415 protein-coding genes, 12 tRNA genes, 10 rRNA genes, 2 pseudogenes and 1 riboswitch (2 of these 440 only partly in view) are annotated in these 461,373 nt (G+C 55.8%); of the genes and pseudogenes, 157 read left to right on the top strand and 282 right to left on the bottom strand.

Features of this window, described 5'->3' with window-relative positions:
• From kdsD to npr, 10 genes are all read left to right on the top strand, one after another.
• On the top strand, positions 1-909 hold the 3' portion of the coding sequence (gene kdsD / locus FY206_RS21865) for an arabinose-5-phosphate isomerase KdsD (RefSeq protein WP_032642376.1). Its footprint begins 78 nt before the window's first position; only the last 909 of its 987 coding nucleotides appear in the window; the start codon falls outside the window, past its left edge; it ends in the stop codon at positions 907-909.
• A gap of 14 nt (positions 910-923) precedes the next feature.
• Positions 924-1,490, top strand: coding sequence for a 3-deoxy-manno-octulosonate-8-phosphatase KdsC (kdsC, locus tag FY206_RS21870; RefSeq protein WP_032642378.1), 567 nt, complete (start codon positions 924-926; stop codon positions 1,488-1,490).
• On the top strand, positions 1,487-2,062 hold the full coding sequence (gene lptC, locus FY206_RS21875; RefSeq protein WP_032642380.1) for an LPS export ABC transporter periplasmic protein LptC: 576 nt from the start codon (positions 1,487-1,489) through the stop codon (positions 2,060-2,062). The genes kdsC and lptC overlap by 4 nt, the downstream gene beginning before the upstream one ends.
• Positions 2,031-2,585: a lipopolysaccharide ABC transporter substrate-binding protein LptA gene (gene lptA / locus FY206_RS21880; protein WP_023309358.1), complete on the top strand. Its 555-nt coding sequence runs from the start codon at positions 2,031-2,033 to the stop codon at positions 2,583-2,585. Before lptC ends, lptA begins: the two co-directional genes overlap by 32 nt.
• A gap of 6 nt (positions 2,586-2,591) precedes the next feature.
• The gene (gene lptB, locus FY206_RS21885) at positions 2,592-3,317 is read left to right on the top strand and encodes an LPS export ABC transporter ATP-binding protein (protein WP_023309359.1); all 726 of its coding nucleotides are present in this window, start codon (positions 2,592-2,594) and stop codon (positions 3,315-3,317) included.
• A gap of 47 nt (positions 3,318-3,364) precedes the next feature.
• Complete coding sequence (gene rpoN, locus FY206_RS21890; protein ID WP_032642383.1) at positions 3,365-4,798, top strand: RNA polymerase factor sigma-54; 1,434 nt, start codon at positions 3,365-3,367, stop codon at positions 4,796-4,798.
• Positions 4,799-4,820: 22 nt separating this feature from the next.
• A complete protein-coding gene (hpf, locus tag FY206_RS21895) occupies positions 4,821-5,108 on the top strand; it encodes a ribosome hibernation promoting factor (RefSeq protein ID WP_008501444.1) in 288 nt (95 codons plus the stop codon).
• 82 nt (positions 5,109-5,190) lie between these two features.
• On the top strand, positions 5,191-5,682 hold the full coding sequence (ptsN, locus tag FY206_RS21900; RefSeq protein ID WP_008501443.1) for a PTS IIA-like nitrogen regulatory protein PtsN: 492 nt from the start codon (positions 5,191-5,193) through the stop codon (positions 5,680-5,682).
• A 45-nt stretch (positions 5,683-5,727) separates the two neighbouring features.
• Entirely contained in the window at positions 5,728-6,582 is an 855-nt protein-coding gene (rapZ, locus tag FY206_RS21905) for an RNase adapter RapZ (RefSeq protein ID WP_014885397.1), read from the top strand.
• Positions 6,579-6,851, top strand: coding sequence for a PTS phosphocarrier protein NPr (gene npr, locus FY206_RS21910; RefSeq protein WP_003861872.1), 273 nt, complete (start codon positions 6,579-6,581; stop codon positions 6,849-6,851). The genes rapZ and npr overlap by 4 nt, the downstream gene beginning before the upstream one ends.
• Positions 6,852-6,890: 39 nt before the next feature.
• On the opposite strand, the gene mtgA is transcribed toward npr, so the two are convergent.
• The 5 genes from mtgA to lptF form a co-directional block, all read right to left on the bottom strand.
• Positions 6,891-7,616, bottom strand: a complete 726-nt coding sequence (mtgA, locus tag FY206_RS21915; protein WP_032642385.1) for a monofunctional biosynthetic peptidoglycan transglycosylase — start codon at positions 7,614-7,616, stop codon at positions 6,891-6,893.
• The gene (gene elbB / locus FY206_RS21920) at positions 7,613-8,266 is read right to left on the bottom strand and encodes an isoprenoid biosynthesis glyoxalase ElbB (RefSeq protein ID WP_032642388.1); all 654 of its coding nucleotides are present in this window, start codon (positions 8,264-8,266) and stop codon (positions 7,613-7,615) included. Before elbB ends, mtgA begins: the two co-directional genes overlap by 4 nt.
• A 232-nt stretch (positions 8,267-8,498) precedes the next feature.
• A complete protein-coding gene (arcB, locus tag FY206_RS21925; RefSeq protein WP_032642390.1) occupies positions 8,499-10,832 on the bottom strand; it encodes an aerobic respiration two-component sensor histidine kinase ArcB in 2,334 nt (777 codons plus the stop codon).
• Positions 10,833-10,967: 135 nt separating this feature from the next.
• Positions 10,968-12,050 carry an LPS export ABC transporter permease LptG gene (gene lptG / locus FY206_RS21930; RefSeq protein ID WP_032642392.1) on the bottom strand — a complete coding sequence of 361 codons (1,083 nt, stop codon included), beginning with the start codon at positions 12,048-12,050 and terminating at the stop codon, positions 10,968-10,970.
• A complete protein-coding gene (gene lptF, locus FY206_RS21935; RefSeq protein WP_024906345.1) occupies positions 12,050-13,150 on the bottom strand; it encodes an LPS export ABC transporter permease LptF in 1,101 nt (366 codons plus the stop codon). Before lptF ends, lptG begins: the two co-directional genes overlap by 1 nt.
• A gap of 266 nt (positions 13,151-13,416) precedes the next feature.
• On the opposite strand from lptF, the gene pepA reads away from it, so the two are divergent.
• The 5 genes from pepA to ahr all read left to right on the top strand — a co-directional run bounded on the left by pepA (position 13,417) and on the right by ahr (position 20,076).
• Complete coding sequence (pepA, locus tag FY206_RS21940; protein ID WP_032642395.1) at positions 13,417-14,928, top strand: leucyl aminopeptidase; 1,512 nt, start codon at positions 13,417-13,419, stop codon at positions 14,926-14,928.
• A gap of 119 nt (positions 14,929-15,047) precedes the next feature.
• The gene (gene holC, locus FY206_RS21945; protein ID WP_008502815.1) at positions 15,048-15,491 is read left to right on the top strand and encodes a DNA polymerase III subunit chi; all 444 of its coding nucleotides are present in this window, start codon (positions 15,048-15,050) and stop codon (positions 15,489-15,491) included.
• Entirely contained in the window at positions 15,491-18,346 is a 2,856-nt protein-coding gene (locus FY206_RS21950) for a valine--tRNA ligase (RefSeq protein WP_023309367.1), read from the top strand. Before holC ends, FY206_RS21950 begins: the two co-directional genes overlap by 1 nt.
• A gap of 123 nt (positions 18,347-18,469) precedes the next feature.
• A complete protein-coding gene (locus FY206_RS21955; protein WP_032642397.1) occupies positions 18,470-18,973 on the top strand; it encodes a GNAT family N-acetyltransferase in 504 nt (167 codons plus the stop codon).
• Positions 18,974-19,056: 83 nt separating this feature from the next.
• Complete coding sequence (ahr, locus tag FY206_RS21960; RefSeq protein WP_032642400.1) at positions 19,057-20,076, top strand: NADPH-dependent aldehyde reductase Ahr; 1,020 nt, start codon at positions 19,057-19,059, stop codon at positions 20,074-20,076.
• Between the two features lie 43 nt (positions 20,077-20,119).
• Here the strand turns inward: ahr and FY206_RS21965 are convergent, their stop codons facing one another.
• Positions 20,120-21,760, bottom strand: coding sequence for a dihydroxyacetone kinase subunit DhaK (locus tag FY206_RS21965; protein WP_032642402.1), 1,641 nt, complete (start codon positions 21,758-21,760; stop codon positions 20,120-20,122).
• 137 nt (positions 21,761-21,897) lie between these two features.
• Between FY206_RS21965 and FY206_RS21970 the strand changes: the two genes are divergently transcribed.
• Positions 21,898-23,400, top strand: a complete 1,503-nt coding sequence (locus tag FY206_RS21970) for a helicase HerA-like C-terminal domain-containing protein (protein WP_032642404.1) — start codon at positions 21,898-21,900, stop codon at positions 23,398-23,400.
• Here FY206_RS21970 and mnmL read toward each other — a convergent pair.
• Positions 23,380-24,321 carry a tRNA modification radical SAM protein MnmL/YtqA gene (gene mnmL / locus FY206_RS21975; protein ID WP_100249868.1) on the bottom strand — a complete coding sequence of 314 codons (942 nt, stop codon included), beginning with the start codon at positions 24,319-24,321 and terminating at the stop codon, positions 23,380-23,382. The genes FY206_RS21970 and mnmL overlap by 21 nt on opposite strands.
• Before the next feature lie 687 nt (positions 24,322-25,008).
• On the opposite strand from mnmL, the gene gltB reads away from it, so the two are divergent.
• From gltB to FY206_RS21995, 4 genes are all read left to right on the top strand, one after another.
• A complete protein-coding gene (gltB, locus tag FY206_RS21980) occupies positions 25,009-29,469 on the top strand; it encodes a glutamate synthase large subunit (protein ID WP_045890126.1) in 4,461 nt (1,486 codons plus the stop codon).
• Between the two features lie 9 nt (positions 29,470-29,478).
• Positions 29,479-30,897, top strand: a complete 1,419-nt coding sequence (gene gltD / locus FY206_RS21985) for a glutamate synthase subunit GltD (RefSeq protein WP_032642411.1) — start codon at positions 29,479-29,481, stop codon at positions 30,895-30,897.
• A 271-nt stretch (positions 30,898-31,168) separates the two neighbouring features.
• Positions 31,169-31,393: a hypothetical protein gene (locus FY206_RS21990; RefSeq protein ID WP_032642413.1), complete on the top strand. Its 225-nt coding sequence runs from the start codon at positions 31,169-31,171 to the stop codon at positions 31,391-31,393.
• Between the two features lie 321 nt (positions 31,394-31,714).
• Positions 31,715-32,008, top strand: a complete 294-nt coding sequence (locus FY206_RS21995) for a hypothetical protein (RefSeq protein WP_032642415.1) — start codon at positions 31,715-31,717, stop codon at positions 32,006-32,008.
• A 44-nt stretch (positions 32,009-32,052) separates the two neighbouring features.
• Here the strand turns inward: FY206_RS21995 and sspB are convergent, their stop codons facing one another.
• Both sspB and sspA read right to left on the bottom strand, forming a co-directional pair.
• Entirely contained in the window at positions 32,053-32,553 is a 501-nt protein-coding gene (sspB, locus tag FY206_RS22000; protein ID WP_032642729.1) for a ClpXP protease specificity-enhancing factor, read from the bottom strand.
• A gap of 5 nt (positions 32,554-32,558) precedes the next feature.
• The gene (sspA, locus tag FY206_RS22005) at positions 32,559-33,197 is read right to left on the bottom strand and encodes a stringent starvation protein SspA (protein ID WP_032642417.1); all 639 of its coding nucleotides are present in this window, start codon (positions 33,195-33,197) and stop codon (positions 32,559-32,561) included.
• On the opposite strand from sspA, the gene FY206_RS22010 reads away from it, so the two are divergent.
• The gene (locus FY206_RS22010) at positions 33,196-33,495 is read left to right on the top strand and encodes a hypothetical protein (protein WP_125371973.1); all 300 of its coding nucleotides are present in this window, start codon (positions 33,196-33,198) and stop codon (positions 33,493-33,495) included. The two genes, sspA and FY206_RS22010, sit on opposite strands and share 2 nt — an antisense overlap.
• A gap of 10 nt (positions 33,496-33,505) precedes the next feature.
• Here the strand turns inward: FY206_RS22010 and rpsI are convergent, their stop codons facing one another.
• The 3 genes from rpsI to zapE form a co-directional block, all read right to left on the bottom strand.
• Positions 33,506-33,898, bottom strand: coding sequence for a 30S ribosomal protein S9 (gene rpsI / locus FY206_RS22015; protein WP_003860436.1), 393 nt, complete (start codon positions 33,896-33,898; stop codon positions 33,506-33,508).
• Between the two features lie 15 nt (positions 33,899-33,913).
• Positions 33,914-34,342, bottom strand: coding sequence for a 50S ribosomal protein L13 (gene rplM, locus FY206_RS22020; RefSeq protein ID WP_032642418.1), 429 nt, complete (start codon positions 34,340-34,342; stop codon positions 33,914-33,916).
• Between the two features lie 349 nt (positions 34,343-34,691).
• Positions 34,692-35,816, bottom strand: coding sequence for a cell division protein ZapE (gene zapE / locus FY206_RS22030; RefSeq protein WP_032642420.1), 1,125 nt, complete (start codon positions 35,814-35,816; stop codon positions 34,692-34,694).
• Positions 35,817-36,005: 189 nt separating this feature from the next.
• On the opposite strand from zapE, the gene zapG reads away from it, so the two are divergent.
• From zapG to degS, 3 genes are all read left to right on the top strand, one after another.
• Positions 36,006-36,404 carry a Z-ring associated protein ZapG gene (zapG, locus tag FY206_RS22035; protein ID WP_010436126.1) on the top strand — a complete coding sequence of 133 codons (399 nt, stop codon included), beginning with the start codon at positions 36,006-36,008 and terminating at the stop codon, positions 36,402-36,404.
• A 171-nt stretch (positions 36,405-36,575) separates the two neighbouring features.
• Entirely contained in the window at positions 36,576-37,943 is a 1,368-nt protein-coding gene (gene degQ / locus FY206_RS22040) for a serine endoprotease DegQ (protein WP_077064349.1), read from the top strand.
• A 91-nt stretch (positions 37,944-38,034) separates the two neighbouring features.
• On the top strand, positions 38,035-39,102 hold the full coding sequence (degS, locus tag FY206_RS22045; protein WP_008502834.1) for an outer membrane-stress sensor serine endopeptidase DegS: 1,068 nt from the start codon (positions 38,035-38,037) through the stop codon (positions 39,100-39,102).
• 56 nt (positions 39,103-39,158) lie between these two features.
• On the opposite strand, the gene mdh is transcribed toward degS, so the two are convergent.
• Positions 39,159-40,097: a malate dehydrogenase gene (gene mdh / locus FY206_RS22050; RefSeq protein WP_008502835.1), complete on the bottom strand. Its 939-nt coding sequence runs from the start codon at positions 40,095-40,097 to the stop codon at positions 39,159-39,161.
• A gap of 397 nt (positions 40,098-40,494) precedes the next feature.
• Between mdh and argR the strand changes: the two genes are divergently transcribed.
• The 3 genes from argR (at position 40,495) to yhcN (FY206_RS22065) (ending at position 41,982) form a co-directional block, all read left to right on the top strand.
• Positions 40,495-40,965, top strand: coding sequence for a transcriptional regulator ArgR (gene argR / locus FY206_RS22055; protein ID WP_023309388.1), 471 nt, complete (start codon positions 40,495-40,497; stop codon positions 40,963-40,965).
• A 375-nt stretch (positions 40,966-41,340) separates the two neighbouring features.
• A complete protein-coding gene (gene yhcN / locus FY206_RS22060) occupies positions 41,341-41,604 on the top strand; it encodes a peroxide/acid stress response protein YhcN (protein WP_077064350.1) in 264 nt (87 codons plus the stop codon).
• 111 nt (positions 41,605-41,715) lie between these two features.
• On the top strand, positions 41,716-41,982 hold the full coding sequence (gene yhcN / locus FY206_RS22065; protein ID WP_014885424.1) for a peroxide/acid stress response protein YhcN: 267 nt from the start codon (positions 41,716-41,718) through the stop codon (positions 41,980-41,982).
• A gap of 62 nt (positions 41,983-42,044) precedes the next feature.
• Here yhcN (FY206_RS22065) and FY206_RS22070 read toward each other — a convergent pair whose 3' ends face one another.
• The 5 genes from FY206_RS22070 to aaeX all read right to left on the bottom strand — a co-directional run bounded on the left by FY206_RS22070 (position 42,045) and on the right by aaeX (position 47,023).
• Positions 42,045-42,317, bottom strand: a complete 273-nt coding sequence (locus FY206_RS22070; RefSeq protein WP_032642424.1) for a barstar family protein — start codon at positions 42,315-42,317, stop codon at positions 42,045-42,047.
• Between the two features lie 45 nt (positions 42,318-42,362).
• Positions 42,363-43,817 carry an NAD-dependent succinate-semialdehyde dehydrogenase gene (locus FY206_RS22075; protein WP_032642426.1) on the bottom strand — a complete coding sequence of 485 codons (1,455 nt, stop codon included), beginning with the start codon at positions 43,815-43,817 and terminating at the stop codon, positions 42,363-42,365.
• Between the two features lie 89 nt (positions 43,818-43,906).
• A complete protein-coding gene (aaeB, locus tag FY206_RS22080) occupies positions 43,907-45,874 on the bottom strand; it encodes a p-hydroxybenzoic acid efflux pump subunit AaeB (protein WP_032642429.1) in 1,968 nt (655 codons plus the stop codon).
• Between the two features lie 5 nt (positions 45,875-45,879).
• Positions 45,880-46,812 (bottom strand): p-hydroxybenzoic acid efflux pump subunit AaeA, encoded by a 933-nt coding sequence (aaeA, locus tag FY206_RS22085; protein WP_077064351.1) that lies wholly within the window; start codon positions 46,810-46,812, stop codon positions 45,880-45,882.
• 7 nt (positions 46,813-46,819) lie between these two features.
• Complete coding sequence (gene aaeX / locus FY206_RS22090) at positions 46,820-47,023, bottom strand: p-hydroxybenzoic acid efflux pump operon protein AaeX (RefSeq protein WP_003860416.1); 204 nt, start codon at positions 47,021-47,023, stop codon at positions 46,820-46,822.
• 179 nt (positions 47,024-47,202) lie between these two features.
• On the opposite strand from aaeX, the gene aaeR reads away from it, so the two are divergent.
• Positions 47,203-48,129: an HTH-type transcriptional activator AaeR gene (aaeR, locus tag FY206_RS22095; protein WP_032642431.1), complete on the top strand. Its 927-nt coding sequence runs from the start codon at positions 47,203-47,205 to the stop codon at positions 48,127-48,129.
• 219 nt (positions 48,130-48,348) lie between these two features.
• Positions 48,349-48,963, top strand: coding sequence for a YagU family protein (locus tag FY206_RS22100; protein WP_032642433.1), 615 nt, complete (start codon positions 48,349-48,351; stop codon positions 48,961-48,963).
• 45 nt (positions 48,964-49,008) lie between these two features.
• Here FY206_RS22100 and tldD read toward each other — a convergent pair whose 3' ends face one another.
• The 8 genes from tldD to csrD form a co-directional block, all read right to left on the bottom strand.
• Positions 49,009-50,454, bottom strand: a complete 1,446-nt coding sequence (gene tldD, locus FY206_RS22105) for a metalloprotease TldD (RefSeq protein WP_032642435.1) — start codon at positions 50,452-50,454, stop codon at positions 49,009-49,011.
• Between the two features lie 84 nt (positions 50,455-50,538).
• Positions 50,539-54,342 carry an AsmA2 domain-containing protein YhdP gene (gene yhdP, locus FY206_RS22110; RefSeq protein WP_032642437.1) on the bottom strand — a complete coding sequence of 1,268 codons (3,804 nt, stop codon included), beginning with the start codon at positions 54,340-54,342 and terminating at the stop codon, positions 50,539-50,541.
• A gap of 42 nt (positions 54,343-54,384) precedes the next feature.
• Entirely contained in the window at positions 54,385-55,854 is a 1,470-nt protein-coding gene (gene rng, locus FY206_RS22115; protein ID WP_032642439.1) for a ribonuclease G, read from the bottom strand.
• Positions 55,844-56,437 (bottom strand): Maf family protein, encoded by a 594-nt coding sequence (locus FY206_RS22120; protein ID WP_032642441.1) that lies wholly within the window; start codon positions 56,435-56,437, stop codon positions 55,844-55,846. Before FY206_RS22120 ends, rng begins: the two co-directional genes overlap by 11 nt.
• Before the next feature lie 9 nt (positions 56,438-56,446).
• Positions 56,447-56,935, bottom strand: coding sequence for a rod shape-determining protein MreD (gene mreD, locus FY206_RS22125; RefSeq protein ID WP_023309399.1), 489 nt, complete (start codon positions 56,933-56,935; stop codon positions 56,447-56,449).
• Positions 56,935-57,951 (bottom strand): rod shape-determining protein MreC, encoded by a 1,017-nt coding sequence (gene mreC / locus FY206_RS22130; protein ID WP_032642443.1) that lies wholly within the window; start codon positions 57,949-57,951, stop codon positions 56,935-56,937. Before mreC ends, mreD begins: the two co-directional genes overlap by 1 nt.
• A gap of 62 nt (positions 57,952-58,013) precedes the next feature.
• Entirely contained in the window at positions 58,014-59,057 is a 1,044-nt protein-coding gene (mreB, locus tag FY206_RS22135; protein ID WP_000913396.1) for a rod shape-determining protein MreB, read from the bottom strand.
• 283 nt (positions 59,058-59,340) lie between these two features.
• A complete protein-coding gene (gene csrD / locus FY206_RS22140) occupies positions 59,341-61,281 on the bottom strand; it encodes an RNase E specificity factor CsrD (protein ID WP_032642446.1) in 1,941 nt (646 codons plus the stop codon).
• 182 nt (positions 61,282-61,463) lie between these two features.
• On the opposite strand from csrD, the gene acuI reads away from it, so the two are divergent.
• The 14 genes from acuI to FY206_RS22210 all read left to right on the top strand — a co-directional run bounded on the left by acuI (position 61,464) and on the right by FY206_RS22210 (position 74,380).
• Positions 61,464-62,438: an acrylyl-CoA reductase (NADPH) gene (acuI, locus tag FY206_RS22145; protein WP_032642448.1), complete on the top strand. Its 975-nt coding sequence runs from the start codon at positions 61,464-61,466 to the stop codon at positions 62,436-62,438.
• A 77-nt stretch (positions 62,439-62,515) separates the two neighbouring features.
• The gene (gene msrP / locus FY206_RS22150; protein ID WP_032642450.1) at positions 62,516-63,517 is read left to right on the top strand and encodes a protein-methionine-sulfoxide reductase catalytic subunit MsrP; all 1,002 of its coding nucleotides are present in this window, start codon (positions 62,516-62,518) and stop codon (positions 63,515-63,517) included.
• Positions 63,518-64,117 carry a protein-methionine-sulfoxide reductase heme-binding subunit MsrQ gene (gene msrQ / locus FY206_RS22155; protein ID WP_032642452.1) on the top strand — a complete coding sequence of 200 codons (600 nt, stop codon included), beginning with the start codon at positions 63,518-63,520 and terminating at the stop codon, positions 64,115-64,117.
• Positions 64,118-64,351: 234 nt separating this feature from the next.
• A complete protein-coding gene (aroQ, locus tag FY206_RS22160) occupies positions 64,352-64,804 on the top strand; it encodes a type II 3-dehydroquinate dehydratase (protein ID WP_032642454.1) in 453 nt (150 codons plus the stop codon).
• Between the two features lie 21 nt (positions 64,805-64,825).
• A complete protein-coding gene (accB, locus tag FY206_RS22165; RefSeq protein WP_010436174.1) occupies positions 64,826-65,287 on the top strand; it encodes an acetyl-CoA carboxylase biotin carboxyl carrier protein in 462 nt (153 codons plus the stop codon).
• Between the two features lie 10 nt (positions 65,288-65,297).
• Complete coding sequence (accC, locus tag FY206_RS22170; RefSeq protein WP_032642455.1) at positions 65,298-66,647, top strand: acetyl-CoA carboxylase biotin carboxylase subunit; 1,350 nt, start codon at positions 65,298-65,300, stop codon at positions 66,645-66,647.
• Positions 66,648-66,755: 108 nt separating this feature from the next.
• Positions 66,756-66,998 carry a YhdT family protein gene (locus FY206_RS22175; RefSeq protein ID WP_006178860.1) on the top strand — a complete coding sequence of 81 codons (243 nt, stop codon included), beginning with the start codon at positions 66,756-66,758 and terminating at the stop codon, positions 66,996-66,998.
• A complete protein-coding gene (gene panF, locus FY206_RS22180; RefSeq protein WP_032642456.1) occupies positions 66,988-68,439 on the top strand; it encodes a sodium/pantothenate symporter in 1,452 nt (483 codons plus the stop codon). Before FY206_RS22175 ends, panF begins: the two co-directional genes overlap by 11 nt.
• Positions 68,440-68,450: 11 nt before the next feature.
• Complete coding sequence (prmA, locus tag FY206_RS22185; protein WP_029741742.1) at positions 68,451-69,332, top strand: 50S ribosomal protein L11 methyltransferase; 882 nt, start codon at positions 68,451-68,453, stop codon at positions 69,330-69,332.
• A 128-nt stretch (positions 69,333-69,460) separates the two neighbouring features.
• Positions 69,461-70,201 carry a carbonic anhydrase gene (locus FY206_RS22190; protein WP_032642457.1) on the top strand — a complete coding sequence of 247 codons (741 nt, stop codon included), beginning with the start codon at positions 69,461-69,463 and terminating at the stop codon, positions 70,199-70,201.
• A 330-nt stretch (positions 70,202-70,531) separates the two neighbouring features.
• Complete coding sequence (gene dusB / locus FY206_RS22195) at positions 70,532-71,497, top strand: tRNA dihydrouridine synthase DusB (RefSeq protein WP_023309409.1); 966 nt, start codon at positions 70,532-70,534, stop codon at positions 71,495-71,497.
• Between the two features lie 23 nt (positions 71,498-71,520).
• The gene (gene fis, locus FY206_RS22200; RefSeq protein WP_000462905.1) at positions 71,521-71,817 is read left to right on the top strand and encodes a DNA-binding transcriptional regulator Fis; all 297 of its coding nucleotides are present in this window, start codon (positions 71,521-71,523) and stop codon (positions 71,815-71,817) included.
• A 177-nt stretch (positions 71,818-71,994) separates the two neighbouring features.
• Complete coding sequence (locus tag FY206_RS22205) at positions 71,995-72,159, top strand: DUF2556 family protein (protein WP_032642458.1); 165 nt, start codon at positions 71,995-71,997, stop codon at positions 72,157-72,159.
• Between the two features lie 139 nt (positions 72,160-72,298).
• Positions 72,299-74,380 (top strand): putative bifunctional diguanylate cyclase/phosphodiesterase, encoded by a 2,082-nt coding sequence (locus tag FY206_RS22210; protein WP_032642459.1) that lies wholly within the window; start codon positions 72,299-72,301, stop codon positions 74,378-74,380.
• On the opposite strand, the gene envR is transcribed toward FY206_RS22210, so the two are convergent.
• Positions 74,296-75,015, bottom strand: a complete 720-nt coding sequence (envR, locus tag FY206_RS22215) for an acrEF/envCD operon transcriptional regulator (RefSeq protein WP_045890119.1) — start codon at positions 75,013-75,015, stop codon at positions 74,296-74,298. The genes FY206_RS22210 and envR overlap by 85 nt on opposite strands.
• A gap of 386 nt (positions 75,016-75,401) precedes the next feature.
• Between envR and FY206_RS22220 the strand changes: the two genes are divergently transcribed.
• The 7 genes from FY206_RS22220 to FY206_RS22250 all read left to right on the top strand — a co-directional run bounded on the left by FY206_RS22220 (position 75,402) and on the right by FY206_RS22250 (position 84,819).
• Positions 75,402-76,541, top strand: coding sequence for an efflux RND transporter periplasmic adaptor subunit (locus tag FY206_RS22220; RefSeq protein WP_077064352.1), 1,140 nt, complete (start codon positions 75,402-75,404; stop codon positions 76,539-76,541).
• Between the two features lie 11 nt (positions 76,542-76,552).
• The gene (locus FY206_RS22225; protein WP_045890116.1) at positions 76,553-79,666 is read left to right on the top strand and encodes an efflux RND transporter permease subunit; all 3,114 of its coding nucleotides are present in this window, start codon (positions 76,553-76,555) and stop codon (positions 79,664-79,666) included.
• A 304-nt stretch (positions 79,667-79,970) separates the two neighbouring features.
• On the top strand, positions 79,971-80,192 hold the full coding sequence (locus FY206_RS22230; protein ID WP_008502867.1) for a lipoprotein: 222 nt from the start codon (positions 79,971-79,973) through the stop codon (positions 80,190-80,192).
• A gap of 473 nt (positions 80,193-80,665) precedes the next feature.
• Positions 80,666-81,691, top strand: a complete 1,026-nt coding sequence (locus FY206_RS22235; RefSeq protein ID WP_032642462.1) for an amino acid ABC transporter substrate-binding protein — start codon at positions 80,666-80,668, stop codon at positions 81,689-81,691.
• A 67-nt stretch (positions 81,692-81,758) separates the two neighbouring features.
• Positions 81,759-82,940: an amino acid ABC transporter permease gene (locus FY206_RS22240; protein WP_032642463.1), complete on the top strand. Its 1,182-nt coding sequence runs from the start codon at positions 81,759-81,761 to the stop codon at positions 82,938-82,940.
• Positions 82,941-82,949: 9 nt separating this feature from the next.
• Complete coding sequence (locus FY206_RS22245) at positions 82,950-84,053, top strand: amino acid ABC transporter permease (RefSeq protein WP_032642464.1); 1,104 nt, start codon at positions 82,950-82,952, stop codon at positions 84,051-84,053.
• 7 nt (positions 84,054-84,060) lie between these two features.
• Complete coding sequence (locus FY206_RS22250) at positions 84,061-84,819, top strand: amino acid ABC transporter ATP-binding protein (RefSeq protein WP_077064353.1); 759 nt, start codon at positions 84,061-84,063, stop codon at positions 84,817-84,819.
• A gap of 106 nt (positions 84,820-84,925) precedes the next feature.
• Here the strand turns inward: FY206_RS22250 and rrf (FY206_RS22255) are convergent.
• The 6 genes from rrf (FY206_RS22255) to FY206_RS22280 all read right to left on the bottom strand — a co-directional run bounded on the left by rrf (FY206_RS22255) (position 84,926) and on the right by FY206_RS22280 (position 90,153).
• Positions 84,926-85,041, bottom strand: a 5S ribosomal RNA gene (gene rrf, locus FY206_RS22255).
• A 43-nt stretch (positions 85,042-85,084) separates the two neighbouring features.
• A tRNA-Thr gene (locus FY206_RS22260) sits at positions 85,085-85,160 on the bottom strand.
• A 14-nt stretch (positions 85,161-85,174) separates the two neighbouring features.
• Positions 85,175-85,290 (bottom strand): 5S ribosomal RNA (rrf, locus tag FY206_RS22265).
• Between the two features lie 73 nt (positions 85,291-85,363).
• Positions 85,364-88,268: ribosomal RNA gene (locus FY206_RS22270) — 23S ribosomal RNA — on the bottom strand.
• A 182-nt stretch (positions 88,269-88,450) separates the two neighbouring features.
• Positions 88,451-88,526: transfer RNA gene (locus tag FY206_RS22275), tRNA-Glu, on the bottom strand.
• An 85-nt stretch (positions 88,527-88,611) separates the two neighbouring features.
• Positions 88,612-90,153 (bottom strand): 16S ribosomal RNA (locus FY206_RS22280).
• Together the 16S, 23S and 5S rRNA genes with 2 tRNA genes alongside form the textbook arrangement of a ribosomal RNA operon.
• A gap of 472 nt (positions 90,154-90,625) precedes the next feature.
• On the opposite strand from FY206_RS22280, the gene FY206_RS22285 reads away from it, so the two are divergent.
• Positions 90,626-91,180, top strand: a complete 555-nt coding sequence (locus FY206_RS22285) for a gamma carbonic anhydrase family protein (protein ID WP_032644523.1) — start codon at positions 90,626-90,628, stop codon at positions 91,178-91,180.
• On the opposite strand, the gene FY206_RS22290 is transcribed toward FY206_RS22285, so the two are convergent.
• Genes FY206_RS22290 through dprA form a run of 6 tightly spaced genes read right to left on the bottom strand, consistent with a single transcriptional unit; the run spans position 91,156 to position 94,939 of the window.
• A complete protein-coding gene (locus FY206_RS22290; RefSeq protein WP_032644524.1) occupies positions 91,156-91,404 on the bottom strand; it encodes a DUF1488 family protein in 249 nt (82 codons plus the stop codon). The two genes, FY206_RS22285 and FY206_RS22290, sit on opposite strands and share 25 nt — an antisense overlap.
• Positions 91,401-92,219 carry a shikimate dehydrogenase gene (gene aroE / locus FY206_RS22295; protein ID WP_032644525.1) on the bottom strand — a complete coding sequence of 273 codons (819 nt, stop codon included), beginning with the start codon at positions 92,217-92,219 and terminating at the stop codon, positions 91,401-91,403. The genes FY206_RS22290 and aroE overlap by 4 nt, the downstream gene beginning before the upstream one ends.
• Positions 92,220-92,223: 4 nt before the next feature.
• Positions 92,224-92,796: an L-threonylcarbamoyladenylate synthase type 1 TsaC gene (gene tsaC / locus FY206_RS22300; protein WP_032644526.1), complete on the bottom strand. Its 573-nt coding sequence runs from the start codon at positions 92,794-92,796 to the stop codon at positions 92,224-92,226.
• Positions 92,789-93,343 carry a DNA topoisomerase family protein gene (locus tag FY206_RS22305; RefSeq protein ID WP_032644527.1) on the bottom strand — a complete coding sequence of 185 codons (555 nt, stop codon included), beginning with the start codon at positions 93,341-93,343 and terminating at the stop codon, positions 92,789-92,791. The genes tsaC and FY206_RS22305 overlap by 8 nt, the downstream gene beginning before the upstream one ends.
• Positions 93,344-93,369: 26 nt before the next feature.
• Positions 93,370-93,843 carry a DUF494 family protein Smg gene (gene smg / locus FY206_RS22310; protein WP_008503477.1) on the bottom strand — a complete coding sequence of 158 codons (474 nt, stop codon included), beginning with the start codon at positions 93,841-93,843 and terminating at the stop codon, positions 93,370-93,372.
• Positions 93,815-94,939, bottom strand: coding sequence for a DNA-protecting protein DprA (dprA, locus tag FY206_RS22315; protein ID WP_032644645.1), 1,125 nt, complete (start codon positions 94,937-94,939; stop codon positions 93,815-93,817). Before dprA ends, smg begins: the two co-directional genes overlap by 29 nt.
• A 127-nt stretch (positions 94,940-95,066) precedes the next feature.
• Here dprA and def point away from each other — a divergent pair, with 127 nt between their 5' ends.
• The 5 genes from def to mscL all read left to right on the top strand — a co-directional run bounded on the left by def (position 95,067) and on the right by mscL (position 99,844).
• Complete coding sequence (gene def, locus FY206_RS22320) at positions 95,067-95,576, top strand: peptide deformylase (RefSeq protein WP_008503479.1); 510 nt, start codon at positions 95,067-95,069, stop codon at positions 95,574-95,576.
• 25 nt (positions 95,577-95,601) lie between these two features.
• Positions 95,602-96,549, top strand: a complete 948-nt coding sequence (fmt, locus tag FY206_RS22325) for a methionyl-tRNA formyltransferase (RefSeq protein ID WP_032644528.1) — start codon at positions 95,602-95,604, stop codon at positions 96,547-96,549.
• A 52-nt stretch (positions 96,550-96,601) separates the two neighbouring features.
• The gene (gene rsmB, locus FY206_RS22330; RefSeq protein WP_032644646.1) at positions 96,602-97,888 is read left to right on the top strand and encodes a 16S rRNA (cytosine(967)-C(5))-methyltransferase RsmB; all 1,287 of its coding nucleotides are present in this window, start codon (positions 96,602-96,604) and stop codon (positions 97,886-97,888) included.
• 22 nt (positions 97,889-97,910) lie between these two features.
• A complete protein-coding gene (gene trkA / locus FY206_RS22335; RefSeq protein ID WP_008503482.1) occupies positions 97,911-99,287 on the top strand; it encodes a Trk system potassium transporter TrkA in 1,377 nt (458 codons plus the stop codon).
• 146 nt (positions 99,288-99,433) lie between these two features.
• Positions 99,434-99,844: a large-conductance mechanosensitive channel protein MscL gene (mscL, locus tag FY206_RS22340; RefSeq protein ID WP_023309449.1), complete on the top strand. Its 411-nt coding sequence runs from the start codon at positions 99,434-99,436 to the stop codon at positions 99,842-99,844.
• On the opposite strand, the gene FY206_RS22345 is transcribed toward mscL, so the two are convergent.
• The 31 genes from FY206_RS22345 to rpsJ all read right to left on the bottom strand — a co-directional run bounded on the left by FY206_RS22345 (position 99,845) and on the right by rpsJ (position 114,675).
• Positions 99,845-100,060 carry an alternative ribosome-rescue factor A gene (locus tag FY206_RS22345; RefSeq protein ID WP_032644529.1) on the bottom strand — a complete coding sequence of 72 codons (216 nt, stop codon included), beginning with the start codon at positions 100,058-100,060 and terminating at the stop codon, positions 99,845-99,847.
• Positions 100,061-100,117: 57 nt separating this feature from the next.
• On the bottom strand, positions 100,118-100,543 hold the full coding sequence (gene zntR / locus FY206_RS22350) for a Zn(2+)-responsive transcriptional regulator (RefSeq protein WP_023333666.1): 426 nt from the start codon (positions 100,541-100,543) through the stop codon (positions 100,118-100,120).
• Positions 100,544-100,545: 2 nt separating this feature from the next.
• On the bottom strand, positions 100,546-100,914 hold the full coding sequence (locus FY206_RS22355) for a DnaJ family domain-containing protein (RefSeq protein WP_032644530.1): 369 nt from the start codon (positions 100,912-100,914) through the stop codon (positions 100,546-100,548).
• Between the two features lie 107 nt (positions 100,915-101,021).
• Entirely contained in the window at positions 101,022-101,405 is a 384-nt protein-coding gene (gene rplQ / locus FY206_RS22360) for a 50S ribosomal protein L17 (RefSeq protein WP_001216368.1), read from the bottom strand.
• A 40-nt stretch (positions 101,406-101,445) separates the two neighbouring features.
• A complete protein-coding gene (locus tag FY206_RS22365) occupies positions 101,446-102,435 on the bottom strand; it encodes a DNA-directed RNA polymerase subunit alpha (protein WP_002919219.1) in 990 nt (329 codons plus the stop codon).
• A 25-nt stretch (positions 102,436-102,460) separates the two neighbouring features.
• Positions 102,461-103,081, bottom strand: coding sequence for a 30S ribosomal protein S4 (gene rpsD / locus FY206_RS22370; protein ID WP_004868345.1), 621 nt, complete (start codon positions 103,079-103,081; stop codon positions 102,461-102,463).
• A 33-nt stretch (positions 103,082-103,114) separates the two neighbouring features.
• Positions 103,115-103,504, bottom strand: a complete 390-nt coding sequence (rpsK, locus tag FY206_RS22375; protein ID WP_003863312.1) for a 30S ribosomal protein S11 — start codon at positions 103,502-103,504, stop codon at positions 103,115-103,117.
• Between the two features lie 16 nt (positions 103,505-103,520).
• On the bottom strand, positions 103,521-103,877 hold the full coding sequence (rpsM, locus tag FY206_RS22380) for a 30S ribosomal protein S13 (protein ID WP_003863308.1): 357 nt from the start codon (positions 103,875-103,877) through the stop codon (positions 103,521-103,523).
• A 146-nt stretch (positions 103,878-104,023) separates the two neighbouring features.
• Positions 104,024-104,140 carry a 50S ribosomal protein L36 gene (gene rpmJ / locus FY206_RS22385; RefSeq protein WP_000868187.1) on the bottom strand — a complete coding sequence of 39 codons (117 nt, stop codon included), beginning with the start codon at positions 104,138-104,140 and terminating at the stop codon, positions 104,024-104,026.
• Between the two features lie 31 nt (positions 104,141-104,171).
• Entirely contained in the window at positions 104,172-105,503 is a 1,332-nt protein-coding gene (gene secY, locus FY206_RS22390; protein ID WP_003863305.1) for a preprotein translocase subunit SecY, read from the bottom strand.
• Between the two features lie 7 nt (positions 105,504-105,510).
• Complete coding sequence (rplO, locus tag FY206_RS22395; RefSeq protein WP_003863304.1) at positions 105,511-105,945, bottom strand: 50S ribosomal protein L15; 435 nt, start codon at positions 105,943-105,945, stop codon at positions 105,511-105,513.
• 3 nt (positions 105,946-105,948) lie between these two features.
• Positions 105,949-106,128 carry a 50S ribosomal protein L30 gene (gene rpmD / locus FY206_RS22400; RefSeq protein WP_003863301.1) on the bottom strand — a complete coding sequence of 60 codons (180 nt, stop codon included), beginning with the start codon at positions 106,126-106,128 and terminating at the stop codon, positions 105,949-105,951.
• Positions 106,129-106,134: 6 nt separating this feature from the next.
• Complete coding sequence (gene rpsE, locus FY206_RS22405; protein WP_003863299.1) at positions 106,135-106,635, bottom strand: 30S ribosomal protein S5; 501 nt, start codon at positions 106,633-106,635, stop codon at positions 106,135-106,137.
• Positions 106,636-106,649: 14 nt separating this feature from the next.
• Positions 106,650-107,003 (bottom strand): 50S ribosomal protein L18, encoded by a 354-nt coding sequence (gene rplR / locus FY206_RS22410; RefSeq protein WP_003863297.1) that lies wholly within the window; start codon positions 107,001-107,003, stop codon positions 106,650-106,652.
• Between the two features lie 9 nt (positions 107,004-107,012).
• A complete protein-coding gene (gene rplF, locus FY206_RS22415; RefSeq protein ID WP_003863296.1) occupies positions 107,013-107,546 on the bottom strand; it encodes a 50S ribosomal protein L6 in 534 nt (177 codons plus the stop codon).
• A 12-nt stretch (positions 107,547-107,558) separates the two neighbouring features.
• Entirely contained in the window at positions 107,559-107,951 is a 393-nt protein-coding gene (rpsH, locus tag FY206_RS22420) for a 30S ribosomal protein S8 (protein ID WP_006178918.1), read from the bottom strand.
• Positions 107,952-107,981: 30 nt separating this feature from the next.
• On the bottom strand, positions 107,982-108,287 hold the full coding sequence (rpsN, locus tag FY206_RS22425; RefSeq protein WP_003863291.1) for a 30S ribosomal protein S14: 306 nt from the start codon (positions 108,285-108,287) through the stop codon (positions 107,982-107,984).
• 14 nt (positions 108,288-108,301) lie between these two features.
• On the bottom strand, positions 108,302-108,841 hold the full coding sequence (gene rplE, locus FY206_RS22430; RefSeq protein ID WP_001096206.1) for a 50S ribosomal protein L5: 540 nt from the start codon (positions 108,839-108,841) through the stop codon (positions 108,302-108,304).
• A gap of 14 nt (positions 108,842-108,855) precedes the next feature.
• Positions 108,856-109,170: a 50S ribosomal protein L24 gene (gene rplX / locus FY206_RS22435; RefSeq protein ID WP_003863287.1), complete on the bottom strand. Its 315-nt coding sequence runs from the start codon at positions 109,168-109,170 to the stop codon at positions 108,856-108,858.
• Positions 109,171-109,180: 10 nt separating this feature from the next.
• Positions 109,181-109,552, bottom strand: a complete 372-nt coding sequence (rplN, locus tag FY206_RS22440; RefSeq protein ID WP_002919748.1) for a 50S ribosomal protein L14 — start codon at positions 109,550-109,552, stop codon at positions 109,181-109,183.
• Positions 109,553-109,718: 166 nt separating this feature from the next.
• Positions 109,719-109,973, bottom strand: coding sequence for a 30S ribosomal protein S17 (gene rpsQ / locus FY206_RS22445; RefSeq protein ID WP_008503489.1), 255 nt, complete (start codon positions 109,971-109,973; stop codon positions 109,719-109,721).
• On the bottom strand, positions 109,973-110,164 hold the full coding sequence (gene rpmC / locus FY206_RS22450) for a 50S ribosomal protein L29 (protein ID WP_003863282.1): 192 nt from the start codon (positions 110,162-110,164) through the stop codon (positions 109,973-109,975). Before rpmC ends, rpsQ begins: the two co-directional genes overlap by 1 nt.
• Positions 110,164-110,574, bottom strand: a complete 411-nt coding sequence (gene rplP / locus FY206_RS22455) for a 50S ribosomal protein L16 (RefSeq protein ID WP_002919759.1) — start codon at positions 110,572-110,574, stop codon at positions 110,164-110,166. Before rplP ends, rpmC begins: the two co-directional genes overlap by 1 nt.
• 12 nt (positions 110,575-110,586) lie before the next feature.
• Positions 110,587-111,288 carry a 30S ribosomal protein S3 gene (rpsC, locus tag FY206_RS22460; protein ID WP_000529945.1) on the bottom strand — a complete coding sequence of 234 codons (702 nt, stop codon included), beginning with the start codon at positions 111,286-111,288 and terminating at the stop codon, positions 110,587-110,589.
• A 17-nt stretch (positions 111,289-111,305) separates the two neighbouring features.
• Complete coding sequence (gene rplV / locus FY206_RS22465; protein ID WP_002919773.1) at positions 111,306-111,638, bottom strand: 50S ribosomal protein L22; 333 nt, start codon at positions 111,636-111,638, stop codon at positions 111,306-111,308.
• A gap of 14 nt (positions 111,639-111,652) precedes the next feature.
• Entirely contained in the window at positions 111,653-111,931 is a 279-nt protein-coding gene (rpsS, locus tag FY206_RS22470; RefSeq protein ID WP_001138117.1) for a 30S ribosomal protein S19, read from the bottom strand.
• 16 nt (positions 111,932-111,947) lie between these two features.
• Positions 111,948-112,769 (bottom strand): 50S ribosomal protein L2, encoded by an 822-nt coding sequence (rplB, locus tag FY206_RS22475; RefSeq protein WP_008457150.1) that lies wholly within the window; start codon positions 112,767-112,769, stop codon positions 111,948-111,950.
• Positions 112,770-112,786: 17 nt separating this feature from the next.
• Entirely contained in the window at positions 112,787-113,089 is a 303-nt protein-coding gene (gene rplW, locus FY206_RS22480) for a 50S ribosomal protein L23 (RefSeq protein ID WP_000617546.1), read from the bottom strand.
• Positions 113,086-113,691, bottom strand: coding sequence for a 50S ribosomal protein L4 (gene rplD, locus FY206_RS22485; protein ID WP_000424395.1), 606 nt, complete (start codon positions 113,689-113,691; stop codon positions 113,086-113,088). Before rplD ends, rplW begins: the two co-directional genes overlap by 4 nt.
• A gap of 10 nt (positions 113,692-113,701) precedes the next feature.
• Complete coding sequence (rplC, locus tag FY206_RS22490) at positions 113,702-114,331, bottom strand: 50S ribosomal protein L3 (protein WP_003863274.1); 630 nt, start codon at positions 114,329-114,331, stop codon at positions 113,702-113,704.
• Positions 114,332-114,363: 32 nt separating this feature from the next.
• Positions 114,364-114,675 carry a 30S ribosomal protein S10 gene (gene rpsJ, locus FY206_RS22495; protein WP_001181005.1) on the bottom strand — a complete coding sequence of 104 codons (312 nt, stop codon included), beginning with the start codon at positions 114,673-114,675 and terminating at the stop codon, positions 114,364-114,366.
• Between the two features lie 380 nt (positions 114,676-115,055).
• Here rpsJ and FY206_RS22500 point away from each other — a divergent pair, with 380 nt between their 5' ends.
• Complete coding sequence (locus FY206_RS22500; RefSeq protein WP_032644647.1) at positions 115,056-115,529, top strand: prepilin peptidase; 474 nt, start codon at positions 115,056-115,058, stop codon at positions 115,527-115,529.
• Here FY206_RS22500 and bfr read toward each other — a convergent pair.
• The 11 genes from bfr to fkpA all read right to left on the bottom strand — a co-directional run bounded on the left by bfr (position 115,513) and on the right by fkpA (position 123,715).
• A complete protein-coding gene (gene bfr, locus FY206_RS22505) occupies positions 115,513-115,989 on the bottom strand; it encodes a bacterioferritin (RefSeq protein ID WP_008503492.1) in 477 nt (158 codons plus the stop codon). The genes FY206_RS22500 and bfr overlap by 17 nt on opposite strands.
• Before the next feature lie 72 nt (positions 115,990-116,061).
• Entirely contained in the window at positions 116,062-116,256 is a 195-nt protein-coding gene (bfd, locus tag FY206_RS22510) for a bacterioferritin-associated ferredoxin (RefSeq protein ID WP_008503493.1), read from the bottom strand.
• 179 nt (positions 116,257-116,435) lie between these two features.
• Positions 116,436-117,620, bottom strand: coding sequence for an elongation factor Tu (tuf, locus tag FY206_RS22515; RefSeq protein WP_014068448.1), 1,185 nt, complete (start codon positions 117,618-117,620; stop codon positions 116,436-116,438).
• 69 nt (positions 117,621-117,689) lie between these two features.
• A complete protein-coding gene (gene fusA / locus FY206_RS22520; protein ID WP_032644532.1) occupies positions 117,690-119,804 on the bottom strand; it encodes an elongation factor G in 2,115 nt (704 codons plus the stop codon).
• 96 nt (positions 119,805-119,900) lie between these two features.
• On the bottom strand, positions 119,901-120,371 hold the full coding sequence (gene rpsG / locus FY206_RS22525) for a 30S ribosomal protein S7 (protein ID WP_004106370.1): 471 nt from the start codon (positions 120,369-120,371) through the stop codon (positions 119,901-119,903).
• A 96-nt stretch (positions 120,372-120,467) separates the two neighbouring features.
• Complete coding sequence (gene rpsL, locus FY206_RS22530; RefSeq protein WP_000246815.1) at positions 120,468-120,842, bottom strand: 30S ribosomal protein S12; 375 nt, start codon at positions 120,840-120,842, stop codon at positions 120,468-120,470.
• A gap of 124 nt (positions 120,843-120,966) precedes the next feature.
• Positions 120,967-121,254, bottom strand: a complete 288-nt coding sequence (tusB, locus tag FY206_RS22535; protein ID WP_032644533.1) for a sulfurtransferase complex subunit TusB — start codon at positions 121,252-121,254, stop codon at positions 120,967-120,969.
• A 7-nt stretch (positions 121,255-121,261) separates the two neighbouring features.
• Positions 121,262-121,621: a sulfurtransferase complex subunit TusC gene (gene tusC, locus FY206_RS22540; RefSeq protein WP_032644534.1), complete on the bottom strand. Its 360-nt coding sequence runs from the start codon at positions 121,619-121,621 to the stop codon at positions 121,262-121,264.
• Positions 121,621-122,007 (bottom strand): sulfurtransferase complex subunit TusD, encoded by a 387-nt coding sequence (gene tusD, locus FY206_RS22545; RefSeq protein ID WP_032644535.1) that lies wholly within the window; start codon positions 122,005-122,007, stop codon positions 121,621-121,623. The genes tusC and tusD overlap by 1 nt, the downstream gene beginning before the upstream one ends.
• Positions 122,007-122,729, bottom strand: a complete 723-nt coding sequence (locus FY206_RS22550) for a helix-turn-helix transcriptional regulator (RefSeq protein ID WP_003861697.1) — start codon at positions 122,727-122,729, stop codon at positions 122,007-122,009. Before FY206_RS22550 ends, tusD begins: the two co-directional genes overlap by 1 nt.
• A gap of 167 nt (positions 122,730-122,896) precedes the next feature.
• Positions 122,897-123,715 carry an FKBP-type peptidyl-prolyl cis-trans isomerase gene (gene fkpA, locus FY206_RS22555; RefSeq protein WP_032644536.1) on the bottom strand — a complete coding sequence of 273 codons (819 nt, stop codon included), beginning with the start codon at positions 123,713-123,715 and terminating at the stop codon, positions 122,897-122,899.
• Positions 123,716-123,952: 237 nt separating this feature from the next.
• Here fkpA and FY206_RS22560 point away from each other — a divergent pair, with 237 nt between their 5' ends.
• Positions 123,953-124,171 carry a protein SlyX gene (locus FY206_RS22560; protein WP_032644537.1) on the top strand — a complete coding sequence of 73 codons (219 nt, stop codon included), beginning with the start codon at positions 123,953-123,955 and terminating at the stop codon, positions 124,169-124,171.
• 82 nt (positions 124,172-124,253) lie between these two features.
• On the opposite strand, the gene slyD is transcribed toward FY206_RS22560, so the two are convergent.
• The 4 genes from slyD to kefG all read right to left on the bottom strand — a co-directional run bounded on the left by slyD (position 124,254) and on the right by kefG (position 127,506).
• Positions 124,254-124,838 (bottom strand): peptidylprolyl isomerase, encoded by a 585-nt coding sequence (gene slyD / locus FY206_RS22565; RefSeq protein WP_023331458.1) that lies wholly within the window; start codon positions 124,836-124,838, stop codon positions 124,254-124,256.
• A 94-nt stretch (positions 124,839-124,932) separates the two neighbouring features.
• Entirely contained in the window at positions 124,933-125,133 is a 201-nt protein-coding gene (locus FY206_RS22570; RefSeq protein ID WP_013099038.1) for a YheV family putative zinc ribbon protein, read from the bottom strand.
• A 13-nt stretch (positions 125,134-125,146) separates the two neighbouring features.
• Positions 125,147-126,952, bottom strand: coding sequence for a glutathione-regulated potassium-efflux system protein KefB (gene kefB / locus FY206_RS22575; protein ID WP_032644538.1), 1,806 nt, complete (start codon positions 126,950-126,952; stop codon positions 125,147-125,149).
• Positions 126,952-127,506 (bottom strand): glutathione-regulated potassium-efflux system ancillary protein KefG, encoded by a 555-nt coding sequence (kefG, locus tag FY206_RS22580; protein WP_045330513.1) that lies wholly within the window; start codon positions 127,504-127,506, stop codon positions 126,952-126,954. The genes kefB and kefG overlap by 1 nt, the downstream gene beginning before the upstream one ends.
• 135 nt (positions 127,507-127,641) lie before the next feature.
• On the opposite strand from kefG, the gene FY206_RS22585 reads away from it, so the two are divergent.
• Together FY206_RS22585 and FY206_RS22590 are read left to right on the top strand one after the other, a co-directional pair.
• The gene (locus FY206_RS22585; RefSeq protein WP_032644540.1) at positions 127,642-129,546 is read left to right on the top strand and encodes an ABC transporter ATP-binding protein; all 1,905 of its coding nucleotides are present in this window, start codon (positions 127,642-127,644) and stop codon (positions 129,544-129,546) included.
• Between the two features lie 15 nt (positions 129,547-129,561).
• Positions 129,562-130,494: a LysR substrate-binding domain-containing protein gene (locus FY206_RS22590; protein ID WP_077064408.1), complete on the top strand. Its 933-nt coding sequence runs from the start codon at positions 129,562-129,564 to the stop codon at positions 130,492-130,494.
• Positions 130,495-130,584: 90 nt separating this feature from the next.
• Here the strand turns inward: FY206_RS22590 and mdcH are convergent, their stop codons facing one another.
• From mdcH to mdcA, 8 genes are all read right to left on the bottom strand, one after another.
• Positions 130,585-131,481 (bottom strand): malonate decarboxylase subunit epsilon, encoded by an 897-nt coding sequence (gene mdcH / locus FY206_RS22595; protein WP_032644542.1) that lies wholly within the window; start codon positions 131,479-131,481, stop codon positions 130,585-130,587.
• Entirely contained in the window at positions 131,481-132,098 is a 618-nt protein-coding gene (locus FY206_RS22600; RefSeq protein WP_032644543.1) for a malonate decarboxylase holo-ACP synthase, read from the bottom strand. Before FY206_RS22600 ends, mdcH begins: the two co-directional genes overlap by 1 nt.
• A 2-nt stretch (positions 132,099-132,100) precedes the next feature.
• Positions 132,101-133,060 (bottom strand): AEC family transporter, encoded by a 960-nt coding sequence (locus FY206_RS22605; RefSeq protein WP_032644544.1) that lies wholly within the window; start codon positions 133,058-133,060, stop codon positions 132,101-132,103.
• A gap of 125 nt (positions 133,061-133,185) precedes the next feature.
• Complete coding sequence (gene mdcE, locus FY206_RS22610; RefSeq protein ID WP_032644648.1) at positions 133,186-133,986, bottom strand: biotin-independent malonate decarboxylase subunit gamma; 801 nt, start codon at positions 133,984-133,986, stop codon at positions 133,186-133,188.
• Positions 133,986-134,819 carry a biotin-independent malonate decarboxylase subunit beta gene (locus FY206_RS22615; protein ID WP_032644545.1) on the bottom strand — a complete coding sequence of 278 codons (834 nt, stop codon included), beginning with the start codon at positions 134,817-134,819 and terminating at the stop codon, positions 133,986-133,988. The genes mdcE and FY206_RS22615 overlap by 1 nt, the downstream gene beginning before the upstream one ends.
• Complete coding sequence (gene mdcC, locus FY206_RS22620; protein WP_032644546.1) at positions 134,812-135,111, bottom strand: malonate decarboxylase acyl carrier protein; 300 nt, start codon at positions 135,109-135,111, stop codon at positions 134,812-134,814. Before mdcC ends, FY206_RS22615 begins: the two co-directional genes overlap by 8 nt.
• 9 nt (positions 135,112-135,120) lie before the next feature.
• The gene (locus tag FY206_RS22625; RefSeq protein WP_077064410.1) at positions 135,121-135,978 is read right to left on the bottom strand and encodes a triphosphoribosyl-dephospho-CoA synthase; all 858 of its coding nucleotides are present in this window, start codon (positions 135,976-135,978) and stop codon (positions 135,121-135,123) included.
• On the bottom strand, positions 135,978-137,633 hold the full coding sequence (mdcA, locus tag FY206_RS22630; RefSeq protein ID WP_077064411.1) for a malonate decarboxylase subunit alpha: 1,656 nt from the start codon (positions 137,631-137,633) through the stop codon (positions 135,978-135,980). The genes FY206_RS22625 and mdcA overlap by 1 nt, the downstream gene beginning before the upstream one ends.
• Before the next feature lie 228 nt (positions 137,634-137,861).
• Between mdcA and FY206_RS22635 the strand changes: the two genes are divergently transcribed.
• From FY206_RS22635 to FY206_RS22645, 3 genes are read left to right on the top strand one after another with little or no spacing between them, the layout of a single operon-like run.
• Positions 137,862-138,884 carry a hydrolase gene (locus tag FY206_RS22635; protein ID WP_032644549.1) on the top strand — a complete coding sequence of 341 codons (1,023 nt, stop codon included), beginning with the start codon at positions 137,862-137,864 and terminating at the stop codon, positions 138,882-138,884.
• A complete protein-coding gene (locus tag FY206_RS22640; protein ID WP_008503016.1) occupies positions 138,881-139,099 on the top strand; it encodes a YheU family protein in 219 nt (72 codons plus the stop codon). Before FY206_RS22635 ends, FY206_RS22640 begins: the two co-directional genes overlap by 4 nt.
• Before the next feature lie 29 nt (positions 139,100-139,128).
• Positions 139,129-139,998: a phosphoribulokinase gene (locus tag FY206_RS22645; protein ID WP_032644550.1), complete on the top strand. Its 870-nt coding sequence runs from the start codon at positions 139,129-139,131 to the stop codon at positions 139,996-139,998.
• Positions 139,999-140,064: 66 nt separating this feature from the next.
• Here the strand turns inward: FY206_RS22645 and FY206_RS22650 are convergent, their stop codons facing one another.
• Entirely contained in the window at positions 140,065-140,469 is a 405-nt protein-coding gene (locus FY206_RS22650) for an OsmC family protein (RefSeq protein WP_032644551.1), read from the bottom strand.
• A 311-nt stretch (positions 140,470-140,780) separates the two neighbouring features.
• Here FY206_RS22650 and crp point away from each other — a divergent pair, with 311 nt between their 5' ends.
• Both crp and FY206_RS22660 read left to right on the top strand, forming a co-directional pair.
• Positions 140,781-141,413, top strand: coding sequence for a cAMP-activated global transcriptional regulator CRP (gene crp / locus FY206_RS22655; RefSeq protein WP_000242758.1), 633 nt, complete (start codon positions 140,781-140,783; stop codon positions 141,411-141,413).
• 57 nt (positions 141,414-141,470) lie between these two features.
• On the top strand, positions 141,471-143,558 hold the full coding sequence (locus FY206_RS22660) for a YccS/YhfK family putative transporter (RefSeq protein WP_032644552.1): 2,088 nt from the start codon (positions 141,471-141,473) through the stop codon (positions 143,556-143,558).
• On the opposite strand, the gene argD is transcribed toward FY206_RS22660, so the two are convergent.
• The 4 genes from argD to ppiA all read right to left on the bottom strand — a co-directional run bounded on the left by argD (position 143,555) and on the right by ppiA (position 146,717).
• On the bottom strand, positions 143,555-144,775 hold the full coding sequence (gene argD, locus FY206_RS22665; RefSeq protein WP_171847183.1) for a bifunctional acetylornithine/succinyldiaminopimelate transaminase: 1,221 nt from the start codon (positions 144,773-144,775) through the stop codon (positions 143,555-143,557). The genes FY206_RS22660 and argD overlap by 4 nt on opposite strands.
• Positions 144,776-144,861: 86 nt before the next feature.
• A complete protein-coding gene (gene pabA, locus FY206_RS22670; RefSeq protein ID WP_032644554.1) occupies positions 144,862-145,425 on the bottom strand; it encodes an aminodeoxychorismate synthase component 2 in 564 nt (187 codons plus the stop codon).
• Positions 145,426-145,455: 30 nt separating this feature from the next.
• Positions 145,456-146,040, bottom strand: coding sequence for a putative adenosine monophosphate-protein transferase Fic (locus FY206_RS22675; protein WP_032644555.1), 585 nt, complete (start codon positions 146,038-146,040; stop codon positions 145,456-145,458).
• Positions 146,041-146,144: 104 nt separating this feature from the next.
• Positions 146,145-146,717, bottom strand: a complete 573-nt coding sequence (gene ppiA / locus FY206_RS22680) for a peptidylprolyl isomerase A (RefSeq protein WP_032644556.1) — start codon at positions 146,715-146,717, stop codon at positions 146,145-146,147.
• A gap of 278 nt (positions 146,718-146,995) precedes the next feature.
• Here ppiA and tsgA point away from each other — a divergent pair, with 278 nt between their 5' ends.
• Positions 146,996-148,180: an MFS transporter TsgA gene (tsgA, locus tag FY206_RS22685; RefSeq protein ID WP_032644557.1), complete on the top strand. Its 1,185-nt coding sequence runs from the start codon at positions 146,996-146,998 to the stop codon at positions 148,178-148,180.
• A 3-nt stretch (positions 148,181-148,183) separates the two neighbouring features.
• Here tsgA and FY206_RS22690 read toward each other — a convergent pair whose 3' ends face one another.
• Positions 148,184-149,500 carry a cytosine deaminase gene (locus tag FY206_RS22690; protein ID WP_032644558.1) on the bottom strand — a complete coding sequence of 439 codons (1,317 nt, stop codon included), beginning with the start codon at positions 149,498-149,500 and terminating at the stop codon, positions 148,184-148,186.
• Positions 149,501-149,736: 236 nt separating this feature from the next.
• On the opposite strand from FY206_RS22690, the gene nirB reads away from it, so the two are divergent.
• The 3 genes from nirB to cysG all read left to right on the top strand — a co-directional run bounded on the left by nirB (position 149,737) and on the right by cysG (position 154,113).
• Complete coding sequence (gene nirB, locus FY206_RS22695; protein WP_032644559.1) at positions 149,737-152,280, top strand: nitrite reductase large subunit NirB; 2,544 nt, start codon at positions 149,737-149,739, stop codon at positions 152,278-152,280.
• A complete protein-coding gene (nirD, locus tag FY206_RS22700; protein WP_032644560.1) occupies positions 152,277-152,603 on the top strand; it encodes a nitrite reductase small subunit NirD in 327 nt (108 codons plus the stop codon). The genes nirB and nirD overlap by 4 nt, the downstream gene beginning before the upstream one ends.
• Before the next feature lie 136 nt (positions 152,604-152,739).
• A complete protein-coding gene (gene cysG, locus FY206_RS22705; protein WP_077064412.1) occupies positions 152,740-154,113 on the top strand; it encodes a siroheme synthase CysG in 1,374 nt (457 codons plus the stop codon).
• Between the two features lie 108 nt (positions 154,114-154,221).
• Here cysG and trpS read toward each other — a convergent pair whose 3' ends face one another.
• The 12 genes from trpS to FY206_RS22765 all read right to left on the bottom strand — a co-directional run bounded on the left by trpS (position 154,222) and on the right by FY206_RS22765 (position 164,196).
• On the bottom strand, positions 154,222-155,226 hold the full coding sequence (gene trpS, locus FY206_RS22710) for a tryptophan--tRNA ligase (RefSeq protein ID WP_032644562.1): 1,005 nt from the start codon (positions 155,224-155,226) through the stop codon (positions 154,222-154,224).
• The gene (gene gph, locus FY206_RS22715) at positions 155,219-155,980 is read right to left on the bottom strand and encodes a phosphoglycolate phosphatase (RefSeq protein WP_032644563.1); all 762 of its coding nucleotides are present in this window, start codon (positions 155,978-155,980) and stop codon (positions 155,219-155,221) included. The genes trpS and gph overlap by 8 nt, the downstream gene beginning before the upstream one ends.
• Positions 155,973-156,650 carry a ribulose-phosphate 3-epimerase gene (rpe, locus tag FY206_RS22720; protein WP_032644564.1) on the bottom strand — a complete coding sequence of 226 codons (678 nt, stop codon included), beginning with the start codon at positions 156,648-156,650 and terminating at the stop codon, positions 155,973-155,975. The genes gph and rpe overlap by 8 nt, the downstream gene beginning before the upstream one ends.
• 41 nt (positions 156,651-156,691) lie before the next feature.
• A complete protein-coding gene (gene dam, locus FY206_RS22725) occupies positions 156,692-157,504 on the bottom strand; it encodes an adenine-specific DNA-methyltransferase (RefSeq protein WP_032644565.1) in 813 nt (270 codons plus the stop codon).
• A gap of 67 nt (positions 157,505-157,571) precedes the next feature.
• On the bottom strand, positions 157,572-158,879 hold the full coding sequence (gene damX / locus FY206_RS22730; protein WP_032644566.1) for a cell division protein DamX: 1,308 nt from the start codon (positions 158,877-158,879) through the stop codon (positions 157,572-157,574).
• 92 nt (positions 158,880-158,971) lie between these two features.
• Entirely contained in the window at positions 158,972-160,060 is a 1,089-nt protein-coding gene (gene aroB, locus FY206_RS22735) for a 3-dehydroquinate synthase (protein ID WP_032644567.1), read from the bottom strand.
• A gap of 57 nt (positions 160,061-160,117) precedes the next feature.
• The gene (gene aroK / locus FY206_RS22740; RefSeq protein WP_003861630.1) at positions 160,118-160,639 is read right to left on the bottom strand and encodes a shikimate kinase AroK; all 522 of its coding nucleotides are present in this window, start codon (positions 160,637-160,639) and stop codon (positions 160,118-160,120) included.
• A 286-nt stretch (positions 160,640-160,925) separates the two neighbouring features.
• Complete coding sequence (gene hofQ / locus FY206_RS22745) at positions 160,926-162,149, bottom strand: DNA uptake porin HofQ (protein ID WP_229267863.1); 1,224 nt, start codon at positions 162,147-162,149, stop codon at positions 160,926-160,928.
• Positions 162,076-162,480 (bottom strand): HofP DNA utilization family protein, encoded by a 405-nt coding sequence (locus tag FY206_RS22750; protein ID WP_032644569.1) that lies wholly within the window; start codon positions 162,478-162,480, stop codon positions 162,076-162,078. Before FY206_RS22750 ends, hofQ begins: the two co-directional genes overlap by 74 nt.
• Positions 162,470-162,925: a HofO family protein gene (locus FY206_RS22755; protein WP_032644570.1), complete on the bottom strand. Its 456-nt coding sequence runs from the start codon at positions 162,923-162,925 to the stop codon at positions 162,470-162,472. Before FY206_RS22755 ends, FY206_RS22750 begins: the two co-directional genes overlap by 11 nt.
• 3 nt (positions 162,926-162,928) lie before the next feature.
• Positions 162,929-163,423 carry a PilN domain-containing protein gene (locus FY206_RS22760; RefSeq protein ID WP_032644571.1) on the bottom strand — a complete coding sequence of 165 codons (495 nt, stop codon included), beginning with the start codon at positions 163,421-163,423 and terminating at the stop codon, positions 162,929-162,931.
• Positions 163,420-164,196: a type IV pilus biogenesis protein PilM gene (locus tag FY206_RS22765; protein WP_032644572.1), complete on the bottom strand. Its 777-nt coding sequence runs from the start codon at positions 164,194-164,196 to the stop codon at positions 163,420-163,422. The genes FY206_RS22760 and FY206_RS22765 overlap by 4 nt, the downstream gene beginning before the upstream one ends.
• Before the next feature lie 120 nt (positions 164,197-164,316).
• Here FY206_RS22765 and mrcA point away from each other — a divergent pair, with 120 nt between their 5' ends.
• Positions 164,317-166,869 (top strand): peptidoglycan glycosyltransferase/peptidoglycan DD-transpeptidase MrcA, encoded by a 2,553-nt coding sequence (gene mrcA / locus FY206_RS22770; RefSeq protein WP_032644573.1) that lies wholly within the window; start codon positions 164,317-164,319, stop codon positions 166,867-166,869.
• 79 nt (positions 166,870-166,948) lie between these two features.
• On the opposite strand, the gene nudE is transcribed toward mrcA, so the two are convergent.
• Positions 166,949-167,509 (bottom strand): ADP compounds hydrolase NudE, encoded by a 561-nt coding sequence (gene nudE / locus FY206_RS22775; protein WP_032644574.1) that lies wholly within the window; start codon positions 167,507-167,509, stop codon positions 166,949-166,951.
• A 324-nt stretch (positions 167,510-167,833) separates the two neighbouring features.
• Here nudE and FY206_RS22780 point away from each other — a divergent pair, with 324 nt between their 5' ends.
• The 5 genes from FY206_RS22780 (at position 167,834) to pckA (ending at position 174,027) form a co-directional block, all read left to right on the top strand.
• On the top strand, positions 167,834-169,969 hold the full coding sequence (locus tag FY206_RS22780; protein WP_045890199.1) for an intracellular growth attenuator family protein: 2,136 nt from the start codon (positions 167,834-167,836) through the stop codon (positions 169,967-169,969).
• Positions 169,970-170,035: 66 nt separating this feature from the next.
• The gene (gene yrfG / locus FY206_RS22785) at positions 170,036-170,719 is read left to right on the top strand and encodes a GMP/IMP nucleotidase (protein ID WP_032644576.1); all 684 of its coding nucleotides are present in this window, start codon (positions 170,036-170,038) and stop codon (positions 170,717-170,719) included.
• The gene (gene hslR, locus FY206_RS22790) at positions 170,716-171,117 is read left to right on the top strand and encodes a ribosome-associated heat shock protein Hsp15 (protein ID WP_032644577.1); all 402 of its coding nucleotides are present in this window, start codon (positions 170,716-170,718) and stop codon (positions 171,115-171,117) included. The genes yrfG and hslR overlap by 4 nt, the downstream gene beginning before the upstream one ends.
• Positions 171,118-171,134: 17 nt before the next feature.
• Complete coding sequence (hslO, locus tag FY206_RS22795) at positions 171,135-172,019, top strand: Hsp33 family molecular chaperone HslO (protein ID WP_167513856.1); 885 nt, start codon at positions 171,135-171,137, stop codon at positions 172,017-172,019.
• A gap of 388 nt (positions 172,020-172,407) precedes the next feature.
• The gene (gene pckA / locus FY206_RS22800; protein WP_023309493.1) at positions 172,408-174,027 is read left to right on the top strand and encodes a phosphoenolpyruvate carboxykinase (ATP); all 1,620 of its coding nucleotides are present in this window, start codon (positions 172,408-172,410) and stop codon (positions 174,025-174,027) included.
• Positions 174,028-174,093: 66 nt separating this feature from the next.
• On the opposite strand, the gene envZ is transcribed toward pckA, so the two are convergent.
• Positions 174,094-175,440: a two-component system sensor histidine kinase EnvZ gene (gene envZ, locus FY206_RS22805; RefSeq protein WP_008503047.1), complete on the bottom strand. Its 1,347-nt coding sequence runs from the start codon at positions 175,438-175,440 to the stop codon at positions 174,094-174,096.
• Positions 175,437-176,156 (bottom strand): osmolarity response regulator transcription factor OmpR, encoded by a 720-nt coding sequence (gene ompR, locus FY206_RS22810; protein ID WP_001157751.1) that lies wholly within the window; start codon positions 176,154-176,156, stop codon positions 175,437-175,439. Before ompR ends, envZ begins: the two co-directional genes overlap by 4 nt.
• Positions 176,157-176,384: 228 nt before the next feature.
• On the opposite strand from ompR, the gene greB reads away from it, so the two are divergent.
• The 5 genes from greB (at position 176,385) to feoC (ending at position 182,442) form a co-directional block, all read left to right on the top strand.
• Complete coding sequence (gene greB, locus FY206_RS22815; protein WP_014885539.1) at positions 176,385-176,858, top strand: transcription elongation factor GreB; 474 nt, start codon at positions 176,385-176,387, stop codon at positions 176,856-176,858.
• Positions 176,859-176,946: 88 nt separating this feature from the next.
• The gene (locus FY206_RS22820; RefSeq protein ID WP_032644578.1) at positions 176,947-179,277 is read left to right on the top strand and encodes a Tex family protein; all 2,331 of its coding nucleotides are present in this window, start codon (positions 176,947-176,949) and stop codon (positions 179,275-179,277) included.
• A 339-nt stretch (positions 179,278-179,616) separates the two neighbouring features.
• A complete protein-coding gene (gene feoA, locus FY206_RS22825; protein WP_008503050.1) occupies positions 179,617-179,844 on the top strand; it encodes a ferrous iron transporter A in 228 nt (75 codons plus the stop codon).
• A 30-nt stretch (positions 179,845-179,874) separates the two neighbouring features.
• On the top strand, positions 179,875-182,193 hold the full coding sequence (gene feoB / locus FY206_RS22830; RefSeq protein WP_032644579.1) for a Fe(2+) transporter permease subunit FeoB: 2,319 nt from the start codon (positions 179,875-179,877) through the stop codon (positions 182,191-182,193).
• Between the two features lie 12 nt (positions 182,194-182,205).
• Positions 182,206-182,442, top strand: coding sequence for a [Fe-S]-dependent transcriptional repressor FeoC (gene feoC, locus FY206_RS22835; RefSeq protein WP_024907906.1), 237 nt, complete (start codon positions 182,206-182,208; stop codon positions 182,440-182,442).
• Between the two features lie 33 nt (positions 182,443-182,475).
• Here the strand turns inward: feoC and FY206_RS22840 are convergent, their stop codons facing one another.
• Together FY206_RS22840 and bioH are read right to left on the bottom strand one after the other, a co-directional pair.
• Entirely contained in the window at positions 182,476-182,745 is a 270-nt protein-coding gene (locus FY206_RS22840) for a YdgH/BhsA/McbA-like domain containing protein (RefSeq protein WP_023309499.1), read from the bottom strand.
• Positions 182,746-182,856: 111 nt separating this feature from the next.
• Entirely contained in the window at positions 182,857-183,630 is a 774-nt protein-coding gene (gene bioH / locus FY206_RS22845; RefSeq protein WP_032644580.1) for a pimeloyl-ACP methyl ester esterase BioH, read from the bottom strand.
• A 36-nt stretch (positions 183,631-183,666) separates the two neighbouring features.
• On the opposite strand from bioH, the gene gntX reads away from it, so the two are divergent.
• The 3 genes from gntX to gntT all read left to right on the top strand — a co-directional run bounded on the left by gntX (position 183,667) and on the right by gntT (position 186,690).
• Positions 183,667-184,350, top strand: a complete 684-nt coding sequence (gntX, locus tag FY206_RS22850; RefSeq protein WP_032644581.1) for a DNA utilization protein GntX — start codon at positions 183,667-183,669, stop codon at positions 184,348-184,350.
• A gap of 61 nt (positions 184,351-184,411) precedes the next feature.
• Positions 184,412-184,987, top strand: coding sequence for a Fe-S biogenesis protein NfuA (nfuA, locus tag FY206_RS22855; RefSeq protein ID WP_003861601.1), 576 nt, complete (start codon positions 184,412-184,414; stop codon positions 184,985-184,987).
• Positions 184,988-185,373: 386 nt separating this feature from the next.
• Positions 185,374-186,690 (top strand): gluconate transporter, encoded by a 1,317-nt coding sequence (gntT, locus tag FY206_RS22860; RefSeq protein ID WP_013099097.1) that lies wholly within the window; start codon positions 185,374-185,376, stop codon positions 186,688-186,690.
• A gap of 86 nt (positions 186,691-186,776) precedes the next feature.
• Here gntT and malQ read toward each other — a convergent pair whose 3' ends face one another.
• Positions 186,777-188,858: a 4-alpha-glucanotransferase gene (gene malQ / locus FY206_RS22865; RefSeq protein WP_032644583.1), complete on the bottom strand. Its 2,082-nt coding sequence runs from the start codon at positions 188,856-188,858 to the stop codon at positions 186,777-186,779.
• 9 nt (positions 188,859-188,867) lie between these two features.
• Positions 188,868-191,261, bottom strand: coding sequence for a maltodextrin phosphorylase (malP, locus tag FY206_RS22870; RefSeq protein ID WP_032644584.1), 2,394 nt, complete (start codon positions 191,259-191,261; stop codon positions 188,868-188,870).
• A gap of 585 nt (positions 191,262-191,846) precedes the next feature.
• On the opposite strand from malP, the gene malT reads away from it, so the two are divergent.
• The gene (gene malT / locus FY206_RS22875) at positions 191,847-194,552 is read left to right on the top strand and encodes an HTH-type transcriptional regulator MalT (RefSeq protein WP_032644585.1); all 2,706 of its coding nucleotides are present in this window, start codon (positions 191,847-191,849) and stop codon (positions 194,550-194,552) included.
• Between the two features lie 62 nt (positions 194,553-194,614).
• Here the strand turns inward: malT and FY206_RS22880 are convergent, their stop codons facing one another.
• Genes FY206_RS22880 through glpE form a run of 3 tightly spaced genes read right to left on the bottom strand, consistent with a single transcriptional unit; the run spans position 194,615 to position 196,600 of the window.
• Positions 194,615-195,373 (bottom strand): DeoR/GlpR family transcriptional regulator, encoded by a 759-nt coding sequence (locus FY206_RS22880; protein ID WP_008503060.1) that lies wholly within the window; start codon positions 195,371-195,373, stop codon positions 194,615-194,617.
• A gap of 16 nt (positions 195,374-195,389) precedes the next feature.
• Entirely contained in the window at positions 195,390-196,220 is an 831-nt protein-coding gene (gene glpG / locus FY206_RS22885; protein ID WP_032644586.1) for a rhomboid family intramembrane serine protease GlpG, read from the bottom strand.
• Between the two features lie 47 nt (positions 196,221-196,267).
• Complete coding sequence (gene glpE / locus FY206_RS22890) at positions 196,268-196,600, bottom strand: thiosulfate sulfurtransferase GlpE (RefSeq protein ID WP_008503062.1); 333 nt, start codon at positions 196,598-196,600, stop codon at positions 196,268-196,270.
• A 302-nt stretch (positions 196,601-196,902) separates the two neighbouring features.
• Between glpE and glpD the strand changes: the two genes are divergently transcribed.
• Complete coding sequence (gene glpD, locus FY206_RS22895; protein ID WP_032644587.1) at positions 196,903-198,411, top strand: glycerol-3-phosphate dehydrogenase; 1,509 nt, start codon at positions 196,903-196,905, stop codon at positions 198,409-198,411.
• An 86-nt stretch (positions 198,412-198,497) separates the two neighbouring features.
• On the opposite strand, the gene glgP is transcribed toward glpD, so the two are convergent.
• The 6 genes from glgP to asd form a co-directional block, all read right to left on the bottom strand.
• Entirely contained in the window at positions 198,498-200,945 is a 2,448-nt protein-coding gene (gene glgP / locus FY206_RS22900) for a glycogen phosphorylase (RefSeq protein ID WP_032644588.1), read from the bottom strand.
• An 18-nt stretch (positions 200,946-200,963) separates the two neighbouring features.
• Entirely contained in the window at positions 200,964-202,397 is a 1,434-nt protein-coding gene (gene glgA / locus FY206_RS22905) for a glycogen synthase GlgA (protein ID WP_032644589.1), read from the bottom strand.
• Positions 202,397-203,692 carry a glucose-1-phosphate adenylyltransferase gene (glgC, locus tag FY206_RS22910; protein ID WP_032644590.1) on the bottom strand — a complete coding sequence of 432 codons (1,296 nt, stop codon included), beginning with the start codon at positions 203,690-203,692 and terminating at the stop codon, positions 202,397-202,399. Before glgC ends, glgA begins: the two co-directional genes overlap by 1 nt.
• Positions 203,693-203,709: 17 nt before the next feature.
• The gene (gene glgX, locus FY206_RS22915) at positions 203,710-205,683 is read right to left on the bottom strand and encodes a glycogen debranching protein GlgX (protein WP_032644591.1); all 1,974 of its coding nucleotides are present in this window, start codon (positions 205,681-205,683) and stop codon (positions 203,710-203,712) included.
• Entirely contained in the window at positions 205,680-207,866 is a 2,187-nt protein-coding gene (glgB, locus tag FY206_RS22920; RefSeq protein ID WP_032644650.1) for a 1,4-alpha-glucan branching enzyme, read from the bottom strand. The genes glgX and glgB overlap by 4 nt, the downstream gene beginning before the upstream one ends.
• 249 nt (positions 207,867-208,115) lie before the next feature.
• Positions 208,116-209,219, bottom strand: coding sequence for an aspartate-semialdehyde dehydrogenase (gene asd / locus FY206_RS22925; RefSeq protein ID WP_032644592.1), 1,104 nt, complete (start codon positions 209,217-209,219; stop codon positions 208,116-208,118).
• Between the two features lie 177 nt (positions 209,220-209,396).
• Between asd and yhgN the strand changes: the two genes are divergently transcribed.
• Positions 209,397-209,990 carry an NAAT family transporter YhgN gene (gene yhgN / locus FY206_RS22930; RefSeq protein WP_003861574.1) on the top strand — a complete coding sequence of 198 codons (594 nt, stop codon included), beginning with the start codon at positions 209,397-209,399 and terminating at the stop codon, positions 209,988-209,990.
• A gap of 106 nt (positions 209,991-210,096) precedes the next feature.
• Here yhgN and FY206_RS22935 read toward each other — a convergent pair whose 3' ends face one another.
• Entirely contained in the window at positions 210,097-211,032 is a 936-nt protein-coding gene (locus tag FY206_RS22935) for an IS110 family RNA-guided transposase (RefSeq protein WP_032638800.1), read from the bottom strand.
• A gap of 270 nt (positions 211,033-211,302) precedes the next feature.
• Entirely contained in the window at positions 211,303-211,545 is a 243-nt protein-coding gene (gene tusA / locus FY206_RS22940; protein WP_032644594.1) for a sulfurtransferase TusA, read from the bottom strand.
• A 167-nt stretch (positions 211,546-211,712) separates the two neighbouring features.
• Here tusA and FY206_RS22945 point away from each other — a divergent pair, with 167 nt between their 5' ends.
• Together FY206_RS22945 and FY206_RS22950 are read left to right on the top strand one after the other, a co-directional pair.
• The gene (locus FY206_RS22945) at positions 211,713-212,378 is read left to right on the top strand and encodes a 7-cyano-7-deazaguanine/7-aminomethyl-7-deazaguanine transporter (RefSeq protein WP_032644595.1); all 666 of its coding nucleotides are present in this window, start codon (positions 211,713-211,715) and stop codon (positions 212,376-212,378) included.
• A gap of 72 nt (positions 212,379-212,450) precedes the next feature.
• A complete protein-coding gene (locus FY206_RS22950; RefSeq protein WP_032644596.1) occupies positions 212,451-213,008 on the top strand; it encodes a DcrB family lipoprotein in 558 nt (185 codons plus the stop codon).
• A gap of 3 nt (positions 213,009-213,011) precedes the next feature.
• On the opposite strand, the gene FY206_RS22955 is transcribed toward FY206_RS22950, so the two are convergent.
• Positions 213,012-214,229 carry an MFS transporter gene (locus FY206_RS22955; RefSeq protein WP_032644597.1) on the bottom strand — a complete coding sequence of 406 codons (1,218 nt, stop codon included), beginning with the start codon at positions 214,227-214,229 and terminating at the stop codon, positions 213,012-213,014.
• Between the two features lie 144 nt (positions 214,230-214,373).
• Here FY206_RS22955 and FY206_RS22960 point away from each other — a divergent pair, with 144 nt between their 5' ends.
• A complete protein-coding gene (locus tag FY206_RS22960; RefSeq protein WP_032644598.1) occupies positions 214,374-215,423 on the top strand; it encodes an AI-2E family transporter in 1,050 nt (349 codons plus the stop codon).
• A 102-nt stretch (positions 215,424-215,525) separates the two neighbouring features.
• Entirely contained in the window at positions 215,526-216,146 is a 621-nt protein-coding gene (acpT, locus tag FY206_RS22965) for a 4'-phosphopantetheinyl transferase AcpT (protein WP_032644599.1), read from the top strand.
• Here the strand turns inward: acpT and arnF are convergent.
• The 8 genes from arnF to FY206_RS23005 all read right to left on the bottom strand — a co-directional run bounded on the left by arnF (position 216,079) and on the right by FY206_RS23005 (position 224,299).
• Positions 216,079-216,483, bottom strand: coding sequence for a 4-amino-4-deoxy-L-arabinose-phosphoundecaprenol flippase subunit ArnF (arnF, locus tag FY206_RS22970; protein WP_032644600.1), 405 nt, complete (start codon positions 216,481-216,483; stop codon positions 216,079-216,081). The two genes, acpT and arnF, sit on opposite strands and share 68 nt — an antisense overlap.
• The gene (arnE, locus tag FY206_RS22975; RefSeq protein WP_077064399.1) at positions 216,480-216,818 is read right to left on the bottom strand and encodes a 4-amino-4-deoxy-L-arabinose-phosphoundecaprenol flippase subunit ArnE; all 339 of its coding nucleotides are present in this window, start codon (positions 216,816-216,818) and stop codon (positions 216,480-216,482) included. Before arnE ends, arnF begins: the two co-directional genes overlap by 4 nt.
• A complete protein-coding gene (gene arnT / locus FY206_RS22980; RefSeq protein ID WP_032644602.1) occupies positions 216,815-218,470 on the bottom strand; it encodes a lipid IV(A) 4-amino-4-deoxy-L-arabinosyltransferase in 1,656 nt (551 codons plus the stop codon). The genes arnE and arnT overlap by 4 nt, the downstream gene beginning before the upstream one ends.
• Complete coding sequence (gene arnD / locus FY206_RS22985) at positions 218,467-219,369, bottom strand: 4-deoxy-4-formamido-L-arabinose-phosphoundecaprenol deformylase (RefSeq protein WP_032644603.1); 903 nt, start codon at positions 219,367-219,369, stop codon at positions 218,467-218,469. The genes arnT and arnD overlap by 4 nt, the downstream gene beginning before the upstream one ends.
• On the bottom strand, positions 219,366-221,348 hold the full coding sequence (arnA, locus tag FY206_RS22990; RefSeq protein WP_032644604.1) for a bifunctional UDP-4-amino-4-deoxy-L-arabinose formyltransferase/UDP-glucuronic acid oxidase ArnA: 1,983 nt from the start codon (positions 221,346-221,348) through the stop codon (positions 219,366-219,368). Before arnA ends, arnD begins: the two co-directional genes overlap by 4 nt.
• Positions 221,345-222,328 (bottom strand): undecaprenyl-phosphate 4-deoxy-4-formamido-L-arabinose transferase, encoded by a 984-nt coding sequence (arnC, locus tag FY206_RS22995; protein ID WP_032644605.1) that lies wholly within the window; start codon positions 222,326-222,328, stop codon positions 221,345-221,347. Before arnC ends, arnA begins: the two co-directional genes overlap by 4 nt.
• 1 nt (position 222,329) lies before the next feature.
• Positions 222,330-223,469, bottom strand: a complete 1,140-nt coding sequence (gene arnB, locus FY206_RS23000; RefSeq protein WP_032644606.1) for a UDP-4-amino-4-deoxy-L-arabinose aminotransferase — start codon at positions 223,467-223,469, stop codon at positions 222,330-222,332.
• A gap of 326 nt (positions 223,470-223,795) precedes the next feature.
• Entirely contained in the window at positions 223,796-224,299 is a 504-nt protein-coding gene (locus tag FY206_RS23005; RefSeq protein WP_032644607.1) for a phenolic acid decarboxylase, read from the bottom strand.
• Between the two features lie 99 nt (positions 224,300-224,398).
• On the opposite strand from FY206_RS23005, the gene FY206_RS23010 reads away from it, so the two are divergent.
• Positions 224,399-225,280 (top strand): LysR family transcriptional regulator, encoded by an 882-nt coding sequence (locus tag FY206_RS23010; protein ID WP_032644608.1) that lies wholly within the window; start codon positions 224,399-224,401, stop codon positions 225,278-225,280.
• Positions 225,281-225,312: 32 nt separating this feature from the next.
• Positions 225,313-226,106, top strand: a pseudogene (locus tag FY206_RS23015) (SDR family NAD(P)-dependent oxidoreductase).
• A 5-nt stretch (positions 226,107-226,111) separates the two neighbouring features.
• Here the strand turns inward: FY206_RS23015 and FY206_RS23020 are convergent.
• Positions 226,112-226,582, bottom strand: coding sequence for an NlpC/P60 family protein (locus tag FY206_RS23020; RefSeq protein WP_229267861.1), 471 nt, complete (start codon positions 226,580-226,582; stop codon positions 226,112-226,114).
• Positions 226,583-226,878: 296 nt separating this feature from the next.
• On the opposite strand from FY206_RS23020, the gene FY206_RS23025 reads away from it, so the two are divergent.
• A complete protein-coding gene (locus FY206_RS23025; RefSeq protein ID WP_014885577.1) occupies positions 226,879-227,541 on the top strand; it encodes an HAD family hydrolase in 663 nt (220 codons plus the stop codon).
• Positions 227,542-227,601: 60 nt separating this feature from the next.
• Here the strand turns inward: FY206_RS23025 and FY206_RS23030 are convergent, their stop codons facing one another.
• From FY206_RS23030 to pcoA, 9 genes are all read right to left on the bottom strand, one after another.
• Positions 227,602-228,627 (bottom strand): TerC/Alx family metal homeostasis membrane protein, encoded by a 1,026-nt coding sequence (locus FY206_RS23030; protein WP_008503109.1) that lies wholly within the window; start codon positions 228,625-228,627, stop codon positions 227,602-227,604.
• Positions 228,628-228,793: 166 nt separating this feature from the next.
• Positions 228,794-229,192 (bottom strand): potassium channel family protein, encoded by a 399-nt coding sequence (locus FY206_RS23035; protein WP_032644611.1) that lies wholly within the window; start codon positions 229,190-229,192, stop codon positions 228,794-228,796.
• A gap of 443 nt (positions 229,193-229,635) precedes the next feature.
• Positions 229,636-230,070 (bottom strand): copper resistance system metallochaperone PcoE, encoded by a 435-nt coding sequence (gene pcoE, locus FY206_RS23045; protein WP_000723069.1) that lies wholly within the window; start codon positions 230,068-230,070, stop codon positions 229,636-229,638.
• 217 nt (positions 230,071-230,287) lie between these two features.
• A complete protein-coding gene (gene pcoS / locus FY206_RS23050; protein ID WP_001211180.1) occupies positions 230,288-231,688 on the bottom strand; it encodes a copper resistance membrane spanning protein PcoS in 1,401 nt (466 codons plus the stop codon).
• Positions 231,685-232,365 (bottom strand): copper response regulator transcription factor PcoR, encoded by a 681-nt coding sequence (gene pcoR, locus FY206_RS23055; protein WP_001188930.1) that lies wholly within the window; start codon positions 232,363-232,365, stop codon positions 231,685-231,687. Before pcoR ends, pcoS begins: the two co-directional genes overlap by 4 nt.
• Positions 232,366-232,419: 54 nt before the next feature.
• Positions 232,420-233,298 carry a copper resistance inner membrane protein PcoD gene (gene pcoD, locus FY206_RS23060; protein ID WP_229692861.1) on the bottom strand — a complete coding sequence of 293 codons (879 nt, stop codon included), beginning with the start codon at positions 233,296-233,298 and terminating at the stop codon, positions 232,420-232,422.
• 55 nt (positions 233,299-233,353) lie between these two features.
• Positions 233,354-233,734, bottom strand: coding sequence for a copper resistance system metallochaperone PcoC (gene pcoC, locus FY206_RS23065; protein WP_000025662.1), 381 nt, complete (start codon positions 233,732-233,734; stop codon positions 233,354-233,356).
• Between the two features lie 39 nt (positions 233,735-233,773).
• Positions 233,774-234,664, bottom strand: a complete 891-nt coding sequence (gene pcoB, locus FY206_RS23070; protein WP_001378118.1) for a copper resistance outer membrane transporter PcoB — start codon at positions 234,662-234,664, stop codon at positions 233,774-233,776.
• 5 nt (positions 234,665-234,669) lie between these two features.
• Positions 234,670-236,487, bottom strand: coding sequence for a multicopper oxidase PcoA (gene pcoA, locus FY206_RS23075; protein WP_000925240.1), 1,818 nt, complete (start codon positions 236,485-236,487; stop codon positions 234,670-234,672).
• 234 nt (positions 236,488-236,721) lie between these two features.
• Between pcoA and FY206_RS23080 the strand changes: the two genes are divergently transcribed.
• Together FY206_RS23080 and FY206_RS23085 are read left to right on the top strand one after the other, a co-directional pair.
• A complete protein-coding gene (locus FY206_RS23080) occupies positions 236,722-237,171 on the top strand; it encodes a copper resistance protein (protein ID WP_001023257.1) in 450 nt (149 codons plus the stop codon).
• Positions 237,172-237,459: 288 nt separating this feature from the next.
• A complete protein-coding gene (locus tag FY206_RS23085; RefSeq protein ID WP_000287501.1) occupies positions 237,460-238,197 on the top strand; it encodes a peptidoglycan DD-metalloendopeptidase family protein in 738 nt (245 codons plus the stop codon).
• Positions 238,198-238,230: 33 nt separating this feature from the next.
• On the opposite strand, the gene FY206_RS23090 is transcribed toward FY206_RS23085, so the two are convergent.
• The 7 genes from FY206_RS23090 to silC form a co-directional block, all read right to left on the bottom strand.
• On the bottom strand, positions 238,231-238,428 hold the full coding sequence (locus FY206_RS23090) for a DUF2933 domain-containing protein (protein ID WP_000843494.1): 198 nt from the start codon (positions 238,426-238,428) through the stop codon (positions 238,231-238,233).
• 40 nt (positions 238,429-238,468) lie between these two features.
• Positions 238,469-240,916, bottom strand: a complete 2,448-nt coding sequence (gene silP, locus FY206_RS23095) for an Ag(+)-translocating P-type ATPase SilP (RefSeq protein WP_001353604.1) — start codon at positions 240,914-240,916, stop codon at positions 238,469-238,471.
• 126 nt (positions 240,917-241,042) lie between these two features.
• Entirely contained in the window at positions 241,043-241,483 is a 441-nt protein-coding gene (locus tag FY206_RS23100) for a DUF411 domain-containing protein (protein ID WP_045889131.1), read from the bottom strand.
• Between the two features lie 86 nt (positions 241,484-241,569).
• Positions 241,570-244,716 (bottom strand): Cu(+)/Ag(+) efflux RND transporter permease subunit SilA, encoded by a 3,147-nt coding sequence (silA, locus tag FY206_RS23105; protein WP_000574029.1) that lies wholly within the window; start codon positions 244,714-244,716, stop codon positions 241,570-241,572.
• Between the two features lie 10 nt (positions 244,717-244,726).
• Positions 244,727-246,019 (bottom strand): Cu(+)/Ag(+) efflux RND transporter periplasmic adaptor subunit SilB, encoded by a 1,293-nt coding sequence (gene silB / locus FY206_RS23110; protein WP_000157620.1) that lies wholly within the window; start codon positions 246,017-246,019, stop codon positions 244,727-244,729.
• 113 nt (positions 246,020-246,132) lie between these two features.
• The gene (gene cusF, locus FY206_RS23115; RefSeq protein WP_001246155.1) at positions 246,133-246,486 is read right to left on the bottom strand and encodes a cation efflux system protein CusF; all 354 of its coding nucleotides are present in this window, start codon (positions 246,484-246,486) and stop codon (positions 246,133-246,135) included.
• A gap of 27 nt (positions 246,487-246,513) precedes the next feature.
• Positions 246,514-247,899, bottom strand: coding sequence for a Cu(+)/Ag(+) efflux RND transporter outer membrane channel SilC (silC, locus tag FY206_RS23120; RefSeq protein WP_000475506.1), 1,386 nt, complete (start codon positions 247,897-247,899; stop codon positions 246,514-246,516).
• 189 nt (positions 247,900-248,088) lie between these two features.
• Here silC and silR point away from each other — a divergent pair, with 189 nt between their 5' ends.
• From silR to copM, 4 genes are all read left to right on the top strand, one after another.
• The gene (gene silR, locus FY206_RS23125; RefSeq protein WP_000697968.1) at positions 248,089-248,769 is read left to right on the top strand and encodes a copper/silver response regulator transcription factor SilR; all 681 of its coding nucleotides are present in this window, start codon (positions 248,089-248,091) and stop codon (positions 248,767-248,769) included.
• Entirely contained in the window at positions 248,762-250,243 is a 1,482-nt protein-coding gene (silS, locus tag FY206_RS23130; protein WP_001377740.1) for a copper/silver sensor histidine kinase SilS, read from the top strand. The genes silR and silS overlap by 8 nt, the downstream gene beginning before the upstream one ends.
• Positions 250,244-250,487: 244 nt before the next feature.
• The gene (silE, locus tag FY206_RS23135; RefSeq protein WP_000790485.1) at positions 250,488-250,919 is read left to right on the top strand and encodes a silver-binding protein SilE; all 432 of its coding nucleotides are present in this window, start codon (positions 250,488-250,490) and stop codon (positions 250,917-250,919) included.
• A gap of 147 nt (positions 250,920-251,066) precedes the next feature.
• Positions 251,067-251,417 (top strand): CopM family metallochaperone, encoded by a 351-nt coding sequence (copM, locus tag FY206_RS23140; RefSeq protein WP_077064401.1) that lies wholly within the window; start codon positions 251,067-251,069, stop codon positions 251,415-251,417.
• Between the two features lie 168 nt (positions 251,418-251,585).
• Here the strand turns inward: copM and FY206_RS23145 are convergent, their stop codons facing one another.
• The 8 genes and pseudogenes from FY206_RS23145 to FY206_RS23180 all read right to left on the bottom strand — a co-directional run bounded on the left by FY206_RS23145 (position 251,586) and on the right by FY206_RS23180 (position 262,907).
• The gene (locus tag FY206_RS23145; RefSeq protein ID WP_001239419.1) at positions 251,586-253,412 is read right to left on the bottom strand and encodes an AAA family ATPase; all 1,827 of its coding nucleotides are present in this window, start codon (positions 253,410-253,412) and stop codon (positions 251,586-251,588) included.
• Positions 253,413-253,975: 563 nt separating this feature from the next.
• A complete protein-coding gene (locus FY206_RS23150) occupies positions 253,976-254,275 on the bottom strand; it encodes a helix-turn-helix domain-containing protein (protein WP_001097216.1) in 300 nt (99 codons plus the stop codon).
• A 352-nt stretch (positions 254,276-254,627) separates the two neighbouring features.
• Positions 254,628-255,554: a hypothetical protein gene (locus tag FY206_RS23155; protein WP_000262423.1), complete on the bottom strand. Its 927-nt coding sequence runs from the start codon at positions 255,552-255,554 to the stop codon at positions 254,628-254,630.
• Between the two features lie 11 nt (positions 255,555-255,565).
• Positions 255,566-257,122 (bottom strand): TnsD family Tn7-like transposition protein, encoded by a 1,557-nt coding sequence (locus FY206_RS23160; RefSeq protein ID WP_001324699.1) that lies wholly within the window; start codon positions 257,120-257,122, stop codon positions 255,566-255,568.
• A gap of 40 nt (positions 257,123-257,162) precedes the next feature.
• Positions 257,163-258,611, bottom strand: a complete 1,449-nt coding sequence (locus tag FY206_RS23165; RefSeq protein ID WP_077064402.1) for an ATP-binding protein — start codon at positions 258,609-258,611, stop codon at positions 257,163-257,165.
• A pseudogene (locus FY206_RS23170) lies at positions 258,611-260,733 on the bottom strand (transposase). Before FY206_RS23170 ends, FY206_RS23165 begins: the two are co-directional and overlap by 1 nt.
• Positions 260,720-261,562, bottom strand: a complete 843-nt coding sequence (locus tag FY206_RS23175; protein WP_080500343.1) for a TnsA endonuclease N-terminal domain-containing protein — start codon at positions 261,560-261,562, stop codon at positions 260,720-260,722. The pseudogene FY206_RS23170 and the gene FY206_RS23175 overlap by 14 nt, the downstream one beginning before the upstream one ends.
• 142 nt (positions 261,563-261,704) lie before the next feature.
• Entirely contained in the window at positions 261,705-262,907 is a 1,203-nt protein-coding gene (locus tag FY206_RS23180) for a BaiN/RdsA family NAD(P)/FAD-dependent oxidoreductase (RefSeq protein WP_045890221.1), read from the bottom strand.
• A gap of 228 nt (positions 262,908-263,135) precedes the next feature.
• Between FY206_RS23180 and pitA the strand changes: the two genes are divergently transcribed.
• Positions 263,136-264,635 carry an inorganic phosphate transporter PitA gene (pitA, locus tag FY206_RS23185; RefSeq protein WP_032644613.1) on the top strand — a complete coding sequence of 500 codons (1,500 nt, stop codon included), beginning with the start codon at positions 263,136-263,138 and terminating at the stop codon, positions 264,633-264,635.
• Between the two features lie 55 nt (positions 264,636-264,690).
• On the opposite strand, the gene uspB is transcribed toward pitA, so the two are convergent.
• The gene (gene uspB, locus FY206_RS23190; protein ID WP_003861224.1) at positions 264,691-265,026 is read right to left on the bottom strand and encodes a universal stress protein UspB; all 336 of its coding nucleotides are present in this window, start codon (positions 265,024-265,026) and stop codon (positions 264,691-264,693) included.
• A gap of 283 nt (positions 265,027-265,309) precedes the next feature.
• On the opposite strand from uspB, the gene uspA reads away from it, so the two are divergent.
• The gene (gene uspA, locus FY206_RS23195) at positions 265,310-265,747 is read left to right on the top strand and encodes a universal stress protein UspA (RefSeq protein WP_003861223.1); all 438 of its coding nucleotides are present in this window, start codon (positions 265,310-265,312) and stop codon (positions 265,745-265,747) included.
• A gap of 73 nt (positions 265,748-265,820) precedes the next feature.
• Here the strand turns inward: uspA and rsmJ are convergent, their stop codons facing one another.
• A complete protein-coding gene (gene rsmJ, locus FY206_RS23200) occupies positions 265,821-266,585 on the bottom strand; it encodes a 16S rRNA (guanine(1516)-N(2))-methyltransferase RsmJ (RefSeq protein WP_032644614.1) in 765 nt (254 codons plus the stop codon).
• Positions 266,586-266,592: 7 nt separating this feature from the next.
• Positions 266,593-268,635 (bottom strand): oligopeptidase A, encoded by a 2,043-nt coding sequence (gene prlC / locus FY206_RS23205; RefSeq protein WP_045890213.1) that lies wholly within the window; start codon positions 268,633-268,635, stop codon positions 266,593-266,595.
• A gap of 207 nt (positions 268,636-268,842) precedes the next feature.
• Here prlC and FY206_RS23210 point away from each other — a divergent pair, with 207 nt between their 5' ends.
• The 4 genes from FY206_RS23210 to FY206_RS23225 all read left to right on the top strand — a co-directional run bounded on the left by FY206_RS23210 (position 268,843) and on the right by FY206_RS23225 (position 274,275).
• Positions 268,843-269,685 carry a 23S rRNA (adenine(2030)-N(6))-methyltransferase RlmJ gene (locus FY206_RS23210; RefSeq protein WP_032644616.1) on the top strand — a complete coding sequence of 281 codons (843 nt, stop codon included), beginning with the start codon at positions 268,843-268,845 and terminating at the stop codon, positions 269,683-269,685.
• 71 nt (positions 269,686-269,756) lie between these two features.
• Positions 269,757-271,109, top strand: coding sequence for a glutathione-disulfide reductase (gene gorA, locus FY206_RS23215; RefSeq protein ID WP_032644617.1), 1,353 nt, complete (start codon positions 269,757-269,759; stop codon positions 271,107-271,109).
• 135 nt (positions 271,110-271,244) lie between these two features.
• Entirely contained in the window at positions 271,245-272,426 is a 1,182-nt protein-coding gene (locus FY206_RS23220) for a glycoside hydrolase family 5 protein (protein WP_080283048.1), read from the top strand.
• A 199-nt stretch (positions 272,427-272,625) separates the two neighbouring features.
• Positions 272,626-274,275, top strand: a complete 1,650-nt coding sequence (locus FY206_RS23225) for an alpha,alpha-trehalase (RefSeq protein ID WP_032644619.1) — start codon at positions 272,626-272,628, stop codon at positions 274,273-274,275.
• A gap of 61 nt (positions 274,276-274,336) precedes the next feature.
• Here the strand turns inward: FY206_RS23225 and FY206_RS23230 are convergent, their stop codons facing one another.
• Complete coding sequence (locus FY206_RS23230; RefSeq protein ID WP_032644620.1) at positions 274,337-275,926, bottom strand: STY4199 family HEPN domain-containing protein; 1,590 nt, start codon at positions 275,924-275,926, stop codon at positions 274,337-274,339.
• Positions 275,927-276,074: 148 nt separating this feature from the next.
• On the opposite strand from FY206_RS23230, the gene FY206_RS23235 reads away from it, so the two are divergent.
• Positions 276,075-276,614, top strand: a complete 540-nt coding sequence (locus FY206_RS23235; protein WP_032644621.1) for a GNAT family N-acetyltransferase — start codon at positions 276,075-276,077, stop codon at positions 276,612-276,614.
• 71 nt (positions 276,615-276,685) lie between these two features.
• A complete protein-coding gene (locus tag FY206_RS23240) occupies positions 276,686-277,024 on the top strand; it encodes a lysozyme (protein WP_032644622.1) in 339 nt (112 codons plus the stop codon).
• Here FY206_RS23240 and FY206_RS23245 read toward each other — a convergent pair.
• Together FY206_RS23245 and FY206_RS23250 are read right to left on the bottom strand one after the other, a co-directional pair.
• The gene (locus tag FY206_RS23245) at positions 277,003-277,605 is read right to left on the bottom strand and encodes a response regulator transcription factor (RefSeq protein ID WP_032644623.1); all 603 of its coding nucleotides are present in this window, start codon (positions 277,603-277,605) and stop codon (positions 277,003-277,005) included. The genes FY206_RS23240 and FY206_RS23245 overlap by 22 nt on opposite strands.
• 172 nt (positions 277,606-277,777) lie before the next feature.
• Positions 277,778-278,536, bottom strand: a complete 759-nt coding sequence (locus tag FY206_RS23250) for an SDR family NAD(P)-dependent oxidoreductase (RefSeq protein ID WP_032644624.1) — start codon at positions 278,534-278,536, stop codon at positions 277,778-277,780.
• Between the two features lie 119 nt (positions 278,537-278,655).
• Here FY206_RS23250 and FY206_RS23255 point away from each other — a divergent pair, with 119 nt between their 5' ends.
• The 3 genes from FY206_RS23255 (at position 278,656) to FY206_RS23265 (ending at position 282,216) form a co-directional block, all read left to right on the top strand.
• Positions 278,656-279,555 (top strand): LysR family transcriptional regulator, encoded by a 900-nt coding sequence (locus FY206_RS23255; RefSeq protein WP_032644625.1) that lies wholly within the window; start codon positions 278,656-278,658, stop codon positions 279,553-279,555.
• A 52-nt stretch (positions 279,556-279,607) separates the two neighbouring features.
• The gene (gene yhjD / locus FY206_RS23260; RefSeq protein WP_032644626.1) at positions 279,608-280,633 is read left to right on the top strand and encodes an inner membrane protein YhjD; all 1,026 of its coding nucleotides are present in this window, start codon (positions 279,608-279,610) and stop codon (positions 280,631-280,633) included.
• Positions 280,634-280,893: 260 nt separating this feature from the next.
• Complete coding sequence (locus tag FY206_RS23265) at positions 280,894-282,216, top strand: MFS transporter (protein WP_032644627.1); 1,323 nt, start codon at positions 280,894-280,896, stop codon at positions 282,214-282,216.
• Positions 282,217-282,275: 59 nt separating this feature from the next.
• Here FY206_RS23265 and FY206_RS23270 read toward each other — a convergent pair whose 3' ends face one another.
• Positions 282,276-284,318: an AsmA family protein gene (locus FY206_RS23270; RefSeq protein WP_032644628.1), complete on the bottom strand. Its 2,043-nt coding sequence runs from the start codon at positions 284,316-284,318 to the stop codon at positions 282,276-282,278.
• Between the two features lie 65 nt (positions 284,319-284,383).
• Positions 284,384-285,157 carry a cyclic-guanylate-specific phosphodiesterase gene (pdeH, locus tag FY206_RS23275; protein ID WP_032644629.1) on the bottom strand — a complete coding sequence of 258 codons (774 nt, stop codon included), beginning with the start codon at positions 285,155-285,157 and terminating at the stop codon, positions 284,384-284,386.
• Positions 285,158-285,386: 229 nt separating this feature from the next.
• On the opposite strand from pdeH, the gene kdgK reads away from it, so the two are divergent.
• Positions 285,387-286,316: a 2-dehydro-3-deoxygluconokinase gene (kdgK, locus tag FY206_RS23280; protein ID WP_032644630.1), complete on the top strand. Its 930-nt coding sequence runs from the start codon at positions 285,387-285,389 to the stop codon at positions 286,314-286,316.
• Positions 286,317-286,377: 61 nt separating this feature from the next.
• On the opposite strand, the gene FY206_RS23285 is transcribed toward kdgK, so the two are convergent.
• The 9 genes from FY206_RS23285 to bcsR all read right to left on the bottom strand — a co-directional run bounded on the left by FY206_RS23285 (position 286,378) and on the right by bcsR (position 302,237).
• Positions 286,378-287,865 carry a M16 family metallopeptidase gene (locus tag FY206_RS23285; protein WP_032644631.1) on the bottom strand — a complete coding sequence of 496 codons (1,488 nt, stop codon included), beginning with the start codon at positions 287,863-287,865 and terminating at the stop codon, positions 286,378-286,380.
• A gap of 227 nt (positions 287,866-288,092) precedes the next feature.
• Positions 288,093-289,379, bottom strand: a complete 1,287-nt coding sequence (locus FY206_RS23290; RefSeq protein ID WP_032644632.1) for a dicarboxylate/amino acid:cation symporter — start codon at positions 289,377-289,379, stop codon at positions 288,093-288,095.
• 159 nt (positions 289,380-289,538) lie between these two features.
• Positions 289,539-291,545, bottom strand: coding sequence for a biofilm formation regulator HmsP (gene hmsP, locus FY206_RS23295; RefSeq protein WP_032644633.1), 2,007 nt, complete (start codon positions 291,543-291,545; stop codon positions 289,539-289,541).
• Between the two features lie 119 nt (positions 291,546-291,664).
• A complete protein-coding gene (gene bcsC, locus FY206_RS23300; RefSeq protein ID WP_032644634.1) occupies positions 291,665-295,147 on the bottom strand; it encodes a cellulose synthase complex outer membrane protein BcsC in 3,483 nt (1,160 codons plus the stop codon).
• Positions 295,129-296,235: a cellulose synthase complex periplasmic endoglucanase BcsZ gene (gene bcsZ, locus FY206_RS23305; RefSeq protein WP_077064404.1), complete on the bottom strand. Its 1,107-nt coding sequence runs from the start codon at positions 296,233-296,235 to the stop codon at positions 295,129-295,131. The genes bcsC and bcsZ overlap by 19 nt, the downstream gene beginning before the upstream one ends.
• Before the next feature lie 6 nt (positions 296,236-296,241).
• The gene (gene bcsB, locus FY206_RS23310; RefSeq protein ID WP_045890216.1) at positions 296,242-298,662 is read right to left on the bottom strand and encodes a cellulose biosynthesis cyclic di-GMP-binding regulatory protein BcsB; all 2,421 of its coding nucleotides are present in this window, start codon (positions 298,660-298,662) and stop codon (positions 296,242-296,244) included.
• A 10-nt stretch (positions 298,663-298,672) separates the two neighbouring features.
• Positions 298,673-301,288 carry a UDP-forming cellulose synthase catalytic subunit gene (gene bcsA, locus FY206_RS23315; protein WP_032644637.1) on the bottom strand — a complete coding sequence of 872 codons (2,616 nt, stop codon included), beginning with the start codon at positions 301,286-301,288 and terminating at the stop codon, positions 298,673-298,675.
• Positions 301,285-302,037 carry a cellulose biosynthesis protein BcsQ gene (gene bcsQ / locus FY206_RS23320; protein ID WP_032644638.1) on the bottom strand — a complete coding sequence of 251 codons (753 nt, stop codon included), beginning with the start codon at positions 302,035-302,037 and terminating at the stop codon, positions 301,285-301,287. The genes bcsA and bcsQ overlap by 4 nt, the downstream gene beginning before the upstream one ends.
• Positions 302,038-302,048: 11 nt before the next feature.
• The gene (gene bcsR, locus FY206_RS23325; RefSeq protein ID WP_008503237.1) at positions 302,049-302,237 is read right to left on the bottom strand and encodes a cellulose biosynthesis protein BcsR; all 189 of its coding nucleotides are present in this window, start codon (positions 302,235-302,237) and stop codon (positions 302,049-302,051) included.
• A 171-nt stretch (positions 302,238-302,408) separates the two neighbouring features.
• Between bcsR and bcsE the strand changes: the two genes are divergently transcribed.
• The 4 genes from bcsE to FY206_RS23345 all read left to right on the top strand — a co-directional run bounded on the left by bcsE (position 302,409) and on the right by FY206_RS23345 (position 307,090).
• Positions 302,409-303,971 (top strand): cellulose biosynthesis c-di-GMP-binding protein BcsE, encoded by a 1,563-nt coding sequence (bcsE, locus tag FY206_RS23330; protein ID WP_032644639.1) that lies wholly within the window; start codon positions 302,409-302,411, stop codon positions 303,969-303,971.
• Entirely contained in the window at positions 303,965-304,162 is a 198-nt protein-coding gene (bcsF, locus tag FY206_RS23335) for a cellulose biosynthesis protein BcsF (protein ID WP_024908822.1), read from the top strand. Before bcsE ends, bcsF begins: the two co-directional genes overlap by 7 nt.
• Positions 304,155-305,834, top strand: coding sequence for a cellulose biosynthesis protein BcsG (gene bcsG, locus FY206_RS23340; RefSeq protein ID WP_032644640.1), 1,680 nt, complete (start codon positions 304,155-304,157; stop codon positions 305,832-305,834). The genes bcsF and bcsG overlap by 8 nt, the downstream gene beginning before the upstream one ends.
• 113 nt (positions 305,835-305,947) lie before the next feature.
• On the top strand, positions 305,948-307,090 hold the full coding sequence (locus FY206_RS23345; RefSeq protein WP_423751876.1) for an IS481 family transposase: 1,143 nt from the start codon (positions 305,948-305,950) through the stop codon (positions 307,088-307,090).
• A gap of 87 nt (positions 307,091-307,177) precedes the next feature.
• Here the strand turns inward: FY206_RS23345 and FY206_RS23350 are convergent, their stop codons facing one another.
• The 12 genes from FY206_RS23350 to pepQ all read right to left on the bottom strand — a co-directional run bounded on the left by FY206_RS23350 (position 307,178) and on the right by pepQ (position 319,777).
• Positions 307,178-308,170, bottom strand: coding sequence for a family 8 glycosyl hydrolase (locus tag FY206_RS23350; protein ID WP_032644642.1), 993 nt, complete (start codon positions 308,168-308,170; stop codon positions 307,178-307,180).
• 16 nt (positions 308,171-308,186) lie between these two features.
• Positions 308,187-309,149: a bifunctional biotin--[acetyl-CoA-carboxylase] ligase/biotin operon repressor BirA gene (birA, locus tag FY206_RS23355; protein WP_032644643.1), complete on the bottom strand. Its 963-nt coding sequence runs from the start codon at positions 309,147-309,149 to the stop codon at positions 308,187-308,189.
• The gene (gene murB / locus FY206_RS23360) at positions 309,146-310,174 is read right to left on the bottom strand and encodes a UDP-N-acetylmuramate dehydrogenase (protein ID WP_032644644.1); all 1,029 of its coding nucleotides are present in this window, start codon (positions 310,172-310,174) and stop codon (positions 309,146-309,148) included. The genes birA and murB overlap by 4 nt, the downstream gene beginning before the upstream one ends.
• A 124-nt stretch (positions 310,175-310,298) precedes the next feature.
• A 5S ribosomal RNA gene (gene rrf, locus FY206_RS23365) occupies positions 310,299-310,414 on the bottom strand.
• 68 nt (positions 310,415-310,482) lie between these two features.
• A 23S ribosomal RNA gene (locus FY206_RS23370) occupies positions 310,483-313,387 on the bottom strand.
• Positions 313,388-313,557: 170 nt separating this feature from the next.
• Positions 313,558-313,633: transfer RNA gene (locus FY206_RS23375), tRNA-Ala, on the bottom strand.
• A gap of 109 nt (positions 313,634-313,742) precedes the next feature.
• Positions 313,743-313,819 (bottom strand) — tRNA-Ile (locus tag FY206_RS23380).
• A gap of 69 nt (positions 313,820-313,888) precedes the next feature.
• A 16S ribosomal RNA gene (locus FY206_RS23385) occupies positions 313,889-315,430 on the bottom strand.
• 353 nt (positions 315,431-315,783) lie between these two features.
• The gene (hemG, locus tag FY206_RS23390) at positions 315,784-316,329 is read right to left on the bottom strand and encodes a menaquinone-dependent protoporphyrinogen IX dehydrogenase (protein WP_032644766.1); all 546 of its coding nucleotides are present in this window, start codon (positions 316,327-316,329) and stop codon (positions 315,784-315,786) included.
• Between the two features lie 10 nt (positions 316,330-316,339).
• Entirely contained in the window at positions 316,340-317,791 is a 1,452-nt protein-coding gene (gene trkH, locus FY206_RS23395; protein ID WP_032644767.1) for a Trk system potassium transporter TrkH, read from the bottom strand.
• Positions 317,792-317,831: 40 nt separating this feature from the next.
• Positions 317,832-318,446 carry an IMPACT family protein gene (locus FY206_RS23400; protein WP_032644768.1) on the bottom strand — a complete coding sequence of 205 codons (615 nt, stop codon included), beginning with the start codon at positions 318,444-318,446 and terminating at the stop codon, positions 317,832-317,834.
• Entirely contained in the window at positions 318,446-319,777 is a 1,332-nt protein-coding gene (gene pepQ / locus FY206_RS23405) for a Xaa-Pro dipeptidase (protein ID WP_032644769.1), read from the bottom strand. The genes FY206_RS23400 and pepQ overlap by 1 nt, the downstream gene beginning before the upstream one ends.
• Before the next feature lie 189 nt (positions 319,778-319,966).
• Here pepQ and fadB point away from each other — a divergent pair, with 189 nt between their 5' ends.
• Together fadB and fadA are read left to right on the top strand one after the other, a co-directional pair.
• Positions 319,967-322,156, top strand: a complete 2,190-nt coding sequence (gene fadB, locus FY206_RS23410; protein ID WP_032644770.1) for a fatty acid oxidation complex subunit alpha FadB — start codon at positions 319,967-319,969, stop codon at positions 322,154-322,156.
• Between the two features lie 9 nt (positions 322,157-322,165).
• Positions 322,166-323,329: an acetyl-CoA C-acyltransferase FadA gene (gene fadA, locus FY206_RS23415; RefSeq protein ID WP_032644771.1), complete on the top strand. Its 1,164-nt coding sequence runs from the start codon at positions 322,166-322,168 to the stop codon at positions 323,327-323,329.
• Positions 323,330-323,511: 182 nt separating this feature from the next.
• Here the strand turns inward: fadA and fre are convergent, their stop codons facing one another.
• Both fre and ubiD read right to left on the bottom strand, forming a co-directional pair.
• Positions 323,512-324,213: an NAD(P)H-flavin reductase gene (fre, locus tag FY206_RS23420; RefSeq protein ID WP_008501516.1), complete on the bottom strand. Its 702-nt coding sequence runs from the start codon at positions 324,211-324,213 to the stop codon at positions 323,512-323,514.
• Between the two features lie 42 nt (positions 324,214-324,255).
• Entirely contained in the window at positions 324,256-325,746 is a 1,491-nt protein-coding gene (ubiD, locus tag FY206_RS23425; protein ID WP_086379821.1) for a 4-hydroxy-3-polyprenylbenzoate decarboxylase, read from the bottom strand.
• Between the two features lie 173 nt (positions 325,747-325,919).
• Between ubiD and rfaH the strand changes: the two genes are divergently transcribed.
• Complete coding sequence (gene rfaH, locus FY206_RS23430) at positions 325,920-326,411, top strand: transcription/translation regulatory transformer protein RfaH (RefSeq protein WP_032644774.1); 492 nt, start codon at positions 325,920-325,922, stop codon at positions 326,409-326,411.
• On the opposite strand, the gene tatD is transcribed toward rfaH, so the two are convergent.
• From tatD to udp, 9 genes are all read right to left on the bottom strand, one after another.
• Positions 326,408-327,190 (bottom strand): 3'-5' ssDNA/RNA exonuclease TatD, encoded by a 783-nt coding sequence (tatD, locus tag FY206_RS23435; protein WP_032644775.1) that lies wholly within the window; start codon positions 327,188-327,190, stop codon positions 326,408-326,410. The two genes, rfaH and tatD, sit on opposite strands and share 4 nt — an antisense overlap.
• 41 nt (positions 327,191-327,231) lie before the next feature.
• Positions 327,232-328,002 (bottom strand): Sec-independent protein translocase subunit TatC, encoded by a 771-nt coding sequence (gene tatC, locus FY206_RS23440; protein WP_032644776.1) that lies wholly within the window; start codon positions 328,000-328,002, stop codon positions 327,232-327,234.
• A gap of 2 nt (positions 328,003-328,004) precedes the next feature.
• Complete coding sequence (gene tatB, locus FY206_RS23445; RefSeq protein ID WP_032644777.1) at positions 328,005-328,547, bottom strand: Sec-independent protein translocase protein TatB; 543 nt, start codon at positions 328,545-328,547, stop codon at positions 328,005-328,007.
• Between the two features lie 3 nt (positions 328,548-328,550).
• A complete protein-coding gene (tatA, locus tag FY206_RS23450) occupies positions 328,551-328,805 on the bottom strand; it encodes a Sec-independent protein translocase subunit TatA (protein ID WP_023309609.1) in 255 nt (84 codons plus the stop codon).
• Positions 328,806-328,881: 76 nt separating this feature from the next.
• Positions 328,882-330,522 carry a ubiquinone biosynthesis regulatory protein kinase UbiB gene (gene ubiB / locus FY206_RS23455; RefSeq protein WP_032644778.1) on the bottom strand — a complete coding sequence of 547 codons (1,641 nt, stop codon included), beginning with the start codon at positions 330,520-330,522 and terminating at the stop codon, positions 328,882-328,884.
• Entirely contained in the window at positions 330,519-331,124 is a 606-nt protein-coding gene (ubiJ, locus tag FY206_RS23460) for a ubiquinone biosynthesis protein UbiJ (protein WP_032644779.1), read from the bottom strand. The genes ubiB and ubiJ overlap by 4 nt, the downstream gene beginning before the upstream one ends.
• Positions 331,125-331,137: 13 nt before the next feature.
• Positions 331,138-331,893: a bifunctional demethylmenaquinone methyltransferase/2-methoxy-6-polyprenyl-1,4-benzoquinol methylase UbiE gene (ubiE, locus tag FY206_RS23465; protein WP_008501525.1), complete on the bottom strand. Its 756-nt coding sequence runs from the start codon at positions 331,891-331,893 to the stop codon at positions 331,138-331,140.
• Positions 331,894-331,959: 66 nt separating this feature from the next.
• Positions 331,960-333,417 carry a DNA recombination protein RmuC gene (rmuC, locus tag FY206_RS23470; protein ID WP_032644780.1) on the bottom strand — a complete coding sequence of 486 codons (1,458 nt, stop codon included), beginning with the start codon at positions 333,415-333,417 and terminating at the stop codon, positions 331,960-331,962.
• 140 nt (positions 333,418-333,557) lie between these two features.
• Entirely contained in the window at positions 333,558-334,319 is a 762-nt protein-coding gene (udp, locus tag FY206_RS23475) for a uridine phosphorylase (protein WP_003860792.1), read from the bottom strand.
• Between the two features lie 255 nt (positions 334,320-334,574).
• On the opposite strand from udp, the gene FY206_RS23480 reads away from it, so the two are divergent.
• Positions 334,575-335,381 (top strand): dienelactone hydrolase family protein, encoded by an 807-nt coding sequence (locus FY206_RS23480; RefSeq protein ID WP_032644781.1) that lies wholly within the window; start codon positions 334,575-334,577, stop codon positions 335,379-335,381.
• Positions 335,382-335,462: 81 nt separating this feature from the next.
• Here FY206_RS23480 and metE read toward each other — a convergent pair whose 3' ends face one another.
• Complete coding sequence (gene metE / locus FY206_RS23485) at positions 335,463-337,724, bottom strand: 5-methyltetrahydropteroyltriglutamate--homocysteine S-methyltransferase (protein WP_032644782.1); 2,262 nt, start codon at positions 337,722-337,724, stop codon at positions 335,463-335,465.
• A gap of 116 nt (positions 337,725-337,840) precedes the next feature.
• Here metE and metR point away from each other — a divergent pair, with 116 nt between their 5' ends.
• Entirely contained in the window at positions 337,841-338,794 is a 954-nt protein-coding gene (gene metR / locus FY206_RS23490; protein WP_032644783.1) for an HTH-type transcriptional regulator MetR, read from the top strand.
• Here metR and FY206_RS23495 read toward each other — a convergent pair.
• The 3 genes from FY206_RS23495 to pldB form a co-directional block, all read right to left on the bottom strand.
• Complete coding sequence (locus FY206_RS23495) at positions 338,682-339,581, bottom strand: carboxylate/amino acid/amine transporter (protein ID WP_032644784.1); 900 nt, start codon at positions 339,579-339,581, stop codon at positions 338,682-338,684. The genes metR and FY206_RS23495 overlap by 113 nt on opposite strands.
• 82 nt (positions 339,582-339,663) lie before the next feature.
• On the bottom strand, positions 339,664-340,464 hold the full coding sequence (gene yigL / locus FY206_RS23500; protein ID WP_021242854.1) for a sugar/pyridoxal phosphate phosphatase YigL: 801 nt from the start codon (positions 340,462-340,464) through the stop codon (positions 339,664-339,666).
• Positions 340,465-340,495: 31 nt separating this feature from the next.
• Positions 340,496-341,488 carry a lysophospholipase L2 gene (pldB, locus tag FY206_RS23505; protein WP_032644785.1) on the bottom strand — a complete coding sequence of 331 codons (993 nt, stop codon included), beginning with the start codon at positions 341,486-341,488 and terminating at the stop codon, positions 340,496-340,498.
• 109 nt (positions 341,489-341,597) lie between these two features.
• On the opposite strand from pldB, the gene rhtB reads away from it, so the two are divergent.
• Entirely contained in the window at positions 341,598-342,218 is a 621-nt protein-coding gene (rhtB, locus tag FY206_RS23510; protein ID WP_032644786.1) for a homoserine/homoserine lactone efflux protein, read from the top strand.
• On the opposite strand, the gene rhtC is transcribed toward rhtB, so the two are convergent.
• From rhtC to pldA, 3 genes are all read right to left on the bottom strand, one after another.
• Complete coding sequence (rhtC, locus tag FY206_RS23515) at positions 342,215-342,835, bottom strand: threonine export protein RhtC (RefSeq protein ID WP_032644787.1); 621 nt, start codon at positions 342,833-342,835, stop codon at positions 342,215-342,217. The genes rhtB and rhtC overlap by 4 nt on opposite strands.
• A gap of 61 nt (positions 342,836-342,896) precedes the next feature.
• Positions 342,897-344,726: an ATP-dependent DNA helicase RecQ gene (gene recQ, locus FY206_RS23520; protein WP_032644788.1), complete on the bottom strand. Its 1,830-nt coding sequence runs from the start codon at positions 344,724-344,726 to the stop codon at positions 342,897-342,899.
• 90 nt (positions 344,727-344,816) lie between these two features.
• Complete coding sequence (gene pldA, locus FY206_RS23525) at positions 344,817-345,686, bottom strand: phospholipase A (protein ID WP_032644789.1); 870 nt, start codon at positions 345,684-345,686, stop codon at positions 344,817-344,819.
• A 163-nt stretch (positions 345,687-345,849) separates the two neighbouring features.
• Between pldA and yigI the strand changes: the two genes are divergently transcribed.
• Together yigI and rarD are read left to right on the top strand one after the other, a co-directional pair.
• Positions 345,850-346,317, top strand: a complete 468-nt coding sequence (gene yigI / locus FY206_RS23530) for an acyl-CoA thioesterase YigI (protein ID WP_032644790.1) — start codon at positions 345,850-345,852, stop codon at positions 346,315-346,317.
• Positions 346,318-346,368: 51 nt separating this feature from the next.
• Positions 346,369-347,265: an EamA family transporter RarD gene (gene rarD, locus FY206_RS23535; protein WP_023309622.1), complete on the top strand. Its 897-nt coding sequence runs from the start codon at positions 346,369-346,371 to the stop codon at positions 347,263-347,265.
• 81 nt (positions 347,266-347,346) lie between these two features.
• Here the strand turns inward: rarD and FY206_RS23540 are convergent, their stop codons facing one another.
• The 9 genes from FY206_RS23540 to lptM form a co-directional block, all read right to left on the bottom strand.
• Positions 347,347-348,489: an IS481 family transposase gene (locus tag FY206_RS23540; protein ID WP_032644791.1), complete on the bottom strand. Its 1,143-nt coding sequence runs from the start codon at positions 348,487-348,489 to the stop codon at positions 347,347-347,349.
• A gap of 149 nt (positions 348,490-348,638) precedes the next feature.
• Complete coding sequence (gene corA / locus FY206_RS23545) at positions 348,639-349,589, bottom strand: magnesium/cobalt transporter CorA (protein WP_008501540.1); 951 nt, start codon at positions 349,587-349,589, stop codon at positions 348,639-348,641.
• Between the two features lie 150 nt (positions 349,590-349,739).
• Positions 349,740-349,985 carry a YsgD/CorL family protein gene (gene ysgD / locus FY206_RS25880; protein WP_080283054.1) on the bottom strand — a complete coding sequence of 82 codons (246 nt, stop codon included), beginning with the start codon at positions 349,983-349,985 and terminating at the stop codon, positions 349,740-349,742.
• The gene (uvrD, locus tag FY206_RS23550) at positions 349,946-352,108 is read right to left on the bottom strand and encodes a DNA helicase II (protein WP_032644792.1); all 2,163 of its coding nucleotides are present in this window, start codon (positions 352,106-352,108) and stop codon (positions 349,946-349,948) included. The genes ysgD and uvrD overlap by 40 nt, the downstream gene beginning before the upstream one ends.
• A gap of 76 nt (positions 352,109-352,184) precedes the next feature.
• Positions 352,185-352,901 carry a 5-amino-6-(5-phospho-D-ribitylamino)uracil phosphatase YigB gene (gene yigB, locus FY206_RS23555; protein ID WP_032644793.1) on the bottom strand — a complete coding sequence of 239 codons (717 nt, stop codon included), beginning with the start codon at positions 352,899-352,901 and terminating at the stop codon, positions 352,185-352,187.
• Entirely contained in the window at positions 352,901-353,803 is a 903-nt protein-coding gene (gene xerC / locus FY206_RS23560; protein ID WP_032644794.1) for a tyrosine recombinase XerC, read from the bottom strand. Before xerC ends, yigB begins: the two co-directional genes overlap by 1 nt.
• Positions 353,800-354,507 (bottom strand): DUF484 domain-containing protein, encoded by a 708-nt coding sequence (locus tag FY206_RS23565; protein WP_032644795.1) that lies wholly within the window; start codon positions 354,505-354,507, stop codon positions 353,800-353,802. Before FY206_RS23565 ends, xerC begins: the two co-directional genes overlap by 4 nt.
• On the bottom strand, positions 354,504-355,328 hold the full coding sequence (dapF, locus tag FY206_RS23570; RefSeq protein WP_008501545.1) for a diaminopimelate epimerase: 825 nt from the start codon (positions 355,326-355,328) through the stop codon (positions 354,504-354,506). Before dapF ends, FY206_RS23565 begins: the two co-directional genes overlap by 4 nt.
• Positions 355,329-355,363: 35 nt before the next feature.
• Positions 355,364-355,567, bottom strand: coding sequence for an LPS translocon maturation chaperone LptM (lptM, locus tag FY206_RS23575; protein ID WP_024907980.1), 204 nt, complete (start codon positions 355,565-355,567; stop codon positions 355,364-355,366).
• A 135-nt stretch (positions 355,568-355,702) separates the two neighbouring features.
• Here lptM and cyaY point away from each other — a divergent pair, with 135 nt between their 5' ends.
• A complete protein-coding gene (gene cyaY / locus FY206_RS23580; RefSeq protein WP_032644796.1) occupies positions 355,703-356,023 on the top strand; it encodes an iron donor protein CyaY in 321 nt (106 codons plus the stop codon).
• A 91-nt stretch (positions 356,024-356,114) separates the two neighbouring features.
• On the opposite strand, the gene cyaA is transcribed toward cyaY, so the two are convergent.
• Positions 356,115-358,655: a class I adenylate cyclase gene (gene cyaA / locus FY206_RS23585; protein ID WP_032644797.1), complete on the bottom strand. Its 2,541-nt coding sequence runs from the start codon at positions 358,653-358,655 to the stop codon at positions 356,115-356,117.
• A gap of 350 nt (positions 358,656-359,005) precedes the next feature.
• Between cyaA and hemC the strand changes: the two genes are divergently transcribed.
• The 5 genes from hemC to FY206_RS25400 all read left to right on the top strand — a co-directional run bounded on the left by hemC (position 359,006) and on the right by FY206_RS25400 (position 364,487).
• The gene (hemC, locus tag FY206_RS23590; RefSeq protein WP_032644798.1) at positions 359,006-359,947 is read left to right on the top strand and encodes a hydroxymethylbilane synthase; all 942 of its coding nucleotides are present in this window, start codon (positions 359,006-359,008) and stop codon (positions 359,945-359,947) included.
• Complete coding sequence (gene hemD, locus FY206_RS23595; RefSeq protein ID WP_032644799.1) at positions 359,944-360,684, top strand: uroporphyrinogen-III synthase; 741 nt, start codon at positions 359,944-359,946, stop codon at positions 360,682-360,684. The genes hemC and hemD overlap by 4 nt, the downstream gene beginning before the upstream one ends.
• 20 nt (positions 360,685-360,704) lie before the next feature.
• Positions 360,705-361,901 carry a uroporphyrinogen-III C-methyltransferase gene (gene hemX, locus FY206_RS23600; protein ID WP_032644800.1) on the top strand — a complete coding sequence of 399 codons (1,197 nt, stop codon included), beginning with the start codon at positions 360,705-360,707 and terminating at the stop codon, positions 361,899-361,901.
• A 2-nt stretch (positions 361,902-361,903) separates the two neighbouring features.
• Positions 361,904-363,103: a protoheme IX biogenesis protein HemY gene (gene hemY / locus FY206_RS23605; protein WP_032644801.1), complete on the top strand. Its 1,200-nt coding sequence runs from the start codon at positions 361,904-361,906 to the stop codon at positions 363,101-363,103.
• Positions 363,104-363,275: 172 nt separating this feature from the next.
• Positions 363,276-364,487: an MFS transporter gene (locus FY206_RS25400; protein ID WP_032644802.1), complete on the top strand. Its 1,212-nt coding sequence runs from the start codon at positions 363,276-363,278 to the stop codon at positions 364,485-364,487.
• Positions 364,488-364,993: 506 nt separating this feature from the next.
• On the opposite strand, the gene FY206_RS23615 is transcribed toward FY206_RS25400, so the two are convergent.
• The 17 genes from FY206_RS23615 to trxA form a co-directional block, all read right to left on the bottom strand.
• Positions 364,994-365,070 (bottom strand) — tRNA-Pro (locus tag FY206_RS23615).
• Positions 365,071-365,116: 46 nt separating this feature from the next.
• Positions 365,117-365,202, bottom strand: a tRNA-Leu gene (locus FY206_RS23620).
• A 22-nt stretch (positions 365,203-365,224) separates the two neighbouring features.
• Positions 365,225-365,300, bottom strand: a tRNA-His gene (locus FY206_RS23625).
• Positions 365,301-365,364: 64 nt separating this feature from the next.
• A tRNA-Arg gene (locus FY206_RS23630) sits at positions 365,365-365,441 on the bottom strand.
• Positions 365,442-365,543: 102 nt separating this feature from the next.
• The gene (gene thrP / locus FY206_RS23635; RefSeq protein ID WP_032644804.1) at positions 365,544-366,929 is read right to left on the bottom strand and encodes a bifunctional threonine/serine APC transporter ThrP; all 1,386 of its coding nucleotides are present in this window, start codon (positions 366,927-366,929) and stop codon (positions 365,544-365,546) included.
• 197 nt (positions 366,930-367,126) lie between these two features.
• The gene (wecG, locus tag FY206_RS23640) at positions 367,127-367,867 is read right to left on the bottom strand and encodes a lipopolysaccharide N-acetylmannosaminouronosyltransferase (RefSeq protein WP_032644805.1); all 741 of its coding nucleotides are present in this window, start codon (positions 367,865-367,867) and stop codon (positions 367,127-367,129) included.
• A 12-nt stretch (positions 367,868-367,879) separates the two neighbouring features.
• Positions 367,880-369,232: an ECA oligosaccharide polymerase gene (gene wzyE / locus FY206_RS23645; RefSeq protein WP_032644806.1), complete on the bottom strand. Its 1,353-nt coding sequence runs from the start codon at positions 369,230-369,232 to the stop codon at positions 367,880-367,882.
• Entirely contained in the window at positions 369,229-370,308 is a 1,080-nt protein-coding gene (locus FY206_RS23650) for a TDP-N-acetylfucosamine:lipid II N-acetylfucosaminyltransferase (protein WP_032644807.1), read from the bottom strand. Before FY206_RS23650 ends, wzyE begins: the two co-directional genes overlap by 4 nt.
• Positions 370,305-371,555, bottom strand: a complete 1,251-nt coding sequence (wzxE, locus tag FY206_RS23655) for a lipid III flippase WzxE (protein WP_032644808.1) — start codon at positions 371,553-371,555, stop codon at positions 370,305-370,307. The genes FY206_RS23650 and wzxE overlap by 4 nt, the downstream gene beginning before the upstream one ends.
• Position 371,556: 1 nt before the next feature.
• The gene (rffA, locus tag FY206_RS23660; RefSeq protein WP_032644809.1) at positions 371,557-372,687 is read right to left on the bottom strand and encodes a dTDP-4-amino-4,6-dideoxygalactose transaminase; all 1,131 of its coding nucleotides are present in this window, start codon (positions 372,685-372,687) and stop codon (positions 371,557-371,559) included.
• Positions 372,688-372,691: 4 nt separating this feature from the next.
• Entirely contained in the window at positions 372,692-373,369 is a 678-nt protein-coding gene (rffC, locus tag FY206_RS23665) for a dTDP-4-amino-4,6-dideoxy-D-galactose acyltransferase (protein WP_032644810.1), read from the bottom strand.
• Complete coding sequence (gene wecC / locus FY206_RS23670; RefSeq protein WP_032644811.1) at positions 373,366-374,628, bottom strand: UDP-N-acetyl-D-mannosamine dehydrogenase; 1,263 nt, start codon at positions 374,626-374,628, stop codon at positions 373,366-373,368. The genes rffC and wecC overlap by 4 nt, the downstream gene beginning before the upstream one ends.
• On the bottom strand, positions 374,625-375,755 hold the full coding sequence (wecB, locus tag FY206_RS23675) for a non-hydrolyzing UDP-N-acetylglucosamine 2-epimerase (RefSeq protein ID WP_032644812.1): 1,131 nt from the start codon (positions 375,753-375,755) through the stop codon (positions 374,625-374,627). The genes wecC and wecB overlap by 4 nt, the downstream gene beginning before the upstream one ends.
• Positions 375,756-375,810: 55 nt before the next feature.
• Positions 375,811-376,857, bottom strand: coding sequence for an ECA polysaccharide chain length modulation protein (gene wzzE / locus FY206_RS23680; protein WP_032644813.1), 1,047 nt, complete (start codon positions 376,855-376,857; stop codon positions 375,811-375,813).
• Between the two features lie 13 nt (positions 376,858-376,870).
• Positions 376,871-377,974, bottom strand: coding sequence for a UDP-N-acetylglucosamine--undecaprenyl-phosphate N-acetylglucosaminephosphotransferase (wecA, locus tag FY206_RS23685; protein ID WP_032644814.1), 1,104 nt, complete (start codon positions 377,972-377,974; stop codon positions 376,871-376,873).
• 242 nt (positions 377,975-378,216) lie between these two features.
• Entirely contained in the window at positions 378,217-379,476 is a 1,260-nt protein-coding gene (gene rho, locus FY206_RS23690; RefSeq protein WP_008501566.1) for a transcription termination factor Rho, read from the bottom strand.
• A gap of 346 nt (positions 379,477-379,822) precedes the next feature.
• The gene (trxA, locus tag FY206_RS23695) at positions 379,823-380,152 is read right to left on the bottom strand and encodes a thioredoxin TrxA (protein ID WP_006179218.1); all 330 of its coding nucleotides are present in this window, start codon (positions 380,150-380,152) and stop codon (positions 379,823-379,825) included.
• Positions 380,153-380,296: 144 nt separating this feature from the next.
• Between trxA and rhlB the strand changes: the two genes are divergently transcribed.
• Together rhlB and gppA are read left to right on the top strand one after the other, a co-directional pair.
• A complete protein-coding gene (gene rhlB, locus FY206_RS23700) occupies positions 380,297-381,565 on the top strand; it encodes an ATP-dependent RNA helicase RhlB (protein ID WP_032644815.1) in 1,269 nt (422 codons plus the stop codon).
• Between the two features lie 6 nt (positions 381,566-381,571).
• The gene (gene gppA, locus FY206_RS23705; RefSeq protein WP_032644816.1) at positions 381,572-383,056 is read left to right on the top strand and encodes a guanosine-5'-triphosphate,3'-diphosphate diphosphatase; all 1,485 of its coding nucleotides are present in this window, start codon (positions 381,572-381,574) and stop codon (positions 383,054-383,056) included.
• A 55-nt stretch (positions 383,057-383,111) separates the two neighbouring features.
• On the opposite strand, the gene rep is transcribed toward gppA, so the two are convergent.
• Positions 383,112-385,136: a DNA helicase Rep gene (gene rep, locus FY206_RS23710; protein ID WP_032644817.1), complete on the bottom strand. Its 2,025-nt coding sequence runs from the start codon at positions 385,134-385,136 to the stop codon at positions 383,112-383,114.
• A gap of 85 nt (positions 385,137-385,221) precedes the next feature.
• On the opposite strand from rep, the gene ppiC reads away from it, so the two are divergent.
• Complete coding sequence (ppiC, locus tag FY206_RS23715) at positions 385,222-385,503, top strand: peptidylprolyl isomerase PpiC (RefSeq protein WP_008501570.1); 282 nt, start codon at positions 385,222-385,224, stop codon at positions 385,501-385,503.
• 86 nt (positions 385,504-385,589) lie between these two features.
• On the opposite strand, the gene ilvC is transcribed toward ppiC, so the two are convergent.
• Positions 385,590-387,065, bottom strand: a complete 1,476-nt coding sequence (gene ilvC / locus FY206_RS23720; protein ID WP_021242831.1) for a ketol-acid reductoisomerase — start codon at positions 387,063-387,065, stop codon at positions 385,590-385,592.
• 152 nt (positions 387,066-387,217) lie between these two features.
• Between ilvC and ilvY the strand changes: the two genes are divergently transcribed.
• Positions 387,218-388,108, top strand: coding sequence for an HTH-type transcriptional activator IlvY (gene ilvY / locus FY206_RS23725; RefSeq protein WP_032644818.1), 891 nt, complete (start codon positions 387,218-387,220; stop codon positions 388,106-388,108).
• Positions 388,109-388,146: 38 nt separating this feature from the next.
• Here ilvY and ilvA read toward each other — a convergent pair whose 3' ends face one another.
• The 7 genes from ilvA to ilvL all read right to left on the bottom strand — a co-directional run bounded on the left by ilvA (position 388,147) and on the right by ilvL (position 394,697).
• The gene (gene ilvA, locus FY206_RS23730) at positions 388,147-389,691 is read right to left on the bottom strand and encodes a threonine ammonia-lyase, biosynthetic (protein WP_086379765.1); all 1,545 of its coding nucleotides are present in this window, start codon (positions 389,689-389,691) and stop codon (positions 388,147-388,149) included.
• Positions 389,692-389,693: 2 nt separating this feature from the next.
• On the bottom strand, positions 389,694-391,544 hold the full coding sequence (gene ilvD, locus FY206_RS23735; RefSeq protein ID WP_032644820.1) for a dihydroxy-acid dehydratase: 1,851 nt from the start codon (positions 391,542-391,544) through the stop codon (positions 389,694-389,696).
• Positions 391,545-391,604: 60 nt separating this feature from the next.
• Positions 391,605-392,534 (bottom strand): branched-chain-amino-acid transaminase, encoded by a 930-nt coding sequence (gene ilvE / locus FY206_RS23740; protein WP_023326297.1) that lies wholly within the window; start codon positions 392,532-392,534, stop codon positions 391,605-391,607.
• A gap of 18 nt (positions 392,535-392,552) precedes the next feature.
• The gene (gene ilvM / locus FY206_RS23745; protein ID WP_003860184.1) at positions 392,553-392,816 is read right to left on the bottom strand and encodes an acetolactate synthase 2 small subunit; all 264 of its coding nucleotides are present in this window, start codon (positions 392,814-392,816) and stop codon (positions 392,553-392,555) included.
• The gene (ilvG, locus tag FY206_RS23750) at positions 392,813-394,459 is read right to left on the bottom strand and encodes an acetolactate synthase 2 catalytic subunit (protein WP_077064499.1); all 1,647 of its coding nucleotides are present in this window, start codon (positions 394,457-394,459) and stop codon (positions 392,813-392,815) included. Before ilvG ends, ilvM begins: the two co-directional genes overlap by 4 nt.
• 2 nt (positions 394,460-394,461) lie before the next feature.
• Entirely contained in the window at positions 394,462-394,512 is a 51-nt protein-coding gene (gene ilvX, locus FY206_RS25485) for a peptide IlvX (protein ID WP_166792073.1), read from the bottom strand.
• Between the two features lie 86 nt (positions 394,513-394,598).
• Positions 394,599-394,697 (bottom strand): ilv operon leader peptide, encoded by a 99-nt coding sequence (gene ilvL / locus FY206_RS23755; protein ID WP_001311244.1) that lies wholly within the window; start codon positions 394,695-394,697, stop codon positions 394,599-394,601.
• A gap of 341 nt (positions 394,698-395,038) precedes the next feature.
• Between ilvL and FY206_RS23760 the strand changes: the two genes are divergently transcribed.
• The gene (locus FY206_RS23760; RefSeq protein ID WP_032644822.1) at positions 395,039-396,559 is read left to right on the top strand and encodes a YifB family Mg chelatase-like AAA ATPase; all 1,521 of its coding nucleotides are present in this window, start codon (positions 395,039-395,041) and stop codon (positions 396,557-396,559) included.
• Positions 396,560-396,589: 30 nt separating this feature from the next.
• On the opposite strand, the gene FY206_RS23765 is transcribed toward FY206_RS23760, so the two are convergent.
• Positions 396,590-396,928, bottom strand: a complete 339-nt coding sequence (locus FY206_RS23765; protein ID WP_023309658.1) for a MaoP family protein — start codon at positions 396,926-396,928, stop codon at positions 396,590-396,592.
• Positions 396,929-397,046: 118 nt separating this feature from the next.
• On the opposite strand from FY206_RS23765, the gene hdfR reads away from it, so the two are divergent.
• A complete protein-coding gene (hdfR, locus tag FY206_RS23770) occupies positions 397,047-397,868 on the top strand; it encodes an HTH-type transcriptional regulator HdfR (protein WP_023309659.1) in 822 nt (273 codons plus the stop codon).
• 99 nt (positions 397,869-397,967) lie between these two features.
• On the opposite strand, the gene FY206_RS23775 is transcribed toward hdfR, so the two are convergent.
• The 9 genes from FY206_RS23775 to btuB all read right to left on the bottom strand — a co-directional run bounded on the left by FY206_RS23775 (position 397,968) and on the right by btuB (position 406,391).
• A tRNA-Trp gene (locus FY206_RS23775) sits at positions 397,968-398,043 on the bottom strand.
• A gap of 53 nt (positions 398,044-398,096) precedes the next feature.
• Positions 398,097-398,173 (bottom strand) — tRNA-Asp (locus tag FY206_RS23780).
• A 56-nt stretch (positions 398,174-398,229) separates the two neighbouring features.
• Positions 398,230-398,345, bottom strand: a 5S ribosomal RNA gene (gene rrf / locus FY206_RS23785).
• Positions 398,346-398,411: 66 nt separating this feature from the next.
• Positions 398,412-401,316 (bottom strand): 23S ribosomal RNA (locus tag FY206_RS23790).
• 170 nt (positions 401,317-401,486) lie between these two features.
• Positions 401,487-401,562: transfer RNA gene (locus tag FY206_RS23795), tRNA-Ala, on the bottom strand.
• A 109-nt stretch (positions 401,563-401,671) separates the two neighbouring features.
• Positions 401,672-401,748, bottom strand: a tRNA-Ile gene (locus FY206_RS23800).
• Between the two features lie 69 nt (positions 401,749-401,817).
• Positions 401,818-403,359: ribosomal RNA gene (locus FY206_RS23805) — 16S ribosomal RNA — on the bottom strand.
• A 382-nt stretch (positions 403,360-403,741) separates the two neighbouring features.
• Positions 403,742-404,593 carry a glutamate racemase gene (murI, locus tag FY206_RS23810; protein ID WP_032644179.1) on the bottom strand — a complete coding sequence of 284 codons (852 nt, stop codon included), beginning with the start codon at positions 404,591-404,593 and terminating at the stop codon, positions 403,742-403,744.
• Entirely contained in the window at positions 404,538-406,391 is a 1,854-nt protein-coding gene (btuB, locus tag FY206_RS23815; RefSeq protein ID WP_032644180.1) for a TonB-dependent vitamin B12 receptor BtuB, read from the bottom strand. Before btuB ends, murI begins: the two co-directional genes overlap by 56 nt.
• 66 nt (positions 406,392-406,457) lie before the next feature.
• Positions 406,458-406,633: riboswitch (cobalamin riboswitch) on the bottom strand.
• A 104-nt stretch (positions 406,634-406,737) separates the two neighbouring features.
• On the opposite strand from btuB, the gene trmA reads away from it, so the two are divergent.
• A complete protein-coding gene (gene trmA / locus FY206_RS23820; RefSeq protein ID WP_032644181.1) occupies positions 406,738-407,838 on the top strand; it encodes a tRNA (uridine(54)-C5)-methyltransferase TrmA in 1,101 nt (366 codons plus the stop codon).
• An 82-nt stretch (positions 407,839-407,920) separates the two neighbouring features.
• Here the strand turns inward: trmA and FY206_RS23825 are convergent, their stop codons facing one another.
• Both FY206_RS23825 and fabR read right to left on the bottom strand, forming a co-directional pair.
• Positions 407,921-408,280 (bottom strand): YijD family membrane protein, encoded by a 360-nt coding sequence (locus FY206_RS23825; protein ID WP_008501783.1) that lies wholly within the window; start codon positions 408,278-408,280, stop codon positions 407,921-407,923.
• Between the two features lie 9 nt (positions 408,281-408,289).
• Positions 408,290-408,928 (bottom strand): HTH-type transcriptional repressor FabR, encoded by a 639-nt coding sequence (gene fabR, locus FY206_RS23830; protein ID WP_008501784.1) that lies wholly within the window; start codon positions 408,926-408,928, stop codon positions 408,290-408,292.
• A 196-nt stretch (positions 408,929-409,124) separates the two neighbouring features.
• Here fabR and sthA point away from each other — a divergent pair, with 196 nt between their 5' ends.
• A complete protein-coding gene (sthA, locus tag FY206_RS23835; RefSeq protein ID WP_008501785.1) occupies positions 409,125-410,525 on the top strand; it encodes a Si-specific NAD(P)(+) transhydrogenase in 1,401 nt (466 codons plus the stop codon).
• Here the strand turns inward: sthA and oxyR are convergent.
• From oxyR to argC, 5 genes are all read right to left on the bottom strand, one after another.
• Positions 410,508-411,425: a DNA-binding transcriptional regulator OxyR gene (oxyR, locus tag FY206_RS23840; RefSeq protein WP_025758848.1), complete on the bottom strand. Its 918-nt coding sequence runs from the start codon at positions 411,423-411,425 to the stop codon at positions 410,508-410,510. The genes sthA and oxyR overlap by 18 nt on opposite strands.
• Positions 411,426-411,764: 339 nt before the next feature.
• Complete coding sequence (locus FY206_RS23845) at positions 411,765-412,700, bottom strand: IS110 family RNA-guided transposase (protein WP_032638800.1); 936 nt, start codon at positions 412,698-412,700, stop codon at positions 411,765-411,767.
• A 225-nt stretch (positions 412,701-412,925) separates the two neighbouring features.
• On the bottom strand, positions 412,926-414,299 hold the full coding sequence (gene argH / locus FY206_RS23850; RefSeq protein ID WP_032644183.1) for an argininosuccinate lyase: 1,374 nt from the start codon (positions 414,297-414,299) through the stop codon (positions 412,926-412,928).
• Between the two features lie 101 nt (positions 414,300-414,400).
• Complete coding sequence (argB, locus tag FY206_RS23855; protein ID WP_086379950.1) at positions 414,401-415,177, bottom strand: acetylglutamate kinase; 777 nt, start codon at positions 415,175-415,177, stop codon at positions 414,401-414,403.
• 6 nt (positions 415,178-415,183) lie between these two features.
• On the bottom strand, positions 415,184-416,188 hold the full coding sequence (gene argC / locus FY206_RS23860; RefSeq protein WP_032644185.1) for an N-acetyl-gamma-glutamyl-phosphate reductase: 1,005 nt from the start codon (positions 416,186-416,188) through the stop codon (positions 415,184-415,186).
• A gap of 88 nt (positions 416,189-416,276) precedes the next feature.
• Here argC and argE point away from each other — a divergent pair, with 88 nt between their 5' ends.
• From argE to FY206_RS23875, 3 genes are all read left to right on the top strand, one after another.
• Complete coding sequence (gene argE, locus FY206_RS23865; RefSeq protein WP_032644186.1) at positions 416,277-417,428, top strand: acetylornithine deacetylase; 1,152 nt, start codon at positions 416,277-416,279, stop codon at positions 417,426-417,428.
• A 307-nt stretch (positions 417,429-417,735) separates the two neighbouring features.
• On the top strand, positions 417,736-420,387 hold the full coding sequence (gene ppc, locus FY206_RS23870; RefSeq protein WP_032644187.1) for a phosphoenolpyruvate carboxylase: 2,652 nt from the start codon (positions 417,736-417,738) through the stop codon (positions 420,385-420,387).
• 93 nt (positions 420,388-420,480) lie between these two features.
• Positions 420,481-421,329: a helix-turn-helix transcriptional regulator gene (locus tag FY206_RS23875; protein ID WP_032644188.1), complete on the top strand. Its 849-nt coding sequence runs from the start codon at positions 420,481-420,483 to the stop codon at positions 421,327-421,329.
• Here FY206_RS23875 and FY206_RS23880 read toward each other — a convergent pair.
• From FY206_RS23880 to FY206_RS23900, 5 genes are read right to left on the bottom strand one after another with little or no spacing between them, the layout of a single operon-like run.
• Complete coding sequence (locus FY206_RS23880; protein ID WP_032644190.1) at positions 421,316-421,672, bottom strand: PTS fructose-like transporter subunit IIB; 357 nt, start codon at positions 421,670-421,672, stop codon at positions 421,316-421,318. The two genes, FY206_RS23875 and FY206_RS23880, sit on opposite strands and share 14 nt — an antisense overlap.
• A gap of 2 nt (positions 421,673-421,674) precedes the next feature.
• The gene (locus FY206_RS23885) at positions 421,675-422,550 is read right to left on the bottom strand and encodes a [formate-C-acetyltransferase]-activating enzyme (RefSeq protein WP_032644191.1); all 876 of its coding nucleotides are present in this window, start codon (positions 422,548-422,550) and stop codon (positions 421,675-421,677) included.
• Positions 422,516-424,813: a formate C-acetyltransferase gene (locus FY206_RS23890; RefSeq protein ID WP_032644192.1), complete on the bottom strand. Its 2,298-nt coding sequence runs from the start codon at positions 424,811-424,813 to the stop codon at positions 422,516-422,518. Before FY206_RS23890 ends, FY206_RS23885 begins: the two co-directional genes overlap by 35 nt.
• A 51-nt stretch (positions 424,814-424,864) precedes the next feature.
• Positions 424,865-425,185 (bottom strand): PTS fructose-like transporter subunit IIB, encoded by a 321-nt coding sequence (locus FY206_RS23895; protein ID WP_032644193.1) that lies wholly within the window; start codon positions 425,183-425,185, stop codon positions 424,865-424,867.
• Positions 425,186-425,199: 14 nt separating this feature from the next.
• Entirely contained in the window at positions 425,200-426,165 is a 966-nt protein-coding gene (locus FY206_RS23900; protein ID WP_032644194.1) for a PTS fructose transporter subunit EIIC, read from the bottom strand.
• Positions 426,166-426,470: 305 nt separating this feature from the next.
• On the opposite strand from FY206_RS23900, the gene ptsP reads away from it, so the two are divergent.
• Genes ptsP through gldA form a run of 3 tightly spaced genes read left to right on the top strand, consistent with a single transcriptional unit; the run spans position 426,471 to position 430,762 of the window.
• A complete protein-coding gene (gene ptsP / locus FY206_RS23905; protein ID WP_032644195.1) occupies positions 426,471-428,972 on the top strand; it encodes a phosphoenolpyruvate--protein phosphotransferase in 2,502 nt (833 codons plus the stop codon).
• A 14-nt stretch (positions 428,973-428,986) separates the two neighbouring features.
• The gene (fsa, locus tag FY206_RS23910) at positions 428,987-429,649 is read left to right on the top strand and encodes a fructose-6-phosphate aldolase (RefSeq protein WP_032644196.1); all 663 of its coding nucleotides are present in this window, start codon (positions 428,987-428,989) and stop codon (positions 429,647-429,649) included.
• 12 nt (positions 429,650-429,661) lie between these two features.
• A complete protein-coding gene (gldA, locus tag FY206_RS23915; protein ID WP_032644197.1) occupies positions 429,662-430,762 on the top strand; it encodes a bifunctional L-1,2-propanediol dehydrogenase/glycerol dehydrogenase in 1,101 nt (366 codons plus the stop codon).
• An 83-nt stretch (positions 430,763-430,845) separates the two neighbouring features.
• On the opposite strand, the gene katG is transcribed toward gldA, so the two are convergent.
• The 4 genes from katG to metB all read right to left on the bottom strand — a co-directional run bounded on the left by katG (position 430,846) and on the right by metB (position 437,882).
• Complete coding sequence (gene katG / locus FY206_RS23920; RefSeq protein ID WP_032644198.1) at positions 430,846-433,026, bottom strand: catalase/peroxidase HPI; 2,181 nt, start codon at positions 433,024-433,026, stop codon at positions 430,846-430,848.
• A 148-nt stretch (positions 433,027-433,174) separates the two neighbouring features.
• A complete protein-coding gene (gene metF, locus FY206_RS23925; protein ID WP_032644199.1) occupies positions 433,175-434,062 on the bottom strand; it encodes a methylenetetrahydrofolate reductase in 888 nt (295 codons plus the stop codon).
• A 224-nt stretch (positions 434,063-434,286) separates the two neighbouring features.
• Positions 434,287-436,719: a bifunctional aspartate kinase/homoserine dehydrogenase II gene (locus FY206_RS23930; protein ID WP_077064521.1), complete on the bottom strand. Its 2,433-nt coding sequence runs from the start codon at positions 436,717-436,719 to the stop codon at positions 434,287-434,289.
• 2 nt (positions 436,720-436,721) lie between these two features.
• Positions 436,722-437,882 (bottom strand): cystathionine gamma-synthase, encoded by a 1,161-nt coding sequence (metB, locus tag FY206_RS23935; RefSeq protein ID WP_077064520.1) that lies wholly within the window; start codon positions 437,880-437,882, stop codon positions 436,722-436,724.
• Positions 437,883-438,158: 276 nt separating this feature from the next.
• Here metB and metJ point away from each other — a divergent pair, with 276 nt between their 5' ends.
• Entirely contained in the window at positions 438,159-438,476 is a 318-nt protein-coding gene (metJ, locus tag FY206_RS23945) for a met regulon transcriptional regulator MetJ (protein WP_006179183.1), read from the top strand.
• 41 nt (positions 438,477-438,517) lie between these two features.
• Here metJ and FY206_RS23950 read toward each other — a convergent pair whose 3' ends face one another.
• Positions 438,518-439,198 carry an oligogalacturonate-specific porin KdgM family protein gene (locus FY206_RS23950; protein WP_032644204.1) on the bottom strand — a complete coding sequence of 227 codons (681 nt, stop codon included), beginning with the start codon at positions 439,196-439,198 and terminating at the stop codon, positions 438,518-438,520.
• Positions 439,199-439,511: 313 nt separating this feature from the next.
• Positions 439,512-439,724 carry a 50S ribosomal protein L31 gene (rpmE, locus tag FY206_RS23955; RefSeq protein ID WP_003862040.1) on the bottom strand — a complete coding sequence of 71 codons (213 nt, stop codon included), beginning with the start codon at positions 439,722-439,724 and terminating at the stop codon, positions 439,512-439,514.
• 200 nt (positions 439,725-439,924) lie between these two features.
• Between rpmE and priA the strand changes: the two genes are divergently transcribed.
• From priA to rraA, 7 genes are all read left to right on the top strand, one after another.
• The gene (gene priA / locus FY206_RS23960) at positions 439,925-442,120 is read left to right on the top strand and encodes a primosomal protein N' (protein WP_032644206.1); all 2,196 of its coding nucleotides are present in this window, start codon (positions 439,925-439,927) and stop codon (positions 442,118-442,120) included.
• A 119-nt stretch (positions 442,121-442,239) separates the two neighbouring features.
• Positions 442,240-443,265 (top strand): DNA-binding transcriptional regulator CytR, encoded by a 1,026-nt coding sequence (cytR, locus tag FY206_RS23965; protein WP_032644207.1) that lies wholly within the window; start codon positions 442,240-442,242, stop codon positions 443,263-443,265.
• A 92-nt stretch (positions 443,266-443,357) separates the two neighbouring features.
• On the top strand, positions 443,358-444,362 hold the full coding sequence (ftsN, locus tag FY206_RS23970) for a cell division protein FtsN (protein WP_045890636.1): 1,005 nt from the start codon (positions 443,358-443,360) through the stop codon (positions 444,360-444,362).
• A 94-nt stretch (positions 444,363-444,456) separates the two neighbouring features.
• Positions 444,457-444,987 (top strand): ATP-dependent protease subunit HslV, encoded by a 531-nt coding sequence (hslV, locus tag FY206_RS23975; RefSeq protein WP_032644209.1) that lies wholly within the window; start codon positions 444,457-444,459, stop codon positions 444,985-444,987.
• 9 nt (positions 444,988-444,996) lie between these two features.
• Positions 444,997-446,331: an HslU--HslV peptidase ATPase subunit gene (gene hslU, locus FY206_RS23980; protein ID WP_023309685.1), complete on the top strand. Its 1,335-nt coding sequence runs from the start codon at positions 444,997-444,999 to the stop codon at positions 446,329-446,331.
• 68 nt (positions 446,332-446,399) lie between these two features.
• Positions 446,400-447,320: a 1,4-dihydroxy-2-naphthoate polyprenyltransferase gene (gene menA, locus FY206_RS23985; RefSeq protein WP_032644210.1), complete on the top strand. Its 921-nt coding sequence runs from the start codon at positions 446,400-446,402 to the stop codon at positions 447,318-447,320.
• Positions 447,321-447,412: 92 nt separating this feature from the next.
• Complete coding sequence (gene rraA, locus FY206_RS23990; RefSeq protein WP_023309687.1) at positions 447,413-447,898, top strand: ribonuclease E activity regulator RraA; 486 nt, start codon at positions 447,413-447,415, stop codon at positions 447,896-447,898.
• Between the two features lie 245 nt (positions 447,899-448,143).
• Here the strand turns inward: rraA and zapB are convergent, their stop codons facing one another.
• Positions 448,144-448,383, bottom strand: coding sequence for a septal ring assembly protein ZapB (gene zapB, locus FY206_RS23995; RefSeq protein ID WP_010436935.1), 240 nt, complete (start codon positions 448,381-448,383; stop codon positions 448,144-448,146).
• Positions 448,384-448,782: 399 nt separating this feature from the next.
• Between zapB and FY206_RS24000 the strand changes: the two genes are divergently transcribed.
• On the top strand, positions 448,783-449,628 hold the full coding sequence (locus FY206_RS24000) for an MIP/aquaporin family protein (RefSeq protein ID WP_014885705.1): 846 nt from the start codon (positions 448,783-448,785) through the stop codon (positions 449,626-449,628).
• 21 nt (positions 449,629-449,649) lie between these two features.
• On the top strand, positions 449,650-451,158 hold the full coding sequence (gene glpK, locus FY206_RS24005) for a glycerol kinase GlpK (protein ID WP_023309688.1): 1,509 nt from the start codon (positions 449,650-449,652) through the stop codon (positions 451,156-451,158).
• Positions 451,159-451,251: 93 nt separating this feature from the next.
• Here the strand turns inward: glpK and FY206_RS24010 are convergent, their stop codons facing one another.
• Positions 451,252-452,394 carry an IS481 family transposase gene (locus FY206_RS24010; RefSeq protein ID WP_032638743.1) on the bottom strand — a complete coding sequence of 381 codons (1,143 nt, stop codon included), beginning with the start codon at positions 452,392-452,394 and terminating at the stop codon, positions 451,252-451,254.
• Between the two features lie 193 nt (positions 452,395-452,587).
• Between FY206_RS24010 and glpX the strand changes: the two genes are divergently transcribed.
• Positions 452,588-453,598: a class II fructose-bisphosphatase gene (glpX, locus tag FY206_RS24015; RefSeq protein ID WP_032644363.1), complete on the top strand. Its 1,011-nt coding sequence runs from the start codon at positions 452,588-452,590 to the stop codon at positions 453,596-453,598.
• A 96-nt stretch (positions 453,599-453,694) separates the two neighbouring features.
• Complete coding sequence (gene fpr / locus FY206_RS24020; RefSeq protein WP_032644362.1) at positions 453,695-454,441, top strand: ferredoxin--NADP(+) reductase; 747 nt, start codon at positions 453,695-453,697, stop codon at positions 454,439-454,441.
• Here the strand turns inward: fpr and FY206_RS24025 are convergent, their stop codons facing one another.
• On the bottom strand, positions 454,442-454,861 hold the full coding sequence (locus FY206_RS24025; protein WP_032644361.1) for a DUF805 domain-containing protein: 420 nt from the start codon (positions 454,859-454,861) through the stop codon (positions 454,442-454,444).
• 112 nt (positions 454,862-454,973) lie between these two features.
• Between FY206_RS24025 and FY206_RS24030 the strand changes: the two genes are divergently transcribed.
• Together FY206_RS24030 and tpiA are read left to right on the top strand one after the other, a co-directional pair.
• On the top strand, positions 454,974-455,570 hold the full coding sequence (locus tag FY206_RS24030) for a DUF1454 family protein (protein ID WP_032644360.1): 597 nt from the start codon (positions 454,974-454,976) through the stop codon (positions 455,568-455,570).
• 111 nt (positions 455,571-455,681) lie between these two features.
• Complete coding sequence (tpiA, locus tag FY206_RS24040; RefSeq protein WP_032644359.1) at positions 455,682-456,449, top strand: triose-phosphate isomerase; 768 nt, start codon at positions 455,682-455,684, stop codon at positions 456,447-456,449.
• 109 nt (positions 456,450-456,558) lie between these two features.
• Here the strand turns inward: tpiA and FY206_RS24045 are convergent, their stop codons facing one another.
• The 5 genes from FY206_RS24045 to fieF form a co-directional block, all read right to left on the bottom strand.
• Positions 456,559-457,863 carry an SLC13 family permease gene (locus tag FY206_RS24045; RefSeq protein WP_032644358.1) on the bottom strand — a complete coding sequence of 435 codons (1,305 nt, stop codon included), beginning with the start codon at positions 457,861-457,863 and terminating at the stop codon, positions 456,559-456,561.
• Positions 457,864-457,936: 73 nt separating this feature from the next.
• Entirely contained in the window at positions 457,937-458,680 is a 744-nt protein-coding gene (locus FY206_RS24050) for a CDP-diacylglycerol diphosphatase (RefSeq protein WP_032644357.1), read from the bottom strand.
• Positions 458,681-458,787: 107 nt separating this feature from the next.
• Positions 458,788-459,777: a sulfate ABC transporter substrate-binding protein gene (locus FY206_RS24055; protein ID WP_032644355.1), complete on the bottom strand. Its 990-nt coding sequence runs from the start codon at positions 459,775-459,777 to the stop codon at positions 458,788-458,790.
• A gap of 217 nt (positions 459,778-459,994) precedes the next feature.
• Positions 459,995-460,957 (bottom strand): 6-phosphofructokinase, encoded by a 963-nt coding sequence (pfkA, locus tag FY206_RS24060; RefSeq protein WP_032644353.1) that lies wholly within the window; start codon positions 460,955-460,957, stop codon positions 459,995-459,997.
• A 174-nt stretch (positions 460,958-461,131) separates the two neighbouring features.
• Positions 461,132-461,373 carry the 3' portion of a CDF family cation-efflux transporter FieF gene (gene fieF / locus FY206_RS24065; RefSeq protein WP_008501817.1) on the bottom strand. 652 nt of this gene lie beyond the right edge of the window, so the window shows 242 of its 894 coding nt (coding positions 653-894); the start codon falls outside the window, past its right edge; its stop codon occupies positions 461,132-461,134.

A 461,373-nucleotide genomic window follows, 5' to 3' on the forward strand; every position in this document is an offset into this window, starting at 1 on the left:
CTGGCGCAGTTAGATCAGTACATTAATCAGGATTTTAGTCTGGCTTGTGAGAAGATGTTCTACTGTGCCGGCAAAGTCGTGGTGATGGGGATGGGTAAGTCCGGCCACATTGGACGCAAAATGGCGGCCACGTTTGCCAGCACCGGAACCTCCTCCTTCTTTGTCCATCCGGGGGAAGCCGCGCACGGCGACCTGGGTATGGTCACGCCACAGGATATCGTCATCGCGCTGTCCAACTCCGGTGAGTCCAATGAAATTCTGGCGCTGATCCCGGTGCTGAAGCGACTGCAGGTACCGCTTATTTGCATGACCAGCCGTCCAGAAAGTAGCATGGCGCGTGCGGCCGATATTCACCTGTGCGTGAAAGTGCCCAAGGAGGCCTGTCCGCTCGGCCTGGCGCCGACGTCCAGCACCACCGCCGCGCTGGTCGTGGGGGATGCGCTTGCCGTCGCACTGCTCGAAGCCCGCGGTTTTACGCCGGAAGATTTCGCGCTTTCCCACCCGGGCGGTGCGCTGGGGCGCAAGCTACTGCTTCGGGTAAACGATATCATGCACACCGGGGATGAGATTCCTCACGTCAGTAAAGAGGCCTCCCTGCGTGATGCGCTGCTGGAGATCACCCGCAAGAATCTGGGTATGACGGTGGTGTGCGACGATCTAATGAAAATTCAGGGGATCTTCACCGATGGCGACCTGCGTCGCGTGTTCGACATGGGTGTCGATGTCCGCACGCTCGGCATTGCCGATGTGATGACGCCGGGCGGCATCCGCGTGCGTCCGGGTACGCTGGCCGTGGATGTGCTGAACCTGATGCAGTCCCGCCATATCACCTCCGTTATGGTTGCCGATGGCGACCAGTTGCTGGGTGTGGTACATATGCATGATCTGCTGCGCGCAGGCGTAGTGTAAAGAAGGATAAGACAATGAGTAATGCGGGTGCATCCCTTGCAACCTGTTATGGCCCGGTGAGTACCCAAATGATGGCAAAGGCGGAAAACATTCGTCTGCTCATTCTGGATGTGGATGGGGTACTTTCCGATGGTCTGATCTACATGGGCAACAATGGTGAAGAGCTGAAAGCGTTTAACGTTCGCGACGGCTACGGTATCCGCTGTGCGCTCACCTCCGGTATTGAGGTGGCGATCATCACCGGGCGAAACGCTAAACTGGTAGAAGATCGCTGTGAAACCTTAGGCATTACCCATCTTTATCAAGGTCAATCCGATAAAATGGCGGCGTTTAAGGATTTACTGGGTAAACTGGCTATCGCACCAGAAAACGTGGCCTACATCGGGGACGATCTGATTGACTGGCCCGTGATGGCTGAAGTCGGGCTGAGTATCGCCGTTGCTGATGCGCATCCGCTGCTGATCCCGCGCGCGGACTACGTTACCCACATCAACGGTGGCCGCGGTGCCGTCCGTGAAGTCTGCGATCTGCTTCTGCTGGCGCAGGGCAAGCTTGATGAGGCCAAAGGGCAATCGATATGAGTAAAACCAGACGTTGGATTATCATTTTGCTTGCGCTTGTCGCACTGGTATTGATTGGCGTGAACCTTGCCGATCGCGACGAAACGCAAACGGAAGCGATCAACAATAACGATCCAACCTATAAAAGCGATCACAGCGACACCGTGGTCTATAGCCCGGAAGGCGCGCTGAACTATCGCCTGATTGCCCAGCATGTTGAATATTTTTCAGATGACGGTGTTTCATGGTTTACCCAGCCCGTCATGACCACATTTGATAAAGACAAAGTGCCGACGTGGTCAATTAAGTCAGATCGGGCAAAACTGACAAATGACCGTATGCTTTATCTGTATGGCCACGTTGAAGTCAACGCCCTGACCGCGGACTCACAACTTCGAAAAATTACGACGGATAATGCTCAGATCAACCTGGTTACCCAGGACGTGACCTCGCAGGATCTGGTCACACTGTATGGCACAACATTTAATTCCAGCGGTTTGAGAATGCGCGGGAACTTACGCAGCAAAAACGCCGAGCTGATTGAAAAGGTTAGAACCTCCTATGAAATTCAAAACAAACAAACTCAGCCTTAAAGTAATTATCGCCAGCGCGATGCTGGCGACCAGTCTCCCCGCGCTTGCTGTAACGGGCGATACCGACCAGCCGATCCATATCGAGTCCGACACTCAGTCCCTCGATATGCAGGGGAACGTCGTCACCTTCACCGGTAACGTCGTCATGACTCAGGGCACCATCAAAATTAACGCCGACAAAGTGGTCGTGACCCGTCCGGGTGGCGAGCAGGGCAAAGAGATCATTGATGGTTACGGCAACCCGGCCACCTTCTACCAGATGCAGGACAACGGCAAGCCGGTGAAAGGCCACGCTTCGCATATGCATTATGAGCTGGCGAAGGACCTTGTCATCCTGACCGGAAATGCGTATCTGGAACAGCTGGACAGCAACATTACCGGCGACCAGATCACCTATCTGGTTAAAGAGCAAAAAATGCAGGCCTCGAGCGAGAAAGGCAAACGCGTCACCACCGTACTGGTTCCGTCGCAGCTGCAGGACAAAGGTAAAGGCCAGGCCCCGGCACAGAAGAAGAGTAACTAATTCGTTATGGCAACATTAACTGCAAAAAATCTCGCGAAGGCCTACAAGGGCCGCCGTGTCGTAGAAGATGTCAGTCTGACCGTCAACTCCGGCGAAATTGTAGGGCTGCTTGGCCCGAACGGTGCGGGTAAAACCACCACCTTCTACATGGTCGTTGGGATTGTGCCGCGCGATGCCGGCAACATTATCATTGACGATGAAGACATCAGCCTGCTGCCGCTGCACGCGCGCGCGCGTCGCGGGATCGGCTATCTGCCGCAGGAAGCCTCCATTTTCCGTCGTCTTAGCGTTTACGATAACCTGATGGCGGTCCTGCAAATTCGTAACGATCTGACCAGCGAACAGCGTCAGGACCGTGCCAACGAGCTGATGGAAGAGTTCCACATTGAGCACCTGCGCGACAGCCTCGGTCAGGCGCTCTCCGGGGGCGAACGCCGTCGTGTTGAGATTGCTCGCGCGCTGGCCGCCAACCCGAAATTTATCCTGCTGGATGAACCGTTTGCGGGCGTTGACCCGATCTCGGTTATCGACATTAAACGTATCATTGAACACCTGCGCGACAGCGGGCTTGGCGTACTGATCACCGACCATAACGTCCGTGAAACGCTGGCCGTGTGTGAACGCGCGTATATTGTGAGCCAGGGCAATTTGATCGCCCACGGTACGCCGCAGCAGATCCTCGAAGACGATCATGTTAAGCGCGTCTATCTTGGGGAAGACTTCAGACTCTGATAGGGTAGAGGTAACGTAACGCCGAACCGGAGAAAAATGCTCTGAACATGAAGCAAGGTTTGCAATTAAGGCTCAGCCAACAACTGGCGATGACGCCGCAGCTACAGCAGGCAATTCGCCTGTTGCAACTGTCCACGTTAGAACTTCAGCAGGAGCTCCAGCAGGCGCTGGACAGTAACCCCCTGCTGGAACAAACCGATCTTCATGACGAGGTAGACACCCAGCAATCGCAGGATACAGAAGCGCTCGACACCGCGGACGCACTCGAACAAAAAGAGATGCCCGACGAGCTTCCGCTGGATGCCAGCTGGGATGAAATCTACACCGCCGGAACGCCTTCCGGTACGCGTGCAGACTACCAGGACGATGAGCTACCGGTTTATCAGGGAGAAACCACCCAGTCGCTGCAGGATTACCTGATGTGGCAGGTGGAACTGACCCCCTTTTCCGATACCGACCGCGCGATTGCCACCTCCATTGTCGATGCCGTCGATGACACCGGCTATCTGACCGTCACCCTCGACGATATTCTGGAAAGCATGGGCGACGATGATATTGAGCTTGAGGAAGTTGAAGCCGTTCTGAAGCGCATCCAGCGTTTCGATCCGGTCGGCGTAGCCGCAAAAGATCTGCGCGACTGCCTGTTGATCCAGCTTTCTCAGTTCAGCAAAGAGACGCCATGGCTCGACGAGGCGCGCCTAATCATCAGCGATCATCTGGATCTGCTGGCGAACCACGATTTCCGCTCCCTGATGCGCGTCACGCGCCTGAAGGAAGAGGTGCTGAAAGAAGCGGTGAACCTGATCCAGTCGCTCGATCCGCGCCCGGGGCAGTCGATCCAGACCAGCGAGCCGGAATACGTGATCCCGGATGTGCTGGTCAGGAAACACAATGGCCGCTGGGTCGTTGAACTGAATTCAGACAGCATTCCTCGCCTGCAAATCAATCAGCAGTATGCCTCCATGTGCACCAGCGTGCGTAACGACTCCGACAATCAATATATTCGCAGCAATCTTCAGGAAGCGCGATGGCTGATCAAAAGTCTGGAGAGTCGAAATGATACGCTGCTGCGCGTCAGCCGCTGTATTGTCGAACAGCAGCAGGCTTTTTTTGAGCAGGGCGAAGAGTATATGAAACCGATGGTGCTGGCGGATATCGCCCAGGCCGTCGAGATGCATGAATCAACCATTTCCCGTGTCACCACGCAGAAGTATCTGCACAGTCCACGCGGTATTTTTGAGCTTAAGTATTTCTTCTCCAGCCATGTGAATACCGAGGGCGGCGGCGAAGCGTCGTCAACGGCCATTCGCGCGCTGGTGAAGAAGTTGATCGCCGCGGAGAACCCCGCGAAGCCGCTAAGCGACAGTAAGTTAACCACCATGCTGTCCGATCAGGGTATTATGGTGGCGCGCCGTACTGTTGCGAAGTATCGAGAGTCTTTATCCATTCCGCCGTCCAACCAGCGTAAACAGCTGGTCTGACACAACCGATAAGGAAGACACTATGCAGCTCAACATCACTGGACAAAACGTCGAAATTACTGAGGCTTTACGCGACTTCGTGAACGCGAAGTTTGCAAAACTCGAGCAGTATTTCGAAAGGATTAATCAGGTCTATATTGTGTTGAAAGTGGAGAAAGTGACTCATATCTCGGATGCCACCCTGCACGTTAACGGGGGTGAATTGCATGCCAGTGCGGAAGGGCAAGACATGTACGCTGCTATCGACGGCTTGATTGATAAGCTTGCGCGACAGCTCAATAAACATAAAGATAAACTGAAACAACACTAATTGTCCGGGCAGTTAACGGGTGCAGGACGGCCTGTTGTGAAACACAACAGACCATTTGTACAGTTAGCGCTTAGGTGAAATTATGATGAACAACGATTCCGCTCTTCAACTGAGCAATGTCCTTAACCAGGAATGTACCCGCAGTGCGGTTCACTGCCAGAGCAAAAAACGTGCGCTGGAGATTATCAGTGAACTGGCCGCAAAACAGCTTGGCCTGCCGCCGCAGGTGGTTTTCGAAGCGATTCTGACCCGTGAAAAAATGGGCAGTACCGGTATCGGCAACGGCATCGCGATCCCGCACGGCAAACTGGAAGAGGATACCCTTCGTGCCGTGGGCGTGTTTGTGCAGCTTGAAACACCCATCGCTTTTGATGCCATTGATAACCAGCCCGTCGATCTCCTCTTCGCGCTGCTGGTGCCTGCCGATCAGACGAAAACCCATCTGCATACGCTGTCGTTGGTCGCTAAGCGTCTGGCCGATAAAACCATTTGCCGTCGACTGCGTTCGGCCCAAAGTGATGAAGAGCTCTATCAAATTATCACTGAAGCAGAAGGCAATCAGGATGATGCATAACCAGGAGATGGCCTTCACATCTGTTGTCCTGAGGAGAAATGGAACATGGTGCTGATGATTGTCAGCGGTCGTTCAGGGTCGGGGAAATCCGTTGCTCTGCGCGCCCTGGAAGACATGGGTTTTTACTGCGTCGATAACCTGCCGGTCGTGTTATTGCCTGACCTGGCCCGCACGCTTGCGGAGAGACAAACCTCTGCCGCCGTCAGCATCGACGTCCGTAACATGCCGGAATCGCCAGAGATCTTCGAACAGGCCATGAGCAACCTGCCTGACGCGTTCTCGCCTCAGCTGCTGTTCCTCGATGCCGATCGCAATACGCTGATTCGCCGCTACAGCGATACCCGTCGTTTGCACCCGCTATCCAGTAAGAACCTCTCTCTGGAGAGCGCGATCGATGAAGAGAGCGACCTGCTGGAGCCGCTGCGCTCTCGTGCCGACCTGATTGTCGATACCTCTGAGATGTCCGTTCACGAGCTGGCGGAAATGCTGCGTACCCGGCTGCTGGGCAAGCGCGAGCGTGAACTGACGATGGTGTTCGAATCCTTCGGCTTTAAGCACGGTATTCCGATCGATGCGGATTATGTTTTCGACGTGCGCTTCCTGCCCAACCCGCACTGGGATCCAAAGCTGCGTCCCATGACCGGCCTGGATAAACCCGTCGCGGCCTTCCTCGACCGGCACACAGAAGTTCACAATTTTATCTACCAGACGCGAAGCTACCTTGAGCTATGGTTACCTATGCTGGAGACAAACAATCGTAGCTATCTGACGGTGGCGATTGGCTGTACCGGCGGTAAACATCGTTCGGTTTACATCGCCGAACAGCTGGCCGACTATTTCCGCTCGCGCGGGAAGAACGTTCAGTCCCGTCATCGCACGCTGGAAAAACGTAAAACATGACCGTAAAACAAACCGTTGAGATCACCAACAAGCTGGGCATGCATGCGCGCCCGGCGATGAAGCTGTTCGAGCTGATGCAGGGTTTCGATGCAGAGGTTCTGTTGCGCAATGACGAAGGCACTGAGGCGGAGGCGAACAGCGTCATCGCGCTACTGATGCTGGACTCTGCCAAAGGGCGCCAGATTGAAGTCGAAGCCACCGGCCCTCAGGAAGAGGAAGCGCTGGCGGCGGTGATTGCCCTGTTTAACGCCGGGTTTGACGAAGACTAACACTCGCCACGTCGGCGGGTGGCGCTGCGCTTACCCGCCCTACATTAAGTTGTTACGCTGCATAAACCCTTCCCCGCCCAGCTGATTCATCTGGCGCATGATCCATGCCTGCCTGCTTCGCACGTACCCTGATGGAGCATTGGCTTTAAAGCGGATGGGATTCGGTAAAACCGCGGCCAATAGCGCGGCTTCTGACATGCTCAGGCGGCTGGCTGGCTTATTGAAATACCGCTGGGCGGCAGCTTCGACACCAAAAATACCGTCGCCAAACTCAGCGACGTTGAGATAAACGGTCAGGATCCGTTTCTTGCTCCATACCGTTTCCATCCCCAGGGTCAACCCCGCTTCCAGCCCTTTACGCACCCAGCTTCGACCATCCCATAAAAACAGGTTTTTGGCCGTCTGCTGCGACAACGTTGACGCGCCGCGGACGCGGTTTTCATGGCGTTCGTTGTGGGCCAGCGCCTTTTCAATCGCGGCCACATCAAACCCCCAGTGCTCCGGGAATTTCTGGTCCTCCGCCGCAATCACCGCCAGCCCCATGAACGGTGAAATCTCGTCCATGCTCACCCAGTCAGAGTGGGCAACATAGCTAAAATCGCCGCTGAACCACGCGCCGAGCTGGCGCTCAACCATCACGGCAGAGAACGGCACCGGCAAAATGCTGAACACCGCCAGTCCGCCGCCCCAGAACACCGCCAGCACGAGGAAGAGGCGCAAAAGAAGGTATTTCATCCATTTTCCTGCGGAAGCGTGTCGCCTCATTCCGTCAGCACCAGCACGCGGGCTACCAGCTTTTCAATACCTGCGGCAGCTTCTGCGATGTTATTCGCCAGCATATACGCCGGCGTGGTGACAATTTTGTTATCTTCATCAACCACAATGTCATCAACCGGGCACGGAACGTGTTCGCCCCCCATTTCCTCGACGATCTCTGCGGTATCAATATCCGTCCCGATAGTCAGGCGCAGCGGAAAATCAAAAATCCTCGGCAGCATTGCCGGCGCGATGCAGATAAAGCCCAGCGGTTTTCCTGCTGCATGCATGGCCTGCGACAGCGCCTTAAGATGAGGATCGATCTGGCACTCCGCCCCCTGTGCGGCAAAGGTACTGAGATTTTTGGCCGCGCCAAAGCCACCCGGCACAATGAGCGCATCAAGCTCTGTAGGGTCTGCCTGAATAAGAGGATGGATATCGCCGCGCGCAATACGCGCGGCCTCAATCAGTACGTTGCGGGTTTCCGCCATCGGCTCGCCGGTCAGATGATTAATCACATCCGCCTGGTTTTTATCGGGCGCAAAACAGATCGCCTCTGCCCCCTGTTTAGCCAGGGCCAGCAGCGTAATGACGGCTTCATGTATCTCAGAACCATCGTAAACACCGCATCCGCTCAGCACGACACCAATCTTTTTCATCATGACAATCCTTTTCTGCAACTTGCTGAAGCACATTAATAATTTTGATTAAAACGCTATGCTTCACACATTTCACTGATTCATGTAACAAACCATTTAAGATTTGCTATCTTATCTGCGTGCGGCCTAAATTTTTCAGGCGGCGCCCTTTCGAAAATAACTTTAAAAAACAGGCGCAGCCACGATTTCCCTGGTGTTGGCGCAGTGTTCGCGCACCCCGGTTAAGCCGGGGTCATTTTTTTCTGGCGTCGACCCAGGCTTTAAGCACCGCAACATCGTTTTGCCACTCTTGCTTCATCTCTTCAACCCAATCACCCACGTTATCTTCCCATGCAGGTAAATCAGGCGACTGAATCTGTTGACCCAGTTGCTGCAGGTGGCGCAACCCAACCGAGCCGGCTGCACCTTTGATTTTATGACCTTCTTCCACGATGCCCTTCCGGTCGCGCGCCGTCAGGTTTGATTCCAGCACGCTCAGATAGCCCGGCATCATTTTTTCGAACACCGCCAGGCCGTCGGTAATCAGTTTCGGGCCGACCAGATCGATGTACTGCTCCAGCATCGCGGTATCGAGTATCGTTTGGGCTTTTGCGCTATCAACAGACGTCATGGTGCTCTCCTCTTCATCATGGGTGTCCCAGAACTTTTTGATCATAGCGGTCAGAGCAGGCACCGCCAGCGGCTTGCTGAGTACATCGTCCATACCGGCATCGAGATACTCTTTTTTATCTTTCAGTACGTTCGCCGTGAGCGCCACCAGCGGCGGCAGTTCGTCGGCCGCATACTGACGCGTCAGCTCACGCGAGATATCCAGCCCGGTCATATCCGGCAGCTGAATATCCAGCAGGACAAGATCGTATTCGCCCGGTTTAAACATTTCGAGCGCGGCCTTTCCGGTCATCGCGACATCCACGCTATTGCCCAGTTTTTCCAGCACGGAGCGCGCCACGATCACGTTCAGCTCAATATCTTCCACCAGCAGGACGTGCAGGGCAGGCAGCGGCATATCGTCGTTTTCAAACGTATCTTCTACCTCTTCCGCCACCGCCGGCGCATGCACCGTCAGCGTGAAGGTAGACCCTTTGCCCGGCTGGCTGGCCACGGAGATATCGCCCCCCATACTCTTCGCCAGCCGTTTAGAGACCGCCAGGCCAATGCCCGTCCCGGTCGCCGGTTTCCCGCCGTTGCTGTCCTTCACCTGATAGTACATGGCGAAGATCTTGTCCTGCTCCTCCAGCGGAATACCCATCCCGGAGTCTTCCACCTCGAAGTGCAGCATGTCGCCTTCGTCATAGCGGATGCGTACCGCCACCTGCCCCTTCTGGGTAAATTTCACCGCGTTGCTGATCAGGTTCCACAGGATCTGGCGCAGTCGCGTGCCGTCAGTCACCACTTTATGCGGCAGCGGCAGGGTGGGCTCCATAACAAAGCTCAGTCCCTTCTGCTGCGCCTGCAGGCCGGACAGGTTTTCCAGATCGGCAAGGAAGCTGGTGAAATCAACAGGCTGGTTATCAAGCTGAACCTTACGGCGCTCCATCTTATCCATATCAATAATATCGTTGAAGATATTCCCCAGCGTGACCGCTGAGACATGGATAGTTTTGAGGTATTTTTCCTGCTCCGCGGTCAGGTCGGTATCCAGCAGAATACGGCTCAGCCCGACAATGCCGTTAAGCGGCGTACGCAGCTCGTGGCTGATGGTGGAGATGAAGGTGGTCTTGTCGCGGCTGGCGCGCTCCAGGGCATCCTGATAGCGCTTACGCTCGGTGATATCGCGGCCAAAGCCCATCAGGCCGTGGCGTTTCCCCACGCGGTCATAGTAGGGCACCTTACGGATCTCAAAGCAGGCTTTGCGTCCGTCCGGGTAGTCCAGCCACTGTTCATAGGTCAGCGAAACGTTATGGCGGAAGACTTTTTCATCCGTCTCCATGACCTTGGCCGCCGCCTCTTCAGAGTAAACGTCCTGCGGCTTCAGGTGAATTAGCTGCTTCTCGCTTTTCCCGGTGAGCAGCTCCATCGCCCGGTTACAGCCGGAAAACTCTTTATCTTCATTGCGGTAGAAGACCAGATCCGGCGACGCATCGAGGAACGAGCGCAGGAAAGAGGACTGCTGCTCAAGCTGGATCTGCGTCACCTCGCGCTCTTTCATTTCGATTTTCAGCTGCTCCAGCGTGGCCTGACGCTCGGCCTCCGCCTTCTCACGGTCTGAGATCTCCTGGTTCAGCTGCGCAATGTTGTCTTTGAGCTGGACGTTGAGCTTCAGGTCGCGCTCGCGCATCTCCTCCAGCTTATCGACCAGCTTAGACAAACGCTGGCGGGACTCTTCCAGCTGTTCCACCACCACGGAAAGGAAATAGACCGCCCAGGGCGTAATGAGCAGGCCAAAGAAGATGGAGCGGATGACGTCGATACTCTCGACCTGGCCATGCAGAACCATGGTAACGGCCATTTGCACGACAATGGCCAGAACGACCAGCGCCAGCGCAAGCAGCATGGAAAAACGCACCAGCCCAAGCTTCATCATTAGGTCGACGTAATACTGGGCAAGCATTCGGATTTGCTTCATAGAGGATCCCTTCACGACGTTATCGCTCAATAATACTCAAATTCAGGGCGAGGCGTTGAAGGTTGTGAGAAAAAGTGCGGCGTGAAACAGGAGATTAGCCTCGCTCCCGGTCAACCGGAAGCGAGGAGAGGTGAGTCAGGAGCGCTTCAGCAGCAGCCACAGGCTGATCAGGAGGAAGCTGGCGCTTGGCAGCAGGGCACCGATAATCGGCGGAATGCCATAAACCAGCGTCAGCGGACCGAAGATCTGGTCGAGCACGTAGAATACAAAGCCGAAGCTGATGCCGGTCACGACGCGCACGCCCATCGGCACGCTGCGTAGCGGGCCGAAGATAAACGACAGCGCCATCAGCATCATTACCGCCACGGACATCGGCTGGAAGATTTTGCTCCACATGTTGAGCTGATAACGCCCCGCATCCTGTCCGCTCGACTTCAGGTATTTCACATAGTTGTGCAAACCGCTGATGGAGAGCGCGTCAGGATCCAGCGCCACAACGCCGAGCTTATCGGGCGTCAGGTTGGTCTTCCACGTACCGGTTACCGTCTGAGAACCGGCAATCTGTTTCGGGTCGGTCAGGTCAGATTCATCCACCTGGGACAGGCGCCACTGCTTATGCTCGGCGTCAAACTTCGCCGACGAGGCGTGGCGTACGGACTGCAGGCGACGCTGGTCATCGAAAGCGTAAATGCTCACGCCACCCAGCTCATCATTCCCCTTAACCCGTTCGATGTAGACGAAGTTTTTACCGTCTTTCGCCCATAAACCTTGCTGAGTCGAGAGCAGCGAACCGCCGTACATGGCCTGAGCACGGTAGTTACGCGCCATCTGTTCGCCCTGAGGCGCAACCCACTCGCCAATCGCCATGGTCAACAGCACCAGGGGGATCGCGGTTTTCATTACCGACAGTGCCACCTGCATGCGGGTAAAGCCTGAGGCCTGCATAACGACCAGCTCGCTGCGCTGCGCCAGCATTCCCAGCCCCAGCAGCGCGCCCAGCAGGGCCGCCATCGGGAAGAAGATCTGCACATCTTTCGGCACGCTGAGCAGGGTATACATCCCCGCGCCCAGCGCGTCATAGCTCCCCTGCCCGGCTTTTTTCAGCTGATCGACAAATTTGATAATGCCGGAGAGCGACACCAGCATGAATAACGTCATCATGATGGTGGTAAAAATGGTTTTACCGATATAGCGATCAAGAACGCCAAACGCCTGCATTAGATGGCTCCTTTACGCGAGAATCGGGCACGTATGCGGCGCACAGGCACCGTATCCCACAGGTTTAATCCCAGCGCCAGTAAGATGTACAGGCTGTTGACGAACCATGTCCAGACCATAGGGTCCAGCTTGCCCTTCGCGCCGTTAGAACGAATCGAGGTTTGCAGCAGGAAATAGATCAGATAAAGCAGCATCGCCGGCAGCATAGAGAGCACGCGCCCCTGGCGCGGGTTCACCACGCTCAGCGGGACGACAATCAGCGCCATCATAAACACGGTGAAGACGAGCGTTATGCGCCAGTGGAACTCAGCGCGCGCTCTGTCTGTATCGGTATTCCACAGGGTACGCATGTCCATTTGCTCGGTATCCGTGGGATCGAGCGCCACCGCCTGGTGGCCGATAATGGCCTGATAGTTCTGGAAATCCGTAATGCGGAAGTCGCGCAGCATCGCGGTGCCTTCGAACCGGGTGCCTTTGTTCAGCGTCACGATCTGAGAACCATCTTTGCGCTGAGCAAGCTGACCGGAGTCTGCTACCACGACTGATGGACGCGCGTTACCTTTCGGACGCAGCTGCGCCAGGAATACGTCGTTGAATTTACTGCCGTCAACGCTCTCGATAAACAGCACGGAGTTGCCGTCGGTCGCCTGCTGGAACTGCCCCTGGGCTAGCGCCGCCATGCCGGGGTTGGCTTTCGCTTCGGCCAGCACTTCGTCCTGATGACGGGAAGACATAGGGCCCGCCCACATCACATTCACCGCCGCAACGATACCCGTAAACAGCGCCAGTATCATGGCCGCTTTCACCAGTACGGCTTTGCTTAGGCCGCAGGCATGCATCACCGTGATTTCACTCTCGGTGTAAAGTTTCCCAAGCGTCATGAGCAGGCCAAGGAAAAGACTTAGCGGCAGGATGAGCTGCGCCATTTCCGGGATCCCTAACCCAAGCAGGGAAAGCACCAGATTTGTTGGAATTTCGCCGTCAACGGCCGCACCGAGGATCTTAACCAGCTTCTGACAGAAAAAAATCAGCAGCAGGATGAAGAGGATCGCCAGTTGGCTTTTGAGCGTCTCCCGCACCAGATATCTTATGATTATCACTTTAAATACGCCCGTAAAAACCCGTCTCTTTGCAGGAATTTCGCTTGTTTCATGGCTTAAACGTCATTTATTCTCTTGAGTCGTCGAAATCATCGCTAAGATTAAAACATCAAGCGGATTCACGCTTCAGGACTTTTTCTGACGTGTCGAAACCGTAGTAACGTAAGATTAACACGAAGTCACCACAACAGCGGACATGAGTTACGAAAGGTTTCAATTCTATCCGTAGCAGCCGCCGTTGTCTTTAAGATTCAGGAGCGTAGTGCATGGAGTTCAGTGTAAAAAGTGGTAGCCCGGAGAAACAGCGGAGTGCCTGCATCGTTGTGGGCGTCTTTGAACCACGCCGACTCTCCCCGATCGCCGAACAACTCGATAAAATCAGTGACGGCTATATTAGCGCCCTGCTGCGCCGTGGCGAACTGGAAGGCAAACCTGGGCAGACGCTGTTACTGCACCATGTTCCGAACGTACTGTCAGAGCGTATTCTGCTGATTGGCTGCGGCAAAGAACGCGAGCTGGATGAACGTCAGTATAAGCAGGTGATTCAGAAAACAATCAACACGCTGAATGATACCGGTTCAATGGAAGCCGTCTGCTTCCTGACCGAGCTGCACGTCAAAGGGCGCAACACCTACTGGAAAGTGCGTCAGGCGGTCGAAACCGCAAAAGAGAGCCTGTACAGCTTCGATCAGCTGAAAACCAACAAAAGCGAGCCGCGTCGTCCGCTGCGTAAAATGGTCTTTAACGTACCAACCCGTCGCGAACTGACCAGCGGCGAACGCGCGATCCAGCACGGTCTGGCAATCGCTGCCGGCATTAAAGCGGCGAAAGATCTCGGCAACATGCCGCCTAACATCTGTAACGCGGCATACCTGGCCTCTCAGGCGCGCCAGCTGGCCGACGCCTACAGCAAAAACGTCATTACCCGCGTCATCGGCGAACAGCAGATGAAAGAGCTGGGCATGCACTCTTACCTGGCGGTCGGTAACGGCTCACAGAATGAATCCCTGATGTCGGTCATTGAGTACAAAGGCAATCCGTCCGAAGACGCGCGCCCTGTCGTGCTCGTCGGTAAAGGCCTGACCTTCGACTCCGGCGGTATCTCCATCAAGCCAGCCGAAGGCATGGACGAGATGAAATACGACATGTGCGGTGCGGCGGCAGTTTACGGCGTCATGCGCATGGTCGCGGAACTTCAGCTGCCCATCAACGTGATCGGCGTCCTGGCGGGCTGCGAAAACATGCCTGGCGGCCGCGCCTATCGTCCGGGTGACGTCCTGACCACCATGTCCGGCCAGACCGTTGAAGTGCTGAACACCGACGCCGAAGGCCGTCTGGTCCTGTGTGACGTGCTGACCTACGTTGAGCGCTTCGAGCCTGAAGCGGTGATTGACGTCGCGACCCTCACCGGTGCCTGCGTGATCGCGCTGGGCCACCACATCACCGGCCTGATGTCGAACCACAACCCGCTGGCTCACGAGCTTATTGGTGCCTCAGAGCAGGCCGGGGACCGCGCGTGGCGTCTGCCGCTGGGTGACGAGTACCAGGATCAGCTGGAGTCTAACTTTGCGGATATGGCGAACATTGGCGGACGTCCTGGCGGTGCGATCACCGCGGGCTGCTTCCTGGCGCGCTTCACCCGCAAGTACAACTGGGCGCACCTGGATATCGCGGGCACCGCATGGCGCTCCGGTAAGGCCAAAGGCGCAACCGGTCGTCCAGTGGCGCTGCTGTCGCAGTTCCTGCTCAATCGTGCGGGTTTTAACGGCGACGAGTGATGTAAAATGCCGGGTAGCGGCTTCGCCTTACCCGGCCTACCATGCCACTCAACCGTAGGCCGGGTAAGCGTAGCGCCACCCGGCTTTGCATTTGAATCCGAATAAAAGAAGCCCCATATATGAAGAATGCAACGTTCTACCTTCTGGACAACGACACCCATCAGGATGGCCTCAGCGCCGTTGAACAGCTGGTGTGTGAGATTGCCGCAGAACGTTGGCGCGCGGGCAAGCGCGTTCTGATTGCCTGCGAAGATGAACAGCAGGCTATTCGCCTGGACGAAGCCCTGTGGGCGCGCCCGCCGGAGAGTTTTGTGCCGCATAACCTGTCGGGCGAAGGTCCGCGCGGTGGCGCACCGGTTGAAATTGCCTGGCCGCAAAAGCGCAACAGCAGCGCGCGCGATATTCTGATTAGCCTGCGGATAGATTTTGCAGATTTTGCCACCGCTTTCACAGAAGTGGTAGACTTTGTCCCTTACGAAGAATCTTTGAAACAACTGGCGCGCGAACGCTATAAAGCGTACCGCCTGGCTGGTTTTAACCTGAATACGGCAACCTGGAAATAATGGAAAAGACATATAACCCACGCGATATCGAACAGCCGCTTTACGAGCACTGGGAACAGCAGGGCTATTTCAAGCCTAACGGCGACGAAAGCAAAGAGTCCTTCTGCATCATGATCCCGCCGCCGAACGTCACCGGCAGTTTGCATATGGGTCATGCTTTCCAGCAGACCATCATGGACACCATGATCCGCTACCAGCGCATGCAGGGCAAAAACACCCTGTGGCAGGCGGGGACGGACCACGCGGGTATCGCGACCCAGATGGTGGTTGAGCGTAAAATTGCCGCTGAAGAAGGTAAAACCCGCCACGACTACGGTCGCGACGCCTTTATCGACAAAATCTGGCAGTGGAAAGCGGAATCCGGCGGCACCATTACCCGTCAGATGCGCCGCCTCGGCAACTCCGTGGACTGGGAGCGCGAGCGCTTCACCATGGATGAAGGCCTGTCCAACGCCGTAAAAGAAGTTTTCGTCCGCCTGTACAAAGAAGACCTGATTTACCGTGGCAAACGCCTGGTCAACTGGGATCCAAAACTGCGCACCGCCATCTCTGACCTGGAAGTGGAAAACCGCGAGTCTAAAGGCTCCATGTGGCACATCCGCTATCCGCTGGCCGACGGCGCAAAAACCGCAGACGGTAAAGATTATCTGGTGGTCGCAACCACCCGTCCGGAAACCCTGCTGGGCGATACCGGCGTGGCCGTTAACCCGGAAGATCCGCGTTATAAAGATCTGATCGGCAAATTCGTGGTGCTGCCGCTGGTAAACCGCCGTATTCCGATTGTGGGCGACGAACACGCCGACATGGAAAAAGGCACCGGCTGCGTGAAAATCACCCCGGCGCACGACTTCAACGACTATGAAGTGGGTCGTCGTCACGCTCTGCCGATGATCAACATTCTGACCTTCGACGGCGATATCCGCGAAAGCGCAGAGGTGTACGACACCAAAGGCAACGAATCCGACGTTTACTCCAGCGACATCCCGGCGGAGTTCCAGAAGCTGGAACGTTTTGCCGCGCGTAAAGCGATTGTGGCTGCCGTTGACGCCCTCGGCCTGCTGGAAGAGATTAAACCTCACGATCTGACCGTGCCGTACGGCGACCGCGGTGGCGTAGTGATCGAGCCGATGCTGACCGACCAGTGGTACGTCCGTGCCGACGTGCTGGCAAAACCGGCGGTGGAAGCGGTTGAAAACGGCAGCATTCAGTTCGTGCCTAAGCAGTACGAAAACATGTATTTCTCCTGGATGCGCGACATTCAGGACTGGTGTATCTCCCGTCAGCTGTGGTGGGGTCACCGTATCCCGGCCTGGTACGACAACGAAGGCAACGTTTACGTTGGCCGCAGCGAAGACGAAGTGCGTCAGGAAAACAACCTGAGCGCGGACGTTGCGCTGCGTCAGGACGAAGACGTGCTGGATACCTGGTTCTCCTCCGCGCTGTGGACCTTCTCCACCCTCGGCTGGCCAGAAAACACCGACGCGCTGCGTCAGTTCCACCCAACCAGCGTGATGGTGTCCGGCTTCGACATTATCTTCTTCTGGATCGCCCGCATGATCATGATGACCATGCACTTCATCAAAGACGAAGACGGCAAGCCGCAGGTTCCGTTCCATACCGTCTACATGACCGGTCTGATCCGCGACGACGAAGGCCAGAAGATGTCCAAATCCAAGGGTAACGTTATCGACCCGCTGGACATGGTTGACGGTATCTCGCTGGAAGACCTGCTGGAAAAACGTACCGGCAACATGATGCAGCCGCAGCTGGCAGAGAAAATCCGCAAGCGCACCGAGAAGCAGTTCCCGAACGGAATTGAGTCTCACGGTACCGACGCCCTGCGCTTCACCCTGGCGGCGCTGGCCTCAACCGGCCGCGACATCAACTGGGACATGAAGCGTCTGGAAGGTTACCGTAACTTCTGTAACAAGCTGTGGAACGCCAGCCGCTTCGTGCTGATGAACACCGAAGATCAGGATTGCGGCTTCAACGGCGGCGAAATGACCCTGTCTCTGGCGGACCGCTGGATCCTGGCGGAATTCAACCAGACGGTGAAAGCGTTCCGCGAGGCGCTGGACAGCTACCGCTTCGATATCGCGGCGGGCATCCTGTATGAATTCACCTGGAACCAGTTCTGCGACTGGTATCTGGAGCTGGCGAAGCCGGTGATGAACGGCGGCACTGAGGCAGAGCTGCGCGGCACGCGCAACACGCTGATTACCGTGCTTGAAGGCCTGCTGCGCCTGGCGCATCCGGTGATTCCATTTATCACCGAAACCATCTGGCAGCGCGTGAAGGTGATTGCCGGCATCAACGCCGACACCATCATGCTGCAGCCTTTCCCGGAATTCGATGCGGCGAAAGTGGATGAAGCAGCTTCAGCGGATACCGAGTGGCTGAAGCAGGCGATCGTGGCGGTACGTAACATTCGTGCTGAAATGAACATCGCGCCCGGCAAACCGCTGGAGCTGCTGCTGCGCGGCTGCAGCGAAGCGGCCGTTCGTCGCGTCACCGAGAACAACACCTTCCTCAAGACCATGGCGCGTCTGGAAAGCATCACCGTGCTGCCTGCGGATGACAAAGGTCCGGTTTCCGTGACCAAAATCATCGACGGTGCCGAGCTGCTGATCCCGATGGCGGGCCTGATCGACAAAGACGCCGAGCTGGCGCGTCTGGCGAAAGAAGTGGCGAAAGTCGACGTGGAAATTGGCAAAATCGAAAGCAAGCTGGCGAACGAAGGCTTTGTTGCCCGCGCGCCGGAAGCGGTCATCGCCAAAGAGCGTGAGCGTCTGGTTGCCTTTGCTGATGCGAAGACCAAGCTGATCGAGCAGCAGGCGGTTATCGCGGCTCTGTAATGCTTTTACCCCTTACGCTTCAGGGCGTAAGGGGTAACCTTCCTGAAAACTCCTCGCTTGCACTCCCCTTTCTGCGGTGCTATTAACAGCAGTTATGTGTCAATTTTTGTAATGAGTAATGCTATGAGCGTGATTACCCCCGTCGCGACGACGATGCGCCGGATCGCTGAGCAGGATAACCCGGCTATCGCCGCCGTTATCCGCACCGTTTCTGCCGAATATGGCCTGACGGCTGACAAAGGCTACACGGTTGCAGATCCCAATCTGGACGCGCTTTTCCAGCTCTACAGCCAGCCTGGGCACGCCTACTGGGTCATCGAGCAAAACGGCCAGGTTGTCGGCGGCGGCGGCGTGGCGCCCCTCAGCTGCAGCGAGCCGGATATCTGCGAACTGCAGAAAATGTATTTCCTGCCAGCGGCGCGCGGGCAAGGACTGGCGAAAAAGCTGGCGCTGATCGCACTGGATCACGCGCGCAAGCAGGGTTTTACCCGCTGCTACCTTGAAACAACCGCCTTCCTCAAAGAGGCCATCGGCCTGTATGAACATCTGGGCTTTGAGCACATTGACGCGCCGCTGGGCTGTACCGGCCACGTTGACTGCGAAGTCAGAATGCTGAAAAGTCTGTAAATTTCGTTCCTGCCCCCTTCTGTTAAGCGGCCGTAAACTGAATGCTCTACACTCTCAGTTCACACCACAACGGGGGAAACACGATGTCGAAGATAAAAAGCTACGCCGCACCGCAGGCGGGTGCAGAACTTGAGCTGTACGAGTACGATGCGGGCGAACTAAAAGCAGAAGACGTCGAAGTACAGGTTGATTACTGCGGGATCTGCCACTCGGATCTCTCAATGATCGACAACGAATGGGGCTTCTCCAGCTATCCGCTGATTGCCGGGCACGAAGTCATTGGCCGCGTCGTGGCGCTCGGTAGCGCCGCGCAGGACAAAGGGCTTAAAGTGGGCCAGCGCGTGGGCATTGGCTGGACGGCACGCAGCTGCGGCCACTGCGATGCCTGTATCAGCGGCAACCAGATCAACTGCCTCGAAGGCGCCGTTCCCACCATTATGAACAAAGGCGGTTTCGCCGACAAACTGCGCGCCGACTGGCAATGGGTTATCCCGCTCCCGGACAGCATTGATATCGAATCCGCCGGTCCGCTGCTGTGCGGCGGCATCACCGTCTTCAAACCGCTGCTGATGCATCACGTCACCGCCACCAGCCGCGTAGGCGTCATCGGTATCGGCGGTCTGGGGCATATTGCCATCAAGCTGCTGCACGCGATGGGCTGTGAAGTCACGGCGTTCAGCTCGAACCCGGCGAAAGAGAAAGAAGTGCTGGCGATGGGTGCAGATAAAGTGGTGAACAGCCGCGATCCGGACGCGCTGAACGCGCTGGCCGGGCAGTTTGACCTGATCATCAACACCGTGAACGTGGATCTCGACTGGCAGCCGTACTTTGAAGCGCTGGCCTACGGCGGTAACTTCCACACCGTCGGTGCCGTAATGAAGCCGCTGCCGGTTCCGGCGTTTACCCTGATCGGCGGGGATCGCAGCGTGTCAGGCTCCGCGACAGGTACGCCGTACGAGTTGCGCAAGCTGATGAAGTTTGCCGGACGCACCAAAGTGGCGCCGACCACCGAACTGTATCCGATGTCGAAAATCAACGAAGCAATCCAGCACGTGCGTGACGGCAAAGCCCGCTACCGCGTGGTGTTGAAAGCGGATTTCTGATGTAACAGTGCCGGGTGGCGGCTTCGCCTTACCCGGCCTACTTTCACCGCTGCGCCAATACGTTAAAGACTTCCGCTACCGCGACCGCTCCCGGATCCATCACGCCATCCAGATTCTCTTTATTGACATACGACGAGCGTCCCGCGCCGGCTTTCGCCATTTTTGCCGTTGCTTCTGCGCCCTGCTGCGCGGCTTGCGCTGCCGCCTGAATATCGCCATCCTTCAATGCTTCAAGCGCCGGCTGGAGCGCATCGATCAGGGTGCGATCGCCGAGATCCGCGCCGCCATACTGCTTCATCTGCGCCAGCCCGCTGAGCAAGGCCTCGGGTAGCGGCTGACCATCGTGGAGCTTTTGCCCGGCTGCCGTAAAGAAGATCGACATCAGCACCCCGCTCGATCCGCCCATCACCGTCGCCAGCCGCTCGCCCACCAGCAGCAGAAGCTTAGAGACATCATCAAGCGGAAGCGCGTTCTCCTCCAGACGCTGCGCAATATCCCGCGCCCCTTGCGCAAAGGTGGAGCCGGTATCGCCATCGCCCACTTTGGCATCCAGCGCGTTCAGGCGATTTTCCAGCTGGATCAGCGTTGTTGACGCTGCGGAGACAAACGCGCGCACCTGCGGGTTGTCAGACGGGGTATATTCCACGCGATCGTGAATAGCGCTATGCGCCACGGTGCGCAGCGGCGCAAACGCGACGGGCTTATGCCAGCCCAGCGTCTCGACGTCAGCATGAATCGCCTTTTCAAAGAAATCGTTGAGCTTCAGCAGCGTGAGCGAAAAGCCTTTCATGTCCAGCGCGCTCACCAGCGGCGCAGGGCCAATCAGGTACGCGATATTCTCCTTCAGCGCTGAATGCGCCAGCTCTTTGGTCAATAACGCCATCTCCAGCGCCGATACGCCGCCGAGATTGTTAATCAACACCGCAAAGCGCCCCTCTCCCGCCTGCGCGCGTAACGGCGTCACCAGCGTATCGATAATGGCTTTGCTGTTCTGCGTATCCACGACGGAAGCCCCCGGCTCGCCGTGAATGCCCAGCCCCAGCTCCACGTGGCCTTGCTTGATCCGCCCCTCTTCATCGTCGCTGCCCGGCAGGTTGCACGTTTGCATCGCCACGCCCAGGCTCCAGAGGCTGTCGCAGGCCTGTTGCGCAATATCCCGCACTTCACTCAACGATTTCCCCTGCTCCGCCGCATAGCCCGCGATCTTATGCACCAGTGCCGTACCGGCAATACCGCGCGGCTGTTTGTTATCCGGCAGGGCGATATCGTCCGCCACGATCGCCATCTCCACCTTCAGGCCGTAGCGTTTGGCCTTTTCAGCCGCCAGGCCGAAGTTAAGGCGGTCACCGGTGTAGTTTTTGACGATCAGCAGACAGCCGCGATCGCCCGTGACCGCGACGATGGCATTCAGCACCGCATCCACGCTCGGCGAGGCAAAAAGATCGCCACACACTGCCGCCGTCAGCATCCCTTTGCCGACAAACCCGGCGTGCGCGGGCTCGTGGCCCGAGCCGCCGCCGGAGATCACCGCCACGCGGCTTTTGTCCCAGTCACCGCGTGCGACGATCCTGATGGCCGGATCGATATCAAGCTTGACGAGATTGGCGTGTGGCGCAGAAAGGAGTATGCCTTCAATGGCATCGTTGACCAGCTGTTTGCGATCGTTAAAGAAGAATCTGGACATAGTTTCCCACTATTTTGTGAACCGTATGCAAAAGCATAGTCCGCGCTGGATAATGCGCCGCAAAGTCAGGAATTTACTCAACCAAATTGCTATGAGGTTGCCTATACTCCACCCAGGACTAAGAGAGGAAGCGCATCATGAGTACACCACTGTTAATCGCCCGGATGCTGGAAAAAGAGCTGTATCTACTGCCCGGGATGGCGAACCGCCACGGCCTGATCACCGGCGCGACCGGGACGGGGAAAACCGTCACCCTGCAAAAGCTGGCGGAGTCGCTTTCGGAGATCGGCGTGCCGGTCTTTATGGCTGACGTAAAAGGCGATTTAACCGGTGTGGCTCAGGAGGGGACGGCCTCTGAAAAACTGCTCGAACGGCTGAAGAATATCGGCATCACGGACTGGACGCCGCACGGTAACCCGGTCGTGGTGTGGGACATCTTCGGTGAAAAAGGCCATCCGGTGCGCGCCACCGTTTCCGATCTCGGCCCGCTGCTGCTGGCCCGCCTGCTTAACCTCAACGACGTGCAGTCCGGGGTGCTGAATATTATCTTCCGCATTGCCGATGACCAGGGGCTGCTGCTGCTTGATTTCAAAGATCTGCGCGCCATTACGCAGTACATCGGCGATAACGCTAAATCCTTCCAGAACCAGTACGGCAATATCAGCAGCGCCTCGGTGGGCGCCATTCAGCGTGGGTTGCTGACCCTGGAGCAGCAAGGGGCCGAACACTTCTTCGGCGAGCCGATGCTGGATATCAAAGACTGGATGCGCACCGACAGCAGCGGCAAGGGCATCATCAACATTCTGAGTGCGGAAAAGCTCTACCAGATGCCGAAACTCTACGCCGCCAGCCTGCTGTGGATGCTCTCCGAGCTCTACGAACAGCTACCCGAAGCAGGCGATCTCGAAAAACCGAAGCTGGTGTTCTTCTTTGACGAAGCGCATCTGCTGTTTAACGATGCGCCGCAGGTTCTGCTGGATAAGATAGAACAGGTTATCCGCCTGATCCGCTCCAAAGGCGTCGGCGTCTGGTTTGTCTCGCAAAACCCGTCGGATATCCCCGACAACGTGCTCGGCCAGCTCGGCAACCGCGTGCAGCATGCCCTACGCGCCTTTACGCCGAAAGATCAGAAAGCGGTAAAAGCCGCCGCGCAAACCATGCGCGCCAATCCAGCCTTTGATACCGAAGCGGCGATTCAGGCGTTAGGCACCGGTGAAGCGCTGATCTCGTTCCTTGATGCGAAGGGCAGCCCGTCCGTGGTGGAACGCGCCATGGTAATCGCGCCTTGCTCGCGGATGGGGCCGGTGACCGACGACGAGCGTAATGGCCTGATCAACTACTCTCCGGTTTACGGGAAGTACGAAGACGAGGTGGATCGCGAGTCCGCGTTCGAAATGCTGCAAAAAGGCGTGCAGGCGACAACGGAATCCCAGGATGCGCCTGCCGCGAAAGGGCAGTCTGTCGCCGTGGATGACGGTATTCTGGGCGGGCTGAAAGACATTTTGTTCGGCAGCACCGGTCCGCGCGGCGGCAAGCGCGACGGCGTGGTCCAGACCATGGCAAAAAGCGCCGCGCGACAGGTCACCAATCAGATCGTGCGCGGCATGCTGGGGAGTCTGTTAGGCGGTCGTCGCCGCTAGACGGGGAATCCACGGGCGGCCCAGCGCCGAACCCTGAACGCCGTTCTCCTGCAGATAGCGGTCAATTTCCACCATCCCCGTCCAGCGGTTCTCACACCACAGCGGTGCCAGGAGCGTTGGACGGCGGGCGCTGGCCGAAATGCGGTGATAGACAATGTCCGGCGGCGTGTGGCGAATCATCTCACCCGCCGTGACCATATAGTCCTCAAGCTCGATACCGCTCAACCGCCCGGCCTCCCAGGCTTTCGCCATAATGCTGCCCTTCACGATGTGCAGCGGGTGAAGCTTGATACCGTCCACGCCGGTTTCAACCACCCTTTCCAGCGTTTCCAGACCATGCTGTTGGCCTTCGCCGGGCAGACCGACAATCAGATGTGAACAGACCTTAAGCCCGCGCTCGCGGGCCAGCCGCGTCGTGCGCTGGTAGCAGGCAAAATCATGGCCGCGGTTGATGCGGTGCAGGGTTTTGTCATGCGCGGTCTGCAGGCCCAGCTCCAGCCAGATCTCGTAGCCCTGCTCCTTGTACTCGCTGAGCAGGTCCAGCACCGCGTCCGGCACGCAGTCCGGACGCGTGCCGACGCACAGCCCAACGATGTTAGCCTGGCTGACGGCCTGCTGGTACATGGAACGCAGCACCTGCACTTCCGCCCAGGTGCTGGTGTAGGCCTGGAAATAGGCCAGATATTGCTTCGCGCGGTTTACCAGGCTGGCCTGGTGGGCGAGCTGCTCAGCGATAGAGTTATGCTGCTGGGCTTCGTCAGCAAAGGAGGCGACGTTACAGAAGGTGCAGCCGCCGCGCCCGATGGTGCCGTCGCGATTCGGGCAGCTAAAACCGCCGTGCAGCGTCAGCTTGTGAACCTTTTGCCCGTAACGCTGCAAAAGATCCCCACCAAACATATTGACTAATTTCTGTAACTGCATAATCTGATAGGCCGTCCCGGAGAAAGGGGACAAGCCTGCCATTTTTAGCCTCTGTCGGCGATGACCTGGATCAATCGCCCTGGATGGCCTTTATCTATATGAATAAATAATCAGGATTACTGCAATTTCATTCACGCCGTACGTGATTACTTTTCCTTATGTTCTGATTGTTTTTTTCATTTATAGCGCCACCGCTGAAAAACAGTGGGTTTATGCGGGTTTGCAGCCAATGCCAGATTATTATTCTGCTATAAAACCGCTACTCAGCACGCTACATTGATAATACCGCTTTCATATAGTGAGTCAGATCACACTCCGCTGCGCTCTTTAGGGGCTTTGAATCATTGTAAAACTACTTAAATATCTTTTATTTACAATTACATATGCCTGCTTTAGCACATTTTTGTATAAATAAGATTGCCATTTGACCTGTGTACCAATTCCCGATAAGTTGGAAATCCGCTGGAAGCTTTCTGGATGAGCGGCCTGCTCATCATATTTATGCAGTAATTGAGATTCCCTCTGAAGCAAGTCCTCAAACTTGTTTACCTGCGCGAAAGGATGAAAAAGAGGGCGAATGCGAGGTCCGCGTATGAAGCGCAAACCCCGTCGCCATGCTCTTTCTGCGCCTGTGCGCCACGGTAAAGTTCAGAGAGAAGCCCGACGAGCCTGGGGAGGTTCACTGATATGTTGTACGATAAATCCCTTGAGAAGGATAACTGTGGTTTCGGCCTGATCGCCCACATAGAAGGCGAACCTAGCCACAAGGTAGTGCGTACCGCTATTCACGCACTGGCCCGTATGCAGCACCGTGGCGCCATCCTTGCCGATGGTAAAACCGGCGACGGTTGCGGCCTGCTGCTGCAAAAACCGGATCGTTTCTTCCGCATCGTGGCGGAAGAGCGCGGCTGGCGTTTAGCCAAAAACTACGCTGTCGGCATGCTGTTCCTGAACCAGGATCCTGAAAAGGCAGCCGCCTCACGCCGCATCGTCGAAGAAGAACTTCAGCGTGAAACCCTGTCGATTGTCGGCTGGCGCAATGTGCCAACCAACGAAGGAGTGCTCGGTGAAATCGCCCTCTCCTCGCTGCCTCGTATTGAACAGATTTTTGTCAACGCGCCTGCGGGCTGGCGTCCACGCGATATGGAACGCCGCCTGTTCATTGCCCGCCGCCGCATTGAAAAACGCCTCCAGGACGATAAAGAGTTCTACGTCTGTAGCCTCTCCAACCTGGTGAACATCTATAAAGGTCTTTGTATGCCGGCTGACCTGCCGCGCTTTTACCTGGACCTGGCGGACCTGCGTCTGGAATCGGCCATTTGCCTGTTCCACCAGCGCTTCTCCACCAACACCGTACCTCGCTGGCCGCTGGCGCAGCCGTTCCGCTATCTGGCGCACAACGGCGAGATCAACACCATCACCGGTAACCGCCAGTGGGCCCGCGCCCGTACCTATAAGTTCCAGACGCCGCTGATCCCTGACCTGCACGATGCCGCCCCGTTCGTGAACGAAACCGGCTCGGACTCCAGCTCCATGGACAACATGCTGGAACTGCTGCTGGCAGGCGGGATGGACATCGTGCGCGCCATGCGTCTGCTGGTTCCACCGGCATGGCAGAACAACCCGGATATGGATCCTGAGCTGCGCGCGTTCTTCGACTTTAACTCCATGCACATGGAGCCGTGGGACGGCCCGGCGGGCATCGTGATGTCCGACGGACGCTTTGCCGCCTGTAACCTGGACCGTAACGGCCTGCGTCCGGCGCGCTACGTTATCACTAAAGATAAGCTCATCACCTGCGCCTCTGAAGTCGGGATCTGGGATTACCAGCCTGACGAAGTGGTCGAGAAAGGCCGCGTAGGGCCGGGCGAGCTGATGGTTATCGACACCCGCGGTGGGCGCATTCTGCACTCTGCCGAAACCGACCACGACCTGAAGAGCCGCCATCCGTACAAAGAGTGGATGGAGAAAAACGTGCGTCGTCTGGTGCCGTTTGAGGATCTGTCGGACGAAGAAGTGGGCAGCCGCGAGCTGGACGACGACACCCTCGCCAGCTACCAGAAACAGTTTAACTACAGCGCGGAAGAGCTGGACTCCGTCATCCGCGTGCTCGGTGAGAACGGCCAGGAAGCGGTCGGCTCAATGGGTGATGACACCCCGTTTGCCGTGCTCTCCAGCCAGCCGCGCATCATTTACGATTACTTCCGTCAGCAGTTTGCGCAGGTGACCAACCCGCCAATCGACCCGCTGCGCGAAGCGCACGTAATGTCGTTGGCCACCAGCATCGGTCGCGAGATGAACGTTTTCTGCGAGGCCGAAGGACAGGCGCACCGTCTGACCTTCAAGTCGCCGATCCTGCTGTACTCCGACTTCAAACAGCTCACCACCATGAAAGAGGAGCACTACCGCGCCGACACGCTCGATATTACCTTCGACGTGAACGACGCGAGCCTCGAAGAGACGGTGAATGCGCTGTGTGACAAAGCCGAACAGATGGTACGTAACGGTACCGTCCTGCTGGTGCTGTCCGACCGTAATATCGCGAAAAACCGTCTGCCGGTACCGGCCCCGATGGCGGTAGGCGCTATCCAGACGCGTCTGGTTGATAAGAGCCTGCGCTGCGACGCCAACATCATTGTTGAAACCGCCAGCGCCCGCGACCCGCACCACTTTGCCGTGCTGTTAGGCTTTGGCGCGACGGCGATCTACCCGTACCTGGCCTACGAAACGCTGGCCCGTCTGGTGGATACCCGCGCGATCGATAAAGACTACCGCGCGGTGATGCTGAACTACCGCAACGGCATCAACAAAGGTCTGTACAAGATCATGTCCAAAATGGGCATCTCGACCATTGCCTCTTACCGCTGCTCGAAGCTGTTTGAAGCGGTCGGGCTGCATGACGAGGTCGCCAACCTCTGCTTCCAGGGCGTGGTCAGCCGCATCGGCGGCGCCGGTTTTGCTGACTTCCAGCAGGATCTGGTGAACCTCTCCAAACGCGCCTGGCTGGCACGTAAGCCGCTGGATCAGGGCGGGCTGCTGAAGTACGTTCACGGCGGCGAATACCACGCCTACAACCCGGACGTGGTGCGCACCCTGCAGCAGGCGGTGCAGAGCGGCGAGTATAGCGATTATCAGCAGTACGCTGAGCTGGTGAATAACCGTCCTGCAGCGACGCTGCGCGACCTTATTGCCCTGAACCCGGGCGATGAAGCGGTCAGCATTGACGACGTTGAGCCTGCGTCTGAACTGTTCAAACGCTTCGATACCGCGGCGATGTCCATCGGCGCCCTGAGCCCGGAAGCCCACGAAGCGCTGGCGGAAGCGATGAACAGCATCGGCGGCAACTCTAACTCCGGCGAAGGCGGTGAAGATCCGGCGCGTTACGGCACGAACAAAGTGTCACGTATCAAGCAGGTGGCATCCGGTCGCTTTGGCGTGACGCCAGCGTACCTGGTTAACGCCGACGTGATTCAGATTAAAGTCGCTCAGGGTGCGAAACCGGGCGAAGGCGGTCAGTTGCCGGGTGACAAAGTTACCCCGTACATCGCCAAACTGCGCTATTCCGTGCCGGGCGTGACGCTGATCTCCCCGCCGCCGCACCACGATATCTACTCTATCGAGGACCTGGCGCAGCTGATTTTCGACCTGAAGCAGGTCAACCCGAAGGCGATGATATCCGTGAAGCTGGTTTCCGAACCGGGCGTCGGCACCATCGCCACCGGCGTAGCGAAAGCCTATGCGGATCTCATCACCATCGCCGGCTATGACGGCGGCACCGGTGCAAGCCCGCTCTCCTCCGTGAAATACGCGGGCTGCCCGTGGGAGCTGGGCCTGGTGGAAACCCAGCAGGCGCTGGTGGCGAACGGTCTGCGTCACAAGATCCGCCTGCAGGTGGACGGCGGCCTGAAAACCGGCCTCGACATCATCAAGGCAGCGATTCTGGGCGCGGAAAGCTTCGGCTTCGGCACCGGCCCGATGGTGGCGCTCGGCTGCAAATACCTGCGTATTTGCCACCTGAACAACTGCGCAACGGGCGTTGCGACCCAGGACGAGAAGCTGCGTAAGAACCACTATCACGGTCTGCCGTTCAAGGTAACTAACTACTTTGACTTCATCGCCCGCGAAACCCGCGAGCTGATGGCGCAGCTGGGCGTGAAGCGTCTGGTAGACCTGATTGGCCGTACCGACCTGCTGAAAGAGCTGGAAGGCTTCACGGCGAAGCAGCAGAAGCTGGAACTGTCTAAGCTGCTGGAGACCGCGCAGCCGCATCCTGGCAAAGCGGTTTACTGCACCGAGAACAACCCGCCGTTCGATAACGGCGTGCTGAACGCACAGCTGCTGCAGCAGGCGAAACCGTACGTGGACGACAAGCAGAGCAAAACGTTCTGGTTTGATATCCGCAACACCGACCGTTCCGTCGGCGCGTCGCTGTCCGGTTACATCGCGCAAACGCACGGTGACCAGGGGCTGGCGGCCGATCCGATTACCGCGCACTTCAGCGGTACCGCGGGTCAGAGCTTCGGCGTGTGGAACGCAGGCGGCGTTGAGCTTATCCTTACCGGCGATGCTAACGACTACGTCGGCAAAGGCATGGCGGGCGGTCTGCTGGCGGTGCGTCCTCCGGTCGGCTCTGCCTTCCGCAGCCACGAAGCGAGCATCATCGGTAACACCTGTCTGTACGGCGCGACCGGCGGTCGCCTGTTCGCCGCGGGCCGCGCGGGCGAGCGTTTTGCGGTGCGTAACTCCGGTGCCATTACCGTGGTGGAAGGCATCGGCGATAACGGCTGTGAATACATGACGGGCGGGATTGTGTGCGTCCTGGGTAAAACCGGCGTGAACTTTGGCGCAGGCATGACGGGCGGTTTTGCCTACGTCCTGGACGAAGACGGTGAGTTCCGCAAACGCGTGAACCCGGAGCTGGTGGAAGTGCTGGACGTTGATACGCTGGCTATCCATGAAGAACACCTGCGCGGTTTGATTACCGAACACGTGCAGCATACCGGTTCTTCGCGCGGCGAAGAGATCCTGGCGAACTGGCCGGCGTTCTCAGCGAAATTTGCGCTGGTTAAGCCGAAGTCCAGCGATGTTAAAGCCCTGTTGGGTCACCGTAGTCGTAGCGCGGCAGAGCTGCGCGTGCAGGCGCAGTAAGGAATTCAGATGAGCCAGAACGTATACCAGTTTATCGACCTGCAGCGTGTTGATCCACCAAAGAAACCGCTGAAGATCCGCAAAATTGAATTTGTTGAAATCTACGAGCCGTTTTCAGAAGGCCAGGCCAAAGCACAGGCAGACCGCTGCCTGTCCTGCGGTAACCCTTACTGCGAATGGAAATGCCCGGTACACAACTACATCCCGAACTGGCTGAAGCTGGCCAACGAGGGGCGTATTTTTGAAGCCGCCGAGCTGTCTCACCAGACCAACACCCTGCCGGAAGTGTGCGGCCGCGTGTGTCCTCAGGACCGTCTGTGCGAAGGCTCCTGCACGCTGAACGACGAGTTTGGCGCGGTGACCATCGGCAACATCGAGCGCTACATCAACGATAAAGCGTTTGAGATGGGCTGGCGTCCGGACATGACCGGCGTGCGTCAAACCGACAAGCGCGTGGCGATCATCGGCGCGGGCCCGGCGGGCCTGGCCTGTGCGGACGTGCTGACCCGCAACGGCGTGAAGGCGGTGGTCTTTGACCGCCATCCGGAAATCGGCGGTCTGCTGACCTTCGGTATCCCGGCCTTCAAGCTGGAGAAAGAGGTCATGACCCGTCGCCGCGAAATCTTCACCGGCATGGGCATTGAGTTCAAACTGAACGTGGAAGTGGGCCGCGACGTGCAGCTCGACGATCTGCTGAAGGATTACGACGCCGTGTTCCTCGGCGTGGGCACCTATCAGTCCATGCGCGGCGGTCTGGAGAATGAAGATGCGCCGGGCGTCTACGACGCGCTGCCGTTCCTGATTGCCAACACCAAGCAGATTATGGGCTACGGCGAAACCGCCGACGAGCCGTTCGTCAGCATGGAAGGCAAACGCGTAGTGGTGCTGGGCGGGGGTGATACCGCGATGGACTGCGTGCGTACCTCCATTCGTCAGAACGCGGCGCACGTGATCTGCGCCTACCGTCGCGACGAAGAGAACATGCCGGGCTCCAAACGCGAAGTGAAAAACGCGCGTGAAGAGGGCGTGGAGTTCCAGTTCAACATCCAGCCCCTGGGTATTGAAGTGAATGCCAACGGTAAAGTGAGCGGCGTGAAGATGGCGCGTACCGAGATGGGCGCGCCGGATGCAAAAGGCCGTCGTCGCGCGGAGATTGTAGCCGGTTCTGAACACGTGATCCCGGCCGATGCCGTGGTGATGGCGTTCGGTTTCCGTCCCCACAGCATGGAGTGGCTGGCGAAGCACAGCGTTGAACTGGATTCACAGGGCCGTATTATCGCACCAGAAGGCAGCGATAACGCGTTCCAGACCAGCAACCCGAAAATCTTCGCGGGTGGCGATATCGTTCGCGGCTCTGACCTGGTGGTAACGGCGATTGCCGAAGGGCGCAAGGCGGCTGACGGGATCATGAACTTCCTGGAAGTGTAATACCGGCTGAACATGCGGTTTATCATCACCGCATGTTCACCTCCTCTTATTTTTCCCTCATTTAATCTCAGACTGATTCCATCAGGCTGAGATTTATTACGCCCCATTAAATGGCGAGCCTTTATCAACGGTCCGTGATTGCCTTTAAATCGTGAACGCAATCGTATATCCACAATAAAAATATAATTAAGTGTTGAAGCATAAGTTCATATAACGGAGTAATAGAAGAGCGGCGTAATATCTGCGCCGTAAACAAAAGGGATTTAAAATAATGGCTAAAAAACATGCCTATGTAGAATATCGCCCTAAATCAACGAGTGAGGATGAAGAAGTTATCCATCATGTGGTGATTGTTGACGGCGACGAGATACATACAGAGAAAACGCAGGAAAAGGCTGCCGATTGGGCTTTGGAAAAGGGTTATGCGGTCCATGTCGCCCGCGAGCGCCATCTTAAGGACTTAGATCAACCGCCTCTGTTCCGTGTATATCCCTAGGGCAATGAGATGTGCTTTGTAATACTCCTTGGGATGAAAGCCTCAATGTGCGCTATTTAAAAGCCCTTCGGGGCTTTTTATTCTGTTTCTGAACATGAATGACTTTGAGAGAGCAAATACAACCGCATAGGTGAGATTTATGTCCGTCTATACCGACAATAACATTCACCGCCTGTATATATATTCAAAATAATATTCAAATTTGATATAGCCGTATTCTCTAATACGAAACGACAATAATCTTATTTAACTATATTGTGCGATCCTGCATCGGCACCTCTTTGCCGCTGATAGATTGATACTACATACGGAAATGAAGTTATGAAATTCGATAAAATCGTCACCGGGCTACTCTTTGCTATTTTGTTTTTCAGCGTCGGTAATGCTGTCGCCAAAACCAAACTGCTCTCCGATGCTCAGGTTAAGGATAAAATTATTGCGGAGTCTATCGCTGATTATCCCGGCGTCTGCGCCTGCCCTTTTAATCAGGCACGAAATGGCAGTTCCTGCGGGCGTCGCAGTGCATGGAGTAAAGCTGGCGGCTATTCACCCATTTGTTACCAGAATGAAGTCACTGCTGAAATGATAAAAGAGTGGCGGGAACGTAACAGCTAACCGCTATAAGCAGAAAGCAAAACAGGCCCCATGGGCCTGTTTGATTATTTAACAACGCGTAATGCGGGGCGACCACCGCGGGGCGGCGGTGGATCGTCATCCGGATCGTTGTCATCAGCATGATCCGGTTTATCTCCATCGATAATGGACATCACCGTCTCACTTTCAGTACCTGATGGCGACTCGTCATCATTCAGGCTGGCAACCTCTTCATCATACGCCGCTTCCGGCTCGAACATGGTACCTGCACCGTTCTCACGGGCGTAGATCGCCAGCACCGCTGCCAGCGGTACGAAGACCACGCGCGGTACGCCGCCGAAACGCGCGTTGAAGCGCACCTCGTCGTTTGCCAGCTCCAGGTTACCCACCGCGCGCGGGGCGATGTTCAGCACGATTTGGCCGTCACGCGCGTATTCCATAGGAACCTGCACGCCCGGCAACGTCACATCCACAACCAGGTGCGGCGTGAGCTGGTTATCCAGCAGCCATTCATAGAAGGCGCGCAGCAGATACGGACGGCGTGGGGTCAGTTGTGACATTTCCACAGTCATTAGCCTCGGCCGAGACGCATTTCACGTTCCGGTTCAGTTAAGGATGCCAGGAAAGAGTCGCGTTCAAAGACGCGAGTCATATAGCCCTTCAACTCTTTCGCGCCAGGACCGCTGAACTCTACGCCCAGGGTTGGCAGACGCCACAGCAGCGGTGCCAGGTAGCAATCGACCAGGCTGAACTCATCGCTCAGGAAGAACGGTTTCTGACCAAACACTGGGGCAATGGCCAGCAGCTCTTCACGCAGTTGCTTACGCGCAGCGTCAGCTTCAGAAGCGGAACCGCTGATAATCACGTTCATCAACGAATACCAGTCTTTTTCGATGCGCTGCATGTACAGGCGGCTTTCACCACGCGCAACAGGATAGACAGGCATCAGCGGCGGATGCGGGAAACGCTCATCCAGATATTCCATAATGATACGGGATTCCCACAGGGTCAGTTCGCGATCCACCAGCGTCGGTACGCTTTGGCTCGGGTTGAGATCGATCAGATCCTGAGGCGGGTTATCCTTTTCCACATGCTCGATCTCAAAACTGACACCCTTCTCGGCCAGCACGATACGAACCTGATGGCTATAAATGTCAGTAGGACCAGAAAACAGCGTCATTACCGAACGTTTGTTGGCAGCGACAGCCATGAAAACCTCCAGGTATATTCAGAATTTTTACTGCTACCAGCCCAACAGGGGCCAGCCAGATGTTGTATCGCCCATCCCAGAGAAGACACATTGTTCAAGAAACGAACAAAAATCGAGTATTCACCGATATTTGGGCAGAAAATTGGATGATAGTTTACCAGATTTTGATGGCTTTGTGGTGAGGCGATTCTGGAAATGTGGAAAAAGAGAAGATACAGGCATGGATATTGTGGATAACCTGCGCATTATCCATAAAAAAACCCGCCGAAGCGGGTTTTTCGCCAATCGTTCTGCGTAAGCAGAATGGATTAACGTTTGGAGAACTGTGGACGACGACGTGCTTTACGCAGACCCACTTTCTTACGTTCAACCTGACGCGCGTCACGAGTAACGAAGCCAGCTTTACGCAGTTCAGAACGCAGGGATTCGTCGTACTCCATCAGAGCGCGGGTGATACCGTGACGGATCGCCCCTGCCTGACCGGAGATACCACCACCTTTAACGGTGATGTACAGATCCAGTTTTTCTACCATATCAACCAGTTCCAGCGGCTGGCGAACTACCATGCGGGCAGTTTCGCGACCGAAGTACTGTTCCAGAGAACGCTGGTTGATTACGATTTTACCACTGCCCGGTTTGATGAAAACGCGAGCTGCGGAACTTTTGCGGCGACCAGTGCCGTAGTATTGATTTTCAGCCATTGCCTATAATCCCGATTAGATGTCAAGAACTTGCGGTTGCTGTGCCGCGTGGTTGTGCTCGTTGCCTGCGTAAACTTTCAGTTTACGGAACATAGCACGACCCAGCGGGCCTTTTGGCAGCATGCCTTTAACCGCGATTTCAATCACACGCTCAGGACGGCGGGCAATCATCTCTTCAAAGGTCGCTTGTTTGATACCACCGATGTGGCCGGTGTGGTGATAGTACACTTTGTCAGTACGCTTGTTGCCGGTAACAGCAACTTTGTCAGCGTTCAGAACGATGATGTAATCACCAGTATCTACGTGCGGAGTGTATTCCGCTTTGTGCTTACCGCGCAGGCGACGAGCCAGTTCAGTAGCCAGACGGCCCAGAGTTTTACCGGTCGCGTCAACAACATACCAGTCGCGCTGTACGGTTTCTGGTTTAGCTGTAAAAGTTTTCATTAAAAGCTTACCCAAATAATAAGTTACACGTTGGTGAACACCCAAACGTTTAGTCAGTTGAGGTTCACACGACAAAGTCCGGCAAACCTACCCCTTCGAATAGCACATGCCGACACATAGAAAGTTTCGGGAAAAAAACCTTCTCGTAACGTGGGGTCGCAAGATTATAGAGAAGTTGAGGTCAAAGATCGACCCTTAAATGTGATTTGGAATGGGTTTTTCGGGGGTGGGTGATGTGCGGTCTGGTGCCCTCACCCCCAGCCCCTCTCCCACAGGGAGAGGGTGGCATTTGTTAAGGTCTGGTGCCCTCACCCCCGGCCCCTCTCCCACGGGGAGAGGGTGGCATTTATTACGGCATATGCTCCAGCTTCAGGTATTCCTCGCTCTGCATCTCCTGCAGGCGCGACAGGCAGCGCTGGAACTCAAACTTCAGCCGTTCGCCCTGGTAAATCTCGTATAAAGGCACTTCCGCACTCACCACCAGCTTGACGTGGCGCTCGTAGAACTCATCTACCAGCGCAATGAAGCGGCGGGCCTCGCTTTCCATCAGCTTCGTCATCACCGGCACGTCCAGCACCATCACGGTGTGGAACAGACGCGACAGCGCGATGTAGTCGTGCTGGCTGCGGGCATCCACGCAGAGCGTCGTAAAGGAGACCGCCAGCGTTTGGTTTTCAACGCCGAGCGTCGGCAGCGGGCGATGGTTAATCTCGAGCTCCGGGGCGCGCTCGCGTTTTGCCCCCGCCAGCGCCAGCCACAGTTTATCCATCTCGCGGGTGGTCTCTGCATTTAACGGCGAGAGCCACAGGTGCGCCTGGGTCAGCGTGCGCAGGCGATAATCGACGCCGGCATCAACGTTCATGATGTCACAATGCTGCTTGATGGCGTCGATGGCAGGCAGGAAGCGTGCCCGCTGCAGGCCATTGCGGTACAGCTCATCCGGCGGAATATTCGACGTGGCCACCAGCGCGATCCCGCGGGCAAATAGCGCCTTCATCAGGCCACCTAACAGCATGGCGTCGGTGATGTCAGACACAAAAAACTCATCAAAGCAGAGCACGTCCGTTTCCGCCTTGAACCTGTCGGCCACAATCTCCAGCGGATCGGTTTGCCCCTGCAGCGCGGTCAGCTCTTCATGCACCCGCAGCATAAAGCGGTGGAAGTGCAAACGCTGCTTACGTGCGCCAGGCAGGCTCTGGTAGAACATGTCCATCAGCCAGGTTTTTCCGCGACCGACCCCGCCCCACATATATAAACCGCGCGCAGGCGCGTGAACCACTGGCGCTTTTTTACCGAGCAACCGCCCAAATGCCGCCTTTAGCCCGCCGTTCTGTTCGGCTTCCGCGGGTTTGGCCGTGAGCTCCTGATAAATCATCTCCAGACGGTTTACCGCCTCACGTTGAACGTCATCAGGCTGATGAGTGCCCTCGTTAAGGGCCAGTTGATATCGCGATGCAGGGGACAGGTTTTGCATAATCTTATTGTTATTCCTTCAATTAACGCACACCAGCGGACGTGACTGATGAAAAAAAGGCCGTTCTACACTACGCGATGATACGTCAGGATTCCACTTCTGCAGAAATAGCGGTTATAGTGGCATTATCAGGCACAGGCAGGAGCCGAGCCAACACCCTACGGAACAACAAGACAACGGGAGAAGTTCATGACCTGGGAATATGCGCTAATCGGTTTAGTCGTCGGCATCGTCATCGGTGCTGTGGCCATGCGTTTCGGTAATCGCAAATTGCGTCAGCAGCAGTCACTGCAGTACGAACTGGAAAAGAACAAAGCCGAGCTGGAAGAGTATCGTGAAGAGCTGGTCAGCCACTTTGCCCGTAGCGCCGAGCTGCTGGACAACATGGCGACCGACTATCGTCAGCTCTATCAACATATGGCAAAAAGCTCCAGCAGCCTGCTGCCGGAAATGACCGCGGAAACCAACCCGTTCCGCAACCGTCTGGCGGATTCTGAAGCCGGTAACGATCAGGCACCCGTTCAGATGCCTCGCGACTATTCCGATGGCGCGTCCGGCCTGCTGCGCGGTGGTGCAAAACGCGATTAACCGCACAACCTGAATTTATTTTACGGGCGCAGCGGTTGCGCCCGTCCTTTCTTGATGACCCCAGCTATCATTTAGTTAAACACCTCATTGTTCAGCGGTTTAAAATTCAATAACATCAACGTGTTTTTGGGGCCGTTTTTCCTTTATTCCAGGTTACGAGAGTCAACATCGATGAAGAAAAAAAACCAGCTGTTGAGCGCTATTGCGTTAAGTGTCGGGTTATCTCTCTCGGCGTCCGTCCCTGTCTTCGCCGCCATTCCCACCCAGGTGCCTGGCCAGGCGGCCATTCCAAGCCTCGCGCCAATGCTGGAAAAAGTGTTGCCTGCGGTCGTCAGCGTTCAGGTTGAGGGCACCGCGGTACAAAGCCAACGCGTCCCCGAAGAACTGAAAAAATATTTTGGCGATGAGTCGCCCGACCAGCAGGCCCAGCCGTTTGAAGGCCTGGGTTCTGGCGTCATTATTGATGCGGCGAAAGGCTATATCCTGACCAACAATCACGTCATCAGCCAGGCCGATAAAATCAGCGTCCAGCTGAACGATGGCCGCGAATTTGATGCCAAACTGATCGGCGGCGATGACCAGAGCGACATCGCGCTGCTGCAGGTGCAAAACCCGAGCAACCTGACCCAGATTGCCATCGCGGATTCAGACAAACTGCGCGTCGGTGATTTTGCCGTCGCCGTGGGTAACCCCTTTGGCTTAGGGCAAACCGCCACCTCCGGCATCGTCTCCGCGCAGGGCCGCAGCGGCCTCAATCTGGAAGGGCTGGAAAACTTCATCCAGACCGATGCCTCAATCAACCGCGGGAACTCCGGCGGGGCGTTGCTTAACCTTAACGGCGAGCTGATTGGGATTAACACGGCGATTCTGGCCCCGGGCGGCGGCAGTATCGGGATCGGCTTTGCTATCCCCAGCAATATGGCCAAAACGCTGGCGCAGCAGCTGATCCAGTTTGGTGAAATCAAGCGCGGGCTGCTGGGTATTAAAGGTATGGAGATGAGCGCGGATATCGCAAAGGCGTTCAACATCAACGTACAGCGCGGGGCGTTTGTCAGTGAAGTATTGCCTAACTCCGGCTCGGCAAAAGCGGGGATCAAATCGGGCGACGTGATCGTCAGCCTCAACGACAAACCGCTGAGCAGCTTTGCAGAACTGCGTTCGCGGATTGCCACAACCGAACCCGGTGCCAAAGTGAAGCTGGGGCTGATCCGTGACGGCAAGCCGCTGGACGTTGAAGTGACGCTGGATAAGAGCACCTCCTCCTCTGCCAGCGCGGAGCTTATCGCCCCGGCGCTGCAGGGGGCGACGCTGAGCGATGGGCAGCTGAAAGACGGGACGAAAGGCATTAGCATCGACACCGTCGAAAAGAGCAGCCCTGCGGCCCAGGCCGGATTGCATCAGGATGACGTGATCGTCGGCGTAAACCGCAACCGCGTGCAGTCTATTGCCGAACTGCGCAAGGTGCTGGAGAGTAAACCGGCGGTGATTGCCCTGCAGGTCATGCGTGGCAATGAATCTATCTATATTCTGTTGCGCTAAGCATTTGCGACCCGGACATCACCGCTGCGTGTGATGTCCGGATAACTCATGTTATGCTGCAAATCGTTCCTTTTTTAACGACACGCGCATCATGCTTTTAAAGCTCTTACGTTCTATTGTCATCGGTTTGATCGTCGCTGGCCTGCTGCTGCTGGCGCTGCCGTCTTTACGTCAGTTTAATAAACTGTCGGCTCCCCAGTTTGATAGCACGGATGAAACGCCGGCCACCTATAACCAGGCCGTCCGTCGAGCCGCGCCTGCCGTGGTTAACGTCTATAACCGTGGCCTGAATACCTCCGCCCATAACCAGCTGGAGATCCGCACCCTCGGCTCCGGCGTGATCATGGACGAGCGCGGCTACATCATTACCAACAAGCACGTGATCAACGACGCCGACCAGATCATCGTCGCCCTGCAGGATGGCCGCGTCTTTGAGGCGTTACTCGTTGGCTCTGACAGCCTGACCGACCTGGCCGTCCTGAAAATTAATGCCACGGGCGGTTTGCCGGTCATCCCGATCAACCGTAAACGTACCCCGCATATAGGCGACGTCGTCCTGGCGATTGGTAACCCTTACAACCTGGGTCAGACCATTACCCAGGGGATTATCAGCGCGACCGGTCGTATCGGTTTGAACCCCTCCGGGCGGCAGAACTTCCTGCAAACCGATGCCTCCATCAACCACGGTAACTCCGGGGGGGCGCTGGTCAACTCGCTGGGCGAGCTGATGGGCATTAACACCCTCTCGTTCGATAAGAGTAACGACGGCGAGACGCCGGAAGGGATCGGCTTTGCCATTCCGTTCCAGCTGGCAACCAAAATTATGGACAAGCTGATCCGCGACGGACGCGTGATCCGCGGCTATATCGGTATCGGCGGACGCGAAATCGCACCGATGCATACCCAGGGCGGCGGTATCGATCAGATCCAGGGCATCGTGGTTAACGAGGTCGCACCGGGGGGGCCAGCGGCCAACGCGGGGATTCAGGTCAATGACGTTATTGTGTCGGTCAACGGCACGCCGGCGGTCTCTGCGCTGGAGACAATGGATCAGGTGGCAGAAATTCGCCCTGGCTCTATCATCCCGGTTGAAGTCATGCGCAACGATAAGAAACTGACGCTGCAGGTCACCATTCAGGAATACCCTGCAACGAACTGACAGGCATAAAAAAACGGAGCGATAAGCTCCGTTTTTTTGCCGGGAGACGGTGCGTTTTACTTGTTAACGAACTCTTCGCCCAGGGTGATATCTTTCTTCAGCGTATCCAGCATGCCTTCCATCGCGTGTTGTTCAAACGCGCTCAGCGTGCCAATGGATTTACGCTCTTCGATACCGTTTTTACCCAGCAGCAGCGGCTGAGAGAAGAAGCGGGCGTGTTCGCCATCGCCTTCAACGTAAGCGCATTCAACCACGCCTTTCTCGCCCTGCAGCGCGCGAACCAGTGACAGACCGAAACGTGCAGCCGCCTGGCCCATAGACAGGGTTGCAGAACCGCCACCCGCCTTCGCTTCCACCACTTCGGTGCCCGCGTTCTGGATGCGTTTAGTCAGGTCAGCCACTTCCTGCTCGGTGAAGCTCACGCCTGGGATCTGCGACAGCAGTGGCAGAATGGTCACGCCAGAGTGGCCGCCAATGACCGGCACTTCCACTTCTGTTGGCTGTTTGCCCTTCAGCTCAGCAACAAAGGTGTTGGAACGGATGATATCCAGCGTGGTCACGCCGAACAGTTTGTTTTTATCGTAAACGCCTGCTTTCTTCAGCACTTCTGCCGCGATAGCCACGGTGGTGTTCACCGGGTTCGTGATGATGCCGATGCACGCTTTCGGGCAGACTTCTGCAATCTGCTGCACCAGGTTTTTCACGATGCCCGCGTTGACGTTGAACAGGTCTGAACGATCCATGCCTGGCTTACGCGCCACGCCTGCAGAAATCAGCACCACGTCAGCACCCTGCAGGGCAGGACGTGCATCTTCACCGGAGAAGCCTTTGATTTTAACAGCGGTCGGGATGTGGCTCAGGTCAACCGCCACACCTGGGGTTACCGGGGCAATATCGTACAGGGAGAGTTCTGAGCCTGAAGGCAGTTGGGTTTTCAGTAGTAGGGCAAGCGCCTGGCCGATACCACCAGCAGCGCCGAGGACTGCGACTTTCATCCTAAACTCCTTATTATGGTTAACTTAAGTATCTGTAAATCCGTTGCGGCGACCATAATTCAGCAGGTAAATAATTACAATTTTCGTAGCTAAAGAATTTGAGGTCACGCGACTTTATCTCTCACCAGAAGACTATCTGACGACAGAGAGCAACGCTTTAAGAGGTGGTTACAATACACCCTGCCCCGCCACCAAAACAACATCATTTTGATAACATTTAATTTACTTTTAAGCTTATTTGCGCGGCGTGACCCAGGCATGTTTTCTGATAACGAAATCTGATAAAATCACTCCCTTTCATAACATTATTTCAGCCTACCGCTCGGTAGATAATTTGCATAAAAATTCATCCACATGCATAATAATGTTGTTTCTATCGTCATATTCCGGGTGACTTATGCGAAGCTCGTCTAAGCAAGAAGAATTAGTAAAGGCGTTTAAGGCGCTACTCAAAGAAGAGAAATTCAGTTCTCAGGGAGAAATTGTTCAGGCGCTGCAGGAACAAGGCTTCGATAACATCAATCAGTCGAAAGTCTCCCGCATGTTAACCAAGTTTGGCGCGGTGCGTACCCGTAACGCCAAGATGGAGATGGTCTATTGCCTGCCGGCAGAACTTGGCGTGCCGACCACCTCCAGCCCGCTCAAAAATCTGGTTCTGGATATCGATCATAACGACGCCGTCGTGGTGATCCACACAAGCCCCGGTGCGGCACAGCTGATTGCCCGCATGCTGGACTCGTTGGGTAAAACGGAAGGTATCCTCGGAACTATCGCCGGGGATGACACCATCTTTACCACACCGGCCAGCGGTTTCTCCGTTAAAGATCTCCACGAAGCGATTCTGGTTCTGTTCGAACAGGAACTCTAAGCCCCTCTCCCCGTAGCGCCGCTGCGGGGATCGTTCTGCTTCCGCTGCGTTTCCCCCGCTTTTCTACTGCCCTTCACTTTGACAAATAGTGCTTTTTACCACCCATTAATATTCATCTGGTGAATGCTAAATCAAAAAATCGCACAAAAAATCAAAAGCTGATATCCATATGATTTAATTAGATTTACCCATCGATAATGTTCAAAAAACACCCAATATTATGCAATTTGGTTATAAAAAACAGTGCAGTTAACACGTAATAACAATAGAAACCATTAGTCTGGTATTAATTTTTACCGTTATTAGTGTATACTTGATTTTGTGATGAGGGTCACGAAACAAGACCCCACTAAAAAATTCGACGAGGTAAAAATCATGAAAATCAAAACGACTGTAGCGGCGCTGAGCGTCCTGTCCGTCCTGTCCTTCGGCGCTTTCGCCGCTGACTCAATCAATGCTGATCAGGCGCAATCCCGTGAAGCTATCGGTACGGTTTCTGTCGGTGCGGTGGGTACATCGCCAATGGACATGCATGAGATGCTGAACAAAAAAGCGGAAGAACAGGGTGCGTCATCTTATCGCATCATTGAAGCACGTTCGGGTGACCACTGGCACGCCACCGCTGAGCTGTACAAATAAGTTTTAGTAATAACTGAAAACGCACATTACCACTCAACGGCACCAGGCATAAAAATAGCGGTACAACCCTTCTCGCCGTTGAGTCAAAAACCCTATTCAGGAGTAAAGACTATGAAAACTAAATTGATTATCGCAACCCTCGGTCTGGCTTCCGTTCTCTCTTTCGGTGCGAGCGCAGCCGTACAGCAGGTAAATGCCGATCAGGCACAAAATCTGCAGCGTATGGGCAGCGTCTCCGTCACTTCAGTCACCGGCTCACCGATGGATATCCGTCAGGAACTTGCCGCCAAAGCTGAAAAAGCAGGCGCCAGCAGCTACCGCGTCACCGAGCTGAATCAGGGCGACCACTGGCATGCCACGGCAGAACTGTATAAATAAACCCTCGTCGTATCTCATCATACGACTTGCCCCTGGCCTCATGGTCAGGGGCTTTTTTTCATTCAATGCCGCGCGTTAAAGCGCAGCTGTCCTTCCAGCTCTTCTTCCGCTTCATCGAACAGCAATATCAGCGCGCCAAAGCGTCTGCGCAGCTTATCGGGCAAATGGATGAACTCAATTTCCAGCGGTAGCGGCAGCTGACTGCCGGTGACCACGTCCCACAGCGTATCCAGATTCGTCACGCTTTCCCGTTCAAGCTCAAACACCCGAATAAATTCACGGTAGAAGTCTTCCTGACCGTCAATCTCGTCAAAATCAAACGTATAGATTTTCATTGCCAGCGACCCTGTCCAGGCGAGCGGCAGATGCCGCCCTGTTTATTATAATCCCCCGATATGCAGGGTTTTCACTTCCAGATACTCTTCCAGCCCCAGCACGGAGCCCTCGCGTCCAAGGCCTGACTCTTTTACGCCGCCAAAGGGTCCCAGTTCCGTGGAAACGGCGCACTCGTTAATGCCGATCATCCCGCTCTCGATGGCCTGCGAAACGCGGAAGACCCGTGAGAGATTCTGGGTATAGAAGTAAGTCGCCAGCCCGTAGGGCGTGTTGTTGGCGCGCTGGATGACTTCATCTTCAGAGGTAAAGCGGAAACACGCCGCAACCGGGCCAAACGTCTCTTCTTCAGCCAGCTTCATGCCCTCATGGCAGTCGCCCAGCACGGTTGGCATCCAGAAGTTCCCGCCAAGCGGATGGGGCTTACCGCCTGCCAGCACGGTTGCGCCTCGGGCGACGGCGTCGTCGACATGCTCCCGCACCTTGTCGACCGCAGAAGATTCAATTAGCGGCCCGACGACGACGCCGTCCTCAAGACCATTCCCCACCTTCAGCGCCTTCACGGCATCGGCTAGTTTATTCACAAACTTGTCGTAGACGGTTTCCTGAATATAAAAACGGTTCACGCTGACGCAGACCTGACCGGCATTGCGGAACTTGTTGGCAATCGCCCCCTTAACCGCCGCGTCGATGTCCGCATCCTCAAAAACGATATACGGTGCATTCCCTCCTAGCTCCATCGAGACTTTCTTCATGGTTTCGGCGGCGTTGCGCACCAGCGTTTTGCCGACGGAGGTTGAACCGGTAAAGGAGATTTTACGCACGTCCCGGCTGGCCATGATAGCATCGCTTATTTCATGCGTATTCCCGGCCACGGCGTTGAGAACGCCGTCTGGGACGCCGGCCTGTTTCGCCAGCGTAAGCAGCGCAAAGGCGCTGAGCGGCGTGTTATTGGCCGGTTTGATCACCCCGGTACACCCTGCCGCCAGCGCCGGGCCTAACTTGCGGGTGAGCATGGCCATCGGGAAGTTCCACGGCGTAATCGCCGCGACCACGCCAACAGGTTCACGGGTTACCAGAATGCGCGAGCCGGGTTTGATTGGCGGAATAATTTCACCGTTCGCGCGCTTGGCCTCTTCGGCAAACCACTGGATAAAGCTGGCGGCGTACTCCACCTCACCTTCCGCCTCCTTCAGCGGCTTGCCCTGTTCGGTGGTCATTAACCGCCCGAGCCAGCTTTTATTCTCAATAATCAGTTCGTACCAGCGGTACAGAATGGCCGAGCGTTCTTTCGCGGTTTTGGCACGCCAGGCCGGGAAAGCCTGGGTGGCGGCAGCAATCGCCGCTTCGGTTTCTGCTTTTCCGGCTTTCGCGACGCGGGCGATGACTTCTCCGGTGGCCGGGTTAAGTACGTCAAACGTCGTGTCCAGCGTTTTCCAAATGCCGTTGACCAGATAACCGGTCTGAAAAAGGGTGCTGTCCTGAAGCGCCTGGGTCGTCATGTGTCCTCCCTTTCTGAATGTAAGAACGTGCTGAAATAAGTATAGCCACAAAAAAACCGACGCTTTTGGCGTCGGTTTTTTTACTTCAGTCAGTTATCCGTGAGGGCATTTTGATAGCGATGCAGCATCAGCGCCAGCCGTCCTACCGGCTCGGTTACCTGAAGCGGTGCGTCCCAGCGCTTAAGCTTTTCCTGATAGATATCGAGCTCTTCAAGCAGCTGCGTAAAATAACGACGCCGTTTGTCATCGCTGCTGGCGGATAGCACATGATCGGCGGTACGGCGTAACTGGCGGTGCCAGGCCGACAGATCGTCGTTGATCGGCACGGGCGCATTGCGCAGGCGCTGGTGCGCGATGATCATGGTTAACGCCAGGCGGAACTTCGCGATATCGCCCGGGAACTTGTTCAGCAGTAAAAACAGCTGCTGGTAGAGCGCGGGAAGGTGGTTCTCTTTACGGCGCGCGGTGTTGGTTGTCATCGACGACACGGCGGCCGACACAAACTGGTTCAACAGCACGCGGCCCGTTCTTGCCTGCGAATTATCGCGAACCAGCAGGATCACCATCATTGCCAGGAAACAGCCCACCAGCTGACCTAACGCGCTGTCGAGGAACTGGCTGAAATGGAAAGTCATCGGGTTATCCAGCACGATGATATTAATCGTACTCGCCAGCGCCCCCAGCGATCCCAGCCGCCGCTTTTGCACTTCAATGCCGATAAAGAACGCCATCACCGCCAGGCTAATACAGAGCAGCAGCATGCTCTGCTGGGTCGACGGGATGATGACCAGAAAATAGAGCGCGCCGATCGGCAGGGCGGCAATGGTACCGTACAGAAAATCAATCGCGACCATGCGTGGGTTAGGCAGACGCATCGCCAGTGCGGTCACGACGGCAATCATCACCATCGCGCCGCTGCCGGACGTCCAGCCCGTCCAGAGCCAGAACAGCGTGCCGAGCATACAGGCGAGCGTGGTACGCCAGAAGTTGACCATCGCGTGATGGCGCTCGGCGGATTCGGCCTTGATCACTACTTCTCCCTGAAGCACCTCTTCTTCCGCCGCGCTGATTTTGGCGTTACCGATCACGCCGCGTTTCAACAGCAGATAGCGCGTCGCGGCGCCGACCCAGGTGTAGATCGTCACCGGCGTATCGCGCTCCCCGGTCCAGGCAATCACCCGGCGCATGCGCTTGAGCTGCTTATGTACGTCCTGAACGGTTTCCACCGGCTCGGCAAACAGTTCGCGGAACGTATCGGTGACCGCTTCCGGCCGGGTGTTCTGAATCAGATAGGTTTCACATGCCTGGGTAATCAGCGTAAGAGAAACGGTGTTGAGGGCTTTCAGGCGGCGATTCGCGCGAGCCCAGCGTGACGACTCCATGTTCAGGTTGCTGCGCATCCCCTCCAGCGCCTGGGTGCGGCGAACCAGGCCGCTCCAGGCGTTATCCACCTCTTCGCTGTCGCCGTGCTTGATGCAGAGCTGCATCAGCTGGTACTGGGCGACAATCAGCGCGTCGAGCTCACGGTCGACTTCCTGCTTGATGGAGCGCGGGGAGAACAGCAGGTCAGCGACAATCGCACTGACAATACCAATCACAATTTCGCTGCAGCGTTCAACAGCAAACTGCGGGGCGAGCAGCGGTTCGGACTGAATGGTGATGATGATGATCAGCGCGGTATAGCCCGCCAGCCCCCAGGCGTAGGAGTTCTCCACCTTCACCAGAGACGAGATCCAGGTGCAGAAACCCGCCCAGATACAGCAGACCATCAGCATCAGCAGCGGGGTGCGGATCATCAGAATAATAATGGTGAGCGCCGCAAAACAGCCGATGAACGTCCCGATGATACGCAGCATGCCGCGATAGCGGATCGCACCCGAGTAGGGTTCCCCACCCGCGGCGAAGGCTGGCCCCGCCGCAACAATGGCGGCCGTCAGCACCGCCCAGCGAGGGGTTTCAAGCTGGAAGTGGAAGCCGACAAACAGCGCCAGCACAATGGCACAGGCCAGCTTCACGGCGAAGCGAATGTGCTGGCTGGCGATGGAAAAGATGCCCATAGCGATTAACCAAACTCGCGCAGGCGGTGGGCGATTTTACGGAAGAACGAGTCCTGGCTGGCATCCCTGTCTTTTTCACCGGTAATCACCACCGTCGCCGTGGTCCCCGCAGGCCACAGGTTGCCCTGCTGTTCATCCAGATGGATGCGCACCGGCACGCGCTGCGCCAGACGTACCCACTCCAGGTTGGAATCCACCGTCGCCATTCCTTTGGTATCGTTAGAGCTGCTGGAGTTGGTTACCCCTGCCGCGACGCTGTCGACGGTGCCTTCAATGACGCGGTTACTGCCCAGCGGCGTGATTTCCGCACGATAACCCGGACGCACGCCTTCAAGCTTGGTCTCTTCCATATAGGCGAGCACGTAGAAGGAGTTCTGCTTAACCAGCGCCACGGCGGTTGAACCACGGGTAATGAACTCCCCGGCATAGACGTTCAGGTTGGTTACCCAACCATCCGACGGGGCGCGGATCACGGTGCGCTCCAGATCGAGCTTAGCGAGATCGCGCGTGGCTTGCGCTTTCGCCAGCTGGTGCAGCACGGTTTGCAGCACGTTGTTGGACTGGTCAATCTCTTCACGGGACATGGCCTGAACGCCCAGCTGGTTACGGCGCCCTGCCTCGCGGCGTTTCTCCGCAGCCAGCGCCTGGTAATAGGCCACGTCCGCTTCCGCCTCTTCCAGCGCTTTCTGGTAACGTGGCTGGTCGATGGTGAACAGGACCTGGTCTTTCTTCACCAGCTGGTTATCGTGGACGTTGACCGCCGTGATAAGGCCGGCCACGTCAGGGGCGATTGCCACCACATCGGCGCTGAAGCGTGCATCACGCGTCCACGGCGATTCGGTGTAATAAACCCAGGCGCGGAAAATAGCGATGAAGGCGAGGATAACCAGCGCCATGGTGATGGCAGTGCGGGAGATTTTTCTTGTTAGCGTTTTCACATCAACCTCAGACAAACATGCGCGATATCAGGTAAAACAGGCAGCAATACAGCGCGGTATTGAACAATGCAGGGTGCCAGACGAAATCGTAGATCCCGGTAGGGACCAGCACCTTGCGCACCAGCCAGAAGATCGCCAGTGATAAAAGTAGCTCGAAAAATATCGGTGGGAACGACAGACCGAACACCACGATAACGGGAAACAGACTCATGTTGACCTTGATAAGAGAGAGTGCAGGCTTCAGAATTTTTTAGCGCGCGCCATCGCAGGAGAGCAAGAAACGCCGGGCGAGAATGGCGCAGCCGTTATGTAATTAATAATATATTAACGTAACTGTTATGCTGTTATCTATAATATGTGATCTAAATCACTTTTAAGCCAGAGTGAACAATGGAACGTTTAAAACGCATGTCGGTCTTCGCCAAAGTGGTTGAACTGGGTTCGTTTACCGCCGCGGCACGCCAGCTTCAGATGAGCGTCTCATCCATCAGCCAGACGGTGTCTAAACTGGAAGATGAGCTTCAGGTCAAGCTGCTCAACCGCAGTACCCGCAGCATTGGGCTGACGGAAGCGGGTAAAATTTACTATCAGGGCTGCCGACGCATGATGCACGAAGTGCAGGACGTCCACGAACAGCTCTACGCTTTTAACAACACCCCGATCGGCACGCTGCGCATCGGGTGTTCTTCAACTATGGCACAAAATGTGCTCGCTGCCATGACCGCCGATATGCTGAAAGAGTACCCCGGGCTGACCGTCAATCTGGTGACGGGTATCCCTGCGCCGGATCTGATTGCTGACGGGCTGGACGTGGTGATCCGCGTCGGCGCGCTGCAGGATTCCAGCCTGTTCTCGCGTCGACTGGGCAGCATGCCGATGGTCGTCTGCGCCTCAAAGAGCTATCTGGCGCAGTACGGTGTTCCGGAGAAACCCGCCGATCTTACCAACCACTCGTGGCTGGAATACAGCGTGCGGCCCGACAATGAATTTGAGCTGATTGCCCCGGAGGGGATCTCCACCAGGCTGCTGCCGGAAGGGCGATTCGTCACCAACGATCCGATGACCATTTCGCGCTGGCTGGTGGCCGGTGCCGGGATCGCCTACGTCCCCCTAATGTGGGTGATCAACGAGATCAACAGCGGCGTGCTGGAGATCCTCTTCCCGCGCTACCAGTCCGATCCGCGTCCGGTGTACGCCCTGTATACCGAAAAAGACAAACTCCCTCTCAAGGTACAGGTGTGTATTAACTATCTGACCGAGTATTTTGTGGACGTGGCGGAGCTGTTTCAGGGAATGCGGGGAAGAAGAAAGGAATAATCGATTTATCCCTGAAAGTATATGAGCGATGAATATTCCCAGGATGAATCACATCCGCATTCTGGAATATCCCCTCATTACTATCAGGAATAGCTAATTGACACTACCGCCGCCCGCCCATTACTTTATATGCAGTCTGTTCATCAGGCTGTTATTAATTTGTTACTGATATGAATAAAAAAATGTATTTCTCAGGATGACGTTAAACAAGGAAAAAAAATGAATCTCTTTGAACAAACACCGCCTTCACGCAGGCGCTATGGTCTCGCCGCGTTCATCGGTTTAATTGCAGGGATTGTCTCCGCCTTTGTCAAATGGGGAGCCGAAGTACCGCTTCCGCCACGCAGCCCCACCGATTTATTCACCGGCGCATGCGGGCCTGAGCAATTAATCAGGGCCGCAAGCCAAATTGACTGCTCTCGTAATTTTTTGAACCCTCCCTATGTATTTTTACGCGACTGGCTGGGCGTCGTCGATCCTAACGCGGCGGTTTATACCTTTGCCGGACATATATTTAACTGGGTCGGCGTAACGCATATTATTTTCTCCATCGTCTTCGCCGTAGGCTATTGTGTAGTGGCTGAAGTCTTCCCGAAAATTAAACTCTGGCAGGGTTTGCTGGCGGGTGCGTTAGCTCAGCTTTTTGTGCATATGATCTCCTTCCCGCTGATGGGGCTGACGCCACCGCTGTTTGAGCTGCCGTGGTATGAACACGTCTCAGAGATCGTGGGCCATCTGGTCTGGTTCTGGTCGATCGAAATCATTCGTCGCGACTTGCGTAACCGCATCACCCACGAGCCGGATCCGGAGATACCGCTGGGTAACTTACGTTAAAAAAAAGGCGCTACATCGGTAGCGCCATTTTTTTGCATGAACAGGTCAGGCGGTACCGCCCACCGTCAGGTTGTCCACCTTCAGCGTTGGCTGGCCCACGCCAACCGGCAGGCTCTGGCCCTCTTTGCCGCAGACGCCCACGCCGTTGTCCAGCTTCAGATCGTTGCCGACCATCGAGATCTGCTGCATGGCTTCAATACCGGAGCCAATCAGCGTCGCACCTTTCACCGCTTTGGTCACCTTACCTTTCTCGATCAGATACGCTTCTGACGTGGAGAAAACAAACTTACCGGAGGTGATGTCCACCTGGCCGCCGCCAAAGTTAGGCGCAAAGATACCGTAATCAACGGATTCGATAATCTCCTGCGGCGTGGATTTGCCCGGCAGCATATAAGTGTTGGTCATGCGCGGCATCGGCAGGTGCGCGTAAGACTCACGGCGGCCGTTGCCCGTCGGCGCGACGCCCATCAGGCGCGCGTTAAGTTTGTCCTGCATGTAGCCTTTCAGCACGCCGTTTTCAATCAGCACATTGTACTGGCCTGGCGTACCTTCATCATCGATAGCCACCGAGCCGCGACGGTCAGGCATGGTGCCATCATCCACCACGGTGCACAGCTCAGAGGAGACGAGCTGTCCGATTTGACCGCTGAACACGGACGTTCCGCGACGGTTAAAGTCGCCTTCCAGACCGTGGCCCACCGCCTCATGCAGCAGTACGCCCGGCCAGCCGGCACCCAGCACCACCGGGAATGACCCCGCCGGCGCCGCGACGGCATTCAGATTCACCAGCGCCATCCGCACGGCTTCTTTAGCCCACGCGTCAGCGCGAGCTTCACCGTCGACATCGCCCAGGAACCAGTCATAGCCGAAACGACCGCCGCCGCCGCTTGAGCCGCGCTCGCGTTTGCCGTCGTCATCGACCTGCACGCTGATCGAGAGACGCACCAGCGGACGGACGTCTGCCGCCAGGGTACCGTCCGTTGCGGCCACCAGAATCAACTCATACACGCCGCTCAGGCTGGCAGAGACTTCCTGCACGCGCTTATCGGCAGCGCGGGCGACTTTGTCCACGCGACGCAGGATATCCAGTTTCTCTTCACGGCTCATGCTCTGGAGCGGATCGATGCTGGTATAGAGCGCAGAGTGCTGCACTTCTCCCAGGGTTTTCACACGACCGTCACCGGTATCGCGCACGATGGTGCGCGCGGCCTGCGCGCTCTGCTCAAGTGCGGCGAGGCTAATCTGGTCGGCATAGGCAAAACCGGTTTTTTCCCCGCTGACGGCACGGACGCCGACGCCCTGGTCGATGTTGTAAGAGCCATCTTTGATGATGCTGTCTTCTAAAACCCAGGATTCGTGATAGCTCGACTGGAAATAGAGATCGCCGTAGTCGAGACGGCGTTCGGTCAGTTGACCAAGAATGGAGAACAGGTCCTGATGGCTCAGGCCGTTCGCTGCGAGCAAATGTTCACTTACCAGGTTCAGACTCATCGTATTGCTACTCGTTCGTTGCCGCCCGTGGCGGTATAAAGATCGTATTTATTGAGAGTGAGGCAATTACCTGCCCACGTCAAATCATTGCTGCGCATCTTTGCGCGGCTGGCGCAGCACCTCGTTAATCTGCGGTTTATCGATCGGACCGGTAATGCGGTAGCGCAGAATGGAGACTTTGCTCCACAGCGGCCCCAGCACCTTGCTGGCGGCAAATACCGCCGCACCGACAATCGGGTTCACCACGAAGGCCGCCGCAACGCCCACGCTCGCGGAAATTTCCGGCGCCACCACGGCTTCCATATCCAGCTCGCGACGCACAAGGTTAACGGAGCCTTTCATGGCGATATCCGCCTCCAGGCCGTCCACCAGCGTGTCATCCGTATGCATAACGCCATCTTTGATCCAGGCCGTGGTGCGGATGGAATCATAGTAGAAGCCTTCGCTGAAGGTATCGCTGAAGTCGAAACGCAGCTTGCGCAGCAACGCGTCAAAACTCAGCAGGCGCAGGATCTGCCCGGCGCGCCCCGTGCTCACGTCGGCGATTTCACCTTTGCCGAAGCGGGTTTTCAAAATACCGTTCAGCGAGGCTTCATCAGGCTTCCACGGAGCATCACGCCAGTGAAGATCGTAATCGACGTCAAATGACGAGCCGCGCAGCGGCGTGCTGATCCCAAAGAAATTGGCTGCCGCATCCAGCTTGTTGCCTTTAATATCGCCCTTCAGGGACGTTCGCTGCTCGCCCGGCTTATTTACCCATTCCCCTGCGGCCGTCATGCGGCCAAAACCGGTATCAACCAGGCCGCCGGACAGCCTAAGCGTGTTTGCCTGAATGGCGAAATCACCGTCGATACGGCCGTATTTTTGCCCCCACAGCCAGCATTCCGCACAGCGCAGCTGGAGATCGGGCCAGCCGCTAAAATCGATACGGGAGGTTTGACCCAGCGGCGACGTTGCTGCCGGTTTGTCTTTCCCGCTCGCGGCGCTTGCCGGGTTGAAGTAGAGGTAGCGGATCGCCGCCTGCCACGGCGCGTGATTGCGCATGGTCAGCGTACCGTTGATCTCTCTGCCCTGAGCCTCCACCTTCGTGCCGTTAGCGACGGGCTGAGAAATAATACTCAGGTTGTTCCACTGCTGCCCGCCCAGCATCAGCGACGGCGTGCGCACGGTTATGGTTTGCGGGAACTGGGCGGTTTCATCCACGTTTTGCCCAACGCCTTTCTGGAACAGCGCCAGCCACTCTGCGCCGTCCATCGGCGGGAGATTTAGCTCAATGCCCGCCTGCTCCGGCAGCGGCGGCGTGGAGCGGCTATCCGTTGTCCAGATGGCTTTGTCGAGGGTGAGCTTTTTGTTAAGCAGCCAGCGGCTGTTGAAGTGGTTTGTCCCGCCCGCGCTGCCGGTCAGCGCGAAGCTGTTCAGGTTGCCATCGACGTTCAGCTTGACCGGCAGCGGCTGCCCGGCCTGTTTATCCAGCGGCGCAGGAAGCTGGCTGCGAAGGTTTTTCAGATCGCCGGTGATGTCGACCTTGTACTGGGCACCCGCGTGGTAGGGCAGATCGATAGCCACTTTCCCCTGCCAGGGGACCGCCCCCTCCACTGATGCCTCAATCGGCTTCGGCAGGACATCCATCCGCGCTGGCTGCCAGCTACCGTCCAGATTGACGGCCACCTGATAGGCCTTTTCACCCTCGGTGGTGGTGAAGTCGATATTTACCGGCTGATTAAACCAGCTGGCGGTCAGCGGCTCGCTCTTGAGATTACCGTTCACAAAGCTGAACTGCCCGCTGAGGTTTTTGAGGGTGCTCTCAAGGGGTTTGATGAACAGACTGTTGTTCTTCAGACGGACGTCACCTTTGGCGGTGGTCATCTCTCCGTCCAGCGGGATATCAAGATGTAAGCGAGCATTCACATCGCCATCAAGCTGGAGCTGCTGAAGCGTCGCGGCCAGCGATTCTTTCAGCGGCGTCTCCTCAAAGTACGGCCCCACCGCTTTACCCGGGCCGTTGATATCGGCGTCGATCAGCAGCTTCTCTTTTGAGTAGTCTGGAATGTTGGCCGTCAGGTTGCTGGCCGTCACGCCGCCCAGCGCCACGCTGTCGGACTTCATCCACAGTCCGTCATTGAGGAAGTTAAGCTCGATATCCAGGTTTTCAAGCGCGGGCCAGCCCGGCTGGAACGCGAAGGTGGCGTTGTGCAGCGGCACCAGGACCTGGAACTGACCTTCATTATGTTTGTACGGGAAAAGATGCGGATTACCGCCGTAGACCAGCGTGGCGTTATCCGCCTGACCGCCCTGAATCGCGCCGCTGAGATAGTCGACCAGCGCCTTGCCCATCAGGTTTTCCGGGAAATAGCGCCAGGCCTGAGAGCCGTCATCGGTACTGATTCCGGCCAGAATCCCCAGCCACGGCTCGTCGCCTTCAGGCTGCAGGTAGCGGAAGTCGCCGCGCGCGTGCACCGCTTTGGCTTTCACATCGATATGGCGGCCATCAAGCTGGAAACCCTTATCGTTACGGAGCCAGCTCAGTACCGCGTTGCCCTGTTCGATTTCCAGCGGCGCGCGGAAGACCGTCTCGTAAGGCATTTTGGCGTTGTGCATATCTACCGTCAGCCTGCCGTTTTCCACGCTGCCTTCCAGCTTGCCGCTAAAGTGCTCCGCCCCCGGCAGCAGCTTCCACTGCTTCCAGGCAAGATCTTTCCACGTTGCCTGGAAGCGGGTTTTTTCCGTCGCCTGCAGCGGGATATCCAGCGCCAGGGCGTCTATCTGCCCGCTCGGCTGCGTTGCCAGCCAGATGTCGCCGAGGTCCGGGGAAATCTTTGCCGCCATCGAGCGCAGCCCTTCAATGGCAGCTAAATCGAGATTGCTGGCGCGGATGCGCAGTTCGTCGCTGCGTTTACTGGCCTTGCCGCCCACGTCCTGCTCCGGCATCCAGGCCAGCGTAAGGGCACCGCGCGGCCACGGCTTGCCGTCCATGGTGATGCGCGTATCCGGAATGGCAAACTGCCAGCCCTCTTTTTCCTGCGTCACGTGCGCGGTGAGGTTATCAACGGAAAGCTGATGCTGCTGTTTTTCGCCTTTCCAGCTTGCGCCCCCCTGCTTAAGCCAGATATCACCGCTGGCAAATTCACCTTTCGTCAGGGTCAGCCAGCCTTCAAGGCTGAAGCGGGCGGTTTCCAGCTGCATATTCTGCTGGATCCAGTCGCCCAGCCACGGCTTCACGTCGACGTCGTCGGCCTGCAGCCAGACTTTGCCGTTGTTTAGCAGGCCGTCATCGTCCCGCAGATCCATGCGCACCTGCATCACGCCATGCTGGCCGTTCAGGCTTGAGAGGCTCACCTGTCCTTCAGCGCGGTGTCGATTTTTGCCGTTGAGCCAGGTTAGCTGCGGGATCGCCAGTTCGGCGCGCTGGCCGGAAAGCGTAATAAAGCTCACCTCGCTGTCGCGCAGATCGAAATGATCGAACTGGCGGAGGAAGAGATCGCTGAAATGGTTCGCTTCCAGTCCCTGACTACTATCACCGCCGGAGATCGGCGTATTGGTCAGAAACTGGAGCTGGTAAAAGGTGAGATCGCGGAACTGCCAGCGAAAATGCAGCAGGCTTTGCCAGACGTCCAGCGCCAGGGTCACGCGCTTGATGTTGAGGTGGCCACCGTCTTTCAGGCTGGCATTGATATCCCGGACATCGAGCGTCGGGCCAAAATTCTGCCAGCTAGCGCTAATCTGGCTGACGTTCACCGGCACGCCGGTAGTGGATTCGATTTTCGCCAGCAGCTGCGGACGCCAGCTGTCCAGATGCGGCAATACGAGGCGTAGCCCGCTCACGAGCAACGCGACAATCACGACCAGCGTTGCCCCTGTAAGCAATAAAATCCCCGGCAATCGCCTCACGCATCTCTCCTTGTCAGCTTTCGTCACGCAGCGTACTGCGTTTTACATCATTACGACGTCAAACTGCTCCTGGTTATAGAGCGGTTCAATCTGTACTTTTACCTGTTTGCCGACAAAGATTTCCACTTCCGCCAGCGCGTGTGACTCTTCGCCTTTCAGCGCTTCAGCCACCGCAGGGGAAGCATAGACCAGAAAACGATCGGAGTCGTAGGCGTGATGAACACGGACGATTTCTCGCATAATTTCGTAGCAGACGGTCTCAACCGTCTTTACCGTTCCGCGTCCATGGCAGGTCGGGCATTCATTACACAGCACATGCTCAACGCTTTCACGGGTACGCTTACGCGTCATTTCCACCAGCCCCAGCTGTGAGAAGCCGTTGATGCTGGTTTTCACGCGGTCTTTACTCAGCGCCTGCTCCAGCGAATGCAGCACCCGGCGGCGGTGGTCTTCATTACTCATATCGATGAAGTCGATGATGATAATGCCGCCCAGATTGCGCAGACGCAGCTGGCGCGCGATCGCCTGCGTGGCCTCGATGTTGGTGTTGAAGATGGTGTCATCCAGGTTGCGATGGCCGACAAACGCGCCGGTGTTGATATCGACGGTGGTCATCGCTTCGGTCTGATCGATGATCAGATAGCCGCCTGACTTCAGCTCGACCTTACGCTCCAGCGCGCGCTGGATCTCATTTTCGACATCATAGAGATCGAAGATCGGCTGGCGCCCGGTGTAATGCTCCAGCAGGCCCGGCATTTCCGGAATGTATTCAGCGGTAAACTCCAGCAGGGCCTCATACGTCAGGCGAGAGTCCACGCGAATGCGGTCGAGCTGCGCATCGGCAAAGTCGCGCAGCACGCGCTGCGCCAGCGCCAGCTCACCGTAGAGCTGGTAGCGGGTCTGGTTGCGTTTTTTACGCTCCATCACTTTGGTCCAGACGCGCTTCAGGTAAGCCGCATCCGAGGCCAGATCTTCTTCGCTAATCCCTTCCGCCGCGGTGCGGATGATAAACCCGCCCTGTTCGTCGCAGTAGGCGCTGACCACTGCCTTCAGACGCTCGCGCTCGCTTTCGCTCTCAATACGCTGTGAGACGCCGACGTGCGACGCGCCGGGCATGAAGACCAGATAGCGGGATGGTAAGGTAATGTCGGTGGTCAGACGGGCACCTTTGGTGCCAAGGGGATCTTTCACCACCTGCACCATCAGATCCTGTCCCTGACGCACCAGCTCGGAAATGTCGCGCACGGCAAACTGCTTTTGCTCTTCGCCCGCGACGCACTCGGTGTGCGGCATGATATCGGAGGCGTGTAAAAACGCCGCCTTATCGAGTCCAATATCTACAAAAGCCGCCTGCATACCCGGCAGTACACGACTGACACGACCTTTGTAGATATTGCCTACTATTCCGCGCCGCGCTTCACGCTCAATATGAATTTCCTGAAGAATGCCACCATCAATATAGGCCACACGGGTTTCCGATGGCGTTACGTTTACCAACAATTCAGCCGTCATAATTATCCCTTCCCTCACGCAGTGAGTTAAAATTGCTCAGCAACTCATACGTTTCCACCAGCGGTAAGCCGACTACGGCGTGATAGCTGCCATGAATCTTCCTGACAAAACAGCCACCCAGCCCCTGAATACCGTATGCACCTGCTTTATCCATCGGTTCACCGCTGGCAATATACGCGGCGATATCGTCGTCGGTAAGTACTCTGAACGTCACTTCTGTCACCACCAGGCAGTCCAGCACGTGCTGGCTGTCAGCCAGCGCGACGGCGGTCATCACCTGATGCGTTTGTCCGGACATTTTGCGCAGCATGCGCGCCGCATGATCGGCGTCGCGCGGTTTCTCCAGCACTTCACCGTTAAGAATAACGATGGTATCTGCTCCCAGCACGGGAAGATCGCGAGGCACTAACGCTACGCCAGCCTGCGCTTTTTCGCGCGCCAGTCGAGACACGTACTGTTGAGCACTTTCACCCTCAGCACGTTTTTCTTCAATGCCGGTCACGATGCGTTCAAAAGAGACCCCGAGCTGCGTCAGGAGTTCCTGGCGGCGCGGGGAGCCGGAAGCGAGATACAAAGACGTCATAGAAACCTTTTATTGCACAGCAAACTGCTGGCGAACCTTACGCATCAGCAGGAACAGCCATGGCCAGAGCACACCGTTTACTACACTACTCCAGAACACTTCCGGTCGGAAAGAGACGTTGATCACTAAAAACTCTGCCCAGAAAACAACGATATCCGCAGCGAGCGACAACAGCATCACCACCAGGGCCTGTTGCCAGAGCGCAAGGTTACGGAAGAGCTGGAATTTGAGTGCGACGAGGTACGCAATAATACTCATGGACAAGGCGCGCACGCCAAGCGTTGAGCCACTAATGAGATCCAGTATGGCACCCATCACAAAACCTGTGCCGACATTTACGCGATGCGGCAGGGCAAGGATCCAGTACAGTAAAATGAGCAAGACCCAGTTTGGCCGGAAAACGAGAATGTCATCCGGCCAGGGCATCACTTGCAGTAACAGCGCGATGAGGAACGAGAGCCAGATGACCCAGCGTCCCTGGCTACGATAGCTTGCCACTACTGCCCTCCCGAAGAGACTTTAGGCGGTGGCGGCGCATCCGGCAGCGGCTGCGTTAACCCCGTAGCCGGCGCCGGGACTGGCGCAGGTGGCCCCATGGAATCTGCAGGCGGGAGAACCTGCGGCATCATCTGCATCAGGCGCTCGTTGGCCACACGATGGACCTCTTCAGGCGTCATCGGGTTAGCACCGTTACGATCGGCACCCCACAGCAGCAGCAGATAGCGCAGACGCTGTAAACCGGCGGTTGGACGCGCCTGAATTACGGTATAGGCACGCTGCGTATCCAGCTTCACCGAAGAGACCACCGCAACCGGATAGCCTTCAGGGAAGCGGCCACCCAGACCGGAGGTCACCAGCACGTCGCCCACGCGGATATCCGTGTTGGCCGGCAGGTGTTCCAGCTGCAGGTCGTCCGTACAGCCGTTCCCGGCGGCAATCACGCGAATGTCGTTGCGCAGAACCTGGATCGGCAGCGCATGCGTGGCATCGCAAATCAGCAGCACGCGGCTGGTCAGTTTGGCCACGGCAACAACCTGGCCCACAACGCCTTTATCACTGATAACAGGCTGGCCTTCATAAACGCCGTTCACGCTCCCTTTGTCGATCACAACCTGATCGCTGTAGGGGTCGTTCACGGTGGAGATCACCTGGGTGACCATTTTCTGCTCATCCTGACGCAGCGGCGAGCCCAGCAGTTCACGCAGACGCGCGTTTTCCTGCTTGTATTGCCCCAGCATCAGCAGTTCGCTGTTTTTCAGCAACAGTTCCTGACGTAATGCCCGGTTTTCGAGTTCGAGTTGGTCGCGCGAAGACAGCGTTTGAGAAACGGAGTCGAGCAGTTCGCGGGGACCATTTGAAACAAAGTAGAAAGGACTGACGGCGGTATCCATGTACGTTCTGATCTGGCTGAACGTACCGAGGCGGCTATCGGCAATAATGACCCCAAGCGCAACCAGAACCGCCAGAATGAGGCGAAACTGTAGCGATGGGCCACGGCTAAAAATTGGCTTCATAGGCTATGCGTATTCTCGCGTCAGAGAGAAAGGGTAGCAAATTGCTACCCTCTCAAACTCGACTACTCTTCGCTGAACAAATCGCCGCCGTGCATGTCGATCATTTCCAGCGCCTTGCCACCACCACGGGCGACGCAAGTCAGTGGATCTTCTGCAACTACGACAGGAATACCTGTCTCTTCCATTAACAGGCGGTCGAGGTTACGCAGCAGCGCACCACCACCGGTCAGAACCATACCGCGCTCGGAGATATCGGACGCCAGCTCTGGCGGACACTGCTCCAGCGCAACCATTACCGCGCTCACGATGCCCGTCAGCGGTTCCTGCAGCGCTTCCAGAATTTCGTTGGAGTTCAGGGTGAAACCGCGTGGCACACCTTCAGCCAGGTTACGGCCACGCACTTCGATCTCACGCACTTCATCGCCCGGATAAGCAGAGCCGATTTCGTGTTTGATGCGCTCTGCGGTGGCTTCACCGATCAGAGAGCCGTAGTTACGGCGCACATAATTAATGATGGCTTCGTCGAAGCGGTCACCACCGATACGTACGGAAGAGGAGTACACCACGCCGTTCAGAGAGATAACGGCCACTTCAGTGGTACCACCACCGATGTCCACCACCATAGAACCGGTCGCTTCGGAAACAGGCAGACCCGCACCGATGGCCGCAGCCATTGGCTCTTCAATCAGGAACACTTCACGTGCACCTGCACCCTGGGCAGATTCACGAATTGCGCGACGTTCTACCTGGGTTGCGCCAACCGGCACGCACACCAGAACACGCGGGCTTGGGCGCATGAAGCTGTTGCTGTGAACCTGCTTGATGAAGTGCTGAAGCATTTTTTCAGTCACGAAGAAGTCGGCGATAACGCCGTCTTTCATTGGGCGAATAGCGGCGATGTTGCCAGGGGTACGACCCAGCATCTGCTTCGCGTCATGACCCACTGCAGCGACGCTTTTCGGCGAGCCTGCACGATCCTGACGAATGGCCACAACAGAAGGCTCATTCAATACGATGCCTTGTCCTTTTACATAAATAAGGGTATTCGCGGTACCCAGGTCAATGGACAGGTCATTGGAAAACATGCCACGAAATTTTTTCAACATACTAAGGGATAATCCTGAAAGCTGGGGCGGAAAACAAAATCCGCTTACTTTACCAACCACACGCAGCAGCGACAAGGCGCAAAAATCATCTGCAACGGTGAAAATTTGTGCAGTACGTTTCCTGATGTTACAAAATTGATCCCTGACTCCCTCAGGGCTGAGTCAACAGCAGCATTCCTTACTGACCTTTGTAACGCGTTAAAGGTCGTTCACTGGCTTTTTTGCTCGACATACTCAAAGCTACAGGCGCGATATTCTACGTGAAAACAACATAAACGGCAGGTCAAACAGAGTATCTTTGCAAATATTTTTTCACGTTGGTGTCAAGCGGCTGAGAGGCAGCAAAAAAATCCCCCTGACCACCCATGACGCCGCGCTCTGTTAACATCTGCCATTCGGCTCTGGAGCGTACGCCCGCGGCAAAGACCTGCGTTCGCGTTCCCTTGCAGGCTTCGACCAGACTCTGAACCAGCAGCTGGTTTTCCGTACGCTTCTCAATATTCCTTACCAGCCCTGGATGGAGCTTTAATAGCTCCACATCCAGCTCCTTGATCCAGTTGGTACTGACCAGCGTTAAACCTGCCTGCGTCACGGCGACACGCGCGCCCAGCGCATTGATCAAACGGACCACCGGACGTAACCGGCTGATGTGTTGACCTACATCGGCCTCAGCAAGTTCAAAAATAATGTGTTTGCGTTGCGATTTTTCGCATTGCATTAATGTATCACGTAGCCAGCGCTGAAAACGTGGACGTATTAACGACTCCACGGTGACCTGTAACGCCAGGTTCTCTTCCGGCCAGAAGGATAAAAACGGCATCAGCCGGGTAATTTGCTGGCGGTCATACTCTTCGGACAGACCAAATTGCAGCACCATCGGCAGATATTCCGCCGAGATAACCTCTTCCGTACCGTCAAAAATACGACACATTAATTCACGGTGATGAACGTTCCCATTTTTCATGACCGCGGGTTTTTGATAGATACGTGGCCCGCCGCGGCTAAGCATTTGCTCAATCAACGTACGCCAGCGCACGTTGCCGCGCCCTTTTTCCGGCAGCGAGTCATCATACACCGCCCATCCGTTCGCCCCCTGCAACACGGCGTTGCGGGTAGCGGCTTCCGCATGTTCCATCACTTGTTCTGTCGATTGCCCGCCGCGCCAGGCGCAGATCCCCATGTGGACCATATCGTCCCTGTCGAGCATTTTGCTCTGCGGCAGGGCATCCACCGCCTTCAGCAGCTGGCTGGCGATGCTTTCCGACTCCTTCAGCGTGCGATGCGGCAACAACACGGCAAAGTCGCTGCGGTGATAGCGGGCCAGCAGCGCGCCCGGGTAGCGCATAATAAAGGTGGAGAGCAGGTTGATCAGCGTAAAGAGATTTTCTTCCGCGACCCGCTGTCCCCAGGTGTCGCGCAGGAGATCGAAATCGGGCAGGCGAATCATCATCACCACCCCGTGCGTCCCCACTTTTTCTGAATCGTCGAGCAGCGTGGCGAGCTGATTATCAAAGAAAAGGCGGTTGTTAAGGCCGGTTTTATTATCCTGCGCCGCATAAGAGCGGATCAGCGAATCCATTCGGCTGCGCTGGTCGCTGGCAAACTGGATTTCGGAGAGCAGTGTATCGAGCGCGCTGCTGGCGCGTGCCGGCCACTCGTGAACAGAGCCACGCACCTGCGGGCCACGTTCGCCGTTAAGGATCCTTACGGAGCGCATCTCCAGGAGTTCCTGGCCGGAGAGCTGGCGGCGCAGCCAGCGGACCGCGAGAAAGATCAGCAGGACGATAAACGCAACGGCAACGGTGAGCGGCGCGGTGGTCATCATGGAACGAAAATAGCTGGCCATCGGATCGAGGTAGACCATGTGTATCGTCATCCCCGGATTTTTAAGGGAGTGCACCGTCACCTCCCGATACTGACTCACCACACCCGCGGGGCGGTAACTTTCGGGCCGCGCGTGGCTTAACACACGATGCGCTCCCTGCTGGATGTCGATCTGAACAATATCAACAGGTACCATCAGCTCATCAAGCTCGCGGGAGAGCGCCGGTAGCGGCGTTGTCAGCAGACGCGTATCAATCACCGACGCAACGGACTGCACCCGATTGACCAGCTTGTCCTGGATGGCGTTGTAAAAGCTTAGCGAACAGCCCAGAAGGGTGACAAAAATGGTCAACCCCGTCAGCAAGGTGATAAAAGCTGAGAACTTCGTCGTTAATCGCATCCTTGAGATTACTCCGTGGGTTGATGGGGTAGCGAGTAAGCGCTAACTTGCATTTCAAATGCGGCATACTACCAAATCGGGCGTATCTGGCAATTTATTGCGTTAAATCGGCACTGCGTTTCCCTGAGCGAGTATAGTCTTCAGAAATTATTTTCCAATCATCTGAGTCGAGAGGACCCCGTATGCAGGCTTTGATCTTAGAACAGCAGGACGGCAGAACGCTTGCCTCGGTACAGGCGGTAGAAGAGCATCGCCTGCCGGAAGGCGACGTCACCGTCGACATCGACTGGTCCAGTTTAAATTATAAAGATGCGCTGGCGATTACCGGTAAGGGTAAAATCATCCGAAATTTCCCTATGGTGCCGGGAATTGACTTTGCGGGCCGGGTTCATACCAGCGAGGATCCGCGCTTCCATCCGGGCCAGCAGGTGCTGCTCACCGGCTGGGGCGTGGGTGAAAATCACTGGGGCGGGCTGGCCACGCAGGCGCGCGTGAAGGGCGACTGGCTGGTGCCAATGCCGAAAGGCATGGATGGCCGCAAGGCGATGATCGTCGGCACGGCAGGCTTTACCGCCATGCTGTGCGTGATGGCGCTGGAAGACGCGGGCATCCGCCCTGAGTCGGGGGAAATTGTCGTCACCGGCGCCAGCGGCGGCGTGGGCAGCACGGCAGTGACGCTGCTGCACAAGCTGGGCTACCAGGTCGCGGCGGTGACCGGTCGTGAAAGCACCCACGATTACCTGCGCCAGCTCGGCGCTAGCCGCATTCTTGGCCGCGACGAATTCGCGGAAACCCGTCCGCTGGAAAAACAGCTCTGGGCCGGGGCGGTGGATACCGTCGGAGACAAGGTGCTGGCGAAAGTGCTGGCGCAGATGAATTACGGCGGCTGCGTGGCAGCCTGCGGGCTGGCGGGCGGATTTGCCCTGCCAACCACCGTGATGCCTTTTATTCTACGTAACGTCCGCCTGCAGGGCGTGGATTCCGTGATGACCCCTGCGGCCCGTCGTACGGCGGCATGGGAACGTCTGGTACGCGACCTGCCAGAATCGTTCTACACCCAGAGCGCCACGGAGATAACCCTCAGCCAGGCGCCGGACTATGCCAGTAAGATCATGGACAACCAGTTCCACGGTCGCGCGCTGGTGAAAATCGCCTAATCTTCAAATTTTCGTGACATATTCGCGCGAATCCCTCTCCTCCGTCATGCTTAGGAAAACGCATGACGGAGGATGCCATGAAAAACCGAAAGCTGACGGAAGCCGACGTAACGTCTGAGTCTGTCTTTATGTTACAGCGCCGCCAGATCCTTAAAATGCTTGGCATCAGCGCCACCGCGCTATCGCTCTCGCCTGCGGCACACGCCGACCTGCTCGACTGGTTTAAAGGCAACGATCGGCCGAAGGCTCCGTCCGGCGCCCCGCTCACCTTTACAAAACCGGCCGAATGGCAAAACAAACTGACGCTGACGCCGGAAGATAAAGTCACTGGCTACAATAACTTCTACGAATTTGGTCTGGATAAGGCCGACCCTGCCGCCAACGCCGGTAGTCTCAAAACCGATCCGTGGACGCTGAAGATTGATGGCGAAGTGGCGAAACCCCTGACGCTGGATCATCATGACCTCACCACCCGCTTCCCGCTCGAAGAGCGTATCTATCGCATGCGCTGTGTGGAAGCCTGGTCGATGGTGGTGCCCTGGGTAGGCTTCCCGCTGCATAAGCTGCTGGCGATGGTTGAGCCCACCAGCAACGCAAAATATGTCGCCTTCCAGACGCGCTATGCGCCGGACGAGATGCCCGGGCAAAAAGACCGGTTTATCGGCGGCGGGCTTGAATATCCCTACGTGGAAGGGTTACGCCTCGATGAGGCGATGCACCCGCTTACCCTGCTGGCCGTCGGCGTGTACGGCAAGGCGCTTCCGCCGCAGAACGGTGCCCCCATTCGTTTAACCGTGCCGTGGAAGTACGGTTTCAAGGGGATTAAGTCTATCGTCAGCATTAAGCTCACCCGCGAGCGCCCGCCAACCACCTGGAATCTGGCGGCTCCCGACGAATACGGTTTCTTCGCCAACGTGAACCCGCACGTGGATCACCCGCGCTGGTCGCAGGCGACCGAGCGGTTTATCGGTTCCGGCGGTGCGCTGGACGTTAAGCGCCAGCCGACGCTGCTGTTTAACGGCTATGCGGATGAAGTGGCCTCGCTGTACCGTGGCCTCAATTTACGGGAGAACTTCTGAGTGCGTTTAACGGCAAAACAAATCACCTGGCTGAAAGTGCTGCTGCACCTGGCCGGGTTACTTCCTTTTATATGGCTGTTCTGGGCCGCCAGCCAGGGGCTCTTTAGCGCCGATCCGGCAAAGGATATCCAGCATTTTACCGGTCGGATGGCTCTGAAATTCTTACTGGCCACCTTGCTCGTCTCGCCGCTGGCGCGCTACGCTAAACAGCCATTATTGATACGCACCCGTCGGCTGTTAGGGCTATGGTGTTTTGCCTGGGCGACGCTGCACCTCACGAGCTATGCCCTGCTGGAACTGGGAATTAACAATCTGGCACTGCTTGGTCACGAACTGGTGACGCGCCCTTATCTGACGCTGGGTATCGTGAGCTGGGTGGTTTTACTGGCGCTGGCGCTGACCTCTACGCAGTATGCGCAGCGAAAGCTGGGCAGGCGCTGGCAGCTGCTGCACAACTTCGTCTATCTTGTTGCGATCCTCGCGCCCATTCATTACCTGTGGTCGGTGAAGATCCTCTCCCCGCAGCCGATCCTGTACGCACTGGCCGCCGTGGCGCTTTTAGCATGGCGTTACAAGAAGTTCCGCCAGTGGTTACGATAGTTCGCGAAACTGTGCGTTTTCCCGCAGATTACCCCTCAACCGCAAATCTTTTTCGGATAGCGGTTGATAATCTTCCCTGATAAGACCAGTATTTAGCTGCTAAATGCTACGAAATCGTTATAATGTGCGACCTTGGTTCGCCTTACAGCGGTTTTAAGCCTCTGAAAAGGTGACATTTGCGTTTCGAAGGTATATTTTGTTTTTTACCCGAAAATCGCAGGAGATAGCGGCATAATGACTGATAAGTTCCATATCTTAGTTTTGAACGGACCGAACCTGAACATGCTCGGCACCCGTGAGCCAGAGAAGTACGGCACGCTAACATTGAGTGAAATTGTTAACCGTCTGGGAACGGAAGCAGCGTCGCTGAATGTGGATTTGGATCATTTTCAGTCGAACGCGGAGTACGCACTCATCGACCGTATTCATCAGGCTAAAGACACTGTGGACTATATCCTGATCAATCCGGCCGCGTTTACGCACACCAGTGTTGCTATCCGCGACGCACTGCTCGCGGTGAGTATCCCGTTTATCGAGATCCACCTGAGTAACGTGCACGCCCGAGAGCCGTTCCGCCACCATTCATATCTGTCGGATATCGCTGCCGGCGTTATCTGTGGACTTGGCGCTGACGGCTATTCATACGCTTTACAGACAGCGGTAAAACGCTTGTCACAATCACACTAAACAAGAGTACGGAACCCACTCATGGATATTCGTAAGATTAAAAAACTGATCGAGCTGGTTGAAGAATCAGGCATCTCCGAACTGGAAATTTCTGAAGGCGAAGAGTCTGTACGCATCAGCCGTGCAGCCCCAGCCGCTAGCTTCCCGGTAATGCAGCAAGCTTATGCTGCGCCAGTGCAGCAGCCTGCGCTCTCCGCAGCCGTTGCGCCAGCAGCAGAAGCCGCACCTGCCGCTGCAGCAGAAATCAGTGGTCACATCGTACGTTCCCCAATGGTTGGTACTTTCTACCGCACCCCGAGCCCGGACGCGAAGGCGTTCATCGAAGTGGGTCAGAAAGTCAACGTAGGCGATACCCTGTGCATCGTTGAAGCGATGAAAATGATGAACCAGATCGAAGCAGACAAATCAGGTACTGTGAAAGCGATTCTGGTCGAAAGTGGTCAGCCGGTTGAATTTGACGAGCCGCTGGTCGTCATCGAGTAACGAGGCGAACATGCTGGATAAAATTGTTATCGCCAACCGCGGCGAGATCGCACTGCGTATTCTTCGTGCCTGTAAAGAACTGGGCATCAAGACCGTGGCTGTGCACTCAAGCGCGGATCGCGATTTAAAACACGTATTGCTGGCGGATGAGACGGTCTGTATTGGCCCGGCTCCGTCCGTAAAAAGCTATCTGAACATCCCGGCTATCATCAGCGCCGCTGAAATCACCGGCGCGGTGGCAATTCATCCGGGTTATGGTTTCCTCTCTGAGAACGCCAACTTTGCTGAGCAGGTTGAACGCTCTGGCTTTATCTTCATCGGCCCGAAAGCCGACACCATTCGCCTGATGGGCGACAAAGTGTCTGCAATCACGGCAATGAAAAAAGCCGGTGTACCAACCGTACCAGGCTCTGACGGCCCTCTGACCGACGACATGGATGCTAACCGTGCTCATGCTAAACGCATTGGCTACCCGGTGATCATCAAGGCGTCCGGCGGCGGCGGCGGTCGCGGTATGCGCGTTGTGCGCAGCGATGCTGAACTGGCGCAGTCCATCTCCATGACCAAAGCTGAAGCGAAAGCCGCGTTCAGCAATGACATGGTGTACATGGAAAAATACCTGGAAAACCCACGCCACATCGAAATTCAGGTGCTGGCAGACGGCCAGGGTAACGCTATCTATCTGGCAGAACGTGACTGCTCCATGCAGCGTCGTCACCAGAAAGTGGTCGAAGAAGCGCCAGCACCGGGCATTACCCCGGAACTGCGTCGCTACATCGGCGAGCGTTGCTCCAAAGCGTGCGTTGATATCGGCTATCGCGGTGCGGGTACGTTCGAGTTCCTGTTCGAAAACGGCGAGTTTTACTTCATCGAGATGAACACCCGTATTCAGGTTGAACACCCGGTTACCGAAATGATCACCGGCGTTGACCTGATCAAAGAGCAGCTGCGTATTGCAGCGGGCCAGCCGCTGTCCATCAAGCAGGAAGAAGTTGTGGTGAAAGGCCATGCGGTCGAGTGCCGTATTAACGCCGAAGACCCGAACACCTTCCTGCCGAGCCCGGGTAAAATCACGCGTTTCCACGCGCCGGGTGGCTTTGGCGTGCGCTGGGAGTCTCATATCTACGCCGGTTACACCGTACCGCCGTACTATGACTCAATGATCGGCAAGCTCATCTGCTACGGCGAAAACCGTGACGTGGCGATTGCCCGCATGAAGAATGCCCTGCAGGAGCTGATCATCGACGGTATCAAAACCAACGTTGATCTGCAGATGCGTATCATGAGCGACGAGCACTTCCAGAATGGTGGAACCAATATCCACTATCTCGAGAAGAAACTCGGTCTTACCGAAAAGTAAAACTGCTCGCGTGCGAAAAGGCCGGATTATCCGGCCTTTTTTATTTCTGGGGCCAGGAAAGCCTCATCATGTACAATCCCCGCTTTCTTCATCCACAAGGGACAAAAAATGGACAAACGTTTTGTTCAGGCCCATAAAGAAGCGCGCTGGGCGCTGTGGCTGACCCTTCTCTATCTTGCTGCATGGTTAGTAACTGCTTACTTACCAGACTCCGCTATCGGCATCACCGGCCTGCCGCACTGGTTTGAAATGGCGTGTCTGTTGGTACCGCTGGTCTTCATTCTGCTGTGCTGGGCAATGGTGAAATTTATTTATCGCGATATTCCGCTGGAGGACGATGATGCAGCTTGAAGTCATTCTGCCGCTTGTCGCATACCTGCTGGTCGTGTTTGGGCTGTCCGTTTATGCCATGCGTAAACGGACGACCGGCACCTTCCTGAACGAGTATTTCCTTGGTAGCCGTTCGATGGGCGGCGTCGTGCTGGCCATGACGCTGACTGCCACCTACATCAGCGCCAGTTCATTTATCGGAGGACCCGGCGCCGCCTATAAGTACGGGTTAGGCTGGGTGCTGCTGGCCATGATCCAGCTGCCTGCCGTCTGGCTCTCGCTGGGTATACTGGGTAAAAAGTTCGCCATTCTTGCACGCCGTTATAATGCCGTGACGCTCAACGATATGCTGTTTGCCCGCTATCAGAGCCGTTTACTGGTGTGGCTGGCAAGCCTGAGCCTGCTGGTGGCCTTTATTGGCGCAATGACGGTGCAGTTTATTGGTGGCGCACGCCTGCTGGAAACGGCGGCCGGTATCCCCTACGAGACAGGCCTGATCATCTTCGGCGTCAGCATTGCGCTGTATACTGCGTTTGGCGGATTCCGCGCCAGCGTGCTGAACGATACCCTGCAGGGATTGGTTATGCTCATCGGCACCATCGTCCTGCTGGTGGGTATCGTTCATGCGGCGGGTGGACTCACTCATGCGGTGGAAACCCTTGAAGCGATTGATCCGAAACTGGTCTCGCCGGAGGGTGCAGACGATATTCTTTCGCCGACATTTATGACGTCGTTCTGGGTGCTGGTCTGCTTCGGGGTCATTGGTCTGCCCCATACCGCCGTGCGCTGCATATCCTATAAAGACAGCAAAGCTGTTCATAAAGGCATCATCATCGGGACCATCGTCGTCGCGGTCCTGATGTTTGGTATGCATCTGGCGGGTGCATTAGGACGAGCGGTTATCCCTGATCTTACCGTGCCGGATCTGGTGATCCCGACGCTGATGGTCAAGGTGCTTCCACCATTTGCCGCCGGGATTTTCCTCGCGGCGCCAATGGCCGCTATTATGTCCACCATTAATGCCCAGCTTCTGCAAAGCTCCGCGACTATCATTAAAGATCTCTATCTCAATCTGCGCCCTGAGCAGGTAGAGAATGAACGACGCCTGAAGCGTATGTCGGCCGTCATTACGCTGGTATTAGGGGCCCTGCTGCTGCTAGCCGCATGGCGGCCGCCGGAGATGATCATCTGGCTCAACCTGCTCGCGTTTGGTGGGCTTGAAGCGGTATTTCTGTGGCCGCTGGTGTTAGGGCTCTACTGGGAGCGTGCGAACGCTGCGGGCGCGCTGAGCGGCTTGATTGTCGGCGGCGTGCTGTATGCCGTTCTCGCGACGTTTAAGATTCAGTACCTGGGCTTCCATCCGATTGTCCCATCGTTGCTGTTAAGTTTACTGGCGTTTGTGGTGGGGAACCGTTTCGGTCAGCCCGTCCCACAGCCCGCTATGATTTCTACTGATAAATAAAGAGTTTTGCCATGCCGTGGATCCAACTAAAACTGAATACAACCGGCGCTAACGCCGAAGAGCTGAGCGATGCGCTGATGGAGGCCGGTTCGGTCTCTATCACCTTCCAGGACACGCATGACACGCCGGTCTTTGAGCCGCTGCCGGGCGAAACCCGCCTGTGGGGTGATACCGACGTTATTGGCCTGTTTGATGCCGAGACGGACATGAAAGAGGTTGTCGCGATTCTGGAGAATCATCCTCTGCTGGGCGCGGGTTTTGTGCACAAAATCGAACAGCTGGAAGACAAAGACTGGGAACGCGAGTGGATGGACAACTTCCACCCGATGCAGTTCGGCAAGCGTCTGTGGATCTGCCCAAGCTGGCGCGATGTCCCGGATGAAAACGCGGTTAACGTGATGCTCGATCCGGGCCTGGCGTTTGGTACCGGCACTCATCCAACGACGTCCCTGTGCCTGCAGTGGCTGGATGGTCTCGATCTGGACGGTAAAACGGTGATCGACTTTGGCTGCGGATCCGGGATCCTTGCCATTGCCGCCCTGAAACTGGGCGCGGCTAAAGCCATCGGGATCGATATCGATCCGCAGGCGATTCAGGCCAGCCGGGATAACGCCGAGCGTAACGGCGTCTCCGATCGTCTGGAGCTGTATCTGCCGGATGCCCAGCCAGAAGCCATGAAAGCCGACGTGGTGGTCGCAAACATTCTGGCGGGCCCACTGCGCGAGCTGGCACCATTAATCAGCGTGCTGCCCGTTGAGGGCGGTCTGCTGGGGCTTTCCGGTATCCTGGCAAGCCAGGCGGACAGCGTGTGTGAAGCCTACGCCGATCTCTTTGCCCTCGACCCGGTGGTGGAAAAAGAAGAGTGGTGCCGCATCACCGGCCGTAAAAAATAAGCATTTGGCGTGGTCATCTGACCACGCCTTTCCCCCGCTGATAATCCTCTCTCCCCCGGCCATTCTTCGGTAAAATAACCTCACAAATCATGTTGATTTGTATTATAAAAATTCACCGGAAGAATATGATGAAACACATTACAGGCAAGGTAGCGCTGCTGGCGCTGAGCATGGTTTCGGCTTCAGCATTTGCGTCACACTGGAGCTACGAAGGGGAAGGTTCCCCGGAACACTGGGGCGAGCTGGACGAGGCGTACAAGACCTGTCAAAGCGGAATGAACCAGTCACCTATTAATATTGATTCGACCGCTAACGCCCATCTCTCCCCGCTGCAAACGCACTACGTTGATGGCCCGGTTACGCTGACAAACAACGGCCATACCATTCAGGCCAGCGAACAGGCTGACACCCGCGATACCATCACTCTGGATAAGCAAGCCTGGACGTTACAGCAGTTCCACTTCCATGCGCCGAGCGAAAATACCGTGCATGGCAAGAAGTACGCGATGGAGATGCATCTGGTACATAAAAATGCCAGTGGAGAACTGACGGTGGTGGCCGTCATGTTTGATAAAGGTGCTGCGAATCCTGAGCTGGAAAAGCTGTGGGGCGTAATGCCGCAGCAGGCCGAACAGAACGTCTCCATCAAACAGGATCTTAACCTGAACACACTGCTGCCAAAGGATAAAACGTACTGGCGCTTTAGCGGTTCACTGACTACCCCGCCGTGTTCAGAAGGCGTCACCTGGATTTTGCTTAAGCAGCCCCTGACGGTGTCTGCAGAACAGCTTGAGAAATTTACCCATACCATGCATCACGATAATAACCGTCCGGTACAGCCGCTGCATGGGCGTGTTGTGGTCGAATAAGACGCACTTTTCGCATGACGATCATGTTCTAAAATGCGACGCAGATCGCAAAGAAGTGGGAAAATCTGCTGCTAAACGCAGCAGATTATCCCGCTTCTGTAATGCATTTATTCAGAAATGATGAGAAGTTACGGGAAATTGTAAGCGCCCATAAAATAACCATTCACGTATAACACAATGATTTAAATAGTGAATAATTTTGAACGGACAGATTGAGCGGCGATTCCTTGATCTACCGCAGTGGATTGTTCAAAGTTTGGCCTTTCATCTCGTGCAAAAAATGCGTAATATACGCCGCCTTGCAGTCACAGTATGGTCATTTCTTAACTCATGCGCATCGGACACCACCAGCTTAGAAATCGCCTGATCGCAGCCCCTATGGCAGGTATTACAGACCGGCCGTTCAGGACGCTGTGCTACGAGATGGGAGCCGGTTTAACCGTATCCGAGATGATGTCGTCTAACCCGCAGGTTTGGGAAAGCGACAAATCCCGCCTTCGGATGGTGCACGTTGATGAACCGGGTATCCGCACCGTGCAAATTGCCGGAAGCGTACCTGAAGAGATGGCAGATGCCGCGCGGATTAACGTGGAAAGTGGTGCCCAGATTATTGATATCAATATGGGGTGCCCGGCCAAAAAGGTGAATCGCAAGCTTGCAGGTTCAGCCCTTCTGCAATACCCCGACCAGGTGAAAGCTATCCTGACGGCGGTTGTCAGCGCGGTGGACGTTCCTGTTACGTTAAAGATTCGCACGGGTTGGTCGCCGGAACACCGTAACTGTGTAGAGATTGCCCAACTGGCCGAAGATTGTGGCATTCAGGCCCTGACCATTCATGGACGCACTCGCGCCTGTTTGTTCAACGGCGAAGCTGAATACGACAGCATTCGGGCAGTTAAGCAGAAAGTTTCCATTCCGATTATCGCGAATGGCGACATAACTGACCCGCTTAAAGCCAGAGCTGTGCTCGACTATACGGGAGCTGATGCTCTGATGATAGGACGTGCCGCTCAGGGAAGACCCTGGATCTTCCGGGAAATCCAGCATTATCTGGACACTGGGGAGCTGCTTGCGCCACTGCCTTTGGCAGAGGTTAAGCGCTTGCTTTGTTCGCATGTTCGGGAACTGCATGACCACTACGGTCAGGCAAAAGGGTACCGAATTGCGCGTAAACACGTCTCCTGGTATCTCCAGGAGCACGCTCCAGATGACCAGTTTCGGCGCACATTCAACGCCATAGAGGATGCCAGCGTACAGCTGGAGGCGTTGGAGGCATACTTCGAAAATCTTGCGTAATGAAATAAAGAGCTGACAGAACTATGTTCGAACAACGCGTAAATTCTGACGTACTGACCGTTTCTACCGTTAACTCTCAGGACCAGGTAACTCAAAAGCCCCTGCGTGACTCGGTTAAACAGGCACTGAAGAACTATTTTGCTCAACTGAACGGTCAGGATGTTAATGACCTGTATGAGCTGGTACTGGCTGAAGTTGAACAGCCACTGTTGGACATGGTGATGCAATACACCCGCGGTAACCAGACCCGCGCTGCGCTGATGATGGGTATCAACCGTGGTACTCTGCGTAAGAAACTGAAAAAATACGGCATGAACTGATACTAATCAGTTAAATGCTTGTTTAAAAAGGCGCTCTTCGGCATGGGGAAGCGCCTTTTTTATTCCCTGCCCCGCTCCGTCAACGCATTGTAAACCTTCGCTTATCCCGCTTTCCAACCTCGGTTTTTCGTGTATATTTCCCCCACCTTACTGGCGCTCTTCTCGCGGAATGACACAATGATTCGTAAATACTGGTGGCTGGTTGTCTTTGCAATCTTCGTTCTCGTTTTCGATGCACTCCTGATGCAGTGGATAGAACTGATGAGCACCGAAACCGACAAGTGTCGCAATATGAACTCCGTCAATCCGCTGAAGCTCGTGAACTGCTCAGAGCTCGACTAACCACCCGATTGCGCACCTCACCCCGTGATTACCCACTAAAAACGGGGATTTAAATCCCTTTGAGCCATTACCTGACGGTGATAATGTCTCGCCCTTCTCAACCGCTCTAGCGTAACCCCACACTTGAGTAGAACCGTCCATGCTGGCCAGCCAATACAACCCTATCCTTGTCGTCCTCTCCTTTGTTGTGGCTATTCTTGCGGCCTATACCGCACTGAACATGGCTGCACGCGTCGCCGGGAGTGAGGGCGTCGCTGCCCGCGTCTGGCTGGCTGGGGGAGGTATTGCTATGGGCATTGGCGTGTGGGCCATGCATTTTATCGGCATGCTGGCGATGGACCTCTCCATGAGCATGAGCTACAACGCCAGCCTGACGGTGTTATCCATGGTCATCGCCGTGGGTTCGTCACTGTTCGCGCTCTGGCTCGTGAGCTGCGAGCAATTACGCTTGCGCCGTCTGCTGCCCGGCGCGCTGGTGATGGGAAGCGGTATTGTTGCTATGCATTACACCGGCATGGCCGCGCTGGAAGTGAAGCCGGGGATTGTCTGGGACAAGCTCTGGGTGGCCATTTCGGTCGCGATTGCGCTTGCCGCTTCTCTCGCGGCATTGTGGCTGACCTTCCGCCTGCGTCGTGAAGCCGCGCAGGTCGTGCTGATGCGCATGGGGGCCGCCATCACGATGGGAATTGCGATTGCCGGTATGCATTATGCCGGAATGAAAGCCGCGCAGTTTCCCATGTCCACAATGGTTCATCATGCGGGGATTAACGGAAGCTGGCTGGCGGTGCTGGTCAGCGTCGTCGCGCTCTCTATTCTTGGCATCACCCTGCTGGTGTCGATGCTGGATGCCCGCCTTCAGGCACGTACCGCCCTTCTGGCCTCATCGCTTGCAGAAGCGAACCGGGAACTTGCTCAACTGGCGTTGCACGACACCCTGACGCGCCTGCCCAACCGTATCCTGCTGGAAGACCGACTCGATCAGGCCATCAGCAAAGCCGATCGTGAAGGGAGCCACTTTGCCCTGATGTTCATGGATCTCGACGGCTTTAAAGCCATCAATGACGCCTACGGTCATGATGTCGGCGACAGGCTGCTGGTCGCCGTTACGCAGCGTCTGCTGCAGCTTCTGAAAGGCCAGTTCACGCTTGCACGTATCGGCGGTGATGAATTTGTTCTGCTGGCAGAGGGAGAAGGCCCGGACGACGCGGCATCGCTGGCGAATGCGCTGGTGCGCGCGATCGATAGTCCGTTCACTCTCGGCCCCTATGAACTGATGGTGACCCTCAGCATAGGTATCGCGCTGTATCCTCACGACGGCAAAACCGAGCGCGAGCTGATGTTTAACGCCGACGCGGCGATGTATCACACGAAGCATATGGGCCGTAACGGTTACCATTTTTTCCAGCCCTCCATGAACTCCCTGGCGCAGACCCATCTTCAGCTAATGAACGATCTGTGGATGGCGATCGATCGCCATGAGCTACGCCTGCTGTATCAGCCAAAATTTCACGCCCCTGCGGGACCTTTACTCGGATTCGAGGCGTTATTGCGCTGGCAGCACCCTAAGCAGGGTCTCCTGACGCCGGACCTTTTTCTACCGCTAGCGGAAAAAACGGGGCTGATTATCCCTATTGGTAACTGGGTGATTAACGAAGCCTGCCGCCAGCTGCGGGAGTGGCATCTTCAGGGGCATCAAAGCTGGTCAATGGCGGTAAACCTGTCGACGCTGCAGTTTGAACAACCTTCGCTGGTTAACACAGTTCTCGACTGTCTGGCACTTCACCATGTACCGCCGGAAATGTTGATCCTCGAAGTGACGGAAACGACGGCAATGAGCAACCCGGATGAGAGCGTGCGGGTGCTGACAGAGCTGACGGATGCGGGTGTGAAGGCCTCCATTGATGATTTTGGCACCGGATATTCGAGCTTGCTGTATCTCAAGCGCTTACCGGCCTGTGAGTTGAAAATCGACAGGGCATTCGTGAAAGAGCTTAGCGGCGAAAGCGAGGATGCCACCATTGTCTCTGCGATTGTGGCCCTCGCTAAAACGCTTAACCTGAAAGTCGTGGCTGAAGGTGTAGAAACCGAAGCACAGCAGGCCTTTTTAACCGAGCTGGGCTGTAACACCCTTCAGGGTTATCTGTTAGGTAAACCCGCCAGCCCGCAGACCATAGAAGCACTTTGTGCCCGAGGGGAAATGTTACCAGGCGTCGAGCTATAAGCTTCAACATCAGGCGACACGCGAATGACAGGAAGTGTCGCCAGTATGCTATCGACCAGAGCGGGAGCCTGCTGATAAAGATTAAAACTGTCATTATTCATTAACCGGTTTTTAATTATTCCGCTAAAAAAACCGTGGAAAACAATCAAGGTGAGATCCACATTCATCTTTGGCGAAATGATATTCCGCGAAATACAGGTCTCGAGCGTGGCGCGCAGCGTGTCATCATTGAATCCAATCCGTTTTCTGATTTCTCTCTCTGAAATCATATCGCTGCTAAATTCACATTTATGATACAGAATTTGTAAAAGCGCACACTGCCGGGGTTCATGGGCAATATACTGCAACGCAGTAATAAATTGCTCACGAAGTTTTAACAATGGATCGTCATTATCAGAGAGAGAAAGCCTGTCGCGAATAATGTCGCGGAGCGGTAACTGCTGCTCCCAGATGGCATTAAATATTTCAGTTTTACTGTTGAAGTGCCAATAGATTGCACCGCGCGTCACCTGTGCTGCATCGGCTATGTCCGTCAGCGTCGTGCTGGCTACGCCACGCGTCGCAAACTGTCCGATTGCCGCCTCAATCAGCTGCTGCCGGGTTTGTAGAGCCTCTTCTTTCTTTTTACGCGCCATAGGCAACTACTCTTTACTCATAAGGTTTAAAGGTAATATTGCGTTCATGCAAATGTAAGTATTCCCTAAAATCAGTTTTAATTTTGCACAAAAAAAGTCAGCCCTCTTAATTTATAAGAGATACAAATACATCAAACCGATTAAATTGATGACATGAATAATTAGGGCGCGTTAAATCCATTTACCTGATTTACAGTCCTGAAGTATATCTCTGAATGGACCGAGTCTGATTCTGATTTTTTCTATAAGCACGGTCATTCGCACTTATAAATTAAAAAACATTAAATACCCTCATTATTATACGCAGCTACATTTTATTTTTATCCCTCTGCCCCAGCCACCGATTTGCGGCATATATCGGTTGATGGATATTTAAAGGAACAGTAATGACGATTCATTTCAGACGCTTACCCCTAGCCGGTTTCATTGTCTGCGCGGTACTGCTCTCAGGATGCGATGGCCAGGAAAACCCACAACAACATCCGCAGGCGCCCCAGGTCAGCGTGCATATTGTGAAAAGCGCCCCGCTGGCTGTCACCACTGAACTCCCGGGCAGAACGGATGCGTTCCGCGTTGCAGAGGTTCGTCCTCAGGTTAGCGGTATTATCCTGCGTCGTAATTTTACGGAAGGTAGCGATGTAAAAGCGGGTGATTCACTTTATCAGATTGATCCTGCGACCTATCAGGCCGCCTATGAGAGCGCGAAAGGCGAACTGGCGAAGGCTCAGGCGGCGGCCAATATTGCGCACCTGACGGTAAAACGTTATCTCCCGCTGGTTGGCACCCAATATGTCAGTAAGCAGGAGTATGACCAGGCCGTGGCGACGGCTCAGCAGGCAGATGCCAGCGTGATTGCCGCAAAAGCCGGCGTTGAAAGCGCACGAATCAACCTCGCCTATACCAAAGTGACCTCTCCTGTTGATGGTCGTATCGGGAAATCCAGCGTGACTGAAGGGGCGCTGGTGACGAACGGGCAAGCCGCAGCGCTGGCAACGGTCCAGCAGCTCGATCCGATTTATGTCGATGTTACTCAGTCCAGCAATGACTTTATGCGCCTGAAACAGACGAGCCTGCAGAAAGGCGACACGGCCAGCAGCGTTGAGCTGCTGATGGAAAATGGACAGCCCTATCCGCTGAAAGGCACATTACAGTTCTCAGACGTCACGGTTGATGAAAGTACCGGCTCGATTACCCTGCGCGCCATTTTCCCGAACCCTCAGCACCTGCTGTTACCCGGCATGTTTATTCGCGCGCGCATTGATGAAGGTACCCAGCCAGATGCGATTCTGGTGCCACAGCAAGGCGTGACCCGTACACCACGAGGCGATGCAACCGTCATGGTGGTAAACAATAAAAACCAGGTTGAACCGCGTACCGTCGTCGCCCCGCAGGCAATTGGCGATCGCTGGCTGGTAACGGAAGGGCTGAAAAACGGTGACCGCGTGATTGTCAGCGGGCTACAGAAAGTCAGACCAGGGGTAACCGTCGTCGCGACGCCGGATACCACCACGACGCCAGCCGGTTAAGGGACGACGACATGGCTAATTTCTTTATTCAGAGACCGGTTTTCGCCTGGGTGCTGGCCATCATTTTGATGATTGCAGGCGGGCTGGCCATTCTCAAACTTCCCGTCGCACAGTATCCGACCATTGCCCCTCCCGCCGTCGCGATATCCGCGACCTACCCGGGCGCTGATGCGCAAACGGTGCAGGATACCGTGACTCAGGTTATCGAGCAAAATATGAACGGCATCGATAACCTGATGTATATGTCCTCCACCAGCGATTCAGCGGGTAACGTCACCATCACCCTGACCTTTGAGTCAGGTACCGACCCGGATATCGCGCAGGTGCAGGTACAGAACAAGCTGCAGCTCGCGATGCCGCTGCTGCCGCAAGAGGTGCAGCAGCAAGGGATTGGCGTGGAGAAATCCAGCAGCAGCTTCCTGCTGGTCGCCGGTTTTGTTTCAGACAACAAAAATCTCACGCAGGATGATATCTCAGACTACGTCGCCTCAAACGTCAAAGATGCCATCAGCCGAACGTCTGGTGTCGGTGACGTCCAGCTGTTTGGCGCTCAGTATGCGATGCGCATCTGGCTCGACAGCAACGCGATGAACAAATACCAGCTGACGCCGCTGGATATTATCAATCAGCTGAAAACGCAGAACGATCAGATAGCGGCAGGTCAGCTGGGTGGAGCGCCGTCTATTCCCGGGCAGCAGCTGAATGCCTCGATCATCGCGCAAACCCGCCTGAAATCACCGGAGGAGTTTGGCCGCGTGACGCTCAAGGTCAATCAGGATGGCTCGATGGTTCATCTGAAGGACGTGGCGCGTATTGAGCTGGGTGGCGAAAACTACAACATGGTCACTAAAATCAACGGGCAGGCAGCAACCGGTCTGGGGATTAAGCTGGCGACCGGAGCAAATGCGCTGGACACTGCGGCAGCGATTAAGACCAAGCTGGCGCAACTGCAGGAGTTCTTCCCGCAGGGACTTAAGGTTGTCTATCCCTATGACACGACGCCTTTTGTAAAAATCTCCATCCACGAAGTCGTGAAGACCCTGTTTGAAGCGATCGTTCTCGTCTTCCTGGTGATGTACCTGTTTCTGCAAAACCTGCGTGCGACGCTCATCCCAACCATCGCGGTACCGGTCGTTCTGTTGGGTACCTTCGCGGTTCTGGCGGCGTTCGGTTTCTCCATCAATACCCTGACGATGTTCGGCATGGTGCTGGCGATAGGTCTGCTGGTCGATGACGCCATCGTGGTCGTTGAGAACGTTGAACGCGTCATGGTCGAGGACAAACTGCCGCCGAAAGAGGCCACGCAGAAGTCGATGGAGCAGATCCAGGGCGCGCTGGTGGGGATCGCCATGGTGCTCTCGGCGGTCTTTATTCCAATGGCCTTTTTTGGCGGCTCAACGGGGGCAATCTATCGTCAGTTCTCACTGACTATCGTTTCCGCTATGGCGCTGTCCGTACTGGTTGCGCTTATCCTGACGCCCGCCCTCTGCGCAACGTTGCTTAAGCCCGTCTCCGATGACCATCATGAGAAGAAAAGTGGCTTCTTCGGCTGGTTTAATGCGCTTTTTGATAAGAGCGTGGATCACTACAGCAACAGCGTGAGCGGTATTTTGCGTAAGACCGGGCGCTATCTGGTGGTGTACGTCATTATCGTCGCTGGGATGGCGGTGCTCTTCCTGCGCTTGCCCACCTCATTCCTACCTGAAGAGGATCAGGGAGTGTTTATGACGATGGTGCAGCTTCCGGCAGGGGCAACCCAAACGCGTACTCAGCAGGTCCTCGACCAGGTTCAGGATTACTACCTGAACAAAGAGAAGGCAAACGTTGAATCCGTCTTTACCGTAAACGGCTTTAGCTTTAGCGGCCAGGGTCAGAACTCCGGTATTGCCTTCATCAGCCTGAAGCCCTGGGAGGAGCGCCAGGGGTCGGAAAATGGCGTCGAAGCCATTGTGGGTCGCGCGACGAAAGCCTTCAGTCAGATTAAAGATGGTCTTGTGTTCCCGTTTAACCTGCCTGCCATTATTGAGCTGGGCACCGCGACGGGCTTCGACTTTGAACTGATCGATCAGGCTAACCTGGGACATACCCAGCTGACGCAGGCGCGTAACCAGCTGCTCGGCATGGTGAAAGAGCATCCTGACCTGCTGGTTCGCGTGCGTCCTAACGGCCTTGAAGATACGCCTCAGTTCAAGCTGGATGTCGACCAGGAGAAAGCGCAGGCGCTGGGCATTAGTCTTTCTGACGTTAACCAGACGATTTCGACTTCCTTAGGCGGCACCTATGTGAACGACTTTATCGATCATGGGCGCGTGAAAAAGGTCTACGTACAGGCCGATGCGAAATTCCGTATGTTGCCGGGAGATATCAACAACCTTTACGTACGCAGCGCGAATGGAAAAATGGTCCCGTTCTCCGCCTTTAGCAACGCGAAGTGGGTCTATGGTTCGCCTCGCCTGGAGCGCTACAACGGGATGCCCTCTATGGAGATCCTCGGTGAGTCAGCCCCGGGTAAAAGTACCGGTGAGGCGATGGTGATGATGGAAAGCCTCGCGGCAAAACTGCCTACAGGCATCGGCTATGACTGGACGGGGATGTCTTACCAGGAGCGGCTCTCGGGTAACCAGGCGCCTGCACTGTACGCCATTTCACTGATCGTGGTGTTCCTGTGTCTGGCAGCGCTGTATGAAAGCTGGTCCATTCCGTTCTCCGTCATGCTGGTTGTGCCGCTGGGGGTCATCGGGGCGCTTCTCGCAGCCTCACTGCGCGGGTTAAACAATGACGTCTATTTCCAGGTCGGTCTGCTGACAACGATTGGTTTATCGGCGAAAAACGCCATTCTGATCGTCGAGTTTGCAAAAGACCTCATGGATAAAGAAGGCAAAGGCATTATTGAAGCCACCCTGGAGGCTTCACGAATGCGCCTTCGACCGATCCTGATGACGTCTCTGGCCTTTATCCTTGGCGTCATGCCGCTGGTAATAAGCACCGGGGCCGGCAGCGGCGCGCAAAACGCCGTTGGTACGGGCGTGATGGGAGGCATGCTTTCCGCAACGCTTCTGGCGATTTTCTTCGTGCCCGTCTTCTTTGTGGTTGTCCGGCGGCGGTTCACCCGCCATAAAGATTAATGTTTCCCTAAAAAGGCACCTTTGGTGCCTTTTTTATTTTTAACATTAACGATGAATTAGGTTTTACATGAAGGCCGTTTAAATAACAGGATGATTTGCATTAAGTAAAAACAGTCTCTTGCAGCTTCACAATGTCTCCATTAATTCATCCTGAAACCGGCTTTTCTCCACGATTTTTACAAACTACATAATTTGAGATTATTCCTCGTGTAACGGGGAGTTATGCCGATGGTAAAATAACCTCCAGTTCGTTAATAGCCCTCCTGGCTTTATTGCGGATGAGAAATAATACTGAGGTAACATCATGAAAAGATTCATTTCCGTTGCACTTCTCGCTGCGCTGCTCGCTGGTTGCGCGCACGACTCTCCATGTGTACCGGTTTACGACGACCAGGGCCGACTGGTCCATACCAATACCTGTATGAAAGGCACCACCCAGGATAACTGGGAGACTGCGGGTGCTATCGCCGGCGGTGCTGCCGCAGTGGCGGGTTTGACGTTGGGTATTGTTGCCCTGACGAAGTAACGTCTGTTGAGAAAGCGCGGCCCCGGCCGCGCTTTTGCTTTTAATGAGTGCAGTATTTTCAAATAAGTAAAAAAATAGCCCCGTATTCATTCACGTAATTAATACCTACCTGAAGTCCATCACATCTTTTTCGTATGCTCATTTAAATTACCTGGTCTATCGTGATGATTTTCACACATTCATATTATTGAATACCCTGCCAATATTCACACCGGAAACTATCTCTTCTTTTTCCCGACCAGACCTGAAACTTTTGCTCCGATTTGTGGCACAGGTTGTAATTTCGCACCGTTTCGGGGCGCTCGTTTTATTTAAGCCTGTCTACACTCAGCATTAAGCGTTCACTCCACTCTTATTTTGTCGAACGCAAAACTGGCATTACGTTTGCTTTATAAACGTCGGCCAAGGCCACAGACAGGTAAAGCGTTTAAAAACGCCTCTATAACGATAAATTTCGCCACACAGGATGCATTATGAAAAAGACGATGATAGCCAGCCTGGCCGCTGCAGGCATGTTGTTTGCTGTAGCCGGTCAAGCCCATGCGGGAACGACACTGGATGCCGTTAAAAAGAAAGGTTTTGTTCAATGTGGTATCAGTGACGGTTTGCCTGGCTTCTCTTATGCCGATGCGAACGGCAAATTTACCGGCATTGATGTGGATGTCTGCCGTGGCGTTGCAGCTGCCGTTTTTGGCGATGACAGCAAAGTAAAATATACCCCGCTGACGGCGAAAGAACGCTTTACGGCGCTGCAGTCCGGCGAGGTCGACATGCTCTCCCGTAATACCACCTGGACGTCTTCCCGTGACGCGGGAATGGGGATGTCATTTACGGGCGTAACCTACTATGACGGCATCGGCTTTCTGACCCACAACAAAGCTGGCCTGAAAAGCGCCAGGGAGCTGGATGGTGCCACCGTTTGTATTCAGGCGGGCACCGATACCGAGCTGAACGTCGCCGATTATTTCAAAGCAAACAACATGAAATATACCCCGGTGACATTCGACCGCTCGGATGAATCGGCCAAAGCGCTGGAATCCGGCCGTTGCGACACGCTGGCCTCTGACCAGTCACAGCTGTATGCGTTACGTATTAAGCTGAGCAACCCGGCAGAGTGGATTGTCCTGCCTGAAGTGATCTCCAAAGAACCTCTCGGCCCCGTCGTTCGCCGTGGTGATGAGGACTGGTTCTCCATTGTTCGCTGGACGCTGTTTGCCATGCTGAACGCAGAAGAGATGGGCATCAACTCGAAAAACGTTGATGAGAAAGCGGCTAACCCATCCAATCCGGATATGGCGCACCTGCTCGGCAAAGAAGGTGATTTCGGCAAGGATCTGAAGCTGGATAACAAGTGGGCTTACAACATCATCAAGCAGGTGGGCAACTACGCGGAGATCTTTGAACGCAACGTGGGATCCGAAAGCCCGCTGAAGATCAAACGCGGCCAGAACAATCTCTGGAACAACGGCGGCATTCAGTACGCGCCACCAGTACGTTAAGTCATAGCTGTAACGGGCACTGCTTGGGCAGTGCCCACTCCAGAGTCATGGTTACCGAGGTTTCTTTATGTCCCATCGCCGCTCAGCCGTAAAAGGATCGCTATCCTTTTCTCATCCCGCGGTCCGCGCCTGGCTATTCCAGATTATTGCTATCGTTGCGGTTGTTCTTATCGCCGTGTATCTGATCCATAACACCATCACCAACCTGAATAACCGCGGCATCACCTCCGGTTTTGCATTTTTGGATCGCAGCGCGGGGTTTGGCATTGTTCAGCATCTTATTGATTACCAGGAAGGTGACACGTACGGACGCGTGTTCGTGGTCGGTTTACTGAATACGCTGTTGGTATCGGCGCTTTGTATCGTCTTTGCCTCGATTCTGGGCTTCTTTATTGGCCTGGCGCGTCTTTCTGAAAACTGGCTCCTGCGGAAACTGTCTACGGTTTATATCGAGACGTTCCGCAATATCCCTCCGCTTCTGCAGATCTTCTTCTGGTATTTCGCCGTACTGCGTAACCTTCCCGGTCCCCGCCAGGCCGTCGACGCGTTTGAGCTGTTTTTCCTGAGCAACCGCGGGTTGTACATTCCTTCTCCTCAGCCGGGTGAAGGACTGTACGCTTTCATCGGCGCGATTGCAGTAGCGCTTGCCCTCTCTGCCGGGGTATTCCGCTTTAACCGCAATCATCAGATCAAAACCGGTCAGCTTCGCAGAACCTGGCCCACGGCAGCTGTTCTGATCGTCAGCCTGCCGCTCATCGCACACTGGCTGTTTGGAGCTGCTTTGCACTGGGATATTCCCCATCTGCGTGGCTTTAACTTTCAGGGCGGGATGGTATTAATTCCCGAGCTGGCAGCCCTGACGCTGGCATTGTCGATTTACACGTCCGCGTTCATCGCAGAGATTATTCGTGCAGGGATCCAGGCCGTACCTTACGGACAGCACGAGGCGGCACGCTCGCTGGGATTGCCCCATCCCGTGACGCTTCGCCAGGTCATCATTCCGCAGGCTTTACGGGTCATCATTCCGCCCCTGACCAGCCAGTACCTTAACATCGTCAAAAACTCGTCGCTGGCCGCTGCCATTGGTTACCCGGATATGGTGTCACTCTTCGCCGGAACCGTACTTAACCAGACCGGACAGGCCATTGAAACCATCGCCATCACGATGTCTGTCTATCTGATCATCAGCCTGGTGATTTCACTGCTGATGAACCTTTATAACCGTCGTATAGCACTGGTCGAGCGCTAAGGATCTATGATGACAAAAGCGATACTGTCGCACTCCTCGCGCCCTGCCAACTCGACAGGTGGACGTTTCATCCTCTGGGCGCGCAAAAATCTGTTCTCCAGCTGGAGTAACAGCCTGCTGACGATTGTCTGCCTGTGGCTCATGTGGGAATTGATTCCTCCCCTGCTGAACTGGGCGTTTTTACAGGCCAACTGGGTCGGTTCAACCCGAGCAGACTGTACAAAAGCGGGCGCCTGCTGGGTGTTTATTCATGAGCGCTTCGGGCAGTTCATGTATGGATTGTATCCGCATGAACAGCGCTGGCGGATCAACCTCGCGCTGGCTGTTGGCCTGATCTCTGTCGCAGTCATGTTCTGGAAAAAGCTGCCCTATCGCGGACGCTATATTGCCGTTTGGGCGGTGGTTTACCCGATTATCGTCTGGGTGCTGTTGTATGGCGGTTTCCTGGGGCTGGAACGTGTTGAAACACGCCAGTGGGGCGGGCTGACGCTGACGCTGATTATCGCATCAGTAGGGATAGCCGGTGCTCTACCGTGGGGGATATTACTTGCCCTGGGACGGCGTTCAAAAATGCCGATCGTACGCGTGCTCTCGGTTATCTTTATTGAATTCTGGCGCGGCGTACCGCTTATCACCGTTCTGTTTATGTCGTCGGTCATGCTGCCGCTGTTCATGGCGGAAGGGACAACCATCGACAAGCTGATCCGTGCCCTGGTTGGGGTGATTCTCTTCCAGTCCGCTTATGTCGCTGAAGTTGTGCGCGGTGGTCTGCAGGCGTTGCCTAAGGGCCAGTACGAAGCGGCGGAATCACTGGCGCTCGGTTACTGGAAAACGCAGGGGCTGGTCATTCTTCCACAAGCACTCAAGCTGGTCATCCCGGGTCTGGTCAACACGATCATTGCCCTCTTCAAAGATACCAGCCTGGTGATCATCATCGGATTATTCGATCTCTTTAGCAGCGTGCAGCAGGCAACCGTTGACCCTGTCTGGCTGGGCATGTCCACCGAAGGGTATGTCTTTGCCGCACTGATCTACTGGATCTTTTGTTTTAGCATGTCGCGCTATAGCCAGCATCTGGAAAAGCGCTTTAACACCGGGCGTACGCCGCACTGAGGAAAATATGAGCCAAATAACAATGACACCCGCCGACGCGATGATTACGCTGGAAAACGTGAATAAATGGTACGGACAGTTTCATGTTCTGAAGGACATTAATCTTAAGGTTAAGCAGGGCGAACGCATTGTCCTGTGCGGCCCTTCAGGCTCCGGAAAATCCACAACCATTCGCTGTATTAATCATCTTGAAGAACATCAGCAAGGACGCATCGTGGTTGATGGGCTTGAGCTGAATGAAGATATCCGCAATATCGAGCGCGTACGTCAAGAAGTGGGAATGGTCTTTCAGCACTTTAATTTGTTTCCGCACCTGACCGTTCTGCAGAACTGTACGCTTGCGCCAATTTGGGTACGCAAGATGCCGAAAAAGGAAGCCGAGGCGTTGGCAATGCACTACCTGGAGCGGGTACGTATCGCAGAACACGCCAACAAGTTTCCCGGCCAGATTTCGGGTGGCCAGCAGCAGCGAGTGGCTATCGCCCGTTCACTGTGTATGAAACCAAAAATTATGCTGTTTGATGAACCGACATCAGCCCTCGATCCGGAAATGGTGAAAGAGGTGCTGGACACCATGATTGGGCTGGCACAATCCGGCATGACCATGCTGTGCGTCACGCATGAGATGGGGTTCGCGAGAACCGTGGCTGACCGGGTGATCTTTATGGATCGTGGGGAGATTGTTGAGCAGGCGCCGCCGGATGAGTTCTTTGCGCATCCAAAGTCAGAACGTACGCGAGCATTCCTGTCGCAGGTGATTCACTAGTCGTTTGCTCTGCCGGGTGGCGGCTTCGCCTTACCCGGCCTACCGTTTTTTCTGCGCATAAACGCAAAAAGGCCATCCTTTCGGATGGCCTTCTCACTTATTTGATGTCTGGCAGTTCCCTACTCTCACATGGGGAGACCCCACACTACCATCGGCGCTACGGCGTTTCACTTCTGAGTTCGGCATGGGGTCAGGTGGGACCACCGCGCTAAAGCCGCCAGACAAATTCTTTTACTTCTTGCCGAACTTTAACCTAAGTATAAAGTGGTGCTGATACCCAGAGTCGAACTGGGGACCTCACCCTTACCAAGGGTGCGCTCTACCAACTGAGCCATATCAGCACGCTAAATTTGATGCCTGGCAGTTCCCTACTCTCACATGGGGAGACCCCACACTACCATCGGCGCTACGGCGTTTCACTTCTGAGTTCGGCATGGGGTCAGGTGGGACCACCGCGCTAAAGCCGCCAGGCAAATTCTGTTTAATCTGTATCAAAGCTGAAATCTGATTGTCTGTCTCACCGCCGAAACAGCTTCGGCGTTGTAAGGTTAAGCCTCACGGTTCATTAGTATCGGTTAGCTCAACGCATCGCTGCGCTTACACACCCGACCTATCAACGTCGTCGTCTTCAACGTTCCTTCAGGACCCTTAAAGGGTCAGGGAGAACTCATCTCGGGGCAAGTTTCGTGCTTAGATGCTTTCAGCACTTATCTTTTCCGCATTTAGCTACCGGGCAGTGCCATTGGCATGACAACCCGAACACCAGTGATGCGTCCACTCCGGTCCTCTCGTACTAGGAGCAGCCCCCCTCAATTCTCCAGCGCCCACGGCAGATAGGGACCGAACTGTCTCACGACGTTCTAAACCCAGCTCGCGTACCACTTTAAATGGCGAACAGCCATACCCTTGGGACCTACTTCAGCCCCAGGATGTGATGAGCCGACATCGAGGTGCCAAACACCGCCGTCGATATGAACTCTTGGGCGGTATCAGCCTGTTATCCCCGGAGTACCTTTTATCCGTTGAGCGATGGCCCTTCCATTCAGAACCACCGGATCACTATGACCTGCTTTCGCACCTGCTCGAGCCGTCACTCTCGCAGTCAAGCTAGCTTATGCCATTGCACTAACCTCCTGATGTCCGACCAGGATTAGCTAACCTTCGTGCTCCTCCGTTACTCTTTGGGAGGAGACCGCCCCAGTCAAACTACCCACCAGACACTGTCCGCAACCCGGATCACGGGTCTACGTTAGAACACCAGCCATTAAAGGGTGGTATTTCAAGGACGGCTCCACGCAGACTGGCGTCCACGCTTCAAAGCCTCCCACCTATCCTACACATCAAGGACCAGTGTTCAGTGTCAAGCTATAGTAAAGGTTCACGGGGTCTTTCCGTCTTGCCGCGGGTACACTGCATCTTCACAGCGAGTTCAATTTCACTGAGTCTCGGGTGGAGACAGCCTGGCCATCATTACGCCATTCGTGCAGGTCGGAACTTACCCGACAAGGAATTTCGCTACCTTAGGACCGTTATAGTTACGGCCGCCGTTTACCGGGGCTTCGATCAAGAGCTTCGCGTTGCCGCTAACCCCATCAATTAACCTTCCGGCACCGGGCAGGCGTCACACCGTATACGTCCACTTTCGTGTTTGCACAGTGCTGTGTTTTTAATAAACAGTTGCAGCCAGCTGGTATCTTCGACTGATTTCAGCTCCACCCGCAGGGGCTTCACCTACATATCAGCGTGCCTTCTCCCGAAGTTACGGCACCATTTTGCCTAGTTCCTTCACCCGAGTTCTCTCAAGCGCCTTGGTATTCTCTACCTGACCACCTGTGTCGGTTTGGGGTACGATTTCGTGTTACCTGATGCTTAGAGGCTTTTCCTGGAAGCAGGGCATTTGTTACTTCAGCACCGTAGTGCCTCGTCATCACACCTCAGCGTTAAAAGGTACCGGATTTACCTGGAACCTCCGCCTACATGCTTAAACCGGGACAACCGTCGCCCGGCTAACATAGCCTTCTCCGTCCCCCCTTCGCAGCAACACCAAGTACAGGAATATTAACCTGTTTCCCATCGACTACGCCTTTCGGCCTCGCCTTAGGGGTCGACTCACCCTGCCCCGATTAACGTTGGACAGGAACCCTTGGTCTTCCGGCGAGCGGGCTTTTCACCCGCTTTATCGTTACTTATGTCAGCATTCGCACTTCTGATACCTCCAGCAACCCTCACAGGCCACCTTCAACGGCTTACAGAACGCTCCCCTACCCAACAACGCATAAGCGTCGCTGCCGCAGCTTCGGTGCATGGTTTAGCCCCGTTACATCTTCCGCGCAGGCCGACTCGACCAGTGAGCTATTACGCTTTCTTTAAATGATGGCTGCTTCTAAGCCAACATCCTGGCTGTCTGTGCCTTCCCACATCGTTTCCCACTTAACCATGACTTTGGGACCTTAGCTGGCGGTCTGGGTTGTTTCCCTCTTCACGACGGACGTTAGCACCCGCCGTGTGTCTCCCGTGATAACATTCTTCGGTATTCGTAGTTTGCATCGGGTTGGTAAGCCGGGATGGCCCCCTAGCCGAAACAGTGCTCTACCCCCGAAGATGAGTTCACGAGGCGCTACCTAAATAGCTTTCGGGGAGAACCAGCTATCTCCCGGTTTGATTGGCCTTTCACCCCCAGCCACAAGTCATCCGCTAATTTTTCAACATTAGTCGGTTCGGTCCTCCAGTTAGTGTTACCCAACCTTCAACCTGCCCATGGCTAGATCACCGGGTTTCGGGTCTATACCCTGCAACTTAACGCCCAGTTAAGACTCGGTTTCCCTTCGGCTCCCCTATACGGTTAACCTTGCTACAGAATATAAGTCGCTGACCCATTATACAAAAGGTACGCAGTCACACCACGAAGGTGCTCCCACTGCTTGTACGTACACGGTTTCAGGTTCTTTTTCACTCCCCTCGCCGGGGTTCTTTTCGCCTTTCCCTCACGGTACTGGTTCACTATCGGTCAGTCAGGAGTATTTAGCCTTGGAGGATGGTCCCCCCATATTCAGACAGGATACCACGTGTCCCGCCCTACTCTTCGAGTTCACAACCTGTGTGCTTTCGTGTACGGGACTGTCACCCTGTACCGTGCGACTTTCCAGACGCTTCCACTAACACACAAGCTGATTCAGACTCTGGGCTGCTCCCCGTTCGCTCGCCGCTACTGGGGGAATCTCGGTTGATTTCTTTTCCTCGGGGTACTTAGATGTTTCAGTTCCCCCGGTTCGCCTCGTTAACCTATGTATTCAGTTAACGATAGTGTGACGAATCACACTGGGTTTCCCCATTCGGACATCGCCGGGTCAAAGGTTCATATCACCTCGCCGGCGCTTTTCGCAGATTAGCACGTCCTTCATCGCCTCTGACTGCCAGGGCATCCACCGTGTACGCTTAGTCGCTTAACCTCACAACCCGAAGATGTTTCACTTCTGATTGCGAAAATTTGAGAGACTCGAACACACATAACATGTGTGTCGTTTCAATTTTCAGCTTGATCCAGATTTTTAAAGAGCAAATATCTCAAACAAGACTCGTGAGTCTGTTTTGAGATATGACGGCAGGTGACTTTCACTCACGAACCAGCAAGTGGCGTCCCCTAGGGGATTCGAACCCCTGTTACCGCCGTGAAAGGGCGGTGTCCTGGGCCTCTAGACGAAGGGGACACTGAAGTCTCAATCGCAAGACGCCTTGCTATTTACTTTTCATCAGACAATCTGTGTGAGCACTACAAAGGCAGGTTCTTTAAGGTAAGGAGGTGATCCAACCGCAGGTTCCCCTACGGTTACCTTGTTACGACTTCACCCCAGTCATGAATCACAAAGTGGTAAGCGCCCTCCCGAAGGTTAAGCTACCTACTTCTTTTGCAACCCACTCCCATGGTGTGACGGGCGGTGTGTACAAGGCCCGGGAACGTATTCACCGTAGCATTCTGATCTACGATTACTAGCGATTCCGACTTCATGGAGTCGAGTTGCAGACTCCAATCCGGACTACGACGCACTTTATGAGGTCCGCTTGCTCTCGCGAGGTCGCTTCTCTTTGTATGCGCCATTGTAGCACGTGTGTAGCCCTACTCGTAAGGGCCATGATGACTTGACGTCATCCCCACCTTCCTCCAGTTTATCACTGGCAGTCTCCTTTGAGTTCCCGGCCTAACCGCTGGCAACAAAGGATAAGGGTTGCGCTCGTTGCGGGACTTAACCCAACATTTCACAACACGAGCTGACGACAGCCATGCAGCACCTGTCTCAGAGTTCCCGAAGGCACCAATCCATCTCTGGAAAGTTCTCTGGATGTCAAGAGTAGGTAAGGTTCTTCGCGTTGCATCGAATTAAACCACATGCTCCACCGCTTGTGCGGGCCCCCGTCAATTCATTTGAGTTTTAACCTTGCGGCCGTACTCCCCAGGCGGTCGACTTAACGCGTTAGCTCCGGAAGCCACGCCTCAAGGGCACAACCTCCAAGTCGACATCGTTTACGGCGTGGACTACCAGGGTATCTAATCCTGTTTGCTCCCCACGCTTTCGCACCTGAGCGTCAGTCTTTGTCCAGGGGGCCGCCTTCGCCACCGGTATTCCTCCAGATCTCTACGCATTTCACCGCTACACCTGGAATTCTACCCCCCTCTACAAGACTCTAGCCTGCCAGTTTCGAATGCAGTTCCCAGGTTGAGCCCGGGGATTTCACATCCGACTTGACAGACCGCCTGCGTGCGCTTTACGCCCAGTAATTCCGATTAACGCTTGCACCCTCCGTATTACCGCGGCTGCTGGCACGGAGTTAGCCGGTGCTTCTTCTGCGGGTAACGTCAATTGCTGAGGTTATTAGCCTCAACACCTTCCTCCCCGCTGAAAGTACTTTACAACCCGAAGGCCTTCTTCATACACGCGGCATGGCTGCATCAGGCTTGCGCCCATTGTGCAATATTCCCCACTGCTGCCTCCCGTAGGAGTCTGGACCGTGTCTCAGTTCCAGTGTGGCTGGTCATCCTCTCAGACCAGCTAGGGATCGTCGCCTAGGTGAGCCGTTACCCCACCTACTAGCTAATCCCATCTGGGCACATCTGATGGCAAGAGGCCCGAAGGTCCCCCTCTTTGGTCTTGCGACGTTATGCGGTATTAGCTACCGTTTCCAGTAGTTATCCCCCTCCATCAGGCAGTTTCCCAGACATTACTCACCCGTCCGCCGCTCGTCACCCGAGGAGCAAGCTCCTCTGTGCTACCGCTCGACTTGCATGTGTTAGGCCTGCCGCCAGCGTTCAATCTGAGCCATGATCAAACTCTTCAATTTAAGTTTGATGCTCGTGAATTAAACTTCGTAATGAATTACGTATGTTCACTCAGAGACTTGGTATTCATTTATTGTCCGAAGACATTAAGAATCCATGTCACTTTGAGTGCCCACACAGATTGTCTGATAAATTGTTAAAGAGCAGTGCAACGCGGCTTTCAGCTCAGCGTTGCGAGGTGGCGTATATTACGCTTTCCTCTTTCAGAGTCAACCCGTTATTTCAGGATTTTTTCTCTTCAACCGACCGGGTTGTTTGTGAAGTGATTCACATCCGCCGTGTCGATGGAGGCGCATTATAGGGATCCCATTTTTTAGCACAAGTATTTTTTAGATCTTTTTTTCCAACTGCTGATTTTCCGCGCTTTTCGCTGAAATCCCGCCCGATCTGCTTAAATATTGACGTATTTTGCCTTGCCTCGATCCATTAATACGATCAAAGTCTTCTGTATAGCGCCCAATCTTAGAGGTAGATATGTCCGCAGTATTACGTCCTTATAAAGATCTGTTCCCTCAAAAAGGCGATCGCGTGATGATCGATGCCAGCAGCGTGGTCATTGGTGATGTCCGAATGGCTGATGACGTCAGCATCTGGCCGCTCGTTGCCATCAGGGGAGATGTTAACTTTGTGTCGATTGGTGCACGTACCAATATTCAGGACGGTAGCGTTCTGCACGTCACGCACAAATCCTCCTATAACCCCGAGGGTAATCCCCTCATCATTGGAGAAGAGGTGACCGTTGGCCATAAAGTGATGCTTCACGGCTGCACAATTGGAAATCGCGTACTTGTTGGTATGGGGTCGATCTTGCTGGATGGCGTCATAGTAGAAGATGACGTAATGATTGGTGCCGGTAGCCTTGTCCCGCAAAACAAACGGCTGGAAAGTGGCTATCTCTATCTGGGAAGCCCGGTAAAACAAATCCGCCCCCTGAAGGAGGCAGAGATCGAAGGATTGAAATACTCAGCGAACAACTACGTTAAATGGAAGAATGACTATCTTGATCAGGACAACCAGACCCAGCCCTGATCGTCTTCCTGCTGTTCACGAATTAAATCGCTGGCTTCCTCTTCCAGATCCCAGCGATTTTCGCAAAATACCGCTACTGGATCTGAACCACCAAAACGACGCAACAGCGTCTCCCCATGAATGGCACAGGTCAACTGCATGCCCTGTACCAGCACCGGAAAACAGACCGCTTGTTTATGCTCATCCCAGCTCTCTCTGTCCGGGAAATCAATAGCCTGATTCACGTAGAGAGCTCCTGCTTTAACTTTTCAATGACGGGTTCGACCGCAGGCAGAACGCCATGCCAGAGCAGCACCGCATGCGCAGCCTGCCCCACCAGCATTCCCAGCCCATCGGCTAACTGTTTCGCGCCGTGCTGTTCACACCAGCTCAGGAAAGGCGTCTTCCCTTTCTGGTAGAACATGTCATAGAAGTACATATGCGCACTGACCAGCGAAGCGGGGATCGCCGGGATCTCACCGTTGATGCCGCTGGATGTGGCATTAATGACAAGATCGAACTCTCGTTCGGCAAGATCGTCAAGCGCTACCGCGCTCACGCTGCCGGTATGCGCAAACAACGCCGCCAGCGCTTCTGCCCGGGAATAGGTTCTGTTGGTAATGGTCACCGCACAGTCCAGTGAAAGCAGAGGCAACAGAACGCCCCGCGATGCGCCACCCGCGCCAATCAGCAGGACGCGGAACCCGGGCTTAATAAACGACAGACGTTCCAGATCGCTAAGTAAACCAATCCCGTCGGTGTTGTCACCCAAAAGGCGTCCATCCTCAAGCCGTTTTAGGGTATTGACTGCACCAGCCAGCGAAGCGCGCTCGGTCAGCTCATCCGCACGTTCGAAGGCCTCCTCTTTAAAAGGAACCGTCACGTTCGCACCTTTGCCGCCCGCGGCGAAAAAAGCCTCCAGCGTAGGGATAAATGCATCCACCGGCGCCAGTACGCGCCCATAGGGATGATTTATCTGCAGCTGCTTCGCAAATTGTTTATGGATCAACGGTGACTTGCTGTGCGCAATCGGATTACCAAAAACGGCATAGGTTTCCATGAGATTACCCCTGGCGAAAACGTTCGCCGGTCAAAGCGTCGCGAATTTCAGAGGGATTCAGGCGCCCTCCCGTTTCGCCGGCAGCGACAGGGAAGTCATTCCCGAACTGTGCCAGCACTTCTTCGGTCGTCCGACAAGGTGGTAGCCCGGTCAGGTTGGCGCTGGTTGAGACCAGGGGCTTACCAAATGCCAGGCACAGTTCAACCACCAGCGGATGGTCAGTTACGCGAACGGCGAGGGAATCAAAGCGTCCGGTTAACCAGCGCGGCGTTGTCGGCTGCGCCGGGAAGACGAAGGTCACCGGCCCAGGCCACGCGGAGAAGATAGTCTCGCGCTGCGCTGGTGTCAGCATGGAGTCATCGATATAGGGTTTGAGCTGCGCGTAATTCGCAGCGATCAAAATCAGCCCTTTCTCGACGGGTCTTTGTTTTAAGGCAAGCAGGCGGCTTACAGCCGTCTCGCTGTCAGGATCGCAGCCGACCCCAAAAACAGCTTCAGTTGGATAGGCGATGACTTCTTCATTTTTCAGTACGTCCACTGCATGCGCAATGGAGCCTGATGGCAGGTTTTTATTCACTATTTTGATCCGCCGTAACCGGCTTTCCACATTGTTTACTGGCGCAGAAGCGTTTCAAGCCTTGCGCGGTTTTCTTCTCTATGAGTAGCGGATAATTACAATGAGGGCAGGTACCCGCTACCGGTTTAAAATTGATCACGAACTGGCATTCAGGATAGCGATCGCACGAATGGAAGGTCTTACCATAACGGGAGCGGCGCTGTACCAGCTGACCGCGCTGACACTGAGGACAGGAAATTGCCGTTTCATCAGGCTTATCAATTTGTTCCGTATGCCCACATTCCGGGTAGCGGCTACATCCAATAAACATCCCGAAACGCCCCTGGCGTAGCGCGAGTTCGCCGCCGCAGAGTGGACAATATTGGCCCTCCAGAATTTTAACGATATGTCCATCCGCCTGGCTTTTCAGGGGACGGACATAATCACATTCCGGATACTGTGAACAACCGAGAAACGGGCCGTGTTTCCCGGACCGAATAACAAGTTCAGCCCCGCACTGCGGGCAGGGCTCATTTTTATGCACCGTGAATAGTGCTGATTTGGCCATAACAACTCTTGGTGCTGCACGTTGAATTAGTGCAGCATACCTTCATTCACTTCAAAGAGTAATTCTTCCATTTGCTGATAGGCGTTTTCACAGCCCGGGATATTAAACAGAACCATCAGAATCACCCATTTCAGATCTTCCAGTTCAAATTCTGCTGTATCCAGCGCCATAACGCGCTCTATCACCATTTCTCTCGTTTCGAGGTTCAGCACCTGAATCTGCTCAAGGAATAAGATGAATCCCCGGCAGCTGGCGTCCAGCCTTTCACACTCTTCTGCGGTATAAATGCGTACTGACAATGGGTCAGAAGCAAGCTGCATCGGTTCGGCGAGGCCTTCCTGATAATCAGCCAGTTTTTCCAGCCACATCAACGCATTATAGATATCTTCCCGCTCAAACCCCGCATCGGTAAGATCCTGTGTCAATTTGTCCTGATCCACTCGCATTTCTGCTTCGTTATGGATGTAAGTCTCAAACAAATACATCAGTACGTCGAACATGGCATGCCCTCCTTAATCGGACATAGCCGCCGGGTACAGCTGCGATCCACCCTGCTAACTCCAGTTCGAGTAGCTGTGCTACCGTTACTGGCACAGGTTGGCCGGCACGTTCAGCGACAACGTCAACAGGTGTTACCTCATCTCCTACGTTAGCCAGGAGCCAGGGAAATGGCAATGCCACCTTTCCCTGATCTGATGAATATTGTCGCTTTTCGGGATCTTCCTGCAGCCATTGCAGCCCATATTGCAAATTTTCAAGAATATCCCCTATTTCCGTTACCGGGGTTGCCCCTTGCTTAATCAGCCAATGGGGCCCCTCGCATCCGGGATTACCTATCGGACCAGGCAAGGCAAAGACTTCTCTCCCCTGTTCGAGCGCACACCGCGCCGTGACCAGCGAACCGCTTCTCAGCGCCGCCTCAACCACCAGTACGCCTTTGCTAAGCCCGCTGATGATGCGATTGCGACGCGGAAAGTTTGCGGGCCTGGGCTGAGCGGAAAGAGGAAACTCAGACACAACTGCACCGCCAGATTCGACAAGCCGCATCGCTAATGCCTGATGTCGGCGAGGATATATGCTAAACAGACCGTTCCCCAGCACCGCGACGCTTCGTCCTTTAACCGACAGCGCCGCGTTGTGGGCCACGCCGTCAATACCGCAGGCCAGCCCGCTGGTGATCGTGAAACCGCTTTGTGACAGCTGTTCGCACAGGATTTTCCCCCATCGCTCGCCGTACCATGACGGGGCACGGCTGCCTACCACCGCCAGCTGAATGGTATTAAGCGTCTCAGGATTACCTTTCAGGAATAATGCCCCGGGGTAATCCGGAATCGTTCGGAGTAAAGGGGGATAAAGTGGATGGTTGGCCGTCAATAAGTGATTTCCCGGCTGCTCAAGCCACATCAGGCTACGTTCTAGCTCGTTCTCATCTGGCGCAAAGAACCGTTCAGCCTGTTTTGCCGTCAACCCGGCGCTTCTGGCGGCGAGCGCGTCGATGTTTTCCTGCATCTCTAGCCGTCCGGCTGCTTCCATCATTACATCACCGCACAGAGACCCCGTGTGTATTAGTCGTAGCCATATCTCGATTGACGTCATCCTTTCCCCTGCCATAAGCGGCCTCCGCAATCATTGCGATTGGTCACTGATGCTGTCAATCGATGGGGGATTTGTCTAGAATAGAGGGAGTATTCTTATCAACTCCTGAACACGACTCTGGAAATTTATGGCAGTTTTGCAAGTGTTACATATTCCGGACGAGCGCCTTCGCATCGTCGCTGAACCGGTCAAAGAAGTGAATGCAGAAATCCAGCGTATCGTTGATGATATGTTCGATACCATGTATGCCGAAGAAGGCATTGGCCTGGCGGCGACGCAGGTGGACATTCACAAGCGTATTATCGTGATTGATGTTTCTGAAAATCGCGATGGTCGTCTGGTGCTGATTAACCCTGAGTTGCTCGAAAAGAGCGGCGAAACCGGTATTGAGGAAGGCTGTCTGTCCATCCCTGAACAGCGTGCTTTAGTGCCGCGCGCCGAAAAGGTGAAAATTCGCGCTCTGGATCGCGACGGTAATCCGTTCGAACTGGAAGCAGACGACCTGCTGGCGATTTGTATTCAGCATGAGATGGATCACCTGGTCGGTAAACTGTTTATCGATTATCTCTCGCCGTTGAAACAGCAGCGTATTCGTCAGAAAGTAGAGAAACTGGATCGTTTGCGTTCTCGCGCATAACGTCCCCCCGGATACAAGGATCATCGTGTCTAAATCACTACGAATTATCTTCGCGGGAACCCCTGATTTTGCAGCGCGTCATCTTGACGCGCTGTTATCTTCTGGTCACCAGGTTGTGGGCGTCTTTACCCAGCCGGACCGCCCGGCAGGCCGCGGTAAAAAGCTGATGCCGAGCCCGGTAAAGGTGCTGGCAGAAGAGCATGGACTCCCCGTTTTCCAGCCCGCATCGTTACGCCCGCAGGAAAATCAGCAGCTGGTTGCTGACCTGAATGCCGACGTAATGGTGGTAGTGGCTTACGGTTTAATTCTGCCAAAAGCTGTGCTTGATATGCCTCGCCTGGGGTGCATCAACGTACATGGTTCTCTGCTCCCGCGCTGGCGTGGTGCCGCACCTATCCAGCGCTCGCTGTGGGCAGGCGATGCCGAAACGGGCGTTACCATCATGAAGATGGACGTAGGTTTAGACACCGGCGATATGCTGTATAAGCTGGCTTGTCCCATTACGTCAGAAGACACCAGCGCCACGCTGTATGACAAGCTGGCAGACCTTGGCCCACAAGGGCTTATCGAGACGCTCCAGCAGCTTGCTGACAATACGGCGAAGCCGGAAGTTCAGGATGAAGCACAGGTCACATATGCCGAAAAGCTGAGCAAAGAGGAAGCGCGGATCGACTGGTCCCTGTCAGCCGCTCAGCTTGAGCGCTGCATTCGCGCTTTTAATCCATGGCCAATGAGCTGGATGGAGATTGACGAGCAGCCGGTGAAAGTCTGGAAAGCCTCCGTCATTAGCGGTACGACTGCGGCTGAACCCGGTACGATTATTGACGCCAGCAGGAATGGTATCCAGGTCGCGACAGCAGAAGGCATCCTGAATCTTGAATCGCTACAGCCGGCCGGTAAGAAGGCCATGAGCGCTCAGGATTTGTTAAATTCCCGTCGCGAATGGTTTATTCCGGGCAATCGTCTTGCCTGAGCAAATTAATTCTTAAGGCCCGGTGTTTCCGGGCATTTTTATTTTTACGGTTATGAAAAAACAAAATCTACGCAGTATGGCGGCTCAGGCCGTTGAGCAGGTTATCGAGCAGGGCCAGTCATTAAGTAACGTTCTGCCTTCCCTGCAACAAAAAGTCTCTGATAAAGACAAAGCCCTGCTTCAGGAGCTCTGCTTTGGCGTTCTGCGCACGCTTTCTCAGCTTGAGTGGTTGATTAACAAGCTGATGTCACGCCCAATGACTGGCAAGCAGCGCACCGTACACTATTTGATTATGGTGGGCTTTTATCAGCTTCTTCATACCCGCATCCCACCTCATGCCGCGCTGGCAGAGACGGTGGAAGGTGCCGTTGCGATTAAACGCCCTCAGCTGAAAGGGCTGATCAACGGCGTACTGCGTCAGTTCCAGAGGCAGCAGGAAGAGCTTCTGGCTGAATTTGCCCAAAGCGAGGCACGTTTCCTGCACCCGGACTGGCTGTTGAAGCGCCTGAAAAAAGCTTATCCACAGCAGTGGCAGGAGATTGCCGATGCCAACAATCAGCGTCCGCCAATGTGGTTGCGTGTAAATCGTAATCACCACTCTCGTGACGCATGGCTGGCATTACTGGAAGAGGCTGGAATGAGCGGATTCCCGCATGAAGCCTATCCGGATGCTGTACGCTTAGCTTCACCGGCACCGGTACATGCTTTACCCGGTTTTGATGAAGGCTGGGTGACCGTACAGGATGCCTCCGCTCAGGGCTGCATGACCTGGCTTGAACCTAAAAACGGTGAGCAGATCCTCGATCTGTGCGCTGCGCCCGGGGGCAAAACAACGCATATTCTTGAAGTGGCTCCGCAGGCCAGCGTGATGGCGGTGGACGTCGATGAACAGCGTCTTTCACGCGTCTACGACAACCTCAAGCGTCTGGGCATGAAGGCTCAGGTTAAGCAAGGTGATGGTCGTAAACCCGCCGAATGGTGTGGTGAAACACAATTCGATCGCATTTTGCTGGACGCCCCCTGCTCTGCAACCGGTGTTATTCGCCGTCATCCGGACATCAAATGGCTGCGCCGCGATCGTGATATTAAGGAACTCGCCCAGCTGCAATCCGACATACTCAACGCTATCTGGCCGCATCTTAAAACGGGCGGAACGTTGGTCTATGCAACCTGCTCCATACTGCCGGAAGAAAACAGCCAGCAAATCGCGGCCTTCCTTAAACGTACCCCGGACGCCACGCTGCGCGATACGGGAACGCCTGAATCCCCGGGTCTGCAGAACCTGCCGGGTGCAGAAGAGGGTGATGGCTTCTTTTACGCTAAGCTAATCAAAGAGTGATGTTGAGAACAGGTCACGAGATATGAAGATTATCATTCTGGGTGCAGGACAGGTTGGCGGAACGCTGGCGGAAAACCTGGTTGGCGAAAACAACGACATCACAATCGTTGATACCAACGGCGATCGCCTGCGCGTCTTGCAGGACAAGTTTGACCTGCGCGTCGTGCAGGGTCATGGTTCACACCCACGCGTTCTTCGTGAGGCGGGTGCCGACGATGCCGACATGCTGGTTGCGGTAACCAGTTCTGACGAAACCAATATGGTGGCCTGCCAGGTGGCCTACTCACTTTTCAACACGCCAAACCGAATCGCACGTATTCGCTCTCCGGACTACGTTCGCGACGCTGAGAAACTCTTTAATTCTGAAGCGGTCCCGATTGACCATCTCATCGCGCCAGAACAGCTGGTTATCGACAATATCTATCGCCTGATCGAATATCCGGGCGCCCTGCAGGTAGTGAACTTTGCCGAGGGCAAAGTGAGCCTGGCAGTGGTGAAGGCCTATTATGGCGGACCATTGATCGGCAATGCGCTTTCCACCATGCGTGAGCACATGCCGCATATCGATACGCGCGTCGCCGCCATATTCCGTCACGACAGGCCAATTCGCCCGCAAGGCTCCACGATTGTCGAAGCAGGTGATGAGGTGTTCTTTATTGCGGCCTCACAGCATATTCGTGCGGTGATGAGTGAACTTCAGCGTCTCGAAAAACCCTATAAACGCATTATGCTGGTCGGCGGTGGCAATATTGGGGCAGGCCTGGCACATAGGTTGGAAAAAGATTATAGCGTGAAATTGATCGAACGCGATCAGCAGCGCGCTGCCGAGCTGGCGGAAAAACTGCAAAATACGATCGTATTTTATGGCGATGCGTCGGATCAGGAGCTGCTGGCTGAAGAGCATATTGATCAAGTTGATCTCTTTATTGCCGTCACCAACGACGACGAGGCGAATATAATGTCCGCCATGCTCGCCAAGCGTATGGGGGCAAAAAAGGTCATGGTGCTTATCCAGCGCAAGGCGTATGTCGATCTGGTCCAGGGCAGCGTGATTGATATTGCCATTTCGCCGCAGCAGGCGACAATTTCTGCGCTCCTGAGCCATGTTCGTAAAGCAGATATTGTCGGAGTGTCATCGCTCCGCCGCGGTGTCGCAGAAGCCATTGAAGCTGTTGCTCACGGAGATGAAACCACGTCACGCGTCGTGGGTCGTTCGATCGACGAAATTAAGCTGCCACCAGGCACGATTATCGGTGCCGTTGTGCGCGGGAATGACGTCATGATTGCCAATGACAATTTACGAATTGAGCAAGGCGATCACGTTATTATGTTCCTTACCGATAAAAAATTTATTACCGACGTCGAGCGTTTATTCCAGCCCAGTCCATTCTTCCTTTAAAGACTTGGGTGTTCGAGTAAGAACACCCACCCTTTATCCTTTTCATTTCTGTGCCTTTTATTTTTCATAACGTTTAATTATCCCGAATGGCAATTGGCTAATCATTTGTTAAACTTATACTCGTCAGCTGGCACAAGGAGAGAACAATGAGTTTTATTAAAGAATTTCGCGAATTTGCGATGCGCGGAAACGTGGTGGATTTAGCGGTTGGTGTCATTATCGGTGCAGCATTCGGCAAGATTGTTTCATCTTTAGTGGCCGACATTATCATGCCACCTTTAGGATTGTTAATCGGGGGCATTGATTTCAAACAATTCGCTTTCACGCTGCGTGAAGCGCAGGGCGATGTTCCGGCAGTCGTTATGCACTACGGCGTATTTATTCAGAACGTATTCGATTTCGTGATTGTCGCATTTGCCATTTTCATGGCTATCAAGCTGATCAACAGGCTCAACCGTAAAAAAGAAGAGCCGGCTGCAGCACCTGCACCTACGAAAGAAGAAGTGCTGCTGAGTGAAATCCGCGATCTGTTAAAAGAGCAGAATAACCGCGTTTGATCACCAGATAAAAGCAGGAAGGCCAGTGGTAAATAAGCGATTCGCTTGCTTGCCACTGGCCTCCCAGTTACCCCGTTTTTCATGTTTGTCTTTACGCAGATAACTTCCTTTCCCTTTTTTATTCTTCTCAACGCGCTGTCTGAATAACGGGTCGTGAAGTAACGCCTCAATGGCATTGTCCTTTATTTGTCCTTTCGTGTGCTGATAGCGGCTCATAATGTCTCCAGAGCAGGGTTTATGACGACGGGAGTCTAGACCCGGATGAACTAAAAATCAACAGCCCTGTTTTTCTCCACTCGCTCCTTGTTCAAGGGCTTCGAGAATTGAACAGTAGATACTGCTGTGGGCCGTACCGCAGCAGGCATCATTCAGTCTTTGCAGAGAGCGCTGCATGGTTTGCAGCTCCTGAATGCGCGCTTCAACCTCATCCAGCCTCGCCTGCACAATGCTTTTAGATTCCTGGCAGGTGTGATGTTCCGGATCGATGCGGATCGACAGCAATTCGCGGATCGAATCCAGCGTGAAGCCGAGCTGACGCGCGTAACGTATAAACCGCAGCCGCTGCAGATCGTTATCGGTGTAAAGGCGAAAACCGCCTTCAGTGCGCACTTCATGATCGATCATCTGCTGCTTTTCGTAATACCGGATGGTATCCGGCGTGACGTTCGCGAGCTTCGCAAGTTCACCAATACGGTACATAGCTACTCCTCATTTATTTTCTGCATCAATCTTCCACCGTATTCACCGTGCAGAAACTCAGTGTTCATGCCTGCCTGACGCAGCTTAAGTTCAATCAGGGCGAGACGTCGACTAAATTCAGAATGTCGTGGATCGTCCTGCCGGATCCCTTTAAGCAGATCGGCCAGTTCAATAGCCTCTCTACGCTGCTCAAGCTCCGGAGGAAGACAGCCTGCATTTTTCAGTAAACGGTATCCAGCCCGCAGTTCAGGCGCAATGTGTGAGTCATCTTCAAGCACAAGGGGTTCTCCGCAACCCGGAAGATCGTCGAATTCACCTTTTTGTTGGGCATCGCGAATATGGCGTTCTGCCCACTGGTCAAGCAACCACATGACCGGCTCCTGGGGATGAACAGAATTGATACAGACATTGTAGAGAAGTGGGGATATCGCGGATATAAAAAAACCCGCCGAAGCGGGTTTTTTTACGTTACTGCAGATTACTCTGCAGCAGCTTCTGCTTTCTCTGAACGATCAACCAGCTCGATGTAAGCCATCGGCGCGTTGTCGCCTGCACGGAAACCACACTTCAGAATGCGAGTGTAACCACCGGCACGGCTCGCGAAACGCGGGCCCAGTTCGTTAAACAGTTTTGCCACGATCTCGTTATCACGAGTACGGGCGAATGCCAGACGACGATTAGCAACGCTGTCAGTCTTGGCAAGAGTAATCAGCGGCTCAACTACGCGACGCAGCTCTTTCGCTTTAGGCAGGGTCGTCTTGATGATCTCATGACGAACCAGTGAACCTGCCATGTTGCGGAACATAGCCTGGCGATGGCTGCTGTTGCGGTTCAGTTGACGACCACTCTTACGATGGCGCATGACCTTATCCTTCTCAGTAAAACCTTAACCTGTGATCCGGTTACTCGTCAGCAATGCTTGCCGGTGGCCAGTTTTCCAGGCGCATGCCCAGAGACAGACCACGTGAAGCCAGCACGTCTTTAATCTCGGTAAGAGATTTTTTACCCAGGTTCGGCGTTTTCAGCAACTCAACCTCGGTACGCTGTACCAGATCACCGATATAGTGGATAGCTTCTGCCTTGAGGCAGTTAGCAGAGCGGACAGTCAATTCGAGATCGTCAACAGGGCGCAGCAGGATCGGATCGAATTCTGGTTTCTCTTCTTTCACTTCCGGCTGACGTACATCACGTAAGTCAACGAAAGCTTCCAGTTGTTCTGCCAGGATGGTTGCCGCACGACGAATCGCCTCTTCAGGATCGATTGTGCCGTTGGTTTCCATTTCGATGACCAGCTTGTCCAGGTCGGTACGCTGTTCTACACGCGCTGCTTCAACATTGTAGGCAATACGCTCTACAGGGCTGTAGCATGCGTCGACCAGCAGACGGCCGATTGGGCGCTCATCTTCTTCCGAATGAATTCGGGCAGAAGCCGGCACATAACCACGACCGCGCTGAACTTTGATACGCATGCTAATCGCTGCGTTCTCATCGGTCAGGTGGCAGATCACGTGCTGCGGCTTGACGATTTCAACATCACCGTCGTGGGTGATGTCGGCTGCAGTCACAGGGCCAATGCCAGATTTATTCAGAGTAAGAATAACTTCATCTTTACCCTGAACTCTCACCGCCAGCCCTTTCAGGTTGAGCAGGATTTCAAGGATATCTTCCTGAACGCCTTCTTTGGTGCTGTACTCATGAAGTACACCATCAATCTCAACCTCGGTCACCGCGCAACCCGGCATCGATGAGAGCAGAATACGGCGCAGTGCGTTACCCAGAGTATGGCCAAAGCCACGCTCTAAAGGCTCAAGGGTCACCTTGGCGTGCGTCGAACTCACTTGCTCGATATCTACCAGGCGCGGTTTTAGAAACTCTGTCACAGAACCCTGCATTGTGTCCTCTCTTTGGTACTAAGCTTTACTTGGAGTAAAGCTCGACGATCAGGTGTTCGTTAATGTCCGCAGACAGATCAGAACGTTCTGGCTGACGCTTGAACGTACCTTCCATCTTGCCAGCATCAACTTCCAGCCAGGTTGGCTTTTCACGCTGCTCAGCCAGCTCCAGAGCGGCCTTCACGCGAGATTGCTTTTTCGCTTTCTCACGAATGCTAACAACGTCATTCGCTTTAACCTGATAAGAAGCGATGTTAACAACACGACCGTTTACCATGATTGCTTTGTGGCTAACCAGCTGACGTGATTCAGCACGAGTAGCGCCGAAGCCCATACGGTATACAACGTTGTCCAGACGACCTTCCAGCAGAGCCAGCAGGTTTTCACCCGTGTTGCCTTTCAGACGTGCTGCTTCTTTATAGTAGTTACGGAACTGACGCTCCAGCACACCGTACATACGGCGAACTTTTTGCTTTTCACGCAACTGCACACCATAGTCAGACAGACGCGGTTTACGCGCACCGTGCTGGCCAGGAGCTTGTTCAATTTTACACTTGGTATCGATCGCGCGAACGCCAGACTTAAGGAATAAGTCGGTGCCCTCACGACGGCTCAGCTTGAGCTTAGGACCCAAATATCTTGCCATTTTCTATCTCCAACTAACCTAAAAAACGGAGCGTTATACGCGACGTTTTTTCGGCGGACGACAACCGTTATGAGGGATCGGAGTCACATCAGTAATATTCGTGATGCGGAAACCAGCGGCGTTCAGAGCGCGAACAGTAGATTCACGACCCGGACCCGGACCTTTAACCATAACTTCCAGATTCTTGATGCCGTATTCTTTTACGGCTTCTGCGCAACGCTCTGCTGCAACCTGAGCTGCGAACGGAGTGGATTTGCGAGAACCACGGAAACCGGAACCACCGGCTGTTGCCCAACCCAATGCGTTACCCTGACGATCAGTAATAGTAACGATGGTGTTGTTGAAAGAAGCATGGATATGAGCCACGCCGTCAGAGACTTGTTTTCTTACACGTTTACGTGCACGAACTGGTGCCTTTGCCATTATTCAATCACCCCGATTATTTCTTGATCGGTTTGCGCGGACCCTTACGGGTACGTGCGTTGGTCTTAGTACGCTGACCGCGCACTGGCAGACCACGACGATGACGCAAACCGCGATAGCAACCAAGATCCATCAGGCGCTTGATGCTCATGCTGATTTCACGGCGCAGATCACCTTCAACGACAAATTTGGCAACTTCGTCACGCAGCGTGTCGATTTGTTCTTCAGACAGCTCACTGATCTTAACATCTTCAGCGATACCCGCTGCAGCCAGAATGGCTTTAGAACGGGTCTTGCCGACGCCGTAGATCGAAGTTAATGCGATCACAGCATGTTTCTGATCAGGAATGTTAATGCCTGCTATACGGGCCACTATGCACTCCTACTATTTAATATGTACGCACCATGCTGAAAAGCCCGTTTTCAGGATACTCAAATGGAAACGTACAGACATACAAAAGATTGGCTGGCTAATCTAGCCAGCTCAACCCAACTTTGCAAGAAAAATATGCGAAATAATCAGCCTTGGCGCTGTTTATGCTTCGGCTCGGCACTGCAAATCACACGGATGACACCATCACGCTTAACGATTTTGCAGTTACGGCATAATTTCTTGACGGAAGCACGAACTTTCATTTTTACTCTCCGTAACTTCTCAGGCGACCATTTAGCGGCCGTAGCCTTTCAGGTTCGCCTTCTTCAATGCAGACTCATACTGACTGGACATCATCAGAGTTTGCACTTGAGCCATAAAGTCCATAATCACGACAACAACGATAAGCAGTGAGGTCCCACCGAAGTAGAACGGTACTTTCATTGCATCACGCATGAACTCCGGGATCAGGCAGATAAAAGTAATATAGAGCGCACCAACCAAAGTCAGGCGGGTCATTACTTTATCGATATACTTCGCCGTTTGCTCTCCCGGACGAATTCCTGGTACAAATGCACCGGACTTCTTCAGGTTATCTGCTGTTTCACGCGGGTTGAAGACCAACGCCGTGTAGAAGAAACAGAAGAAGATGATCGCAGACGCATAGAGTAACACATAAAGTGGTTGCCCAGGCTGCAAATACAGCGAAATTGTTGTCAGCCAGTTCCAACCAGTACCGCCCCCGAACCATGACGCGATGGTCGCCGGGAACAGAATAATACTGGAAGCGAAGATAGCCGGGATAACCCCCGCCATGTTCACTTTCAGCGGTAAATGTGTGCTCTGTGCAGCATAGACACGACGACCTTGCTGACGTTTAGCGTAGTTCACCACAATGCGGCGTTGACCACGTTCAACGAAGACAACAAAGAACGTCACTGCAAATACTAATACTGCAACCAACAGCAACAGGAGGAAGTGCAGGTCGCCTTGACGCGCTTGCTCGATAGTGTGGGCGATGGCTGGCGGGAGGCCCGCAACAATACCGGCGAAGATAATGATTGAGATACCGTTACCGATACCACGCTCAGTAATCTGTTCGCCGAGCCACATCAGGAACATTGTCCCTGTGACCAGACTTACAACAGCGGTGAAGTAGAATGCAAAGCCCGGATTTAACACCAGGCCCTGCATACCAGGCATATTCGGCAGACCGGTAGCAATACCGATCGACTGGAATATTGCCAGCACCAGAGTACCGTAACGGGTGTACTGACTAATCTTACGACGTCCAGACTCCCCTTCTTTCTTCAACTCTGCCAGGGCCGGATGAACGACCGTCAGCAGCTGGATAATAATAGATGCCGAAATGTACGGCATAATACCCAGTGCGAAGATAGAAGCACGGCTGAGAGCACCACCAGAGAACATGTTGAACATTTCAATGATGGTGCCTCGCTGTTGCTCAAGCAGTTTGGCAAGTACAGCGGCATCGATACCAGGGATCGGAATAAAAGAGCCAATACGGAACACAATCAGCGCGCCGATAACAAACAGCAGTCTGCGTTTCAGCTCGCCAAATCCACCTTTGGCACTTTGAAAATCTAATCCCGGTTGCTTAGCCATCTGCTACTTATTCCTCAATTTTACCGCCAGCAGCTTCGATAGCAGCACGAGCACCTTTAGTAACACGCAGGCCACGAACAGTTACCGGAGTAGAAACTTCACCAGCCAGGATCACTTTCGCGAACTCGATCTGGATACCGATAATGTTTGCTGCTTTCAGCGTGTTCAGGTCTACAACGCCGCCTTCAACTTTCGCCAGGTCAGACAGACGGATTTCCGCTGTGATCGCTGCTTTGCGAGAGGTGAAGCCGAACTTCGGCAGACGACGGTACAGTGGCATCTGGCCACCCTCGAAACCGCGACGTACGCCACCGCCAGAACGAGAGTTCTGACCTTTGTGACCACGACCACCGGTTTTGCCGAGGCCAGAACCGATACCACGACCCAGGCGTTTACCCGCCTTTTTAGAGCCTTCGGCCGGAGACAGAGTATTTAAACGCATCTCTTACTCCTCAACTTTAACCATGAAGTAAACCGCGTTGACCATACCACGAACAGCAGGAGTATCCTCGCGCTCAACGGTATGACCAATACGACGCAGACCCAGGCCAAGCAGCGTTGCCTTGTGTTTCGGCAGACGACCGATTGCACTGCGGGTTTGAGTGATTTTAATAGTCTTTGCCATGGTCAATTACCCCAGAATTTCTTCAACGGATTTACCACGCTTGGCAGCGACCATTTCTGGAGAATTCATATTTTCCAGGCCATCAATAGTTGCACGAACCACGTTGATCGGGTTGGTGGAACCATATGCTTTGGCCAGAACGTTATGAACCCCAGCAACTTCCAGAACGGCGCGCATTGCACCACCGGCGATGATACCGGTACCTTCTGAAGCTGGCTGCATGAATACACGAGAACCCGTGTGAACACCTTTAACTGGGTGCTGCAGGGTGCCGTTGTTCAGCGCGACGTTAATCATATTGCGACGGGCTTTTTCCATCGCTTTCTGGATCGCTGCTGGAACTTCACGCGCTTTACCGTAACCAAAACCAACGCGACCGTTACCATCGCCTACTACAGTCAGAGCTGTGAAGGAGAAAATACGACCACCTTTAACAGTTTTAGATACGCGGTTTACCGCGATCAGCTTTTCCTGCAGTTCGCCAGCCTGTTTTTCGATGTGAGCCATCTTACACCTCTACCTTAGAACTGAAGGCCAGCTTCACGGGCAGCATCTGCCAGTGCCTGGACACGACCATGATATTGGAACCCGGAACGGTCAAAGGAAACATTGCTGATGCCTTTTTCCAGAGCGCGTTCAGCAACAGCTTTACCTACAGCTGCAGCGGCGTCTTTGTTACCGGTGTACTTCAATTGTTCTGAGATAGCTTTTTCTACAGTAGAAGCAGCTACCAGAACTTCAGAACCGTTCGGTGCAATTACCTGTGCGTAAATATGACGCGGGGTACGATGTACCACCAGGCGAGTTGCACCCAGCTCTTTGAGCTTGCGGCGTGCGCGGGTCGCACGACGGATACGAGCAGATTTCTTATCCATAGTGTTACCTTACTTCTTCTTAGCCTCTTTGGTACGCACGACTTCGTCGGCGTAACGAACACCCTTGCCTTTGTAAGGCTCAGGACGACGGTAGGCGCGCAGATCTGCTGCAACCTGACCGATCAGCTGTTTATCAGCGCCTTTCAGCACGATTTCAGTTTGAGTCGGACATTCTGCAGTGATACCGGCCGGCAGCGGATGCTCAACAGGGTGTGAGAAGCCCAGAGACAGGCCTACTGCATTCCCTTTGATAGCTGCACGATAACCTACACCAACCAGCTGAAGCTTTTTAGTGAAGCCTTCGGTAACACCAACAACCATTGAGTTCAGCAGGGCACGCGCGGTACCAGCCTGAGCCCATCCATCCACGAAACCATCACGTGGACCGAAGGTCAGAGCGTTATCTGCATGTTTAACTTCAACAGCTTTGTTGAGGGTACGAGTCAGCTCGCCGTTTTTACCTTTGATCGTAATAACCTGACCGTCGATTTTTACATCAACGCCGGCAGGAATAACGACCGGTGCTTTAGCAACACGAGACATTCTTTCCTCCGATTAGGCTACGTAGCAGATAATTTCGCCACCAAGACCAGCCTGGCGCGCTGCACGATCAGTCATAACACCTTTAGAGGTAGAAACAACTGCGATACCAAGGCCAGCCATAACTTTTGGCAGCTCATCTTTTTTCTTATAGATGCGCAGGCCTGGGCGGCTGACACGCTGAATGCTTTCTACAACAGCTTTACCCTGGAAATACTTGAGAGTAAGTTCCAGTTCCGGCTTGGTGTCGCCTTCAACTTTAAAATCTTCGATAAAACCTTCTTCCTTCAGCACGTTGGCAATTGCCACTTTCAGCTTGGCGGAAGGCATGGTGACCGCAACTTTGTTCGCGGCCTGACCGTTACGGATACGGGTCAGCATATCCGCGATCGGATCTTGCATGCTCATCTGTCTTTACTCCCGTGATTCAATTGGTAATTACCAGCTAGCCTTTTTCAAGCCTGGCACTTCACCGCGCATGGCGGCTTCACGCAGTTTGATACGGCTCAACCCAAACTTGCCCACATAACCATGTGGACGACCTGTTTGACGACAGCGGTTACGCTGACGAGACGGGCTGGAATCACGCGGCAGAGACTGCAGCTTGAGAACCGCATTCCAACGATCTTCGTCGGAAGCGTTCACATCAGAAATGATCGCTTTCAGTTCAGCGCGTTTAGCGAAGAATTTATCAGCTAAAGCTACGCGCTTTACTTCGCGTGCTTTCATTGATTGCTTAGCCATTCAGTAACCCTACCTTACTTGCGGAACGGGAAGTCAAAGGCAGCCAGCAGAGCACGGCCTTCTTCGTCAGATTTCGCAGTAGTGGTAATGGTAATATCCAAACCACGCACGCGGTCGACTTTATCGTAGTCGATTTCTGGGAAGATGATCTGCTCACGGACACCCATGCTGTAGTTACCACGACCGTCGAAAGACTTAGCGGACAAGCCACGGAAGTCACGGATACGTGGAACAGCAATAGTGATCAGGCGCTCAAAGAACTCCCACATGCGTTCGCCACGCAGAGTTACTTTACAGCCGATCGGATAGCCCTGACGGATTTTGAAGCCTGCAACAGATTTGCGTGCTTTGGTGATCAGCGGTTTTTGACCGGAGATTGCTGTCAGGTCAGCTGCTGCGTTATCCAGCAGTTTCTTGTCAGCGATCGCTTCACCAACACCCATGTTCAGGGTGATCTTCTCGACCCGAGGGACTTGCATGACAGAATTGTAGTTAAACTCAGTCATGAGTTTGTTAACTACTTCGTCTTTGTAGTAATCATGCAGTTTCGCCATCGTACTACTCCAAATTACTTGATAGTTTCGCTGTTAGACTTGAAGAAACGGACTTTTTTGCCGTCTTCGAATCTAAAGCCTACACGGTCAGCCTTGCCGGTAGCCGCATTGAAGATTGCAACGTTAGAAACCTGAATAGCAGCTTCTTTTTCAACGATGCCACCTGGTTGGTTCAGGGCCGGAACCGGCTTCTGATGTTTCTTAACCAGGTTGATACCTTCAACGACAAGTTTGCCGGAAGACAGAACATTTTTTACTTTACCGCGTTTACCTTTATCTTTACCGGTTAACACGATAACTTCGTCATCACGACGGATTTTCGCTGCCATGATTCGCTCCTTAGAGTACTTCTGGTGCCAGAGAGATAATTTTCATGAACTTCTCAGTACGAAGTTCACGAGTTACCGGCCCAAAGATACGCGTGCCGATAGGCTGCTCGCTGTTATTGTTTAAAATAACGCATGCATTACCATCGAAGCGAATGACAGAACCGTCAGGGCGACGAACACCCTTCTTGGTGCGCACCACTACCGCCTTCAGCACATCACCTTTTTTGACCTTACCACGTGGAATTGCTTCCTTGATGGTGATCTTGATGATGTCGCCTACGCCTGCGTAGCGACGGTGCGAGCCACCCAGAACCTTGATACACATTACGCGACGTGCGCCGGAGTTGTCGGCGACGTTCAGCATAGTCTGTTCTTGGATCATTTTAGTGCTCCGCTAATGTCAACTACTACCTGAGACTCTAAAATCAGAGCCGTTAAAAAGCCCCATATCGAGGGCGCGGCATTATAACACCGCTTCTGCAATATGGGTAGAAAAAATAAACGGCTCATCGCTGAGCCGTTTATTCGTATTGAGAAGGCGTACTGTATTACAGAACCGCTTTCTCTACAACGCGAACCAGCGTCCAGGACTTAGTCTTGGACAGTGGACGGCATTCACGGATTTCAACCTTGTCGCCGATACCACATTCGTTGTTCTCGTCATGTACGTGCAGTTTGGTCGTACGCTTGATGAATTTACCGTAGATCGGGTGTTTCACAATACGTTCGATAGCTACAACAATGGATTTCTCCATTTTGTCGCTAACAACACGACCTTGCAGAGTACGGATTTTATCGGTCATTACGCACCCGCCTTCTGAGTCAGTAAAGTCTTAACGCGTGCAACATTGCGACGCACTTGCTTCAGCAGGTGAGTCTGTTGCAGCTGGCCACTTGCAGCCTGCATACGCAGGTTGAACTGCTCACGCAGCAGGTTCAGCAGCTCAGCGTTCAGCTCTTCAACGCTTTTTTCACGCAGCTCTTTTGCTTTCATTACATCACCGTCTTAGTTACAAAGGTGGTTTTGATAGGCAGTTTCGCTGCTGCCAGGCCGAAGGCTTCACGGGCCAGCTCTTCCGGAACACCGTCCATTTCATAAAGGACTTTGCCCGGTTGGATCAAGGCAACCCAGTACTCCACGTTACCTTTACCTTTACCCATACGAACTTCCAGCGGCTTCTCGGTAATTGGTTTGTCCGGGAATACACGGATCCAAATTTTACCTTGACGCTTAACTGCACGGGTCATTGCACGACGTGCTGCTTCGATCTGACGTGCAGTCAGACGACCACGGCCAACAGCTTTCAGACCGAAAGTGCCGAAGCTAACATCCGTACCCTGCGCCAGACCACGGTTGCGGCCTTTGTGCACTTTACGGAATTTTGTACGCTTTGGTTGTAACATCAGCGACGCTCCTTATTTACGGCCTTTACGCTGCTGCTTTTTAGGTTGAGCAGCCGGTTTTTCCGGTTGTTCAACAGCAGCCATACCACCCAGGATCTCACCTTTGAAGATCCATACCTTAACGCCGATTACACCGTAAGTGGTGTGCGCTTCAGAGGTGTTGTAGTCGATGTCAGCACGCAGAGTGTGCAGCGGTACGCGACCTTCACGGTACCATTCGGTACGTGCGATTTCCGCGCCGCCCAGACGGCCGCTAACTTCAACTTTGATACCTTTAGCGCCCAGACGCATTGCGTTCTGTACAGCACGCTTCATAGCACGACGGAACATAACACGACGTTCCAGCTGAGAAGTGATGCTGTCAGCAACCAATTTAGCGTCCAGTTCAGGCTTACGAACTTCAGCGATATTGATCTGTGCAGGAACGCCAGCGATATCCGCTACGACCTTGCGCAGTTTTTCTACGTCTTCGCCTTTCTTACCGATAACGATGCCAGGACGAGCAGTGTGAATAGTCACACGGATGCTCTTCGCTGGACGCTCGATAACGATACGAGATACAGACGCTTTAGCCAGTTCCTTAGTCAGGTACTGACGTACTTTAAAATCGCTGTCCAGGTTGTCAGCGAATTCTTTGGTGTTCGCAAACCAGGTAGAGTTCCATGGTTTTACAATACCCAGGCGAATACCATTAGGATGTACTTTCTGACCCATTGCTAGTCTCCAGAGTCTCAGCGATCGGACACAACCACAGTAATGTGGCTGGTGCGCTTCAGGATGCGATCTGCACGACCTTTCGCACGCGGCATAATGCGCTTCATGCTTGGGCCTTCATCTACGAAAATTTTCGCGACTTTCAGATCGTCGATGTCAGCGCCATCGTTGTGTTCAGCGTTAGCAATGGCAGATTCCAGTACTTTCTTGACCAATACCGCAGCTTTCTTGTTGGTATAGGTCAGGATGTCCAGGGCCTGCGACACTTTCTTACCGCGAATCAGGTCAGCAACAAGGCGAACCTTCTGTGCAGAAGAACGAGCATGGCGATGTTGAGCTAAAGTTTCCATCTCTTCCTCCTACCTTATTTCTTCTTCGCTTTTTTATCAGCAGCGTGGCCGCGATAAGTACGAGTCGGTGCGAATTCACCCAGTTTGTGACCAACCATTTCGTCGGTAACAAAGACTGGAACGTGCTGACGACCATTATGGACAGCGATGGTCAAACCGATCATGTTAGGAAAGATCGTTGAACGACGGGACCAAGTGCGCAGGGGCTTCTTGTCTCCGCTTTCCACCGCTTTCTCTACCTTCTTCAGCAAGTGCAGGTCAATAAAAGGACCTTTCTTGAGAGAACGTGGCATGGCTTATCCTCTAAAATTATTTGCTACGGCGACGTACGATAAATTTATCAGTACGCTTGTTGCTGCGGGTCTTCTTACCTTTGGTCTGAACGCCCCACGGAGATACCGGGTGCTTACCAAAGTTACGACCTTCACCACCACCATGTGGGTGGTCGACTGGGTTCATCGCAGTACCGCGAACGGTAGGACGAACACCACGCCAGCGTGCAGCACCTGCTTTACCCAGAACGCGCAGCATATGCTCAGCATTGCCAACTTCGCCCAGAGTAGCGCGGCAGTCTGCTTCGACTTTACGCATTTCACCAGAACGCAGACGCAGGGTGACATAAGCACCATCACGCGCAACGATCTGAACGTAAGTACCCGCGGAACGCGCCAGCTGACCGCCTTTACCTGGTTTCATTTCTACGTTATGAACGGTAGAACCAACCGGGATATTGCGCATCGGCAGGGTGTTGCCTGCTTTGATTGCAGCATCAACGCCAGACTGAATCTGGTCGCCAGCTTTCAGGCCTTTAGGGGCCAGGATGTAACGGCGTTCGCCGTCTTTGTACAGAACCAGCGCGATGTTCGCGGAACGGTTCGGATCGTACTCAAGACGTTCAACAACTGCTGGGATACCGTCTTTGTTGCGTTTGAAGTCAACAATACGATAAGCCTGCTTGTGGCCACCACCGATGTGACGAGTGGTGATACGGCCATTGTTGTTACGACCACCGGATTTGCTGTTTTTTTCCAGCAACGGAGCAAAAGGTTTGCCCTTGTGCAGCTCAGGGTTAACCACTTTAACTACGTGGCGACGACCCGGAGATGTCGGTTTACATTTAACAACTGCCATTGTATTACTCCTCCGACTTACTCAGCGCCGCCAACGAAGTCCAGATTCTGGCCTTCTTTCAGGGTGACGTAAGCTTTTTTCCAGTCGCTACGACGACCGATACGCTGTCCGTGACGTTTAACTTTCCCTTTAACTACCAGGGTGTTAACGACTTCGACTTCGACTTCAAACAGTTTCTGCACAGCAGCTTTGATCTCTGCTTTGGTCGCGTCTTTAGCAACTTTGAGAACGATGGTGTTTGTTTTTTCCATCGCAGTAGACGCTTTTTCAGAAACGTGCGGTGCGCGAAGCACCTTCAGCAGACGTTCTTCACGAATCATGCCAGCATCTCCTCAACTTGCTTAACAGCATCAGCAGTCATTACGACTTTGTCGAAGGCGATCAGGCTAACCGGGTCGATACCAGTCGCATCGCGTACGTCAACCTTGTGCAGGTTACGTGCGGCCAGGAACAGGTTCTCGTCCAGCTCACCGGTGATGATCAGCACATCTTCCAGAGCCATGTCTTTCAGTTTCTGTGCCAGCAGCTTAGTTTTAGGCGCTTCAACAGAGAACTTCTCGACAACGATCAGACGATCCTGACGTACCAGTTCGGACAGGATGCTTTTCAGCGCGCCGCGGTACATCTTTTTGTTAACTTTTTGACTGTGGTCCTGTGGACGCGCAGCGAAGGTCACGCCACCTGAACGCCAGATCGGGCTCTTGATAGAACCTGAACGCGCACGGCCGGTACCTTTCTGGCGCCATGGCTTTTTGCCAGAACCAGTTACTTCAGCACGAGTCTTCTGAGCACGAGTACCCTGACGAGCACCAGCTGCATAAGCAACAACAACCTGGTGAACCAGCGCTTCGTTGAAATCACGACCGAAGGTAGTTTCGGAAACAGTCAGCGCGCTCTGCGCGTCTTTCAATACTAATTCCATTGCTATCCCCTTACGCCTTCACAGCTGGTTTAACGATCAGGTCGCTACCGGTTGCACCCGGAACTGCACCTTTAACCAGCAGCAGGTTGCGCTCAGCGTCAACACGTACTACGTCCAGGCTCTGAACGGTTACACGTTCGTTACCCAGCTGACCTGCCATTTTCTTGCCTTTGAACACTTTGCCCGGAGTCTGGTTCTGACCGATAGAACCCGGAACGCGGTGAGACAAGGAGTTACCGTGAGTAGCGTCCTGGGTACGGAAGTTCCAGCGCTTAACGGTACCAGCAAAACCTTTACCTTTAGAGGTACCGGTTACGTCAACTTTTTTAACGTCAGCAAACAGCTCAACGCTAATGTCCTGACCTACGGTGAACTCTTCGCCTTCAGCAAGACGGAATTCCCACAGACCACGGCCAGCTTCTACGCCAGCTTTAGCGAAGTGACCCGCTTCTGGTTTGGTTACACGGTTAGCTTTTTTAGCACCAGTGGTAACCTGAATAGCGCGGTAGCCATCGTTAGCCAGATCTTTAACCTGAGTAACGCGGTTTGCTTCAACTTCGATTACGGTTACTGGGATAGAAACGCCATCTTCAGTGAAGATGCGGGTCATACCCACTTTTTTACCGACTAAACCAATCATTGTTTCAACCTCTCAATCGCTCGATGACCTGATTAACCCAGGCTGATCTGCACGTCTACACCGGCAGCCAGATCCAGACGCATCAGAGCATCAACGGTTTTCTCAGTTGGCTCAACGATGTCAACCAGACGCTTGTGAGTGCGGATTTCGTACTGATCGCGCGCGTCTTTGTTAACGTGCGGAGAGATCAGAACGGTGAAGCGCTCTTTGCGGGTCGGCAGCGGGATCGGACCACGGACTTGCGCACCAGTGCGCTTAGCAGTCTCGACGATTTCCGCGGTTGATTGATCGATCAGACGATGATCAAACGCTTTAAGGCGGATACGGATTCTTTGGTTCTGCATGAGACCAGAGCTCCAATTATTTTATAAACGAAAATGATTACTCCTCAAACCCATTACGATTGATGGGAGAGTGTAACCGTTCTTACGTAGCTCCCCAATTGGGAGCATTGTTGAGTAACAAAATGAGCTACTCTGGTTCTGATTGAACCCGCCGTCAATTACGACAAGCCCGCGCATTATACGTAAATCTGCGCGATACGCAAGTGCCGTTTAGAAATTAAGCGCTATAGACGCAGGATGCGCAGGCGTGCGCAACGTGTTATGTAATTTTTCATGTATCAGTTCTTTGTTTCGAGCCGCTACGCAACTGCGGCTTTTGTGCATTGCCGGGCAGGCCGAAAATGCCGAGTATGCGCTCAAACCTGCTTGAGGCCTTTTACATGCTTACCACCCTCCCCTTTCTGCTGCTCTATCTTTCACTGACAGCCTTATTGGTACATGCCGATATTCGCTCCGGTCTGCTTCCCGACAAATTTCTCTGCCCGCTACTATGGGCGGGACTGCTCTTTCAGCTCTGCCTCCACCCTGATTTTCTGCCGAGTGCTGTGGCGGGTGCGATAGCCGGGTATGTTGGCTTTGCGGTTATTTATTGGGGGTATTGGTGTATCTGCCGGCGTGAAGGGATGGGATATGGCGATGTGAAATACCTGGCAGCGCTTGGTGCATGGCATGGCTGGTGCGTACTGCCCTCGCTGGCATTGCTCGCGGCGCTGATGGCGCTTCTATGCTTCCTTGTTTTTTCGTTAATCCGCCCTGATAAAAAGGCATTAAAAAACCCACTGCCTTTTGGGCCATTTCTGGCAGCAGCGGGTTTATGCGTAGGCTGGAAGACGTGGGCTACTCTTCCACTTTAATCTGCGACTGAAGATAGTTTTGCAGGCCGATTTTAGCAATGAGATCCAGCTCTGTTTCCAGCCAGTCAATATGCCCTTCTTCATCGGCCAGGATCTGGATCATCATATCGCGGCTGACGTAGTCATGTACGCTGTCGGCATAGGCGATGGCTTCACGGAGATCTTTGGCGCCTTCAAGTTCCAGTCTGAGGTCGGAGCGCAGCATCTCTTCGACATCTTCTCCAATGCCGAGCTTGCCGAGATCCTGCAGGTTTGGAATGCCTTCAAGGAATAGAATACGCTCGATATATTTATCGGCGTGTTTCATCTCATCGATCGATTCATGGTACTCAACGTCGTTTAAACGTTTGAGTCCCCAGTTTTTAAACATTCTCGCGTGAAGAAAGTACTGGTTGATTGCGACAAGCTCATTTCCCAATAATTTATTGAGATAACTTATGATTTTAACATCACCTTTCATTATATAGTCCCTCCGCTTCCACTCATTGAAGCGTAGATCGGGCTACAGGGATGTCAAAAAAAAGATGGGCGCTTAGGCGATCTCTTTGTATTCCGGGATCTGCATCAGTTCGTCCTGCATGATCTCTCGCGCAGCACGTACACATTTACCGCATTGATTTCCCACTGGAACAAATTTGCGAAGCTGCTGGAATGACTGGGGCTGAAACTGGCGAACGGCCTGACGTATTTTTTTGTCGCTTACACCATTACATAAACAAACGTACATAGAGACTCCCGTTCAAATTATGCGCAAAGTGTAAGTGAGAATGGTTATGATTACAATAGCACAAGCGCCAGAATACAGTGCGGGAGGAGGCAAAAAATGCGAAATTTTGTGACCAAACTTGAACAGCAGAAAACAAAAAAGGACGCCGAAGCGTCCTTTTTTTATTCAGGGATAATTAATTAGCCCAGAACTTTAGCAACAACGCCCGCGCCAACGGTACGGCCGCCTTCACGGATTGCGAAACGCAGACCGTCGTCCATCGCGATTGGGTGGATCAGAGTCACAACCATCTTGATGTTGTCGCCTGGCATTACCATCTCAACGCCTTCTGGCAGTTCGATGGTACCGGTCACGTCAGTTGTACGGAAGTAGAACTGTGGACGGTAGCCTTTGAAGAACGGAGTATGACGGCCGCCTTCGTCTTTGGACAGGATGTACACTTCAGATTCGAACTTGGTGTGTGGCTTGATTGAGCCTGGCTTCGCCAGAACCTGACCACGTTCGATTTCTTCACGTTTGATACCACGCAGCAGAACACCAACGTTCTCACCAGCACGGCCTTCGTCCAGCAGTTTGCGGAACATTTCAACGCCAGTACAGGTAGACTTCGCAGTCTCTTTGATACCAACGATTTCAACTTCTTCGCCAACTTTGATGATACCGCGCTCTACACGACCGGTAACAACGGTACCACGACCGGAGATGGAGAATACGTCTTCGATTGGCAGCAGGAATGGCTTGTCAATCGCACGCTCTGGTTCTGGGATGTAAGAATCCAGGAAGCCTGCCAGTTCGATGATTTTCGCTTCCCACTCTGCTTCGCCTTCCAGCGCTTTCAGCGCGGAACCACGAACGATTGGAGTGTCGTCGCCTGGGAAATCGTACTGAGACAGCAGTTCACGAACTTCCATCTCTACCAGTTCCAGCAGCTCTTCGTCATCAACCATGTCGCATTTGTTCAGGAACACGATGATGAAAGGAACGCCTACCTGACGACCCAGCAGGATGTGCTCACGAGTCTGAGGCATTGGGCCGTCAGTCGCAGCAACAACCAGGATCGCGCCGTCCATCTGCGCAGCACCGGTGATCATGTTTTTAACATAGTCGGCGTGGCCTGGGCAGTCTACGTGTGCGTAGTGACGAGTCGGGGTGTCGTATTCAACGTGGGAAGTGTTGATGGTGATACCACGAGCTTTTTCTTCTGGTGCGTTATCGATCTGGTCGAATGCACGAGCAGAACCACCGTAGGTTTTTGCCAGAACGGTAGTGATTGCAGCAGTCAGGGTAGTTTTACCGTGGTCAACGTGGCCGATAGTACCAACGTTGACGTGCGGTTTTGTACGTTCAAATTTTTCTTTAGACACGGCTATATTCCTTACTATAGTGCTCTCCCCTTTGGAGAGAGCACGGGACTTAGGTTTTAATCCTGTGGATTACTTACCACGGGCTTCAATAACGGCCTGAGCAACGTTGTTAGGCGCATCATCATACTTCAGGAATTCCATGGTGTATGATGCACGACCTTTGGTCAGAGAACGCAGCTGAGTTGCATATCCGAACATTTCAGACAGCGGAACTTCAGCGTGGATCTTAACGCCAGTTACTTCGGATTCCTGACCACGCAGCATACCGCGACGACGGCTCAAGTCACCGATAACGTCACCGGTGTTCTCTTCAGGAGTTTCTACTTCAACCTTCATGATTGGCTCAAGCAGAACTGGTTTTGCTTTCTTAAAGCCTTCTTTAAAGGCAATAGACGCAGCCAGTTTAAACGCCAGTTCAGAGGAGTCAACGTCGTGGTAAGAACCGAAGTGCAGACGAACACCCATATCAACAACTGGATAGCCAGCCAGAGGGCCCGCTTTCAGCTGTTCCTGGATGCCTTTATCAACGGCTGGGATGTATTCGCCAGGAATTACACCACCTTTGATGTCGTTGATGAACTCGTAACCTTTCGGGTTAGAGCCCGGCTCCAGTGGGTACATGTCGATCACAACGTGACCGTACTGACCGCGACCACCAGACTGCTTAGCGTGTTTACCTTCAATGTCGGTAACTTTCGCGCGAATCGCTTCGCGGTAAGCAACCTGAGGTTTACCCACGTTCGCTTCAACGTTGAATTCACGCTTCATACGGTCAACGATGATGTCCAGGTGCAGTTCACCCATACCAGCGATGATGGTCTGGTTAGATTCTTCATCAGTCCATACGCGGAATGATGGGTCTTCTTTCGCCAGACGGCCCAGAGCCAGACCCATTTTTTCCTGGTCAGCTTTGGTTTTTGGTTCAACCGCGATGGAGATTACCGGCTCTGGGAATTCCATACGCTCCAGAATGATCGGGTGATCCGGGTCACACAGGGTGTCACCCGTGGTCACGTCTTTCAGACCGATAGCTGCAGCGATGTCGCCCGCACGAACTTCTTTGATCTCTTCACGTTTGTTAGCGTGCATCTGTACGATACGGCCAAAACGTTCACGCGCCGCTTTCACGGAGTTCAGGATGGTGTCACCGGAGTTAACCACACCAGAGTAAACGCGGAAGAAGGTCAGGTTACCCACGAATGGGTCGGTAGCAATTTTGAACGCCAGTGCAGAGAACGGCTCGTCGTCGCTTGCGTGACGCTCAGCCGGAGTATCTTTACCGTCGTCCAGGATGCCGTTGATCGCAGGAACGTCAACCGGGGATGGCAGGTAGTCAACTACCGCATCCAGCATCGCCTGAACACCTTTGTTCTTGAACGCAGAACCACAGGTTACCAGGATGATTTCGTTGTTCAGAACGCGCTGACGCAGAGCTTTTTTGATCTCTTCTTCAGTCAGTTCTTCACCACCCAGGTATTTCTCCATCAGCTCTTCAGAAGCTTCAGCAGCGGATTCGATCAGGTTCTGGTGCCATTCGTCAGCCAGGTCCTGCATTGCAGCTGGGATATCTTCGTATTCGAAGGTAACGCCCTGGTCTGCATCGTTCCAGTTGATGGCTTTCATTTTCACCAGGTCGATAACGCCGGTGAAGCCTTCTTCAGCACCAATTGCCAGCTGCAGCGGAACAGGGTTCGCGCCCAGACGGGTTTTGATCTGACCAACAACTTTCAGGAAGTTAGCACCCATACGGTCCATTTTGTTAACGAACGCGATGCGTGGAACTTTATATTTGTTCGCCTGACGCCATACGGTTTCAGACTGTGGCTGAACACCACCAACTGCGCAATAAACCATTACCGCGCCGTCAAGAACACGCATGGAACGTTCTACTTCGATGGTGAAGTCAACGTGCCCTGGGGTGTCGATGATGTTTACGCGATGCGGTTCGTACTGCTTAGCCATACCTGACCAGAATGCAGTAGTCGCTGCGGAGGTGATAGTGATACCACGCTCCTGCTCCTGTTCCATCCAGTCCATGGTGGCTGCGCCGTCATGAACTTCACCGATTTTGTGGTTTACACCGGTGTAGAACAGAATACGTTCGGTAGTAGTGGTTTTACCGGCGTCGATGTGCGCACTGATACCGATGTTACGGTAGCGTGCGATGGGTGTTGTACGAGCCATTTGATTCCTCGTTTATATCTTTAGGCGTTCAGTTAAGTTACCCAGAGCGGGCGGCTTCTCTGAAGCGCCCGCCTGGTGACTAAGACTCCGAAGGGATTACCAACGGTAGTGTGCGAACGCCTTGTTGGCTTCTGCCATACGGTGAACGTCTTCACGTTTCTTAACTGCAGTACCTTTGTTGTCTGCAGCATCAGAAAGTTCGTTCGCCAGACGCAGAGCCATGGATTTATCACCGCGTTTACGAGCAGCTTCAACGATCCAACGCATTGCCAGAGCATTACGACGAACCGGACGAACTTCAACTGGAACCTGATAAGTAGAACCACCAACGCGGCGGGACTTAACTTCTACGGTTGGGCGAACGTTGTCGAGAGCGACTTCGAAAGCTTCCAGTTCATTTTTACCAGAACGCTGAGCCAGGGTCTCAAGCGCGCTGTATACGATTGCTTCTGCAGTAGATTTTTTACCATCTACCATCAGGATATTTACAAATTTTGCCAGCAGTTCTGATCCGAATTTCGGATCTGGAAGGATTTTACGCTGACCAATGACGCGACGACGTGGCATGGGAATACTCCGTTGTTAATTCAGGATTGTCCAAAACTCAAAGAGTTTAGTGTGACATTAAGATAAATCAGTTTGGCCTTACTTAACGGAGAACCATTAAGCCTTAGGACGCTTCACGCCGTACTTGGAGCGAGCCTGCTTACGGTCTTTAACACCTGAGCAGTCGAGCGCACCACGAACGGTGTGGTAACGAACACCCGGAAGGTCTTTAACACGACCGCCACGGATCAGGATCACGGAGTGCTCCTGCAGGTTGTGACCTTCACCACCGATGTAGGAAGTCACTTCGAAACCGTTAGTCAAACGCACACGGCATACTTTACGCAGTGCGGAGTTTGGTTTTTTAGGAGTGGTGGTATATACACGAGTACATACGCCACGTTTCTGCGGGCAGGCTTCCAGCGCAGGCACGTTGCTTTTCGCAACTTTGCGTGCACGTGGTTTGCGTACCAGCTGGTTAACTGTTGCCATTAAATAGCTCCTGGTTTTAGCTTTTGCTTCGTAAACACGTAATAAAACGACCTCATACAATATGAGGACGCGAAATTTTAGGGCTACGTCGAAAAGGTGTCAAGAAATATACAGCGATCTCAAATCACCAGTTCATTTGACTGGCATGCGTCACAGTAAGATTGACGAAATCAGTATAGCCAACCACGTCAACTTTGGCTGAAATTTGACCAGAAAGACCCCGCGCATCCAGATCGTCTTTCAGCGCAGAGACTGTTATGGGGGCATTCGTGAGAATTTCAACGAAACGGCTGCCTTCCAGCGCGGCAAGCACACCGTCCTGAATAAGCAGCACATGGTCACCTTCGCGCAGCATGCTCAGCAGCGTGTCGGTATCACATTGCCACGGTGAATGGCTCAGAGTGTGGAGCATGGCAGCCTCAGAAAGTCAGAACGGTATCGTAGTGGGAAAGCTGTTCGCGCAATGCAGCAGAAGACAGGACCGTCGCATCCAGCACGAAAGGCGTCTTCTCATCCAACCCGCGAGCGGCCAGGGAGTCGGCGCAGAGATAGAACGTGTCGATATCGTAAAGCGGTAAGACCTTGAACGTCGCGATGTAATCACGTGCCAGAATGGCCTGCGGCTGTTGGCCTGCAAGAAGCTGAAACACCCCGTCGCCCAAAAAGAAGACGCCGATATCTTCGGTCAGCGCGGACGTCGCGAGTAACGCATCCAGCCCCTCTCGGCCGGAAGCGCTGCCGTGCGGCGCAGAGGTAAATACAAATGCCACGCGCTTCATCAGAACTGCACCACTCTGTCGCAGGTTAATGCCGCCTGCGCCAGTGCCCCCAGACCACTCAACGAAAAACCGGGCTGCAGGTTAGAACCCGATAAACCAAGGCGCTCGGCTTCGGTAGCATCGGTCACACCGCGGCGCAGTGCTGCTGCAACGCAGATGTGCAGTTCTACGCCCTGTTTTTCGTTTAATGCCTGCCAGGCGCGCACCAGATCAAACTCGTCGCTCGCCGGGGACGTAAACTGATTCGCGTTATACACCCCTTCCCGATAGAAGAAGACGCTTGCCAGCTCATGCCCGGCCGCCACTAGCGCATGCGCAAACTGCAGCGCGCTGCTGGCCTGCTGAGTCCCGTACGCCGGGCCCGTCACCATTAACGCAAAACGCATTACTTGTCTTGCCCCAGGAAATCACCGCTTTTGAACTGGCGAATGTAGAGGTAGACCGTGTGCTTGGAGATGTTCAGACGATCGGCCACCTGGTTGATGGCGTCTTTAATATCAAAAATCCCTTTTTCATAGAGATTGAGCACGATCTGGCGATTCTTGGCATTGTTCGAGACGTTGCGATCGGCATTCACCTCTTCAATCGTAAACTCAAGCGTCTGCGTCACCAGATCTTCAACGGAGGAGGCAAAGTTAACGGAGGAGCCCACATCCGGCGTTTCTGGAGGAATAAAGGTGCTCATGATTTGCGAGAATGGCACATCAAGATTCATGTTGATGCACAGCAGCCCAATCACACGATGCTCGCGGTTTCGAATCGCAATGGTTTCTGACTTCATCAGCACGCCGCTTTTGGCGCGAGTGAAATAGCATTTGGAGACGCTGCTGTCCGCGCCGGTCATGTCATGCAACATACGCAATGCAAGGTCGGTAATAGGCGAACCAATTTTACGGCCAGTATGCTCACCATTCGCAATACGGATGGCGGAGCACTTCAGATCTTGCAGGGAGTGCAATACGATTTCGCAGTGGGAGCCAATGAGCATCGCTAACCCGTCCACTACCGCTTCGTAGGATTTCAGAATATCGAAGTCGGTCTGATCGAAAGGACGTTGATCCAGCAAATCAAGTTCACTGGTTTCGTTGGTTAAAAGCGACCTGGACATGAAAAAAACACTCCTTTTCAGGAGCCTGTCGTTAGGTTTTCAGGGCAGGCTCATTATCTACACGGACAACTAAATTAATACAGCGTGCCTAACGCTTTCCAGTGTTAATTATATCTGCCCCACAATAAAAAACCGCCGCCTTAAAGGCGGCGGTTTTTTTTTCAGCATTACTTCTTAGCAGCAGCGGCTTTATCGTCAGCCGGTGCGTCTGCTTTGGCATCCGCTTTCGGTGCCGGTTTGATGTCCAGCAGCTCTACGTCGAAGACCAGCGTAGAGTTAGCAGGGATCCCCGGAACGCCGGTTTTGCCATAGGCCAGATCCGGTGGGATAACCATCTTGATCTTGCCGCCTTTCTTGATGTTTTTCAGGCCTTCGGTCCAGCCTGGGATCACACCGTCAAGACGGAAGGAGAGCGGCTCACCGCGGGTGTAAGAGTTGTCGAACTCTTTACCGTCGATCAGCGTACCCTTGTAGTTCACCACAACGGTGTCGCTGTCTTTAGGCGCATCGCCGGTGCCTTCTTTCTCAACTTTGTACACCAGGCCAGTAGAAGAGGTTTTCACACCCTTCTCTTTAGCAAAGGTATCGCGGAAGGCTTTGCCCTTCGCTTCGTTGTCTTTCGCGTCCGCGTCCATCTTGGTCTGCGCGGCACCCTTCACGCGCGCTTCGAACGCCTGCAGAGTCTGTTCAATTTCCTGGTCAGACAGCTTGCTCTTATCTGCAAATGCGTCCTGAACGCCGGCGATCAGCTGAGCTTTATCCAGTTTGATGCCCAGCTTCTCTTGTTCTTTCAGAGAGTTTTCCATGTAACGGCCCAGAGATGCGCCCAGTGCGTAGGCGGATTTCTGGTCGTCATTTTTGAACGCCGCTTTGCTGTCTGCAGTGGCAGCAGGCTTCGCAGCAGTATCAGCAGCGAATGACAGCGGCGCGTTCAGCGCAACAGCCATCGTCGTCGCCAGCAGCGTTACTTTAAACAGTGATTTCATCCATATCTCCAGGGCCTGGGGACTCTCACCCCAGCGTTAAACGTAAATGAGTGACGTACTATAAAACGTTGCAGAAGAAATCTACAGACAGACACGTCCAATTCTCGCCACTTTTCAGACTATTTTTGTTTAAATAAGTTTCTTGTCAGGGGATGCGAACTGTACTTAGGGATAAACTCGGTTAAACTGCGCCGCCGCTGGGCCATTTTGGCGAATCTGAAATAAACGAGGTGAATGATGAAGGATACAGCAATAGAAGCGAGACTGGCTGAGCTGGAAAGCCGCCTGGCTTTTCAGGACATCACCATCGAAGAGCTAAACCAGACCGTGACCGCCCATGAGCTCGAAATGGCAAAATTGCGGGACCATATGCGCCTGCTGACGGAAAAGCTGAAAGCTACACAGCCGTCAAACATTGCCTCTCAGTCAGAAGAGACGCCCCCCCCTCATTATTGAGGCGTAAAAAAAGCGGGAGTTCCCCGCTTTTTTTGTGCCCGGTGGCGCGAAGCTTACCGGGCCTACCTACCCATGGCAGGTATTAGTGACAGCCGCAGCCGCCGTTACCGCAACCGCCTTTACCGTGGTCGTGACCATGGTCGTGGCCGTGACCACCGCAGCAGCCGTCATGACCGTGATCGTGGTCATGGTCGTGACCGTGCGCACCATGAACGTGGCCATGAGCCAGCTCTTCTTCGGTCGCTTCACGGATCGCAACAACTTCTACGTTGAACTTCAGGTTCTGACCGGCCAGCATGTGGTTGCCGTCAACCACAACGTGGTCGTCTTCCACTTCGGTGATCTCAACAGGAACCGGGCCCTGGTCAGTTTCAGCCAGGAAGCGCATGCCAACCTGCAGTTCGTCAACGCCCATGAACACGTCTTTAGGAACGCGCTGAACCAGGTTGTCGTCATATTGACCGTAAGCGTCGTTCGCGCCCACAGCAACGTCAAATTTGTCGCCAACTTCATGACCTTCCAGCGCAGTTTCCAGGCCGGAAATCAGGGAGCCGTGACCATGCAGGTAGTCAAGCGGCGCACTCACCGGAGACTCATCAACCAACACACCGTCTTCTGTACGTACCTGATAGGCCAGGCTGACCACCAGGTCTTTTGCTACTTTCATGATATCTCCTGAGCGTGGGAAAATTGCTGGCGCAGATTGTAGCGGAAATCTGCACCCGTGTACCCTTTAGCTTAAAAAAACTCAGGGCATATCGCTAGTCCGGATGAAAAATGCCGATCACTTGCTCTTCTTTGCGAACGTGATCGCGAGCCTCTTTGTCGGCCTCACGCATCTGGTGACCGCACTTAACACACTCAACAACATCAATATTATTTTCCCGCCACATCGCCAGCGTATCTTGCGCCTGGCAGGACGGGCACTTTGCACCCGCGATAAAGCGTTTACGTACAGCCATCTTTCGTTACCCTTTATTCAAATTCATCCCAGCCGTCAAGCTGGCGTCGTTCCTGTTGCATCTCGCGCTGGAAGATCTCCTCCAGCTCGCGACGCGCTTCCCGCACGCGGGAGATCTGCGCCGTATCGGAATGGACCGGCATCAGCTCGCGCAGCATGCGCATATCCAGCCGACGAAAGTGCATCTGTGCGCGCTGCGCCTGATGCGGATGCATGCCCAGCGAGATCAGCGCTTTACGCCCCAGCTCCAGGGCACTGGAGAACGTCTCGCGGGAGAAGTGTTTCACACCCGCCTGCAGCAATTCGTGAGCTTCAACACGTCCCCGGGCACGCGCCAGAATATGCAGATGCGGGAAATGCTGCTGGCACAGATCCACCAGCTTCATCGTGTCTTCCGGATCGTTACAGGTAATCACGATGGACTCGGCCGCTTCAGCCCCCGCCGAGCGAAGCAGCTCAAGCTGAGTGGCATCGCCGTAATACACTTTATAGCCATATTTACGCATCAGGTTTACAGCGCTAATGTCCCTTTCCAGCACCGTAATGCGCATTTTGTTGGCCATCAGCAGGCGACCAATCACCTGCCCGAAACGGCCAAAGCCCACCACAATCACCTGCGGCTTATCGTCTTCCACCCACGGAGCTTCATCTTCATCGTCCGTCGGATTCAGGCGCCGGGAAAGCAGCTTGTCCACCAGCTTCATCAGCAGCGGCGTGGTCATCATCGACAGCGTGACCGTCACCAGCAACAGCGCCATCTGATCGTCTTTAAACAGCTTCTGGGAGGAGGCGGTAGAGAACAGCACAAACGCGAACTCGCCCCCCTGGCTTAACACGCTGGCAAACTGCATGCGTTCCGAACTGCGCAAGCCGTAAATGCGCGCCATAACGTAAAGCACCAGCATTTTCACCGCCACCAGGATGGCGACGCTCACCACCACCCACAGCAGATGGGTATAGAGCACGCCAAGGTTGAGCGCCATTCCCACCGAAATAAAGAACAGGCCTAACAGCAGCCCCTTGAAGGGATCGATGGCAATTTCCAGCTCGTGCCGATACTCACTCTCCGCCAGCAGCACCCCGGCGATAAAGGTCCCGAGCGCCATCGACAGCCCCAGCGCATCCATAAACAGTGCCGATCCCAGCACCAGCAGCAGCGTCGCGGCGGTAAACACCTCGCGTACGCCCGATGCGGCAATAAAGCGAAACACCGGACGTAACAGGAAACGTCCGCCAATCAGCATGCCCGCAAAGGCCAGCACCTTCATGGCGATTTTCGCCCAGTCGAAGTGGTCGTCGCCGGAGCCCGCCAGCAGCGGCACCAGCGCCAGCGCTGGGATCACCGCCAAATCCTGGAACAGCAGCACCGAAAAGCCCAGCTGACCGGCCTCGTTGCGGTTCATCCCCTTGTCGCGCATGAGCTGCAAGGCCATTGCCGTTGACGACATCGCCAGGCCTATCCCGCCAATTACCGCCGCCTGCCATGAAAAGTGGGTCAGCATTAACAGGCCGCCCAGGATCGCGGCGCTGAACACCACCTGGGCGGCGCCCACGCCAAAGATAGAGCGTCGGAGCTGCCACAATTTCGAGGGGTTCAGCTCCAGGCCGATGATGAACATCAGGAACACCACGCCCAGCTCGGAGAAATGGAGGATCTCATCCACGTCGCTGATGAATCCCAGTCCCCAGGGGCCAATGGCGATCCCCGCCAGCAGATACCCCAGCACCGCCCCGATGCCAATGCGGGCAGCGAGCGGTACCGCGACGACGGCCGCAAATAAAAACAGCACCCCGGCGAGGAGCAAATTCGATCCTTCCATTAACGACCTCCTGCCGGAATCGGTGACGCCAGCCATTCACCATAGGCTCTGGCGTGGCTTGCCAGCTCTTTTGGATCCTGACGTCGGGCCCAGTAGACGATAATCGGGCTCATCCAGTGCATACGGCACATCGCCGCCGTCAGTTCGAATGGCCGCAATATGTCGCTCATCGGATAACGGTTCAGCCCGTCGTGGCGGTAAGCGCTTTCGGGTTCACCGGTCGTAATCACGCTACGCCAGTACTTTCCCGCCAGCTGGTTGCCCCCCACCCCGCTGGAGAAGCCCCGGCTCAGCACGCGGTCCAGCCACTCCTTAAGCAGCGCCGGACAGCTGTAGGTATAAAGCGGATGCTGGAACACAATCACGTCATGCTGACGCAGCAGCTCCTGCTCGTGAGGAATATCAATAAAGAAATCAGGATAGTGCGCGTAGAGATCGTGCACCGTGACGTTACTGAGCTGTGTGGCCGGCTTAAGCAGCACCCGGTTCGCCACCGAGTCCTGAGATTCCGGATGGGCATACAGCAGCAGCACTTTTGCTGTCTGAGACATCATTCCCCTCCCGGTCTTGTTTCTGTTTTTGTGTATCGTCGCTGTTTTGGGCTACCATGGCGGCCCGGTGCGGAAAATGGCCCACACCTTACATTATCATAATGACAAATTAACATAGTCGGAACATACGGCGCTTCTATGATTGTTTTCTCCTCGTTACAAATTCGTCGCGGCGTGCGCGTCCTGCTGGATAACGCCACTGCTACCATCAACCCGGGCCAAAAGGTGGGTCTGGTCGGCAAAAACGGCTGTGGTAAATCCACGCTGCTGGCGTTGCTGAAAAACGAGATTAGCGCGGATGGCGGTAACTTCACCTTCCCGGGGAACTGGCAGCTCGCCTGGGTGAACCAGGAGACGCCAGCCCTGAGCGAACCGGCACTCGACTATGTTATTGACGGCGACCGGGAATACCGCAAGCTCGAGGCGGAACTTAACGCCGCTAATGAGCGCAACGACGGCCACGCCATCGCCACCGTTCACGGCAAGCTGGACGCCATTGACGCGTGGACCATTCGCTCCCGCGCCTCCAGCCTGCTGCACGGCCTGGGCTTCAGCAATGAACAGCTGGAACGCCCGGTCAGCGACTTCTCCGGCGGCTGGCGTATGCGCCTCAACCTGGCGCAGGCGCTGATCTGCCGCTCTGACCTGCTGCTGCTCGATGAACCGACTAACCACCTCGATCTCGATGCGGTTATTTGGCTGGAGAAGTGGCTCAAGAGCTATCAGGGCACTCTGATTCTGATCTCCCACGACCGGGACTTCCTCGACCCGGTGGTGGATAAAATCATTCATATCGAACAGCAAACGATGTTCGAGTACACCGGCAACTACAGCTCCTTCGAGCGCCAGCGCGCGACGCGTCTTGCCCAGCAGCAGTCCATGTACGAAAGCCAGCAGCAGCGCGTGGCGCACCTGCAGAGCTTTGTGGATCGCTTCAAGGCCAAGGCGTCAAAAGCCAAGCAGGCCCAGAGCCGCATCAAGATGCTGGAGCGCATGGAGATGATCGCCCCGGCGCACGTGGATAACCCGTTCCACTTCAGCTTCCGCGCGCCGGAAAGCCTGCCGAATCCGCTGCTAAAAATGGAGAAGGTGAGCGCGGGCTATGCCGACCGCATCATTCTCGACTCCATCAAGCTCAACCTGGTGCCGGGTTCACGTATTGGCCTGCTGGGGCGCAACGGTGCCGGTAAATCGACGCTGATCAAGCTGCTGGCGGGCGAGCTTAACCCGGTCAAGGGTGAAATCGGCCTGGCGAAGGGCATCAAGCTGGGCTACTTCGCCCAGCATCAGCTGGAATTTTTACGCGCGGATGAATCCCCGATTCAGCACCTCGCGCGCCTGGCGCCGCAGGAGATGGAGCAGAAGCTGCGCGACTATCTCGGCGGCTTCGGCTTCCAGGGCGATAAGGTCACCGAAAACACCGAGCGTTTCTCCGGCGGCGAAAAAGCCCGCCTGGTGCTGGCGCTGATCGTCTGGCAGCGCCCGAACCTGCTGCTGCTCGATGAACCGACCAACCACCTGGATCTCGACATGCGTCAGGCGCTGACCGAAGCGCTGATCGAGTTCGAAGGCGCGCTGGTGGTGGTGTCGCACGATCGTCACCTGATCCGCTCCACCACGGACGATCTCTACCTGGTGCACGACGGCAAAGTCGAACCGTTCGACGGCGATCTGGAAGACTACCAGCAGTGGCTGACGGACGTGCAGAAGCAGGAGAACCAGCCGGAGGAGTCGGCAAAAGATAACGCCAACAGCGCGCAGGCGCGTAAGGACCAGAAGCGCCGGGAAGCGGAGCTGCGCACCCAGACGCAGCCGCTGCGTAAGGAGATTGCCCGTCTCGAAAAGGAGATGGAAAAGCTCAACGCCACGCTTGCGGCCGTAGAAGAGAAGCTCGGCGACAGCGGTCTGTATGACCAGAGCCGTAAAGCGGAACTGACGGACTGCCTGCAAACCCAGGCGAAGACCAAATCGAGCCTTGAAGAGTGTGAGATGTCATGGCTCGACGCGCAGGAACAGCTGGAAGCGATGCTGCAGGCCGACTAACACGCCGGGAGAGCTATGAGTTTCGATACCACGAGCGAGATTACGTTCCGCAAGCTCAGCATCTTCATGACGTTTATGGAGAAGGGGAATATCGCGCGCACCGCCGAAACGCTGGGCCTGAGCGGCGTCAGCGTGCACCGCGCGCTGCACACCCTGGAAGAGAACGTCCGCTGCCCGCTCTTTACCCACAAGGGGCGAAACCTGATTGCCCTGCCTTCCGCCTGGACGCTGCTGGAGTATTGCCAGGAGGTGATGCAGGTAATGGAGCGCGGGCTGGAAGAGTCGCGCAAAATTGCCGGCATCGGCCAGGGGCGACTGCGCGTCGGTACGCTCTACTCGCTCACCCTGGAAACCGTCCCGCGCCTGATTATGGGCATGAAGCTGCGCCGCCCGGATCTGGAAATGGATCTGACGATGGGATCTAACGAAACGTTACTCCACATGCTGGATGACGGGTCGCTGGACGCCATATTGATCTCCATCTCCGAAAGCGATATCGACCGCAATACCCTTGAGGTACTGCCGCTGTTCCATGACGACATATTCCTTGCCGCCCCCGCCTCCGCCACGCTGAACACCAGCGGGGCCGCGGATCTGCGTGATTATAAAGACCAGAAATTTGTCGCCCTGGCGGAAGGGTTTGCTACCTACGCGGGCTTTCAGGAAGCGTTTCATATCGCCGGATTCGAGCCGGAGATCGTCACGCGCGTGAACGACATTTTCTCGATGCTGAGCCTGGTGCAGGCGGGCGTTGGCTTTACGCTGATGCCGGGCAGGATGAAGAAGGTGTATGAAAATTCGGTGCAGCTATTGAAGCTGGCGGAGCCGTACCAGATGCAGCAGCTGATTGCGATTGTCTTCGCCCGCAATCGCGAGCAGGATCCGAGCCTGCGCGCGCTCGCCGCCGAAGGGCGGATGTATGCGCGCAGCTTGCAGGATAGTGCGTGATGCCTTGCCGGGTGGCGCTGCGCTTACCCGGCCTACAAAACTACAATTCGGGAGTAGGCCGGGTAAGCGCAGCGCCACCCGGCAAAAAACTCACGCACGAAGCCGACCCGCCAGATGTACCGCCACGTCAACGCCGCTGCGCTCCAGTGAAATCGTCTCCCCTTCCCACGCCGCCTGTCGCGTCAGGCAGGTCAGCACGCCGCCGGGCGGCATTTCGATCGCCAGCCGGGCCTCACGTTCGTTCGCTGAAATCATCGCCTCCTGCCAGCGCACCGTTCGCGCCATATTCATCGCCAGATCGTCGGCTATTTTTTCCGGCTGCCACAGCACCCGTCCGGTGCTGCCGCTCAGATACGCGCAGCGCGGGCGTGAAAGCGTGACCGATTCAAACGCCGACGCCAGCCTCTGCGCCGGATCCGCCAGCAGTGCGCAGTGGGACGGTACGCTGACCGCCAGCCGCCTGGCCTTGCTCGCCCCTTTTGCCAGCGCGCGTGCCGCCACCAGTGCCATTCCGTCATCGCTTCCGGCAATCACGATCTGCGTTTCGGCATTCAGGTTGGCAATGTACGTTCCCGTGCCGTCGATGAGCGTTTCCACCTGCGGCAACGTCAGGCCCATAATCGCCGTCAGGCCATAGCCGTGCGGATACGCCTGCTCCATGAGATCGCCGCGCAACGCAACCAGCTTCAGCGCGTCGGTAAAGTCCAGCGCGCCCGCGATGACCGCCGCAGGATAAGCGCCGATTGAAAGCCCGCTCACAATGTCCGGCGTCACGCCGCGCCGTTCGAGCTCGCGCGCCCAGGCTACGCCAGAAATCAGCAGACACAGCTGAACCGCGCGGGTGTGAGCGAGTGAGGCCGCACTATCCAGCGTATCGACTTCGCTGCCCAGCAACTCGCGCGCCTCTGCCAGCGTCGTTCCCGGCAGGTTTTGCAGCATGCCTTCGTGCTGCGTGCCCTGCCCCGGAAAGGTAAACAGTATTTTCATCACTCCTCCCTGCGCCACGGATCGGCCACCAGGCGCGGTCCGCGGCTCGTTTTCAGCAGCGTTTTACCGTCGCGCAGCCACTCCGCCAGCGCGAAGCCGCCGTCGGGCGTATCCACCTGCGTATCCGCCCGGCACAAGGCGCGGCCGAGCTGCGTCTGCCATGCGGTAAATGCGTCAGGGGAAATCGGCCGCGGGGCGCGGATCAGCAGGTCGAGATCGCTGTCGGCGTGAATGACCGGAATGCCGGTCGCCAGCGCGTAGCCGGTGCTGCCGGTAATGCCCCACGTCCACGGCCACGCCTGCTGAGAAAGCTGAAGCGCCACCTGAACCGGTGGCTGGGTGACAAACGGCGAACGCAGCAGGTCCGCCGTTACGCTCAGTGATTCGGGTGACACCACGCGCAGCACGTTTTCCGGCTTCACCCATCCGGCCGCCCGCTGGTCGCGGCGCAGTCCGCGCACGCCAACGGGAATACGGCCTTCACTGTCAACATCACGCCGCACCACGACCGGCAGGCCGGTATGCCAGGCCGCCTCAACCCAGGGGTCGGTAATGCCTTCCAGCGCGTCGCGCGCGGTAAGCCAGATAAGGTCGTGCGGGCGTAATGTTGTGGTCATGATTACATTCCTGAAGTCAGCGAGATAAACAGCGGCAGCGACAGGATACACAGTACGGAGCTCAACAGCAGCACGGCTTCCGCATCCGGCGACTGCACGCCAAAGCGGTTACCGAACACCACGCCGAAGAAGCCCGCGGAGAGCGCAATCATCAGGATAGCGGTGATCGCCACGGAGCCGTGCAGACCGAAGATCAGCACAATACCCCAGGCAATCGCAGGCTGAATCAGCAGCTTGGCGATAGTTGACGTAATCACCATGGTGTTAATCTGCAGCTTACGGGCAGAGAGGATCACCCCGGTCAGGAACAGCGCTGCCGCGGTCGCGGAGAGCCCCAGCGGTTTAATCGCCGCCAGCACCAGTTCCGGCATTTTGATACCGATGGCGGACAAAATCACACCCAGCAGCGGGCCCATCACGATCGGTTTTTTAATCGAACGCCACATCAGCACCGGCAGCATGGAGAGCGTAGAGCCAGAGCTATTCCCTTCGCCACGCGCTTTTTCACGTTCAAGAATGAGCAGGCAGAACGGGGTCATCAGCACCGAACCGCAGGCGATGGAGACCGCAACCGACAGTGATGTCGATGAACCTTCACCCAGCACGCTGCCCAGAATCGGCAGGCCAAGCGCCGCATAGTTTGGCAGGGCGACGGTCAGCGTCAGCACGGCCGCATCCTGCGGGGATTTTTTAAAGACATTGGTCGCGAGGAAGTAGATGACCGCATAGGTGATCCACATCGCCAGGGTCAGCACCAGAATCAGCGGCGATTGGGCCACGATGCCGGTCCACGGCGTTTGCACGGTGGCGCTGAACAGCGCGGCGGGCAGGGCGAAATCCATCACGAAGATATTCAGCAGGGAAACGTTTTTGTTATCGACCATCTTTGCCTTACCGGCCCAGAAACCCAGCAGCATGATGACGAAAATCGGTGCAAGAGCATGAACAATTACGTAAGTCATAAATCACCTGTAGTAAAAAAAGTTTTAGCACTGGCGCGATGATTATTATTTTTCAGGATGCAGGCCCCCACGCGGGCGCGGCGAACGCGCCCACGGGGTTATGCATCTGGCAGGTCTCTTTTTACTTACCAGCTTGCCCGCATGCGTTCGCGTACGAGGGCAGAGCTGCGGCGGTTGTCAGCACCCAGACGATTGTTCAACGTGGTGTCCTGACGAGCGTCACTGATGGCCTGTTGCAGGGTGGTTTTCACCTGCGCCAGATCGTTATCGGATGGAGCATCCGGGTTGTTGATGTCCAGCAGGTTTGAAAGCAGCCCCAGGGTGGCGTAGTTGCTGATGTCATACGCCATAGGCGGAATGGTGGCCGCCAGTTTTTCCAGCGCGTCGACGGTACGCAGCGTAATACGCGCCGCAGACTCTTTGCCCATCGCGTGGATCAGCACGCCTTTGTCGTTGAAGGCAATCAGGCGGTTGGACTGGTAGCCGTGCGCCAGAAACGCGCCGGACATCGCCTTGCCGACGATAAGCCCAATCACCGGGTGACCGGCCAGGCGTGCATTCGCATACGCAGCTGCCGCACCGGCCAGCGCCTGATGAATACCAAACGCCTCTTCGCGTCGGCCATAGGCCTGGCTGGGGACGTCGATCACCGCCACAATCGGGCGCTTCACGGACTTACTGGCATCCTCGGCCACGGTTTCGCTCACCACTTTCGCCAGGGTCCAGCCTTCCAGCAGACCGACTTCCCCTTTCGCCGCGCGCGGGAAGTGGTTGTTGGCGTCCGGCACCACGGCGACAAAGCGCACCGCTTCGCCGTTCAGCTCGCCGTCTGCCGCCTGCACGGACGGGCACAGTCCTGCCACACGTTTGGCGTTTGGGGCGAGGGTTTCCAGCCAGAGTTCGCCACGGCTTTTTGAATTACTCATCATTTCACCTCCCGGGCAAAAAGCGCGTTAATCTGTTCGGCATCGGCCTGCTTGCGGGTGTCGAAATTCGTCAGACGGGTCAGGTAATCGTCGTAGTTATCGGTGCGGTGTTTCACGGGGACGCCTTTGGCAATCGCGTCGTTCATCGCCGCTTTCACCGCGTGCACGCCGTCACCCACCAGGGCATCCACCAGCCCGCTTTGATAGCGCACCTCGCCCCCGGTCATGCTCCAGATAAACGGACGGTCGCGGGAGTCGTACTCTTCAATGCCCGCCTCCTGCTCGATAACCTGCGGGCCGTTGAGGCCGAGACGCGCTTCGCGGGTGACGATCAGGTAGCTGCACAGCGCTGCCGCAATGGACATCCCGCCGAAGCAGCCCACGGTTCCGGCCACAATCCCGATGACGGGCGTGTAGCGACGCAGGTCCACAATCGCCGCGTGGATATCGGCAATCGCCGCCAGGCCGAGGTTTGCTTCCTGCAGGCGCACGCCGCCGGTTTCTAGACACAGCACTGCCTGAGTCGGAATGCCGTTGCGGTTATCCTCCGCCGCCAGCTCCAGCGCCGCCGCCATTTTGGCACCGGACACTTCGCCCATGCTGCCGCCCTGGAACGCGCCTTCAATCGCCACAACAACGGCTGGCTGACCGTTGATGGTGCCTTTTGCTACCACCATCCCGTCGTCCGCCTGCGGCACAATCCCCTGCGGCCCAAGCCACGGTGAGATAATGCCTTCGAACGGGTCCAGCAGTTCGCGGTAGCTGCCTTCGTCGAGCAGGGCCTGCGCGCGCTGCCGCGCTTTCAGTTCGATAAAGCTGCTGTCATCACGCATGGTTCACCCCCTCAAAAACCTGTTCGATACGAATGCGGGCCACGCCCGGCGTCGCGCCGAAATCATGAATGGTCAGTTTTCCCGCCGGCAGGCTGCTGACGGTTTGCAGGCGGTTGAACAGCGCCTCCCAGCGCCCCCGGCTGTTGTCGACGGAGGTGGTGATATCAATGGTTAACGTCTGGCCCGGTTCGGCGGTGAAGAGCACCTCCATATCCCCGGAGCCGACGACGCCTGCCAGCGACCTGCCGCTTAACGCGCGGCTGGCTGGCACGGTCAATGTGATTTTTTCCATAACATCCTCTTAATGCTTTGAATAAGGCGTTTCGATGCGATCCAGAAACAGCGTGGCGGCAAGCAGGTCGGCTGCGCCGCCCGGCGAAGCGTTAAGCGCCAGCATCTGACGGTCTAAGCTCGCCAGCGCCTGCTGGCCCGCAGCCGTTGCAGAGCCTCCGGCATTCAGCACCGCACGAGCACCGTCCTGCATGGCGTCCAGCCCCTCCATTCCCGCGCGCGACAGCACGCAGGTGTCGGTGAGCGAGGTCATGATCGCCATCAGCGCGTCGAGCCTGGCGTGCGCTTCGCTGCTGCCGCTGAGGCGGCTCAGGCGAAGCTGCGGCAGCGCGCGCTGCATAACGTGCGGAAACGCCCGCTGAGCCTCTTCGCGCGCGCCCGGCACGCGGTAGCGGTGCGTGGCGCGCAGGCCTTTGCTGAACACCTTCGGCGCCGCGTCGTCCGGCAGTCTCGCCAGCTGCGCGGCGGTGCGGGCGACGTCGTGCGCCCCGGCATTCCCGCCCAGCATCGCCACCGCGCTAACCAGCAGCCCCAGCGCCCAAATCGCGCCGCGATGGGTGTTTACGCCCCCGGTTGCAGCCATCATCTGCTGCTCGCCTTCACGGCCAAGACGGCCAACGGTTTGCCGAAGCGCAATATCTGCCGGACGCTGCCAGCTTTGCTGCGCCAGCGCCTGGAACGTCGGGGTCAGGCTGTGCGCGGAGCGCTTCATTAGCGCAAGGGATAAATCGTGGTGCGCGCCGTTCCCCCGACTGTCCACCAGACCGGGTTTCGGGCTTAAACGTGCTTCGTCAATCAGACACTGCGTGGCGGTTCGCGCCAGCCATTCGGCACCGCCTTCAACCTGAATCTGGGGCAGAAGTTTCATTACCAGCTCCGGAATTTCGCAGGCGGGTTGTACAGGCCGCCGGACCATTCAACGAGGTCCGAAACGCTGCCTGCCGCCAGCAGAGAGCGGGTGGCGTCGGTGCGGCTAATGCCCATATCTTCCGGATACACAACCTTGCCGCTCTGGCGCAGTTCCGCCACGCGTTTAGCGTCCACGCCCAGGCCGATATCGGTGATCCCCGCCACGGCGGCAACCATGGCGCGACGCTCCTCAAGATCTTTGGCGCGATAGAGGTAGGCAATCCCCTCTTCCGTCAGCACGTGCGTCACGTCATCGCCGTAGATCATCACGGGCGCCAGCGGCATGCCGGAGGCTTTCGCCACGTCAACGGCATCGAGTTTTTCCACGAAGGTCGGCTTCACGCCCGCCTGGAAGGTTTCGACCATCTGCACGACGAGTTTTTTACCGCGCTGCATCGGGTCAGGTTCGGTGATCATGTTCAGCCAGGCCGGTGTGGCGTGGCGACGACCGTGCGGGTCGTGCCCCATGTTTGGCGCACCGCCGAAGCCGGAGAGACGGCCGCGGGTCACCGTTGAGGAGTTGGCGTAACCATCAACCTGCAGGGTTGAGCCAATAAACATATCGACCGCGTACTGACCGGCCAGCTGGCAGAACGCGCGGTTGGAGCGCATCGAGCCGTCGGCACCGGTAAAGAACACGTCAGGACGGGCGCGGATGTACTCTTCCATCCCCAGCTCGCCGCCGAAGCAGTGCACGCTATCGACCCACCCGCTTTCGATGGCGGGGATCAGCGTCGGATGCGGGTTCAGCGTCCAGTGCTTACAGATTTTGCCCTTGAGGCCAAGCTGTTCGCCGTAGGTCGGCAGCAGCAGCTCAATCGCCGCGGTATTAAAGCCGATCCCGTGGTTCAGGGACTGCACCTGATGTTCCGCGTAGATGCCTTTGATCGCCATCATCGCCATCAGGATGTGCTCCTGTTTAATCAGGCGCGGGTCGCGGGTAAACAGCGGTTCGATAAAGAACGGCCTGTCGGCAACGACAACATAGTCAATCCAGGAGCCCGGAATATCCACGCGCGGCAGATCGCACTCGTCGTCTACCAGCTCGTTCACCTGCGCGATGACGATGCCGTCGTGGAAGGCGGCGGCTTCCACCAGCGCCGGGGTATCTTCGGTGCTCGCCCCGGTGTAGAGGTTGCCCTTGCGGTCTGCCTTAAAGCCGGCAATCAGCGCCACGTTGGGCGAGAGGTCGACGTAGAGGCGTGAGTAAAGTTCGATGTAGGTGTGAATGGCGCCGATTTCGAGCTGACCATCTTCCAGCAGCTGGGAGATTCGCAGGCTCTGGGTGCCGGAGAAGGAGAAGTCCAGCTTGCGGGCGATGCCTTTCTCGAAGATATCCAGATGCTCGCTGCGCCCGACGCTTGGCATGATCATATGCAGGTCGTGGACAACTTGCGGGTTCACTTCGGCCAGCGAACGGGAAAGGAAATCCGCCTGCTTCTGGTTGTTACCTTCCAGAACGACCTTGTCGCCAGGCGCGATCAGTTTTTCCAGCATGGCGACGAGATCGCCGGTTGGCAGTACCTTGCCCTGCACCGGTACGGACGCCAGGCGACGCGCTTTTTCGCTGCGTCGCGTGTTCCATTGCCGGGTGGGTGTTTGCCCAGATAACATTATTAACCTCCTGATTCAGCTAATCATTTTGATTTGCTTAACGTTGAGTAAAGTGTGCGCTCTGGTGAGAAAGGCATCAATTAAGCGTAGAGCGGAATCATTAGCCTGAGAGTAATAATCAAGGTAAAGATTTGTGATCGGGATCAGTTCATGTTTCGGAAAACCAGGCTAAACGGGGTACAATTCGGAAAGTATCGTTAATATCTGACAAGAATCAGCATCGCCCTTATGACCCAAATCATTCCATCAGGCTTCGACATTGCAGCCGAAGACAGCACCGAGTTCGTGCCCATGCGCGGCGTGGCCAACTGCCATTTGCAGACCATGCTGCCGCGGCTGATCCGCCGCAAGGTTCAGTTCACGCCGCACTGGCAGCGGCTTGACCTGCCGGACGGTGATTTTCTGGATCTCGCCTGGAGCGAATCACCGGAGCAGGCGCGCCACAAGCCGCGGCTGGTGGTCTTTCACGGTCTGGAAGGCAGCCTGCACAGCCCGTATGCGCACGGCTTAGTTGAAGCGGCAAAAGCGCGCGGCTGGCTCGGCGTGGTGATGCATTTTCGCGGCTGCAGCGGCGAGCCAAATCGTCAGAAGCGTATCTATCACTCGGGTGAAACCGAAGACGGAACCTGGTTTTTGCACTGGCTGCGGGAAAATTACGGCACGGTGCCAACGGCGGCCGTGGGCTATTCGCTGGGCGGCAATATGCTGGCCTGTCTGCTGGCCAAAGAGGGCGAAAGCGTCCCGCTGGATGCCGCCGTTATTGTCTCCGCGCCGTTTATGCTGGAGCAGTGCAGCTACCATATGGAAAAAGGGTTTTCCCGCGTCTATCAGCGCTACCTGCTCAACCTGCTGAAGGCCAACGCGGCGCGTAAGCTGAAGGCCTACCCGGATACCCTGCCGGTCAGCCTGCGCCAGCTGAAAAAGGTGCGCCGCATTCGCGAGTTCGACGATCTGATCACCGCGAAAATCCACGGCTTCGCCGATGCGATTGATTATTATCGCCAGTGCAGCGCCATGCCGCTGCTCAGCAAGATCGCCCAGCCGACGCTGATCATTCACGCCAAAGACGACCCGTTTATGGATCATCACTCGATCCCCGCTCAGGAATTCCTGCCCGACAACGTTCAGTATCAGCTGACCGAGCACGGCGGCCACGTCGGGTTTATCGGCGGGACGCTGCGCCGCCCGAAAATGTGGCTTGAGACGCGTATTCCTGACTGGCTAACTCCTTATCTGGATGGTGCAAAATGATTATTCCCTGGCAGGATCTGGCTCCCGAAACGCTCGATAATCTGATTGAAAGCTTTGTATTACGCGAAGGCACCGATTATGGTGAACAGGAACGCTCGCTTGAGCAAAAGGTCAACGATGTTAAGCGCCAGCTGAAAAGCGGCGACGTGGTGCTGGTGTGGTCAGAACTGCATGAGACGGTGAATATCATGCCCCGCAACGCGTTTCACGGCTGATCTTCCACTTTTTCAGTCAGGGAGTTGCTATGTCTGCCAGACATCCGGTTATTGCCGTTACGGGGTCGAGCGGTGCGGGAACCACCACCACCAGCCTCGCCTTTCGCAAGATTTTCGCCCAGCTGAATCTCCGTGCGGCGGAGGTCGAAGGCGACAGCTTTCACCGCTACACGCGTCCGGAGATGGACATGGCCATCCGGAAGGCGCGCGATCTGGGTAAACACATCAGCTACTTCGGCCCGGAAGCCAATGACTTCGGCCTGCTGGAACAAACCTTCATCGAGTACGGTCAGAGCGGCAAAGGGCAGTCACGCAAGTATCTGCATACCTATGATGAAGCCGTTCCCTGGAATCAGGTACCGGGCACCTTTACTCCCTGGCAGCCGCTGCCGGAACCCACCGACGTGCTGTTTTATGAAGGGTTGCACGGCGGCGTGGTCACCCCTCAGCACGACGTGGCGCGCCACGTGGACCTGCTGGTTGGCGTGGTGCCTATCGTGAACCTGGAGTGGATCCAGAAGCTGACGCGCGACATGAGCGAGCGCGGCCATTCGCGAGAGGCGGTGATGGACTCGGTGGTGCGCTCCATGGAAGATTACATCAACTACCTTACGCCGCAGTTCTCCCGCACCCACATCAACTTCCAGCGCGTGCCGACGGTGGACACCTCCAACCCGTTTGCCGCCAAAAGCATCCCCTCGCTGGACGAGAGCTTTGTGGTGATCCACTTCCGCAATCTCGAAGGCATTGATTACCCCTGGCTGCTGGCGATGCTGCAGGGCTCATTTATTTCTCACATGAATACGTTGGTGGTGCCGGGCGGAAAAATGGGGCTGGCGATGGAGCTCATCATGACGCCGCTGGTGGAGCGGTTGATGGAAGGGAAGCAGATCGCGTGAGCATGTTCCCTCTCCCTGTGGGAGAGGGTTAGGGTGAGGGCATCAACACGCACGATGCCCCAATAATTAAGCCTCGATCACCTCATACGAATGGGTGATGTTTACCGCTTTCTCCAGCATTAACGCCACAGAGCAGTACTTCTCCGCAGACAGGTCAACCGCACGGGAAACCGCCGCGTCCTTCAGTGCTTTACCGGTCACCACAAAGTGCAGGTTAATGTGGGTGAACAGGCGTGGCGCCTCTTCGCGACGTTCTGACGTGAGTTTGACCTCACAATCCGTTACGTCATGACGGCCTTTTTGCAGAATCGACACCACGTCAATCGCGCTGCATCCCCCTGCCGCCATCAGCACCATTTCCATCGGGCTTGGCGCTTTATCGCCGGAGTTACCGTCCATCAAAATCTGGTGCCCCGACGCGGACTCGCCCAGGAACGTTAAACCTTCAACCCATTTCACGCGCGCTTGCATATTCTTAAACTCCAACGTTGCATTTTTGGTGACAGATTACGCGTGCGTTACATTTCTCGCAATGGAAGGCGACCTGCATCATGCTGAAGCGAGACACCAGGAGACACGCGGCGAAAGCTATGCTAAAACACTCTGGATGCTACAGTAATACATTGACGTTACACATGTATGCAGAGGACATCAAACTTTACTGGCTGCGAAACGTTACGGTAGCCGACTTCCCAGGGTATGGGTAAGAATTCGATTGCAACCCCAGAGTCCGGATGCATCTGATGACTCTGGTGACAGCTTATAACAGAGGATAACAGCGCATGGTGCTTGGCAAACCGCAAACAGACCCGACTCTCGAATGGTTCTTGTCTCATTGCCACATTCATAAGTACCCATCAAAGAGCACGCTGATTCACCAGGGTGAAAAAGCGGAAACGTTGTATTACATCGTTAAAGGCTCGGTGGCAGTGCTGATCAAAGATGAAGAAGGGAAAGAGATGATCCTTTCTTATCTGAACCAGGGCGATTTCATCGGTGAACTGGGCCTGTTTGAAGAGGGCCAGGAACGTAGCGCCTGGGTTCGTGCAAAGACAGCATGTGAAGTGGCTGAAATTTCTTACAAGAAGTTCCGTCAGCTGATCCAGGTCAACCCGGACATCCTGATGCGTCTTTCTTCCCAGATGGCGCGCCGTCTGCAGGTCACCTCAGAGAAAGTGGGTAACCTCGCCTTCCTGGACGTGACGGGTCGTATCGCACAAACCCTGTTGAACCTGGCGAAACAGCCAGACGCCATGACCCACCCGGACGGCATGCAAATTAAAATTACCCGTCAGGAAATTGGTCAGATCGTCGGTTGCTCCCGTGAAACAGTGGGTCGTATTCTGAAAATGCTCGAAGATCAGAACCTGATCTCCGCCCACGGTAAAACCATCGTGGTCTACGGAACGCGTTAATTCCGCTTAAGCGGCGTGCCATCGCAAGGTGTCACGCCGTTTTTGTCTCTACTCCCCATGTGGCGCAGGCTGATCTATCACCCGGAAGTTAACTACGCACTGCGGCAAACGCTGGTGTTGTGTCTTCCTGTGGCCATAGGCCTGATCCTTGGACATCTTCAGCAGGGCCTGCTGTTTTCCCTCGTGCCCGCCTGCTGCAACATCGCCGGTCTGGACACGCCGCATAAGCGCTTTTTCAAACGCCTGATTATCGGTGGCGGCCTGTTTGCGGGCTGTAGCCTTGCGGTGCAGCTCCTGCTAGCCCGGGATATCCCGCTGCCGCTGATCCTGACCGTGCTGGCGATGACGCTGGGCGTCACGGCAGAAATCAGTTCGCTGCACGCGCGCCTGCTTCCCGCGTCGCTGATTGCGGCCATCTTCACCCTGAGCCTCGCCGGGAATATGCCGGTGTGGGAGCCGCTGCTGATCTACGCGCTCGGCACGCTGTGGTACGGGGTATTTAACTGGTTCTGGTTCTGGCTGTGGCGGGAACAGCCGCTGCGCGAATCGCTGAGCCTGCTCTACGTGCAACTGGCGGAGTACTGCGAAGCCAAATACACCCTGCTGACCCAGCATACCGATCCGGACAAATCCTTACCGCCGCTGCTGGCGCGCCAGCAGAAGGTGGTGGATCTGATAAGCCAGTGCTATCAGCAGCTGCATATGCTCGCCGCCAACAAGAACCACGAATATAAACGGCTGCTGCGCACCTTCCAGGTGGGGCTGGATCTGCAGGAGCATATCTCGGTAAGCCTGCACCATCCGCAGGAGGTGCAAAAGCTGGTCGAGCGCAGCCACGCCGAAGCGGTCATCCGCTGGAACGCGCAGACCGTTTCCGCGCGCCTGCGGGTGCTGGCGGACGATATTCTCTATCACCGCTACCCCACGCGCTTTAACATGGAAAAACAGCTCGGCGCGCTGGAGAAAATTGCCCGTCAGCATCCGGATAACCCGGTCGGCCAGTTTGCCGCCTGGCACTTCAGCCGCATCGCCCGCGTGCTGCGCACCCAGCGCCCGCTGTATCCCCGCGACCTGATGGCGGATAAGCAGAAACGGCTTCCGCTATTGCCCGCGCTCAAAAGCTACCTGTCCCTTAAGTCGTCCGCTCTGCGTAACGCCGCACGGATTAGCGTCATGCTGAGCATCGCCAGCCTGATGGGCATGGCGCTGCATCTGCCGAAACCCTACTGGATCTTAATGACCGTGCTGTTTGTCACCCAGAACGGCTACGGCGCCACGCGGGTGCGTATTCTGCACCGGGCTGGCGGCACCATGGCAGGGCTGATTATTGCGGGCGTAACGCTGCACTTTCACGTGCCGGAAGGCTATACCCTGGCGGGGATGCTGGCGGTCACCCTGGTAAGCTACCTGATTATCCGCAAAAACTACGGCTGGGCGATGGTGGGCTTTACGGTGACGGCGGTGTATACCCTTCAGCTGCTCACGCTCAACGGCGAACAGTTTATCGTTGCCCGCCTGATTGATACCCTGATCGGCTGTCTGATTGCCTTCGGCGGTATGGTCTGGCTCTGGCCTCAGTGGCAAAGCGGGCTGCTGCGCCAGAACGCCCACGACGCGCTGGAGGCTGACCAGCAGGCCATTCGTCTGATCCTGAGCGACGACCCGCAGCCCTCCCCGCTGGCGTATCAGCGGATGAAAGTTAATCAGGCGCACAACGCGCTGTTTAACTCCCTCAACCAGGCGATGCAGGAGCCGGGCTTTAACGCGCACTATCTGGCAGACATGAAGCTTTGGGTCACGCACAGCCAGTTTATCGTCGAGCACATTAACGCCATGACCACGCTGGCGCGCGAGCACACGATGCTGACGCCGGATCTGGCGCAGCGCTATTTGCAGTCGTGTGAAATTGCCCTGCAGCGGTGTCAGCAGCGTCTGGAGTATGACGCGCCGGGTGAGTCGGGGGATTCGAACATTCTGGAAGCGCCTGAGACGCTGACCCACGGGCCGATGAGCACGCTGGAGCAGCATTTGCAGCGCGTGCTGGGGCATCTGAACACCATGCACACCATTTCGTCGGTGGCATGGCGTCAGCGCCCGCATCACGGCATTTGGTTAACGCGACGGTTAAAACGAACCGAGTATTAGCCTTTAACGATCTTCCCGACCGCCGCGGCAAAGCGGGTGAGCCCGTCTTCAATATCCTTATCTTCCACCACCAGCGACGGCGCGAAGCGCATCACGTCCGGCCCCGCATTCAGCACCATTACCCCTTCGCGCGCGGCGGCGTGCAGGAAGTCGCGCGCGCGGCCCTTGTACTGCGGCTTCAGCTGGGCACCGATCAGCAGACCCATGCCACGAATTTCGCTGAACACGTCGTACTGCTCGTCAATCTTCTGCAGGTGTTTCACAAACAGCTCGCGCTTCGCGCTAACGCCGTTCAGCACCTCTGGGGTGTTGATAATGTCGAACGCGGCACCCGCCACGGCGCTCGCCAGCGGGTTACCGCCGTAGGTGGAGCCGTGGGAGCCAACGTGGAACGCGGAGGCGATCTCCTGGGTCGTCAGGACCGCGCTCACCGGGAAACCGCCGCCGAGGGCTTTGGCGCTGGTCAGAATATCCGGCGTCACGCCGTAGTGCATATAGGCAAACAGTTCCCCGGTACGCCCCATTCCACACTGTACCTCATCAAAGACCAGCAGCGCCTGATGCTCATCGCACAGCGCGCGCAGCCCCTGCAGGAATTCCGGGGTGGCCGCCGTCACGCCGCCCTCACCCTGGATCGGCTCAACGACTACCGCGCAGGTGTGGTCGTCCATCACCGCTTTCACCGCGTGCAGATCGTTAAACGGCACGTGAACGATGTCGGCCGGTTTCGGGCCAAAGCCGTCGGAATACTTCGGCTGGCCGCCAACGGAGACGGTAAAGAAGGAGCGTCCGTGGAAGGCGTTGTGGAAGGCGATGATTTTGGTTTTGTACGGGCTGTGGCGGGTTGTGGCGTAGTAGCGCGCCAGCTTAAAGGCGGTTTCGTTGGCTTCGGTGCCGGAGTTCATAAACAGCACGCGCTCGGCAAAGGTCGCATCAATGATCTTGCGGCCCAGACGCAGCGCCGGCTCGTTGGTGAACACGTTGCTGGTGTGCCACAGGGTTTCGCCCTGGGTTTTCAGCGCCTCAACCAGCGCGGGATGACAATGACCCAGCGCCGTGACCGCAATGCCGCCCGCGAAATCCACATACTCTTTACCCTGCTGATCCCAGACGCGGCTGCCTTTCCCCTTAACCGGGATAAACTCAGCCGGTGCATAAATCGGCAGGATCACTTCATCGAATGTTGCGCGGGTAATTGCTGGTTGTTCAGTTGCCATGTCATGCCCATCCATTTTATGTCACAGTGCTTGTGAAAATATAATCACAAAATATGAATAAAAAATCACAGCAAGGCAACAGATATTCAGCGATGGAGGAAATTAGCCAGCAGGTCATGCCCCTGCTCGCTGAGGATGCTTTCCGGGTGGAACTGCACGCCTTCGAGGTCCCACTCGCGGTGGCGAATCCCCATGATCTCCTGGGTATCGCTCCAGGCGGTCACCTCAAAGCAGGCGGGCAGCGTCGGCGGGTCAATGACCAGGGAGTGGTAGCGCGTCACGGTTAACGGATTATTGAGCCCCGTGAACACCCCGGTGCCGGTATGCGTGACCGGCGAGGTTTTTCCGTGCATCACTTTTGCGGCACGCACGATGGTGGCGCCAAACGCCTGGGCGATGGCCTGATGGCCCAGGCAGACGCCCAGAATGGGCAGCTTGCCGGCATAGTGGCGGATAACCTCCAGAGACACGCCCGATTCTGACGGCGTGCAGGGGCCGGGTGAAATCACGATTTTCTGCGGCGCCAGCGTCTCGATATCGGCGAGCTCAATCTCGTCGTTGCGACGAACAACCACCTCTGCACCCAGTTCGCAAAAATACTGGTAAAGGTTCCAGGTGAAGGAATCGTAGTTATCAATCAGCAGAATCATGGCGGCTCCCGAAAAAAATGCCGCCCTATTCTACTCAGATTCCCGCGCTTCGCTCACTACTTTGGCAAAGATAGCGTTTAGCGCGGTTAAATCCCCCGTTGCGCCGCTGCGGTTAGCCACCACCCACTGCTCGGGATCGATATCGCGCCAGTCCAGCGCGTAACCCGCGTGGATGGCCAGCTGCTCAAAGAATACGCGCTGGGCAATGCCGTTACCGCGCACAAACGGGTGCAGCATATTGATTTCGCAGTAGTAGTGGCTAGCTCTGTCAACAAACGTCGCGCGCTCAAGCCCCGCAAGATACTTTTCGCTTTCCAGCACCGCCATCAGCTCGTTACCCATCTTTTCGATGTACTCAAAGTGGCAGAAGGGAATGTCATCCTTAAAAATATCGTCGGTACGGAATTCGCCGGCCTGCTTCATCTCTCTGCGGTAGAGATGGCGGTGAATAAGGCACAGATGGGGCAACCCGGGCGCGGAAGGCCCCAGCGCCAGCGTTTCAATATGGGGTTCTGAGGGACCATGACCTTTTTCAAGGAGACAACTGGCCTGAAAGTTGACGCTACGCTGCTGCTCCCAGAGACGGGATTTTTGCTTGTCGGTGAGTTTTTTCACTAAACGCCTCCCTGAATAGTCCGTTTGCCACAAGTATAAGCAGCAAAACGCGCTTTCGCAGGGAGGGTCGCAACACGGGCGAGCATCGCCCGTGTCGAAGAAGGTTACGGCAGAACTTTTGCAGAGAGGATGACGACAGGTTTTGACGGCACATTCTGGTACGGCCCGACGTCGTGCGTTTGTACCTGTGAAATCTTGTCCGCCACGTCCATCCCCTTCACGATTTTACCGAAGACGGCATAGCCAAAATCGCGCTGGCCGTGGTCGAGGAAGGCGTTATCCGCGACGTTGAGGAAGAACTGGCTGGTCGCGCTGTCTTTGTCTGCCGTACGCGCCATGGAGATGGTACCGCGCTTGTTCAGCAGGCCGTTGTCCGCTTCGTTTTTAATAGGTGGGTTCGGCTGTTTCTGCTGCATCTGCTCGTTGAAGCCGCCGCCCTGAATCATAAAGCCCGGGATCACGCGGTGGAAGGTGGTGTTGTTATAGAAACCACTGTTCACATAGTCGAGGAAGTTTTTCACAGAGACGGGAGCTTTCTGGCTATTCAGTTCCAGCTCAATGTTCCCGGCAGAGGTAGTCAGCAGAACGTGAGGGTCCCCTTTGGCTGCCAGCGCAGCAGGGGAAACGGCAGAAAGAGCAAACACAGCTGCGACAGCCGCCAGCGTTGATTTGAGCATGAGAATTCCTTAACAAAGCGCAGTATAAAAAGCGAATGGCTTGATTCTAAAGAGCAGTATGAACGGAGACCAGCCTTTTACCTAATTTTACGAAATTGAAACAGTTGTAACCACGCAAACGATTGGTTATAGCGCCTTTTTATGTGATCCGTATCACATAAAGGCCTGCAATGAAGTTCAAATTTCTCTTAAAAGATATGAATAGATCACTTTAATGTCTAAAATCTGCCCGCTCTCAGCGCCCGCCGGGCGCTTTTATTTTTTTGAACAGGCCAGACATGACTAACAGCAATCGCATCAAGCTCACATGGATCAGCTTCTTCTCCTACGCCCTGACCGGCGCGTTGGTGATCGTCACCGGGATGGTGATGGGGAATATCGCAGACTACTTCCAGCTGCCCGTATCCAGCATGAGTAACACCTTCACCTTCCTCAATGCAGGGATCCTGATCTCTATCTTCCTGAACGCCTGGCTGATGGAAATCGTGCCGCTGAAAACCCAGCTGCGTTTTGGCTTTGTGCTGATGGTCGCCGCCGTGGCGGGCCTGATGCTGAGCCACAGCATCGCCCTGTTCTCCGCCGCGATGTTCGTGCTCGGCCTGGTCAGCGGGATCACTATGTCGATCGGTACGTTCCTGATCACCCACATGTATGAAGGCCGCCAGCGCGGCGCGCGCCTGCTGTTTACCGACTCCTTCTTCAGCATGGCCGGGATGATTTTCCCGATGGTTGCCGCCGTTCTGCTGGCGCGCAGCATCGAGTGGTACTGGGTCTACGCCTGCATTGGTCTGGTCTACGTCGCGATCTTTATCCTGACCTTCGGCTGTGAATTCCCGGTGCTGGGCAAAAAAGCGCAAACCACCGCAGAGCCCGTTGCGAAAGAGAAATGGGGCATCGGCGTGCTGTTCCTCTCCATCGCCGCCCTGTGCTACATCCTGGGCCAGCTGGGCTTTATCTCCTGGGTGCCGGAATACGCCAAAGGCCTGGGCATGAGCCTGAACGACGCGGGCAAGCTGGTAAGCGATTTCTGGATGTCTTACATGTTCGGCATGTGGGCGTTTAGCTTCATCCTGCGCTTCTTCGATCTGCAGCGCATTCTGACCGTGCTGGCGGGCCTGGCCACCGTGCTGATGTATCTGTTCATCAACGGTTCCCCGGACAATATGCCGTGGTTCATTATGACCCTGGGCTTCTTCTCCAGCGCGATTTACACCTCTATCATCACGCTGGGCTCCCTGCAGACCAAAGTGGCCTCGCCGAAGCTGGTTAACTTCGTGCTGACCTGCGGCACCATCGGCACCATGCTCACCTTCGTGGTCACTGGCCCGATCGTGGCCCACAGCGGCCCGCTGGCGGCGCTGCACACCGCTAACGGTCTGTATGCCGTGGTGTTCATCATGTGCTTCGTTCTGGGCTTCGTGACCCGCCACCGCCAGCACAACGCGGCAGCAGCGTCTCACTAAATCCTACGCCCCTTTGCGCTCGGCAGAGGGGCTGTTTCTGGCAAAGCTAACCTCCTCTCCCCCGATATCCATCTGGATCCACGTCTGCGCCAGCTGCGTCGTGGCGATCACCCGCCCCTGACGGATGGACCAGCGCACCGGCACCTGGCAGCGCACCGCTTCAAACCCGCTCTCCGCAGGCAGAACAATCAGGTTTGCCGGATTACCCGTGGCAATACCGTAATCGCTCAGGCCGAAGGTTCGGGCGCTGTTATGGGTTATCAGATTCAGGCCGCTGTCGATTTGCGGATAGCCCATCATCTGGCAAACGTGTAGCCCCATGTGCAGCACCTGCAGCATATTGCCGGTGCCGAGCGGGTACCACGGGTCGAAGACGTCGTCGTGGCCAAAGCAGACGTTGATGCCCGCTTCCTGCAGCTCTTTCACTCGCGTGATGCCGCGGCGCTTCGGATAATCGTCAAAGCGTCCCTGGAGGTGGATATTGACCAGCGGGTTAGCGACGAAGTTAATCCCCGACATCTTCAGCAGACGGAAAAGCCGCGAGGTATATGCCCCGTTGTAGGAGTGCATGGCGGTGGTATGGCTGGCCGTCACGCGCGGGCCGATCCCTGCCTCGTACGCCAGCGTGGCGACCGTCTCCACAAACCGCGACTGCTCGTCGTCGATTTCATCACAGTGGATATCCAGCGGACGGTCATACTTCTTCGCCAGCTCGAAGGCAATGTGCAGCGACTGCACGCCATACTCGCGGGTGAACTCGAAGTGCGGGATCGCCCCCACCACGTCGGCCCCCAGCTTTATTGCCTCTTCCAGCAGCGCCGCGCCGTTCGGGTAAGAGAGGATCCCCTCCTGCGGGAACGCGACGATTTGCAGCGTCACCCACGGGGCGACCTCCTGCTTCACCTCCAGCATCGCCTTCAGGGCAGTGAGCGTCGGGTCGGAGACATCCACGTGGGTGCGAACAAACTGGATGCCGTTGGCAATTTGCCACTTCAGCGTTTTCCAGGCGCGCGCTTTGACATCCTCGTGACTGAGCAGCGCCTTGCGTTCCGCCCAGCGCTCAATGCCTTCAAACAGCGTGCCGGACTGATTCCAGTTCGGCTCGCCCGCCGTCTGGGTGGTATCAAGATGGATATGCGGCTCGATGAACGGCGGGAGAGCAAGCCCGCCGCGCGCGTTCAATACTTCATAACTTTCGGCGCGGGTGTCGTCCATCGGGGTGATGTCACCAAATCGCCCGTTCTCAATGGCGAGTTGCCACAGTCCTTCCCGACCCGGTAAACGAACATTCTGCACAAGCCATAACGGTGATGTAGACATACCTTCTCCTAAAACGCCGCCGATAATCCGGCATCTCGATTTTTGTAAAACCGCCCCTGATTTGTACACAAATTCAGCGAGCACGAAAAGCCTGCGATTTCCGCTACTTATAAAAATCCTGACAAATCAGACATATACCCCCTAAGGGGTAGGCGAAGACGTATTTGATTTGCATCAATAAGCGCCACTGCTGAATCGTTAAGGTAGGCAATAATAGAAAAGAAATCGAGGCAAAAATGAGCAAAGTCAGACTCGCTATCATCGGTAACGGCATGGTCGGCCACCGCTTTATTGAGGATCTCCTCGATAAGGCCGATGCTGAGCAGTTCGATATTACCGTGTTCTGTGAAGAACCCCGCAAGGCGTACGATCGCGTGCACCTCTCTTCCTACTTCTCCCATCATACCGCCGAAGAGCTCTCTCTGGTGCGCGAAGGTTTCTACGAGAAGCACGGCGTAAACGTGCTGGTGGGCGAACGCGCCATCACCATTAACCGTCAGGAAAAAGTGATCCACTCCAGCGCCGGACGTACGGTTTTTTACGACAAGCTGATCATGGCGACGGGCTCGTACCCTTGGATCCCGCCGATTAAAGGTTCTGAAACTCAGGATTGCTTCGTTTACCGTACGATTGAAGATCTCAACGCCATCGAATCCTGCGCCCGCCGCAGCAAGCGCGGCGCGGTGGTCGGCGGCGGCCTGCTGGGTCTGGAAGCCGCGGGCGCGCTGAAAAACCTCGGCGTTGAAACCCACGTCATCGAATTTGCCCCGATGCTGATGGCCGAACAGCTGGACCACATGGGTGGCGACCAGCTGCGTCGTAAAATCGAAAGCATGGGCGTGAAGGTTCACACCAGCAAGAACACCAAAGAGATCGTCCAGGAAGGCACCGAGGCGCGCAAAACCATGCGCTTTGCCGACGGCAGCGAGCTGGAAGTGGACTTCATCGTCTTCTCCACCGGGATTCGCCCACGCGACAAGCTGGCGATCCAGTGCGGTCTGGCCGTGGCGCAGCGCGGCGGGATCATGATTAACGACACCTGCCAGACCTCCGACCCGGATATTTACGCCATCGGCGAATGCGCCAGCTGGAACAACCGCGTGTACGGCCTGGTGGCGCCGGGCTATAAAATGGCGCAGGTCGCCGTGGACCATATCCTCGGCAGCGAAAACGCCTTCACCGGCGCAGACATGAGCGCCAAGCTGAAGCTGCTGGGCGTGGACGTGGGCGGCATTGGCGATGCGCACGGCCGCACGCCTGGCGCTCGCAGCTACGTCTATCTCGACGAAAGCAAAGAGGTCTACAAACGCCTCATCGTCAGCGAGGACAATAAAACCCTGCTCGGCGCGGTGCTGGTCGGCGATACCAGCGACTTCGGCAACCTGCTCCAGCTGGTGCTGAACGCCATCGAGCTGCCGGAAAACCCGGACGCGCTGATCCTCCCGGCGCACGCCTCCAGCGGCAAGCCGTCCATCGGCGTGGATAAACTGCCGGACAGCGCCCAGATTTGCTCCTGCTTCGACGTGACCAAAGGCATGCTGATCTCCGCGATCAACAAAGGGTGTCACACCGTTGCGGCGCTGAAGGCGGAAACCAAAGCCGGTACCGGCTGCGGCGGCTGTATTCCGCTGGTCACCCAGGTGCTGAACGCCGAGCTGGCGAAACAGGGCATCGAAGTGAACAACAACCTGTGCGAGCACTTTGCTTACTCTCGCCAGGAGCTGTACCACCTGATCCGCGTGGAAGGCATCAAGTCCTTTGACGAGCTGCTGGCGAAGCACGGCCAGGGTTACGGCTGTGAAGTGTGTAAACCGACCGTCGGCTCCCTGCTGGCCTCCTGCTGGAACGAGTACGTGCTCAAACCCGAGCACACGCCGCTGCAGGACACCAACGACAACTTCCTCGCGAACATTCAGAAAGACGGCACTTACTCCGTTATTCCTCGTTCGGCCGGGGGCGAAATCACGCCGGAAGGGCTGGTGGCCGTGGGCCGCATCGCGCGCGAATTCAACCTGTACACTAAAATCACCGGTTCCCAGCGCATCGGCCTGTTTGGCGCGCAGAAGGACGACCTGCCGGAAATCTGGCGCCAGCTGATTGAAGCAGGCTTCGAAACCGGCCACGCGTACGCCAAGGCGCTGCGTATGGCGAAAACCTGCGTGGGCAGCACCTGGTGCCGCTACGGCGTGGGCGACAGCGTCGGCTTCGGCGTGGAGCTGGAAAACCGCTATAAAGGCATCCGCACCCCGCACAAAATGAAGTTCGGCGTCTCCGGCTGCACCCGCGAATGTGCGGAAGCGCAGGGTAAAGACGTGGGTATTATTGCCACCGAGAAAGGCTGGAACCTGTACGTCTGCGGTAACGGCGGGATGAAGCCGCGCCATGCGGACCTGCTGGCGGCGGATCTCGATCGCGACACGCTGATTCAGTATCTCGACCGCTTCATGATGTTCTACATCCGCACCGCCGATAAGCTGACCCGTACCGCCTCTTGGCTCGATAACCTGGAAGGCGGCATCGACTACCTGAAAGCGGTGATCATCGACGACAAGCTGGGCCTGAACGAGCATCTGGAAGCCGAAATGGCACGCCTGCGCGAAGCGGTGATCTGCGAGTGGACGGAAACCGTCAACACCCCGGCGGCGCAGACGCGCTTCAAACACTTTATCAACAGCACCCAGCGCGACCCGAACGTGCAGGTTGTGCCGGAGCGCGAACAGCATCGTCCGGCGACGCCGTATGAACGTATTCCGGTGACGCTGGTGGAGGAAAACGCATGAGCCAGTGGATAAACATCTGCGAGATTAACGACATTCTGCCCGCCACCGGCGTGTGTGCGCTGCTGGGTAACGAGCAGGTCGCGATTTTCCGCCCTCGTCACGATGACCAGGTTTTTGCCATTAGCAATATCGACCCGTTCTTCGAGGCCAGCGTGCTCTCCCGCGGCCTGATTGCCGAGCATCAGGGTGAACTGTGGGTCGCCAGCCCGTTGAAAAAGCAGCGTTTCCGCTTGAGCGACGGGTATTGCATGGAAGATGAGAGCCGCTCGGTCAAGCACTACGACGTCCGCGTGAAGGACGGCAAGGTGCAGCTGAAGGGCTAATTCCCTCGCCTTTTCAATATGAAAAGCTTATGACCCCTTATGGGTAACGGCAGGAAAAACCGTATGTTCTGTACGATTCCTGCTGTTATCCTGACGTCAATTCTTACCCCCTCCTTGAATGCTGTGAGGTAACCTCGTGGACCACCTGCCGATTTTCTGTCAATTACGCTATCGCGACTGCCTGCTTGTGGGCGGCGGCGATGTGGCCGAGCGCAAAGCGCGCCTGCTGCTGGAAGCGGGGGCCCAACTGACCGTCAACGCCCTCGCCTTCGCCCCGCAGTTTGAGGTCTGGGCCCGGGCAGGGATGCTCACGCTGGTTCAGGGAGAGTTTGACGAATCCCTGCTGGATACCTGCTGGCTGACTATAGCCGCAACGGATGATGATGACGTGAACCAGCGCGTCAGCGATGCCTGCGAAGCGCGCCGCATTTTCTGCAACGTGGTGGATGCGCCGAAAGAGGCCAGCTTTATTATGCCGTCGATTATCGACCGCTCGCCGCTAATGATTGCGGTGTCGTCCGGCGGACGCTCGCCGGTTCTCGCCCGGCTGCTGCGGGAAAAACTAGAGGCCATGCTGCCCCAGCACCTCGGTCAGATTGCCCACTACGCCGGGCAGCTCCGCGCCCGCGTGAAGCAAACCTTCGCGACCGTGGGCGAGCGCCGCCGCTTCTGGGAAAAATTCTTTGTGAACGACAGGCTGGCGCAGTCGCTGGCGAACCAGGACACCAAAGCCGTTGAAGAGACGACCGAACGGCTGCTGAGCGAGCCGCTGGATCACCGCGGTGAAGTGGTGCTGGTTGGCGCGGGCCCGGGCGATGCGGGCCTGCTGACGCTGAAAGGCCTGCAGCAGATCCAGCAGGCGGATATCGTGGTTTATGACCGTCTGGTCTCTGACGACATTATGAACCTGGTGCGTCGCGACGCCGACCGCGTCTTCGTGGGCAAACGCGCGGGCTACCACTGCGTGCCGCAGGAGGAGATCAACCAGATCCTGCTTCGCGAGGCGCAGAAAGGCAAGCGCGTGGTGCGCCTTAAGGGTGGCGACCCGTTTATCTTTGGGCGCGGCGGCGAGGAGCTGGAAACCCTGTGCAGCGCAGGTATTCCGTTCTCCGTGGTGCCGGGCATTACGGCGGCGTCCGGTTGCTCAGCCTACTCTGGCATTCCGCTGACCCACCGGGATTACGCCCAGAGCGTGCGCCTGGTGACGGGCCACTTAAAAACCGGCTGCGAGCTGGACTGGCATAACCTGGCCGCCGAAAAGCAGACGCTGGTGTTCTATATGGGGTTGAATCAGGCCGCTACCATTCAGGCGAAGCTGCTGGAGCACGGCATGGAGGCGGATATGCCCGTCGCGCTGGTGGAAAACGGTACCGCCATAACGCAGCGCGTGGTGGATGGCGTGCTGACGCAGTTAGGCGAACTGGCGCAGCAGGTTGAAAGCCCGGCGCTGATCGTGGTAGGCCGCGTGGTTGAACTGCGCGAGAAGCTGAACTGGTTCTCTCATCATTAACGTATAGCACGTTGGCATTGCGGCTTTTAGTCGGGTGGCGGCTTCGCCTTACCCGACCTACACGATCCCGTAGGCCGGGTAAGCGTTAGCGCCACCCGGCAAGCAGACTCAAGGTTTCGCGACAAACCCAATCGCTTCGTATACCGCTTTCAGGGTTTCGGACGCGCGCGCGCTGGCTTTTTCCGCGCCGTCTTTCATCACCTTCTGCAGGAAAGCTTCGTCATTACGGTAGCGGTGATAACGCTCCTGCAGCTCGGTCAGCATGCCGGAAACGGCGTCTGCCACTTCACCTTTCAGGTGGCCGTACATCTTGCCTTCGAAGTGCTGTTCCAGCTCAGGAATGCTCTGGCCAGTCACGCCGGAGAGGATATCCAGCAGGTTGGAAACGCCCGCTTTATTCTGCACGTCGTAGCGCACCACCGGCGGCTCGTCGGAGTCGGTGACCGCGCGCTTGAGCTTTTTCACCACCGATTTCGGATCTTCCAGCAGGCCGATAACGTTGTTGCGGTTATCGTCAGACTTGGACATCTTCTTGGTCGGCTCCAGCAGCGACATGACGCGTGCGCCCGATTTCGGAATAAACGGCTCAGGCACTTTAAACACCTCGCCGTAAAGCGCGTTAAAGCGCTGGGCGATATCGCGGCTCAGCTCCAGATGCTGTTTCTGGTCTTCACCGACAGGAACCTGGTTGGTCTGGTACAGCAGAATGTCAGCCGCCATCAGCACCGGATAGTCAAACAGACCCGCGTTGATGTTTTCAGAATAGCGCGCGGATTTATCCTTGAACTGGGTCATGCGGCTCAGCTCGCCGAAATAGGTGTAGCAGTTCAGCGCCCAGCCCAGCTGTGCGTGCTCCGGCACGTGAGACTGAACGAAGATGGTGCTCTTCTCAGGATCGATGCCGCAGGCCAGATACAGCGCCAGCGTGTCGAGGGTGGCTTTGCGCAGCTTCTCAGGATCCTGACGCGCGGTTATCGCGTGGAGATCGACGATGCAGTAAATGCAATGGTAGTCATCCTGCATGCTGACCCACTGACGTAACGCACCCATGTAGTTACCAATGGTCAATTCACCTGAAGGCTGCGCGCCACTAAAAACGATGGGCTTAGTCATGATTCAATTCCTGATGTTCACTGTGCGAAAGCCCGAGAGCGGGCAACAAATCTTTGAAGTGGTCGAAAACGACGTCCGGCTCACTCAGCATGATGGCTTCACCGTAGTTGTAGCCATAGGTTAACCCCACGGAAGGACACCCGGCCGCGCGGGCAGCCAGAATATCATTGCGGGAATCGCCGACAAAGAGCAGCTCCGCAGGCGTTAAGGATAATTTTCCTGCCACCAGCAGCAGCGGTTCCGGATGCGGCTTTTTGTTCTGCACGTCATCGCCGCCCACGATTACGGAAAAATACTTCGCGATATCGAGCGCTTCCAGCAGAGGCGCAACGAACGGCGTGGGCTTGTTGGTCACCAGACCCAGCGGGATGCCTTTGGCGTGCAGCGCGCTCAGCGTTTCCTGAACGTCCGGGAACAGGAAGCTGCCCTCCTCGACGGTCTCTTCGTAGAAACGATCGAACAGCTTGCGCAGAATACGCAGCTGCTCATCCTGCGGGATGTCGGCGTGATCGACGCTCGGTTTACCCTGGGCAGAGCGCTGCGACGCGCGCTCCTGACGCGCCCACGTTAACGCGCGCTCCATCAGAACGTCGGCGCCGTTGCCAATCCACGTTACCACGCGCTCTTCACCCGCAACGGGAAGCTCAAGGGCATACAGCGCCTGGTCCACGGCGCTCGTTAAGCCCGGCGCGCTGTCGACCAGCGTGCCGTCGAGGTCAAACGCCACACCCCGAATTGTCTGCAATTTATCCATGACTTACCTTCGCCAGCTCGCGGCGCATTTCATCAATGACTTTTTTGTAATCCGGCTGGTCGAAAATGGCTGAACCGGCAACGAACATATCCGCGCCTGCCGCCGCAATTTCACCAATGTTATTCACTTTCACACCGCCGTCCACTTCCAGGCGAATATCGTAGCCTGACTCATCAATACGACGGCGCACTTCGCGCAGCTTGTCCAGCGTGTGAGGAATGAACGACTGACCGCCGAAGCCCGGGTTGACGGACATCAGCAGTATCACGTCCAGCTTGTCCATAACATGGTCGAGGTAGCTCAGCGGCGTGGCCGGGTTAAACACCAGGCCCGCCTTACAGCCGTTCTCTTTGATCAGCTGCAGCGTGCGGTCCACGTGTTCAGAGGCTTCCGGATGGAAAGTGATGATGCTGGCACCCGCCGCGGCGAAGTCAGGCACGATGCGATCAACCGGCTTTACCATCAGATGTACGTCGATCGGCGCGGTAATGCCGTAGTTACGCAGCGCCTTGAGCACCATCGGACCGATGGTCAGGTTAGGAACGTAGTGGTTATCCATCACGTCGAAATGGACGACATCCGCGCCAGCCGCCAGTGCGTTAGCCGTATCTTCACCCAGGCGGGCAAAATCGGCCGACAGAATTGAGGGAGCAATCAAAAACTGTTTCATCCGCTTCTCCTTGAAATGTGTTTACCGGCGGGCAAAACGGCTCAGGGGCGATAAAGAGCCAGGAGTTCGTCCACCTTTTTACGTGTGCCGCCGTTGCTGCTAATGCTGCGCCGCACCTTGACCTGAAAATGCTTCGCGGCTTTGTACCATTCGCGCGTATCAGGCGTGTCGTGATTCGAAATTAACACCGGAATTCTTTTGCTGACCAGCTTTTCCGCCATCTCCGCCAGACGCGCCTGTTCGGCAGGGCTGAAGCTGTTGGTGTGATAAGCGGTGAAGTTCGCCGTTGCAGACAGCGGCGCGTATGGCGGGTCGCAGTAAACCACCGAGTTTACGCCTGCCAGCTCCATACACTCTTCGTAGGAGAGGCAATGAAACTCTGCGTGCTGTGCTTTTTCGGCAAAGTGGTACAGCTCGTCCTGTGGGAAATACGGGCGCTTATAGCGGCCAAAAGGCACGTTAAATTCCCCACGCAGATTATACCGGCACAGGCCGTTGTAACCATGCCGATTGAGATAGAGGAACAGCAGCGCGCGGCGGAACGGATCCTGGCTCTGGTTAAACTCCGTGCGGAACTGATAGTAAACGTCCGGGCTATTGGTCTCGGGCGTGAACAGTTTGCGCGCCTCTGCGACGTACTCATCGGTACGCAGCTTAACGATGTTATAGAGGCTGATAAGGTCGCTGTTGATATCCGCCAGGATATAACGAGAAAAATCGGTGTTGAGGAACACCGATCCCGCACCCACGAAAGGTTCGATAAGACACTCGCCTTCAGGCAGGTGCTTTTTAATATCATCGAGCAGGGGGTATTTCCCCCCTGCCCATTTCAGAAAAGCGCGATTTTTTTTCATGCTGACTAACTGATTACACCTTCTCCGGCTGTGGAGAAAGCTCCGACAGCATCCTGCGCTTTAAACATTACTTCAGATCGGCCTGAACCTGATGAATCGGTTTCGCCCACGGGTTTTTCGCCTGAACATCAGCTGGCAGCGCCGCGACGGCACGTTTTGCTTCATCTTTAGACGAATAAACACCGCTTACCAGCACATACCACGGTTGACCGTTACGGGTCGTCTGATAAACAACGTAGTTTTTCAGATTTGATTTTTTCGCCCAGCTGTTGAGGTTGTCATAGTTAGACGAACTGCTCAGCTGCAGCGTGTAGTTGCTGGATGGCGCCGATTTCAGCGACCCGACGTTACCGGCCGTTTTGCCTGCCGCGCTGCTGGAGGCGGTTGCCGTCGCTGCAGGCGCCGCGGTGGCAGCCGGTGCCGTGGTGGTCGCCGTGGCTTTTGGCGCAGTCTGGGTGACCGGCGCTTTAGCAGGCTCGCTCACCGCAGCCGTTTCAGTGTGTTTCGGCTGTGCCGGAGCGGCTTTCACTTCAGGCGCTTTGACTACGGCCTGAGGTTTGGCTTCACGCTTAGGCTCAATCACCGCCTGCTTACGTTCAGGACGCGTCGCAGTTTGCGTCTGGCGCGGTTTGGTTTCGGCTGCAGCAGTAGCCGTTTGTGGCTGAGCGTTACCGCCGCGAATCGGTGCAACGGTTGCCGGCTCAGTTGGCAGCGTGGAGTTCACCGCGACGTTATCAACCTGCTGCTGGTTCTGCGGCTGCGTCAGCGCATTGTTCAGATCTCCCTGAACTTCTACGCGCTGCTGGCCTTCAGGCGCTGCAGGTGCCTGACCCTGAGCAGGGGTGGAAGAGACAGGTGGCAGAGAAACATCCTGCGGCACCGTGGTGTTACCCGCGGTCTGCTCTGCAGAAGTGGCACCCGGTGCAGGCTGTGCGCCATTCGCCTGGTTGGACGCATCGTTACCGGACAGGTTGATGCTCTTCTCGGCGGAGGCGGTTCGCTCGGTTGAATTCGTTGACGGTGCTTTCAGCGCGGAGCCAATGCCGACAATCAGCAGCACAAGCACCAGAACGCCGAGGCCCATCATAATATACTGGCGGGAAGCCGGTTTTGGCGCAGCGGCTTTTTTACGTTTACGCGGGCGACGCTCTACAGGCTGTTCGTCCATTGAATCTTCTTCGGACTCATAATCCTCTTCTGCTCGCTCTTCGTGCACGTTGCGGCTGCGCGAAGGACGACGATCGTCTGCATCCAAATCAACATCGTCAAAGTTGATCTGCGGCTCGCTATCACGTTCTGAAGATTGACGAGAACGACCAGTACGACGATCGCTGGGATCGGGTTTCAGCTCGTCTTCTGGTTTGAATTCATCCATTTAACACCCCACTCAAAGGCTTATGCCAACGACTTTGCATTTCACCTGAAGCTAAACGACCACCTGCGACAGTGGCCTGACCTTTCTAGTTTTTACGCCTGCTGACAATCAGCGATAGCGCCAAGAACGACATCGTGCGGCACTCCGCCGCGCACTTCACTCTTCCCTATTGCAAGCGGGAGTACAAGACGCATCTCACCTGCCAATACTTTTTTATCGCGCATCATGTGGGGTAAATACGCTTGCGCCGACATCTCCTGCGGCCCGGTCACCGGCAAGCCTGCACGCTCAAGCAGCGCAATGATGCGTGCCGTCTCTTCCGGCTTAAACTGACCCAGACGTTCAGAGGTACGGGCAGCCATCACCATGCCAGCCGCGACGGCTTCGCCGTGCAGCCAGTTGCCGTAACCCATTTCGGCTTCAATGGCGTGACCAAACGTATGCCCAAGATTCAGTAAAGCACGTAAGCCCGTTTCACGCTCGTCTGCGGCGACAACTTCTGCTTTCAGTTCACAACAACGGCGAATGCAGTATGCCAGCTTAGCCTCATCCAGGCGCAACAACGCATCCATATTCTCTTCAAGCCAGCTAAAGAACTCGCCATCCAGAATAATGCCGTATTTGATCACTTCTGCCAGACCGGAAGCAAGCTCTCGCTTCGGCAGGGTTTTCAGACAGTCGAGATCCACCACCACCGATGCGGGCTGGTAGAACGCGCCAATCATATTTTTGCCGAGCGGGTGGTTGACTGCCGTTTTGCCGCCGACAGAGGAGTCGACCTGGGACAGCAGCGTGGTCGGGATTTGAATAAAACGAACGCCACGCTGATAGCTTGCGGCCGCAAAGCCGGTCAGATCGCCCACAACACCGCCGCCCAGGGCAAGCAGTGTTGTATCGCGACCGTGCGGTTTTTGCAGCAATGCGGTAAAGACGGTATCCAGTACCGTCAGGCTTTTATACTGCTCGCCATCGGGGAGAATCACACTGTCGACTTTTACGCCCGCCTGCTCAAGCAGGTGGCGTACGCGGTCGAGATAAAGCGGAGCCAGCGTCTCATTGGTGACCAGCATCGCCCGATCACCCGCTTTCAGTGGTAAAAAGGAAGCTGGGTCGTTAAACAAACCAGCCGCGATGGTGATAGGGTAACTACGTTCCCCGAGAGTAACTGTAATCCTCTCCATGACGCAACATCCACCTTTAATGCTTTTACCCGCAGGCGAGTGTATATAAAGCCAGAATCAGTTGCTTTCCAGCATATGAATAATCTGGTTTGCAACCACTTTAGCGCTCTGGTCGTCAGTACGAATGGTCACATCGGCAATCTCTTCATACAGCGGATTGCGTTCATCGGCCAACGCTTCCAGAACTTCGCGTGGTGGCGTTTCAACCTGCAGCAGCGGGCGCTTTTTATCGCGCTGCGTACGTGCCAGCTGTTTCTCGATGGTCGTCTCAAGATAGACCACTACGCCACGGGCGGAGAGACGGTTGCGGGTTTCGCGAGATTTCACAGAGCCGCCGCCTGTTGCCAGAACGATGCCCTGTTTTTCCGTGAGTTCGTTGATCACTTTTTCTTCTCGGTCACGGAAACCTTCTTCGCCTTCTACGTCGAAAACCCAGCCCACATCAGCTCCGGTTCGTTTCTCAATCTCTTGATCAGAATCGTAAAATTCCATATTGAGTTGTTGAGCTAACTGACGCCCAATAGTGCTTTTGCCGGCACCCATAGGCCCAACCAGAAAGATATTGCGTTTCTCTGCCATTTTATCGGTACTACTAAGACTATTCGTTAATGGTAATCCCCGCTTCGCAGACACCCAGCGTAGCAGGACATGAACTGAAACCTCATATGCAATAGAGCGAGAGTCAGACTAAAAATTATCTCAATACTCCGGCTTGTTTGGCAACTGATTAAATCACCGCGCCGGGCGCATAAGGTAATAAGACGTCAGTCCAACTCAAATCGGTACTCCTTGTATGCTAATTCATGCCCCACGTCAAACATCTGCAACAATCTGAATGCAAAATCATTGCGGGGATTGTCACCCGTCAGCGAATACCCACCAGGCGTGGCGTAATAAATACCACTAACTCGCGCCGTTCATTGTCCTTCCCGTCGTGGCGAAAAAGCTGCCCAAGCCAGGGGATTTTTCCCAGCCCCGGCACGCTGTCGCTGCCGGTTTTGTTCTTCTGCGAAAAAATTCCACCCAACGCCAGCGTTTCTCCACTTTTTACCTCCACCTGGGTTTCTATCTCCTGTTTGTCGATCGCCAGCGTTTCGCCGTCCGCCTGCTGCAGGACCTGCCCCGGCATATTTTCGCTGATGTGTAATTTCAGGCGCACGCGTCCACCGGGCAGGACCACCGGCGTGACCTCCATCCCCAAAACCGCCTCTTTAAACTCAACGGAAGTTGCCCCGCTCTCACCGCTTGACACCTGATACGGAATTTCACTTCCCTGCTTGATGCTGGCCGGCTGCATATGCGAGGCCAGCAGCCGCGGGCTGGCGATGATATCGACCTGCTGTTTCTGCTCCAGCGCAGAGAGCTCCAGATCCAGCAGTCGACCATTGATCCGCCCGATGTTAAAGCCCACGTGGCTGGTGGCGCTGGCGACGGAAAGATCGCTGCCCAGCGTCGTGAGCTGTCCAACCTTGCCCGCGTCGGTCGCGTCGGCGAGACTCCACTTCACCCCCAGCTCACGCAGGCTTTTTTCATTAATGGTCACAATATGCGCCGCCAGCTCGACCTGTTCGACCGGAATATCCATCTGAGCGGCCCAGCGCTGCAGCGTATCCACTACCGTCTGGTTATCCCGAATCAGCAGCCGGTTGGTGCGTTTGTCGACGGATAAGCTCCCCTTTGGGCTCAGGAGCTTTTCCGCGGCTTTTTGCAGCTCTCCGGCATCGGCATAGGAAAAAGGGATGCCGTGAGACACCAGCGGTGCATCAAGCTGTCGTCGCGCCCGCTCCTGTTCTGCGCGTTCCTGCTGTTCACGCTCCCAGGCTGCGGTGTGCACGTAAAAAATCCCACCCTCTTCCCGCAAAACGAGGCCTGCGCTGCTCACCACCGTCTGCAGCGCCTGACGCCAGGGAACGCGCGTCAGGTTAAGCGAAAGCGTGCCGCTGACGTCAGGCGATACCACCAGATTACGGTTCTCCTGTGCAACCAGGCTTTGCAGCACCTGGACAACGGGAACGTCATCCACCACCAGCGTGATCGGTTTTGGCGCGGCGGCCCACAGCGGATGGCTGAACGCCAGTAGCCACAGCATTATCCGTAGATTCATTCTTCTTCGTTCCTTCTCGTTGCCACGTCCATATTCCTGGTTTACATGCCTCACCCACGTCAACAACCAGTTCCGTTTCATTGATGTCTGTTATCGTCCAGCCCGCCGGGAAGCGCTCATGCGTTTTCAGCCGGTACCAGCGCTTCTGTCCATCCTGTAAAATGCCGGTGGCCTGCTGCCCTCTCACCATGCCGCGATAGTGCCACTGGGCCAGCTCGCCGAGGGCGCAGGGATCGTCAGGCGGGCGAAACGGGTCGCGCATGCCGGTTAATAGCAGCGCTGAGCAAACCAGCAGATATCGTGTGCTATTTCGCATGTTCCAGCTCCAGGCGCAGGCGCAACGCCGTACCTTGTGGCGCAATCGTAAAGGCGACAATCTGCACATCCCGCTGCGCCAGCCGGGAAAAAAGCGCCGGGAGTGCTTTCCACTCCAGATCCAGTATCAGTTCCCCTCCGTTCTGCAGGGGCTTCCAGTGCACCAGCGCCGCGTCATCGCCCTGAAAATCGAGCGGGGAAAACGGCATTCGCACCCGTGCTACTGCCGTTTCTGAACGAAACGGCATCTGTCTGACAGCAGGCCATAACGCTGCGTTAGCCCTGACGTTTTCCATCAGCTGGCGTTCTAGTTCAGCACACTGCCTGTCTACCGGTCTGAGCAAGGTGCCACACGCGGCCAGTCCAGCCAGCAGACTCCCCAGACACCAGAAGAGCACCCGCCCCCAGGGGCGGCTTTCGCACCAGCGTTCTAACAGAGCGTCCACGCGCTACCCCTCGCTTTTAAGATGGAGGATGAACGTCCAGCGCCCCTGACCGTCCTGCCGAAGCTCCCCCTCCGTTCCGGGGGTAAAACCCGCTATTTGGCCAAACGCATCGCGCAGCGCAGTCAGTGCCGGCAGGGTGATGGCATACCCGGTCAATATCAGAGTGGGAGGCTGAAAGCGCAGCTCTGTCAGCCAGACCTGAGAAGGAATGGCGGCGGAGAGAGAGGCCAACACGAGCTGCCACGCGCGTTCTTGACGTTCCTGCTCTGGCATCGGCCCTTGTGCGGCGAGTCTCTGCCGGGAGAGGAGCACATGCTGCACGGACTGCGCTCCCCTCAGATCCGCTTGCAGCGCCTGGATCCTCACGAGAGGATTCATCCGCAGACAGAAAATGGCCGCGAGCGTCAACAGCACGGTGCCGACCCAGAGTACGCCCCAGAAACGCAGGCACCGGGCGCGCCGCTGCTGTCGCCAGGGCATAAAGTTCATGATGCTCATCCAGGCACCTCGCTCATGGCTAACGCCAGCGCAACGGTATAATCCGCCCCGCATTCCGGAAGTGGGGCATGGCAGCGTTCCAGAATGTCCCACGGCTCACGTTGGCTATCAAAAAGCGCAACGTCATCCGCCCGCAGAGCCAGCAGTGCCGCCAGATCGGCCACGTTTTCTGCTTCGGTAGTCAAGCGCCGCCCCCACTGGTGGCGCATCGCCCACAGCCACTGGCGATCGTCCCGCCAGGCGACACACTGCGCCGGTGCCAGCGCGGGCAGAAGATTCGCCAGCGCGCTGGCATCCGGCGTAATGGTCACCAGCCGCAAACGCAGCGCTTTCGCTAACGTCAGAAGGGTATCGACCTCTTTGTTTTGTGCGGCCGTCACGTGAAAGGTATTGCTGAACGTATCCTGCGCGTAATCGAAGCAGAGCGTATCGGCCGACATCTCCAGGTCGCGCGCGAGCGCGGCGCCAAGCCATGAGAGCTGCTCGCTGTCGCGCAGCGCAACGGTCGGGCGGGGAAGCGAGCGTTGCAGGGTCCGTGCCGCCGGGAATGAGAGGAACACCCGGTGATAGTGCGGCAGCGTTTTCCGCCAGTCGCGCAACGCATCAACCAGCTGTTCTGGCTGACAAATTTTGCCGTCACGAATGATGCCTTCGCCCAGAGGAATCGCCCACCAGCGGCGCAAGCACCAGCCCGACTTCTCGCGGGCCAACGCGACGATCCGCACCCTATCCTGTTGAATATGAACGCCCGTTTGCCATGTTTTGAAAGCCATGCTTCACGATCTCCTTATCGTCCGTCTCCTTGACGGCTATATCAATGAATCAGGCTTGCCTTTATACTACTGCGCGATTGTTTAGAAACTGCCCAAGTGAAACCAAATGGGAAATCTCCGGTGAAGTTCGTAAAGTATTTATTCATCCTTGCAGTCTGTTGCATTCTGCTGGGAGCAGGCTCGATTTACGGTTTGTACAAATATATTGAGCCACAGCTACCTGATGTCGCCACGCTTCGCGATGTGCGCCTCCAGATCCCGATGCAGGTCTATAGCGCCGATGGCGAGCTGATGGCGCAGTATGGCGAGAAGCGTCGTATCCCGCTGACCTTAAACCAAATTCCACCCGTGATGGTAAAAGCCTTTATCGCCACGGAGGACAGCCGTTTCTACGAGCACCACGGCGTCGATCCGGTGGGGATTTTCCGTGCCGCAAGCATTGCGCTGTTCTCGGGTCACGCCTCCCAGGGGGCGAGTACCATTACGCAGCAGCTGGCGCGTAACTTCTTCCTCAGCCCTGAAAAGACGCTGATACGTAAGATCAAAGAGGTGTTTCTTGCAATCCGCATTGAGCAGCTGCTGAGCAAAGACGAAATCCTTGAGCTGTACCTCAACAAAATCTACCTGGGCTACCGCGCCTACGGGGTGGGGGCTGCCGCACAGGTGTACTTCGGTAAGCCTGTTGAGCAACTCACCTTAAGCGAAATGGCGACCATCGCCGGTCTGCCAAAAGCGCCGTCCACGTTTAACCCGCTCTACTCCCTCGATCGCGCCACCGCGCGTCGTAACGTCGTCCTGTCACGTATGCTGAGCGAAGGCTATATCAGCCAGAGCGAGTACGACCAGGCGCGTAACGATGTCATTGACGCTAACTACCATGCCCCGGAAATTGCCTTTGCGTCTCCTTACCTGACCGAGATGGTTCGCCAGGAGATGGTGAATCGCTACGGCGACAAGGCCTATGAAGATGGCTATCGCGTGTACACCACCGTCACCCGCAAAGTCCAGCAGGCGGCGCAGGAAGCGGTACGGAACAACGTGATAGACTACGATATGCGTCACGGCTATCGCGGCCCGTCAAACGTGCTCTGGAAGGTGGGCGAAAGCGCGTGGGACAGCAAAAAAATCACCAGTACGCTGAAGGCGCTGCCCACCTACGGCCCGCTCCTTCCAGCCGTGGTGACGCAGGCCGATCCTCAGGAAGCCGTGGCGACGCTCGCGGACGGTACCTCCGTCTCCCTGCGCATGGACGGTATTCGCTGGGCGCGTCCGTACCGTTCGGACACCCTTCAGGGCGCCACGCCGCGTAAAGTGACCGATGCCGTACAGGCCGGGCAGCAAATCTGGGTGCGCAAGGTGGGGGAATCCTGGTGGCTGGCGCAGGTGCCGGACGTCAACTCGGCCCTCGTCTCTATCAACCCGCAGAACGGCGCAATCCTGGCCCTGGTCGGTGGGTTTGATTTCAACCAGAGCAAATTTAACCGCGCCACCCAGGCGCTGCGTCAGGTTGGTTCCAATATCAAACCGTTCCTCTACACGGCCGCGATGGATAAGGGCTTGACCCTCGCCAGCATCCTTAACGACGTGCCAATCTCCCGCTGGGATGCGGGTGCCGGTTCCGACTGGCAGCCGAAGAACTCCCCTGCGGAGTACGCCGGTCCTATTCGCCTCCGTCAGGGCCTGGGACAGTCGAAAAACGTGGTGATGGTGCGCGCCATGCGCGCGATGGGCGTCGACTATGCCGCAGAGTATCTGCAGCGCTTTGGTTTCCCGGCGCAGAACATCGTTCGCACCGAGTCATTGGCGTTAGGCTCCGCCTCCTTTACGCCGCTTCAGGTTGCACGTGGCTACTCGGTAATGGCCAACGGCGGCTTCCTGGTTGACCCGTACTTCATCAGCAAGATCGAAAACGATCAGGGCGGCGTGCTGTTCGAGGCGAAGCCGAAGATTGCCTGTCCTGACTGCGATATTCCGGTGATTTACGGCAATACGCCGAAATCCGAGGTGCTTGAAAACAAGGACATGGAAGATCCAGCCGTGTCTCAGGAGCAGCCAAACATTGTCGTGCCGCAGCCGCAGCTGGAGCAGGCTAACCAGTCGCTGGTCGCGCAGACCGGCGCGCCGGAATATGCCCCGCATGTGATCAACACGCCGCTGTCGTTCCTGATCAAAAGCGCGCTTAACACCAACATCTTCGGTGAACCGGGCTGGCAGGGCACCGGCTGGCGCGCAGGGCGTGATTTGCAGCGCCATGATATCGGCGGTAAAACGGGGACAACCAACAGTTCGAAAGATGCGTGGTTCTCCGGCTACGGGCCGGGCGTGGTGACCTCGGTCTGGATCGGTTTCGACGATCACCGCCGCGACTTAGGTCGTACCACGGCCTCCGGCGCGATTAAAGATCAGATTTCCGGCTACGAAGGCGGCGCGAAAAGCGCACAGCCGGCGTGGGATGCGTACATGAAATCCGTTCTTGAAGGCGTGCCGGAGCAGCCGCTGACGCCGCCGCCGGGCGTGGTGACGGTCAATATCGACCGCAGCACGGGCCAGCTCGCCAACGGCGGTAACAGTCGCGAAGAGTATTTCATCGAGGGCACCCAGCCAACCACGCAGGCGGTGCATGAGGTGGGTACAGAGATTATCGATAACGGCGAGACGCACGAGCTGTTCTAAGCATAAAAATGCCCGGTAAAAACCGGGCACAGCATCGTATGCCGGGTAAGGCGAAGCCGCCACCCGGCTTTTTTATGGCCTACAGTCGCCCCTGCCCCTTCAGCCACTCCCGTACCAGGAACAGCGCGCTCACGTTGCGAGCCTCATTAAAGTCAGGGTCTTCCAGCAGATCCATCAGGTGCGCTAACGGCCAGCGAACCTGAGGCAGCGGCTCCGGCTCATCCCCTTCCAGCGCTTCAGGATAGAGATCTTCCGCCACCACGATATTCATTTTGCTGGAAAAATAGGACGGCGCCATGCTCAGCTTTTTCAGGAATGAAAGCTCATGCGCGCCAAAACCCACCTCTTCTTTCAGCTCGCGATTTGCCGCTTCAAAGACGGTTTCACCCGGGTCGATAAGCCCTTTCGAGAACCCAAGCTCGTAAGATTCCGTTCCCACCGCGTATTCGCGGATCAAAATCAGGTGATCGTCGATAATGGGAACAATCATCACCGCTTCGCGCGAAGAGGGGCGCATACGTTCATAAACGCGACGCACACCGTTGCTGAACTCCAGGTCCACACTTTCGACATTAAACAGGCGCGATTTGGCGACAGTTTCAACATTCAGAATGGTGGGTTTTTGTAATGGTTTGCTCATCGTGATGGGTCTTAGCAGTGAGAACTGGCGTTATTGTGCGATACGCCGCACGGTTTCGGCAATGTCAATCGTTCTTTATTTACATTTATGCAACGTAACTGGGATCAATCCTCAATTCAAAACAAATGTCAAGAGGTTGAAATGTTTCCAGGAATTTGCTGATATCGCGCCATAACAGGCTTTGCTATCATCACCGATCACTGGGATACGCTTCAGAATGCTCAAGTTCGACGCCATACTTGCCGATAGCCAACCTCAGATTCTCGTTCAATGTAAAGGTGCTAATGACTACACCTGTAAGAAGATAAGTAAGATGGGGAAAGCATGAGCACCATTTTGATTGTTCTCGCTGCTATGCTGGCCAGCGCATTGGTTGCAGGATGGTTGTACAGGCGTCGTACACAGCGCCATTACCGTCTGCCCTTTTTAAATGCATTCGCGGGAGCAAGCACGCGTAAACTCACGCAAGACGAGCGCGACGCGGTTGAAAACTATCTCGAAATTCTGAACCGTTCTCAGTTAACGCCTGGGCCAACGGGGGCCACCGCTGCGCCCGTCGCGCTAAAGCTGAATGCGCAAAGCGATACCGTGCTCTGCGTGACGCGCTCCATCACGCGCTACGGCATCACCACTGATGACCCCAATAAATGGCGCTATTACCTTGATTCCGTCGAAGTGCATCTGCCCCCGTCCTGGGAGCAGTACATTAATGACGAAAACAGCGTTGAGCTGATCCACACCGACTCGTTGCCTCTGGTTATCTCGCTTAACGGCCATACCCTGAATGAATACCTTCAGGAAGCCCCGCGCTTTGCGCTGGAGCGGGCGAGCTCGAAGCAGGCTTCCATTCGTGGCGAAGAGACGGAGCAGATCGAACTGCTGAACATTCGCCAGGAGACGCATGAAGAGTATGCGCTGAGCCGCCCGGACGGCATCCGTGAAGCCATTCTGATCGTCGCTGCCTTTCTGCTCTTTTTTTTCTGCCTGCTCACGCCGGATGTGTTTGTTCCCTGGCTGGCGGGAGGCGCGGTGCTGCTGCTGGCGGGCGGGCTTTGGGGCCTCTTTGCCCCACCGGCCAAAACCTCGCTACGCGAGATCCACTGCCTGCGCGGTACGCCAAAGCGCTGGGGCCTGTTCGGTGAGAACGATCAGGAACATCTCAACAATATTTCGCTCGGCATTATCGACCTGATCTACCCTCGCCACTGGCAGCCGTGGATTGCGCAGGACTTAGGGCAGAAAACCGATATTGATATCTACCTTGACCGCCACGTTGTGCGCCAGGGACGCTTCTTGTCCCTGCATGATGAAGTGAAAAATTTCCCGCTTCAGCACTGGCTGCGCAGCGCGGTCATCGCCGGTGGCGCGGCGCTGGTCTTAGTGATGCTGCTGCTTTTCGTCCCGCTGGATATGCCCATCAAATTCACCCTGTCGTGGATCAAAGGGGCGCAAACCATTGAAGCGACCAGCGTCAACAAGCTGGATGAAGCCGGCGTACGCGTGGGGGACACGCTGCGCCTGAAGGGTACCGGGATGTGCAATATTCACGCCCCGGGGGCGTGGAACACCCGCCAGAGCTCACCGTTCATGCCGTTCGATTGCTCGCAAATTGTCTGGAACGACGCGCCGCCGCTGCCGCTGCCGGAATCCGAAGTGGTGAATAAAGCCACGGCCCTTAGCCAGACTGTAAATCGGCAGCTGCACCCGAAACCGGACGATGACCCGCGCGTCAGTCCGGCGCTGCGCTCGGCCATTCAGAAGTCAGGCATGGTCCTGCTGGATGATTTTGGCGACATCGTCCTGAAAACGCAGGACTTATGCTCCTCTCAGGATGAGTGCATACGTCTTAAAAACGCCCTGGTTAACCTGGGTAACAGTAAAGACTGGGACTCGCTGGTGAAACGCGCCGAAGCGGGACGGCTGGACGGCGTCAACGTGCTGCTGCGTCCGGTGAGCGCTGAATCGCTGGATAACCTGGTCGCCACCTCCACATCGCCGTTCATGATGCGCGAGACCACCCGTGCGGCTCAGGCGCTGAACAGTCCGGCACCGGGCGGGTTTGTCATTGTCAGCGATGAGGGCAGCGACCTGGTCGATCAGCCTTACCCGCAGGTTGCGCTGTATGACTACCCGGCGCAGGAACAGTGGAGTCAATTCCAGCGCCTGGCGCAGATGCTAATGCAAACGCCGTTCAGCGCCGAAGGGATTGTCACAAGCATCTACACCGATGCCAACGGCACGCGCCATATCGGCCTGCACCGGATGCCGGACAGCGCAGGTTTGTGGCGTTACATCGGCACCTCCCTGCTGATGACCGCCATGCTGATCGCCATTTTCTGGAACGGCTTTATGGCCCTGCGCCGCTACCAGCGCTCGCGTACGCGGCTTGCCGACATCCAGCAATATTACGAAAACTGCCTCAACCCTAAGCTGATCCCCTCGTCTGAGAGCCTGATCTGATAACGTCGTTGCGCGACAAGATGTGCTACCCTGTCGCGCACGTTTCTTCTGGCTGGAGTTCCCCTAATGCATCTTGATATCGCCTGGCAGGAGGTTGATACCGTTCTGCTGGATATGGACGGCACGCTGCTCGATCTCGCCTTTGATAACTATTTCTGGCAAACGCTGGTTCCTGAAACCTATGGCCAGCAGCAGGGGATCACCCCGGCAGAAGCGCAGGCATTCATTCGTTCGCAATATAGCGCGGTCCAGCATACGCTAAACTGGTACTGTCTTGACTACTGGAGCGAGCGCCTCGGTCTGGATATTTGTGCCATGACCACCGCCCAGGGCCCACGCGCCGTTCTGCGCGAGGATACCGTGCCCTTTCTGGACGCGCTGAAAGCCAGCGGCAAGCGCCGTATTTTGCTGACCAACGCGCATCCGCATAACCTGGCGGTGAAGCTGGAGCACACGGGTCTGGCATCGCACCTTGATTTATTACTTTCCACCCACACATTTGGTTATCCGAAAGAGGATCAGCGTTTGTGGCATGCGGTGAAGGAAGAGACGGGTTTGCAGCCGGAACGCACGCTGTTCATTGATGACAGCGAGCCCATTCTGGATTCCGCGGCAAGGTTTGGCATTCGCTACTGTCTGGGCGTCACCAATCCTGACTCTGGTCTGGCTGAAAAAAGCTATCTGCGCCACCCGGGACTGAACGACTATCGCCAGATGATCCCCTCGCTGACCGTGAAGGAGACGCCATGAAAGAAAAACCCTCAGACGGGGTAAGACTGGATAAATGGCTGTGGGCAGCCCGTTTTTATAAAACGCGCGCTCTTGCCCGCGAGATGGTTGACGGCGGTAAAGTGCATTACAACGGCCAGCGCAGCAAGCCGAGCAAGCTGGTTGAGCTAAATGCCACCTTAACGCTGCGTCAGGGCAACGATGAACGTACGGTGGTGATTAAAGCCATTACCGAACAGCGGCGGCCCGCAACGGAAGCCGTACTGCTTTATGAAGAGACGGCAGAGAGCACAGAAAAGCGCGAGAAGACCGCGCTGGCGCGCAAAATGAATGCGCTGACCATGCCCCACCCGGACCGGCGTCCGGATAAAAAAGAGCGCCGCGATCTGATGAAATTTAAACACGGTGAGACCGAGTAACCTCACCCGCACGAGAGATGAAAATGGCCCAACACGACCAATTACACCGCTATCTGTTTGAACAATTCGCCGTGCGCGGCGAGCTGGTCACCGTATCCGAAACCTGGAAACAGATTCTGGAAAACCACAACTACCCGCTGCCGGTGAAGACCCTGTTGGGCGAACTGCTGGTTGCCACCAGCCTGCTGACCGCAACGCTGAAATTTGCCGGTGATATCACCGTGCAGCTGCAGGGCGATGGTCCGATGACGCTGGCGGTGATCAACGGCAATAACCAGCAGCAGATGCGCGGCGTGGCGCGCGTTCAGGGAGACGTGCCTGAAAACGCGGACCTCAAAACGCTGGTGGGTAATGGCTACCTGGTGATCACCATCTCCCCTGAGGAAGGTGAACGCTATCAGGGCGTGGTGGGTCTGGAAGGCGACACCCTCGCTGCCTGCCTGGAAGATTACTTCATGCGTTCTGAACAGCTGCCGACGCGTCTGTTCATCCGCACCGGCGAAGTGGACGGCCAGCCCGCTGCGGGCGGTATGCTGCTGCAGGTTCTGCCTGCGCAGGATGCGCAGACCAATGACTTTGAGCACCTAGCGACGCTGACTGAAACCATTAAAGCGGAAGAGCTGTTCACCCTGTCGGCGACCGACGTGCTGTGGCGTCTGTACCACGAAGAAGAAGTAACCGTCTACGACCCGCAGTCCGTGGAATTTAAGTGCACCTGTTCCCGCGAGCGCTGTGCAGGCGCGCTGAAAACCCTGCCGGATGAAGAGATCGACAGCATCATGGCGGAAGACGGCGAAATTGATATGCACTGTGACTACTGCGGTACGCACTATGTGTTCAATTCGATGGATATCGCTGAGATCCGCAACAACGCCTCCCCGGCGGATCCGCAGGTTCACTAAGCCTCTTTCCCCCTCACCCTGCCCTCTCCCCAAAGGGGAGAGGGTGTATTAGTTCCCTCTCCCCTTTGGGGAGAGGGTTAGGGTGAGGGGTAACCCCCCCCAAGCTGAATCGTTTTCCCAATGTAACTCTTACGTAATTTTCTTACGTGTATGCGATTACATTCACATTCCTTCCGATAAAATCACCAGCGTTTAACCTTTTAGGAACATTTTCCCCAACCAAAAAGCGATTCCTGCGATAATCCGCCTGCGCTGTGACTGGAGTCGCAGCGTTTTCCGTTAGTAAGGGTTTTGTCCAGATGCATGAATCTATGAGCCCCGTCGCGGTAAACAACCTCAGAAAAACCCTACAATTTCAGGCAGTACATATTGGCTAAGGAGCAGTGATATGCGTGTTACTGGTTTAACCCCGCAAGATCTCAAGGCTTATGGTATTCACGACGTCCAGGAAATCGTCTACAACCCCGACTACGATACGCTGTATCAGGAAGAGCTCAATCCAGCACTGGAAGGATACGAGCGTGGTGTGTTGACGAATCTTGGTGCTATCGCCGTCGATACCGGTATTTTTACCGGTCGTTCGCCGAAAGATAAGTATATCGTCCGAGACGAAACCACCCGCGATACGCTGTGGTGGGCTGACAAGGGCAAAGGGAAGAACGACAACAAACCGCTCTCCCCGGAAACCTGGCAGCACCTGAAAGGGCTCGTCACCCATCAACTTTCCGGCAAGCGTCTTTTCATTGTCGACGCTTTCTGCGGCGCTAACGCCGACACCCGTCTCTCCGTGCGTTTCATTACCGAAGTGGCCTGGCAGGCGCATTTCGTGAAGAACATGTTTATTCGTCCAACCGACGAAGAGCTGCAGGACTTCACGCCTGACTTCATCGTAATGAACGGCGCGAAATGCACCAACCCACAGTGGAAAGAGCAGGGCCTGAACTCCGAAAACTTTGTGGCCTTCAACCTGACCGAGCGTATCCAGCTGATCGGCGGTACCTGGTACGGCGGCGAGATGAAGAAAGGGATGTTCTCGGTCATGAACTACCTGCTGCCGCTGCGCGGCATCGCCTCCATGCACTGCTCGGCGAACGTCGGCGAGAAAGGCGACGTGGCGGTCTTCTTCGGCCTGTCCGGCACCGGGAAAACCACCCTGTCCACCGATCCGAAACGTCGTCTGATTGGCGATGACGAACACGGCTGGGACGATGACGGCGTGTTTAACTTTGAAGGCGGCTGCTACGCGAAGACCATTCGCCTGTCTGAAGAGGCGGAGCCGGATATCTTCCACGCGATCCGTCGCGATGCGCTGCTGGAAAACGTCACCGTGCGTGCCGACGGCTCTATCGACTTTGACGACGCCTCAAAAACCGAAAATACCCGCGTCTCATACCCGATCTACCACATCGACAACATCGTGAAGCCGGTGTCAAAAGCGGGCCATGCCACGAAGGTCATTTTCCTGACGGCGGATGCGTTCGGCGTGCTGCCTCCGGTATCTCGCCTGACGGCCAGCCAGACGCAGTACCACTTCCTCTCTGGCTTTACGGCCAAACTGGCGGGTACCGAGCGCGGCGTGACGGAGCCAACCCCAACCTTCTCCGCCTGCTTCGGCGCGGCCTTCCTGTCGCTGCACCCGACGCAGTACGCTGAAGTGCTGGTGAAACGCATGCAGGCGTCCGGCGCGCAGGCATATCTGGTGAACACCGGCTGGAACGGTACCGGCAAACGTATCTCTATCAAAGATACCCGCGCGATTATCGACGCGATTCTGGACGGTTCTCTGGACGACGCCGAAACCTTTACGCTGCCGATGTTTGACCTGGCGATCCCAACGTCGCTGCCGGGTGTGGATACGCATATCCTCGACCCGCGCAACACGTACGGTTCGCCGGAACAGTGGCGCGAGAAGGCGGAATCGCTGGCGAAGCTGTTTATTGAGAACTTCGAGAAGTATACCGATACCCCGGCGGGTGCTGCGCTGGTGAGCGCGGGTCCAAAACTGTAGTCCATGTCGGGTGGCGGCTTCGCCTTACCCGACCTACGAAAAAGGGTGGCTCGTGCCACCCTTTTTTTAACTCTCTTTCACCTGCCCCCGCGTCACCGGCACCGGCAGCCAGGCGCGAATGCTCAACCCACCCCGTTCGCTGGTGCCAATCTCCAGCAGCCCGTTATGGTTATCCACAATACGCTGAACAATCGCCAGGCCTAAGCCCGTACCGCTGGTGCTGCGCGCGCTGTCGCCGCGCACAAACGGCTGGAACAGATGCTTACGCTGCTCGGGCTTGATGCCCGGACCGTCGTCTTCCACCTGGAACCAGGCGCGGTTGAGTTCGGACCCGCTGCTGACCTTAATCCAGCCGTTGCCGTAGCGCGCCGCGTTGACCACCATGTTGGCAACCGCACGCTTTATAGAGAGCGGGTGCATGCGCACCTGAATCTCGCCCGCCTGAAGGTCGGTATCAATCTCGCGCTCGTAGCCGCTTTCCGCCGCCACCACTTCGCCCAGCACCGCGTTGAGATCCGCCATCTCCATCGGCATCTCCTGACCGGTGCGCAGGTAGTCGATGAACTGCTCAATGATGGCGTTACACTCTTCGATGTCCTTGTTGATGGACTCGGCGAGATAACCGTCCTCTTCTCCCATCATCTCCGTCGCCAGACGGATACGCGTCAGGGGGGTGCGCAGGTCATGGCTCACGCCCGCCATCAGCAGCGTACGGTCATCCGCCAGCTGCTTCACGCCTGCCGCCATATGGTTAAACGCGCGCGTCACCGAACGGACTTCCGAGGCGCCATACTCGCGCAGCGGAGGGGGAATAATCCCTTTACCGACCTGCAGCGCAGCGTGCTCCAGGTCGACCAGCGGTCGGTTCTGTATGCGGATAAACAGCCAGGCGCCGCCTATCGCCAGCAGCATAATCGCCAGGGTGTAGCGGAACAGCGGCGAGAAGTCGCCCTGATGGATTTCCGTCAGCGGGACGCGCACCCAGATATTGGGCGACAGCCAGGTTTTCAGCCAGACGACGGGCGAGCTTTTGTTGACCTCAACGCGCACTTCCGTCGGGCCCCCCAGCTGCTGCGCCATCTGCTGGCTGAGGAATTCGTAGTGCTGCGCCCAGCGCAGGCCGGCGTCTTCTGCCGCCTCATTTGAGTAGAGCGAAATGCCCAGCTCACGGTAGATTTCACGGCGAAACGCGGGGGGGACAACCAGCTGCGTGCCGTCCTCCAGCTGCAGTTTGTCTGTCATCAGCATACGGACTTCGTAAGCCAGGACCTTATTAAACTGCTGGAGGCTCGGCAGAATCGCAAAGTTCAGCACCACCAGGTAGGTCGTCACCAGGCTGACGAACAGCAGGGTGACGATCAGTAACAGGGTGCGGGCAAACGAGCTTCGCGGCGAGAAGCGCATTCGCCTCATGCTTTAGAGCCGTCCGGGACAAACACGTAGCCCAGACCCCATACGGTCTGAATATAACGAGGGTGCGCAGGATCTTCTTCCACCATGCGGCGCAGGCGGGAGATCTGCACGTCGATAGAGCGTTCCATTGCGGAGTATTCGCGACCGCGCGCCAGGTTCATCAGCTTGTCGCGGGAAAGCGGCTCACGCGGGTGGCTAACCAGCGCTTTCAGTACCGCAAACTCGCCGCTGGTGAGCGGCATAGGCTCGTCTTCACGGAACATCTCGCGCGTGCCGAGGTTCAGCTTGAACTTGCCGAACGCAATGACGGCTTCTTCCTGCGACGGCGCGCCCGGCAGTTCGTTCGCCTGACGGCGCAGCACGGCGCGAATACGCGCCAGCAGCTCGCGCGGGTTAAACGGTTTTGGAATGTAGTCGTCCGCGCCGATTTCGAGGCCCACGATACGGTCAACTTCCTCGCCCTTCGCCGTCACCATGATGATCGGCATCGGGTTGCTCTGGCTGCGCAGACGGCGGCAGATAGAAAGCCCGTCTTCACCTGGCAGCATCAGATCGAGCACCATCAGGTGGAAAGATTCACGGGTCAGCAGACGGTCCATCTGCTCAGCGTTCGCGACGCTACGAACCTGGAAGCCCTGCTCGGTCAGATAACGTTCCAGCAGCGCACGCAGGCGCATGTCGTCATCCACGACCAGAATTTTGTAGTTCTCTTGCATTGTGTGTACTCCCAAAGGTTCGGATAGTCTTTGTAACAGCGTATTCTAAAAAAGTGCACGTATTCGACCAGTTAATTCTGGTATAAATTCTAGTCGAAATTGTTACAAAGCATATTTAACAGCAGCTTATCTGCTCATTTCATCACATAAATCATTATTAATCCTGTCTGTTACACTGTGTGGTACGTATTGTGCGCAAGACAGAAAACCGGCAGCAAAGGCTTTACCATGAAAACGCCCCTGATCACCCGCGAAGGGTATGAAAAACTCAAAAAAGAGATGGATTACCTCTGGCGCGAAGAGCGCCCGGAAGTGACCAAGAAAGTGACCTGGGCGGCAAGCCTGGGCGATCGCAGCGAAAACGCTGACTATCAGTACAATAAAAAGCGGCTACGCGAGATTGACCGCCGGGTTCGCTATCTGACGAAGTGCCTGGAGAACCTCAAAATCGTCGATTATTCCCCGCAGCAGGAGGGCAAAGTGTTCTTCGGCGCGTGGGTGGAGATTGAAAACGACGACGGTGACACCCTGCGTTTTCGCATCGTCGGCTACGATGAAATTTTTGGTCGTAAGGATTACATCTCCATCGACTCCCCGATGGCCCGCGCGCTGCTGAAAAAGGAAGTGGGCGATCTGGCCGTCGTGCAGACCCCAGCCGGTGAAGCCAGCTGGTATGTTAATGAGATCGTCTACGTAAAATAGTCCGAGAGCGCCCTCCCCGGCTGGCATTTTGCCGTGTCAGCCCGTATAACTATCCCCTGATTTTTTCGACTCAACAGATGATAAAGCCATGATGAAAGATTCGCTCTGCCGCATTATTGCGGGTGATATTCAGGCCAGAGCCGAACAGGTAGAAGCTGCCGTTCGCCTGCTTGATGAAGGGAACACCGTGCCGTTTATTGCACGCTATCGTAAGGAAGTCACCGGCGGTCTGGACGACACGCAGCTGCGTAACCTGGAGACCCGTCTGGGCTATCTGCGCGAGCTGGAAGAACGTCGTCAGGCGATCCTCAAGTCCATCGGCGAACAGGGCAAGCTGACCGGCGAACTGGAAAGCGCCATTAACGGCACCCTGAGCAAAACCGAACTCGAAGACCTCTATCTGCCGTACAAGCCGAAGCGCCGCACGCGCGGGCAAATTGCCATCGAAGCGGGCCTTGAGCCGCTGGCCGACCTGCTGTGGAACGAACCTTCCCACGATCCGGATACCGAAGCGGCGAAATTCATCGACGCCGACAAAGGCGTCGCGGACACCAAAGCCGCCCTCGACGGCGCACGCTACATTCTGATGGAGCGCTTCGCCGAAGACGCCGCGCTGCTGGCTAAGGTGCGTGATTACCTGTGGAAGAACGCGCACATCGTCTCAACCGTCGTTGCGGGGAAAGAGGAAGAAGGCGCGAAATTCCGCGACTACTTCGATCACCACGAACCGATCTCTACGACCCCTTCACACCGCGCGCTGGCGATGTTCCGCGGCCGCAACGAAGGCGTGCTGCAGCTCTCCCTGAATGCCGACCCGCAGTTTGACGAGCCGCCGAAAGAGAGCCACTGCGAGCAGATCATTATCGATCACCTCGGCCTGCGCCTGAACAACGCCCCGGCAGACGGCTGGCGTAAAGGCGTGGTGAGCTGGACCTGGCGCATCAAGGTGCTGATGCACCTCGAAACCGAGCTGATGGGCACCGTGCGCGAGCGCGCCGAAGATGAAGCCATCAACGTCTTCGCCCGTAACCTGCACGACCTGCTGATGGCCGCCCCTGCCGGCCTGCGCGCGACCATGGGTCTCGATCCGGGTCTGCGTACCGGCGTGAAGGTGGCGGTGGTCGACGGCACCGGCAAGCTGGTCGCCACCGACACCATCTACCCGCACACCGGCCAGGCAGCGAAAGCGGCCGTCGTGGTTGCCGCTTTGTGCGAAAAATACAACGTCGAGCTGGTCGCCATCGGCAACGGCACGGCGTCCCGCGAAACCGAGCGTTTCTACCTCGACGTGCAGAAGCAGTTCCCGAAAGTGACGGCACAGAAGGTGATCGTCAGCGAAGCGGGGGCCTCGGTCTATTCCGCGTCCGAGCTGGCGGCGCAGGAGTTCCCGGATCTGGACGTTTCCCTGCGCGGCGCGGTCTCAATCGCTCGCCGTCTGCAGGATCCGCTGGCGGAGCTGGTGAAGATCGACCCGAAATCTATCGGCGTGGGCCAGTACCAGCACGACGTGAGCCAGACTCAGCTGGCGCGCAAGCTGGATGCGGTGGTGGAAGACTGCGTAAACGCCGTCGGCGTGGACCTGAACACCGCCTCCGTTCCCCTGCTGACTCGCGTGGCGGGCTTAACCCGCATGATGGCGCAGAACATCGTCGCCTGGCGCGACGAGAACGGCCAGTTCCAGAACCGTCAGCAGCTGCTCAAGGTGAGCCGTCTGGGGCCAAAAGCCTTTGAGCAGTGCGCGGGCTTCCTGCGCATCAACCACGGCGATAACCCGCTGGACGCTTCCACCGTTCACCCGGAAGCCTACCCGGTGGTGGAACGTATTCTGGCCGCCACCGAGCAGGCCCTGAAGGATCTGATGGGCGACAGCAGCGCCCTGCGCAACCTGAAGGCCGCGGACTTTACCGACGACAAATTTGGTGTACCTACCGTCACCGATATCATTAAAGAGCTGGAAAAGCCGGGCCGCGATCCGCGTCCCGAGTTTAAAACGGCCACCTTTGCTGACGGCGTGGAAACCATGAACGATCTGCTGCCCGGCATGGTGCTGGAAGGGGCGGTAACCAACGTTACCAACTTCGGCGCGTTTGTGGATATCGGCGTGCATCAGGACGGTCTGGTCCATATCTCATCCCTGGCCGACAAGTTCGTTGAAGATCCGCACACCGTGGTCAAAGCAGGCGACATCGTGAAGGTGAAAGTGCTGGAAGTGGACCTGCAGCGCAAGCGTATCGCCCTGACCATGCGTCTGGACGAGCAGCCGGGCGAAACCAACGCGCGCCGTGGCGGCAATGGCGGCGGCCGCGAGCAGCAGCGCCCGGCAGCGAAGGCGGCAAAACCGCGCGGACGTGAGGCACAGCCTGCGGGTAATAGCGCGATGATGGATGCGCTGGCGGCCGCGATGGGCAAGAAGCGCTAAGGTTGTCAATGCCCCTCACCCTAACCCTCTCCCCAAAGGGGAGAGGGGATCGCACAGTGCGGTCTTTTCTCCCTCGCTCCCATGGGGAGAGGGGAATAAAATCATATCGAAATATATGAAACCGATTGCATAGCCATATTTAAACCACCAATTATCACCCCGTTAACAAATACTCCCCTTTTCGTTTTCCCGGCACGTCAGCAAATATTGAGCAAGGTCAAACGGCCCGCAAATTAATACCGTAAACAACATTCCGTCACAGTTTTAATATTGCTGATAAAAACTATTCTCATTATCATCCCATAGTAGATAATTTAACCTTTCGTGGAATCAGGCGTTATGCAATTCACTCCAGACAGTGCGTGGAAAATTACCGGTTTTACCCGCGAAATTAGCCCGGCCTATCGGCAAAAGCTGCTGTCGCTGGGCATGCTGCCCGGCTCGTCATTTCAGGTCGTGCGCGTGGCGCCGTTAGGTGACCCGGTTCACATCGAAACCCGGCGCGTGAATCTGGTCCTGCGTAAGAAAGACCTCGCGTTAATAGAAGTCGAAGCGTTATCCCGATAACAAGCCAGCGGTTTCAGTGAGTCTAAAAAAATGAAAAAGTTAACGATTGGCTTAATTGGCAATCCTAATTCCGGCAAGACAACGCTTTTTAACCAGCTGACCGGGGCGCGCCAGCGCGTGGGCAACTGGGCGGGCGTGACGGTTGAGCGTAAAGAAGGCCAGTTCACGACAACGGACAACCAGGTCACCCTGGTTGATCTTCCCGGCACCTACTCCCTTACCACCATTTCGTCGCAAACCTCGCTCGATGAGCAAATTGCCTGCCACTACATTCTGAGCGGTGACGCTGACCTGCTGATCAACGTGGTCGACGCCTCCAACCTCGAGCGCAACCTCTACCTGACGCTGCAGCTGCTGGAGCTGGGTATTCCCTGCATCGTGGCGCTCAACATGCTCGACATTGCGGAGAAACAAAAGCTGCGCATCGACGTCGATGCGCTCTCCGCGCGCCTGGGCTGCCCGGTGGTCCCGCTGGTCTCGACGCGCGCTCGCGGTATTGATGCCCTGAAGCTGGCGATCGATCGCCACGCGGGCAATCGCGACGTTGAGCTGGTGCATTACGCTCAGCCGCTGCTGCGTGAAGCCGATCTGCTGGCGCAGGAGATGGACAAAAGCATGCCTGCGAAACAGCGCCTGTGGCTGGGCCTGCAGATGCTGGAAGGGGATATTTACAGCCGCGCCTACGCCGGGCATGCGGCAGATAAGCTGGACGCGACGGTGGCCCGTCTCAGCGACGAGCTGGACGACCCGGCGCTGCACATCGCCGATGCGCGTTACCAGGCCATCGCCTCGATTTGCGACGTGGTCAGTAACGCACTCACGGCAGAACCCAGCCGCTTCACGGCGGCGGTGGATAAGGTGGTGCTTAACCGCTTCCTCGGTTTGCCCATCTTCCTGCTGGTGATGTACGTGATGTTCCTGCTCGCCATCAACATCGGCGGCGCGCTCCAGCCGATTTTTGACGCCGGTTCCGTCGCGATCTTCGTACACGGGATTCAGTGGGTAGGCTACACCCTGCACTTCCCGGAATGGTTAACCATCTTCCTCGCGCAGGGGATCGGCGGCGGTATCAATACCGTTCTGCCGCTGGTGCCGCAGATTGGCATGATGTATCTGTTCCTCTCGTTCCTGGAAGATTCCGGCTACATGGCGCGCGCCGCGTTCGTGATGGACCGCCTGATGCAGGCCCTGGGTCTGCCCGGCAAATCCTTCGTTCCGCTGATTGTCGGCTTCGGCTGCAACGTGCCGTCGGTGATGGGCGCGCGCACCCTGGATGCACCGCGCGAGCGTCTGATGACCATCATGATGGCGCCGTTTATGTCCTGCGGCGCCCGTCTGGCCATCTTCGCCGTCTTTGCCGCCGCCTTCTTTGGGCAGCAGGGCGCGCTGGCGGTCTTCTCGCTGTACGTGCTGGGCATCGTGATGGCCATTCTCACGGGTCTGATGCTGAAACACACCATTATGCGCGGTGAAGCCTCGCCGTTCGTGATGGAGCTGCCGGTATATCACGTGCCGCATCTGAAAAGCCTGGTCATCCAGACCTGGCAGCGCCTGAAAGGCTTTGTCCTGCGCGCCGGTAAGGTGATTGTCATCGTCAGCATTTTCCTGAGCGCGCTGAACAGCTTCACCCTCAGCGGGCAGGCGGCAGATAACATCAACGACTCTGCTCTCGCCTCCGTCAGCCGCGTCATCACCCCGGTCTTCAAACCGATTGGCGTACATGAGGATAACTGGCAGGCGACCGTCGGGCTGTTCACCGGCGCGATGGCGAAAGAGGTGGTTGTCGGCACCCTGAACACGCTTTACACCGCGGAGAACATTCAGGAACAGGAATTTGATCCGGCCGCGTTTCACCTCGGTGACGAACTGCTGGGTGCCGTAGAGGAGACCTGGCAGAGCCTGAAGGACACCTTCAGCCTGAGCGTGCTGGCGAACCCGATTGAGGCCAGCAAAGGCGACGGCGAAATGGCGACCGGTGCCATGGGCGTGATGGGCGAGAAATTTGGCAGCGCGTCCGCGGCCTACAGCTATCTCATCTTCGTTCTGCTCTACATTCCGTGCATCTCGGTGATGGGGGCAATTGCCCGCGAATCCAGCCGCGGCTGGATGGGCTTCTCCATCCTGTGGGGGCTGAATATCGCCTACTCGCTGGCGACGCTGTTTTATCAGACCGTTAACTTCAGCCAGCACCCGCGCTACAGCCTGATCTGCATTCTCGCGGTCGTGCTGTTTAACGCGATCGTGCTCGGCCTGCTGCGCCGGGCACGCAGCCGCGTCGACATCGACCTGCTGGCAAACTGTAAAACCGCCGCGACCTGCTGCAGCAGTCCGGCTGGCGACTGTCACTAAGGAGCACACCACATGGCATCGTTGATTCAGGTTCGTGACCTGCTGGCGCTGCAGGGGCGGATGGAGGCGAAACAGCTGAGCCTCAGCCTGCATACGCCGCAGCCGATGATCGATGCCATGCTGGAAAGACTGGAGGCCATGGGGAAAGCCGTGCGGATTCAGGAAGACGCAGACGGCTGTCTCTCCGGCAGCTGTAAAAGCTGTCCGGAAGGCAAGGCCTGCCTCAGGGAGTGGTGGGCGCTGCGTTAGCAAAGCCAGGCATCGCTGCCTGGCTTTATCGTATTACTTGTAGACGTCCGCCGTTGCACGCACGTTTTTGGTCTGTTTTTCAGCGCTGGTGACAACGTAGTACGTTCCGCCCAGCTCATCCGCTTTCTTCGACAGCTCTTTTCTCGCGTCCATCGGCGCGGTGGTGTCAGACGTAGAAATCTCACCAATTTTCGTCAGATTCATTCCGGCAACTTTATCTTTTTCCAGCTCTTTTGCCGCAAAGACGCCAAAGGACAGTGACCCAATAACCAGAGAAGTGACAATACCTGTAACAAGTTTCATAGCCTGACTCTCCATAGGATTGTTGTTTTGATTATCGTAGGCAGAACAACCGCAACGACATCTCGAGTATGGTTGCGGTGTGTTACTTTTTCCAGGCTGGATAGAAAATAATCAGTCTAAACGTTGACTTAACGCAACGAGCGCTGAACAAAACTCCGTCGGATGAGAGATAAACGGGGCATGCGCGGCTTTGGCAATGACCTGCGATTCGCTGTCCGGCCAGAGCGCATCCAGAAGCGGAACCACTTTGCGCGGGACCAGGCCGTCAAGATAGCCATAGATACGCAGATGCGGCATCGCCAGCGCGGCCAGCGGCTCGCGCAGGTCGACCGTTTTCAGGATTTCTAGACCGCCGTTGAGCACCCCAACGTCCGGCATCGGCAAAGAGAGCACCACCTGCTTCAGCGCTCTGGCATCCTGTCGCGCGGTTTCCGTCCCCATCGTCTGCAGCGCGAGGAACCGCTCTACGGTGCGCTGGAAATCGTCGCTCAGCTGCTGCTGGAAGCCCGCCAGCACGTCAGGCTTTATGCCGGGCCACGCCTCCTGCGCGCTAAAGCAGGGCGACGACGCCACCGTCACCAGCGCCTTTACGCGTTCGGGCCAGGAAAGCGCAATCTGGCTTGCCACCAGCCCGCCAAGGCTCCAGCCCAGCCAGATGGCATGTTGTGGCGCCGCGTCAACCACCACCTGCGCCATCTCTTCGAGCGTCATCGCACCGTAGCCGTGGCTGCGGCCATACCCCGGTAGATCAACCAGATGCAATGTAAATTGCGAGGCAAGTTCCTCGTTTATGCAATGCCACACTTCCGCATTCAGGCCCCATCCGTGCAGCAGCACAAGATGGCAATTTCCTGTCCCAACGGTCTGCCACCACAGCGTCTTCATCCGTTACTGTTCTCTTTTTTGACATGGAGGTTGAACATGCTAACAGTGCCCGGCTTGTGCTGGCTATGCAAAATGCCGCTTGCCCTCAGCGCCTGGGGCATCTGCTCCGTCTGCACGGGCTCGCTGCAATGGCGAATCGGAACCTGCCCGCAATGTGGTTTACCGGCCACAAATCCCTCGCTGCCCTGCGGCCGTTGCCTGAAAAAATCCCCGCCGTGGCAAGCGCTGGTGGCGGTGGATGATTATGTTCCGCCGCTGAGCGGGCTGGTTCACGCGCTGAAGTTTTCCGGGCAGAGCGCGCTGGCGCAGCCCCTTGCCCGCCTGCTGTTGCTGGCGGTTTTGCAGGCACGACGTCACCGGGCGCTGGCGAAAGTCGACATGGTGGTGAATGTTCCCTTATACCGACGTCGGCACTGGCGGCGCGGCTATAACCAGAGTGACCTAATCTGCCGTCCCCTCGCCCGGTGGCTCGGCTGCCGGTACGAGGCCGGTGCGCTAACACGCGTACATGCCACCGCCATCCAGCATCAGCTCAGCGCCCGGCTGCGCAAAAGAAACCTCAAGAATGCCTTTCGGCTTGAATTGCCGGTCAACGGTCTCCATATCGCGATTGTGGATGATGTCGTCACCACGGGCAGTACCGTTGCTGAACTTTCCCGACTGCTTTTGCGAAGCGGCGCCGCGTCGGTTCAGGTATGGTGTCTGTGCCGTACCTTGTAGCCCTTCTTCAATGGGCGTATGATTATACCCAGGTAATTTAGTCAACTATTAGGCCAAAGCTATGATCCGTATTTCCGATTCTGCACAAGCGCACTTTGCCAAACTGCTGGCAAATCAGGAAGAAGGGACGCAGATCCGCGTGTTTGTGATCAATCCAGGCACGCCGAATGCAGAATGTGGTGTTTCTTATTGTCCTCCGGACGCCGTGGAAGCCACCGACACTGCCCTTAAGTTTGAACAGCTCACCGCCTACGTTGATGAGCTGAGCGCACCGTATCTTGAAGATGCGGAGATCGACTTCGTCACCGATCAGCTGGGCTCTCAGCTGACCCTGAAAGCGCCGAACGCGAAGATGCGTAAAGTGTCTGACGATGCCCCGCTGATGGAGCGCGTCGAGTATCTGCTGCAATCCCAGATCAACCCGCAGCTGGCGGGCCACGGCGGCCGCGTTTCCCTGATGGAAATCACGGAAGACGGCCTGGCGATCCTGCAGTTTGGCGGCGGCTGTAACGGCTGTTCAATGGTGGATGTGACCCTGAAAGAAGGGATCGAGAAGCAGCTGCTGAACGAGTTCCCGGAACTGAAGGGCGTGCGTGACCTGACCGAACACCAGCGCGGCGAGCACTCTTACTACTAAGCCGTCTGTCTTTGCCCGGTGGCGCTGCGCTTACCGGGCCTACAGAGACAGTGCGGTTTGATGCCCTCACCCTGGCCCTCTCCCACAGGGAGAGGGAACAAACACTAAAAACGGCAACGTGCGTTGCCGTTTTGCGTTTACCTCCCCTCTATATGTTGAGCTGCGTCTCATAATTCACATTTTGCCTGCCAGGGTGATTCTCAATCACGCCATGTTACCCGTATCATTCTCGTGGGCACTAAACACACTCATAACAGCCGACTAAACTTAATGGTTTCCAAGGCATCAGTATTAGTGCCGTTACTTCTCTGTTCCCAGTTGGGACAATCGGAACGTGTCGTTGAAACAATGACGTTACCCATAACAATTCAAAGGCCAGGTAAATCATGCCATTAGTCATCGTTGCTATCGGTGTTGTGTTATTACTGCTCTTGATGATCCGTTTCAAAATGAACGGGTTTATCGCTCTGGTTCTGGTGGCACTTGCAGTCGGTCTGATGCAGGGCATGCCGCTGGTAAAAGTTATCAGCTCCATTAAAGCCGGCGTCGGCGGCACGCTCGGCAGCCTGGCGCTGATCATGGGCTTCGGCGCCATGCTCGGCAAAATGCTGGCGGACTGCGGTGGCGCCCAGCGTATTGCCACCACGCTTATCGACAAATTTGGCAAAAAGAACATTCAGTGGGCAGTGGTGTTAACCGGCTTTACCGTCGGCTTCGCGCTGTTCTATGAAGTGGGCTTCGTGCTGATGCTGCCGCTGGTGTTCACCATCGCGGCCGCGGCGAGCATCCCGCTGCTGTATGTCGGCGTGCCAATGGCTGCGGCGCTCTCCGTGACCCACGGCTTCCTGCCGCCGCACCCGGGTCCAACCGCTATCGCAACCATTTTCCATGCCGATATGGGTAAAACCCTGCTGTTCGGTACCATTCTGGCGATCCCGACGGTGATTCTGGCAGGCCCGGTGTATGCCCGCTTCCTGAAAGGCATCGATAAGCCGATTCCGGAAGGTCTGTACAGCGCCAAAACCTTCACCGAAGAAGAGATGCCTGGCTTTGGCGTCAGCGTCTGGACCTCTCTGGTACCGGTGATCCTGATGGCGATGCGCGCCGTAGCAGAGATGGTTCTGCCGAAAGGCCATGCGTTCCTGTCCGTCGCGGAATTCCTGGGTGACCCGGTGATGGCAACGCTGATTGCGGTGCTGATCGCGATGTTCACCTTCGGCCTTAACCGCGGGCGTTCAATGGATCAGATCAACGACACGCTGACCTCTTCCATCAAAATCATTGCCATGATGCTCCTGATCATCGGCGGTGGCGGTGCCTTCAAGCAGGTGCTGGTTGACAGCGGCGTGGACAAATACATCGCCGCGATGATGCATGAAACCAACGTGTCGCCGCTCCTGATGGCCTGGTCTATCGCCGCGGTTCTGCGTATTGCGCTGGGCTCTGCGACCGTTGCGGCGATCACCGCAGGCGGTATCGTTGCCCCGCTGATTGCCACCACGGGCGTGAGCCCTGAGCTGATGGTTATCGCCGTCGGTTCCGGTAGCGTGATTTTCTCTCACGTTAACGACCCGGGCTTCTGGCTGTTCAAGGAGTACTTCAACCTGACGATCGGTGAAACCATCAAGTCCTGGTCCGCGCTGGAAACCATTATTTCGGTGTGTGGTCTGGTCGGGGTGCTGCTGTTGAATATGGTGGTTTGATGCCCCTCACCCTAACCCTCTCCCCATAGGGGAGAGGGAACCGATCGAGCCCCTATGGGGAGAGGGGTTGGGGTGAGGGGTGTGATTTATCGCTTCTTACCCACCGCCCTTCTGCGCTTATCCAAATCCTTAATCAGCCTGTTCACCCCGTCATCGGCAAACATCTTCTCAAGCGTGGTGGACAGCTTGCGACGCCAGTTCTTGTACTGATAGCTGGTGCCCGGAATGTTCACCGGCTCCGCCATATCAATCCAGTCTTCCGGCTGCAGGCCCAGCAGGGCGCTGTTGCTGTCGGCAATGTAGCGCTGCAGGCCCCGATTGAGGGTGGCGGTCATCGACATCAATGACGCCTTATGCCCGGCACGTTTCGGCAGACAGCCCTGCTTGTGCAGCGCATCCAGCAGCCCCTGTTTGGAGAGCTCGCGGTCCTGATACAGGCCGCGCAGCACCTCTTCATCAGGATAGAGGCCCAGCGTTTTGCCGAGCGTCAGATCGCCGCTTTCCCAATAGCCACGAAGCGTAGGAAGGTCATGCGTCGTCGCGACTGCCATTGACTGTTCAGGGTACGCTTGCGGCGCGCGGAAGGTTTTCTCATGGTCGTTTTCAAAATAGAGCACTTTATAGGAGTAGACGCCGCTGTCGCGGAGCTTGCTGACGATTTCCACCGGCACGGTCCCGAGATCTTCACCGATCACCATGCACCGATGGCGCTTGCTTTCCAGGGCAAGGATCGACAGCAGATCGTCAACCGGATACTGCACGTACGCCCCGCGATCGGCCGTTTCACCGTACGGGATCCACCACAGGCGCAGCACGGACATCACGTGGTCGATACGCAGCGCGCCGCAGTTCTGCATGTTCGCACGCAGCAGGTCGATAAACGGCTCGTAGGCGCGTGCCGCCATAACGTGCGGATCCATCGGCGGCAGGCCCCAGTTCTGGCCCAGCGGGCCAAGAATATCCGGCGGCGCCCCCACGGAGGCCTTCAGGCAATAAAGCTCACGGTCGCACCAGGTTTCCGCGCCGCCTTCCGCTACGCCCACGGCCAGATCGCGATACAGGCCGATCGGCATCTTATAGCCCTGGCTCACCTGCCAGCAGGCGGCAAACTGGCTGTACGCCAGCCACTGCAGCCACAGGTAGAAGTCCACTTCATCGGCATGTTTTTCACAAAACGACTTCACTTCGGGCGTATCGACGGATTGATACGCTTCAGGCCAGACCGGCCAGCCCCAGCGCATTTCATCCTCTTTCACCTGATACGCGTGCAGCGCATCGAACGCCGCCTGCCAGTAGAGGCTTTCCCCCTCCTGCATCACAAATTCGCGGAAGGCCGACATCTGCTCGTCGTCACGCTGCGAAAAGCCTTTCCACGCCAGACGCAGCGCCGCCATTTTCAGCGCCGTGACGGTGGAATAGTCCACCCAGTCGGCTTCGCGCGCCTGCTTCAGCGCCTGCTGCGTGGTGCTGAGCGTCCACCAGGCCTGCGCCTCTTTGCTGTTTTTGAAGTCATCTAACGCGTTAACGTCGATATAAATCACGTTCAGCCAGCGGCGGGAGGACGGGCTGTACGGGCTGGCGCTTTCCGGGTTCGCCGGATAGAGGGCGTGGATCGGGTTGAGGCCGATAAACGCCCCGCCGCGCTCGCCCACGGAGGCCAGCATGTTCTTCAGATCGCCAAAGTCGCCGATGCCCCAGTTGCTGTCGGAGCGCAGCGTGTAGAGCTGCACGCAGGCGCCCCACAGCTTTTTGCCTTCGAGCAGCGCCTGCGGCTCGTAGCAGCGTTTTGGCGCGACGATAATCCGGCAGTGAAAACGCTCTTCGCCCTGGGTGAGCGTCAGGCTGTGATAGCCCTCCGGCAGCTTCGCCGGAAGGGTAAACGTTTTGCCGCCGGTGGCGTGGCCTTTGTGCTGATGCCCCTCTTCAGCGGTGAGCAGCCAGCTAAACTCGCCGCGCCCCTCCACCGCGAGCGCCATCTTTTTGCCTGCGGTGAATACCTTCACGGTCGGCACCGGTGCAGCCGACGCTTTCGCGTCGGTTTTGTGCATAGCATCCAGCAAACGTCTTTTGGTGTCGGCGCCAATAGACTGTGGTTTGCCGTGAGCATTAATGTAACTGAGGCTGATCCCCGCCGCCTGCGCGGCACTGTCCAGACGTTTACTCTCCATCGCGCTTCCTTAGCGTTTTGCCTGCCAGATACGAGCCTGATAATCACGGATTGAGCGGTCAGAGCTGAACATACCGCAGCGGGCGGTGCTCAGGATGCACGCCCGGGTCCACGCTTCCTGGTCGCGATACAGCACGTCGACCTGCTTTTGCGCTTCCACGTAGGCCGTGAAGTCCGCCATCACCAGATACGGGTCACCGCCGTGCTTGTCCATGCTGTGCAGCATCTGGTCAAACGCGTGCTTGTCGCCGTCGCTGTATTTTCCGCTTTCCAGCTCTTTCAGCACCGCATCCAGCACCTTGTCTTTCTTACGCCATTTCACCGGGTCGTAGCCTTTGGCCTTAATGGCCTTCACCTCTTCCACGGTATGGCCGAAGATAAAGATATTCTCTTCACCGACCTTCTCGGCGATTTCGACGTTGGCTCCGTCGAGCGTGCCGACGGTCAGCGCGCCGTTAAGCGCCAGCTTCATGTTGCCGGTGCCGGACGCTTCTTTTCCGGCCGTCGAAATCTGCTCGGAGATATCCGCCGCCGGGATCAGCATTTCCGCCGCCGAGACGCAGTAATCCGGCAGGAACACCACCTTCAGCTTGTCGCCCACTTTCGGATCGCTGTTAATCGCTGCCGCCACTTTATTAATGGCGAGGATGATGTTTTTCGCCAGGTAGTAGCCCGGCGCCGCTTTCGCCCCGAACAGGAACACGCGCGGCACGCGGTCTGCCTGCGGGTTCTCGCGGATCTCTTTGTACAGCGCCAGAATGTGCAGCAGGTTCAGGTGCTGACGTTTGTACTCGTGCAGGCGTTTGATCTGGATATCGAAAATCGCATTCGGGCTGATATCAATCCCGGTGCGTGCCTTCACGAACGCCGCCAGGCGAACCTTGTTCTCCAGCTTGATGGCACGGTACTGCTCGCGGAACTTCGCGTCGTCGGCGTATTTTTCCAGGTTGATGAGCTGGTCCAGATCGTTGGCCCACTCTTTCTTCAGGGTCTTATCCAGCAGGCCGGCCAGCAGCGGGTTGCACTGCTTGATCCAGCGACGCGGCGTGATGCCGTTGGTCACGTTGTGGAATTTGGTCGGCCACAGCTGGTGATATTCCGGGAACAGATCTTTGACGACCAGATCCGAGTGCAGGGCCGCGACGCCGTTCACCGCAAAGCCGCTCACCACGCACATGTTCGCCATGCGCACCTGCTTATCGTGCACCACCGCAAGCTTCGCCCAGACCGCCTTGTTGCCCGGCCAGGTTTTATCCACCTGCTTTTTAAACTTGTCGTTAATCTTGTTGATGATCTGCATGTGGCGCGGCAGCAGCGCTTTCACCAGCTTCTCGTCCCAGCACTCGAGCGCTTCCGGCATCAGGGTGTGGTTGGTGTAGGCGAAGGTGCGGCTGGTGATGGCCCAGGCGTCGTCCCAGGCCAGCTGATGCTCGTCGATCAGCACGCGCAGCAGTTCAGGAATGGCGATGGTCGGGTGCGTGTCGTTGAGCTGAATCACCTCGAAGTCCGGCAGCTGCGCCAGCTTGCGGTCCGCCAGGTGATGACGACGCAGGATGTCCGCCACGGAGCAGGCGCACTGGAAGTACTGCTGCATCAGGCGCAGCTTTTTACCGGCCAGGTGGTTGTCGTTCGGGTAGAGGACTTTGGTCAGCTTCTCGGCGTCGATGCCCTGCTGCTCGGCACGCAGGAAATCGCCGTCGTTGAATTTGGTCAGGTTAAACGGATGCGCGTGCTTCGCCTGCCACAGACGCAGCGGCTGCGCCACGCCGTTACGGTAGCCAAGCACCGGCAGATCCCAGGCTTCGCCGGTAATGGTGAACGCCGGTTCCCAGAGACCTTGTTTCGTCACTTTCCCGCCAATGCCCACCTGAACATCCAGCTGCGCGTTGTGGCGGAACCACGGATAGGTATTGCGATGCCAGTCGTCCGGCGCTTCCATCTGATGGCCGTCAGCGAAGGACTGGCGGAACAGGCCGTACTGGTAGTTCAGGCCGTAGCCGATCGCCGACTGGCCGACGGTCGCCATGGAGTCCAGGAAGCAGGCCGCCAGACGTCCCAGACCGCCGTTGCCCAGCGCCGGGTCAATCTCTTCTTCGAGCAGATCGGTCAGGTTAATGTCGTGTTCTTTAAGAACGTCGCCAACCTCCTGGTACCAGCCGAGGTTCAACAGGTTGTTGCCCGTCAGACGGCCAATCAGGAACTCCATTGAAATGTAGTTTACATGACGCTGGTTCTTCACCGGCTTTGCCAAAGGCTGAGCATCCAGCTGTTCTGCGAGCGCACCGCTCACTGCCTGCCACCACTGGTGAGGCGTCATTTCGGTTGCAGCATGAAGGCCAAAACGCTGCCACTGACGCGTCAGGGCAGCCTGGAATTGAGCTTTGTTGAAGGTAGGCTGTGACATAGGGGATCGGCATCCTTTAGAAAGAAAACACAAGTTGGCGCTAGTGTGCCTGGCTCATTTCCCCTCTTCCTCATCCCGTGGGGGATTAGACAGGGAGGAGTAGCGGGGATGAGCATAAAAGTGTGATCGAGGCCACTCTCAGAGCATAGTGCGAGTGTGCGGTGAAGAGAAAAAAGTAACCGAGGAGAATGTCAAAAAAATGAAATACGGTTTCGGGTGAAATTAAAACCCTCCGAAATAATTACTTACGCAGAATAATATTTCTGCAATAGGGTAATCGCTAAGGAGATTATTCATCTCTCTTAACTTTACCGGCAGTATATTAAATTTGACGTCACTATCCCTTCCTGAAACCAGTTTCAGCGCAGCCGCAACGCAGCCATACAAGCCAGCATTGACGGGGCATCAAACACCTTTCCAGAAAGTTCCATTCTCAGCCTGAATGTTTTGTGACAGAGTGCAAATTCACAGCCACCAAATCCAGACATAACTTGCAATAGTTAACTTATTGGCCGAACTTATACCCATTAATTACGAAGCGCAAAAAAAATAAAATCTCTCGTTCCCCACAGTGAAGTGAAACCTATGTTGATTCCGTCTAAATTAAGTCGCCCGGTTCGTCTTGACCATACAGTGGTCCGCGAGCGTCTGCTGGCTAAACTTTCCGGCGCGCATAATTTCCGACTGGCGCTGGTTACGAGCCCTGCAGGTTATGGAAAAACAACGCTCATTTCGCAATGGGCCGCAGGTAAGAGCGATCTTGGCTGGTACTCTCTTGATGAGGGAGATAATCAGCAAGAACGTTTTGCCAGCTATCTGATTGCCGCAATACAGCAAGCCACCCATGGACACTGCGTCGCCAGTGAGGTGATGGTGCAAAAGCGCCAGTACGCCAGCCTGTCCTCCCTTTTCTCTCAGCTGTTCATCGAACTGGCCGAATGGCATCGCCCGCTTTACGTGGTGATTGATGATTACCATCTCATTACGAACCCGGTGATCCATGAATCGATGCGTTTCTTCCTGCGCCATCAGCCGGAAAACCTGACGCTGGTGGTGCTGTCACGCAACCTGCCGCAGCTGGGTATTGCCAACCTGCGCGTGCGCGATCAGCTTCTGGAAATCGGCAGCCAGCAGCTGGCCTTTACCCATCAGGAAGCGAAACAGTTCTTCGACTGCCGCCTGACCTCGCCGATCGAGGCCGCCGAAAGCAGCCGTCTGTGTGACGACGTTGCCGGCTGGGCCACCGCGCTGCAGCTCATCGCCCTCTCTGCCCGGCAAAACAACAGTCCGGCGCATCAGTCGGCGCGCCGTCTGGCAGGCATCAACGCCAGCCACCTTTCTGACTACCTGGTGGACGAGGTGCTCGACAGCGTCGATCCTTCAACGCGTAATTTCCTGCTGAAAAGCTCCCTGCTGCGCTCCATGAACGACGCGCTGATCGTGCGGGTGACGGGCTGTGAAAACGGCCAGCTGCAGCTGGAAGAGATTGAACGTCAGGGCCTGTTCCTGACGCGCATGGACGATCCGGGCGAGTGGTTTAGCTATCACCCGCTGTTTGGCAGTTTCCTGCGCCAGCGCTGTCAGTGGGAGCTGGCGGTTGAACTCCCGGAAATTCACCGCGCCGCCGCCGAAAGCTGGATGGCGCAAGGCTTCCCGAGCGAGGCCATCCACCACGCGCTGGCCGCCGGTGATGCCAGCATGCTGCGCGATATCCTCCTCAATCATGCCTGGGGCCTGTTTAACCACAGCGAACTGACGCTGCTGGAAGAGTCCCTCAAAGCCCTGCCGTGGGAAAGCCTGCTGGAGAACCCGCGTCTGGTGCTGCTGCAGGCCTGGCTGATGCAAAGCCAGCATCGCTACAGCGAAGTGAATACCCTGCTGGCGCGCGCCGAGCAGGAGATGGAAAGCGAAATGGATACCACCCTGCACGGCGAGTTCAACGCCCTGCGTGCTCAGGTGGCCATTAACGATGGCGATCCGGAAGAAGCGGAACGGCTGGCGATGGTCGCGCTGGCTGAACTGCCGCTGGCTAACTTCTACAGCCGCATCGTGGCGACCTCGGTGCATGGTGAAGTGCTGCACTGCAAAGGCGACCTCACGCGTTCGCTTTCACTCATGCAGCAAACCGAACAGATGGCGCGTCGTCATGACGTCTGGCACTACGCGCTGTGGAGCCTGATCCAGCAGAGCGAGATTTTATTCGCGCAGGGGTTCCTGCAGGCCGCGTGGGAAAACCAGGAGAAAGCGTTTCAGCTGATTCGTGAGCAGCATCTGGAACAGCTGCCGATGCACGAGTTCCTGTTGCGTATTCGCGCTCAGCTGCTGTGGGCGTGGTCGCGTCTGGATGAAGCAGAAAGCTGCGCCCGCCAGGGTGTGGACGTGCTGTCGAGCTTCCAGCCCCAGCAGCAGCTGCAGTGTCTGGCGCTGCTGGTGCAGTGCTCGCTGGCGCGCGGCGATCTCGATAACGCCCGAAACCATCTTAACCGCCTGGAAAACCTGCTCGGCAACGGTCAGTATCACAGCGACTGGGTGTCAAACGCCGATAAGGTCCGGGTGATTTACTGGCAGATGACCGGCGATAAAAAATCCGCCGCCAACTGGCTGCGTCAGACCCCAAAACCGGAATTTGCGAACAACCACTTCCTGCAGAGCCAGTGGCGCAACATTGCCCGCGCGCAGATCCTGCTCGGCGAATTAGAGCCCGCGGAGATCGTGCTGGAAGAGCTGAACGAGAACGCGCGCAGCCTGCGCCTGATGAGCGACCTGAACCGCAACCTGCTGCTGCTTAACCAGCTTTACTGGCAGGCGGGTCGTAAAAACGACGCCCAGCGCGTGCTGCTGGAAGCGCTGCAGCTGGCGAACCGCACCGGGTTTATCAGCCACTTTGTGATTGAGGGTGAAGTGATGGCGCAGCAGCTGCGCCAGCTTATTCAGCTCAACACGCTGCCGGAGCTGGATCAGCATCGCGCCCAGCGTATTTTGCGCGAGATTAACCAGCACCATCGGCACAAGTTCGCGCATTTTGATGAGAACTTTGTTGAACGTCTGCTGAACCATCCGGAAGTGCCGGAGCTTATCCGCACCAGCCCGCTCACCCAGCGAGAATGGCAGGTGCTGGGGCTGATCTATTCCGGCTACAGCAACGAGCAGATTGCCGGCGAGCTGGCGGTGGCGGCGACCACCATCAAAACGCATATCCGCAACCTGTACCAGAAGCTGGGCGTGGCGCATCGTCAGGACGCGGTGCAGCATGCGCAGCAATTATTGAAGATGATGGGGTACGGCGTTTAGGTTTTGTGCGGCCTGATGCCCTCACCCCGGCCCTCTCCCACAGGGAGAGGGAGAACGGCTTTTCAACACAACTCTAACTGCAAATTATTATCCTTAATCACCTGCATCACGCCCGCTGGCGGCATCACGTCGGTATAGACCGCATCCACCATGCTGATGCTTCCCATGTTCACCATCGCGTTACGGCCAAACTTCGAATGGTCCACCACCAGCATCACGTGGCGTGAGTTTTCAATGATCGCGCGCTTGGTGCGCACCTCGTGGTAATCAAACTCCAGCAGCGAGCCGTCGCTGTCGATGCCGCTGATCCCCAGAATGCCGAAGTCGAGGCGGAACTGAGAGATAAAATCGAGGGTCGCTTCGCCGATAATCCCGCCGTCGCGGCTGCGCAGCTCGCCGCCCGCGAGGATGATGCGGAAATCGTCTTTCTGCATCAGGGTGTTGGCGACGTTCAGGTTGTTGGTCACCACGCGCAGGTTCTCGTGATCCAGCAGGGCATGGGCGACCGCTTCCGGCGTGGTGCCGATATCAATAAACAGCGTCGCCCCGTTGGGGATCTGGCTTGCCACTTTACGGGCAATGCGTTCTTTCTCCGCCGTCTGCGTGGCTTTACGGTCGTGCCAGGAGGTGTTGACCGAACTGGACGGCAGCGCCGCCCCGCCGTGGTGGCGAAGAATACGGTTCTGATCGGCCAGGTCGTTCAGGTCACGACGGATGGTTTGCGGGCTGACGGCAAACTGCTCGACCAGCTCTTCGGTGCTGACGTATCCCTGTTTTTTAACCAGCTCGATAATGGCGTCATGACGTTGTGTTTGTTTCATCAATTATCCCTGAGAATTATGTTCGTTTTCGCGCATGGAGCGTGTCGGCAAAGGCCATCGCCAGCCCCACGGCCAGCCCGGCGACGTGCGCACCGTTGGCGATAGACATACCAAACAGATCAAACCATCCGGCAATTAGCCATATTAACGCAAAGGTTATTAATCCGCGCTGCAGATAGATGCCGCTTTCCGGATCGCGCTCCCCACGAAGCCAGACGTAGCCCATCAGGGCATACACGACGCCCGACAGCCCGCCGAACCACGGCCCGCTAAACTTGTGCTGTACGTAGCCGCTCAGCAGGGCGCTGATAATGGTGATAACGATCAGCTTGCCGCTGCCCAGGCGCTTTTCAACGGCGCCGCCGAGATACCACCACCACAGCAGGTTAAAGAGGATATGCATCACCGAGAAGTGCATCAGCGCGTGGGTAAAGTAGCGCCAGACGTCAAACTCAAGAGACGGGTCATAGGGCCAGGCCAGGGCAATCATCACGCTCTGGTCGCCCACCACGTTCATAATAATGAAGACGATAATGCAGGCCGCCATCAGCAGCAGCGTAAACGGGCCCGCGCGTTCGCGAATAGTGGCAAGGAAGGGAAAGCGGCTGTAGTGCAGTCCGCTGCCCGTCTGGCCAGACTGCCAGCTTGCCGCCAGATAGCGAGGGTCGCCAGGGTTCTCAAGAAAACGCGCCAGCTCCTCGTTTACCCGCCCGGCCTGGCTCTCATCGGCCAGCCAGACGTCGGTCTGCGTATGTTGCTGAATAGTCAGAATAACGCCCTGCGTCGCCATATAGTCGACAAACGCCTGGGCGACGCGCGGGTTGGTAAAAGAGGTGATCATCAACATGGGCAGCGGTCGCTTATTTCCACACAAAAGGGGACAGTATAGCGGGATTAGCGCTCAAACGCGTATTCCACTTCCGCCGGGAAATGACGATGCCAGGCATCGAAGCCGCCGTCGACGCTGTAAACCGCGTCATAACCCTGCTGGAGCAGATACTGCGCCGCGCCTTTGCTGCTGTTGCCGTGGTAGCACATGACCATGACCGGCGTGTCGAAGTCGTTATCGCGCATAAACGCGCCCAGCGTGTCGTTGGTGAGATGAAACGCGCCCGGCGTATGGCCCATCGCAAAACTCTGCGGATCGCGGATGTCCACCAGCACCGCTTTTCCCTGGTGCATCTTCTGGTGGGCTTCTTCTACGTTAATACATTCAAACTGATCCATGGTGTTCTCTTTCTGTTATTCAGATTTTATGCGGCTTGCTGACCCTCACCCCAGCCCTCTCCCTATAAGGGAGAGGGAGCAAACCATTCCCTCGCCCCTCTGGGGAGAGGGTTAGGGTGAGGGGAAAGGGCATCAGACCGCACTATTTTACCCCGTAGTGTACGTCCTGGCGGCGGGTAAACGCCATTATGTTATCCATATCACTCTAAATTGTTTTTTTGATGTTACCAAAAGCGCGTTCCTTTGCTATTATGAGCGATATCGAACATTTCTGAGCTTTAACGAAAGTGCATGAGGGTGTTATGGAAACCAAAGATCTGATTGTGATAGGCGGTGGCATCAACGGTGCCGGTATTGCGGTCGATGCCGCAGGACGCGGTTTATCCGTACTGATGCTGGAAGCTAACGATCTCGCCTGCGCGACGTCGTCCGCCAGCTCCAAGCTGATTCACGGTGGCCTGCGCTACCTGGAACACTACGAATTCCGCCTGGTTAGCGAAGCGCTGGCCGAACGTGAAGTGCTGCTCAAAATGGCCCCGCATCTGGCGATTCCGATGCGCTTCCGCCTGCCCCATCGCCCGCACCTGCGTCCGGCGTGGATGATCCGAATTGGTCTGTTTATGTACGATCATCTGGGTAAGCGCACCAGCCTCCCGGGTTCGAAAGGGTTGCGTTTTGGCTCAGAATCGGTCCTTAAGCCTGAAATCGTGCGCGGATTCGAATATTCCGACTGCTGGGTGGACGATGCGCGTCTGGTACTGGCGAATGCGCAGATGGTCGAGAAGAAAGGCGGCGAGGTGAAAACCCGCACCCGCGCGACCGCTGCCCGTCGTGAAAACGGCCTGTGGATTGTCGAGGCGGAAGATATCGATACCGGCGAGAAGTTCAGCTGGAAAGCGCGCGGCCTGGTGAACGCCACCGGTCCGTGGGTGAAGCAGTTCTTCGATGACGGCATGCATCTGCCTTCACCGTACGGCATCCGCCTGATCAAGGGCAGCCACATCGTGGTACCGCGCGTGCATACCCAGAAGCAGGCCTACATTCTGCAGAACGAAGACAAGCGCATCGTGTTTGTGATCCCGTGGATGGACGAATTCTCGATCGTTGGCACCACCGACGTGGAGTACAAAGGCGATCCGAAAAGCGTGGAGATCGACGAGAGCGAAGTGAACTACCTGCTCAAAGTGTATAACGCGCACTTTAAGAAACAGCTGTCGCGCGACGACGTGGTCTGGACCTACTCCGGCGTGCGCCCGCTGTGCGATGACGAGTCTGACTCTCCGCAGGCGATTACCCGCGACTATACGCTGGATATTCACGACGTTGACGGCCAGGCGCCGCTGCTGTCGGTATTTGGCGGCAAGCTTACCACCTACCGCAAGCTGGCCGAGCACGCGCTGGAAAAACTGGCGCCGTACTACAAAGGCATTGGCCCGGCATGGACCAAGGGTGCGGTGCTGCCCGGCGGTGATATCGGCGATAACCGCGATGATTACGCCGCGAAGCTGCGCCGTCGCTTCCCGTTCATCACCGAAGGCATGGCGCGCCACTACGCCCGCACCTACGGCAGCAATACCGAGCTGTTCCTGGGTGAGGCGAAGGACATTGCGGATCTGGGCGAGCATTTCGGCCACGAGCTGTACGAAGCCGAGCTGCGCTATCTGGTGGAGCACGAGTGGGTGCGTCGTCTGGACGACGCCATCTGGCGCCGCACCAAAGAAGGGATGTGGCTGAATGCCGAGCAGCAGTCTCGCGTGGCGCAGTGGCTGCTGCAAAATGCGGGAAAGCGTGAGCTGTCGTTGGCGTCGTAATTGAAAAAAGCCGGGTGGCGGCTCCGCCTTACCCGGCCTACTCGATCCCGTAGGCCCGGTAAGCGCAGCGCCACCGGGCTTTGTTTTTACAGCCTCACCGGATCAATATGCCAGATCGTATCGGCATACTCCTTGATGGTCCTGTCTGACGAGAAATAGCCCATATTGGCGATGTTATACATCGCGGCGCTGGTCCACTTCTCCGGCTGGCGATACAGCTCGTCCACCTTGTCCTGACAGTCCACGTAGCTGCGGTAATCCGCCAGCACCTGGTAGTGATCGCCAAAGTTAATCAGCGAATCGACCAGATCGCGATAGCGGCTCGGTTCATCAGGGCTAAACACGCCGGTCGCGATCTGCGTCAGCACCTGGCGCAACTCTTCATCCTCTTCGTAATACTGACGCGGCGAGTAGCCTTTCCTGCGCAGCGCCTCCACCTCTTCCGTCGTATTACCGAAGATAAAGATATTTTCTTCGCCCACGTGCTCCAGCATCTCGACGTTCGCCCCGTCAAGCGTGCCGATGGTCAGCGCGCCGTTAAGGGCAAACTTCATGTTACTGGTGCCGGACGCTTCCGTCCCCGCCGTGGAAATCTGCTCAGAGAGATCCGCCGCCGGGATGATCAGCTGCGCCAGGCTGACGCTGTAGTTTGGAATGAAGACCACCTTCAGCTTGTCGCCAATGTCCGGATCCTGGTTGACCACCTTCGCCACGTCGTTGATGAGATGAATGATGTGCTTCGCCATGTAGTAGGCCGACGCCGCCTTGCCGGCGAAGATCTTCACGCGCGGCACCCATTCGGCCGTCGGATCGGCCTTGATGCGGTTGTAATGGGTGATCACGTGCAGCACGTTCATCAGCTGACGCTTGTACTCGTGGATGCGTTTGATCTGCACGTCGAACAGCGCTTTCGGGTTTGCCACCACGTTGAGGTGCATCGCCAGCCAGACCGCCAGACGCTTTTTGTTCAGCAGCTTGGCTTCGCGCACGGCCTTGTTCACCGTCGGGAAATCAATATGCTGTTCCAGCTCGCTCAGCTGGCTCAGGTCGGTACGCCAGGTGCGGCCAATATTTTCGTCCAGCACCTCGGAGAGCGGCTGGTTGGCCAGCGCCAGCCAGCGGCGCGGGGTGACGCCGTTGGTCACGTTGCAGAACCGCGTCGGGAAGATCTTCGCGAAGTCCGCAAACAGCGACTGCACCATCAGGTTCGAGTGGAGCCCGGACACGCCGTTGACCTTGTGGCTGATGACGACCGCCAGCCAGGCCATGCGCACGCGGCGTCCGTTCGATTCATCAATGATGGACGCGCGGCTCAGCAGCCCGGTATCGTTCGGATACTGCTCCTGCAGGGTCTTGAGGAAGTAGTCGTTAATCTCAAAGATAATCTGCAGATGGCGCGGCAGGATTTTGCCGAGCATATCCACCGGCCACGTCTCCAGCGCCTCGCTCATCAGCGTGTGGTTGGTGTACGAGAACACCTGACAGGTCACCTCAAAGGCGTCATCCCAGCTGAACTTATGCTCGTCGATCAGCAGGCGCATCAGCTCGGGAATAGAGAGCACCGGATGGGTGTCGTTAAGGTGGATCGCGGTTTTCTCCGCCAGGTTGGCGTAGGTTTTGTGCAGCTGGTGGTGGCGGCTGAGGATGTCCTGAATCGTCGCCGAAACGAGGAAATACTCCTGACGCAGGCGCAGCTCGCGGCCGGAGTAGGTCGAGTCGTCCGGATACAGCACGCGGGAGACGTTCTCGGAGTGGTTTTTATCTTCCACTGCCGCAAAGTAGTCCCCCTGGTTGAATTTACCGAGGTTAATTTCGCTACTCGCCTGGGCGCTCCACAGGCGCAGCGTGTTGGTGGCGTCGGTGTCATAGCCGGGGATGATCTGGTCGTAGGCCACGGCCAGGATTTCTTCCGTTTCCACCCAGCGGGATTTTTTTCCTTCCTGCTGAATACGCCCGCCAAAGCGCACCTTGTAGCGCGTGTTGTGGCGCTTGAACTCCCACGGGTTGCCGTACTCCAGCCAGTAGTCCGGGGACTCTTTCTGCCGCCCGTCGACGATGTTCTGCTTGAACATGCCGTAGTCGTAGCGAATGCCGTAGCCGCGGCCCGGCAGCGCCAGCGTCGCCAGCGAGTCGAGGAAGCAGGCGGCAAGACGTCCCAGGCCGCCGTTGCCGAGGCCCGGGTCGTTCTCTTCGTCAATCAGCTCTTCTAAATCCAGCCCCATCTCTTCCAGGGCGGTTTTGACGTCGTCGTAAATGCCGAGCGACAGCAGCGCGTTGGACAGCGTGCGGCCAATCAAAAATTCCATCGACAGGTAGTAAACCTGACGCGTTTCCTGCGAGAGCTGGGCGCGGTTTGAGCGCAGCCAGCGTTCAACTAAACGGTCGCGCACCGCAAACAGGGTGGCGTTCAGCCACTCGTGCTTGTTGGCGATGACCGGATCTTTCCCGATGGTGAACATCAGCTTGTAGGCGATGGAGTGCTTTAACGCCTCAACGCTGAGCGTGGGTGAAGAGTAGCTAAATGGAGCGTTCATATCAGTAACTTCGCCTCGTTACATCAAGCGTTGATAGAGATCGCGGTACGACTGCGCCGCGACGTGCCAGCTAAAGTCCATGGACATCGCCTGACGCTGAACGTAACGCCAGAGCGATGGTCGGGACCACAAGACGAACGCACGCCGAATCGCCCGAAGCAGCGACCAGGCATTACTGTCCTCAAAGACAAACCCGCTGGCGATACCGTCCGCCAGGTTTTCCAGAGAGCTGTCGGATACGGTATCCGCCAGCCCGCCCGTGCGGCGCACCAACGGCAGCGTGCCGTATTTCAGGCCGTAAAGCTGCGTCAGGCCGCAGGGTTCGAAGCGGCTGGGCACCAGGATGACGTCCGCGCCGCCCATGATGCGGTGCGAGAACGCCTCGTGGTAGCCAATCTGCACGCCCACCTGCCCCGGGTGTTCCGCGGCGGCGGCAAGGAAACCTTCCTGCAGCACCGGGTCGCCCGCGCCAAGCAGCGCCAGCTGTCCCCCCTGCTCCAGCAAACCGGGCAGCGCCTCCAGCACCAGATCCAGCCCTTTCTGGCTGGTCAGGCGGCTGACCACCGCAAACAGCGGCACTTTGTCGTTAACCTTCAGACCCATCGCAATCTGCAGCTGGCGTTTGTTTTCCGCTTTGTCTTCCACGGAATCACGGCCATAGCGCGCCGCCAGCAGGAGATCGGTTTCCGGGCTCCAGATCTGTTCATCCACGCCGTTCAGAATGCCCGACAGGCGGCCTTCCCGATGGCGCTGCTGCAGCAACCCTTCCATGCCGTAGCCAAACGCCGGCTGGGTGATTTCTCGCGCATAGGTTGGGCTGACCGCCGTGATGTGATCGGCGTAATAGAGCCCGGCTTTCAGGAACGAGATCTGCCCGTTGAACTCCAGCCCGTGCATGTTATAGAACGACCATGGCAGATCGATGTCATTCATATGGTGCGCGTAGTACATCCCCTGGTACGCCAGGTTATGCACGGTGAAGACCGATTTGGCCGGGTGGCCGCGCGCGGCGAGATACGCCGGGGCAAGCCCGGCGTGCCAGTCATGCGCGTGCACCACGTTCGGGCGCCAGAACGGATCCAGCCCCGTCGCCATTTCAGCGCCGACCCAGCCGAGCAGCGCAAAGCGCAGCACGTTATCGGTGTAGGCGAACAGGTTCGTATCGTGATACGGGCTGCCCGGTCGGTCGTACAGGTGCGGCGCGTCAATCAGGTAAATCCCTACGCCATTGTAATGTCCAAACAGCAGGGTAATGCGTCCGGCAAACGTTTCACGGCGGGTCACAACCTTTGCATCAGGAATGCCGCGCCGGATATCCGGAAAGGCGGGCAGCAGGACTCGGGTATCCACGCCTCCGGCGATTTGCGCTGCCGGTAATGCACCCAGAACATCTGCCAGACCGCCCGTTTTTAACAACGGGAACATCTCAGAACATACGTGTAAAACCTGCATCATCGCTCCTGTTTGATCTGCAGCTTCCGCAACATTTCCCGTGTAACTAACACGATCCCCTCTTCCGAACGGTAGAAACGACGCGCGTCTTCTTCCGCGTTTTCACCGATGACCATCCCCTCAGGGATGACGCAGGCGCGGTCGATCACGCAACGACGCAGACGACACGAGCGCCCTACCCAGACATCCGGCAATAACACTGCCGAATCGATATTACAGAATGAATTTATCCGCACGCGCGGGAACAGCACCGACTGCACCACCACCGAACCGGAGATAATGCACCCGCCGGACACCAGCGAGTTCAGCGTCATGCCGTGGCTGCCGGAGCGATCCTGCACGAACTTGGCCGGCGGCAGGGATTCCATATGGGTTCGAATCGGCCAGTTCTGGTCGTACATATCCAGCTCAGGCGTGACCGACGCCAGGTCGAGGTTCGCTTTCCAGTACGCTTCCAGCGTGCCCACGTCGCGCCAGTAAGGCTCCGCGTTCGGATCGGACTGCACGCAGGACAGCGGGAAAGGATGTGCATATGCCATGCCAGCCTGGGTGATTTTCGGGATGATATCTTTGCCAAAGTCGTGGCTGGAGTTTTCGTCTTTGTCGTCTTCTTCCAGCAGCTCATAAAGATAATCTGCATCAAAGACATAGATCCCCATGCTGGCGAGCGATTTGGTGTCATCGCCCGGCATGGTTGGCGGGTTCGCCGGTTTTTCAACGAAGTCGATGATTTTATCGTCGGCATCCACGTGCATCACGCCAAACGCCGTCGCCTCGGCAACGGGCACCGGCAGACACGCCACGGTGCAGCGCGCCCCTTTTTCGACATGGTCGATCAGCATGTGGGAGTAATCTTGCTTGTAGATGTGGTCCCCGGCGAGGATGACAATGTATTCCGCGCTATAGCGACGAATGATGTCGAGGTTCTGGGTCACCGCATCCGCCGTCCCGCGATACCAGTTCTCGCCGTGAACGCGCTGCTGAGCAGGCAGGAGATCGACAAACTCGTTCATCTCCTCGCTGAAGAATGACCAGCCGCGCTGAATATGCTGCACCAGGGTGTGCGACTGATACTGCGTAATGACGCCAATGCGGCGAATGCCCGAGTTCAGGCAGTTGGAGAGGGCAAAATCGATGATACGGAACTTACCACCAAAGTGAACGGCCGGTTTGGCGCGCTTGATGGTCAAATCTTTCAGGCGGGTACCACGCCCGCCCGCAAGTATCAGGGCAACCGTTTTTAAGGGTAGCTGGCGTGCCAACATTAAGGGATCGTTCTTCTCTAATCTAACCATGACTAACTCCTTTTTTATCATCTTTGGAATACGCACACTCCGTGCGCAGGCCCGTGCCAGACAGCCATTACTACCGGATTATCCGCTCCGGCAAAGGGGGGAACGGCGCGCCACTCCCCGTCAGGTAAAACAATCTCTGCGACGTCATCCGTCGCGTTCAGCGTGACCAGCCATTTATCCGACAGCAGGATTTGCAGGCGTGGGACGCCGTGTTGCCACTCTTGCGCGCTTAACGGTTGCGCGTCTTTATTCAGCCAGCGAACGTTGCCGTCCCCCTCTTCCCACCAGCGATCGGCGGTAAGGGCGGGGATCTGCTGGCGGAGGTGGATCAGCGCGGCGGTGAAATGGATCAACCCGCTGTTGGCCTCCCCCCAGTCAAGCCAGGTCAGGGTGTTATCCTGGCAATAGGCGTTGTTGTTGCCGTGCTGGCTGTGACCGTGCTCATCGCCCGCCAGCAGCATCGGCGTGCCCTGCGACAATAAAAGCGTGGTCAGCAGCGCATGGACGCTGGCGCGTCGCCGCTCTATCACATCCAGACTTCCGCCTAACCCTTCTATACCATGGTTAAAGCTATGGTTATTGTTAGTCCCATCGCGATTCTCTTCGCCGTTTGCCTCATTGTGTTTCTGATTGAAACAAACGCAGTCCCTGAGCGTAAAACCGTCGTGCGCCGTCACCAGATTAACGGTGGCCGACGGGCGTTTGCCGTCGCGCTTAAAGAGATCGCTGGACGCGGCAAAGCGCCCGGCGAATTCCCCTAGCGGCAGATTCCGTTCCAGCCAGAAGCGGCGCGCGGCATCGCGATAGTGGTCGTTCCACTCGGCAAACAGCGGCGGGAAATTCCCGACCTGATATCCACCTTCTCCAATGTCCCACGGCTCCGCGATGAGCTTCACCTGCGAGAGCACCGGACAGTTTTTTATCGCCTCAAACAGCGGCGCCTGCTGGCTGAACGCTGGCGTGCGCCCCATCACCGGCGCCAGGTCGAAACGAAAACCGTCGACGTGGAACGTCTCTACCCAGTATTTCAGGCATTCATAAGCAAAATGCGTGACCGCCGGATGGCTGAGGTTGAGCGTGTTGCCGCAGCCGGTCCAGTTCTCATAATCACCATCCTGCCTGATCCAATAATAGCTACGGTTATCAATTCCGCGCATGGAGAGCGTCGGGCCGTCGAGATCGCTTTCAGCGCTGTGGTTCAGCACCACGTCCAGAATGACCTCAATGCCCGCCGCGTGGAGCGCCTTTACCGCATCGCGGAACTCCTCCCGCGCCTTTTCCGGATGTACGGCATAGCGCGGTTCGAGCGCGAACATCCCCAGCGGGTTATAGCCCCAGTAGTTGCTCAGCCCGAGCCGCTGCAGGCGCGGTTCGCTGGCAAAATGGGCGACGGGGAGCAGTTCAAGGGCGGTGATGCCGAGGTGTTTCAGGTAGGCGATCATGGTGGGATGCCCGAGCGCCTTATAGGTGCCGCGCATCTCCTTAGGGATAGACGGGTGCAGCCAGGTCAGCCCTTTGACGTGGGCTTCATAAATGACGGTATTGCCCCACGGCGTGCGCGGCGGAGCATCGTCTTCCCAGTCGTACAGATCGTTCACCACCACGCTTTTGGGCACGACGGGCGCGCTGTCGCGGTGGTCGGGCTCGCCGTAGCCCACGTGGAAGAGCGGGTCGTCTTTAAACTCGCCATCGACGCGGTGCGCGCACGGGTCAATCAGCAGCTTCGCCGGGTTAAACCAGTGACCCTGCGCCGGTTCCCACGGGCCGTGTACGCGAAAGCCATAGTGCATGCCTGGCCGTCCTCCGGCCAGATAGCCGTGCCAGGTATCCCCCGTGCGCGCGGGGAGATCGTAACGGTGCTCGTTACCTTCCCCATCAAACACGCAAAGCTCTACCCGCTCAGCGTGAGCGGAAAAGAGGGTGAAATTGACCCCCTTTCCGTCAAAGCGCGCGCCGAGCGGTTCGGGATGACCTGCCGTAAGCTGCGTCATTCGCCCTCCCGCATCAGCCAGATGGTGGCAAGCGGCGGCAGCGTCAGGCTCAGGGAGTTTGGCCGCCCGTGGCTTTCGATGACGTCGCTCTGCACCAGCCCGCCGTTACCGGCGTTGCTGCCGTGGTAGTGCATCGAGTCGGTATTGAGGATTTCGCGCCACTTGCCCGGCTGATTGATGCCGAAGCGGTAGTGTTCACGCGGCACCGGCGTAAAGTTGCTGGCGACGATGATCTCGTTACCCGCCTTGTCACGTCGCACGAAGACAAACACCGAACGCTCGCGGTCGTCCACCACCAGCCACTCAAAGCCGTACGGATCGAAGTCGAGCTCGTGCAGCGCCTTGTGGTGGCGATAGGTCAGGTTCAGGTCGCGCACCAGGCGCTGCACGCCGTGGTGCCAGTTGTCGCCGCCTTCCAGCAGATGCCAGTCGAGGCTGGTGTCGTGGTTCCACTCTCGCCCCTGCGCGAACTCGTTGCCCATAAACAGCAGCTTTTTACCCGGAAAGGCAAACAGCCAGCCGTAGTAGGCGCGCAGGTTGGCAAACTTCTGCCACGCGTCGCCCGGCATGCGGTCGAGAATCGACTTTTTGCCGTGCACCACTTCATCGTGCGACAGCGGCAGCATGAAGTTTTCGGTGTAGTTGTAGAGTATCCCGAACGTCAGCTTATCGTGATGATACTTGCGGTGAACCGGATCCAGCTTCATGTAGTCGAGCGTGTCGTGCATCCAGCCGAGGTTCCACTTGTACCAGAAGCCCAGACCGCCCATTGACGGTGGACGGGAGACGCCGGCAAAGTCGGTCGACTCTTCCGCCATTGTCACCGCGCCCTCAACCTGCTCGCCAATAATGCGGTTGGTGTTACGCAGGAACTCAATCGCTTCCAGGTTTTCGCGGCCGCCAAATTCGTTCGGGATCCACTCGCCCTCTTTGCGGCTGTAGTCGCGGTAAATCATCGACGCCACCGCATCCACGCGCAGGGCATCAATGCCGAAGCGCTCGATCCAGTACAGGGCGTTCCCGACCAGGTAGTTTGCAACCTCACGCCGACCGTAGTTGTAGATCAGCGTGTTCCAGTCCTGGTGATAGCCTTCGCGCGGGTCGCTGTGCTCGTACAGCTTTGTGCCGTCAAACTCTGCCAGCGCGAAATCATCCGCCGGGAAATGGCCCGGCACCCAGTCGAGGATGACGCTCAGCCCGGCGGCGTGCGCGGCATCAATAAAATAGCGGAAGTCATCGCGCGTGCCGAAGCGGCGGGTCGGCGCATAAAGACCGGTGGGCTGGTAGCCCCAGCTGCCGTCGAACGGATGCTCGTTGACCGGCAGCAGCTCAAGGTGGGTAAAACCCATCCATTTGGCGTACGGCACCAGCTGGTCGGCAAGCTCCCGGTAGCTGAGCCAGAAGTTGTTATCGGTGTGGCGACGCCAGGAGCCGAGATGCACTTCATAGACGGAGATGGGGGCATCAAAACGGTTGGCCTGTTTACGCTCTTCCGTCTGGACCACCTTCTCCGGCAGGCCGCAAATCAGCGACGCCGTGTCCGGGCGCATCTGCGCCTCGAAGGCATACGGGTCGGCTTTAATGCGCAGCTTGCCGTGGGCGTCGATCATCTCGAATTTATACAGCTGCCCGTAGTGCGCCCCGGGGATAAACAGCTCCCAAATGCCGGTTTCCCGACGCAGGCGCATCGGGTGGCGGCGACCGTCCCAGTAGTTGAACTGGCCGACCACGGAGACGCGCTGGGCGTTAGGCGCCCACACGGAGAACCGCGTGCCGGTAATGCCGTCCATGGTATCGGCATGGGCACCCAGCGTTTCATAAGGGCGAAGATGCGTTCCTTCGGAGAGCAGCCAGGCATCCATCTCCTTCAGCAGAGGGCCAAAGCTGTAAGGATCGTCAATCAGGTTTTGCTGGCCGTGCCAGAGAACGGCGAGCTGATAGCGAAAAGGGTTTTTACGGCGGGGCATCACGCCCGAGAAGAAGCCACGGGAATCGAGGCATTCAAGATTACCGACCTTGCGGCCGGTTTTGGGTTCAATCACCCAGACTTCCGTGGCATCCGGTAACAGTGCCCGAACTTCCAGCCCAGCCTCTGTACGGTGCATCCCCAGCACGGAAAAGGGGTCGGCAAAATGACCCGCAATAAGCGCATTAATCACGTCTCTATCCACACGATCGGACATGGTATTCATCCTGTTTTTTATGTCGTCCTTTTTAAGCGCTCCGGGACGACTTTTAATGTGACCTGAACGGGACAGCACAAAAATGTGCATCCATTCTGTTCCGTTCGAACCTCAGGTAAGAAATGACTCTTCCTTAAAGCATAGCCAACGCTCTAGATGACTCCTGATAAAAAATAAGGCATACGCGCGTTACTCCATGTAGTACGCAAAAAAAGGGGGTGAAAATCACCCCCGGTCGTTAACAAATTATTACGCCAGCTGGCGCAGCATGCGGCGCAGCGGCTCGGCGGCGCCCCACAGAAGCTGGTCGCCGACGGTGAACGCGGAGAGGTACTCCGGCCCCATGTTCAGCTTGCGCAGGCGGCCAACCGGCGTGGTCAGCGTGCCGGTCACGGCAGCCGGGGTCAGCTCGCGCATGGTGATGTCGCGATCGTTTGGTACCACTTTCGCCCACGGATTGTGCGCGGCCAGCAGCTCTTCCACGGTCGGAATAGACACATCTTTTTTCAGTTTAATGGTGAAGGCCTGGCTGTGGCAGCGCAGCGCGCCGATACGTACGCACAGACCGTCAACCGGAATGGTGTTCGCGGTATTGAGGATTTTGTTGGTCTCAGCCTGGCCCTTCCACTCTTCGCGGGTCTGGCCGTTATCCAGCTGTTTGTCGATCCACGGGATCAGGCCGCCGGCCAGCGGTACGCCAAAGTTATCCACCGGCAGCGCGCCGCTGCGGGTCAAATCGGTGACTTTACGCTCGATGTCCAGGATTGCGGAGGCCGGGTTTGCCAGCTCGGTCGCGACGCTGTTATGCAGCTGGCCCATCTGGGTCAGCAGCTCGCGCATGTGGCGCGCGCCGCCGCCGGATGCGGCCTGGTAGGTCGCCACGGAGACCCATTCAACCAGATCCTGCGCGAACAGGCCGCCGAGGGACATCAGCATCAGGCTGACGGTGCAGTTACCGCCGACAAAGGTTTTCACGCCGCTGTTCAGAGCGTCGGTGATAACCCCCTGGTTCACCGGGTCGAGAATGATAATGGCATCGTCCTTCATGCGCAGCGATGAGGCCGCGTCAATCCAGTAGCCCTGCCAGCCGCTTTCACGCAGCTTTGGATAGATTTCGTTGGTATAATCGCCGCCCTGGCACGTCACAATAATGTCGAGTGCCTTCAGCGCTTCCAGATCGTAAGCATCCTGCAACGTGCCTGTGGTACCACCAAAGGACGGAGCAGCCTGGCCAAGCTGAGAAGTGGAGAAGAAGACCGGGCGGATAGCGTCGAAGTCGCGCTCTTCAACCATGCGTTGCATGAGTACAGAGCCGACCATACCGCGCCAGCCGATAAAACCAACGTTTTTCATAGCATTTTTTTCCTGCTGAGGGTGTGTGCTGATTGTGCAAGCCAGTATTGAACTGGGATATGCTTCACATTACAAAATGCTGCCAAAGTCGCAAGCGAAATTAATCGATGATTGCCCGGCAATCAGTAATACAGCTAATTATCATAATAACCATAGAGATGTTCAGGGATAATTTACATGAGTGAAATCATTTCCGCCGCGGTTTTATTGATCCTGATTATGGATCCCCTGGGTAACCTGCCTATCTTCATGTCGGTGCTAAAGCACACCGAGCCGAAGCGCCGCCGGGCGATCATGATCCGCGAGCTGCTCATCGCCCTGCTGGTGATGTTTATCTTCCTGTTTGCAGGTGAAAAAATTCTCGCGTTCCTGAACCTGCGCGCTGAAACCGTGTCGATTTCCGGCGGGATCATTCTGTTCCTGATTGCCATTAAGATGATTTTCCCGAGCGCGGAAGGCAGCAGCAGCGGCCTGCCCGCGGGTGAAGAGCCGTTTATCGTGCCGCTGGCGATTCCCCTCGTCGCGGGGCCGACCATTCTGGCCACCCTGATGCTGCTTTCGCATCAGTATCCGAACCAGATGAGCCACCTGGTGATTGCCCTACTGATCGCCTGGGGCGGGACGTTTATTATCCTGCTGCAGTCTTCGCTGTTCCTGCGCCTGCTGGGCGAGAAAGGGGTGAACGCGCTGGAACGCCTGATGGGGCTGATTCTGGTGATGATGGCGACGCAGATGTTCCTGGACGGGATCCGCGCGTGGATGAAAGGCTAGGTAAACGCAAAACGGCAATCAAAGATTGCCGTTTTTAGTGTTTTCTCCCTCTCCCCGTGGGAGAGGGCCGGGGTGAGCAGCTGTGTTTAAAGTCAACAGCTGACGACTAAGCTGCCGCCCATTTTTTATTGTCCCGCACCATCGCATTCAGGATTGTTACCAGCTTTCTGACGCAGGCTGTCATCGCCACTTTAAAGGCTTTTCCCTTGCTTCTCAGTTTCTCAAAAAAAGCCTGTATGGTTGGGTTATAACGCACCGCTGACATTGCCGCCATGTACAGCGCTGCACGCACCGCACTTCGTCCTCCCCAGATACATCGTTTTCCTTTCATCTTTCCGCTGTCATGGGCATAAGGACACACGCCTACCAGTGCGCTGATTTTACGTCTGTTAAGTTGTCCCAGCTCCGGCAGCATCGACAGCAGAACCGCCAGCGTTGTCCGTCCTATACCCTTGACTTCTTCCAGCAGCTTCACTTTCTCCTGCCATAGCGGCATCACTTTTATCTGCTGGTCGATGTCGTCATCCGTGTCCTTTATCTCTGCGTTAAGCCAGTCAATATGCCGTTTGATACCCATCCGGATAAGCTCATCAGTGCAGGAGCCGTAGCGGTTCTGCTCCATGGTTCTGTTGTCCACCAACTGGCGGCGGCGGGATACCATCATGGCGAGACGCTGCGTCTGTTCGTCCGGAGCGGGTCTGATATCCGGTGTCATCCTGCGGCCAAACTCGCAGATGATGCGGGCATCGTTCGGGTCTGTCTTGAACAGCGTCCCGAGAGCGCGGGCGAAGTGTTTGACCTGAGCAGGATTAACGACGGCGACAGGCAGCCCGGCAAGTTCAAGCGTGGCAGCAAGCAGGTTGTGGTAGCGCCCCGTGGCTTCCATCACGATGCGTGTAACGGTACGGGATGAAAGGGCGTCGAGGAGTAGCTGATGGCCCTGAGGGGTATTATCCAGATGAAGAAAAATCCCGTCAGGACTGATAAATACATCAAAGGTCTCTTTGGCGATATCGATGCCAACGTTGGTATGTTCAGTCATGTTCGAGTCTCCCGGCCTTGTAATATACGGGCTGGCACAGGCCGCCCAGGCAGCTGTTCGGGTTAACAGGAAAACTGATGCCACGCCATGAGCTCACCCGCGGGCTTGGAAACCCAGAGGGCTAACGGGCTGTGGCATCAGGTCAAACTCAGTGACAGTTTACCCGTCTGTTGACGGGTAACTGAAGTGACTTTAAACATACAAGGGCATCAGGCCGCAGAGGACGTATTTTTGCCGGGTGGCGGCTTCGTCTTACCCGGCCTACAAAACTTAGCCCTTACGAATCAAATATCGATACGGCAGCGCTTCTGTCTGCTGTGCCACCAGCTCATGCTCCATAAAGGTACAAAAACCGGGAATATCGCGGGTCGTGGCCGGGTCGTCGGCAACGATCAGCAGCGTTTCACCGGACTGCATATTGCGCACGGTTTTACGCACCATCATTACCGGTTCCGGGCAGCGAAGGCCCTGGGCATCAAGGGTGTGGTCTGGGCTGGAAAACAGGTCGGTCATGGTCTTCTCGGTCTGGTAAAAACGGCTGTAGTTTACGCCCGGTTGCGCGCAATGCAAACCAGGTTAACGATTGCGTAAAAATCAACCATTGCAATGTCCGGCTAAAGCAGTATCATGCTGCGGTTTTTATTGGGTTCCCTCACCCCAACGTATAAAAAGGTCACAATATGACGCAGTTTTCTGAATCACAGCGCGTAAAAGCGTTGTTCTGGCTTTCGCTTTTCCATTTGCTGGTGATCACCTCCAGCAACTATCTGGTGCAGCTCCCGATCTCCATCTTTGGTTTCCATACGACCTGGGGCGCGTTCAGCTTTCCGTTTATTTTCCTCGCCACGGATTTAACCGTGCGTATCTTTGGCGCCCCGCTGGCTCGCCGCATTATTTTTGCGGTCATGCTTCCGGCGCTGTTCATCTCGTACGTAGTGTCGTCTCTGTTTTATATGGGAAGCTGGCAGGGCATCGAGGCGTTAACCCAATTCAACCTGTTTGTCGCCCGTATCGCTGCGGCAAGCTTTATGGCCTACGCGCTGGGGCAGATCCTCGACGTGCACGTGTTTAACCGCCTGCGTCGGAACCATCGCTGGTGGATGGCGCCTACTGCCTCCACGCTGTTCGGTAACGTGAGCGATACGCTGGCCTTCTTCTTCATAGCCTTCTGGCGCAGCCCGGACGCGTTCATGGCCGAGCACTGGATGGAAATCGCGCTGGTGGACTACTGCTTCAAGGTCCTCATCAGCATTGTTTTCTTCCTGCCGATGTACGGCTTACTGCTCAATATGCTGCTGAAAAGGCTGGCAGATAAATCTGAAATCACGGCATTGCAGGCTGGTTAAGGGTTCGCTTTATCAGTTGTGATAAGATGAGCAAATGAGCCGTTATGGCCGTTTATCGAAAGGAAGAAGTCAATGCGCAATCTGGTTAAATATGTCGGGATTGGCCTGCTGGTTGTGGGTCTTGCAGCCTGTGATAACAGCGACACGAAAACGCCTGCTCAGGGCGCATCCGCAGAGAGCAACGCGACCGGTCAGCCGGTGAATCTGATGGATGGCAAACTCACTTTCTCTCTGCCAGCCGATATGACTGACCAGAGCGGCAAGCTGGGCACCCAGGCGAACAACATGCACGTTTACTCCGACGCAACCGGGCAGAAAGCGGTCATTGTGATTGTGGGCGACGACACCAGCGAAGACCTGGCCGTGCTGTCCAAACGTCTGGAAGATCAGCAGCGCGGCCGCGACCCGCAGCTGCAGGTGGTGACCAATAAATCCATCGAGCTGAAAGGCCACACGCTGCAACAGCTGGACAGCATCATCTCCGCCAAAGGCCAGACCGCCTGGTCTTCTGTCGTGCTGGGCAAGGTCGATAACAAACTGCTGACCCTGCAGATCACCCTGCCAGCGGAAGATCAGCAGAAAGCGCAGACGGCGGCTGAAAACATCATTAACACCATCGTGATCCAGTAACCTTCACGATGATGACGTGGCCTCCGGTGCCTGCACCGGGGGCCCTTTTTTTAGCCGCCACGTCAGCAGCAGCGCAATGACCACCAGACCCGCCGCGGCAAGATAAATCACCGGCACGCCTGCCCAGGCCATCACCAGCCCCGCCAGCGGGCCGGTAATGCCTAACGACATATCCATAAACACCGTATAGGTCGCCAGCGCCGCGCCCTGATTCTGCTGCGGCACGGCTTTTACCGCCACCACGCCCAGCGCCGGGAAGACCAGGGAAAAGCCTGCCCCCGCGAGAAACACGCCCACCTTCGCGACCCAGGGCACCATCGCTATTCCGGTCAGCAGCAGCCCGACAATCTCTATCGCAAAGCAGATCATCGCCACGTTCAGCCCGCCCAGGCGGTTGATGCCGTTAGGAAAAAGCAGGCGGGCGCCAACAAACGCACAGCTGAACAGGGTTAACGCAAAGGCCGCGCCGTCCCAGCCTTTGGCGTCGTAGAACAGGGTAATGAAGGTCGCAATGACGCCGAAACCGGTGGTCGCCAGGGCCAGGGCCATGCCGTACGGCCAGACGCGTCCCAGCACCGCCCGAAACGGCAGCGGCTTGCCCTTGCTGGCCTTCACCTTCGGGCGCGGCAGCGCAAACAGGATCGCCAGCAGCGCGACCGCCATAATGGTGATGGAAAGCCCATATAGCCCGCCAAGCGCATAGCAGGCCACGCCGAGCGGCGCCCCAAGCGCCATCGCGCCGTAAGTGACAATCCCGTTCCAGGAGATCACCCGGCCAATGTGCGGCGCGCCAACCACCCCCACGCCCCACAGCGTCGAGCCGGTTCCCGCCAGGCTTTGCCCAATACCGAGGATGACGCGGCCCAGGCAGAGCAGCGCCAGGCTGACCAGCGGCCAGTGGCTTGTGGTGGCCGCCAGCAGGTAGCTCAGGCCGCTGAGGAAGCAGCCGCACAGCCCCACTACTACAATGCTTTTTGGCCCGAACGCGTCCGCGTAGCGCCCGGCATGCGGGCGGCTGAGAAGCGTAGCGAAATACTGCAGGCTAATTACCAGCCCCGCCCAGAAGGCGCTGAAGCCCATCACGTCATGGACATAGCCCGGCAGGACCGCCAGCGGCAGGCCGATGGTCAGATAGCTGGCAAAGTTAAAAATCACAACGGAAACGATGCGCAGATTGAGGCGCAGTCCGCTCAGTGCCGGTTCAGCGGCGGGTTCGGGCATGGGGTTCTACCTGGATTTTTACAACAGTGTTTCACTATTACCACGGCGCCATAAGAAAATCAGCCCCGACTTTCAGATTAACGGTGCCAGACGAAGCGAGGCCCGGGCACTACACTTACCGGGTCATCATATTAAGGAACACGCATGATCGCTAACCCGTCCGACAAAGCAGGACTCCACATCTTATTAAAGCTCGCCTGTCTGGTGGTTATCCTTGCGGGTATCCATGCTGCTGCCGACATTATTGTTCAGCTCCTGCTGGCGCTCTTTTTTGCCATCGTGCTTAATCCGCTGGTCACCTGGTTTTTACGCCGTGGGGTGAGCCGTCCGGTTGCCATCACCATCGTCGTCATCGTGATGCTGATTGCCCTGACGGCGCTCTTCGGCGTGCTGGCGGCCTCGCTGAGTGAATTCTCCACCATGCTGCCGCAGTACAACAAAGAGCTGACGCGTAAAATTGTGGCGCTGCAGGAGATGGTGCCCTTTCTTAATCTGCATATCTCACCCGAACGGATGCTGCGCAGGATGGATTCCGAAAAGGTCATGACCTATGCAACCACCCTGATGACGGGGCTGTCCGGCGCGATGGCCAGCATTCTGCTGCTGGTCATGACGGTAGTGTTTATGCTGTTCGAAGTCCGCCACGTCCCCTATAAGCTGCGCTTTGCGTTAAATAATCCGCAGATCCACATTGCCGGCCTGCACCGGGCGCTGAAGGGCGTCTCTAAATATCTGGCGCTGAAAACCCTCCTGAGCGTCTGGACGGGGGTGATTGTCTGGCTCGGGCTGATGCTGATGGACGTGCAGTTCGCGCTGATGTGGGGCGTGCTGGCCTTTCTGCTGAACTACGTGCCCAATATTGGCGCAGTGCTTTCCGCCGTGCCGCCAATGATTCAGGCGTTTCTGTTTAACGGTTTTTACGAATGCATGCTGGTCGGCGCGCTGTTCCTCGTCGTGCATATGGTGCTGGGGAATATTCTTGAGCCGCGCATGATGGGACACCGGCTCGGCATGTCGACGCTGGTGGTGTTTTTATCCTTACTGGTTTGGGGATGGCTGCTCGGCCCGGTCGGGATGCTGCTGTCTGTCCCCCTGACCAGCGTGTGTAAGATCTGGATGGAGACCACCAAAGGCGGCAGCAAGCTGGCGATCCTGCTCGGGCCGGGGCGGCCAAAAAGCCGGTTACCGGGCTAAGCCGCTGGTCGGGTTAGCCATTACCGGGGACAATAGATTATAGTAATGGTTTCGCTGCGCAACTTTGCGACGCGCTGTTTTGACTGAAGGGCCAGACGTTATATGTACCAGGTTTTTCTGGGAAAAATCTCCTCGCTGAGCGCCAGCCGCTGGGCTGAAGCGCTTTCCCGACACGCGCCGGAAGGCAATCAGCGCGCGCGCTGGCTGGCGGGACGCGGGTTGCTTTCGCGTCTGCTGGCCCCGGCGTCGCTCCCGGAGATTATCCACAACGAACAGGGGAAGCCCCTTTTTGCCGGCGACTATCCGCTGTGGTTTAGCCTTAGCCACTCGGATGATGACATTGCGTTAATTATCAGTGATGAAGGCAACGTGGGCTGTTCCCTGGAGCGTATTCGCCCGCAGGATAACTGGCACACGCTCGCCAATGCCGTCTTCAGCGGCGGCGAGCATGAAGAGCTGGAAAAGGAAACGCCAGAGCGCCAGCTTACGGCATTCTGGCGCATCTGGACGCGGAAGGAAGCGATCGTTAAGCAGTGCGGCGGCCATGCCTGGCAAATGGTGAGCATTGACAGTACCGCCAGCGCGTTTCACTCGGTCAGCCACTGCCGAATAGACTCGCTGAGTCTTGCGGTCTGTACCGCGACGCCCTTCGAGCTCAGCGCCGGGCTGATCCACTCTGCTGACGACGTGCTGGTCGAAAAATCGTCAACACGCCCAGAATAATAAATCCGACCCCCACCAGCCCGTGCCATGAGAAGCGCTCCTCCCAGCCCGGCAGCAGGATCGCGGCACCCCACACCAGGATGTAGCTGAGGCTCAGCAAGGCATACGCTTTGCTGAGCGCCATGCGATGCAGCGCCAGATACCAGCAGCCCATAGAGGCCACATACCCCATCAGCCCCAGCAGCAGCGCGCCGGTGCCGGATGAGAAGTGCCACAGCGCGGAAATAAGCGCCAGAACATCGCTGACGGGCGGCAGTGCCTGCATGGCATCGCGCAGCAACAGCTGCGCCGCGCTGACTAACAGCACGCTGCATAACGCCCAGAATGCCCCTTTCACAGGCTCCCTCCCAGAACAACAATCCCAATGATGATCAACCCGACCCCCAGCCAGTGATGCGACGCGACGTTTTCACGCCAGAATACCTTCGCCGCCAGCGTCACCCAGACAAAATTCAGGCTCAGCATGGGGTAAGCAATGCCGACGGGCAGGCGTTGCAGCACCACCAGCCAGACCAGCATGCCGCAGCCCAGCGCCAGCAGCGCCAGGCCAAGCCACAGCGCGATATGCACGCCGCGCCGCCCGGCTTTCGCCGGACGGGTAGCCTGCTTCTGGCACAGCTGCCCCGCGCAGGTGAGCAGGCTTGCGAGTACCAGCCAGATCCAGGTCATCACTTCGGCAGATACTGCAGGTAGGCCAGACGACCCTGGATATAGACGCTGTCCGGCTCTGGCAGATTTTCGCGCGCGATATCGTCTTGTTTTGACAACAGAATCACCAGCGATATGCGCCCCTGCTGGCGATGCGCCGCCAGCCACTGCGCGAAGTCATCTTTATCAACATAACGATCTTTCGCATCGGGATAATCCAGCCCGTAGCGCAGCTCGCCGCTCTGATCGAACATCGTGATGTCATTGCGCTTCAGCTCCCACGCCAGGCCTGCGGCCACGCCCACGTTATTGGCCAGCACAAACCGGCTGTCCTGCAGCGGCTCGCGCACGGTGTCGACCAGCGACTGCGGCTGTTTGGAATCCACCACCAGGTTAGGAATGGCAAAACCAATCAGCAACGCCAGACCCGCTGGGCAGAGCGCCGCCAGCCACCAGCGCTGATGGCTCTGCCTGAGCGTAAACCAGCCTACCGCCGCCCAGACGAGGAACGCGACCACCGCGCAGAACACTTTATACAGTTCCACCGAGGTCCAGACGGGATGCTTAGACAATCCCCACGGCGAGACCACCAGCGCCGCCACCACGCCGATAGCGCCAAACGCCAGGTTAATCCCGCCGTTAATGCGTAACGCTCTGGCGCCTTTTTCCGCCGCGAGGCAGGCATAGCGCGCCATCAGGATAGCCAGCGGGGCAAAGCACGGCAGGATATAGGTCGGCAGCTTGCCCTTAGCGATGCTGAAGAACAGCAGCGGCATCACCACCCAGCCCAGCAGATAGAACCCGCCCCCCGCGCTTTGTCTGTCATTCCAGCCCAGACGAATCGCGCCGGGCAGCAGCGCAAGCCACGGCAGGCTGCCCGCAATCAGGAACGGCACGTAGTACCAGAACGGGGCCTTGTGCTGCGCGTCGCTCTGGGCGAAACGCTGAATATGCTCAACCCAGAAGAAGTAGCGCCAGAAGTCAGGCTCACGCTGCGCAATGGCCAGCCCCCACGGCAGAACAATCAGCACGCAGCTCAGGATCGCGAGCCAGCCAAAAATCAGCACCTCTTTCCAGCGCCTCTGGGCGATGACCCACGGCAGCACGCCAATTACCGGTACCGCCAGCGCCAGGAAGCCTTTGGTCATCACCCCCATTCCGCAGGCCAGCCCGAGCAGCACATAGCCACCCGCTTTTCCGGCCACGGTTTGCGCCTGTGAGGCCAGCCAGAAGCTGCACATCGCCGCCACCAGCCACAGGGTGATGATGGGATCCAGCACCGCATACGTGCCGATGCCATACACCAGGAACAGCGTCAGGAAGATAAGACCGGAGAAAATGGCTACCCGCTTATCCCGCCAGAGACGCCAGGCCATCCAGATCACCAGCAGCGCCGCGACCCCGGTGGAGAAAATGGACCCGGCGCGCACGGCAAGATTCGTGTGCCCGAATAGCATCTGCCCGATGCTGTTGATCCAGTAGCCGGCTATAGGTTTTTCAAAGTAACGCAGCCCCAGAAAATGCGGGACAACCCAGTCTCCTGAGGCCAGCATTTCGCGGCTGATTTCCGCATAGCGGGTTTCATCAGGCTGCCAAAGCAGGCGGACATCGACGGGAATGAGGTAGTAAACGATAAACAGTGCGAGAAGCGCTAAGCCATAACGGGCTGTTTTCATGGGACCGAACTCACGGTTTGTTGATAGCCAAGCCAGCCTTCCCGGCCAGCCAGTTCATTACGGACGACTTTGCCCACCGGCAGGGTGCTGAGGTCGCCTGGCAGCAGCTCGCTCAACGGGCAGAATTCGATGCCCTCTTTCGCGGCCATCGTCAGCAGCTCGTCGAAATCATGCTGATACGCAATCCCCTCCACTTCGGCATGGATGGTATACACCGGCGTACCGGCGTCACGATGGATCCGGTCCAGAATGAAGCGATTGAACTCATCCGCCTTCACCTCGCGCCCGACCACCTCATCCCAGGTGGGAAGCGTGACCGGAATTTGCACCGTACCGTAGCGATTTTCGCCTAACAGCGGCAAAAAGGGCCCGGTTCCGCGGCAATCGCTGTTGTAGCGAAACGCGAAGGCCTCTTTGGCCTTCACGACGCGCTGATCCGCACGCCACCCCGCCACGGCGGAGCAGCGCACGGGCTGGCCGATAATGGCCTCCAGCTCCAGCATTCCACGCTCGACCTCACGGGACAGGCGCGGGATATCCCACACGCCCGCCCAGGCCTGCCAGGCATGGTGATCCCAGGCGTGCAGACCGACCTCATGATGCTGCGCCGCCTCACGGATAACGGCTTCATTACCCGCGCCGATGCGTCTGCCGGGCCAGGCGGTGCCGGCCAGCAGAATATCCCAGCCGTAGAGGGATGCTGCGCGCGAGCGCAGCATTTTGAACAGAAATGCCGGTTTAATCAGACGCCATAAATGGCGTCCCATGTTGTCAGGCCCCACGCTGAAGAAAATGCTTGAACGCACGCCGTGCTTGTTCAGCAGTTCCAGCAGTTTGGGTACGCCGTCACGCGTTCCCCTGAAGGTATCGACATCAATGCGTAAACCGACTTTTTTCATGAGGCCTGTTCCGACAGCTCCACGGTGCGCAGGAAGAAATCGAGCGTCTCATCAATGGTTAGCTCCATCTTCACCGTCGGCGTCCAGTTCAGGCAGCGCTTCGCGTTGCGAATGCTTGGCTTACGGTGCTCAACGTCCTGATAGCCTTTACCGTAGTAGCTGCTGCTTTCCACTTCGCGGAAACCGGCAAACGGCGGGAACTTATCGCGCAGCGGATGGCGCTCAAAGCTGGCCAGCAGCATCTCGGCCAGCTCGCGAATGCTCGCTTCGTTGTCCGGGTTACCGATGTTGATGATTTCACCGTTGCAGCGGTTATCCTTGTTTTCGATGATGCGGAACAGCGCTTCGATACCGTCGCTGATATCGGTGAAGCAGCGCTTCTGCTTGCCGCCTTCGATAAGCTTAATCGGCGAGCCTTCGACCAGGTTCAGGATCAGCTGGGTGATCGCACGGGAGCTGCCGATACGCGCCGCGTTCAGGTTATCCAGACGCGGGCCCATCCAGTTGAACGGACGGAACAGGGTAAAGCGCAGGCCCTCTTTCTCACCGTAGGCCCAAATCACGCGGTCCAGCAGCTGTTTGGAAACGGAGTAAATCCAGCGCTGTTTGTTGATCGGCCCGACCACCAGGTTGGAGGTGTCTTCATCGAAGTTCTTATCGGTACACATGCCGTACACTTCAGAGGTGGACGGGAAGATGATGCGCTTGTCGTATTTCACGCAGTCGCGGATGATCTTCAGGTTCTCTTCGAAGTCCAGCTCGAACACGCGCAGCGGGTTACGGGTGTACTCGATTGGCGTGGCAATGGCGACCAGCGGCAGCACCACGTCGCATTTCTTAATGTGGTATTCAATCCACTCGGAATGGATGCTGATGTCCCCTTCCACGAAGTGGAAGCGCGGGTTGTCGAGGAAGCGGCTGATGGCATCGGAGCCGATATCCAGCCCGTAAATTTCGTAGTTATCGTCCTTAAGCAGACGTTCGGTCAGGTGGTTACCGATAAAGCCGTTCACGCCGAGGATCAGCACGCGGGTGCGGCGTTTGATGGCAACCACCGGTGCGCTGGTGATCAGCGCCCCGGCCACCAGGCCCAGAGACTGCGCCAGCTGTGTGCCCTGAACGTACAGGCCGTTGTCGGTTTGTCCGGTAACGATCTCCAGCGCCTGCTCGCCGCAGCTCACAACCAGCGGGGAGACGGAGACGACGGTGCCCGGCTTCGCGGCAGGAATGTCGTCACGCACGCGGGATTTCCAGACGATGAATTTGCTTACGCCCGCAAAGCTGTAGGCGCCCGGCCACGGATCGGTTACGGCGCGCACCAGGTTGTGCAGCTGGCGAGCCGGTTTGTTCCAGTCCAGACGACCATCTTCCGGCGCGCGGCGGCCAAAGCAGCTTGCCTTGCTCTCGTCCTGTGCGGTTTCGTTGAAGGTGCCGTTAAGGATGGCGGGAAGGGCATCACGCAGCAGCGTCTGTGCCGTCGCGTTCAGCTTCTGATGCAGCTGCAGCGCGGTTTCGTCCGCATCAATAGCGACCTTCTGCTGTGCCACGATAGCGCCCGCATCCGCACGATGCACCATGCGGTGCAGCGTCACGCCGGTTTCCGTTTCACCGTTCACCAGCACCCAGTTCAGCGGGGCGCGGCCACGGTAGGCAGGCAGCAGAGAACCGTGAAGATTAAAGGCGCCTTTTGCGGCCAGGCCTAAGATCTCGTCAGAGAGCAGGTTGCGATAGTAGAACGAGAAAATCACGTCAGGCGCGAGGGCGCGGATGCGATCTACCCACAGCGGGTGGTTAACGTCGTCCGGCGCATAGACCGGGATCCCGCGCTCGGCGGCGATGCGCGCCACGGAGCCGAAAAAGTTATTCTCTCCAGCCGTGTCCGGATGGGTAAAGATTGCCGCAATGTCATAGCCCGCTTCCAGCAGGGCCAGCGTGCCCGTGCACCCCATATCGTGATACGCAAATACAACAGCTTTCATGGGTGAATTTCCTCTTGAGATGCTTTGTGTTCCTGACGGACAACACGTTGAATAAAGTAGCGCGGACGCGCACGAACGTCGTTATAGATACGGCCAATGTATTCACCGAGAAGGCCCATCCCGACAAACTGGGCGCCGATGAACATAAACAGCACGGCAAAGAGCATGAAGACCCCTTCCGCCGCCCACTGCGGGCCAAAGACCAGGCGCAGTACCACCAGCAGGACAGAAATCGCAAAGCCCGCCAGCGCAATGATGCTGCCGAAAACGCTCAGCAGACGCAGCGGCGTGGTGGTCAGGCAGGTGATGAGGTCGTACATCAGGTTGATGAGACGCATAAAGCTGTACTTCGATTCCCCGTGCTCGCGCTCGGCGTGCAGAACCGGAATTTCCGTTGCCTTACGGGCAAAGGTATTCGCCAGAATCGGAATGAAGGTGCTGCGCTCGTGGCAATGGAGCATGGCGTCGACAATATGGCGGCGGTAAGCGCGCAGCATGCAGCCGTAGTCGCCCATCGCTTTACCGGTCGTGCGCTGGATAAGACGGTTGATGGTACGCGAGGCCAGCTTGCGGAACAGGCTGTCCTGACGGTTCTGACGTACCGTGCCGACCACGTCGTAGCCTTCGTCGGCTTTGGCCACCAGGCGCGGGATCTCTTCCGGCGGGTTTTGCAGGTCAGCGTCCAGGGTGATGATGAGATCGCCCGTGACGTGGCTGAACCCCGCCATGATTGCCGAGTGCTGGCCGTAGTTGCGGTTGAGCAGCACGGCAACAATGTGGCTGCCTTCGGCCTGCGCGGCCTCGGTCAGCATCAGCGCGGAATTATCGCTACTGCCATCGTCCACCAGCAGAATTTCGTAAGCCTTGCCCATCGTGTCGCAGGCGGCCGTTGTGCGGCGGATCAGTTCGGGCAGGCTCTCCTGCTCGTTATAAACCGGGATGACCACGGATACTTTTTGTACAGGCGGTGCACTGAACATATCAATGTCCTGCAAGCTGATGGAGTGCGGTAATGACGCGGGTTGTGTCGTCATGAGTCATGTCCGGGAACAGAGGGAGAGAACAAATACGCGCGCTATTCCATTCAGAATTCGGGAGCGATACATCAGGAAAACGCTCGCGGTAGTATTTTTGGGTGTGGGCCGCGCGGAAGTGGAGACCGGTACCGATGCCTTTCTCCTTCAGCGCCGCCATCAGGTTGTCGCGTGAGATCCCGCAGCGCGCTTCGTCAACGCGAATAATAAACAGGTGCCAGGCGTGCACGTGCGGCCATGACGGAATGGTCAGCGGCTGGAACGGCGTATCGGCAAGCTCACGCAAATAGCGTTGTGCTATTTCCTCACGGCGCCTGTTGGCCTCTTTCAGTTTGCCTAACTGCACCAGCGCCAGCGCGGCGTTGATATCTGCCAGGTTGTATTTATAACCGGGAGTAATGACTTCCGCCTGCGGCGCACGCCCGTGCGTCTGGCGGTCATAGGCGTCTACCCCCAGGCCATGGAATTTCAGACTGCGGATCCGCTGCGCCAGCTGCGCGTTATCGGTGACCACCAGGCCGCCTTCCGCGCAGGTCATATTTTTAATGGCGTGGAAGGAGAAAATCGCCGTCCCTTTCCAGCCCACATGGCGGTTCTTGTAGTACGTTCCCGCGGCGTGGGCCGCATCTTCAATCACCGGAATACCGTGACGTTCACCAATGGCATGAATAGCGTCGATGTCACACGGCGCACCGGCATAATGAACGGGGATAATGGCTTTGGTACGCGGGGTAATGGCGGCTTCAACGGCTTCTGGGGTCACCATTAAGGTGTCTTTGTCCACATCAATCATGACCGGCGTGGCGCCCAGCAACACGATCATATTCAGCGTGGAGACCCAGGTCTGGGAAGGCGTAATGACTTCATCGCCCGGGCCAATATCCAGCGCCATCAGCGTGACGTGCATGCCTGCGGTGGCGGAACAGACGGCAATCGCATGCTGATTCCCGGTAAGTTGACAGAATGCCTCTTCGAGTTCCTGATTCTTAGGCCCAGTGGTGATCCAGCCCGACATCAAAACGTCCTGAAGCGCCGCAATTTCCTCAGCGCCCATCGACGGCCGCGAAAAAGGCAGAAAATCACTCATTATTAATTTCCTTGCAATAAAAATGGCACGTTTTTGATATTAACCAAATGACAGTTCGATTATTTCAACGAACCATAAACTCATATCAAAGTAGCTCTCTTTCCTTAGGGAAAAATTAAGACAACGTTTGCAACGTTATAAGACAACTAGCAGATAGTTTAAAAACAACAAGTTAAATTAATATTAAATATTTTTAGTGTGATCTTCAGCAACATTTTGAAATGAATTCATTTAAACCAACCCTCAACAAACAAAAAAAATCCCGGCTATTTCAAAATAATATGAAATAGCCGGGAACTTTTGTTTTTAGTTAATTGTCGCGCTTATTACAGGTTATCTGGAAAGTTTTTCGGTAATTCACTGGCCGCGCAGGCGATTACGCTTTCGTCATTTGCACCGCAGTCGCGTACAAAGGTGATGGTGGCAAATTCATCAATCACTTCCGTTGGATACGCCGGGCCTGCATCGCGATAGCTGTTCATCAGCGGAATATGATCGTTCTGGAAGCAGACGGTTTTTTCAGGGTTGTTCATGACCCAGCGCGGGAAGAAGATGGTGCCGTGGAACAGTTTGTCGCCCAGGTTCACAATCAGGCTCACGTCGGTGCCGGTTGGCTCGGTCCAGGAGATTTTATAGATGCTCTCCCCAACGCGAACGATGTACGCCTGCTGATCTTTCACCCAACGGTTTCCGACCAGGCCGCTGTGAATACGGTAGTCGAGGGTGTTTTCATTTTTGACGTAAATTTCGTAGTTCCAGCCGTTATCGTAGGTATATACCAGATGTTTGCCGACGAAGCCGCTTAAGTCATGTTTGTCGAAGTTGCTCATAATGTGTCTCCTTTGTTTTGATGAACGTATCGTACCCCTTCAAAAAATGAATTAATAACGCTATGTTTGAATCAAATTTATTCAAAAATTAGATAGGTTATGCACAAAACAACCCTTGAACAGTGGTCACTTTTGGAAAAAGTGGTCGAAGCCGGCAGTTTTGCCAAAGCGGCAGAACAGACGCACCGCAGCCAGTCTTCCGTCAGTTACAACCTCTCTTTGCTGCAGGAGCGCCTGGGCATTGCGCTGCTGGTGGTGGAAGGGAGACGGGCCGTCCTCACGCCCGCAGGAGAGTTCTTGCTGAATCAGGTGAAACCGCTGCTTAAGGCGTTCTCTTACGTTGAGACGCGCGCCGCGACGCTGCGCAGCGGCATGCGAACCCGAATCGATCTGATCGTAGACAGTATTTTTCCCCGCCGCAGGCTGTTTGCGATTTTAAGACAATTCCAGCAGCGGTATCCGCAAACCCAGGTGCATCTCACCGAGGTGCTGGAAAATAGCCGCGTGGACACCCTGAACGACGAAGCGGACGTGATGATACTAACCCGCCGCCAGGACATGACCGGGCTTGGCGAGTGGCTGATGAATATCGACTTTGTTGCCGTGGCCCATCACCAGCATCCCCTTTTTCATCTCGACGCGCCGCTAAATGATGAGATGCTTCGCCCGTGGCCGCTCATCCAGATTGCGGACAGCCAGCCCGCCGCGCCTGCGGCCGGCGAGTCGTGGACCTTCTCCACCATCGACGCCGCCATCGAGGCCGTTGTCTCTCAGGTCGGCTACGGCTGGCTGCCAGAGGAACGCATCCAGACGCTGCTGGATCAGGGCGTACTGAAACGCCTGCCGCTGAGCCACGGCGCACGCAGGGCAACGCCGCTCCATCTGATTGTGAAGCGGACCCTCGCCCCGCTTGATGAGCAGGTTGAGACGCTGCTGCGCCTTTTTAGCCAGGAGCCGCCATCTTCATCTGCTACGCTTTAAGGTTCGAACGTTAAAACGATAAGGAGCAGATGATGAAAATCGACTTTGCGGGGAAAGTGGCGCTGGTCACCGCCTCAACCGGCGGGATCGGGTTCGCCATTGCCAGAGGGCTGGCAGAAAGCGGTGCGGAAGTAATCGTCAATGGCCGCAGCACGGAATCGGTGAATAAAGGTATCCAGCAGCTGCAGCAGGTGGTGCCGGGCGTGCAGGTGCGGGCCGCGATTGCCGATCTCAGCACCCCTGAAGGGGTGGAGTCGCTTCTGAAGGTCGCGAATAACGTCGATATCCTGGTTAACAATGCCGGGATTTACGGTCCTCAGGATTTCTATGCCACCGACGATGAGACCTGGGAACGATACTGGCAGACCAACGTGATGTCCGGCGTGCGTCTTTCCCGCGCCCTGCTGCCGGGCATGGTGCAGAAAGGCTGGGGGCGCGTGGTGTTTATCTCCTCCGAGTCTGCCTGCAATATTCCGGCGGACATGATCCACTACGGCGTGACCAAAACGGCGCAGCTCTCGCTGGCGCGCGGCCTGGCGAAATTCGTGGCCGGCAGCGGCGTAACGGTCAACAGCGTATTACCGGGCCCGACGATGTCTGACGGTTTCGCAGAGATGATGAAAGATGAAGTCGAAAAAACCGGCAAATCGCTGGAGCAGCTGGCGAAAGAGTTTGTGATGGCCATCGCCCCAGCTCGGTTATCCAGCGCGCGGCCACGGTGGAAGAGGTCGCCAATATGGTGATTTATGTCTGTTCGCCGCAGGCCTCCGCCACCTCGGGCGCAGCGCTGCGCGTCGACGGTGGCGTGGTGGATGACATCATCTGATACTGTCAGGCCGCGCTGCCCGCGACCCGACGGGCGGTAATGTAATGCGCTTGCCAGTAATCATCAGTCAGGGTTGAGACCGTGACTCCCTGGCTGCTTGAGGCGTGAATAAACTGGCTATTGCCTATATAAACGCCGACGTGCTTGCGGTTTGGGCCCGTCTGGAAGAAGACCAGATCGCCGGCCTTCAGACGGTACTGCGCCACCTGCACGCCGCGATGGATCTGTTCACTCGTCGTGCGCGGCAAATTAAGGTGCGCCGCATCGGTGAACAGGTGCTGCATGAGCGCGGAGCAATCGACCCCGCGATGCGTGGTTCCGCCCCACTGGTACTGGGTGCCTTTCCACTTCTGGTATTGATCGAGGATACGCGAGCGCAGCGGGCCGGATTCCTGATGCACCAGCGCTGATTTCGCCGGCGATACTGCCAGCTCGCTGTTCATCGATAACATCGACGCTGGAAGTTGAAAACTCATTGCAGAAAACGATGCAAAACTTAACGTGAGGATTGAAAAAAGCGATCTAAGAGTCATATCAAGAAAGAAGTAGTGAGTGAGTTTTTCCTTACCTGTGGGGCCCAATGGTTCCCCTAAATATCGTGCGATGTGGCGATAATATAGACAGTTCGTTTTTTCACCAATTTTTATCGAGACCAAAATTGGACTCACTTTGAGATCGCAAGATCGAGAAAAAAATGGTGGTGTTATAAGGACTGTCCAGTTAAAGCAGGTAAACTGATCCGCAGAATGTGTATTTCAGCTAAGACGTATTTATGACCAATATGATTGCCGACGAGACGGTGGCAAAATCCAGCGTGCTCTCTGTCTTTGACTTTGATGGGACGTTAACGCACCACGACAGCTTTATCCCTTTCCTGCGCTTTGCCTTCGGGAAACGTTACTTCGCGGGTCGCCTGGTGCGTATGGCGCTGCCCACGCTCCACTGCGTGCGTCGCAAGCTGACGCGCGACGAGCTGAAGGAAGTGCTGATCAAAACGTTCCTGACGGGCGTGGACGAGCACTGGCTGCGCCAGCAGGCGGAAGCCTTTTGCGAAAAATACTGGAACAAGCTGATGCGCCCCGAAGGGGTTCTGGCGGTGGCGGCGGAGGTAAATTCCGGTGCGGAGGTGACCATCTGTTCCGCCTCCCCGGCGCTGGTGCTCCAGCCGTGGGCGGACAAACTGGGCATTAAGCTGATTGGCACGCAGCTGGAAGTGAAAGACGGCAAGCTGACGGGGCGCATCACGGGCAATAACTGCCGCTGCGCCCAGAAGGTGGCAAGGCTGGAAAAAGTGTATGGCGACCTGAACGCCTATCACCTGCGCGCCTGGGGGGATACCCGCGGCGACCACGAGCTGCTGGCGGCGGCGCAGGATCCGCACTGGCGGCACTTCCATCACCCGCGCAAGCGCCGGAATTCACCGATTAAGGGTTAGGTGTGGTCTGGTGCCCTCACCCCAGCCCTCTCCCACAGGGAGAGGGAGAAAGGCAAAGCATCAGGCCTCACGTTTCCCAGGGAACATCACGCTCGCAATAATCCCCAGCGCCAGCACGCCCAACACCACAAACAGGCTCGCCGTCGCGCCAATGCTGTACCCGTGATGCCAGAAGTGATCGGTCGCATTTAGCCCCAGCTTGAACGCCACGAAGAACAGCAGCAGCACCACGGCTTTCTCGAGGTGCACCAGATACTGCTTCAGCGCTTCCAGCACGAAGTAGAGCGTACGCAGGCCGAGAATGGCGAACATCATGGCGCTGTAGATAATCAACGGCTCGCGGCTCACGGCAATTATGGCCGGCACGGAGTCAAACGCGAACATCACGTCAGAGAGCTCGACTACGGCCACGCAAAGCAGCAGCGGCGTCGCATAGCGCTTCGCCTTCTTCACGCGGCCAACCATCACGTCCTGGTTTTCAGGCTTCTCAAGCTCCGCATCCACCTCTTTCTGCGTCAGAATAAAGGCGTTGCTGCTGATTTTCGGCCAGACCGGATAGAAGCGCTTCACCAGGCGATAGGCGAGATGACCGGAGTAATCTTCCACTTCGTCGCTCTCTTCATTGCGCCTGAGCATCATCACCGCCGTCCAGCCAACGACCAACGCGAAAATTACCTCAACGTACGGCCCCAGGCTTAACAGGCTGGTGCCGATAGCCACAAAGATGCCGCGGAAGACAATCGCCCCCAGCACGCCCCAGTAGAGCACGCGGTGGCGGTACTTATCCGGCACGCCGAACCAGGCGAAGATCGCCATCATCACAAACAGGTTATCGACGGAGAGCACCTCTTCCAGCGCATAGCCGGTGAGGAACAGGCTCGCCATCTCGGCGCCGTGGTGAACATACAGGAACCCGGCGAACGCCATCGCCATCATGACCCAGAACAGGGACCACATGGCGGCGCTTTTCAGCGAGATGGGCTTGTCGTGACGGTGCATAAAGAGGTCGATAAACATCGCCCCAACGGCCATCACCACAAAGACAACAACGGTTTCCGTCGGGAAACCGAGATGAGCAGCAGACATACAAAACCCTTTTGGCAGACTAAACACAACACCATGCAAACTGGCGAAAACCAGGAACAGAAAAGGGCGGGCCGTTAATCAGCCTCTTCGCCCTCAAAATCGCAGCCCTCTGGCCGCGCAACGAGGGGTACTTTACCTTACCAGAAGGGGATCGTGCATCTGCCGTTTAGGCGCTCATACCGCGCAAACGCTGCAGCACCGCCACCAGAACCGCCACGGACCAGCCCACCATCAACGCGCCCACCAGCCCTTCCACTCCGCCGATGAGCCGCCAGTCGTGGGGTAACGTGACGTCGCCGTACCCTACCGTCGCATAGCTCACCAGTGAAAAGTAGAAGCTGGTGTTCCAGTCATTAAACGCGTCGATGACAAAATAAAACGCAGCAAACAGTCCGGCTTCAAGGATATGGGCGAAAATCATCGAGATCACGATACCGACATTGCGTAGAACAATGCGTACCGCAGAATCGACTTCTAATTTAATGAATTTTAAAACGCCAAACATCCACAGCGAATGGATCACCACGGTGAGGGTAAGCAAAATAATAATACTGAGTAGCTGCATGGCGCGTGCTCGACCAAAAGGAATAAGGCCCCGCAAACGCGGCGGGGCACCAGGTCGAAGCTTAGTTGAACGGAGAGGAAAAGTTGGTGCAATAATTGCGCTGCGTGATTATTTCTCTGCTGTGTAGAGACATTAAAGTTGTATCCTTTAACCTGAAAAAGACTTTAAAGTTGTAAAGTTTTAAAAAAACACATACAAAACATGATGCTAAGTGTGTATCACACGCTGTTCCAACATTATGCCTTGATGTTCTTGCAGGAACTGCAATTTACAGGAGGAAAAAGGTGTTTTTGTAGTTATCTGGCGTTACGTGACAGTGTTGGTCAGATACTTCCACCTCTTCAGAGTTAAAGTTTGATATATGGGAAAAAAAACGCTCCCGGACGGGAGCGTAAGCCAGTGACTTCGGCGTCAAATGAGGGTCTAACAAGTGGAGCTGCGGGTTAATTCTGGGTGATCTGACTGCGATGCTTATCAGCCTGCTGCTGGTGAACAACGGAAGACTGACCATTATTCGCCTTCTCATGTACAGCTGCGGCCTTCTCATGCTCGCTCATTTCAGAAAATGACTTTGCTGTTTCGTTGGTAGCTCCGGGTTTAGCTTTCATCATTTTTTTATGCATTTCAGCCATGTCCTGGTGGGCAGCAGAATTGCTGTTTTGCATCATGTCATGGGACATTGCGGCCTGATCGTGACTGCTCATATCCATCATTGTCATGCTGTCTCCCTGAATTGCACTTTTTTCAGCAGATGACTGCATCTGGTGGGCAGGTGCCTGTGCATTATTTACCTGGTCATGCATGTTCATTGTCTCTGCAGCCATGGCAGATGAAGCGGCAGCCATAATGGCAACAAATGATACGAGAATCTTTTTCATGGTTGGGTCTCCGGTGTTTACATACCCAAACAATCAATGGCTTATAACAGAGAAAGCAGTTGATCTCAGGGCGGGTTAATCATCACTCCAGGAACCAGGTGATTGTGTTATCACGCTGCTCCTGATTTATGAATAATTATAAAAAACCGCCTCTGTTTATCGCGTGACTGAATGATGACAATTTTGTCACCTTCCAGGTTTCTCCTGAACAACGGGATTAATCCATTAACAGGCGCACTTTGAACACAATTTCACGCCCCTGCTGTTCTGCTGACAGCTCGCCGCCGTGAGCATGAATGATCGACCTTGTAATTGATAATCCCAGCCCCGCGCCTTCCGTGTTGTAGAACCTTGATGAGTCTGCGCGATAGAACCGGTCAAACAAACGTTCCAGATTAGCGGGAACCTGGCCGGACATCGTATTCGTAATCATCACGTTCACACAGTCACTGTCACGCTCAAGGTGTATCGCTGTACAGGTGTTATCGGGAGAATACTTGATTGCATTGGAAAGCAGGTTACTGAAAGCACGTCGGAGCATATCGCTGTCTCCGGCAACAACGCCCTCTCCTTCAACCGTGATTGTCTTTCCTGTTTCGTCTGCCAGGGGCTCGAACAACTCACGTAATTCATTCAGTTCGGCTGCCAGATCCACATCATGTTTATCCAGCCGCAGCAGACCATGCTCTGAACGTGCCAGAAAAAGCATGTCACTGGTCATTCGTGACAACCTTTTCAGTTCTTCCAGGTTAGCGAATAAAATTTCGCGGTAATGCGAAACATCCCTTTCCTTAGCCAGTGCAAACTGCGTCTGCATCATCAGATTACTGACTGGTGTGCGCAGCTCATGCGCGATGTCAGACGAGAAATCTGACAGTTTCCGGAATGCCCCCTCCAGGCGATCAAACATATTATTGAACTCCTGCATGGTCTCAGAGATTTCCGGCGGAGCCAGATCGGGATTTAGACGCTGATCCAGGCTGTGTACGGTCATGGAGGAAGCCAGACTGGTCATTTCCCGTAGCGGTTTCAGACCAATACGTGTGGTCAGCCAGCCCAGAAAAACAGAAATAAAGACCAGACCGATATTGAACCAGAACAGCCAGGTACTGAGTTTGTCCATAAACAGGGTGTGATACCCAGTATCCGTGGCAACCGTAATGATGACATGTTTGCTTTTACCCTGTTCCGGCGTCACGGCAACCCGCCGCGAGATACTGCGGTACACGGTGTTATTTTCTTCCGTCTGGATCATATAGTCGAGAATATCACCCGACTTATTAAGCAGGACCGCTGGAACAACAGAATTTTTGGCATAGAGTTCAACAATTTTTTCATTTTCCATGTTTTTTATAGAAATGAATAAGCCATTGTGCCCCACCATCGCATCGTTTATTTTTTCTGATAATGACTTAATATCCGTTTTGTTCCTGAACGTCTCTGTTTTAAGAAACTCTTCGGTGAGCTGAAGTTTACCTGTCAGAAAATCGCGGTCCTGATTATCGAAATAGCCATTAAGGGTGCTAATCAGGATAAAACTTGATAACCACCATACCGTAAGCATCACCGCAGAAAAAATCAGGCTCAGGCGTGTGGTCAGGGAAATTTTGAACCTCACTCTTCTCTGATCTCCAGGACATATCCGGCACCGCGAACGGTATGGATCAGTTTTGGCTCAAAGTCATCATCAATTTTACTTCTCAGACGTCTCACGGCGACATCAATCACATTCGTATCACTGTCAAAATTCATGTTCCAGACCAGGGACGAGATAAGACTCCTGGGTAACACTTCTCCGGTGCGTTGCAGCAGCAACTCAAGCAGAACGTATTCTTTACCGGTGAGATGGATCTTCTTCCCCGAACGGATCACGGTCCGGCGCACCATATCAACGGTCATATCGGCGATGGTGCAGACTGTTGCGGCCTGCGAGCGTGCCCGGCGCAGTAGGGTTCTTACACGTGCAACCAGCTCCGTAAAATCAAAGGGCTTAATCAGGTAGTCATCTGCGCCAAGCTCCAGTCCTTTCACTTTGTCCCGCACGTTGTCCTTTGCGGTTAAAAACAGGACCGGTTCTTCGTGCCCGGACTCCCTCAGTGCGCTGATGATTTGCCACCCGTCGAGGAAAGGCAGCATCACGTCCAGTATTATCAAATCATACTGTCCCTTCGACGCGGCCCCGAGACCATCGCGGCCATTATTAAAGAGATCGGCCTGATAGCCTTCCTCAACCAGTCCCTGCTGCAGGTAACGACCTGTTTTTTGTTCGTCTTCAACGATTAAAATACGCTGCATGGTCAACTCGCTGATATGAAAGTAAAAATCTCACGCATGAGCTTTGGCTGTCCCCTAGCTGACCTGAGACGGAGCAAGCATTCCGAGCCACGCTACGGCGCCCAGAATGATAATCGCAACAACGAATTCTGTCAGGATGCTGTTTCGCATCAGGGCAACGCTGCGATCATAATTCCCTTCCCTGACCATAACTTCAAGCCGGGGACCCAGGTGAAACCGGTTTGCTGCAGCCAGAAGAAGCATCAGAACAAACAGAGCCGTCTTGGCAAGCAATATCCTCCCCCAGGAACTGTTGAATAAGGGAGTTAAGTTACCCTCAGCAATATACAGATAGTTGACCAGCGCACTCAGGATCAGGGCTACAACAATCACCGTTCCTGCCGTGGCAAATTTTGCCAGGGAGTCAGATATCACAATGACGCTCTGTGCATTATGCTCGTTTCTGCGCATCAGCAGGATAGCAAATGCAACCAGAGCACCTGTCCAGGCACCTGCAGCGCCGAGATGGGTCAGATCGCTCAGTAAATGGAGATAGTAATGCAGACCGTCATGCATAACGGCGTGTCCTCCCCAGGCAAGTGTAGCCAGCGCCACGCCCCCACTCATCGTCATCAGCAGGCAGGACAATACTCTCTTATTAGTGTAAAGGAACAAAGCACCGAGTGTGGTAAACAGGGCACAGAGCCTGACAATCCAGCTAATACCCACATCAGTTTCTTCTATCACCATCTCGATAACATGGATGGATAATTCTCTGAGGTCAGTTACTCCACTCATGGCATTAGATACCAGGAGCATATTAATGCCAGTAAGAATGATGCCTGTAACAACAGCAAAAGTTATAAACGACCTGAAATTAGTCAGGTTATAGGTTTCATGTCTGACACCGCTTATTCCATATATCTGAAAAAATGGCAATCCAAATATTACCATCAAATCCAGATAAAGAAGAAAACGAATAACAATCATAATCAGGTCGTTCATAATATTACTTCACTGTAAAGGTGTAATTACCGGTAATAGGGTGCGTATCTGAAGAAACCGCGCGCCAGTCAACACGATAAGTGCCAGCGGGTAAAGGCTCTCGCGGAATAATGACCATCGATTTAGGGTCAGCGCCTGGCGCCACTTTTGCCGCGACCGGCATCGGAGAATGTGATGACATGCCTTTCATACCCGTCATCGTTAATTTTGCACCTGAGAATTTCACGGTCAGATTTTCCGAGAAATTAAGCTGAATCTTTTCCGGGGCCGCTACGGCTGAATCAGCCTGTGGCACAGAGCTTTTTAATTCCGGATGGGCCATAGCAGAGAAAGCAACGCCCATAACGAGGCCACCTGTAAGAATGGCTTTATTTAAAATCGACATTTTATTTACCTGTTTAGTTGAGTGTTTTATATCAGTGCGTTAAAACCAGATTCTGGCTCCCGCCAGGAATACTACCTGATGGTCTTTCTCACCTTCTCTTTTCGCCATATCGGATGTTTTCCCGTAAAGTTGATTCCAGGAAACGCCTATATAGGGTGCAAACTCACGGCGTATTTCATAGCGCAGCCGGAGCCCCAGCTCTGTGTCAGTCAGTCCCCTGCCGCGACCCCGCGATTCATCATCCTGACTGTAGAAATTCACCTCATAGGATGGCTGGAGTATGAGCCGGTTAGTCAGTAAAACGTCGTATTCTCCTCCCAGACGAAGGGCTGCTTTTCCGCCATTACTGACAAAACCCGTAATTTCAGACTCAAAATTATAGAGTGCCAGCCCCTGAAAACCGACAGCAGCCCAGGTCCGGGCAGAAGCAGGTCTGAAATCCTGCCTGACACCCGCAACCAAATCCCACCATGGGCCAACCGCATGTCCCCAGAGTAACTGCGCTTCAGCCGCCTCCGTTTCCCCATTGCTTCGTTCACCTTCACTCTTTAGCCAAATCCGATCTGTGTCGCCTCCAATCCAGCTGTTAACACTCCAGCTGAAATTGTTGGTGTTATCCGACCGTTGCCATTCCAGTTGATCCAGCAGAACCAGATAATTAATCGCACTGTCGTGAATCGCATGCCCCTGTAAATTGCCGAATGCAGCCTTCCGGTCGGCATCGGTAACAGGCGGAATTGGCGTTCTGCTCTCAGTTACAATGGGCTCCATTGACGTCATCTCAGTGAAATTCTCATCTGCTGGCATCTGCATGGCAGACATGTCGTGCCCGGCGTGGGGATCTGCAGAGACGGAGCCCGCCGCAATAGAAAGCTGTGAGGTAAACAAACCGGCGACCAGAACAGGTATGGCCTTCAAATTTCTCTTCATTCGCATCATTCCTCCACCCGGACTTCACGAAACATTCCCATTTCCATGTGATAGAGCAAATGGCAGTGATACGCCCAGCGGCCAAGCGCATCTGCTGTCACTCTGTAACTGCGTTTTGTACCAGGGGGAACATCTATTGTGTGTTTACGAACCATGAAATTACCGTTTTCATCTTCCAGATCGCTCCACATACCATGCAGGTGAATGGGGTGAGTCATCATGGTATCGTTGATCAGCGTGATCCTGAGCCGCTCACCGTATTTCAGCAGCACCGGTGCGGCATCTGAAAACTTGATTCCGTTAAATGACCAGGCAAACTTTTCCATGTGGCCGGTTAAATGCAGTTCTATGGTACGGCCAGGTTCACGTCCGTCAGGATCCTCAAAGCGGCTTTTCAAATCCGCGTACGTGAGAACCTTTCTTCCGTTATTTCGAAGACCAATACCCGGATCATTTAATTTCGGAGAGACGCTCATCGCCTGCATATCAACCAGTGGGTTATCCGTTTCTGACGCAGGATGACTTTGCATACCCGGCATTCCGGCCATCCGGGAATGATCCATACCGGCCATGCTGCTGTGATCCATGGGCGCGGAGGATGTCCCGCTATCCGGAAGGTCAGCACCGTCCATAGACATCATCTCTCCGCTGTTATCCATGCCTCCCATCTGGCTGTGGTCCATTCCTGCCATATCATGTCCCATTCCCCCCATACCCATATCTTCCATGGTCAACAGAGGACGGGGATCGAGGGGGGGAACGGCAGCACTTAACCCCTCTCTCGTGGCCAGTGTCCCTCGAGCGTAACCGGTCCTGTCCATGGATTGTGCGAAGATGGTATAGGCCTCACCCTGAGGCTCCACAATGACATCATAGGTTTCGGCAACGGCAATCCTGAATTCGTCAACGGTAACCGGGTTTACATACTGGCCATCTGCAGCCACGACCGTCATTTTCAGCCCGGGGATACGGATATCGAAATAGGTCATTGCCGAGCCGTTGATAAACCGTAAGCGTATCTTTTCACCGGGACGGAACAGTCCGGTCCAGTTTTTCAGCGGGGCCTGCCCGTTCATGAGATAGGTGTAGGTGTAGCCACTGACATCCGCGAGGTCAGTCGGATTCATTTTCATTTCAGCCCACATTTTCCGATCGGCAATGGTGGCTGACAGCCCCCTGGTATTCACGTCGCGGAAAAAAGAGCCAACGGTTGGTTTATTGAAATTGTAGTAATCCGACTGTTTTTTTAATTTTTTCAGCAGGCTGTGAGGATTTTCATCGGTCCAGTCAGACAACATGACCACATGCTCACGATCGTAAGTAAACGGTTCTGGCTCCCCGGCATCGATGATAATGGCACCGTATACCCCCTCCTGTTCCTGCAGACCGGAATGGCTGTGGTACCAGTAAGTCCCGTTCTGCTTAACCTTAAAGGTGTAAACGTAGGTATCATCAGGCTCTATGCCCATAAAACTCAGCCCCGGAACACCATCCATATTGGCCGGAAGAATAATGCCGTGCCAGTGAATGGACGTCTGTTCATTAAGACGGTTTTTGACCTTCAGGGTAATGGTGTCACCTTCTTTCCAGCGAAGAACGGGCCCCGGCAGGCCTCCATTGATTGTTTTGGCCTGACGCTCACTGCCCGTGATATTGACGGCCGTTTCACCAATGGTCAGGTCAAACTGAGTACCCTGCAGGGATGCGGCAACTGGCAGGCTCAGACTGGAACGCGCATTGAAACTCCATACGCCAAGACTTCCGGCTACGCCAGAGAGGGTTAACCCCTTCAGGAAAGTTCGTCGAGACGTTTTCAACAGCATGCGCATTCCCTTATTTAAAGTATGGTTACTGACAGAATTCGAGAACCGATTTAAATTAAATTACTGGTTCATCCACTTACAATGAAATGAATCTAGCACACCTTAAGAAACAAATTCATTACAATCGTGTAATGTACATAGCTGTATTACATTTACGTCATCTTCCCCACAGGTTGATTATTTTTATATATGATCATAAGGACATCTTTTATGTACCTCAGAAGGTAATTACACATGAATATATTAATCACGACCACTGCGTTTACAGCTTTATTTTGTGGGGCAGCTTTTGCTCAGTCCAGTGATATTGCCCATGAAGCACATCGATTTGTTAATAATGCCTCAGCCGTCAGTCATGTGAATTCCTCGACGCATGAAAACTTACCGGACAGGGTTAATAAAAACAACACGCCCTCATTCTCTGAAATGAATGAACATGAAAGGGCCATTGTTGCTCATTCATTTATGAACAACAGCGCGTCCTATGCGCATCAGAAAATGATTGAGGAACATAAAAAAATGCTGTCCGGCAGTGATGCAAATTCAAAGACCTCGTCTTCTTCTTTTAACGAACTGAATGCCGGAGAAAAAGCCGCTCTCGTGCATGAGCAGGTCAATAATGCCGGTGCGGAAGCACATCAGACGCAGGCAAGAAAGCTTCGCGGGCTGTATTCGACCAGGTAACTGCAGGCGGGTTAGTGCTTAGCGTCAGGTGCGCAGCAGGGCTTTACTGACGGGTTACGTAGCAGGACATGAGCCCCATATTGCTCTGCCGTAACCTGTTTCAGTCCCGTTAATCATCACCGTCGGGCTGGTCATACAGTTCCCAGAGCTTCAGGAGCAAACGGGAAACAAGATATGTTACAAAAATGACGACCATCAACGGTGCTCCCGATTAACTGACAGATGACACGCCTCCTGAAAACCCCTAGCATACGCCGCAGTGTTCATGCTAACGGCGAATTCCAGTAAATGTATTCTACCGATGTCGTAAAAGAAAATGCCTACCTTTCAGCCACCCGCTCGGGGCTGGAATCGAACGAGATCGCTACTCTTCAGCGCTCCTTGCCTTCCCGGTTTAATCTGCGGCATTTGAAAAAAAATGAATCATTAAAACTCGTACTGCAAAAGAAAGCGGGAAAATCACGTGTCGTGGCCTATAAATTTACGTCCGGTTCATTTAATTACACGGCGTATCGTATATCAGATAAAAAGTTCTATAACCTTTCCGATACTTCCGGGAAAGGCAGTCTCGATTATCCGTTACCGGCCACAGCAAGACTCAGTTCGCCTTTCAATCCTGCAAGACTTAACCCGGTATCGGGAAAAGTGAGTCCCCATAATGGCATTGATTATTCCATGCCCATGAACACGAAAATAGTCAGCGTCATCGACGGAAAAATCACCCGGGCCGAATACAACAGTACCATGGGATATTTTGTTGAAGTAACGGGAAAAGCCGGTGTTAAAACTCGCTATCTCCACCTCAATAAAATACTCGTTACTAAAGGGGCCAGGGTTACACGGGGAGGTGCTATTGCGTTATCCGGTAACAGCGGACGTTCATCCGGTCCTCATCTGCATTACGAGCTGGTCATCAATAACAACCCTGTTAACTCTCTGGCGTTCCGGGCAGCGGCACCCGCTGATAACAAACTCGAACAGCATGCCTTTGCGCATGCCAGAGACTACGAACGATACCTGGACTGATAACGGGACCGCGACGCGGCCCCGTCTGCCGGATTAATTTTTTTTATCGTTTTCACTTCCGTGATGTTGATGATCTCCATGCCCTCCGTGGCCGTGGAAAAGATGCATTAGCGGGCAGACCAGCAATAACAGATATGGCCAGTAACCTGCCACATGTGACCAGTGTTCGCGCAGGAGGGCAAATGCCGCGATCGCGGCGACAGCAATAAGCGCATAGGTGGTACTTTTCATACTGGACTCCTTCTGTTCGTAACTGACCCTTCACTCAGTGTTATTTCCCGAGCCTGACACTTTTCAGACGCAACGCATTCACAATGACGCTGACGGAGGAAAGAGCCATGGCCGCCGCCGCAATAACTGGCGACAGCAGTATTCCATACACAGGATAAAGCAGACCTGCAGCCACAGGCACGCCAAGTGCGTTGTAGATAAATGCAAAAAACAGATTCTGACGGATATTTTTCATGGTGATCTCTGACAGATGACGGGCCCTGTTCAGTATCATCAAGTCGCCTTTGAGAAGGGTGACTCCGGCACTTTCAATTGCCACATCTGTACCCGTTCCCATGGCTATACCCACGTCAGCCGCTGCCAGCGCCGGGGCATCATTCACACCGTCTCCGGCCATCGCAACCACATGGCCAGACTCTTTCAGTCGGGTTATCACTGCTTTTTTGCCATCCGGCAGAATTCCGGCTTCAACCTCATCTATTCCCAGTTTCCGTGCGACTGCTTCAGCAGTAAGCTGGTTATCCCCGGTGAGCATAACGATGCGGATCCCCGCCTGACGCAAAGCTTTAAGCGCATCCGGCGTGGTTGTTTTCACGGGATCCGAGATAGCTATCAGGCCTGCAAGGTCCCCGTCTGTGGCCACATAGATAACGGTAGCGCCTTCCATCCGCAACGTATCCGCAACGGCCTTTTGATTATCAATAACTATACTGTTTTCCTGCATAGCCAGTTCATTACCAATAACAACCCGTTGACCTTCGACATCGCCTGAGACACCTTTACCCGACGGTGCATCGAAATGAGTGACTGCGGGTATTGCGATCCCCTTTTCCTGTGCTGCTTTAACTACTGCCATACCCAGCGGATGCTGCGAGCCTTTTTCCACTGCGGCTGTTACACGCAAAAGAGATGTTTCCCCACCCGGATTGAGACTGATAATCCCTGTCACCGTAGGCGAACCTTCCGTGAGCGTGCCTGTTTTGTCGACAACCAGCGTGTCCACTTTTTCAAGACGCTCAAGGGCTTCGGCATTCCTGATTAACACCCCGGCCTGGGCTCCTTTGCCCACCCCCACCATTATCGACATCGGCGTGGCCAGCCCCAGCGCGCAGGGACAGGCAATAATCAGGACCGACACAGCCGCAATGAGACCGTGCGCCATCCTGGGCTCGGGCCCCCAGACAGACCAGATCACGAAAGCAACAACCGCGATAAGTATCACCAGAGGAACAAACCAGCCTGAAACGCTGTCAGCCATTCTCTGGATGGGGGCACGCGAACGCTGTGCATCAGCGACCATCTGAACAATTCGTGAGAGCATTGTTTCATCACCGACTTTCTCTGCACGGATGATGAGACTCCCTGTCTGATTAATGGTCCCCCCGATGACAGGGTCACCCTCCGTTTTGGTAACCGGCATAGATTCCCCGGTCACCATCGATTCATCAACGGTTGTTTTGCCTTCGATCACGATACCGTCGACCGGAATACTCTCTCCAGGTCTGATGCGGAGCTTATCGCCAGGCAGGACATCTTCCGCATTAATATCCGTTTCATGACCGTCATGATCCAGCCGTCTGGCGGTTTTGGGGGCAAGGTTCAGAAGCGCAGTAATGGCGCCTGAGGTTTGTTCCCGTGCCCGCAGCTCAAGAACCTGTCCCAGCAGAACAAGCACCGTAATAACTGCTGCGGCTTCAAAATAAACGGCCACCAGGCCATCCATGTTTCTGAACGATGCAGGAAACCAGGAGGGGAAGACGGTTGCAATGACGCTGTAAACCCAGGCTACGCCGGTCCCCATTGCAACAAGGGTAAACATATTCAGGGAGCGGTTACGTAACGACATTCCGGCCCGGGCGAAGAATGGCCAGCCACACCACAACACGACAGGGGAGGCCAGAAGCAGCTGCAGCCATGTGTTGTACTGTGGCGGTACTGTATTCCTCAACTCGGGAAACAGATGAGATCCCATTTCGAGTACCAGAACCGGAAACGCCAGCAACAACCCCAGCCAGAAGCGTCTTGTCATGTCGTGAAGTTCATCACTCGGCCCCGTGGATGCCGTAGCTACGAGCGGCTCCAGTGCCATTCCACAGACAGGACAGCTTCCGGGACCACTGCGGCGTATCTCCGGGTGCATCGGACATGTCCACACACCTTCAGAATTCTCTTTTTCCGCCTGGTGGTGAGGCTGTTTTATCTGATCAGGGCTGACTTCGTGATGATCGTGGTGATGGTGATGGGAATGTTCACTGGCATCTTCGGTAAGATAACGATCGGGATGGGCTTTAAATTTACTCTCACAGCTGGCGGAGCAGAAATAAAGTTGATGGTCCTGGTATCGAATGCTGCTGTGCGCCCTGTCGGGCAGGATGGCCATCCCGCACACGGGATCTCTCACCTTATGCAATACGTGGCCCTCGTCCGGGGATAATGTCTGCTCAGAAGCAGTCTGGTTGTTGTGTTGCACTGCATTGTCATTTTTCACAGTAACTCTCCTTATGCATACCGAAGCATCTTCTGTCTTCAGGGTATGTCATGGATGCGATTACCACGAATATCGCCGGCACAGGAGTGCCTGCTACCGGCGTCCCGTTATCAGCCGTTCCGCTGACTATTCGATTCGCTGGAAGACTTTTTTACTTCCATCCGGTGAGAATGCGATAACATCGTAAGCCTCTTTTCGGGCTCCCATCTCCATTCCAGGACTTCCTGCTGGCATACCGGGGGTGGCGAGACCGTATATACCTGAACCAGACTGCATTGCCTTATGTATCGTTGTCGCAGGCACATGGCCTTCAATGATCAAATCACCGGCAACCGCGGTATGACAACTTCGCAGTCCTGCAGGAATAGCATGCTTTTCTTTCAGGGCTGACAGCGCCTGATCATTCATGACGTGAGTTCGTACTTCAAACCCGTCTTTTTCCATCGCCTTGCCCCACAGAGAACAACAGCCACAGTTTTCAGATTTGTACATATCAATCACTTTTTCACTCGCCATCGCGGGCAGTGAAAGGCCGAGAGCCAGCGCCATCAGAACCACTTTTTTCATACTCACCTCTGTATATTATCGATTTAAACCCTGACGTCAGGGTGAATCAGTAAAGAAGGACACCCACAGGGGGTGCCCTTTCAGGTTCAGGACACGCTTTTTTTATGTCTGCGCAGCCAGATTAATTTGTAGGCGGCAGGAATAATGAACAGGGACAGCAGCGGAGCCGTGATCATCCCACCAATCATGGGTGCCGCGATACGGCTCATGACTTCTGAACCTGCACCGGTTCCCCAGAGTATTGGCAGCAGACCCGCAATGATCACCGCCACGGTCATGGCTTTCGGCCGGACACGCAGTACGGCACCATGATAGAGGGCTTCATCAAGGCCTTCCGGTGTGAACGTCTCTTTACGGGACAATTCCGGGTGCGCTTCAATGGCATGACGCAGATACATCAGCATGACCACGCCAAACTCTGCTGCCACCCCGGCCAGAGCGATAAACCCCGTTCCGGTTGCGACAGACATATGGAAGCCCTGCCAGTACAGGAACCATATCCCGCCAACCAGGGCGAACGGCAGGCTCATCAGGATCAGCAGGGCTTCATCAACCCGGCGGAATGCCAGATACAACAGGATGAAGATGATCATCACCGTCATCGGCACCATCAGCTTCAGTTTCTTGTTGGCATGCTCAAGCAGTTCAAACTGTCCGGAGAATGACACGCTGGTACCCGGTCTCAGTTTCACTTTCTGACTGATCGCCGTTTTAATGTCATTAACCACCGACACCATATCCCTGCCGCGCGCGTCAATGTAAATCCAGCTGGCTGGACGGGCATTTTCCGTTTTCAGCATAGTCGGCCCGGAAACGACCTTAATATCCGCAACATCGCCCAGCGTGATCTGCTGCTTCATCGGGGTCAGGATCGGCATCTGTTTCAGGGCCTGCGGGCTGTTCCGGTAATCCTGCGGATAGCGGATATTAATCGGGTACCGGGCCACGCCTTCAACCGTTTCCCCTACCGTCGCGCCGCCGATGGCTGATGAGATGAACAGCTGCACATCGCCCACCGTCATTCCGTAGCGGGAGGCTTTTTCCCGGTTGATATCCACATCAATGTAGCGCCCGCCTTCCAGTCGCTCTGCGAGAGCAGACACTACGCCGGGTACGGTTTTGGCGACCGCTTCGATACTCTGCGCCGTTGCATCGATATCGGACAGAACCGTTCCGGACACCTTGATACCTATCGGGCTTTTGATCCCGGTTGAGAGCATATCAATACGGTTACGGATTGGCGGCACCCAGAGGTTTGCCAGCCCCGGTAAACGGACGGTCCTGTCGAGTTCTTCAATAATCTTGTCAATCGTCATGCCTGGACGCCACTGATCCTCAGGTTTGAGCTGGATCGTGGTTTCAACCATTTCGAGCGGTGCGGAATCCGTGGCGGTCTCTGCTTTACCGGTCTTGCCAAATACAGAGGCCACTTCAGGAACGCTTTTGATTAACTTGTCCGTCGTCTGCAGGAGCGCTGCAGCTTCAGCCGGAGAGACACCCGGCAGGGTCGACGGCATATACAACAGGTCGCCCTCGTTAATCTTCGGCAGAAACTCACCGCCCACCTGGCTCAGCGGCCAGATAACGGTGAAAATGGACAAGGCCGCAACCAGCAGGGTTGTTTTTGGCCAGTGGAGAACCCGCAACAGCAATGGATGATACGCTTTGATCAGTACCCGGTTCAGGGGGTTACTGGTCTCTGCAGGAATTTTCCCCCGGATCCAGAATCCCATCAGAATCGGAATGACGATGATGGCCAGCGCGGCCGCGCCCGCCATGGAGTACGTTTTCGTGAATGCCAGCGGGCCAAACAGACGTCCTTCCTGACCTTCCAGGGTAAAGATAGGAATAAAGGACAGGGTGATGATCAGCAGGCTGATAAACAGTGCGGGTCCCACTTCAACGGAGGCATCGGTAATCACCTTCCAGCGGGTGGCGTTGTCAATCTGCTCACCCGGATGCTGATGATCCCACTCCTCAAGCCGCTTATGCGCATTCTCAATCATCACAATGGCGGCATCCACCATCGCACCGACGGCAATCGCTATCCCTCCCAGCGACATGATATTGGCGTTCAGTCCCTGGAAGTGCATGACGATAAAGGCGATACACAGACCAAGCGGCAGAGAGATAATCGCCACCAGGGCAGAACGTACGTGCCACAGGAACAGGGCACAGACGATGGCCACCACGATAAACTCTTCCAGAAGTTTGGAACTGAGGTTATCAATCGCCCGGTCGATGAGCTGGCTGCGATCGTAGGTGGTCACGATTTCAACGCCTTCCGGCAGGCTGGCCTTCAGCGTCTCAAGTTTATCCCTCACTGCCGTGATAACGTCGCGTGCATTTTTACCCGACCGCAGGATCACCACGCCGCCAGCGACTTCGCCCTGGCCGTTCAGCTCGGCAATACCACGCCGCATTTCAGGCCCGGTCTGCACGCGGGCAACATCCCGCAGATAAACCGGCACGCCGTTCTCGCCTGTTTTCAGGACGATGTTATTAAAATCATCAATGCTCTGAAGATAACCGCTGGCACGGACCATATACTCAGCTTCGGCCATTTCAACGGATGAGCCACCGGCCTCCTGGTTAGACGATTCAAGGGCCTGTTTCACTTCGGGCAGGCTGATACCATACTGAGACAATTTTACCGGATTGACCTGAATCTGGTACTGTTTCACCACGCCGCCAACCGAAGCGACCTCAGCCACGTTCGGGATGGTTTTCAGCTCAAATTTCAGGAACCAGTCCTGCAGAGAACGCAGTTCTGAAAGGTCGTGTTTTCCGCTGCGATCGACAAGGGCATATTCAAATATCCAGCCCACCCCCGTGGCGTCCGGACCGATTTCAGAACTCACACCGGCGGGCAGTTTTCCCTGTACCTGGTTCAGGTACTCCAGCACGCGGGAACGGGCCCAGTACAGATCGGTGCCGTCTTCAAAAATGACATACACATACGAATCACCGAACTGTGAAAAACCACGCACGGTTTTTGCGCCAGGCACGGACAGCATGGTGGTGGTAAGTGGATAGGTGACCTGGTTTTCTACAATCTGCGGGGCCTGGCCGGGATAGCTGGTTTTGATAATGACCTGCACATCTGACAGGTCAGGCAAGGCATCGACAGGCGTGTTAATAATCGTCCATGTGCCCCAGATGCTGAGAAACAGGGCCCCCATCATGACCAGGAAACGGTTGGCGACAGAGCGCCGGATAATCCATTCAATCATCGTCGTCTCCTCAGTGCCCTGAATGCATATTTACAGGCTGGTCAGACATTGCTGGCATACTGCTTTCTGTTTTTTCAGGGTGGCGCATACGTTCCAGTGCGCCCGTAATATTGGCTTCAGAGTCAATGAGGAACAGGCCACTGACCACCACGGTATCGCCTTCATTCAGGCCGGAGCCGATGCCGGACTGTTGCTGTGACTCATGCAGAACGTGGATCTGTTTCGGCACAAACTTGCCTTCATCATCAACAGTAATCACGCGCTGTTCTTTGCCGGTATCGATAACGGCCTGGCTTGGTATCAGCAGCATCTCCTGGCTTCTGGTATTCAGTTTCAGATAGGCATTCATGCCCGGCTTGAGAAACTCATCCTTATTAGAAACCTGGAGACGGACCTGAAGCGTACGGGTTGTCTGATCCACGCTGGGAAGAATATTCCATTTTTCGACATGGAATGTTTTATCCGGATAAGCCGGTACCGAAATTTCAAACTGCGACGTATCTTTCAGCAGATAGGCGATAGATTCTGGCACTGCAGCGCTGATCCAGACCGGGTCCATTCCCTGAATCTGAGCCACCACCTTATCTTTCGAAATATTCATGCCGGTGCGCAGGTCAAATGCAGTAATGACACCATCAATAGGTGCTTTAATGGTAAAACGGGTCTGAATGCTCCGGGTAGAACGCAGTCTCTGAATATCCTCTTCCGGCATACCTGCCAGGCGAAGCCGTTCCAGAACGCCTTTAATTTGCGTGGAAGTACCACCGGTGCTGGATAACAGAAGGAATTCACTCTGTGCTTCCACCCAGTCCGGAATGGTAATATCGATAAGTGGCGTCCCCTTCTTCACATGATCGCCAATCGTCATGGGGTAGACTTTTTCGACAAACCCGTCAGAACGCGCCTGCACAATAACAAACTGATACTCGTTATAGCTGACATTAGCCGGGATTGTCTGAGAATAATTCAGCATTCCTCGCGTGACTTTTTGCGTTTTTAATCCCAGATTCTGAACCTGGGTTGGGTCGATACGGATCCCGCCACTGCTTTTATCGCCACTGTCATCAGCATATTTTGGCACCAGGTCCATATCCATAAAGGGCGATTTTCCGGGTTTATCAAATTTGGTATCCGGTTTCATTGGGTCATACCAGAAAAGCACCTTTCGTTCCGGTGCCTTTTGTTCTGTTTTTTCTGTCTTTTGTGCTGAGTTTACATACTGCCAGGCAGTAACCGATATCAGCCCCCCTGCTATGAGGCTGCTGATAATTATTGCAGCATATTTTATCTTTAAAGAAGCCATACAATTTTCCGCTAAAAAATCAAAACACCTGGCATATGCGCCTGACGGTTAACTCACACATATACCTATGTGAATGTACAGGCGCACAGGATGTAATCGCTCCGGACAGCCAATCAGGACTGCGTCACGTTAATGCTTTTGAGTAAGGAGATATTGCCCTGCTGAATAAACGAGAAATCGACATGGTTGCCTGTTTTCAGGGCATTAATAGCATCGTCTGCATTAACAAAAGTAAAGCGCATGGTCATTGCAGGCCAGCCCACCGCTGGAATTGCTTCATGCGAAATGGTGATTTTCTTAGTATTCATATCAATGTCTTTAACGACACCGGTGCCCTTGATAACTTGCTGTACCGAAGCATCACTGGCAGTATTCATATCGCCATGCTGATGTGTTTCAGCATGAAGACCGGCAGAAAACATGACAGAGAAGGCACCAAATAAAACGGCTTTAAGTGAATTACGCATTTTAATTTCCTGATTAATTAAATAAATTTACTCTACCCAACCGCCACCCAGCGCGGTAAACAGATTAATTTCGTTAACCTGCCGGGAATAGGTAAGATCGAGAATGGTTTGCTGGGTAGCGAAGAGGGAACGTTCTGCATCCAGCACTTCGATGTAACTGACAGCACCACTTGCATACAATCCTCTGGCACGCTGGAGAGTTATCTGAAGTGAATCAAGATAACGCTGCTGTGACTCAAGTTGCTGGCTAAGGCTGTCGCGCAGCGCAAGCGTGTCGGAAACATCCTTAAAGGCTGACTGAATTTTTTGTTCGTAATTAACCACCGACTGTTGCTGGCGAATTTCAGCCAGCTTCAGATTGGCTTTATTCCTGCCAGCATTAAATATAGGAATTTCAATTTTAGGGATAAAATTCCACATTCCACTTCCTGACGTAAACAGGCTGGACAGCTCCGTACTGCTTGCGGAAAGACCACTGGTCAGGGTAATTGAGGGGAAAAAGGCCGCTCGCGCTGCGCCAATATTGGCATCAGCCGCTTTCAGCTGATATTCCGCTTCCATAATATCCGGTCGCTGCAGCAAAATTTGTGAAGACAGATTTGGTGGCAATTTTACTGGGGCTATCTCCCCGCCTTTCATCCCTTTTTCTGACGGAAGTGCGCGGTACGTTCCCAGCACCAGTTGCAGGGCATTGTTTGCCTGAGCCAGATCGCCTTCTCGTTTGGCTATTTCGGCGCGGGTACTTTCGATTTGTCCTCGCGCCTGTTCAAGTGCCAGAACGTTCGTACTCCCGGTCACGAGCTGCTGCTCAACGAAAGCATAGGACTGTTGATAATTTTTCAGCGTTTCCCGCGCAATACGAAGTTGTTCGTACGCCAGTTGCTGGCTGAAATAGCTTTGTGAAACGTTGGATACCAGCAGGATGTGTACGGCCCGACGGGCTTCTTCGCTGGCAAAGTAGTTCTGGCGATCAGCATCACTCATGTTCTTAAGTTTGCCGAAAAAATCGAGCTCATAGCTGAGCTCCAGTCTCGCGTCGTACTCCTGTGTGGTCGGCTTGTCACCTTTCAGACCACCGCTGTATGTTATCCCGGATGAGGCATTCAGCTGGGGATAACGATCTGCATCCGTGACGTTGAACTGGGCTCGGGCCTCTTCAACCTTCAGGGCAGCCATTCTCAAATCACGGTTATTAGTCAGAGCTTCACCGATCAACCGGGTAACCTGGGGATCGACAAAAAAGTTACGCCAGCCCGTATCCTGATAGCCATTTACCGCTGGCGTCAGGCTGTTATGGGACAGTGAAAACTGCTGGGGTACCGGTGCTGCGGGCCGCTGATATTCAGGCGCAAGCGACACGCAGCCTGCCAGGATGAATATCGTGCTAATGCTGAGTAATTTTAATTTGAACATAACGCTTCTCGTCCAGGCAGACCTGGTAAATGGTTCAAATGAAGTCCAGAGTATTGATAGGGGTACTTTACCTAACGCTCTCTGTTTGCCGGGTGACAGGATAATGACAATGTTGTCATTTTTGCTGTAATCCGTTGATAACGATCGTGGGCGCAATAGAATGACATTAGCAGCCAGCCGGGGAGCAAGATGAAAATATTGATCGTCGAAGACGAAATTAAAACAGGTGAATATCTCAGCAAAGGGCTTACAGAGGCAGGGTTCGTAGTGGATCACGCTGATAATGGTCTTACCGGATATCATCTCGCCATGACAGCCGAGTATGATTTAGTCATTCTGGATATCATGCTACCTGATGTGAACGGCTGGGATATCATCCGCATGCTGCGCACTGCCGGAAAGGGTATGCCGGTCTTACTGCTGACAGCCCTCGGCACGATCGAACATAGGGTCAAAGGACTGGAACTGGGTGCGGACGATTATCTGGTTAAACCCTTTGCGTTTGCCGAACTGCTCGCCCGGGTGAGAACCCTTCTGAGGCGGGGAAACACGATGATCACGGAAAGCCAGTTTAAGGTGGCTGACCTCTCGATTGATCTCGTATCCAGAAAAGTCAGTCGCGCCGGAAACCGCATTGTGCTCACCAGTAAAGAGTTCAGCCTGCTGGAATTCTTCATTCGCCATCAGGGAGAGGTTCTTCCCCGCTCCCTGATTGCCTCTCAGGTCTGGGACATGAATTTTGACAGCGACACTAATGCGATCGATGTCGCAGTAAAGCGACTCCGCGCTAAAATAGACAACGATTACGAGACAAAGCTGATCCAGACAGTCCGGGGCGTGGGCTACATGCTGGAGGTCCCGGATGCATAGCAAACCTTCCAGACGCCCTTTCTCACTCGCTCTGCGGCTGACCTTTTTTATCAGCCTGTCCACGATACTGGCTTTTATCGCATTCACCTGGTTTATGCTGCATTCTGTTGAAAATCATTTTGCCGAGCAGGATGTCAGCGATCTTCAACAAATCAGCACCACACTGAACCGTATACTGCAGTCCCCGGTGGATCCGGATGATAAAAAAATAAGCAAAATAAAGGAATCAATTGCCAGCTACCGCAACGTTGCCCTTTTGCTCCTCAATCCCAGGGGGGAAGTGCTCTTTAGCTCAGCTCAGGGGGCGGCACTACGCCCGGCAGTGAATTCAGCAGATTTTAGCGAGCACAGCCGCGCACGGGATGTCTTTCTCTGGACGGTGGAGGATCCTGCGGGACCGATGGATACCGGGTCCAAAATGAAGATGGAAACATACAGGATTATCGCCTCCTCTGGTCAGGCGATATTTCAGGGCAAACAGCAGAACTATGTCATGCTGACTGGCCTATCCATTAATTTCCATCTCCATTACCTCGATGCGCTGAAAAAGAACCTGATTGCGATTGCCGTCGTGATAAGCCTGTTGATTGTTCTGATCATTCGAATCGCTGTCCGTCAGGGGCACCTGCCCCTTCGTAATGTCAGCAATGCCATTAAAAACATCACCTCCGAGAATCTTGATGCGCGACTGGAACCGACACGCGTTCCCATTGAGCTGGAGCAACTGGTTATCTCGTTCAATCATATGATTGGAAAGATTGAGGATGTCTTTACCCGCCAGGCCAATTTCTCTGCCGATATCGCGCATGAGATCAGAACGCCCATCACCAATCTGGTGACGCAGACTGAAATCGCACTGAGTCAGGATCGAACACAGAGGGAACTTGAGGATGTCCTCTATTCCAGTCTTGAAGAGTATAACCGGATGACCAAAATGGTCAGCGATATGCTGTTCCTGGCACAGGCAGATAATAATCAGCTGATACCTGACAGGGTCATGTTTGACCTCAGAGCGGAAGTCATGAAAGTCTTCGAGTTTTTCGAAGCCTGGGCCGAAGAACGCAATATCACGCTCAAATTTAACGGGATGCCCTGCCTGGTTGAGGGAGATCCACAAATGTTCAGAAGGGCGATCAATAATCTGTTATCCAATGCCCTGCGTTATACCCCGGAGGGACAGGCAATCACCGTCTCAATAAGAGAGCAGGAGAGCTTTTTTGACCTTGTGATTGAAAATCCGGGGAAACCAATCCCTGAAGAGCATTTATCAAGGTTGTTTGACCGTTTTTATCGGGTGGATCCGTCCAGACAACGAAAAGGAGAAGGCAGCGGCATCGGCCTTGCGATTGTGAAGTCAATCGTGGAAGCACATCACGGAAGAGTGCAGGTGGAATCGGACGTACACTCAACGCGTTTTATCTTATCCGTGCCCAGACTGGAGAAAATGATTCCGGACACCCAGTGCTGGGAATAAAGATTTAAATGACAAAGATGTCATTAGCCTGTCATGCAGCAAACAGAAGCCATTCGATATAATTAGTGCAACTTATCAGGAAGGCTGGATTGCTTTATCAATATCCGGCGTCAGTGGACGCCAGGAAATGAATATCCAGTCCCCTCCCGGAGAAATAAACACTTCCGAACCTGTTTCAGTTATGGAACTGAAAACACCGGTTGTACTCCCCCGGACATCACTAATTAAGAAATGGAGAGTTATCATGAAAAATATCGTATTAGCATCCTTGCTGGGCTTTGGCTTAATTTCTTCGGCCTGGGCCACTGAAACCGTGAATATCCATGAGCGGGTCAACAATGCACAGGCACCTGCTCACCAGATGCAGTCTGCTGCGGCTCCTGTCGGGATCCAGGGGACTGCACCTCGTATGGCCGGTATGGACCAGCATGAACAGGCCATTATTGCTCATGAAACCATGACGAACGGGTCGGCGGATGCGCACCAGAAAATGGTGGAAAGTCATCAGAGGATGATGGGAAGTCAGACCGTTTCCCCTACCGGGCCGTCGAAGTCATTAGCGGCAATGAATGAGCATGAAAGAGCTGCAGTTGCCCATGAATTTATGAATAACGGTCAGTCTGGCCCACATCAGGCCATGGCCGAAGCGCATCGTCGCATGCTCAGTGCAGGCTGACGGCGAGGGAAGTATCTGTGCTGTCCTTATTTCCTTGATAGATTTTTCCGTAACCGGATATATGGCAACATCTTTGCCCCCTACAGGGGGCATTTTTATCAGATTCTGCTACAGTTAACGGGCATCAACGCTAAAAGGATATTTTTTATGAAAGCCAGAAACTCTTTATTTGCAGTATTAATGTTATCCCTGCCAGCGATTTCAGCAGAACATTCAGAAATGAAAATGACTGATATGTCTACCTCGGCTTCGTCACAGGAATATATGGCTGGCATGAAAGACATGCATGACAAAATGATGGCTGCCGTAAATGAGTCCGATCCCGACAAGGCTTTTGCGAAAGGCATGGTAGCGCACCATGAAGGGGCAATAGCAATGGCTGAGACCGAGCTCAAATACGGAAAAGATCCGAAAATGAGAAAGCTCGCGCAGGACATCATTAAAGCTCAAAAAGGTGAAATTGAGCAGATGAATAAATGGCTTGATAGTCAAAAGTAAACATTGTAGAAATGTCACGACAAGCGTGATTTTACATCGTTCCTGGGCGCGGGAGTCGGTTAATCTTTATATAATTCAAACCCGATTAATTTCGGGTTTTTACTACTCTGTACTCCGGTCCTTTGTTGAGGACCGGAATATATGCACCTGAGATGCTTATTTAATACATTATCTCGTCATGGATACAATGTCGCTCAGGATCTCAACCAGCTCGCTTCTCTCCTGCGTTCCGTCATGATAGGTTGATCTTGAGATGATTCTTTCTGATGTCATCTGAGGCCAGAATTTATCTAGTACATTATCGGGTTTCATTCCCACAGCCCGGCCGATTATTTTTTTAGCGTCACAGGTGTCCGTAAACGTGACGGCTACACCAGTAATTTCCTCGATAAGATCCGGGCACAGATAGTTTTCTATCTCACGTTTGCGCGTAGCGAAAAATACCTTACCGGCCTCCTCTACTTCTTTTTTACGCTTCTGGATGGACAGAACCTGTGCAGGGTCTCCCCCAATATCGGAGTCCAGAAATACGCACCAGGGAAGCCCCAGATCTTTGGCCAGATTCAATGTAACCCAGTGTTTGACGCTACCACACCCTCCTATGAGGACTGGCACTATTTTCACGTCCTCCAGAGAGGCTGGCAGCGCACCTGACTGTTTTAATGAACTGGCCGCATGCCTCAGGAAAGTAACATCCGACTTTCCCTCTACCAGAACAATCCCCTGCGCCCTTTCCATACCGGTCTCTGGCAGCACCCCCAGGCTTTCAGTGGCTTCCTTCAGCACTGCGTCATCCGGCATTTTTACTACGGGTTCACCCGCCTCATTTCGGGTAACATAACGTACGCCTTCGACAGGGATTAATCCGGCCAGCGCCGGGACATGGGTGGTGACGATAATCTGACGGTGCGGCTGGCCTGCCAGTGCCAGTAACGCTTTCATCAGCATCATCTGATAGTTCGGATGCTGTGACGTTTCAGGCTCCTCTATGGCATAAATCACATTTCTGGGCGTCCCCGCGACATTCTTTTCAGCCTCAGCCCGAAAAAAATTCAACAGGATAAGCCTCCTTATCCCGCTGCCGCGCTTATTGATGGGGATGCCATTTTCCCCGTCCAGGGTGAAATTGAAGGTCCACTTGGGTTTCTCCTTAAATCGTGGAGTCAGTTCACTGGCGAGTTCGGGGGCCATTTCACGTAATTTATCCAGCGTTCTCTGTGCGACATCCAGGACGCTGTCCTGAATCTCATTTTCCAGCGCTGTAATTTTGTCCTGCAGCGCAGCCTGAGCGTCTTTTACGGCCTGCTGTAAGGGGTTTTTAGCTTCGGAATCCCCGTCGCTGCTTTCCCTGTCGGCTTTGAAAATCGCATACGTGGGCAGCAAATCGAGGATCTTACCCCATAATGATTTTGTGTCGGTTCCGAACTCTTTATCGACATCCAGCATAATTTCCGAACAGGTATAGGGGGCTGCGGCTTCCCTGATGGCCTGACGCCATAACGATGCAGTGCGTTTATCCGCCACATTTTTTTCAACTTCTTTTCCCACCGCCTTGAGCTCAGAAATTTTCATGCCCAGTAAATTTCTCAGGGGCTCCTCATCCGGGTGGATGCAGCGGATGCAGGTCTGCTCCGGTTTTCCTGAGGTCGTTGCTTTAAACGTTTTGACGATTTCAAAATTGCCGTCCTCATTCAGCAGATGTTCTGAGGCGAGCGTGGTCTGCACCCTGTCGTCGATCATGATAAAATCGGGCAGGTCATCAAATTCACAGGCTATTTCAAAACGGCCGTCCCCTTCTCTTAGGCTGAAACAGTTCATGTCATTCTTGTCAGCCTTCATTCCTTCTGTTTCAAAAAAAATAGCCAGCGCTTCCAGAAGCGTTGATTTCCCAAAGTCATTACGACCGACAATACCCGTCATGCTTTCATCAATAATGATTTCAGTAGAGTTTCTGTAGCCTCTGAAGTTTTTCAGTTTTAATTTTCTGAGCCGCATATGAAGTCCTGTGTGTAAGAAAGCGTTTTGCTGCAACCTGAATACAAAATATATTTTCAAATGCCTGCCAACAAGCAGGGATAACCGTTATTCAGAATATCTTAACGACATTTCGGGATTATGATCTGGTCGCGCTTTCAGAACTTTACTGCCCCTCAAAACACCGGAAACTAACTTGTGGTTGGTTACATGGCAAAGTTAAAACTCCAGAATCACGGGTAATGATTTCAATGCTTATTATATTTTTTGGAATTGACTCATGAGCTTTATAATTTAAATGATAATAATAACCATTCTTTTATGCGTAATATTTGCTACTGACACTGATGAATTTAAAAGAAGATAGATTTTCATTTACGGATTATTTCCTAAATTCATCGATAATGTGATCGACATAAAATTTTCACTGAAGAATGAAGAGATAATTTAAGGCCGAGCGAAATAGCTCAAAATGGTGTATTTAACATAACAGAAGAAATGAAAGGCTCTATCGCAACCTGATACTTCAGGCCGCTAAGGGGTTAATCTTGTTGAAGAAAAATTAGACCGGGAAGCGCCAGGCGTCACCATTTCTCCCGCCTGGCTGGAAGTGAAGAATAATTGTGCATAGCTCCGTATTCGGGCTTTGCATCTGACAATGGTTCCCTGGATGAAAGTACGATCTCCACTCCAAGGACGCTGAACACCCTAAACAAACGCTCAAAACCCGCACTTGCAGGGTTGGCCTCTAGTCGGGCATAAGTTTGCTGTGTTATACCCAAACGTTCAGAAACATCTTTTTGCGTCAGTCCATTGGCTTTGCGAAAGCCGATTAAAACAGGACGTAACTGATTCAAAGTCTTCAAAGCGTATTGAGTGTTCATAAGTGACCTTCCGTATCGACGAGTTAACAAGCATAACGCAGGGATTTACAGCATATAGGCTGTAATGCTCATTAACAGACTATAGGCTGTAATACGAATCCTGCCAAGATGCGGCATCTTTCAAATACAAGGCCGTATTGGGTAAGCAGTACACCGTTATATAGCACCCCTTGCCCCTTTGCTGGAGAGGGACCCACGTGATCGCAGGTCTTTTAGACGTTGTTGCTAACCGGCATCATACACAGGTGGTAACCCCCAGGGAAACTCTATGAGTGATAATTTATTCCTGCCCCAGTCAAAATATAAAACCTTATCTAACTAGCTTTCTTAGTATTTTATAAATGAAGTGAAATTAGCGAAGAAGTTTTACATTGTAAAGTGAGCAAAAATATTTACCATTCAACTGGCAAAATTTACAATCTGCAGCCCTTAGCCTGAGAAAATGCACATTAACAGAATAATCATCAAGTCCGATAGAGGCATAACTTACGTCCTCAAAAATATCAGAAATAAATGAGTTGAAATTACAAAAATTAACTTCACTTAACATCTTGAACACCGCAGAAATATATCTATCATGCATTATCTTGACTTCGATAACCTTAGATAAACTTGAATGCGACTTACATTTGAAGAGATCAAAGAGAAAGTAAATCAGCATATTTTTATTGTCCGAAATCCATTTTAAAATTTTATTACGTGCACATGGTAATATATACACTGGATTTTTGAAAGGGTTTGAAACGTCAACCACAAGGGAACAATAACCATGAGGATTTATTCCACTTATAATTAAGTCACTAAGTCCTTTCACTGCATTCAAATAGTTATCAAAACAAACCTCATATAAACTGGTACTATGAACTGCACATTTAGATTCAAACAACCATCTATGACGCAGATAACCAATGCCTTTAGAGTGTATATCTTCAACAATACATTTGTGACAGTAACGAATGTTTGAGATGTTTACCAATGGATATGAATTAGTTATGTGAAAATTTTTCCGACAGGCATCTTCAACAGCGTTAAAATACCCGTAAACACCAGAAGATAACGACACTATATTGGAAGTTAGTATATAACCATTTCTAGTGGCAAGAATGTCATATATATCCTGCAAGCTATGCAATTTGTACATATCAATCAGTTCGAAACGAGGAAAGGCATCGTACCTTAGTGCGCCATGCTTTGATATTATGTTCCTGCAATTGGATAAGTTATACATTATCTGTGAACGCAGAAGAAAACTGTGCCACAATTCATTTTCGTAAACCATATAACTCCCTCTTATTTAATTAGTTCCATTTTTCTGAGAAGTATCATTGTCATTGGTAGTTTATCTCTGTATTTCAAAAGCCAGCCATGCCCTCCCAGTAAAGCATCTAGACTTGTAAGTGACATCGAGTACTGCCCCTGAGATAAAACATCATTTATTAATGATGATGAGATAATATCTCTCTCGCTCCAGTCTACTCTTTTATTTTTATAGCATCGTATTGTTTTAGGAAGACAGGAATTAAGCCAGTCACATTCATGTTTATTTAGCCAATAGAAACTTGCATAACAACTTTCTTTGACTAACTTTCGTGTTATAGAAACGGATTGATTATGTATAAATCTTAATATTTTCTGCTTATGACGCCGTCTTAAAGAATCTTTTTTACATTTTTTACGCCATGAGCATAAACCGTAACAAGATGAAATTACAGAGGATACAGCTCCTTCCGATAATGAGTTTTTCTCAGCTATGGATGCCAGACTAAACCCCCTTACAGCCATAGACTTGATAAGCAATTCAGTGAATATATTAATTTTTGTGTTTCGCTTAAACGCCCTCAGGTATTTTTTATAAATAAGTGTTTTAATGTAACATCTGCTGCGACTAAATTCCTTCCCAAGGTTGCTAACACTAGTATTATTTTCAACTATATGAAAACTGTATTTCTTATGACTTTTAAAGATTTCTTTCTTTTTATTAGTACGACTTCCTGCATACGTTGGCCAGCAAGTATTTAACAAACAATAACAAAGCAAAAGATGCTTTGTGGGATGCTGACAACATTTGTCTTTGAGTATAGGCTCCCAGTAATGATAATCAGTTAGGGATGTTGGTATAAGTCCCGATGAACCCTCCCCAAATAACTGGCACTTAGCATAAACATGTGCGTAGAATACATTTTTCTTTAAATTTCCATCCAATGATAATAAATTCAACTTTTTAAGTACATCCATGTAATTGGGGTGTGTAATATCTTTTCTTCTGATTATATTTAGGGACTCATAACAAAACTTAGCAAAATCGAAGTCTATCTCATTGCTAAGTTGTTCTGTATACGAAACAGGAGGCATCAGTCCAATACGTATGTGCGGTGAAGAAGGGACATGGATGCTTTCAAGCGCTACCGGATGCCGATGGCAGGTTGTAACCCCATGAAGCTGATGCGCCAGATGCCAATAAGTAACACCATAATGAAAAGTATCTTCACGAGCGCAAACCGGGCAAAACTTCAATAGTGTGCGCTGCCCTAGTGAAAAATTACTAAGGCGGCACAATCGATTAAGCCTGGCAGGGGTCGTGTTGAAATCCATAATTTCATTACGACTGATTGGTAGTGCCCAGGCAAAAAGAGGGAGTAAAGTCTGTTCATGCCAGAGCTGATCTGCACTTTCGGATGTATGAAGAGAAATAGCCTTTAATCCTGAATTGAGAATTGGATGGACGTTCATATCAGGTTTGTTGAAAATGATCGTTAACAGAGAAGATGGGGACATACCGTACACGGTAGTTGTCCGACAAAACCGGCTGAACAAGGATTCATCAGGCAAAACAGGCAACATTCTCATTTCCCACACCTCTCTTTGACCGTTACGAACTGTTACCTCATTACAATTTATTAAGTGGATCTATATTTATAAGCCCGCAACGCTGAAGAGCATCGTAGGTATTTTTCTTTTCAGCTGTTCTGTTGATAACAAGATCGTGGTCAAGAGACAGTATTTTCTCGTCGAAATTGCGCAAAACCTCGTCTATTTTTCCTACGAATTCCTTGTGCTGTGGCCTGTCTATATCCCCAGGGATCAAAGACTTTAGGGACTTCTCTGCCATGATTTTAGCCGAAGCATCACCCTCATTAGATGCAGAGAGCCATTTAGCTTCCTCATCTTCAGTCGCGGCCCCCGGGAGTGGAGTATCCTTATATTCCTCCGTATGACTCACGAGTACCGGTACAGAGGCCGACAAGACTGCGCCAGTGATGATTTCATTGCCGCTACCGATAACCTTTAATTGTGCCCCCCGATAAATCATCTGAGCCAATCCAATATTGCCTTTAGATAAAATGAATAATTTTTCGTTTAACTCATCATTTAATGGAGTTTCAACATTTGTCCATTGTAATGGCCATAAATAATGAATAAACGATTGCCAGTCTTGTGAATCGTATCTAACATTCTTAATTTTCATGTAACCACCAGACTCTGCCCGCCTGGCAATTCTCATTTTCTTTGTCAGCATCTCGTCAAAAGGATGATTTCCACAAAAAACCATAGATACCCCCATGGAATCTACAATTTCATGTAAAAAATCAATCAACTTACTCTCACCCCCGGTTCTTGAAAATTTAAGCCTCTGCATTTCATCAATAACAAGGATACCCAAAAATGATGATTTAATTCTTTGTGCAATCTGGCGAGCCAGAGCACCATTTCTAATCTCAGGTGTAGTTCGTTCAATACCAATTGCATCATCTAATTTTTGTAAAATCTCTTCACAAAGGTCTCTCACACTTGAATTGTATGGACAATTAATCTTTACCCATACAATTTGCTTACTGAAGCCGGGAAAAACTCCTTTATAGCTGCTGTGTTCTATAATCTGAGGGAAATGATCCATGACTTGCTCAATCATGGTAGTTTTTCCAGAACCACTCATTCCAACTATCGTAATAGTTTCAGCCTGGGATTTAAAATATCCACTTTCTGGCTCAATATCAGGACGCTCATTTCCATAGTAATGAAGATATTGAATTGTTCCGCTTTTTAAAGGATTACGAGCTGCATAGCTTTCCCTAAGTGCCCGTAAGATCATCTTATAAGCCTGGATAAGATTGGTTTGAGGGCAACGGAATTTCTTTATACGTTCGACATACTGCTCTCTAACATTCGCCGGGGCAGTCCAGCGGATTTTTTCGTCAATTTCGGGGAAATAACTCATTTCCAGAAGTACTTCATCTTCCGTAAGCGCTTCAGGAAGTGCTTCAATTAAGGGATTGCCACGATACTCAGGTAACTCCTGTTCTTTATATATCGCTGAAACGCGCCGTATAAGATTCATTATTCTGCGTCCTCAGTCTTCTTCTTACCTTTTAACCATCTTTGTTTCTCCTCCCGGCCAGGCAAAAGCAGAACATTACTGGATGAAGGAAGTAGGGGTTCAGATCTTCCATTAGCAACATGAGTTCGCCCTAATGAATCAAGTTCATTTTTCCTGTTCTTTTTAATATCTTTACCATGTACCCGGCGAGATTCGTATATTTCATTTAATCTTTCGTTACCTTTCCTGTTAAATTCATCTTTATTATTGATATTGCTGAGCGAATCCAGAGTAAATAAATTAATTTCTTTTTGAGTATCTACCCAATCAGCCATTACATCTGTATCAAGATGAGCTTTCCCTTTAAATACATCTCTTTTCTTAAGTAGGTAATGTTTTTTGAAAATGCTATTTTTGTCAAATCTTACATATATATAATCTACGCAATTGTCATCTATTCTTGCTTCACAAGTGGTTCTTCCAAATACTCTGACACCTGATGCAATTTCAGGATCACATTCATAAAAAAGATTATTGTACTGAATCCCACCGGCGGTAATGTTAGCGTTCACAGGGATTAACAATCGTGCGATCACTTCGTCGGCCCCAACGGCTCTTGCGCTGAATCTCCCGTGCTTTAAGCTTATCATCCAACTATTTTTTGGTGATATTACGAGATCATTTTCAATCAGTAAGGGATTGATATAAGCCAGTTCCTCATACGTTCTCTGATTATGTGCAAGTATCTCCCGAATCAGTAAAGACGTGACCTCCTGAATCGTTAAACAAGCCCTGGATTGCGGTGTTGGCTCTCCTTTAACAATCTTTCCCCTTCGTGTTGTTCCAATAAGCCTATGAATAACCTCATCATTCAGAATGCCGAAACAGCGTTCAACAATGCTTTTTCTGTCGCCTCTACCGACTGGCGCAAACTCAAGTTTTGTCAGGGGGGTCATCTCTTCCTGAGGTTTAAGACCAATCATCTCCCCGTTGTCACACATCAATGTTAATGGAATGTGAGAACAAGGCCAATCATCATCAGTAATAGAGATTCCAAATAATCTACAATATTCTTTTTTTGGCATAAAGCAATTTGCTAACGCTTGTCGGGCGGCTCGCCATGAAGCATGGTATAAAGAAACATGAAGGCCAACAATCATTCTTGTTGCACGATCCACCACTGTATAAATAGTAGGACGCCCAATGACTTTTCGTCTGTTTAAACTCGAAATAAGATGTACATCAGCGACAGTTGAGTCTATTTCGAAAACATCACCCGGCAAAACAGTTGTATTAGCCACACTACCTAAAAGCGCCCGCATTTTGAGGTCTATTTCTTTTTTCGTGTTCTTCTTATTTATCGAGAAATCTTTAGTGAAGAGTTTTTTATTCCAGTATGAAAATTGTTTTAAAGAAGGAACATATGGAGCTCTATTTTCTAGGTTTGCTGTTTTAATTTCATCCCTAAAATACAAATCAATATGTCTCTCTAATGTTTTCTTTATCGTATCTCCGTTAACTTTATAATGATACGTAATGAGAGATTTTCTAATATTATTTATATCTCTTTCATTAAGAATGAAAACACGTGATCGTTCATTAGGTAATGCTCTGTTTTTTTGGAATTCCCAAGTTTAATTTCATGTTTGATTCTACTTTTCCCAGCGGCGCCACAGTTCGAGAATGCGGGTAGCAATGCATAAATATCCTGCCCATGTCGCCAATACAACGCCAGAAGCGTTCTGATAGTATATTGTGATATTTTTTTATTTCTTGAGTAATCCATTAAAAGGTGCGACTTTTTATGTAATGCATAGTCGAACAGAAACATTCTGTCATCTACAAGATCTTTAATGATATTGTAATTTTCATCTCGCCTTCCTCTGTCTTTATCTGTTAATTCTTTCTCATCTACTAACATATATGAAGGATATATATAATCTTTACAAGTTATGCTATTTGATTCAATATAATATTTAAACATTGAAAATGAGAAAGGGATTGGCTTACCCGTTCTTTCTGATTTTATTTTAAACAAAATTAACAAATCGACCTTTCTGTCAAAATCCAAAACACGGTAAAGTCCCTCTGCAAGCAAATCAGTGCCTTGAGAGAGCCAGACTGAATTCCTAATAATATCCATTTGCGTTCAGTCCTATATAGTGGTCATTGGAAATTATCTTTATCAGACCGGTTTCGAGTATTGGATATGATAAATCAACATTTATCATTTTTAATCCAATCATTGCCTGCAATAACATCATCGCTTCTTGTGCATCTACCCCAAAGATTGATGAAATCATTGCACGTAGTCCTACTATGGGATAAACATCTGGTTTAAGCTTCCATAGGATTTTATCAAGAGGATATTTATCATAAAATTCAGAACCATCTCTTAATACAGAAGTAGCCCAGCAAATGTTTTTACCGACGACGTTATTGAGTTCCGAGCCAACATAAATTTGAAACTCAACATCAATCAACTGCCAAAACATCCTCTCTATTTCAAGTTTTTGGGCTTCGCGTTCAGGTATGCTCTCGTTATGTTTTACTGCTATAGCTTTGTATCGAAGTCCGCCTTCAGGAGTTCTCAAGGTCAGTAAAAAATCGGTTGTCATAACATTCAGAACTTCGACAGGTACTCCTCTTACTCCCCTCACCATAGGATGTTGAAAATGTTGATGATTTGCTATTTGTTGGGTAAGCCGGAGAGGAAAGAGTGGGAATTGTTCCCGGATATCAATCACCGAGTCATTAAACTCAGCCAGATAGAAAAAGTTACTTTCGACAGAAGAAAGGAGATGATGGTTTCGAAACGTCTTAAGGCCAAAGACTATCGAACGGTTTCCACGGGATTTAACGTCCTGAGCTCTAAGCCAGGGCTGATAACTTTGGCCATAGCCCACTCCTATGCCGTCACCTAGCGCATTTTCATAATCCAAATAGGATTTGAGACGCCTACCCCTAGCCATGATCGTACCCTAAAAACGACATTGATACGTACCTATATGTGCATTTTATAGTCTCCAACCCTATAACCACACATTCAGTAAGTATACAACATTAGCGTCGTTTTTTGAGAATGGTTACAACTTTAGTGCTTTGTGTACAACTTTATTGTCCTCGGACATCTGCCAGCGCCTGCGCGCAGGCCCAGGCGCTCGCCCACGCCCACTGGAAGTTGTACCCGCCAAGCCAGCCGGCCACATCCATCACTTCGCCGATAAAATAGAGCCCCGGCACGTTGCGCGCTTCCATAGTGCGGGAAGAGAGTTCATTCGTGTCAACGCCGCCCAGCGTCACTTCCGCGGTACGGTAGCCTTCGGTGCCGTTTGGCTGAACGCGCCAGTTTGTCAGGGTCTCCACCAGCATCTCCTGCTCGCGGCTGTTAAGCTGCTTAAGCGACACGTCCGGGATCTGCCCCAGCACCTGCAAACACTCCACCAGACGTTTTGGCAGCTGCATCGCCAGGGTATTTTTCAGGCTCTGATTCGGGTGCGCGGCGCGCTGTTCATTGAGGAACGCGTCCAGATCGCTGTCCGGCACCAGATTCACCGAGACAAATTCCCCCGGCTGCCAGTAGCTGGAGATTTGCAGGACCGCCGGGCCGGAGAGGCCGCGGTGGGTAAAAAGCAGGTTTTCGCGAAACACCGTGCCGTCTTCGGCGGTAATAACGGAGGGAACAGAGACGCCGGACAGCGTCTGAAGCTGTTCCAGAAGCGGTTTATGCAGCGTGAACGGCACCAGGCCCGCGCGCGTAGGCAAAACTTTCAGGCCAAACTGTTCGGCAATCTTGTAGCCGAACGGGGAAGCGCCCAGGCCCGGCATAGAGAGGCCGCCGCTGGCGATCACCAGGCTATCGGCGCTGACGGTTTCACCGTTCAGCTGCAGCGTGTAGCCCTGTTCGTCGCGGGCGACCTCCAGCACCTCCGTGCGCAGGCGCATCACTACCCCGCCCTTCTCGCACTCGGCCACCAGCATGTCGACAATCTGCTGCGCGGAGTCGTCGCAGAACAGCTGTCCCAGCGTCTTTTCATGCCACGCGATGCCGTGCTTGCCCACCAGATCGATAAAGTCCCACTGGGTGTAACGCGCCAGCGCAGATTTACAAAAATGACGGTTCTGGCTCAAATAGGCCGCGGGCTCAACATACAGATTAGTAAAGTTGCAGCGCCCGCCGCCGGACATCAGGATCTTACGGCCTAGCTTTTTACCGTTATCCAGCAGCAGCACGCGACGACCCGCCTGTCCGGCCATCGCCGCACAAAACATACCCGCCGCACCGGCGCCAATTACTACGGCATCAAACCTTTCCACGTCAAAACCCTCTTTGTTCACTGCCGCGGATTGTAAAGTTTCCTCTGTGGTCACACCAGCGTAAAAAGATATTACAAAGCCATTTCATTGAAATTTAAAGAATATCCTTTCGGGCACTTTTCCCAAAGCAGGTGGTATGTCAAAAAAAGTCTATATTTCACTTTGCCCGCCGTGCATTTGTCCTGGATAATGCGCCGCGTTCATGTCCTCAAAATGGCGTAACGTCCTATGCTACATTTGTTTGCCGGCCTGGATTTACATACCGGGCTTTTATTATTGCTTGCTCTGGTTTTTGTACTGTTTTACGAAGCGATCAACGGCTTCCACGACACTGCAAACGCAGTAGCGACGGTTATCTACACTCGCGCAATGCGATCGCAGCTTGCGGTTGTTATGGCGGCGGTATTTAACTTTTTTGGTGTCCTCCTGGGCGGACTGAGCGTTGCGTATGCCATTGTGCATATGCTGCCAACGGATCTGCTGCTTAACGTAAGTTCTGGCCATGGCCTCGCTATGGTGTTCTCAATGCTGCTAGCTGCAATTATCTGGAACCTCGGTACCTGGTATTTCGGCCTGCCTGCATCCAGTTCTCACACCCTCATCGGCGCGATTATCGGTATCGGGTTAACCAACGCCCTGATGACCGGTACATCTGTTGTTGATGCGTTAAACATCCCGAAAGTACTGGGGATCTTTGCCTCTCTCATCGTCTCCCCTATCGTGGGTCTGGTGGTGGCCGGCGGGCTGATCTTCATCCTGCGTCGTTACTGGAGCAATACCAAAAAACGCTCCCGTATTCACCTGACGCCAGCAGAGCGTGAAAAGAAAGACGGCAAGAAAAAGCCGCCGTTCTGGACGCGTATTGCCCTGATCATTTCCGCTATCGGCGTGGCGTTCTCACACGGCGCGAACGATGGCCAGAAAGGCATTGGTCTGGTGATGCTGGTACTGATCGGCGTTGCTCCGGCAGGCTTCGTGGTTAACATGAACGCCTCCGGCTACGAAATCACCCGTACCCGCGATGCGGTCAACAACGTTGAAACCTATTTCCAGCAGCACCCTGAGCTGCTGAAAAAAGCGACCGGCGTTGACCAGCTGATCCCGTCTCCGGAAGCCGGTGCTACCACCGCGCCGGGCGAATTCCACTGCCATCCGGCAAACGCGATCAACGCGCTGGAACGTGCGAAAGGCATGCTGGACAATATCGAAAGCTATGACAAACTGACCGTTGAGCAGCGTGGTCAGCTGCGTCGCATTATGCTGTGCATCTCTGATGTAACGGATAAAGTGGCGAAGCTGCCTGACGTGAATGCTGACGACCAGCGTCTCCTGAAGAAGCTGAAAGGCGATATGCTCAACACCATTGAGTACGCGCCAATCTGGATCATCATGGCGGTCGCGCTGGCGCTCGGTATCGGTACGATGATTGGCTGGCGCCGCGTGGCGACCACCATCGGCGAGAAGATCGGTAAGAAAGGCATGACCTATGCGCAGGGAATGTCCGCGCAGATGACGGCGGCGGTTTCTATCGGTCTGGCGAGCTACACCGGTATGCCTGTCTCAACCACCCACGTACTTTCTTCGTCCGTGGCGGGTACCATGATTGTTGACGGTGGCGGCCTGCAGCGCAAAACCGTAACCAACATTCTGATGGCCTGGGTGTTCACCCTTCCGGCCTCTATCCTGCTGTCTGGCGGTCTGTACTGGATTTCGCTGAAGCTGATTTAATCGATTGATGGCGATAAAAAAGCGGGTCAGGAAACTGACCCGCTTTTTTTTATGCTCAGTGCCAAATCATCAATGCAATCATACTGACCACGACCAGCCCGCACAGGGCGCTGGTCAAAATGAACTGACGACGCAGGCGCTCGCAGCGACGGATAAACTCTTCATCGTGATGATCGCGGTAGCGCTGATAGTAGATGTATCCCACCAGACGCATCTGTTTGCTGGGCTGTCCATGCGAGGTGAAGAACCCTCCACCGTCCACATACTGATAAAGCAACGGATCGCAACCACGAAGTACCACTAACAGCGCGCGTAACGATGAGAAGTAGCGCGCCATATTCACTATGCAAACCACGCATAACGCCCAAAACAATGCGACGGTGCTAATCATACATCCTCCCCGGCGTCCGCCCACGAAGCAAGGCTTCTGAGCTACCGCACCCCAATGCCCTGACAGACAGTTCAGTGAAAGAATGACCAAAAGTCGATCCGGTTCGCGTTTTAATATCCGAACGGCTCATTTAATAGTGTAGGAGATCCGTTAATTTTTTTGCCACAAGGTTAATCGTTATCAACACCAAAGCTTGAAAAATATGTTTAACTGGGCCGTAATGAAAGTATCAGACGACGGCATTCTCATTTAGTCATCGATAACTTAAGGAAGGAGTAACACTATGGCTTACAAACACATTCTCATCGCGGTAGACCTCTCACCAGAGAGCAAAGTGCTGGTTGATAAAGCGGTATCCATGGCACGTCCCTACAACGCGAAAGTTTCCCTGATTCACGTTGATGTGAATTACTCCGACCTCTACACCGGTCTGATCGACGTGAATCTCGGCGATATGCAGAAGCGTATCTCCGAAGAGACGCACCACGCCCTGAGCGAACTCTCCACCAACGCGGGCTACCCGATTACCGAGACCCTGAGCGGCAGCGGCGACCTCGGCCAGGTGCTGGTTGATGCAATCAAGAAATACGATATGGACCTGGTCGTGTGCGGTCACCACCAGGACTTCTGGAGCAAGCTGATGTCTTCCGCACGTCAGCTGATCAACACCGTTCACGTGGATATGCTGATTGTTCCGCTGCGTGACGAAGAAGACGAGTAAGTAAGGTACAAACCTTACCCCTCACCCTAACCCTCTCCCCATAGGGGAGAGGGAACGATCGAGCCCCTCGCCCCTATGGGGAGAGGGGTTGGGGTGAGGGGATATAGATATCAAACCGGTGCCCTTTGGTGGTCACCGCGTTAGTGGTCGCCACGTCCGCCAGCGGCGGCGCGTAGTCAGGGCGCTTCACCACCACCCGCTTCGTCGCGAGCTGACGAGCCGGCTCCAGCAGGCCGTCGGCATCCAAATCCGGCCCCACCAGCGACTGAAACACCCGCATCTCTTTCTTCACCAGCGCGCTTTTCTGCTTATGCGGGAACATCGGGTCGAGATAGACCACCTGCGGACGCGGGGTGATGTCGGTCAGCGCCGTCAGGCTTGACGCGTGGATCAGCTGCAACCGCTCCTGCAGCCACGGCCCGATCTCCGGGTCCGCGTAGCCGCGGTTCAGACCGTCGTCGAGCAGGGCCGCCACCACCGGATTACGCTCCAGCATCCGCACGCGACAGCCGACAGATGCCAGCACAAAGGCATCGCGCCCCAGCCCCGCCGTGGCGTCGACCACGTCCGGGAGATAGCTCCCTTTGATGCCCACCGCTTTGGCTACCGCCTCGCCGCGACCGCCGCCGAACTTGCGCCGGTGCGCCATCGTGCCGCCAACAAAATCGACGAAAATCCCGCCGAGCTTCGGCTCGTCGCGCTTGCGTAATTCAAGATGCTCTGGCGTCATCACCAGCGCCATCGGGTTTTCATCATCGTGCTCCAGCCCCCAGCGGGCGGCCAGAACGGATAAGGCGCCGTCTCCGGCGCCTGTTTCATCCACTAAGCAGATCTTCACGTAACAATCAGCCTTTGATCCCGTAATGCTCAAGCATCGCATCCAGCTGAGGCTCGCGGCCGCGGAAGCGTTTGAACAGCTCCATGGGCTCTTCGGAGCCGCCGCGGGTCAGGATGTTGTCGAGGAACGACTGCCCGGTTTCGCGGTTGAAGATCCCCTCTTCTTCGAAGCGGGAGAAGGCATCTGCCGCCAGCACGTCGGCCCACAGGTAGCTGTAGTAACCCGCCGCGTAGCCGCCCGCGAAGATGTGGCTGAACGCATGCGGGAAGCGGCCCCAGGTTGGCCCAGGGATCACGGCAACCTGCTTTTTAATCTCGGCCAGCGTTTCAAGGATTTTCGCCCCCTGCTCCGGGCTGAACTCGGCGTGCAGGCGGAAGTCGAACAGGCCGAACTCCAGCTGACGCAGGATAAACATCGCCGCCTGGTAGTTCTTCGCCGCCAGCATTTTATCCAGCAGTTCTTTCGGCAGCGGTTCACCGGTCTCATAGTGGCCGGAGATAAACGCCAGCGCGTCCGGCTCCCAGCACCAGTTTTCCATAAACTGGCTTGGCAGCTCGACCGCATCCCACGGCACGCCGCTGATGCCGGCCACGCCTGCGGTTTCGATGCGGGTCAGCATGTGGTGCAGGCCGTGACCGAACTCGTGGAACAGGGTAATCACTTCGTCGTGGGTGAACAGCGCGGGTTTGCCGTTTACCGGACGGTTAAAGTTACAGGTCAGGTAGGCAACCGGCTTTTGCAGGGAACCGTCGGCTTTACGCATCTGGCCCACGCAGTCGTCCATCCACGCCCCGCCGCGCTTGTTCTCACGCGCGTAGAGATCGAGGTAGAAGCTGCCGCGCAGCTCGTTTTTCTCGTCATACAGTTCGAAGAAGCGCACGTCCGGATGCCAGACGTCGATATCGGTACGCTCTTTCGCGGTGATGCCGTAGATGCGCTTCACCACTTCAAACAGGCCGTTAACGGCTTTGTTTTCCGGGAAATACGGGCGCAGCTGCTCGTCGCTGATGCTGTAGAGATGCTGCTTCTGTTTTTCGCTGTAGTAGGCAATGTCCCACGGCTGCAGCTCGTCCACGCCGAACTCCGCTTTCGCAAAGGCGCGCAGCTGGGCCAGCTCTTTCTCACCCTGAGGACGGGCGCGTTTCGCCAGATCGGTCAGGAAATCGAGCACCTGCTGCGGGTTTTCCGCCATTTTGGTGGCGAGAGATTTGTCGGCGTAGTTTTCAAAGCCCAGCAGCTGGGCCAGCTCGTGGCGCAGGGCAAGGATTTCCGCCATCACCGGGCTGTTGTCCCACTTACCGGCATTCGGCCCCTGATCGGAGGCGCGGGTGCTGTAGGCGCGGTACATCTCTTCGCGCAGGGCCTGGTTGTCGCAGTAGGTCATCACCGGCAGATAGCTCGGGATATCCAGCGTTAACAGGTAGCCGTCCTGCTCTTTCGCCTCGGCCTGGGCTTTTGCTGCCGCCAGGGCGCTTTCCGGCATGCCCGCCAGCTCCGCTTCGTCGGTAATCAGCTTCGTCCAGCCCATGGTGGCGTCGAGCACGTTGTTGCTGTACTGGTTGCCCAGCTCGGACAGGCGCGCGGCAATTTCACCGTAACGGGTCTGCTTCTCTTTTGGCAGGCCAATCCCGGACAGCTCAAAATCACGCAGGGCGTTATCGACTGATTTTTTCTGCGCCGTGTTCAGCTCGGCATAATGGTCGCCGTCGCGCAGGTCGCGGTAGGCTTTGTAGAGCCCTTCGTGCTGGCCGACCCAGGTGCTGTACTCAGAGAGCAGCGGCAGGGTCTGTTCGTAGGCTTCGCGCAGTTCCGGGCTGTTTTTTACCGAGTTCAGGTGGCTCACCGGGGAGAAGATACGCCCCAGCACGTCGTCCACTTCGGCCAGCGGCTGACACAGATTTTCCCAGGTGTACGGCGCGCCCTGCGCTACCACGCTTTCTACCGCCGCGCGGCAGTTGTCCAGCGATTGCGTCACGGCTGGAACCACATGCTCGGGGAGGATTTTAGAAAACGGCGGCAACGAAAAAGGCGTCAGTAATGGATTGGTCATAAGCGCTGTCCTGTTGAAATAGGTGAATGAAGCGCGCATCCGGCGCTGTGCATATGGGATCTAGAATGGGGTTAAGTGTAGAGGATTTCAATGCCGGACGTCGGGGAAAAGCGCCCGGTAGCGCGACGCTTGCCGGGCCTACGGGTAATCTGTGCCGTTCTGCTGTAAACTGTGGCAAATCGTCAATTCAGCGGAAAATCATTACCCATGCTCAGTTATCGCCACAGCTTCCACGCTGGCAACCATGCCGACGTCCTCAAACACACCGTTCAGAGCCTGATCATCGAATCGCTCAAAGAGAAAGAGAAGCCGTTTCTCTATCTGGACACGCACGCGGGCGCGGGCCGTTATCAGCTGAGCGGCGAGCATGCCGAGCGTACCGGTGAATATCTGGAAGGGATTGCCCACATCTGGCAGCAGGACGACCTGCCTGCCGAGCTGGAGCCGTACATCGGCGTGGTGAACCACTTCAACCGCAACGGCCAGCTGCGCTACTACCCGGGCTCGCCGCTGATTGCCCGCCAGCTGCTGCGCGAGCAGGACAGCATTCAGCTGACCGAGCTGCATCCGAGCGACTTCCCGCTGCTGCGGTCTGAATTCCAGAAAGACAGCCGCGCGCGCGTGGAAAAAGCCGACGGCTACCAGCAGCTGAAGGCCAAGCTGCCGCCGGTTTCCCGCCGTGGCCTGGTGCTGATCGACCCGCCTTACGAAATTAAAACCGACTATCAGGCGGTGGTGACCGGCATCCACGAAGGCTACAAACGCTTCGCCACCGGGACATACGCCCTGTGGTATCCGGTGGTGCTGCGTGCGCAAATCAAGCGCATGATCAAGGATCTGGAAGCCACCGGCATCCGCAAAATCCTGCAGATCGAGCTGGCGATACGTCCGGACAGCGACCAGCGCGGCATGACCGCCTCGGGCATGATCGTCATTAACCCACCGTGGAAGCTCGAAGCGCAGATGAACAACGTGCTGCCGTGGCTGCACAAAACGCTGGTGCCGGCCGGTACGGGCCACGCTACCGTCAGCTGGATTGTGCCGGAGTAATCGCAGCCATCGGTGGAAACTATTGATTTCATGTATACAATCGCGGCAATTCACGATTAAGGACAAAAGCTATGACTAAGCATTATGACTACATCGCAATCGGCGGCGGCAGCGGCGGCATCGCCTCCATCAACCGTGCGGCCATGTACGGCCAGAAGTGCGCGCTGATTGAAGCCAAAGAACTTGGCGGCACCTGCGTAAACGTGGGTTGTGTACCGAAGAAAGTGATGTGGCATGCGGCGCAAATCCGCGAAGCGATCCATATGTACGGCCCGGACTACGGCTTTGACACCACCCTTAACCACTTCGACTGGGACAAGCTGATCGCCAGCCGTACCGCCTACATCGACCGTATTCACACCTCCTACGACAACGTGCTGGGCAAGAACAACGTCGACGTGATCCGCGGCTTCGCCCGCTTTGTGGACGCGAAAACGATCGAAGTGAACGGTGAGACGATCACCGCCGATCACATCCTGATCGCCACCGGCGGTCGTCCGAGCCACCCGAACATCCCGGGCGTGGAATACGGCATTGATTCCGACGGTTTCTTCGAGCTGCCTGCCCTGCCCAAGCGCGTTGCCGTGGTGGGCGCGGGCTATATCGCGGTAGAGCTGGCGGGCGTGATTAACGGCCTGGGCGCGGAAGCGCACCTGTTCGTGCGTAAACACGCGCCTCTGCGCAGCTTTGACCCGCTGATTGTCGACACCCTGGTTGAAGTGATGAACGCCGAAGGCCCGACCCTGCACACCCACGCCGTGCCAAAAGCGGTGGTGAAAAACGCGGACGGCAGCCTGACGCTGGAGCTGGAGGATGGCCGTAGCCAGACCGTCGATTGCCTGATCTGGGCGATTGGCCGTGAACCGGCGAACGACAACTTCAACCTGGCCGTCACCGGCGTGAAAACCGACGAAAAAGGCTACATCGTCGTTGATAAGTTCCAGAACACCAGCGTACCGGGCATTTACGCAGTCGGCGATAACACCGGCGCGGTTGAGCTGACCCCGGTGGCCGTTGCGGCGGGTCGTCGCCTCTCTGAACGCCTGTTTAACAACAAGCCGGATGAACATCTGGACTACAGCAATATCCCGACCGTGGTCTTCAGCCATCCACCAATCGGCACCGTTGGCTTAACCGAGCCGCAGGCGCGCGAGCAGTATGGCGACGACCAGGTGAAAGTGTATAAATCGGCGTTCACCGCGATGTACACCGCCGTCACCTCTCACCGTCAGCCGTGCCGCATGAAGCTGGTCTGCGTCGGCCCGGACGAGAAGATTGTCGGTATCCACGGCATCGGCTTCGGCATGGACGAGATCCTGCAGGGCTTCGCCGTGGCGCTGAAGATGGGCGCAACCAAGAAAGACTTCGACAACACGGTGGCCATCCACCCAACGGCGGCGGAAGAGTTCGTGACCATGCGTTAAGGGCTTTTCGCAGGAAAGTACGTCATAAAAAACTGGCCTTCGCGGGCCAGTTTTTTTTATGGCTCGATAATTTAAAGGCAAAGCATCATCATCCCAGTGAATACAAAACCATCAGCACGCTAAAAAGGAATTGAGATGAAAGCGCTTATTGGGTTGACCCTGCTTCTTTTTTGCTTTGCCGCCTCCTCGTCTGACCAAATGGCCTTCTGGGATACCCCTCAGCACGGTGGAAACAGCTTTAACCGCCTGCCGCCCACGCAGGAATACTACGACGCGCTGCGCGGCTATGGCGCGACGTGGGTTCGCCTGTCTTATGACAAATGGAAGCCTGCCGGGAGAGATTTCCTTCTCGGCAACGCCGACGGCTACCGCGGGCTCGAGGCCGCAGACCTCGCGACGCTCAAAGACGCCATCAGAAAAGCACACGCGGCCGGGCTACAGGTCGTCATTGCCCCCCTCTCTTTACCGGGCATGCGCTGGGCGCAAAATAACAATAATCAGTTTGACGACCGCATCTGGCAGGACAAAAAATACTGGCAGGAAGCGGCCCGGTTCTGGCGTGATTTAGCCCAGGCCCTGAAGGACGAACCGGGCATCGCCGCCTGGAATCTGATCAATGAACCCGCGCCCGAAAAAAGAGGCAACATTAGCGAGCAGGCATCGCCTGAGGCGTTAAAAGCCTGGTATCAGCAGCAGCAAAGCACGGCGCGTAACCTCCCCGCACTCTACAATCAGATCGTCGCCGCTATCCGCGAGGTCGATGCCACCACACCGATTATGGTCGATGGAGGCTGGTACGCCTCCGCGCGCGGTTTTTCCGGCTGGCCGTCCGCGCTTGAGGATAAACGGGTGCTGTACAGCTTCCACATGTACGAGCCCTATGATTTCACCAGCGCGCCAAATGCGCGCCGCAAGGTGCCGTTCGACTATCCCGGCATGGTCACGTTCGGCGGTAAAAAGGTGAAATGGGATGCTGCGGCCATAGAAAAATGGATGAACGCGCCCTTTGACTGGGCGAAGCAGAACGGCATTCCTGCCAACCGGGTTGTCGCGGGAGAGTTTGGCTGCGTTCGCACGCTGCCGGGCTGTGAGCAGTGGCTTGATGATGTCCTGACCGTCCTCGACAAGCATCGTGCACACTGGGCATTCTATGCTTTTCGTGAAGATGCCTGGGACGCCATGGACTATGAGCTGGGAAAAAAACCGGTGCCGTGGGCCTACTGGAAAGCCATCGACGATAATACACCTGATACCCTCCCGCGCCATTCCACCGAGGAATTCGAACCGATTGCAAAGCGGCTAAAACAAGGCCGGTGATACGCGGAGCCGGCCTCTTGTTCAGTAGCCTTTTTTGACGAGGCTACTGTTAACATACATAAATCGTTGCAAAACGAATGCTCCGAAAAGAGTGATCTACCGCACATATCCCTCCACATCTACCGAAGCGAATGTCTACGCTTATAAGACGCCCGGAAAAACCTGTCTTTTGAACACACAACCGGAGGTCCCTATCACCATGTTCAACCAGAAACTACAGGCTACCGAAAACATCGAGTTCGAGATTGCAGAAGAGCTGCGCTACGAGACCGATCCCTGCGAGTTGAAACTGGATGAAATGATTGAGGCGGAGCCGGAACCCGAAATGATCGAGGGGCTACCCGCCTCCGATGCGTTGACGCCCGCAGACCGCTACCTTGAACTGTTCGAACACGTGCAGTCGTCACGGCTGTTTGCGGACAGTAAAACCTTCCCCGACTGCGCGCCGAAGATGGATCCGCTGGATATCCTGATCCGCTACCGCAAGGTCAGACGCCACCGGGATTTCGACCTGCGCCAGTTTGTGGAGAACCACTTCTGGATGCCAGAAACCTACGGCACCGAATATGTCTCCGACCCGGGCCTCTCCCTGAAGGAGCACATTGATAATCTGTGGCCGGTGCTGACGCGCGAACCGCAGGATCATATTCCCTGGTCTTCCCTGCTGGCGCTGCCGCAGGCCTATATCGTGCCCGGCGGACGGTTCAGCGAGACCTACTACTGGGATTCCTATTTCTCCATGCTGGGGCTGGCGGAGAGCGGCCGTAACGATCTGCTCAAGTGTATGGCGGACAACTTCGCCTGGCTGATTGAACGCTACGGGCATATTCCCAACGGCAACCGTACCTACTATCTCAGCCGCTCGCAGCCCCCGGTCTTTGCGCTGATGGTGGAGCTGTTCGAGGAGGACGGCGTGCGCGGGGCGAAACGCTATCTGGATCACCTCAAAATGGAGTACGCCTTCTGGATGGACGGCGCGGAGTCGCTGCTGCTCAACCAGGCCTACCGCAGCGCGGTGCGCATGCCGGACGGTTCATTGCTCAACCGCTACTGGGATGACCGCGATACCCCGCGCGATGAGTCGTGGATTGAGGACGTGGAAACCGCCCGCCACTCGGGTCGTCCGCCTAACGAGGTGTATCGCGACCTGCGCGCGGGTGCGGCTTCCGGCTGGGATTACTCGTCCCGCTGGCTGCGCGATCCGTCGCGGCTCGCCAGCATCCGTACAACCCAGTTTATCCCTATTGACCTGAACGCCTTTCTGTTCAAGCTGGAAAGCGCGATCGCCAACATCTCCGCGTCGAAAGGGGATAAAGAGACGGCAGAGGCGTTTCGCCAGAAGGCCAACGATCGCCGCGCGGCGGTAAACCGCTATCTGTGGGATGATGAGAGCGGGTGTTACCGCGATTACGACTGGCGACGCGAAGAGCTGGCGCTGTTTTCGGCCGCCAGCATTGTGCCGCTGTATGTCGGTATGGCGACCCACGAGCAGGCCGAGCGCCTGTCGGATGCGGTCAAGGCGCGACTTCTGACCCCGGGCGGCATTCTGGCGACCGAGTATGAATCCGGCGAGCAGTGGGATAAACCCAACGGCTGGGCGCCGCTGCAGTGGATGGCGATCCAGGGGTTCAAGCAATACGGCAACGACTCGCTGGGAGATGAAATCGCCTGGAGCTGGCTGCATACGGTGAACCATTTTTATCAGAAGCATCACAAGCTGATTGAGAAGTACCACATCGCCAGCAGTACGCCGCGCGAAGGGGGCGGGGGTGAATACCCGCTGCAGGACGGCTTCGGCTGGACCAACGGCGTGGTGCGGCGACTGATTGGGTTGTATGGGGAGCCTTAAGTGGGGTGCGGTCTTTTCCCCCTCTCCCCTCTGGGGAGAGGGCTGGGGTGAGGGGAAAACGTTAGCGAATCACCTCATAAATGGCCGTCTGGATAGACTGCCATTTTTTGTTGCTGGCATCCGGCTGTGACTGCGCGCGGCGCGTGGCCATATCGAGATCGTGCTGCTGGCGTTTCACCACGGCGGGCACGGTGCAGAAAGCTTTGAGATACTCTTTACGTACCGAGGTCAGCGACTCGCCGTTCGACATCGCGTGGCTGAGCGTGTTGATAAAACGACGACACGGCTTCTCCTCTACCATGTTCTGCCGATAGCGTAACATCAGCTCCAGGACATCATCATGTCGTGCCGACATCGCCTCCTCGGTCCAGGACAGCTTCCAGTCCATTCCCCCCTGTAAAAAAAGCTGCACCACGCGGGTATCGTTGCGGTTAACGGCCGAGCGGAAGTTATTCTCATCCCAGGTCACGCCCATGCGCGTGAGCGTTTCGCGCGAGGAAGGCGTCTCGCGCATTTCCTGGGGAGCCGCCGCTTCTGCCGCTCGGGCGGTCGCAGGCTGCGGTTTGCTGCTGGTCACCAGCCAGAATCCCCCCGCCACGATGGCAATCACCATCACGCCAACCGCGCCCCACAGCGCGCCGGAGATGAGCTGCTCGCGCTGTTCCGGGGTGCGCGGCGCGCGCTGGGTCGGTTTTTCAATGGTGTCACGGACCTCAAACAGATCTCCGCCGGTGACCCGATCCATTTTCTGCGCCTTTTCCCAGAAGGTATGCAATTCGCTGGCATCGACCGCCATGAATCCGGCGGGATTGACGCGGGTTCTCCCCTCTTCAAACGCGCGCTGAACGGGCCGTGCAATCTGCGCGTAGTAGTTATCCAGCAGCTGAATTTGCGCCGAGCTTAGCGTTTTCTGAACGGTGATGCTGTTGCGGATCTGCCGAATGTCATCGAGGAAGGTTTGCAGCGTTTTGCGCGGTTCAACCAGCAGCGTCAGCATGGACGGGTCCCTGAACAGCGAAGCGTAATAGCGGCTGAACTCTTTTTTATCGACCAGCATCTGCGCCAGTTCACTGAACATCATGCCGCTCAGCACATCGTTGATCTCGCCAAGCTTCAGCCAGCGCCGGACGCGGTCAGCGTTAAACAGGGTCTTAAGATGGTTGTTCAGCTTGACCTGATCGGGCCAGGCCTGCTGTATAAGCCCTTTAATCATCAGCTCTATCGCGCGCACCTGCTTGTGCGCCTGCTGCTGCTGTAATTCGCTTCCCGGCGCCAGGTCAGTACTGTAGGTCAAAAGCGGCTGCTGCAGGCGAAGATGTTCCAGCGCTGTGACAAACCGCATCGCCGCTATCAGCTGGTTTTCACTCACATCCTGCCCGCTTTCATACTGCGGAACGCGCTGCTGCAGCAGGCGCAGCTGGAGCGTAAATTCCGACATCTCGGCATCATTCAGGTTGAGCTTTTTCGCCACGGCTCCCCAACCGCCCAGAGCTAATCGCGCGCTGTCGAGTTGTTCCAGGAACCAGCGTGGATCTTTGCCCTCGGAAGCATGTACATTCAGAAGGAGCAAAATTTCCACCGATGCCTGGCGAATGACCGCCAGACAGTGTTCGAACTGTTCGCGAATATGATGTGATGTACTGAGAGTCATTGTTTTCCTTAAGCGACAACGAAGACATCCGGAATGGGCACGTGACGGCCTTTTTTCTTTTTATTTATACGCGGTTAACCATACCTGACTTTCTGTTGAAATAAAGTGACAACCCTAAAATCATTTAAAATGTTTCAGGAGAATCCAAATGCCGGTTTTAATTACCCCTCGCCTGACCTGTTCGCCTTTGCAGGAACAAGACTGGCCCTTTTTTCTGGCATTGCAGCAGCATCCCGATGTTATGCGCTTTGTGGCGCAAGACCGCCCCGTCGCGGCGATCCGCGAGGCGTTTGATTCGCGCCTGACGCCCTGGGTCCCGGGCAGCGCGCACTGGCTTTGTCTCGTCGTACGTGATACAGCCTCACAGACCCCGCTGGGCGTCACCGGGTATATTCATCGGGACGAGGATTGCGCCGAAGTGGGCTTCCTTTTTGCACCCGAGGCGCAGGGGAAAGGTTACGGCTTTGAATCCCTGAAAGCGCTTTGCGATTACGCTTTTCATCAGGGCGGGATACGTCGACTCACCGCCACGGTCACCGCGGGGAACCTTGCGTCAAGACGCCTGCTGGAAAAAAACCGCTTTAGTCTGGAAGGCGAATTACGCGAGAGCTATTACCTTGCGGGGCGCTGGCAAAATGACTGGTTATTTGGTTTATTACAGCAGGAATACCTGAATTATAATTTCTGATCAACAGCCATTTGGCGGATATTTCTCGGACGTCATTTCCTCTAGAGTGTCGCTATTAAGAGGAAATGAATATGAAAGGTCATGCGCTGAAAATATCTTCTGCCGCCATTGCGTTAATAAAAAAACATCAGGGTCTTTCTTTGGAGAAATATCGTGACGAAAGCAGTTTATGGGTTATCGGCTATGGCCACGTCATCCGCGATCGGGCGCATTTTCACGGCCCCATCACGCCAGCCGAGGCAGAGGATTTGCTGCATGACGATATTCAGCGGTGTGAGACGCTGCTGCGGGAAAGTGTGACCCGTCCATTAACCCAACAGCAGCATGATGCGCTGGTTATGATGATATTCAGTTTCGGAGAGATGCCTTCGCTCCCAAACGCGATTTTTCAGGCCGTCGCCCGGGTGTAGTACAGCGCTGCCTGCGTTCTGTTTTTCACGTCCAGCCGCCGGAAAAGCGCCTCGAGGTGCGCTTTCACCGTGGCCGCGCTAATGTTGAGATTGCGTCCAATCTCTTTGTTTGACTCTCCCGCTGCCAGCAATTTCAACACGTCGCGCTGACGTTCGCTCAGGGATAATAACGCCTGGGGCGACGACGGCTCTTTGACCCACTCACCCGGAAAACAGACCATCCCTCTGGATACCGAATCCAGCACGGCGGAAAACCGCTCGGGGTGGGCATTTCGGGGAATAATGGCCATGACGTTTCGCTGCCGCAATTGCTCAACCCATCTGGCCTCTTTTTTCGCCAAAACCAGTACCACGCGTATCGCCGGAAAGCGTTGCGTCAACGTTTCCAGCAAAGCGATCCCGTCATCCTGGATGACATTCCCGTCAATCATGACGATAGCTGACGGCGAATCGGAAACCTGCGCCCATAAATCGTCTGCCTGACAGGTCCCTGTGATATCTATTTCCGGAATTAACGCCTGAAGACTGTGTATCGCTCCGTGAATAAAGAGTGACTGCCTGTCAAACATGATTACTCGCATCGTTTTTCTCCCACTGATAATAGCGAGGGGGATTCTACAGAGGGGGTATTTAAGAAAAAACTCAACGAATGGAGACGTTACAAATCCCTCAGCATTCTTTATATCTGCCCGTATTTAGACACATTCATATTAAGGAAATCCTTAAGGGGTTCCTTCCCCTTAAGCCCATGCATCACAGGAACATGCCGCCTGAGACCTCAATACGTTGCGCATTCATCCAGCCCAGCCTATCGCTAAGCAGTGCCGCAATCGCATCGCCAATATCGTCCGGCAGCCCTACGCGCCCCAGCGCCGTCTGCGAGGCCAGCAGCTTATTCAAATCCGCATTGTCGCGCACGCGACCGCCGCCAAAGTCGGTCTCTATCGCGCCGGGCGCAATGATGTTGACGGAAATTCCTCGCGCGCCCAGCTCTTTCGCCTGATAACGCGTTAGCACTTCCATCGCCCCCTTCATGGCCGCGTAGGTCCCCGAGCCCGGCTGGGTAAAGCGGGCCAGCCCGCTGGAGACGTTCAGGATCCGTCCTCCGTCGTTAAGCAGCGGCAGCAGGCGCTGGGTCAGGAAGAACGGTCCTTTGAAGTGGATGTTTAGCGCCTCATCAAACTGGGCTTCCGTGGTGTCGGTATAGGGCGCATATAAACCCGTTCCGGCATTGTTTAATAAATAGTCAAATGTTTCGCGCTGCCAGACGGCCCAAAGGGTTTCCTGAAGCTGTCGGGCAAAATCGTCAAAACGCGTGATATCCCCGACATTGAGCTGTAATGCCGCCGCGTTAACGCCTTTTTCCTGAATTTCATGCACAACGTCCAGCGCTTCCTGCTGGCTACGGTTGTAGGTCAGGATAATTCCCGTGCCGTCTGCCGCCAGCTTTAACGCCGCGTTTTTACCTAAACCACGGCTACCACCCGTCACTAATGCGATACGTTCACTCATCATAAACCTCGTTTTGGCTGTTATGGAGATTGAGAAAGAGCTTATTAGGTGATAGAAGATCAATAAAGATGGGTAAAAACGCTTCACTGTTTCATCAGAAACAACAATGAGCTTCCTCTATGGATAAAATTCACGCAATGCAGTTGTTCGTCCGCGTCGCGGAACTGGAGAGTTTTTCCCGCGCGGCAGAAACGCTCACCCTGCCGAAAGGCAGCGTGTCACGGCAGATTCAGGCCCTGGAAAACCGGCTTGGCACCCAGCTACTGCACCGCACCACGCGCCGCGTGAGCCTGACGCAGGACGGCATGGTCTATTACGAGCGGGCAAAAGATCTGCTGGCAAACCTTGATGAGCTCGACGGGATGTTTCAGCACGATCCCTCCAGCATCAGCGGACGGCTCCGCGTGGATATGCCCGTCGCCGTTGCTCGAAATTTAGTCATACCTAAACTGCCTGCTTTTCTGCAGCACTATCCGGGCATTGAACTGGAACTCAGCAGCAGCGACCGTCTGGTGGACGTGATCCGTGAAGGGTTTGATTGCGTCGTCCGCGTCGGCACGCTGAAGGATTCGGGGCTGATTGCCCGCCCGCTGGGCAAGCTGTCGGTGATTAACTGCGCCAGTCCGGATTATCTGGCGCGATTTGGCTATCCGGAAACGCTGGATGATTTAGGCTCGCACGCCGTGATCCACTATACCGCGATGCTGGGAACTCGTCCCCAGGGCTTTGAGTTTTATAACGGCAGTGCGGCGCAGTGGATAAAAACGGGCGGGGTGTTGACCGTCAACAGCACCGAAACTTACCAGGCCGCCTGTCTCGCCGGGTTGGGCATTATTCAGGTTCCGCGGGTTGGCGTGCGTGATTTACTGCGCGCGAAGAAACTTATTGAGATCCTCCCGCAATACCGTGCCGAACCGATGCCTGTTTCCCTGATTTACCCCCATCGGCGCAACCTCTCCCGCCGGGTACATCTGTTCATGGAGTGGCTGACTGAGCTCACAAAAGCTTACGTGGACTAGCCGCAGGCTATAATTCAAAAACACATCCAGCCAAACGAAAAGGAAAAGACGCGTGACGTCGGAAAAGAACCCGCAACGACCCACCCAACATTTAGAATATGAACCCGTCAAAAAGATGGAGACCGGGCCTGAGGAGGACAGGTCTCCGGGTACCGCCAGCAAAGCGCTGGGGACCGTCACCGGCATCGCCGCGAGAATTCAGCAGTTCCCCATGGTTGCGCATTTGATACGCGCGACCGAACGCTTCAACGACCGCATGGGAAACCAGTTTGGCGCGGCCATCACCTATTTTTCCTTCCTGTCGATGATTCCGATCCTGATGGTGTCGTTTGCGGCGGCCGGTTTTGTACTCGCGTCGCACCCGACGCTGCTGCAGGATATTTTCAATAAGATCCTGAATAACGTCAGCGACCCGACCCTTGCCGGCACGCTCAAAAGCACCATCAATACCGCCGTTCAGCAGCGTACTACCGTCGGCATCGTCGGCTTGATGATCGCCCTTTACTCCGGCGTTAACTGGATGGGCAACCTGCGCGAGGCCATTCGCGCCCAGTCGCGCGACGTCTGGGAGCGTAAGCCGCAGGATCAGGAGAAAATTTGGGTTAAGTATCTTCGCGATTTTGTTTCGCTGATTGGCCTGCTGGTCGCGCTCATCGTGACGCTTTCCATTACCTCGGTGGCGGGCTCGGCGCAGCAGATGATCATCTCCGCGCTCTACCTTGACTACATCGAATGGCTGAAGCCCGCCTGGCGCGGCATTGGGCTGGCGATTTCCGTCTTTGCCAACTACCTGCTGTTCTTCTGGATCTTCTGGCGCTTGCCCCGCCATCGTCCGCGTAAGAAGGCGCTGATCCGCGGTACGCTGATTGCGGCGATCGGCTTTGAGGTGATTAAAATCGTGATGACCTACACCTTGCCGTCACTGGTTAAATCCCCTTCCGGCGCGGCGTTTGGCTCGGTGCTGGGGCTGATGGCGTTCTTCTACTTCTTTGCGCGTTTGACCCTGTTCTGCGCGGCGTGGATTGCCACCGCCGAGTATAAAGACGACCCAAGAATGCCGGGTAAAACGCACCGGTAACCCCACGCTCGGGCTGAAATTTCAGCCCGATTCATCATTTCAGCATATAAATCCAGTCCGTAACTTTTATTTAACCAAAAACCAGTTTAAACGGCTGATATTTAAAATCTGTGAAGCATTTCATAGACGTCTTTTGGCTGGTCTGAACATTATCCGCTTTTTGTTGCTTTTATCACCAGCACGCAGCTTTGTTACAGATTGAAATGTCGCTTTTGCTGTGCGTAATATGGCCTTTCGTTCGACAAAAATAAGAAAATATTATGCAAGCAACCGCCACCACACTCGACTCAGAAACGGAAAGCGTTCCGGTAAATTCGCGCAATAAAGTTGTCGTCGCCTCGCTGATTGGCACCGCCATCGAGTTCTTCGACTTTTACATTTACGCCACCGCGGCGGTCATCGTTTTCCCGCATATTTTCTTCCCGCAGGGCGACCCGACGGCGGCCACGCTGCAGTCGCTGGCGACCTTTGCGATCGCGTTTGTTGCGCGTCCGATTGGCTCTGCGCTGTTTGGACACTTTGGCGATCGCATTGGCCGCAAAGTCACCCTGGTGGCCTCGCTGCTGACGATGGGTATCTCCACCGTCGCCATCGGCCTGCTGCCGACATATGAAACCATCGGCATTCTGGCACCGGTCCTGCTGGCGCTGGCGCGTTTTGGTCAGGGTCTGGGCCTTGGCGGTGAATGGGGCGGCGCGGCGCTGCTGGCCACCGAGAACGCCCCGGCGCGCAAGCGCGCGCTGTATGGTTCCTTCCCGCAGCTTGGCGCACCGATTGGCTTCTTCTTCGCCAACGGGACGTTCCTGCTGCTCTCCTGGCTGCTGACGGACGAACAGTTCATGAGCTGGGGCTGGCGTATTCCGTTTATCTTCTCAGCCGTACTGGTGCTGATTGGCCTGTATGTGCGCGTTTCTCTGCATGAGACGCCTGTTTTCGCGAAAGTGGCCGCGGCGAACAAGCAGGTGAAAGTGCCGATGGGCACGCTGCTGACCAAACATCTCCGCGTGACCGTGCTGGGCACGTTTATCATGCTGGCCACCTACACGCTGTTCTACATCATGACCGTCTACTCCATGACCTTCAGCACCGCCGCCGCGCCGGTTGGGCTGGGGCTGCCGCGTAACGAAGTGCTGTGGATGCTGATGATGGCGGTGATCGGGTTTGGCGTGATGGTTCCGATTGCGGGCCTGCTGGCGGATAAGTTCGGTCGTCGCGCGAGCATGATTACCATCACCACGCTGATTATTCTGTTTGCTCTGTTCGTCTTCCCACCGCTGCTGGGTTCAGGCAGTCCGGCGCTGGTGATGGCCTATCTGCTGATTGGCCTGAGCCTGATGGGGCTGACCTTCGGCCCGATGGGCGCGCTGCTGCCCGAGCTGTTCCCAACGGAAGTGCGTTATACCGGCGCGTCGTTCTCCTATAACGTCTCGTCTATTCTGGGTGCGTCCGTCGCACCGTATATCGCCACCTGGCTGCAGGCGAACTATGGTCTGTTCTACGTGGGGGTTTATCTGGCGGCGATGGCGGCGCTGACGCTGATTGCGCTGCTGCTGACGCATGAGACTAAGCACCAGGCTCTGTAATTGACTGCGGCCTGATGCCCTCACCCCGGCCCTCTCCCACAGGGAGAGGGCGAAAGGCGTTACTTCTTCATCTGCGACAAAATCGTCCGGCACTGGTTGGCCTCACCTTCTGACGGCGAAATCAGCGCCAGCAGCGCGGCAGCCGGGGTGACCAGCGTCGCAAGGGCCGCAGCCACCGCACCGCGCGCAATCAGCGGTCCGGGCTTGACGCCCGCCTGCGGATTTTTGAAGGTGCCGCGTACGTAAAGCGGCGAGCGCAGGGTGATGATGCGGATCCCCTTACTTTCCGGATCGATGGTCAAATCCAGCTGCTCCGAGGCCATGCTGGCGGTACCGGTCACGTTGATCACCGCGTTTTCCGTGTCGAAGGCAAAAATCTGCGGGCGCGCCACGCCGTTGACCAGATCGAGATTGGCCGCTGCACAGTTCACCCGCACCTCGTCATCGCCGAAAATTTGCCCGATGACAAAGTTGCCGACGTTCAGCCCCAGGATCTCCATCAGGTTGCGGCTCACCAGCCCGTCGTTCATCAGCAGCTTCAGGTTACCGTTGCCGCTGCCCAGCAGCGCCGCTACCGAGTTCCCCACGCCGCGGATGTCGGCATCTCCGTTCATTTCGCCGAGGGTTTTCTGCATCAGCTCGACGTTCGGCATCAGCTCCTTCAGCTTCAGCCTGCGAGCCTGGATCTCCGCCCGGCCCTGCATCGGCTTCTTATCGCCTTCCAGGTGAATGTTTGAGGAAATCGTCCCGCCCGCCATGCCGAACTTCAGCGGCTGCAGGCGAAGGTCGGCGTTTTTGAGGAGAATATGGGTTGAAAGATTGCTGATCGGCAGCGTGCTGCCATGCTCAATTTTTCCGCCTTTGAAGCGCACATCGGCATCCATCACGTTCCATTTGTCGGTTTCGAAACGATCGTAAGGCAATACTTTACCCGCAGGCTGAACGTCCTTTTTGACCTCTTTCGACTTTGTGCCTTTGCCCGAATCCACGCCAATCAGCGGGCCGAGATCGGCCAGCCGCAGCTGTCGGGACTCGACATCCCCTTCCAGTTTCGGGCGCGGTTTTCCGGTGGTGTAGGTCAGCGTGCCGTGGATGTCGCTGTCGCCGATCCGGCCGTTAAAATCCCGGTAGTCAAAAACGGACGATTTTTCGGTGTCGATTTTAGCGACCAGATGCCCGTCCGTTTCAAACGGCGGGGTGTCCGGCAGCAGTACGCCGGTGAGGTCATACAGCTCGCCCAGCGAATCACCGGCAAATTTCAGCTGCAGATCGACGCCGCCCATGTTCATCGGGTCGTTAACCGTCCCCACGAACGCCACGCGGGTGTTACCGGAGCGGAAGTCCGCCTGCACCGGGAACGGGGTGCCTTCGCTGCGCAGCGCCAGCATGCCGCCGATTTTCCCTTTACCGCTGAGCGGCTGGTCGTTGTAGCGCCCTTTCGCCGTCAGGCCGAAGACATAATCGCCTACGCTTGCCTTGTCACCTTTGGCTTTCGTGCCCGTGACCTCGCTAAACGGCAGCGGCTTGCCCAGCGGATCGACCAGGATCTCCACGTCGGCCTTGCTGACCTTATCGTCGATGGCGATCCGACCGCGATCGAAGAGAATATTGTCGAGACGGAACGACCAGGAAGAAGGCTGGGCATTCGGATCTTTTTCGCCGTCGCTGGCCAGGTTAAACGTCCAGTTGTTGTTTTTTTCCGAGAGACGGATCAGGCGCGCGTCCGGCTGCTGAAGTTTGATCCACGGCAGATAGACGGTTTTGGTGAAGAGCGCCAGCGGAGCCAGCGTAGCTTCAACGCGCGGCAGGTGGATCATGGTGACGTCCGGGATATCCGGCGGGTTGCCGAGAATGATGTCGTCGGCATGAACGTGTGGCCAGGGGATCCAGCTACGCCAGCCGGGCTCCTCTTTCTGGCGCTCCCATACCACACCCAAATCGCCGCGTATGGCGAAGGGGCGGTTCAGTTCGGTTGAGACTTTCTGGTTGATGGTCGGCTTGAGACGGTTCCAGTCAAACGTCGCAATGATGATGGCGACGACCACGATCAACAACAAGAAAATCCCTGCTGTCCAGGAGATCACCCTGGTTGTTCTTGTCATTTTTATGCCCTTTCCTGATGACCTGTTCTGTAAAACTATAGTCCAGACAAAGGGAAGCGGGCTTATCAGAGGGTCGTTATCACGTTATCGAGGCGATCCATGGGTACCGGGCGGGAGAGATAATAGCCTTGCGCCGCCGCTGCGGGGGAGTTTTGCACATCGCGCCACTCTTCCAGCGTTTCCACACCTTCCACAATCACGCCCTGGCAATAGCGGTTCATCAGCTGTAATAACAGCGTAAACAGATTCCGCCCTTCCGGGGTCTGACGCAGCATGATGAACAGATCGCGGGCCACTTTAATGTAGTCGTAACGCACTTCACTCAGGGCGGAGAAGTTCGCCATGCCGGTGCCAAAGTCGTCCAGCCACAGCGGGCCGTACTCGCATATGGAAGCAAACGAGGAATCCTGCGGCAGGCGGACGTGCTCCACCAGCTCAAAACGCATCCAGGGCAGAGTAGCGATCAGCGCCTGCAGCTTCGCGTTTTGCCGCAGCGCCAGCAGGGTTGGGCCATCGACGTTCACCGAGGCGAGGATATTGTGCTGCTCGAAAAAGGCGTGCTTCGTCGCCAGCATACGAAGCTGCTCTTCCAGCACGTCCAGACGCTGGCGGACGGCAACCTCGGCAAAATAGCGATCCGGCGCGATGCGCTGGGTAGGGTTGGAGGGATGCGTTACGACGGTCAAAATTTCAATGGCCATCAGTCGACCGTCTGTTCGGTAGATCGGCTGATAGGTGTACGCACGCTCGCATTGCAGCCAGTAGCGATGCTCCTGCAAGTTCTCAATACTTGCCTCAGGCGTAGTGCTCAGCCGCTGGATAACCTGCTCTGACTTCATTTCAGATGTCCTGTTGTTGGGATAGCCTTTCTGGACTCGTCACAGGATTATCGGCGCGACAATTGAGAACTTTATGTTCAATTTGCCGGGAAAATGAAATTAAGATGACAGAAATGCGCGGGAACACGCGCTGGCTCAAATAAAATAATGGAACGTTGTTTTAATATAGTTGACCGGTTAATTCACTCAGCGCACACTGCTGATAATTCTTCTGTTCAGGTTCACGACTATGTCCAAAAAAATTGCCGTGATTGGCGAATGCATGATTGAGCTGTCACAAAAAGGCGCGGAAGTCAGCCGCGGATTCGGTGGCGATACGTTAAACACGTCCGTTTATATTGCCCGTCAGGTTGCGCCGGAGGCGCTCACCGTGAACTACGTCACCGCCCTGGGCACGGACAGCTTTAGCCAGCAAATGCTGGAGGCGTGGCAGAGTGAACATGTTGATACGTCGCTGATTCAGCGGATGGAAAACCGCCTTCCGGGGCTTTATTACATCGAAACCGACAGCACCGGTGAACGCACGTTTTATTACTGGCGTAACGAAGCTGCGGCCAGGTTCTGGCTGGAGACCGACGCGGCCACGGCCGTCTGTGAAGCGCTGGCAAGCTTTGACTATCTCTATCTGAGCGGGATCAGCCTGGCTATCCTCAGCCCTGCCAGCCGTGAAAAGTTGCTCTCGCTGCTGCGCGAGTGTCGTGCCAACGGCGGTAAGGTTATTTTCGACAACAACTATCGCCCGCGCCTGTGGGCCAGCCGCGAAGAGACGCAGCAGGTCTATCAGCAGATGCTGGAGTGCACCGACATCGCCTTCCTGACGCTCGACGATGAAGACGCCCTGTGGGGAGAGAAACCGGTAGAGGACGTGATTGCACGCACGCAGGCGGCAGGCGTAAGCGAAGTGGTGATTAAGCGCGGTGCGGAGTCGTGCCTGGTCGCGGTGGCGGGTGACGCGGTGGTTGAGGTTCCGGCGGTGAAGCTTGCCAAAGAGAACGTGATTGACACCACGGCGGCAGGCGATTCATTCAGCGCGGGTTATCTGGCGGTACGTCTGACGGGTGGAACGCCGGAAGCGGCGGCACAGCGTGGGCACCTGACGGCCAGCACCGTGATTCAGTATCGCGGGGCGATTATTCCGCGCGAGGCGATGCCTGCTTAACTCCTCACCCTAACCCTCTCCCCAAGGGAGAGGGAACAATGAACAGGACGGGGTGAAGGGATTACTGCCCTTGCGGAATATCCGTCGCGTCCGGGTGTAGATCATCCGCTGCGGTCGCCGGCTGCGGCGCGGAAGCCATAATGGAATCCCAGGTCTTCTGAAGTTCCTTCATGTCATATTCCGGCTCGCCTTTCGGCTGCATAAGGATCAATGCCATATCCTGCGACAGCTGCTGACGTAAATCCTGATTGATCATATCCACGGTCAGACCGTTCAGGAAGTCCTGACGAAGCTTCTGGTACTGCTCAGGCGCAATGTCCACCACCTGATTCTGCAGGGAGCGAATGCGCTGGCTGATAAGAATATCGGTATCGGCGCGCGCGTAGGTCGCAAACAGCTTCTGCAGCTCCAGTTTTTTCTGGGCCACCAGCGCGTTGAACTCCTCTTCAGAGAGGCCCTCTTTACGCACTTTTGCCAGCTCCTTCGCGACCACGCCCAGATTCGCATTCAGCTTATCGCCCGGTGATTCAACGTTAATGGCACATTGCGCACGCTGGAACAGCACGCGGCAGTCAAAGCCAAGACCGATATTCTTCATATTGCTTTTGCTCAGCGTCTGCTGGACGTGCCAGAACAACGCCTCACGCGCCAGGTCGGCACGCCAGTAGCGCAGCAGCGCGGCGGACTCGCGGATGGGCTGCCAGGCGCTATCCCACATCACGGAGAGTCGGTCCTGACGCACGGTGTCCGTCATGATGCTGACAGGCTCGGCGCGCAGCGGAGAGAGTGTCGGAACCGGGGCAGGCGTTTCACGCTTGCCTTTCAAATCGCCAAACGCTTTGTTGATCTGCTCAACCACCGCGCGGCTGTCCACGTTACCCACGACAATCAGCGTCATCGCGTCCGGGGTGTACCACTTCTGGTAGAACGATTTGACCTGTTCGGCGTCCACGGGCTGTTTCAGCGGTTCGGCCGGATCGTGACCCAGCAACGTTGAGCCCTTAAGGCGATAACGCCACCAGCCCTCTTTGGTATCCCCAGGCCACGTCGCGACCATGTCGCTGTTGCTCAGCGCATAGTTGACGGTGTCCGGCGTAATCGCCAGATTGCCAGAGGCATCGGAGAGATAGGTCAGCGCTTCTTTAAGCAGGTCGTTGCGGTTATTAGGCAGGCTCAGGTTAAACATGGTGTAGTCATAGGAGACAACAGCCGGAGGAAGCGGGCGTTTCGGATCGATGGCCTGCTGCCAGAGTGAACGCACCTGAACGGCTTGCAGGCTGCCGCTCTGCGTGAGCGCCAGCCGGGGAATAAAGTGGCTAAAACCGGTTTGCTGGGTGCTTTCCGTGAGGGAGCCGGTATTAACAGACAGACGGATTTCAATACGGTCACTTGGACGCTGCGGCGTGGCTAACACCTGCCACTGAAAACCGTTCGCTAATGTCCCTTGTTGCCAGGCCGGGTCTGGCTGGAGCGCATCTGCCTGCACATAACTGGCTGCTGCCATCATCAGCAAACCGCCGGTTAAGAGTCGAATTTTTGTGCCCTGCATGTGAACCCCTGATCAACATTCCTGGTTAAAAAAGAGTGTCTCGTGACGCGCTTCACTCTTAAAGATGACGATGAAAACACGTCGATTAGACCGCGCGTTCGGCAAAACGTCACGGTCCGAAGTGAAATATACCCAAAAAAAATCTTGTCGAATTATGACAGGTATGAACAGTTATTATGCGCAGGAGCCCGCATCCCGACAAGGGAATACGGGCATTTGTGACAAGATTAAGAGGTTAAGCCAGGATTTTTGCTGTCGGTTGTACGGTTATTCAGAGTATCGTCGAGCTTTTTGTGATCCAGCTCTTTCACCCATTTCGCCACCACCACCGTAGCCACGCCGTTACCCACCAGGTTGGTTAACGCGCGCGCCTCTGACATGAAGCGGTCAATACCGAGAATCAACGCCAGACCCGCCACCGGCAGGTGACCGACAGCGGAAATGGTGGCCGCCAGCACGATAAAGCCGCTGCCCGTTACGCCTGCCGCGCCTTTAGAGGAGAGCAGGAGCACCACCAGCAGGGTAATCTGATGGAAAATATCCATATGGCTGTTGGTCGCCTGCGCGATGAACACCGCCGCCATCGTCAGGTAGATCGACGTGCCGTCCAGGTTGAAGGAGTAGCCCGTCGGGATCACCAGCCCGACCACCGATTTACGGCATCCGAGCTTTTCCATCTTGTCGAGCATGCGCGGCAGCGCCGATTCTGACGAGGAGGTGCCCAGAACAATCAGCAGCTCTTCGCGGATGTAACGGATAAATTTGAAGATGCTGAAACCGGTCGCGCGGGCGATGGAGCCCAGCACCACCACCACGAAAAGGATACAGGTGATATAGAAGCAGATAATCAGCTGGCCCAGCTGCACCAGCGTACCGACGCCATACTTACCGATGGTGAAGGCCATCGCACCGAAGGCCCCGATGGGCGCCAGGCGCATGATCATATTGATGATGCCGAAAATGACCTGGGAGAAGCTTTCGATCACGTTAAAGATAAGCTGGCCTTTGCTGCCCAGGCGGTGCAGGGCAAAGCCAAACATCACGGCGAACAGCAGCACCTGGAGGATGTTTCCGCTGGCGAACGCGCCAATAACGCTACCCGGAATAACGTCCAGCAGGAAGGCGACCACGCCCTGATCCTTCGCCTGCTCGGCATAGACCGCCACCGCTTTGGCATCCAGCGTCGACGGGTCGACGTTCATCCCCGCGCCCGGCTGCACCACGTTGACGATGACCAGACCGATAATCAGCGCAAGGGTACTGACCACTTCAAAATAGAGCAGCGCCACCGCACCGGTACGACCGACCGCCTTCATGCTTTCCATGCCGGCGATGCCCGTCACGACGGTACAGAAGATCACCGGCGCGATGACCATTTTAATGAGCTTAACGAACGCGTCGCCAAGCGGTTTCATTTGCGCGCCCAGTTCAGGGTAATAGTGACCCAGCAGAATACCGATGGCGATGGCTGTCAGGACCTGGAAATAAAGACTTTTGAAGAGTGAGGTTTTCATAAGGTGTCCTTGGGAAGAAAAACCACAGGCTTTGTAAGGTTATGGTTAACCTGCGGCTTTAAAATAACACCCACATAACAGGACAGAAATAAACTCAGTTCAAATTTGAAACACAAATGTTAAGAACTTTGAGCTGGCTCGCACAAGCCAGCAACAAAATTACACTTTTGCGTTATTGTCAGCGTCAGAAAGGTATCGTTGTTCAAAGACATCCGAAGGCACTGCGGGGGCAAACAGGAAGCCCTGCCCGCTCTCCACGCCCGCCTCTGCCAGCCATGCGCGCTGTGCGTCGGTTTCAATCCCCTCGGCAATCAGTTGCAGGTTGAGGCTACGTGCCATCTGGATAATCGCCTGCACCATGCTGCAGTCGCCCGGCAGGCCGTCGACAAACGCTTTGTCAATTTTGAGCACATCCACCGGCAGGGTTTTCATGTGCTGAAGCTGGCGCAGCCCGGCGTATCCCATGCCAAAATCGTCCAGCGCAATGCGAATACCGGCGTTACGCAGCGGCTTGAGAATCGCGACCGCCTCGTTGGGGTCGTCAATGCGTCGGCTCTCCGTCACTTCCAGGGTTAACGTATCAGGCTTGATTCGGTAACGATGGGTAAGCTCCAGCATCTCAGAAACCATGGTCGGGTGCATAAGCTGCAGGGCAGACAGGTTGACCGACAGCGGCAGCGTCACGCCGCGCGCCTGCCAGGCGGCAAGCTGACGGCAGGACTCCTCCAGCACCCAGTAGCCGACGGTGACCATCAATCCGCAGGACTCGATGCGCTCAATCAGCCCTTCCGGCAGCGCCCATGAACCATCCGGCTGCTGCACGCGCAGCAGCGCCTCGGCGCTTTTCACCTCGCCCGTCCGCAGGTCCACCTGCGGCTGTAACCAGAGGGCAAACTGACGGTTATCCAGCGCGGTCAGGATGTCGCTCTCTTCCGTGAGGCGCTGCTGCGCCTTTTCCATCTGCTCCGGGTCGAAGAACTGGATCTGGTTTTTGCCTTTGCGCCGGGCGGTAAACGCCGCCGAGAACGCGCGGCGATAAAGCTGTTCCGCGGTCAGATCGCCATAGAACATGGCAATCCCGATGCTGGCGCTTGGGCGAAGCTGGATACCCTGAATCGGCAGCCGCTCATTAATGACAGTGAGCACTTGCTGACCTAACGTGATGGCATGCCAGGGTTCTTTGACGCCGTTGGCGATCACCACCAGGTCATAACCGCTGACCTGGGTCAGCACCATGCGCGGGGAAAGGACAGACTTGATCTTCTCCACCAGGGTGAGCAGCAGCATTTCGCGCTGGCTCTCCTGCAGTACCCCAGCCGTGTCCTGCAGGGTTTCACAGGCAATAACCATCAGCGCCGTGGTTTGCTGGCGGTCTACGGTTTGCTCCAGAATGGCCATCAGAAACGCTTTGTTGGGCAATTCCGACACCGGGAAACGGGTGGCGCTACTGTTCAGTTCATCCTGCTGTCGCTGGATGCGCTGCTGGTTGAGGTTATAGCTGCGCACCAGCATGCCGATCTCATCGTCATGATGCAGACGCGGCAGCTCAAGCTGATGTCCCATCTGATCCTGCGGCGCAAGGTTATTCAGCTCGCGGGCGATACGGCGTAGGGGATGGACAATCAACCGGTTTATGCACCAGGTGAGCGCCACGCTGAGGATGAGCGTCATAAGTAAGCAAGTGGTCACTAACGTAACCACCCAGCTCATGACGAATTTATACATGCGGTAGGAGTCCGCCTGTAGTACCAGGTAGGCCAGCGGCTGCGGATTGGCAGGGCGTTCGAGTGAATATACGGGCAGCGAAATTTGCACCGGCAGCTCAAACAGGCGCATCACCATCATCGGGACGGGGCGCTCCGGGATAAAGCTCATCCGCAGCGCCTGAAACTGGTTAGGCAAGACGACGTCGGCACGGCTCACGACGCCGGCAGGCTGAATGCGTTTTAAAATGGTTTCCGCTTCGGGAATATCCCCTTTCAGGATAGAGGCGGAAAGCGGGCCGCGTACCGAGCGGGCGATGCTTTCTAGCTGCGAAGCCGTGTTATAGCGATTCTGCTGTACGGAATGAAACAGCAAAATGACGCAGAAGAGCAGGACAAACAGCAGGGTAACGGCAGAAACCATCGCCATCTGTTTGATCGTTAAGGAACGGCTGACACGCAAAATGACTCTCCACAAAACTCGAAGCGCAGGGCGCGCCAGGGTGTAAACCTGGCGCGCCTGAGTATACCCGATTGCTGTGCTATTAAGAGAGACTTACAAATGGATTAAGGAAAATCCGATTACCAGTCCGCGTAAGGAATGAGCGGCTGCGGCGGTAAGTCCATATCGCCCTGCCAGCCTGCGGCAGAGTAACGCACATAAATCAGCGCATGGCTTGGGGTATAGTCTTTCGCTTGCTGAATATCGACGCCCATGCCCACAAACCAGTTGGACGTTACGCGGCGTTCGATGATGGCCCGCGCGGTATAGCCCGTGCCCGAGGAGCTGCTGCCGGTTTCCATCGCGCCCCGGTCGGTATAGCGGTCTGGCTCATCGGTCGGGATCAGATTCTGGATCGGGTAGCGCAGCTCGTCATTCGTTTTGGAGTGAGACCAGGACACCGAGCCACCCAGCTCCCATGACCAGTTCTCCGTGCGTTTACGCCAGGTCACCGGCAGCGCGAAGGAGACATACTCCTGCGGGCTGTAGTAGCCGCCCTGACCCAGAGTATATCCGCTCAGGTCTTTGTCGTAGTGCCAGAGCATATTGGAGACGCCCACCGTCAGGCGCTCGTTGTTTTTATTAATGAGCTTGTAGTAGTAGCCCGTCATCCAGCGGACGCGCCAGTTATCTTCCACATTTTTACCCGTCAGCGTTTCCGCGTTCAGGCTTGACCAGACGCCGTTCGCTTCCCCTTTATCGTAGCTCAGGCTTACGCCGCCGCCGGTGGCGCGTACGCCGCCCCAGGTGGTGCCGGTGTTGGTATCTTTCTGCCCGGCGAACGCCAGCAGAGAGCTGGAGATGGGCCGACGATGGGCGTTAACGGTATAGCCAATGGGGCCCAGATCGCTGCTGTAGCTGATGCCGCCCACCACGTCGACGACGTCAAAGCCCATCGGCGTGGTGCCAATATCCATCGACCAGGTTTTGTTCTGCCAGCCAACGGCAACGCTCGCGCCGCTGTCACTCTGATGGGTGCTGCCGCTACACGGTGTGTCGTAGCAGGTCCCCCATTTAGGATCGTAAGTCCCGTTATTGTTATCGAATGAACCGGCGTCCATGTTGACCAGATCGCTTCTGAAGAACATGCGCCCGTCAGAGAGCGGAGCATCCACCTGCAGCATAGTCGTATGGGCTTTCAGATCGGAATAGCCGCCCGTGCCGCTGGAGCCCCAGTAGTCGTGCTGCAGCGTGACGTTAACGTCCTGCTGACGGTACAAATCACCGGCATCACTGCGCACGCCGCGCTTCAGCCAGTCGTCCTTCTCATCATTGCGCGTCAGACGGGTAAAGCTGTCGTTATCGGCCGGACGGGTGGTCGTGATGCCGGACGACACCATGGCGTCTTTATAGGTGTCCAGCGCCTGCTGAGGCTGGCCGTTTTGCGCCTGGAAACGCGCGGCATCACGTAACACCAGCGCTTTTTCCATCGAGGCAGGCTGCGATTTGGCCTGCGGAATGATGCTGTTGAACGTCTGCTCTGCGGCAGCGGAATCGCCCAGACCTGCCTGCGCCATCGCGATCCGGCGCTGCATGTTGAGGGACGGCGGCTGGCCGTTTTGCGCGGCGGGCAGTTTCGCCAGCTCTGCGCGCGCGGCATCTTTGTTACCCTGCGCGCTGTAAATCTCGGTCAGGCCAAGGATAGCGTCTTCGTTCTCTGGCTCACGCTGCAGAACGGCGCCGTACGTCGTTTTCGCCGCGTTCAGATCGCCGCGCTGCTGCGCCCAGTCCGCCAGCGTCAGGTCGATGCGGGTGGAGGCTGGCTGCTGACGCAGAAGGTTTTCCGCCTCCTGCTCTTTGCCGCTGTCGCGCAGACGGTTGGCGGTTTCCAGCACCTGGTTGCTTTGCAGACGGTCGGCAAGTTCCTGAATGTTGCTATTCCACCGGCTGCGCGGCAGCGTGTCCAGATGCGCCAGCGCGGCCCGGTCCTGGTCGTTTCCGGAGAGATAGAGCCCGTTGGCATACACCTGATCCGGGTCGGACGGTTTCTGGCTGGCAAGCTGACGCATCAGGGTATCCGCCTGGCTGCGCTGGCCCGCGCTGTAGAGATCGCGCGAGAGACGATAGGTTATCCACACGTCGCCGGGAGAGAGCGCCAGACGACGACGCTGGATCTCTGCCGCCTGGGCGTATTTCCCCTGATTCTCAAGCTCTTCTGCCTGAGCGGAAAGCTGCTCGTTGGTCAGGCTACGTTCAATATCATCGATGCTTCGGCGCTGGCTGGCGGAGAGAGACTGGATAAACTGCGAGGCTTTCTCCGGCGACTGCGCGCGGTAAATATTGGCCAGGCCGCGAACCGCATTGCTGTTGCCGCTGTCCATGCGCAGCGCCTGACGATAATAGCGTTCCGCCGCGTCGTTATCTTTACGCGCCGCCGCGGCATCGCCCAGCCCCAGCACGGCATAGCTGTCGGTATTGTCGACGCTGCGCGCCTGCTGATAGTAGCGCTCCGCCTGCGCCGGGTTATTCGCCTTCAGCGCGGCATCGCCCTGCTGGATCAGCAGCCAGTAGCGGTTAACCTTCAGCAGGCTGTCCCATTTCCCCCGGTTGTCGCTCTGGGGATCGAGGGCAATCGCCTTTTCAAACTGGGCCACCGCGCGGGCGCGGTCGCCTTTCTGGGAATAAGCCTGTCCAAGGGCGCCCACCGCTTCGCTGTCGGCATGGTTGGCGCTGACGGCCTTTTGCAGCTCTGCCACCGCCTTATTCCCCTGCCCGGCATCTACCGCCGCCAGCCCTTCCGCTTTCGCGCGGAACGCCGGATCGGCGAGCTGTTTTTGCTGGGCTTCAAGCTGGGCGCGCGCCGCCGCGACGCTGTCGCCGTCGCTGAATACGCTCAGGTATTTTTGCAGCGCGCTGACGCTGGCGCTGCTGGCAGGCTGGCCTTTGATTTGGTCATACCACATATCAGACGCCTGGTTACGGCCATTGGTCGATTTAGCCATCTCCTGCAATACCGCGAAGCCTTCATCACGGCGTCCGCTCTGGAACAAAAGCTGGGACAGCGTCGACTGCAGCTGCGCATTTCCCGGGCTGCTGGCATTGATTTTCTTGAGCTGGTTAATGGCTGCATTCCGGCGAGCGGGGTCTTTCGCGACGACGTTCCAGTATTCCGTTGCCACGTCGCCGCCCGGCGGGTTGCCGTCAAACAGCTTGTCATAGGCGGCAATCGCCTCCTGCGTGTGTCCCGTGGTGGCGAGCAATCGCGCCTGCTGGAGCTGCTGGCGGCCATCCGGCGTGGAAAGCAGCATCGTGTTGCGTGATGACTGGTACGCACTCGACCCCGGCGCGATCCCTTTCAGGCGATCCAGCTCTTTTTGCGCGCCGGCGTTATCGCCCTGGCGCAGCAGGTAGCGAAAGCGGGCGGCAATGACGTCAGGATTGTTCGGGTCAATCAGCTCGAGACGATAGAGCGACTGACGAACCAAATCCTCACGCTGTGTCGATTCGCCCAGCCGAACCTGTTCCAGCAGCTGTTTCTGCTGCGGAGAGTTGGCGGCCTGGGCCCACGGCATAAGCGCCAGGCCAAGCGATAAAGTGAGTAGATTTACTGTGAACTTGCGCATTCCTGGCCCCAATCCGGTATTAATTCACCTTTTGCGGTGAAGCGAAAACGATGCTGATCCCATCCTTGCCCAAAGAGAGTCAGCACGTAGCTGTAATAGGCATTGTTATCGGGAAAATGGTCGGCAACGCGCTGGCGCTGAACCGCCTGAGCGTCACGCTGTTGTAAAAACGGCAGCATAGCGGCTGAGAACCCAACCGGGCCGTCGCCGGTGCGTTTCCCCGTCGCGACATCCACTTTCTCCGGCGGCCTGCCCCGTTTTATCGTCTTTGTCGCCATCGGCTGGAAGCGCGCCAGCAGCCGGGCTTTCTGAGGATCTTTATCACTCATCATGCCCACCCAGATATACACGCGGATGGCGTCATAGCCCCCCACCAGCGCGTTGTCCTGCTGTAAACGCCAGCCTCTGTTTTTCTGATACTGCACCCAGTCCGGCGAAAAACCTTTTGGCGCACTCTCCAGCAGCAGGCGCAGATTGGTCTCACGCAGCTGGGTCCACGGGGTACCAAAACGCGTGAAATACGCCGCCAGCTGCGGAGGAAGATAGCTTGGGTTAAAGCGCCAGGCGTGTTCATCGGCAAAACCGATTTTACCCGGCAGCAGCATTGCGCCGAGTCCCGGCACTTTCACCACTTCTTCGCTGGCAATGCGTTTCAGCAGCGCTTGACCCGTGCGGGTATAGTCGGGATGTTTCCACAGACGACCCGCTTCGAGTAGGGACCAGGCAATCCAGACATCGGCGTCAGAGGCGGAGTTAGTATCAATCACCGCCCACGTCTCTTTCTCTTTCTGACCCCATAGCCAGGCAGGCAAATGGTCGTTGAGATCGCCGCCGGCAAGATTATCGCGCGTCCACGTCAGCAGCTGGTCAAAGGCTTTGCGATCGTTCGCCGCCAGGGCAAAGAACAGGGCGTAGCTTTGCCCTTCCGAGGTCGTAATTTTGCGCGCGTCACTGGGGTCAATGACGCGCCCGCCCTCGCTGATATAGTCCTTTTTAAACTGCTCCCAGGCAGGCCAGGTACAGGCGGCGCGAAGAGGAAGCGCCGCCAGCATCACCGCTGCTAATACACACCAGCGAAAGGCTTTCATCACAACTTACTCATCCGGGTTCAGACGACGACGGCTGATGATTCGCAGCAGACGCCACAGCACCCAGGCCAGCAAGACCACGCTGACCGCCGCCAGGATGGCGAGCAGAACCGGATGGTTAGCCAGCGCATACCACAGGCGTTCGAACCACGGCAGATGGCCCACGTAGTACACGTCACCCACGCGCAGGCTGTTGACGCCGGACTCACGGATCACCGACACGGAGCCAAACATCGCGGCACGTTTACCGCTGTCGTTCATGGCCGTATTGAGCAGTTCATACCCGCGCGGGCTGTCCGCCAGGAGAGCCACCACGCTACGCTGGTCGTTATAAGGTGACTGGAAGCCCACCACCGCGGCCATCGCCCCCTGAGACGTAACCGTCGTCTGCACGCTGGCCTGACGGTCGTTCACGTCCGGCATAATGCTCGGGAACTCGGTCTGGCGCATCGGCGTGTTAACCCATGACTGGGCCGCTTTCACCAGCAGATCGATACGTTTGTCATCCTTGAGCTTATCCGGGATGGTACCGATTATCATGATGTCAGCATCTTTGTTCTGAATCTGGCTGCCATCGTCCGTCAACGTGACGTTAATTGCCGGTAGTCCGGTTTGTCCACCCACGGTCGCCATGGCGTCCAGCAGGGTTGTGACCTGCTCTTCGTTCGGCGCTTTTGGCATCACGACAATGGATTCAGAGAGATCGGCCATGCGGCTGAACGGGAAGCCCGCGTTGGCAAAGGCGCGCAGATCCGGCATCGCCAGGAAGTGATAGTACTTCGAGAAGTCGATGGTCGACTCATCGCCAATCACGACGTGGTTCTGCACAGGCTGGAAGGTGATGCAGTTATCAACCGAGCCGCCCGGCATCGGGTTCATGTACTGGAAGTCAAAACGCAGCTGGTTTATCGCACCCAGCTTCAGCGCCGGAATGGAGACATCCGTTTTCCCATCCAGCAGCCCCTGCAGCACCGGCAGGCGAAGCATCAGGCGGTTGGTATCCTGGGTGCTTTGCAGGCTGAACGATTGCAGGAACTGGTTGTTCAGGCTGATATCCATGCGCGAGCTGTCTTTGGTGGCCGGCGCGGTATAACGGTAGTTCAGGTTGATATCGATGCCGTTGGTACGCAGCAGGTACAGATCCGGCGGCAAATTCAGCGACAGGCTAATCGGCGCAGGCTCAAGCCCCGTCGCCTGCAGCTGTTCTTCATAGGTTTTCAGCTCGCCAAAGGTGACGGCACGGTCGGTACGCACCCAGTTTGGCGCATCATAAGGTTTACGCGCCAGCAGCGGCTTGACCTCATCCACCACCACGCTGTCGCCGCGGAAAAGGACGTTGCCCTGGGCAATCGCTTTTGCGGCCTGCACCAGATCCTTATCGTCACGACCAAAGACCACCAGCAGCTTCACGTACGGGTTTTCCGGGTGGTTTATCATCTCTACGGTCGGCGCTTTGACGTCCGGATGATCGCGCAGGAACGCCGGGCGTTTTGCGTTGGTGGCAAACACAATGGCATTTCTGTCCGGCAGTTTGTCATACATCGCCGGGAAGCTCTGACCACGCCAGCCTGCCCGTGAACCAAACCAGGACGCCACGATAGTGGCCGCCAGCTGCTGGGTCACGTCCGGGGACGATGCAAACACCATCGGCAGCGTGAGCGGACGGTTATCGCGTGGATCGAAGAACGGAACCGGGAACGCGGAGAGATCGTTTTTCAGCGCCAGCGACTGGTAGGTCAGCTGCAGCGAGGAGTTGCGCCCGACGTCCATCCACAGCGTGTTGCTGGCCGGGTTTTCGCAGACATCGCGGTAGTGGCCGACAAATTCCAGGCGGACGCGGTTAAAGTCAGTGATGAACAGCGGGTTGATCGGCACCTGAGCCAGGGTTTTCTTGCCCAGCTGCTCTTTGGTGACGGGCAGCACCTCCATCAGCTCGTCATTGAGGTAGACCTTCAGCTGAGACTGGGTCGGCAGCAGCGATGGCGACGGGGTGTATTCAAGGTTCAGCACCGCATTAGAGACCACCTCATCGCTGCGCATGCCAAACTCGATGCCGCCGTTAGGGTTGATGCCGCGCAGCACCATGCTGCCCGGAGGCGGTGCAATTTGCGCAAAGGTCAGCTTCACGTCCCGTGACGGCGCATTGTCCGCGACGACGGGCGCATTTGCCCCCCGCACGCCCGGCATCACCTGCCCAATAACCTGGCCGTCTGCTGGCAGGGTGTTCCCCTCCGTTGGCTGGTTCGGCATGATGTTTTCTGTTTGACCGGGTGCCGCAGTGACAACCGGATCGGTTGCTTGCGCAACGACGGGTACCGTTGGCGCAGGCGTAGCCGCTGCGTTATCAGGAGCGGCGTTAGCCATTGTTGCGGGGAGGACATTCATCCCCATTGCCACTGCACATAACCAGGAAAGTTTAGTTTTCATCGCGTTATCATCATTGTTGAGCCATAACCGGGTCCGCCTGCTTCGCCTCATCTCGCTCAGGACGACGAGGAATGAACGACACGACCCAGGAAACCAGCGAAGTAAGTGACCGGAAAATTATTTTCACCGACGACGGGGCAAATTCTGCAAGGTGACGATAGCCACGGAACCCCAGCTTCAGAATATCCAGCAGGCTTTCCAGAGGTTTATCTTCCGGGAAGCTGTCCTGCCAGAGAGCCCACGTATCCGCGCGGGCAAACGTACACTGCACAAAATCAATGTGTTGCTTTTTGGTCAGCGGCATCAGCTGCAGACCGACTTCATTGCCCACCACGCGAACAACCTGCGTCGGGAAGACATACTCCTGCTGGCCGCGCTTAAGCAGAAGGTTAACTTTTTGCCCCTCCAGCACTTTCGCCTGGCCGTTGATTTTGATCCCCAGACCACCGTCTGAGAAGTCGTGCACGGTACAGGAGAAGAGATGGCCATCTTCACGGGCGATCGCCGCAGGCATGCAGATTTCAACGCGATGCGCGCGACGAACCTGTTTGCTCTCCACCGACACCGCCACCGCGCCACCGAGGATGATCAGGTTGTAGAAGACCCAGGCCATACTCACGAAGACGGTCAGGATTTCGTTTTCCGGGCCGTAAAAGTAACGCCAGACGCCGACAATGACGCCCACAATATTCAGCAAAACCAGGAAGATATACGGACGGGAGATCACCCAGTCGACGTACTCCTCTTCCACCAGACCGCCCTTCGCGGTGACGTTGAATTTCCCTTTATGCGGGTTAATCAGCGCGACCATGGTTGGCGGCGCGATGTACCAGGCCAGCACCGTTTCGTAGATTTCACTCCAGAAGGAGTGGCGGTATTTACCCTGTATCTTCGAGTTCGTCAGGCTCGCGTGGATCATATGCGGCAGAACGAACAGCGCAATCATCAGCGCGGGCGCGTAAATGATATAGGCGTGAAGAAGCAGGAACGCCAGCGGCGCGGTCAGGAAGATCAGCCGCGGGATACCGGACAGAAAGTGGAACATGGCGTTGACGTAGCAGAGACGCTGCGCCAGCTTGAGCCCTTTGCCTATCAGCGGGTTATCGAGACGGAAAATCTGCACCATGCCGCGCGCCCAGCGAATACGCTGGCCAATGTGCGCCGACAGTGATTCCGTCGCCAGACCGGCAGCCTGCGGAATACGCATGTAGGCCGAGGTATAGCCGCGGCGGTGCAGGCGCAGCGAGGTGTGCGCATCTTCGGTGACCGTTTCGACGGCGATACCGCCAATTTCATCCAGCGGTTTACGGCGGATAACCGCACACGAGCCGCAGAAGAAGGTGGCGTCCCACATGTCGTTTCCGTCCTGCACCAGGCCATAGAACAGCGTGCCTTCGTTCGGGGTCTTACGGAAACGGCCAAGGTTACGTTCAAACGGATCCGGCGAGAAGAAGTGGTGCGGCGTCTGCATCATCGCCAGCTCTTTCTCCTTCAGGAACCAGCCCATGGTCATCTGCAGGAACGAGCGCGTCGGCACGTGGTCGCAGTCAAAGATCGAGACGAACTCCCCGGTGGCATACTTCAACGCGTTGTTGATGTTCCCCGCCTTAGCGTGTTCATGCGTCGGACGGGCGATGTATTCGACACCCACCTCCTCCGCGAACTGGCGGAATGCCGGACGGTTGCCGTCGTCGAGGATCCAGACCTTGAGCTTATCTTTTGGCCAGTCGATGCCCAGCGCGGCATAGATGGTGTTCTTCACCACGCTCAGGTCTTCGTTGTAGGTCGGCACGAAGAGATCGACGGTTGGCCACGTCGTGGTGTCCTTCGGCAGCGGAACCGGCTGGCGGTTGAGCGGCCAGATGACCTGGAAATAGCCCAGCACCAGCACAATCCAGGCGTAGGTTTCAGCAAACAGCAGCACCAGGCCGCACACCAGGCTGACCGGGTCGTCCCAGTTCAGGGTGGAGGTATAGCGCCACCAGATGTAGCGACAGGAGACCGTTAGCGACAGCACGATCAGCATCAGCGCCGAGAAGCGGCCCGGAATACGGCGAACCAGCAGCGCCACGCCCCACAGCAGGATCAGGAAGGTGAACTGCGCCAGCGGGTTGAAAGGCTGCGTAATGCAGACCAGCGCCAGAATCAGCGAGAACACGACAATCACGCCGAGGATAAAACGCCGCAGGCCCGGGTGGAGGTGCCCGAGCTCTTTTTGATTATCCAGATGGCTGGTCCTGTCGGTCACGCTGTCAGGCAGTTTATCCAGCCACTGATGATAGCGTTCGCGAAGCTGCTGTACGCGGGAGAAGCTGCGCCAGTGCGGCGTTTGGCGTTCTCTTCGCGACGAGGTCACGGCCAGCCAGGCGGCCTGAATGAGATAGCGCGCCGGATCCAAAGGCCGTGGCCGATCGGGATTAATGTGCGGATAAAGCTCATCGTGCCGTGCACGTATGCGCTGCCAGCGCGGGTGTTCGAGTGGAATAAATATCCAGGCCAGAATCATCCAGAAACAGCCGAGCGCGGCGCTAAACGCCGACGCACCGTGTCGGCGAAAATGCCGGTAATGTTCGCTCAAGCGCGAACTGACCGGTGGGATGAGTAACCAGCTGGCGAGACGACTCATACAGCACTCCCTGCATGCTCCGCCCTGTTGGCGAAGTTCAGCAGACACCAGTTAGCCAGCGTCAGGATCTCTTCTGCCGCCAGTGAATCGCTGCGGTATTCGCCGAGCGGTTGTTTCGACGCAAGGCATTCCGCCATTCCCTCATCACGGTGGATGACAATGGGGAGCAGGCGGCGCTGGCTTTGCAGCCAGACCTGATACAGATCGTCCTGGATCTGGCTGCCAACGCGCAAATCGTTAATCAGGATATGGCCATTTTGCGGTAACCCCTGCTGATGCAGGCGGATATGGCAGTTGGCATCGACGTTAACGATCGAGAGGATATGGTCGCACTGCGCGATGAGCTGTCGGGTCAGCGTGCCGGCACCGTGCGGCAGATCCAGCAGGATCCACTTATAGTGTCCCTTTTCTTTCAGGTCCTGCAGCGCAAGCGTGAACTGCGAAAACAGGCGCTGGTACGCGGCCTCATTCTCGCGTTCCGTGGTGGTCAGTTGGCCAAACGGCAGCAAATCAAGCTGCGAGGTATAGCGCATACCTGCATCCCGCCAGTCCTTATCGTCAAGCAGCGCGCGGGCCCAGCCCTCTTCACGGTTAAAATCGACGTTAAACGACATACGCAGCAAATTATCGGCGCAGGCGTCAATAACCAGCACCGATTCACCTAAAAGCTGTAATGACCACGCCAGCGCCGCGGTAACGGATGTGGTACCCACACCCCCACGGACACCCTGTAATCCGAGTATGGCCATCAATGGCTCCCTTATTGTTGATGGGCGAATTCAGCTAATAACGGCCAGCGTTTAATAGCCGCGGCCAACTGTTCCCGCTGGGAAATATCGGTGTAATCTATTTCAGGTAAAGAAAAGGCCTGCGTTAGCGCCAGAAAATCGTTCTGGAATGTGTAGCCCAGGGTTGAGTCGACTGGGGTACCGGGCTCATTATTATCCATTCTTTCTATCCCTTTGAGTAAAATCGCAAGATCAGAAGTAGCGAGGCTTCCTGCCCATCAAATTTGATTTACATGCTAAATCTGATGTTCTTTAATTTCAATGTTAGGTTTATTTCTACGCTTTCGCTAGTAAACTGAGATACAGATAAATTAGTCGAAAAGAGGGACACCGTGGACTCCATATTTTCTATTGGCATCCAGTCATTATGGGACGAATTGAGCCACATGCCAGTCGGAGGAGTCTGGTGGATTAATACGGATCGTAATGAAGATGCTATCAGTCTGGTAAACCAGACAATTGCGGCCCAGGATAAGGATTCCCGCGTGGCCGTCATTAGCATGGGCGAAGATCCGAAGAAAATTATCACGCTTGAAAACGATCGCGGTCCCCAGACGGTGCGCTTATTTTCTATGTCGGCGGAAGCGGATAGTCTATACTTTTTGTCCCGCGACGTTCAGTGCACGATTGATCCGGATCACTATTTAGTGATTCTTAAATGTGCAAATAACGTCTTGCAAAATATCCCTACGGAAAAACTGCTGTCATGGCTGGAAAAAATCAATAAATGGGCAAAATTTCAAAATTGCACGCTATTGATAGTCAATCCCGGCAGTAATAATGACAAGCTGTTCTCCCTTTTAATGGGCGAATATCGTTCTCTGTTCGGTCTGGCAAGCGTACGTGACCAGGTGGGGAGCTATCTCTACGATATTGCATTCTGGTGTAATGAAAAAGGCGTGAGCGCCAGGCAACAGCTTACGCTGAAACATATCGAAGGTAAGTGGCATCTGGCACAGCAGGAAGAAACCGTGGTGCAACCGCGCAGTGATGAAAAGCGCATCCTGAGCCACATCGCGGTGTTAGAGGGGGCGCCCGCCCTGTCGGAAAACTGGTCACTGTTTGAATCTAACGAAGCCCTTTTCCACGAAGCCCGCACAACTCAGGCGGCTACGCTTATTTTCTCATTGATGCAGAATAACCAGATTGAAACGCTGGCAAGGCAGATACACACCTTACGCCGCCAGCGCGGCAGTGCGTTGAAAATCATCGTTCGCGAAAATAACACCAGCCTGCGCGCTACCGATGAGCGTCTGCTTCTGGGCTGCGGCGCCAATATGGTTATCCCCTGGAATGCGCCGTTATCACGCTGCCTGACGCTTATCGAAAGCGTTCAGGGCCAGCAGTTTAGCCGCCACGTACCGGAAGATATTTCCACGCTGCTCTCCATGACGCAGCCGATGAAGCTGCGTGGTTACCAAAAATGGGATACCTTCTGCGACGCCGTCGGGAACATGATGAGCAATACGCTTCTTCCCGCTGACGGGAAAGGGGTCATGGTTGCCCTGCGTCCTGTCCCGGGGATCCGCGTTGAGCAGGCCCTCACCTTATGTCGCCCGAACCGTACAGGGGACATTATGACCATTGGCGACAATCGCCTGGTGCTGTTTTTGTCCTTCTGCCGGGTTAACGATCTCGATACGGCGCTTAACCATATCTTCCCCCTGCCTACCGGGGATATTTTCTCGAACCGTATGATTTGGTTCGAAGATAATACCATCAGCGCGGAGCTGGTTCAGATGCGTGCGCTCCAGCCTGAGCAATGGGCTAAACCACTCGCTATCGCAAGCGATGCCAAACCGATCCTCAATGCCAGACATGATGGACACATCTGGCGTCGGGTGCCGGAACCCCTTCGCTTATTAACAGACAACGCGGAGAACGCATCATCATGAATATCAGCGATATTATTCAACTGGTTATATTCTGTGCGCTGATCTTTTTCCCGCTTGGCTACTACGCGCGCCATTCCATTCGCCGTATCCGTGATACGGCCAGAGTGCTGTTTATCAAACCTCGCTATGTAAAACCAGCCGGAACACTGACACGGGCATCACACGTCAAGGCAGACCGAAAACATGACTAATTCTACCTATACCGCTTCGTCACCCTCGCCGCTCTGGCAATACTGGCGCGGCCTTTCCGGCTGGAACTTCTACTTTCTGGTGAAGTTTGGTCTGCTGTGGGCAGGCTACCTGAATTTCCATCCCCTTCTAAACCTGGTGTTTATGGCCTTCCTGCTGATGCCTCTGCCGAATATCAGGCTGCATCGCTTGCGTCACTGGGTGGCCATCCCCGTTGGCTTTGCGCTGTTCTGGCACGATACCTGGCTGCCGGGTCCGGACAGCATAATGAGCCAGGGGTCACAGGTCGCGGGCTTCAGTACGGACTACATGCTCGATCTGGTTGAGCGCTTTATTAACTGGCAGATGATCGGTGCCATCTTTGTCCTGCTGGTGGCCTGGCTGTTCCTGTCACAGTGGATCCGCGTCACGGTATTTGTCGTCGCGATTATGATCTGGCTTAACGTGCTGACGCTGGCGGGACCAAGCTTTTCGCTATGGCCTGCCGGACAGCCGACAACCACGGTAACCACCACCGGGGGAAGCGCAGCGGCAACCGTGACAACGGCAGGCGATACGCCTGTGGTGGGTGATATTCCAACCCAGACCGCACCGCCGACCTCCACCAACCTCAATGCGTGGCTTTCCAGCTTCTATACCGCGGAAGATAAGCGACAGACGAAATTCCCGGATGCGCTGCCGGCGGATGCTCAGCCGTTTGAGCTGCTGGTGATTAACATCTGTTCGCTCTCCTGGGCCGACGTGGATGCCGCCGGTTTGATGTCTCATCCGCTGTGGTCGCATTTTGATATTCAGTTTAAAGATTTCAACTCTGCCACCTCGTACAGCGGCCCGGCGGCGATTCGTCTGCTGCGTGCAAGCTGCGGTCAGCCATCGCATAAAAACCTGTACCAGCCGGCTGGAAACCAGTGTTACCTCTTCGATAATCTCTCAAAACTGGGCTTTACGCAGCATCTGATGCTGGGGCATAACGGCCAGTTCGGTAACTTCCTGAAAGAGGTGCGCGAAGAGGGTGGCATGCAGGCGCCGCTGATGGATCAAACCGGCCTTCCTGTCTCCCTGCTGGGCTTCGACGGTTCGCCCGTCTATGACGATACCGCTGTCCTGCAACGCTGGCTGCAGACCATCGAAAAGGACAGCAACCCGCGCAGCGCGACGTTCTTTAATACCCTGCCGCTCCACGACGGTAACCACTTCCCGGGCGTGAGCAAAACGGCAGATTATAAAGTGCGTGCGCAAAAACTTTTCGACGAGCTGGACGCGTTCTTCACGGAGCTGGAAAAATCAGGCCGTAAGGTGATGGTGGTTGTGGTGCCAGAGCACGGCGGCGCGCTGAAGGGCGACAGAATGCAGGTGTCCGGTCTGCGTGACATCCCGAGCCCGTCGATTACCAACGTGCCTGCAGGTATTAAATTCTTTGGTATGAAGGCACCGCATCAGGGCGCACCGATTGAAATCACCCAGCCGACCAGCTATCTTGCGATCTCAGAACTGGTTGCCCGCGCCGTTGACGGGAAGCTGTTTGTGGAAGATAGCGTGAACTGGGACCAGCTCACCAGCAACCTGCCGCAAACGGCAGAAGTCTCAGAGAATGCCAACGCGGTCGTGATTCAATACCAGAACAAACCTTACGTTCGCCTGAACGGCGGCGATTGGGTGCCGTATCCGCAGTAACGGGTTTCCCCTCACCCTCTCCCCTGTACAGTCCGGGGACATAGTGAACACTTGTTCGGGGACATGGTAGACACTTACAACTTAGGCATAAGAACCCGCTTATGGAGTCGCTTATGCCCTGGGATGCGAGAGATACCATGTCATTACGTACCGAGTTTGTTTTGTTCGCCTCGCAGGACGGGGCGAACATCCGTTCCCTCTGCCGTCGCTTCGGCATTTCACCTGCTACCGGCTACAAGTGGCTTCAGCGCTGGACTGTCGAGGGCGAACCCGGCCTGCAGGACCGCCCCCGCACGCCGCATCATTCCCCCAACCGCTCGTCTGACGACGTCACCGCCCTGCTGCGCATGGCCCATAACCGTCATGAACGCTCGGGCGCCCGCAAGATTAAGCGCTGGCTGGAAGACCAGGGCCACCGTATGCCTGCCTTCAGCACTATCCATAACCTGATGGCCCGTCACGGCCTGCTGCCCGGCACGGCTCCGGGTATTCCGGCCACCGGACGGTTCGAACATGACGCCCCGAACCGGCTCTGGCAGATGGATTTCAAGGGGCACTTCCCCTTTGGCGGCGGCCGTTGCCATCCGCTCACCCTGCTCGACGACCACTCCCGTTTTTCCCTGTGCCTCACACACTGTACCGATGAACGGCTTGAGACCGTGCAGCAGCAGCTGGTCAGCGTGTTTGAACGCTACGGCCTGCCGGACCGGATGACCATGGACAACGGCTCCCCGTGGGGCGACACAACCGGCACCTGGACGGCGCTGGAGCTGTGGCTGATGCGCCACGGTATCCGGGTGGGCCACTCCCGGCCTTATCATCCGCAGACGCAGGGCAAGCTGGAGCGTTTTCACCGCAGCCTGAAGGCGGAAGTGCTGCAGGGGAAATGGTTCGCGGACAGCGGCGAGCTGCAGCGTGCCTTCGACCACTGGCGGACGGTCTATAACCTTGAACGCCCGCACGAGGCGCTGGATATGGCGGTCCCGGCCTCACGCTATCAGCCGTCTGGGCGGCAGTACAGCGGCAGCGTGACGCCCCCGGAATACGATGAAGGTGTGCTGGTCAGGAAAGTGGATATCAGCGGGAAGCTGAGCTTACAGGGAGCCAGTCTGAATGCAGGAAAGGCGTTCAGGGGAGAACGGGTGGGGCTGAAGGAGACGCAGGAGGATGGCTGCTATGAAGTGTGGTGGTACAGCACGAAAGTGGGGGTGATCGACCTGAAGAAAAAGTCGATCACCATGGGTAAAGGATGTTAAAAAGTGTTCACCATGTCCCCGAACACCTGTCTACCATGTCCCCGGACCGTACATCCCCATTGGGGAGAGGGGATTTTCAGTGCGTTATTATTGCGCGGAAATCCACACCAGCATTTTCAGGCTTGCCGAATAGTAGTCATCCTTTGCCGTGATTTCCGGTTCGCCGGATGGCTGGCCCATCGTTAAATCACGTACGGCCAGGAGGCCACCTTCCATCATGTAGGGAGCGTATTCGTTGGTGGTGACGTTAACCCATGCGGGCGTTTGTTCGCGGGGGAATTGACCAAACCACGCTTTCCACGGGGCCAGCAGCGGGCTTTGCTTATCAGACCAGGCAACGTACAGCGGAATACGAATCGCGTCATAGCTCATCCGCGTCGGCCACCCTTTGGCGGGTGCCAGCTTGCCGCCTGATGCCAGCGAAACCCAGTCAGGGGGCAGATTCGCTTTACCCGACCCCATTTTTTCCAGCAGGCGTTTCCCGTCTTTAATCAAATCGCGCCAGACCGGCAAATGACTGCGTCCGGCGAAGGCCTGCCAGGCCGGAAACACGAAATAGGAAGGATTAAGGACCACTTCGCCGTCAAGCTTAAATCCCTCGACGCCGGGGAGCATCACGCGGTAGCCCGCATAGCGGATAACGTTATGGGCAACGAGCGCTTTTGTAATGGCATCCGATGCGGCGCTGTAGCGTTTGTCATGCCAGCGGGCATCGGCTTTGAGCAACGCCCAGGCAATCAGCACATCGCCATCGGCGGCATTGTTTTTGTCAGCAACCGGATTGGACTCTGCGGGGTTATAACGCCAGTAAAACAGACCGTTTTCTTTGTTCTTCAGCTTGCTGTCTGTCCATTGCCAGAGCTTATCGAACGTGGCTTTATCGTCATTAGCCACCGCCATCAGCATGGCAAAACCCTGACCTTCCGTATGCGATACGCCGCCATTGCCGGTATCAACGATGCGGCCTTCCGGTTTGAAAAAGCGGGCCTTGTAACTCTCCCAGGCCTGACCCGCCTGAGAGAGAGGTGAGAACAGCACACTCATCATGACGGCAAGCGTCATGCAGACGGGTTTTCGCATCATTCACTCCATCCGGTTATTCGGCACTCCGCAGGGAAATCTCACCGCCCATCCAGGGTTTGATCGCGCCATCCTTTTCAAGGAGCAGCGCGCCCTGAGCGTCAATACCGCGGGAAATGCCGTAAATCTCTTTATCACCAATCAGCAGTTTCACCGGGCGGTTGATGAAGTTATCCAGCTTTTCCCAACGAGACAGGAACGGTGCCAGCCCTTCCTGCTCAAAGAGCCTGAGCGAGCTGCGAAGCTCTTTAATCATACGCACGGCAAGGGTGTTACGATCGATGGCGATCCCCGCTTCCTGGAGGTTAGTCCAGGCCTGATTCACCACATCATTCTGGACATTGCGCATCACCATATTGAGGCCCGCGCCAATGACGATTTGTGCCGCATCGCCCGTTTTTCCCGTCAGTTCGACCAGAATACCGGCAAGTTTACGATCGTTGAGGTACAGGTCGTTAGGCCATTTAACGCGCACCCGATCCGCACCCAGATCGTGAAGCACCTCCGCCATGACGATACCGATGACCAGACTCAGGCCAATGGCAGCGGCCGGGCCCTGATCGAGTCGCCAGTACATGGACAGATAGAGGTTGGCACCAAAGGGTGAAAACCACTTGCGGCCACGACGGCCGCGACCGGCCTGCTGATATTCAGCAACACAGGCATCGCCGGATTTCAGGTCAGGCAGACGATCCAGCAGATACTGGTTCGTCGAGTCGATCACAGGCAGCACCGCCACATTGCCGTGCCCAATCTGGCTACGTATTGTGTCTTCATCCAGCAACTGAATTGGCTCCGGCAGGCTGTAGCCTTTTCCCGGAACCGTAAACACATCGACACCCCAGTCGCGGAGCGTCTGGATATGCTTGTTAATGGCGGCGCGGCTCATACCCAACTGCTCACCCAGCTGCTCGCCGGAATGAAATTCACCGTCCGCCAGGATACTAATCAGGGTTAACGGGACCGTATTGTCCTTCATGCAATAGCCTCCACGGCATTAACTTCACCAGTGCGGCCAATAAAGCGGACTTCTGGCTCCAGCCAGACGTTAAACTTTTCGCCCACGCGCTGACGCACATAATGCGCCAGCTGTACCACATCGTCGCTGGTCGCATCGCGTTGATTAATCAGCACCAGTGCCTGCTGTCGGTGAACGGCTGCGCCGCCGACTGAAGTGCCCTTTAGCTGGCATTGATCGATAAGCCATCCGGCAGCCAGCTTCACGCTGCCATCCGCCTGAGGGTAATGTGGCGCGGTTGGCCATTCTTCAAGAAAGCGTTTCGCATTTTCACCGCTGATAACCGGGTTTTTGAAGAAGCTTCCGGCATTTCCATTTACTTTCGGGTCGGGTAGCTTGGTCATCCGCATATGGCAAACCGAGTCAAAAACGTCGCGAGCGGTAACGGTAGACGGGTCGAGACGCGTTAAATCCCCGTAGGTCAGTACGGGCTGCCAGTTCTTCGACAGGCGCAGGCCCACGGCGACAATCACGTAGCGATCCTGATATTCATGTTTGAAGATACTGTCACGGTAGCCAAAACGGCACTGTTCTGCCGTTAAACGCGTCGCCGTTCCGGTCGCCAGTTCGATGCAGTCGACGTATTCACAGACATGCTTCAGTTCGATGCCGTAGGCACCAATATTCTGAATGGGTGACGATCCGGCGCAGCCCGGGATAAGCGCAAGGTTTTCCAGACCCGCGATCCCCTTTTCGAGGGTAAATTGCACCAGATGATGCCAGTTTTCTCCGGCGCCCACGTGCAGATGCCAGCTATCTGCACGCTCTTCAATACCAATTCCCATAATGCGGTTAACGATTACCGTGCCCGCAAAATCGTCGAGAAACAGGACATTACTTCCTTCGCCCAGAATCAGTACGGATTCGTTTTTTTCTGTTGCGCGTTGCCATGCATCCAGCAGCTGCTGTGCGGTATCGGCACGTACAATTTGATTAGCATTACGTTGAATGCCAAAGGTATTCCAGGGCTTAAGGGAGTGGTTCATAGACGCTATCCTGATGCAAAAACGCAGGTAGTTTACCGTATAAGCAGGGCGTTGGGGGATTAGTTTGTATAGCGCAGAAACGCAAAAAAGCCATCCTTCCGGATGGCCTCTTCACTTATTTGATGCCTGGCAGTTCCCTACTCTCACATGGGGAGACCCCACACTACCATCGGCGCTACGGCGTTTCACTTCTGAGTTCGGCATGGGGTCAGGTGGGACCACCGCGCTAAAGCCGCCAGGCAAATTCTGTTAATCTGTATCAAAGCTGAAATCTGATTGTCTCTTCGCCAAAACATCTTCGGCGTTGTAAGGTTAAGCCTCACGGTTCATTAGTATCGGTTAGCTCAACGCATCGCTGCGCTTACACACCCGACCTATCAACGTCGTCGTCTTCAACGTTCCTTCAGGACTCTTAAAGAGTCAGGGAGAACTCATCTCGGGGCAAGTTTCGTGCTTAGATGCTTTCAGCACTTATCTTTTCCGCATTTAGCTACCGGGCAGTGCCATTGGCATGACAACCCGAACACCAGTGATGCGTCCACTCCGGTCCTCTCGTACTAGGAGCAGCCCCCCTCAATTCTCCAGCGCCCACGGCAGATAGGGACCGAACTGTCTCACGACGTTCTAAACCCAGCTCGCGTACCACTTTAAATGGCGAACAGCCATACCCTTGGGACCTACTTCAGCCCCAGGATGTGATGAGCCGACATCGAGGTGCCAAACACCGCCGTCGATATGAACTCTTGGGCGGTATCAGCCTGTTATCCCCGGAGTACCTTTTATCCGTTGAGCGATGGCCCTTCCATTCAGAACCACCGGATCACTATGACCTGCTTTCGCACCTGCTCGAGCCGTCACTCTCGCAGTCAAGCTAGCTTATGCCATTGCACTAACCTCCTGATGTCCGACCAGGATTAGCTAACCTTCGTGCTCCTCCGTTACTCTTTGGGAGGAGACCGCCCCAGTCAAACTACCCACCAGACACTGTCCGCAACCCGGATCACGGGTCTACGTTAGAACACCAGCCATTAAAGGGTGGTATTTCAAGGACGGCTCCACGCAGACTGGCGTCCACGCTTCAAAGCCTCCCACCTATCCTACACATCAAGGACCAGTGTTCAGTGTCAAGCTATAGTAAAGGTTCACGGGGTCTTTCCGTCTTGCCGCGGGTACACTGCATCTTCACAGCGAGTTCAATTTCACTGAGTCTCGGGTGGAGACAGCCTGGCCATCATTACGCCATTCGTGCAGGTCGGAACTTACCCGACAAGGAATTTCGCTACCTTAGGACCGTTATAGTTACGGCCGCCGTTTACCGGGGCTTCGATCAAGAGCTTCGCGTTGCCGCTAACCCCATCAATTAACCTTCCGGCACCGGGCAGGCGTCACACCGTATACGTCCACTTTCGTGTTTGCACAGTGCTGTGTTTTTAATAAACAGTTGCAGCCAGCTGGTATCTTCGACTGATTTCAGCTCCACCCGCAGGGGCTTCACCTACATATCAGCGTGCCTTCTCCCGAAGTTACGGCACCATTTTGCCTAGTTCCTTCACCCGAGTTCTCTCAAGCGCCTTGGTATTCTCTACCTGACCACCTGTGTCGGTTTGGGGTACGATTTCGTGTTACCTGATGCTTAGAGGCTTTTCCTGGAAGCAGGGCATTTGTTACTTCAGCACCGTAGTGCCTCGTCATCACACCTCAGCGTTAAAAGGTACCGGATTTACCTGGAACCTCCGCCTACATGCTTAAACCGGGACAACCGTCGCCCGGCTAACATAGCCTTCTCCGTCCCCCCTTCGCAGCAACACCAAGTACAGGAATATTAACCTGTTTCCCATCGACTACGCCTTTCGGCCTCGCCTTAGGGGTCGACTCACCCTGCCCCGATTAACGTTGGACAGGAACCCTTGGTCTTCCGGCGAGCGGGCTTTTCACCCGCTTTATCGTTACTTATGTCAGCATTCGCACTTCTGATACCTCCAGCAACCCTCACAGGCCACCTTCAACGGCTTACAGAACGCTCCCCTACCCAACAACGCATAAGCGTCGCTGCCGCAGCTTCGGTGCATGGTTTAGCCCCGTTACATCTTCCGCGCAGGCCGACTCGACCAGTGAGCTATTACGCTTTCTTTAAATGATGGCTGCTTCTAAGCCAACATCCTGGCTGTCTGTGCCTTCCCACATCGTTTCCCACTTAACCATGACTTTGGGACCTTAGCTGGCGGTCTGGGTTGTTTCCCTCTTCACGACGGACGTTAGCACCCGCCGTGTGTCTCCCGTGATAACATTCTTCGGTATTCGTAGTTTGCATCGGGTTGGTAAGCCGGGATGGCCCCCTAGCCGAAACAGTGCTCTACCCCCGAAGATGAGTTCACGAGGCGCTACCTAAATAGCTTTCGGGGAGAACCAGCTATCTCCCGGTTTGATTGGCCTTTCACCCCCAGCCACAAGTCATCCGCTAATTTTTCAACATTAGTCGGTTCGGTCCTCCAGTTAGTGTTACCCAACCTTCAACCTGCCCATGGCTAGATCACCGGGTTTCGGGTCTATACCCTGCAACTTAACGCCCAGTTAAGACTCGGTTTCCCTTCGGCTCCCCTATACGGTTAACCTTGCTACAGAATATAAGTCGCTGACCCATTATACAAAAGGTACGCAGTCACACCACGAAGGTGCTCCCACTGCTTGTACGTACACGGTTTCAGGTTCTTTTTCACTCCCCTCGCCGGGGTTCTTTTCGCCTTTCCCTCACGGTACTGGTTCACTATCGGTCAGTCAGGAGTATTTAGCCTTGGAGGATGGTCCCCCCATATTCAGACAGGATACCACGTGTCCCGCCCTACTCTTCGAGTTCACAACCTGTGTGCTTTCGTGTACGGGACTGTCACCCTGTACCGTGCGACTTTCCAGACGCTTCCACTAACACACAAGCTGATTCAGACTCTGGGCTGCTCCCCGTTCGCTCGCCGCTACTGGGGGAATCTCGGTTGATTTCTTTTCCTCGGGGTACTTAGATGTTTCAGTTCCCCCGGTTCGCCTCGTTAACCTATGTATTCAGTTAACGATAGTGTGTCGGAACACACTGGGTTTCCCCATTCGGACATCGCCGGGTCAAAGGTTCATATCACCTCGCCGGCGCTTTTCGCAGATTAGCACGTCCTTCATCGCCTCTGACTGCCAGGGCATCCACCGTGTACGCTTAGTCGCTTAACCTCACAACCCGAAGATGTTTCACTTCTGATTGCGAAAATTTGAGAGACTCGAACACACCTTGAAGATGTGTCGTTTCAATTTTCAGCTTGATCCAGATTTTTAAAGAGCAAAACTTCGCAGTGCACCTTTTCAGGTTCACTCTGAAGTTTTCTTGTGTTCGCAGTAAAAGATGGTGGAGCTATGCGGGATCGAACCGCAGACCTCCTGCGTGCAAAGCAGGCGCTCTCCCAGCTGAGCTATAGCCCCATCGTATTACAAACCTCTGTACCGGTAATTCTTCCTGAGACAAGGCGTGGAATAACGAAGCATACTTCAGTATGTGAGTTATTTCGCAACGCAGTATTCAGGGAGAATTTGGTAGGCCTGAGTGGACTTGAACCACCGACCTCACCCTTATCAGGGGTGCGCTCTAACCACCTGAGCTACAAGCCTGTAGAGGTTTTTACTGCTGTTTTTCATCAGACAATCTGTGTGAGCACTACAAAGGCAGGTTCTTTAAGGTAAGGAGGTGATCCAACCGCAGGTTCCCCTACGGTTACCTTGTTACGACTTCACCCCAGTCATGAATCACAAAGTGGTAAGCGCCCTCCCGAAGGTTAAGCTACCTACTTCTTTTGCAACCCACTCCCATGGTGTGACGGGCGGTGTGTACAAGGCCCGGGAACGTATTCACCGTAGCATTCTGATCTACGATTACTAGCGATTCCGACTTCATGGAGTCGAGTTGCAGACTCCAATCCGGACTACGACGCACTTTATGAGGTCCGCTTGCTCTCGCGAGGTCGCTTCTCTTTGTATGCGCCATTGTAGCACGTGTGTAGCCCTACTCGTAAGGGCCATGATGACTTGACGTCATCCCCACCTTCCTCCAGTTTATCACTGGCAGTCTCCTTTGAGTTCCCGGCCTAACCGCTGGCAACAAAGGATAAGGGTTGCGCTCGTTGCGGGACTTAACCCAACATTTCACAACACGAGCTGACGACAGCCATGCAGCACCTGTCTCAGAGTTCCCGAAGGCACCAATCCATCTCTGGAAAGTTCTCTGGATGTCAAGAGTAGGTAAGGTTCTTCGCGTTGCATCGAATTAAACCACATGCTCCACCGCTTGTGCGGGCCCCCGTCAATTCATTTGAGTTTTAACCTTGCGGCCGTACTCCCCAGGCGGTCGACTTAACGCGTTAGCTCCGGAAGCCACGCCTCAAGGGCACAACCTCCAAGTCGACATCGTTTACGGCGTGGACTACCAGGGTATCTAATCCTGTTTGCTCCCCACGCTTTCGCACCTGAGCGTCAGTCTTTGTCCAGGGGGCCGCCTTCGCCACCGGTATTCCTCCAGATCTCTACGCATTTCACCGCTACACCTGGAATTCTACCCCCCTCTACAAGACTCTAGCCTGCCAGTTTCGAATGCAGTTCCCAGGTTGAGCCCGGGGATTTCACATCCGACTTGACAGACCGCCTGCGTGCGCTTTACGCCCAGTAATTCCGATTAACGCTTGCACCCTCCGTATTACCGCGGCTGCTGGCACGGAGTTAGCCGGTGCTTCTTCTGCGGGTAACGTCAATTGCTGAGGTTATTAGCCTCAACACCTTCCTCCCCGCTGAAAGTACTTTACAACCCGAAGGCCTTCTTCATACACGCGGCATGGCTGCATCAGGCTTGCGCCCATTGTGCAATATTCCCCACTGCTGCCTCCCGTAGGAGTCTGGACCGTGTCTCAGTTCCAGTGTGGCTGGTCATCCTCTCAGACCAGCTAGGGATCGTCGCCTAGGTGAGCCGTTACCCCACCTACTAGCTAATCCCATCTGGGCACATCTGATGGCAAGAGGCCCGAAGGTCCCCCTCTTTGGTCTTGCGACGTTATGCGGTATTAGCTACCGTTTCCAGTAGTTATCCCCCTCCATCAGGCAGTTTCCCAGACATTACTCACCCGTCCGCCGCTCGTCACCCGAGGAGCAAGCTCCTCTGTGCTACCGCTCGACTTGCATGTGTTAGGCCTGCCGCCAGCGTTCAATCTGAGCCATGATCAAACTCTTCAATTTAAGTTTGATGCTCGTGAATTAAACTTCGTAATGAATTACGTATGTTCACTCAGAGACTTGGTATTCATTTTTCGTCCGAGGACGTTAAGAATCCATGTCACTTTGAGTGCCCACACAGATTGTCTGATAAATTGTTAAAGAGCAGTGCCGCTTCGTTTTCGCTGCGGCGCGGGGTGTGCATATTACGCTTTCCCGCTTCAGAGTCAAGCGTTTATTTTTGCTTTTCTCTGCTGACCCGGCGGCTTGCGTGCCGTTGTTCCGTGTCAGTGGAGGCGCATTATAGGGAGTTATTCTGACGTGACAAGTACAAAATACAAAAAACTTTTCGTTCGCTCACTTTTCAAACTTAACGCTTATTTATGTCGCGAATCGCCCGTTAAATGTGCGATTTCCCGCGCAAAACTGGCAACCTGAGACCAGTCGGTATAAACCACTTCTTTACGCGTGTCGGTTTCTCCCCCCGTCATCTTCATAATGAGGCGGATCATAAAGCGGTCATACCATTTGTAGCGAGGGTAACGCAGCGCACCAGCAAAGACGGCGCACAGGTCCGGCTGCCACGGTGAGCTAAGTAAAAACTTGCGCGTGTAGCTATTGGTCTGCGGCGTGCGCTTCTCGGCTTTACGCGCGACGAGATTGACCGAGTAAAAGGCGCCGGGCAACGCGTTGAGCGTCGCCGTGTGCTTTTTCACAAAGCGATCCAGCGCCGGGTGGAAATGCCCGTAACGAATAGATGCGCCAATCACCACGCGATCGTAATCCTGCCAGGCAATCTGCTCCGCACGGTTCAGGTTTACCACATCGGAATAGATCCCCAGCTCTTTAAGTTCAGATGCCAGGTAAGCGGCAATCTCGCGCGTTTGCCCGTCTCGCGTGGAGAAAAGAATCAGTGTTTTCATTAACGGCTCCTTACTCGCGCCAGAATGTAGGGGTGAACAGCACCAGCAGCGTAAAGACCTCAAGACGGCCAAACAGCATATTGGCGATGAGGATCCATTTCGCGACGGGGTTCATACTGGCAAAGTTATCCGCCACCACCCCCAGGCCAGGCCCGAGGTTGTTCAATGTTGCGACCACGGACGCAAAGGCGGAGAAATCATCGACTCCCGTCGCGATAATGGCCAGCATACTGACGATAAAGACCAGCGCATAGGCTGAGAAGAAACCCCAGACCGCTTCGAGGATACGTTCCGGCAGCGCGCGGTTCCCCAGCTTGATGCTGTAGACCGCGTTCGGGTGGACCAGGCGCTTCAGCTCTCGGTTTCCCTGCTTAAACAGCAGCAAAATACGAATGACCTTCAGGCCACCGCCCGTCGACCCCGCGCAGCCCCCGATAAATGCAGAGCATAAAAGCAGCACCGGCAGGAACAGCGGCCAGCGCGCGATGCTGTCCGTGGTAAACCCGGCGGTCGTCGCCATCGACACCACCTGGAAGAAGGCCTGGTTTAGCGTTGTCAGGGCAGAGTTGTAGACATCATGGAACCAGAGCACCAGGGTACAGATGACAACCAGCGTCAGCTGGACGCCAATGAACATGCGGAACTCTGGGTCGCGCCAGTACACCTTCAGGCTGCGTCCGCTCAGTAAAGAGAAGTGCAGGCCGTAGTTACAGCCGGAGATCAGCAGGAAAATGGCAATAATAGTGTTAATGGTTGGGCTATCGAAGTAGCCAACGCTGGCATCGTGAGTGGAGAACCCACCGATCGCAATCGTCGCGAAGCTGTGTCCGATGGCGTCGAAAGCGGGCATCCCGGCGAACCACAGCGCCAGCGCACAGGCCACCGTCAGTAAGACATAGATAAGCCACAGGGTTTTCGCCGTCTCGGCAATACGCGGGCGCATCTTGTTGTCTTTCAGCGGCCCTGGCATTTCAGCGCGATAGAGCTGCATGCCGCCCACGCCCAGAATAGGCAGGATGGCCACCGCGAGGACGATGATCCCCATCCCCCCGAACCACTGCAGCATCTGGCGATAAAAGAGAATGGCGTGCGGGAGCGAATCCAGCCCCACCAGCGTCGTCGCCCCGGTGGTTGTTAAACCAGAGAACGATTCAAAAAAGGCATCCGTGATGCTCAGGTTAGGCTGTTCCGCGAAGATAAACGGCAGCGAACCCACGCTCCCCAGCACCGTCCAGAACAGAACCACAATCAGAAATCCTTCGCGAGATTTCAACTCACCTTTCTGACGACGGTTCGGCCACCACAGCAGGGAGCCAATCGCCAGCGCGACAAAGAAGGTCTGGGTAAATGCCCGCCCCGCGCCGTCCCGGTAGATAAGCGCCACCAGTCCAGGGAGAATCATCGTCCCGGAAAAGAGTATGACCAGCAGTCCAACGATTCGGGTTATGGCACGAAAATGCATCTCTGCCGCTTCCTTTGGTATTCAAAAAGTGAGGTGGGGATTATTCTTCAATCGGCAGCAATTGCAACGAACCACGACTAAAATCAGCCAGCTTTGCTGAAAAAGCAGCCAGTTCCGCCTGAGGAAGCGCCACGCGTAATTGCACCATCGCCTGATATTCACTGTGCGCGATGACGCCGTTAAACTGCCTCAGCAGCGCCTCGATGCCCGAAAGCTGGGCGTAATCGCATACTAAAGTATATTCGGTAAGCGGCGTTTTGCGGGCAGTGACCAACATGTGAAGCGCCTGCTGCACGCCCCCGCCATAGGCTTTAACCAGCCCACCGGTCCCTAACAAAATGCCGCCGTAGTAGCGCACCACCACGGCGGTAATTTCCCCCACGCCGCTGCCCATCAGCTGCGAAAGCATGGGTTTACCGGCCGTACCCGCTGGTTCACCGTCGTCGGAAAACCCCAATTGCTGCGAATCGTCCGGCGGCCCTGCCACCCAGGCCACGCAGTGGTGGCGTGCGTCAGGATGCTCAGCCCGGACGGACTCAACAAACGCCTTTGCCGCCTCTACGCCGTCGGTGTGCGCCAGCAGCGTAATAAAGCGGCTTTTCTTGATGTCCTCAACAAAGGTGACCGGTTCAGCCGGTATCAGCCAGCTTTCCATCAGGCCAGCTTCAGGTCTCGCGTCATGTTCTCGATACCGTTCTCGTGAATCACGACGTTATCTTCGATGCGAATACCGCCAAACGGCTTCAGCGCCTCAATTTTTTCCCAGTTGAAGTGCTTACTGAACTGGCCTTCACGCCACGGCGCCAGCAGGGATTCGATGAAGTAGATCCCCGGTTCAATCGTCAGCACCATGCGCGGCTCCAGAATACGGGTGCAGCGCAGGTAAGGATATTTAGACGGTGCCGCCAGGTGCGTGCCGGTATCATCCTGCATAAAGCCCGCGACGTCGTGAACCTGCAGGCCCAGCGGGTGACCAATGCCGTGCGGCATGAATGGCCCGGTCAGATCGTTCTCGACCATCGCCTCTTCGCTCATGTCTTTCACAATCTGATGCTTACGCAGCAGTTTTGCGATGCGCTGATGGAACTGGATGTGGTAATCCACATAGCTGGTTCCCGCCTTCATGGTGCCAATCAGCGCCAGCTGTTCATCGTTCACGTCTTTGATCAGCTGTGCGAAATCGGTATCCGCGTTAGCTGCCCAGGTACGGGTCAGGTCGGCCGCGTAGCCGTTGTACTCTGCCCCTGCGTCCAGCAGGAAGCTGCGCATTTCCGACGGAACCTGGTGATCCAGTTTGGTGTAGTGAAGCACAGACGCGTGCTCGTTCAGCGCGACAATGTTGCTGTACGGCACGTCGGTATCACGGTGACCTGTCGCGGTCAGATAGGCCTGATTGATGTCGAACTCGCTCATCCCCGACTGGAACGCTTCGTGCGCGGCACGGTGACCATTCACCGCCGTTTTTTGCGCTTCACGCATGCAGTAAAGTTCATAGTCGGTTTTATATGCGCGGTAATAGTGGAGGTAATCCAGCACCCCTTTCGGGTTCAGTTTGTCTGCTGCAATATCCAGGCCTAATGCACGTTCCGGCACAGGGCCAATATAGGCAATGTTGCCACGCGCGGCAGGCAGCTGGCCGCCAATACCGTCCGCTTTTGGCAGCGCAATCACCTCAATCTCTTCCGTCCAGAAAGAGGTCGGAAGCGGCTCAACGTTGTGCCAGTAATCAACCGGCAGGTAGAACCACAGTTTCGGCTTGTTCACGCCATCCACCAGCAGCCAGCAGTTAGGAACCTGCGTCACCGGCACCCAGGCCTTAAACTGCGGGTTCACCTTAAACGGATAAGCGTGGTCATCCAGAAAGGTATTCATCAGCTCGCCGGAGTGGATCAGTAGCGCATCCAGCTTAAAGCGGGCCAGTACATCGCGGGTACGTTCCTGTAGGGTAACGATATGATTTTTATAAAGCGAAGCCAGTGAGTCCATCATTATTCCTTTCGTTTTTTGACCTCAAGTCATCGCATCTTAGCACACCTCACTCCGCCTGCGTGATTTCCACCGACCGTGATCAATGCAGCATTTTCTTAATGAGTAATTTGCATTTTATTAACATAAATCCCACACTCCGATTCATCTGGTATGACCAGATCCAATTGCTGGATTCAGGAGACTGACATGCTCTACAAAGGCGACACCCTGTACCTCAACTGGCTGGAAGATGGCATTGCCGAACTGGTGTTCGATGCCCCCGGCTCAGTGAATAAGCTCGATACCGCGACGGTGGCCAGTCTTGGCCAGGCGCTCGACGTTCTTGAAAAACAACCTGAATTGAAAGGGCTGCTGCTGCGCTCGAACAAAGCGGCCTTTATTGTCGGTGCCGATATCACCGAGTTCCTTTCGCTTTTCCTGGTTCCGGAAGAACAGCTGAGCCAGTGGCTGCACTTCGCCAACAGCGTCTTTAATCGTCTGGAAGATCTGCCTGTCCCGACCCTTTCCGCCGTTAATGGCTACGCGCTGGGCGGTGGCTGCGAGTGCGTGCTGGCGACCGACTACCGTCTGGCGACGCCGGACCTGCGCATCGGCCTGCCGGAAACCAAGCTGGGCATCATGCCGGGCTTTGGCGGCTCCGTGCGTATGCCGCGTATGCTGGGTGCCGACAGCGCGCTGGAGATCATCGCCGCAGGTAAAGATGTCGGCGCAGAACAGGCGCTGAAAATTGGCCTGGTCGACGGCGTTGTCAAACCCGAAAAGCTTGTTGAAGGCGCACTCGCCATTTTGCGTCAGGCAATTAACGGCGATCTCGACTGGAAAGCCAAACGCCAGCCGAAGCTGGAGCCGTTAAAACTCAGCAAGATTGAAGCCACCATGAGCTTCACCATCGCCAAAGGCATGGTGATGCAGACGGCGGGTAAACACTACCCGGCGCCGATCGCGGCGGTGAAAACCATTGAAGCGGCGGCCCGTCTCGGTCGCGATGAGGCGCTGAAGCTGGAAAACCAAAGCTTTGTCCCGCTGGCGCACACCAACGAAGCCCGCGCGCTGGTCGGTATCTTCCTCAACGATCAGTTCGTGAAAGGCAAAGCCAAACAGCTGACCAAAAACGTTGAGACGCCAAAACACGCGGCGGTACTCGGCGCGGGCATTATGGGTGGCGGCATCGCCTACCAGTCGGCCTGGAAAGGCGTGCCGGTGGTGATGAAAGACATCAGCGAGAAATCCCTGACGCTGGGCATGACCGAAGCGGCCAAGCTGCTGAACAAACAGCTGGAACGCGGAAAAATTGACGGCCTGAAGCTGGCAGGGGTGATCTCCACCATTCAGCCGGTGCTGGAATACAGCGGTTTCGACCGTGTCGACGTGGTGGTCGAAGCCGTCGTCGAGAACCCGAAAGTCAAAAAAGCGGTGCTGGCGGAAACGGAAGACAAGGTTCGCCCGGATACCGTACTCGCCTCTAACACCTCCACCATTCCAATCAGCGAACTGGCGAGCGTGCTTAAGCGTCCGGAAAACTTCTGCGGAATGCACTTCTTCAACCCGGTACACCGTATGCCGCTGGTCGAAGTGATTCGCGGGGAAAAAACCTCAGACGAGACCATCGCGAAAGTGGTGGCGTGGGCCAGCAAGATGGGCAAAACGCCGATCGTGGTCAACGACTGCCCGGGCTTCTTCGTCAACCGCGTGCTGTTCCCTTACTTCGCCGGCTTCAGCCAGCTGCTGCGCGACGGGGCGGACTTCCGCAAAATCGACAAAGTGATGGAAAAACAGTTCGGCTGGCCGATGGGCCCGGCGTATCTGCTGGATGTGGTCGGCATTGATACCGCCCACCACGCCCAGGCGGTAATGGCGGCAGGCTTCCCGCAGCGCATGCAGAAAGACTATCGCGACGCCATTGACGCGCTGTTCGACGCTAACCGCTTCGGTCAGAAAAACGGCCTCGGCTTCTGGCGCTATAAAGAAGACAGCAAAGGCAAACCGAAGAAAGAAGAGGATGCGGTAGTGGATGGCCTGCTGGCCGACGTCAGTCAGCCGAAGCGTGACTTCACCGACGATGAGATCGTCGCCCGCATGATGATTCCGATGATCAACGAAGTGGTGCGTTGCCTCGAAGAAGGCATCATCGCCAGCCCGGCAGAAGCCGATATGGCGCTGGTCTATGGCCTGGGCTTCCCTCCGTTCCACGGCGGCGCGTTCCGCTGGCTGGACACGCTCGGCAGCGCCCGCTACCTCGATATGGCTCAGCAGTATCAGCACCTGGGCCCGCTTTATGAGGTACCGGAAGGGCTGCGTAATAAAGCGCGCCATAACGAACCCTACTATCCAGCAGTTGAGCCAGCCCGTCCGGTTGGCGAGCTGAAAACGGCTTAAGGAGTCACAATGGAAAAGGTTGTCATTGTTGATGCGATTCGCACACCGATGGGCCGTTCAAAAGGCGGCGCATTCCGTAACGTGCGTGCGGAAGACCTCTCCGCGCACCTGATGCGTAGCCTGCTGGCGCGTAACCCGTCGCTGGATCCTGCTGCGCTGGACGATATCTACTGGGGCTGCGTGCAGCAGACCCTGGAGCAAGGCTTCAACATCGCCCGTAACGCGTCGCTGCTGGCGGAGATCCCGCATTCGGTTCCGGCCGTCACCGTTAACCGCCTGTGCGGTTCGTCAATGCAGGCGCTGCACGACGCGGCCCGCATGATCATGACCGGTGACGCGCAGGCCTGCCTGGTGGGCGGCGTGGAGCATATGGGTCACGTGCCGATGAGCCACGGGGTCGATTTCCACCCGGGCATGAGCCGTAACGTGGCGAAAGCCGCAGGGATGATGGGCCTCACCGCCGAGATGCTCTCCCGCCTGCACGGCATTAGCCGCGAAATGCAGGACGCCTTTGCCGCGCGCTCTCACGCTCGCGCATGGGCGGCGACGCAGTCCGGTGCCTTTAAGAATGAGATCATCCCGACCGGCGGTCACGACGCTGACGGCGTCCTGAAGCAGTTCAGCTACGACGAAGTCATCCGTCCGGAGACCACCGTCGAAGCGCTTTCCACCCTGCGCCCTGCGTTTGATCCGGTTACCGGTACGGTCACGGCGGGAACCTCGTCGGCGCTGTCCGACGGTGCCGCCGCGATGCTGGTGATGAGCGAAAGCCGCGCCCGCGAGCTGGGCTTAACCCCTCGCGCTCGGGTACGTTCCATGGCGGTCGTGGGCTGCGATCCGTCAATCATGGGCTATGGCCCGGTTCCGGCCTCGAAGCTGGCGCTGAAAAAAGCGGGACTAACCGCCAGCGACATCGATCTGTTCGAGATGAACGAAGCGTTTGCCGCGCAGATCCTGCCGTGCATTAAAGATCTGGGACTGATGGAGCAGATCGACGAGAAGATTAACCTCAACGGCGGCGCGATCGCCCTCGGTCACCCGCTGGGTTGCTCCGGGGCGCGTATCAGCACAACGCTGATTAACCTGATGGAACGCAAAGATGCCCAGTTTGGTCTGGCAACGATGTGTATCGGGCTGGGTCAGGGTATCGCGACGGTGTTTGAGAGAGTGTAAATCAGGAAAAGTATCTCAAAACCAATGACGTCAGAACAAGGCGGCAAGCGAGCGAATCCCGATGAGCTTACTCAAGTAAGTGATTCGGGTGAACGAGCGCAGCCAACGCAGTTATGGCGTCATTGGCGAAGAGAGACAGTTTAGTTGCCGTTCTTCCCGCCTGTCAGGGGCGGGTTTTTTATTTAAATGAAGGCAAACGCATCGCCGAACAGGCGATCTTCACGCGCGTCACGTTCGTTACAGAACAGGTCCCGGGCGATTTTCGCCATCTCGAAACGGCCAGCGATATAGATATCATGCCCTGCCAGCGTACCGTGATCCTGCAATACCGCCGTCAGCACGGTACCGCTACGCCCGCGCCAGCCCTCTTCCGGCTGCTCAACCACCGGCTCAATGCGCAGGTTTGGATGAGTAACGCTCAGCGCTTCCAGCTCAGAGAGATCGTACAGGTGTTTCTCTTCGCGCCCCCCCCAGTAAATGGTGATGTCACGGTCCGGGTTACGCGCCAGGGCGGTTAACAGAATAGAACGCACGTAGGAGAAGCCGGTACCGCCCGCAATCAGGATCAGCGGACGGTCTTCGTCATCGCGCAGCCACGCGTCACCGTGTGGAATATCCACCACGATCTCGCGTTCTTTCAGAATGCGGTCCATGACGGCCATCGCATACAGGTTAAGCTCTGACGCACCAATATGAAGCTCAATAAATTCCTGCTCCGCTGGCGTTGAGGCCATAGAGAAAGGACGCTTATCACGCTCATCCATCACAACCATCAGGTACTGACCCGCGCGGAAAGAGAATGGCGCTTCTGGCACTAAACGGACGCGATATACGGTGTCGGTGATGGCATCTACCGAGGTCACTTTACAGCTTAAGGTTGTCATTCGCTCTCTCTGTCGGGAAGTCTATAGGGCTTAACGGTCAGCTCAGGGTTTACCGTTATTCATTATGGCCAGTTCGTCCCAGATCGCGTCAATGCGCGCGGTCACGGCAGGATCTTTTTTGATCGGGCGACCCCATTCACGGTCGGTTTCGCCAGGCCATTTATTTGTGGCATCCAGTCCCATCTTTGAGCCAAGACCGGAAACCGGCGAGGCAAAATCCAGGTAATCTATCGGCGTGTTTTCGACTAACACCGTATCGCGCGCCGGGTCCATTCGCGTGGTAATGGCCCAGATGACGTCATTCCAGTCGCGGGCGTTTACGTCATCATCGCAGACAATTACAAATTTGGTATACATAAACTGGCGCAGGAAAGACCATACGCCCATCATCACGCGTTTTGCATGACCCGGGTACTGTTTCTTCATCGTAACGACCGCCATGCGATACGAGCATCCCTCAGGCGGCAGATAAAAATCAACAATTTCCGGGAACTGCTTTTGCAGGATCGGCACAAACACTTCATTCAGCGCCACGCCAAGCACCGCGGGTTCATCCGGTGGACGCCCGGTATAGGTGGAGTGATAAATCGCATCTTCACGCTGCGTAATGTGCGTCACGGTAAACACCGGGAAGTGATCCACTTCGTTGTAATAGCCGGTATGGTCGCCGTAAGGGCCTTCTGGCGCCATTTCACCCTGCTCAAGATAACCTTCCAGCACAATTTCAGCACTGGCGGGCACTTCAAGATCGTTAGAGATGCACTTCACGACTTCAGTCTTCGTGCCGCGCAGCAGGCCTGCAAAGGCATATTCAGAAAGGGTATCCGGCACGGGCGTGACGGCCCCGAGAATGGTGGCCGGATCGGCGCCCAGCGCAACGGACACCGGGAAACGTTCCCCCGGATGCGCAGCGCACCACTCCTGGAAATCCAGCGCGCCGCCGCGATGCGACAGCCAGCGCATGATGAGCTTATTCTTGCCAATCAGCTGCTGGCGGTAAATACCCAGATTTTGCCGTTCTTTATGCGGACCGCGCGTGACGGTCAACCCCCAGGTGATCAGCGGCGCGGCATCTTCCGGCCAGCACTGCATGATAGGGATTTTGGTCAAATCAACCGCATCGCCTTCCAGCACTTTCTGCTGGCACGGCGCGCCGCGCAGGCGTTTGGTGGGCATGTTCAGCACCTGCTTAAACTGCGGCAGCTTGTCGAACAGATCGCGGAAGCCTTTCGGCGGCTCCGGCTCTTTCAGAAATGCCAGCAGCTTACCCACTTCACGCAACGCGGTAACGTCTTCCTGCCCCATCCCCAATGCGACACGACACGGTGTACCAAACAGGTTGCACAGCACCGGCATGGCGTAACCTTTCGGATTTTCAAAGAGTAACGCGGGGCCACCGGCACGCAGGGTGCGGTCAGCAATTTCTGTCATCTCCAGATAGGGATCAACAGGAAGTGTAATACGTTTGAGTTCGCCCTGCTTTTCCAGCAGCGTCAGGAAGTCGCGGAGATCGTGGTATTTCATGCAGTTAATCATGGCCTCTCTGTAAGCGCTTCATTATACGGCGTAAGCCTGCTTGATGCTGTAATTTTGTTAAATAAGCGTGAACTTATGCGTTCTGTTCCATTTTCCCCCATTATAATCAACTTAGCGATCCCGCCAGGGTTTTGATATGCTTGCGCCCCGAACTAAGGGAAAGAGTGATTATGCAGGCCTGGTATTTACTGTATTGCAAACGCGGGCAACTTCAGCGCGCGCAGGAACATCTTGAACGTCAGTCTGTCAATTGCCTGACGCCCGTGATCACGCTTGAAAAAATGCAGCGCGGGAAGCGCACAACCGTCAGCGAGCCGCTGTTCCCGAACTACCTGTTCGTGGAGTTCGACCCGGAAGTCATCCATACCACAACCATTAGCGCAACCCGTGGCGTCAGCCACTTCGTGCGTTTTGGCGCTCACCCGGCAATGGTTCCATCGACGGTTATTCACCAGCTGTCGATTTATCAACAGCCTGAAGGGATCACCGATCCCGAAACCCCTTATACAGGCGATAGCGTCGTGATTACCGAAGGCGCGTTCGAAGGCCTGCAGGCGATTTTTGCCGAACCGGACGGGGAAGCGCGCTCTATGCTGTTGCTTAATCTGCTGAACAAGCAGGTGCTGCAGAGCGTGAAAAACACCGACTTCCGCAAGCTTTAAACGCTTATCCCGAACAGATTCCGCACGTTGTCATCCGTCTGCGCGGAAAGCCAGTGCGGATCCTCTCCGCGCCACTTAGCAACGCTCTCTACAATGTGCCCGAGATAAGCGGGTTCATTTCGCCGCGATGCCGGTTTGGGTTTCATATCGCGCGGGAGCAGATAGGGTGCATCGGTTTCAAGGAGCAGCCGGTCAGCCGGGATTACCGGCAACAGCGCCCGAAGTTCAAGCCCGCGGCGTTCATCGCAAACCCACCCGGTAATCCCCAGATAGAGCCCACGCTCCAGACATTCCAGCGCCTCCTGCCGGGAACCCGTGAAGCAGTGCAGTACCGCGCCGGGCAGTTTATCGAGCCACGGATCCAGAAGGGCCAGGAAACGCTCATGCGCGTCGCGGCAGTGCATAAATACGGGCATTTCAAGCTCTGCCGCCAGCGCAAGCTGGGCAGTAAACGCCTTTTCCTGCTCTTCAGGCGTAGAAAAGTTACGGTTGAAATCGAGACCGCATTCGCCAATCGCCACCACCTCTGCTGTTTTAGCCAGCCTGTAGAGGGTGTCGCCACTTTCCGGGGTCCACTGGCTGCTGTCGTGAGGATGGACGCCAGCGGTAGACCAACAGCGATCGTAGCGTTGCGCCAGCTGCTGCGCCTGCTCGCTCTCATGCAGGTTGGTACCCGTAAGCAGCAGTCCTTTGACCCCGGCGGCAAACGCACGCGCAACCACCTCATCGCGATCTTTCGCAAACTGCGAGCTGGTCAGGTTGAGTCCGATATCAAACATGCAAATCCCCATGTAACAACCGCCCTGACGGGCGGCTGGTTTTACTCTTCAGTGGTCTTGTCGGACGTATCGTCTTCGTCATCCGAGCGACGCCCTTTACCCACGTAGAAACGGGAGAAGAAGACCCCGACCTCAAACAGACAGTACATCGGTATGGCCAGCAGCGTCTGGGAGAACACATCCGGTGGTGTCAGCAGCATGCCGACGACAAACGCGCCAACCAGGATATACGGACGCTTCTTGCGCAGGTCATCCGGGGTCGTTACCCCAACCCAGCAAAGCAGCACAATGGCCACCGGCACTTCGAATGCCACGCCAAACGCCATAAACAGCGCCATCACAAAGCTGAGGTAGCTGGCGATATCCGTCGATACCTGGACCCCTTCCGGCGCGGTATGCGTCAGGAAGCCGAAGGCCAGCGGGAAGACAACGAAATAGGCAAACGCCATGCCGATATAGAACAGCAGCGAGCTGGACACCAGCAGCGGTATCACCAGCTTGCGTTCATGCTTATACAGCGCAGGCGCGACAAACGCCCATACCTGGTAAAGAATGACCGGTGCAGAGGCAATCAACGACACCCAAAAGGTGAGCTTGATAGGGGTAAAGAACGGAGAAGCAACGTCTGTTGCAATCATCGTTGCGCCCAGCGGCATCTGCTTGATCAGCGGCGCAGAGACCACCTGATAGATATCGTTGGCAAAATAGACCAGGCACAGGAATATGAGTAAAACCGCAATAATGCAGTTTAACAGGCGCTTACGCAGCTCAATGAGGTGCGTAATCAGCGGTTGAGTATCATCTACTGCCATGTTTACGCTTTATCACTCGACGAGGGGGATGATTCGGAAACGGGCGCAGCGGGCTTCACTTCCGCTGTTTTTGCCACCGGGTCTTCCGGCTGCGCCTGCTTTTTCACTTCGGTTTCCTGAGGCGTCTGTTCTGGCGCGACAGCCTGATGTTCAGCGGTGGCTGGCGTCACGCCCTCGCGCTGCGCCTCGCTGCCCTTCACCACCGGATTATGGATGGTGTTCGCTTCATCGCTCGCTTTTTCAGGGTCGTTAACGCTATAGGAGCGCTTCATCGATTCCGCCGCTTCGCGCAGCTCATCCATTGACGCTTTCAGTTCTGGCGTCAGGTTATCCATGCTCGCCTTCTCAACCTTTTTCAGGCTTTCCTGAAATTCCTGCAGCTTAAGCTCCTGCGCCAGTTCATTCTGAACGGTCGATGCCAGCGATCTCAGCGCACGAACCCAGCCCGCAACGGTTTTCACTGCCACCGGCAGACGCTGCGGCCCCAATACAATCAGGCCAATCACAAAGACCAGCAGAAGCTCACTAAAACCAATGTCGAACACGACTTACACCTGCTCTTTATCGTGGCGTTTAGCGTCTTCCTTTTTGGCTTCTTCCTGCTTGTCGGCGATGGATTTAGCAGTAAAGTCAGCGTCCTGGCTGGTTTTATCCTGCTTGCTCTCATCATCGCTCATCGCTTTCTTGAAGCCTTTGATAGACGCGCCCAGATCGGAACCAATAGAACCGAGCTTTTTGGTGCCAAACAGCAGCACGACGATGACGGCAATAATGACTAATTGCCAGATACTGATACCACCCATACATGTTCCTCAGGGATAGATGATTAATGAGTCAGGTCGCATTATACGTTTACGACCCGTCGATAGCGACGCACGCTTAGCGCGTTTTTCTCCATCCGGCTAGCCAGACAACCGCCCCGCCAGCCATCAGCCAGGCGGGCATCATCTGCCAGTCCGGGCGGTTGATCAGCAGCAGCGTACCGCTCAGCAGCAGCGTTGCGCCAATCCCAAAGAGATAGCGTGACTGGCCCTGGCGAACACGGCTGGACTGAAGCTCGCGGGCGATTTTATCCATGCTGTGCTGAAGGTTCTTGCTCTGACGCAAACTGTCGTAAACCAGTTCAGGAATTTCAGGCATTTTTTCTATCCAGAACGGGCCTTTCTCTTTCAGAGATCGCACCAGCGCCGGAAGGCCAACCTGATCCTTGATCCAGGATTCAAGGAAAGGTTTCGCGGTCTTCCACAAGTCTAACTGAGGATAGAGCTGCCGGCCTACACCTTCAACGTAAAGTAATGTTTTCTGGAGTAAAACTAGCTGCGGCTGAACTTCCATATTAAAGCGGCGAGCCGTATTAAACAGGTTTAACAGCACGTGACCAAAGGAGATTTCCGCCAGCGGCTTTTCAAAAATCGGTTCACAAACGGTTCGGATCGCGAACTCGAACTCTTCGACGTTGGTGTCCGGCGGCACCCAGCCGGAATCGACGTGCAGTTCGGCCACCTTGCGATAGTCGCGGTTGAAGAACGCGATGAAATTCTCCGCCAGGTAGCGTTTATCTTCTTTGTTTAGCGACCCCACAATCCCGCAGTCGATACCGATATACTTCGGATCCTCAGGATGTTCGTAGCTGACAAAGATATTGCCCGGGTGCATGTCCGCATGGAAAAAGCTGTCGCGGAACACCTGGGTAAAGAACACCTGTACGCCACGCTCAGCTAAAAGCTTCATGTTCGTACCCTGTTTCTCCAGGGCCACCACATCCGAAACCGGAATACCGTAAATACGCTCCATCACCATCATGTTCTGACTGCAGTAGTCAGAATAGACTTCAGGTACATAGAGCATCGGGCTGTTTTCAAAGTTGCGACGAAGCTGAATGGCGTTGGCCGATTCACGCAGCAGGTTAAGCTCATCAATCAGCGTTTTTTCATATTCCCGCACCACTTCCATCGGACGCAGACGACGCCCGTCCGGCAGCAAGCGTGGCACCCAGCGCGCCAGACGATAAATCAGCTTCATGTCCGCTTTGATGATCGGCAGGATGTCTGGACGAATGACCTTAATAACGACTTCTTTGCCGTTTTCTTTCAAACGCGCGGTGTGCACCTGCGCGATAGAGGCCGATGCCAATGGCTTAATGTCGAAATCGTCAAACCACGCCTCAATGGGAATATTGCCCATCGCCTCTTCAATTTGCTTTTTCGCGCGCGCGCCGTCAAACGGTGCGACGCGATCCTGCAGCATCGCGAGCTCGTCGGCAATCAGCGGCGGGAAGAGATCGCGGCGGGTCGACAGCATCTGTCCAAATTTGATCCACACCGGGCCGAGCTCCTGCAGCGCCAGGCGCAGACGCTCTCCCAGCGGTTGACCTTTATGGCGATTGGGCATCCAGAACAGCATCCGCCGCCAGATACGAAGCGGCAGCGTGATACGCATTTTGGGGATAAGCTCGTCGAGCCCGTAGCTCAAAAAGGTGCGAATAATGAAATAGAGGCGCCGAATTTCACCAGGCGTCATTTGCCCTCCAGTTTTTCCAGCCGTTTGGTCAACGCATCAACCGCACGTTCAACAGCAGCGGTCTCTTCCGCAAACCATGCCACTTCGAGTGGACCAGGCGCCATTCGCCACTCCTCTGTCAGCACTTCCGCCGCATAGCGTTGCTGGCGTTGGAGGCTTTTACGCGCAAAAGATGCGCCACCATGAAGGACTTTCCCGATACCTTCAGCGGCAATGTCGCCGATAAAAGGCGCGAGCAGCTCTGCCGGATCAAACTCCGCCAGATCGGTGAGCGCAACAAAGTTCTGCACGACCTGAATGTCGCCTTCCACTTCCAGCTCACCGCTGCGGATAAGCGCCGTTAATTGCTGGCGATCGCGCAGTTTTGGCAGCACGCTCATATGCGTAATGACCGAGCAGTCGGCTTCGCCTTCCCACGCCCCGAGAACGTCAAGCTGACGTTCGCTGAAGACCAGCACAAGCGGCGTCGAGAACTCTTTCAGAACAATGCGTAAGACCTTCCCGTTAAGCCGCTGACGCGCAGCTTTCAGCGCCGGAGCACGATACAGAAAAGCGTTCAGTACATTCTCGATGCCTGCGGAGACTAAGGGTTTAAAGGGCACGGGACACCTCCACTCAGAATTTGTAACCGCGATGCAGCGCGACGACACCCGCCGTCAGGTTGAAGTATTCAACGTTCTCAAATTCCGCGTCCTGCATCATGGCTTTTAACGTGTCCTGATCCGGGTGCATACGGATGGATTCCGCCAGATAGCGGTAGCTTTCAGCGTCGTTGGCTACCAGCTCACCGATGCGCGGCAGCACGTGGAAGGAATAGGCGTCGTAAGCTTTGCTCAGCGGCTCAATAATCGGTTTGGAGAATTCGAGCACCAACAGGCGTCCACCCGGCTTCAGCACGCGGTACATGGAGCGGAGCGCTTTTTCTTTATCGGTCACGTTACGCAGGCCGAAGGAGATCGTGATGCAGTCGAAGGTATTGTCCGGGAACGGCAACGCTTCGGCGTTTGCCTGCACATATTCCACATTCCCCACCACGCCGATGTTACGCAGCTTTTCGCGTCCCATTTTCAGCATGGAGTCATTGATATCGGCGAGAACAACGCGACCGGTTTCGCCCACCAGACGGGAGAATTTCGCGGTTAAGTCGCCCGTACCGCCGGCTAAGTCCAGCACCGTTTGACCACGACGTACGCCGCTACAGTCAATGGTGAAGCGCTTCCACAAGCGATGAATGCCGAACGACATCAGATCGTTCATCACATCGTACTTCGCCGCCACGGAATGAAATACGTGGGCCACCATGTCAGCTTTCTGCGCTTTGGCGACAGTCTGAAAGCCAAAGTGCGTTGTGTCTTGTGAATCGTCAACCATCTCAGAGCCTGCTCATCAGTAAATTGTTCGTGAAGTGTAACAGATTGGGCGCAATTGCCCTACGTTTCAACCACCGCGAAAGAAACGCGCCGGCGGCTCGTCCGGTGGCAAATCCGCCGCTAACGCGTTGTCTTCACTGTTTGTCTTTTGTTCACCCGCACCTTCTCGCAGGCGAAACTCGTCGTCCTGAGCGGTCGCCTGTTCAACCAATTCCGGATTAATCTCGCGTTTAACTTCTACCCCCAGGCTGCGGAATGATTCGGCCTGCGCCAGCAGGTTGCCGCGTCCGGAGGCGAGTTTTTTCATCGCCTGGCGGTAGTTATCCTGCGCACGATCCAGGCTCTGCCCAACGGAAGACATGTCGTCCACAAAGAGGCGCATTTTGTCGTACAGCTTGCTGGCACGATCGGCAATCTGCTGCGCGTTGCGGCTCTGGTGCTCATAGCGCCACAGGTTGGCAATGGTACGTAACGCCACCAGCAGCGTGGTAGGGCTGACCAGCATGATGTTATTTTTGAGCGCTTCGGTGATGAGTTCAGGCTGCCTGTCGAGCGCCAGCAGAAATGCGGGCTCTACCGGGATAAACATCAGGACGTAGTCCAGCGAGCGCAGCCCCGGCAGCTGCTGGTAATCCTTTCTGCCGAGCAGGCGGATGTGGTTACGCACGGAGGCGATGTGCTCCTGCAGCGCGGATTCGCGGGTATAGTCATCCTCGGCGTTGAAATAACGTTCGTACGCCACCAGCGTCATTTTGGCGTCAATCACCACATCTTTGCCCTGCGGCAGCCGCACGATCACATCCGGCTGCATTCGAGAGCGGGCATCGTTTTCGATACTTACCTGCGTTTCATATTCGTACCCTTCCCGCAGACCAGAGGCCTCCAGCACGCGGGTCAGCACCACTTCTCCCCAGTTGCCCTGGGTTTTGTTATCCCCCTTCAGCGCGCGGGTCAGGTTGACCGCTTCCTGCGCCATTTGGGCATTCAGCTGCTGAAGATTGCGAATCTCATGCGCCAGCGTGTGCCGCTCGCGGGCTTCCTGACCAAAGCTGTCCTGCACCTGACGACGAAAACCGTCCAGCTGTTCACGCAGCGGCGTCAGCAGGCTGTTCAGGCTCTGGCGGTTCTGTTCATCAACGCGGCGGTTGCTGTGCTCAAAAATTCGGTTGGCGAGGTTCTCAAACTGTTCGCTGAGGCGCTGCTCGCTGTTGATCATCTGGCGGATTTTATCTTCCGCATGCAGCTGGGTGGATTCCAGGCGGGTGGTCACTTCGCGGAGATCGGCCTCCAGCGACGTGTTGATATCACGCAGGTTGCGCAGCTCGTTGTTGAGCAGTTCACACTCGTCGCGCCAGTGCTCGCTCAGGGCAAGCTGCTGTTTTGTCGCGCTTAAGTCGGCGACGATCTCTTCACGTTCAGCCAGCCGATCGGCCTTCTGCTGCGCGTGCTGGTAGCTGGACATCAGCCAGCCTATCGCCACGCCCGCCAGCGCAATCACCGCATAAATCAGGATTGAGATATCCACAATGCCCCCTGCATCAACGTATTACCCGCACAAAATAGAATTGTGCTGTATAAACGTCCAGTTTGAAAGGGTTTTCCTGCGAGGCGCTACGCAAAAAATAAAGGCCGAACGCGTCGGCCTTTGATTTCGAAAGGAGAGGACTAGATCAGGCGACGCGCGGCTTCTACCACGATTTTCACGGCATGGCTTTCGGTCTGCTTCATCGTTTCGGCGTTCGGGATTTCCTGCTGGGTACGGTTGACGATAACGCCCGCCACCATACCGGCACGCAGACCCTGGCTTGCGCACATGGTCAGCAGCGTGGCGGATTCCATTTCGTAGTTCATTACGCCCATGGACTGCCACTCTTCCATTGAGCCCTTGAAGCGGCTTACCACGCGGCCTGAGAAGGTGTCGTAACGCTCCTGGCCCGGATAGAAGGTGTCGGACGACGCGGTTACGCCTACGTGAGTGGTTGCGCCCACCGATTTCGCGGCTTCAACCAGCGCGGTGGTGCATTCGAAATCCGCCACTGCCGGGAATTCCATCGGTGCAAAGTGCAGGCTTGCCCCGTCCAGACGGACTGATGCGGTCGTGACCAGCACGTCGCCCACGTTGATGTGCGGCTGGATCGCGCCGGTGGTACCGATACGCAGGAAAGTACGAATGCCCAGCTGCGCCAGCTCTTCAACAGCAATAGAGGTAGACGGACCGCCGATACCGGTAGAGCACACGATCACCGCTTTGCCATCCAGCTCTGCACGCCAGGTGGTGAACTCACGATGGGCAGCCAGCTTGACCGGCTTATCCATCAGCGCGGCGATCTTTTCCACACGCTCAGGGTCGCCAGGGACGATCGCGAGCGTAGCCCCTTGTAAATCGTTTTTGGTGAGGCCGAGATGAAAAACATCAGACTTAGACATAGGTGACTCCTCTGTGGGTCGGTTAGTCAGAAGAAGTAAAACGGTACTTTACAGAAGCAGTAAGCATATTTTCGTGACGCACCTCACCATGAATGAAAATGGTTACATTGAATTTCCATAAAAAAGTGATTTACATCACATTAACAAGTTATATCGCCAGGTGCTGCACAAAAGATAGACCGTTTAAGGCACTGTGAGTTGTTAACCTGGTGTCTATATTTACCTTTGCGCTAACTCATTGGTACGGAGAATGCCATGACTGAAAAAACCGGTTTTGCACCTGCTGCGGCCCCGCTTGCTTCAACCATCGTTTCAACCTCAGAAGAGGCCATCACGGCGGGCGAGACCTCCATTCCCTCGCAGGGGGAGAATATGCCTGCTTATCACGCGCGGCCAAAATCGGCAGAGGGTCCGCTGCCCATCGTGATCGTGGTTCAGGAAATTTTCGGCGTTCATGAACATATTCGCGACCTCTGTCGCCGTCTGGCGCTGGAAGGCTATCTGGCCGTTGCGCCAGAGCTCTACTTCCGTCAAGGCGATCCGAACGACTACAGCGATATTCCCACATTGCTTAGCAACCTGGTCAGCAAAGTCCCGGACGCGCAGGTGCTGGCCGATCTCGACCACGTCGCCAGCTGGGCGGCGCGCAACGGGGGCGACCCGCACCGTCTGCTGGTCACCGGTTTCTGCTGGGGTGGACGCATTAGCTGGCTGTATGCCGCGCACAATCCGCAGCTCAAAGCCGCTGTCGCCTGGTACGGCAAACTGGTGGGGGAGAAAACGCTGAATTCGCCGAAACATCCCGTGGATATCGCTACCGAGTTAAATGCCCCGGTGTTAGGCCTGTACGGCGCTCAGGACACAGGGATTTCGCTTGATTCGGTAGAGACCATGCGTCATGCGCTTCGTGCGGCAAATGCAAAGGCGGAGATCGTGGTGTATCCGGATGCCGGGCATGCGTTTAACGCCGACTATCGTCCGAGCTATCACGCGGAATCGGCCAAAGATGGCTGGCAGCGAATGCTGGCGTGGTTTAGCCAGTATGGCGGGAAGAAAGCATAAAAAAGCCCGGTGGCGGCTGCGCCTTACCGGGCCTTAAGGTAGGCCGGGTAAGCGTTAGCGCCACCCGGCAATCCAGCTCCACTACGCCTGACGCAAATTCTGCGCCGCCTTGACCATGTTGGCGAGCGCCGCACGCGTCTCCGGCCAGCCGCGGGTTTTCAGGCCGCAGTCCGGGTTCACCCACAGGCGCTCTGCCGGAATGCGCTGGGCGGCTTTTTTCAGCAGGGCCTCAATCCACTCCACGCTCGGCACGTTCGGAGAGTGAATGTCGTACACGCCCGGCCCGATCTCATTCGGGTAGTCGAACTCTTCAAACGACTCCAGCAGCTCCATGTCTGAACGCGAGGTCTCAATGGTGATCACGTCGGCGTCCAGCGCGGCTATGGAATCCATGATGTCGTTAAATTCGCAGTAACACATGTGGGTGTGGATCTGCGTGTCGTCCTTCGCCACCGATGCATTAATGCGGAACGCCTCTACGCCCCACTTCAGGTAGGCATCCCAGTCGCTGCGGCGCAGCGGCAGACCTTCGCGCAGCGCCGGTTCGTCAATCTGGATAATGCCAATGCCCGCCGCCTCCAGATCCGCCACCTCATCGCGCAGCGCCAGCGCGATCTGTTTGGCGATGGTTTCACGGGTCACGTCTTCGCGCGGGAACGACCAGCAGAGAATGGTCACCGGCCCGGTGAGCATGCCCTTAACCGGCTTGTCGGTCAGAGACTGGGCATATTTGGCCCACTCCACGGTGATCGCTTCCGGACGGCTGACGTCGCCGATCACCACCGGCGGCTTCACGCAGCGGGAGCCGTAGCTCTGCACCCAGCCGTTCTGGGTAAACACAAAGCCGTCAAGGTGCTCACCGAAGTATTCCACCATGTCGTTACGCTCGGCCTCACCGTGCACCAGCACGTCCAGACCTAAACGCTCCTGCTCGATAATCGCCTGCTTGATGTGCTCCGCAATGCCGGTACGGTAGTGATTCGCGTCCAGATTGCCCTTCTTGAAATCGAGACGCAGGCCGCGGATCTCCGTAGTCTGCGGGAAAGAGCCGATCGTCGTGGTCGGCCATGCAGGCAGGTTGAAGCGGGCGCGCTGGGCTTCCGCGCGCACCTCATACGGACTCTGGCGCTGGCTGTCCTGGGCGGTAATAGCCGCCAGACGTTTTTCCACCGCCGGGTTGTGCACGCGCGCCGAATGACGACGCGCTTGGATCGGGGCGCTCCATTCGACAATCGCCTCCGTGTCGCCGCTGTTCAGCGCGTCGCGCAGCAGTGCCAGCTCTTCGCATTTTTGCAGGGCGAAGGCAAACCAGCTTTTTACTTCGGGATCGAGGCGGGTCTCTACGCTGAGATCGAGCGGGCTGTGCAACAATGAACAGGACGAGGCCACCCACAGCTCACGTTTACCGACGATGTCTTTGATTTGTCCGTATTTCTCGGTGAGATCGGCACGCCAGACGTTACGACCGTTAATCAGCCCGGCCGAGAGCAGCCAGTCTGCGGGCAGACGCTTGTGCAGCTCCGCCACATCATCTTTACCGTGTACCAGGTCAACGTGCAGGCCCTGAACCGGCAGCGCGGTAATGGTGTTCAGGTTCGGCGTGACGCCTTCAAAATAGGTGGTCAGCAGCAGCTTCACCTGCCCGGTAAGCGCGTCATACGCCGGTTTGAAGGCATCGAGCCATTCCTGGGGCAGCTCAAGCACCAAAGCAGGTTCGTCGATTTGCACCCACTGAATGCCGCGCTTGCCCAGCTCAATCAGCACCTGCCTGTAGACCGGTAGAATGTCCTTCAGCAGGCTGAGGCGGTCAAACGGCTCGCCTTTGACCTTACCCAGCCACAGATACGTTACCGGCCCGAGCAGCACCGGCTTCACCTGGTGGCCCAGTGCCAGCGCTTCGTCCACCTCGTCCAGAAGCTGCGTCCAGGTCAGCCTGAACTGCTGGCCTTTTACGAACTCCGGCACCATATAGTGATAGTTGGTGTTAAACCACTTTGTCATTTCCGCCGCTGCCGCTGGCTCACCCGTTGGCGCGCGGCCACGGCCGATGCGGAACAGGGTATCGATATCTACCGATCCATCTTTGTTCTGATGACGAGCCGGCACGTTGCCCAGCAGCAGGCTGGTCGTCAGAACATGGTCGTACCAGGCGAAATCGCCCACCGGCAGCAGGTCAATGCCCGCCTGTTTTTGCTGATCCCAGTGACGGGCGCGCAGCTCTCGCCCCACCGCGAGCAGTTCTTCACGGGTGACGTTCCCCGCCCAGTAGCTTTCTTGCGCTTTTTTCAGCTCGCGACGCAGGCCAACGCGAGGGAAACCGAGAGTGTGATTGCGGATTGTCATGGTATGCCCCTTGTGGAAATTCGTTATTTAGACGTCCAGATGTTTACACATCTATAATTGGCAGGTACTGTATATTCCTCAAGCGCAAAATATTCACGGCGAAGTGAAGGACTTTCATGATCGAGATTAAACACCTGAAAACGCTACAAGCGTTGCGGAACTGCGGTTCTCTGGCGGCGGCGGCGGCCACGCTGCACCAGACCCAGTCCGCCCTTTCTCACCAGTTCAGCGATCTGGAACAGCGCCTCGGTTTCCGTCTTTTTGTGCGTAAGAGCCAGCCGCTACGCTTTACGCCGCAGGGTGAAATTCTGCTTCAGCTGGCGAATCAGGTCCTGCCGCAAATCGCCAGCGCGCTTCAAGCGTGTAACGAACCGCAGCAGACCAAACTGCGTATCGCCATTGAGTGCCACAGCTGTATTCAGTGGCTGACCCCCGCGCTTGAGAACTTCCGCCAGAAGTGGCCGCAGGTGGAGATGGACTTTAAATCCGGCGTCACGTTCGATCCGCAGCCCTCGCTGCAGCAGGGCGAGCTGGATCTGGTGATGACCTCTGACATCCTGCCGCGCAGCGGCCTGCACTATTCGCCGATGTTTGATTATGAAGTGCGCCTGGTGCTGGCGCCGGACCATCCGCTGGCGGCCAAAACGCGCATCACGCCGGAAGATCTTGCGACAGAAACGCTGCTGATTTATCCGGTTCAGCGCAGTCGCCTGGATATCTGGCGTCATTTTCTGCAGCCGGCAGGCATTAGCCCGCAGCTAAAAAGCGTGGATAACACCCTGCTGTTGATCCAGATGGTGGCGGCCAGAATGGGCATTGCGGCGCTGCCGCACTGGGTGGTGGAGAGCTTTGAACGCCAGGGCCTGGTGGTGACCAAAACCCTGGGTGAAGGACTGTGGAGCCGACTGTACGCCGCCGTGCGCGACGGCGAGCAGCGTCAGCCGATTACGGAGGCGTTTATTCGCTCAGCGCGGAACCACGCGTGCGACCACCTTCCGTTCGTGCGGAGCGCGGAGCGACCCAGCGGCGATGGACCCACAGTGAAGCCAGGATCACCGCTCCCCCAATAAGGAAGCTCGGCCAGTGCGGCTGTTGCTGCCAGATGGCGAGGTTAACCAGCAGCCCTGCCGGGACATGCACGTTGTTCATGATCCCGAGCGTACCGGCGTCGACCTGCGTCGCGCCGTAGTTCCACATGAAGTACCCCAGCCCGGACGCCACGACGCCCAGCCAGACCAGAACGCCCCACTGCACGCCGGTGGTCGGCAGCTTTTGCGGGTTCCCCAGCATAAACCACGCCGCCACCGCGACGATCGCCGCGCCCATATAGAACCACGCAAACGCGTTATGCTGCGGCATCGGGCGGGTTTCCATCAGGCGTTTGTAGCCCACCATACCGATGGCGAAACTGATGTTGGCGAGCTGGACGAACATCAAGCCGGTCCAGAAGTGATCGCTCACTTTGTCGTAGCGAATAATTGCCGCGCCAATCACCGCCAGCGCCGCGCTCAGGAGGTATCCCCCGCGCAGGCGGCGTCTGCTGAGCAGGTCGTAAATCAGCGTGATGTAGAGCGGCGTCAGCACGGTAAAGAGCAGAAATTCGGAGACGGACAGGTAGAGGTAGGCCCGGAAGCTGAACAGATACATGATGCCGAGCTGCATCGCCCCCACCAGCATATACAGCACAATCGTTTTCAGCGATTGTCCGCGCGTGCGCAGAAACGGCAGGAACACCAGCGCCGCCAGCCCCACGCGCATCAGCACCGAGAAGTAGCTGTCGACCGAGCCGGCAAGGTACTCGCCAATCAGGCTAAAGGAGAAGGCCCACAGGATAGTGGTGATAATGAGTAGCGCCACAATGCTTGTCTCTCAGAAAGAAGGACAGGCATTGTAGCGAACTCTTTAGTTGACAACTGAGCAATAAACAACCAAATGAAGATTATTCAAGGAACAGCTTGCGCAGATACTTCGGCACCGCGTTGTCAGCGTTGGAACCAATCACTTCCAGCTCCGGGTGCAGATCCTTCAGACGCTGATGCGCGTTCTGCATGATGCAGCCCTTGCCCGCCATGGAGAGCATTTCGGCATCGTTCATGCCGTCACCGAAGGCGATACAGTCTTTCAGCTCGAAGCCCAGACGTTTCGCAACCGCTTCCAGCGCGTGACCTTTGGAGACGCCACCCGCCATCACTTCCAGGCAGGTCAGGGTTGAGAAGCTCACGTTCACGCGATCGCCCCAGCGGGCGTTGATCGCCTGCTCCAGCGGGAGCAGCTCTTCGTGGCTGTCGCAGGTGAAGAACACCTTGCTGATCCCTTCCGGCTCCAGCAGGCCCGGCTCGTACAGGGAGTAGTTGAATACCGCTTCCTTGAAGAAACGCATTTCATCCGGGCGGTGGCGGTTCATAAACCAGTCGTCGTCGCGGTAAACGTTGGTGACGATAGCCGGGTTGTTATGCACCACGCCGAACAGATCGGCGGCAATATCGCGATCCAGGTTATGGGTAAAGATCAGGTTGCCGTCAGTATCATGCACGCGCGCACCGTTGGAGGTGATCATGTACGATTTGATCTCAAGATTATCGCGGATCTGCCCCACGTCGACGTGGTGACGGCCGGTGGCGAACACGAAGTTCACGCCGCGGGCGGTCAGAAGCTTCAGGGTCTCTTTCGCGTAAGGCGACAGGGTATGGTCGGGGGAAAGCAGCGTGCCATCTAAATCAGATGCAACAACCTGGTACATAGGGATTTCAACCTCTGGTGGAAAACAAGAATCAATTATGCCTGTTGAAAAATTCAACGATGGCGTTGAGCGCGACTGAGCGCATGGCGTCCTTTTCAAAAAGGATCTCATGGTACGCACCGTTAATGACCAGCGGTTTTCCCCCTTCACAAGGGTGACCGGCGGCAGCGCGCAGTTCACAATAGCGGTCATGCATGCGGTTATCGACCACACGCTCTTCTTCCGCCTGAATCAGGAGCGTTGGCGTGTCGTCATTGCCGACCCCCACCAGCACCTGCTCACCGGCAAGGATACCTTCCCGCACCCAGTGCCAGGTCGGGCCGCCCACGCGTAAACGTGGTTCATCGGCATAAAAGCGCAGGTTGCGGCGATAACGCTGCCGACTGTGGGTTAAGACGTTGATGGCGAACGGCAGCGCGCGCCAGCGTCCTGTCCCGATGGCATAGCCTTCCCGAATGCGCTGATGGCCCTCAGCCCAGTCGAGAAGATGGCGTACCATCCAGTCGGGGAAACGTATGACAATACCGTACATCGGCGCGGTCAGCGCAATGGCATCGCACTGGTGTTCATAACGCTGCAAAAACAGCGTCGATATCGCGCCCCCCATGGAGTGCGCAAGGATGTACCGCTTACGCCAGGGGCCGGGCTGCACTTCCTGCTGCCAGAACGCGGCGAAATCGTCGACGTAATCGCTGAAGCGATCGACGTGCCCACGGTGCGTGTCCGGCAACATGCGTCCGGACAGCCCCTGCCCACGATGGTCGATGATAAGCACATCGAACCCCATATGGACCAAATCGTAGGCCAGTTCGGCGTATTTAACGTAGCTTTCAATGCGCCCCGGGCAAACCACGATTACCCGGTCATTTTTCTCATCACGGAAACGAACGAAGCGTACCGGGATGCCCCCGACGCCCGTAAACTCATCTTCCTCACGCTGGCGCCAGAAATCGGTCAGCGGCCCCATGGAGAAAGCAGCAAATGCGTTTTCTCGTGTTTCCCAGTCCTTTTTCTGCTGAAACATCGGGTTTCTACTCACCTAAGCCAAGGAATATCGTTTTTTCGTCACCGGTCACAAAATGACTCAACAATAGCGTATTGTGGCATAAAAACAGACAATTCGGGAGTTTCAAATGACCTTTGAGTGGTGGTTCGCTTACCTGCTGACATCCATCCTCCTCAGTCTTTCACCGGGCTCGGGCGCGATTAACACCATGACCACCTCCATCAACCACGGGTATCGCGGGGCGGCGGCGTCGATTGCCGGTTTGCAGACCGGGCTGGGCATTCACATCGTGCTGGTCGGGATTGGTCTGGGAACCCTGTTCTCCCGCTCCGTACTGGCCTTTGAAGTGCTGAAATGGGCTGGGGCAGCGTATCTGATTTGGCTTGGCATCCAGCAGTGGCGCGCGGCAGGCTCCATCAACCTGAATACGCTCGCTCAGACGCAAAACCGCGGCCATCTTTTTAAGCGTGCGGTGTTCGTCAACCTGACCAACCCGAAAAGCATTGTGTTCCTCGCCGCGCTGTTCCCGCAGTTTATCGTGCCGCATCAGCCCCAGGTGATGCAGTACGTGGTGCTGGGCGCAACCACCATTATCGTCGATATCATCGTGATGATTGGTTACGCGACGCTCGCGCAGCGGATTGCGGCATGGATAAAAGGGCCTAAGCAGATGAAGGCCCTGAATAAAGTCTTTGGTTCGCTGTTTATGCTGGTTGGCGCGCTGCTTGCGTCAGCGCGTCATGCTTAGCGAGAAATGATGAGATGAATGCCGAAGCCGGCGAACAGCGCGCCGGCGAAGCCGTCAATCCACTTCGCAATGCGCTGGTAGCCGCGGCGCATTGCCGGTAAGGCGAACAGGCTGGCGACGACAGTGAACCAGGCAAAGGTCTCAACGACGATCAGCAGGAAGATGCCCCAGCGCGCGCCCGCGCCAACGCTATCGCCGACAAACAGCGAGAATACCGAGCCGAAATAGATAATCGCTTTCGGGTTCGCCAGGTTGGTCAGCAGCCCTTTCACAAAGCTGCGGCCGCCCGTTGCCAGCTCCACCTTTGGCTCTTCCGGCTTTTTCTCTTCTTTCTTCAGCGCCCCGCGCAGCATCTGGTAGCCCATCCAGCACAGGTACAGCCCGCCGCCCACCATAATGATGTTATGCAGCCAGGCCATCTTCGCCAGGATCAGGTTCAGACCGAGCAGCGCAACGGCCGCCCAGACCATAACGCCCATGGTGATACCGAGCACGCCCATCATCGCCTCTTTGCGGGAGCGACTGACGGCCGTTTGTGATACGAAGAAAAAGTCAGGGCCCGGGCTCATCAGCGCAACGATGTGCACTAACGCCACGGTGAGAAATAGCATCAGCATAATTAACTCGCGGGGAAATAATTCAGTGAGTCATCATCCTGGCACTTTTTTGCCCGGCTGACTACTCCTCATCATCACCGTCGGCATGAGAGCGGATGAGCGCCATAAACTCTTTCCCGAAGCGTTCCAGCTTGCGCGTTCCCACGCCGTTGACGCTGAGCATTTCGCTGGCGCTGAGCGGCATCTGCTCGGCCATCTCAATCAGCGTCGCGTCGTTGAACACCACGTAAGGCGGGATGTTCTCTTCGTCGGCGATGGCCTTACGCAGCTTGCGCAGTTTGGCAAACAGCTTGCGGTCGTAGTTGCCGCCGTAGGATTTCTGCATCACGCGCGGCTTGAGGGCGACCACGCGCGGCACGGCGAGCTTCAGTTCAACGTCACCGCGCAGAACCGGACGCGCGGCTTCCGTCAGCTGTAGCGCGGAGTGCTGAGCAATGTTCTGCGTGGCAAACCCGAGGTGGATCAGCTGGCGAATGATGCTGACCCAGTGCTCGTGGCTCTGGTCCTTGCCAATACCGTAGACGGGCAGCTTGTCGTGGCCCATGTCGCGGATGCGCTGGTTGTTGGCGCCGCGCAGCACCTCCACCACGTAGCCCATCCCGAAGCGCTGGTTCACGCGGTAAATGGTTGAAAGCGCCTTACGCGCGTCCATCAGGCCATCGTACTGCTTCGGCGGATCCAGGCAGATATCGCAGTTGCCGCACGGCTCCTGTCGCCCTTCGCCAAAGTAGTTCAGCAGTACCAGACGACGGCAGGTTTGCGCTTCGGCAAACGCGCCCATCGCGTTGAGCTTGTGGCGTTCGATATCCTGCAGCTGTCCCTGCGGTTTTTCCTCGAGACAGCGGCGCAGCCACGCCATATCGGCCGGATCGTAAAACAGCATCGCTTCCGCAGGCAGACCGTCGCGCCCGGCGCGGCCGGTTTCCTGATAGTAAGATTCGATGTTTCGCGGGATGTCGAAATGCACCACAAAGCGCACGTTGGGCTTGTTGATGCCCATCCCGAACGCCACCGTCGCGACCACTATCTGCAGGTCGTCACGCTGGAATTTCTCCTGCACGTCGGCGCGGATGTGGTTCTCTAATCCGGCGTGATACGCGGCGGCGCTAAAGCCGCGGTTTTGCAGGCGCGCGGCGGTGTCTTCCACCTTCGCGCGGCTGTTGCAGTAGATAATGCCGGACTTGCCGCGCTGCTCCTGGACGTAGCGCAGAAGCTGATCCAGCGGCTTGAATTTTTCCATCAGCATGTAGCGGATGTTAGGGCGGTCGAAGCTGCTGACCTGAATATAGGGGTCGTTCAGCCCTAACAGGCGAACGATATCCAGACGGGTGGTGTCATCCGCCGTGGCGGTCAGCGCCATAAACGGCAGCTCGGGGAAGCGCTGACGCAGCTGGCCAAGCGCCGCGTATTCCGGGCGGAAATCGTGTCCCCACTGGGAAATACAGTGCGCTTCATCCACCGCCAGCAGGACCGGGTTCCAGTGCGCAAGGTGATCGAGGAAGTTATCCAGCATCAGGCGTTCCGGCGCGATATACAGCAGGCGGATCTGCCCGGTGCGGCACCCGGCCATCACCTCTTGCTGCTGCTCCCGGGTTTGCGTGGAGTTAAGACAGGCCGCCGCCACGCCGTTGGCGAGCAGCTGATCAACCTGGTCTTTCATCAGCGAAATGAGCGGAGATACCACCACCGTGAGGCCATTAAGCACCAGCGCGGGCACCTGATAGCAGAGAGATTTCCCGCCGCCGGTCGGCATCACCACCAGGCAATCACGGCCTTCCAGCACCGTTTCAATGATGGTTTCCTGGCCAGGGCGGAACTGCTGGTAGCCAAAGGTTTCATGCAAAACCTGTTTAGCCAGCGACTCCTGATTCAATACTTCCGCCTGCGCCACGTTAACCCCATATGCCTGAAATGAAACAGGCGCTATTTTCAGCGCCTGAGAGAGAAACTTCAACGTTTAACGCAAAAACATTCGAGAAGCCTAGAGAATATCGTTCAGCATCACGCCCACGCCGACGCGGGTCTGGTTGAAGTTATAATCGATAAGCGACTCGCCGTAGCCGCTGTAGACTTGCGTATAAAGGCGGACATGCTTGCTTACCGGATAGCTTAAGCCCACTTCCGCACCGCCGTAGCCGGTGTTCCAGTTGTACTGGCCTTTCGCGCTCAGCACGGCATCACCTAGCTGGTAGCCCACTTTAAGCTGGTAGTAGCCCATATATTTGGTGATATCCGGGTTGTCATCCGTGCTGCCAACCACGTACCACGGCTTCACTTCCACCATCCAGTTGCCGTTCTGCGCCATCAGACGCGTATAGGCACGGTTCCAGCTGCGGGATGTCGGATCGGAGCGTCCGTTAGAGTCGTGGTTAAAGCCCACTTCGACGTCGCGCAGCGTCCAGCCGGCAAATTCATAATCCGTTGCGAAGCCGAGGAACAGCTGCGGCTCATAGTTGGTTTCGCGGAACGGCGAAGATTCGCCGCTGTTAGAGAGCTGCCACCAGGATTTCTGCGTATAAGAGCCACCGAGCACCGAGTTCGGTCCCAGAATGCCGCGCCAGAACGGGAAGGCGAGGCTCAGCTGGAACTTCACCTCGTCTTTACGCGCATTATCAGACCAGTTATAGGAGCTTATTGCCTCCTTGTTCATATCGCTGGTCTGGGTGTAAATCACGTAGTTGGTGTCGTACGGATAGAGCGTGAACGGATTGTCATGCTCCTGAAGAAGGTTCGCGATAATGCTACCGTGCACGGCAGGCTTATCATGCACCTCTTTGATTGTCGCTTCCTGCGCATAGGCTGTGAGGGGCAGCGAAACCGCCGCCAGTAACCAGGCCAGATACGTCCGCATCGGTGGTGTTCTCCTGCAAAAGAGTAAAATTGATTGAATAGTTATGTGGCGGACATTCTACAGACTTCTGCGACAACTGCTGCATCCTCGTTTCTGAAAGTGGAAATCCGTATTATTGAAGCATAAAATCAACATTTCATTAACAATAGGGATGTGAAGCCTCATGTCAGCCATGCTTACCGCCGAAGAAGTGTTAAAGCTCGTGGGCGAGATTTTTGTTTACCATATGCCGTTCAACCGCGCGCTGGGACTGGAGCTGGAGCGTTACGAGAAAGATTTTGCCCAGCTGAGCTTCAACAATCAGCCGATGATGGTGGGAAACTGGGCGCAAAGTATTTTGCACGGCGGGGTGATTGCCTCCGCGCTGGACGTGGCGGCAGGGCTGGTTTGCGTGGGCAGTACGCTGACCCGCCATGACACCATCAACGAAGACGAACTCCGCCAGCGTCTGGCGCGCATGGGCACCATTGATTTGCGCGTCGACTATCTTCGCCCGGGGCGCGGAAATCGCTTTACCTGTAGCAGCAGCCTGCTGCGCGCGGGGAATAAAGTTGCCGTGGCGCGCGTTGAATTACACAACGAAGAGCAGGTGTATATCGCCAGCGCAACCGCCACTTATATGGTGGGTTGAGGCGGCAAAATCGGGTAAAATTGATTCACTTTTTTGTAACGGATTTTCCCGATGGATGCTAAACAGACGCGGCAGGGCGTTTTACTCGCCCTTGCCGCTTATTTTATTTGGGGTATCGCCCCGGCGTACTTCAAGCTTATCGCCTACGTTCCGGCCGATGAGATCCTCACTCACCGCGTTATCTGGTCGTTTTTCTTCATGATCGCGCTGATGAGCCTCAGCCGTCAGTGGTCGGGCGTCAAAACGCTGCTTCAAACCCCGAAGAAAATCTTCCTGCTGGCGCTCTCTGCCGTGCTGATTGGCGGCAACTGGCTGCTGTTTATCTGGGCGGTGAATAACCATCACATGCTCGAAGCGAGCCTGGGTTACTTCATTAACCCGCTGGTGAATATCGTCCTGGGGATGATTTTCCTCGGTGAGCGCTTCCGCCGGATGCAGTGGGTGGCGGTGATTCTGGCCTTCTGCGGCGTGCTGGTGCAGCTCTGGACCTTCGGCTCGCTGCCGATTATCGCCCTCGGCCTGGCGTTCAGCTTTGCGTTCTACGGTCTGGTGCGTAAGAAGATTGCGGTGGAAGCACAGACGGGGATGCTGTTTGAAACCCTGTGGCTGCTGCCGGTGGCGGCGATTTATCTCTTCGGCATCGCCGACAGCGCCACCAGCCATATGGGCAGCAACCCGTGGTCGCTGAACCTGATGCTGATGGCGGCGGGCGTGGTAACCACCATTCCCCTGCTGTGCTTCACCGGCGCGGCAACGCGCCTGCGCCTCTCCACGCTGGGCTTCTTCCAGTACATTGGTCCGACGCTGATGTTCCTGCTGGCGGTAGTGTTTTACGGCGAAGTGCCGGGTGCGGATAAGATGGTGACGTTTGCCTTTATCTGGGTGGCGCTGGCGATTTTCGTCGCGGATGCGATTTATACCCAGCGCAGGGTGCGTAAAGGGCTGTGATGTTGCCCTCACCCTAACCCTCTCCCACTGTACGGTCCGGGGACATGGTAGACAGGTGTTCGGGGACATGGTGAACACTTTTTAACATCCTTTACCCATGGTGATCGACTTTTTCTTCAGGTCGATCACCCCCACTTTCGTGCTGTACCACCACACTTCATAGCAGCCATCCTCCTGCGTCTCCTTCGGCCCCACCCGTTCTCCCCTGAACGCCTTTCCTGCATTCAGACTGGCTCCCTGTAAGCTCAGCTTCCCGCTGATATCCACTTTCCTGACCAGCACACCTTCATCGTATTCCGGGGGCGTCACGCTGCCGCTGTACTGCCGCCCAGACGGCTGATAGCGTGAGGCCGGGACAGCCATATCCAGCGCCTCGTGCGGGCGTTCAAGGTTATAGACCGTCCGCCAGTGGTCAAAGGCACGCTGCAGCTCGCCGCTGTCCGCGAACCATTTCCCCTGCAGCACTTCCGCCTTCAGGCTGCGGTGAAAACGCTCCAGCTTGCCCTGCGTCTGCGGATGATAAGGCCGGGAATGGCCCACCCGGATACCGTGGCGCATCAGCCACAGCTCCAGCGCCGTCCAGGTGCCGGTTGTGTCGCCCCACGGTGAGCCGTTATCCATCGTCATCCGGTCCGGCAGGCCGTAGCGTTCAAAGACGCTGACCAGCTGTTGCTGCACGGTCTCACGCCGTTCATCGGTACAGTGTGTGAGGCACAGGGAAAAACGGGAGTGGTCGTCGAGCAGGGTGAGCGGATGGCAACGGCCGCCGCCAAAGGGGAAGTGCCCCTTAAAATCCATCTGCCAGAGCCGGTTCGGGGCGTCATGTTCGAACCGTCCGGTGGCCGGAATACCCGGAGCCGTGCCGGGCAGCAGGCCGTGACGGGCCATCAGGTTATGGACAGTGCTGAAGGCAGGCATACGGTGGCCCTGGTCTTCCAGCCAGCGCTTAATCTTGCGGGCGCCCCAGCGTTCATGACGGTCATGGGCCATGCGCAGCAGGGCGGTGACGTCGTCAGACGAGCGGTTGGGGGAATGATGCGGCGTGCGGGGGCGGTCCTGCAGGCCGGGTTCGCCCTCGACAGCCCAGCGCTGAAGCCACTTGTAGCCGGTAGCAGGTGAAATGCCGAAGCGACGGCAGAGGGAACGGATGTTCGCCCCGTCCTGCGAGGCGAACAAAACAAACTCGGTACGTAATGACATGGTATCTCTCGCATCCCAGGGCATAAGCGACTCCATAAGCGGGTTCTTATGCCTTAGTTGTAAGTGTCTACCATGTCCCCGAACAAGTGTTCACTATGTCCCCGGACTGTACACCCACAGGGAGAGGGAATTCGATCGTAGGGCGGGTAAGCGCAGCGCCACCCGCCAGATTTTTACAGCCAGTTACGACGCTTAAAGTACAGATACGGCGCCAGCCCCGCGAGGATCATAAAGATAATCGCCCCCGGGTAGCCAAAACTCCACTTCAGTTCCGGCATAAACTCAAAGTTCATCCCATAGCTGGATGCCACCAGCGTCGGCGGCAGGAACACCACGGATACCACCGAGAAGATCTTGATGATGCGGTTCTGCTCGATGTTGATAAAGCCCATCGCCGCCTGCATCAGGAAGTTCACCTTCTGGAACAGGGATTCGTTGTGCGGCAGCAGGGATTCGATATCGCGCAGGATCTCACGCGCCTGCTCCAGCTGACCGCCCGGCAGACGCGCCTTGCGCACCAGGAAGTTCAGCGCGCGCTGGGTATCCATCAGACACAAACGCACCTTCCAGCCGATATCTTCCAGCTCCGCCAGCGTGGAGAGCGCTTCATCGTACTCATCGCCCTGATGGCCTTCCATGATCACGCGGCTCAGCTTTTCCAGATCGCTATAGATGTTTTCAATTTCGTCCGCCAGCTGTTCAATTTTGGTTTCGAACAGGTCGAGCAGCAGTTCGTAAGCGTTGCCGTCGACCATCGCCTGGCTGCGGGCGCGCATGCGGTAGAGGCGGAATGCAGGAAGTTCGCGCTCGCGCAGGGTAAACAGACGGCCGTCGCGAATGGTAAACGCCACGGTGGAGTTGCCCGCGTGGTCTTCCGCATCTTCAAAGAAGAAGAAGGAGTGAATGTGCAGGCCGTCTTCGTCTTCAAAAAAACGCGCGGAGGCTTCGATGTCTTCCAGTTCCGGGCGGGTTGCCAGGCTTTGCCCCAGCTCAGATTGTACGCGAAGGCGCTCATCGTCGTCCGGCTCGACCAGATCCACCCATACGGCATCAATGAGGGGCTGTGACTCTTCGGCTTCAAGCCGAGTCAGTCGGTTATTTTCGAGTTGAAATGCGCTCAACATGACCGGGACTCCCAATGCAAAAAATATCGGACAGTTCGGTGGGCACACAGAAACAAATTGGGTTTCAGACCATTAAACAGCCTGACTCAGCGCGACGGGAATAGTGCAGTCGCTGACAACCACTAAGGCCATCAGCAAGAGGAGATAGCCTTAGGAGTTGTTCCTGGATGACAGGGAATTGAGCCAGCATCTACTGGGTGTGTCCAAGGCGAATGTCCTCTTAGCGTAATCGTGCGCGCATGTTACGCCAGCTATAACTGTGGCGTCAACACGCAACGGAACGCTGAAGGGCATTAATTGACCTTCACCGTATAAGGCTAGCAGATTATTACAAAATAATGATATTTTTCTGAAAGTTAGACTGTTTCCAGCTTCGCATAGGCCGCCACCAGCCATTTGATCCCCTGCCCCTGGAACGCCACCTGCAGGCGGCTGTGCTCGCCGCTGCCTTCCAGATTCACAATGGTCCCTTCGCCAAATTTCGAATGACGCACGCGCTGGCCCAGCTTGTAGCCGGTGTCGGTTTCAGAGATCGGTGACCCCATACGCGGATGGCTGACCGGACGGCTGATGCTGGCCCGCAGACGCACCTCTTCCACGCACTCCTCCGGCAGTTCGCCGATGAAGCGCGACGGACGGTGGTAAACCTCTTTTCCGTACAGGCGGCGGGTTTCGGCGTAGGTTAGCGTCAGCTTTTGCATCGCACGCGTCACGCCCACGTAGGCCAGACGACGCTCCTCTTCCAGACGACCGCCTTCATCCAGCGACATCTGGCTCGGGAACATCCCCTCTTCCATCCCGACGATAAACACCTGCGGGAACTCCAGGCCTTTGGCGGAGTGCAGCGTCATCAGCTGAACCGCATCCTGCCAGGTGTCCGCCTGCCCTTCCCCCGCCTCCAGCGCGGCATGCGACAGGAACGCCTGCAGCGGCATCAGGTCTTCGTCTTCTTCGTTATAGCTGAACTGGCGCGTTGCCGTGACCAGCTCCTCTAAGTTCTCAATACGGGTCTGGCCCTTCTCGCCTTTTTCCTGCTCGTACATGGTGCGCAGGCCGGAGTCTTTAATTACCCGGTCGGTCTGCACGTGCAGCGGCATGTCGACGGTTTCCTGCGCCAGGGCGTCAATCAGCTCAAGGAAGCGCTGCAACGCGCTGGCGGCACGTCCGGCGAGTGCTTTTTCCTGCAGCAGCTCGCGGCACGCCTGCCACAGCGTCAGCTGGCGGTCGCGCGAGGCCTGGCGCACCACGTCCAGCGTGCGGTCACCGATGCCGCGCGTAGGCGTGTTCACCACGCGCTCAAACGCCGCGTCGTCGTTACGGTTCGCAATGAGGCGCAGATACGAGAGCGCGTCTTTGATTTCCTGACGTTCGAAGAAGCGCATGCCGCCGTATATGCGGTACGGCATGCCCACCTGCAAGAGCGCCTCTTCCAGCACGCGCGACTGGGCGTTGCTGCGGTAGAGAATGGCGCACTGCTCCAGCGCGCCGCCGTTGTCCTGCCAGGTTTTAATGCGGTTCACCACGAAGCGCGCTTCGTCGAGCTCGTTAAACGCGCAGTAAATCGAAATCGGCTCGCCGTCGACGCCGTCGGTCCACAGCTTTTTACCCAGACGCCCGTTGTTGTTCTCAATCAGGGCGTTGGCCGCGCTCAGGATGTTGCTGGTTGAGCGGTAGTTCTGCTCCAGACGGATGGTTTGCGCGCCGGGGAAGTCGTTGAGGAAGCGCTGGATGTTCTCTACCTGCGCCCCGCGCCAGCCGTAGATCGACTGGTCGTCATCGCCCACGATCATCACCTTGCCGGTATCGCCGGCCAGCAGGCGGATCCACGCGTACTGGATGTTGTTGGTATCCTGGAATTCGTCCACCAGGATGTTGGTGAAGCGTTCGCGGTAGTGCTGCAGGATGTGCGGCTTGTTGAGCCACAGCTCGTGGGCGCGCAGCAGCAGCTCGGCGAAATCCACCAGGCCGGCGCGATCGCACGCTTCCTGATAGGCTTTGTAGACGTTCTGCCAGGTCTGCTCCACCGGGTTGCCGAAGCTCTGGATATGGTGCGGGCGCAGCCCCTCGTCCTTTTGGCCGTTGATGTACCACATCGCCTGACGCGGCGGCCACTGCTTCTCGTCGAGGTTCATCGCCTTGATCAGGCGCTTCAGCAGGCGGAGCTGGTCTTCGCTGTCGAGAATTTGAAAATCCTGCGGCAGGTTGGCGTCCATATGGTGCGCGCGCAGCAGGCGGTGCGCCAGACCGTGGAAGGTGCCGACCCACATGCCGCCCTGGCTGGTGCCCATCAGCTGGGCGATACGGTGGCGCATCTCTGCCGCCGCCTTGTTGGTGAACGTCACCGCCATGATGGAGTACGGCGAGCAGTTTTCTACGCTCTGCAGCCAGGCGATACGGTGAACCAGCACGCGCGTCTTACCACTGCCCGCCCCAGCCAGCACCAGCAGGTTGGTGCGCGAGGCGGCAACCGCGTCACGCTGTTTGTCATTAAGGCTGTCGAGCAGGTAAGAAACGTCCATTGGCACCGTCACGTCATGTCGGGCAGGCGAAGCGCATTCGCCAAAACCCTGTTAATTTATACAGAACAATTGATGATTATATCAGCGTCGTGAGGGATGCCAACCGCGAAATTTCCACGTGCGGCAGAAGACGGCTGTCGGAGGCAATCATCAGGTCGGCGTTTTCCGGCTTGATCCAGCAGGCCTGCATGCCGCAGCGGATGGCTCCGGCCACGTCCGTGGTCAGGTCATCCCCTACGTGCAGGATCTGGCCAAGCGGCAAATTCAGCTTTTCCGCCGCCAGATGATACATATCGCTAAACGGCTTCGCGCGCCCGTGTGGGCCTGCGCGCAGCACGAATTCAAAGTAATCGCTGAGGCCAAACAGCTCCGGCTGGGCATTGCCGTTGGTGATGGCCACCAGCGGCCACTTTTCGGCAAGCTTCGCCAGCGTGTCGTGGGTCTCCTGCGGCACGTCGATACGGCTACGCCATTTGGCAAAGTTTTCCATTGCCGCTTCGGCACCGATGGCAGCATCCTGGGCACTCAGACCCGCGTTCAGCATCGCCTGCTCCACCGCGCGGCGACGCCATTCGGTCACGTCGTGGTATATATCCGGCTCGGTCTCCCGCAGGGACTGGCGCAGCGTCTGGAAGTCCTTGTTCTGCATCGCCTTCAGCGCGGGATGGTAGTTCTGCACAAACGCCAGCGACTCCTGCTCGGTACGCAGGATCACCTCGCGGTTGTCATAAAGGGTGTCATCAAGGTCAAACGTCAGCGCGGAGATCTGACCCAGTGGGCGGTAAAAACGCATTATTTCCCCCGTTTGGCGCGTGGATGCGCCGCGTCATACACCGAGGCAAGGTGCTGGAAGTCTAAGTGGGTATAGATTTGAGTCGTCGACAGATTCGCGTGGCCGAGCAGTTCCTGCACGCCGCGCAGATCGCCGCTCGACTCAAGCATGTGTGTGGCAAAGGAGTGGCGCAGCTTATGCGGGTGAACGTGGCTGTTCAGTCCCTGCTTAATACCCCACTCCGCAAAGCGCTTCTGCACGTTACGCGCCGAGATCCGCTTGCCGAGCTTCGACAGGAAAAGCGCATCTTCTTCCGCGCCAAACAGCCCGCGCAGGTCAAGCCAGTGCTCAATCCAGGAGACCGCATTGCGGCCAATCGGCAGGCGGCGCTCTTTGCTGCCCTTCCCCATGACCCACACTTCGCCCGATTCCAGATCGAGATGCTTTAGGTCGAGGTTGACGAGTTCAGACAGACGCAGCCCGGCACCGTACATCACCTCCAGCATCGCGCGGTCGCGCACGGCAAGCGGATCGTTAAGGTCAATATCCAGCAGGCGGTTTACGTCGTCGACGTCGATATTTTTCGGCAGATGGCGCGGGGCTTTCGGCGTGGCGATGCCTTTCGCCGGGTTGGCTTTTAAGCCGCCCTGGCTGACCAGCCAGTCGAAGAAGCTGCGCAGCGCAGAGAGCCTGAGCGCCAGGCTCGCCGGGCTGAGATTTTTTTTACGGCTGCGCACGACGAACCCGCGCACCGTGGCGGCGTCACATTGTTGCCAGCTTTTCAGGCCGATCTCCTCGGCAATCTGCATGATGGCATCAAGCTGACGCTGATAGTTAAGCAGCGTAATGGGGCTAAGCTGACGCTCCACGCCGAGATAGCGCAGAAAGCGCGAGACGTCAGTGGCGAGCAGTCCGTCCGTCATACGCGCTCAATCCAGCGCTCCAGCAGCTCGGGCAGCATCAGGGCAATCTCCTGCAGCAGATGGGTGGCTTGCCCCTGCTCATAGTGATGCGCGTCGCGGCTGGTAAACAAAATGACGCCCAGATCGCCATCGCGGCCCATCAGCGACATCGCCACCGAGCCAATCGCTTTGGCTTCCGGCAACACCACCAGCAGCTCGGGCCCGTTCAGCGGCCCCAGATAGTGGTGCTCGTGTCCCAAACGCTGAATGCGCAGCGGTTCAAAGGCCTGACGGCTGAGTGCCAGATGGGTAAACCCCGACGGCGCGCCGATGCGCCAGCGGTCAGGGAACAGACGAAGCGTTGCGCCCGCCAGCCCCAGCTCGCGCGCCCAGCGGTGGAAGCGGCTGAGGAACTCGTCGAGGCTATGCGCCGACGCCAGACGCGCCTGCAGATGCAGTAGACGATAAAACAGGCTTTCGTTGGTGCTGGCCTGCTCCATCAGCAGCGTCATGTTCTCTTCAAGCTGATTGATGTGGTTGCGCGAGCGCGCCATGTGCCATTCGACCAGCGACACGGTCCCGCGAACCGGATGCGGCACGCGCATCTCTTCGACGACGCGTGCATTGCGAATAAAAAACTCAGGATTGCGCAGCAGATAATCAACAACAGCTCTGTCGTCCAGTTCCGTCACTGTTTCCTGCAGTTCTTCCCCTGGTTGTTTCATAGATGGATAAACCCGTCATAGACATGTGCCGCCGGGCCAGTCATATACAGTGGATGACCCGGTCCTTTCCAGGCGATATCAAGCCGACCGCCCGGTAATTCCACGCGAACCTCTTCTGCCAGTAACCCCTGGGAGATGCCCACGGCCACTGCCGCACAGGCTCCGCTGCCGCAGGCCTGAGTCTCGCCCGCGCCGCGCTCGTAAACCCGCAGACGAATGTGCTCGCGCTTCACCACCTGCATAAAGCCGATGTTCGCACGCTCCGGGAAACGTTCGTGGCTTTCCAGCACCGGACCGAGCGTTTCGACCGCCGCGGTTTCCACATCATCAACCTGAATCACGCAGTGCGGGTTACCCATTGAGACGACGCCGCACAATACTGTCTGCTCGGCCGCACGCATAATATAGGTCTTTTCCGCTTTGTTTGCGCGAAACGGCACGACGGAGGGCTCGAAGTTAGGCTCGCCCATGTTTACGCGCACCAGTTCATCGTCGGTGACGCTGAGCACCATGCGGCCATTGGCCGTACTGACGCGAATATCACGCTTGTTGGTCAGTCCTTTCAGGCGGACAAAGCGGGCAAAGCAGCGCGCGCCGTTGCCGCACTGGTTAACTTCGCTGCCGTCGGCGTTAAAGATACGGTAGTGAAAATCGAGGTCGGGATCGTACGGCGGCTCAACCACCAGCAGCTGATCGAACCCCACGCCCAGATGCCGATCCGCCAGGCGACGGATCAGTTCCGGGGAGAAAAACACATTCTGCGTTACCGCGTCGACGACCATAAAATCGTTGCCAAGGCCATGCATTTTAGAGAACTGCATCATTTGCTCCATTGCGCGGGTACAGAACGTTGTCGTCAGAGATTAACCTGAGTCGGGCCGCCGTTGTCGCCACGGTCGTTGGTATTTGGCGTGGTAGACTCAATGCCGCTGTTAACGGGTTTGGTCGGCGGCGGTGCGGTTTTGTCCGCAGGTGGGAAGTACAGTGGTCCCTTCAGTCCGCAGCCCGTCAGGCTAAACAGCGTGATGAGAACGGCAAGCGTTCGGAAAGCGTTTTTCATTATAAAGTTGCCCGTAAGTTCAAATCTGTTTCTATCATCGCAGGAGAAGACACAAAAGCAAGAGTTTGCCGCTCTCCTGCAACGGGAATTATTTAGGGTTATACTGCCGGCATCACGAAAAACAGGAACAAAACCATGAACGACAGTGAATTCCATCGCCTTGCCGACAACCTGTGGATGACCATCGAAGAGCGTATTGACGACTGGGACGGCGACAGCGATATCGATTGTGAAATCAACGGCGGCATTCTGACCCTGAGCTTCGAAAATGGCAGCAAAATTATTATTAACCGCCAGGAGCCGCTTCACCAGGTCTGGCTGGCCGCGAAACAGGGCGGCTATCATTTCGATCTGAAAGACGGGGAATGGGTTTGCGACCGTAGCGGCGTGCCGTTCTGGGATCTGCTGGAACAGGCGGCGACCGCGCAGGCGGGTGAGGACGTGCGTTTCAGGTAGTTTTGTTGCCCGGCGGCGGCTACGTCTTACCGGGCCTACAACGGCTCGAATCGTAGGCCGGGTAAGCGTTAGCGCCACCCGGCGAAAAGACTCAGGAGAAATACTGCTGCAACAGCGGGGCGGTATCCTGGTTTGCGGGAACTGGCGCGATCGTTTGGGTTCGGAATGGGATCACCTGCGCTCGCCCATCCACGTTCACAATCTGGTAGAACTGCGGCAGGTTAAAGTTGATAAAGCTTGAGCCGTAGGTGAAGCGGTCATGCGAAGAAGAGTAGAAGCGGCTGACGTCGCGCACCAGCTCCTCTTTACTGCCTTCACAGTGGTGATACACCTCGGCGCGGTTGGTCTCATCCAGAATGTAAATGTTGAACCCGGCGTCGTCGCCCGACTCTTCAAAGAAGAACTGAATGATCCCTTCGCTGGCGAATCCGTCCACCACCTGCGGCAGCTTAACGTGGTTGGTTTCCACCTGCACCGACAGGCCATGCAGCTTGTTGTGCGAAATCGCGCCGTAGAACTCGATGGCGTTTTCCAGCTTCTGCACCGACACGTTCAGGCGCTCGAAGAACAGGCCCCAGGTCTGGCCGGAGACGCGCAGCGCCTTAAAGCGCCCGGTTTCCTGACGGGTACTGGAGAGGCGCAGTTCGATACACTCGGAGACCAGCTGCTGCACGCGGGTACGAATTAAGCCGCGCAGGTGCTGGCTGTAGCAGAACACTTCCACGCTGTCCGGCGGCGCGGCATCCTGATGCATCTTGCCGAGAATGGTTTTCAGCGCTTCGATCATCGCCTGCTCGCCGTTGAAGTGCAGGGTACGCACTTCGTTCCACGAGTTGCGGTACAGCAGGTCTACGCTGCCCACCAGGCAGTTTTGCTGCTCGCCAAAGCTAAAGACGTCCAGCTTGCGGAAGTCAAAATGGACCACCTGATTGCGGAAGGCCGCCGTCGGGTCGTATTCCAGGTTGACGATAATCGCCAGATGGCGAATCTCGCACGGGCTGTAGAGCGCTTTTGGCGTCGGCGCAGGCAGACGCAGCGGGAAGTGGTGCGACACATCCGCGACCATCTCCTGCAGCTTCGCGAGATCGACCACCTCGTTGCCTTTGATGAACAGGCGCGTGCGCGAGGTCAGCAGGCCGTTAAACCAGGCCCAGGCCACCAGCTTGTTCAGATAGCGGTTATATTCCAGCGGCTGATGGCTGATGATGGAATCCATGCTGGGCGCACGGTTGTACAGATACCACCCGGTGCGGTTCGCGCGGCCCGGCGGAACATAGATAAAGGTCAGGTTCGGTTCTGACAGGTCTGGCGAAATCTGCGGGTTAACCAGCGTGACTTTGCCCGGCAGCGCTTCAAACGCGGCGTACAGCTTACGGGTCAACACCCCGATGTCCTGCGGGCTGGCGGAAACGCTGAGGTTGTTACGGCGCGCAAAGCGGATCAGGTTACGGTAGCTCTGCATCATCGCGTCGAGCAGTTCGTTGTGCGCTTCACGCACCTGATCGATTTTCCAGTTGGCCCGGTTGTCGAGCATGGAGAGACGCGCTTCGTCCCATCCCCACTCTTTCACTAACTGACTGACCACTTCACGACGCCAGCCCACGCAGGCGCGCTCGCGGCTCAACTTCTCACAGACTTTGAGATAGAAACATCGACGCACCAGGTCAAGACGCGTGGTGTCGTCAATGGCTTTCAGGTATTCGGTCACGCGCTCCAGCATCATGCAGTAGGCGTCCAGCCCGAAGGAGACGATCTCTCCGTCGTGCAGGCGCTGCTTGATATCTTTCGCCAGCAGGCGCGGCGTAGGGTATTCCCAGGAATAGGCTTCAAGCAGCAGCGTTTTGAGCACCGCTTTGTACGGCGAGTCGATGCTCTTGTAGAGCTGCCAGAGGCTTGCGCCAAAATACTCTTCCGCAGACAGCGAGCTCAGGCCGCCGAGGTCCAGCCATTCGTTTGGCGTCAGCACGCCCTGCGCGTAAAGCGACATGACGTAATCGTCGTAATGCTCTTCTTCTTCGCACGGGACCATATTCCACAGAATACGCTTCCCGGCCAGGCGCACGGCAGTACGGTAGAATTCATCCAGCAATAAGATGTGCTGGGTCGAGCCGCAGTCTTCACCACCCAGGCTGCCGCTTTCGTTATGGCGGAAACGGTTTTCATCAATCAGGAAGAAGCTCACTTCCACGCCGAGCGACGCCGCCCAGCTTTCCAGCAGGCTGCATTTACGCTGCAGCAGCTGTCGCTCGTCGTTATCGAGCCAGGATTGATGGCAGACCCAGATATCCAGGTCAGAAGAACAGCTTTGTCCTACCGATGAGGTGCTCCCCATGGAGTAAACGCCGGTAATCGGCAATTCACCTTTTGGGGACTCCTGTGGCGGCATGCCGCGGTAGAGTTCCAGCTCGTTCAGGTAGTGCTGTTGGGTTTCATCAGGCGTGAAAAGGCAAATGCCCTGGGGAACGTTACCGTCAAGGTAGCCAGGCATCAGCGGGTGGTGATAGTGCAATAATGTCGGCAGCAGACTGTATACCTGCTGGAAAGCAGGGCCCATAGCAGCAAGCGCGCGATCCACACGCAGTTGATTTATGGCATCCAGTCTCTGTTTCAGAGTCTCAATATAGAGGTACAAGACGTATCGCCTGATGTTTCCGGGTGTCGCAAGCTATTCAAAACACGAATGACAGCGGGCCCGCAGTATTTCAAAAAAATAACCGTTACCCTTTTTCGCCCTTAACATTTTCGGTGGTACCGACGAAAAAATGGTCTAAAACGTGATCAATTTAACACCTTGCCGGTTGACCGTAAAGAAAGATGCGCTACATACAAGTGTAGCACCGTTCTGTACGTGTAAATTCCTGAATACGGCTATGGCTGACGAAACCGTCGCCTTGTCCCTCTCACGCTTCATCAACCGTAAAACTGCCATCCCAGAGTCAACAATGTTAGGATGGTTAGCGATTGATAATGACGGTAACAAGCATGTTAGACAATGTTTTGAGAATTGCCACACGCCAAAGCCCTCTCGCGCTCTGGCAGGCACATTATGTGAAGCAGCGCCTTGAAGCCTGCCACAGTGGATTGCGCGTCGAGCTGGTGCCGATGGTCACGCGCGGTGACGTGATCCTCGATACGCCGCTGGCGAAAGTGGGCGGCAAAGGCCTGTTTGTCAAAGAGCTGGAACTGGCATTGCTTGAGAACCGCGCCGATATCGCCGTACATTCGATGAAAGACGTGCCCGTCGAGTTCCCGCAAGGGCTGGGGCTGGTGACCATCTGCGAGCGCGAAGATCCGCGCGACGCGTTTGTCTCTAACCGCTATGACTCGCTCGACGCGCTGCCAGAAGGAAGCGTGGTTGGCACGTCCAGTTTACGCCGTCAGTGTCAGCTGGCGGAGCGTCGTCCCGATCTGATCATTCGCTCGCTGCGCGGTAACGTCGGCACGCGTCTGGGCAAGCTGGATAACGGCGATTACGATGCCATTATTCTCGCCGTTGCTGGCCTGAAGCGTCTGGGTCTGGCGTCGCGCATTCGCGTGGCGTTGCCGCCAGAGCTGTCGCTGCCGGCCGTGGGCCAGGGCGCTGTCGGCGTTGAGTGCCGTCTGGACGATACGCGTACCCGCGAACTGCTCGCGCCGCTGAACCATGACGAGACCGCTATCCGCGTAAAAGCCGAGCGGGCGATGAATACCCGCCTCGAAGGCGGGTGCCAGGTGCCGATTGGCAGCTATGCTGAATTAACAGAAGGTGAACTGTGGCTGCGCGCGCTGGTGGGTGCTCCGGACGGTTCGCAGATGGTGCGCGGCGAACGTCGCGGCAAAGCGCAAGATGCCGAGCAGCTTGGCGTGTCCCTGGCGGAAGAATTACTGGATAACGGCGCCCGCGAGATCCTGGCTGACGTTTATAATGGAGAACCCCCTGCATGAGCATTCTCGTCACCCGCCCTTCTCCCGCAGGAGAGCAGTTAGTGAGCCGTCTGCGCGCACTGGGGCAGGTGGCCTGGAGTTTTCCGCTTATTGAATTCTCCCCCGGCCGCGAGCTTTCTGCGCTCGTCGACCAGATGAATACCCTTCAGGAAGGCGACCTGCTGTTTGCGCTGTCGCAGCATGCCGTGGAATTTGCCCACGCGCAGTTGCAGCAGCAGGGCCTGGCCTGGCCAACCGTCCCCCGTTATTTCGCGATTGGCCGCACAACGGCACTGGCGCTGCATACCGTAAGCGGCGTCGACGTTCGTTACCCGTTAGATCGGGAAATCAGTGAAGTCTTGCTACAATTACCTGAATTACAAACCGTTGCAGGAAAGCGCGCGCTCATTTTACGCGGCAACGGTGGCCGTGAGCTGCTGGGCGAAACACTGCGTGAACGGGGTGCGAACGTGACGTTCGTTGAGTGCTATCAGCGCTGCGCAAAACACTACGATGGCGCGGAAGAGGCGATGCGCTGGCACGCGCGAGGCATCAACACGCTGGTGGTCACCAGCGGTGAAATGTTACAACAGCTTTGGACGCTGATACCGCTTTGGTATCGCGAAAACTGGTTACTCCGCTGTCGGCTTCTTGTCGTCAGTGAGCGTCTGGCGAACCAGGCCCGGGAACTGGGCTGGCAGGATATTCGGATCGCTGATAACGCCGACAACGATGCGCTGCTGCGCGCATTACAATAACTCTCAAATGGGAAGCCATAATGACGGAACACGACAAATCCTCCGCCGTGGTTGAAGAAACCAGGGAGACTGTGGAGACGACGCCACAGCCAGAGACGACTGAGAAAACCGCTGAGAAGAAAAACGGCAGCAACAAAACCAGCCTCGCGCTGAGCGCGATTGCCATCGCCATTGCGCTGGCAGCGGGCGTTGGCCTGTACGGGCTGGTGAAGCAACAGAGCGCGAATCAGACGTCCACCAACGACGCGCTGGTCAATCAGCTCACCGCCCTGCAAAAAGCGCAGGAATCGCAGAAAACCGAGCTGGAAGCGGTAATTAAGCAGCAGGCCGCTGCGCTCGCCGAAGCGAACAGCAAACAGGAAGCGCTGACCAAACAGCTGGGCGACGTGCAGCAGAAGGTCGCCACGATTTCCGGCACCGATGCCAAAACCTGGCTGCTCTCGCAGGCTGATTTCCTGGTGAAGCTCGCCGGGCGTAAGCTGTGGAGCGATCAGGACGTCACCACTGCCGCCGCGCTGCTGAAAAGCGCCGATGCGAGCCTGGCAGACATGAACGACCCGAGCCTCATCACCGCTCGTCGCGCGATCACCGAAGATATCGCCAGCCTCTCCGCCGTTTCGCAGGTGGATTACGACGGCATTATCCTCAAGGTGAACCAGCTTTCGAACCAGATCGATAACCTGCAGCTGGCGGATAACAACGACGACGACTCCCCCATGGATTCCGACGGTACAGAGCTTTCCAGCTCCCTGAGCGAATGGCGCATTAACCTGCAGAAAAGCTGGCAGAACTTTATGGACAGCTTTATCACCATCCGTCGCCGCGATGAAACCGCCGTACCGCTGTTAGCGCCGAATCAGGATATCTACCTGCGCGAGAACATCCGTTCCCGCCTGCTGGTGGCGGCGCAGGCTGTGCCGCGTCATCAGGAAGAGACCTACAAACAGGCGCTGGATAACGTCTCGACGTGGGTACGCGCTTACTACAACACCGATGATGCGACGACCACCGCGTTCCTCGAAGACATCGACAAGCTGAGCCAGCAGAACATCACCATGAACGTCCCGGATAAGCTGGCCAGCCAGCCGATTCTGGAGAAACTGATGCAGACGCGCGTGCGTAACCTGCTGGCACAGCCGGGCGTACCGGCAGAGCAGACGGGTGGGGCTGCACCGGCTCCGGCTCCAGCGCCAGAAAGCGCACCACAAGGAGAGTAATGATGCTAAAAGTCCTCTTACTCTTCATCCTGCTGATCGCCGGGATCGTGCTGGGACCGATGCTTGCGGGGCACCAGGGCTATGTCCTGATCCAGACCGATAATTACAACATCGAAACCAGCGTAACGGGTCTGGTGATTATTCTGATCCTCGCAGTGGTGGTGCTGTTTGCGATCGAATGGATCCTCCGCCGTATTTTCCGTACCGGCGCGCATACGCGCGGCTGGTTCGTTGGCCGTAAGCGCCGCCGCGCCCGTAAGCAGACCGAGCAGGCCCTGCTGAAGCTTGCAGAAGGTGACTATCAGCAGGTTGAAAAGCTGATGTCGAAAAACGCCGACCATGCCGAACAGCCGGTGGTGAACTATCTGCTGGCGGCCGAAGCGGCGCAGCAGCGCGGTGATGAAGCCCGCGCCAATCAGCACCTGGAGCGGGCGGCTGAGCTGGCTCACGGCGACCCGATTCCGGTGGAAATCACCCGCGTTCGTCTGCAGCTGGCGCGCAATGAGAATCATGCGGCTCGCCACGGTATCGACCGTCTGCTGGAAGTCGCGCCACGTCATCCGGAAGTACTGCGTCTTGCCGAGCAGGCCTATATTCGTACCGGCGCCTGGGGCTCGCTGCTGGACATCATCCCGTCCATGGCGAAAGCCGGGGTAGGCGACGATGAACATCGCGACGAGCTCCAGCGTCTGGCGTGGATTGGTCTGATGGATCAGGCGCGCGCCGACCTGGGCAGCGACGGCCTGAAAACGTGGTGGAAGAATCAGAGCCGGAAAACGCGCCAGCAGGTTCCTCTGCAGGTTGCCATGGCGGAACATCTTATTGAATGTGACGATCATGACACCGCCCAGGAGATCCTCCTCGACGGTCTCAAGCGCCAGTACGACGATCGTCTGGTGATGGTGATCCCGCGCCTGAAAACCAATAACCCAGAGCAAGTCGAGAAAGTGCTGCGCCAGCAGATCAAGACCGTCGGCGACCGCCCGCTGCTGTGGAGCACGCTGGGTCAGTCGCTGATGAAGCACGGCGAATGGCAGGAGGCGAGCCTCGCCTTCCGCGCGGCCCTGAAGCAGCGTCCGGATGCTTTCGACTACGCGTGGCTTGCCGATACGCTGGACAAGCAGCATAAGCCGGAAGAAGCTGCCGCCATGCGGCGTGATGGGCTGCTGCTGACGCTGCAAAATAACGGTACGCAGCAGTAATCGATCGGGAGGCCAAATGGCCTCCTTTTTTTATCGCCCTTCTCCTGCTACATTCTTTACACCTGCATCCGAAAACGAACCCGCCAATGTAACGATGTCTTTTCATTAACTTTTTTTCACACACGCGCACTTTCTGCAGCGTGGACTAAATCGTTTTTGAAAGGAAATCTTCATGAACTCGCTTTTATATGCGCTTATCCAGGCGCTGCGCTGTCACCGCTGGCTGCGCCTGCTTGCCTGTGCTTTTATCTTTTCTTCGCTGGGGAATGGCTTAACCCAGGTTGTGGTCTTCGGCTTGCTGTTAGCGTGGTCAGCGCCGCCCGCTCTGCTCACCCTCGCTTTTCTTTTCGCTACGGTACCGGGGTTCATCGGCAGCAAATTCGGCGAAAAGCTGTGCTCACGTTGTTCTCCGATAACCCTGCTGATACTGACCGAGGGGCTGGGCCTGATCGCCCTGCTCTTTCCCCTGCTTGGCGTGGGTTATCACAGCATTGCCGCGCTGCTGGCCGTGCAGTCCGCCGAAGCGCTGCTCGGCGGGATGAGCTGGCCCGCGCTAACGCTGCTTTTCAAGCGCGGTCTCAGCGAAGCGGAGCTGCCTGCTGCGACCTGTCTGGAAAATGTGATTTTTGCTTCACAGGTGTTGCTGGGGACCGGCCTGGGCGTGGTGCTGTTTGAAAAGACATCCGTATTTACCCTGCTGGCCATCGACGCCGCCAGCTTTTTGGGGTCATTGTTACTGCTATGGCTGGCTGGGCGCCGGTTTTCTTCGCCATCGCTGCCTGCACCCGGTGAAGAGGAGGCTCCCGCGGCATTACGCTGGCAGACGTTAACCGTTCGACAGAAGCGCAGCCTGCTCATTTTGCCCGCGCTGGCCGCCGTCGGGTCACCTGCGATGGCGCTTCTTCCGGCGCTGGCCCAGCAGCTCCGACCCCAGGATGCGGCGGGCCTTGCTCTCCCGCTGCTGTTCGCGAGAAGCATGGGGCAGCTGTGCGGCCCTTTACTGCTAAAAAGAGACAGCCTGGCGCGTTTTGCAACTCATACGCCTCGATTATTGCTTTGCCTTGGCATCTTTCTGGTCGCTTATGGGATGCTGCCGTTTATGACCGGTTGGATAGGGTATGCGCTGGGGATAATCTTTGTCGCCCATCTGGCCTCGAACGTTCTCTTCGCGGCCGGGACGTTTGGCGTACTCAGTAGTTTTCATATCACGCAAACCGCTTCGGCCAGCGGTAAAGCGTGGCGCTGGCAAACGCTTAGCGCCTCTCTTTTCACCGGCATTGCTGCGGTGGTGGCCTCAGCGTTTGGCTCAGTAGAGGCACTCTACGCTGTCTCGTCAGTGGCCCTGTTGATAGTTGCCCTGATCGTGCGCAGGTATCAAGAATAAGGCATAAAAAAACGCCTGCTATAAAAGCAGGCGTTAAAACAGGTCTGTAAGACAACATATTTGGTGCTTCACTCAACGTTATGCCCATGGTGTCTGATGAGGCCGAAGCGACATCTGTCAGTGGACGATAAGCACCGTAAATGGCTCTGCGTCATTCCTGAGTTTATGAGGCACTAAGGCGAACATAAGAGATGGAATGAGCATCTACACGCATATTATTGCACATAACGTGCCAACATAACACCAGTAACTTTTACATAACGCAACATTTTAAGATAAAAGGAAATTATGCTGTTAAGCGGCGTCTCAAGCCCCACAATGTGCCAATAAAGGCAGAAATCTGTCGCCAGGCGGAGACAGCAAAACAGATAAAAGAATAATTCTTTCATTTTCAATCGATTGGATGTCGCTAAATCGCGACAATGAATCAGGACGCTGTCGGGGAATCACTACAGGGGTGAAAAATGGCAGAAAACAAAAAACCCCGCCGAAGCGGGGTTCAAAATTGGTCGGCGAGAGAGGATTCGAACCTCCGACCCACTGGTCCCAAACCAGTTGCGCTACCAAGCTGCGCTACTCGCCGATGTACTGCTTTTTTGAATTTTTAGTTCAATTCATTTAAAAAGTCGTGGTGCGAGGGGGGGGACTCGAACCCCCACATCCAAAGGACACTAACACCTGAAGCTAGCGCGTCTACCAATTCCGCCACCTTCGCAATTCACAACTCTTTCAAATAATGGGGTGGCTAATGGGATTCGAACCCACGACAACTGGAATCACAATCCAGGGCTCTACCAACTGAGCTATAGCCACCACTGTATTCTTTCACGCGGTACTGACTACTTCTCAGACCACCGCAGCTCCAGCACCGGGTTAATGGTGCGCCCGACAGGATTCGAACCTGAGACCTCTGCCTCCGGAGGGCAGCGCTCTATCCAGCTGAGCTACGGGCGCTTAGCGCCGTTGCGGGGCTGGATATTACGTACCTCCGTCCCCGCTGTCTAGTGCTTTTTTGAAAAAAATGCGCGTTTGGTTATGGTTTGCACATTTTGCCGCTTATTCCTCCACTTTATGCGTGGTGGCGCGGCGACCCAGGCCAAAAATCTTATAAGCGGCCGTCACGGCCGCCAGGAATATCATCCCGACAAACAGCGACATGCGGGTATCTTCATTAAAGTACATCCCGATTAATACGCAAATCAGGAACGCCATGGTCAAATAGTTCGCATAGGGGAACAGAATTGAGCGGAACGGATGGCTTTCAATTGCCTTTTTATGCGCATGACGGAAACGCAGCTGGCTGATGAGGATAACAAACCATGGCACCATGCCCGGCAGTACGCTGGCGCTGTAGACGTAAACGAACACGCGCTGCGGGTTGGGAATGATGTAGTTCAGGCAAGAGCCAATCAGCAGGATCGCAATAGAAACCGCCACACCCGCTACCGGCACGCCGGCACGTGAGACTTTACTCATCGCCGCAGGCAGCTGGTTATTCTTCGAGAGCGCATAGAGCATGCGGCCACAGCTGTACATTCCGCTGTTACAGCCTGACAGCGCGGCCGTCAGGACCACAAAGTTGATGATACCCGCCGCTGCCGTGATACCAATTTTGGCAAAGGTTAATACAAACGGGCTGCCCGTTGTGCCAATTTCATTCCACGGGAAGATGGTCACGATCACGAAAATCGCGCCCACGTAGAAAATCAGGATACGCCACAGCACTTTGCCTACCGCGCTACGCAGCGTGACCTGCGGATTTTTCGCTTCACCGGCGGTAATACCAATAAGCTCCACGCCCTGATACGAGGCCACAACGATACACAGCGCCGTCAGAAAGCCCTTCCAGCCGCCAGCAAAGAAGCCGCCGTTTTCGGTCAGGTTGCCAAAGCCGATAGCGTGTCCACCGTTGCCAAAGCCGAAGAAAATCACGCCCAGGCCGACGACAATCATCACGATAATGGTGGTGACCTTGATCATCGCGAACCAGAACTCAATTTCACCGTAAAGGCGCACGGCAGCGAGGTTTGCCAGCGCTACCAGCCCCACGGCAATGAGCGCGGGTATCCACTGAACCATGTCCGGGAACCAGAACTGGACGTAGACTCCTATCGCGGTGATCTCTGAGATGCCCACCGCCATCCACATAAACCAGTATGACCAGGCCGTGAGGTAGCCGAAGAAGGGGCTCATATAACGGTGCGCGTAAACGGCGAAAGAGCCGGTTACCGGCTCCAGGAAGAGCATTTCGCCCATGGAGCGCATGATGAAGAAGACAAACAGCCCGGCGATGATATATGCCAGTAAAACGGAAGGGCCTGCCCACTTGAGCGTGCTTGCGGAGCCCATAAACAGGCCTACGCCGATAGTGCCGCCCAGCGCTATCAGTTCAATATGACGAGCTTCCAGCCCACGCTGTAGCTCCGGTTGTTTCTCTGCCATAGATCCTCGATTGTGTTTGCTGTTTCCCGGCTTAATACCGGGTATTGTTTTTTAGGGGGACTAAAATACGGTGCGAATGGTTTCTTAAAATCGACCAAATGGCAAACGATGCATAAAAAAAATGAATGCATTGCACAGATTATCAGCAGTTTTGCAGGCGAGTTGCAGCGCGAATAGCATATCGCGCTACATTTTGATTACATTTTGCCGGTGTAATGCCAGGCGAGGTAGCGAAGCAGTCGGATCTGTCGTTTAATACGCGTCGGTTGCGATAGCAGGCGGTACAGCCACTCCAGCCCCAGATTTTGCCAGACCTTTGGCGCACGCTTAACGTGGCCGGTAAAGACGTCGTAGGTGCCGCCGACGCCCATGTAGAGGGCATCCGGACAGACCAGACGGCAGTCACGCATTAGGATCTCCTGCCGCGGGGATCCCATCGCCACGGTGACAATTTTCGCCCCGCTGTCGCGAACGCACTCAAACAGCGCCTGCCGATCTTCCGGTTTGAAGTAACCGTCCTGGCTGCCGACAATATTAACATTCCATTGACGACGCAGTTTCTCCTCCGTCTGGGCCAGTATCTCCGGCTTCCCTCCAATCAGGAACACGGGCGTACCCTGCGCACCCGCGCGGGCCATAAGCTGCTCCCAGAGATCGGCACCCGCCACGCGGGAAACATTAGCGTCAGGATACTTTTTACGGATAGAGCGGACCACGCTGATGCCGTCCGCGTATTTAAATTCGGCCGCGTCTATCAGGCTTTTGACCTCGGCGTTGTCCTCAACCGCCAGCATCTTTTCCGCATTGATGGCGACCAACGTGCCGGATTTCATCTGGCCTTCGGCGAACAGAAAATCCAGCGCGTGCTGCATATCGCGCCAGCCAATAAGCTGCAGACCACGAAGCGCATAGCGCGGTGCAGAAGTATTATCAGTCATTACTATCCTTACTCAGACTTGCGACAGCGTTGTGCTGCCCTGCCGCTCGCGCTTGTGCACAAGCCCCGCGCTGTCAAACAGCCAGTACAGCAGTTTGGCCAGCAACAGGCAGAGGCCGAAAACGACCATGAAAAACACCACGCGCGAAACGAATGAATCCAGTCCTTCACGCGCCAGAACGATCATATTGAAAATGGCACCAAAGCAGAAACTGTGCAAAATGGCCGCTTTGTAGCGGTTGGTCTCTTCATTACCGCGCAGGTAAAGCCAGTCGAACCACTTAATAATCAACCCCACGGCAACCGCACCGGGCAGAATGAACCACGCTCCGCCCATCACCACCAGGGAACCGATCAGCGTAGGTGAAATTGCCAGTCCGGAATGGTTGTTCAGCACTTCCCAGGTAAAATAGTTCGCGGTATTGAGCACCACGCCTGGCCGGTCCGGCCATAGCCACGTCGGAATAAACACGTAGAAGTCGCGAACAATCGGCGCCAGCCCCTGGAAATCAATCTTGTCGTAATTCTGCAGCAGCAGCGCCAGGTTTTCCCACGGCGAGAACGTATCGCGCGTCAGGTAGAGGAACGTGTAAAACGCTTCATCACCCGCCACGTTCATCCCATACCGCTTCAGCGCCAGCCAGAACATCCCCACGATGCCAAACACGCCTGCTGCAGCCAGCATCCACAGCGAGATCCAGCCGCGGATGATGCCGATAAACAGGAAGATGGCGAAGGCGATGATGATGTTCGCACGCGTGCCGCCCACAATCATGTAGGTCAGGATACCAAACGCGACGGTGCTCACCAGGAAGAACAGCCACGCTTTGCTGTCCTGGCGCAGGAAGAAGATCACCAGCATAGCCGGGATGAAGAAGTAGAAGAAACGCTTAAGCGCCACGCCCGAGACTTCGGCAGAAAAAATCTGGCTGTAGGAGTGGAGCTTAAACAGCAGGAAGCCGTTATGCATGAAGAAGATACCGACGCTGACCAGGGCGATGGTCATCAGCATCACCCACGTCAGATGGGTCTCCACCCGGTTCATGGTAAAAAGCGCGCGACGAGGGGCCGTGGCCTGCGCCGAACGCAGACGCGTTTTATAGGTAACATAGTAAACCGCATAGAAGCAGGTCGCGGCCAGAAGCGCCTGAAGCAGGATTTCCGGCGGCGCGACGCTCACGTCAAATCGGAAGACCAGTATGCTGGTAAGCGGGAAGCCGAAAAAGAAGGTCAGCAGAAACAGTAACGAGAAGAACACGTTAAAGTTGAAGCGCACCCGGCGGAATTCAAACCAGGTCAGCGTGGCGATAAACAGGGTGCTCAGAAGCCAGACAACCAGTAAGCCGCTGAATTGCAACTGACTCATGCTTTGTCTCCTGAAGCGATACGCAGCGCGCGATGCCACGGCGTGAGATAGTTCGGGCTAAAGAAGTCGATGGTACTTTTATCCACCAGCGCCAGCTGGCGCTGCGCTTCCCGCACGACCTCAACGCTCAGCGCGTCTGAGGTAAACAGCACCGGAATATGCTGTTCGGTCATGTCCAGCCAGAACGGGTTGTCGCGGTTGAGCACGCACGGTACCCCCGCCTGAATCAGCAGACACAGCGTGCCAATGCCCTGCTGCCGGGCAAAGATGAAATAGCCGAGATCGCATTTTCTCAGCAGCGCAAGATATTCATCAAAATCCAGCTTATCGCTGAGGATGTTGAGATTCTCAGCGCTAAACAGCGCCAGCCCCTGCTGGCGTACCTCATTGATGTAGGCATCGTTATTGGCCGGATACCCCATCGGCACCACCACGTTCACCGTGTCGCCAAACTGCTGATGCACCGCCCGCAGCGCCGCGACGTGTTCATTACTGCGATCGCCGGAATTTCCCACCAGAATGGTCAGCTTACCTTCACGCACCGCGTCATGTGCCATGGCGTTCAGCGACGGATCCATGCGGGTGGGGAAATAGAGCAACTCGCCGCGCACGTTCGGGTGCTGTTTAGCAAAATAGTTGAGATCGCCGCGGGTAGCAAAAACGCAGCCCACGCGCCCCTGGGCCATGCGGCGCAGAGGATAGAAAAGACGGAATTTCCAGCCGCGGGAGACTTCGTAGAGATCGGCTCCCCAGATATGCCAGCTGAACTGGGAGGGTTTAATCCCCCCGCTGAGCAGTGCCAGCCACAGGCCGGTATTGAACTGCCCGTGGAAGAAGAAACGTTGCTTACGATCCGCTTTGGCTCTGGCAACGACCGCCTTCGCCAGCGTGGCCTTATCCGGCCAGAAGCGAATCGTCAGTGCCGGAAACGCCTCGCTCAGGCCCTTATCCTGACCTGCAACCATAAACTCACGGGCATCGGGATTACCCGGTGCCAGCGCGTCGTTGAAGAACCGCAAAACGGTCTGGTTATGGTGTGGGATATCCGATCCCAGGATGTGAATCAGTGCAGTCATGCGCGTTTACGCCACAATAAAAATACGCCGCAACAGGCAGCGAAATAAACGATATAGGTTGCCATATAGGCCTGAGCCGCCCCCAGCGCACCGTGCGCGGGTATCAGCCAGTGCGAGAACGACGTCAGTAATACAAACTGGCTGATTTCCGCCAGGATATACAGCCGCAGGGACGCTTTTGCTATCACCAGATAGCCGAAAACGTAAGCACCTACTTTCAGCACATCACCCACCAGCTGCCAGGCAAAGAGATCGCGCATGGCGGTGAACTTCGCCGAGAACAGCATCCAGATGGCGACATCGCGCAATAGCCAGACGGTAAAGCTGGCCGCCGCGACGGCCGGCAACACAAAGCGCAGCGAGCGAAAAATCTCGCGCGTGATATCCTGTCTGGACGTCAAGCGCGATAAGGTTGGCAGCAAATAAACGCTAAAGGAAGCCGTAATAAACTGTAGGTAGGCGTCGGAAATACTGCTTACGCCCTGCCAGATCCCCACTTCATCCCAGCTGTAGTGCGCCGCCAGCAGGTTTCGCATCATCACGTAGGCCACCGGCAGCGTGACGGATGTAATGAGCGCCATCAGGGTGAATTTGCCCAGCTGGCTGGCAAGCGCCTTGTCCCACTGCGGTTTGAGGTAGCTCAGAGGAATGACGCCCCGACGCATCAGCATCAACGCCGCAGGCACAACAACCAGCGCCGGAACCAGCGCTAAGCCCAGCAGTGCGCCTTCATAGCCACCCAGGCGATAGCAAAAGTAATAGGCGATCACGCCGATGACGCTGCCCAGGATTAACGCCAGCGCGTTTCCGGCGGCATCGCGAAAGCCTTTCATCAGCGCCAGCAGCAGGTTCGCCCAGGCAATGCCCATCTGAACCAGCGCCACCAGACGCACCAACCCCTGATAATGGGTGTGGCCGAACAACCCCTGGCTGATGGGCGCCGCCGCCAGCAGAAAGATAATCGCTATCAGGGTCGAAAAACCCGTGACCATGGCCGAAGAGGTGCCCACCACCCTGCGCAGCTGAGCCGCATCATCATGATGCTGAGCAACGTATTTGGTCACGCCGTTGAAGATTCCCGCACCGGCCAGCACCCCAAGGACGGTGACAAGCTGGCGGAAATTCCCCGCCAGCCCAACGCCAGACGGGCCAAATGAGACGGCCAGGAGCTTGACGACCAGCAGCCCGGCGCCAATTTTTACAAGCGTGGACGCGGCGGTCCACACCGATGCTTTTGCCAGAGACATATCAGCCGAAATAGCTCAGAAGGGTATTAATCACCGTACGCTGGTTAACAGGCGCGAGGTTGTAGAACAGCGGCAGGCGAAGCAAACGCTCACTTTCTTTCGTAGTGTAACGGTCTTCACCCGCAAACGTGCCAAACGCTTCTCCGGCCGGGCTTGAGTGCAGCGGGATATAGTGGAACACCGCCATAATTTCGGCCTCTTTCAGCCAGGCGATGAGATCGCTGCGGTCGTCGTTATCGCGCAGCTTGATGTAGAACATATGCGCGTTGTGGACGCAGTCTGCCGGGATGGTCGGCAGCTCGATACGCCCGGCTTTAGCCAGAGGCGCAAGCGCATCGTAATAGGTTTGCCACAGGGAGAGACGCTGCAGGTTGATACGCTCCGCGGCTTCCAGCTGCGCCCACAGGTACGCCGCCTGCAGATCCGCCATCAGATAGCTGGAGCCAATATCGCGCCAGGTGTATTTGTCTACCTGACCGCGGAAGAACTGGCTGCGGTTGGTGCCTTTTTCACGGATCACTTCCGCACGCTCCACGAGCGCCCGGTCGTTAATCAGCGTCGCGCCACCTTCACCACCCGCCGTGTAGTTTTTGGTTTCGTGAAAGCTAAAGCAGCCGATATGGCCGATGGTGCCCAGCGCGCGCCCCTTGTAGGTGGACATAACGCCCTGCGCGGCATCTTCCACCACAAACAGGTTATGTTTTTTGGCGATGGCCATAATGGTGTCCATTTCACAGGCCACGCCCGCGTAGTGAACCGGCACGATTGCGCGCGTTTTGTCGGTGATTGCCGCTTCAATCAGCGTCTCATCAATGTTCATGGTATCCGGGCGGATATCTACAAAGACAATTTTCGCCCCGCGCAGGACAAAGGCATTCGCGGTGGAGACGAAGGTATAGCTCGGCATAATCACTTCATCGCCGGGCTGAATATCCAGCAGCAGCGCCGCCATCTCCAGGGATGCCGTACAGGACGGGGTCAGCAACACTTTGGCGCTGCGAAAACGCTGCTCCATCCACTGCTGGCAGCGACGGGTAAAACCGCCGTCACCGCAGAGCTTGCCGCTGCCCATGGCAGACTGCATATAGTCGAGTTCCGTGCCAACGACGGGGGGTGCGTTAAATGGAATCATCTTGTCACCTGTATAACCAGTAGGCGGTGGCGTCGATGTTGGCACCACTCGCAATATAACGTTTAAGCGCGGCGGTGTTGCCCAGCTGGGTCGCTACCCGCAGCGTCACAAGCTGTTGCTGCTGCGCCCAGTGCAGCGCCGCCTGCATGAGTTTTTCGCCAATGCCGCGCCCGGCTAATAAGCCAATACGCGCCTCGCGCGCGTTGAGCTTACGCAGCGAAACGAACCCCTGGATCTGACAGTCTCCTGTGCGGAAAACCAGACAGACATGGTCAAAGGTGCCTTTAACCGCATTCTCAATCCACTGGGCATAGAAACGTCCGCTATCGTCTGGCGCGTACCAGGGCGCGCGAAAGCGGCTCTGCGCAAAGGCCTGGGCCGCCATCTCACGCAGCGCGGGAATATCCTGTTCCGTTGCCGTTTCCGCGCCGGACGCATCGTGTCGGGAAAGGGTAATGGAAAGATCGACCTCACCTTCAACCAGCTGAAAGCCGTATTGCTGGAGCGCGTCAAGCAGATCGGCACGCTCCGCCGGGATCTTCGCCTGCACCCGTTGCCAGGCGGTGAAATCCGATTCAGCCAGTACCGGCGCGTCGTCGCGCAGGCGCACGATGGCCGACGGCAGGCCGAAAAAGGCACTCTCCCACTGCAGGGACTCGAGCACCCCATTCAGGCTGTTCAACGCCAGACGCCTTTAGTATCGACAATATACTGCTGACGAACGGCATCTCCGGACGTCGCTTTAAACGCTTTGTGATCCACCAGCAGCACCAGCACGTCCGCCGTCGCCAGCGCGTCGTCCAGCGCCGTCAGCGTGCAGTGCCCCGCCAGTTTTGCCGGTAATTCATGAATGTTCGGCTCAACCACCAGCGTTTCACCCTTGTGCCATTCGGCAATCATCTCGGCAATTTCCATCGCCGGGCTTTCACGCAGATCGTCAATATTGGGTTTAAATGCCAGACCAAAGCAGGCAATCTTCAGCTCGCTGGCGCGCTTGCCGCTCTCTGCCAGGCAATCCGCTACCGTCGATTTAACCTGACTGAGCACCCAATGAGGCTTGCTGTCGTTCACTTCACGCGCGGTGCGGATCAGGCGTGCCTGCGCTGGATTTTGCGCCACGATAAACCACGGGTCGACGGCGATACAGTGCCCGCCCACACCCGGGCCCGGCTGGAGTATGTTTACACGCGGATGGCGATTCGCCAGGCTAATCAATTCCCAGACGTTAATCCCCTGATCGGCACAAATCAGCGACAGTTCGTTCGCAAAAGCGATATTCACGTCGCGGAAGCTATTTTCCGTCAGCTTGCACATCTCGGCAGTGCGGGAGTTGGTTACCACGCACTCGCCTTCAAGGAAAATCTTGTACAGCGCGCTGGCGCGTTCGGAACAGACGGGCGTCATACCGCCAATAACGCGGTCGTTTTTAATCAGCTCGACCATGACCTGACCCGGCAGCACGCGCTCCGGACAGTAGGCGATGTTGATATCCGCCTGCTCTCCCGCCTGCTGCGGGAAACGTAAATCAGGGCGCGCGTCGGCCAGCCACTGTGCCATCTGCTCGGTGGCCCCCACCGGGGAGGTCGACTCCAGGATCACCAGCGCCCCTTTCTTCAGCACCGGTGCGATGGATCTTGCCGCCGCCTCAACGAACGCCATGTCGGGCTCGTGGTCGCCTTTAAAGGGCGTTGGAACGGCAATCAGGTAGGCATCCGCTTCTACCGGGATCGTGCTGGCACGCAGGAAGCCTCCCTCCACCGCCTCTTTCACCACGCGGTCAAGAGCAGGCTCCACAATATGAATTTCGCCACGGTTAATGGTCTCCACCGCGCGGGCGTTGATATCCACACCGACAACCTGTTTTTGACGAGAGGCAAACGCCGCCGCGGTGGGCAGGCCGATGTAGCCAAGACCAATGACAGAGATGGTATTAAAACTCATAGCGATACCCGATTGTGTTTAAGTGCATGCAAAATACGGCCACAGGCCTGCCCGTCTCCATACGGATTATGGGCCCGGCTCATCGCCTGGTAGGCTTCATCGTCGTGCAGCAGGTGCGTGACCTCTTCGACGATGAGCTGCGCGTTGGTGCCGACCAGACGGACGGTACCGGCTTTGACCGCTTCAGGACGTTCGGTCGTTTCACGCATTACCAGCACCGGTTTACCGAGAGAGGGCGCCTCTTCCTGAATGCCGCCGGAATCGGTGAGGATCAGCCAGGAATGGTTCATCAGCCAGACAAACGGCAGGTAATCCTGAGGTTCAATCAGCAGGACATTGTCGACATGACCCAGAATGCGGTTAACCGGCTCGCTGACGTTAGGATTGAGGTGAACCGGATAGACAATTTGCACATCGTCGTTCTGCGCCGCAATTTCCGCCAGCGCGTGACAGATTTGCTCAAAACCGCGGCCAAAGCTTTCGCGCCGATGGCCTGTGACCAGGATGGTTTTTTTGCCGTTGTGGAGGAACGGATAGCGGGCAGCGAGTTCTTTTTTAAGATCGTCATTGGCGAGGACGCGGTCACGTACCCAAATTAATGCATCAATGACCGTATTGCCGGTGACAAAGATTTTGTTATCGGCAATATTTTCACGCAGCAGGTTCTGACGCGAGTTTTCCGTTGGCGCAAAGTGGTACATCGCCAGATGGCCCGTTAACGTGCGGTTGGCCTCCTCTGGCCACGGCGAATAAAGATTGCCAGTGCGCAGACCCGCTTCAACATGCCCCACGGGAATACGCTGGTAAAACGCGGCCAGACTGGTCGCCACGGTCGTGGTGGTGTCGCCGTGTACCAGCACCACGTCAGGTTTGAATGACTCCAGGATCGGCTTAAGATCTTGTAGAATGCGGCAGGTTATCTCCGTCAACCCTTGCCCCGGCTTCATAATATTAAGGTCGTAATCCGGGGCGATGGAGAAGAGCGTTAAAACCTGATCGAGCATCTCACGGTGCTGGGCCGTGACGCACACTTTCGCTTCAATATCAGGATCGCTGGCCAGCGCATGAACCAGAGGTGCCATCTTGATGGCCTCAGGCCGGGTGCCAAATACGGTAAGTACTTTCACATCGATTCTCTTCGATTAGACGATGAAGGCTATGCCTTCATCGTAAACGGCGTTCTTAGTTTGTACGACGACGCGTTAACGCCACGCCAGCACCAACGAGTGCCCCCACAATCCCCCACATGATCATCAGGAATGCGCGGCGCGGACTGTCGCGTTTTACAGGTTCTTCAGGCGTTCGCAAATAACGATAGGTCTGAAAACGCGGGTCCAGGGATGGACCGACATTGAGCGTATTAAGCATCGCGCGATTTTGATCGTAGTCGAGGTCAAAATCAGGCCCAACGGCCTTCAGGTTTTCCAGGCGCGCCTGCAGCATAGGGCGACCAAGCAGGAACATTTCAGAATCAGGCAGCTCATCAGCCGGCACGTCCGTCTCCGTACGGGAAATATTGTGCTGTTCCGCAATTTTCAGCGCCTGCTCAACGTTATGCACGCGACGACCGAAAATGGTATTCGCCACCTCTTCCTGACGTTTCACCTGCGCTTTCATCTGAATGTTGCGGGCCGCCCAGGCACCTTTAAGCTCTTCGTTAAGATGGCTTGCGGCACGCTGGCTGGCAAACGCGACGTACTGGCGCAGCAGGTTGTTGGCGTCAGGCGCGGTTTCTGCAATCAGCTTGACGCTGTCATTCACGTTACGCAGCGCGTCGCCCGGCATAAACTGAATATTGTTAATCAGATCGTCCAGCAGGGCGGCATCGGCTTTAGTGTTATCCACCCGACGCTGCTTGAAGTAGTCAGTCTGGGACCAGAAATCGCGGCGGGTATCCCACGAAGCCAGCTGCATCACAAACTCTTTATAGGCTTCATCCATAACGGAAGCCTGGTCAGGTGTGGCAAGACTGGCTTTAATGTCCAGGTTTCGCAGGAATTGCTGCTGGGAATAATATCCCCCAAGCATGTTAACCGTTGGTTTATCCGTGATTGCCGTGGCGCTCCACTCTTGCTTTGCAAAGAAGGTATAAGCCAGCGCCAGGAGCGCAAACCCCAGCGCGATCCCCGCAATCCAAAGTTTGCCTGCCCATAACAGGCGAAACAAACCCCGAATATCCAGTTCATTCTCAGTTACCACTGATTTCGCTCCCGCCAACGGTTGAGTCATCATAGTCCCGGTTTTACTTAGTTAATGTTGTATGTTTGCCACTGTTACGACGCATCCTGCGCTTAATACGTTTAATGAAGCGTGCTACTTTCCATGCGCGCTTGATGCAGTAGCCATAGAGAGAAAAAGCTAGCAAGAACAATACCAACATAGCCCATTCAGGCACAAAATGTGTATATTCCGCCGTCACGCCAATCCCCGCCAGAATAGCAGCCGCCAGCGTAATAAGCACAAATGCCTGTCTGGAAGTGAACCCGGCTCGCATGATCAAGTGATGAATGTGCTGGCGGTCAGCAGAGAAAGGACTCATCCCTTTACGCAGGCGGCGATACATAATCGCAACCATATCCATTAACGGGATAGCGATAATCCATAATGCCGTCACCGGGCTAACAGGATGAACATCACCCTGAGTGGTTTCCAGCAAGATCCAAATGATAGTAAAGCCGATAAGGGTGCTACCCGCATCACCCATGAATACCTTATAGCGCCGTCCCAATGCGCCGAGGTTTAACAAGATATAAGGCAGGATGGCCGCAATCATGGCAAAACACCACATAGCAAGGCTATATTGCCCATCGAACCATAAAATGAAACCTATTGCGGCAAACGAGACGCAGGACAAGCCTCCCAGCAAACCATCAATACCGTCAACCATGTTGAACGCGTTGATTGCGACCCACACGGCAAATAGCGTCAGGAAGTAACCGAACGGACCGAGTTCCATCTCCCAGGAGCCAAAAATATAGCCAAGGCTGCTCAAGTGCAGTTTAGCGAAAACCATCATAGCGATCGCCACAGCAGCCTGAACGAAGGCGCGAATTTTGACGCTAATATCATAACGGTCATCAAGAGCGCCAACCACCACCAGTACCGTCGCGCAGGTCAGATACAGCCTGGCATGCGGAATATAGTAATCCGCGATAGCAAACGTGAAGCAGATCCCCGCGAAAACAGAAATGCCACCGACCAGAGGGATCATGCCTTGATGACGTTTACGAAAGTTGGGTTTATCCACTAACCCCAGATATTTCGCCACCTTACGTGCCAGAAACAAAAAGCAGGTGGTAAATAAGAAAATACTGGTTAGTTCAGCAAACGTATCAAGTAGGTTCACAATGGATGTTCTCAACAAATGTTAGTCAAGGAAGTATAACCATCAAGGCGCTGAGCCTGAAGTTATAAAGCAAACCTCTTACAGTTCCATTTGTTTATTATTCAAGCTATTAATGTTTTTACTGTGCGAATTATCTTATTGTCGCACCGCCCAGTCAAAAATTGGGAGTACAGGGTACTAGCGTATAATCCATAAAAGAAAAACGCCACGTAAAAACGTGGCGTTCGCTGGCTTTATTTGCGTTACGAGCGCTTCATCATGTCGAAGAAATCGTCGTTGGTTTTGGTCATCGCCAGTTTGTTAATGAGGAACTCCATCGCGTCAATTTCACCCATTGGATGGATGATTTTGCGCAGGATCCACATTTTCTGCAGCTCTTCCTGCGTGGTGAGCAGCTCTTCTTTACGGGTACCGGAACGGTTGTAGTCGATAGCCGGGAAGACGCGTTTTTCAGCGATCTTACGAGAAAGATGCAGTTCCATGTTACCTGTACCTTTAAATTCTTCGTAAATCACTTCGTCCATTTTTGAACCGGTATCGATCAGCGCCGTCGCGATAATGGTCAGGCTGCCGCCCTCTTCCACGTTACGCGCGGCACCGAAGAAGCGTTTCGGACGGTGCAGGGCGTTAGCATCCACACCACCGGTCAGCACTTTACCGGACGCCGGAACCACGGTGTTGTAGGCGCGCGCCAGACGGGTAATGGAGTCAAGCAGGATGATCACGTCTTTCTTGTGCTCAACCAGGCGTTTCGCCTTCTCGATGACCATTTCCGCAACCTGAACGTGGCGAGAGGCTGGCTCGTCGAAGGTTGAAGCAACCACTTCACCTTTAACCAGACGCTGCATCTCGGTCACTTCTTCCGGACGTTCGTCAATCAGCAGCACCATCAGTACGCAGTCTGGGTGATTATAGGCGATGCTCTGCGCGATGTTCTGCAGCAGCATGGTTTTACCCGCTTTTGGCGGCGCCACAATCAGACCACGCTGGCCGCGACCAATAGGTGATGCCAGATCCAGAACGCGCGCCGTTAAATCTTCGGTCGAACCGTTACCACGCTCCATGCGCAGGCGAGAGTTCGCGTGCAGCGGCGTTAAGTTCTCAAAGAGGATCTTATTACGCGAGTTTTCAGGTTTGTCGAAGTTAACTTCGTTGACTTTCAACAGCGCAAAGTAGCGTTCACCCTCTTTAGGAGGACGAATCTTACCTGAAATGGTGTCACCAGTGCGGAGGTTGAAACGGCGGATTTGGCTAGGGGATACGTAGATGTCGTCAGGGCCGGCGAGGTAGGAGCTGTCTGCAGAGCGGAGGAAACCAAATCCGTCTTGCAATATCTCCAGCACACCGTCGCCAAAGATATCTTCGCCACTCTTAGCGTGCTGCTTCAGGATGGCGAAAATGATGTCCTGCTTGCGCATACGAGCCTGGTTTTCCAGCCCCATATTTTCGCCGAGAGTGATCAGCTCAGAAACCGGCGTATTCTTTAATTCGGTAAGATTCATAATGGTGTGGGTTCTTAAACTCGGGGTGATTCTCGAACTTAATGTTGTGAATGGTATGGCAGGGTCATCCATGCCTGTTTAGCGGCCATCAACTCATGTCTGTTCGCTGTCTGGTCACAGGGAAAGAACGCAGAACTGAAACGACAAGACGGATTTGAGTGACAAGCCCGGAATTTAGCCACTTCACGCACTGTTCATGTCAACAACGGGAAGTATCGGGTAAAACAAGATTCAAACAACAAGATATGTTTAAAACGAAGTCATAGCTAACTTAGCACGACTTCAGCCGGGCGTCCAGAGTTCCACATCATTTAGCCGGGAGCTCTGAACGCGCAGCGGAGAAACCTTACGCCAGGTTAGCGTCCAGGAACTCTTTCAGTTGACCTTTGGACAGCGCGCCCACTTTGGTCGCTGCCACTTCGCCGTTTTTGAACAGCAGCAGGGTCGGGATGCCACGGATACCGTATTTTGGTGCGGTGCCCGGGTTCTGGTCGATGTTCAGCTTGGCAACGGTCAGTTTGCCCTGATATTCGTCAGCGATCTCATCCAGAATCGGGGCGATCATTTTGCAAGGACCACACCATTCAGCCCAGAAATCGACGAGGATCAGCCCGTCAGCCTTAAGTACGTCCGTGTCAAAACTGTCGTCAGTCAGGTGAATAATTTTATCGCTCATATATAACTCCACAGGAATAAGCCTGGTACGTTGGTTTTGTCTCCACCAACGACGTGTTGATGTCGCATTAACCAACTAAAGGTTGACTTTATTTCACCGGATACGCTTTCGTAAAGCAATAGTAAGCTGATATTCTACCACACTATGAGCAAAACACATTTAACAGAACAGAAGTTTTCCGACTTCGCCCTGCACCCAAAAGTGATCGAAGCCCTTGAAACTAAAGGGTTTCATAACTGCACGCCCATTCAGGCCCTCGCGCTGCCGCTGACGCTGGCCGGTCGCGATGTTGCAGGGCAGGCGCAAACCGGTACCGGCAAAACGATGGCGTTTTTGACGTCAACGTTTCATTATTTACTTTCTCACCCAGCGATTGCAGACCGCAAAGTTAACCAGCCGCGCGCGCTCATTATGGCCCCGACGCGAGAACTGGCGGTACAGATCCACGCAGACGCTGAACCCCTGGCACAGGCTACTGGTCTCAAGCTTGGCCTGGCCTATGGCGGTGACGGCTACGATAAGCAGCTGAAAGTGCTGGAAAGCGGCGTGGATATCCTGATCGGTACCACCGGCCGTCTTATCGATTACGCCAAACAGAACCACATTAATCTCGGCGCAATCCAGGTTGTGGTGCTTGATGAAGCCGACCGTATGTACGATCTGGGCTTCATTAAAGATATCCGCTGGCTGTTCCGCCGCATGCCGCCGGCCAATCAGCGTCTGAATATGCTGTTCTCTGCCACCCTCTCTTATCGCGTGCGTGAACTGGCGTTTGAACAGATGAACAACGCCGAATATGTGGAAGTGGAGCCTGAGCAGAAAACGGGTCACCGCATTAAGGAAGAGCTCTTCTATCCTTCTAATGAAGAGAAAATGCGTCTGCTGCAAACGCTGATCGAAGAAGAGTGGCCGGACCGCGCCATTATCTTCGCAAACACCAAACACCGCTGTGAGGACATCTGGGGCCATCTGGCTGCGGACGGTCACCGTGTTGGCCTGCTGACCGGCGACGTGGCGCAGAAAAAACGCCTGCGCATCCTCGACGAATTTACCCGTGGCGATCTTGATATTCTGGTCGCAACCGACGTGGCGGCACGTGGTTTACACATTCCAGCCGTGACGCACGTCTTTAACTACGATCTGCCAGACGACTGCGAAGACTACGTACACCGTATCGGTCGTACCGGTCGTGCGGGCGCAAGCGGTCACTCAATTAGCCTTGCGTGTGAAGAGTATGCGCTGAATCTTCCAGCCATCGAGACCTATATCGGTCACTCTATTCCGCAGAGCAAATATAATCCGGAAGCGCTGTTAAGCGAACTGCCGCCGCCTAAGCGTCTAACCCGCCCACGCTCCGGCAATGGTCCGCGTCGTTCAGGCGGCGCACCGCGTAATCGTCGTCGTTCAGGTTAAAAAAATATGCTCAGCTCCACCTCGCTTTATGCGGCAATTGATCTCGGTTCGAATAGTTTTCATATGCTGGTTGTGCGCGAGGTGGCGGGAAGCATACAAACGCTGACGCGCATCAAGCGCAAGGTCCGCCTCGCGGCGGGCCTGAGCAGCGACAATCACCTCTCACCTGAAGCCATGGAACGTGGCTGGCAGTGTCTGCGACTCTTTGCCGAGCGTCTGCAGGATATCCCTCATGCCCAAATCACCGTGGTGGCTACAGCCACGCTCCGCCTGGCGGTTAACGCCGTGGATTTTATTGCCAAAGCGCAGGAAATTCTGGGTTGTCCGGTACAGGTTATCAGCGGTGAAGAAGAAGCTCGCCTGATTTATCAGGGCGTTGCACACACCACGGGGGGTGACGATCGCCGCCTGGTGGTGGATATCGGCGGTGCCAGTACCGAGCTTGTGACCGGCACCGGCGCGCAGGCAACGTCGCTCTTCAGCCTGTCGATGGGCTGCGTGACCTGGCTTGAGCGCTATTTTACCGATCGTAATCTGGGTAAAGAAAACTTCGACGAGGCGGAAAACGCCGCGCGCGACGTGTTGCGCCCGGTGATGGACGAGCTGCGCTATCACGGCTGGAAGGTCTGCGTGGGCGCCTCGGGTACCGTGCAGGCTCTGCAGGAAATCATGATGGCGCAGGGAATGGACGAGCGGATCACGCTTGCCAAACTTCAGCAGCTAAAACAGCGCGCCATTCAGTGCGGACGCCTGGAAGAGCTGGAAATTGAAGGCCTGACGCTGGAGCGCGCCCTGGTCTTCCCGAGCGGGCTGGCTATCCTTATCGCCATTTTCACCGAGCTGAATATCCAGTGTATGACTCTGGCCGGCGGCGCGCTGCGCGAGGGTCTGGTCTACGGGATGCTGCATCTGGCGGTCGATCAGGATATCCGCAGCCGTACCCTGCGCAACGTGCAGCGTCGTTTTCTGGTTGATATCGATCAGGCAGGGCGCGTATCGCAGCTGGCGTCACGTTTCGCCGATCGGGTCGCTAACGTCTGGGATCTTGATAATCTGAGCCGGGATCTGCTGCTGAGCGCCTGCGCGCTACACGAAGTGGGGTTAAGCATAGATTTTAAGCAGGCACCGGCGCATGCAGCGTATCTGGTACGGAATCTCGATCTGCCGGGCTATACGCCCGCGCAGAAAAAATTGCTGGCAACGCTGCTGCTGAACCAGACCAATGCCGTCGACCTCTCCTCTCTGCATCAGCAAAACGCCGTACCGCCGCGCGTGGCCGAGCATCTGTGCCGTCTGCTGCGTCTGGCGATTCTGTTTGCCAGCCGTCGCCGCGACGATCTGCTGCCTGCCATTAATCTGGTGGCGAATGACGAGACGCTTTCGCTGACGCTGCCGGAGAACTGGATCGATCGTCACCCGTTAGGGGCAGAGATGATCGAGCAGGAGTGCCAGTGGCAGAGCTATGTGCACTGGGTGCTGGAAGTGAAATAAGATCGTGAAAAATGCCGGGTGGCCTACGCTTACCCGGCCTACAAGCCTTTCGGACTCATCCTTTCTCTTTGGCTTTTGCCAGCATGGCGCGAATGTTCGCCACGTTAGCCTGGCCCTTGTGCATCCGCTCTTCAGCGGTAATCACCTTGCGCTCCTGCTCCCAAATCAGGTCATCCTGCGGCAGTTCCAGCAGAAAACGGCTCGGCTCCGGGCGGACCAGCTCACCGTACTGGCGGCGCTCTTTGCACAGCGTGAACGTCAGCTCTTTCTGCGCGCGGGTGATCCCCACGTAGGCCAGGCGGCGCTCCTCGTCGACGTTGTCTTCATCAATGCTGCTCTGGTGCGGCAATAATCCCTCTTCCATACCGACCAGATACACATACGGGAACTCCAGACCTTTCGACGCATGCAGCGTCATCAGCTGCACCTGATCGGCCTCTTCTTCGCTCTCGCCGCGCTCCATCATGTCGCGCAGGGTGAAGCGGGTGACCACCTGGGTCAGGGTCATCGGCTCGTCGATTTCCGAGCCTTCCAGCATTTCAGTCATCCAGCTAAAGAGCTGGTTAACGTTTTTCATCCGCATCTCAGCCGCTTTCGGGCTGGCGGACGTTTCGTATAGCCAGGATTCGTAATCAATACCGTGGATAAGATCGCGCACCGCCGCCACCGGCTCACGCTCTGCGAGACGCTGCACGTCGCCAAGCCAGTGGGTGAAGCGGGTGAGATTATCGTATCCGCGCCCCGTCAGCGTCTGGCTCAGGCCCATATCAAAGCTGGCGGTAAACAGGCTTTTATTGCGGGTCATCGCCCACTCGCCCAGCTTTTGCAGCGTCGCCGGGCCAATCTCGCGCTTCGGCGTATTTACGATGCGCAGAAACGCGCTGTCGTCATCCGGGTTAGTGAGCACGCGCAGATAGGCCAGCAGATCTTTAATTTCTGGCCGTGAGAAGAACGAGGTGCCGCCCGAGATTTTGTACGGTATGCGGTTCTGCATCAGCATCTTTTCAAAGACGCGCGACTGATGATTGCCGCGATAGAGGATCGCGTAATCCTTATATTCAGTTTTGTTGACGAAGTGATGGGCGATGAGTTCGCCCGTGACGCGCTCCGCTTCATGCTCTTCGTTGTTGGCGCTGAGCACTTTCAGCTCCGTACCATAGCCCAGCTCGGAGAAGAGACGCTTCTCAAACACGTGCGGGTTATTGGCAATCAGGATGTTTGCCGCCTTCAGGATACGCCCGGAGGAGCGATAGTTCTGCTCCAGCTTAATCACCTGCAGCGCCGGGAAGTCTTTGCTCAGCAGCACCAGGTTTTGCGGACGCGCGCCGCGCCAGGAGTAAATTGACTGGTCGTCATCGCCTACCACGGTGAAACGCGCGCGCTGGCCCACCAGCAGCTTCACCAGCTCGTACTGGCTGGTGTTGGTGTCCTGATATTCATCCACCAGCAGGTAGCGGATTTTATTCTGCCAGCGCTCGCGCACTTCTTCATTGCGCTGTAAAAGCAGCGTCGGCAGCAGGATCAGGTCGTCGAAGTCCAGCACGTTGCACGCTTTCATGTGCGCGTCGTACAGGCCATAGCAGTGGGCGAAGATCCGATCCCGTTCGCCTTTGGCGATCGCCGCGGCCTGGGCCGGGGTCATCAGATCGTTCTTCCAGTTCGAAATCGTCGAGATCAGCTGCTGCAGCAGCACCTTGTCATCTTCGATCAGCCCCTCGGTGAGCTCTTTGAGCAGCGCCACCTGATCGGTGTCGTCGAAGAGCGAGAAGTTGGACTTCATTCCCAGCGCGGCATACTCGCGCTTAATGATATCCAGCCCAAGCGTGTGGAAGGTGGAAATCATCAGGCCGCGCGCCTCTTTACGGCCCAGCGTCTGACCGACGCGCTCTTTCATCTCGCGCGCCGCTTTGTTGGTAAAGGTGACCGCCGCAATGTGGCACGCCTGATAGCCACAGCCGCGGATCAGGTGGGCAATCTTGTTGGTGATCACGCGCGTTTTACCGGATCCCGCGCCCGCCAGCACCAGACAGGGTCCAGTGACAAATTCGACGGCTTGTTGTTGTCCGGGGTTTAGACGCATAAGTGATCGCTCAATGAAAGTCAGGAGGGGAGAATAACAGCGTGATAGTATAGCGAGCCTAATCCATACCACTCAAGGCACGATCATGGCAAAAACAGCAGCAGCACTGCATATTCTTGTTAAAGAAGAGAAACTGGCTCTGGATCTTCTGGAGCAGATCAAAAACGGCGCCGACTTCGGCAAGCTGGCGAAGAAACACTCTATTTGTCCGTCAGGCAAACGCGGCGGTGATTTAGGTGAGTTCCGCCAGGGCCAGATGGTGCCGGCATTCGATAAAGTGGTCTTCTCCTGCCCGGTGCTGGAGCCAACCGGCCCGCTGCACACGCAGTTCGGCTACCACGTGATTAAAGTACTGTATCGCAAATAAAAAAGCCGGGTGGCGGCTGCGCCTTACCCGGCCTACATCTTACGGTTTTGTAGGTCGGGTAAGCGAAGCGCCACCCGACAGACCGATTAACCTGCTACTGCGATACGCTTCATATCGGTCATGTAGCCACGCAGTTTGTGACCCACTTTCTCGATCTGGTGGCTACGAATCGCTTCGTTCACATCGCGCAGCTGCGCGTTATCCACCGCGCCTTCCGCAATCGCTTTGCCCAGATCGCCCGTCTGCAGGGTGGTCATAAATTCTTTCAGCAGCGGCACGCAGGCGTAAGAGAACAGGTAGTTACCGTATTCTGCGGTATCCGAGATAACCACGTTCATTTCGTACAGACGCTTACGGGCGATGGTGTTCGCGATCAGCGGCAGCTCGTGCAGTGATTCGTAGTACGCAGACTCTTCGATGATGCCGGAATCCACCATGGTTTCGAACGCCAGCTCAACGCCTGCTTTCACCATGGCGATCATCAGGACGCCTTTATCGAAGTACTCCTGCTCGCCGATTTTACCTTCATACTGTGGCGCGGTTTCGAACGCGGTTTTACCGGTCTCTTCACGCCAGGTCAGCAGTTTCTTATCGTCGTTCGCCCAGTCCGCCATCATCCCGGAAGAGAACTCGCCGGAGATGATGTCGTCCATGTGTTTCTGGAACAGCGGTGCCATGATGGTTTTCAGCTGTTCAGACAGCGCGTAAGCACGCAGTTTTGCCGGGTTAGACAGACGGTCCATCATCAGCGTAATACCGCCCTGCTTCAGCGCTTCGGTGATGGTTTCCCAGCCGAACTGAATCAGTTTTTCCGCGTAGGCCGGGTCGGTGCCCTCTTCCACCAGCTTGTCGAAGCACAGCAGGGAGCCCGCCTGCAGCATGCCGCAAAGAATGGTTTGCTCGCCCATCAGGTCAGATTTTACTTCAGCGACGAAGGAAGATTCCAGAACGCCCGCGCGGTGGCCGCCGGTCGCCGCAGCCCATGCTTTGGCAATCGCCATGCCTTCGCCTTTCGGATCGTTTTCCGGGTGAACCGCGATCAGGGTCGGCACGCCGAAGCCACGCTTGTACTCTTCGCGAACTTCGGTACCCGGGCACTTCGGCGCTACCATCACCACGGTGATGTCTTTACGGATCTGCTCGCCCACTTCAACGATGTTGAAGCCGTGGGAGTAACCCAGCGCCGCGCCGTCTTTCATCAGCGGCTGTACGGAACGCACAACGTCTGAGTGCTGCTTGTCCGGGGTCAGGTTAACTACCAGATCCGCCTGCGGGATCAGCTCTTCGTAGGTACCCACTTTGAAGCCGTTTTCGGTCGCTTTGCGCCAGGAAGCACGCTTTTCAGCAATCGCTTCTTTACGCAAGGCGTAGGAGATATCCAGACCGGAGTCACGCATGTTCAGGCCCTGGTTCAGACCCTGTGCGCCACAGCCGACGATGACCACTTTTTTACCCTGAAGGTAGCTCGCGCCATCGGCAAATTCATCGCGCGCCATGAAGCGGCATTTGCCCAGCTGCGCCAGCTGCTGGCGCAAGTTCAGTGTATTAAAGTAGTTAGCCATGGGTGATACCTCGTGATGTTGTGTGTCTTATTGTTCGGTTCGCGTTTTAGCGAGAATGTACCCACATTACAACAGGAAATTTATTGCGGAAATTGATATATTCACAACGTCATGTTGCAATTTTTGCAATGTAAAAAGAGGGAGTGAAATCGGTGGATTTACGCGATCTGAAAATGTTTCTTCACCTGGCGGAAAGCCGTCATTTTGGCCGCAGCGCCCGGGCGATGCACGTTAGCCCCTCCACGCTTTCACGCCAGATCCAGCGCCTTGAGGAAGACCTCGGCCAGCCGCTATTCGTGCGCGACAACCGCACCGTCACCCTTACGGAGGCGGGCGAAGAACTGCGCATTTTTGCCCAGCAGACGCTGTTGCAGTACCAGCAGCTGCGTCACTCGATTGACCAGCAGGGGCCGTCGCTGTCCGGCGAGCTGCATATTTTCTGCTCCGTGACCGCCGCCTATAGCCATCTGCCGCCCATCCTCGACCGCTTCCGCGCCGCGCATCCGTCGGTTGAAATTAAGCTCACCACCGGCGACGCCGCCGACGCGATGGAAAAAGTGGTGACGGGCGAAGCGGATCTCGCCATTGCCGGGAAACCCGAAACGCTGCCGGGCGCGGTAGCGTTCTCAATGCTGGAGAATCTGGCGGTGGTGCTGATCGCCCCGGCGCTGCCCTGCCCGGTGCGTAACCAGGTGTCGGTGGATAAACCGGACTGGTCCACGGTGCCGTTTATCATGGCCGACCAGGGGCCGGTGCGTCGTCGTATTGAGCTATGGTTCCGCCGTCAGAAAATCAGCAACCCGTCGATTTACGCCACGGTCAGCGGCCATGAGGCGATGGTATCGATGGTGGCGCTCGGCTGCGGCGTGGCGCTGCTGCCGGAGGTGGTGCTGGAAAACAGCCCGGAGCCGGTACGCAATCGCGTAATGATTCTGGATCGCAGCGATGAGAAAACGCCGTTCGAACTTGGCGTGTGCGCACAAAAAAAGCGGCTGCATGAGCCGCTTATTGATGCGTTCTGGACGATATTGCCGAACCATTGAAGTCGGGTGGCGCTGCGCTTACCCGACCTACGATCCGCTTAACCTGCAAGGAAAAAACGAAACGCCGGGTTGTGGGTTTCGTCGTGACACTCATAGCCAAGCTCGTTCAGCCGCGTTTCGAAATCCGGCTCGTGCTCGCCCAGTTCGAACGCCGCCAGCACGCGGCCGTAGTCGGTACCATGGCTGCGGTAGTGGAACAGGGAGATGTTCCAGTGCGTGCCCAGCGTGTGCAGGAACTTGAGCAGCGCGCCCGGTGACTCCGGGAACTCAAAGCTGAACAGACGTTCCTTAAGCGGCTTAGAGGGACGCCCGCCGACCATGTAGCGCACGTGCAGCTTCGCCATCTCATCGTCCGAGAGATCGACCACGCTGTAGCCACCTTCGTGCAGGAGGTTCAGGATCTCCTTACGCTCTTCCAGCCCGCGGCTCAGACGCACGCCGACAAAAATGCAGGCGTCTTTGGCATCGGCAAAGCGGTAGTTAAACTCCGTCACCGAACGACCGCCCAGCAGCTGGCAAAACTTCAGGAAGCTGCCCTTCTCCTCCGGAATGGTCACCGCCAGCAACGCTTCACGCTGTTCCCCCAGCTCGCAGCGCTCGGACACGTAGCGCAGGCCGTGGAAGTTCACGTTGGCACCGGAAAGCACGTGCGCCAGACGCTCGCCGCGAATGTTGTGCTGGGCGATGTATTTTTTCATTCCCGCCAGGGCCAGCGCGCCGGAGGGTTCCGCCACCGCACGCACGTCTTCGAACAGATCTTTCATCGCCGCGCAGATCGCGTCGCTATCCACCGTGACGATATCGTCGAGATATTCCTGGCAGAGACGGAAGGTTTCATCCCCGATGCGTTTTACCGCTACGCCTTCGGCAAACAGCCCAACGCGCGGCAGATCCACCGGATGTCCGGCATCCAGCGCCGCTTTCAGGCAGGCAGAGTCTTCCGCTTCCACGGCGATGACTTTGATCTGCGGCATCAGCTGTTTGATCAGCACCGCCACGCCCGCCGCCAGCCCGCCGCCGCCCACCGGGACGAAGACGCGGTCGAGATGGGCATCCTGCTGCAGCAGTTCCAGCGCCAGCGTGCCCTGACCGGCAATCACCATCGGGTGATCGAACGGTGGCACCCAGGTGAAGCCCTGCTGCTGCGCCAGCTCGATCGCTTTGGCTTTGGCTTCGTCAAAGTTAGCGCCGTGGAGCAGCACTTCGCCGCCGAAACCGCGCACCGCATCGACTTTAATGTCGGCGGTCGCCATCGGCATCACGATCAGCGCTTTCAGCCCCAGACGGGCAGACGAGAACGCCACGCCCTGGGCGTGGTTACCCGCCGACGCGGTAATGACGCCGCGCGCTTTTTGTTCCTCGGTCAGCCCGGCCATCATCGCGTAGGCGCCGCGCAGCTTAAAGCTGTGCACCGGCTGGCGGTCTTCGCGCTTCACCAGAATGACGTTATCGAGGCGCGACGAGAGCTTTTCCATTTTCTGCAGCGGCGTGACCTGCGCCGCTTCATAGACCGGCGCGCGCAGCACCGCTCTCAGATATTCCGCCCCCTCGGGGGCGGCGGATAAGGGTTGTGACTCGGCCATCATTAGCCCCCAAGTTTCGATTTATCGCGCACCGCGCCTTTATCTGCACTGGTGGCAAGGCTCGCGTAGGCGCGCAGGGCGAAGGAGACTTCACGCCGGCGGTCTTTCGGCGTCCAGGCTTTGTCGCCGCGGGCTTCCTGCGCTTCACGACGGGCCGCAATTTCCTGGTCGCTCAGCTTGAGCTGAATGCCGCGGTTCGGGATATCGATCTCAATCAGATCACCGTCTTCAATGATGGCGATGTTGCCGCCGCTTGCCGCTTCCGGCGAAACGTGACCGATAGAGAGACCTGACGTACCGCCGGAGAAACGGCCGTCGGTGATAAGCGCACAGGCTTTGCCGAGCCCCATAGACTTCAGGAAGGTGGTTGGGTAGAGCATCTCCTGCATGCCCGGGCCGCCTTTTGGACCTTCATAGCGAATGACAACCACGTCGCCTTCCACCACTTTGCCACCGAGAATCGCCTCTACCGCGTCGTCCTGGCTTTCGTACACTTTCGCCGGGCCGGTGAATTTCAGGATGCTGTCGTCCACGCCTGCGGTTTTCACGATGCAGCCGTTTTCCGCGAAGTTACCGTACAGCACGGCCAGACCGCCGTCTTTGCTGTAGGCATGTTCCAGCGAGCGGATGCAGCCTTCGGCGCGGTCATCGTCCAGCGTGTCCCAGCGGCAGTCCTGCGAGAACGCCTGGGTGGTACGAATACCTGCCGGGCCGGCGCGGAACATCTTTTTCACCGCGTCGTCTTTGGTCAGCATGACGTCGTACTGGTCCAGCGACTCCGGCAGCGTCAGACCGAGCACGTTTTTCACGTCACGGTTCAGCAGCCCGGCGCGATCCAGCTCGCCGAGAATACCGATGACGCCACCGGCACGGTGCACGTCTTCCATGTGGTACTTCTGGGTACTTGGCGCGACTTTACACAGCTGCGGCACCTTGCGGGACAGCTTGTCGATGTCGCTCATGGTGAAATCGATTTCGGCTTCCTGCGCGGCGGCCAGCAGGTGCAGAACAGTGTTGGTCGAACCGCCCATGGCGATATCCAGGGTCATGGCGTTTTCGAACGCGGCCTTACTGGCGATGTTGCGCGGTAGCGCGCTGGCGTCGTCCTGCTCGTAGTAGCGCTTGGTCAGCTCAACGATGCGCTTGCCGGCGTTGAGGAACAGCTGCTTGCGGTCGGCGTGGGTCGCCAGCAGGGAACCGTTGCCCGGCTGCGACAGGCCCAGCGCTTCGGTCAGGCAGTTCATGGAGTTCGCCGTGAACATCCCGGAACAGGAGCCGCAGGTCGGACACGCGGAGCGTTCAACCTGGTCACTCTGCTCGTCAGAGACTTTCGGATCCGCGCCCTGGATCATCGCATCGACCAGGTCGAGCTTGATGATTTTGTCGGAGAGCTTGGTTTTCCCCGCTTCCATCGGACCACCGGAGACGAAGATCACCGGAATATTCAGGCGCAGGGAGGCCATCAGCATCCCCGGGGTGATTTTATCGCAGTTGGAGATACAGACCATCGCATCGGCGCAGTGGGCGTTGACCATGTACTCCACCGAGTCGGCGATCAGCTCGCGCGACGGCAGTGAATAGAGCATGCCCCCGTGGCCCATTGCGATACCATCATCCACCGCAATGGTGTTGAACTCTTTCGCCACGCCGCCGGAGGCTTCGATTTGCTCGGCAACCAGCTTGCCGAGATCGCGCAGGTGTACGTGGCCCGGTACGAACTGGGTGAAGGAGTTCACCACGGCGATAATCGGTTTGCCGAAATCGGCGTCGGTCATCCCGGTGGCGCGCCACAGTGCGCGGGCACCCGCCATGTTACGGCCGTGAGTGGTGGTGGCTGAACGATACTTAGGCATGCTTTATTGACTCCCGTCTGACTATGTAATGGGACGGTGCGTGCCGTCCCAAATTTATATTTAGTGATTAACCTGATCCAACCAGCCGTATTTATCTTCTGTTTCGCCGGTGAAGAGGCCAAAGAACGCTTGCTGGATGCGTTTGGTGACCGGGCCACAGCGGCCTTCACCCACCTGGATGCCGTCCACGCTGCGTACCGGCGTGATTTCAGCCGCGGTACCGGACATGAAGACTTCATCGGCCAGATACAGGGATTCGCGGGACAGCACCTGCTCGCGCACTTCGATACCCAGATCTTTCGCCAGCTTGATGATGGCGTCACGGGTAATACCCGGCAGCGCGGACGAGGTGAATGGCGGCGTGAACAGGATGCCGTCTTTCACCTCAAACAGGTTTTCACCTGCGCCTTCCGAGATGTAGCCGTTTACGTCCAGGGCGATACCTTCCTGATAGCCGTGACGGCGCGCTTCGCTACCGACCAGCAGAGAGGAAAGATAGTTACCGCCCGCTTTCGCAGCGGTCGGGATGGTGTTTGGCGCCACGCGGTTCCAGGAAGAGACCATTGCGTCGATCCCCTGCTCCAGGGCTTCAGCACCCAGGTAGGCACCCCATGGGAACGCGGCAATGATCACATCGGTGTTGTAACCGGCTGGCGGGTTCACGCCCATACCGACATCACCCACGAACACCAGCGGACGAATGTAGGCGCTGGTCAGGTTGTTCTTGCGGATCACGTCGCGACAGGCTTCCATCAGCTCGTCGACGCTCTGGGAAACCGGGAAACGATAAATTTTGGCTGAGTCATGCAGACGCTGCATGTGTTCGCGATGGCGGAACACCACTGGCCCTTTGTGAGAATCGTAGCAGCGGATGCCTTCAAAAACGGAGGTACCGTAGTGCAGCGCGTGGGACATCACGTGGACCTTCGCGTCCTCCCAGCGAACCATCTCACCGTTGAACCAAATGTAATCAGCTTTTTTTGTCGTCATTTTTTTGTCCTGTCACGCTTAAGCGCGGATTTGTTGTGATGTGGTTGTGCTCTGGCAGATGGCAACATGGGCAACGTCTACCAGCTTTGATAACTGACTAAACAGTAAGTCGACCGGCCGCGGGCTGGCAACGGTTAATTCGATACTGATGTTCTGCGCGTCGGTGGCCGTCTCCATATTCATAGAGCAAATCTGAAAACCACGATGACGCACCACGCGCAAAACGCGCTCTAAGGTTTCCGGGTTGAAGCGAGCCTGTACGGCGACCTGATGCTGCATCATGATAATTTCTCCATCATTTGTGAGTTACTGGCACCTGGCGGTACCAGCGGCCAGACGTTCTCGAGTTCATCGATTGAGACATGAAGCAGGTAAGGCCCATCGCTGTTCAGCATGGTGTCGAGCGCCGCTTCAACCTGATCTTTACAGGTGATGTGCTGGCCAGGAATGCCAAAGGCGCTGGCCAACATGAGGAAATCGGGGTTATCGGTGAGCGTCGTTTCGCTGTAACGCTCCTGGAAGAACAGCTGTTGCCACTGGCGGACCATCCCTAAGCGCTGGTTGTCGAGCAAGACGATTTTCAGCGGCAACTGCTTGCGCTTAACGGTGCCGAGCTCCTGGACATTCATCATGAAGGAGCCGTCACCGGAGATACAGATAACGGTATCGTTCGGGCGGGCAACCTGCGCGCCAACGGCTGCCGGCAGACCGAAGCCCATCGTCCCTAACCCGCTGGAGGTGATGAAGTTTTCCGGGCGGGTGTAGGTCATGTGCTGTGCGGACCACATCTGGTGCTGACCGACGTCGGTAGTGACGACGCTATCTGCCGGTTTGCGCTCGGACAGCTGCTTCAACAGCAGCGGTGCGTAGATAGCATCTCCAGGATGATCGTAGCGCCAGGCGTGCTCGGTGCGCATCTCTGCGGTGTGCTGACGCCATGCGCTGATGTCCAGCGGCTGCTGCAATGCCGGTAACAGCGCGTTGAGATCGCCCTGCAAGGCGACATGCGCCTGACGCAGCTTATTCATCTCCGCCGGGTCGATATCCATATGGATGACTTTAGCGTTCGGCGCAAAGGTATTCAGCTTGCCGGTGACGCGATCGTCAAAACGGGCCCCGACGGCGATGAGCAGATCGCACGCCTGCACCGCCAGGTTTGCCGCTTTGGTGCCGTGCATCCCCAGCATGCCCAGATAGTAGGGATAATCCGCCTCGACAGCGCCGAGACCTTTCAGCGTGCAGGTGGCGGGCATTTGCGTTACCGCGATAAATTCGCGCAGGGCGGGAACGGCCTGCGCCATGCCTACGCCACCGCCGACGTACAGCATCGGCTGTTTCGCCTGCGCCAGCATCTGACGGGCCTCTTCAACCTCTGCGTGCGGGAACGCATTGTCGTTTGCAACGGTAGAAAAGTGCGGTTCCAGATCGCCAGGAGCCACCTGGATATCTTTCGGGATATCGACAAGAACCGGCCCCGGACGACCGGAGCTTGCCACGTCGAACGCTTCTGCCATCACGCGCGGCAGCTCTTCCAGAGACTGGACGAGGAAGCTGTGTTTGGTACAGGCCAGCGATAAACCGAGGACGTCCACTTCCTGGAAGGCATCGGTACCGATGAATGGAGAGGCCACCTGCCCGGTGATAGCGACCACGGGAACGGAATCCAGCAGCGCATCAGCCAGGCCGGTGATCAGGTTGGTTGCGCCCGGGCCTGACGTCGCCATGCACACGCCGGTTTTACCGGTCGCACGGGCATAGCCAATGGCCGCCATCGCTGCGCCCTGCTCGTGTCGGCACAAGAGATGTTCCACGCCGCCGTCATACAGTGCATCGTAAATCGGCATAATTGCGCCACCCGGATAACCGAATACGGTTTCGACTCCCTGCGCGCGCAACGCATGTACTACCCACTGTGCCCCATTCATAGTTAGTTCCCCGTCATAAATCGGGAGAAACAGAATTTTGTGCTAGTCGTCATTCTCTGCTCCTCATATACGTTTTTTAGTCATAAAAAAACCCCCGGACCTATCGGTGCGGGGGTCTTAGTTCGTTAAGGCTTGATTTCTAAGCCTTTCCTCGTCCAAGTGCAGCCCCGCACGGTGGGATAATAATCACCACCACGCTAATCACGACCAGGCTAATCACTCGTAGAAGGGCTGTCATTTTCAGTTCTTTTTGCATCTTGTTCGAAGGAATACCTAAAGAGGTATCACAGTTTTTAAATTAAACACAAGATTTATTTATGACGGATTTGATTAGGCAGCGAATCATTTTTCTTAAAACCGTTGTTTTATATACAGAAAATAGATAATGAATATTTTTCATTTTTTTACTGCGGTTCTAACCGTCAAAACGGCGCTTTTTACATTCTGCGAGGAGGCTTCCACGGTTATGCAATAGTTTCATTACGCGCTTAAAATCTCTGAACAGGCAGCGTAAATCCGCAAAATGACGCTAAACAGACAAAGCAGGCGCTGGCATAGTCACACCAGGAGGTAGTGCAAATGTCACTGTCAGTTGTTTATACGCGTGCGGCTCTTGGGGTAAAGGCACCGCTGATTTCCGTCGAGGTTCACTTGAGTAATGGCCTACCTGGACTCACGCTCGTCGGGTTGCCAGAAACGACGGTAAAAGAGGCCAGGGATCGCGTTCGCAGCGCAATAATAAATAGCGGTTATACCTTCCCCGCGAAGAAGATCACTATCAACCTTGCCCCCGCCGATCTGCCTAAAGAGGGGGGACGATACGATTTACCTATCGCAATTGCCCTTCTCGCGGCTTCTGAGCAGCTTAATACGACACGGCTAGGCTCGTATGAGTTCGTTGGCGAACTCGCGCTTACAGGCGCGTTAAGAGGCGTTCCCGGTGCGATCTCGGGCGCGCTGGAAGCCATACGTGCAGGGCGGCAAATCATTGTGGCCAATGAAAACGCATCAGAGGTGAGTCTTATTGCCGAGAAGGGGTGTCTCATCGCGGGGCATTTACAGGAAGTGTGTGCCTGGCTGGAAGGGCGACATGAACTGTCCGAGCCGGAGGAGTGTGATGATGTTATCGCGGATGCTTCAGAGGATCTCCGTGAGATTATGGGGCAGGAGCAAGGGAAACGGGCGCTGGAGATTACGGCTGCAGGTGGACACAATCTTCTGCTAATTGGCCCACCGGGTACGGGTAAAACCATGCTGGCAAGCAGATTGAGTGGATTGCTTCCACCGCTCAATAATCATGAAGCACTGGAAAGCGCCGCCATATATAGCCTGATGGGTTCAACGTCGTTGCAAAAACAGTGGCGACGGCGTCCTTTTCGTTCCCCACATCACAGCGCTTCACTGACGGCAATGGTCGGCGGTGGGTCTATCCCCGGGCCGGGTGAGATCTCGCTGGCACACCATGGCATTCTGTTTCTTGATGAGCTGCCTGAGTTTGAGCGCCGCGTGCTGGATGCACTGAGGGAGCCGATTGAATCCGGTGAGATACATATCTCACGCACGCGCGCCAAAATAAGCTATCCCGCGCAGTTTCAGCTGGTCGCGGCGATGAATCCCAGCCCGACGGGTCACTACCAGGGTAACCATAACCGCTGTACGCCAGAGCAGACGCTGCGCTATCTTGGGAAGCTATCCGGACCGTTCCTCGACCGTTTTGATTTATCCCTGGAAATCCCCCTTCCCCCGCCGGGTCTCCTCAGGCAAGCGGGCATGACGGGCGAAAGCTCGGCGGAGGTGCGCGAGCGGGTGATTGCTGCCCAGTCGCGACAATACGCTCGTCAGAACAAGCTGAATGCGCGGCTGGATAATGCCGGGATCCGACAGTTTTGTTTTCTTACCGCAGAGGATGCGGGATGGCTGGAAGAGACGTTGACGCGGTTCGGACTGTCCATACGTGCGTGGCAGCGTTTGCTGAAAGTGGCCAGAACCATTGCTGACGTAGAGGGATGCACTGACATTCAGAGAAAACATTTGCAGGAGGCGCTGAGTTACCGCGCCATCGATCGTTTGCTGCTGCATTTGCAGAAACTACTGGCATAAAAAAAGGGGCCGTAGCCCCTTCTCTTCATTTTAGTCATCAGACTCGGTGTAGTCTTCTGCACCTTCCATCTGCGGCTTGCCGCCAGACAGCGTATGGAAGCGCTTTGGACGCTTAATACGCGCCATGTACTTGATCCATACACGTTCCGCTTCAGACTCCGGCTCACGCTCACCACGGCAAACAGAAACAAACTGTTTTTCGTCTTCGGTAGCAGGTTCACGCTTACCCAGATCCAGCTCGTTAAAGGCATAACCATGGCGCTCAAGCAGTTGAGCTTCTTTGATGGTGAAATCGCCGTGACGAGAGAACCCGCGCGGATAATGTTTATTGTCGAAAAAACGATTAGTCGTCGTAAAGCTTTCCGCCATCCTACACGCTCCTAATTCTTTGGCCGAGCTATTTATGGCGCGGAGTATTAGTTACGCTTGACAGAGTGTAAAACAAAACATTTAAATCATAACGACAAATAATTTTGCGGAGAAAGATGTGGATACGGAATTGCTTAAAACTTTCCTTGAAGTGAGCAGAACGCGCCACTTTGGGCGAGCAGCTGAAGCCCTTTACCTGACACAGTCAGCAGTCAGTTTTCGTATTCGACAGCTGGAAAATCAACTGGGTGTGAATCTTTTTACCCGCCATCGCAACAATATTCGCTTAACGCCGGCGGGTGAGAAACTGCTGCCGTACGCAGAAACGCTCATGAATACCTGGCAGGCAGCACGTAAAGAGGTTGCTCATACGTCGAGACACAATGAGTTTTCGATAGGAGCCAGCGCTTCTCTGTGGGAATGCATGCTAAGTCAGTGGCTTACCCGGCTGTATCATTCTCATGGGCATCTGCAATTCGAAGCGAGAATTGCACAGCGGCAGTCGCTGGTTAAGCAACTTCATGAGCGCCAGCTTGATCTTCTGATCACAACTGAAGCCCCCAAGATGGACGAATTTAGCAGCCAGATTGTGGGTCAGTTTGGCCTGGCGCTTTATGCTTCTGAACCGTCGATGATGAAGGCAGACCTGACCTATTTGCGCCTGGAATGGGGGCCGGATTTTCAGCAACACGAGACGGGATTGATTGCGCCAGATGATGTTCCGCAGTTAACGACCAGCTCTGCAGAGATCGCCTGTCAGCAGTTGCCCTTACTGAAAGGTTGTACCTGGTTACCTGTTCGCTGGGCAGACACGAAAGCGGGGCTGCACACCGTGATGGATTCCACCACGCTTACCAGGCCGCTGTATGCGATCTGGCTGCAAAACAGCGATAAGCAATCGCAGATAAAAGATCTTCTAAAAATCAATGTAATGGATTGATATAACGGCCAGCAAGGATGCTGGCTGAAATTAAGAAGAACGTTTTCTGCCGTATTTCAGGCAAAAAAAAAATCCTTTGCCGAAGCAAAGGATTATATATGGCAGGGGCGGAGAGACTCGAACTCGCGACACCCGGTTTTGGAGACCGGTGCTCTACCAACTGAGCTACGCCCCTAAAGTTTTTTGCCATTAAGCCTGCCAACTAGGCAGGCTTAATATCTTAATAAGTGGCGGAACGGACGGGACTCGAACCCGCGACCCCCTGCGTGACAGGCAGGTATTCTAACCGACTGAACTACCGCTCCACCGAAGACTGCTTGTAACCACCGGATTTATGCACCGGCTTACTACTAAATTTGATGCCTGGCAGTTCCCTACTCTCACATGGGGAGACCCCACACTACCATCGGCGCTACGGCGTTTCACTTCTGAGTTCGGCATGGGGTCAGGTGGGACCACCGCGCTAAAGCCGCCAGGCAAATTCTGTTTAATCTGTATCAGGCTGAAAATCGTGTCTCTTCGCCAAAACACCTTCGGCGTTGTAAGGTTAAGCCTCACGGTTCATTAGTATCGGTTAGCTCAACGCATCGCTGCGCTTACACACCCGACCTATCAACGTCGTCGTCTTCAACGTTCCTTCAGGACTCTTAAAGAGTCAGGGAGAACTCATCTCGGGGCAAGTTTCGTGCTTAGATGCTTTCAGCACTTATCTTTTCCGCATTTAGCTACCGGGCAGTGCCATTGGCATGACAACCCGAACACCAGTGATGCGTCCACTCCGGTCCTCTCGTACTAGGAGCAGCCCCCCTCAATTCTCCAGCGCCCACGGCAGATAGGGACCGAACTGTCTCACGACGTTCTAAACCCAGCTCGCGTACCACTTTAAATGGCGAACAGCCATACCCTTGGGACCTACTTCAGCCCCAGGATGTGATGAGCCGACATCGAGGTGCCAAACACCGCCGTCGATATGAACTCTTGGGCGGTATCAGCCTGTTATCCCCGGAGTACCTTTTATCCGTTGAGCGATGGCCCTTCCATTCAGAACCACCGGATCACTATGACCTGCTTTCGCACCTGCTCGAGCCGTCACTCTCGCAGTCAAGCTAGCTTATGCCATTGCACTAACCTCCTGATGTCCGACCAGGATTAGCTAACCTTCGTGCTCCTCCGTTACTCTTTGGGAGGAGACCGCCCCAGTCAAACTACCCACCAGACACTGTCCGCAACCCGGATCACGGGTCTACGTTAGAACACCAGCCATTAAAGGGTGGTATTTCAAGGACGGCTCCACGCAGACTGGCGTCCACGCTTCAAAGCCTCCCACCTATCCTACACATCAAGGACCAGTGTTCAGTGTCAAGCTATAGTAAAGGTTCACGGGGTCTTTCCGTCTTGCCGCGGGTACACTGCATCTTCACAGCGAGTTCAATTTCACTGAGTCTCGGGTGGAGACAGCCTGGCCATCATTACGCCATTCGTGCAGGTCGGAACTTACCCGACAAGGAATTTCGCTACCTTAGGACCGTTATAGTTACGGCCGCCGTTTACCGGGGCTTCGATCAAGAGCTTCGCGTTGCCGCTAACCCCATCAATTAACCTTCCGGCACCGGGCAGGCGTCACACCGTATACGTCCACTTTCGTGTTTGCACAGTGCTGTGTTTTTAATAAACAGTTGCAGCCAGCTGGTATCTTCGACTGATTTCAGCTCCACCCGCAGGGGCTTCACCTACATATCAGCGTGCCTTCTCCCGAAGTTACGGCACCATTTTGCCTAGTTCCTTCACCCGAGTTCTCTCAAGCGCCTTGGTATTCTCTACCTGACCACCTGTGTCGGTTTGGGGTACGATTTCGTGTTACCTGATGCTTAGAGGCTTTTCCTGGAAGCAGGGCATTTGTTACTTCAGCACCGTAGTGCCTCGTCATCACACCTCAGCGTTAAAAGGTACCGGATTTACCTGGAACCTCCGCCTACATGCTTAAACCGGGACAACCGTCGCCCGGCTAACATAGCCTTCTCCGTCCCCCCTTCGCAGCAACACCAAGTACAGGAATATTAACCTGTTTCCCATCGACTACGCCTTTCGGCCTCGCCTTAGGGGTCGACTCACCCTGCCCCGATTAACGTTGGACAGGAACCCTTGGTCTTCCGGCGAGCGGGCTTTTCACCCGCTTTATCGTTACTTATGTCAGCATTCGCACTTCTGATACCTCCAGCAACCCTCACAGGCCACCTTCAACGGCTTACAGAACGCTCCCCTACCCAACAACGCATAAGCGTCGCTGCCGCAGCTTCGGTGCATGGTTTAGCCCCGTTACATCTTCCGCGCAGGCCGACTCGACCAGTGAGCTATTACGCTTTCTTTAAATGATGGCTGCTTCTAAGCCAACATCCTGGCTGTCTGTGCCTTCCCACATCGTTTCCCACTTAACCATGACTTTGGGACCTTAGCTGGCGGTCTGGGTTGTTTCCCTCTTCACGACGGACGTTAGCACCCGCCGTGTGTCTCCCGTGATAACATTCTTCGGTATTCGTAGTTTGCATCGGGTTGGTAAGCCGGGATGGCCCCCTAGCCGAAACAGTGCTCTACCCCCGAAGATGAGTTCACGAGGCGCTACCTAAATAGCTTTCGGGGAGAACCAGCTATCTCCCGGTTTGATTGGCCTTTCACCCCCAGCCACAAGTCATCCGCTAATTTTTCAACATTAGTCGGTTCGGTCCTCCAGTTAGTGTTACCCAACCTTCAACCTGCCCATGGCTAGATCACCGGGTTTCGGGTCTATACCCTGCAACTTAACGCCCAGTTAAGACTCGGTTTCCCTTCGGCTCCCCTATACGGTTAACCTTGCTACAGAATATAAGTCGCTGACCCATTATACAAAAGGTACGCAGTCACACCACGAAGGTGCTCCCACTGCTTGTACGTACACGGTTTCAGGTTCTTTTTCACTCCCCTCGCCGGGGTTCTTTTCGCCTTTCCCTCACGGTACTGGTTCACTATCGGTCAGTCAGGAGTATTTAGCCTTGGAGGATGGTCCCCCCATATTCAGACAGGATACCACGTGTCCCGCCCTACTCTTCGAGTTCACAACCTGTGTGCTTTCGTGTACGGGACTGTCACCCTGTACCGTGCGACTTTCCAGACGCTTCCACTAACACACAAGCTGATTCAGACTCTGGGCTGCTCCCCGTTCGCTCGCCGCTACTGGGGGAATCTCGGTTGATTTCTTTTCCTCGGGGTACTTAGATGTTTCAGTTCCCCCGGTTCGCCTCGTTAACCTATGTATTCAGTTAACGATAGTGTGTCGGAACACACTGGGTTTCCCCATTCGGACATCGCCGGGTCAAAGGTTCATATCACCTCGCCGGCGCTTTTCGCAGATTAGCACGTCCTTCATCGCCTCTGACTGCCAGGGCATCCACCGTGTACGCTTAGTCGCTTAACCTCACAACCCGAAGATGTTTCACTTCTGATTGCGAAAATTTGAGAGACTCGAACACACCTTGAAGATGTGTCGTTTCAATTTTCAGCTTGATCCAGATTTTTAAAGAGCAAAACTTCGCAGTGCACCTTTTCAGGTTCACTCTGAAGTTTTCTTGTGTTCGCAGTAAAAGATGGTGGAGCTATGCGGGATCGAACCGCAGACCTCCTGCGTGCAAAGCAGGCGCTCTCCCAGCTGAGCTATAGCCCCATCGTATTACAAACCTCTGTACCGGTAATTCTTCCTGAGACAAGGCGTGGAATAACGAAGCATACTTCAGTATGTGAGTTATTTCGCAACGCAGTATTCAGGGAGAATTTGGTAGGCCTGAGTGGACTTGAACCACCGACCTCACCCTTATCAGGGGTGCGCTCTAACCACCTGAGCTACAAGCCTGTAGAGGTTTTTACTGCTGTTTTTCATCAGACAATCTGTGTGAGCACTACAAAGGCAGGTTCTTTAAGGTAAGGAGGTGATCCAACCGCAGGTTCCCCTACGGTTACCTTGTTACGACTTCACCCCAGTCATGAATCACAAAGTGGTAAGCGCCCTCCCGAAGGTTAAGCTACCTACTTCTTTTGCAACCCACTCCCATGGTGTGACGGGCGGTGTGTACAAGGCCCGGGAACGTATTCACCGTAGCATTCTGATCTACGATTACTAGCGATTCCGACTTCATGGAGTCGAGTTGCAGACTCCAATCCGGACTACGACGCACTTTATGAGGTCCGCTTGCTCTCGCGAGGTCGCTTCTCTTTGTATGCGCCATTGTAGCACGTGTGTAGCCCTACTCGTAAGGGCCATGATGACTTGACGTCATCCCCACCTTCCTCCAGTTTATCACTGGCAGTCTCCTTTGAGTTCCCGGCCTAACCGCTGGCAACAAAGGATAAGGGTTGCGCTCGTTGCGGGACTTAACCCAACATTTCACAACACGAGCTGACGACAGCCATGCAGCACCTGTCTCAGAGTTCCCGAAGGCACCAATCCATCTCTGGAAAGTTCTCTGGATGTCAAGAGTAGGTAAGGTTCTTCGCGTTGCATCGAATTAAACCACATGCTCCACCGCTTGTGCGGGCCCCCGTCAATTCATTTGAGTTTTAACCTTGCGGCCGTACTCCCCAGGCGGTCGACTTAACGCGTTAGCTCCGGAAGCCACGCCTCAAGGGCACAACCTCCAAGTCGACATCGTTTACGGCGTGGACTACCAGGGTATCTAATCCTGTTTGCTCCCCACGCTTTCGCACCTGAGCGTCAGTCTTTGTCCAGGGGGCCGCCTTCGCCACCGGTATTCCTCCAGATCTCTACGCATTTCACCGCTACACCTGGAATTCTACCCCCCTCTACAAGACTCTAGCCTGCCAGTTTCGAATGCAGTTCCCAGGTTGAGCCCGGGGATTTCACATCCGACTTGACAGACCGCCTGCGTGCGCTTTACGCCCAGTAATTCCGATTAACGCTTGCACCCTCCGTATTACCGCGGCTGCTGGCACGGAGTTAGCCGGTGCTTCTTCTGCGGGTAACGTCAATTGCTGAGGTTATTAGCCTCAACACCTTCCTCCCCGCTGAAAGTACTTTACAACCCGAAGGCCTTCTTCATACACGCGGCATGGCTGCATCAGGCTTGCGCCCATTGTGCAATATTCCCCACTGCTGCCTCCCGTAGGAGTCTGGACCGTGTCTCAGTTCCAGTGTGGCTGGTCATCCTCTCAGACCAGCTAGGGATCGTCGCCTAGGTGAGCCGTTACCCCACCTACTAGCTAATCCCATCTGGGCACATCTGATGGCAAGAGGCCCGAAGGTCCCCCTCTTTGGTCTTGCGACGTTATGCGGTATTAGCTACCGTTTCCAGTAGTTATCCCCCTCCATCAGGCAGTTTCCCAGACATTACTCACCCGTCCGCCGCTCGTCACCCGAGGAGCAAGCTCCTCTGTGCTACCGCTCGACTTGCATGTGTTAGGCCTGCCGCCAGCGTTCAATCTGAGCCATGATCAAACTCTTCAATTTAAGTTTGATGCTCGTGAATTAAACTTCGTAATGAATTACGCATGTTCACTCAGAGACTTGGTATTCATTTATTGTCCGAAGACATTAAGAATCCATGTCACTTTGAGTGCCCACACAGATTGTCTGATAAATTGTTAAAGAGCAGTGCAACGCGGCTTTAAGCTCACCGTTGCGAGGTCCCGTATATTACGTTTTCCTCATTCAGAGTCAAGCGATTATTTTTGCTTTTCTCTGCTGGCGTTCATCTCTGAACCCCGCTAACCCGGCGGCCTGTAAGCCGTTGTTCCGTGTCAGTGGAGGCGCATTATAGGGAGTTCTCAGACGTTGACAACCCCTCTTTTAAAAAAAACTTTCAACCGTCTCTTTTTTGCTCAAAACCGTGCTACAGCGCCAGTTTTTCGAGCGTTTCAAAGCCATAACGGCGTAAAACGGGTAAAAGTTGCTCAGTCTCTTTCGTGATGGCCATACAAAACGCGATATTCGCATCGGCAGATTTCGCATCCGGCGCTTCATGTTCCAGCAGCCAGGCCGTCCGACGTGCGATAGCCGCGCCGGAATCCACCAGCCGTGTTCCCTCCGGCAGCACCTCTAATAGCTCTTCCTGCAATAGCGGGAAGTGGGTGCAGCCCAGCACAACGGTATCCGGCGGTTCGGGCATCCGCAGCCACGGACGAAGAATACGGCGCAGCTCGTCGAGTGATACCGCCTTTCCGTGCAGCTTCGCTTCTGCCATCTCCACCAGCTCAGCCGAGCCGAGCATCGCAATCTGGCATTCGTTAGCAAAACGGTCGATCAGCTCGCGGGTATAAGGACGCTTTACCGTGCCACGCGTGGCCAGCAACCCTACAATGCCATTCGCCGTCAGACGCGCGGCAGGCTTTATCGCAGGAACAACGCCCACTACCGGGAAGGGGAATTTTTCACGCAGAGCGGGAAGGGAAACGGTGCTCGCCGTATTACAGGCGATGACGGCCAGCGCAAGGGGATAGCGCTTTTGTACCGCAGTGACGATTTCAACCACGCGCGCCACAATAAAATCTTCGCTCTTTTCCCCATATGGGAAAGCGACGTTATCGAAGGCGTAGATGTAATGGAGATCCGGCAGGAGATGCCGAATCTCATCATAGACCGAAAGCCCACCGACGCCGGAATCAAACACCAGCACGGTGGGACGCGGATTAGAAGGTGTAGCTGCCAGACAAGGTGTATTCCCGTCCTGCAGTTTGGTAGCCATAAACTGTCTCGTAATCTTTATCGAACAGGTTGGCTATTTTACCACGAACTGTGAGGTGTGAGGTGACAGGATATGAAACGGCGACATCCCACAGGCTGACACCGCCCATTTTCACGCGCTCTGACGAATAGGTGTCTGGATCAATCGCGACATCATAGCGGGTGCCAAGGTAACGGTAGGCAAGATTCCAGTCGAGATCCCATACCTGCCAGTCAAGCTGATACTTAACCTGCTGCTTAGAACGGCGGGCCAGCACTTCGTTAGTTTTGGCATTACGCGGGTCAACGTAATCATAGGAAATCTGATGCCCAACCGGACCAGTATCGAACTGTGCCGTGGCTTCCACCCCTTTGATACGCGCTTCATCAACGTTGTAATAACGATACGTATGCGGATCGCTGCTAATAAGATTATCGATGTCATTGCGATAACCGGTGATACGCCAGTTAACCGGTCCCGTCAGGCCTTCAAAGCCCCCTTCCCACTGCTTGCTCTCCTCCGGTTTAAGATCCGGATTACCGTAAGAGGCGCTGTGGATCTGGCTCATGGTCGGCGCTTTAAATGCCGTACCGTAGGAGGCAATCACGCGATAGCCATCCACGAACTCCCACGCTGCGCTGGTTTGCCAGGTTCCATGGTTACCAAAGTTGGAGTTATCGTCATTACGCGCCGCCGCTTCCAGCGTCACGCTGCTGAACTGCTGCATCGCCGAAACAAACACGCCGGTATTGCGTTGTTCGTAACCTTTATCCAGGTAGCCCGTTCCGGCCTGCGTCTTCTGCTTCTGCCAGTCCAGGCCTGCGCCGATGTTGCCGTGACCGACTTCCACGGTATTGAGCCATTGGGTCGTATACTGCTTCACGTCATCCATAGTGGCGGAATCGGCATAACGTCCTTTTTTCGGATCATAGTTCTGATCTTTACTGCGACCGTAACCCGCCACCAGCTGCGACTGGAAAATCCCCTGGTTGTAACGCAGACCGGTATCCCAGTTCTGGCTGTAGAGCTGACGCGTATCAGGGCGGCCATCCACCATAAAGTTAGCGTCGTAGTGATCGTAACCGTCATACGCGGTGCGGTTGTCATAACCAAAACCACGGAAGAAGCCGCTCACGCTGTCGGTAATCTGCTGCTCCACGGAGCCGTACAGCGATTTACTCATAAAACCGTCGCGGTCAGGCTGACGCGGTGCATCCTGGGCATCAATATCAAAACCACGGGTATAGGTATAGTTACCCGCCATGGTAATTTTGGTTTTATCCAGCACCTGCTGGAAAGCCCCGTCATAAGTTTGATAACCCTTAGAACCCACTCCGGCAGAAATTTCTGCGCCCGGCTTATCGCGCCCGGTGATGATATTAATCACGCCGCCAATCGCGTCGGAGCCATACAGCGCAGAACGCGGACCGCGGATGTACTCAATGCGCTGAATCAGCGAAGTGGGGATTTGGCTGAGATCGGGGACGTTGCTGATCCCGGCGCTGTTCAACGGCACACCGTCGATCAGGACCAAAACGTGGCGGGATTCCGTACCGCGAATAAAGGTAGAAGAGCTCGCCCCCAGGCCACCGCTTTGCGCGATATCCACGCCCGGCAGACGTGACATGATTTCCACCACGCTCTTAGCCTGCCAGCGCTCAATATCTTCACGCGTCACGACGGACGTCGGTGCCAGAACGGTTTTTGCCGGTTGTTCAAAACGATTTGCCGTCACCACCAACGAGTCAGCGCCATCCTGCGCCCAGCCCGAAAATGCCGTGACGGACAGCGCCGTCAGCAGCGATACTTTTTTAATCATTGTTAAAGCATCCACAATATAAGAAGGATGCCGCAGGCCTCATCGATAGCACGCGATGATGAAACCAAATGCGACGTGATCCCGGCAGGTCTTCGGGCTAGGTGGCTATATAAGGATGAAGACTTCCCATTTTCACAGTGTCTACAACGCTCATCCCGCCAGTCGTTACCGCTGCGCGTCAGCTCCAGATTTACACTGGATTCCCTTTTCACTCTCAGGAGACCGGAAACAGAATGCTACAATTAGACACGTATGGATGTCCAGACAGCTATTGGGCATTAAATCTGGACATCCCCTGAACAATGCCTACAATCCCCGCGTAATTCTTTATCACTCAGGACGCATCATGACCCCAGAACACCTCCCGACAGAACAGTACGACGCGCAGCTGGCAGAGAAAGTTGTCCGCCTGCAAAGTATGATGACGCCGTTCAACGCGCCCGTTCCCGAGGTGTTCCGCTCCCCCGTCAGCCACTACCGCATGCGCGCCGAGTTCCGCATCTGGCACGACGGTGACGACCTGTACCACATCATTTTCGATCAGCAGACGAAATCCCGCATTCGCGTGGACAGCTTTCCGGCGGCGAGCGAGCTCATTAACCAATTGATGACGCTGATAATGGACGGCGTGCGCAACAATCCGGTACTGCGTAACAAGCTGTTCCAGATTGACTACCTGACCACGCAAAGCAACCAGGCGATTGTCTCCCTGCTCTATCACAAAGCGCTGACCGACGAATGGCGCGAGCAGGCAGAAGCCCTGCGCGATGCGCTTCGCGTGCAGAACATCAACGTTCACCTGATTGGCCGCGCGACCAAAACCAAAATCATGCTGGATCAGGACTACATCGACGAGCGCCTGCCGGTGGCAGGTAAAGAGATGGTGTATCGTCAGGTCGAGAACAGCTTCACCCAGCCGAACGCTGCGATGAACGTGCAGATGCTGGAGTGGGCGCTGAAGGCGACGGAAGGATCTAAAGGCGACCTGCTTGAGCTGTACTGCGGTAACGGCAACTTCTCGCTGGCGCTGGCGCGTAACTTCGATCGCGTTCTGGCAACGGAAATCGCCAAGCCGTCGGTGGCCGCCGCGCAGTACAACATTGCCGCCAACCATATCGAAAACGTGCAGATCATTCGTATGGCCGCAGAAGAGTTCACGCAGGCCATGAACGGCGTTCGCCAGTTTAACCGCCTGGAAGGGATCGATCTCAAGAGCTACCGGTGTGAGACGATTTTTGTCGACCCGCCGCGCAGTGGCCTGGACAGCGAAACCGAGAAGATGGTGCAGGCGTACCCGCGTATTTTGTACATCTCCTGTAACCCGGAGACGCTGTGCAAGAACCTTGAAACATTAGGCCAGACGCACAAGGTTGAACGGCTGGCGCTGTTCGATCAGTTCCCGTATACGCACCATATGGAGTGCGGCGTACTGCTCACGGCGAAATAATGTGGACCCTGTAGGGCAGGTAAGCGCAGCGCCACCTGCCAAAAAAGCCGGATGGCGCTTCGCTTATCCGGCCTACAATTTTCTACTCTGGCAACTGGCTCTTACGGCTTCGCATGCGCGAGCCAATCCAGAACACCAGCGCAACAGACAGCACCGCAGGGAAGAAGTTAGAGCCGATATCCGGATACTCCGCGCGCACCACCGTGCTGTACAGCAATACGCCCAGAATAAAGCAGGCGGCGGCCAGCCCCGGTAACCCCACCGGCATGGTGCGGTTCAGGTAACGTTGATGCAGGCAGTAAACCGTCAGCACCAGCGCAATAAGCGGGAAAATCGAAAATGGAACAATTGAGCTAAAAATAGCGGCAAACGTTCCATTAATGGATAAGCCAGCGATCAATGCCAGCAACAGCGTCCCTTTATCCTGACCTGACTGTTTCATTACTCACCTTCACTCTTCGGTTTGATGTGCCAGTTTCTCTTGTTCACGGCGATACCAGTAGTACGCGCCTTTGGATATCATCCTCAGCTGCAATACCAGTCGCTCTTCAAGCTGCTTGCGTTGTTCAATGCTGACATCCAGCGCTTCGGCACCCGCGCTGAAAACAATCGTCACCATCGCCTCGGCCTGTGCTTCAGTAAACGCACGTGGCATATGGTTTTCGAGTTCAAGATAGTCGGCAAGTTCCGCGATAAAGTGCTGAATTTCACGCGCGACGGCGGCACGAAACGCCGCCGATGTGCCCGAACGCTCGCGCAGAAGCAGACGAAACGCATTGGGGTTATTGCCGATAAATTCCATGAAGGTCGACACGGAGGTGCGGATCACGCTGCCGCCTTTCGCGATACGCTGACGCGCCTGGCGCATCAGCTGGCGCAGCATCAGCCCACTTTCGTCGACCATGGTCAGGCCCAGCTCATCCACGTCACGGAAGTGACGATAGAAGGACGTTGGCGCAATCCCGGCCTCGCGTGCGACTTCGCGCAGGCTCAAACTGGCAAAACTCCGCTCAGCACTCAGTTGACTGAATGCGGCTTCCACCAGCGAACGCCGGGTTTTCTCTTTTTGTTGTGCTCTTACGCCCATCACGATAGTTGAATCCTTCCAAAGGCCTGCCGGCACTATACCAGAGAATAAAATTAATCTGTTTGCCTGGCTTTGTGAATGATTGTTTACGTGCGGTTTGTGCTCCACTGCCGGAAAAAAGCACAACGATAATTGGGTTACCCTGGCAATGATGTTATGATTCTGTTGCTTTTATGTATAAGAACAGGTAAGCCTTGCCATGCCACATTCCTACGATTACGACGCAATAGTTATTGGTTCCGGCCCCGGCGGCGAAGGTGCTGCTATGGGTCTGGTGAAACAGGGAGCCAGAGTAGCGGTCATTGAGCGCTACCATAATGTCGGCGGCGGTTGCACCCACTGGGGCACCATCCCTTCGAAAGCCCTCCGCCACGCCGTTAGCCGCATTATCGAATTTAACCAGAACCCTCTTTACAGCGACCACTCCCGACTTCTTCGTTCCTCCTTTGCCGACATCCTGAACCACGCGGATACCGTCATTAACCAGCAGACGCGCATGCGTCAGGGGTTTTATGAGCGTAACCACTGTGAGATTTTGCAGGGCAACGCGCATTTTGTGGATGAACATACCCTGGCACTCGAATGCCACGATGGGTCGGTTGAGACCATCACCGCAGAGAAATTTGTGATTGCCTGCGGCTCGCGTCCGTACCATCCGGCCGACGTGGACTTCTCGCACCCGCGCGTCTACGACAGCGACTCGATTCTGAGCCTGCACCATGAACCCCGCCACGTTATTATCTACGGCGCAGGGGTTATTGGCTGCGAATATGCGTCGATCTTCCGCGGAATGGACGTCAAAGTTGACCTGATCAACACCCGCGACCGCCTGCTGGCGTTCCTCGATCAGGAGATGTCAGACTCCCTCTCCTACCACTTCTGGAACAGCGGCGTGGTGATTCGCCACAACGAAGAGTACGAGAAGATTGAAGGCTGTGACGACGGGGTGATCATGCACCTGAAGTCCGGCAAGAAGCTGAAAGCAGACTGCCTGCTGTACGCCAACGGTCGCACCGGCAACACCGATTCCCTGCAGCTGGAAAATATCGGTCTTGAGACCGACAGCCGCGGTCAGCTCAAGGTCAACAGCATGTACCAGACCGCCCTGCCGCACGTTTACGCGGTCGGCGACGTGATTGGCTATCCAAGCCTGGCATCAGCCGCTTATGACCAGGGCCGCATTGCCGCTCAGGCGCTGGTAAAAGGCGAAGCAACGGCACACCTGATCGAAGATATTCCAACGGGTATCTACACCATCCCGGAAATCAGTTCTGTCGGGAAAACCGAGCAGCAGCTGACGTCAATGAAGGTGCCTTACGAGGTGGGTCGCGCGCAGTTTAAACATCTGGCGCGGGCGCAAATCGTGGGGATGAGCGTGGGGACGCTGAAGATCCTGTTCCATCGCGAGACGAAAGAGATCCTCGGCATTCACTGCTTCGGTGAACGCGCGGCGGAAATCATTCACATCGGCCAGGCGATTATGGAGCAGAAAGGCGGCGGTAACACCATTGAGTACTTCGTTAACACCACCTTTAACTACCCGACCATGGCGGAAGCCTATCGGGTCGCCGCGCTGAACGGCTTAAACCGCCTGTTTTAACGCGCTGTCAAAATGGCCATCCATCGCACCGCGGATGGCCTCTGCCAGCTGCTCATAGCGGCTGCGCAGCGGTGACCCCGGACGATAGACCAGGCCGATAGTGCGACGCGGCTCCGGCTTAATGCACGGCAGATAGACCACGCCATCACGTTTACGCTCGCGCGGCACGGCCAGCGCAGGCAGCAGCGTAATACCGCTTCCCGCCGCGACCATATTACGCAGCGTTTCCAGGCTGGTTGCGCGGAAGTGGGTATCCTCATCCGCACCCGCTTCAAAGCAGAAGCCCATCGCCTGATCGCGCAGGCAGTGGCCGTCTTCCAGCATCAGCAGCTTTTCGCCCGCCAGATCGGCCATCGGCACGCGATCGCGGTTCGCCCACGGGTGATCTTCATAGATCGCCAGCATCATCGGCTCATCGAACAGCGGCACTTCAATAAACGCTTCGCTCTCTTTCACCAGCGCCAGAATGGCGCAGTCGAGCTTGCCGCTGTCCAGCTGCGCCAGCAGCTGATGGGTTTGCGCTTCGTGCAGGTACATTTCGAGTTTCGGGAACGTCTGGTGCAGCATCGGAATGATGTGCGGCAGCAGGTACGGGCCAACGGTTGGGATCAGGCCAATATGCAGCGGGCCGGACATCGCCTCCCCCTGCTGGCTTGCCATTTCCTTGAGCACTTTGACCTCGCGCAGCACGGTGCGCGCCTGATCCACCAGCAGAAGACCTGCCTGTGTGAACAGAACCTTACGACTGGTGCGCTCCAGCAGCATCACGCCCAGCTCGTCTTCCAGCTTGCGGATCTGGCCGCTCAGCGTGGGCTGGCTAACGTGGCAGGAATCTGCCGCGCGGCGAAAGTGACGATGCTCGGCTAACGCTACCAGGTATTCAAGATCGCGAATATTCATTATTCATCCTCCGTCGCCACGATAGTTCATGGCGATAGATAGCATAGCAACGAACGATTATCCCTATCAAGCATTCTGTTGAATAATACGCCACATAGACGAGGCGGCACGTGTTTGACCCAAAACGACCCCGCACCGTCAGCGAGTTTCTCTCAAAACTCGAACAACTAAAGCCAACGTGAACTTTTGCGGACCCCGTGGTCCGCTTTTTTTTTGCGTAAAAAAGCCTGAGGGATAAAAGCAAAATGGCAACCGAAGTTGCCATTTTTAGTATTTGCTCCCTCTCCCCGTGGGAGAGGGCCGGGGTGAGCAGCTGTGTTTAAAGTCAACAGCTGACGACTAAGCTGCCGCCCATTTTTTATTGTCCCGCACCATCGCATTCAGGATTGTTACCAGCTTTCTGACGCAGGCTGTCATCGCCACTTTAAAGGCTTTTCCCTTGCTTCTCAGTTTCTCAAAAAAAGCCTGTATGGTTGGGTTATAACGCACCGCTGACATTGCCGCCATGTACAGCGCTGCACGCACCGCACTTCGTCCTCCCCAGATACATCGTTTTCCTTTCATCTTTCCGCTGTCATGGGCATAAGGACACACGCCTACCAGTGCGCTGATTTTACGTCTGTTAAGTTGTCCCAGCTCCGGCAGCATCGACAGCAGAACCGCCAGCGTTGTCCGTCCTATACCCTTGACTTCTTCCAGCAGCTTCACTTTCTCCTGCCATAGCGGCATCACTTTTATCTGCTGGTCGATGTCGTCATCCGTGTCCTTTATCTCTGCGTTAAGCCAGTCAATATGCCGTTTGATACCCATCCGGATAAGCTCATCAGTGCAGGAGCCGTAGCGGTTCTGCTCCATGGTTCTGTTGTCCACCAACTGGCGGCGGCGGGATACCATCATGGCGAGACGCTGCGTCTGTTCGTCCGGAGCGGGTCTGATATCCGGTGTCATCCTGCGGCCAAACTCGCAGATGATGCGGGCATCGTTCGGGTCTGTCTTGAACAGCGTCCCGAGAGCGCGGGCGAAGTGTTTGACCTGAGCAGGGTTAACGACGGCGACAGGCAGCCCGGCAAGTTCAAGCGTGGCAGCAAGAAGGTTGTGGTAGCGCCCCGTGGCTTCCATCACGATGCGTGTAACGGTACGGGATGAAAGGGCGTCGAGGAGTAGCTGATGGCCCTGAGGGGTATTATCCAGATGAAGAAAAATCCCGTCAGGACTGATAAATACATCAAAGGTCTCTTTGGCGATATCGATGCCAACGTTGGTATGTTCAGTCATGTTCGAGTCTCCCGGCCTTGTAATATACGGGCTGGCACAGGCCGCCCAGGCAGCTGTTCGGGTTAACAGGAAAACTGATGCCACGCCATGAGCTCACCCGCGGGCTTGGAAACCCAGAGGGCTAACGGGCTGTGGCATCAGGTCAAACTCAGTGACAGTTTACCCGTCTGTTGACGGGTAACTGAAGTGACTTTAAACATACAAGGGCACCCACCCGCACTGTCCTCAAACCAACCGGTTTTTCGCATCCGCAATCGCCTGCGCCAGCTGCTTCGGCGACACGCCGCCCTTCGCGGCACGCTTATCCAGGCAAGACTGCAGCGCCAGAATCGGATACACATCATCCCCAATCACCGCGCTGAACTTCTGCAGGTCGGCCAGCGCCAGATCTTCCAGCGGTTTGCCCTGACGAATGGCTTCTACTACCGCTTCACCCACAATATGGTGCGCCTCGCGGAACGGTACGCCTTTCGCCACCAGATAATCCGCCAGCTCGGTAGAGTTCGCATAGCCCTGCTGCGCCGCTTCCTGGCAGCGCGGACGTTTCACCTGAATGCCGTCCAGCACCAGCGCGCCCATGTGCAGACAGTCCAGCCAGGTGTCGAGCGCGTCGAACAGCCCTTCTTTGTCTTCCTGCATGTCTTTATTGTACGCCAGCGGCAGCCCTTTCAGGGTCATCATCATGCCGGTCAGCGCGCCCTGCACGCGGCCACACTTCCCGCGGATCAGCTCCAGCGCGTCCGGGTTTTTCTTCTGCGGCATCAGGGACGAGCCTGAGGTAACGCGGTCGGACAGCTCGACGAAGCCCGCTTCACCGGAGTTAAAGAAGATCAGGTCTTCGGCAAAGCGCGACAGGTGCACCATCCCGATAGACGCATTGGAGAGCAGCTCCAGCACGTGGTCGCGGTCAGAAACGCTGTCCAGGCTGTTGCGGGTGGCGGACGCAAAGCCCAGCCAGCCTGCGAGCTGTTCACGGTCGATTTCATACGCCGTACCGGCCAGCGCGCCGCTGCCCAGCGGGCTGACGTCCAGACGCTTCAGGGTATCCTGCAGACGGCTTTCGTCACGCGCCAGCATCTCAACGTAGGCCAGACACCAGTGGGCAAAGGTCACCGGCTGCGCGCGCTGCAGGTGGGTATAGCCCGGCATCACGGCGTCCTGATTGTTCTGCGCGGTCTCCACCAGCGCGGTCTGCAGCTGACGGTTAGCTGCCAGCAGCTCGCCAACGGTCTCTTTACACCACAGCTTCAGGTCGGTGGCGACCTGGTCGTTACGGCTACGGCCGGTGTGCAGCTTTTTACCCAGTTGACCGACTTTGTCGATAAGTTTGCCTTCCACCCAGCTGTGAATATCTTCGGCGTCGCTCTGCAGGATTTGCTGCGGATCCAGACGCACCTCTTCCAGCAGGTTATTCAGCGCCTCTTCCAGCTGGAGCTGTTCCTCAGCGCTCAGCACGCCAACGGTCACCAGCGCTTTGGACCAGGCCACAGAGCCGACGATATCCTGTTCGGCCAGGCGGTAGTCGAAGCGCAAAGAGTCATTGAACTGTTTGAACCGCTGATCCGCTGCCTGTGTAAAACGCCCACCCCAAAGTGCCATAACATGCTTCCTTTATTCGTTAGTTCCGCCGGGTGGCGCTTCGCTTACCCGGCCTACGGTCTTGTAGGCCCGGCAAGCAGAGCGCCGCCGGGCAGTAAATCTTAAGCCAGAATACGCGTGCCAATCGGCGTGCCGTTAAACAGCGCCGGGAGCTGCTCGGCGTGACGCCAGGAGGCGATATCCACCGGGCGGCCCAGCGTGCGCGCCGCATCCAGCGCGGCGTTCACTTTGACGATCATGCCGTCGGTAATAATGCCCTGCGCGATCAGCTGTTCGGCTTTGGCTGCGGTCATTTCCGCGATGCGCTGGCCTTTACCGTCCAGAATGCCGCTCACGTCGGAGAGCAGGATCAGATCCGCACCCAGCGTAGCCGCCAGCGCCGTTGCCGCCTGATCCGCGTTAACGTTCATCAGCTCGCCCGCGTCGGTCACGCCGATAGAGCTCACCACCGGCAGGAAACCGCCTTCCAGCAGCGTGTTAATCAGCTTAGGCGAACCCGGCTGCGCCAGTCCAACGTGGCCGAGCGCTTCATCGAGCTGGGTCACTTTTACGCTGTCGCCATCGCCCAGATAGAGGCCAACGGAGGCAATGTGGTGCTTCTTCGCCCACGCCAGCAGCGTTTTGTTCGCCGTGCCCGCCAGCGCGCCGGTAATGATGTCGATCTGGTCAGCGGGCGTGACGCGCAGGCCGTTTTTCTTGATCACCGGCAGGTTGAGCCCTTTCATCAGCTCATCCACCACGCAGCCGCCGCCGTGCACAATCACCAGCGGACGCTGGTGTGATTCGCGATAGTTCACCAGCGCGGTAAACAGACGCTCCAGCGCTTCTTCGCTGTCCAGCAGTACACCACCGAGTTTGATAATTAATGGGTTCATCATCACACCTTAAATAAGAGCCTGCGTTTCCGGGAAACCGAAACGAATATTTGCACACTGCATTGCCTGTGCGGCAGCGCCTTTCAGTAAGTTATCTTCTGCAGCCACCACGATGAGATGCTCGCCCTGCACGGCAAAGCCGATGTCGCAGAACGGCAGGCCAACCACGTTTTTCAGCGCCGGCACGCCTTTGTCGTACACGCGCACCAGCGGTTTATCCGCATACGCCTGCGTGAAGGCCTCGCTGACCTGCTCTTTGCTCACGCCCGGCTTCAGGCGGCAGGTGATGGTTTCGAGGATCCCACGCGGGAAGCTGCCCAGGTGCGGGGTGAAAATGACGTCCGCGCCCAGATGCGTCGTGATTTCAGGATGATGACGGTGGTTAAACACGCCATACGGCTGAAGGCTCACTTCGCAGAAGCTGTTGGAGATCGCCGCCTTGCGTCCTGCACCGCTCACGCCGCTGGTGGCGTTGATCACCGGCCACTGGTTCAGATCCAGCAGACCTGCGTCGATCAGCGGCTTCAGGGAAAGCTGCGCCGCCGTCGGGTAGCAGCCCGGCACGGCAATCAGATCCGCCTCTTTCAGTTTGTCTGCGCTCCACTCCGCCAGGCCGTAAACCGCTTTTTCCAGCAGATCCGGGTGCTGATGGGTGAAACCATAATATTTTTGGTAGAACGCGCCGTCGTTAACGCGGAACGCGCCGGAGAGGTCGAACACCACGCAGCCGGCCGCCAGGAACTGCGGCGCCAGGTCGTGGCTGACCTCGTGCGCGGTGGCTAAAAACACCACGTCGACGCCGTCGGTAAACTCGCTGATGTCAGACATCGGCTGCAGCGGCAGGTCAACAATGCCCCTAAGCTGCGGATGCAAATCGGAAATTAACTTTCCTGCATCATTGCTTTGCGCTGACACGGTCAAAGCGGTTATGGTCATATGAGGGTGGCGATTTACGTAGCTTACAAGCTCTGCGCCCGCATAACCGCTAGCGCCTACAATCAGCGTATTCAACATCGGGTTCCTTTATGCTCAACGTTAATGTATTTTTATTCACATTTATTGCATGGATATTGATACTATCACGACCTAAGGTGTGTCAACAATGAAAATGAACTTACCGCCATTTATCGAGATCTACCGCGCCCTGATTGCCACACCGTCCATCAGCGCAACGGAAGAAGCGCTGGATCAGAGCAATGAGTCTTTAATCAATCTGCTGGCGGGTTGGTTTAGCGATCTTGGGTTTAACGTTGAGGTTCAGCCCGTCCCCGGCACTCGCCACAAATTTAACCTGCTGGCCAGCACCGGAACCGGTGCGGGCGGCCTGCTGCTGGCCGGTCATACCGATACCGTGCCGTTTGACGATGGCCGCTGGACGCGCGATCCCTTCACCCTGACCGAGCACGACAACAAGCTCTACGGTCTGGGCACCGCCGACATGAAAGGCTTCTTCGCCTTTATCCTCGACGCGCTGCGTGACGTGGACGTGACGAAGCTAAAAAAACCGCTCTATATTCTGGCGACCGCCGATGAAGAGACCAGCATGGCGGGCGCGCGCTACTTCTCTGAAAACACGTCAATTCGTCCGGATTGCGCCATCATCGGCGAGCCGACGTCTCTGCAGCCTATTCGCGCGCACAAAGGCCATATCTCTACCGCCGTGCGCGTGCTGGGCCAGTCCGGCCACTCCAGCGATCCGGCGCGCGGCGTCAATGCGATTGAGCTGATGCATGACGCCATTGGCCGCATCATGACCCTGCGCGACTCGCTGAAAGAGCGTTATCACTACGACGCGTTCACCGTGCCGTATCCGACGCTAAACCTCGGCAGCCTGCACGGCGGCGATGCCTCTAACCGTATCTGCGCCTGCTGCGAACTGCACATGGATATCCGTCCGCTGCCGGGCATGACCCTGAGCGATCTCGACGGCCTGCTGAATGAGGCCCTGGCTCCGGTAAGCGAGCGCTGGCCGGGCCGCCTGACGATTTCCGAACTGCATCCGCCGATCCCGGGTTACGAATGCCCGCCGGACCATCAGCTGGTTGAAGTGGTGGAAAAACTGCTCGGCGAGAAAACCGACGTGGTGAACTACTGCACCGAAGCGCCGTTCATTCAGACGCTGTGTCCGACGCTGGTCCTTGGCCCGGGCTCCATCAACCAGGCGCACCAGCCGGATGAATATCTGGAGACGCGCTTCATCAAGCCCACCCGCGAGTTGATTACTCAGGTTGTGCATCACTTCTGCTGGCATTAAAAACTACCCCTCACCCTACCCCTCTCCCCAAAGGGGAGAGGGAATTTGAACACCCTCTCCCCTTTGGGGAGAGGGCAGGGTGAGGGGAGTAAATCCCGCGATCTCCGTCACATTCCCATAAGCATCTCTTATCTGACGCAATGCGAATTAAATTTCGTAAATTGCCCACATTTATTCGTTTGCTGAACCGTTTTCGCAGCAATTGACGACGGGGGTTTTACGTGGCTTTATAAAGGGAGATGACAAAATAATGGCCAGAAGATTTTCGCCTGGGCATAAACAAAAATGATGGGGTGACTGGGTTTTTATGAACGAACAATATTCCGCGTTGCGTAGTAATGTCAGTATGCTCGGCAAAGTGCTTGGAGATACCATCAAAGATGCGTTGGGGGAGAATATCCTTGACCGCGTTGAAACCATCCGCAAGCTCTCTAAATCTTCCCGTGCCGGTAACGAGGCCAGTCGTCAGGAGCTGCTTACCACGTTGCAGAACCTCTCTAACGACGAGCTGCTGCCCGTTGCACGCGCGTTCAGCCAGTTCCTGAACCTGGCCAACACCGCTGAGCAGTACCACAGCATTTCGCCAAACGGCGAAGCGGCCAGCAACCCGGAAGTCATTGCCCGCACCCTTCGTAAACTGAAAGACCAGCCGGATCTCAACGAAGCCACCATCAAAAAAGCGGTGGAGTCTCTTTCGCTGGAGCTGGTACTCACCGCTCACCCAACGGAAATCACCCGTCGCACCCTGATCCACAAAATGGTGGAAGTGAACAACTGCCTGAAGCAGCTGGATAACAAAGACATTGCCGACTACGAACGCAACCAGCTGATGCGCCGTCTGCGCCAGCTGATTGCCCAGTCCTGGCACACCGATGAGATTCGTAAGCATCGCCCAAGCCCGGTCGACGAAGCCAAATGGGGCTTTGCGGTAGTGGAAAACAGCCTGTGGGAAGGGGTGCCGAACTACCTGCGCGAGCTGAACGAACAGCTGGAAGAGAACCTCGGCTACCGCCTGCCGGTCGACTTTGTGCCGGTACGCTTCACCTCCTGGATGGGCGGCGACCGCGACGGCAACCCGAACGTCACTGCGGAAATCACCCGTCACGTCCTGCTGCTGAGCCGCTGGAAAGCGACCGATTTGTTCCTGAAAGACATCCAGGTGCTGATCTCCGAGCTGTCGATGGTTGAAGCAACGCCGGAACTGCGCGCGCTGGCCGGCGAAGAAGGCGCCAGCGAGCCGTACCGTTTCCTGATGAAAAAACTGCGCGGTCAGCTGATGGCCACTCAGGCCTGGCTGGAAGCGCGCCTGAAAGGCCAGCGCCTGCCAAAACCAGAAGGCCTGCTCAGTCAGAACGAACAGCTCTGGGAGCCGCTGTACGCCTGTTATAAATCGCTGCAGGCCTGCGGGATGGGCATCATCGCCAACGGCGAACTGCTCGACACCCTGCGTCGCGTGAAGTGTTTCGGCGTGCCGCTGGTGCGTATCGACGTGCGTCAGGAAAGTACCCGCCATACCGAAGCGCTGGGCGAACTGACCCGCTATCTCGGCATCGGCGATTATGAGAGCTGGTCCGAAGCCGACAAACAGGCCTTCCTGATCCGCGAGCTGAACTCGAAGCGCCCTCTGCTGCCGCGCAACTGGGAGCCAAGCAACGACACCCGCGAAGTGCTCAATACCTGTAAAGCGATCGTGGACGCACCGAAAGGATCGGTGGCCGCCTATGTGATCTCCATGGCGAAGACCCCGTCCGACGTGCTGGGCGTTCACCTTCTGCTGAAAGAAGCGGGAATCGACTACGCTCTGCCTGTCGCCCCGCTGTTTGAAACCCTCGACGACCTGAACAATGCCAACGACGTCATGAGCCAGCTGTTGAATATCGACTGGTACCGCGGCTTTATTCAGGGCAAACAGATGGTAATGATTGGCTATTCCGACTCCGCGAAAGATGCGGGCGTGATGGCGGCATCCTGGGCGCAGTATCAGGCGCAGGACGCACTGATCAAAACCTGCGAGAAAGCCGGTATTGAACTGACCCTGTTCCACGGACGCGGTGGCTCAATTGGCCGCGGCGGCGCGCCTGCGCACGCGGCGCTGCTGTCGCAGCCGCCGGGAAGCCTGAAAGGCGGCCTGCGCGTCACCGAGCAGGGTGAGATGATCCGCTTCAAGTACGGCCTGCCGGAAGTGACCATCAGCAGCCTGTCGCTCTATACCAGCGCGATCCTGGAAGCCAACCTGCTGCCACCGCCGGAGCCGAAAGCCTCCTGGTGCCATATCATGGACGAACTGTCGGCTATCTCCTGCGATCTGTACCGCGGCTACGTGCGTGAAAATAAAGATTTCGTGCCTTACTTCCGTTCGGCCACCCCTGAGCAGGAGCTGGGTAAACTGCCGCTAGGCTCGCGCCCTGCGAAGCGTCGCCCAACCGGTGGCGTAGAGTCTCTGCGCGCAATCCCGTGGATCTTCGCCTGGACACAGAACCGTTTGATGCTGCCCGCCTGGCTGGGTGCCGGTGCCGCGCTGCAAAAAGTGGTGGAAGACGGCAAACAGAACGAACTGGAAACCATGTGCCGCGACTGGCCATTCTTCTCTACCCGCCTGGGTATGCTGGAGATGGTCTTCTCGAAAGCGGACCTGTGGCTGGCGGAATACTACGACCAGCGCCTGGTGAAGCCCGAGCTGTGGGCGCTGGGTAAAGAGCTGCGCGAACTGCTGGAAGGCGACATCAAAGTGGTGCTGGACATCGCCAACGACTCGCACCTGATGGCGGACCTGCCGTGGATCGCCGAGTCTATCCAGCTGCGTAACATCTACACCGACCCGCTGAACGTCCTGCAGGCAGAGCTGCTGCACCGTTCTCGCCAGGCGGAAGAAGAAGGCAAAGAGCCGGATCCACGCGTTGAACAGGCGCTGATGGTGACGATTGCGGGCGTTGCGGCGGGTATGCGCAACACCGGCTAATGCTTTACGCCCGGCGGCGCTGCGCTTGCACGGGCCTACGTTGAGTAGGCCGGGTAAGCGTTAGCGCCACCCGGCAATACCCTGGTATCCACCATGCACCACGACATTACCCGCATCCTGACTGACCTGATCAACAGCACAACGCCGCTGCGTCAGGTGCATTTTGCAAACTCCGCGACCTCCGCCCCCGAACTTGCCTTGCAGGTTGATTTTCCACGTCTTGAGATCGTGATCGAAGGGTCGATGAAGGACCAGGCGGCCTCCGTTTTACAGCAGGGTGATGTTTTATACGTCCCGGCTGGCGGCTGGAATAATCCACAATGGCAAGCATCGGCAACAACGCTGAGCATCCTGTTTGGCAAACAGCAGCTCGGGTTTAGCCTTTTGCACTGGGACGGTGTAGACGTGCGAAACCTGGCGAAGCAGCACGTTGCCCGCCGCGGCCCCCGTATTGGATCGCTACTCTTACAGACGCTCCACGAAATGCAGATGCAGCCACACGAGCAGCAAACCGCGCGGTTGATTATCGCCAGCCTGCTTAGCCACTGCGTCGACCTGCTGGGCAGTCAAATCCAAACCGCCTCTCGCAGTCAGGCTCTGTTTGAAGCTATTCGGGTTTATATTGACGAACACTACACCACTCCGCTTACCCGGGAATCCGTCGCGCAGGCGTTTTATATTTCCCCAAACTACCTGTCGCATCTGTTCCAGAAAACGGGCGCAGTGGGTTTCAATGAATACCTGACGCATACCCGGCTGGAACACGCGCGCCAGCTGCTGAAAGGGTATGATTTAAAAGTGAAAGAGGTGGCGCACGCCTGCGGATTTGTCGACAGCAACTATTTCTGTCGGTTATTCCGTAAAAACACGGAGCGTTCGCCGTCTGAATACCGTCGCCAGTATCACAGCCAGCTCACCGGCAAGGCCGCTAGTCCAGAATGACCTGAGTATGCTGCGGCGCGGATAGCATTCTTCGCACCGCCCCCATCACCTTTTGTGGATCACGTAAAAAGGCGTTAATACCGCACTTCACGTAGCGCGTATGATCGAAACGTTCACTGCCCGCCAGGTCGATATCAGTGATAAGCAATACGACGTCGGCACGCCGAATATCCTCTTCCGTAAGCTCGCACTCTACGCCCAGCGCCCCCTGCGTCTCAATGTTAACGCTCCACCTTTCCTGCTGGCAGAGCTTTTCGAGCCGTTCGGCAGCCATATAGGTATGTGCGACGCCACTGACGCACGCGGTCACCGCCACCAGATGTCGTCCAGCGATCGCTGTCATGTTCAGCCTCCCAGGGTAACCTTGAAACCTTCGCGCTCTGCCAGTTGCCGCATCGCTGACACCTCTTCTTCCGTCGGAGGGACCGTTTGCCGCATTCCCCACTCTTGTCCCAGCAGACGGTATTTTGGCTCCCCATACTGGTGGAAGGGCAATAAATGCAGCTGCCGTATTCCTGAAGGTAGCAGGAAAGCCAGCACGCGCGCCATGTTCGTTTCGTTGAGCGTATAGCCTGGAATCAGCGGGACGCGAGGAATGACGTTTATCCCATCAGCCACCAGCTGGCGGAAATTATCCAGCACTCTCGGAAGATTCATTCCCACCATTGCCAGGGCCTGCTCCGCATCCATGATTTTCAAATCAAACAGCACTTCATCACACTGGCGGGCCATCGGCATTAGCCGGGACAAAGGCGCATCGCCTGCCGTTTCGATGGCCGTATGCACCCCGAAACGACGCAGCCTCTCTAGAAACCGTGTCGCGAAAGGCGCCTGCATTAACACTTCCCCACCCGAAAGCGTCACCCCGCCTCCCGACGAGCGAAAGAAGACATCGTCTTTTATCACCTCGTTTTCCAGCTCATCAAGGGTCACATCCCTTCCGATATGCCTGAAGGCGCCTGACGGGCATTCATCGGCGTCCCGCAGACAGGGGGCGCAGTGAAGACATTGACTCTCTCTTCGCACCGTCTCGATTTTCGGTGAGATCGACTCCGGATTAGCACACCACGGGCAGCGGTGAGGGCAGCCTTTAAAAAAAACCACCGTACGGATGCCGCGCCCGTCATTCAACGAGTAGCGCTGGATATTGAAAATACGCGCCACCTCGGCGCGTGTTTCAACCTCGTCACAGCTGATGCGCTGTACGGCGGATAATGTCATCCTGGATCTCCTTCGATAACTCAACAAAGAAGGCGCTGTATCCGGCAACGCGCACCACCAGACCGGCAAAATCCTGCGGACGCTGTTGCGCTTCACGCAGTGTTTCCGCGTTCACCACGTTGAACTGGATGTGCTGCAATTTCAGCTGGGTGAAAGCGCGCAGGAAATCCGCCAGCTTTTGCAGCCCGGCATCGCCTTCCAGCGTTGCGGGGGTGAACTTAACGTTTAGCAGCGTACCGTTAGATAACAGGTAGTTATCCAGCTTACTTACCGATTTCAGTACCGCCGTTGGGCCCTGCATATCTTGCCCAAGCATCGGCGAGAGCCCACCGTCGGCCAGCTGTTCGCCGGCAAAGCGGCCATCGGGCGTTGCTCCCACTACGGCCCCCAGCGGCACATGTGCCGATACGGTGTAAGAACCCGGCGTGAACTGCCCACCCCGCGGGTTCCGGTATTTTTCAACCTCTTTGCAGTAGTGGCGCAGCAGTTCAGCGCTGATGTTGTCGACATCATCAATATCATTGCCGTATTTTTCGAAGCGATTGATCAACCGGGCGCGGATTTTCTTGCCCTCAGGCGTGGCAAAGTTAGCGTTTAACACGGCTAGCAACTCATCAAAACTTAAGCGCTGCTGTTCAAAAACCAGCCCTTTCAGGGCATGCAGCGAGTCGCTCAAGTTCGCTATCCCGATCCCCTGCACGCCAGAAAAGTTATAGCGCGCGCCACCCTCGGTGATGTCTTTTCCCGCATCAAGACAATCGCTGATAAAAGAAGAGAGCAACGGCACCGGTGCCCAGTCGCGATGGCCGATATCGCAGATATTGCTCCCCTCGACCATCAGCGCAATGTAGTGATTAATTTTGACGCGAATATGCTCAAGCAAGCCTTCATAAGTCAGCGCCGCGTTGCCTTCGTTCTCCTGCATCGCGATTTCCATCACCTTCAGCAGGTTAAACATCGCGATATCGTGCAGACCGTAGGTTTTACCCGGAATCGACAGTTCTACACAGCCAACCACCGCGTAGTCGCGTGCATCTTCCAGCGACACCCCCCGATTGAGGAAGGCAGGCACCACCACTTCATCGTTAAAGATCTGCGGGATGCCGGTGCCCAGGCGGATCGTCTCCGCCGTTTTAAACAGGAAAGGCCGGTCGATAAGCTCGTTAACCCGCACGCCGAGGTTCGGTTGAGGAAGCTGAACGCTTTGGTAGGCATCCAGACACAAGAAGGAAAGCACATTCACCGCGCTACGCCCGTTCTCCGTCAGGCCACCCAACAGCGCGGTATATCCGGTCGGGAACCCGGCAAAATAGCGGGCGCTGCTGGTTGAGCGTAAAAGCACCACGTCGTTGCACTTCACCCACAGCGATTCCAGAATCTCTTTCAGGAAGGCGGGCTCTTCGCCCTGTGATAGCGAAGCCTGATAAAAGGGCAGCATGTACTGGTCGAAGCGGCCAATGGAGAGCGAGCTGGCGTTAGATTCGTATTGCAAAATGACGTTCATATACCAGAACAGCTGGCACGCCTGCCAGAACGTCTGTGGCTTATGCTGCGCGTTATGGCGCGAGATTTCGGCAATCTTCCGTAATTCTTCACGTCGTGAAGCCTCATCGCAGACGGTGGCAAGCGTTTCAGCCAGCGCGGCGTAGCGCAGAATATGACGCTGGGACGCTTCAAGCAGAATCAGCGCGGAGGCATAGAACGTGTTATGCGCATCGCGGGCGCAGCGTTCACGCATTTCCTCCACCAGCGCACTTAGGCCGTTATTGAGCAGGCGCGGGTAATCAATAATGATGTGCCCCTGCCCTTTGTCCGTCTGGTTGATGCTGAAAATTTGCGTTCCTACAGCGGCTTTTACCTCATCCGTCATCTGGCTGTTGATGAAATCCTTCATCGACCGCTTTTCCCAGTAGGGATAGAGCACGTCACGGTAGATCTGCTTATCCTCTTCGGTGATTTCGAAGCGGTCCTGGGGACGTGTAGAAAACTGGTCCAGCTCCTTAAGCAGCCAGTACGGATCCATCTCAGGAGACATAATGCCCGCACGCGGCTTAACGGTCCGGTTTCCGGCAATCAGTTCCTCATCACGAATCGCGATGTTCACATGGTCAAGAATGTACGCCGTGGCTTTTGCACGCCTGAGGATAACCGGCTCACCTTCCGTCTGCTGATGGCTGGCGGTATAGAGCAACGCTCGCTCAAGCGAGATTTCACGCGGACTGGTAAAAAGTGCGTCTTTCAAACGCTGGGTACGATTCGTCATGAGGGAACTCCTGTAACGGAAAACGAGCCCGCCCCGAAGGGCGGGAGAGCGTCAGGCGGTTTGCGCCAGGTGGGCTTCAATTTTGTTCATGATGGCGTCGGCGCGTTTTACCGCGTCGCTGATGTTGACGCGCACGATGGTTTTCCCGGCAAAACGTTCTTCACACTTAATGCCAATATCTTTGGTCAGGATCACCACATCCGCTGCGGCGATATCCTCAGCGTTCAGCTCGTTCTCCAGACCAATTGATCCCTGAGTTTCAACCTTCACTTCCCAGCCTTTGGCTTTAGCAGCGCTTTCCAGCGCTTCGGCTGCCATGTAGGTATGGGCAACGCCTGACGGGCATGCAGTTACTGCGATAATTCGGGCCATGTTCGCTTCCTCACTCAGTTAATTTCGAAATCCAGATCCAGGTCGTCTTCTTTTTCCTCGACCTGTTTTGCACTCTTCCGGGCAATACTCTTCAGCACGTTGACGCTAATGGCAGTCACCACAGCCCCTACCGCGACCGCCGCGATGTAGCCCAGTTTGCCTTCCACCACAGGCAGAACGATGAGACCGCCCCATCCGGCATAGCATTGCGCGCCCATCACTAATGCAGCCTTGCCCGCTTCACGCTCTTCACCGGTAAAATTCTTGCGGTTAATCAGCGTCGCCAGGCCCAATCCCAGCGGTGGCACGCAGATGCCGACTGCCGCAATCGCCACCACGGTGTAGACGCCCTGAGCAACGCAGATCAGCATGAAGGCATAGGCGACTTTGTTAATCGGGCCGCCCATGTCGAAGGCCAGCATCAACCCCATGATAATGGCCAGCACGACAATGCTGCCCTGCTGCATCCCTTGCAGCCACTGGGTTAAGCCGGTTGTCAGCGCGCCAACAGGTTCACCCAGCCCCCACATCATGATGCCTGCGGTAATAAAGGTGCCGATGATAGGGATGATGAAGATAGGCATGACGGAGCGCAGCACTTTCGGGACCGGCAGTTTTTTCAGATACCAGACCACAATCCCACCGAGGATCCCGGCAATAATGGCGCCGAAGAACCCCGCCCCGAAGCTGTTGCCGACCCACGCGGCAATAGCGCAGGGAGCAAGTGCGGCACGCTCTGCAATGGAATAGCCAATATAGGCGGCGAGGAAAGGCACCATCAGCGTTAATCCCGCTACACCGATATCGAATAGTTTTTTGAGGTTGGGATCGGTTGCTGCATCCGGTACCGCACCCTTGCCGTACAGCATGACCGAAACCGCCAGCAAAATACCGCCCGCCACCACGAACGGGATCATATGCGACACCCCGGTCATCAGATGCTGCCGCGTGTTCTTGAGAATATGCACCAACTCTTTCATATGTCGCTCCTGGCCTAAAACCATAAAGATGTTGTGGCAAACAATAGGCAATCAGGAAGACGGCGGACAGGAGACAAAAAGGCCATTTACTGGATTTTTGTAATATGGAAATAAAAATGCGATCCGCCTCGACATTTCGAGCATAGGATACGTATAAGTCAAACCGCCACAACCTGTGAGGCAAATCTCACTTTTGACGTGATATTACATTTGTCCAGCTTTTGGCAGATTTGTCACGTGGCGCGCGTCATCAACACGCTCGTATGCTGTTCCCCAATGAATGATGACTGGTTTCAGGAGTGTGTATGGCTCTGGTAGTGGAATTTACCTGTGAATTGCCCAACGGTGTTCACGCGCGTCCGGCGAGTCACGTGGAGACGCTGTGCAACACGTTTATCTCGCACATCGAGTGGCATAATCTGCGCACCGATCGCAAAGGGAACGCCAAGAGCGCACTGTCACTTATTGGCACCGACACGCTGGCAGGCGACGCCTGCCGTCTGGTGATCCACGGTGAAGATGAGCAAAGCGCCCATCAACAGCTGGAACAATGGCTCCGGGAAGTGTTTCCACACTGTGATGCGCCGCTCGAAGAAGCCATCAATATTGAGCGCGATCCGCTGCCAGAATCTCTCGCGCGCCTTAATCCAACGCTTTTTCGTGCCCTGTCCGTTTGCAGCGGGAGTGCCCAGGGTGTGTTGACCGTGCTGACCTCGCTGGATCTCAATGCACTGACGGATTTACCCGACGCGAAAAACGTTGAAGAAGAGCAGCTAGCGCTGGATAACGGCCTCACCCTGCTGGTAAAAAATATTGAGCTGCGTGCGCTGGACAGCGACAGCACCGCCGGCGCCATACTCGACGCACACCGATCGCTGGCGACGGATACCTCACTGCGCCAGCATCTGCTTGCGGGCGTGAGCCAGGGGCTAAGCTGCGCGCAGGCGACAGTCGCTACAGCCAACCATTTCTGCGACGTGTTCTCGCGTTCCAGCAGCAGCTACTTGCAGGAACGCGTGCTGGATGTGCGCGATGTCTGCTATCAACTTTTACAACAGATTTATGGCGAACACCGTTTCCCGGCTCCGGGACAGCTCACCCAGCAGAGCGTCTGTCTGGCTGACGATCTTACGCCCGGCCAGTTTCTGGAACTCGATAAAACCTTGCTTAAGGGGCTGCTGTTAAAAAGCGGCGGAACAACCTCGCACACCGTTATTCTTGCACGTTCCTTTAATATTCCGACCCTGGTGGGTGTCGACAGTGAACGCCTGCTGCAGTGGCGCAACAGGCCCGTATTTATCGACGGCAATGCCGGTGCGGTGGTGGTCAATGCCAGCGATGCGGTGGCGCGCTACTACCGACAGGAAGCACGGGTACAACAGGCACTACGCGAGCAGCAGCGCATCTGGCTTGACCGGGAAGCCAGAACCGCCGATGGCCTGCGCGTTGAGGTTGCCGCAAACATCGCCCACGCGGTTGAAGCGCAGGCAGCGTTTGGAAACGGCGCCGAGGGTGTTGGCCTGTTTCGCACTGAAATGCTGTATATGGACCGCACCAGCGCGCCCGGTGAAAACGAGCTGTACAACATTTTCTGTCAGGCGCTGGAAAGTGCAAACGGGCGCAGCATTATCGTGCGCACCATGGATATCGGTGGCGATAAACCGGTGGAGTACCTGAATATCCCGGCCGAAAATAACCCGTTCCTCGGCTACCGCGCGGTGCGTATTTATGAAGAATATGCGGCGCTTTTCACCACCCAGCTTCGGGCGATCCTGCGCGCCTCTGCTCACGGCAAACTGAAGATCATGATCCCGATGATCTCCTCCATGGAAGAGATCCTGTGGGTCAAAGAGAAGCTCGCCGAAGCGAAGCAGCAGCTCCGGGCTGAACATATCCCGTTTGATGAAAAAATTCCGCTCGGCATCATGCTGGAGGTGCCTTCGGTGATGTTTATCATCGATCAGTGCTGTGAAGAGATTGATTTCTTTAGCATCGGCAGCAATGACCTGACGCAGTATCTGCTGGCCGTCGATCGCGACAACGCCAAGGTCACACGCCACTACAACAGCCTGAACCCGGCCTTCCTGCGGGCGCTGGACTACGCGGTACAGGCCGTCCATCGCCAGGGGAAATGGATTGGCCTGTGCGGCGAGCTGGGTGCAAAAGGTTCGGTGCTGCCATTGCTGGTGGGTCTGGGCCTGGACGAACTGAGCATGGGGTCGCCTGCCATTCCGGCAACCAAAGCGCGGCTGGCACAGCTTGATAGCCGCGCCTGCCGCCAGCTGCTGAACCAGGCCATGGCGTGTCGCACTTCGCTTGAAGTGGAACACCTGCTGGCGCAGTTCCGCATGAACCAGCAGGACACGCCGCTGGTCACACCTCGCTGCATTTCACTGGACAACGACTGGAACAGCAAAGAAGAGGTCATGAAGGGGATGACCGATAACCTGCTGCTTGCAGGACGTTGCCGCTACCCCCGCAAGCTGGAGGCCGATCTGTGGGCGCGCGAAGCCGTGTTCTCCACCGGGCTTGGCTTTAGCTTTGCCATCCCGCACAGCAAATCGGAACACATTGAGCAATCCACCATTAGCGTGGCGCGCCTGAAAGCCCCCGTCATGTGGGGAGAGGAAGAAGCACAATTCATCATTATGCTGACGCTGAACAAACACGCTGCGGGCGATCAGCATATGCGTATTTTCTCCCGCCTTGCCCGCCGCATCATGCATGAAGATTTTCGCAACGCGCTGGTTAACGCCAGTTCCGGGGAGGCGATAGCTTCCCTGCTACAACACGAATTAGAACTGTAAAACGAGGAAGAGTAATGGAACTGTACCTGGATACCGCCAACGTAGCGGAAGTAGAACGTCTGGCGCACATTTTTCCCATTGCGGGCGTCACCACCAACCCGAGCATCATTGCCGCCAGCCGTGAATCCATCTGGGACGTGCTGCCGCGTCTGCAAAAAGCCATTGGACCGGACGGCACGCTGTTTGCTCAAACCATGAGCCGCGATGCCGAAGGCATGGTGGCAGAGGCTAAACGTCTGAGTAACGCCATCCCGGGCATCGTGGTAAAAATCCCGGTTACCGCTCAGGGGCTTATCGCGATTAAGGCATTAAAAAAAGAGGGGATAACCACGCTGGGAACCGCCGTTTACAGCGCGGCACAGGGCTTACTTGCCGCACTCGCCGGGGCGAAATATGTCGCGCCGTATGTCAACCGCGTTGACGCTCAGGGCGGCGACGGCATTCGCATGGTCCAGGAGCTGCAATCCCTGCTGGAACTGCACGCGCCGGAAAGCAAGGTACTGGCCGCCAGCTTCAAAACGCCGCGTCAGGCGCTGGACTGCCTGCTGGCGGGATGCGAGGCAATCACGCTTCCTTTAGACGTAGCGCAACAAATGCTCGGCACGCCAGCGGTAGAGTCAGCCATAGAGAAGTTCGAGCAGGACTGGAAAAACGCGTTTGGTAACCTCAACCTCTAAGGGAGAACTGTTATGGACCGTATCATTCAATCGCCGGGAAAATACATCCAGGGCGCTGATGTACTTACCCGTCTCGGCGACTATCTGAAACCCCTGGCCACTCGCTGGCTGGTTGTCGGCGATAAATTTGTGCTGGGCTTTGCCGAAGAGACCCTGCGTCAGAGTTTTAACGATGCCGAACTGCATGCCGAAATCGCGCCGTTTGGTGGCGAATGTTCACAAAATGAAATCGATCGACTGAAAAAACTGGCCGACAGCGCCGACTGCCTGGCGGTGCTGGGCATTGGCGGCGGTAAAACGCTGGACACCGCCAAAGCGCTGGCCCACTTTATGGACGTACCTGTCGCCATTGCGCCGACTATCGCTTCCACCGATGCGCCGTGCAGCGCCCTATCCGTTATTTACACCGACAGCGGTGAGTTCGATCGCTACCTGATGCTGCCGCACAACCCGAACATGGTCATTGTGGATACGAAAGTGGTTGCGGGCGCGCCTGCACGCCTGCTTGCCGCCGGGATTGGCGATGCGCTGGCGACGTGGTTTGAAGCGCGCGCCTGCTCGCGCAGCGGCGCGACCACCATGGCCGGAGGTAAATGCACCCAGGCGTTAGCCCTGGCCGAGCTGTGCTACAACACGCTGGTTGAAGAGGGTGAAAAAGCGATGCTGGCGGCGGAACAGCATGTGGTAACGCCTGCGCTGGAACGCATCATCGAAGCCAACACCTATCTCAGCGGCGTCGGTTTTGAAAGCGGTGGTCTGGCCGCGGCACACGCTATTCATAACGGCATGACGGCGGTGCCGGATGCGCATCACTTCTATCATGGCGAGAAAGTGGCGTTTGGTACGCTGACGCAGCTGGTGCTGGAAAACGCGCCGGTAGAAGAAATAGAGACCGTCGCGGCGCTTTGCCACAGCGTCGGGCTGCCTATTACGCTGGCACAGCTGAACATCAAAGACGATATCCCGGCCAAAATGCGTTTGATCGCCGAAGCGTCCTGCGCGGAAGGAGAAACCATCCACAACATGCCGGGCGGCGTCACGCCGGATCAGGTGTATGCGGCGCTGCTGGTGGCCGACCAGTACGGACAGCGGTTTTTGCAGGAGTGGGAGTAAATAGCGTGAATGAAAATCCCCGCATCAGCGGGGATTTTTTTGCCCGTAGGCCGGGTAAGCGTTAGCGCCACCCGGCAAAAGGGTTACTGCAGGTCAAACCGGTCCAGATCCATCACCTTCGCCCATGCGGCAACAAAGTCACGGACGAACTTCTCATGCGCATCATCGCTGGCGTAAACCTCTGCCAGCGCACGCAGGACGGCGTTAGAACCGAAGACCAGATCGGCGCGGGTAGCGGTATATTTCACTTCACCGCTGGCGCGATCGCTTCCGGTAAACAGCTCGTTGGATTCATCGGTCGCCTTCCACTGGGTATTCATCTCCAGCAGGTTCACGAAGAAATCATTGCTCAGCACGCCCTCGCGATCGGTGAACACGCCATTCTTGCTGCCATCAAAGTTGGCACCCAGAACGCGCAGACCACCGATCAGCACCGTGAGTTCCGGTGCGGTCAGCGTCAGCTGCTGCGCCTTGTCGATGAGCAGTGATTCGGTGGTAGACGCATCCACCTGCGCACGGTAGTTACGGAAGCCATCGGCAATCGGTTCGAGCAGGTTAAACATCTCGATATCCGTCTGGTCCTGACGCGCATCCACGCGGCCCGGCGTGAACGGTACGGTAACGTAAACGCCTGCCGCTTTCGCCGCCTGCTCAACGCCAACCACGCCCGCCAGCACGATGATATCGGCCAGAGAGGCTTTGTTGGTGGTGCGCTGGATGGCTTCCAGAGCCGGTAATGCACGTACGGCTGCGGCGTTCACGTCCCAGTCGCGCTGAGGCGCCAGCGCCAGACGCGCGCCGTTGGCACCGCCACGCTTGTCGCCACCGCGGAAGGTCGACGCAGACGCCCAGGCAACGGAAACCAGTTCGCTCACGGAGAGACCAGAGGCCACAATTTCCGCCTTCAGGCTTTCAATGTCTTCTTTCGACGGATTAAACACCGCCTGCGGCAGCGGATCCTGCCAGATCAGATCTTCTTTCGGCACTTCCGGACCAATGTACCGCGCTTTTGGCCCCATATCGCGGTGGGTCAGCTTGAACCACGCGCGCGCGAAGGCTTCGTTGAAGGCCTGCGGATCGTTCAGGAAGCGGCGGGAAATTTTCTCGAATTCCGGGTCAAAACGCAGCGTCAGGTCGGTGACCAGCATCGTTGGCTTGCGCTTTTTCGACGGGTCGAACGGATCGGGCATGATTTCCGGCGCATCCACGGCTTCGAACTGAATCGCACCCGCCGGGCTGCGGGTCTGCACCCATTCGTATTTAAACAGGTTCTCGAAGAAGTAGTTGCTCCACTGGGTTGGGGTTTGTGACCAGATGACTTCCAGACCGGAGGTAATGGCATCTGCGCCAACGCCCGTGCCGTGCGTGCTCGCCCAGCCCAGGCCCTGCGCTTCAATCGGCGAAGCTTCCGGGTCGGTGCCGACGTGCGTGGCTTCACCCGCGCCGTGGGTTTTACCGAGGGTGTGGCCGCCCGCGATCAGCGCCACGGTCTCTTCGTCGTTCATGCCCATGTTGCCAAAGGTCGCGCGGATGGCTGCCGCCGCGGACAGGGGTTCACCGCTGGCGTTTGGCCCTTCCGGGTTCACGTAAATCAGGCCCATTTCGGTGGCCGCCAGAGGGCGCTTCGCCAGCGCTTCCGGGTCACGGTGGGTCAGCCAGGCTTTTTCATCACCCCAGTTCACGTCCAGATCCGGTTCCCAGACGTCTTCGCGCCCGGCGCCAAAACCAAAGGTGCGGAAGCCGGAGTTCTCCAGGGCGACGTTACCCGCGAGGATAAACAGGTCAGCCCAGGAAATTTTTTGTCCGTATTTTTTCTTGATGGGCCACAGCAGGCGGCGCGCCTTGTCCAGGCTCACGTTATCCGGCCAGGAGTTCAGCGGCGCAAAGCGCTGTTGACCGCGTCCTGCCCCGCCGCGTCCGTCAACGGAGCGATAGGTGCCCGCGCCGTGCCACGCCATGCGGATAAACAGGCCCGCATAGCTGCCCCAGTCGGCAGGCCACCACGGTTGGGAGTCGGTTAAAAGTGCTTTGAGATCGCCTTTAAGGGCGGAGTAATCAAGCTTGCTGAATTCTTTGCGGTAGTCGAAGTCTTCACCCAGCGGGTTCGAACGATTGGAATGTTGGTTAAGAAGATCGATGCGGAGTTGTTTTGGCCACCAGTCGCGGCTGCCTGTACCTGCGCCCGCGCTGTGATCGACGCCGCCCTGATGGAACGGGCATTTGCCGACTGATGCCGCTTTATTGGTCTCGTCTGACGTGCTCATCGCTATGCTCCCTTTTACAGTGTTACCGTTACGATATACACCACTAGCAATAAGATATAGTTGAAATAATCCACAGATTCGATAGTTAATACCTTTTAACTATCTGTTTGATTAAAAAGCCCTCTAATTTACAAGGGCTTTATGTTTTTTACGCCGGACGAACGCCCAGGGTATGACAAATGGCATAGCTCATTTCCGCGCGGTTCAGCGTGTAGAAGTGGAAATCCTTCACCCCTTCACGGCTTAAGATCTTCACCATGTCCATCGCGATATTGGCGCCCACCAGCTTGCGCGTTTCCGGGTCATCGTCCAGCCCTTCGTACATTTTAGACATCCACAGCGGAATGCGGACATTGGTCATATCAGCGAATTTCTTCGCCTGTTTGAAGTTAGAAACCGGCAGAATCCCCGGGATAATTTCAACGTCAATGCCCGCGGAGACGCAGCGGTCGCGGAAGCGCAGGTAGCTTTCTACATCGAAGAAAAACTGGGTGATGGCGCGGTTTGCGCCCGCGTCCACTTTGCGCTTGAGGTTAAGCAGATCGGCCTGGGCGCTTTTCGCTTCCGGATGCACTTCAGGATAGGCGGCAACGGAGATATCAAAGTCCGCCACGTCTTTCAGCAGACCAACCAGATCGGCGGCATACATGTCCGGCTTACCGCTCCCCGGCGGCAGGTCGCCGCGCAGTGCAACAATATGACGGATACCGTTATTCCAGTAATCCTGAGCGATGGCACGCAGCTCGTCGCGGGTGGCGTCGATACAGGTTAGGTGCGGCGCGGCTTCCAGACCGGTACGGTCTTTAATGCCCTTAATGATGCTGTGCGTACGGTCGCGCTCGCCGGAGTTCGCACCGTAGGTCACGGAGACAAACTTCGGCTTCAGGCTGCTGAGACGATCGATAGAGCTCCACAGGGTTTGCTCCATTTCACTGGTGCGCGGCGGAAAAAATTCAAAAGAGACGTTAATCTGGCCGTTTACTTCGGCCAGGCTCTGATTCAGTGCTTCCCGCTGGTTGGCGTGAAAAAAGCTCATACCTTACCTCTATCAATCGCTGTCGTTGTCTGTTGTGTTGTGAACTTCTATACGTTTAGACGTCCAGATGTAAAAATGACGGAAAAGCGGAGGGACGTCAACATAAATAATCAACAATAACGGTGAGGTTTGCTCAGGAAAGATGAGGGAAATTCATGATGGGGTGAGTGCGGTGTGATGCCCTCACCCTAACCCTCTCCCACGGGGAGAGGGAACTAGCGGAATTACAGCAGCTTGGCCAGGCGGTTGATGTCGGACTGGATTGCTCCGGCGGTGACGTCGCGCCCCGCGCCAGGACCGCGGATCACCAGCGGATTATCGCGATACCAGCGGCTTTCGATGGCGAAAACGTTATCACACGGCAGCAGCGCCGCCAGCGGATGTTCAGGGCGCACCGCCTCGACGCCGACGCGCGCTTTTCCGTTGGCCTCGAAGCGCGCCACGTAGCGCAGCACCAGCCCCATCTCGTTCGCCGCTTCCAGACGCTGCACCATCTGCTCGTTAAGCTCGTCACCATTCTCAAAGAAATGGTCCACAGAACCTTCTTCGCAACCGGCAGGCACCAGCGATTCGACGCGGACGGAATCCGGTTCGATGTCATAACCGGCTTCACGCGCCAGGATCACCAGCTTACGCATCACGTCTTTACCGGAGAGGTCAACGCGCGGGTCAGGCTCGGTTAAGCCCTGCTGCCACGCCTGATCCACCAGGTCGGTAAACGGTACGGTGCCGTCAAACTGCAGGAACAGCCAGGAGAGCGTGCCGGAGAAGATACCGCTCAGCGCCAGAATGCTGTCGCCGCTTTCAATGAGATCGCGCACGGTGTGGTTGACCGGCAGGCCCGCGCCAACGGTCGCGTTATAGAGCCAGTGACGACCGGTTTTTTCGAACGCGTCGTGGATCTGGCGGTATTTATCGGTGCTGCTTGCCCCCGCCAGCTTGTTGGCGCTGATGACGTGGAAACCGTGGCTGGCGAAATCCAGATACTGATCGGCAAGCTGGTCGCTGGCGGTGACGTCCAGCACCACCAGATCGTCATAAGGGTGCGCGCGCATCCACAGGAACAGCGACTCTTCATCCTGCTCGACGGCCTCATCGTTAAAGAAGGCCAGCGCCCGGCTGGCGTCCAGCCCTTCGTAATTCAGCAGGCTGCGGCGGCTGTCCACCACGCCTGCGAGAATGAATTCAAACCCGGTACGCGCCGAAAGCGTGACCTGTTCGCGGGCAAACAGCTCCAGCCAGCGGGAACCAATGTTGCCTTTACCAAACAGCACCAGGCCGATGCGTTTTTCCGCGCGGAACAGGGAGGTGTGCAGACCCTGAATCAGGCTTTCGGTCGGCCCTTTACGCAGCACGGCGACCAGGCTGATGCCCTCTTCCGACTGCCAGGTGAACTCCACCGGCTGGCCTTTCAGCTGCTGCCAGAAGCGGTGGCAGTGCAGCGGGTTACGGGTGACGCCCGCGCCCACCATCGCCACCAGCGCCAGCCCCTGACGCAGGCGAAGCTCGCCCGGCAGGCCTGCTTCATCCAGAATCTTAAGGGCGCTGTCCGCCACTTCCGCGGTATAGCAGAACTGCAGCAGCTGGCGATCGTTGTGAACGCCAACGGCCAGCGGACGCACCTGCGCACGCTTTAACACCAGGTCAATCTCTTTATGCGCCAGCTTGAAGTCCTGGCCCGCGGGCACCTGGAACTCAATCAGGCAGATGTCGTCGTGGCTGGTGACGATACGCGCCCCGGTACCGGACGCCAGCACGCGCTCAATGCGCGTGGAGCCCTGATCCGGGGTGTAGCTGCAGCGCAGCTGCAGGTCGATATCGCTGCCGGACACCGGCTGCAGGGTACGCGCGTGCAGTACCGGTGCGGCCAGACGCGCCAGCTCGCTGGCTTCGTCGAGACGCAGCAGCGGCAGCAGGCAGGCATCTTTCACCTTACGCGGGTCCGCGCTGTACACGCCGGCCACGTCGCTCCAGATGGTGACACGGGACACGCCCGCCAGCGCACCGATTTGCGTTGCCGAGTAGTCCGAGCCGTTTCGGCCCAGCAGCACGGTTTCGCCCGCGTTGCTGCGGCTGATAAAGCCGGTGACGACAATACGTTTACCCGGATGCTGCACCAGCAGCTGTTGCAGCAGCGGATAGGACAAGCCTTCATCCACCTGCGGCTGCGCGGCGCGTTCGGCGCGCAGGAAATCACGGGCGTCGAGCCAGGCGGCGTCCACGCCCAGGTGTTGCAGCACGGCAGCCATCAGGCGTGCGGACCACACTTCACCGTGACCTACCACTTCGGCATACACCGCGTCGGTAATGCCGCTGTCCAGCAGGGCCGCCAGACGTTCAAGATCGTGCGTGAAGGCGCCGATCAGCCCGTCCGCCACGTCGGTAGGCAGCAGGCCGGCAATCAGTTCGCTCTGGTAACGACGTAAGGACTGTTGCACCTGATGCGCAGAGAGGCGATCGGTCTGGCTCAGCTTCAGCCAGCTAATCAACTGGTTGGTGGTGCTGCCCGCCGCGGAGACAACCATCATGTCACCCGGCTGTGAATACTCCGTCATGATCCCTGCGACACGCAGGTAACATTTCACATCAGCAAGACTACTACCACCAAACTTGTGCAGCTGACGACCCTTCGCCCCTGCCTGCGCTATCACACTCATGATTACCCCTTGGCTGCGACCCGGAAGCCATTTTCCAGATCGGCAATTAAATCTTCAGAATCTTCAATACCGGTTGAGATCCGCAGCAGCGTCTCAGAAATCCCGGCGGCGGCACGTGCTTCGGGTGCCATTCCTGCGTGCGTCATGGTCGCGGCGTGGGAGATCAAGCTTTCAACCCCACCTAAGGATTCCGCCAGCGTAAACAATGACAGCCCGCTCAGGAAGCGACGCAGCGTTTGCTCGTCACCGTCCAGTTCAAAACTTAACATCGCGCCAAACCCTTTCTGCTGGCGCGCGGCGATCTCGTGCCCCTGGTTTTCCGGCAGCGACGGGTGATACAGCTTTTTCACCAGCGGCTGGGTTTGCAGGAAGTCGACAATCGCCTGGGCATTACGCTGCGCCACGTCCATGCGCGGCGACAGCGTGCGGATGCCGCGCAACAGCAGGTAGCTGTCGAAGGCTCCGGCGGTGACGCCAATGTTATTGGCCCACCATGCCAATTCCGTGACAACCTCAGGATCTTTGGCAATCACCACGCCCGCCACCACGTCAGAATGGCCGTTCAGGTATTTAGTGCATGAATGCAATACCAGATCGGCTCCCAGTGCGAGTGGGTTCTGAAGGGCCGGACTGAGGAACGTATTATCCACTACACTTATCGCTCCCGCATCCCTTGCGAGCTGACAAATTTTCGCAATATCGACAACGCGCAACAATGGATTGCTTGGACTTTCCACCAGAACCAGCTTCGGCTTCTCTGCGAGCGCCTGCTTCAGCGCCTCTTCGTCGTTTTGATCGACAAACAGCACGCGATAGCAGCCGCGTTTCGCCAGGCTATCAAACAGACGATAGCTGCCGCCGTAGCAGTCGTGCGGCGCGACCAGCAGATCGCCTGGCTTCAGGAACACGGTGGTCACCAGGTGAATGGCGGACATGCCCGTGTTGGTTAATACGGCGCCTGCACCCCCTTCCAGCTCGGCCAGCGCACGCTGGGTCACATCACGCGTAGGGTTGCCACGACGCGAGTAGTCGTGCGCGCGGGGTTCATTAAATCCGGTGAAATTGTAGGTACTGGAAAGATGAATCGGCGGGACAACGCAGCCGTACTGCTCGTCATCATTTAATCCGCTACGCACTGCAATAGTGGCCTGTTTACGCGTCATGGTGAGGGCTTCCTGGCGAATGAGGTGAAAAGTCAGGCACCAGAGTAAACATTGAAATTATGGACGTCAATACATCTGGACATCTAAACTTCTTTGCGTATAGATTGAGCAATGCGCAAATAGCCGTTAAAATTATATGCTTTAGTGCACGCTGCAGCGGCAATATCCGTGCCACGGTATCGTCTCTACGGTAAACTAGACAAGATTACGGTTCAAAACGGGTGGTTACAGGTTTTGCACCTTTAGATAAATGACTGAGAGGATTAAAGGTATCTCATGGCTGAATGGAGCGGCGAATATATCAGCCCATACGCTGAGCACGGTAAGAAGAGTGAGCAAGTAAAGAAAATTACGGTTTCCATTCCTCTGAAGGTGTTGAAGATCCTCACCGATGAACGTACGCGTCGTCAGGTGAACAACCTGCGCCACGCAACCAACAGCGAACTGCTGTGCGAAGCGTTTCTGCATGCGTTTACCGGTCAACCGTTGCCAAACGATGACGATCTGCGCAAAGAGCGTAGTGACGAAATCCCGGAAGAGGCGAAGGTGATCATGCGTGAGCTGGGTATTGACCCGGACACGTGGGAATACTGATTGCGGTGCGATCCCGCTGAGTAAACTCAGCGGGATGGTTTTTAGAAGTTGTAGCCTAAACCTACGCGCAGGCGCGTCTGACGATCGTCACTGGTGGCAGTGTTATAGCCGGAAGAAACGTTGCCTACTTCCACAAACGGGATCCACGAGTCGATGTTATACGCCACGCGGAAGTTATATTCGTAATCTTCTTTTTTATTGTTATACAGATCTTCGTTATCGGCGAATTTATAAATGCCGTTTAACTCGAACATCCAGTTTTCAATATTATAACCCAACCACGCTTCCGGACGATAAACCATACGATCATCTTTACCGTCCGCATTACGGCGGGTGTATTCCGTACGATAACGAAACGCCGTCCACCAGCTGTCATTAATATTATACTGCACGCGCAGATAAGGCTTATAGATAGCCATGTCATCACCCATTTCAACGGCGACGCCCGGCTGCCAGATAAAGCCCTGCCAGGTAAATTGATAGCTGGCGGTATATTCGTTGCTGTTACTTTCCATATTATTAAGCGCGTCGTTAGACTGCTTGTTATCGGATCGCGATACCGCCTCAACCGCTACGCCAAAGCCGGTGCCAAAGCGGTGGGACATGTAGACACGGTCATAGTTACGCCCATCGTCGTAATACTCGTGTCGGTAATCCACGTATCCCGCCTGTGCCGCGCACGATATTAGCGGAAGCACAAAAAAGAGTTGCTTCAATTTCATAATAGTTCCCTCGAAGTAAACGCACCCTGAAAGCCACTGTGTCATCATGGCAAATAAAAATGTAGGACGGGCGCAGTGTAAGTTTACGAAACGAGAGAAACCTTTTATTTTTTGACACCCCTGTTAAAAGGTGGCAAAGATATAAAGAAGTGAGAGATACAGTTCACTATCCGTTAAAGAATACACCAGACAAATATACTTAATACAATGATGCGTAATTAATTATTTTAGATATAAATATTACGATGTGATTTATTCAGAAGGGATATAACAGACATAAAAAAACCGCCCGAAGGCGGTTCTTCCTGGATGCTTATTTCGCGCCCGGGATGCTGAAACGCTTGTTGAAGCGGTCAACACGGCCACCGGTTGCAACGTCACGCTGCTTACCAGTGTAGAACGGGTGGCATTTGCCGCACACGTCCAGGTTCAGATCGTGGCCCACGGTGGAGCGGATCTGGATAGAGTTACCGCAAGAACAGTTTGCAGTAATCATTTCGTATTTCGGGTGAATATCTTTTTTCATGGGAGAACCTCAGTTAAGGCCGCGTCGCTCTTCCAGCCCTAACGCCAGACACCACGCGATGTTGAATGTAATTTCTCTGGCGTAATATACACCAAAGGCGGCGAATCATACAGAATTTAACCAGTGTATGCAAACTGATCCGCACGCCGCTTTCACTAATGTGTATACTAACGCGCCACTTTTCAAGTCAGGAAGATTCGATGCCCGTCGCTCACGTTGCCCTGCCCGTTCCGCTTCCCCGCACCTTTGACTATCTGCTGCCCGACAGCATGAGCGCCAAAGCGGGCTGTCGCGTGACCGTGCCGTTTGGCAAACAGCAGCGCGTGGGGATCGTGGTGTCCGTGAGTGATAAAAGCGAGCTGCCCCTCAATGAACTGAAATCGGTTGTTGAGGTGCTGGACAGCGAGCCGGTCTACTCCACCAGCACCTGGCGACTGCTGCTGTGGGCGGCGGATTATTATCATCACCCCATTGGCGACGTCCTGTTCCACGCGCTGCCGATTATGCTGCGCCAGGGCAAAAGCGCCAGCCACGCGCCGATGTGGTACTGGTTTGCGACCGAGCAGGGTCAGGCGGTCGATATTAACAGCCTCAAGCGCTCGCAAAAGCAGCAGCAGGCGCTGGCGGCGCTGCGTCAGGGGAAAATCTGGCGGCATCAGGTCGACGAGCTTGAGGTCAGCGAGACGGCGCTACAGGCCTTAAGAAAGAAAGGGCTGAGCGAGCTGGCCAGCGAAGCGCCTGCCCTTTACGACTGGCGGGAGAGCTTCTCCGTTTCAGGAGATCGCCTGCGTCTGAACACCGAGCAGGCCACCGCCGTGGGCGCGATTCATAGCGCCTCCGACCATTTTTCTGCCTGGCTGCTGGCGGGCGTCACCGGTTCCGGTAAGACCGAAGTGTACCTGAGCGTGCTGGAAAACGTGCTCGCGCAGGGTAAACAGGCGCTGGTGATGGTGCCGGAAATTGGCCTGACGCCGCAAACCATCGCCCGATTTCGCGAACGCTTTAACGCGCCGGTTGAGGTGCTGCACTCCGGCCTGAACGACAGCGAACGCCTCAGCGCCTGGCTGAAAGCGAAAAATGGCGAAGCGGCGATTGTGATCGGCACCCGCTCGTCGCTGTTTACGCCGTTTAAAAATCTTGGCGTGATCGTGATCGACGAAGAGCACGACAGCTCCTACAAGCAGCAGGAAGGCTGGCGCTACCATGCCCGCGATCTGGCAGTTTATCGCGCCCACAGCGAGCAAATTCCGATCATTCTCGGCTCCGCCACCCCTGCGCTCGAAACGCTGCACAACGTGCGCCAGCGTAAATACCACATGCTGCGCCTGACGCGCCGCGCGGGGAATGCTCGCCCGGCCATTCAGCACGTGCTGGATCTGAAAGGTCAGCAGGTGCAGGCGGGGCTGGCACCCGCGCTTATCACCCGCATGCGCCAGCATTTGCAGGCGGGGAACCAGGTGATTCTGTTCCTCAACCGGCGCGGATTTGCCCCCGCCCTGCTGTGCCACGACTGCGGCTGGATTGCCGAATGCCCGCGCTGCGACCACTACTACACCTTCCACCAGGCCCAGCGCCACCTGCGCTGCCACCACTGCGACAGCCAGCGGCCGGTGCCGCGCCAGTGCCCGTCATGTGGCTCCACGCATATCGTGCCGGTGGGGCTGGGAACGGAACAGCTTGAACAGGCGCTGGGTCCCTTCTTCCCGGACGTGCCGATTTCGCGTATCGATCGGGACACCACCAGCCGCAAAGGCGCGCTGGAACAGCAGCTGGCGGAAGTGCATCGCGGCGGCGCGCGCATCCTGATTGGCACCCAGATGCTGGCCAAAGGCCACCACTTTCCGGACGTGACGCTGGTTGCCCTGCTGGACGTGGACGGCGCGCTGTTCTCGGCAGATTTCCGCTCGGCCGAGCGCTTCGCCCAGCTCTATACCCAGGTGGCAGGGCGTGCCGGTCGCGCAGGCAAACAGGGCGAAGTGGTGTTGCAAACGCACCACCCCGAGCACCCGCTGCTGCAAACCCTGCTGCATAAAGGCTATGACGCCTTTGCCGAGCAGGCGCTGGCCGAACGCCAGACCCTGCAGCTGCCGCCGTGGACCAGCCACGTCATCATCCGTGCCGAAGACCACAACAACCAGCAGGCTCCGCTTTTCCTGCAGCAGCTGAGAAACCTCCTGCAGGCCAGCCCGCTGGTGGACAATCAGCTGTGGATCCTGGGGCCGGTTCCCGCCCTTGCGCCGAAGCGCGGCGGACGTTTCCGCTGGCAAATCTTACTTCAGCACCCGTCACGCGTTCGCCTGCAGCACATCGTCAGCGGTACGCTGGCGCTCATCAACACCCTGCCCGAAGCGCGAAAAGTGAAGTGGGTACTGGACGTCGATCCCATCGAAGGCTGAAGCTGGATCGAAAAATCTAACGCTCCTCACACTTTTTATGAAAATTCTGTAACCGATTCCATTCACTATCTGTAAAAATGGTGACGTCAGAAGTTCGGTGTTCAGGCGAGGAGAAGACGTTGAAGTCCAGGAAAGAGGTTGCGACTGCGACCATGAAAGACGTTGCCCAGAAAGCACAGGTCTCTACGGCAACCGTATCCCGCGCATTGATGAACCCGGATAAAGTCTCCCAGGCGACCCGTAACCGGGTAGAGCAGGCGGCGCTTGAAGTGGGCTATTTCCCGCAGGCGATGGGGCGTAACGTCAAACGCAACGAGTCGCGCACCATCCTGGTGATAGTGCCGGACATCTGCGACCCCTTCTTTAGCGAGATCATCCGCGGTATCGAAGTCACCGCGGCGGAACAGGGTTACCTGGTACTGATTGGCGACTGCGCCCACCAGAACCAGCAGGAAAAAACCTTCATTGACCTCATTATCACCAAGCAGATCGACGGCATGCTGCTGCTTGGCTCTCGCCTGCCGTTTGATGCCAGCATTGAAGAGCAGCGCAATTTACCGCCGATGGTCATGGCCAACGAGTTTGCGCCAGAGCTGGAGCTGCCGACGGTCCACATTGATAACCTCACCGCCGCATTCAATGCGGTGAACTATCTTCAGGAGCTGGGGCATAAGCGTATTGGCTGCATTGCCGGGCCGGAAGAGATGCCGCTGTGCCACTACCGCCTGCAGGGCTACGTTCAGGCGCTGCGCCGTACCGGCGTCACCGTCGATCCACACTACATTGCGCGCGGTGACTTCACCTTCGCCGCGGGCGGGCAAGCGCTGGAGAAACTTCTGGACCTGCCTGAACCGCCAACCGCCGTATTTTGTCACAGCGACGTGATGGCGCTGGGCGCATTATCCTACGCCAAACGCCGCGGCCTGCGGGTACCGAAAGATCTGTCGATCGTCGGATTCGACAATATTTCGCTTTCAGAATTTTGCGATCCGCCGCTCTCTACGGTCGCTCAGCCGCGCTATCAAATCGGCCGCGAAGCGATGCTGCTTCTGCTGGATCAGCTTCATGGTCAAACAGTTAGCAGCGGCTCACGGTTGCTGGACTGCGAGCTGATTGTCCGCGGCACGACTCAGGCATTGACTTAAAGTAAACGTCTTTCGGAACCCTTATCTGGTCAAAGCCCCGCCGCTTAAGTAACATGGCGGACTGACGAACGAATAAATACAGCGAAACGATAGTGGCACAACGAGATTATGTACGTCGCGGCCAGCCGGCACCTTCGCGACGCAAAAAGAGTAGCTCAAGGAAAAAGCAACGTAACCTGCCTGCTGTCTCGCCAGCAATGGTCGCCATTGCTGCGGCTGTAGTCGTCGCCTTTATTGGTGGCCTGTACTTTATCACGCACCATAAAAAAGAAGAGTCCGAGGCGCTTCAGGCCAGTAAAGTTGCTGGTAATGGCCTTCCTCCGAAGCCTGAAGAACGCTGGCGCTATATCAAAGAGCTGGAAAGCCGCCAGCCTGGGGTGCGTGCGCCAACCGAACCTTCTGCGGGTGGTGAAGTGCAGAATGCGAATCAGCTGACGGATGAACAGCGTCAGCTGCTGGCACAAATGCAGGCCGATATGCGCCAGCAGCCAACGCAGCTGAACGAAGTGCCGTGGAATGAGCAGACGCCAGCACAGCGCCAGCAAACGCTGCAGAGACGTCAGGCGCAACAGCAGATTCAACAGCAACAGCAACAGCAACAGCAGCAGTGGGCACAAACCCAGCCGGTGCAGCAGCCGAAAGCACAGCCGCGGGTAACGGAACAGCCATACCAGCAGCCGGCGCGTACGGTGCAGTCTCAGCCTGTCCAACAGCAGCCGAAAGCGCAGCCGCAGAAACAGGCGGCTCAGCCGTATCAGGATCTGCTCCAGACGCCAGCGCATACCACCGCGCAGCAGCCGAAAACGCAGCAGGCCGCGCCGGTCACCAAAGAGACCGAAGCGCCGAAGCAGACGGCGGAGAAAAAAGACGAACGCCGCTGGATGGTGCAGTGCGGTTCGTTCAAAGGTGCCGAGCAGGCGGAAACGGTACGCGCACAGCTGGCCTTTGAAGGGTTTGATTCGCGTATTACCACCAATAACGGCTGGAATCGCGTGGTGATTGGCCCGGTCAAAGGCAAAGAAAATGCCGATGGCACCCTTTCACGTCTGAAAGTCGCCGGTCACACAAACTGCATTCGACTCGCCTCCGGGGGTTGAAACCCCCAAAATCTCCCCCATCTATCATTTAATTCAGCCCTGAGCACAGGCTCAGGGCTTCTGTTTCCCGATTCTGTAACCAGGGGGTCTGCTCGTGACAACAATAGTAAGTGTACGCCGTAACGGCCATGTGGTAATCGCCGGTGATGGCCAGGCCACGCTGGGTAATACCGTCATGAAAGGCAACGTGAAGAAAGTGCGCCGTCTCTACAACGACAAAGTGATCGCCGGTTTTGCAGGCGGCACGGCGGACGCCTTCACGCTGTTTGAACTGTTTGAACGCAAACTGGAAATGCACCAGGGCCATCTGGTGAAAGCGGCCGTGGAGCTGGCAAAAGACTGGCGTACCGACCGCATGCTGCGCAAGCTCGAAGCGCTGCTGGCCGTAGCCGATGAAACCGCTTCGCTTATCATCACCGGTAACGGTGACGTGATCCAGCCGGAAAATGACCTGATTGCCATCGGCTCTGGCGGCCCTTATGCCCAGGCTGCAGCCCGCGCGCTGTTGGAAAATACCGACATGAACGCGCGCGATATCGCGGTGAAGGCGTTGGATATTGCAGGTGATATCTGCATCTATACCAACCACAACCACACCATCGAAGAATTGAATTCCAAAGCGTAAGGATCTCCCATGTCTGAAATGACCCCACGCGAAATTGTCAGCGAACTGAACAAACACATTATCGGCCAGGATAACGCCAAGCGTTCCGTGGCTATCGCGCTGCGTAACCGCTGGCGCCGTATGCAGCTCGACGAAGAGCTGCGCCACGAAGTGACGCCGAAAAACATTTTGATGATTGGCCCGACCGGCGTCGGTAAAACCGAAATCGCCCGTCGTCTGGCGAAGCTGGCTAACGCACCGTTCATCAAAGTTGAAGCCACCAAGTTCACCGAAGTGGGCTATGTGGGTAAAGAAGTAGACTCCATCATCCGCGATCTGACCGACTCGGCGATCAAGATGGTGCGCGTCCAGGCAATCGAGAAAAACCGCTATCGCGCGGAAGAGATGGCCGAAGAGCGCATTCTCGACGTGCTGATCCCACCGGCAAAAAACAACTGGGGTCAGGCAGAGCAGCAGGCGGAACCGTCCGCCGCGCGTCAGGCGTTCCGCAAAAAGCTGCGTGAAGGCCAGCTGGACGACAAAGAGATTGAGATCGATCTCGCTGCCGCGCCAATGGGCGTGGAAATCATGGCGCCTCCTGGCATGGAAGAGATGACCAGCCAGCTGCAGTCCATGTTCCAGAACCTGGGCGGCCAGAAGCAAAAAGCGCGTAAGCTGAAAATCAAAGACGCGATGAAGCTGCTGATTGAAGAAGAAGCGGCGAAGCTGGTGAACCCGGAAGAGCTGAAGCAGGATGCTATCGACGCGGTTGAACAGCACGGCATCGTGTTTATCGACGAAATCGACAAAATCTGTAAGCGCGGCGGCAACAGCTCCGGCCCGGATGTGTCCCGCGAAGGCGTACAGCGCGACCTGCTGCCGCTGGTTGAAGGCTGCACCGTCTCCACCAAGCACGGCATGGTGAAAACGGACCACATCCTGTTTATCGCTTCAGGTGCGTTCCAGGTTGCCAGCCCGTCGGATCTGATCCCGGAACTGCAGGGCCGTCTGCCAATCCGCGTTGAGCTGCAGGCGCTGACCACCGAAGATTTCGAACGCATCCTGACCGAGCCAAACGCCTCTGCGACCGTACAGTACAAAGCGCTGATGGCAACAGAAGGCGTGAACCTCGAGTTCACCGAAGACGGCATCAAACGCATTGCTCAGGCCGCATGGCAGGTGAACGAAACCACCGAGAACATCGGTGCGCGTCGTCTGCATACCGTGCTGGAACGCCTGGTGGAGGATATCTCTTACGACGCGAGCGACCTGAACGGTCAAACCGTTACCATTGACGCAGAATATGTGAGTAAACATCTGGATGCGTTAGTGGCAGATGAAGATCTGAGCCGTTTTATCCTATAATCGCGGTTACTGGATTCTCATCACGTTTAATGGGGGCTAATGCCCCCATTTTTATTGGCTAACTACTTATGACTGACATCAGCCGTACGCAGGCGTGGCTCGAAAGTCTGCGCCCTAAAACTCTCCCTCTGGCCTTTGCCGCGATTATCGTCGGCACGGCGCTTGCCTGGTGGCAGGGGTATTTTGATCCGCTGGTCGCCGCGCTGGCATTGATTACCGCCGGCCTGCTGCAAATTCTCTCCAACCTCGCCAACGACTACGGCGATGCGGTAAAGGGCAGCGACAAGCCGGACCGCATTGGGCCCCTGCGCGGAATGCAAAAAGGGGTGATAACGCAGGCGCAGATGAAACGCGCGCTGATTATCACCGTGGTGCTGATCTGCGTATCCGGCCTGGCGCTGGTGACGGTGGCGTCTAAGACCCCGAGCGATTTTATTGGCTTCCTGGTGCTGGGCTTATTGGCCATTATCGCGGCCATTACCTACACCGTCGGCACGCGTCCCTACGGATATATTGGGCTCGGGGATATCTCCGTGCTGGTGTTCTTCGGCTGGCTGAGCGTGATGGGGAGCTGGTACCTGCAGGCGCATACGGTGATCCCTGCCCTGTTCCTGCCCGCGACCGCCTGCGGTCTGCTGGCGACGGCCGTGCTTAACATCAACAACCTGCGCGACATCGACAGCGATCGCGAGAACGGCAAAAACACCCTGGCGGTCCGTCTGGGGCCGGTGAATGCGCGCCGCTACCATGCCTGCCTGCTCATGGGCGCCCTGGTTTGCCTGGCGCTGTTTAACCTGATTTCCCTGCACAGCCCGTGGGGCTGGCTATTCGTGCTTGCCGCGCCGCTGCTGATCAAGCAGGCCCGCTTTGTGATGCGTGAACGTAGCCCGGCCGCCATGCCGCCGATGCTGGAGCGCGCGGTAAAAGGCGCGCTGCTGACTAACCTGTTGTTCGTCATCGGGATAGTCTTAAGCCAGACGCTCCGTTAGCTGACAAATATCAATTAACAATTGATGATTTTGCCAACAACGCATTTCGCACGATATACTGAACACATTCGCAGCAACTGAGCGTTAAACCTATGAAATACGATACCTCCGAGCTTTGTGACATCTACCAGGAAGATGTCAACGTCGTTGAACCGCTGTTTTCCAACTTTGGTGGGCGGTCGTCGTTTGGCGGTCAAATCGTCACGGTGAAATGTTTCGAGGACAACGGGTTGCTGTACGATCTGCTCGAACAGAATGGCCGAGGCCGCGTTCTGGTCGTCGACGGCGGCGGCTCCGTGCGCCGTGCGTTAATTGATGCAGAGCTGGCCGGTATTGCCGTGCAGAACGAGTGGGAAGGCCTTGTGGTGTACGGTTCCGTGCGCCAGGTGGACGATCTGGAAGACCTCGATATCGGGATTCAGGCCATCGCGGCCATACCGGTAGGGGCGGCGGGTGACGGCATCGGCGAAAGCGACGTGCGCGTCAATTTCGGCGGCGTGACCTTCTTCTCCGGCGACCACCTCTACGCCGATAATACCGGCATTATCCTTTCGGAAGATCCGCTGGATATCGAGTAATAAAACCGTCAGCGTGGACCATAAAAAAACCGCCAACAGCAATGTGGCGGTTTTTTTGTCCCTCGGGATTCGCGGTCCGTTGGGGAGTCTTACAGACTAACACCAAGGAACTTCATCATACTCTCGTCTAAACCTTGGGCAACCCCTTCGAACCTCTATAAAATCCTAATTGTGTTAGCGATAAATATAAAAAAGCCGGGTGGCGGCATCGCCTTACCCGGCCTGTTCAGTAATCCCTAAGGGAATCAGACTTCTTCCATACGTCCCAGCAGCGCCTGCAGGCGATCCTGCCAGCCGTTCTGCTGTTCACGCAGCTGGTTGTTTTCGCGCTCCAGTTCTTCGCGGCCGTGCTGCGCGTTCTGAACTTCCTGCGCCAGGCTGTTGTTCTTCTCTTTCAGCTCTTCGATTTCCATCTGCAGCAGGGTGATGGTGTCAATCGCCTGCTGTACTTTCGATTCCAGTTTCTCAAACACTTCTAAAGACATGATGCTACCTCTCCTGAATTGCAAGGCGACGCTTTAACATAAACGCGCACGACATATACCGTCGATTGTATGGAGCGCGGCGCTCTGTGTCCAGCGACACGCCGCGCAGATCGCGGTTTGCAACACTTTTAGGTCTGGTCCTGGTGTGTTCGCGTCATATACCCCTAAATTGTTAACTGATTCGTTAATGAAATGATTCAGCTCACATTCTTATGCTGATGCAAAAATGTGCTTTATGGCGCGAAAACGCTCATTTTATTGACGCAGACCACACATTTTGATTTCGATATTTCTCGTTTTTGCTCGTTAACGATAAATTAACACTATGTCTACAGGGCATCGTGGCTGTCACGGGCGGTCATGCTAACAATAAACATCAATTTCTTCAGGATTCCGATTATGAGTCAGACATCAACCTTAAAAGGCCAGTGCATTGCCGAGTTCCTTGGTACCGGGTTGTTGATATTCTTCGGAGTGGGCTGTGTTGCTGCACTGAAAGTGGCGGGTGCCAGTTTTGGTCAGTGGGAAATCAGTATCATCTGGGGTCTGGGCGTGGCGATGGCCATCTACCTGACTGCAGGGGTATCTGGCGCACATCTTAACCCGGCGGTGACTATCGCACTGTGGCTGTTCGCGTGCTTCGACGGACGCAAAGTTGTACCTTTCATTCTTTCTCAGTTTGCCGGCGCGTTTTGCGCAGCGGCGTTAGTTTACGGGCTTTATTACAATCTTTTCATCGACTTCGAACAGACGCATCATATGGTACGCGGCAGCGTCGAAAGTCTGGATCTGGCAGGCATCTTCTCAACCTACCCTAACCCGCATATCAATTTTGTGCAGGCGTTCGCAGTTGAAATGGTGATTACCGCTATTCTGATGGGCGTTATCCTGGCGCTGACCGACGACGGAAACGGCATTCCGCGCGGCCCGCTGGCCCCCCTGCTGATTGGTTTGCTGATTGCGGTAATTGGCGCCTCCATGGGCCCGCTGACCGGATTCGCGATGAACCCGGCGCGTGATATTGGACCAAAAGCCTTCGCGTTTATCGCAGGCTGGGGCGACGTGGCCTTCACCGGCGGGAAAGACATCCCTTACTTCCTGGTACCGCTGTTTGCGCCGGTTGTCGGGGCTGCGCTGGGCGCGTTTAGCTACCGCAAATTAATTGGTCGCCACTTACCGTGCGACACCTGTGTGGAAGAGGAGAAGGAAACGACTTCTACCGCACAACAAAAAGCTTCGCTGTAATCTGACTACGGGACACATACCATGACCGAAAAAAAATATATCGTTGCGCTCGACCAGGGCACTACCAGCTCCCGCGCTGTCGTAATGGATCATGACGCGAACATCGTCAGCGTGTCACAGCGCGAATTTGAGCAAATTTATCCCCGTCCAGGCTGGGTAGAACACGACCCGATGGAAATTTGGGCATCACAAAGCTCCACGCTGGTGGAAGTGCTGGCGAAAGCCGATATCAGTTCCGACGAGATTGCCGCGATTGGTATTACCAACCAGCGTGAAACCACGATTGTCTGGGAACGCGAAACCGGCAAGCCTATTTACAACGCTATCGTCTGGCAGTGCCGCCGTACCTCTGAGATCTGTGAGCAGCTGAAGCGCGACGGTATGGAAGAGTACGTGCGCAGCGCCACCGGTCTGGTGGTTGACCCCTACTTCTCCGGCACCAAAGTGAAGTGGATCCTCGACCACGTGGAAGGTTCACGCGAGCGCGCTAAACGCGGCGAGCTGCTGTTCGGTACCGTCGACACCTGGCTTATCTGGAAGATGACCCAGGGACGCGTTCACGTCACCGACTACACCAACGCCTCGCGTACCATGCTGTTCAACATCAACACCCTGGAGTGGGATGACAAGATGCTGGACGCGCTGGACATTCCGCGCGCGATGCTGCCTGAAGTTCGTAAGTCTTCAGAAGTCTACGGCCAGACCAACATCGGCGGTAAAGGTGGCACCCGTATTCCTATCGCCGGTATCGCCGGTGACCAGCAGGCGGCGCTGTTCGGCCAGCTGTGCGTCAAGGAAGGGATGGCGAAGAACACCTACGGCACCGGCTGCTTCATGCTGATGAACACCGGCGAGAAAGCGGTGAAATCAGAAAACGGCCTGCTGACCACCATCGCCTGCGGTCCGCGCGGTGAAGTGAACTACGCCCTCGAAGGTGCGGTGTTCATGGCCGGTGCGTCCATCCAGTGGCTGCGCGACGAGATGAAGCTGATCAGCGATGCCTTCGACTCCGAGTACTTCGCCACCAAAGTGAAGGACACCAACGGCGTGTATGTGGTGCCGGCGTTCACCGGCCTGGGCGCACCGTACTGGGATCCGTATGCACGCGGCGCGATTTTCGGCCTGACGCGCGGCGTGAACTCGAACCACATTATTCGCGCCACCCTGGAATCCATCGCCTACCAGACGCGCGACGTGCTGGAAGCGATGCAGGCGGACTCCGGCATTCGTCTGCACGCCCTGCGCGTGGACGGCGGCGCGGTGGCGAATAACTTCCTGATGCAGTTCCAGTCCGACATTCTGGGTACCCGCGTTGAGCGTCCTGAAGTGCGTGAAGTGACGGCGCTGGGCGCGGCGTACCTTGCCGGTCTGGCGGTAGGCTTCTGGCAGAACCTGGACGAGCTGCAGGAAAAAGCGGTAATCGAACGTGAATTCCGCCCGGGCATCGAAACCACCGAACGTAACTTCCGCTACAGCGGCTGGAAGAAAGCGGTGAAACGCGCCCTGGCGTGGGAAGAGCACGAAGAGTAAGACAGACTCACCCCTCACCCTTACCCTCTCCCCTTTGGGGTGTACGGTCCGGGGACATGGTAGACAGGTGTTCGGGGACATGGTGAACACTTTTTAACATCCTTTACCCATGGTGATCGACTTTTTCTTCAGGTCGATCACCCCCACTTTCGTGCTGTACCACCACACTTCATAGCAGCCATCCTCCTGCGTCTCCTTCAGCCCCACCCGTTCTCCCCTGAACGCCTTTCCTGCATTCAGACTGGCTCCCTGTAAGCTCAGCTTCCCGCTGATATCCACTTTCCTGACCAGCACACCTTCATCATATTCCGGGGGCGTCACGCTGCCGCCGTACTGCCGCGCAGACGGCTGATAGCGTGAGGCCGGGACCGCCATATCCAGCGCCTCGTGCGGGCGTTCAAGGTTATAGACCGTCCGCCAGTGGTCGAAGGCACGCTGCAGCTCGCCGCTGTCCGCGAACCATTTCCCCTGCAGCACTTCCGCCTTCAGGCTGCGGTGAAAACGCTCCAGCTTGCCCTGCGTCTGCGGATGATAAGGCCGGGAATGGCCCACCCGGATACCGTGGCGCATCAGCCACAGCTCCAGCGCCGTCCAGGTGCCGGTTGTGTCGCCCCACGGTGAGCCGTTATCCATCGTCATCCGGTCCGGCAGGCCGTAGCGTTCAAAGACGCTGACCAGCTGTTGCTGCACGGTCTCACGCCGTTCATCGGTACAGTGTGTGAGGCACAGGGAAAAACGGGAGTGGTCGTCGAGCAGGGTGAGCGGATGGCAACGGCCGCCGCCAAAGGGGAAGTGCCCCTTAAAATCCATCTGCCAGAGCCGGTTCGGGGCGTCATGTTCGAACCGTCCGGTGGCCGGAATACCCGGAGCCGTGCCGGGCAGCAGGCCGTGACGGGCCATCAGGTTATGGACAGTGCTGAAGGCAGGCATACGGTGTCCCTGGTCTTCCAGCCAGCGCTTAATCTTGCGGGCGCCCCAGCGTTCATGACGCTCATGTGCCATGCGCAGCAGGGCGGTGACGTCGTCAGACGAGCGGTTGGGGGAATGATGCGGCGTGCGGGGGCGGTCCTGCAGGCCGGGTTCGCCCTCGACAGCCCAGCGCTGAAGCCACTTGTAGCCGGTAGCAGGTGAAATGCCGAAGCGACGGCAGAGGGAACGGATGTTCGCCCCGTCCTGCGAGGCGAACAAAACAAACTCGGTACGTAATGACATGGTATCTCTCGCATCCCACGGCATAAGCGACTCCATAAACGGGTTCTTATGCCTTAGTTGTAAGTGTCTACCATGTCCCCGAACAAGTGTTCACTATGTCCCCGGACTGTACATGGGGAGAGGGCCGGGGTGAGGGGCTCCAACCGCACCGGTCCCCTCCCCCCTCCCCACTCTGTGATAAACTTCGTGCAATTCCTTTTGATTGCACGAGTACCTCATGAAACGTGAACTTGCTATCGAGTTTTCCCGCGTCACCGAAGCGGCCGCCCTCGCAGGCTATAAATGGCTGGGTCGCGGTGACAAAAATACCGCAGACGGCGCGGCCGTCCATGCCATGCGCATTGTGCTTAACCAGGTCAACATCGACGGCACCATCGTGATCGGCGAAGGCGAGATCGACGAAGCGCCAATGCTATATATCGGTGAAAAAGTCGGTACCGGCAAAGGCGATGCGGTGGATATCGCCGTGGACCCGATTGAAGGCACGCGCATGACGGCGATGGGTCAGGCCAACGCCCTGGCGGTGCTGGCCGTCGGCGACAAAGGCTGCTTCCTTAACGCGCCGGATATGTACATGGAAAAACTGATTGTCGGTCCCGGCGCGAAGGGCGCCATCGACCTCAGCCTGCCGCTGGAAGAGAACCTGCACAACGTCGCCAAAGCCCTGGGCAAACCTCTTAGCGAACTCACCGTAACCATTCTGGCAAAACCGCGCCACGACGCCACCATCGCGCAGATGCAAAAGCTCGGCGTGCGGGTGTTTGCTATTCCGGATGGCGACGTTGCCGCCTCGATCCTGACCTGCATGCCGGACAGCGAAGTGAACGTGCTTTACGGCATCGGCGGCGCGCCGGAAGGTGTGGTCTCTGCGGCGGTGATCCGCGCGCTGGATGGCGATATGCAGGCGCGCCTGCTGCCCCGCCATGAGGTAAAAGGCGACAGCGAAGAGAACCGCCGTATCGGGGAAAACGAGCTGGCGCGCTGCGAAGCGATGGGCATCGAGGCCAATAAGGTTCTCGCGCTGAACGAAATGGCCCGCAGCGACAACGTGGTCTTCTCGGCGACCGGCATCACCAAAGGCGACCTGCTGGACGGCATCACCCGCAAGGGCAATATGGCGACTACCGAAACGCTGCTGATCCGCGGCAAGTCGCGCACCATTCGCCGCATTCAGTCCATCCACTATCTCGACCGCAAAGATCCGGACGTACAGGCGCACATTCTGTAAAACCGTTTGATCGATAGAGCTTTCCGGCCCTGACGGGCTGGAAATTGTCACCACAAGTACGGAAGATAGAACAGAGAAACAGCACAGGAGAAGATCATGGCGGACTGGGTAACAGGTAAAGTCACAAAGATAGAGTTCTGGACCGATGCGCTATTTAGTCTCACCCTGCATGCTCCCGTCCACCCGTTTAAGGCCGGGCAATTTGCGAAGCTGGGGCTGGATGTCGACGGCGAACGCGTGCAGCGCGCCTACTCTTACGTTAACGCGCCGGATAACCCGGATCTCGAGTTCTATCTGGTTACCGTCCCGGACGGTAAGCTCAGCCCGCGCCTCGCCGCCCTTAAGCCCGGCGACGATGTGCAGATTGTCAGTGAAGCGGCGGGTTTCTTCGTGCTCGAAGAGATCCCTGATTGCGACACGCTCTGGATGCTGGCGACCGGCACGGCCATTGGTCCGTACCTCTCCATTCTGCAATATGGCAAAGATCTTGAGCGCTTCAAAAACATCGTGCTGGTTCACGCCGCGCGCTACGCCGCAGACCTCAGCTACCTGCCGCAGATGCAGGCGCTGGAACAGCGTTATGGCGGAAAGTTAAAGATTCAGACGGTGGTGAGCCGCGAAACCGTAGCAGCTACGCTGACCGGTCGGGTGCCGGCGTTAATTGAGAGCGGCGCGCTGGAAGAGGCGGTAGGCTTGCCGATGACGGCTGAAACCAGCCACGTCATGCTGTGCGGTAACCCGCAGATGGTTCGGGACACGCAGCAGCTTCTGAAGGATACCCGGCAGATGACGAAGCACCTTCGTCGCCGACCGGGCCATATGACCGCCGAACACTACTGGTGATCAGCGGTATTTCACCTCAAGGGTGTCTTTACCGTATTTGTTTTCGCTCTGGGTGCCAATAAACGCGCCCAGATCGACAATCATCATCACGAAGATGACCGACGGCAGCAGCCTGCCCACGACCCACGGCAGGATGGACGGCAGCACCGCCCAGTTTCCCGCCACCAGCATCCACGCCAGAATAATCAGAAATGCCCACGCGCCGGAACGGCCGCGATCGTGCAGCCGTTTCACGACGACAGCCGCCGTTGGCCACAGCAAACAGACCAGCGCAAACGCCGCCGTCTGCGTGCTCAGCCAGGCATTGTACGCCACAAAAAACAGAAGCAGCATGGCGACAACCCACGTCACTATCCAGATCCAGAAATCACGGCGTCCAATACGCCCTTTGAACGAAAACAGCCACTGCTGTATGGTCATGTAAGGTTCCTTATTATCGTATAGCCCGCATTTTACCCTGGAGTTGTGACCTTTTGACAAGCCGACCAGATATCGTTTTAATCATGAGCACTTACGGCCAGGGGCAATGTTGATGAAAAGTTCGGCACGTTCTCTCTTCCTGTGTTTAGCGCTGCTCGGCGTGGGTTATCCCCTGCACGCCGCCGAAACCGCTGCCCCGACCACCGCACCGTATCTGCTGGCGGGCGCGCCGTCGTTCGACCAGTCCATCAGCCAGTTTCGTGAAGCCTTTAATCAGGCTAACCCCGCCCTGTCGCTGGATGAGTTTCGCGCCATTGACGGCTCCCGCGACACGCCGACGCTGACCCGCGCGGCAAGCAAGATTAACGAGAATTTATACGCGTCCACGGCGCTGGAGCGCGGAACGTTAAAAATCAAGAGTATGCAAATCACCTGGCTGCCGATTCAGGGGCCAGAGCAGAAAGCCGCAAAAGCGAAGGCGCTGGAATACATGAGCGCGGTTTTGCAGGCGTTTACCCCCGCGCTGACGAAAAAGCAAAGCCAGCAAAAGCTGCAAAAGCTGCTGGCCGCCGGTAAAAACAAGCGGTACTACGCCACGACAGAAGGCGCAATTCGCTATGTGGTCGCGGACAACGGCGAAAAAGGGCTGACCTTCGCTGTTGAACCGATTAAGCTGGCACTCTCTGACACCCTCGGCGGGGCGAATTAATGACGAAAAGCAAAGCCTTTCGAGGGAAAATCTCTATACTGATTCACAGACCATGCTGCCCGACAGGGCGGCCATATTCCTTAATTCGCTTATTGAGCGTGGAGAATTGAAATGCGACATCCTTTAGTGATGGGTAACTGGAAACTGAACGGCAGCCGCCACATGGTAAACGAACTGGTTGCGAACCTGCGTAAAGAGCTGGCTGGCGTGACGGGCTGCGCGGTTGCTATCGCTCCGCCGGATATGTATCTGGATCTGGCTAAACGTGCCGCTGACGGCAGCCACATCATTCTGGGCGCGCAGAACGTTGACGTTAACCTGTCTGGCGCATTCACTGGTGAAACCTCCGCTGAAATGCTAAAAGATATCGGCGCGAAATACATCATCATCGGCCACTCCGAGCGTCGCACCTACCACAAAGAATCCGACGAGTTCATCGCGAAGAAATTTGCCGTGCTGAAAGAGCAGGGTCTGGTACCGGTTCTGTGCATCGGTGAAACCGAAGCGGAAAACGAAGCGGGCAAAACCGAAGAAGTGTGCGCACGTCAGATCGACGCGGTGCTGAAAACTCAGGGCGCGGCAGCGTTCGAAGGTGCGGTTATCGCTTACGAGCCAGTCTGGGCGATCGGTACCGGCAAATCAGCCACCCCTGCGCAGGCTCAGGCGGTTCACAAATTCATCCGTGACCACATTGCGAAAGCCGACGCGAAAGTCGCTGAGCAAGTGATTATCCAGTACGGCGGTTCCGTTAACGCCTCCAACGCTGCCGAGCTGTTCACCCAGCCAGACATCGATGGCGCGCTGGTTGGCGGTGCATCCCTGAAAGCGGACGCTTTCGCGGCGATCGTTAAAGCAGCAGAAGCGGCTAAACAGGCGTAATTGCCCTTATGTTTTGTGGCGGGTGGCGCTTCGCTAACCCGCCCTACGCCCTTCTCCTCCCTCTCCCTTTGGGAGAGGGTTGGGGTGAGGGGAAACCGCGCGCACCGAACTACACTTTCCCCAGCAAGCTAAACCACAGATAATCCAGCGGCAGCAGCACCAGATAGGTTGCAATCGCCAGCGCCAGACAGAGCACCATCCCCGCCTTTGCAGGCACCTTTCCTAAGCCCATAGCCACCACAATCGGCGACGCCTGATACGGCAGCAGCGGCGTGGAATAGCCCAGCACCTGAATCATGATCACCGACAACAGCGGGAAGCCGGTCGCATCCGAAAAACTCTGCGCCAGGGTGGTGTACAGCGCCGGAACGCCGTTGGCGGTCATAATGAAGTTAAGCGCGGTGGTAATACCGGTCAGCGCCAGGAAACTGGTGAAGGGTCTCTCTGCATCCAGCGGCATAATGCGCAGCAGCGCCTCGCCCACCGCCGTTCCGATGCCGGTTTGCGTCACGACGATTGCCAGCCCAAGAATGCCTGCCACATAGATACAGGTGCGCATGTTCACCCCCGCAGAAAACTCCTCTCCGGTGATAAAACCGATACGCGGCAGCATGACGATGACCGACGCCGCCAGCCCCGTCCACGCGGGCCCCACGCCGTGCCAGCTCTCCGTCACCCACATGCCCAGCACCACCGCCAGCAGCCAGGCAAGACGCTTTTCGTCCCGCCCCATGGGCTCAGACGGCGCCTGTTCCTTCGGCGGCTTCGGGCTGCCGGGAAATAGCCAGCAGATGAGGCCAATCAGGATCAGGCCTTTGAGAATGCCCAGCACCGGCGTATGCAGCAGCAGATACGGAACATAGTTGAGGTGGATGCCGTACGATCCTTCCGCCGCGCCGCTCATCACCAGGTTAGGGACGTTAGCGGGCAGAATCGTCGCCGAAAGCTGGAAGGTCCCGAACCCTACCGCCAGCGCCAGTCCAAACCAGGCGCGGGAGCCGTCGGCGATACCGGCGCGTTTCGCCATCGCCGCGACAATCGGCATCAGCAGCGCAATACGCCCCATGTTCGACGGCATCACAAACGCCAGCGCGTAGCTCAGCAGCACCACGCTCGCTACCATCAATACCCAGGAGTCGGTCAGCTTTGCCGACAGCGCCCGGGCGGCCCTGTCCGCCAGGCCGGTTTTGCGGATCGCCACGCCGAGCACGAATCCGCTGAAGACCAGCCAGAAAGCCGACGAGGCAAAACCGCCAAAAATCACCTCCGGCGGGGCGATTCTGGCGGTCATCGCCGCCGTGAAGAACAGCAGCGCGGTGATAAATTCCGGTAATAGCGACGTCGCCCACAGCACGATGGTGACGCCAACGATCAGGGAGGGCAGCAGTAGAGGATGCGTTAACCAGAGCGACATACCTGTCTCCTGTAGAATTTTTCAGCAAGTCTACGGTGACAGGCTGGACGAGTAAACGCTATTTATGGTGGGGTCACTTCAGGATAGCGCATTGATGATCCTGCAGTTCCTCAGCCGACGCGCGGTTAAGGGTGAGCAGGTTACGCTCGGTCGCCAGCAATACAAACGAACCATCAGACTGCTGCGCCATCGCCAGCGCGAAGCGCCCCATATGGTCGCGCGCTTCCGGCAGCTCTTCTGCCAGCATCATAAACGGGCTGCGCTGAACCAGTTCATTCTCCGTCACGCGGCGAGCAAGATACTCATGCCCTTCCAGCCCTCCGGGCAGAGGCAGCCACTGGGTGCTGATTTCTCCCTGCGCCGCGTTGAGCTTCTCGCGCACGTCCGGGCGCAGACAGGAAATATGAATATGAAAATGGTTCTGCGTGCGCCCTGTCGGCGAGTTAATCGCCAGCGAAATGGCGCTGTCAGGCACCTCGGATCCCCGCTTCAGGGTCATAAAGCTGCGCGACTGCCACGCCAGCCAGAAAAAGTTCGGCGTATGCGCGTCGGTCAACAGCGGGCTTTCGGTGCCGTTGATGCGGTATGTTGGCATCAGCAGGTATTGCAGCGGGCCGTTGCGATCCTTAAATACCACATACCCTGCATCCGTTTTCACCTGCGCACACGGCGCCGGGTTACGATTCTGAATCTGGTTCGGCACGCACTGGTCGAGAACGATATGACGCAACGCATTCGGATTACCCGCCTTCATCCAGTACACGCCGCCCGCGGCAAGGGCGATGACAATAAGGATCAATACGATAATTTTTTTCACAACGCGTTCCCTGTTTTCAATAGAGGCAAAAGAGTAACGCAAAATGATGACCAAATAAAAAACCCGGCGGATTTCTCACGCCGGGTCATCGTGTTGCAGGCTAAGGGTTAGCGCTGACTAATCTGGTCGAAGGTGCCGCCATTAGAGAAGTGCTCTTTCTGCGCTTTCGTCCAGCCGCCGAACACATCATCAATGGTGAAGAGCTTCAGTTTCGGGAATTCCCCTTCGTATTTCTTCGCGACAGCCGCATCGCGTGGACGATAGAAGTTTTTTGCCGCAATTTCCTGGCCTTCAGGCGAGTAGAGATACTTCAGGTAAGCTTCCGCTACCGCTTTGGTGTCTTTCTTCTCAACCACTTTGTCGACCACGGAAACGGTCGGCTCTGCGAGGATGGATTCGCTTGGGGTCACGATCTCGAATTTGTCTTTACCCAGTTCGTGGGTCGCCAGCAGGGCTTCGTTTTCCCAGGCGATCAGCACGTCGCCAATACCGCGCTCGACGAAGGTGTTGGTTGCGCCGCGCGCGCCGGAGTCCAGTACCTCAACGTTTTTATACAGCGCTTTCACGAATTCCTGTGCTTTGGCCTGGTCACCGTTATTCTGGTGCAGCGCATAGCCCCACGCGCCCAGGTAGTTCCAGCGAGCGCCGCCGGAGCTTTTCGGGTTCGGGGTAATCACAGATACGCCCGGTTTGACCAGGTCGTTCCAGTCTTTAATCTGTTTCGGGTTCCCTTTACGCACCAGGAAGACGATGGTCGAGGTGTATGGCGCGGAGTTATCCGGCAGGCGTTTGATCCAGTTTTTGTCGATGCGGCCGCGCTCGGCGATGGCGTCGACGTCGTAGGCCAGCGCCAGGGTCACCACGTCGGCTTCAATACCGTTGATGACGGAGGTCGCCTGCTTGCCGGAGCCGCCGTGAGACTGGCGAACCACGACATTGTCGCCGGTTTCCTGCTTCCAGTGCGCCGCAAACGCCTTATTGTATTGCTCGTACAGTTCACGCGTCGGGTCGTATGACACGTTCAGTAACTGGATATCCTTTGCCAGAACGCTGGTCGATGCCAGCAATAATGTAAAACCCACGCCCCATTTATTCATCGCCCAGCTCTCTTATGTAGTGTTTTGATGAATGCAGCGTGCCAGAAACAGAATCGATGATTAAAGAATAAAAAAAGATTGGCTATAACGTAGAGGAATAACCGAGTGAATGAGTGGCCTGATGCCCTCACCCCAACCCTCTCCCACGGGAGAGGGAGCAAACATAAAAAAACGGTAACCCAGGGGTTACCGTTTTTGCATTTACGCTGGATGCCGATCAGTACAGTTTTTTCGCGCAGTCCAGCCAGTCACCCTTGAACGGACGCTTCATGTTTTCAATCGCGTCGATGATGTCATGGTGAACCAGTTTTTCGTTCTGAATACCGACGCAGCGGCCGCCGTGGCCCTGCAGCAGCAGATCGATAGCGTACGCGCCCATGCGGGACGCCAGGATACGGTCGTAAGGGCCAGGGGAACCGCCACGCTGGATGTGACCCAGTACGGTCGCGCGGGTTTCGCGTTTGGTTTCGGCTTCAATGTACTTCGCCAGCTCGTCAACGTCACAGATGTGCTCGGTAATCGCCACGATCGCGTGTTTTTTACCTTTTGCGATGCCCGCTTTGATTTCAGCCACCAGATCTTCACGGCTAAATTCGACTTCAGGCACGACGATAAATTCGCAACCGCCCGCAATGGCTGCCGCCAGCGTCAGGTCGCCGCAGTAACGGCCCATCACTTCAACGATAGAGATACGCTGGTGAGAAGACGAAGTGTCACGCAGACGGTCAATCGCTTCAACAACGGTACCCAGCGCAGTAAAGAAACCGATAGTGTAATCAGTACCTTTGATGTCGTTGTCGATGGTACCCGGCAGACCGATGCACGGGAAGCCCATTTCGGTCAGACGTTTTGCACCCATGTAAGAGCCGTCACCGCCGATAACCACCAGGGCATCCAGGCCACGTTTCTTCATGTTCTCGATAGCCACTTCACGAACGTGTTCATCACGGAATTCCGGGAAGCGCGCAGACCCAAGGAAGGTGCCGCCACGGTTGATCATGTCAGACACGCTGTAACGGTCGAGCTGAACCATACGGTCTTCATACAGACCCAGGTAACCATCATAGATACCAAAAACTTCCAGACCTTCCGTCAGCGCTGCGCGGACAACACCGCGAATTGCCGCGTTCATGCCCGGCGCATCACCGCCGCTTGTCAACACACCGATTTTCTTAATCATGACTACCTCTGAACTTAGGAATGCAAAATTGAAATCTGTTGCCGGAAGAAACTTATCGACCAACGAATACTGCAAATAGTATATCAATCCCTTCCAGCTGAATTGATTCAGGTCAGACCAAATGGCGGTAATTTATACACAAAATGCTGGCCTGGCTCACTTTTTTACAACCAATTACGAAAGTCCAACATGTCCGGGTACAACCGAGCAGGGATCCTGGTGAATGATGACGTCTGAACCAGGAAAACGCTGCAAAATCGCCTGCTCGACCTGCTCAGCAATAACGTGAGCCTGGACCAGCGGCAGGTTGTCTTCCATTTCAATATGAATCTGAATAAAGCGGGTCGGCCCTGACTGCCGCGTTCGAAGATCGTGCGCACCGCTGACGCCGGGCCAGGCGGTCACAATAGAAAAAA

It is taken from the genome of Enterobacter chengduensis, assembly GCF_001984825.2.
In the GTDB taxonomy this organism is placed as follows: domain Bacteria; phylum Pseudomonadota; class Gammaproteobacteria; order Enterobacterales; family Enterobacteriaceae; genus Enterobacter; species Enterobacter chengduensis.

Excerpts from the sequence above, each read along its gene's own strand:
- kdsC (WP_032642378.1), top strand. The coding sequence starts at position 924 with ATGAGTAATGCGGGTGCATCCCTTGCAACCTGTTATGGCCCGGTGAGT.
- lptC (WP_032642380.1), top strand. The coding sequence starts at position 1,487 with ATGAGTAAAACCAGACGTTGGATTATCATTTTGCTTGCGCTTGTCGCA.
- lptA (WP_023309358.1), top strand. The coding sequence starts at position 2,031 with ATGAAATTCAAAACAAACAAACTCAGCCTTAAAGTAATTATCGCCAGC.
- lptB (WP_023309359.1), top strand. The coding sequence starts at position 2,592 with ATGGCAACATTAACTGCAAAAAATCTCGCGAAGGCCTACAAGGGCCGC.
- rpoN (WP_032642383.1), top strand. The coding sequence starts at position 3,365 with ATGAAGCAAGGTTTGCAATTAAGGCTCAGCCAACAACTGGCGATGACG.
- hpf (WP_008501444.1), top strand. The coding sequence starts at position 4,821 with ATGCAGCTCAACATCACTGGACAAAACGTCGAAATTACTGAGGCTTTA.
- ptsN (WP_008501443.1), top strand. The coding sequence starts at position 5,191 with ATGATGAACAACGATTCCGCTCTTCAACTGAGCAATGTCCTTAACCAG.
- rapZ (WP_014885397.1), top strand. The coding sequence starts at position 5,728 with ATGGTGCTGATGATTGTCAGCGGTCGTTCAGGGTCGGGGAAATCCGTT.
- npr (WP_003861872.1), top strand. The coding sequence starts at position 6,579 with ATGACCGTAAAACAAACCGTTGAGATCACCAACAAGCTGGGCATGCAT.
- mtgA (WP_032642385.1), bottom strand. The coding sequence starts at position 7,616 with ATGAGGCGACACGCTTCCGCAGGAAAATGGATGAAATACCTTCTTTTG.
- elbB (WP_032642388.1), bottom strand. The coding sequence starts at position 8,266 with ATGAAAAAGATTGGTGTCGTGCTGAGCGGATGCGGTGTTTACGATGGT.
- arcB (WP_032642390.1), bottom strand. The coding sequence starts at position 10,832 with ATGAAGCAAATCCGAATGCTTGCCCAGTATTACGTCGACCTAATGATG.
- lptG (WP_032642392.1), bottom strand. The coding sequence starts at position 12,050 with ATGCAGGCGTTTGGCGTTCTTGATCGCTATATCGGTAAAACCATTTTT.
- pepA (WP_032642395.1), top strand. The coding sequence starts at position 13,417 with ATGGAGTTCAGTGTAAAAAGTGGTAGCCCGGAGAAACAGCGGAGTGCC.
- holC (WP_008502815.1), top strand. The coding sequence starts at position 15,048 with ATGAAGAATGCAACGTTCTACCTTCTGGACAACGACACCCATCAGGAT.
- FY206_RS21950 (WP_023309367.1), top strand. The coding sequence starts at position 15,491 with ATGGAAAAGACATATAACCCACGCGATATCGAACAGCCGCTTTACGAG.
- FY206_RS21955 (WP_032642397.1), top strand. The coding sequence starts at position 18,470 with ATGAGCGTGATTACCCCCGTCGCGACGACGATGCGCCGGATCGCTGAG.
- ahr (WP_032642400.1), top strand. The coding sequence starts at position 19,057 with ATGTCGAAGATAAAAAGCTACGCCGCACCGCAGGCGGGTGCAGAACTT.
- FY206_RS21965 (WP_032642402.1), bottom strand. The coding sequence starts at position 21,760 with ATGTCCAGATTCTTCTTTAACGATCGCAAACAGCTGGTCAACGATGCC.
- FY206_RS21970 (WP_032642404.1), top strand. The coding sequence starts at position 21,898 with ATGAGTACACCACTGTTAATCGCCCGGATGCTGGAAAAAGAGCTGTAT.
- mnmL (WP_100249868.1), bottom strand. The coding sequence starts at position 24,321 with ATGCAGTTACAGAAATTAGTCAATATGTTTGGTGGGGATCTTTTGCAG.
- gltB (WP_045890126.1), top strand. The coding sequence starts at position 25,009 with ATGTTGTACGATAAATCCCTTGAGAAGGATAACTGTGGTTTCGGCCTG.
- gltD (WP_032642411.1), top strand. The coding sequence starts at position 29,479 with ATGAGCCAGAACGTATACCAGTTTATCGACCTGCAGCGTGTTGATCCA.
- FY206_RS21990 (WP_032642413.1), top strand. The coding sequence starts at position 31,169 with ATGGCTAAAAAACATGCCTATGTAGAATATCGCCCTAAATCAACGAGT.
- FY206_RS21995 (WP_032642415.1), top strand. The coding sequence starts at position 31,715 with ATGAAATTCGATAAAATCGTCACCGGGCTACTCTTTGCTATTTTGTTT.
- FY206_RS22010 (WP_125371973.1), top strand. The coding sequence starts at position 33,196 with ATGAAAACCTCCAGGTATATTCAGAATTTTTACTGCTACCAGCCCAAC.
- sspA (WP_032642417.1), bottom strand. The coding sequence starts at position 33,197 with ATGGCTGTCGCTGCCAACAAACGTTCGGTAATGACGCTGTTTTCTGGT.
- rpsI (WP_003860436.1), bottom strand. The coding sequence starts at position 33,898 with ATGGCTGAAAATCAATACTACGGCACTGGTCGCCGCAAAAGTTCCGCA.
- rplM (WP_032642418.1), bottom strand. The coding sequence starts at position 34,342 with ATGAAAACTTTTACAGCTAAACCAGAAACCGTACAGCGCGACTGGTAT.
- zapE (WP_032642420.1), bottom strand. The coding sequence starts at position 35,816 with ATGCAAAACCTGTCCCCTGCATCGCGATATCAACTGGCCCTTAACGAG.
- zapG (WP_010436126.1), top strand. The coding sequence starts at position 36,006 with ATGACCTGGGAATATGCGCTAATCGGTTTAGTCGTCGGCATCGTCATC.
- degQ (WP_077064349.1), top strand. The coding sequence starts at position 36,576 with ATGAAGAAAAAAAACCAGCTGTTGAGCGCTATTGCGTTAAGTGTCGGG.
- degS (WP_008502834.1), top strand. The coding sequence starts at position 38,035 with ATGCTTTTAAAGCTCTTACGTTCTATTGTCATCGGTTTGATCGTCGCT.
- mdh (WP_008502835.1), bottom strand. The coding sequence starts at position 40,097 with ATGAAAGTCGCAGTCCTCGGCGCTGCTGGTGGTATCGGCCAGGCGCTT.
- argR (WP_023309388.1), top strand. The coding sequence starts at position 40,495 with ATGCGAAGCTCGTCTAAGCAAGAAGAATTAGTAAAGGCGTTTAAGGCG.
- yhcN (WP_077064350.1), top strand. The coding sequence starts at position 41,341 with ATGAAAATCAAAACGACTGTAGCGGCGCTGAGCGTCCTGTCCGTCCTG.
- yhcN (WP_014885424.1), top strand. The coding sequence starts at position 41,716 with ATGAAAACTAAATTGATTATCGCAACCCTCGGTCTGGCTTCCGTTCTC.
- FY206_RS22070 (WP_032642424.1), bottom strand. The coding sequence starts at position 42,317 with ATGAAAATCTATACGTTTGATTTTGACGAGATTGACGGTCAGGAAGAC.
- FY206_RS22075 (WP_032642426.1), bottom strand. The coding sequence starts at position 43,817 with ATGACGACCCAGGCGCTTCAGGACAGCACCCTTTTTCAGACCGGTTAT.
- aaeB (WP_032642429.1), bottom strand. The coding sequence starts at position 45,874 with ATGGGCATCTTTTCCATCGCCAGCCAGCACATTCGCTTCGCCGTGAAG.
- aaeX (WP_003860416.1), bottom strand. The coding sequence starts at position 47,023 with ATGAGTCTGTTTCCCGTTATCGTGGTGTTCGGTCTGTCGTTCCCACCG.
- aaeR (WP_032642431.1), top strand. The coding sequence starts at position 47,203 with ATGGAACGTTTAAAACGCATGTCGGTCTTCGCCAAAGTGGTTGAACTG.
- FY206_RS22100 (WP_032642433.1), top strand. The coding sequence starts at position 48,349 with ATGAATCTCTTTGAACAAACACCGCCTTCACGCAGGCGCTATGGTCTC.
- tldD (WP_032642435.1), bottom strand. The coding sequence starts at position 50,454 with ATGAGTCTGAACCTGGTAAGTGAACATTTGCTCGCAGCGAACGGCCTG.
- rng (WP_032642439.1), bottom strand. The coding sequence starts at position 55,854 with ATGACGGCTGAATTGTTGGTAAACGTAACGCCATCGGAAACCCGTGTG.
- FY206_RS22120 (WP_032642441.1), bottom strand. The coding sequence starts at position 56,437 with ATGACGTCTTTGTATCTCGCTTCCGGCTCCCCGCGCCGCCAGGAACTC.
- mreC (WP_032642443.1), bottom strand. The coding sequence starts at position 57,951 with ATGAAGCCAATTTTTAGCCGTGGCCCATCGCTACAGTTTCGCCTCATT.
- mreB (WP_000913396.1), bottom strand. The coding sequence starts at position 59,057 with ATGTTGAAAAAATTTCGTGGCATGTTTTCCAATGACCTGTCCATTGAC.
- csrD (WP_032642446.1), bottom strand. The coding sequence starts at position 61,281 with ATGCGATTAACGACGAAGTTCTCAGCTTTTATCACCTTGCTGACGGGG.
- acuI (WP_032642448.1), top strand. The coding sequence starts at position 61,464 with ATGCAGGCTTTGATCTTAGAACAGCAGGACGGCAGAACGCTTGCCTCG.
- msrP (WP_032642450.1), top strand. The coding sequence starts at position 62,516 with ATGAAAAACCGAAAGCTGACGGAAGCCGACGTAACGTCTGAGTCTGTC.
- aroQ (WP_032642454.1), top strand. The coding sequence starts at position 64,352 with ATGACTGATAAGTTCCATATCTTAGTTTTGAACGGACCGAACCTGAAC.
- accB (WP_010436174.1), top strand. The coding sequence starts at position 64,826 with ATGGATATTCGTAAGATTAAAAAACTGATCGAGCTGGTTGAAGAATCA.
- accC (WP_032642455.1), top strand. The coding sequence starts at position 65,298 with ATGCTGGATAAAATTGTTATCGCCAACCGCGGCGAGATCGCACTGCGT.
- FY206_RS22175 (WP_006178860.1), top strand. The coding sequence starts at position 66,756 with ATGGACAAACGTTTTGTTCAGGCCCATAAAGAAGCGCGCTGGGCGCTG.
- panF (WP_032642456.1), top strand. The coding sequence starts at position 66,988 with ATGCAGCTTGAAGTCATTCTGCCGCTTGTCGCATACCTGCTGGTCGTG.
- prmA (WP_029741742.1), top strand. The coding sequence starts at position 68,451 with ATGCCGTGGATCCAACTAAAACTGAATACAACCGGCGCTAACGCCGAA.
- FY206_RS22190 (WP_032642457.1), top strand. The coding sequence starts at position 69,461 with ATGAAACACATTACAGGCAAGGTAGCGCTGCTGGCGCTGAGCATGGTT.
- dusB (WP_023309409.1), top strand. The coding sequence starts at position 70,532 with ATGCGCATCGGACACCACCAGCTTAGAAATCGCCTGATCGCAGCCCCT.
- fis (WP_000462905.1), top strand. The coding sequence starts at position 71,521 with ATGTTCGAACAACGCGTAAATTCTGACGTACTGACCGTTTCTACCGTT.
- FY206_RS22205 (WP_032642458.1), top strand. The coding sequence starts at position 71,995 with ATGATTCGTAAATACTGGTGGCTGGTTGTCTTTGCAATCTTCGTTCTC.
- FY206_RS22210 (WP_032642459.1), top strand. The coding sequence starts at position 72,299 with ATGCTGGCCAGCCAATACAACCCTATCCTTGTCGTCCTCTCCTTTGTT.
- envR (WP_045890119.1), bottom strand. The coding sequence starts at position 75,015 with ATGGCGCGTAAAAAGAAAGAAGAGGCTCTACAAACCCGGCAGCAGCTG.
- FY206_RS22220 (WP_077064352.1), top strand. The coding sequence starts at position 75,402 with ATGACGATTCATTTCAGACGCTTACCCCTAGCCGGTTTCATTGTCTGC.
- FY206_RS22225 (WP_045890116.1), top strand. The coding sequence starts at position 76,553 with ATGGCTAATTTCTTTATTCAGAGACCGGTTTTCGCCTGGGTGCTGGCC.
- FY206_RS22230 (WP_008502867.1), top strand. The coding sequence starts at position 79,971 with ATGAAAAGATTCATTTCCGTTGCACTTCTCGCTGCGCTGCTCGCTGGT.
- FY206_RS22235 (WP_032642462.1), top strand. The coding sequence starts at position 80,666 with ATGAAAAAGACGATGATAGCCAGCCTGGCCGCTGCAGGCATGTTGTTT.
- FY206_RS22240 (WP_032642463.1), top strand. The coding sequence starts at position 81,759 with ATGTCCCATCGCCGCTCAGCCGTAAAAGGATCGCTATCCTTTTCTCAT.
- FY206_RS22245 (WP_032642464.1), top strand. The coding sequence starts at position 82,950 with ATGACAAAAGCGATACTGTCGCACTCCTCGCGCCCTGCCAACTCGACA.
- FY206_RS22250 (WP_077064353.1), top strand. The coding sequence starts at position 84,061 with ATGAGCCAAATAACAATGACACCCGCCGACGCGATGATTACGCTGGAA.
- FY206_RS22285 (WP_032644523.1), top strand. The coding sequence starts at position 90,626 with ATGTCCGCAGTATTACGTCCTTATAAAGATCTGTTCCCTCAAAAAGGC.
- aroE (WP_032644525.1), bottom strand. The coding sequence starts at position 92,219 with ATGGAAACCTATGCCGTTTTTGGTAATCCGATTGCGCACAGCAAGTCA.
- FY206_RS22305 (WP_032644527.1), bottom strand. The coding sequence starts at position 93,343 with ATGGCCAAATCAGCACTATTCACGGTGCATAAAAATGAGCCCTGCCCG.
- smg (WP_008503477.1), bottom strand. The coding sequence starts at position 93,843 with ATGTTCGACGTACTGATGTATTTGTTTGAGACTTACATCCATAACGAA.
- dprA (WP_032644645.1), bottom strand. The coding sequence starts at position 94,939 with ATGACGTCAATCGAGATATGGCTACGACTAATACACACGGGGTCTCTG.
- def (WP_008503479.1), top strand. The coding sequence starts at position 95,067 with ATGGCAGTTTTGCAAGTGTTACATATTCCGGACGAGCGCCTTCGCATC.
- rsmB (WP_032644646.1), top strand. The coding sequence starts at position 96,602 with ATGAAAAAACAAAATCTACGCAGTATGGCGGCTCAGGCCGTTGAGCAG.
- trkA (WP_008503482.1), top strand. The coding sequence starts at position 97,911 with ATGAAGATTATCATTCTGGGTGCAGGACAGGTTGGCGGAACGCTGGCG.
- mscL (WP_023309449.1), top strand. The coding sequence starts at position 99,434 with ATGAGTTTTATTAAAGAATTTCGCGAATTTGCGATGCGCGGAAACGTG.
- FY206_RS22345 (WP_032644529.1), bottom strand. The coding sequence starts at position 100,060 with ATGAGCCGCTATCAGCACACGAAAGGACAAATAAAGGACAATGCCATT.
- zntR (WP_023333666.1), bottom strand. The coding sequence starts at position 100,543 with ATGTACCGTATTGGTGAACTTGCGAAGCTCGCGAACGTCACGCCGGAT.
- FY206_RS22355 (WP_032644530.1), bottom strand. The coding sequence starts at position 100,914 with ATGTGGTTGCTTGACCAGTGGGCAGAACGCCATATTCGCGATGCCCAA.
- rplQ (WP_001216368.1), bottom strand. The coding sequence starts at position 101,405 with ATGCGCCATCGTAAGAGTGGTCGTCAACTGAACCGCAACAGCAGCCAT.
- FY206_RS22365 (WP_002919219.1), bottom strand. The coding sequence starts at position 102,435 with ATGCAGGGTTCTGTGACAGAGTTTCTAAAACCGCGCCTGGTAGATATC.
- rpsD (WP_004868345.1), bottom strand. The coding sequence starts at position 103,081 with ATGGCAAGATATTTGGGTCCTAAGCTCAAGCTGAGCCGTCGTGAGGGC.
- rpsK (WP_003863312.1), bottom strand. The coding sequence starts at position 103,504 with ATGGCAAAGGCACCAGTTCGTGCACGTAAACGTGTAAGAAAACAAGTC.
- rpmJ (WP_000868187.1), bottom strand. The coding sequence starts at position 104,140 with ATGAAAGTTCGTGCTTCCGTCAAGAAATTATGCCGTAACTGCAAAATC.
- secY (WP_003863305.1), bottom strand. The coding sequence starts at position 105,503 with ATGGCTAAGCAACCGGGATTAGATTTTCAAAGTGCCAAAGGTGGATTT.
- rplO (WP_003863304.1), bottom strand. The coding sequence starts at position 105,945 with ATGCGTTTAAATACTCTGTCTCCGGCCGAAGGCTCTAAAAAGGCGGGT.
- rpmD (WP_003863301.1), bottom strand. The coding sequence starts at position 106,128 with ATGGCAAAGACTATTAAAATCACTCAAACCCGCAGTGCAATCGGTCGT.
- rpsE (WP_003863299.1), bottom strand. The coding sequence starts at position 106,635 with ATGGCTCACATCGAAAAACAGGCTGGCGAACTGCAGGAAAAGCTGATC.
- rplR (WP_003863297.1), bottom strand. The coding sequence starts at position 107,003 with ATGGATAAGAAATCTGCTCGTATCCGTCGTGCGACCCGCGCACGCCGC.
- rplF (WP_003863296.1), bottom strand. The coding sequence starts at position 107,546 with ATGTCTCGTGTTGCTAAAGCACCGGTCGTTATTCCTGCCGGCGTTGAT.
- rpsH (WP_006178918.1), bottom strand. The coding sequence starts at position 107,951 with ATGAGCATGCAAGATCCGATCGCGGATATGCTGACCCGTATCCGTAAC.
- rpsN (WP_003863291.1), bottom strand. The coding sequence starts at position 108,287 with ATGGCTAAGCAATCAATGAAAGCACGCGAAGTAAAGCGCGTAGCTTTA.
- rplE (WP_001096206.1), bottom strand. The coding sequence starts at position 108,841 with ATGGCGAAACTGCATGATTACTACAAAGACGAAGTAGTTAACAAACTC.
- rplX (WP_003863287.1), bottom strand. The coding sequence starts at position 109,170 with ATGGCAGCGAAAATCCGTCGTGATGACGAAGTTATCGTGTTAACCGGT.
- rplN (WP_002919748.1), bottom strand. The coding sequence starts at position 109,552 with ATGATCCAAGAACAGACTATGCTGAACGTCGCCGACAACTCCGGCGCA.
- rpsQ (WP_008503489.1), bottom strand. The coding sequence starts at position 109,973 with ATGACCGATAAAATCCGTACTCTGCAAGGTCGTGTTGTTAGCGACAAA.
- rpmC (WP_003863282.1), bottom strand. The coding sequence starts at position 110,164 with ATGAAAGCAAAAGAGCTGCGTGAAAAAAGCGTTGAAGAGCTGAACGCT.
- rplP (WP_002919759.1), bottom strand. The coding sequence starts at position 110,574 with ATGTTACAACCAAAGCGTACAAAATTCCGTAAAGTGCACAAAGGCCGC.
- rpsC (WP_000529945.1), bottom strand. The coding sequence starts at position 111,288 with ATGGGTCAGAAAGTACATCCTAATGGTATTCGCCTGGGTATTGTAAAA.
- rplV (WP_002919773.1), bottom strand. The coding sequence starts at position 111,638 with ATGGAAACTTTAGCTCAACATCGCCATGCTCGTTCTTCTGCACAGAAG.
- rpsS (WP_001138117.1), bottom strand. The coding sequence starts at position 111,931 with ATGCCACGTTCTCTCAAGAAAGGTCCTTTTATTGACCTGCACTTGCTG.
- rplB (WP_008457150.1), bottom strand. The coding sequence starts at position 112,769 with ATGGCAGTTGTTAAATGTAAACCGACATCTCCGGGTCGTCGCCACGTA.
- rplW (WP_000617546.1), bottom strand. The coding sequence starts at position 113,089 with ATGATTCGTGAAGAACGTCTGCTGAAGGTGCTTCGCGCACCGCACGTT.
- rplD (WP_000424395.1), bottom strand. The coding sequence starts at position 113,691 with ATGGAATTAGTATTGAAAGACGCGCAGAGCGCGCTGACTGTTTCCGAA.
- rplC (WP_003863274.1), bottom strand. The coding sequence starts at position 114,331 with ATGATTGGTTTAGTCGGTAAAAAAGTGGGTATGACCCGCATCTTCACT.
- rpsJ (WP_001181005.1), bottom strand. The coding sequence starts at position 114,675 with ATGCAGAACCAAAGAATCCGTATCCGCCTTAAAGCGTTTGATCATCGT.
- FY206_RS22500 (WP_032644647.1), top strand. The coding sequence starts at position 115,056 with ATGCTTACCACCCTCCCCTTTCTGCTGCTCTATCTTTCACTGACAGCC.
- bfr (WP_008503492.1), bottom strand. The coding sequence starts at position 115,989 with ATGAAAGGTGATGTTAAAATCATAAGTTATCTCAATAAATTATTGGGA.
- bfd (WP_008503493.1), bottom strand. The coding sequence starts at position 116,256 with ATGTACGTTTGTTTATGTAATGGTGTAAGCGACAAAAAAATACGTCAG.
- fusA (WP_032644532.1), bottom strand. The coding sequence starts at position 119,804 with ATGGCTCGTACAACACCCATCGCACGCTACCGTAACATCGGTATCAGT.
- rpsG (WP_004106370.1), bottom strand. The coding sequence starts at position 120,371 with ATGCCACGTCGTCGCGTCATTGGTCAGCGTAAAATCCTTCCAGATCCG.
- rpsL (WP_000246815.1), bottom strand. The coding sequence starts at position 120,842 with ATGGCAACAGTTAACCAGCTGGTACGCAAACCACGTGCACGCAAAGTT.
- tusB (WP_032644533.1), bottom strand. The coding sequence starts at position 121,254 with ATGCTCCACACTCTGAGCCATTCACCGTGGCAATGTGATACCGACACG.
- tusC (WP_032644534.1), bottom strand. The coding sequence starts at position 121,621 with ATGAAGCGCGTGGCATTTGTATTTACCTCTGCGCCGCACGGCAGCGCT.
- tusD (WP_032644535.1), bottom strand. The coding sequence starts at position 122,007 with ATGCGTTTTGCGTTAATGGTGACGGGCCCGGCGTACGGGACTCAGCAG.
- FY206_RS22550 (WP_003861697.1), bottom strand. The coding sequence starts at position 122,729 with ATGTCCAGGTCGCTTTTAACCAACGAAACCAGTGAACTTGATTTGCTG.
- fkpA (WP_032644536.1), bottom strand. The coding sequence starts at position 123,715 with ATGAAATCACTGTTTAAAGTAACGCTGCTGGCGACGACGATGGCTGTT.
- FY206_RS22560 (WP_032644537.1), top strand. The coding sequence starts at position 123,953 with ATGAAGGATACAGCAATAGAAGCGAGACTGGCTGAGCTGGAAAGCCGC.
- slyD (WP_023331458.1), bottom strand. The coding sequence starts at position 124,838 with ATGAAAGTAGCAAAAGACCTGGTGGTCAGCCTGGCCTATCAGGTACGT.
- FY206_RS22570 (WP_013099038.1), bottom strand. The coding sequence starts at position 125,133 with ATGGCTGTACGTAAACGCTTTATCGCGGGTGCAAAGTGCCCGTCCTGC.
- kefB (WP_032644538.1), bottom strand. The coding sequence starts at position 126,952 with ATGGAAGGATCGAATTTGCTCCTCGCCGGGGTGCTGTTTTTATTTGCG.
- kefG (WP_045330513.1), bottom strand. The coding sequence starts at position 127,506 with ATGATGTCTCAGACAGCAAAAGTGCTGCTGCTGTATGCCCATCCGGAA.
- FY206_RS22585 (WP_032644540.1), top strand. The coding sequence starts at position 127,642 with ATGATTGTTTTCTCCTCGTTACAAATTCGTCGCGGCGTGCGCGTCCTG.
- FY206_RS22590 (WP_077064408.1), top strand. The coding sequence starts at position 129,562 with ATGAGTTTCGATACCACGAGCGAGATTACGTTCCGCAAGCTCAGCATC.
- mdcH (WP_032644542.1), bottom strand. The coding sequence starts at position 131,481 with ATGAAAATACTGTTTACCTTTCCGGGGCAGGGCACGCAGCACGAAGGC.
- FY206_RS22600 (WP_032644543.1), bottom strand. The coding sequence starts at position 132,098 with ATGACCACAACATTACGCCCGCACGACCTTATCTGGCTTACCGCGCGC.
- FY206_RS22605 (WP_032644544.1), bottom strand. The coding sequence starts at position 133,060 with ATGACTTACGTAATTGTTCATGCTCTTGCACCGATTTTCGTCATCATG.
- mdcE (WP_032644648.1), bottom strand. The coding sequence starts at position 133,986 with ATGAGTAATTCAAAAAGCCGTGGCGAACTCTGGCTGGAAACCCTCGCC.
- FY206_RS22615 (WP_032644545.1), bottom strand. The coding sequence starts at position 134,819 with ATGCGTGATGACAGCAGCTTTATCGAACTGAAAGCGCGGCAGCGCGCG.
- mdcC (WP_032644546.1), bottom strand. The coding sequence starts at position 135,111 with ATGGAAAAAATCACATTGACCGTGCCAGCCAGCCGCGCGTTAAGCGGC.
- FY206_RS22625 (WP_077064410.1), bottom strand. The coding sequence starts at position 135,978 with ATGAAACTTCTGCCCCAGATTCAGGTTGAAGGCGGTGCCGAATGGCTG.
- mdcA (WP_077064411.1), bottom strand. The coding sequence starts at position 137,633 with ATGTTATCTGGGCAAACACCCACCCGGCAATGGAACACGCGACGCAGC.
- FY206_RS22635 (WP_032644549.1), top strand. The coding sequence starts at position 137,862 with ATGACCCAAATCATTCCATCAGGCTTCGACATTGCAGCCGAAGACAGC.
- FY206_RS22640 (WP_008503016.1), top strand. The coding sequence starts at position 138,881 with ATGATTATTCCCTGGCAGGATCTGGCTCCCGAAACGCTCGATAATCTG.
- FY206_RS22645 (WP_032644550.1), top strand. The coding sequence starts at position 139,129 with ATGTCTGCCAGACATCCGGTTATTGCCGTTACGGGGTCGAGCGGTGCG.
- FY206_RS22650 (WP_032644551.1), bottom strand. The coding sequence starts at position 140,469 with ATGCAAGCGCGCGTGAAATGGGTTGAAGGTTTAACGTTCCTGGGCGAG.
- crp (WP_000242758.1), top strand. The coding sequence starts at position 140,781 with ATGGTGCTTGGCAAACCGCAAACAGACCCGACTCTCGAATGGTTCTTG.
- FY206_RS22660 (WP_032644552.1), top strand. The coding sequence starts at position 141,471 with ATGTGGCGCAGGCTGATCTATCACCCGGAAGTTAACTACGCACTGCGG.
- argD (WP_171847183.1), bottom strand. The coding sequence starts at position 144,775 with ATGGCAACTGAACAACCAGCAATTACCCGCGCAACATTCGATGAAGTG.
- pabA (WP_032644554.1), bottom strand. The coding sequence starts at position 145,425 with ATGATTCTGCTGATTGATAACTACGATTCCTTCACCTGGAACCTTTAC.
- ppiA (WP_032644556.1), bottom strand. The coding sequence starts at position 146,717 with ATGCTCAAATCAACGCTGGCGGCTGTCGCAGCTGTGTTTGCTCTTTCT.
- tsgA (WP_032644557.1), top strand. The coding sequence starts at position 146,996 with ATGACTAACAGCAATCGCATCAAGCTCACATGGATCAGCTTCTTCTCC.
- FY206_RS22690 (WP_032644558.1), bottom strand. The coding sequence starts at position 149,500 with ATGTCTACATCACCGTTATGGCTTGTGCAGAATGTTCGTTTACCGGGT.
- nirB (WP_032644559.1), top strand. The coding sequence starts at position 149,737 with ATGAGCAAAGTCAGACTCGCTATCATCGGTAACGGCATGGTCGGCCAC.
- nirD (WP_032644560.1), top strand. The coding sequence starts at position 152,277 with ATGAGCCAGTGGATAAACATCTGCGAGATTAACGACATTCTGCCCGCC.
- trpS (WP_032644562.1), bottom strand. The coding sequence starts at position 155,226 with ATGACTAAGCCCATCGTTTTTAGTGGCGCGCAGCCTTCAGGTGAATTG.
- gph (WP_032644563.1), bottom strand. The coding sequence starts at position 155,980 with ATGGATAAATTGCAGACAATTCGGGGTGTGGCGTTTGACCTCGACGGC.
- rpe (WP_032644564.1), bottom strand. The coding sequence starts at position 156,650 with ATGAAACAGTTTTTGATTGCTCCCTCAATTCTGTCGGCCGATTTTGCC.
- dam (WP_032644565.1), bottom strand. The coding sequence starts at position 157,504 with ATGAAAAAAAATCGCGCTTTTCTGAAATGGGCAGGGGGGAAATACCCC.
- damX (WP_032644566.1), bottom strand. The coding sequence starts at position 158,879 with ATGGATGAATTCAAACCAGAAGACGAGCTGAAACCCGATCCCAGCGAT.
- aroB (WP_032644567.1), bottom strand. The coding sequence starts at position 160,060 with ATGGAGAGGATTACAGTTACTCTCGGGGAACGTAGTTACCCTATCACC.
- aroK (WP_003861630.1), bottom strand. The coding sequence starts at position 160,639 with ATGGCAGAGAAACGCAATATCTTTCTGGTTGGGCCTATGGGTGCCGGC.
- hofQ (WP_229267863.1), bottom strand. The coding sequence starts at position 162,149 with ATGCTGTGGCTACTGGCGTTCAGCCATCCGCTGTGGGCCGCCGCGCCA.
- FY206_RS22750 (WP_032644569.1), bottom strand. The coding sequence starts at position 162,480 with ATGCGAAATAGCACACGATATCTGCTGGTTTGCTCAGCGCTGCTATTA.
- FY206_RS22760 (WP_032644571.1), bottom strand. The coding sequence starts at position 163,423 with ATGAGCATCATGAACTTTATGCCCTGGCGACAGCAGCGGCGCGCCCGG.
- FY206_RS22765 (WP_032644572.1), bottom strand. The coding sequence starts at position 164,196 with ATGGCTTTCAAAACATGGCAAACGGGCGTTCATATTCAACAGGATAGG.
- nudE (WP_032644574.1), bottom strand. The coding sequence starts at position 167,509 with ATGAGCAAACCATTACAAAAACCCACCATTCTGAATGTTGAAACTGTC.
- FY206_RS22780 (WP_045890199.1), top strand. The coding sequence starts at position 167,834 with ATGAGCACCATTTTGATTGTTCTCGCTGCTATGCTGGCCAGCGCATTG.
- yrfG (WP_032644576.1), top strand. The coding sequence starts at position 170,036 with ATGCATCTTGATATCGCCTGGCAGGAGGTTGATACCGTTCTGCTGGAT.
- hslR (WP_032644577.1), top strand. The coding sequence starts at position 170,716 with ATGAAAGAAAAACCCTCAGACGGGGTAAGACTGGATAAATGGCTGTGG.
- hslO (WP_167513856.1), top strand. The coding sequence starts at position 171,135 with ATGAAAATGGCCCAACACGACCAATTACACCGCTATCTGTTTGAACAA.
- pckA (WP_023309493.1), top strand. The coding sequence starts at position 172,408 with ATGCGTGTTACTGGTTTAACCCCGCAAGATCTCAAGGCTTATGGTATT.
- envZ (WP_008503047.1), bottom strand. The coding sequence starts at position 175,440 with ATGAGGCGAATGCGCTTCTCGCCGCGAAGCTCGTTTGCCCGCACCCTG.
- ompR (WP_001157751.1), bottom strand. The coding sequence starts at position 176,156 with ATGCAAGAGAACTACAAAATTCTGGTCGTGGATGACGACATGCGCCTG.
- greB (WP_014885539.1), top strand. The coding sequence starts at position 176,385 with ATGAAAACGCCCCTGATCACCCGCGAAGGGTATGAAAAACTCAAAAAA.
- FY206_RS22820 (WP_032644578.1), top strand. The coding sequence starts at position 176,947 with ATGATGAAAGATTCGCTCTGCCGCATTATTGCGGGTGATATTCAGGCC.
- feoA (WP_008503050.1), top strand. The coding sequence starts at position 179,617 with ATGCAATTCACTCCAGACAGTGCGTGGAAAATTACCGGTTTTACCCGC.
- feoB (WP_032644579.1), top strand. The coding sequence starts at position 179,875 with ATGAAAAAGTTAACGATTGGCTTAATTGGCAATCCTAATTCCGGCAAG.
- feoC (WP_024907906.1), top strand. The coding sequence starts at position 182,206 with ATGGCATCGTTGATTCAGGTTCGTGACCTGCTGGCGCTGCAGGGGCGG.
- FY206_RS22840 (WP_023309499.1), bottom strand. The coding sequence starts at position 182,745 with ATGAAACTTGTTACAGGTATTGTCACTTCTCTGGTTATTGGGTCACTG.
- bioH (WP_032644580.1), bottom strand. The coding sequence starts at position 183,630 with ATGAAGACGCTGTGGTGGCAGACCGTTGGGACAGGAAATTGCCATCTT.
- gntX (WP_032644581.1), top strand. The coding sequence starts at position 183,667 with ATGCTAACAGTGCCCGGCTTGTGCTGGCTATGCAAAATGCCGCTTGCC.
- nfuA (WP_003861601.1), top strand. The coding sequence starts at position 184,412 with ATGATCCGTATTTCCGATTCTGCACAAGCGCACTTTGCCAAACTGCTG.
- gntT (WP_013099097.1), top strand. The coding sequence starts at position 185,374 with ATGCCATTAGTCATCGTTGCTATCGGTGTTGTGTTATTACTGCTCTTG.
- malQ (WP_032644583.1), bottom strand. The coding sequence starts at position 188,858 with ATGGAGAGTAAACGTCTGGACAGTGCCGCGCAGGCGGCGGGGATCAGC.
- malP (WP_032644584.1), bottom strand. The coding sequence starts at position 191,261 with ATGTCACAGCCTACCTTCAACAAAGCTCAATTCCAGGCTGCCCTGACG.
- malT (WP_032644585.1), top strand. The coding sequence starts at position 191,847 with ATGTTGATTCCGTCTAAATTAAGTCGCCCGGTTCGTCTTGACCATACA.
- FY206_RS22880 (WP_008503060.1), bottom strand. The coding sequence starts at position 195,373 with ATGAAACAAACACAACGTCATGACGCCATTATCGAGCTGGTTAAAAAA.
- glpG (WP_032644586.1), bottom strand. The coding sequence starts at position 196,220 with ATGTTGATGATCACCTCTTTTACCAACCCGCGCGTCGCCCAGGCGTTT.
- glpE (WP_008503062.1), bottom strand. The coding sequence starts at position 196,600 with ATGGATCAGTTTGAATGTATTAACGTAGAAGAAGCCCACCAGAAGATG.
- glpD (WP_032644587.1), top strand. The coding sequence starts at position 196,903 with ATGGAAACCAAAGATCTGATTGTGATAGGCGGTGGCATCAACGGTGCC.
- glgP (WP_032644588.1), bottom strand. The coding sequence starts at position 200,945 with ATGAACGCTCCATTTAGCTACTCTTCACCCACGCTCAGCGTTGAGGCG.
- glgA (WP_032644589.1), bottom strand. The coding sequence starts at position 202,397 with ATGCAGGTTTTACACGTATGTTCTGAGATGTTCCCGTTGTTAAAAACG.
- glgC (WP_032644590.1), bottom strand. The coding sequence starts at position 203,692 with ATGGTTAGATTAGAGAAGAACGATCCCTTAATGTTGGCACGCCAGCTA.
- glgX (WP_032644591.1), bottom strand. The coding sequence starts at position 205,683 with ATGACGCAGCTTACGGCAGGTCATCCCGAACCGCTCGGCGCGCGCTTT.
- glgB (WP_032644650.1), bottom strand. The coding sequence starts at position 207,866 with ATGTCCGATCGTGTGGATAGAGACGTGATTAATGCGCTTATTGCGGGT.
- asd (WP_032644592.1), bottom strand. The coding sequence starts at position 209,219 with ATGAAAAACGTTGGTTTTATCGGCTGGCGCGGTATGGTCGGCTCTGTA.
- yhgN (WP_003861574.1), top strand. The coding sequence starts at position 209,397 with ATGAGTGAAATCATTTCCGCCGCGGTTTTATTGATCCTGATTATGGAT.
- FY206_RS22935 (WP_032638800.1), bottom strand. The coding sequence starts at position 211,032 with ATGACTGAACATACCAACGTTGGCATCGATATCGCCAAAGAGACCTTT.
- tusA (WP_032644594.1), bottom strand. The coding sequence starts at position 211,545 with ATGACCGACCTGTTTTCCAGCCCAGACCACACCCTTGATGCCCAGGGC.
- FY206_RS22945 (WP_032644595.1), top strand. The coding sequence starts at position 211,713 with ATGACGCAGTTTTCTGAATCACAGCGCGTAAAAGCGTTGTTCTGGCTT.
- FY206_RS22950 (WP_032644596.1), top strand. The coding sequence starts at position 212,451 with ATGCGCAATCTGGTTAAATATGTCGGGATTGGCCTGCTGGTTGTGGGT.
- FY206_RS22955 (WP_032644597.1), bottom strand. The coding sequence starts at position 214,229 with ATGCCCGAACCCGCCGCTGAACCGGCACTGAGCGGACTGCGCCTCAAT.
- FY206_RS22960 (WP_032644598.1), top strand. The coding sequence starts at position 214,374 with ATGATCGCTAACCCGTCCGACAAAGCAGGACTCCACATCTTATTAAAG.
- acpT (WP_032644599.1), top strand. The coding sequence starts at position 215,526 with ATGTACCAGGTTTTTCTGGGAAAAATCTCCTCGCTGAGCGCCAGCCGC.
- arnT (WP_032644602.1), bottom strand. The coding sequence starts at position 218,470 with ATGAAAACAGCCCGTTATGGCTTAGCGCTTCTCGCACTGTTTATCGTT.
- arnD (WP_032644603.1), bottom strand. The coding sequence starts at position 219,369 with ATGAAAAAAGTCGGTTTACGCATTGATGTCGATACCTTCAGGGGAACG.
- arnA (WP_032644604.1), bottom strand. The coding sequence starts at position 221,348 with ATGAAAGCTGTTGTATTTGCGTATCACGATATGGGGTGCACGGGCACG.
- arnC (WP_032644605.1), bottom strand. The coding sequence starts at position 222,328 with ATGTTCAGTGCACCGCCTGTACAAAAAGTATCCGTGGTCATCCCGGTT.
- arnB (WP_032644606.1), bottom strand. The coding sequence starts at position 223,469 with ATGAGTGATTTTCTGCCTTTTTCGCGGCCGTCGATGGGCGCTGAGGAA.
- FY206_RS23005 (WP_032644607.1), bottom strand. The coding sequence starts at position 224,299 with ATGAGCAACTTCGACAAACATGACTTAAGCGGCTTCGTCGGCAAACAT.
- FY206_RS23010 (WP_032644608.1), top strand. The coding sequence starts at position 224,399 with ATGCACAAAACAACCCTTGAACAGTGGTCACTTTTGGAAAAAGTGGTC.
- FY206_RS23020 (WP_229267861.1), bottom strand. The coding sequence starts at position 226,582 with ATGAGTTTTCAACTTCCAGCGTCGATGTTATCGATGAACAGCGAGCTG.
- FY206_RS23025 (WP_014885577.1), top strand. The coding sequence starts at position 226,879 with ATGACCAATATGATTGCCGACGAGACGGTGGCAAAATCCAGCGTGCTC.
- FY206_RS23030 (WP_008503109.1), bottom strand. The coding sequence starts at position 228,627 with ATGTCTGCTGCTCATCTCGGTTTCCCGACGGAAACCGTTGTTGTCTTT.
- FY206_RS23035 (WP_032644611.1), bottom strand. The coding sequence starts at position 229,192 with ATGCAGCTACTCAGTATTATTATTTTGCTTACCCTCACCGTGGTGATC.
- pcoE (WP_000723069.1), bottom strand. The coding sequence starts at position 230,070 with ATGAAAAAGATTCTCGTATCATTTGTTGCCATTATGGCTGCCGCTTCA.
- pcoR (WP_001188930.1), bottom strand. The coding sequence starts at position 232,365 with ATGCAGCGTATTTTAATCGTTGAAGACGAACAAAAAACAGGTCGTTAC.
- pcoD (WP_229692861.1), bottom strand. The coding sequence starts at position 233,298 with ATGGTAATATTTGGATTGCCATTTTTTCAGATATATGGAATAAGCGGT.
- pcoC (WP_000025662.1), bottom strand. The coding sequence starts at position 233,734 with ATGTCGATTTTAAATAAAGCCATTCTTACAGGTGGCCTCGTTATGGGC.
- pcoB (WP_001378118.1), bottom strand. The coding sequence starts at position 234,664 with ATGAAGAGAAATTTGAAGGCCATACCTGTTCTGGTCGCCGGTTTGTTT.
- pcoA (WP_000925240.1), bottom strand. The coding sequence starts at position 236,487 with ATGCTGTTGAAAACGTCTCGACGAACTTTCCTGAAGGGGTTAACCCTC.
- FY206_RS23080 (WP_001023257.1), top strand. The coding sequence starts at position 236,722 with ATGAATATATTAATCACGACCACTGCGTTTACAGCTTTATTTTGTGGG.
- FY206_RS23085 (WP_000287501.1), top strand. The coding sequence starts at position 237,460 with ATGTATTCTACCGATGTCGTAAAAGAAAATGCCTACCTTTCAGCCACC.
- FY206_RS23090 (WP_000843494.1), bottom strand. The coding sequence starts at position 238,428 with ATGAAAAGTACCACCTATGCGCTTATTGCTGTCGCCGCGATCGCGGCA.
- FY206_RS23100 (WP_045889131.1), bottom strand. The coding sequence starts at position 241,483 with ATGAAAAAAGTGGTTCTGATGGCGCTGGCTCTCGGCCTTTCACTGCCC.
- silA (WP_000574029.1), bottom strand. The coding sequence starts at position 244,716 with ATGATTGAATGGATTATCCGGCGCTCTGTCGCCAACCGTTTCCTGGTC.
- silB (WP_000157620.1), bottom strand. The coding sequence starts at position 246,019 with ATGGCTTCTTTAAAGATAAAATATGCTGCAATAATTATCAGCAGCCTC.
- cusF (WP_001246155.1), bottom strand. The coding sequence starts at position 246,486 with ATGCGTAATTCACTTAAAGCCGTTTTATTTGGTGCCTTCTCTGTCATG.
- silC (WP_000475506.1), bottom strand. The coding sequence starts at position 247,899 with ATGTTCAAATTAAAATTACTCAGCATTAGCACGATATTCATCCTGGCA.
- silR (WP_000697968.1), top strand. The coding sequence starts at position 248,089 with ATGAAAATATTGATCGTCGAAGACGAAATTAAAACAGGTGAATATCTC.
- silS (WP_001377740.1), top strand. The coding sequence starts at position 248,762 with ATGCATAGCAAACCTTCCAGACGCCCTTTCTCACTCGCTCTGCGGCTG.
- silE (WP_000790485.1), top strand. The coding sequence starts at position 250,488 with ATGAAAAATATCGTATTAGCATCCTTGCTGGGCTTTGGCTTAATTTCT.
- copM (WP_077064401.1), top strand. The coding sequence starts at position 251,067 with ATGAAAGCCAGAAACTCTTTATTTGCAGTATTAATGTTATCCCTGCCA.
- FY206_RS23145 (WP_001239419.1), bottom strand. The coding sequence starts at position 253,412 with ATGCGGCTCAGAAAATTAAAACTGAAAAACTTCAGAGGCTACAGAAAC.
- FY206_RS23150 (WP_001097216.1), bottom strand. The coding sequence starts at position 254,275 with ATGAACACTCAATACGCTTTGAAGACTTTGAATCAGTTACGTCCTGTT.
- FY206_RS23155 (WP_000262423.1), bottom strand. The coding sequence starts at position 255,554 with ATGGTTTACGAAAATGAATTGTGGCACAGTTTTCTTCTGCGTTCACAG.
- FY206_RS23160 (WP_001324699.1), bottom strand. The coding sequence starts at position 257,122 with ATGAGAATGTTGCCTGTTTTGCCTGATGAATCCTTGTTCAGCCGGTTT.
- FY206_RS23165 (WP_077064402.1), bottom strand. The coding sequence starts at position 258,611 with ATGAATCTTATACGGCGCGTTTCAGCGATATATAAAGAACAGGAGTTA.
- FY206_RS23175 (WP_080500343.1), bottom strand. The coding sequence starts at position 261,562 with ATGGCTAGGGGTAGGCGTCTCAAATCCTATTTGGATTATGAAAATGCG.
- pitA (WP_032644613.1), top strand. The coding sequence starts at position 263,136 with ATGCTACATTTGTTTGCCGGCCTGGATTTACATACCGGGCTTTTATTA.
- uspB (WP_003861224.1), bottom strand. The coding sequence starts at position 265,026 with ATGATTAGCACCGTCGCATTGTTTTGGGCGTTATGCGTGGTTTGCATA.
- uspA (WP_003861223.1), top strand. The coding sequence starts at position 265,310 with ATGGCTTACAAACACATTCTCATCGCGGTAGACCTCTCACCAGAGAGC.
- prlC (WP_045890213.1), bottom strand. The coding sequence starts at position 268,635 with ATGACCAATCCATTACTGACGCCTTTTTCGTTGCCGCCGTTTTCTAAA.
- FY206_RS23210 (WP_032644616.1), top strand. The coding sequence starts at position 268,843 with ATGCTCAGTTATCGCCACAGCTTCCACGCTGGCAACCATGCCGACGTC.
- gorA (WP_032644617.1), top strand. The coding sequence starts at position 269,757 with ATGACTAAGCATTATGACTACATCGCAATCGGCGGCGGCAGCGGCGGC.
- FY206_RS23220 (WP_080283048.1), top strand. The coding sequence starts at position 271,245 with ATGAAAGCGCTTATTGGGTTGACCCTGCTTCTTTTTTGCTTTGCCGCC.
- FY206_RS23225 (WP_032644619.1), top strand. The coding sequence starts at position 272,626 with ATGTTCAACCAGAAACTACAGGCTACCGAAAACATCGAGTTCGAGATT.
- FY206_RS23230 (WP_032644620.1), bottom strand. The coding sequence starts at position 275,926 with ATGACTCTCAGTACATCACATCATATTCGCGAACAGTTCGAACACTGT.
- FY206_RS23235 (WP_032644621.1), top strand. The coding sequence starts at position 276,075 with ATGCCGGTTTTAATTACCCCTCGCCTGACCTGTTCGCCTTTGCAGGAA.
- FY206_RS23240 (WP_032644622.1), top strand. The coding sequence starts at position 276,686 with ATGAAAGGTCATGCGCTGAAAATATCTTCTGCCGCCATTGCGTTAATA.
- FY206_RS23245 (WP_032644623.1), bottom strand. The coding sequence starts at position 277,605 with ATGCGAGTAATCATGTTTGACAGGCAGTCACTCTTTATTCACGGAGCG.
- FY206_RS23250 (WP_032644624.1), bottom strand. The coding sequence starts at position 278,536 with ATGAGTGAACGTATCGCATTAGTGACGGGTGGTAGCCGTGGTTTAGGT.
- FY206_RS23255 (WP_032644625.1), top strand. The coding sequence starts at position 278,656 with ATGGATAAAATTCACGCAATGCAGTTGTTCGTCCGCGTCGCGGAACTG.
- FY206_RS23265 (WP_032644627.1), top strand. The coding sequence starts at position 280,894 with ATGCAAGCAACCGCCACCACACTCGACTCAGAAACGGAAAGCGTTCCG.
- FY206_RS23270 (WP_032644628.1), bottom strand. The coding sequence starts at position 284,318 with ATGACAAGAACAACCAGGGTGATCTCCTGGACAGCAGGGATTTTCTTG.
- pdeH (WP_032644629.1), bottom strand. The coding sequence starts at position 285,157 with ATGAAGTCAGAGCAGGTTATCCAGCGGCTGAGCACTACGCCTGAGGCA.
- kdgK (WP_032644630.1), top strand. The coding sequence starts at position 285,387 with ATGTCCAAAAAAATTGCCGTGATTGGCGAATGCATGATTGAGCTGTCA.
- FY206_RS23285 (WP_032644631.1), bottom strand. The coding sequence starts at position 287,865 with ATGCAGGGCACAAAAATTCGACTCTTAACCGGCGGTTTGCTGATGATG.
- FY206_RS23290 (WP_032644632.1), bottom strand. The coding sequence starts at position 289,379 with ATGAAAACCTCACTCTTCAAAAGTCTTTATTTCCAGGTCCTGACAGCC.
- bcsC (WP_032644634.1), bottom strand. The coding sequence starts at position 295,147 with ATGCGCAAGTTCACAGTAAATCTACTCACTTTATCGCTTGGCCTGGCG.
- bcsZ (WP_077064404.1), bottom strand. The coding sequence starts at position 296,235 with ATGAAAGCCTTTCGCTGGTGTGTATTAGCAGCGGTGATGCTGGCGGCG.
- bcsB (WP_045890216.1), bottom strand. The coding sequence starts at position 298,662 with ATGAAAACTAAACTTTCCTGGTTATGTGCAGTGGCAATGGGGATGAAT.
- bcsA (WP_032644637.1), bottom strand. The coding sequence starts at position 301,288 with ATGAGTCGTCTCGCCAGCTGGTTACTCATCCCACCGGTCAGTTCGCGC.
- bcsQ (WP_032644638.1), bottom strand. The coding sequence starts at position 302,037 with ATGGCCATACTCGGATTACAGGGTGTCCGTGGGGGTGTGGGTACCACA.
- bcsR (WP_008503237.1), bottom strand. The coding sequence starts at position 302,237 with ATGGATAATAATGAGCCCGGTACCCCAGTCGACTCAACCCTGGGCTAC.
- bcsG (WP_032644640.1), top strand. The coding sequence starts at position 304,155 with ATGACTAATTCTACCTATACCGCTTCGTCACCCTCGCCGCTCTGGCAA.
- FY206_RS23345 (WP_423751876.1), top strand. The coding sequence starts at position 305,948 with ATGCCCTGGGATGCGAGAGATACCATGTCATTACGTACCGAGTTTGTT.
- FY206_RS23350 (WP_032644642.1), bottom strand. The coding sequence starts at position 308,170 with ATGCGAAAACCCGTCTGCATGACGCTTGCCGTCATGATGAGTGTGCTG.
- birA (WP_032644643.1), bottom strand. The coding sequence starts at position 309,149 with ATGAAGGACAATACGGTCCCGTTAACCCTGATTAGTATCCTGGCGGAC.
- murB (WP_032644644.1), bottom strand. The coding sequence starts at position 310,174 with ATGAACCACTCCCTTAAGCCCTGGAATACCTTTGGCATTCAACGTAAT.
- hemG (WP_032644766.1), bottom strand. The coding sequence starts at position 316,329 with ATGAAAACACTGATTCTTTTCTCCACGCGAGACGGGCAAACGCGCGAG.
- trkH (WP_032644767.1), bottom strand. The coding sequence starts at position 317,791 with ATGCATTTTCGTGCCATAACCCGAATCGTTGGACTGCTGGTCATACTC.
- FY206_RS23400 (WP_032644768.1), bottom strand. The coding sequence starts at position 318,446 with ATGGAAAGCTGGCTGATACCGGCTGAACCGGTCACCTTTGTTGAGGAC.
- pepQ (WP_032644769.1), bottom strand. The coding sequence starts at position 319,777 with ATGGACTCACTGGCTTCGCTTTATAAAAATCATATCGTTACCCTACAG.
- fadB (WP_032644770.1), top strand. The coding sequence starts at position 319,967 with ATGCTCTACAAAGGCGACACCCTGTACCTCAACTGGCTGGAAGATGGC.
- fadA (WP_032644771.1), top strand. The coding sequence starts at position 322,166 with ATGGAAAAGGTTGTCATTGTTGATGCGATTCGCACACCGATGGGCCGT.
- fre (WP_008501516.1), bottom strand. The coding sequence starts at position 324,213 with ATGACAACCTTAAGCTGTAAAGTGACCTCGGTAGATGCCATCACCGAC.
- rfaH (WP_032644774.1), top strand. The coding sequence starts at position 325,920 with ATGCAGGCCTGGTATTTACTGTATTGCAAACGCGGGCAACTTCAGCGC.
- tatD (WP_032644775.1), bottom strand. The coding sequence starts at position 327,190 with ATGTTTGATATCGGACTCAACCTGACCAGCTCGCAGTTTGCGAAAGAT.
- tatC (WP_032644776.1), bottom strand. The coding sequence starts at position 328,002 with ATGGCAGTAGATGATACTCAACCGCTGATTACGCACCTCATTGAGCTG.
- tatA (WP_023309609.1), bottom strand. The coding sequence starts at position 328,805 with ATGGGTGGTATCAGTATCTGGCAATTAGTCATTATTGCCGTCATCGTC.
- ubiB (WP_032644778.1), bottom strand. The coding sequence starts at position 330,522 with ATGACGCCTGGTGAAATTCGGCGCCTCTATTTCATTATTCGCACCTTT.
- ubiE (WP_008501525.1), bottom strand. The coding sequence starts at position 331,893 with ATGGTTGACGATTCACAAGACACAACGCACTTTGGCTTTCAGACTGTC.
- udp (WP_003860792.1), bottom strand. The coding sequence starts at position 334,319 with ATGTCTAAGTCTGATGTTTTTCATCTCGGCCTCACCAAAAACGATTTA.
- FY206_RS23480 (WP_032644781.1), top strand. The coding sequence starts at position 334,575 with ATGACTGAAAAAACCGGTTTTGCACCTGCTGCGGCCCCGCTTGCTTCA.
- metE (WP_032644782.1), bottom strand. The coding sequence starts at position 337,724 with ATGACAATCCGCAATCACACTCTCGGTTTCCCTCGCGTTGGCCTGCGT.
- metR (WP_032644783.1), top strand. The coding sequence starts at position 337,841 with ATGATCGAGATTAAACACCTGAAAACGCTACAAGCGTTGCGGAACTGC.
- yigL (WP_021242854.1), bottom strand. The coding sequence starts at position 340,464 with ATGTACCAGGTTGTTGCATCTGATTTAGATGGCACGCTGCTTTCCCCC.
- pldB (WP_032644785.1), bottom strand. The coding sequence starts at position 341,488 with ATGTTTCAGCAGAAAAAGGACTGGGAAACACGAGAAAACGCATTTGCT.
- rhtB (WP_032644786.1), top strand. The coding sequence starts at position 341,598 with ATGACCTTTGAGTGGTGGTTCGCTTACCTGCTGACATCCATCCTCCTC.
- rhtC (WP_032644787.1), bottom strand. The coding sequence starts at position 342,835 with ATGCTGATGCTATTTCTCACCGTGGCGTTAGTGCACATCGTTGCGCTG.
- pldA (WP_032644789.1), bottom strand. The coding sequence starts at position 345,686 with ATGCGGACGTATCTGGCCTGGTTACTGGCGGCGGTTTCGCTGCCCCTC.
- yigI (WP_032644790.1), top strand. The coding sequence starts at position 345,850 with ATGTCAGCCATGCTTACCGCCGAAGAAGTGTTAAAGCTCGTGGGCGAG.
- rarD (WP_023309622.1), top strand. The coding sequence starts at position 346,369 with ATGGATGCTAAACAGACGCGGCAGGGCGTTTTACTCGCCCTTGCCGCT.
- FY206_RS23540 (WP_032644791.1), bottom strand. The coding sequence starts at position 348,489 with ATGCCCTGGGATGCGAGAGATACCATGTCATTACGTACCGAGTTTGTT.
- corA (WP_008501540.1), bottom strand. The coding sequence starts at position 349,589 with ATGTTGAGCGCATTTCAACTCGAAAATAACCGACTGACTCGGCTTGAA.
- ysgD (WP_080283054.1), bottom strand. The coding sequence starts at position 349,985 with ATGGCTGGTGGCGGCCTATGCGAAGCTGGAAACAGTCTAACTTTCAGA.
- uvrD (WP_032644792.1), bottom strand. The coding sequence starts at position 352,108 with ATGGACGTTTCTTACCTGCTCGACAGCCTTAATGACAAACAGCGTGAC.
- yigB (WP_032644793.1), bottom strand. The coding sequence starts at position 352,901 with ATGCGTTTTTACCGCCCACTGGGTCAGATCTCCGCGCTGACGTTTGAC.
- xerC (WP_032644794.1), bottom strand. The coding sequence starts at position 353,803 with ATGACGGACGGACTGCTCGCCACTGACGTCTCGCGCTTTCTGCGCTAT.
- FY206_RS23565 (WP_032644795.1), bottom strand. The coding sequence starts at position 354,507 with ATGAAACAACCAGGGGAAGAACTGCAGGAAACAGTGACGGAACTGGAC.
- dapF (WP_008501545.1), bottom strand. The coding sequence starts at position 355,328 with ATGCAGTTCTCTAAAATGCATGGCCTTGGCAACGATTTTATGGTCGTC.
- lptM (WP_024907980.1), bottom strand. The coding sequence starts at position 355,567 with ATGAAAAACGCTTTCCGAACGCTTGCCGTTCTCATCACGCTGTTTAGC.
- cyaY (WP_032644796.1), top strand. The coding sequence starts at position 355,703 with ATGAACGACAGTGAATTCCATCGCCTTGCCGACAACCTGTGGATGACC.
- hemC (WP_032644798.1), top strand. The coding sequence starts at position 359,006 with ATGTTAGACAATGTTTTGAGAATTGCCACACGCCAAAGCCCTCTCGCG.
- hemD (WP_032644799.1), top strand. The coding sequence starts at position 359,944 with ATGAGCATTCTCGTCACCCGCCCTTCTCCCGCAGGAGAGCAGTTAGTG.
- hemX (WP_032644800.1), top strand. The coding sequence starts at position 360,705 with ATGACGGAACACGACAAATCCTCCGCCGTGGTTGAAGAAACCAGGGAG.
- hemY (WP_032644801.1), top strand. The coding sequence starts at position 361,904 with ATGCTAAAAGTCCTCTTACTCTTCATCCTGCTGATCGCCGGGATCGTG.
- FY206_RS25400 (WP_032644802.1), top strand. The coding sequence starts at position 363,276 with ATGAACTCGCTTTTATATGCGCTTATCCAGGCGCTGCGCTGTCACCGC.
- thrP (WP_032644804.1), bottom strand. The coding sequence starts at position 366,929 with ATGGCAGAGAAACAACCGGAGCTACAGCGTGGGCTGGAAGCTCGTCAT.
- wecG (WP_032644805.1), bottom strand. The coding sequence starts at position 367,867 with ATGACTGATAATACTTCTGCACCGCGCTATGCGCTTCGTGGTCTGCAG.
- wzyE (WP_032644806.1), bottom strand. The coding sequence starts at position 369,232 with ATGAGTCAGTTGCAATTCAGCGGCTTACTGGTTGTCTGGCTTCTGAGC.
- FY206_RS23650 (WP_032644807.1), bottom strand. The coding sequence starts at position 370,308 with ATGACTGCACTGATTCACATCCTGGGATCGGATATCCCACACCATAAC.
- wzxE (WP_032644808.1), bottom strand. The coding sequence starts at position 371,555 with ATGTCTCTGGCAAAAGCATCGGTGTGGACCGCCGCGTCCACGCTTGTA.
- rffA (WP_032644809.1), bottom strand. The coding sequence starts at position 372,687 with ATGATTCCATTTAACGCACCCCCCGTCGTTGGCACGGAACTCGACTAT.
- wecC (WP_032644811.1), bottom strand. The coding sequence starts at position 374,628 with ATGAGTTTTAATACCATCTCTGTCATTGGTCTTGGCTACATCGGCCTG.
- wzzE (WP_032644813.1), bottom strand. The coding sequence starts at position 376,857 with ATGACTCAACCGTTGGCGGGAGCGAAATCAGTGGTAACTGAGAATGAA.
- rho (WP_008501566.1), bottom strand. The coding sequence starts at position 379,476 with ATGAATCTTACCGAATTAAAGAATACGCCGGTTTCTGAGCTGATCACT.
- trxA (WP_006179218.1), bottom strand. The coding sequence starts at position 380,152 with ATGAGCGATAAAATTATTCACCTGACTGACGACAGTTTTGACACGGAC.
- rhlB (WP_032644815.1), top strand. The coding sequence starts at position 380,297 with ATGAGCAAAACACATTTAACAGAACAGAAGTTTTCCGACTTCGCCCTG.
- gppA (WP_032644816.1), top strand. The coding sequence starts at position 381,572 with ATGCTCAGCTCCACCTCGCTTTATGCGGCAATTGATCTCGGTTCGAAT.
- rep (WP_032644817.1), bottom strand. The coding sequence starts at position 385,136 with ATGCGTCTAAACCCCGGACAACAACAAGCCGTCGAATTTGTCACTGGA.
- ppiC (WP_008501570.1), top strand. The coding sequence starts at position 385,222 with ATGGCAAAAACAGCAGCAGCACTGCATATTCTTGTTAAAGAAGAGAAA.
- ilvC (WP_021242831.1), bottom strand. The coding sequence starts at position 387,065 with ATGGCTAACTACTTTAATACACTGAACTTGCGCCAGCAGCTGGCGCAG.
- ilvA (WP_086379765.1), bottom strand. The coding sequence starts at position 389,691 with ATGGCCGAGTCACAACCCTTATCCGCCGCCCCCGAGGGGGCGGAATAT.
- ilvD (WP_032644820.1), bottom strand. The coding sequence starts at position 391,544 with ATGCCTAAGTATCGTTCAGCCACCACCACTCACGGCCGTAACATGGCG.
- ilvE (WP_023326297.1), bottom strand. The coding sequence starts at position 392,534 with ATGACGACAAAAAAAGCTGATTACATTTGGTTCAACGGTGAGATGGTT.
- ilvM (WP_003860184.1), bottom strand. The coding sequence starts at position 392,816 with ATGATGCAGCATCAGGTCGCCGTACAGGCTCGCTTCAACCCGGAAACC.
- ilvG (WP_077064499.1), bottom strand. The coding sequence starts at position 394,459 with ATGAATGGGGCACAGTGGGTAGTACATGCGTTGCGCGCGCAGGGAGTC.
- ilvL (WP_001311244.1), bottom strand. The coding sequence starts at position 394,697 with ATGACAGCCCTTCTACGAGTGATTAGCCTGGTCGTGATTAGCGTGGTG.
- FY206_RS23760 (WP_032644822.1), top strand. The coding sequence starts at position 395,039 with ATGTCACTGTCAGTTGTTTATACGCGTGCGGCTCTTGGGGTAAAGGCA.
- FY206_RS23765 (WP_023309658.1), bottom strand. The coding sequence starts at position 396,928 with ATGGCGGAAAGCTTTACGACGACTAATCGTTTTTTCGACAATAAACAT.
- murI (WP_032644179.1), bottom strand. The coding sequence starts at position 404,593 with ATGGCTACCAAACTGCAGGACGGGAATACACCTTGTCTGGCAGCTACA.
- btuB (WP_032644180.1), bottom strand. The coding sequence starts at position 406,391 with ATGATTAAAAAAGTATCGCTGCTGACGGCGCTGTCCGTCACGGCATTT.
- trmA (WP_032644181.1), top strand. The coding sequence starts at position 406,738 with ATGACCCCAGAACACCTCCCGACAGAACAGTACGACGCGCAGCTGGCA.
- FY206_RS23825 (WP_008501783.1), bottom strand. The coding sequence starts at position 408,280 with ATGAAACAGTCAGGTCAGGATAAAGGGACGCTGTTGCTGGCATTGATC.
- sthA (WP_008501785.1), top strand. The coding sequence starts at position 409,125 with ATGCCACATTCCTACGATTACGACGCAATAGTTATTGGTTCCGGCCCC.
- oxyR (WP_025758848.1), bottom strand. The coding sequence starts at position 411,425 with ATGAATATTCGCGATCTTGAATACCTGGTAGCGTTAGCCGAGCATCGT.
- FY206_RS23845 (WP_032638800.1), bottom strand. The coding sequence starts at position 412,700 with ATGACTGAACATACCAACGTTGGCATCGATATCGCCAAAGAGACCTTT.
- argH (WP_032644183.1), bottom strand. The coding sequence starts at position 414,299 with ATGGCACTTTGGGGTGGGCGTTTTACACAGGCAGCGGATCAGCGGTTC.
- argB (WP_086379950.1), bottom strand. The coding sequence starts at position 415,177 with ATGATGAACCCATTAATTATCAAACTCGGTGGTGTACTGCTGGACAGC.
- argC (WP_032644185.1), bottom strand. The coding sequence starts at position 416,188 with ATGTTGAATACGCTGATTGTAGGCGCTAGCGGTTATGCGGGCGCAGAG.
- argE (WP_032644186.1), top strand. The coding sequence starts at position 416,277 with ATGAAAATGAACTTACCGCCATTTATCGAGATCTACCGCGCCCTGATT.
- ppc (WP_032644187.1), top strand. The coding sequence starts at position 417,736 with ATGAACGAACAATATTCCGCGTTGCGTAGTAATGTCAGTATGCTCGGC.
- FY206_RS23875 (WP_032644188.1), top strand. The coding sequence starts at position 420,481 with ATGCACCACGACATTACCCGCATCCTGACTGACCTGATCAACAGCACA.
- FY206_RS23880 (WP_032644190.1), bottom strand. The coding sequence starts at position 421,672 with ATGACAGCGATCGCTGGACGACATCTGGTGGCGGTGACCGCGTGCGTC.
- FY206_RS23885 (WP_032644191.1), bottom strand. The coding sequence starts at position 422,550 with ATGACATTATCCGCCGTACAGCGCATCAGCTGTGACGAGGTTGAAACA.
- FY206_RS23890 (WP_032644192.1), bottom strand. The coding sequence starts at position 424,813 with ATGACGAATCGTACCCAGCGTTTGAAAGACGCACTTTTTACCAGTCCG.
- FY206_RS23895 (WP_032644193.1), bottom strand. The coding sequence starts at position 425,185 with ATGGCCCGAATTATCGCAGTAACTGCATGCCCGTCAGGCGTTGCCCAT.
- FY206_RS23900 (WP_032644194.1), bottom strand. The coding sequence starts at position 426,165 with ATGAAAGAGTTGGTGCATATTCTCAAGAACACGCGGCAGCATCTGATG.
- ptsP (WP_032644195.1), top strand. The coding sequence starts at position 426,471 with ATGGCTCTGGTAGTGGAATTTACCTGTGAATTGCCCAACGGTGTTCAC.
- fsa (WP_032644196.1), top strand. The coding sequence starts at position 428,987 with ATGGAACTGTACCTGGATACCGCCAACGTAGCGGAAGTAGAACGTCTG.
- gldA (WP_032644197.1), top strand. The coding sequence starts at position 429,662 with ATGGACCGTATCATTCAATCGCCGGGAAAATACATCCAGGGCGCTGAT.
- katG (WP_032644198.1), bottom strand. The coding sequence starts at position 433,026 with ATGAGCACGTCAGACGAGACCAATAAAGCGGCATCAGTCGGCAAATGC.
- metF (WP_032644199.1), bottom strand. The coding sequence starts at position 434,062 with ATGAGCTTTTTTCACGCCAACCAGCGGGAAGCACTGAATCAGAGCCTG.
- FY206_RS23930 (WP_077064521.1), bottom strand. The coding sequence starts at position 436,719 with ATGAGTGTGATAGCGCAGGCAGGGGCGAAGGGTCGTCAGCTGCACAAG.
- metB (WP_077064520.1), bottom strand. The coding sequence starts at position 437,882 with ATGACGCGTAAACAGGCCACTATTGCAGTGCGTAGCGGATTAAATGAT.
- metJ (WP_006179183.1), top strand. The coding sequence starts at position 438,159 with ATGGCTGAATGGAGCGGCGAATATATCAGCCCATACGCTGAGCACGGT.
- FY206_RS23950 (WP_032644204.1), bottom strand. The coding sequence starts at position 439,198 with ATGAAATTGAAGCAACTCTTTTTTGTGCTTCCGCTAATATCGTGCGCG.
- rpmE (WP_003862040.1), bottom strand. The coding sequence starts at position 439,724 with ATGAAAAAAGATATTCACCCGAAATACGAAATGATTACTGCAAACTGT.
- priA (WP_032644206.1), top strand. The coding sequence starts at position 439,925 with ATGCCCGTCGCTCACGTTGCCCTGCCCGTTCCGCTTCCCCGCACCTTT.
- hslU (WP_023309685.1), top strand. The coding sequence starts at position 444,997 with ATGTCTGAAATGACCCCACGCGAAATTGTCAGCGAACTGAACAAACAC.
- menA (WP_032644210.1), top strand. The coding sequence starts at position 446,400 with ATGACTGACATCAGCCGTACGCAGGCGTGGCTCGAAAGTCTGCGCCCT.
- rraA (WP_023309687.1), top strand. The coding sequence starts at position 447,413 with ATGAAATACGATACCTCCGAGCTTTGTGACATCTACCAGGAAGATGTC.
- zapB (WP_010436935.1), bottom strand. The coding sequence starts at position 448,383 with ATGTCTTTAGAAGTGTTTGAGAAACTGGAATCGAAAGTACAGCAGGCG.
- FY206_RS24000 (WP_014885705.1), top strand. The coding sequence starts at position 448,783 with ATGAGTCAGACATCAACCTTAAAAGGCCAGTGCATTGCCGAGTTCCTT.
- glpK (WP_023309688.1), top strand. The coding sequence starts at position 449,650 with ATGACCGAAAAAAAATATATCGTTGCGCTCGACCAGGGCACTACCAGC.
- FY206_RS24010 (WP_032638743.1), bottom strand. The coding sequence starts at position 452,394 with ATGCCGTGGGATGCGAGAGATACCATGTCATTACGTACCGAGTTTGTT.
- glpX (WP_032644363.1), top strand. The coding sequence starts at position 452,588 with ATGAAACGTGAACTTGCTATCGAGTTTTCCCGCGTCACCGAAGCGGCC.
- fpr (WP_032644362.1), top strand. The coding sequence starts at position 453,695 with ATGGCGGACTGGGTAACAGGTAAAGTCACAAAGATAGAGTTCTGGACC.
- FY206_RS24025 (WP_032644361.1), bottom strand. The coding sequence starts at position 454,861 with ATGACCATACAGCAGTGGCTGTTTTCGTTCAAAGGGCGTATTGGACGC.
- FY206_RS24030 (WP_032644360.1), top strand. The coding sequence starts at position 454,974 with ATGAAAAGTTCGGCACGTTCTCTCTTCCTGTGTTTAGCGCTGCTCGGC.
- tpiA (WP_032644359.1), top strand. The coding sequence starts at position 455,682 with ATGCGACATCCTTTAGTGATGGGTAACTGGAAACTGAACGGCAGCCGC.
- FY206_RS24045 (WP_032644358.1), bottom strand. The coding sequence starts at position 457,863 with ATGTCGCTCTGGTTAACGCATCCTCTACTGCTGCCCTCCCTGATCGTT.
- FY206_RS24055 (WP_032644355.1), bottom strand. The coding sequence starts at position 459,777 with ATGAATAAATGGGGCGTGGGTTTTACATTATTGCTGGCATCGACCAGC.
- pfkA (WP_032644353.1), bottom strand. The coding sequence starts at position 460,957 with ATGATTAAGAAAATCGGTGTGTTGACAAGCGGCGGTGATGCGCCGGGC.